This window comes from Tardiphaga sp. 285_C5_N1_2 (genome assembly GCF_052076065.1).
Taxonomy (GTDB): Bacteria; Pseudomonadota; Alphaproteobacteria; order Rhizobiales; family Xanthobacteraceae; genus Tardiphaga; species Tardiphaga robiniae.
In genome coordinates, this window is the sequence record NZ_CP197241.1 from 1419693 (window position 1) to 1870089 (window position 450397).

At 62.0% G+C, this 450397-nt stretch carries 431 protein-coding genes, 2 tRNA genes, 3 pseudogenes and 1 riboswitch (2 of these 437 only partly in view); of the genes and pseudogenes, 233 read left to right on the top strand and 203 right to left on the bottom strand.

Going from position 1 to position 450397, the window contains the following annotated elements; all coding sequences use genetic code 11:
* On the top strand, positions 1–1819 hold the 3' portion of the coding sequence (locus AB7951_RS06640; protein WP_439061817.1) for a BTAD domain-containing putative transcriptional regulator. The gene continues 125 nt to the left of window position 1, outside the view; only the last 1819 of its 1944 coding nucleotides appear in the window; the start codon falls outside the window, past its left edge; it ends in the stop codon at positions 1817–1819.
* A 3-nt stretch (positions 1820–1822) separates the two neighbouring features.
* On the opposite strand, the gene AB7951_RS06645 is transcribed toward AB7951_RS06640, so the two are convergent.
* From AB7951_RS06645 to AB7951_RS06655, 3 genes are all read right to left on the bottom strand, one after another.
* Positions 1823–2290 carry an MAPEG family protein gene (locus tag AB7951_RS06645; protein WP_184518843.1) on the bottom strand — a complete coding sequence of 156 codons (468 nt, stop codon included), beginning with the start codon at positions 2288–2290 and terminating at the stop codon, positions 1823–1825.
* A gap of 135 nt (positions 2291–2425) precedes the next feature.
* Complete coding sequence (locus tag AB7951_RS06650) at positions 2426–3376, bottom strand: hypothetical protein (RefSeq protein WP_439061816.1); 951 nt, start codon at positions 3374–3376, stop codon at positions 2426–2428.
* Positions 3377–3714: 338 nt separating this feature from the next.
* Complete coding sequence (locus AB7951_RS06655; RefSeq protein ID WP_439061815.1) at positions 3715–3939, bottom strand: DUF1127 domain-containing protein; 225 nt, start codon at positions 3937–3939, stop codon at positions 3715–3717.
* A 249-nt stretch (positions 3940–4188) separates the two neighbouring features.
* Between AB7951_RS06655 and AB7951_RS06660 the strand changes: the two genes are divergently transcribed.
* A complete protein-coding gene (locus AB7951_RS06660) occupies positions 4189–4314 on the top strand; it encodes a hypothetical protein (protein WP_439061814.1) in 126 nt (41 codons plus the stop codon).
* Here the strand turns inward: AB7951_RS06660 and AB7951_RS06665 are convergent.
* Positions 4311–5384 (bottom strand): acyltransferase family protein, encoded by a 1074-nt coding sequence (locus AB7951_RS06665; RefSeq protein ID WP_439061813.1) that lies wholly within the window; start codon positions 5382–5384, stop codon positions 4311–4313. The genes AB7951_RS06660 and AB7951_RS06665 overlap by 4 nt on opposite strands.
* A 305-nt stretch (positions 5385–5689) precedes the next feature.
* Here AB7951_RS06665 and AB7951_RS06670 point away from each other — a divergent pair, with 305 nt between their 5' ends.
* The 4 genes from AB7951_RS06670 to AB7951_RS06685 are packed head-to-tail and all read left to right on the top strand — an operon-like array spanning position 5690 to position 9307.
* Entirely contained in the window at positions 5690–6349 is a 660-nt protein-coding gene (locus AB7951_RS06670; protein ID WP_439061812.1) for a class I SAM-dependent methyltransferase, read from the top strand.
* 56 nt (positions 6350–6405) lie between these two features.
* Positions 6406–7203, top strand: a complete 798-nt coding sequence (locus AB7951_RS06675; protein WP_410001825.1) for a UDP-2,3-diacylglucosamine diphosphatase — start codon at positions 6406–6408, stop codon at positions 7201–7203.
* 14 nt (positions 7204–7217) lie between these two features.
* Positions 7218–8267, top strand: a complete 1050-nt coding sequence (locus AB7951_RS06680; RefSeq protein WP_120291879.1) for a glycosyltransferase family 4 protein — start codon at positions 7218–7220, stop codon at positions 8265–8267.
* Positions 8268–8320: 53 nt separating this feature from the next.
* Complete coding sequence (locus AB7951_RS06685) at positions 8321–9307, top strand: threonine ammonia-lyase (RefSeq protein WP_439061811.1); 987 nt, start codon at positions 8321–8323, stop codon at positions 9305–9307.
* A gap of 10 nt (positions 9308–9317) precedes the next feature.
* Here the strand turns inward: AB7951_RS06685 and AB7951_RS06690 are convergent, their stop codons facing one another.
* On the bottom strand, positions 9318–10571 hold the full coding sequence (locus AB7951_RS06690) for a hypothetical protein (RefSeq protein ID WP_441255716.1): 1254 nt from the start codon (positions 10569–10571) through the stop codon (positions 9318–9320).
* A 76-nt stretch (positions 10572–10647) separates the two neighbouring features.
* On the opposite strand from AB7951_RS06690, the gene AB7951_RS06695 reads away from it, so the two are divergent.
* A complete protein-coding gene (locus tag AB7951_RS06695) occupies positions 10648–11865 on the top strand; it encodes an MFS transporter (RefSeq protein ID WP_120291416.1) in 1218 nt (405 codons plus the stop codon).
* Here AB7951_RS06695 and dgcA read toward each other — a convergent pair.
* Entirely contained in the window at positions 11835–12806 is a 972-nt protein-coding gene (gene dgcA, locus AB7951_RS06700) for an N-acetyl-D-Glu racemase DgcA (protein WP_120291414.1), read from the bottom strand. The genes AB7951_RS06695 and dgcA overlap by 31 nt on opposite strands.
* Before the next feature lie 253 nt (positions 12807–13059).
* On the opposite strand from dgcA, the gene AB7951_RS06705 reads away from it, so the two are divergent.
* From AB7951_RS06705 to AB7951_RS06725, 5 genes are read left to right on the top strand one after another with little or no spacing between them, the layout of a single operon-like run.
* A complete protein-coding gene (locus tag AB7951_RS06705; RefSeq protein ID WP_093756640.1) occupies positions 13060–14190 on the top strand; it encodes an ABC transporter permease in 1131 nt (376 codons plus the stop codon).
* Between the two features lie 5 nt (positions 14191–14195).
* Positions 14196–15008, top strand: a complete 813-nt coding sequence (locus AB7951_RS06710) for an ABC transporter ATP-binding protein (RefSeq protein WP_089265212.1) — start codon at positions 14196–14198, stop codon at positions 15006–15008.
* 19 nt (positions 15009–15027) lie between these two features.
* Positions 15028–15957: an MlaD family protein gene (locus tag AB7951_RS06715; protein ID WP_120291412.1), complete on the top strand. Its 930-nt coding sequence runs from the start codon at positions 15028–15030 to the stop codon at positions 15955–15957.
* A 31-nt stretch (positions 15958–15988) separates the two neighbouring features.
* Positions 15989–16864: an aldose 1-epimerase family protein gene (locus tag AB7951_RS06720; protein WP_120291410.1), complete on the top strand. Its 876-nt coding sequence runs from the start codon at positions 15989–15991 to the stop codon at positions 16862–16864.
* A gap of 53 nt (positions 16865–16917) precedes the next feature.
* Positions 16918–17322: a GFA family protein gene (locus AB7951_RS06725; RefSeq protein ID WP_120291408.1), complete on the top strand. Its 405-nt coding sequence runs from the start codon at positions 16918–16920 to the stop codon at positions 17320–17322.
* A 108-nt stretch (positions 17323–17430) separates the two neighbouring features.
* Here the strand turns inward: AB7951_RS06725 and AB7951_RS06730 are convergent, their stop codons facing one another.
* A complete protein-coding gene (locus AB7951_RS06730; protein ID WP_120291406.1) occupies positions 17431–22845 on the bottom strand; it encodes a hypothetical protein in 5415 nt (1804 codons plus the stop codon).
* A gap of 303 nt (positions 22846–23148) precedes the next feature.
* Between AB7951_RS06730 and AB7951_RS06735 the strand changes: the two genes are divergently transcribed.
* Both AB7951_RS06735 and AB7951_RS06740 read left to right on the top strand, forming a co-directional pair.
* A complete protein-coding gene (locus tag AB7951_RS06735) occupies positions 23149–23619 on the top strand; it encodes an Hpt domain-containing protein (protein ID WP_439061809.1) in 471 nt (156 codons plus the stop codon).
* Between the two features lie 166 nt (positions 23620–23785).
* Positions 23786–24106, top strand: coding sequence for a 2Fe-2S iron-sulfur cluster-binding protein (locus AB7951_RS06740; RefSeq protein ID WP_089265206.1), 321 nt, complete (start codon positions 23786–23788; stop codon positions 24104–24106).
* A gap of 40 nt (positions 24107–24146) precedes the next feature.
* On the opposite strand, the gene AB7951_RS06745 is transcribed toward AB7951_RS06740, so the two are convergent.
* A complete protein-coding gene (locus tag AB7951_RS06745) occupies positions 24147–24599 on the bottom strand; it encodes an acyl-CoA thioesterase (RefSeq protein WP_092147107.1) in 453 nt (150 codons plus the stop codon).
* A gap of 200 nt (positions 24600–24799) precedes the next feature.
* On the opposite strand from AB7951_RS06745, the gene AB7951_RS06750 reads away from it, so the two are divergent.
* The 3 genes from AB7951_RS06750 (at position 24800) to AB7951_RS06760 (ending at position 27564) form a co-directional block, all read left to right on the top strand.
* A complete protein-coding gene (locus AB7951_RS06750; RefSeq protein ID WP_120291402.1) occupies positions 24800–25828 on the top strand; it encodes an NAD(P)/FAD-dependent oxidoreductase in 1029 nt (342 codons plus the stop codon).
* 264 nt (positions 25829–26092) lie between these two features.
* A complete protein-coding gene (locus AB7951_RS06755) occupies positions 26093–26728 on the top strand; it encodes a DUF2147 domain-containing protein (RefSeq protein WP_120291400.1) in 636 nt (211 codons plus the stop codon).
* A 266-nt stretch (positions 26729–26994) separates the two neighbouring features.
* Positions 26995–27564, top strand: a complete 570-nt coding sequence (locus AB7951_RS06760; protein ID WP_120291398.1) for a DUF4865 family protein — start codon at positions 26995–26997, stop codon at positions 27562–27564.
* On the opposite strand, the gene AB7951_RS06765 is transcribed toward AB7951_RS06760, so the two are convergent.
* Positions 27561–28418: a LysR family transcriptional regulator gene (locus AB7951_RS06765; RefSeq protein ID WP_068735591.1), complete on the bottom strand. Its 858-nt coding sequence runs from the start codon at positions 28416–28418 to the stop codon at positions 27561–27563. The genes AB7951_RS06760 and AB7951_RS06765 overlap by 4 nt on opposite strands.
* A gap of 158 nt (positions 28419–28576) precedes the next feature.
* Here AB7951_RS06765 and AB7951_RS06770 point away from each other — a divergent pair, with 158 nt between their 5' ends.
* Entirely contained in the window at positions 28577–30121 is a 1545-nt protein-coding gene (locus AB7951_RS06770; protein ID WP_120291396.1) for an MFS transporter, read from the top strand.
* 53 nt (positions 30122–30174) lie between these two features.
* On the opposite strand, the gene AB7951_RS06775 is transcribed toward AB7951_RS06770, so the two are convergent.
* Both AB7951_RS06775 and AB7951_RS06780 read right to left on the bottom strand, forming a co-directional pair.
* Positions 30175–32133: a hypothetical protein gene (locus AB7951_RS06775; protein ID WP_441255717.1), complete on the bottom strand. Its 1959-nt coding sequence runs from the start codon at positions 32131–32133 to the stop codon at positions 30175–30177.
* 80 nt (positions 32134–32213) lie between these two features.
* Positions 32214–33290: a lysylphosphatidylglycerol synthase transmembrane domain-containing protein gene (locus tag AB7951_RS06780; RefSeq protein ID WP_120291394.1), complete on the bottom strand. Its 1077-nt coding sequence runs from the start codon at positions 33288–33290 to the stop codon at positions 32214–32216.
* Positions 33291–33692: 402 nt separating this feature from the next.
* Between AB7951_RS06780 and AB7951_RS06785 the strand changes: the two genes are divergently transcribed.
* Complete coding sequence (locus AB7951_RS06785) at positions 33693–34199, top strand: YciE/YciF ferroxidase family protein (RefSeq protein WP_068735594.1); 507 nt, start codon at positions 33693–33695, stop codon at positions 34197–34199.
* A gap of 74 nt (positions 34200–34273) precedes the next feature.
* Here AB7951_RS06785 and AB7951_RS06790 read toward each other — a convergent pair whose 3' ends face one another.
* Positions 34274–34708 carry a hypothetical protein gene (locus AB7951_RS06790; protein ID WP_089265199.1) on the bottom strand — a complete coding sequence of 145 codons (435 nt, stop codon included), beginning with the start codon at positions 34706–34708 and terminating at the stop codon, positions 34274–34276.
* A gap of 100 nt (positions 34709–34808) precedes the next feature.
* Between AB7951_RS06790 and AB7951_RS06795 the strand changes: the two genes are divergently transcribed.
* Complete coding sequence (locus tag AB7951_RS06795; protein ID WP_120291392.1) at positions 34809–35393, top strand: hypothetical protein; 585 nt, start codon at positions 34809–34811, stop codon at positions 35391–35393.
* On the opposite strand, the gene AB7951_RS06800 is transcribed toward AB7951_RS06795, so the two are convergent.
* Positions 35394–35819: a universal stress protein gene (locus AB7951_RS06800; RefSeq protein WP_093757305.1), complete on the bottom strand. Its 426-nt coding sequence runs from the start codon at positions 35817–35819 to the stop codon at positions 35394–35396.
* A 58-nt stretch (positions 35820–35877) separates the two neighbouring features.
* Positions 35878–36414 (bottom strand): SixA phosphatase family protein, encoded by a 537-nt coding sequence (locus tag AB7951_RS06805; RefSeq protein WP_120291390.1) that lies wholly within the window; start codon positions 36412–36414, stop codon positions 35878–35880.
* A 135-nt stretch (positions 36415–36549) separates the two neighbouring features.
* Between AB7951_RS06805 and AB7951_RS06810 the strand changes: the two genes are divergently transcribed.
* The 10 genes from AB7951_RS06810 (at position 36550) to AB7951_RS06855 (ending at position 49520) form a co-directional block, all read left to right on the top strand.
* Positions 36550–37923 carry an NAD(P)/FAD-dependent oxidoreductase gene (locus AB7951_RS06810; RefSeq protein WP_120291388.1) on the top strand — a complete coding sequence of 458 codons (1374 nt, stop codon included), beginning with the start codon at positions 36550–36552 and terminating at the stop codon, positions 37921–37923.
* A 126-nt stretch (positions 37924–38049) separates the two neighbouring features.
* Positions 38050–38556 carry a peptide-methionine (R)-S-oxide reductase MsrB gene (gene msrB, locus AB7951_RS06815; protein WP_120291386.1) on the top strand — a complete coding sequence of 169 codons (507 nt, stop codon included), beginning with the start codon at positions 38050–38052 and terminating at the stop codon, positions 38554–38556.
* 217 nt (positions 38557–38773) lie between these two features.
* Positions 38774–40630 carry a flagellar hook-basal body complex protein gene (locus AB7951_RS06820; RefSeq protein ID WP_120291384.1) on the top strand — a complete coding sequence of 619 codons (1857 nt, stop codon included), beginning with the start codon at positions 38774–38776 and terminating at the stop codon, positions 40628–40630.
* A gap of 58 nt (positions 40631–40688) precedes the next feature.
* A complete protein-coding gene (flgK, locus tag AB7951_RS06825) occupies positions 40689–42590 on the top strand; it encodes a flagellar hook-associated protein FlgK (RefSeq protein ID WP_120291382.1) in 1902 nt (633 codons plus the stop codon).
* Positions 42591–42597: 7 nt separating this feature from the next.
* Positions 42598–44220, top strand: a complete 1623-nt coding sequence (locus AB7951_RS06830) for a flagellar biosynthesis protein FlgL (protein WP_439066829.1) — start codon at positions 42598–42600, stop codon at positions 44218–44220.
* A 282-nt stretch (positions 44221–44502) separates the two neighbouring features.
* The gene (locus AB7951_RS06835) at positions 44503–46092 is read left to right on the top strand and encodes a flagellin N-terminal helical domain-containing protein (protein WP_175366564.1); all 1590 of its coding nucleotides are present in this window, start codon (positions 44503–44505) and stop codon (positions 46090–46092) included.
* Positions 46093–46466: 374 nt separating this feature from the next.
* Complete coding sequence (locus AB7951_RS06840) at positions 46467–48065, top strand: flagellin N-terminal helical domain-containing protein (RefSeq protein ID WP_175366563.1); 1599 nt, start codon at positions 46467–46469, stop codon at positions 48063–48065.
* 255 nt (positions 48066–48320) lie between these two features.
* Positions 48321–48698: a flagellar biosynthesis repressor FlbT gene (gene flbT / locus AB7951_RS06845; protein WP_089265190.1), complete on the top strand. Its 378-nt coding sequence runs from the start codon at positions 48321–48323 to the stop codon at positions 48696–48698.
* Positions 48699–48701: 3 nt separating this feature from the next.
* Positions 48702–49067: a flagellar biosynthesis regulator FlaF gene (gene flaF, locus AB7951_RS06850; protein WP_068735623.1), complete on the top strand. Its 366-nt coding sequence runs from the start codon at positions 48702–48704 to the stop codon at positions 49065–49067.
* Between the two features lie 93 nt (positions 49068–49160).
* On the top strand, positions 49161–49520 hold the full coding sequence (locus AB7951_RS06855) for a hypothetical protein (protein WP_175366562.1): 360 nt from the start codon (positions 49161–49163) through the stop codon (positions 49518–49520).
* Positions 49521–49528: 8 nt separating this feature from the next.
* Here AB7951_RS06855 and AB7951_RS06860 read toward each other — a convergent pair whose 3' ends face one another.
* The 4 genes from AB7951_RS06860 to flgI form a co-directional block, all read right to left on the bottom strand.
* Positions 49529–49915 carry a hypothetical protein gene (locus tag AB7951_RS06860; protein ID WP_175366561.1) on the bottom strand — a complete coding sequence of 129 codons (387 nt, stop codon included), beginning with the start codon at positions 49913–49915 and terminating at the stop codon, positions 49529–49531.
* A 164-nt stretch (positions 49916–50079) separates the two neighbouring features.
* Complete coding sequence (locus AB7951_RS06865) at positions 50080–50574, bottom strand: hypothetical protein (RefSeq protein ID WP_439061806.1); 495 nt, start codon at positions 50572–50574, stop codon at positions 50080–50082.
* 17 nt (positions 50575–50591) lie between these two features.
* Positions 50592–50939, bottom strand: coding sequence for a flagellar assembly peptidoglycan hydrolase FlgJ (gene flgJ / locus AB7951_RS06870; RefSeq protein ID WP_089265185.1), 348 nt, complete (start codon positions 50937–50939; stop codon positions 50592–50594).
* Positions 50939–52063: a flagellar basal body P-ring protein FlgI gene (gene flgI, locus AB7951_RS06875; RefSeq protein WP_439089871.1), complete on the bottom strand. Its 1125-nt coding sequence runs from the start codon at positions 52061–52063 to the stop codon at positions 50939–50941. Before flgI ends, flgJ begins: the two co-directional genes overlap by 1 nt.
* 327 nt (positions 52064–52390) lie before the next feature.
* Here flgI and AB7951_RS06880 point away from each other — a divergent pair, with 327 nt between their 5' ends.
* The 4 genes from AB7951_RS06880 to AB7951_RS06895 all read left to right on the top strand — a co-directional run bounded on the left by AB7951_RS06880 (position 52391) and on the right by AB7951_RS06895 (position 54860).
* Positions 52391–52801: a flagellar assembly protein FliX gene (locus AB7951_RS06880; RefSeq protein WP_089265694.1), complete on the top strand. Its 411-nt coding sequence runs from the start codon at positions 52391–52393 to the stop codon at positions 52799–52801.
* A gap of 249 nt (positions 52802–53050) precedes the next feature.
* Entirely contained in the window at positions 53051–53461 is a 411-nt protein-coding gene (dksA, locus tag AB7951_RS06885; RefSeq protein ID WP_068735634.1) for an RNA polymerase-binding protein DksA, read from the top strand.
* 202 nt (positions 53462–53663) lie between these two features.
* Positions 53664–53927: a hypothetical protein gene (locus tag AB7951_RS06890; RefSeq protein ID WP_120291376.1), complete on the top strand. Its 264-nt coding sequence runs from the start codon at positions 53664–53666 to the stop codon at positions 53925–53927.
* 144 nt (positions 53928–54071) lie between these two features.
* A complete protein-coding gene (locus AB7951_RS06895; protein ID WP_120291374.1) occupies positions 54072–54860 on the top strand; it encodes a fumarylacetoacetate hydrolase family protein in 789 nt (262 codons plus the stop codon).
* A 127-nt stretch (positions 54861–54987) separates the two neighbouring features.
* Here AB7951_RS06895 and flgH read toward each other — a convergent pair whose 3' ends face one another.
* From flgH to flgF, 4 genes are read right to left on the bottom strand one after another with little or no spacing between them, the layout of a single operon-like run.
* Positions 54988–55740: a flagellar basal body L-ring protein FlgH gene (flgH, locus tag AB7951_RS06900; protein ID WP_120291875.1), complete on the bottom strand. Its 753-nt coding sequence runs from the start codon at positions 55738–55740 to the stop codon at positions 54988–54990.
* Positions 55741–55745: 5 nt separating this feature from the next.
* A complete protein-coding gene (gene flgA / locus AB7951_RS06905) occupies positions 55746–56900 on the bottom strand; it encodes a flagellar basal body P-ring formation chaperone FlgA (RefSeq protein ID WP_120291372.1) in 1155 nt (384 codons plus the stop codon).
* Positions 56901–56905: 5 nt separating this feature from the next.
* On the bottom strand, positions 56906–57694 hold the full coding sequence (gene flgG / locus AB7951_RS06910; protein WP_089265180.1) for a flagellar basal-body rod protein FlgG: 789 nt from the start codon (positions 57692–57694) through the stop codon (positions 56906–56908).
* 12 nt (positions 57695–57706) lie between these two features.
* On the bottom strand, positions 57707–58471 hold the full coding sequence (flgF, locus tag AB7951_RS06915) for a flagellar basal-body rod protein FlgF (protein WP_089265179.1): 765 nt from the start codon (positions 58469–58471) through the stop codon (positions 57707–57709).
* A 363-nt stretch (positions 58472–58834) separates the two neighbouring features.
* Here flgF and fliL point away from each other — a divergent pair, with 363 nt between their 5' ends.
* From fliL to AB7951_RS06940, 5 genes are all read left to right on the top strand, one after another.
* Complete coding sequence (fliL, locus tag AB7951_RS06920) at positions 58835–59326, top strand: flagellar basal body-associated protein FliL (protein WP_120291370.1); 492 nt, start codon at positions 58835–58837, stop codon at positions 59324–59326.
* An 18-nt stretch (positions 59327–59344) separates the two neighbouring features.
* Positions 59345–60544 (top strand): flagellar motor switch protein FliM, encoded by a 1200-nt coding sequence (fliM, locus tag AB7951_RS06925; RefSeq protein ID WP_410001823.1) that lies wholly within the window; start codon positions 59345–59347, stop codon positions 60542–60544.
* Positions 60541–60978 carry a DUF6468 domain-containing protein gene (locus tag AB7951_RS06930; RefSeq protein WP_089265176.1) on the top strand — a complete coding sequence of 146 codons (438 nt, stop codon included), beginning with the start codon at positions 60541–60543 and terminating at the stop codon, positions 60976–60978. The genes fliM and AB7951_RS06930 overlap by 4 nt, the downstream gene beginning before the upstream one ends.
* Positions 60975–61745, top strand: coding sequence for a MotE family protein (locus AB7951_RS06935; protein WP_089265175.1), 771 nt, complete (start codon positions 60975–60977; stop codon positions 61743–61745). Before AB7951_RS06930 ends, AB7951_RS06935 begins: the two co-directional genes overlap by 4 nt.
* 98 nt (positions 61746–61843) lie before the next feature.
* Complete coding sequence (locus AB7951_RS06940; protein WP_439061803.1) at positions 61844–65524, top strand: tetratricopeptide repeat protein; 3681 nt, start codon at positions 61844–61846, stop codon at positions 65522–65524.
* Positions 65525–65536: 12 nt separating this feature from the next.
* On the opposite strand, the gene fliP is transcribed toward AB7951_RS06940, so the two are convergent.
* A complete protein-coding gene (gene fliP / locus AB7951_RS06945) occupies positions 65537–66289 on the bottom strand; it encodes a flagellar type III secretion system pore protein FliP (protein ID WP_089265173.1) in 753 nt (250 codons plus the stop codon).
* Complete coding sequence (locus AB7951_RS06950) at positions 66286–67362, bottom strand: flagellar biosynthetic protein FliO (RefSeq protein WP_199712097.1); 1077 nt, start codon at positions 67360–67362, stop codon at positions 66286–66288. The genes fliP and AB7951_RS06950 overlap by 4 nt, the downstream gene beginning before the upstream one ends.
* Before the next feature lie 375 nt (positions 67363–67737).
* Here AB7951_RS06950 and flgB point away from each other — a divergent pair, with 375 nt between their 5' ends.
* The 10 genes from flgB to AB7951_RS07000 all read left to right on the top strand — a co-directional run bounded on the left by flgB (position 67738) and on the right by AB7951_RS07000 (position 76891).
* The gene (gene flgB / locus AB7951_RS06955) at positions 67738–68151 is read left to right on the top strand and encodes a flagellar basal body rod protein FlgB (RefSeq protein ID WP_093756616.1); all 414 of its coding nucleotides are present in this window, start codon (positions 67738–67740) and stop codon (positions 68149–68151) included.
* Between the two features lie 29 nt (positions 68152–68180).
* Positions 68181–68606 carry a flagellar basal body rod protein FlgC gene (flgC, locus tag AB7951_RS06960; RefSeq protein ID WP_089265171.1) on the top strand — a complete coding sequence of 142 codons (426 nt, stop codon included), beginning with the start codon at positions 68181–68183 and terminating at the stop codon, positions 68604–68606.
* Between the two features lie 16 nt (positions 68607–68622).
* Positions 68623–68949: a flagellar hook-basal body complex protein FliE gene (gene fliE / locus AB7951_RS06965; protein WP_068735666.1), complete on the top strand. Its 327-nt coding sequence runs from the start codon at positions 68623–68625 to the stop codon at positions 68947–68949.
* Between the two features lie 41 nt (positions 68950–68990).
* The gene (gene fliQ / locus AB7951_RS06970; protein WP_068735669.1) at positions 68991–69254 is read left to right on the top strand and encodes a flagellar biosynthesis protein FliQ; all 264 of its coding nucleotides are present in this window, start codon (positions 68991–68993) and stop codon (positions 69252–69254) included.
* A 13-nt stretch (positions 69255–69267) separates the two neighbouring features.
* Entirely contained in the window at positions 69268–70038 is a 771-nt protein-coding gene (gene fliR, locus AB7951_RS06975; protein ID WP_120291366.1) for a flagellar biosynthetic protein FliR, read from the top strand.
* Between the two features lie 10 nt (positions 70039–70048).
* The gene (gene flhB, locus AB7951_RS06980) at positions 70049–71122 is read left to right on the top strand and encodes a flagellar biosynthesis protein FlhB (protein WP_089265170.1); all 1074 of its coding nucleotides are present in this window, start codon (positions 70049–70051) and stop codon (positions 71120–71122) included.
* A gap of 172 nt (positions 71123–71294) precedes the next feature.
* Positions 71295–73868 carry a cell cycle histidine kinase CckA gene (cckA, locus tag AB7951_RS06985; RefSeq protein WP_120291364.1) on the top strand — a complete coding sequence of 858 codons (2574 nt, stop codon included), beginning with the start codon at positions 71295–71297 and terminating at the stop codon, positions 73866–73868.
* A 215-nt stretch (positions 73869–74083) separates the two neighbouring features.
* Positions 74084–75121, top strand: coding sequence for a Tim44 domain-containing protein (locus AB7951_RS06990; protein WP_120291871.1), 1038 nt, complete (start codon positions 74084–74086; stop codon positions 75119–75121).
* A 190-nt stretch (positions 75122–75311) separates the two neighbouring features.
* Entirely contained in the window at positions 75312–76001 is a 690-nt protein-coding gene (locus AB7951_RS06995) for a lectin (protein ID WP_439068563.1), read from the top strand.
* A gap of 182 nt (positions 76002–76183) precedes the next feature.
* Positions 76184–76891, top strand: coding sequence for a glutathione S-transferase (locus tag AB7951_RS07000; protein WP_439061801.1), 708 nt, complete (start codon positions 76184–76186; stop codon positions 76889–76891).
* Between the two features lie 24 nt (positions 76892–76915).
* Here AB7951_RS07000 and AB7951_RS07005 read toward each other — a convergent pair whose 3' ends face one another.
* The 3 genes from AB7951_RS07005 to AB7951_RS07015 form a co-directional block, all read right to left on the bottom strand.
* Positions 76916–77590 carry a methyltransferase family protein gene (locus AB7951_RS07005; RefSeq protein ID WP_120291360.1) on the bottom strand — a complete coding sequence of 225 codons (675 nt, stop codon included), beginning with the start codon at positions 77588–77590 and terminating at the stop codon, positions 76916–76918.
* Between the two features lie 104 nt (positions 77591–77694).
* On the bottom strand, positions 77695–77865 hold the full coding sequence (locus tag AB7951_RS07010) for a hypothetical protein (protein WP_170849544.1): 171 nt from the start codon (positions 77863–77865) through the stop codon (positions 77695–77697).
* Positions 77866–78022: 157 nt separating this feature from the next.
* Entirely contained in the window at positions 78023–78496 is a 474-nt protein-coding gene (locus AB7951_RS07015) for a hypothetical protein (RefSeq protein WP_120291358.1), read from the bottom strand.
* A gap of 201 nt (positions 78497–78697) precedes the next feature.
* On the opposite strand from AB7951_RS07015, the gene AB7951_RS07020 reads away from it, so the two are divergent.
* Both AB7951_RS07020 and AB7951_RS07025 read left to right on the top strand, forming a co-directional pair.
* The gene (locus tag AB7951_RS07020; RefSeq protein WP_089265165.1) at positions 78698–80350 is read left to right on the top strand and encodes a fumarate hydratase; all 1653 of its coding nucleotides are present in this window, start codon (positions 78698–78700) and stop codon (positions 80348–80350) included.
* Positions 80351–80465: 115 nt separating this feature from the next.
* Entirely contained in the window at positions 80466–81140 is a 675-nt protein-coding gene (locus AB7951_RS07025) for a DUF429 domain-containing protein (RefSeq protein WP_120291356.1), read from the top strand.
* Positions 81141–81511: 371 nt separating this feature from the next.
* Here the strand turns inward: AB7951_RS07025 and AB7951_RS07030 are convergent, their stop codons facing one another.
* Both AB7951_RS07030 and AB7951_RS07035 read right to left on the bottom strand, forming a co-directional pair.
* On the bottom strand, positions 81512–82414 hold the full coding sequence (locus tag AB7951_RS07030; protein WP_199712096.1) for a hypothetical protein: 903 nt from the start codon (positions 82412–82414) through the stop codon (positions 81512–81514).
* Between the two features lie 90 nt (positions 82415–82504).
* The gene (locus tag AB7951_RS07035) at positions 82505–83494 is read right to left on the bottom strand and encodes an SH3 domain-containing protein (RefSeq protein WP_439061800.1); all 990 of its coding nucleotides are present in this window, start codon (positions 83492–83494) and stop codon (positions 82505–82507) included.
* Between the two features lie 398 nt (positions 83495–83892).
* Here AB7951_RS07035 and AB7951_RS07040 point away from each other — a divergent pair, with 398 nt between their 5' ends.
* A complete protein-coding gene (locus AB7951_RS07040) occupies positions 83893–84594 on the top strand; it encodes an Ig-like domain-containing protein (RefSeq protein ID WP_120291352.1) in 702 nt (233 codons plus the stop codon).
* Here the strand turns inward: AB7951_RS07040 and AB7951_RS07045 are convergent.
* The 4 genes from AB7951_RS07045 to AB7951_RS07060 all read right to left on the bottom strand — a co-directional run bounded on the left by AB7951_RS07045 (position 84591) and on the right by AB7951_RS07060 (position 87840).
* Positions 84591–85163, bottom strand: a complete 573-nt coding sequence (locus tag AB7951_RS07045) for a septation protein IspZ (protein WP_120291350.1) — start codon at positions 85161–85163, stop codon at positions 84591–84593. The genes AB7951_RS07040 and AB7951_RS07045 overlap by 4 nt on opposite strands.
* A gap of 56 nt (positions 85164–85219) precedes the next feature.
* A complete protein-coding gene (locus AB7951_RS07050) occupies positions 85220–85795 on the bottom strand; it encodes a hypothetical protein (RefSeq protein WP_093756607.1) in 576 nt (191 codons plus the stop codon).
* Between the two features lie 91 nt (positions 85796–85886).
* A complete protein-coding gene (locus AB7951_RS07055; RefSeq protein ID WP_147421703.1) occupies positions 85887–86210 on the bottom strand; it encodes a hypothetical protein in 324 nt (107 codons plus the stop codon).
* Positions 86211–86436: 226 nt separating this feature from the next.
* Positions 86437–87840 carry a carotenoid oxygenase family protein gene (locus tag AB7951_RS07060; RefSeq protein WP_441255718.1) on the bottom strand — a complete coding sequence of 468 codons (1404 nt, stop codon included), beginning with the start codon at positions 87838–87840 and terminating at the stop codon, positions 86437–86439.
* A gap of 88 nt (positions 87841–87928) precedes the next feature.
* Between AB7951_RS07060 and AB7951_RS07065 the strand changes: the two genes are divergently transcribed.
* On the top strand, positions 87929–88684 hold the full coding sequence (locus AB7951_RS07065; RefSeq protein WP_439061799.1) for a TetR/AcrR family transcriptional regulator: 756 nt from the start codon (positions 87929–87931) through the stop codon (positions 88682–88684).
* A 51-nt stretch (positions 88685–88735) separates the two neighbouring features.
* Here the strand turns inward: AB7951_RS07065 and AB7951_RS07070 are convergent, their stop codons facing one another.
* The 3 genes from AB7951_RS07070 to AB7951_RS07080 form a co-directional block, all read right to left on the bottom strand.
* Entirely contained in the window at positions 88736–89317 is a 582-nt protein-coding gene (locus tag AB7951_RS07070) for an amino acid synthesis family protein (RefSeq protein ID WP_120291343.1), read from the bottom strand.
* Positions 89318–89367: 50 nt separating this feature from the next.
* Positions 89368–90228 carry a fumarylacetoacetate hydrolase family protein gene (locus tag AB7951_RS07075; RefSeq protein WP_120291341.1) on the bottom strand — a complete coding sequence of 287 codons (861 nt, stop codon included), beginning with the start codon at positions 90226–90228 and terminating at the stop codon, positions 89368–89370.
* A 162-nt stretch (positions 90229–90390) separates the two neighbouring features.
* Positions 90391–91239, bottom strand: a complete 849-nt coding sequence (locus AB7951_RS07080; RefSeq protein WP_420878656.1) for a GntR family transcriptional regulator — start codon at positions 91237–91239, stop codon at positions 90391–90393.
* Between AB7951_RS07080 and AB7951_RS07085 the strand changes: the two genes are divergently transcribed.
* The 3 genes from AB7951_RS07085 (at position 91219) to AB7951_RS07095 (ending at position 94238) form a co-directional block, all read left to right on the top strand.
* Entirely contained in the window at positions 91219–92211 is a 993-nt protein-coding gene (locus tag AB7951_RS07085; protein ID WP_120291339.1) for a zinc-dependent alcohol dehydrogenase family protein, read from the top strand. The two genes, AB7951_RS07080 and AB7951_RS07085, sit on opposite strands and share 21 nt — an antisense overlap.
* Before the next feature lie 40 nt (positions 92212–92251).
* Positions 92252–93151 (top strand): VOC family protein, encoded by a 900-nt coding sequence (locus AB7951_RS07090; protein WP_120291337.1) that lies wholly within the window; start codon positions 92252–92254, stop codon positions 93149–93151.
* 136 nt (positions 93152–93287) lie between these two features.
* Complete coding sequence (locus AB7951_RS07095; protein ID WP_439061798.1) at positions 93288–94238, top strand: tripartite tricarboxylate transporter substrate binding protein; 951 nt, start codon at positions 93288–93290, stop codon at positions 94236–94238.
* Between the two features lie 9 nt (positions 94239–94247).
* Here the strand turns inward: AB7951_RS07095 and AB7951_RS07100 are convergent, their stop codons facing one another.
* The gene (locus tag AB7951_RS07100) at positions 94248–94886 is read right to left on the bottom strand and encodes a hypothetical protein (protein ID WP_120291335.1); all 639 of its coding nucleotides are present in this window, start codon (positions 94884–94886) and stop codon (positions 94248–94250) included.
* Positions 94887–95034: 148 nt separating this feature from the next.
* Here AB7951_RS07100 and AB7951_RS07105 point away from each other — a divergent pair, with 148 nt between their 5' ends.
* A complete protein-coding gene (locus tag AB7951_RS07105) occupies positions 95035–95745 on the top strand; it encodes an SET domain-containing protein (protein WP_120291333.1) in 711 nt (236 codons plus the stop codon).
* On the opposite strand, the gene AB7951_RS07110 is transcribed toward AB7951_RS07105, so the two are convergent.
* The gene (locus AB7951_RS07110; RefSeq protein ID WP_120291331.1) at positions 95742–96140 is read right to left on the bottom strand and encodes a hypothetical protein; all 399 of its coding nucleotides are present in this window, start codon (positions 96138–96140) and stop codon (positions 95742–95744) included. The two genes, AB7951_RS07105 and AB7951_RS07110, sit on opposite strands and share 4 nt — an antisense overlap.
* Before the next feature lie 116 nt (positions 96141–96256).
* On the opposite strand from AB7951_RS07110, the gene AB7951_RS07115 reads away from it, so the two are divergent.
* Both AB7951_RS07115 and AB7951_RS07120 read left to right on the top strand, forming a co-directional pair.
* Positions 96257–97075 (top strand): helix-turn-helix transcriptional regulator, encoded by an 819-nt coding sequence (locus tag AB7951_RS07115; protein WP_120291329.1) that lies wholly within the window; start codon positions 96257–96259, stop codon positions 97073–97075.
* A 63-nt stretch (positions 97076–97138) separates the two neighbouring features.
* Positions 97139–97804 carry a DsbA family oxidoreductase gene (locus tag AB7951_RS07120; protein ID WP_093756596.1) on the top strand — a complete coding sequence of 222 codons (666 nt, stop codon included), beginning with the start codon at positions 97139–97141 and terminating at the stop codon, positions 97802–97804.
* Positions 97805–97814: 10 nt separating this feature from the next.
* On the opposite strand, the gene AB7951_RS07125 is transcribed toward AB7951_RS07120, so the two are convergent.
* Positions 97815–98759, bottom strand: a complete 945-nt coding sequence (locus AB7951_RS07125) for a JmjC domain-containing protein (protein ID WP_120291327.1) — start codon at positions 98757–98759, stop codon at positions 97815–97817.
* A gap of 17 nt (positions 98760–98776) precedes the next feature.
* Positions 98777–99988, bottom strand: coding sequence for a GNAT family N-acetyltransferase (locus AB7951_RS07130; protein WP_439062675.1), 1212 nt, complete (start codon positions 99986–99988; stop codon positions 98777–98779).
* 314 nt (positions 99989–100302) lie between these two features.
* On the opposite strand from AB7951_RS07130, the gene AB7951_RS07135 reads away from it, so the two are divergent.
* Positions 100303–100542 (top strand): hypothetical protein, encoded by a 240-nt coding sequence (locus AB7951_RS07135; RefSeq protein WP_120291859.1) that lies wholly within the window; start codon positions 100303–100305, stop codon positions 100540–100542.
* 173 nt (positions 100543–100715) lie between these two features.
* Positions 100716–102116, top strand: a complete 1401-nt coding sequence (locus AB7951_RS07140) for a caspase family protein (RefSeq protein ID WP_120291325.1) — start codon at positions 100716–100718, stop codon at positions 102114–102116.
* A 7-nt stretch (positions 102117–102123) separates the two neighbouring features.
* Here AB7951_RS07140 and AB7951_RS07145 read toward each other — a convergent pair whose 3' ends face one another.
* Positions 102124–102363 carry a PilZ domain-containing protein gene (locus AB7951_RS07145; protein WP_120291857.1) on the bottom strand — a complete coding sequence of 80 codons (240 nt, stop codon included), beginning with the start codon at positions 102361–102363 and terminating at the stop codon, positions 102124–102126.
* A 227-nt stretch (positions 102364–102590) separates the two neighbouring features.
* Here AB7951_RS07145 and AB7951_RS07150 point away from each other — a divergent pair, with 227 nt between their 5' ends.
* A complete protein-coding gene (locus AB7951_RS07150) occupies positions 102591–102884 on the top strand; it encodes an HdeA/HdeB family chaperone (protein ID WP_414716866.1) in 294 nt (97 codons plus the stop codon).
* 146 nt (positions 102885–103030) lie between these two features.
* Positions 103031–103312, top strand: coding sequence for a hypothetical protein (locus AB7951_RS07155; protein WP_120291323.1), 282 nt, complete (start codon positions 103031–103033; stop codon positions 103310–103312).
* Positions 103313–103401: 89 nt separating this feature from the next.
* On the opposite strand, the gene AB7951_RS07160 is transcribed toward AB7951_RS07155, so the two are convergent.
* Positions 103402–103611: a DUF6894 family protein gene (locus tag AB7951_RS07160; protein ID WP_068735723.1), complete on the bottom strand. Its 210-nt coding sequence runs from the start codon at positions 103609–103611 to the stop codon at positions 103402–103404.
* Between the two features lie 295 nt (positions 103612–103906).
* On the opposite strand from AB7951_RS07160, the gene AB7951_RS07165 reads away from it, so the two are divergent.
* Complete coding sequence (locus AB7951_RS07165) at positions 103907–104224, top strand: hypothetical protein (RefSeq protein WP_120291319.1); 318 nt, start codon at positions 103907–103909, stop codon at positions 104222–104224.
* Between the two features lie 103 nt (positions 104225–104327).
* A complete protein-coding gene (locus AB7951_RS07170) occupies positions 104328–104765 on the top strand; it encodes an acyl-CoA thioesterase (protein WP_120291317.1) in 438 nt (145 codons plus the stop codon).
* A 40-nt stretch (positions 104766–104805) separates the two neighbouring features.
* Here the strand turns inward: AB7951_RS07170 and AB7951_RS07175 are convergent, their stop codons facing one another.
* From AB7951_RS07175 to AB7951_RS07185, 3 genes are all read right to left on the bottom strand, one after another.
* Positions 104806–105033 carry a hypothetical protein gene (locus tag AB7951_RS07175; protein WP_068735728.1) on the bottom strand — a complete coding sequence of 76 codons (228 nt, stop codon included), beginning with the start codon at positions 105031–105033 and terminating at the stop codon, positions 104806–104808.
* Positions 105034–105197: 164 nt separating this feature from the next.
* Positions 105198–105497, bottom strand: coding sequence for a hypothetical protein (locus AB7951_RS07180; protein ID WP_120291315.1), 300 nt, complete (start codon positions 105495–105497; stop codon positions 105198–105200).
* A 72-nt stretch (positions 105498–105569) separates the two neighbouring features.
* Complete coding sequence (locus AB7951_RS07185; RefSeq protein WP_120291313.1) at positions 105570–105983, bottom strand: hypothetical protein; 414 nt, start codon at positions 105981–105983, stop codon at positions 105570–105572.
* Positions 105984–106621: 638 nt separating this feature from the next.
* On the opposite strand from AB7951_RS07185, the gene recA reads away from it, so the two are divergent.
* Positions 106622–107725: a recombinase RecA gene (gene recA, locus AB7951_RS07190; RefSeq protein ID WP_089265133.1), complete on the top strand. Its 1104-nt coding sequence runs from the start codon at positions 106622–106624 to the stop codon at positions 107723–107725.
* Between the two features lie 184 nt (positions 107726–107909).
* Here recA and AB7951_RS07195 read toward each other — a convergent pair whose 3' ends face one another.
* From AB7951_RS07195 to AB7951_RS07215, 5 genes are all read right to left on the bottom strand, one after another.
* Entirely contained in the window at positions 107910–108923 is a 1014-nt protein-coding gene (locus AB7951_RS07195; RefSeq protein ID WP_120291307.1) for an oligopeptide/dipeptide ABC transporter ATP-binding protein, read from the bottom strand.
* On the bottom strand, positions 108920–109927 hold the full coding sequence (locus AB7951_RS07200; RefSeq protein ID WP_120291305.1) for an ABC transporter ATP-binding protein: 1008 nt from the start codon (positions 109925–109927) through the stop codon (positions 108920–108922). The genes AB7951_RS07195 and AB7951_RS07200 overlap by 4 nt, the downstream gene beginning before the upstream one ends.
* Before the next feature lie 25 nt (positions 109928–109952).
* Positions 109953–110891, bottom strand: a complete 939-nt coding sequence (locus AB7951_RS07205; protein ID WP_120291303.1) for an ABC transporter permease — start codon at positions 110889–110891, stop codon at positions 109953–109955.
* A 255-nt stretch (positions 110892–111146) separates the two neighbouring features.
* Complete coding sequence (locus tag AB7951_RS07210; protein WP_120291301.1) at positions 111147–112127, bottom strand: ABC transporter permease; 981 nt, start codon at positions 112125–112127, stop codon at positions 111147–111149.
* Between the two features lie 31 nt (positions 112128–112158).
* The gene (locus tag AB7951_RS07215) at positions 112159–113766 is read right to left on the bottom strand and encodes an ABC transporter substrate-binding protein (RefSeq protein ID WP_120291855.1); all 1608 of its coding nucleotides are present in this window, start codon (positions 113764–113766) and stop codon (positions 112159–112161) included.
* Positions 113767–114019: 253 nt separating this feature from the next.
* On the opposite strand from AB7951_RS07215, the gene AB7951_RS07220 reads away from it, so the two are divergent.
* Both AB7951_RS07220 and AB7951_RS07225 read left to right on the top strand, forming a co-directional pair.
* Positions 114020–115273 carry an FAD-dependent oxidoreductase gene (locus AB7951_RS07220; RefSeq protein WP_120291299.1) on the top strand — a complete coding sequence of 418 codons (1254 nt, stop codon included), beginning with the start codon at positions 114020–114022 and terminating at the stop codon, positions 115271–115273.
* Between the two features lie 116 nt (positions 115274–115389).
* A complete protein-coding gene (locus AB7951_RS07225) occupies positions 115390–115644 on the top strand; it encodes a DUF6489 family protein (protein ID WP_120291297.1) in 255 nt (84 codons plus the stop codon).
* A gap of 8 nt (positions 115645–115652) precedes the next feature.
* Here the strand turns inward: AB7951_RS07225 and AB7951_RS07230 are convergent, their stop codons facing one another.
* The 4 genes from AB7951_RS07230 to AB7951_RS07245 all read right to left on the bottom strand — a co-directional run bounded on the left by AB7951_RS07230 (position 115653) and on the right by AB7951_RS07245 (position 122712).
* Complete coding sequence (locus AB7951_RS07230; RefSeq protein WP_120291853.1) at positions 115653–116630, bottom strand: alpha/beta fold hydrolase; 978 nt, start codon at positions 116628–116630, stop codon at positions 115653–115655.
* Positions 116631–116796: 166 nt separating this feature from the next.
* Positions 116797–120027 (bottom strand): cytochrome P450, encoded by a 3231-nt coding sequence (locus tag AB7951_RS07235; protein WP_120291295.1) that lies wholly within the window; start codon positions 120025–120027, stop codon positions 116797–116799.
* A 138-nt stretch (positions 120028–120165) separates the two neighbouring features.
* Complete coding sequence (locus AB7951_RS07240; protein ID WP_120291293.1) at positions 120166–121161, bottom strand: alpha/beta hydrolase; 996 nt, start codon at positions 121159–121161, stop codon at positions 120166–120168.
* A gap of 9 nt (positions 121162–121170) precedes the next feature.
* The gene (locus tag AB7951_RS07245) at positions 121171–122712 is read right to left on the bottom strand and encodes a WS/DGAT/MGAT family O-acyltransferase (protein ID WP_120291291.1); all 1542 of its coding nucleotides are present in this window, start codon (positions 122710–122712) and stop codon (positions 121171–121173) included.
* A gap of 490 nt (positions 122713–123202) precedes the next feature.
* Here AB7951_RS07245 and AB7951_RS07250 point away from each other — a divergent pair, with 490 nt between their 5' ends.
* Positions 123203–123691, top strand: a complete 489-nt coding sequence (locus AB7951_RS07250) for a phasin family protein (RefSeq protein ID WP_231079957.1) — start codon at positions 123203–123205, stop codon at positions 123689–123691.
* 102 nt (positions 123692–123793) lie between these two features.
* On the opposite strand, the gene AB7951_RS07255 is transcribed toward AB7951_RS07250, so the two are convergent.
* From AB7951_RS07255 to AB7951_RS07275, 5 genes and pseudogenes are all read right to left on the bottom strand, one after another.
* Positions 123794–124219 (bottom strand): DUF4399 domain-containing protein, encoded by a 426-nt coding sequence (locus AB7951_RS07255; RefSeq protein ID WP_089265122.1) that lies wholly within the window; start codon positions 124217–124219, stop codon positions 123794–123796.
* A gap of 27 nt (positions 124220–124246) precedes the next feature.
* Complete coding sequence (locus tag AB7951_RS07260; protein WP_439068994.1) at positions 124247–124906, bottom strand: formylglycine-generating enzyme family protein; 660 nt, start codon at positions 124904–124906, stop codon at positions 124247–124249.
* A gap of 438 nt (positions 124907–125344) precedes the next feature.
* A pseudogene (locus AB7951_RS07265) lies at positions 125345–125779 on the bottom strand (adenylate/guanylate cyclase domain-containing protein); the annotation flags it as partial.
* Between the two features lie 212 nt (positions 125780–125991).
* Positions 125992–127569: a fatty acid--CoA ligase gene (locus AB7951_RS07270; RefSeq protein WP_120291287.1), complete on the bottom strand. Its 1578-nt coding sequence runs from the start codon at positions 127567–127569 to the stop codon at positions 125992–125994.
* Positions 127570–127679: 110 nt separating this feature from the next.
* Positions 127680–128483 carry an AraC family transcriptional regulator gene (locus AB7951_RS07275; protein WP_199712094.1) on the bottom strand — a complete coding sequence of 268 codons (804 nt, stop codon included), beginning with the start codon at positions 128481–128483 and terminating at the stop codon, positions 127680–127682.
* A 129-nt stretch (positions 128484–128612) separates the two neighbouring features.
* Here AB7951_RS07275 and AB7951_RS07280 point away from each other — a divergent pair, with 129 nt between their 5' ends.
* Entirely contained in the window at positions 128613–129017 is a 405-nt protein-coding gene (locus AB7951_RS07280; protein ID WP_120291283.1) for a hypothetical protein, read from the top strand.
* Between the two features lie 66 nt (positions 129018–129083).
* On the opposite strand, the gene AB7951_RS07285 is transcribed toward AB7951_RS07280, so the two are convergent.
* A complete protein-coding gene (locus AB7951_RS07285; RefSeq protein WP_120291281.1) occupies positions 129084–129956 on the bottom strand; it encodes an SDR family oxidoreductase in 873 nt (290 codons plus the stop codon).
* A 112-nt stretch (positions 129957–130068) separates the two neighbouring features.
* Between AB7951_RS07285 and AB7951_RS07290 the strand changes: the two genes are divergently transcribed.
* The 6 genes from AB7951_RS07290 (at position 130069) to ppc (ending at position 138414) form a co-directional block, all read left to right on the top strand.
* Positions 130069–130878 (top strand): crotonase/enoyl-CoA hydratase family protein, encoded by an 810-nt coding sequence (locus AB7951_RS07290; RefSeq protein WP_089265116.1) that lies wholly within the window; start codon positions 130069–130071, stop codon positions 130876–130878.
* Positions 130879–131059: 181 nt separating this feature from the next.
* Complete coding sequence (locus tag AB7951_RS07295) at positions 131060–132604, top strand: acyl-CoA synthetase (RefSeq protein ID WP_120291279.1); 1545 nt, start codon at positions 131060–131062, stop codon at positions 132602–132604.
* A gap of 10 nt (positions 132605–132614) precedes the next feature.
* Entirely contained in the window at positions 132615–133421 is an 807-nt protein-coding gene (locus AB7951_RS07300; protein WP_439061790.1) for a transporter substrate-binding domain-containing protein, read from the top strand.
* A 60-nt stretch (positions 133422–133481) separates the two neighbouring features.
* On the top strand, positions 133482–134468 hold the full coding sequence (locus AB7951_RS07305) for a tripartite tricarboxylate transporter substrate binding protein (protein WP_439061789.1): 987 nt from the start codon (positions 133482–133484) through the stop codon (positions 134466–134468).
* 5 nt (positions 134469–134473) lie between these two features.
* Entirely contained in the window at positions 134474–135397 is a 924-nt protein-coding gene (locus AB7951_RS07310) for an NAD(P)-dependent oxidoreductase (protein ID WP_439061788.1), read from the top strand.
* A gap of 239 nt (positions 135398–135636) precedes the next feature.
* Positions 135637–138414, top strand: coding sequence for a phosphoenolpyruvate carboxylase (gene ppc, locus AB7951_RS07315; RefSeq protein WP_439062674.1), 2778 nt, complete (start codon positions 135637–135639; stop codon positions 138412–138414).
* A gap of 187 nt (positions 138415–138601) precedes the next feature.
* Here the strand turns inward: ppc and AB7951_RS07320 are convergent, their stop codons facing one another.
* Entirely contained in the window at positions 138602–139720 is a 1119-nt protein-coding gene (locus tag AB7951_RS07320) for an SMP-30/gluconolactonase/LRE family protein (RefSeq protein WP_120291273.1), read from the bottom strand.
* 307 nt (positions 139721–140027) lie between these two features.
* Between AB7951_RS07320 and AB7951_RS07325 the strand changes: the two genes are divergently transcribed.
* Positions 140028–141260, top strand: coding sequence for a tetratricopeptide repeat protein (locus AB7951_RS07325; RefSeq protein ID WP_158596835.1), 1233 nt, complete (start codon positions 140028–140030; stop codon positions 141258–141260).
* 55 nt (positions 141261–141315) lie between these two features.
* Here AB7951_RS07325 and AB7951_RS07330 read toward each other — a convergent pair whose 3' ends face one another.
* From AB7951_RS07330 to AB7951_RS07345, 4 genes are all read right to left on the bottom strand, one after another.
* Positions 141316–142617 (bottom strand): MFS transporter, encoded by a 1302-nt coding sequence (locus tag AB7951_RS07330; protein WP_120291269.1) that lies wholly within the window; start codon positions 142615–142617, stop codon positions 141316–141318.
* A gap of 235 nt (positions 142618–142852) precedes the next feature.
* Entirely contained in the window at positions 142853–143776 is a 924-nt protein-coding gene (locus AB7951_RS07335; RefSeq protein WP_120291267.1) for an SDR family NAD(P)-dependent oxidoreductase, read from the bottom strand.
* 148 nt (positions 143777–143924) lie between these two features.
* Complete coding sequence (locus AB7951_RS07340; protein ID WP_120291265.1) at positions 143925–145064, bottom strand: thiolase C-terminal domain-containing protein; 1140 nt, start codon at positions 145062–145064, stop codon at positions 143925–143927.
* Between the two features lie 4 nt (positions 145065–145068).
* Complete coding sequence (locus tag AB7951_RS07345; RefSeq protein WP_120291263.1) at positions 145069–145482, bottom strand: Zn-ribbon domain-containing OB-fold protein; 414 nt, start codon at positions 145480–145482, stop codon at positions 145069–145071.
* Positions 145483–145696: 214 nt separating this feature from the next.
* On the opposite strand from AB7951_RS07345, the gene AB7951_RS07350 reads away from it, so the two are divergent.
* The 7 genes from AB7951_RS07350 (at position 145697) to AB7951_RS07380 (ending at position 152801) form a co-directional block, all read left to right on the top strand.
* The gene (locus AB7951_RS07350) at positions 145697–146029 is read left to right on the top strand and encodes an AtuA-related protein (RefSeq protein ID WP_068735784.1); all 333 of its coding nucleotides are present in this window, start codon (positions 145697–145699) and stop codon (positions 146027–146029) included.
* Between the two features lie 40 nt (positions 146030–146069).
* Positions 146070–147434: an amidase gene (locus tag AB7951_RS07355; protein WP_120291261.1), complete on the top strand. Its 1365-nt coding sequence runs from the start codon at positions 146070–146072 to the stop codon at positions 147432–147434.
* Positions 147435–147604: 170 nt separating this feature from the next.
* Positions 147605–148294, top strand: a complete 690-nt coding sequence (locus tag AB7951_RS07360; RefSeq protein WP_120291259.1) for a DUF2848 domain-containing protein — start codon at positions 147605–147607, stop codon at positions 148292–148294.
* A gap of 259 nt (positions 148295–148553) precedes the next feature.
* Positions 148554–149300 carry a 2OG-Fe(II) oxygenase gene (locus AB7951_RS07365; protein WP_120291257.1) on the top strand — a complete coding sequence of 249 codons (747 nt, stop codon included), beginning with the start codon at positions 148554–148556 and terminating at the stop codon, positions 149298–149300.
* Between the two features lie 21 nt (positions 149301–149321).
* Entirely contained in the window at positions 149322–149972 is a 651-nt protein-coding gene (gene alkB / locus AB7951_RS07370) for a DNA oxidative demethylase AlkB (RefSeq protein ID WP_439061787.1), read from the top strand.
* Between the two features lie 256 nt (positions 149973–150228).
* Positions 150229–151473, top strand: a complete 1245-nt coding sequence (locus AB7951_RS07375) for an MFS transporter (RefSeq protein ID WP_120291255.1) — start codon at positions 150229–150231, stop codon at positions 151471–151473.
* Positions 151474–151583: 110 nt separating this feature from the next.
* Positions 151584–152801 (top strand): ABC transporter substrate-binding protein, encoded by a 1218-nt coding sequence (locus AB7951_RS07380; RefSeq protein ID WP_120291253.1) that lies wholly within the window; start codon positions 151584–151586, stop codon positions 152799–152801.
* 236 nt (positions 152802–153037) lie between these two features.
* On the opposite strand, the gene AB7951_RS07385 is transcribed toward AB7951_RS07380, so the two are convergent.
* The 6 genes from AB7951_RS07385 to hpaH form a co-directional block, all read right to left on the bottom strand.
* Positions 153038–154666 carry a thiamine pyrophosphate-dependent enzyme gene (locus tag AB7951_RS07385; protein WP_120291251.1) on the bottom strand — a complete coding sequence of 543 codons (1629 nt, stop codon included), beginning with the start codon at positions 154664–154666 and terminating at the stop codon, positions 153038–153040.
* Positions 154667–154681: 15 nt separating this feature from the next.
* Positions 154682–155551: a fumarylacetoacetate hydrolase family protein gene (locus tag AB7951_RS07390; protein ID WP_120291249.1), complete on the bottom strand. Its 870-nt coding sequence runs from the start codon at positions 155549–155551 to the stop codon at positions 154682–154684.
* A gap of 28 nt (positions 155552–155579) precedes the next feature.
* Positions 155580–156563, bottom strand: a complete 984-nt coding sequence (gene hpaD / locus AB7951_RS07395; RefSeq protein ID WP_441255719.1) for a 3,4-dihydroxyphenylacetate 2,3-dioxygenase — start codon at positions 156561–156563, stop codon at positions 155580–155582.
* Positions 156564–156637: 74 nt separating this feature from the next.
* Positions 156638–158179: a 5-carboxymethyl-2-hydroxymuconate semialdehyde dehydrogenase gene (gene hpaE, locus AB7951_RS07400; RefSeq protein WP_120291244.1), complete on the bottom strand. Its 1542-nt coding sequence runs from the start codon at positions 158177–158179 to the stop codon at positions 156638–156640.
* Entirely contained in the window at positions 158172–158570 is a 399-nt protein-coding gene (locus AB7951_RS07405; RefSeq protein WP_120291242.1) for a 5-carboxymethyl-2-hydroxymuconate Delta-isomerase, read from the bottom strand. The genes hpaE and AB7951_RS07405 overlap by 8 nt, the downstream gene beginning before the upstream one ends.
* Before the next feature lie 16 nt (positions 158571–158586).
* Entirely contained in the window at positions 158587–159393 is an 807-nt protein-coding gene (gene hpaH, locus AB7951_RS07410) for a 2-oxo-hept-4-ene-1,7-dioate hydratase (RefSeq protein ID WP_120291240.1), read from the bottom strand.
* Between the two features lie 137 nt (positions 159394–159530).
* On the opposite strand from hpaH, the gene hpaR reads away from it, so the two are divergent.
* The 7 genes from hpaR to AB7951_RS07445 all read left to right on the top strand — a co-directional run bounded on the left by hpaR (position 159531) and on the right by AB7951_RS07445 (position 166977).
* The gene (gene hpaR / locus AB7951_RS07415; protein ID WP_120291238.1) at positions 159531–160052 is read left to right on the top strand and encodes a homoprotocatechuate degradation operon regulator HpaR; all 522 of its coding nucleotides are present in this window, start codon (positions 159531–159533) and stop codon (positions 160050–160052) included.
* A 159-nt stretch (positions 160053–160211) separates the two neighbouring features.
* On the top strand, positions 160212–161360 hold the full coding sequence (locus AB7951_RS07420) for an ABC transporter substrate-binding protein (protein ID WP_120291236.1): 1149 nt from the start codon (positions 160212–160214) through the stop codon (positions 161358–161360).
* A gap of 245 nt (positions 161361–161605) precedes the next feature.
* The gene (locus AB7951_RS07425) at positions 161606–162481 is read left to right on the top strand and encodes a branched-chain amino acid ABC transporter permease (RefSeq protein WP_089265092.1); all 876 of its coding nucleotides are present in this window, start codon (positions 161606–161608) and stop codon (positions 162479–162481) included.
* On the top strand, positions 162478–164256 hold the full coding sequence (locus AB7951_RS07430; RefSeq protein WP_120291234.1) for a branched-chain amino acid ABC transporter ATP-binding protein/permease: 1779 nt from the start codon (positions 162478–162480) through the stop codon (positions 164254–164256). The genes AB7951_RS07425 and AB7951_RS07430 overlap by 4 nt, the downstream gene beginning before the upstream one ends.
* The gene (locus AB7951_RS07435) at positions 164256–164999 is read left to right on the top strand and encodes an ABC transporter ATP-binding protein (protein WP_068735820.1); all 744 of its coding nucleotides are present in this window, start codon (positions 164256–164258) and stop codon (positions 164997–164999) included. Before AB7951_RS07430 ends, AB7951_RS07435 begins: the two co-directional genes overlap by 1 nt.
* A 51-nt stretch (positions 165000–165050) precedes the next feature.
* On the top strand, positions 165051–166136 hold the full coding sequence (locus AB7951_RS07440) for a malate/lactate/ureidoglycolate dehydrogenase (RefSeq protein ID WP_441255720.1): 1086 nt from the start codon (positions 165051–165053) through the stop codon (positions 166134–166136).
* A 64-nt stretch (positions 166137–166200) separates the two neighbouring features.
* Positions 166201–166977 carry an HpcH/HpaI aldolase family protein gene (locus AB7951_RS07445; protein WP_068735824.1) on the top strand — a complete coding sequence of 259 codons (777 nt, stop codon included), beginning with the start codon at positions 166201–166203 and terminating at the stop codon, positions 166975–166977.
* A gap of 191 nt (positions 166978–167168) precedes the next feature.
* Here AB7951_RS07445 and AB7951_RS07450 read toward each other — a convergent pair whose 3' ends face one another.
* From AB7951_RS07450 to AB7951_RS07465, 4 genes are all read right to left on the bottom strand, one after another.
* A complete protein-coding gene (locus AB7951_RS07450; RefSeq protein ID WP_158596834.1) occupies positions 167169–167663 on the bottom strand; it encodes a MarR family transcriptional regulator in 495 nt (164 codons plus the stop codon).
* A gap of 67 nt (positions 167664–167730) precedes the next feature.
* The gene (locus tag AB7951_RS07455) at positions 167731–168483 is read right to left on the bottom strand and encodes an ABC transporter permease (RefSeq protein WP_120291226.1); all 753 of its coding nucleotides are present in this window, start codon (positions 168481–168483) and stop codon (positions 167731–167733) included.
* Between the two features lie 2 nt (positions 168484–168485).
* A complete protein-coding gene (locus AB7951_RS07460) occupies positions 168486–169307 on the bottom strand; it encodes an ABC transporter ATP-binding protein (protein ID WP_120291224.1) in 822 nt (273 codons plus the stop codon).
* Positions 169307–170275 (bottom strand): ABC transporter substrate-binding protein, encoded by a 969-nt coding sequence (locus AB7951_RS07465; protein ID WP_120291847.1) that lies wholly within the window; start codon positions 170273–170275, stop codon positions 169307–169309. The genes AB7951_RS07460 and AB7951_RS07465 overlap by 1 nt, the downstream gene beginning before the upstream one ends.
* Positions 170276–170573: 298 nt before the next feature.
* On the opposite strand from AB7951_RS07465, the gene AB7951_RS07470 reads away from it, so the two are divergent.
* The 12 genes from AB7951_RS07470 to AB7951_RS07525 all read left to right on the top strand — a co-directional run bounded on the left by AB7951_RS07470 (position 170574) and on the right by AB7951_RS07525 (position 190991).
* On the top strand, positions 170574–171734 hold the full coding sequence (locus AB7951_RS07470) for an FAD-dependent monooxygenase (RefSeq protein WP_120291222.1): 1161 nt from the start codon (positions 170574–170576) through the stop codon (positions 171732–171734).
* Positions 171713–172663 (top strand): allantoinase PuuE, encoded by a 951-nt coding sequence (locus AB7951_RS07475; RefSeq protein ID WP_439061784.1) that lies wholly within the window; start codon positions 171713–171715, stop codon positions 172661–172663. Before AB7951_RS07470 ends, AB7951_RS07475 begins: the two co-directional genes overlap by 22 nt.
* A 174-nt stretch (positions 172664–172837) precedes the next feature.
* A complete protein-coding gene (locus AB7951_RS07480; protein WP_231079988.1) occupies positions 172838–173836 on the top strand; it encodes a Bug family tripartite tricarboxylate transporter substrate binding protein in 999 nt (332 codons plus the stop codon).
* 886 nt (positions 173837–174722) lie between these two features.
* Positions 174723–176246 carry an altronate dehydratase family protein gene (locus AB7951_RS07485; RefSeq protein WP_120292881.1) on the top strand — a complete coding sequence of 508 codons (1524 nt, stop codon included), beginning with the start codon at positions 174723–174725 and terminating at the stop codon, positions 176244–176246.
* A gap of 234 nt (positions 176247–176480) precedes the next feature.
* Positions 176481–179768 carry a transglutaminase family protein gene (locus AB7951_RS07490; RefSeq protein ID WP_120292879.1) on the top strand — a complete coding sequence of 1096 codons (3288 nt, stop codon included), beginning with the start codon at positions 176481–176483 and terminating at the stop codon, positions 179766–179768.
* 31 nt (positions 179769–179799) lie between these two features.
* Positions 179800–182307 (top strand): circularly permuted type 2 ATP-grasp protein, encoded by a 2508-nt coding sequence (locus AB7951_RS07495; protein WP_441255721.1) that lies wholly within the window; start codon positions 179800–179802, stop codon positions 182305–182307.
* On the top strand, positions 182304–183182 hold the full coding sequence (locus AB7951_RS07500) for a transglutaminase family protein (protein ID WP_120292875.1): 879 nt from the start codon (positions 182304–182306) through the stop codon (positions 183180–183182). Before AB7951_RS07495 ends, AB7951_RS07500 begins: the two co-directional genes overlap by 4 nt.
* Complete coding sequence (locus tag AB7951_RS07505) at positions 183179–184378, top strand: NAD(P)/FAD-dependent oxidoreductase (RefSeq protein WP_120292873.1); 1200 nt, start codon at positions 183179–183181, stop codon at positions 184376–184378. The genes AB7951_RS07500 and AB7951_RS07505 overlap by 4 nt, the downstream gene beginning before the upstream one ends.
* Positions 184379–184410: 32 nt before the next feature.
* A complete protein-coding gene (locus tag AB7951_RS07510; protein ID WP_120292871.1) occupies positions 184411–185793 on the top strand; it encodes an ethanolamine ammonia-lyase subunit EutB in 1383 nt (460 codons plus the stop codon).
* Positions 185794–186018: 225 nt separating this feature from the next.
* Positions 186019–187602 carry a B12-binding domain-containing radical SAM protein gene (locus AB7951_RS07515; protein WP_089265078.1) on the top strand — a complete coding sequence of 528 codons (1584 nt, stop codon included), beginning with the start codon at positions 186019–186021 and terminating at the stop codon, positions 187600–187602.
* 16 nt (positions 187603–187618) lie between these two features.
* The gene (gene eutC, locus AB7951_RS07520) at positions 187619–188404 is read left to right on the top strand and encodes an ethanolamine ammonia-lyase subunit EutC (protein WP_120292869.1); all 786 of its coding nucleotides are present in this window, start codon (positions 187619–187621) and stop codon (positions 188402–188404) included.
* A 247-nt stretch (positions 188405–188651) separates the two neighbouring features.
* Positions 188652–190991, top strand: coding sequence for an efflux RND transporter permease subunit (locus AB7951_RS07525; protein WP_231079997.1), 2340 nt, complete (start codon positions 188652–188654; stop codon positions 190989–190991).
* A gap of 85 nt (positions 190992–191076) precedes the next feature.
* Here AB7951_RS07525 and AB7951_RS07530 read toward each other — a convergent pair whose 3' ends face one another.
* The gene (locus AB7951_RS07530; protein WP_120292867.1) at positions 191077–191583 is read right to left on the bottom strand and encodes a hypothetical protein; all 507 of its coding nucleotides are present in this window, start codon (positions 191581–191583) and stop codon (positions 191077–191079) included.
* Between the two features lie 439 nt (positions 191584–192022).
* Here AB7951_RS07530 and AB7951_RS07535 point away from each other — a divergent pair, with 439 nt between their 5' ends.
* From AB7951_RS07535 to AB7951_RS07560, 6 genes are all read left to right on the top strand, one after another.
* Positions 192023–192265 carry a cysteine rich repeat-containing protein gene (locus AB7951_RS07535; protein WP_068735855.1) on the top strand — a complete coding sequence of 81 codons (243 nt, stop codon included), beginning with the start codon at positions 192023–192025 and terminating at the stop codon, positions 192263–192265.
* A gap of 231 nt (positions 192266–192496) precedes the next feature.
* Positions 192497–193378: a squalene synthase HpnC gene (hpnC, locus tag AB7951_RS07540; RefSeq protein WP_120292865.1), complete on the top strand. Its 882-nt coding sequence runs from the start codon at positions 192497–192499 to the stop codon at positions 193376–193378.
* A complete protein-coding gene (gene hpnD / locus AB7951_RS07545) occupies positions 193375–194229 on the top strand; it encodes a presqualene diphosphate synthase HpnD (RefSeq protein WP_439066587.1) in 855 nt (284 codons plus the stop codon). Before hpnC ends, hpnD begins: the two co-directional genes overlap by 4 nt.
* Positions 194229–195479: a hydroxysqualene dehydroxylase HpnE gene (hpnE, locus tag AB7951_RS07550; RefSeq protein WP_089265073.1), complete on the top strand. Its 1251-nt coding sequence runs from the start codon at positions 194229–194231 to the stop codon at positions 195477–195479. The genes hpnD and hpnE overlap by 1 nt, the downstream gene beginning before the upstream one ends.
* 42 nt (positions 195480–195521) lie before the next feature.
* Positions 195522–197495: a squalene--hopene cyclase gene (gene shc, locus AB7951_RS07555; protein WP_441255722.1), complete on the top strand. Its 1974-nt coding sequence runs from the start codon at positions 195522–195524 to the stop codon at positions 197493–197495.
* Positions 197492–198226 (top strand): phosphorylase, encoded by a 735-nt coding sequence (locus AB7951_RS07560; protein ID WP_120292863.1) that lies wholly within the window; start codon positions 197492–197494, stop codon positions 198224–198226. Before shc ends, AB7951_RS07560 begins: the two co-directional genes overlap by 4 nt.
* 104 nt (positions 198227–198330) lie before the next feature.
* Here the strand turns inward: AB7951_RS07560 and hpnH are convergent, their stop codons facing one another.
* Both hpnH and ispH read right to left on the bottom strand, forming a co-directional pair.
* On the bottom strand, positions 198331–199500 hold the full coding sequence (gene hpnH / locus AB7951_RS07565; protein ID WP_120292861.1) for an adenosyl-hopene transferase HpnH: 1170 nt from the start codon (positions 199498–199500) through the stop codon (positions 198331–198333).
* A gap of 21 nt (positions 199501–199521) precedes the next feature.
* A complete protein-coding gene (ispH, locus tag AB7951_RS07570) occupies positions 199522–200487 on the bottom strand; it encodes a 4-hydroxy-3-methylbut-2-enyl diphosphate reductase (protein ID WP_120292859.1) in 966 nt (321 codons plus the stop codon).
* A 394-nt stretch (positions 200488–200881) separates the two neighbouring features.
* Between ispH and AB7951_RS07575 the strand changes: the two genes are divergently transcribed.
* Positions 200882–203470, top strand: coding sequence for an MMPL family transporter (locus AB7951_RS07575; RefSeq protein WP_120292857.1), 2589 nt, complete (start codon positions 200882–200884; stop codon positions 203468–203470).
* On the opposite strand, the gene AB7951_RS07580 is transcribed toward AB7951_RS07575, so the two are convergent.
* Positions 203460–204167: a DUF2147 domain-containing protein gene (locus tag AB7951_RS07580; RefSeq protein ID WP_120292855.1), complete on the bottom strand. Its 708-nt coding sequence runs from the start codon at positions 204165–204167 to the stop codon at positions 203460–203462. The two genes, AB7951_RS07575 and AB7951_RS07580, sit on opposite strands and share 11 nt — an antisense overlap.
* Positions 204168–204266: 99 nt before the next feature.
* Here AB7951_RS07580 and hpnO point away from each other — a divergent pair, with 99 nt between their 5' ends.
* Entirely contained in the window at positions 204267–205658 is a 1392-nt protein-coding gene (hpnO, locus tag AB7951_RS07585) for an aminobacteriohopanetriol synthase HpnO (RefSeq protein ID WP_089265067.1), read from the top strand.
* Positions 205659–205661: 3 nt separating this feature from the next.
* On the opposite strand, the gene AB7951_RS07590 is transcribed toward hpnO, so the two are convergent.
* From AB7951_RS07590 to AB7951_RS07610, 5 genes are all read right to left on the bottom strand, one after another.
* A complete protein-coding gene (locus tag AB7951_RS07590) occupies positions 205662–206414 on the bottom strand; it encodes an anti-sigma factor family protein (protein ID WP_120292853.1) in 753 nt (250 codons plus the stop codon).
* Positions 206411–206968 (bottom strand): sigma-70 family RNA polymerase sigma factor, encoded by a 558-nt coding sequence (locus AB7951_RS07595; protein WP_120292909.1) that lies wholly within the window; start codon positions 206966–206968, stop codon positions 206411–206413. Before AB7951_RS07595 ends, AB7951_RS07590 begins: the two co-directional genes overlap by 4 nt.
* Positions 206969–207047: 79 nt before the next feature.
* Positions 207048–207377 (bottom strand): cupredoxin domain-containing protein, encoded by a 330-nt coding sequence (locus tag AB7951_RS07600; RefSeq protein ID WP_089265065.1) that lies wholly within the window; start codon positions 207375–207377, stop codon positions 207048–207050.
* A gap of 12 nt (positions 207378–207389) precedes the next feature.
* Positions 207390–208340, bottom strand: coding sequence for a metallophosphoesterase (locus tag AB7951_RS07605; protein WP_120292851.1), 951 nt, complete (start codon positions 208338–208340; stop codon positions 207390–207392).
* Between the two features lie 77 nt (positions 208341–208417).
* Complete coding sequence (locus tag AB7951_RS07610) at positions 208418–210037, bottom strand: GMC family oxidoreductase N-terminal domain-containing protein (RefSeq protein ID WP_120292849.1); 1620 nt, start codon at positions 210035–210037, stop codon at positions 208418–208420.
* Positions 210038–210202: 165 nt separating this feature from the next.
* Between AB7951_RS07610 and AB7951_RS07615 the strand changes: the two genes are divergently transcribed.
* Together AB7951_RS07615 and AB7951_RS07620 are read left to right on the top strand one after the other, a co-directional pair.
* The gene (locus tag AB7951_RS07615; protein ID WP_120292847.1) at positions 210203–211375 is read left to right on the top strand and encodes a M20 aminoacylase family protein; all 1173 of its coding nucleotides are present in this window, start codon (positions 210203–210205) and stop codon (positions 211373–211375) included.
* A gap of 113 nt (positions 211376–211488) precedes the next feature.
* Positions 211489–211986, top strand: a complete 498-nt coding sequence (locus AB7951_RS07620; RefSeq protein ID WP_068735876.1) for a YciE/YciF ferroxidase family protein — start codon at positions 211489–211491, stop codon at positions 211984–211986.
* A 40-nt stretch (positions 211987–212026) separates the two neighbouring features.
* Here AB7951_RS07620 and gcvP read toward each other — a convergent pair whose 3' ends face one another.
* Genes gcvP through gcvT form a run of 3 tightly spaced genes read right to left on the bottom strand, consistent with a single transcriptional unit; the run spans position 212027 to position 216477 of the window.
* Positions 212027–214891 (bottom strand): aminomethyl-transferring glycine dehydrogenase, encoded by a 2865-nt coding sequence (gcvP, locus tag AB7951_RS07625; protein WP_120292845.1) that lies wholly within the window; start codon positions 214889–214891, stop codon positions 212027–212029.
* Between the two features lie 60 nt (positions 214892–214951).
* Positions 214952–215317, bottom strand: a complete 366-nt coding sequence (gene gcvH / locus AB7951_RS07630; protein ID WP_120292843.1) for a glycine cleavage system protein GcvH — start codon at positions 215315–215317, stop codon at positions 214952–214954.
* A gap of 11 nt (positions 215318–215328) precedes the next feature.
* Entirely contained in the window at positions 215329–216477 is a 1149-nt protein-coding gene (gene gcvT, locus AB7951_RS07635) for a glycine cleavage system aminomethyltransferase GcvT (RefSeq protein WP_120292841.1), read from the bottom strand.
* A gap of 141 nt (positions 216478–216618) precedes the next feature.
* Positions 216619–216712, bottom strand: a riboswitch (glycine riboswitch).
* Positions 216713–216984: 272 nt separating this feature from the next.
* On the opposite strand from gcvT, the gene alaS reads away from it, so the two are divergent.
* Both alaS and ybaL read left to right on the top strand, forming a co-directional pair.
* Positions 216985–219666 (top strand): alanine--tRNA ligase, encoded by a 2682-nt coding sequence (gene alaS, locus AB7951_RS07640; RefSeq protein WP_120292839.1) that lies wholly within the window; start codon positions 216985–216987, stop codon positions 219664–219666.
* A 258-nt stretch (positions 219667–219924) separates the two neighbouring features.
* The gene (gene ybaL, locus AB7951_RS07645; RefSeq protein ID WP_120292837.1) at positions 219925–221616 is read left to right on the top strand and encodes a YbaL family putative K(+) efflux transporter; all 1692 of its coding nucleotides are present in this window, start codon (positions 219925–219927) and stop codon (positions 221614–221616) included.
* Positions 221617–221638: 22 nt separating this feature from the next.
* Here ybaL and AB7951_RS07650 read toward each other — a convergent pair whose 3' ends face one another.
* The 6 genes from AB7951_RS07650 to AB7951_RS07675 form a co-directional block, all read right to left on the bottom strand.
* Positions 221639–222343: an SDR family oxidoreductase gene (locus AB7951_RS07650; protein WP_441255723.1), complete on the bottom strand. Its 705-nt coding sequence runs from the start codon at positions 222341–222343 to the stop codon at positions 221639–221641.
* A gap of 140 nt (positions 222344–222483) precedes the next feature.
* The gene (locus AB7951_RS07655) at positions 222484–223011 is read right to left on the bottom strand and encodes a DUF3455 domain-containing protein (RefSeq protein WP_120292833.1); all 528 of its coding nucleotides are present in this window, start codon (positions 223009–223011) and stop codon (positions 222484–222486) included.
* Between the two features lie 45 nt (positions 223012–223056).
* Positions 223057–225123 (bottom strand): prolyl oligopeptidase family serine peptidase, encoded by a 2067-nt coding sequence (locus AB7951_RS07660; protein ID WP_120292831.1) that lies wholly within the window; start codon positions 225121–225123, stop codon positions 223057–223059.
* Positions 225124–225217: 94 nt separating this feature from the next.
* Positions 225218–226432: an NADP-dependent isocitrate dehydrogenase gene (locus tag AB7951_RS07665; RefSeq protein WP_068735892.1), complete on the bottom strand. Its 1215-nt coding sequence runs from the start codon at positions 226430–226432 to the stop codon at positions 225218–225220.
* A 206-nt stretch (positions 226433–226638) separates the two neighbouring features.
* On the bottom strand, positions 226639–228366 hold the full coding sequence (locus AB7951_RS07670) for a carbamoyltransferase C-terminal domain-containing protein (RefSeq protein ID WP_439061780.1): 1728 nt from the start codon (positions 228364–228366) through the stop codon (positions 226639–226641).
* Positions 228367–228614: 248 nt separating this feature from the next.
* Entirely contained in the window at positions 228615–230345 is a 1731-nt protein-coding gene (locus tag AB7951_RS07675; protein ID WP_175367934.1) for an alpha/beta hydrolase, read from the bottom strand.
* A 288-nt stretch (positions 230346–230633) separates the two neighbouring features.
* Here AB7951_RS07675 and AB7951_RS07680 point away from each other — a divergent pair, with 288 nt between their 5' ends.
* Together AB7951_RS07680 and AB7951_RS07685 are read left to right on the top strand one after the other, a co-directional pair.
* Entirely contained in the window at positions 230634–231848 is a 1215-nt protein-coding gene (locus AB7951_RS07680) for a TrmJ/YjtD family RNA methyltransferase (protein WP_439061779.1), read from the top strand.
* A 204-nt stretch (positions 231849–232052) separates the two neighbouring features.
* The gene (locus AB7951_RS07685; RefSeq protein WP_439068561.1) at positions 232053–232874 is read left to right on the top strand and encodes an isocitrate lyase/PEP mutase family protein; all 822 of its coding nucleotides are present in this window, start codon (positions 232053–232055) and stop codon (positions 232872–232874) included.
* A gap of 178 nt (positions 232875–233052) precedes the next feature.
* On the opposite strand, the gene AB7951_RS07690 is transcribed toward AB7951_RS07685, so the two are convergent.
* From AB7951_RS07690 to AB7951_RS07725, 8 genes are all read right to left on the bottom strand, one after another.
* Positions 233053–236139, bottom strand: a complete 3087-nt coding sequence (locus tag AB7951_RS07690) for a DEAD/DEAH box helicase family protein (RefSeq protein WP_441255724.1) — start codon at positions 236137–236139, stop codon at positions 233053–233055.
* Positions 236136–236768 (bottom strand): retron system putative HNH endonuclease, encoded by a 633-nt coding sequence (locus AB7951_RS07695; RefSeq protein WP_441255725.1) that lies wholly within the window; start codon positions 236766–236768, stop codon positions 236136–236138. Before AB7951_RS07695 ends, AB7951_RS07690 begins: the two co-directional genes overlap by 4 nt.
* Positions 236765–238081 (bottom strand): AAA family ATPase, encoded by a 1317-nt coding sequence (locus tag AB7951_RS07700; RefSeq protein ID WP_441255726.1) that lies wholly within the window; start codon positions 238079–238081, stop codon positions 236765–236767. Before AB7951_RS07700 ends, AB7951_RS07695 begins: the two co-directional genes overlap by 4 nt.
* Positions 238078–239331, bottom strand: coding sequence for a restriction endonuclease subunit S (locus AB7951_RS07705; protein ID WP_441255727.1), 1254 nt, complete (start codon positions 239329–239331; stop codon positions 238078–238080). Before AB7951_RS07705 ends, AB7951_RS07700 begins: the two co-directional genes overlap by 4 nt.
* Entirely contained in the window at positions 239328–241337 is a 2010-nt protein-coding gene (locus AB7951_RS07710; protein ID WP_441255728.1) for an N-6 DNA methylase, read from the bottom strand. Before AB7951_RS07710 ends, AB7951_RS07705 begins: the two co-directional genes overlap by 4 nt.
* 42 nt (positions 241338–241379) lie before the next feature.
* Entirely contained in the window at positions 241380–241847 is a 468-nt protein-coding gene (locus AB7951_RS07715) for a type II toxin-antitoxin system Phd/YefM family antitoxin (RefSeq protein WP_439068559.1), read from the bottom strand.
* Between the two features lie 57 nt (positions 241848–241904).
* A complete protein-coding gene (locus tag AB7951_RS07720) occupies positions 241905–242606 on the bottom strand; it encodes a hypothetical protein (RefSeq protein ID WP_439068558.1) in 702 nt (233 codons plus the stop codon).
* 337 nt (positions 242607–242943) lie between these two features.
* Positions 242944–244845, bottom strand: a complete 1902-nt coding sequence (locus tag AB7951_RS07725; protein WP_439068557.1) for a sigma 54-interacting transcriptional regulator — start codon at positions 244843–244845, stop codon at positions 242944–242946.
* A gap of 166 nt (positions 244846–245011) precedes the next feature.
* Between AB7951_RS07725 and AB7951_RS07730 the strand changes: the two genes are divergently transcribed.
* The 4 genes from AB7951_RS07730 to cynS all read left to right on the top strand — a co-directional run bounded on the left by AB7951_RS07730 (position 245012) and on the right by cynS (position 248839).
* Positions 245012–246397 (top strand): CmpA/NrtA family ABC transporter substrate-binding protein, encoded by a 1386-nt coding sequence (locus AB7951_RS07730; protein WP_439068556.1) that lies wholly within the window; start codon positions 245012–245014, stop codon positions 246395–246397.
* Between the two features lie 180 nt (positions 246398–246577).
* Entirely contained in the window at positions 246578–247417 is an 840-nt protein-coding gene (gene ntrB, locus AB7951_RS07735) for a nitrate ABC transporter permease (protein WP_120292803.1), read from the top strand.
* A gap of 5 nt (positions 247418–247422) precedes the next feature.
* Positions 247423–248310 carry an ABC transporter ATP-binding protein gene (locus AB7951_RS07740; RefSeq protein ID WP_120292907.1) on the top strand — a complete coding sequence of 296 codons (888 nt, stop codon included), beginning with the start codon at positions 247423–247425 and terminating at the stop codon, positions 248308–248310.
* Between the two features lie 40 nt (positions 248311–248350).
* Complete coding sequence (cynS, locus tag AB7951_RS07745; RefSeq protein WP_092146678.1) at positions 248351–248839, top strand: cyanase; 489 nt, start codon at positions 248351–248353, stop codon at positions 248837–248839.
* Between the two features lie 117 nt (positions 248840–248956).
* On the opposite strand, the gene AB7951_RS07750 is transcribed toward cynS, so the two are convergent.
* The gene (locus AB7951_RS07750; RefSeq protein WP_120292801.1) at positions 248957–249694 is read right to left on the bottom strand and encodes a Fic family protein; all 738 of its coding nucleotides are present in this window, start codon (positions 249692–249694) and stop codon (positions 248957–248959) included.
* Complete coding sequence (locus AB7951_RS07755; RefSeq protein ID WP_120292799.1) at positions 249691–249945, bottom strand: hypothetical protein; 255 nt, start codon at positions 249943–249945, stop codon at positions 249691–249693. The genes AB7951_RS07750 and AB7951_RS07755 overlap by 4 nt, the downstream gene beginning before the upstream one ends.
* 59 nt (positions 249946–250004) lie before the next feature.
* Here AB7951_RS07755 and AB7951_RS07760 point away from each other — a divergent pair.
* The 4 genes and pseudogenes from AB7951_RS07760 to AB7951_RS07775 all read left to right on the top strand — a co-directional run.
* Positions 250005–250238, top strand: a pseudogene (locus AB7951_RS07760) (cyanase); the annotation flags it as partial.
* A 253-nt stretch (positions 250239–250491) separates the two neighbouring features.
* Positions 250492–251031, top strand: coding sequence for a hypothetical protein (locus tag AB7951_RS07765; RefSeq protein ID WP_147421741.1), 540 nt, complete (start codon positions 250492–250494; stop codon positions 251029–251031).
* Between the two features lie 560 nt (positions 251032–251591).
* Complete coding sequence (locus AB7951_RS07770) at positions 251592–251783, top strand: TauD/TfdA family dioxygenase (RefSeq protein ID WP_441256111.1); 192 nt, start codon at positions 251592–251594, stop codon at positions 251781–251783.
* 1 nt (position 251784) lies between these two features.
* Positions 251785–252684, top strand: a complete 900-nt coding sequence (locus AB7951_RS07775; protein ID WP_120292793.1) for a hypothetical protein — start codon at positions 251785–251787, stop codon at positions 252682–252684.
* A 15-nt stretch (positions 252685–252699) separates the two neighbouring features.
* On the opposite strand, the gene AB7951_RS07780 is transcribed toward AB7951_RS07775, so the two are convergent.
* Positions 252700–253116 (bottom strand): GNAT family N-acetyltransferase, encoded by a 417-nt coding sequence (locus AB7951_RS07780; protein WP_439089844.1) that lies wholly within the window; start codon positions 253114–253116, stop codon positions 252700–252702.
* Between the two features lie 226 nt (positions 253117–253342).
* Here AB7951_RS07780 and AB7951_RS07785 point away from each other — a divergent pair, with 226 nt between their 5' ends.
* A complete protein-coding gene (locus AB7951_RS07785; RefSeq protein ID WP_120292789.1) occupies positions 253343–254221 on the top strand; it encodes an AraC family transcriptional regulator in 879 nt (292 codons plus the stop codon).
* Between the two features lie 215 nt (positions 254222–254436).
* Here the strand turns inward: AB7951_RS07785 and AB7951_RS07790 are convergent, their stop codons facing one another.
* Positions 254437–255201, bottom strand: coding sequence for a hypothetical protein (locus AB7951_RS07790; protein WP_439066575.1), 765 nt, complete (start codon positions 255199–255201; stop codon positions 254437–254439).
* 120 nt (positions 255202–255321) lie between these two features.
* Between AB7951_RS07790 and AB7951_RS07795 the strand changes: the two genes are divergently transcribed.
* Positions 255322–256386, top strand: coding sequence for an alpha/beta fold hydrolase (locus tag AB7951_RS07795; RefSeq protein ID WP_120292787.1), 1065 nt, complete (start codon positions 255322–255324; stop codon positions 256384–256386).
* A 35-nt stretch (positions 256387–256421) separates the two neighbouring features.
* Here AB7951_RS07795 and AB7951_RS07800 read toward each other — a convergent pair whose 3' ends face one another.
* Positions 256422–258431 carry a phospholipase D-like domain-containing protein gene (locus tag AB7951_RS07800; protein WP_120292785.1) on the bottom strand — a complete coding sequence of 670 codons (2010 nt, stop codon included), beginning with the start codon at positions 258429–258431 and terminating at the stop codon, positions 256422–256424.
* 274 nt (positions 258432–258705) lie between these two features.
* Between AB7951_RS07800 and AB7951_RS07805 the strand changes: the two genes are divergently transcribed.
* A complete protein-coding gene (locus tag AB7951_RS07805) occupies positions 258706–259728 on the top strand; it encodes an LLM class flavin-dependent oxidoreductase (protein ID WP_120292783.1) in 1023 nt (340 codons plus the stop codon).
* Positions 259729–259922: 194 nt separating this feature from the next.
* Here AB7951_RS07805 and AB7951_RS07810 read toward each other — a convergent pair whose 3' ends face one another.
* From AB7951_RS07810 to AB7951_RS07820, 3 genes are all read right to left on the bottom strand, one after another.
* Positions 259923–260960, bottom strand: coding sequence for an extracellular solute-binding protein (locus tag AB7951_RS07810; RefSeq protein WP_439061772.1), 1038 nt, complete (start codon positions 260958–260960; stop codon positions 259923–259925).
* A 9-nt stretch (positions 260961–260969) separates the two neighbouring features.
* A complete protein-coding gene (locus tag AB7951_RS07815) occupies positions 260970–263297 on the bottom strand; it encodes a TonB-dependent siderophore receptor (RefSeq protein WP_439061771.1) in 2328 nt (775 codons plus the stop codon).
* A gap of 387 nt (positions 263298–263684) precedes the next feature.
* The gene (locus AB7951_RS07820) at positions 263685–264008 is read right to left on the bottom strand and encodes a DUF1476 domain-containing protein (RefSeq protein WP_093756490.1); all 324 of its coding nucleotides are present in this window, start codon (positions 264006–264008) and stop codon (positions 263685–263687) included.
* Positions 264009–264355: 347 nt separating this feature from the next.
* Here AB7951_RS07820 and purC point away from each other — a divergent pair, with 347 nt between their 5' ends.
* From purC to AB7951_RS07855, 7 genes are all read left to right on the top strand, one after another.
* Positions 264356–265123: a phosphoribosylaminoimidazolesuccinocarboxamide synthase gene (gene purC, locus AB7951_RS07825; protein ID WP_170849540.1), complete on the top strand. Its 768-nt coding sequence runs from the start codon at positions 264356–264358 to the stop codon at positions 265121–265123.
* Positions 265124–265133: 10 nt separating this feature from the next.
* Complete coding sequence (gene purS / locus AB7951_RS07830; protein WP_089265033.1) at positions 265134–265373, top strand: phosphoribosylformylglycinamidine synthase subunit PurS; 240 nt, start codon at positions 265134–265136, stop codon at positions 265371–265373.
* Between the two features lie 14 nt (positions 265374–265387).
* Complete coding sequence (gene purQ / locus AB7951_RS07835; RefSeq protein WP_441255729.1) at positions 265388–266089, top strand: phosphoribosylformylglycinamidine synthase subunit PurQ; 702 nt, start codon at positions 265388–265390, stop codon at positions 266087–266089.
* Positions 266086–267057: a tripartite tricarboxylate transporter substrate-binding protein gene (locus AB7951_RS07840; RefSeq protein ID WP_120292776.1), complete on the top strand. Its 972-nt coding sequence runs from the start codon at positions 266086–266088 to the stop codon at positions 267055–267057. The genes purQ and AB7951_RS07840 overlap by 4 nt, the downstream gene beginning before the upstream one ends.
* 349 nt (positions 267058–267406) lie before the next feature.
* On the top strand, positions 267407–268426 hold the full coding sequence (locus AB7951_RS07845; RefSeq protein ID WP_120292902.1) for a patatin-like phospholipase family protein: 1020 nt from the start codon (positions 267407–267409) through the stop codon (positions 268424–268426).
* Positions 268427–268430: 4 nt separating this feature from the next.
* Positions 268431–269885, top strand: coding sequence for a GntT/GntP/DsdX family permease (locus AB7951_RS07850; protein WP_120292774.1), 1455 nt, complete (start codon positions 268431–268433; stop codon positions 269883–269885).
* A 224-nt stretch (positions 269886–270109) separates the two neighbouring features.
* Complete coding sequence (locus AB7951_RS07855) at positions 270110–271654, top strand: L,D-transpeptidase (protein WP_120292772.1); 1545 nt, start codon at positions 270110–270112, stop codon at positions 271652–271654.
* A gap of 110 nt (positions 271655–271764) precedes the next feature.
* On the opposite strand, the gene AB7951_RS07860 is transcribed toward AB7951_RS07855, so the two are convergent.
* On the bottom strand, positions 271765–272661 hold the full coding sequence (locus tag AB7951_RS07860) for a LysR substrate-binding domain-containing protein (protein WP_439061770.1): 897 nt from the start codon (positions 272659–272661) through the stop codon (positions 271765–271767).
* 145 nt (positions 272662–272806) lie between these two features.
* Here AB7951_RS07860 and AB7951_RS07865 point away from each other — a divergent pair, with 145 nt between their 5' ends.
* From AB7951_RS07865 to catC, 4 genes are all read left to right on the top strand, one after another.
* Positions 272807–273805, top strand: a complete 999-nt coding sequence (locus AB7951_RS07865) for a tripartite tricarboxylate transporter substrate binding protein (protein WP_120292768.1) — start codon at positions 272807–272809, stop codon at positions 273803–273805.
* A gap of 91 nt (positions 273806–273896) precedes the next feature.
* A complete protein-coding gene (locus tag AB7951_RS07870) occupies positions 273897–275102 on the top strand; it encodes an ABC transporter substrate-binding protein (protein ID WP_120292900.1) in 1206 nt (401 codons plus the stop codon).
* A 91-nt stretch (positions 275103–275193) separates the two neighbouring features.
* A complete protein-coding gene (locus AB7951_RS07875; RefSeq protein ID WP_120292898.1) occupies positions 275194–276369 on the top strand; it encodes a muconate/chloromuconate family cycloisomerase in 1176 nt (391 codons plus the stop codon).
* 3 nt (positions 276370–276372) lie between these two features.
* Positions 276373–276663 carry a muconolactone Delta-isomerase gene (gene catC / locus AB7951_RS07880; RefSeq protein WP_093756482.1) on the top strand — a complete coding sequence of 97 codons (291 nt, stop codon included), beginning with the start codon at positions 276373–276375 and terminating at the stop codon, positions 276661–276663.
* A gap of 64 nt (positions 276664–276727) precedes the next feature.
* Here the strand turns inward: catC and AB7951_RS07885 are convergent, their stop codons facing one another.
* The 4 genes from AB7951_RS07885 to AB7951_RS07900 all read right to left on the bottom strand — a co-directional run bounded on the left by AB7951_RS07885 (position 276728) and on the right by AB7951_RS07900 (position 280366).
* The gene (locus tag AB7951_RS07885) at positions 276728–277924 is read right to left on the bottom strand and encodes a serine hydrolase domain-containing protein (protein ID WP_120292766.1); all 1197 of its coding nucleotides are present in this window, start codon (positions 277922–277924) and stop codon (positions 276728–276730) included.
* Positions 277921–278829 carry a PhzF family phenazine biosynthesis protein gene (locus AB7951_RS07890; protein ID WP_309948794.1) on the bottom strand — a complete coding sequence of 303 codons (909 nt, stop codon included), beginning with the start codon at positions 278827–278829 and terminating at the stop codon, positions 277921–277923. Before AB7951_RS07890 ends, AB7951_RS07885 begins: the two co-directional genes overlap by 4 nt.
* A 114-nt stretch (positions 278830–278943) precedes the next feature.
* Positions 278944–279819, bottom strand: a complete 876-nt coding sequence (locus AB7951_RS07895; protein WP_120292764.1) for a helix-turn-helix domain-containing protein — start codon at positions 279817–279819, stop codon at positions 278944–278946.
* A gap of 67 nt (positions 279820–279886) precedes the next feature.
* Positions 279887–280366 (bottom strand): PaaI family thioesterase, encoded by a 480-nt coding sequence (locus tag AB7951_RS07900; protein WP_371419948.1) that lies wholly within the window; start codon positions 280364–280366, stop codon positions 279887–279889.
* A gap of 222 nt (positions 280367–280588) precedes the next feature.
* Between AB7951_RS07900 and purL the strand changes: the two genes are divergently transcribed.
* A complete protein-coding gene (gene purL, locus AB7951_RS07905) occupies positions 280589–282796 on the top strand; it encodes a phosphoribosylformylglycinamidine synthase subunit PurL (RefSeq protein ID WP_093756478.1) in 2208 nt (735 codons plus the stop codon).
* Between the two features lie 73 nt (positions 282797–282869).
* On the opposite strand, the gene AB7951_RS07910 is transcribed toward purL, so the two are convergent.
* The 3 genes from AB7951_RS07910 to AB7951_RS07920 form a co-directional block, all read right to left on the bottom strand.
* On the bottom strand, positions 282870–283829 hold the full coding sequence (locus AB7951_RS07910; RefSeq protein WP_120292894.1) for a 2-hydroxyacid dehydrogenase: 960 nt from the start codon (positions 283827–283829) through the stop codon (positions 282870–282872).
* 58 nt (positions 283830–283887) lie between these two features.
* Positions 283888–285060: an acyltransferase family protein gene (locus AB7951_RS07915; protein ID WP_120292762.1), complete on the bottom strand. Its 1173-nt coding sequence runs from the start codon at positions 285058–285060 to the stop codon at positions 283888–283890.
* A 109-nt stretch (positions 285061–285169) separates the two neighbouring features.
* The gene (locus tag AB7951_RS07920; RefSeq protein ID WP_120292760.1) at positions 285170–285532 is read right to left on the bottom strand and encodes a DUF427 domain-containing protein; all 363 of its coding nucleotides are present in this window, start codon (positions 285530–285532) and stop codon (positions 285170–285172) included.
* A 181-nt stretch (positions 285533–285713) separates the two neighbouring features.
* Between AB7951_RS07920 and AB7951_RS07925 the strand changes: the two genes are divergently transcribed.
* Together AB7951_RS07925 and AB7951_RS07930 are read left to right on the top strand one after the other, a co-directional pair.
* Complete coding sequence (locus tag AB7951_RS07925; protein ID WP_068735968.1) at positions 285714–285950, top strand: BolA family protein; 237 nt, start codon at positions 285714–285716, stop codon at positions 285948–285950.
* A gap of 64 nt (positions 285951–286014) precedes the next feature.
* Positions 286015–286374: an endonuclease domain-containing protein gene (locus tag AB7951_RS07930; RefSeq protein WP_093756474.1), complete on the top strand. Its 360-nt coding sequence runs from the start codon at positions 286015–286017 to the stop codon at positions 286372–286374.
* Between the two features lie 113 nt (positions 286375–286487).
* Here AB7951_RS07930 and egtD read toward each other — a convergent pair whose 3' ends face one another.
* Positions 286488–287453 carry an L-histidine N(alpha)-methyltransferase gene (egtD, locus tag AB7951_RS07935; protein ID WP_089265017.1) on the bottom strand — a complete coding sequence of 322 codons (966 nt, stop codon included), beginning with the start codon at positions 287451–287453 and terminating at the stop codon, positions 286488–286490.
* A 43-nt stretch (positions 287454–287496) separates the two neighbouring features.
* On the bottom strand, positions 287497–288732 hold the full coding sequence (egtB, locus tag AB7951_RS07940; RefSeq protein WP_120292758.1) for an ergothioneine biosynthesis protein EgtB: 1236 nt from the start codon (positions 288730–288732) through the stop codon (positions 287497–287499).
* A 359-nt stretch (positions 288733–289091) separates the two neighbouring features.
* Between egtB and grxD the strand changes: the two genes are divergently transcribed.
* The 4 genes from grxD to AB7951_RS07960 are packed head-to-tail and all read left to right on the top strand — an operon-like array spanning position 289092 to position 292575.
* The gene (grxD, locus tag AB7951_RS07945; RefSeq protein WP_068736311.1) at positions 289092–289427 is read left to right on the top strand and encodes a Grx4 family monothiol glutaredoxin; all 336 of its coding nucleotides are present in this window, start codon (positions 289092–289094) and stop codon (positions 289425–289427) included.
* Complete coding sequence (locus AB7951_RS07950) at positions 289427–289969, top strand: O-acetyl-ADP-ribose deacetylase (protein ID WP_120292756.1); 543 nt, start codon at positions 289427–289429, stop codon at positions 289967–289969. The genes grxD and AB7951_RS07950 overlap by 1 nt, the downstream gene beginning before the upstream one ends.
* A gap of 46 nt (positions 289970–290015) precedes the next feature.
* Positions 290016–291314: a serine hydrolase domain-containing protein gene (locus AB7951_RS07955; protein ID WP_120292754.1), complete on the top strand. Its 1299-nt coding sequence runs from the start codon at positions 290016–290018 to the stop codon at positions 291312–291314.
* Positions 291295–292575 (top strand): serine hydrolase, encoded by a 1281-nt coding sequence (locus tag AB7951_RS07960; protein ID WP_441255730.1) that lies wholly within the window; start codon positions 291295–291297, stop codon positions 292573–292575. Before AB7951_RS07955 ends, AB7951_RS07960 begins: the two co-directional genes overlap by 20 nt.
* A 156-nt stretch (positions 292576–292731) precedes the next feature.
* Here AB7951_RS07960 and AB7951_RS07965 read toward each other — a convergent pair whose 3' ends face one another.
* The 7 genes from AB7951_RS07965 to purB form a co-directional block, all read right to left on the bottom strand.
* Positions 292732–293799 (bottom strand): threonine aldolase family protein, encoded by a 1068-nt coding sequence (locus AB7951_RS07965; RefSeq protein ID WP_439066574.1) that lies wholly within the window; start codon positions 293797–293799, stop codon positions 292732–292734.
* Between the two features lie 247 nt (positions 293800–294046).
* A complete protein-coding gene (gene rpsD, locus AB7951_RS07970; protein WP_089265666.1) occupies positions 294047–294664 on the bottom strand; it encodes a 30S ribosomal protein S4 in 618 nt (205 codons plus the stop codon).
* A gap of 284 nt (positions 294665–294948) precedes the next feature.
* Positions 294949–295719, bottom strand: a complete 771-nt coding sequence (locus tag AB7951_RS07975) for an aldolase/citrate lyase family protein (protein WP_120292748.1) — start codon at positions 295717–295719, stop codon at positions 294949–294951.
* Between the two features lie 17 nt (positions 295720–295736).
* A complete protein-coding gene (locus AB7951_RS07980; RefSeq protein WP_093756467.1) occupies positions 295737–296144 on the bottom strand; it encodes a cupin domain-containing protein in 408 nt (135 codons plus the stop codon).
* An 82-nt stretch (positions 296145–296226) separates the two neighbouring features.
* Positions 296227–297018 carry a glutamate racemase gene (murI, locus tag AB7951_RS07985; RefSeq protein WP_120292892.1) on the bottom strand — a complete coding sequence of 264 codons (792 nt, stop codon included), beginning with the start codon at positions 297016–297018 and terminating at the stop codon, positions 296227–296229.
* A gap of 321 nt (positions 297019–297339) precedes the next feature.
* Positions 297340–297894: an MOSC domain-containing protein gene (locus AB7951_RS07990; RefSeq protein ID WP_120292746.1), complete on the bottom strand. Its 555-nt coding sequence runs from the start codon at positions 297892–297894 to the stop codon at positions 297340–297342.
* A gap of 82 nt (positions 297895–297976) precedes the next feature.
* Positions 297977–299287 carry an adenylosuccinate lyase gene (purB, locus tag AB7951_RS07995; RefSeq protein ID WP_120292744.1) on the bottom strand — a complete coding sequence of 437 codons (1311 nt, stop codon included), beginning with the start codon at positions 299285–299287 and terminating at the stop codon, positions 297977–297979.
* A gap of 211 nt (positions 299288–299498) precedes the next feature.
* Between purB and AB7951_RS08000 the strand changes: the two genes are divergently transcribed.
* Positions 299499–300365 carry a hypothetical protein gene (locus tag AB7951_RS08000; RefSeq protein ID WP_158596866.1) on the top strand — a complete coding sequence of 289 codons (867 nt, stop codon included), beginning with the start codon at positions 299499–299501 and terminating at the stop codon, positions 300363–300365.
* Positions 300366–300372: 7 nt separating this feature from the next.
* The gene (locus AB7951_RS08005; protein ID WP_120292740.1) at positions 300373–300882 is read left to right on the top strand and encodes a hypothetical protein; all 510 of its coding nucleotides are present in this window, start codon (positions 300373–300375) and stop codon (positions 300880–300882) included.
* Between the two features lie 267 nt (positions 300883–301149).
* On the opposite strand, the gene AB7951_RS08010 is transcribed toward AB7951_RS08005, so the two are convergent.
* Positions 301150–301938, bottom strand: a complete 789-nt coding sequence (locus tag AB7951_RS08010) for a DUF2259 domain-containing protein (RefSeq protein ID WP_120292738.1) — start codon at positions 301936–301938, stop codon at positions 301150–301152.
* Positions 301939–302511: 573 nt separating this feature from the next.
* Entirely contained in the window at positions 302512–303213 is a 702-nt protein-coding gene (gene rpe / locus AB7951_RS08015) for a ribulose-phosphate 3-epimerase (RefSeq protein WP_093756461.1), read from the bottom strand.
* Between the two features lie 278 nt (positions 303214–303491).
* Between rpe and AB7951_RS08020 the strand changes: the two genes are divergently transcribed.
* Positions 303492–304241 carry an EF-hand domain-containing protein gene (locus AB7951_RS08020; protein ID WP_120292890.1) on the top strand — a complete coding sequence of 250 codons (750 nt, stop codon included), beginning with the start codon at positions 303492–303494 and terminating at the stop codon, positions 304239–304241.
* Here AB7951_RS08020 and AB7951_RS08025 read toward each other — a convergent pair.
* On the bottom strand, positions 304206–304457 hold the full coding sequence (locus tag AB7951_RS08025; RefSeq protein WP_120292736.1) for a KTSC domain-containing protein: 252 nt from the start codon (positions 304455–304457) through the stop codon (positions 304206–304208). The genes AB7951_RS08020 and AB7951_RS08025 overlap by 36 nt on opposite strands.
* A 65-nt stretch (positions 304458–304522) precedes the next feature.
* Complete coding sequence (locus AB7951_RS08030) at positions 304523–305515, bottom strand: P1 family peptidase (protein ID WP_120292734.1); 993 nt, start codon at positions 305513–305515, stop codon at positions 304523–304525.
* A gap of 138 nt (positions 305516–305653) precedes the next feature.
* On the opposite strand from AB7951_RS08030, the gene AB7951_RS08035 reads away from it, so the two are divergent.
* Positions 305654–306388: a cytochrome c biogenesis protein CcdA gene (locus tag AB7951_RS08035; RefSeq protein WP_120292732.1), complete on the top strand. Its 735-nt coding sequence runs from the start codon at positions 305654–305656 to the stop codon at positions 306386–306388.
* Between the two features lie 264 nt (positions 306389–306652).
* Here the strand turns inward: AB7951_RS08035 and AB7951_RS08040 are convergent, their stop codons facing one another.
* The 6 genes from AB7951_RS08040 to AB7951_RS08065 form a co-directional block, all read right to left on the bottom strand.
* Positions 306653–307768, bottom strand: a complete 1116-nt coding sequence (locus AB7951_RS08040) for a branched-chain amino acid ABC transporter substrate-binding protein (RefSeq protein ID WP_089265000.1) — start codon at positions 307766–307768, stop codon at positions 306653–306655.
* Between the two features lie 306 nt (positions 307769–308074).
* Positions 308075–309184: a branched-chain amino acid ABC transporter substrate-binding protein gene (locus AB7951_RS08045; RefSeq protein WP_120292730.1), complete on the bottom strand. Its 1110-nt coding sequence runs from the start codon at positions 309182–309184 to the stop codon at positions 308075–308077.
* Between the two features lie 139 nt (positions 309185–309323).
* The gene (locus AB7951_RS08050; protein ID WP_120292728.1) at positions 309324–310046 is read right to left on the bottom strand and encodes an ABC transporter ATP-binding protein; all 723 of its coding nucleotides are present in this window, start codon (positions 310044–310046) and stop codon (positions 309324–309326) included.
* A gap of 11 nt (positions 310047–310057) precedes the next feature.
* Positions 310058–310888: an ABC transporter ATP-binding protein gene (locus AB7951_RS08055; protein ID WP_089264997.1), complete on the bottom strand. Its 831-nt coding sequence runs from the start codon at positions 310886–310888 to the stop codon at positions 310058–310060.
* Positions 310885–312207: a high-affinity branched-chain amino acid ABC transporter permease LivM gene (gene livM, locus AB7951_RS08060; RefSeq protein WP_120292726.1), complete on the bottom strand. Its 1323-nt coding sequence runs from the start codon at positions 312205–312207 to the stop codon at positions 310885–310887. Before livM ends, AB7951_RS08055 begins: the two co-directional genes overlap by 4 nt.
* 10 nt (positions 312208–312217) lie before the next feature.
* On the bottom strand, positions 312218–313135 hold the full coding sequence (locus AB7951_RS08065; protein ID WP_089264995.1) for an ABC transporter permease subunit: 918 nt from the start codon (positions 313133–313135) through the stop codon (positions 312218–312220).
* A gap of 318 nt (positions 313136–313453) precedes the next feature.
* Between AB7951_RS08065 and AB7951_RS08070 the strand changes: the two genes are divergently transcribed.
* The gene (locus AB7951_RS08070) at positions 313454–313606 is read left to right on the top strand and encodes a hypothetical protein (RefSeq protein WP_170849538.1); all 153 of its coding nucleotides are present in this window, start codon (positions 313454–313456) and stop codon (positions 313604–313606) included.
* 237 nt (positions 313607–313843) lie between these two features.
* Entirely contained in the window at positions 313844–314455 is a 612-nt protein-coding gene (locus tag AB7951_RS08075; RefSeq protein WP_199712130.1) for a hypothetical protein, read from the top strand.
* A 12-nt stretch (positions 314456–314467) separates the two neighbouring features.
* Here AB7951_RS08075 and AB7951_RS08080 read toward each other — a convergent pair whose 3' ends face one another.
* From AB7951_RS08080 to AB7951_RS08090, 3 genes are read right to left on the bottom strand one after another with little or no spacing between them, the layout of a single operon-like run.
* Positions 314468–314857 (bottom strand): carboxymuconolactone decarboxylase family protein, encoded by a 390-nt coding sequence (locus AB7951_RS08080; protein ID WP_120292724.1) that lies wholly within the window; start codon positions 314855–314857, stop codon positions 314468–314470.
* Between the two features lie 13 nt (positions 314858–314870).
* A complete protein-coding gene (pcaD, locus tag AB7951_RS08085; RefSeq protein ID WP_120292722.1) occupies positions 314871–315650 on the bottom strand; it encodes a 3-oxoadipate enol-lactonase in 780 nt (259 codons plus the stop codon).
* Positions 315651–315672: 22 nt separating this feature from the next.
* On the bottom strand, positions 315673–317022 hold the full coding sequence (locus AB7951_RS08090; RefSeq protein ID WP_120292720.1) for a 3-carboxy-cis,cis-muconate cycloisomerase: 1350 nt from the start codon (positions 317020–317022) through the stop codon (positions 315673–315675).
* A 211-nt stretch (positions 317023–317233) separates the two neighbouring features.
* On the opposite strand from AB7951_RS08090, the gene AB7951_RS08095 reads away from it, so the two are divergent.
* From AB7951_RS08095 to AB7951_RS08140, 10 genes are all read left to right on the top strand, one after another.
* Positions 317234–317680, top strand: coding sequence for an SRPBCC family protein (locus AB7951_RS08095; protein ID WP_089264991.1), 447 nt, complete (start codon positions 317234–317236; stop codon positions 317678–317680).
* A 171-nt stretch (positions 317681–317851) separates the two neighbouring features.
* Complete coding sequence (locus AB7951_RS08100; protein ID WP_089264990.1) at positions 317852–318337, top strand: (2Fe-2S)-binding protein; 486 nt, start codon at positions 317852–317854, stop codon at positions 318335–318337.
* A 46-nt stretch (positions 318338–318383) separates the two neighbouring features.
* Positions 318384–319190: an FAD binding domain-containing protein gene (locus AB7951_RS08105; RefSeq protein WP_120292718.1), complete on the top strand. Its 807-nt coding sequence runs from the start codon at positions 318384–318386 to the stop codon at positions 319188–319190.
* A 38-nt stretch (positions 319191–319228) separates the two neighbouring features.
* Positions 319229–320137: an AAA family ATPase gene (locus tag AB7951_RS08110; RefSeq protein ID WP_120292716.1), complete on the top strand. Its 909-nt coding sequence runs from the start codon at positions 319229–319231 to the stop codon at positions 320135–320137.
* 190 nt (positions 320138–320327) lie between these two features.
* A complete protein-coding gene (locus AB7951_RS08115) occupies positions 320328–321494 on the top strand; it encodes a vWA domain-containing protein (RefSeq protein ID WP_120292714.1) in 1167 nt (388 codons plus the stop codon).
* A gap of 11 nt (positions 321495–321505) precedes the next feature.
* Entirely contained in the window at positions 321506–321835 is a 330-nt protein-coding gene (locus AB7951_RS08120) for an XdhC family protein (RefSeq protein ID WP_068736040.1), read from the top strand.
* Positions 321832–322548, top strand: a complete 717-nt coding sequence (locus tag AB7951_RS08125) for an XdhC family protein (protein ID WP_120292711.1) — start codon at positions 321832–321834, stop codon at positions 322546–322548. The genes AB7951_RS08120 and AB7951_RS08125 overlap by 4 nt, the downstream gene beginning before the upstream one ends.
* Entirely contained in the window at positions 322545–324149 is a 1605-nt protein-coding gene (locus AB7951_RS08130; protein WP_120292709.1) for a molybdopterin-binding/glycosyltransferase family 2 protein, read from the top strand. Before AB7951_RS08125 ends, AB7951_RS08130 begins: the two co-directional genes overlap by 4 nt.
* Positions 324150–324304: 155 nt before the next feature.
* Positions 324305–324631, top strand: a complete 327-nt coding sequence (locus AB7951_RS08135; protein ID WP_439062672.1) for a DUF4189 domain-containing protein — start codon at positions 324305–324307, stop codon at positions 324629–324631.
* 53 nt (positions 324632–324684) lie between these two features.
* On the top strand, positions 324685–326007 hold the full coding sequence (locus tag AB7951_RS08140) for an adenylate/guanylate cyclase domain-containing protein (protein WP_120292705.1): 1323 nt from the start codon (positions 324685–324687) through the stop codon (positions 326005–326007).
* 8 nt (positions 326008–326015) lie between these two features.
* On the opposite strand, the gene bcsS is transcribed toward AB7951_RS08140, so the two are convergent.
* Positions 326016–326798: a cellulose biosynthesis protein BcsS gene (gene bcsS, locus AB7951_RS08145; protein WP_439061767.1), complete on the bottom strand. Its 783-nt coding sequence runs from the start codon at positions 326796–326798 to the stop codon at positions 326016–326018.
* 193 nt (positions 326799–326991) lie between these two features.
* Positions 326992–327456, bottom strand: coding sequence for a DUF488 domain-containing protein (locus AB7951_RS08150; protein WP_120292701.1), 465 nt, complete (start codon positions 327454–327456; stop codon positions 326992–326994).
* Positions 327457–327600: 144 nt separating this feature from the next.
* Here AB7951_RS08150 and AB7951_RS08155 point away from each other — a divergent pair, with 144 nt between their 5' ends.
* The gene (locus tag AB7951_RS08155; protein WP_441255731.1) at positions 327601–328563 is read left to right on the top strand and encodes a tripartite tricarboxylate transporter substrate-binding protein; all 963 of its coding nucleotides are present in this window, start codon (positions 327601–327603) and stop codon (positions 328561–328563) included.
* Between the two features lie 16 nt (positions 328564–328579).
* On the opposite strand, the gene AB7951_RS08160 is transcribed toward AB7951_RS08155, so the two are convergent.
* Complete coding sequence (locus AB7951_RS08160) at positions 328580–329383, bottom strand: DUF72 domain-containing protein (RefSeq protein ID WP_199712129.1); 804 nt, start codon at positions 329381–329383, stop codon at positions 328580–328582.
* Positions 329384–329418: 35 nt separating this feature from the next.
* Complete coding sequence (locus AB7951_RS08165) at positions 329419–330726, bottom strand: M20/M25/M40 family metallo-hydrolase (RefSeq protein WP_120292695.1); 1308 nt, start codon at positions 330724–330726, stop codon at positions 329419–329421.
* Between the two features lie 457 nt (positions 330727–331183).
* Here AB7951_RS08165 and AB7951_RS08170 point away from each other — a divergent pair, with 457 nt between their 5' ends.
* Positions 331184–332317 (top strand): glycosyltransferase family 2 protein, encoded by a 1134-nt coding sequence (locus tag AB7951_RS08170; RefSeq protein WP_120292693.1) that lies wholly within the window; start codon positions 331184–331186, stop codon positions 332315–332317.
* 7 nt (positions 332318–332324) lie between these two features.
* Positions 332325–333833, top strand: a complete 1509-nt coding sequence (locus AB7951_RS08175) for a glycosyltransferase family 39 protein (RefSeq protein WP_439061766.1) — start codon at positions 332325–332327, stop codon at positions 333831–333833.
* Positions 333834–333884: 51 nt separating this feature from the next.
* Here the strand turns inward: AB7951_RS08175 and AB7951_RS08180 are convergent, their stop codons facing one another.
* Positions 333885–335261 carry an outer membrane beta-barrel protein gene (locus AB7951_RS08180; RefSeq protein ID WP_120292689.1) on the bottom strand — a complete coding sequence of 459 codons (1377 nt, stop codon included), beginning with the start codon at positions 335259–335261 and terminating at the stop codon, positions 333885–333887.
* A gap of 369 nt (positions 335262–335630) precedes the next feature.
* Here AB7951_RS08180 and AB7951_RS08185 point away from each other — a divergent pair, with 369 nt between their 5' ends.
* Entirely contained in the window at positions 335631–336080 is a 450-nt protein-coding gene (locus AB7951_RS08185; RefSeq protein WP_068736063.1) for a helix-turn-helix transcriptional regulator, read from the top strand.
* Here AB7951_RS08185 and phhA read toward each other — a convergent pair.
* A complete protein-coding gene (gene phhA, locus AB7951_RS08190) occupies positions 336066–336953 on the bottom strand; it encodes a phenylalanine 4-monooxygenase (protein WP_120292687.1) in 888 nt (295 codons plus the stop codon). The two genes, AB7951_RS08185 and phhA, sit on opposite strands and share 15 nt — an antisense overlap.
* 294 nt (positions 336954–337247) lie before the next feature.
* Here phhA and AB7951_RS08195 point away from each other — a divergent pair, with 294 nt between their 5' ends.
* On the top strand, positions 337248–338222 hold the full coding sequence (locus AB7951_RS08195) for a tripartite tricarboxylate transporter substrate-binding protein (protein ID WP_441255732.1): 975 nt from the start codon (positions 337248–337250) through the stop codon (positions 338220–338222).
* A gap of 111 nt (positions 338223–338333) precedes the next feature.
* Here AB7951_RS08195 and AB7951_RS08200 read toward each other — a convergent pair whose 3' ends face one another.
* Positions 338334–338798: a carboxymuconolactone decarboxylase family protein gene (locus AB7951_RS08200; protein ID WP_120292683.1), complete on the bottom strand. Its 465-nt coding sequence runs from the start codon at positions 338796–338798 to the stop codon at positions 338334–338336.
* Positions 338799–338836: 38 nt separating this feature from the next.
* On the bottom strand, positions 338837–339340 hold the full coding sequence (locus AB7951_RS08205; RefSeq protein ID WP_089264972.1) for an RrF2 family transcriptional regulator: 504 nt from the start codon (positions 339338–339340) through the stop codon (positions 338837–338839).
* Between the two features lie 184 nt (positions 339341–339524).
* Between AB7951_RS08205 and AB7951_RS08210 the strand changes: the two genes are divergently transcribed.
* A complete protein-coding gene (locus AB7951_RS08210; protein WP_120292681.1) occupies positions 339525–342074 on the top strand; it encodes a diguanylate cyclase in 2550 nt (849 codons plus the stop codon).
* 181 nt (positions 342075–342255) lie between these two features.
* Here the strand turns inward: AB7951_RS08210 and AB7951_RS08215 are convergent, their stop codons facing one another.
* Positions 342256–342777 carry a DUF6886 family protein gene (locus tag AB7951_RS08215; RefSeq protein ID WP_120292888.1) on the bottom strand — a complete coding sequence of 174 codons (522 nt, stop codon included), beginning with the start codon at positions 342775–342777 and terminating at the stop codon, positions 342256–342258.
* A gap of 167 nt (positions 342778–342944) precedes the next feature.
* Here AB7951_RS08215 and AB7951_RS08220 point away from each other — a divergent pair, with 167 nt between their 5' ends.
* Both AB7951_RS08220 and AB7951_RS08225 read left to right on the top strand, forming a co-directional pair.
* Positions 342945–343646: a DUF899 family protein gene (locus AB7951_RS08220; protein ID WP_120292679.1), complete on the top strand. Its 702-nt coding sequence runs from the start codon at positions 342945–342947 to the stop codon at positions 343644–343646.
* Positions 343647–344123: 477 nt separating this feature from the next.
* Positions 344124–345260, top strand: coding sequence for a tlde1 domain-containing protein (locus AB7951_RS08225; protein ID WP_439061765.1), 1137 nt, complete (start codon positions 344124–344126; stop codon positions 345258–345260).
* A 47-nt stretch (positions 345261–345307) separates the two neighbouring features.
* On the opposite strand, the gene AB7951_RS08230 is transcribed toward AB7951_RS08225, so the two are convergent.
* The 4 genes from AB7951_RS08230 to AB7951_RS08245 form a co-directional block, all read right to left on the bottom strand.
* Positions 345308–346222: a tetratricopeptide repeat protein gene (locus AB7951_RS08230; protein ID WP_120292674.1), complete on the bottom strand. Its 915-nt coding sequence runs from the start codon at positions 346220–346222 to the stop codon at positions 345308–345310.
* A 69-nt stretch (positions 346223–346291) separates the two neighbouring features.
* Positions 346292–346567: a DUF1488 domain-containing protein gene (locus AB7951_RS08235; protein WP_089264967.1), complete on the bottom strand. Its 276-nt coding sequence runs from the start codon at positions 346565–346567 to the stop codon at positions 346292–346294.
* A 257-nt stretch (positions 346568–346824) separates the two neighbouring features.
* Positions 346825–347121: a hypothetical protein gene (locus AB7951_RS08240; RefSeq protein ID WP_068736086.1), complete on the bottom strand. Its 297-nt coding sequence runs from the start codon at positions 347119–347121 to the stop codon at positions 346825–346827.
* On the bottom strand, positions 347118–347381 hold the full coding sequence (locus tag AB7951_RS08245) for a hypothetical protein (RefSeq protein WP_068736091.1): 264 nt from the start codon (positions 347379–347381) through the stop codon (positions 347118–347120). Before AB7951_RS08245 ends, AB7951_RS08240 begins: the two co-directional genes overlap by 4 nt.
* A 277-nt stretch (positions 347382–347658) precedes the next feature.
* Between AB7951_RS08245 and AB7951_RS08250 the strand changes: the two genes are divergently transcribed.
* Complete coding sequence (locus AB7951_RS08250; protein WP_120292670.1) at positions 347659–348486, top strand: transglutaminase domain-containing protein; 828 nt, start codon at positions 347659–347661, stop codon at positions 348484–348486.
* A 55-nt stretch (positions 348487–348541) separates the two neighbouring features.
* On the top strand, positions 348542–348967 hold the full coding sequence (locus AB7951_RS08255; RefSeq protein WP_147421735.1) for a hypothetical protein: 426 nt from the start codon (positions 348542–348544) through the stop codon (positions 348965–348967).
* 97 nt (positions 348968–349064) lie between these two features.
* On the opposite strand, the gene AB7951_RS08260 is transcribed toward AB7951_RS08255, so the two are convergent.
* Positions 349065–349817 (bottom strand): glucose 1-dehydrogenase, encoded by a 753-nt coding sequence (locus AB7951_RS08260; RefSeq protein ID WP_120292666.1) that lies wholly within the window; start codon positions 349815–349817, stop codon positions 349065–349067.
* A gap of 84 nt (positions 349818–349901) precedes the next feature.
* On the opposite strand from AB7951_RS08260, the gene AB7951_RS08265 reads away from it, so the two are divergent.
* Positions 349902–350216 carry an ArsR/SmtB family transcription factor gene (locus AB7951_RS08265; protein WP_116664309.1) on the top strand — a complete coding sequence of 105 codons (315 nt, stop codon included), beginning with the start codon at positions 349902–349904 and terminating at the stop codon, positions 350214–350216.
* Here AB7951_RS08265 and AB7951_RS08270 read toward each other — a convergent pair.
* The 3 genes from AB7951_RS08270 to AB7951_RS08280 form a co-directional block, all read right to left on the bottom strand.
* On the bottom strand, positions 350213–350608 hold the full coding sequence (locus AB7951_RS08270) for a RidA family protein (RefSeq protein WP_199712127.1): 396 nt from the start codon (positions 350606–350608) through the stop codon (positions 350213–350215). The genes AB7951_RS08265 and AB7951_RS08270 overlap by 4 nt on opposite strands.
* Before the next feature lie 383 nt (positions 350609–350991).
* Positions 350992–352635 (bottom strand): chaperonin GroEL, encoded by a 1644-nt coding sequence (groL, locus tag AB7951_RS08275; RefSeq protein ID WP_093756421.1) that lies wholly within the window; start codon positions 352633–352635, stop codon positions 350992–350994.
* 42 nt (positions 352636–352677) lie between these two features.
* Positions 352678–352995: a co-chaperone GroES gene (locus AB7951_RS08280; RefSeq protein ID WP_089264960.1), complete on the bottom strand. Its 318-nt coding sequence runs from the start codon at positions 352993–352995 to the stop codon at positions 352678–352680.
* 419 nt (positions 352996–353414) lie between these two features.
* On the opposite strand from AB7951_RS08280, the gene AB7951_RS08285 reads away from it, so the two are divergent.
* The 3 genes from AB7951_RS08285 (at position 353415) to AB7951_RS08295 (ending at position 355506) form a co-directional block, all read left to right on the top strand.
* Entirely contained in the window at positions 353415–353699 is a 285-nt protein-coding gene (locus tag AB7951_RS08285; protein ID WP_068736319.1) for an usg protein, read from the top strand.
* Between the two features lie 107 nt (positions 353700–353806).
* Positions 353807–354343: a cupin domain-containing protein gene (locus tag AB7951_RS08290; RefSeq protein WP_120292660.1), complete on the top strand. Its 537-nt coding sequence runs from the start codon at positions 353807–353809 to the stop codon at positions 354341–354343.
* Positions 354344–354444: 101 nt separating this feature from the next.
* Complete coding sequence (locus tag AB7951_RS08295; protein ID WP_120292658.1) at positions 354445–355506, top strand: dipeptidase; 1062 nt, start codon at positions 354445–354447, stop codon at positions 355504–355506.
* Positions 355507–355525: 19 nt separating this feature from the next.
* Here AB7951_RS08295 and AB7951_RS08300 read toward each other — a convergent pair whose 3' ends face one another.
* The 7 genes from AB7951_RS08300 to AB7951_RS08330 form a co-directional block, all read right to left on the bottom strand.
* Positions 355526–356776 (bottom strand): NupC/NupG family nucleoside CNT transporter, encoded by a 1251-nt coding sequence (locus tag AB7951_RS08300; RefSeq protein ID WP_120292656.1) that lies wholly within the window; start codon positions 356774–356776, stop codon positions 355526–355528.
* Positions 356777–356854: 78 nt separating this feature from the next.
* Positions 356855–357613, bottom strand: a complete 759-nt coding sequence (locus AB7951_RS08305) for an SDR family oxidoreductase (protein ID WP_092146865.1) — start codon at positions 357611–357613, stop codon at positions 356855–356857.
* Positions 357614–357635: 22 nt separating this feature from the next.
* The gene (locus tag AB7951_RS08310; RefSeq protein ID WP_439061764.1) at positions 357636–358169 is read right to left on the bottom strand and encodes a GNAT family N-acetyltransferase; all 534 of its coding nucleotides are present in this window, start codon (positions 358167–358169) and stop codon (positions 357636–357638) included.
* Complete coding sequence (locus AB7951_RS08315) at positions 358166–358912, bottom strand: proteasome-type protease (protein WP_093756417.1); 747 nt, start codon at positions 358910–358912, stop codon at positions 358166–358168. The genes AB7951_RS08310 and AB7951_RS08315 overlap by 4 nt, the downstream gene beginning before the upstream one ends.
* Positions 358913–358991: 79 nt before the next feature.
* A complete protein-coding gene (locus AB7951_RS08320) occupies positions 358992–359834 on the bottom strand; it encodes a transglutaminase family protein (protein WP_120292654.1) in 843 nt (280 codons plus the stop codon).
* A gap of 40 nt (positions 359835–359874) precedes the next feature.
* Positions 359875–360819 (bottom strand): alpha-E domain-containing protein, encoded by a 945-nt coding sequence (locus AB7951_RS08325; RefSeq protein WP_068736110.1) that lies wholly within the window; start codon positions 360817–360819, stop codon positions 359875–359877.
* Positions 360820–360881: 62 nt separating this feature from the next.
* Positions 360882–362300: a circularly permuted type 2 ATP-grasp protein gene (locus AB7951_RS08330; RefSeq protein ID WP_093756415.1), complete on the bottom strand. Its 1419-nt coding sequence runs from the start codon at positions 362298–362300 to the stop codon at positions 360882–360884.
* 221 nt (positions 362301–362521) lie between these two features.
* Between AB7951_RS08330 and AB7951_RS08335 the strand changes: the two genes are divergently transcribed.
* The 3 genes from AB7951_RS08335 (at position 362522) to AB7951_RS08345 (ending at position 364594) form a co-directional block, all read left to right on the top strand.
* Entirely contained in the window at positions 362522–363256 is a 735-nt protein-coding gene (locus AB7951_RS08335) for a molybdopterin-binding protein (RefSeq protein ID WP_120292652.1), read from the top strand.
* A gap of 73 nt (positions 363257–363329) precedes the next feature.
* Complete coding sequence (gpt, locus tag AB7951_RS08340) at positions 363330–363854, top strand: xanthine phosphoribosyltransferase (protein WP_068736116.1); 525 nt, start codon at positions 363330–363332, stop codon at positions 363852–363854.
* 116 nt (positions 363855–363970) lie between these two features.
* Positions 363971–364594, top strand: coding sequence for a hypothetical protein (locus AB7951_RS08345; RefSeq protein WP_120292650.1), 624 nt, complete (start codon positions 363971–363973; stop codon positions 364592–364594).
* 112 nt (positions 364595–364706) lie between these two features.
* Here AB7951_RS08345 and AB7951_RS08350 read toward each other — a convergent pair whose 3' ends face one another.
* Positions 364707–365729: a methionine synthase gene (locus AB7951_RS08350; protein WP_120292648.1), complete on the bottom strand. Its 1023-nt coding sequence runs from the start codon at positions 365727–365729 to the stop codon at positions 364707–364709.
* A gap of 124 nt (positions 365730–365853) precedes the next feature.
* On the opposite strand from AB7951_RS08350, the gene AB7951_RS08355 reads away from it, so the two are divergent.
* The 3 genes from AB7951_RS08355 (at position 365854) to AB7951_RS08365 (ending at position 368226) form a co-directional block, all read left to right on the top strand.
* Positions 365854–366558, top strand: a complete 705-nt coding sequence (locus AB7951_RS08355) for a glutathione S-transferase N-terminal domain-containing protein (RefSeq protein WP_120292646.1) — start codon at positions 365854–365856, stop codon at positions 366556–366558.
* A gap of 61 nt (positions 366559–366619) precedes the next feature.
* Entirely contained in the window at positions 366620–367249 is a 630-nt protein-coding gene (locus AB7951_RS08360) for a 2-hydroxychromene-2-carboxylate isomerase (protein ID WP_120292644.1), read from the top strand.
* On the top strand, positions 367249–368226 hold the full coding sequence (locus AB7951_RS08365; protein ID WP_120292642.1) for an NADPH:quinone oxidoreductase family protein: 978 nt from the start codon (positions 367249–367251) through the stop codon (positions 368224–368226). The genes AB7951_RS08360 and AB7951_RS08365 overlap by 1 nt, the downstream gene beginning before the upstream one ends.
* Before the next feature lie 4 nt (positions 368227–368230).
* Here AB7951_RS08365 and AB7951_RS08370 read toward each other — a convergent pair whose 3' ends face one another.
* The 8 genes from AB7951_RS08370 to AB7951_RS08405 form a co-directional block, all read right to left on the bottom strand.
* Entirely contained in the window at positions 368231–368902 is a 672-nt protein-coding gene (locus AB7951_RS08370) for an esterase/lipase family protein (RefSeq protein ID WP_439061763.1), read from the bottom strand.
* A gap of 8 nt (positions 368903–368910) precedes the next feature.
* Positions 368911–369801, bottom strand: a complete 891-nt coding sequence (locus tag AB7951_RS08375) for a crotonase/enoyl-CoA hydratase family protein (protein ID WP_120292638.1) — start codon at positions 369799–369801, stop codon at positions 368911–368913.
* A gap of 268 nt (positions 369802–370069) precedes the next feature.
* Positions 370070–371230, bottom strand: coding sequence for a M20 aminoacylase family protein (locus AB7951_RS08380; protein ID WP_089264945.1), 1161 nt, complete (start codon positions 371228–371230; stop codon positions 370070–370072).
* Between the two features lie 12 nt (positions 371231–371242).
* The gene (locus AB7951_RS08385; protein ID WP_120292636.1) at positions 371243–372766 is read right to left on the bottom strand and encodes a M81 family metallopeptidase; all 1524 of its coding nucleotides are present in this window, start codon (positions 372764–372766) and stop codon (positions 371243–371245) included.
* A gap of 30 nt (positions 372767–372796) precedes the next feature.
* A complete protein-coding gene (locus AB7951_RS08390; protein WP_374725734.1) occupies positions 372797–374482 on the bottom strand; it encodes an ABC transporter ATP-binding protein in 1686 nt (561 codons plus the stop codon).
* Positions 374479–375363, bottom strand: a complete 885-nt coding sequence (locus AB7951_RS08395) for an ABC transporter permease (RefSeq protein WP_089264943.1) — start codon at positions 375361–375363, stop codon at positions 374479–374481. Before AB7951_RS08395 ends, AB7951_RS08390 begins: the two co-directional genes overlap by 4 nt.
* 13 nt (positions 375364–375376) lie before the next feature.
* Positions 375377–376318 carry an ABC transporter permease gene (locus AB7951_RS08400; protein ID WP_089264942.1) on the bottom strand — a complete coding sequence of 314 codons (942 nt, stop codon included), beginning with the start codon at positions 376316–376318 and terminating at the stop codon, positions 375377–375379.
* A 246-nt stretch (positions 376319–376564) separates the two neighbouring features.
* The gene (locus AB7951_RS08405; RefSeq protein WP_120292634.1) at positions 376565–377698 is read right to left on the bottom strand and encodes a M20/M25/M40 family metallo-hydrolase; all 1134 of its coding nucleotides are present in this window, start codon (positions 377696–377698) and stop codon (positions 376565–376567) included.
* A 330-nt stretch (positions 377699–378028) separates the two neighbouring features.
* Between AB7951_RS08405 and AB7951_RS08410 the strand changes: the two genes are divergently transcribed.
* Entirely contained in the window at positions 378029–379648 is a 1620-nt protein-coding gene (locus tag AB7951_RS08410; protein WP_120292632.1) for an ABC transporter substrate-binding protein, read from the top strand.
* Here AB7951_RS08410 and AB7951_RS08415 read toward each other — a convergent pair.
* Positions 379645–379875, bottom strand: a complete 231-nt coding sequence (locus tag AB7951_RS08415) for a hypothetical protein (protein WP_120292630.1) — start codon at positions 379873–379875, stop codon at positions 379645–379647. The two genes, AB7951_RS08410 and AB7951_RS08415, sit on opposite strands and share 4 nt — an antisense overlap.
* Before the next feature lie 169 nt (positions 379876–380044).
* Here AB7951_RS08415 and AB7951_RS08420 point away from each other — a divergent pair, with 169 nt between their 5' ends.
* Both AB7951_RS08420 and AB7951_RS08425 read left to right on the top strand, forming a co-directional pair.
* Positions 380045–381670: an ABC transporter substrate-binding protein gene (locus tag AB7951_RS08420; protein ID WP_120292628.1), complete on the top strand. Its 1626-nt coding sequence runs from the start codon at positions 380045–380047 to the stop codon at positions 381668–381670.
* A 212-nt stretch (positions 381671–381882) separates the two neighbouring features.
* Complete coding sequence (locus AB7951_RS08425) at positions 381883–382080, top strand: hypothetical protein (RefSeq protein ID WP_089264937.1); 198 nt, start codon at positions 381883–381885, stop codon at positions 382078–382080.
* A gap of 11 nt (positions 382081–382091) precedes the next feature.
* Here the strand turns inward: AB7951_RS08425 and AB7951_RS08430 are convergent, their stop codons facing one another.
* Positions 382092–382649, bottom strand: a complete 558-nt coding sequence (locus AB7951_RS08430; RefSeq protein WP_120292626.1) for a cupin domain-containing protein — start codon at positions 382647–382649, stop codon at positions 382092–382094.
* 329 nt (positions 382650–382978) lie between these two features.
* Here AB7951_RS08430 and AB7951_RS08435 point away from each other — a divergent pair, with 329 nt between their 5' ends.
* The 8 genes from AB7951_RS08435 to AB7951_RS08470 all read left to right on the top strand — a co-directional run bounded on the left by AB7951_RS08435 (position 382979) and on the right by AB7951_RS08470 (position 390824).
* On the top strand, positions 382979–383326 hold the full coding sequence (locus AB7951_RS08435) for a RidA family protein (RefSeq protein ID WP_120292624.1): 348 nt from the start codon (positions 382979–382981) through the stop codon (positions 383324–383326).
* A gap of 138 nt (positions 383327–383464) precedes the next feature.
* Positions 383465–384781 carry an MFS transporter gene (locus AB7951_RS08440; protein WP_441255733.1) on the top strand — a complete coding sequence of 439 codons (1317 nt, stop codon included), beginning with the start codon at positions 383465–383467 and terminating at the stop codon, positions 384779–384781.
* A gap of 87 nt (positions 384782–384868) precedes the next feature.
* Positions 384869–385390, top strand: coding sequence for an MOSC domain-containing protein (locus tag AB7951_RS08445; RefSeq protein ID WP_120292620.1), 522 nt, complete (start codon positions 384869–384871; stop codon positions 385388–385390).
* Positions 385387–386343, top strand: a complete 957-nt coding sequence (locus AB7951_RS08450) for a PDR/VanB family oxidoreductase (protein ID WP_120292618.1) — start codon at positions 385387–385389, stop codon at positions 386341–386343. Before AB7951_RS08445 ends, AB7951_RS08450 begins: the two co-directional genes overlap by 4 nt.
* Before the next feature lie 278 nt (positions 386344–386621).
* Positions 386622–387650 (top strand): 2-keto-3-deoxygluconate permease, encoded by a 1029-nt coding sequence (locus AB7951_RS08455; RefSeq protein ID WP_120292616.1) that lies wholly within the window; start codon positions 386622–386624, stop codon positions 387648–387650.
* A 1-nt stretch (position 387651) separates the two neighbouring features.
* On the top strand, positions 387652–388914 hold the full coding sequence (locus tag AB7951_RS08460) for a four-carbon acid sugar kinase family protein (RefSeq protein WP_120292614.1): 1263 nt from the start codon (positions 387652–387654) through the stop codon (positions 388912–388914).
* On the top strand, positions 388911–389912 hold the full coding sequence (pdxA, locus tag AB7951_RS08465; protein WP_120292612.1) for a 4-hydroxythreonine-4-phosphate dehydrogenase PdxA: 1002 nt from the start codon (positions 388911–388913) through the stop codon (positions 389910–389912). Before AB7951_RS08460 ends, pdxA begins: the two co-directional genes overlap by 4 nt.
* A 147-nt stretch (positions 389913–390059) precedes the next feature.
* Positions 390060–390824: a DeoR/GlpR family DNA-binding transcription regulator gene (locus AB7951_RS08470; RefSeq protein WP_120292610.1), complete on the top strand. Its 765-nt coding sequence runs from the start codon at positions 390060–390062 to the stop codon at positions 390822–390824.
* Between the two features lie 4 nt (positions 390825–390828).
* Here the strand turns inward: AB7951_RS08470 and AB7951_RS08475 are convergent.
* A tRNA-Leu gene (locus AB7951_RS08475) sits at positions 390829–390914 on the bottom strand.
* A 148-nt stretch (positions 390915–391062) separates the two neighbouring features.
* Here AB7951_RS08475 and AB7951_RS08480 point away from each other — a divergent pair.
* Entirely contained in the window at positions 391063–391479 is a 417-nt protein-coding gene (locus AB7951_RS08480; RefSeq protein ID WP_120292608.1) for a twin-arginine translocation pathway signal, read from the top strand.
* Positions 391480–391489: 10 nt separating this feature from the next.
* Here the strand turns inward: AB7951_RS08480 and AB7951_RS08485 are convergent, their stop codons facing one another.
* Together AB7951_RS08485 and AB7951_RS08490 are read right to left on the bottom strand one after the other, a co-directional pair.
* Positions 391490–392656: an FAD-dependent monooxygenase gene (locus tag AB7951_RS08485; protein ID WP_120292606.1), complete on the bottom strand. Its 1167-nt coding sequence runs from the start codon at positions 392654–392656 to the stop codon at positions 391490–391492.
* A 9-nt stretch (positions 392657–392665) separates the two neighbouring features.
* Positions 392666–392911, bottom strand: a complete 246-nt coding sequence (locus tag AB7951_RS08490) for a zinc-finger domain-containing protein (RefSeq protein WP_092146933.1) — start codon at positions 392909–392911, stop codon at positions 392666–392668.
* A gap of 229 nt (positions 392912–393140) precedes the next feature.
* Here AB7951_RS08490 and AB7951_RS08495 point away from each other — a divergent pair, with 229 nt between their 5' ends.
* The 4 genes from AB7951_RS08495 (at position 393141) to AB7951_RS08510 (ending at position 396616) form a co-directional block, all read left to right on the top strand.
* A complete protein-coding gene (locus AB7951_RS08495; RefSeq protein ID WP_439061762.1) occupies positions 393141–394349 on the top strand; it encodes a hypothetical protein in 1209 nt (402 codons plus the stop codon).
* Between the two features lie 67 nt (positions 394350–394416).
* Complete coding sequence (locus AB7951_RS08500; protein ID WP_120292604.1) at positions 394417–395169, top strand: alpha/beta fold hydrolase; 753 nt, start codon at positions 394417–394419, stop codon at positions 395167–395169.
* Between the two features lie 226 nt (positions 395170–395395).
* A complete protein-coding gene (cysE, locus tag AB7951_RS08505; protein WP_068736178.1) occupies positions 395396–396223 on the top strand; it encodes a serine O-acetyltransferase in 828 nt (275 codons plus the stop codon).
* A gap of 174 nt (positions 396224–396397) precedes the next feature.
* Complete coding sequence (locus tag AB7951_RS08510) at positions 396398–396616, top strand: DUF3126 family protein (RefSeq protein WP_068736180.1); 219 nt, start codon at positions 396398–396400, stop codon at positions 396614–396616.
* 77 nt (positions 396617–396693) lie between these two features.
* Here AB7951_RS08510 and AB7951_RS08515 read toward each other — a convergent pair whose 3' ends face one another.
* Positions 396694–397344: a response regulator gene (locus tag AB7951_RS08515; RefSeq protein WP_068736182.1), complete on the bottom strand. Its 651-nt coding sequence runs from the start codon at positions 397342–397344 to the stop codon at positions 396694–396696.
* Entirely contained in the window at positions 397341–398720 is a 1380-nt protein-coding gene (locus AB7951_RS08520) for a histidine kinase (protein ID WP_120292602.1), read from the bottom strand. Before AB7951_RS08520 ends, AB7951_RS08515 begins: the two co-directional genes overlap by 4 nt.
* Before the next feature lie 194 nt (positions 398721–398914).
* Here AB7951_RS08520 and AB7951_RS08525 point away from each other — a divergent pair, with 194 nt between their 5' ends.
* Genes AB7951_RS08525 through AB7951_RS08535 form a run of 3 tightly spaced genes read left to right on the top strand, consistent with a single transcriptional unit; the run spans position 398915 to position 400921 of the window.
* The gene (locus AB7951_RS08525; RefSeq protein WP_231080120.1) at positions 398915–399676 is read left to right on the top strand and encodes a MotA/TolQ/ExbB proton channel family protein; all 762 of its coding nucleotides are present in this window, start codon (positions 398915–398917) and stop codon (positions 399674–399676) included.
* Positions 399673–400311 (top strand): hypothetical protein, encoded by a 639-nt coding sequence (locus AB7951_RS08530; RefSeq protein ID WP_441255734.1) that lies wholly within the window; start codon positions 399673–399675, stop codon positions 400309–400311. Before AB7951_RS08525 ends, AB7951_RS08530 begins: the two co-directional genes overlap by 4 nt.
* Positions 400312–400315: 4 nt before the next feature.
* Positions 400316–400921 (top strand): hypothetical protein, encoded by a 606-nt coding sequence (locus AB7951_RS08535; RefSeq protein WP_120292598.1) that lies wholly within the window; start codon positions 400316–400318, stop codon positions 400919–400921.
* A gap of 1101 nt (positions 400922–402022) precedes the next feature.
* Here AB7951_RS08535 and AB7951_RS08540 read toward each other — a convergent pair.
* Complete coding sequence (locus AB7951_RS08540) at positions 402023–402730, bottom strand: hypothetical protein (RefSeq protein WP_120286921.1); 708 nt, start codon at positions 402728–402730, stop codon at positions 402023–402025.
* A gap of 229 nt (positions 402731–402959) precedes the next feature.
* On the opposite strand from AB7951_RS08540, the gene AB7951_RS08545 reads away from it, so the two are divergent.
* Both AB7951_RS08545 and AB7951_RS08550 read left to right on the top strand, forming a co-directional pair.
* Complete coding sequence (locus AB7951_RS08545; RefSeq protein WP_092147243.1) at positions 402960–403289, top strand: DUF6949 family protein; 330 nt, start codon at positions 402960–402962, stop codon at positions 403287–403289.
* 48 nt (positions 403290–403337) lie between these two features.
* Positions 403338–403868, top strand: a complete 531-nt coding sequence (locus AB7951_RS08550) for a gamma carbonic anhydrase family protein (protein WP_089264916.1) — start codon at positions 403338–403340, stop codon at positions 403866–403868.
* Between the two features lie 124 nt (positions 403869–403992).
* On the opposite strand, the gene AB7951_RS08555 is transcribed toward AB7951_RS08550, so the two are convergent.
* Genes AB7951_RS08555 through AB7951_RS08565 form a run of 3 tightly spaced genes read right to left on the bottom strand, consistent with a single transcriptional unit; the run spans position 403993 to position 404703 of the window.
* Positions 403993–404166 carry a hypothetical protein gene (locus AB7951_RS08555; RefSeq protein ID WP_170849843.1) on the bottom strand — a complete coding sequence of 58 codons (174 nt, stop codon included), beginning with the start codon at positions 404164–404166 and terminating at the stop codon, positions 403993–403995.
* On the bottom strand, positions 404135–404413 hold the full coding sequence (locus tag AB7951_RS08560) for a hypothetical protein (protein ID WP_093762017.1): 279 nt from the start codon (positions 404411–404413) through the stop codon (positions 404135–404137). Before AB7951_RS08560 ends, AB7951_RS08555 begins: the two co-directional genes overlap by 32 nt.
* A gap of 8 nt (positions 404414–404421) precedes the next feature.
* Positions 404422–404703 (bottom strand): hypothetical protein, encoded by a 282-nt coding sequence (locus AB7951_RS08565; protein WP_439061761.1) that lies wholly within the window; start codon positions 404701–404703, stop codon positions 404422–404424.
* A 108-nt stretch (positions 404704–404811) separates the two neighbouring features.
* Between AB7951_RS08565 and AB7951_RS08570 the strand changes: the two genes are divergently transcribed.
* The 3 genes from AB7951_RS08570 to AB7951_RS08580 all read left to right on the top strand — a co-directional run bounded on the left by AB7951_RS08570 (position 404812) and on the right by AB7951_RS08580 (position 405940).
* Positions 404812–405108, top strand: coding sequence for a hypothetical protein (locus tag AB7951_RS08570; RefSeq protein ID WP_120286919.1), 297 nt, complete (start codon positions 404812–404814; stop codon positions 405106–405108).
* A 155-nt stretch (positions 405109–405263) separates the two neighbouring features.
* The gene (locus AB7951_RS08575) at positions 405264–405635 is read left to right on the top strand and encodes a hypothetical protein (protein ID WP_089264912.1); all 372 of its coding nucleotides are present in this window, start codon (positions 405264–405266) and stop codon (positions 405633–405635) included.
* Positions 405636–405700: 65 nt separating this feature from the next.
* Entirely contained in the window at positions 405701–405940 is a 240-nt protein-coding gene (locus AB7951_RS08580; protein ID WP_120286918.1) for a hypothetical protein, read from the top strand.
* A 252-nt stretch (positions 405941–406192) separates the two neighbouring features.
* On the opposite strand, the gene AB7951_RS08585 is transcribed toward AB7951_RS08580, so the two are convergent.
* The 3 genes from AB7951_RS08585 to AB7951_RS08595 form a co-directional block, all read right to left on the bottom strand.
* On the bottom strand, positions 406193–406816 hold the full coding sequence (locus AB7951_RS08585; RefSeq protein WP_120286917.1) for a transglutaminase-like cysteine peptidase: 624 nt from the start codon (positions 406814–406816) through the stop codon (positions 406193–406195).
* Between the two features lie 330 nt (positions 406817–407146).
* A complete protein-coding gene (locus AB7951_RS08590) occupies positions 407147–407761 on the bottom strand; it encodes a PilZ domain-containing protein (RefSeq protein WP_093762168.1) in 615 nt (204 codons plus the stop codon).
* A gap of 149 nt (positions 407762–407910) precedes the next feature.
* Positions 407911–408468, bottom strand: a complete 558-nt coding sequence (locus tag AB7951_RS08595) for a PAS domain-containing protein (RefSeq protein WP_089264908.1) — start codon at positions 408466–408468, stop codon at positions 407911–407913.
* Between the two features lie 588 nt (positions 408469–409056).
* On the opposite strand from AB7951_RS08595, the gene AB7951_RS08600 reads away from it, so the two are divergent.
* Entirely contained in the window at positions 409057–409830 is a 774-nt protein-coding gene (locus AB7951_RS08600; RefSeq protein ID WP_441255735.1) for a rhomboid family intramembrane serine protease, read from the top strand.
* A gap of 237 nt (positions 409831–410067) precedes the next feature.
* Positions 410068–410496, top strand: coding sequence for a CBS domain-containing protein (locus AB7951_RS08605; RefSeq protein ID WP_093762031.1), 429 nt, complete (start codon positions 410068–410070; stop codon positions 410494–410496).
* Between the two features lie 11 nt (positions 410497–410507).
* On the opposite strand, the gene AB7951_RS08610 is transcribed toward AB7951_RS08605, so the two are convergent.
* A complete protein-coding gene (locus AB7951_RS08610) occupies positions 410508–411560 on the bottom strand; it encodes a patatin-like phospholipase family protein (RefSeq protein ID WP_170849844.1) in 1053 nt (350 codons plus the stop codon).
* Between the two features lie 226 nt (positions 411561–411786).
* Here AB7951_RS08610 and AB7951_RS08615 point away from each other — a divergent pair, with 226 nt between their 5' ends.
* Complete coding sequence (locus AB7951_RS08615) at positions 411787–412857, top strand: hypothetical protein (protein WP_374725648.1); 1071 nt, start codon at positions 411787–411789, stop codon at positions 412855–412857.
* 239 nt (positions 412858–413096) lie between these two features.
* The gene (locus AB7951_RS08620) at positions 413097–415565 is read left to right on the top strand and encodes an EAL domain-containing protein (protein WP_120286916.1); all 2469 of its coding nucleotides are present in this window, start codon (positions 413097–413099) and stop codon (positions 415563–415565) included.
* 7 nt (positions 415566–415572) lie between these two features.
* On the opposite strand, the gene AB7951_RS08625 is transcribed toward AB7951_RS08620, so the two are convergent.
* The 3 genes from AB7951_RS08625 to thrS all read right to left on the bottom strand — a co-directional run bounded on the left by AB7951_RS08625 (position 415573) and on the right by thrS (position 418517).
* Entirely contained in the window at positions 415573–416139 is a 567-nt protein-coding gene (locus AB7951_RS08625) for a nitroreductase family protein (RefSeq protein WP_120286915.1), read from the bottom strand.
* A gap of 124 nt (positions 416140–416263) precedes the next feature.
* The gene (locus tag AB7951_RS08630) at positions 416264–416476 is read right to left on the bottom strand and encodes a hypothetical protein (protein WP_120286914.1); all 213 of its coding nucleotides are present in this window, start codon (positions 416474–416476) and stop codon (positions 416264–416266) included.
* Positions 416477–416480: 4 nt separating this feature from the next.
* Positions 416481–418517, bottom strand: a complete 2037-nt coding sequence (gene thrS, locus AB7951_RS08635; RefSeq protein WP_120286913.1) for a threonine--tRNA ligase — start codon at positions 418515–418517, stop codon at positions 416481–416483.
* A gap of 197 nt (positions 418518–418714) precedes the next feature.
* Here thrS and AB7951_RS08640 point away from each other — a divergent pair, with 197 nt between their 5' ends.
* Positions 418715–419839: an MFS transporter gene (locus AB7951_RS08640; protein WP_120286912.1), complete on the top strand. Its 1125-nt coding sequence runs from the start codon at positions 418715–418717 to the stop codon at positions 419837–419839.
* Here AB7951_RS08640 and AB7951_RS08645 read toward each other — a convergent pair.
* Positions 419836–420162 carry a GrlR family regulatory protein gene (locus tag AB7951_RS08645; protein WP_093762042.1) on the bottom strand — a complete coding sequence of 109 codons (327 nt, stop codon included), beginning with the start codon at positions 420160–420162 and terminating at the stop codon, positions 419836–419838. The genes AB7951_RS08640 and AB7951_RS08645 overlap by 4 nt on opposite strands.
* Positions 420163–420301: 139 nt before the next feature.
* Between AB7951_RS08645 and AB7951_RS08650 the strand changes: the two genes are divergently transcribed.
* Positions 420302–420736 carry a DUF3574 domain-containing protein gene (locus AB7951_RS08650; protein WP_338117511.1) on the top strand — a complete coding sequence of 145 codons (435 nt, stop codon included), beginning with the start codon at positions 420302–420304 and terminating at the stop codon, positions 420734–420736.
* On the opposite strand, the gene yidD is transcribed toward AB7951_RS08650, so the two are convergent.
* Positions 420733–421071 (bottom strand): membrane protein insertion efficiency factor YidD, encoded by a 339-nt coding sequence (yidD, locus tag AB7951_RS08655; protein WP_439061760.1) that lies wholly within the window; start codon positions 421069–421071, stop codon positions 420733–420735. The two genes, AB7951_RS08650 and yidD, sit on opposite strands and share 4 nt — an antisense overlap.
* A gap of 237 nt (positions 421072–421308) precedes the next feature.
* On the opposite strand from yidD, the gene AB7951_RS08660 reads away from it, so the two are divergent.
* Complete coding sequence (locus AB7951_RS08660; protein ID WP_439062671.1) at positions 421309–422247, top strand: hypothetical protein; 939 nt, start codon at positions 421309–421311, stop codon at positions 422245–422247.
* Between the two features lie 11 nt (positions 422248–422258).
* Here AB7951_RS08660 and AB7951_RS08665 read toward each other — a convergent pair whose 3' ends face one another.
* Positions 422259–422723, bottom strand: coding sequence for an iron-sulfur cluster assembly scaffold protein (locus tag AB7951_RS08665; RefSeq protein WP_120286909.1), 465 nt, complete (start codon positions 422721–422723; stop codon positions 422259–422261).
* Positions 422724–423054: 331 nt separating this feature from the next.
* Entirely contained in the window at positions 423055–423585 is a 531-nt protein-coding gene (locus AB7951_RS08670) for a hypothetical protein (RefSeq protein ID WP_120286924.1), read from the bottom strand.
* A 477-nt stretch (positions 423586–424062) separates the two neighbouring features.
* Between AB7951_RS08670 and folE the strand changes: the two genes are divergently transcribed.
* A complete protein-coding gene (gene folE / locus AB7951_RS08675; protein ID WP_089264896.1) occupies positions 424063–424785 on the top strand; it encodes a GTP cyclohydrolase I FolE in 723 nt (240 codons plus the stop codon).
* Positions 424786–424888: 103 nt separating this feature from the next.
* A complete protein-coding gene (hisI, locus tag AB7951_RS08680; protein WP_120286908.1) occupies positions 424889–425329 on the top strand; it encodes a phosphoribosyl-AMP cyclohydrolase in 441 nt (146 codons plus the stop codon).
* 18 nt (positions 425330–425347) lie between these two features.
* Here the strand turns inward: hisI and AB7951_RS08685 are convergent, their stop codons facing one another.
* The gene (locus AB7951_RS08685) at positions 425348–426034 is read right to left on the bottom strand and encodes a hypothetical protein (protein ID WP_120286923.1); all 687 of its coding nucleotides are present in this window, start codon (positions 426032–426034) and stop codon (positions 425348–425350) included.
* A 226-nt stretch (positions 426035–426260) separates the two neighbouring features.
* On the opposite strand from AB7951_RS08685, the gene AB7951_RS08690 reads away from it, so the two are divergent.
* Positions 426261–427250 (top strand): transglycosylase SLT domain-containing protein, encoded by a 990-nt coding sequence (locus tag AB7951_RS08690; protein ID WP_441255736.1) that lies wholly within the window; start codon positions 426261–426263, stop codon positions 427248–427250.
* Between the two features lie 296 nt (positions 427251–427546).
* On the top strand, positions 427547–428719 hold the full coding sequence (locus AB7951_RS08695) for a DUF2336 domain-containing protein (RefSeq protein WP_120286906.1): 1173 nt from the start codon (positions 427547–427549) through the stop codon (positions 428717–428719).
* Positions 428720–428881: 162 nt separating this feature from the next.
* Here the strand turns inward: AB7951_RS08695 and AB7951_RS08700 are convergent, their stop codons facing one another.
* The 6 genes from AB7951_RS08700 to AB7951_RS08725 all read right to left on the bottom strand — a co-directional run bounded on the left by AB7951_RS08700 (position 428882) and on the right by AB7951_RS08725 (position 433834).
* Positions 428882–429463: an Hpt domain-containing protein gene (locus AB7951_RS08700; protein WP_120286905.1), complete on the bottom strand. Its 582-nt coding sequence runs from the start codon at positions 429461–429463 to the stop codon at positions 428882–428884.
* 22 nt (positions 429464–429485) lie between these two features.
* Entirely contained in the window at positions 429486–430031 is a 546-nt protein-coding gene (locus AB7951_RS08705; protein WP_068731951.1) for a response regulator, read from the bottom strand.
* Positions 430032–430126: 95 nt separating this feature from the next.
* Positions 430127–430837, bottom strand: a complete 711-nt coding sequence (locus tag AB7951_RS08710) for an alpha/beta fold hydrolase (protein WP_120286904.1) — start codon at positions 430835–430837, stop codon at positions 430127–430129.
* 30 nt (positions 430838–430867) lie between these two features.
* The gene (locus AB7951_RS08715; protein WP_120286903.1) at positions 430868–431647 is read right to left on the bottom strand and encodes an NAD kinase; all 780 of its coding nucleotides are present in this window, start codon (positions 431645–431647) and stop codon (positions 430868–430870) included.
* A gap of 122 nt (positions 431648–431769) precedes the next feature.
* Positions 431770–433158 (bottom strand): serine hydrolase, encoded by a 1389-nt coding sequence (locus tag AB7951_RS08720; protein WP_441255737.1) that lies wholly within the window; start codon positions 433156–433158, stop codon positions 431770–431772.
* A gap of 115 nt (positions 433159–433273) precedes the next feature.
* Positions 433274–433834 (bottom strand): tetratricopeptide repeat protein, encoded by a 561-nt coding sequence (locus AB7951_RS08725; protein WP_120286901.1) that lies wholly within the window; start codon positions 433832–433834, stop codon positions 433274–433276.
* Between the two features lie 293 nt (positions 433835–434127).
* Between AB7951_RS08725 and AB7951_RS08730 the strand changes: the two genes are divergently transcribed.
* On the top strand, positions 434128–434412 hold the full coding sequence (locus tag AB7951_RS08730; RefSeq protein ID WP_089264888.1) for a His-rich protein BRANT: 285 nt from the start codon (positions 434128–434130) through the stop codon (positions 434410–434412).
* 220 nt (positions 434413–434632) lie between these two features.
* Positions 434633–435064 carry a hypothetical protein gene (locus AB7951_RS08735; RefSeq protein WP_439061759.1) on the top strand — a complete coding sequence of 144 codons (432 nt, stop codon included), beginning with the start codon at positions 434633–434635 and terminating at the stop codon, positions 435062–435064.
* An 18-nt stretch (positions 435065–435082) separates the two neighbouring features.
* On the opposite strand, the gene AB7951_RS08740 is transcribed toward AB7951_RS08735, so the two are convergent.
* Complete coding sequence (locus AB7951_RS08740) at positions 435083–435364, bottom strand: hypothetical protein (protein ID WP_147421562.1); 282 nt, start codon at positions 435362–435364, stop codon at positions 435083–435085.
* A gap of 22 nt (positions 435365–435386) precedes the next feature.
* Here AB7951_RS08740 and AB7951_RS08745 point away from each other — a divergent pair, with 22 nt between their 5' ends.
* Complete coding sequence (locus AB7951_RS08745) at positions 435387–436106, top strand: outer membrane protein (RefSeq protein ID WP_089264886.1); 720 nt, start codon at positions 435387–435389, stop codon at positions 436104–436106.
* Between the two features lie 1457 nt (positions 436107–437563).
* Positions 437564–437638: transfer RNA gene (locus AB7951_RS08750), tRNA-Thr, on the top strand.
* Between the two features lie 614 nt (positions 437639–438252).
* Here AB7951_RS08750 and AB7951_RS08755 read toward each other — a convergent pair.
* Positions 438253–438438, bottom strand: a complete 186-nt coding sequence (locus AB7951_RS08755; RefSeq protein WP_120292917.1) for a hypothetical protein — start codon at positions 438436–438438, stop codon at positions 438253–438255.
* Between the two features lie 37 nt (positions 438439–438475).
* On the opposite strand from AB7951_RS08755, the gene AB7951_RS08760 reads away from it, so the two are divergent.
* The 12 genes and pseudogenes from AB7951_RS08760 to AB7951_RS08815 form a co-directional block, all read left to right on the top strand.
* The gene (locus AB7951_RS08760; protein ID WP_141137201.1) at positions 438476–438679 is read left to right on the top strand and encodes a hypothetical protein; all 204 of its coding nucleotides are present in this window, start codon (positions 438476–438478) and stop codon (positions 438677–438679) included.
* A 271-nt stretch (positions 438680–438950) separates the two neighbouring features.
* On the top strand, positions 438951–441035 hold the full coding sequence (locus AB7951_RS08765; RefSeq protein WP_120293142.1) for a hydantoinase/oxoprolinase family protein: 2085 nt from the start codon (positions 438951–438953) through the stop codon (positions 441033–441035).
* Positions 441032–442780, top strand: a complete 1749-nt coding sequence (locus AB7951_RS08770) for a hydantoinase B/oxoprolinase family protein (RefSeq protein WP_089267924.1) — start codon at positions 441032–441034, stop codon at positions 442778–442780. The genes AB7951_RS08765 and AB7951_RS08770 overlap by 4 nt, the downstream gene beginning before the upstream one ends.
* 1 nt (position 442781) lies before the next feature.
* The gene (locus tag AB7951_RS08775) at positions 442782–443450 is read left to right on the top strand and encodes a TetR/AcrR family transcriptional regulator (RefSeq protein WP_439066572.1); all 669 of its coding nucleotides are present in this window, start codon (positions 442782–442784) and stop codon (positions 443448–443450) included.
* A gap of 19 nt (positions 443451–443469) precedes the next feature.
* Positions 443470–444450 (top strand): ABC transporter substrate-binding protein, encoded by a 981-nt coding sequence (locus AB7951_RS08780; RefSeq protein WP_439061758.1) that lies wholly within the window; start codon positions 443470–443472, stop codon positions 444448–444450.
* A gap of 1 nt (position 444451) precedes the next feature.
* A complete protein-coding gene (locus AB7951_RS08785; protein ID WP_120292923.1) occupies positions 444452–445249 on the top strand; it encodes an ABC transporter ATP-binding protein in 798 nt (265 codons plus the stop codon).
* Positions 445246–446055, top strand: a complete 810-nt coding sequence (locus tag AB7951_RS08790; RefSeq protein ID WP_439061757.1) for an ABC transporter permease — start codon at positions 445246–445248, stop codon at positions 446053–446055. Before AB7951_RS08785 ends, AB7951_RS08790 begins: the two co-directional genes overlap by 4 nt.
* Positions 446004–446981: a DMT family transporter gene (locus AB7951_RS08795; RefSeq protein ID WP_120292925.1), complete on the top strand. Its 978-nt coding sequence runs from the start codon at positions 446004–446006 to the stop codon at positions 446979–446981. Before AB7951_RS08790 ends, AB7951_RS08795 begins: the two co-directional genes overlap by 52 nt.
* 56 nt (positions 446982–447037) lie before the next feature.
* Positions 447038–447274 (top strand): annotated as a pseudogene (locus AB7951_RS08800) (LysR substrate-binding domain-containing protein); the annotation flags it as partial.
* Between the two features lie 675 nt (positions 447275–447949).
* Positions 447950–449110 (top strand): transporter substrate-binding domain-containing protein, encoded by a 1161-nt coding sequence (locus AB7951_RS08805; protein WP_120292927.1) that lies wholly within the window; start codon positions 447950–447952, stop codon positions 449108–449110.
* Positions 449107–449772, top strand: a complete 666-nt coding sequence (locus AB7951_RS08810; RefSeq protein ID WP_120292929.1) for an ANTAR domain-containing response regulator — start codon at positions 449107–449109, stop codon at positions 449770–449772. The genes AB7951_RS08805 and AB7951_RS08810 overlap by 4 nt, the downstream gene beginning before the upstream one ends.
* Positions 449773–449783: 11 nt before the next feature.
* Positions 449784–450397: the start of an urea ABC transporter substrate-binding protein gene (locus tag AB7951_RS08815; RefSeq protein WP_120292931.1), read on the top strand. It continues 625 nt past the right edge of the window; the window shows 614 of its 1239 coding nt (coding positions 1–614); the start codon lies at positions 449784–449786; its stop codon lies beyond the right edge, outside the window.

The following is a 450397-nucleotide window of genomic DNA, read 5'->3' on the forward strand; positions in this document are numbered from 1 at the left end:
GTCTTATTTCGACGCGCAAGCAAGGCAGAACCTCCGTCAGTCACTGTTCAAGCTACGTCAAATTCTGGGTCGGGATGCTCTCAAGACCGATGGCGAGTTCGTATCGCTGAATAAGACGGTGATCCTGTGCGATATCAGCCGGTTCGAGGCCCTGGTGCGGGAGGGCGGCCGTGATGCGCTGGGTGAGGCAGCGGATCTCTATCGAGGGCGCTTCGTCGATGACATCGGTGTTAGCGAAGAAGGCTGGAGCGATTGGCTGGCTGGGGAACGCCAGCGATTTCAGGAGCTGGCTCTGACTGCGATGGTCGGGCTCGGCGAAAAAGAACTGGTCGCCGGTCGCGCCGATCACGCATTGAAGGCCGGGCACCGTGCCAGCGCGCTGAACAACATGCGTGAGGATGCGCACCGGCTGATCATGCAAGCTCTGTCTGCAACTGGGCGTAAAGCTGAAGCGCTCAAATACTATCAAGAGGTCGTTGGGCTTCTGAAGCGAGAGCTCAATACAGAGCCGGACGAGGCAACCAGAGCGCTCGTTGCCGAACTACGCAGAGCCCAGACACTGATCGAATCGGTGGCTGTCAGCGAGATCGAGATATCGACTCCACTTACGCCTGCTCTGATGATGGTCATGGATCAACCATCCATTGTGGTTCTGCCGTTTCGGAACATGAGCGACGACCCGGAGCAGGAATACTTCGCTGACGGTGTCACCGAGGACATCATCACCGCTTTGTCGCGCTTTCGCGAATTCGTGGTCATCGCACGCGGATCGAGCTTCGCCTTCAAGGATAGAAGGCTGACCAGCCGGCAAATCGCGCAACAACTCGGTGTTCAATACGTCCTGAGCGGCAACATCCGCAAAGCGGGCAACCGCATTCGTGTATCGGCCGAACTGACCCATGCCCGCGATGAGGTTCAGGTCTGGTCTGATCGCTACGATCGCGCCATCGTCGATGTTTTCGATCTGCAGGATGACATCAGCGCGAGCGTCGCTGCAGTGATTGATCCGGCCGTGCGGAGCGCCGAGGTCGAGCGCGCAAGGCGCAAGCCGCTCTCTGATCTTTCGGCTTACGACATCTACCTGCGAGCGCTTCCCCATCTATGGAACGGAACCCGTGACGGGATCACGAGGGCGATCGTATTGTTGCGACAGTCTCTCAACCGCGATCAGCTGCGCCCAGCCACGCTGGCGTCCCTTGCTTGGGCACTTGTCATGGCGTCGCCTCTGGGGGCCGCAGCGTTGCCGGAAACGTTGGTCGAAGCCCTCGTCTTGGCGCGCCGCGCCGTCGAGCAAGATGGCGCAGATGCTTTCGCCCATGCGGTCTATGGCTTCACATTGTTTGGTCCGGTCGGCAACAACGATCAGGGGCGCATCCACTGCAAGGAAGCTGTGCGCCTCAATCCAAGCTCCGCCTTTGCCTGGGGCATTCTTGGAATGATCGACAGCATGGGTGGCGACTATGAGCATGCTGTCACATGCCTTCACCGGTCGATCGCCCTCAGCCCCTACGACAATATGCTCCATTTTTGGATGACGGGCCTGGCTGCATCATGCTTTGCGCTCGGACGCCCTGAGGATGGTGTCTTGTGGGCGCGCAACTCGATCCAGCAAAATCCGGCCAACGGTACGGGCCATCGCATGCTGGTAGCCAATCTTGTAGCCGCCAGGCGATTGGAAGAGGCCCGCGACGTGACGCGCCAGCGCGATGCCGTGCAAAAGACAACTATCGCAGAGCTTCGTGCCATGCGCTTTTTCAAGCAGGACGACGATCTTGAACGTTACCTATCGGCTCAGCGCGAAGCCGGCGTTACGGCTTGAACTTCACGCGCCGACTGCAGATATCAACGTCCGGACGGTCATGAAGATCAGGATGAGCGAGCCCACAGTCCAGAAGGTCGCGCGTATCTCATGAATCTGTCCGGTGAGATAGGCGATGAAGTGAAGCAGACGTGAGGCGACGTAACCGTATAGCAGCCATTGGGCGAGCAGCAGGGACGGTTGCGTGAGAATGTAGAGCAAACCCGCGACCAGGAAGTAGGGCAGGCTCTCGAGGTCGTTCATTTGGATCCGGCGAATCCGCTCGACGCGCTCGTTGGGCAAGAGTTGCGCCGGGTCGGGCGCGGGGTTCATCGGCGTCTTCTTGATATCCTCGGGCGAACGGTAGCCGCCTTTGACGTCGACCATACGGACTACAGTCAGCCACGACATCGCCACAGCCTTGAGGATCGTCAGGCTCGCAGCAATGACGTAGGTAGCGAATAGCGGATCGTTCAGAGTGAGTTTGTCCAATGTGCCGTCCCCCATAGGCCATAGATCGTATCTATGGCCCAGCGCGTTTCCCAGCGAAATACAATGTCTGTGTCTATTTACGCGGGATTTGGCCCCCCGTACGCGTGCTGATCGGGGGCTGTCGCCTCTTGGTCATCAGTTTTGCGGGAGGAGACGGCTGAAGGAAGGCAGTTTGAGGCAAAGCTTGACGATGAGAGGGAGCGCGAGGACAGGGATGACGCACGCAGCGACATAACCCTCCGCGAGAGATGGCAGACCAAAGCTGGCCGCTGCCCACACGAGAGTGACATTACGGTTTCCGCTCACGAGGCCTATCGTTCCAGCGGTCTGTAACCCCATTCTCGCGAATGTCAAAGTTGCGAGCACGCACAGTCCAAAGTTGGAGACGATCGCCGCGGCCAGCATGACGTCGAAACCTAGCGGATTGCTGATCCAGTGGGTCCGTATGCCCTGCGAGGTTGCCAGTCCGACGATGATGAGTCCGATAACGGCGACCCCGGTGGCAGCGTGTTGGTCGGGCAGAACGGGCATCAGATTCCGGCGAAACCGTATTGCCAGAAAAGCAACCAGGCCTGCAGCGCCGATGATGCTGAACAACCGGATAGCTAGCGCGCCCATGTCGAATTCAATTCCAAGTCCGAGCACTGTGGCAAAACACGGAATTGAAATCGGCGTGAGGAGGGTGAGTGCGATGGATACGAGTAAAGCGAGACGTGTTCGCAGACCAAGCATCCCAGCGATCGCGGCCGCGCTTCCGACCGGCGGCGCCAGGAGAGAAAGCAGAACACCGGCCCGCAGCGCAGGATCAAGCGGAAGGAAGGACAGTAGAACCGCAGCGGCCAGCGGAAGCGCCAGGCCAACCCAGGCAACCACCAGGGCCATCAGAGGCAGACGAATCCTGGCTTCGGATGGCGCGAGACCGGCTGTGAGAAACGAGCCTAGTGTCAGGAGAAATGCCGAGAACGGCAAAAGATCGTAGCCGAAATGAGCGAGAGGTTGGATCAAGAGCCCTGCACAAAGCGAGATCACCAAAAGCGCTGGTCCTTGTCCGCCAAGTGCGGACAATAGCCTGCCAACCATCTGCATGCGCACCCCTTGCCTAGTTACGTATTTGCCCTGGCGGGCCTCTCAAGTGCTCCGCGGAATGCGAAGCAATCGCGATCGCAATTATTGGAATTGCATCGGTCCGAAATCGGTAGCTATCTGGTAAAGACCCTTGCGATCCGAATGTGCGGCCGCAGGACTCGCGTGACACCCATTGAAGCCTGTCGACGTCATCACCGGCGTTAGTTGGGCGCTACAGAAGCGTTGTTGAGAGATCGGCGCAGTATGAGCGTTACATCGTCCGATCAACCGTTGTTGGAAAGACGAATGTTATGCTCTTGGTCGAGCGCAGGTCCGCCGCAGCAACGTATGATTTTGGACTAGCGGCGCTTCAGTAGCCAAGGCTCCCAAAAAAAACGTGACGCTTCGGCATGCGCTTCGTACAGGCCGATGCCGATATCGTGGAGAAAATCGGGCCTGTCTCTGATATCCGCGTGCAACTCTGCCCTGAAACGGGCTCGCTGACGCCACGTGGCAGGCAGGCTGAAGATCGCACCGAGACGCAGATGATCGTCGCCTGATACAAACTGTGCGTAGGCGCGCATGGTGGTGCTCCGATTTTTGCGACCGGGATATCCCGGCACATCGCTGCGTGACAGCCATTGAAGCCTGTCGACGTCGTGCCGACGTCAGTCGGGCGTCAGAGCAGCGTTATTTTCGCTCAAGGCGCCGCGAAAAGGCGGCCAGGCGTGTCGAACGCGTTCAGGAAGGGCTTCGTCTTGCAAATTCCGCGCGCGTCAGCGCCGGATTCGCGATCCAGGCGCTGTAGCGGCTCTGCGATCTAGCGACCCGTCTTGAAGCTTGATGCCGAAGCCGGAGAGACGCACGTCCGCGAAGCGCTCGCGCTCGGCTGCAAGGCTGTGCTGATCAAGGGCGGCTACGGGACCGGCCCGGTGCAGCATTTCTACGCGTTCTATTAAATCGGTCGCACCGTTACGCGGCTGCTTAATGGGCCGCGCTCGCTCACCTTGCGTTGAATTCGGGAAAAGCGCTTTTGTCGCCAGCGATCGATCGGCTGATCGACAAGATGATAGATCAGTATCGACGTCGTCACGGTGAGGAATAGCGCGCCATAGGACGCTAGAAGCGTCTCCGGCAGCAATATCCATCCAAATAGAAAATGGCAGATATAGATTGGATAGGACAGCTCGCCGAGGTATCTGTCCCATCCTATGTTCTTGCTTAGCTCGAACAGTCTGGGAACTGCGACGATCACAATGGCGAGGAACAAGATCGACGGCAGCGTCTCGAATCCTTTCGACTTGTTGATCGTGAGGCAAACGAATATCAGCGCCGAAGCCAGTACGAGCAATCCGTTCAGGCGCGCTCGCCGGCTGTCGTCTCCGGATGCGTATACTTGGTAGCCTAGCGCTCCCGCGCAGAACAACGCCATCTCGGAAGGAAATACGCGATAGGACCACGGGTCTCCACTGAAGCCGAATAGCCATTGAACTCCCATCCGGAAGACAAGGCTTGCAGCGATAACTGAGGCAATCACGATCGGTCCTCGTCTCACCAGCAACGGCGCGAGCAGATAGAAGTAGATCTCCAGTGCCAGAGTCCATGCCTGCGGAATTGGGGCGAATGTGTAGAGCAGGTCGGGTACACCGGCCGGCTGCAAGGCGAGCGCCAGCCCACCATCTCGAACGACGAGAAAAAAATACGTCTCCTGACCAATGATCACTAATTGGGAGACGACGAAATATGCGGCGTCAAACGGGTCCAGAGACATCAGTTGCTTCCAGTGCCCGGTCACGACGAGGGACAGAGCCAGCACGAGCAGGTATGCCGGAAACAGGCGCAGCAGGCGGTTGGAGATGAACAGCCGATAGGAACCGGGCGCGTATTTCTCGTTCAGCACCAGGGCCATATAGAACCCAGAAATAACAAAGAAGCTCTGTACGGCGATATCGCTGGTGAGAATGCCGAAAGGCAGCCCGAAATGCGCGAATGCAACGGAAATCGCGAGGATGATTCTGAGCGTGCCCATCGTCGAATCCTGCGTGGAAAACCTTTAGTGGCTGTTAATAGATACGAATGGTTCTGCGGGTGGCATGGTTCTTAGCCATCGCCATCAACGTCTTAGGGCCCTGGATGCGCCGAGGCACCCGTAGCCTCATCCTTCGGGCCTCCCAGGAGCGAGCTCCTCAGGATGGCGACGACACAGGGTGTGTCCACAGCACTCAGATACTTGTTCCTGCGACACTCTGTCGTCGATCTGTCATCCCGGCTTGATATCAGCCGAACAGCAAGTTGGTTGTCCGATTCTTTCGGACACGCTGGACGGAACCTCTGATGACGACGCTGGATCTCGAAAAATCCATTGTTGAAACGGCCTATGCGCGCTGGGCTCCGATCTATGATGCGGTGTGCGGTCCGGTGATGCTGAAGGGGCGCCGTGCCGCTGCGGAAGCGGCGCGCGCTGTTGGCGGCAAGGTGCTTGAAGTCGGCGTCGGCACCGGCCTGTCATTCGATGACTATGATGCGACAACCGAGATCACCGGTATCGATCTCAGCGCGCCCATGCTGGCCAAGGCGCGCGCCAAGATGGCAACCGGCCGCTATCCATGGGTCAAGGACATCAGGGAGATGGACGCCCATGCGATGACCTTTGCCGATGCCAGTTTCGACTGTGTCGTCGCACAGTTCGTGATTACGCTGGTCGAGAATCCCGAGCAGGTGCTGTCGGAATGCCACCGTGTGGTGAAGCCGGGCGGCCGCATCATTCTCGTCAATCATCTGTATTCGGAGACTGGTCTGGCAGCCGCCGTCGAGCGCTGGGCCGCCGTGAAGACGCGCTCGCTCGGTCTGCGCCCGGAATTTCCGTTCGCGCGGCTGCAGGCGTGGTCGCAATCGAACGCTGAATCGATCCTCATCGAACGCCGCAAGGTGGCGCCGTTCGGCATCTATACATTGGTTACTTTTGAGCGAACCGCGGCGGCGCTGGCGGCGTAAATCGTCATCGCCGTGTCATGCAAATCAGTTAGCTGCTCGACATGGAAAGAGACGTGATGAGTGAAGGCAACGAAAAGCGCTTTCGCACCTTGTTTATCTCCGACGTCCACCTTGGCGCCCGCGGATCGCAGGCTGACCGGTTGCTGGACTTCCTCCGTACCCATGATGCCGATACCATCTATCTCGTTGGCGACATCGTCGATGGCTGGGCGCTGAAATCCGGCTGGCACTGGCCGCAGTCCCATAACGACTTCGTCCAGAAGATGCTGCGCAAGGTGCGCAAGGGCGCCAAGGTCGTTTACATTCCGGGCAATCACGACGAATTCCTGCGCAGCTATTACGGCACGCATTTCGGTGGCATCGAGGTCGTCGAGACCGCGACGCATGAAGGCGCGGACGGCAAGAAATATCTCGTCATCCATGGCGACATTTTCGACCTCGTGGTGCAGAACGCGCGCTGGCTCGCCCATCTCGGCGACAAGGCCTATGACTTCGCGATCCAGATGAATCGTCTGGTCAATGCGCTGCGTAAATTGTTCGGCTTTCCTTACTGGTCGCTGTCGAAATGGGCCAAAATGAAGGTGAAGAACGCGGTCAACTATATCGGCGCGTTTGAAGAGACGTTGGCTGGTGAAGCGCGGCGTCACGGCGCTGACGGCGTGATCTGCGGCCATATCCACTATGCGACGATCCGCGACGAGCACGGCATTCGCTACATGAATTGCGGCGACTGGGTCGAAAGCTGTACGGCGCTGGTCGAACACGAGGATGGCCGCTTCGAGATCATTACCTGGACCGATCCGGTGCGCCGCGGCATGCCGGTGCCAGCGCTTGCACCGGCCAAGGCGGCGTGAAGGATGGCGGATTGATGCGCATTCTTGTCGCTACCGATGCCTGGCATCCCCAAGTCAACGGTGTCGTACGCACGCTGACAATGATGGCGGAGGCGGCCAAGGGCTTGGGTGTCGATGTGAGTTTTCTCACGCCGGAATCGTTTCGTACGGTCGGGCTGCCGAGCTACGCTGATTTGCGCGTTGCGATCCCGAGCCGCCGCAAGATTGCACAACTGATTGACGAGGCGAAGCCCGACAATATCCATATCGCCACCGAAGGTCCGATCGGGTTTTCTGCGCGCGCTTATTGCCGCCGTCGCAACATTCCCTTCACCACCAGTTTCCACACGCGCTTTCCCGAATATATCTCGGCGCGTTTTCCGATTCCGGAATCCTGGGTCTGGGCCGGCCTGCGCCGCTTTCATGGCGCCAGCTCCGCGGTGATGGCGGCTACGCCGGCGCTGGCGGGCGAGCTACGTGACCGCGGCTTTCGCAACGTCGTGCTGTGGCCGCGCGGTGTCGATGCCAATCTGTTTCATCCGCGGCAGGTCGATCTCGGCAAGCCGAAGCCCATTTTCCTCTCGGTCGGCCGCGTCGCCGTCGAGAAAAATCTCGAAGCCTTCCTCGATCTCGATCTGCCCGGCACCAAGGTCGTGGTCGGCGATGGCCCGGCGCGTGCTGCGCTCGAAGCGAAATATCCGGAGGCGTTGTTCACGGGCGCGTTGCAGGGCGAGGCTCTGGCCGTTGCCTACGCCGCGGCCGATGTCTTCGTGTTTCCGAGCAAGACCGACACCTATGGTCTCGTGCTGCTTGAGGCGCTGGCGAGCGGCGTGCCGGTGGCTGCGTTCCCGGTAACGGGTCCGAAGGACGTAATTGGCGCGTCGCCGGTCGGTGTGTTGTCGGATGACTTGCGGCAGGCCTGTCTCAAGGCGCTCGAAATCTCGCCGCAGGATTGTCTCAAGTTTGCTGCCGGTCACACCTGGGAGGCGTCGGCACGCGCTTTCGTCAACAATATCAGCCATGTGCGGGCCGAAATCGCCGCCCGTGCACCGTCCGCAGCGAAGCATCCGCGTTTCGCTGCCTGACATGCTCTTTGTATAGCTTGCCCGCCGGTTGTGCCGCGCGATAAAATGCGCGCATGACAAACACCCCATTGCCGATTACATCCGCCGATATCGATGCTGCCGCGGGCGTCATCGCCCCTTATGCAACGCGTACGCCGTTGCTCCGGTCGCCTGCGCTCGATGCGCTGACCGGCGCGAAAGTGTTCCTCAAGCCGGAAGTGCTGCAGCGAACCGGCTCGTTCAAGTTCCGCGGCGCCTTCAACAAGATTTCCTCGATCCCCGAGGGTGAGCGCGGCAGGGGCGTCGTCGCATTCTCCTCCGGCAATCACGCGCAGGGCGTTGCCGCCGCGGCGCAGATCCTCGGCATGAAGGCGACGATCGTGATGCCGTCCGATGCGCCGGTGTCGAAGGTCGAGCGCACCAGGGGTTATGGCGCCGAAGTCGTGCTCTATGATCGCGACAAGGAAGACCGCGAAGCCATCGCGCGCGATATTGCCGGCAAGAGCGGCGCCACGGTCGTGCCGCCCTATGACGATCCGTTCGTGATGGCCGGGCAGGGCACTGTCGGCCGCGAGATCGCGGAAGACATGGCCGCCTTGGGCATCGTGCCGGACATCGTGTCTGCACAGGCCTCCGGCGGCGGTCTGATCGGCGGCATCGCCACGGCGGTGAAGGCGCGTTTCCCCGAGACGGCAATCATCGTCGCAGAGCCCGCGGGCTTTGACGATCACGGCCTCTCATTGCGCGCCGGCAAGCGCGTCGCGCACAGCAATTCCGGCCGCACGATCTGCGACGCGCTGATGGCCCTGACGCCCGGCGAAATCACCTTCGCCGTCAATCAGCATCTGCTGTCGGGTGCCGTCACCGCCACCGACGAGGAAGTTGGCAAGGCAATGGGTTTTGCGTTCCGCGAATTGAAGCTGGTGGTCGAGCCCGGCGGGGCCGTGGCGCTGGCCGCGCTGATGCAGGGGCGTTTCGACGCGCGCGGCAAGACGGTGGTGATCGTTTTGTCCGGCGGCAATGTCGATGCGGATCTCTACGCCAGGATCATCAACGCCTGAGCTGAAGCGCTTACGAGAAGAACGCGATCTTCTCGGCCTGCGTCATCTTGCGGATCGGCGCCAGCGGGTCCGATGCCGGCGCGTTCGGATCCGCGATCACGCCGCCAGCGATCAGCGCTGCGCCAAGCGACGGCGCGGCAGCTTCCACCGAAGGCACGAGATCCGGCTGCGGCGGCTCGGGTGCCAGCGCAACCTCGGCGATCTGCGCCAGCGTCATCAGATCGGGATTGAGGACTTCGGGCTCCGCTGGCTGAACAGCGACAGCTTCAACCTGCATCACCTCAGGCTCAACGTATTGAGGCTCGGCAGGCTGAGGCTCAATAACGTCCGGCTCGCTCAGATCGAGCGCGCCCATCTCTGCGGCGACCATATCGAGGACGGCGAGGTCATGTTCGTCCTCAGCAATCCCTGCCGTTTCAGGCGCCTCCGGGACATCGTCCGCAGCGATAGCCGCGGAGGCCTCGGCCATCGTGGCGGCAAGCTCCGCGGTGGCTTCTGCGACAGGCGCGGCCGTTTCAGCGACGGTCTCTACGACCACCGTCTCTGCAACGGGCGGCTGTACGGAGGCGCGCGGCGGTTCGACGCTTGAGATCGTGACCGTCTCAGCCAGCACTTCGCTCGCCTGCGACTTGAACAGCGGCGTCACGGATGCTTCGCGCGCCTCTGCGACAACAGGCTCAGCCTTTTCGGCAACCGGAGCCGGCTCGGCCTGCGCAACCGTTGCCGCGCTGCCATCGACCATCTGCTCGATGCGCTGCATCAGCAAGTCGTAGCTCGCCAACACGTCCTCGCGGCCATTGCCGTTGAGCGCCTGCTGGCCGGCCTCGATGGCCTTCACCTGTGTGTCCAGGAGATCGCAGATGCGCGTGTCGGCGCCGCATTCGCGCAGCGTCCAGGCGATCTCGCGGATGATGCGGGTGCCGTTGCGGGCACCGGTCAAAACCTCGTCGGTGTCGACGCGCGGCATCGCCTCTATGGCGCTGGCCTTGGCCTGACGGACGGCAGAACGGATCGCGCCGAGCGCGGCGATCAGGCTCAGCGCCGGCGCCTGCTTCGGGGCGGCGAGATTGGCTTCAAGGCGCGTGACGGCTTCGAGAACCAGGCTGGTATCGGCGGTGCGGTTGCGCTTGGCATATTCGGCAAGAAACCAGCGGCCGCGCGCGGTCTCCATGAAGGCTTCGCGGATCGCGTCATAGTCAGCCTCGCCCGGCAGGGTGGGGCGGGCGGAGATCGGCGACAGGGCAAATGCTTCTTCGGCCATCATGATAACTCGTGGCGCGCACAGGGATGCGCGGTATGTAACCATCTCCACGATCCCGTGGCGAATCGCAGTTCACCTCATGATAGCCGAATCTGCCACCCATAGCGCCCCGCAAATCCGCCGCAAATTCGCGAAGCGGCTGGCGATGTTCTACGGCACCGTGTTCGGCTCCAGCGGCTTCTATCTGCCGTTCTTCCCCGTCTGGCTGAAGGCGATTGGGATCGATCCGACCTGGATCGGCGCCATCCTTGCTGTGCCGTCGATGACGCGCTTCACCACGCTGCCTTTCATCACTGCTTTTGCGGAGCGCCGTCATGCCCTGCGCCAGACGATGATTGTCTGTGCCTTTCTCACCATGATCGGCTTTGCGACAGTAGGCATGCTACGCGAACCGCTCGCCGTGCTCCTGGTGTTCGCGCTGACGGCAGTGGTCTGGACGCCGCTCACGGCGTTGACCGATGGCTATGCGCTGAAAGGCGTGGTGCGCTTCGGCTTCAGTTACGGTCCGCTGCGGCTGTGGGGCTCGGCGGCTTTCGTGGTTGGCGCGCTCGCCTGCGGTCTGGTGGTCAACTGGCTCGACGGTGAGCATCTGATCTGGGTGATTGTTGCAGCGATGGTGCTGTCGGCTGTCGTCAGCCTTGGTCTGCAGCCATTGGGCGCGCCGACAGGCGACGGCACGGTGCTCTCGAAGGCAAGCGCGTTGCTACGCGATCCCGGCTTCCTCGCCATCGCGATCTCCGCCGCACTGATCCAGGGCAGCCATGCCGGTTACTACACCTTCGCGTCGATCACCTGGCAGGCGGCTGGACTCGACGGCCTCACCATCGCGGGTCTATGGACGCTCGGCGTGCTCGCCGAAATCATCCTGTTCGCAGTGTCGCCACGCCTGACATTGGCACCTGCGACCATGGTCATCCTCGGTGGCCTCGGCGCATTGTTGCGCTGGACGCTGACCGCGCAAACGCTTCCGCTCCCGATTCTCGTGGTCGTGCAATTGCTGCACGGCGCGACCTATGGATTGACGCAGCTGGGCACAATGGGCCTGTTGCTGCATCACGTCCCGCCGCACGTCATGGCGCGTGCGCAGGGCTACGTCACCGCCTGCACCGGCCTGGTGATGAGCAGCATGGCGGTTCTGTCAGGCGCGATCTATGCGCGTTACGGCGAGGGCGTTTATTACGTGATGGCCGTGCTTGGCTTTGCCGGCGCGACCGTCATATGGTTCGGCCGGCATCGCGCCGGGCAGCCGCCGGGCGTTGCGGGCGATCAGCCCCAGAGCGCCGCGTCGGGCGGATAGACCGTGCTTTCGTCATAGCGCAGACCGCCATCGCGATCCCCGGCGAGCAATAGCGGGCCATCAAGATCGACGAAGCGTGCATATTGCGCAATCAGCATCGCCGGCGCCATCGCCAGCGACGTCGCCACCATGCAACCGACCATGATGTCGAGATTCATGGCGCGCGCGGCATCGGCCATCGCCAGCGCTTCGGTCAGGCCACCGGCCTTGTCGAGCTTGATGTTGATCGCATCGTAACGCCCGCGTAACGCCTCGAGCGAAGCGAGGCCATGCACGCTCTCGTCGGCGCAAACCATGATCGGCCGATGCACATGCATCAGCGCATCATCCTTGCCTGCCGGCAGCGGCTGCTCGATCAGCGTGACGCCGGCGTTATGGCAGGCATCGAGATTGGCTTTCAGGTTGTCCGGCGTCCACGCCTCATTGGCATCGACGATCAACTCGGATTCGGGTGCAGCCTGGCGCACGGCCTTGATGCGGCTGATGTCGTCGCCACTGCCGAGCTTGATCTTCAGCAGCGGCCGGTAGGCGGCCTTTGCGGTGGCGGAGGCCATCGCCTCGGGCGTACCAAGCGAGATCGTATAGGCGGTGGTGCAGGCGCGCGGTGCCGGCCGCTGCAGCATGTCCCAGACGCGCTGGCCCTGGCTCTTGGCTTCGAGGTCGAGCAGAGCGCAATCCACCGCGTTGCGGGCGGCACCGGCGGGCATGGCCGATTGCAAGGCGTCACGGCCGAGGCCTGCGGCAAATCGGTCCTGCATCGCCAGAATGGCGGCCAGCGTAGCCTCCGGGGTCTCGCCATAGCGCGCATAGGGCACGCATTCGCCGCGGCCAGTTACGCCGCCGCGGCTGATCTCGGCGACCACGACGACGGCCTCGGTCTTGGCGCCACGGCTGATGGTGAAGGCGCCAGCGATCCGCCATTGCTCGATCCGGGCGGTCATTAGGGCGGGGGCAGCGTCGGATGCGGACAATGCGGCGTCTTTCGGGCTGTGCCGGCAACGGCGGGTAATGACGTGTCTATAAGTTTACGTGATCGCCGTGAACTTGTTTGCGACGCAATGCCGGTGTCTGACAGGGCGGATTAAGGCTATATTAACCATAGCAACGTGTTGGCTTCACTTGGCTTCTCAGAAACGTATTTGGGCGTGTTAATACTTTGTTCATGCACAGACTGAACGCCCGCGGGAGCCTGTTTTGAGCGGCCCGACCTTGGAACAGATCGCGAAAGGCGACGGCTTGGCGCTGTGCGCGGCTGGGTCGTGGACGGCGCGTTTTGCCCCCTCGCTCGAAAAACTCGTCGGCGAGGCCGAAAAGCTGACCGGTAGCCGCCCCAACATCTTCATCGACGTGTCGCAGGTCTCCAAGCTGGACACATTCGGCGCCTGGCTGATCGAGCGGTTGCGTCGGGCGCTGACCAATGGCGGCCACGAGGCGCAGATCGCGGGCCTTTCGGCGAATTACGCGACCCTGGTCGACGAGGTCCGCCGCGTGAAGCCTGCAGTCCCGTTACCGGCAAGCGGTAGCGCTCTGACTGCCGTGCTCGATGGCATCGGCCGCAATATCTATGGCATCGGGGAAACCCTCGTCGCGCTGGTCGATATGATTGGTGCCGTGATCGCGGCCTGGTTCCGCGTCTGGCGGCATCCGTCGAAATTCCGGCTCACCTCGGTGGTGCATCACCTGGAGCAGGTGTGCTGGAACGCAGTACCGATCGTGGTCCTGATTACCTTCCTGATCGGCTGTATCGTTGCCCAGCAGGGTCTGTTCCATTTTCGCCGCTTCGGTGCCGACGTCTTTGTGGTCGATATGCTCGGCGTGCTGGTGCTGCGCGAGCTCGGCGTGCTCTTGGTGGCGATCATGGTCGCCGGGCGCTCCGGCAGCGCCTATACCGCCGAGCTTGGTTCCATGAAGATGCGCGAGGAGATCGATGCGCTTCGCACGATGGGTTTCGATGCCATCGAAGTTCTGATCTTGCCGCGGATGGTGGCGCTGGTACTGGCGCTGCCTATTCTCGCATTTCTCGGCGCGATGGCTGCGCTCTATGGCGGTGGTCTGGTCGCCTGGCTCTATGGCGGCGTCGATCCGTCGTCGTTCCTCTCGCGGCTGCGCGAGGCGATTTCGATCAACCACTTCATCGTCGGCATGGTGAAAGCGCCTGTGATGGCCATGGTGATCGGCATCGTGGCCTGTGTCGAAGGCCTGGCCGTGCAGGGCAGCGCGGAGTCGCTGGGGCAGCACACCACCTCGTCAGTGGTGAAGGGGATCTTCTTCGTGATCGTGATGGATGGCGTATTCGCGATCTTCTTCGCAACGATCGGGATCTGACGGCCATGACCTCGACGACTGCGACGCCCATTACTGAGACGCCGACGGCTGCCGCCTCCACCTCTGCCGATGCGATCATCAGCGTGCGCGATCTTACCGTGGCATTCGGCAGCCGTCGGGTGCTCGACGGCCTCAACCTGAACGTGGCGCGCGGCGAAATCCTCGGTTTCGTCGGCGCGTCCGGCGCCGGCAAGTCCGTGCTGATGCGTACAATCATTGGCCTCGTGCCAAAGGTCTCCGGCACGATCGAAGTGTTCGGCACCGATCTCGACAGCGGCGACAAGGAACGCCGCGAAGTCGAGCGGCGTTGGGGTATCCTGTTTCAACACGGGGCGCTGTTCTCGTCGCTCAACGTGCGACAGAACATCCAGTTTCCGGTGCGCGAATATCTCAAGGTCTCGGAACGTCTGCTCGACGAGATCACCATGGCCAAGCTTACCATGGTCGGTCTCAAGCCGGAGGTCGCCGATCGCTATCCGTCGGAACTCTCGGGCGGCATGATCAAGCGCGTGGCGCTGGCGCGGGCGCTCGCGCTCGATCCGGAGATCGTGTTCCTGGACGAGCCAACATCGGGTCTCGATCCGATCGGCGCCGGCGATTTCGACGAATTGGTGCGCACGCTGCAGCGAACTTTGGGGCTGACCGTTTTCATGGTAACTCATGATCTCGACAGCCTGCATACAGCCTGCGACCGGATCGCCGTTCTCGGTAATGGCAAGATCATCGCGCAGGGAACGATGGCCGACATGCTGGCCTCGCAACATCCCTGGCTACGGGAATATTTCCACGGCAAGCGCGCACGCGCTGTTATCGGCTAGTTGTACTGGAGTTGGTTTGATGGAAACGCGGGCGAACTTCGTCCTGATCGGAATTTTCACGCTGGCGGTGATCGCCGCAGCGTTCGGCTTCGTGTTGTGGTTCCAGAATCTGCATTCGACCACGCAGCGCACGCCGCTGCGCATCATTTTTGAAGGTGCGGCGTCGGGCCTGCGCAACGGCGGCAATGTCAATTTCAATGGTATCCGGGTCGGCGAAGTCGTCTCGGTGAAGCTCGACAATCCCAAGCGCGTCGTTGCGCTGGCGATGGTCGAGAATATCGCGCCCATTCGCAAGGACACGCAGGTCGGCCTGGAATTTCAGGGGCTCACCGGTGTAGCGGCGATCGCGCTGAAGGGCGGCGATGAAGCTGCGCCCGCGGTCCCGCTGGATACCGACGGCGTGCCGGTGCTGACGGCCGATCCGGAGCTGCTGCGGGATATCTCTGAATCGATCCGGGCAACGCTGAACAACGTCAATCGTCTGGTCGCCGACAATCAGGATACTCTCAAGGGTGCCATGAAGAACGTCGAGACCTTCACGGCGACACTGGCGAAAAATTCCGAAGTGATCGACGGCATCATGCTGAAGATCGACAGCGTGATGGGCAAGGCCGACGGTGTCATGGGCAAGGCTGACAGCGTTGTCGCGCGGACCGACAACATCCTGCTCGGCCTGGATGCGCTCGCGGGCGGCAAGGACGGCGGTGAGCTGACTGCGGCCGTGAAGTCGTTCCATGAGCTGACCGAGAACCTCGACAAGCGTTCCGGTGCATTGATGCTCGATGGCCGCCGCACGCTCGCCGATATCAGCCGTGCGGTGAACAATCTTGACCGCAACCCGACGCGCCTGTTGTTTGGCGCCAGCAGCGGCACACCCGCGGCTGCGCCTGCACCGGCCGCGCCTCCGGCATCTGTCGCTCCGCCGCGTCGTCGCCAGCAGGCTCAATAGACACCAGTCTGAGTATACAGGGAGAGCGCTGATGGAGACCCAAGATAGCTTCACCATCAGCAATGGCCGCGTCACGGCGACGATCAAGGCCGCTGGCGCCGAACTCTGCTCATTGAAGGATGCGCATGGGCATGAGGTGCTCTGGCAGGCCGGCGAGGAGTGGCCTCGCCACGCGCCGCTGCTGTTTCCGATTGTCGGCAAGCTAAAGGACGATGTGCTGCGCCATCGCGGCCAGGTCTATGCAATGACCCAACACGGTTTTGCGCGCGACCAGGGCTTCAGCTGGACCGGGCAGGGACCTGCGTCCTGCGCGCTATCGCTGGCGGACAATGACGCCAGCCGGGCGAAATATCCCTTCGCGTTCCGGCTTGACGTCACCTATGTGATCGAGGGCGATGAACTGGTGATCGGTTATGCCGTCACCAACACTGGCGACGAAATGCTGCCGGCCTCGATCGGCGCGCATCCGGCCTTTCACTGGCCGCTGACGGATGGCGCTGACAAGCGCGCGCATACGATCATCTTCTCGGATGCCGAGCCGGCGCCGATCAGACGGCTCGAGGGTGGACTGTTGCTGAGGGGGCCAGAACCATCGCCGGTGCAGGGCGGCGCACTGGCGCTGTCGGAATCGCTGTTCGTCAAGGATGCGATGATCTTCGATCATCTCGCCAGCAGGTCGTTGAGTTATAGCGCGCCTGGCGGACCGACGATCACCTTCGCCTGGGAAGGCTTTCGCGAACTTGGCATCTGGTCGAAACCATCCGGCGCTGCATTCCTCTGCATCGAGCCGTGGTACGGCTATGCCAGCCCGGTGGATTTTGACGGCGAGTTCGCCGACAAGCCGGGCGTGATGCATATCGCGGTGGGCGAGACGCGCAGCTTCACCCAACGCATAGGGTTCGCATGAGGTAACTGTCGCGGCCCGTGATCCAGCAGACCGCTGCATCGAGGAGTTCCGTCATGTCGAGAACTGCGTCCTGTTCGTGCGGTCAGCTGTCCATCGTGCTCGAAGGCGAGCCGAGGGGCGTCGGTATATGCCACTGTTTCGCCTGCCAGCGCCGGACCGGCAGCGTCTTCGCGGCGCTCGCGGGTTTCGGGCCAAGTTACAATGTGACCGGCATCGCGACCGAGTATGTCCGCACAGGAGATCAGGGAGCGCGCTTCCGATTCCGGTTCTGCCCGGTCTGCGGCACCAATCTCTTCCACACCGAAGAAGGATATGAAGCGCGTTCCGTAGCTGTGGCGGTCGGCTGCTTTGCTGACCCGGATTTTCCGCCTCCGGAGATCTCCGTCTATCATTGCCGGCGGCATGCCTGGGTGTCCTTGCCGTTCGGCGTCAACATTCACGACAAGGATCCCGCGTGATGACGGCACCGGCCTGGCCCCGCGTATAGCGCTCCGGCACAACAGCAGGCTCAACAAAAAAGCGGAGGCATCGCTGCCTCCGCTTTTCGCATTCGTATTTAATCTTGCTTAGCCCAGCCGACCCGCTGCATGCGCGAGCAGGGTGTAGACCAGACCCGTTTCCGAGGTCAGATGGCTGCGCAGCGCTGCCGGGCCGCGTTCATCGCGGGCGACTTCGTCGAGGAGGCGTTCGAACTCGGTGATGTAGCGATCCACCGTACCCTTGAAGTTGCGGTCCGACCGATACTTGCGGGCGACTTCATCGAAAGCTTTCTGACCGGCGGGCGTATAGAGCCGCTTGCTGAAGGCCTTGCTCTCGCCGCGCTGATAGCGATCCCACATTTCAGCGGCGAGCGTCCGATCCATCAGGCGGCCGATATCGAGCGACAGCGACTCCAGCGGATTGGCCGAGGCTGCAGGCTGCTGCGGAGCCGGTGCGCGGCGCGGCGGCGTGCGATCTTCCTCGACGTGATCGGCGCGGCCGAGTAGATCCGACAGCCAGCCGTCACGGCCCTGGTCGGAGTTGGCCGGAGCGACCGACGGCGCTTCGGTGCGACGCGGCGCAGGGCCACCGATATCGGGCATCGGCAAGTTCGTTGCGCTACGGGCAGGCGGCTCCTCGCGGCGCGGGGCCGGACGCGGAGCCTCGTGGCGCGCTTCACTACGGCTGCTGGCGATCGCCATCGCCGGCTCCTCATCGCGCTGCACGCTGGTGACGCGGCTGGTCGAGACCACGTCGAGGCCGCGGCCGTGGCGGGCGACGATGCGGTTGAGCTCGGCGAGCGCCTCGATCTGGTCGACGATCACCTTGCGCATCTGCGCAGTGCTCTCGGCGGCTTCCTGCGGCATATCGAGAACGCCACGGCGCAGTTCGGTGCGGGTGCTCTCGAGCTCGTTGTGCATTTCGGCAGCCATCTGCTTCATGCTGGCGACCATCGACGAGAACTTGTCGGCCGACTGCTTGAACATGGCATCGGCTTCCTGCGTGCCCTGCTGGTAGATTTCGCTCATGGCTTGCGTTGTCGCGCGGCGTTCTTCTTCCGCGGCGGTGCGGACGGCTTCGAACTGCCGGCTGATGGCTGCCGAGCCCTGACCTGCGGTCTCCGCGACGACGCGGGCGATGTCGCGGGCACGCTCTTCGGCGGCTGCCAGCGATTCATCGAGCAGGCCGGTGAAGCGGGTGAGACGCTGATCGAGATCGGTGGTGCGCAGATCGATGGTGGTGACCAGCGATTCCAGCGCCGCCTTGCGTTCGCCGACCGACGACATCGTGGTGCGGTTGCTCTGTTCGACCAGAGCCGCGGCATCCACGAGGGCATGGCCATGGGTTTCGAACTGGCCTGAGAGCGAGCCGAGATCTTCCAGGGCCTTGGAGGTCTTGGAGGTGAACACGGTGAGCTGTTCTTCCAGCGTCTGGGTAGCCAAGCCGTTGCGCGACGTCACATCGTTCATGGTGGACACGAAATCCGCCACGCGGGTGACCAGAGCGCGCTCCAGCGAGTTGAGATTGTCGTGGGCGCCGGTGAGGACTTCCTGCAGCAGGATGTTGCCTTCACGCAGGCGTTCGAACAGTGCCACGGTATCGGTGCGCAGGATCTTGCTGGTTTCCTGCATCTCCGTGACCGCAGTGATCGAGACCTGACGCGACTGCTCGATGGCGGTGCGCGAGCTCTGCTCGAGATCCTTCAGCGACTTGTTGACCGCACCGGTGGCGAGTTCGCCAGCCGTGGTGATCGCGCGAGCCACGTCCGTGCTGTTGGTGACCATGGTCTGCGAGAAGGTCTGGCCGCGGCTCTCGATCGCCTTGAGCGCGTCGGCGGTCACGCGATCGATGTCGACCGTGAGCTGATTGGCCTTGGCGCCCAGCGCATCGACCAGCGAACCACGCTTGGCGTCGACCATCTGCGACAGACGGTCGGTCTGCTGCTGCACATAGGTGACGATTTCGTCGGTCTTGCCGGTCATCGTGGTGCCGAAGCTGCCCGAAGCGGCGAATACCGACCGCTCGATCTCCGACGAGGTGGTCTTGATCTTGGTGGTGATCTCGTTCGAGGCGGCGACCAACGAGTTGTGCGCATTCTGCGCACTGGTCTGGATGTTGTCGGTGGTGTTGGCAGTGACGTTCGAGAGCGAACGCTCGATGTCGGCGGAGATCACCTTGATCTGGTTCGCGGCATCCGCCGAGGAGGTTGCCAGCGAGGTCTGCACTTCGCGAGCGCTCGAGAGAATCGCAGCCGCCGTATCGGCGCCGACCGCGGTGAGTGTGCGCTGCACGTCGATGGAGAGCGACTTCACGTGGCTTGATGCCTCGGAAGATGCTGTGACCAGCGTGCTCTGGGCTTCGCGGGCGCCGGCGACGATCGACTCGGCAGTTGCGGTGCCGGCGGTGGTCAGGCTGCGCTCCATGTCGGCCGCGAGGTTGCGGACGTGGTTCGACGCTTCGGTCGAGGCGTCGATCAGCGAGGACTGGACGTTGCGCGTGCTGGCCAGGATCGAGTCCGCGCTGGCGGTGCCGGCGGCGATCAGCGTGCGCTCCACATCGGCCGCAAGGGTGCGGACCTGCTGCGAGGCGTCCGTCGATGCGGCGACCAGTGTGCTCTGCGCGGCGCGGGCGCCGGACAGGACCGAGTCGGCCGTCGCCGTGCCGGCGGCAGTGAGCGTGCGTTCGATATCAGCCGAGAGCGACTGGATCTGGCTGGCGACTTCCGAAGAGGTGGCGACCAGTGTCGACTGGGCGTCGCGAGCACCCGACAGCATCGAGGCTGCGGTGGCGGAGCCGGCCGCGGTGAGGGTGCGCTCGACATCGGCCGACAGTGACTTCACCTGCAGCGAGGCTTCCGAAGACGCATTAACCAGCGTGGCCTGCGCATCGCGGGCGCTGTTGACGATGGCCGTGGCGGCAGTGGTGCCGACGGCGGTCAGCGAGCTCTCGATATCGGACGCCGTCAGCTTCAGCTGCGCGCCGACATCGGTCGAGACCGACACGAGGGATTCCTGTGCGGCGCGGGCGCCAGCCTGAATGGTCTCGCTGGTATTGACCATGAGATGCGTGAGCGAACGCTCGGCGTCCTCGACATTGGTCTTGATGCCGATCGAGAGTTCTTCGGCGCGGGCCATGAGCGAGTCGCTGGCCGTGCGGCCGGAGGTTTCGATACGGCCGGCAACGGCTTCGATGCGCGAGCCGAGCAGTTCCTCGAACTGTTCGACGCGGGATTCGATCCCGCCGGCAACAATGCCGATACGACCTTCCATGCCTTCGTGGATCGTCTGGAAGCGCGCAGTGATAGTATCCGCGAACAGCGTGCTGCGGCTGTCGATGGCATCGGTGACGTTGTTGATGCGGCTGTCGATGGCCGTGATCGCCTGCGTCGTGCCTTCCGTGAGAGAGCTCGTGAAGTAGGAAAGGCGGTCGTCGATCGAGTGGATCGCCTGCACGGCGCCTTCCGTGAGCGCGGTCGTCAGGTGGGTCAGGCGGCCGTCGACCGAGCTGACTGCGAGATTCGCGCCTTCGGTCAGGGCGGTGGTCAGATGCGTCAGGCGCGCGTCGACCGACTGGACGGCCTGATTGGCACCTTCCGAGAGCGTCGATGCGAGGTTCTCAAGGCGCGTATCGATGGTCGCGGTGACCGACTGCGCCCGAGCGTCAAACGTTTCTTCAAGGCTCTTGAGACGTCCATCGACGGTCTCGTCGAACGACTTGATCCTGGTGTCGAGCGACGCATCGAGATTGACGACGCGGCCTTCGAATTTGGTCTCGAATTCTGCGAGGCGGGTGTCGAGCGACGACGTGATGCCACCGACATTGGACGCGACGCGGGTGTCGAAATTATCGACATAGGTCTTCAGCGTTTCCGAGATGTCCTGCGTACGCTGACCCAGGCGATCGACGACTTCGCCGCCGAAGGTCTTCACGGTGCGGTCGAATTCCGAGATGTGCTTGGTGATCAGTGCGCCCAGCGTACCGCTGTCGCGCGAGAAGCGCTCGGCCAGCTCAGAGCCCTGTTCCTTCACCAGTTCGTCGAAGGCGTTCATCTGCAGGCTGAGGGTGTCGTGCGCGGTTTCGGTCTGGCTCGCGACCTTGGCGACCAGTGCGTTGACGGTGGCGTCGAGGGACTCGCCCGCCTTGTCACCTGACGTGAGGATCTGGTTGGCCAGGCGGTTGCCGGCATCGTCGATCTTGCTGACGAGGTCGCCACTGCGCAGCTCGAGTTCGAGCAGCAAGCTATCGCTGGAATTCTTCAGCGAGTCGTGGACCTGCTCGGTGCGATCCGACACGCGATCGACGATGGTCGAGGAGCGCTGTTCGAATTCGCTGGTGATGCGGTCGATACGCTCGTTGAGCATTTCGTGGACGCGGTCTGCCAGATCGACGAACTCGTCGTGTACGTGGCCGGTCTTGAAGTTGAGGCTCGTCGTCAGACGCTCGCTGGCGTCGAGCACCGCGCGGGTGGTCTCGGCACTGGCCTCTTCGAGGCGGTCGAGCAGGTCGCCACCACGCTCGCCGAGCGCGAGGATCATGTTGTCGCCGGCATTGCCGAGCGCGCGGGTGATGTGTTCGCCGCGCTCTTCGAGGGCGCCGGTGATGCTCTTGGCGACTTCATCGACGCGTGATGCGATGGCGTCCGAAATCAGTGCGATGTCGTGGCGGAGATCGATCTGCACGCCCGAAATGGCGGAGCGAACCTGCTCGGCCTGACCGACCAGGTTGTCGCGCTGATGCGCGATGTCCTGCAGCAGCGCGCGGATGCGGACTTCGTTGTCAGAGTAAGCGCGCTCGAGCGCGGAAACTTCGTTGGCGACGAGGGTTTCGAGTTCGCCGGCACGCGCAATCGCGCGCTCGACGCCGTCGCCCATCGCGGCGACTTCGCGGCGGATCGCCTGGCCGACCGTGACCATCGAGTCGCTGGCCGTGCTTTCGGGCTCGGAGAAGCGGATCGCGACCTGTGCCATCGACTGGGCGATCAGGCGCATTTCCTGGCCGCGCCAGGCGAGGCTGGCGAGGAAGTAAAACAGCAGGATCGGGGCGAACAGCAGCGCAGCAAGGCCAGCCAGCGCCAGCGTGCCGCCGGAACCCTGACCGATCAGGGCCTGCAGCGACGGCAGGAACGCAACGGTCAACAGGCCTGCGCCGACGATCCACAAGCCGGCGAACAGGGTGGCGAGCGTATAGACGTTGCGGGCGGGGCGATTCTTCTGCAGCGCCTGCAGTATCTGGCCGATAGTTTCGCGGTCATCGTTCGCGGGACGGCGCGCAAAGCGCTGATCGTCCTGCGCTTCGAAGCTCGGGCGATCATTGGCGATGCGTGCGTCGAAGGCGTTGTCGTCGAGGTCAACGGCGGGCGATGAATTGATGGGAGCGTTGTCGGCACGGATCGCGGGTTGATCGCGATCGACATGCGCGGGGTCACTGATGTTGAGAGCTTCCTGGATGGCAGAGAGCGCGACTTCGGTCGGATCCTTGGCCTTTTTGGTGTTGTTTGCCATGCTCGTTCCACGCCCCCTGATTACGCAACTGACACAGAAGTCCCCACGATTCGTTCCCGCCTGCAGCATGGCAACTGGCCATGTGCACCCCGCGGGACGAATTTCGGACTGCCGGTCGCTCGGCTTGTCCGCTACTTCCGCAAACATCCTATTGGCTTGGTCGCGCGAATGAAATGGTTCTGGTTAAGACATTCTTAATGATAGTTAACGGCTTTCCCCGGTAACTTCTTGTGGCGCCTCAAATAAACGGAATGGCCCCTCAATCGTGGCGAGTTTGCGTCAAAACTGCGTCAACCCAGCGGATTGTACCTAGAACGTTCCGTTAACCAATTCCGTGTTTGGCTGCAAAAAATCGCGGCCGGATCGTTCGGTTGGCGGGAATTTGGGCCATCATCAATGCCGCTTCACTTCGAACGGGTTCAATGGATGCCGTCACCGCCGCTGGTTCCCGATGACGGACCGATCGATTTCCCCCACCTTCAACGTATGACTATGGGCGATAGCAGCCTGGAACGTGAAGTTCTGGCGATGTTCGCGGCCCAGTCGAGCGAGTTGATCGAGAAGATCGTCAAAATGCCGGCGGATGCGGCTGAACTCACGCACAAGCTGAAGGGCTCCGCGCAGGCGGTCGGCGCGTTCCGCATCACGGAAGCCGCCGAATGGCTGGAAACGACGCAGCGCGACAGCAGCGATACCGCTGAGGCCCTGATGACGCTCACCGACGCCGTTCTCGAAGCGCGGGCGGAGATCGACGTCCTTCTGAAGCGGTCCTGATCCCCAAGGGATCAGCTTTGATCCCAAAGGGACCGTTTTTAAGCCCCCTAAGGGGTCATGCTTGGCCCAGCTTTTCTAGATGACGGTTTTGCTGCGGAGCGCTGGCGCGATCCGGATCGACCCGTTATAGGACAGCCGGTATCTTCCTTTCGGCAGCGCGAGCATCATGGCCAAGATAAACTTTGTCGATCACTCCGGTGAGACCCGCAGCATTGACGCCGAGATCGGCTCCACGGTGATGGAGGCGGCCATTCGCAATGCCATCCCGGGTATCGAAGCCGAATGTGGCGGCGCCTGCGCCTGTGCCACCTGCCACGTCTATGTCGACGAAGCCTGGCAGGAGCGCGTCGGTGCGCCGACGCCGATGGAAGAGGACATGCTGGACTTCGGTTACGACATCAAGCCGAACTCCCGGCTGTCGTGCCAGATCAAGATCACCGATGCGCTCGATGGTCTTGTTGTGATCACGCCGGAACGCCAGGCCTGAGCTTCCCAAGACTTGTTCTGAGCTTTTCAAGCCCTGTTATTTACTGCGCGTTCAAGCCGCGCAGCATCCATGGCTGAAACCGGTCGACGACGTCGGGCGGGATCGGCGTTGGTTGACGGCTGGTGAGGCCAACCATCACGGTCGTTGCGATCGCCGAGGCCATACACTTGCCTTCCGAAAACACCACCTGCGAATAGGTCACCGAGGTCCGGCCGATCTTGGTGACGCCGAGCCCGAGTTCGATCTTGCCGGGCCAGTGCAATTCGGCGCGAAAGTGAATATCGAGCCGCGCCAGCACCCAGCTTTGCCCAGGCGCGATCAGCCCGCAGGCCGGGTCCCGCATCAGCAACACGCGGCTGGTTTCGAAATAGCTCGAATACACCGCGTTATTGACGTGGTTGTTCGGATCGAGATCCGCAAAGCGCACATTGTCCGACAGGCGATAGGGATAGTCGTCGAGGACGGGCGCCGGGGCGCGGGCAGGGGCGTTCACGGAATTGATCTCCAGCAATGCTTGGCAGGTTTGCGCCTGTTACAGCGCAGTTGCACAGCCCAGGCAAGGGCGGGGCACATGCTGATTTCAGGCCGAGCCGCTGTGGCTTTCCCCGTGTGGCGCCGCTAGGCTGGACGCAATTGCCGGATGGCGCCGGGCTCTGCGATCTCGCAGGGCTGGTTCAACCGAGAAAAAACACTATGGGCGAAACGATCAAGACGGACGTGCTGATCATCGGCGCCGGCCCCTGCGGACTGTTCGCCGTTTTTGAACTTGGTCTGCTCGATATGAAGGTCCACCTCGTCGATATCTTGGACAAGATCGGTGGCCAATGCGCCGAGCTCTATCCTGAAAAACCGATCTACGACATTCCTGCGATTCCGCTGGTCACCGGTCAGGGGCTGACCGAAGCACTGCTGGAGCAGATCAAGCCGTTCCATCCGACCTTTCATCTGAATGAAATGATCGAGACCATCGAGAAGATCGGCGATCCCTTGTTTCGTGTCACGACGGATGCCGGCCAGGTGTTCGAAACCAAGGTGGTGGTGATCTCCGCCGGCGGCGGCTCGTTCCAGCCGAAGCGTCCACCGGTGCCGGGCATCGAAGCCTATGAGGGCACGTCGGTGTTCTACGCGGTGCGCAAGATGGAGCAATTCCGCGACAAGGATCTGCTGATTGTCGGCGGTGGCGATAGTGCACTGGACTGGACGCTCAACCTGCATCCGGTCGCGCGGCGCGTCACCCTCTTGCATCGGCGCGATGATTTTCGTGCTGCGCCTCACAGTGTCGAGCAGATGCGCAAGCTCGTGGCAGCCGGTCAGATGGACCTGCAGATCGGTCAGGTCACAGCGCTCGAAGGCGAGGGAGGCCATCTCACTGGGGCTGTCATCAAGGGCAATGACAACGAAAGTGTCCGGATCGACTGCAATACGATCCTGCCGTTCTTCGGCCTGACCATGAAGCTCGGTCCGGTCGCCAATTGGGGCGTCACGCTGCACAACAACCTGATCCCGGTGGAAACGGCGTCGTTCGAGACCAATGTCCCCGGCATCTTCGCCATCGGAGATATCAATACATATCCCGGAAAGCTGAAACTCATCCTGTCCGGCTTCCACGAGGGCGCGCTGATGGCACAGAAGGCGTATCACTACGTCTATCCGGACAAGCGGCTGGTGTTTCAATACACGACGTCCTCCTCCAGCCTGCAGAAGAAGCTCGGCGTTAACTAACTTCGGCTAGTTGTTGGAATCATCTTGTATGACGGAGATGCAAAGGCGGTTCGGATCGCCGGTAACCGCGTCGGGTTCGGTGGGGCAGCTTGTGGCAAAGCTGTGGCCGCTGACACAATCGGACATCCGGCGCGCGATCGGCAATCTTGCAAAAGCCATCAACCGCAGTCACTCTCTCGTCGCGGAAGATTGATAGTCTATGCAATCGGATCGAGTGCGGATACTCGGCGGATGCCTGGACGACGAACTGCACTGGGGAAGGCGATGGCACAACTTCGATCCCGACGTCTGGCGCTCACAGTCGCTTCAGGTCTGGCCGCATGCGCGATGTTCGCCGGCCCTCTCCACGCCGCTGAGCCGACTGCTGCCGGGCTTTGGCAGAAGGTCGAGAATAACAAGCCTGTCGTCTGGGTTCTGGTGGTTGACCATGGCGGCGGCGTATTCGAAGGCGCGATCGCCAAGACGTTTCCGAGCCCCGATGACAAGCCGGGCGACGACTTCTGCGGCAAGTGCGTCGATGACCGGAAGGGCCAGCCAGTGCTAGGCATCTCCTTCATCCGCAACATGCAGCAGCAGGGACTGAAATACGAGAACGGCAACATTCTCGATCCGCGCGACGGCAAGGTCTACAAGGCCAAGATGAGCGTCAGTGCCGATGGTCGGGCGCTCACCGTGCGTGGCTATTGGGGCATCGCGCTGCTCGGCAAGGACGAGACCTGGTACCGTCTGCCCGACACTGAAATGGCTTCGCTCGATCCAACCGTGATCGCGAAATATGTGCCGACCCTCGCGGCAGCAGCCGTGAAGCCGCCAACCGTCGGTAATGCCGCCGCGAAGGCCCCCGTCGCGCCGATGAAGAAGGCCAGCAATGTGACCCCGGGTAGCAACGTCGCGCGCTGATCGCCGCCAACTTGATTGTGGCTCCCCACGAGCGAAGACTGTCCAACACCCTGCATTCTGGAAGCCGACGCCATGGCGCGTCGGCCATTTCGTTGCCAATTCAATCGTGGCGCGCCAGCTTCCAACGTTGCTTGTCGGCTCTCTCCGGACGTCATTCATTTGAATACCGGATCATAGAAATATGATTCCACGTCTGTTCTTCGCGGCCCGTCGATCGATATCGTGCATCGATTCAATGACAATGGCTGCTGAAGGAGCCCATCACGATGATCGTTGCGCATTACGAGCATCGCTTGCCCGCCGACTATGATCTCGGCTTGATCCGCTCACGCGCACAGGAGCGTGGGCCGCTCTGGGATGCAAAGCCGGAGCTTTATTTCAAGGGATTTCTCTTGCGAGAGAGCGGGCGCTTCGGGGCAACGACGTCTAGCTATTCCTCGCTTTATCTGTGGCGGCACGACGAGGCGTTTCGCGATTTTCTCGTGAACGGCGGTTACAAAATCGTCGTCGATATGTTCGGTCGGGCGCGGATCGAAACACGCGTTGCCCTCGATGCCCGGAAGGGGGCTGGACGGGAGGCGCGCTTTGCTTATCGGCAGGACGTCGCCATTCCGCCCGATGCCGATCTCGCAGCGGCAATGACAGGCGAGATCGAGCGCAACGCGGATCTCCCGGCGCGCGCCGGAATCGTTGCGGCCGTCATCGGATTGGATGCCGAGAAGTGGGTCTTCACCCGCGTTCTTCTGTCAGAAAATGAACAGACCGATGCTGGCGCTTGCTACCAGATTCTGCATCTGGCGCAGCCGCTGCTGGATCGCCTTCCATACGCTACCTAGCTCGTATGCGCGCGGTGTTCGCGGAACGCAGCCGCGAGGGTTCGCAGCGCTTGGCGAGACTGCATATCCGACAGTGTCGAGAGAAGTACGATTTCCGATGACGCCAGCGGTGGCAGGCCAAACTTCTGGCTGACTTCGATGGTGCCGGCCGGTGCAAGCCGGCAGGAGAAGACCGCGGTGGCAAGGCCCGCCGAGACAGCGTCCGACACGACTGAAGAGCCGCCACCGAGAAACACCTCCGTCCATGCGATGCCAGCCGCGTCCAGCGCATGAATGGCAACGTCGTGCACGCCACATACTGGCGTTAGCGCCGCCAGTCGCAATGCCTCGCCCGGCCGGTGCACAAAGCCTGGTGCTGCGAACCAGCCGAAATGCTCGGGCGCAAGCACTTCGCCGTCGCGTCGGTCATCCTCACGCCGGACGATGGCCGCATCGATTTCGCCGCGGTCGAATGCGTCCAGCAAATTGCGTGAATTATCGAGGCGAACCTCGATCGTGAGCGTGGGGTCATGGGCATTCAGGCGAGCCAGCAGCGTCGGAACCTCCGGCCCGGCCACATGGGCCGCAATGCCGAGTGCGAAACGGCGACGGGTCGCAGACAAAGCTGCGACAGCGCGATCATGCGCGGCCAGGAAGTCGCGGGCTGAATCGACGAATAGCGCGCCTTGCGCCGAGAGGCGCACCATTCGCGGGGTTCGTTCGATCAATTTATGGCCGAGGCGGTCTTCCAGCCGCTTCAGCTTCACGCTGATCGCGCCCTGGGTAGTGCCGAGCGCTTCCGCCGCGCGGGTGAAGCTCTGAAGATTGGCGATGGTCACGAATGCCTGCACGGCATCCACGTCCAGGGCACTCATTTGAATTATCCAGATTTGTTGTCTCTGAAATATTCAATCATCCAATTCTGAAATGGTCAACCTCTGCCTATGTTGCGTTCATCACAACGCAGACCGGGTGGACCTCGTCCTCTGTCGTCGGGCTTCACTGTGGCGCGTTATTATCCCGAAAGGCTCCCATGCTCTCCGAATCGACACGACAAAGCACATTGGCTTTGGCGGCTGCCTGTCTCACCTCCCTGATGTTCGGTCTGGAGATTTCCAGCATTCCCGCGGTCCTGCCGACACTGGAGCGGGTGCTTCATGCCGATTTCAAACAGCTCCAATGGGTCATGAATGCGTATACGATCGCGGTGACGACGGTGCTGATGGCAACCGGCACGCTCGCGGATCGCTATGGGCGCAAGTGCGTCTATCTGATTGCGATCGTCGCGTTTGCCGCTGCATCGCTGCTTTGCGGCCTGACCGAAAATATACTGGTGCTGATCGTTGCCAGATTTCTCCAGGGCATGAGCGGCGGGGCGATGCTGATCTGCCAGGTCGCGGTGCTATCCCATCAATTTCCGGAAGGGCGGCAACGCGCCGTTGCATTCGGCTGGTGGGGGATCATCTTTGGCATCGGTCTGGGCTTCGGCCCGATCATCGGCGGCGCAATCGTGGCTTTGTCGAGCTGGGAATGGGCCTTCCTCATCCATGTCCCGCTTGCCGTGATCGCCCTGATCCTTGCCGGGAGCGGAGTTCGCGAGTCGCGCGATCCGGAGGCCAGCAGCCTTGATCTTGCAGGGATCATCACGCTCTCGCTTGCAGTCTTCTGCCTCGCATTCTTCATTACGCAAGGCCCGGATATCGGCTTCGACAGCTGGACGGCGTTTGCGGTCGTCGGCGTGTTCGCTGCAAGCCTGATCGGCTTTGTCTTCGCCGAGCGTCTCAGCCCGAGGCCGATGTTCGACTTCACCGTCTTCCGGATCCGTAATTTTTCCGGCGCGCTGGTCGGCTCGATGGCCATGAACTTCAGCTTCTGGCCGTTCATGATCTATCTGCCGATCTATTTCCAGGCAGGGTTGGGTTATAGCAGCGTCGGCGCCGGACTGTCGCTTCTGGCCTATACGTTGCCGACGCTGGTCGTGCCGCCGGTGGCCGAACGGCTCGTGCTACGTTTCCATCCGGGTCTGGTCATCCCGCTCGGCCTGTTCACGATCGGAGCGGGGTTCTTCGCCATGAAGATCGGCGGCTCGGTCGCGCATGCGAGCTGGCTGACGATGCTGCCGGGATGCGTCCTTGCCGGCATCGGATTGGGGCTGACCAATACGCCCGTGACCAACACGACGACCGGATCAGTGCCGCAGGAACGCGCGGGCATGGCGTCAGGCATCGATATGAGCGCCCGCATGATTGCGCTTGCCATTAATATCGCGCTCATGGGCCTCATTCTCGTCGAGGGAGTTCGTGCGTCTTTGAAGGCCGCGCTACCAAGCGGTACCAGTGTCGAGCTCTTACGCTCGCTGGCAGAAAGCGTCGCCGCCGGCACGGCGCTCGCGTCCGAATACAATCCCGGCGGAGCCGTCATTCAAGACGCCCTGACCCAAGGGTTCGGCTGGGTCATGCTCTATGGCGGAATGAGCGTGTGGATTCTCGCGGGCATCAGCTTTGTTGTCTTCGGCCATGGACTGCCGAGACGCGCGCCACATGGTCAAAGCTGTGTCGAAGGCGACGGTCGGGCGTAGTCCGGACCGCTTCGCTTCTGCCGGGACCGCGATGGATAGCTGAGCTGATCGTCCTATCGCGCGGCCGGCTGCAGCACCATCGGTGCCAGCGGCTCCTGCGTGACATCAGCTTCCGCGCTCAGCCGCAATACGCTCGCCGCTGCCGGCACGACGGCATCGGCCATTGCTGCATGACCTTCGCCGGTGGGATGAATCGCACCGCCATAAACGGCCGAGAGAATGCCCCAGGTCGCATCGTGGATATCGGCCGGCTGGATCGCCGCCGAATAGCCCTGCGGATAGGTCATCGCCGCGAAGTAGCTGTCATTGGCGTCGCGGATCCAGCGGCCACGCGGCAAATAGGGGCGGAATTCGCTGGCGCCGCGACCGCACACCATCGGCTGGGCTGCGGCTTCGACGAGACTGCTCTCGAAGCTGTCGCCTTTGGGCGAGAAGCAGGCGCGATCGAATTCGGGATCGGATGCGGAGCGTGCGCAGAAGCCGTGATTAGCGAAACTCGCCTGATGCTGATCGACGAAGGTCATGCGGTCGGCTTCGGGATTGCGGCACAGTACGCCGCCCTGGCACAGCGCGATGGACTTCAGTTGCGGCAGGAATTCGGACTCGACGAAATTCGCGACATTGGCCAGCCGCTGCGGATCGGCTGAGAATGACGGATGCACGTCGAAGCCGGCCGGGCCGCCGGGGCAGGGTGCGCCATTGGCGAAAGTCGGGTTGGCGTAAGCGGCAAACACCACGCGCGACATGTCTCCGCCGAGCAGCGGCTTCAGGGCTTCGCGCACCTTGCCGAAGCTGGAGGGAAGTTCGCGGACCAGCGCGCTACGGGAGTTCTCGACCGAGCCTAGGATGCCGCCGCGCTTGAACAGCGCGCGTTCGGTGGCGTTCTCGACGATGACGTCGGCAACGAGCCCGGAGAAGTTGATGTCGTTGGCGCCGATCGACAGCAGCACGAGATCGAGCCGGCGTGCCGGCTGACGGCGCTTGGCGGCAGTGATGGCTTCGCGCAGTTCGGCGATCTGCGCGTTGACGCTGCCCGCACAGGTGCTCGCATTCTTCGTGGTGAGGCACTCACGCGCGCGCTGTCCACCCAGCAATCCGTCGGCGATGGTCGCGCCCGAACAGGCCAGCGGCAGATAGGTGACGGCGATGTGCGGATACTGCACGGCGAGCGCCAGCGCGGCGCGTGTCTGGTAGCTATAAAGCGAGCGGTGGCACGCGGCATTGAACCACTGCGCGCCCGCGCGCTGCCAGGCCTGCAGCGATTCATAGGAGTCGCAGGAGCGGCCGCCTTTGAAGCCGGCGCGGCTCGGCCGATAGAACTGCCCGCTGGGGCCGCCGAGATAAGAGCGGAAGCAGAAGCCGTCATCGGACAGCGCGACCGGACGATCCGGATTGCCTTCGCCCGACGCAATGGAATCGCCGAGGCCCGCAATCAGGATGTCGCGCACGGCGATGTCGGCGCTGACCCGCACAGGAGCCTCGGCGCCGCTGGTGACCTCCACAGTCGCGACCGTGCGGCGACCATAGATGGCGCGGAAATTGATCGGCTCGGCGCAATCGAGAGTGGATTGACGCGGGCCTTCGCCATCCTCGAAGGTCCAGGCGCAGATCGCACCGACTGGCACTTCGCCGGTAAGGCGGACGGTGATCGGATGTTCGGTCGGTGTCAGGTAGCTTTCCTTGACGGTGTCGCGGGTGCAGGGCTCGCTGACCTTTCCGGCCAGATCGATGCACAGCCGGTTGACGGTGTTGCGCGCCCAGCCGCGGCCATCGCTCTGCACGCCCAAAGCCTGTTCGGCACCCAGCACGCTGCGGTTCCGCATGGCGTCGACATGGAGCTGGAAGTCACGTTCTTCGCGGAACAGTCGAAAGCGGTTGCGCACTTCCCAGGAAATCTGGATCGAACTGTTGGCCACGCCCTGCGCGGCGGCCGGTTCAACCGGCAGCGCGCCCAGCATGCCGAGCAGCAAGGCGAAGTTGATCAATGAACGTCTGAAATAGATGGGGGCCATGGCGGTGTTGAACGTCACGTATGGGGCGGAAGTAAGAAATCGATGGGCCGGACGCGCGATGTGGCGCGCCCGGGACTGATTCAACCCTGTGACTGACGCTTCAATGGCTGCTCATGCACCACGACCGGGGCGGGCTCCGTCTCACGACGTTCATTGCGGTCATCCAGGCGGCGCCTGTGCCATGGCTGGATGACACTGAGCCAGATTTCGCGGGTGCCCATGATGCAGATCGAGATAGCGAACGGGATCATGAAATACAGGATCCGGAACATGACCACGGTGGCGACCAGCTCCTCCTGGCGGAACTGCGGTAGCGCCACCAGCAAAGCGGCGTCGAATACGCCAAGGCTGCCCGGGGCATGGCTGGCGAAGCCCAGCAGGGTGGCGAGGATGAACACCACAGCCAGCGAGACGAAATCGATATAGGGCTGATCTGGCATCAGCAGATACATGGCCAGCGCGCAGAAGCCGAGATCGACAACGCCGATGGCGATCTGCAGCAGCGTCAACTGGGCGGAAGGCAGGACGACCTTCCAGCCGTTCTGACCGAGTTCGCGGCGTTGCTTGCCGACCGACAGCCAGACCAGATAGCCGATGATGCCGGCCAGACAGCCGAACCCGATCAGCCGATTGATGGCATTGGGAAGGAGATCGATGGCCGAGGCGGCCTGCGGATGCCAGACCATGCCGATGCCCAGCACGAACAGATTGCCGAGCCAGAAGGTCAGTCCGGAGATGAAGCAGATCTTGGCGACGTCAATGGCATTCAATCCGTAGTCCGAATAGATGCGGAAGCGGATGGCGCCGCCAGTGAACACGGTGGCCCCGATATTGTGGCCGATGGTGTAGCTGGTGAAGCCCGAGAGTGCCGCGATCCGATACGGCACATGCTTCTTGCCGATCGTTCTGAGCGCGAAGTAATCGTAGAAGGTGAGGGTGCAGAAGGCGCCGATCACGCACAGCGTCGCCATGGCGATTTGCATCGTCGATTTTGCGGCCATCGCCGCCAGGATCTTGGCGGTATCGAGGCCCTTCAGCGTATGCACCAGATGAGAGATGGCGAGGGCGATGACGATCAGGCTTGCGACAACACCCAGCCGTTTCCAGCCGACGTGTTGCTTGAAGCCGCGCCCGAGCGCGGTCAGCAATCGTTGCATTCGTCCTCCCGGCGGAGCGCGAACAGGTGGAAAGCCGATCGGGGTAACAGGCGGCAAGCGGCGACCAATTCACTCATACGCGAAGTTCACTCATCAAGCCCAAACCCTTACGGCAAAAACGTTTCGTTGTGCAGTCCTTGACAGCGCCAGCGTTAATGCCGCGCCGCAAGGTCGCCACATACCCGCGCCGGCTGCAAAGCCCTGACCCTGCACGACAATCGCACAGACAATTCCGAGCCATTCGTCCCGCATTTCATATAGGCGGGCAAGTCGAATGTTCCATGCGGCAAATCAAGACGGTCCCGGAACACGTCCCAATATCGATGGTTACCGGCCTATCGCAACCGAGCGGGACAATGCGCCGCAGCGGCCACCCCGTTCCAGAACACCGGGATTGAAACGATGGGACTGTTCACCAAGGACATCAAGACGATGGATGACCTGTTTGTGCACCAGCTGCAGGACATTTATTACGCGGAGAAGCAGCTTCTGAAGGCGCTGCCGAAAATGGCTGACAAGGCTGCAGAACCACTGTTGAAGCAGGCTTTCAAGACGCATTTGCAAGAAACCGAAGTGCATGTGCAGCGGCTTGAGCAGGTCTTCGCCATGCACGGCGCCGAGGTGAAGGCGGTTACCTGCCCGGCAATCGACGGTATCATCAAGGAAGCCGACGAGACCGCCGGGGAAGTCGAGGACAAGAAGGTACTCGACGCCGCGCTGATCAATGCGGCTCAGGCCGCCGAGCACTACGAGATCGCGCGTTACGGCAGCCTGATCGCGTGGGCGCGCCAGCTTGGCCGCAACGATTGCGCGGCCGTGCTGCAGAAGACGCTCGATGAGGAAAAGACCACCGACAAGAAGCTGACGTCATTGGCCGAAGGCAAGGTCAATATGCGCGCCGCAAGCTGATCGCGGTACCAGCGATCACACGGCACAGAACAATCGCGCGGGCGAAAGCCTGCGCGATTTTTTTTGGGCTTCGCCTATGCCTTTCGCAGCGCAAAATGGGCGCCGCAGAACGCCATGACGCCGCCGAGGCCGAGGGCGGCAAGACTGGCCAGAACACCCGATGCCGTCGGTATAGCGTTGGGCGCCGAGGCCGCCTGACCGGCGCCGGCCAGAAACAGCACGCCAATGGTGATCAGAAACTGCCGCATGCGCTGCGGGATGCGACCGGATGCTGCGCTGTGCAGCAGGTTAGCGGTCACATAGCCGCCGACAAAGGCCATCGCCGCTATCAGCCACCAGGCGAAGGCGGATCCGATCGGCATGAAATTGTCGGGATCGTTGCGCCAGAGGCCACCGAGGTCGAGGCCGAATCGCTGGCCGAGCATGTGTACGGCCAGCGCCAGCAGCAATCCTGAAATCATCGCACCGGCCAGAATCAGGCGGCGGGGAAAAGTGGTCGTCTCGGCCATGGCAAGCTTGTAAGGGACATGCAGGCGATCGCGCAAGCAAGCGAGATCGAACAGTGCAGGGGACTTCTGTTTGCTCGAGACCCTCTTCAGGCGCAGGGACATGTCGTCTGCCGCAGAAGCGGCAGGGCCGGGGCATACCTATGCCTACAAGGCGTCCCTGATTGGTGCCGCGCATCGCTATGAATTGACCGATGAAGGTTTGTTATGGCGCACAGGTCGTCGCTCCGGTGTCTGGGCCTATGCGGATATCGCGGCGATCCGGTTGTCCTATCGGCCGATGGGTATGCAGCACCGCCGCTTTCGCGCCGATATCGATCATGCTGACGGTCGTCACATCACGATCTTCTCGACGTCGAAACAAACCGTCGCGCTGATGGAGCCGCAGTCGGGCTTCAGCGCGTTTATCCTGGAGCTGCATCGCCGCCTCGCTGTGGCAGGTAGTCTGGCCAGGCTCAGCTCCGGCCTGCGACCAGGCATCTACACAATGATTGTCGCGGCACTGGCCTTTGTCGGTCTCGCAATGACCGCGCTGCTCCTGCGTGCACTGTTCACCGGGGAGTTTGCCGGCGTGGTCTTTATCATTGGCTTCGCAATATTCTTCGGCTGGCAGATCAGCGGTTTCATCCGCCGCAACAAACCGCGCAACTACACATTCAGCAGTGTGCCGGCCGACCTGTTGCCGTAGTCACGGCCGCACGACGAGTACCGAACATTTCGCATAGCGCACCACATGGCCGGCATTGGAGCCGAGAAAGTAAGTGCGCATCGCCGGGCGGTGCGAGGTCATCACAATGAGATCGGCCTTGATCGCCGAGGCTTCTTCGAGAATCTCGTGATAGATGCCGCCCTGTCGCACCACGCTGGAGACGCGGCTGCTGTCGATGCCGCAATCGCGTGCCACCGCAGCAAGAGCGGCCTGCGACGATTCTAGTTGCTGAGTATCGAAATCCGCCGGGACATATTCGGCCAGCATCACCGGGGTCATCGGCATTATGTTGAGCAGCCGGACGGTGGCACCGAAGGTTTGCGACAGCGTCGCGGCCTGGGCAATCGCGGGTTTGGCCACATCGGTTTCGGCCAGATCGATCGGGACCAGAATGGATTTGTACATGCGCACCTCCATCGTCGTCCGGAGAAGGATAGCACAAACCGGTTCCGATGGGCGCGGCTTATTCGCCCGCGGCGCCCTTCAGCAGTTTCGGACTGACGAATTGCACGAGTTTTCCATCGCGGAAGGCAACGTCGTTCCAGTCCTCGATGGGAAAGTCGATCACCACGATGCTGCCGGTCGGCAGATTGTCGGCGACGGCTTTCCTGCCTGCGGCATCGCCGCTGCCAATCAGGCTGAGCGCCATTTCATGCAGGCCGGGATTGTGGCCGACCAGCATCAGCTGCTCTGGATCCTCCACGGCTGCGCCGCGGATCACCGCCAGCAATTCGGAGAGGCCGGCGCCATAGAGTTCATCGAGGCTGGCGACTATCGGTTTCGCCGCCGGCATCGCCGCGGCCAGGAGGCTCCAGGTCTGCTGCGCGCGTACCGCCGTGGAGACGCAGACCAGATCGGGCAGGGGCGGATTTCTGCTGAGCCAGGCGCCCATGAGAGCCGCATCCAGCCGGCCGCGGTCATCCAGCCTGCGATCGAAATCCTTGCCGCTCGGCGCGTCCGTTTCAGTCTTGGCGTGACGCAGCAGCAGTAAACGGCGCATGGCGCGATCTCGATTCGGCAAGAGGTAGTAGCGAGGCGGGCGGCGCGGTCGCGCCAGACGTCAGGTCTGCGGATTAATGGACATGAACCGTGAGGACAAGGTGACAAGCGCCCCACCTGTCCGTAAGAAAACGTTATGACCGCCCCTTCCGCAAGCGTGACATTTGGACCTGAGGTCGCTGACGCCGACCGCGCGCGGCTGACCTTCAGCCTCGATGTCGATGTCTGCGTGGTCGGGGCCGGGCTCGCCGGGCTCAGCATCGCGCTCGAAGCGGCGCGTCTGGGTGCAAGCGTCGCGGTGCTCGAAGGGCGCTATGTCGGCTGGAACGCGTCCGGCAACCAGCTGGGAACCGTGATGCCGGGCTTTGGCCTGCCGCTCGCCGATCTGATTGCGCGTGTTGGCCTGGAGGACGCTCGTGAGTTGTGGGCGCTGTCGAAGCAGGGCGCAGAGTATGTCCGGACCCAGGCATCAGACGACCTGATCCCCGGTCTCGGCCTGTCCGAGGGGGCGCTGGAAGTCTCCAATGTTGATGTCGGCGATCACCTGATCGCACGCCTGCAGATGCTCGGCGAAGATTTCGATACTGAAGTGGACGGCTGGCAGATCGACCGCGTCCGCGATGTGCTGAAAACCAAACGCTACTTTCACGGCGTGCACTATCCGAAGGCGTTCCAGATCGATGGCCGCAAATATCTGCTGGGTCTCGCAGCACTGGCAAAACAGGCCGGTGTGCGGATTTTCGAGGACACGCCGGTGGTCAGCATCGATGCCGGCGGCATCCGCAAGCGTATCGTAACGCCGTCAGCGCGAATGCGTGCCACACACATCGTGCTGGCCGGCAATATCCATCTCGGTGCGCCTGCCCAAAAGCTGTCGGACACGCTGTTGCCGGTGTGGCGCTATGCAGGCATCACCGAGCCGCTCGGCGAGCGGCTCGCCGAAGCGGTGACATTTCAGGGCTCGGTGAGTGATAGCGACGGCGTCGACCATTTCCGTATTGTCGATGGCGATCGGCTGATGTGGTCGAGCCCGGAAACGACATGGGCCGGGCAGCCGGAGCGCTATGCCGGCGCCATCGCGCGCCGCATCCGCACCGTGTTTCCGGCGCTGGGCAAGGTTGCCATGGCCGAGACCTTCGGCGGCGCGCTCGGCCAGACTGTGCACGGCATGCCGCAGATCGGGCAACTGCGTCAGGGATTGTGGGTCGCCAGTGGCTTCAGCCATCGGGGCCTGAACACGACGGCCATGGCCGGGCAACTGATCGCCCGTGGCATGTATGCCTATGACGATCGCTTCAAGCTATTCGCGCCGTTCGAACTGGTCTGGGCTGGTGGCACGACCGGGCGGGCCGTCGGTTACGTGGTCGGGCTATGGGAGCGGCAGGGCTCGGCGCTGGCCGGCACGCTGGCGCGGTACCGCGAACGGGCCGGGGCACGGGAGCGAATCCGCGAGGCGCGGCTGGCCGAGGCCAATCTGCGCGCGGGAACGCGAGGCCCGCGGCCGGGTTAGGCGATCCGCTCGGTTCCCGCGCAACAAAACGTGAGTAATATTTCGGAACCGGCGTGTAACTTCCGGCTCGTCCGCCCGTATTTCAAGCGAACGAGATGATTGTCTCGATTGTCAGGGAGACCAACCATGATCGACCGCCGCTTTCTGTTGACGACCGCTGCTGGCCTGGGAGGATTGCTGTCGCTGAAATGGCTGACGGCTTCGCCGGCGCGGGCTGCCTCGGACGAGAAGTTCGAAGTCATGAAGACCGATGAGGAATGGCGCAAGCAACTGACGCCGCAGCAATACGAGATCCTGCGCAAGGAAGGCACCGAGCGGCCGTATTCGAGCCCGCTGAACAAGGAAAAGCGCAAGGGCACCTTCGCCTGCGCCGGCTGCGACAATCCGCTGTTCTCGTCGGAGACCAAGTTCGAGAGCGGCACCGGCTGGCCGAGCTTCTGGCAGCCACTGCAGAATGCCGTGGGCGAGCGCAAGGATTCGACGCTCGGCATGGTCCGCACCGAGATCCATTGCCGTCGCTGCGGTGGCCATCTTGGTCACGTCTTCGATGACGGCCCGAAGCCGACCGGCCTGCGCTACTGCATGGACGGCTTCGCGATGATCTTCAAACCGGCCGCGCCGTCGGCGACCTGAGCAACTACGCAGAACCCGGCGAAATCAGGCGCCGATCCGGCAATTATTTCCCTGCTAGGCAATTGTGCCCCGGTCCATGGATCGGGGTTCTTTGTTTAGTGCATTGAATTCGTTGAATTTATCCCCTTGGCACGGGGCTTGCGACATCTCCTCCGACAGCGGCTGTGAATTTGGCACCATCCGGCGGGCCGCCCGGATCGAAGTTGGAGACGATGTAATGGGTATCTTCGGCGCTCTCACCACGTCCGTTGCGGGCCTGCGGGCGAACTCCTATGCGCTGGAAAACATTTCCGGCAACATCGCGAACTCGCAAACCACCGCCTTCAAGCGGATCGATACCAGCTTCCTCGACCTCATTCCCGATGCCGGCACATCCGCACAGGTGGCCGGCAGCGTGACGGCGCAATCGCGCAGCACCAACACCATCGCGGGTTCGGTGCAGTCGTCTTCGGTTGCGACTTACATGGCCATTAACGGCGACGGCTTCTTTGCGGTGCAGAAGCCAGGCAACGTCTCCGACTCCACGCCGATCTTTGACGGCGTCAACAAATACACCCGTCGCGGCGACTTCTCGCTCGACAAGAACGGCTATCTCGTCAACGGCGCCGGCTACTATCTGCAGGGCGTCAAGATCGATCCCTCGACCGGCAACCCGGCCGGCAGCACGCCGGAAGTGCTGCGCTTCCAGAATGACTTCCTGCCGTCGCAGGCCACCACCAAGATCGACTACCGCGCCAACCTCGCCAGCTATCCGTTGACCACCAAGCATCAGACGTCGGTGCCTGGTTCCGAATTGCTGCGATCGGCCGACTTCGTGTCGAACCCGCGCGTGCTGGGCACTGCGGCAACGCCTTTCGGGAATACGGCTGTTCCCGGCAACGCGCGCAACAATTTCGCGACGACGCCGGCGCCGATCTCTGCGAATACCAAACTCGCGCCCGTATCCGGCAGCGATACGCTGCCGGTCGGCTTTGCCAACGGCGATACGCTCGTGCTGAAGACCACCAGTGCCGGTGTCACCACGACCAAGACGCTTTCGTTCTACACGGGCGCCGTTGCTCCTGCAGCCGTGCCAGGCACGACCTTTATCCCTATCGACACGGCCGATGTCGGCGACGTGCTCACCGCCATTGACACCGCGACCGGCAATGCGTCGCCGCTATCGAGCGTGTCCGCCACCGGCGTGATCACGTTGAACTCCGGTACGGCGAACGACTTTACGCTGGCGGCAGGTTCGACGACCACGGCGGTCGCCGCATTCCAGGCCCTGGGTTTCACCGGCACCGTTACCGGCCTTCGTTCGGGCGGCGGCACGGCGGGCACCGGCGTCGTGATCGGCAGTGACTCCCAGACCTTCCTGGATGAATCGATCAGCGGTGGCGCCAAGACGGTCTATGACGGCAACGGTGCACCGGTCAGCCTGCAATTCAGGTGGGCGAAGGTCGAGTCCGCCACGCAGGGCGGAACGGATACCTGGAACCTGTTCTACCAGACCGATCCAGCGGCCACGGGTGCAAGCCCTGCCTGGCAGAATGTCGGCACCGACTTCAAGTTCGGCCCGAACGGCCAGATGCAGCCCGTTGTCGGCCAGATCACGCTGACCGGCCTGACCGTCAGCGGCAAGAGCCTTGGCAATGTCACCATGGCGTTCGGCACGGGCGGTCTCACGCAATTCGCCGACACCAACGGCAACGTCCAGGTCAATCAGCTCGAGCAGGACGGCTACGCTGCGGGTCAGCTCCAGAGCGTATCGGTCAGCAATGAAGGACGCGTGGTCGGCAGCTACTCCAACGGCCGCAACATCGATCTTGCCGAAGTCAGCATTGCCACCTTCAACGGTGCCAACTTCCTCAAGCGCATCGATGGCGGCGCGTTCGAGACGACCAACGAATCCGGCGAGGCGCTGTACGGCAAGGGTGGCAGCATTTCCGGCTCGTCGCTGGAATCGTCGAACACCGACATCGCCGATGAATTCACCAAGCTCATCGTCACCCAGCAGGCCTATTCGGCCAATACCAAGGTGATCACGACCACCAACACCATGGTTCAGGATCTGCTGAACGTGATGCGTTAATCGCAAGGCCGCATCTGCGGCCTTCTTCCCGCGTGAACCTTGAGAGCGACAGTTAGTTATGAGTCTGAACGACGCACTCTCCATCGCCATGTCCGGCCTGCGCGCCAATCAGGCCGCGATGTCGCTGGTCTCCTCGAATGTGGCCAATGCGGAAACGCCTGGCTACATTCGCAAGTCGACGGATCAGGTCGCAGTCAATTCCGGCAACGGCAGCAGCGTCCGCACCGTCGGCGTCAATCGCGAACTCGATCAGTATATCCAGGCGCAGCTCCGCACCGAAACGTCGGGCGCGGGCTATGCCTCGCTCCGTTCGAGCTTCCTGCAGCAGATGCAGAGCCTCTATGGCGATCCTGGTTCAGTCGGCTCGCTCGAATATTCCTTCAATGCCCTGACGACAGCAGTGCAGGCGCTGTCAACGAGCGCGGACAGTCAGTCGGCGCGGATCGGCGTGCTCAACGCCGCGCAAACACTCGCGCAACAATTGAATTCGATGACGCAGGGCATTCAGAGCCTGCGCAGCGCGGCGGAAAGCGGCATCAAGGATTCCGTGACGACCGCCAACACTCTGATGAAGCAGATTGCCAAGATCAACAATCAGTTGACGGCCAATCCGCAAGGCGGAACATCGACGGATTCCAACACCGCCGCGCTGCTCGATCAGCGCGATCAATACGTCACGCAGCTGTCGCAGCTGATGGATATCCGCGTCACCACCAATGGTGCCAATCAGGTCACCATCTTCACCGGTTCCGGTGTGCAGCTGGTGGGCAACGAAGCGGCGACTCTGGCGTTCAATGCCCAGGGTACGGTATCGGCTGGCACGACGTGGAGCGCGGATCCCAGCAAGAGCAATCTCGGCTCGGTGGTGATCGAGTTTCCGAACGGCGGATCGATCGACCTGACTGCTGCCGGTGCTATCAAGTCGGGCACGATCGCCGCATATACCGAACTTCGCGACAAGACGCTTGTCGAGGCGCAGAACCAGCTTGATCAGTTCGCAGCATCGATCTCGAGCGCGCTCTCGGACAAGACGACGGCGGGAAGCGTGTTCCCGGCACCGACGGTGCCGCCGACGACGCTGCCGCCGGGAACGCCGACCGGCTTCACGCTCGACGTATCGCAAATGAAGCCGGGCAATGTTATTCACTTCACGTATACGGATACGGCGACCAACACGCAGCGCGAAATTTCGTTCATGCGGGTCGATGATCCCAGCGTGCTGCCGCTGCCGAACACGGCAACAACCAATCCGAATGATACCGTCATCGGCCTCGATTTTTCTTCGGGCTTCGGCTCGGTTCTGAATCAGTTGAACGCGGCGCTTGGCGGCCAGGCTACGTTCTCCGGCACGGCTGGCGCGCTCACCGTCGTCAACAATCCCGCATTCGCCAACATCAATGCGGCGTCGGTGACGGTTACGCAAGGTCCCACTGATCTAAGCAACGGCAGCCCGGAGCTGGCGTTGTTCACTGACAACGGCGCCGCCTATAGCGGTGGCATCAGCAAGAACGGTTCGCAGATGGCCGGTCTCGCCGGCCGGCTGACGATCAACAATGCGATCGTCGCCGACCCCTCCAAGCTGGTGGTCTATAGCGGATCGACGGCAGCAGGCGACACGACGCGGTCGGCCCTCCTGCTCAACCAGTTGAACAATGCCAGTTTCACTTATTCGCCGGCGACGGGAACGGGCAGTGATACGGCACCGTTCAAGGGGACGCTGTCGAGCTATATGCGCCAGTTCGTCGGGCAACAGGGCGCTGCGGCGGATTCCGCCAAGCAACTCGCGGATGGCCAGAACGTCGTTCTCAATACACTCGACAAGAAGATGGCAGACGCGTCCGGCGTGAATATGGATGACGAGATGGCGCATCTGCTGTCGTTGCAGAACGCCTATTCGGCCAATGCGCGCGTGATGTCGACGGTCAACGAATTGTACAAAACCCTGATGCAGGCATTCTGAGGTAATCATGACGATCAGCGGTGTCGGCTCACGCACATCCTATATCGGATCCGGAATTACCAGTCTGCGCGATCAGCTCGATACGCTGACGCAGCAGCTGTCGAGCGGCAAGATTTCCAACACCTATGCAGGGCAGGGCAGCGGTCGCAGTCTCGCGATCGCGCTGCGCGCGCAGATCAGCAATGTTGCGGCCTATGCCGATACTGCCGTCAATCTGAACACGCGCATCGGCGTGGCAAATCTGTCGCTGCAGCGGCTGGTGGCCATCGGGTCGGATGTGAAAGGCGCCGCGGTCAGCGCTGGCGGCAATTTCGACAATACCGGTCAGACGCCAGGGCAGAAGACGGCTTCGCTCGGCTTCTTCGATTCCGTCGATATGCTGAATGCGCGGTCGGGCGACCGCTACCTGTTCTCCGGCCGCGCCACCGATACGGCGCCCGTTGCTCCCGCCGACCAGATCATGAACGGCAATGGTGCGCTCGTCGCCGGCCTCAAGCAGGTGATCGCCGAGCGCAAGACGGCCGATCTCGGCGTCAACGCAAACGGGCGCGTTGGCAGCGCAGTCGGAACCCCTGTGACCTCGGTGGTGATTTCCGAAGAGGATGCGACGCCGGCCCCGCCGGCTGCAGCGCAGCCGTTCGGCATGAAGGTCACGGGTGTGTCCACCACGATTGCCGGTGCGACGGTTACCCAGCCGGTCGATCTGCCCGCGACCGTTCCGCCGACGCCGCCGGCAACGCCCGTGCAGAAATCGATGTCGATCGATCTCGGGGCGACCAACCCGAATGTCGGCGATCAGGTGAAGTTCACTTTCACGATGCCGGATGGCACGAAGGAAGACATCGTCCTGACGGCGTCGGACCAGACGCCGCTGCCGGCCAATTCGTTCCTGATCGATCCCGGTCAGCCGAACGCCGTTCCGCCGGTGGCGCCGTCATCGACGGTCACCGCAGCGAATCTCAATGCCGTGCTCGGCACGGCCATGAAGGATCTCGCCAACGGGCCGATGGTGGCGGCGTCCGCGATCGAGGCCGGCGACAATTTCTTCGACCAGCCGCCGCTGCGCGTCGGCTCGACGCCGCTCGGCTCTGCGACCACGCTCGTTGCCGGCACGGCCGACAATACCGTGATCTGGTATCAGGGCGAGCAGAACACGGCCGCCAACGGCTCGGCCCGCGGATCGGCAGTCTCCCAGGTCGATACATCGATCAAGGTGCAATATGGCGCGCGTGCCGACGAGCAGGCCCTGCGCGCGCAACTGCAGACCGTCGCGGTGTTCGCGGCCGTGGCCGTCGATCCGGCACAACTCAGCAATGCGACCTATGCAAAGAGCGCCAATGCGCAGATCGCGGCGCTGAACCAGCGCGTGGCGCAAAACCTGGCGAATATCCCCGGTCAGCAGACGATTCAGGACATCCAGGCCGACTTCGCCGGAGCGCAGGCGTCGATCAAGTCGACCACGGATCGTCAGGTTCAGACCAAGGCGATGGCCCAGACGATGCTCGACTCCATCGAGGGCATCAATGACGACGAGGTCGCGACCAAAATTCTGGCGCTGCAGACCGCTTTGCAGGCCTCGTATCAGACAACGTCAAATCTTTATCAGATGAGCTTGGTTAAGTTTCTTTAACGGGTTGCTTCGTGTTTACAACTTCGCCGGGTTTTGGCCACCTCGCCAAAGTCCGGGAGGCCAACCTCCCAGCTACACAAAAAGCACTGATAACAAATGACAAAGCCCGACTTTCACGAGTTGGGCTTTGTCATTTTCAGGGCGGGTATAGGTAATTAAATACACGCATAAGGAGCATCGAATCCGCGCAGTTCCCTTTACGCAATTTTAGAACCTCAGCGTCATCTTCCCGATACCGACCAAGAAGGTCGTTCGTTGTGTCTACCAGGAAGGTAACCAAACATGTCCGGCATTACACTCTCGGCTTCCGTTCGTCAGAACCTGCTCTCGCTGCAGTCGACCGCGGATCTTCTCTCCACCACCCAGAACCGCCTCGCGACCGGCAACAAGGTCAACTCGGCGCTCGACAATCCCACCAACTTCTTCACCGCGCAGGGCCTGAACAACCGCGCTGGCGACATCAACAACCTGCTCGATGGTATCGGCAACGGCGTGCAGATCCTGCAGGCTGCCAATACCGGCATCACCTCGCTGCAGAAGCTCGTTGACTCCGCCAAGTCGATTGCCAACCAGGCGCTGCAGGCGACCTCGGGCTATTCGACCAAGTCCCAGGCTACTGCGACGATTACCGGCGCGACCGCTGACAATCTGCTCGGCACGCCCGACGTGGCAGCAACGCTCACCGGTTCAGCTGCTGGTACGCTCGCTACCGGCGGGGCTCTTACTGGTGCGACCGGCGGTAGCTTCGTTGCTGGCGACTCTTTCAGTGTTAATGGAACGACCATCAAGGTTGTGGCGCTCGGCACCACCGTCAATGCCAACACGACCGATACCGATGGCTCGATCCTTCTGAACACCACTGCAACCGCTCCTGCTACCTCGACCGATATGACCGATGCCATCAAGACGGCACTCGGTGGCGGCTCTGCAGCCGCTTCCATCACCGCCAGCAAGGTTACACTCACTGGCGCCAACGGCACGGACAGCATCGTTCTGGGCGGTAGTGCCTCTGTTCTGGCCAAGCTGGGTCTCACCGCTGGAACGACGGCGGCGACGAGCTCCCACGTTGGCGAAACCCTGAAGATCGGTGCTCTCGATGGCAGCGCTGCTCAGACGATCACTTTCGGCACCGGCGCAGGACAGGTCAAGACGCTCGACGACCTGAACAAGAAGCTGGCTGACAGCAACCTGCAGGCATCGATCGACGACAAGACCGGCAAGCTGACCATCACCACGACCAACGACGAGGCCTCGTTCGACTTCACGAAGGGTACGAGCATCTTCTCCGGTACGGCTGCTGCTTCTGGCAAGCTGTTCGGCGCCGCTCTGTCGCTGAGCGGTCCGGTTGCCGACGTCAACGCGCAGAACACCCGTGCTGGCCTGGTTGCCCAGTACAACACGGTGATCGATCAGATCAAGACGACTGCGGCTGACGCATCCTTCAACGGCGTCAACCTGCTCAACGGCGACACGCTGGCTCTCACCTTCAACGAGACCGGCAAGTCCAAGCTGAGCATCACGGGCGTGACCTTCGATCCGTCGGGCCTCGGCCTGGCGTCGCTGACCAAGGGCACTGACTTCCTCGACAATGCTGCCACCAACAAGCTGCTGACCGGTTTGAACAACGCCAGCTCCAAGCTTCGTTCGCAGGCTTCGGCCTTCGGTTCGAACCTGTCGGTCGTGCAGATGCGTCAGGACTTCTCGAAGCAGATGATCAACGTGCTGCAGACCGGTGCGTCGAGCCTCACGCTCGCCGACACCAACGAGGAAGCCGCCAACAGCCAGGCGCTGTCGACCCGTCAGTCGATCGCCGTCTCCGCGCTGTCGCTGGCGAACCAGTCGCAGCAGGGCGTTCTCCAGCTGCTCCGCTAAACTTCAGCGGACTAGTCGAAACAGAAGGCGGCGGGGCAGAAAGCCCCGCCGTTTTTCGTTGTCCGATCGTCGCAAAGGCCCGGAAAGCTCAAGCTTTCCGGGCCTTTGCCGTTTTGGGACAGTTTTACGAAAGCCTTAATCCGCTGTTAACCATATCTTAAATGGTCGTCGGTCATATTCGGCCTGAGTAGGAAGAAGGTAGGCCGAGAATCGGCCGCGTTAATCCGGGCATTGCCGCAAGGCGGACCGAGATTCCTCTTCCAGAAGGGCGTCAAATTCAACCGACAGCATCGCGGCGAGACGGGTCTCGTCAGATGCACCATGCGCTTGCGCGACCTGAAGGTCGACTGCGCGGGGAACAGGAAGGTTTCCATATGTCAGGCATCGTTCTATCGGCTTCGGTTCGCCAGAACCTGCTGTCGTTGCAGTCGACCGCGGACCTCTTGTCCACGACGCAGAACCGTCTTGCGACCGGCAAGAAGGTCAACACCGCGCTCGACAACCCCACGAACTTCTTCACGGCAGCAGGGCTCGACAGCCGCGCCGGCGACATCAACAGCCTGCTCGATGGCATCGGCAACGGCGTGCAGGTGTTGCAGGCGGCCAACACCGGCATCACCTCGCTGCAGAAGCTGGTCGATACCGCGAAATCGATCGCCAACCAGGCGCTGCAGATTCCGGTCGGCTATAACGCCAAGTCGTCGTTCACGACGCCGATCAATCCCGGTGCGACCGCCGACAACCTGCTGGGTACATCCACGAAGACCGACAACACCTATGTCGGCACTGTCGCGAACAACAAGAATGCCGCTGCCATCACCGGCGCCACGCTGCTGTCGGGTCTTGCCGCCACCGACTCGATTGCTACCAGCTTCGCGGCGAACGACACCATCACCGTCAACGGTCAGAGCCTGACCTTCAGAGCTTCGGGCGCGTCGGGCGCCAACGAAATCAACATCACGGACACCGTCGCTACGCTGCTGGGCAAGATCGATGCGCTGTCGGGTGGTGCGGGCTCTGCAGTCAACGCGGCAGCGCCCATCGGCGCGATCACGCTGCACACGGGTGCGGCTTCCGATCTGTCGATCACGAGCTCGAACACCGCCGCACTCGCCGGGCTCGGCCTGGGTACGTCGGTGACCCAGGCGCGGACCTCAGGTCCGACCGCCCTGGGTGGTCCGCCGGCGCTGACGCTGACGATTGCGGCGACCAATCCGTCGAGCACCGCGACGAACATCACCTTCGGTACCGCGAGCGGCCAGGTCTCTACCCTGGCGCAGCTCAACGCCGCGCTGGCGCCGAACAACCTGCAAGCCGTCATCGATCCCGCCGGCTTCATGACCATCCAGACGTCCAACGATGCGGCCTCGTCGACCATCGGCGCCATTGGCGGCACAGCCGCGGCCGTCGGCAAGCTGTTCAATGGCCTGGTGCCGAGCACTCCGGTTCAGGACTTCGCGTCGCAGACCTCGCGCGCCAATCTCGTTGCGCAGTACAACAACATCATCGATCAGATCACGACCACGTCGCAGGATGCCTCGTTCAACGGCATCAACCTGCTCGGTGGCGATCAGCTCAAGCTGGTGTTCAACGAGACCGGCAAGTCGACGCTCAACATCGCCGGCACGACCCTGACGCCGGCAGGTCTGGGTCTCAGCAAGCTCGCCAAGGGCGCGGACTTCCTCGACAATACCTCGGCGAACAACACGCTGGCTGCGCTCAACATCTCCAGCTCGGTTCTCCGCGCGCAGGCCTCGGCGCTCGGCTCCAACCTGTCGATCGTGCAGATCCGTCAGGAGTTCGCCAAGAACCTGATCAACGTGCTGCAGACCGGTTCGTCCAACCTGACGCTGGCCGACACCAATGAGGAAGCCGCGAACAGCCAGGCACTGTCGACCCGGCAGTCGATCGCGGTGTCCGCGCTGGCGCTGGCCAACCAGTCGCAGCAGAGCGTGCTCAAGCTGCTCCAGTAAGTCTGGCGGTCGCACCAAGATTACCGAACGGCGGGAGAAATCCCGCCGTTTTTCGTTGGTCGGGGTAGTCAGCGGCGCGTCGCCCGGCATCCTGGCTTTCCCCAGACTGAAGACGCCGGTCGCTGAACGCTGGTATTATTCGAATCGCAGGCGTATTTTCAGGGTTCCTGGATAGTCATGCCCGCCCGAAATGTGGCACCAGATACCGTTGGCTTTGCATGTGGCCTCACGGCCGCTGCGGGGAAGGAGAGCTGAATGCCTTTGCGAGTCGAACTGAAGCCGGGTGAGCGAATCATCATCGGTCAGAGCGTGATCACCAATTCCGATACGCGCACGGCGTTCCTGATTGATGGCGATGCGCCGATCATGCGTGAAAAGGACATCCTCACGGCGGAGACTGCAACGACGCCGGTCAAACGCGTCTATCTCTGCGTACAGATGATGTATCTGGAAAACGATATCCCAGCCTATCAGGAGCTATATCTCGGTTTCATCAAGGAATTGATTGAAGCGGTTCCGAGTTTTCGTGAAACGATCGAGGACGTCAGTAAGCTTATTTTAAGCGGCGCGCTTTACAAAGCACTCAAGGAATTGCGTCCGCTAATCAAGCGGGAAGAAGAGTTTTTGAGGTAGCGAATGTCGATCGGTGCTCAAGCTTACGCGCGTACTGCGCAGACCACGGCGACACCGAGAGACATCGAAGCCCAGGCCCTTCTGAAAGCAGCGCGCAAGTTGCAGGACGTCGTGGAAAATTGGGACCATACCGATGCTGGTCTCGACGACGCTCTTCTGTTCAATCGCAAGCTCTGGTCCATCTTCGTCGGCGATGCCATGAATGATCAGAATCCGGAATCGATCGAGATCCGGCAGAATATCGCCAATATCGGCATTTTTGTTCTGACGCAGTGCACCGCGCTTCAGCAGGTCCGCCAGGTGGAACATCTGCAAGCGCTCATCGACATCAACCGCAATATTGCGGCGGGACTGTCCGGTCGCCCGTGAGCGTGTCGACACTGTAACTTTAGCTTAATGGTTGGCGCGGCCTAATGGCGCCTGATAGGCGCGGCGATTCGAAGCCGCGTGCGACGAGGCACGATGGCAGACGCACTCAGCATTCTTGCAACGGCTTACAAGACCACCACGCCGGTCACGGCAGGCAAGTATGTGGCGGTGGATGCCGACGCCTACAAAGGCAGTTGGCAGGGCACCTACGCTAATGGAAAGAAGTTCGAGGTCGCGATTTCGCAGGTCGAAGGCTTCCGCGCGCAGGTGAAGTATCAGAGCGAGGGGACCGTGAAGTATCAGCAGGTCCTGATCAAGGATAACTCGTTTCGCGTGGGCGACACCAAGTTCCAGATGACGGCCAACAACAAGGCGACGATCAAGAACGTCGTGACCGACGCCGCTACCGGTGGCACCTATCTCGATACGGCCTTTGCAACGCGCGACGTCTGATCAGCGCATTAGATCCTGCGATCCGTCTCCATACGTCGATTCTGCAGCTTTGCGTCCTGGTTGAGCGTGTCCATGGCGCGCAGATAGGCGCGGGAGCGCAGTCGCGATTCCTCGGGATACTGATCGATCACCTGATTGGACTTCTTGTCCACAGATACGAAGACGATCTCGCCTGCGCCCTTGTCGATGATGACTTCCTTGGAGATGCGTTCGCTGTCCATCTGCTGGTAGTTCGCCGCAGAAATGTTCGGCTGCAGTACACGGGGCGCTGCTGACACGGTCTTGTCCGGGGGGAGTTGCGTAGGCACGGCTTCGCGCACCGCTTCTGGTGCGGGTCTGATGACCGGTGTGGCAACCGGTGCCCCCACCGGTTTGATATTGAAGTCGGCACCCATGGCAGCCCTCCTGGCTCCATTCGATAAATCCCGACCCGTTCCCAACCGACATTATGCACCGAACGGCTGAATCCGGTGCTTACTTGCGCGCTGCAATTTAAGTTAAAAGATAGCAATGCCGCGGCGCATCAAACGCGCCCACGGTCGCATGACCAATTATACGATCAAAGTGACCGGCTGACGACAATGGGCGTCATGTTGACCCGGCCCGGCTGAGCCTGCCGACCGGCCGCCGTATAGGTCTGCGGAATATTACGCTTCTGAACCTCGGCATTGACGCCGCGGACGATACCTTCCGATACTGCATGCGCGGTGGCGAGCACGGTCAGATTGACCTGCAGCATCGCGCGGAACACGTCATGGTGTTTGCGCAAGGCCGAGAGCAGGTCGGGCGTCGTCTGCGCGAGATATGTCTGGCTGATCTTGAGCAGCGAGATCATCGCAATGTAACGACGCGAAATGTCCGCCTTCGGAGCTTCGAGCTTGATGGCCTCGCGGATATGGCCGTTGCGGACCAGCGCCGTCTCCTGTTCGATGATGGCGAGGAGCTCGTTCATCACCTTCATGAGTTCGTCGGCGAGCTGGCGGGCTTCCATCAGCGTGGCGACCGAACGCGGTGCGGCGATCGGGGCGGCTTGCTGGCGTTGCGCATTGTTCATGGCGGTGTCCTCTGCGATCAGCTGGCGCGATTGGCTTGCTGGATGATGAGTGAACGAAAGACTTCGTTGGAGATGCCGACGCCGCCGGCCTTGGCGAAGGACTTCGAATATTCGTCTGTCAGCATCGAGCGCCATGCGCCGGTGCCGGTGGTATCGCCGAACGGGCCTTCACCCTTGATGCCCGATGTCATCTGCGAGAACATCGTGTTGATGAACATCGCCTCGAAATCTTCGGACTGCTTGCGCGTCTTGGCCTGAGCTTGCGGCGATACTTTCTGCAGCGCATCGATCAGGTTCTGATCGGGGCGGCCGTTGATGGTCGGGTGTTTGGCCTGATAGGCGGCGACAGCGGTGTTGACGTTCATCACATCACCTCGATGTCGGCCTGGATGGCGCCCGCGGCCTTGATGGCCTGCAGGATGCCGATCAGGTCGCGCGGGCCGATGCCGAGTCCGTTGAGGCCGTCGACGAGCTGCTGCAGCGAAACGCCGTCTTTCACGAGAGCGAATTTCTTGCCGTCTTCGGTCACGCCGACACGTGTGCTTGGCGTGACGACAGTGCGGCCGTTGGAGAATGCATTGGGCTGGCTGACATTGGCGCTCTCCGAAATCGTCACGGTGAGATTGCCTTGCGCCACCGCGACGGTGGCGACGCGCACGTCGCGGCCCATCACGATGATGCCGGAGCGTTCGTCGATGATGATCTTGGCGGCCAGATCCGGTTCGACCTGCAGCTGCTCGATCTCGGTGAGCAGCGCGACAACGTTGCCCTTGAACTCCGGCGGGATCGACAGCTGCACGGTGGAAGGATCGATCGGTTCGGCGGTCTTGGATCCCAGGAAGTCGTTGACGGCGGCGGCAATGCGCTTGGCCGTGGTGAAGTCGGGGTTGCGCAAAGCGAGGCGCACATTGGGCAGGCGGTTCAGCGCGAATTCGATCTCGCGCTCGATGATGGCGCCATTGGCGATGCGGCCAACGGTCGGCACGCCGCGGGTGATGCTGGCGGCAGCGCCTTCGGCGGCAAAGCCATTGATGGCGAGGGAGCCCTGGGCGACGGCGTAGACGTTGCCGTCGGCGCCGAGCAGGGGGGTGACCAGCAGGGTGCCGCCGGTCAGGTTCTTGGCATCGCCAAGCGCCGAGACGGTGACGTCCATGCGGGTGCCCTGGGTGCCGAAGGCGGGCAGGTTGCCGGTCACCATGACGGCGGCCACGTTGCCGGTGCGCAGCGTCTGGCCACGAATGTTGACGCCCATGCGTTCCAGCATCGCCTGCAGCGACTGGCGGGTGAACGGGATGTTGTTGAGGGTGTCGCCGGTGCCGTTGAGGCCGACCACGAGGCCGTAGCCGATCAGCTGGTTCTGCCGGACGCCTTCGATATTGGCGAGATCCTTGATCCGCGACGTCGCATGTGCCGACACCGCCTGCACGAGCAGCACGAGCAGCACCGTACAGGCCGTCTGACAGAATCGGATCGAAGGTAGGCTCGGCATCCTCTGCTCCCCGCTGAGGTCTTCACTGGACCGCTCGCCACTCCCATGACGACGATCCAGCCTTCACTATGCGAGTGCCGTGCCAGCGTTCTAAATCGGTATAAGACGTTGATTTATAATGTGAATGATAAAGGCTCTGGGGCTGGACAAGCGGCTTGCGCTCCGGCGAAAGTGCCGCCTGCGGCAGATTTTGCCGGGCCGTTTACGATTGATTAACCATAAAAGACGACCTTTCCGGATGGAGGTCCGTTTACGCTCGCGATGGTACTGAGCGAACGGCAAGCCGCCGTGGGCCGGGATCGGCCATTACCCTTGCTGGACACGCCGATGCGCATTTACGGACCGAACGGCACTACATTCGGAGCCCCGTCGTCAGGAGCGAAGAAAACCAGTTCGACCGGGTTTTCGTTGCCTGATGCGACACCGACCTCCGAGACCAAACCGACCGTAGCGCCTCGGGCGGCCAACAGCATCGATGCGCTTCTGGCCATGCAGAGCGTCGAAGATCCCATGGAGCGTCGCAAGCGCTCTGTGAAGCGCGGCCGTGGCGCGCTCGATGTCCTCGATGAACTCAAGATCGGCCTGCTCACGGGCTCGATCAATCCGGCCATGGTGGCGCGGTTGCGCAGTGCGGCAGCCAACCTCAAGGAATCATCCGGCGAACCCGGTCTGGACGCCGTGCTCTCCGAGATCGAGCTCCGGGTCGAAGTTGAGCTGGCCAAGGCCGGCCAGGTCTGATCCGCCCGGAGGCGGCCCAAGTCCGGCTGGAGCCGCACAAAGTACCGTCTAGCCCTTCACACAGCCCTTTGACCAAAGACCGGACCGAGGGGGCCGCGTGCTGCAGCAGCACGGTTCCGGTCCTGAAACCCGGCGGTGGATGGCCGTTCTGGAGGTATCCTGACGTTATTGTCTGTCACATGACGTCGCTATATAAGCTGCGGCGCGGCCGGTCATTTCCGGCGCCTTGCACGCATAGATGGATTGGCCTTGGACAAGTTGAAAAGCTATCGCCCCTCCGAAAAAGAGCCTTTCATGAACGACCGGCAGCGCGACTATTTCCGCGCGAAATTGCTGGCCTGGAAGGAAGAAATCCTCCGTGAATCGAAACTCACCCTGCAGGCTTTGCAGGAGGAGAACGTCAATCACCCCGACCTCGCCGACCGGGCATCGTCGGAAACCGACCGCGCGATCGAACTGCGCGCGCGCGACCGGCAGCGCAAGCTGATCTCCAAGATCGACGCCGCGCTGCTGCGCATCGAGGATAATACCTACGGCTATTGCGAGGAGACCGGCGAGCCGATCTCGCTCAAGCGGCTTGAAGCCCGCCCGATCGCAACACTCTCCGTGGAAGCCCAGGAGCGCCACGAGAAGCGCGAAAAGGTTTATCGCGACGAATAGTCTTTCCGATACCAAACGGCCGCCCATCGGGCGGCCGTTTTTTATTTCGGTGTTCCGGTTGGCAACCACGCATGCTGTGCAGTGCAGGGATCTGCGACGACTGCACTGCAACACAGCGACATTCTTAAACACGGGAATATGAACGTCATCATTCGCCGATAGGACGTAGGCTGGATCTACAAAAAAAACGGGAGGATGAACAATGGCTGCGCCTGCCTCTTATGATCCCGATACGATCGCGCTGATGCGGAATGTTCTTCAAAAGGTCGTCGCAAGGGTGCCGGAGCAGCACCGCACCTCGTGCAATCAGGCCGCGATCGCCTCGCGCATCCTTGCGACTGCTGCGCAGGGCCGGCGTTCTGAAGATGTCCTGACGACGGAGGCTCTGGCCGAGGTGAAGGAGATCTTCACCGGGCCTGCGGGGATGCGTCGGCTTCATGAAGACCTGACCAGGGTCTTCGGCTGAGCTTCAAGATCTTGATGGGCGCCGCATAGATATCGTGTCGATATTATTCATCGACGTCGCGTCAGGTTGCAAAGCCTGATGGCGATCGGTACCCGTTTTGCCTGTGTCTCGGCATTAGCCGTCCGACAGGCGAAGGGACCTCCAATGGACAAAGCTCTGGCGATTGCGGAGATACTTGCTTACGCACGCCGCAACCGCTCGCCGTTGTCGGTGTTGCCGCCAGAAGCGGTCTTACGTGACGAAACCGAGGGGTATTGGGTACAGGATGCATTGCATGATTTGCTGGCGCCGGATTTCGGCACGCAGGTCGGTCACAAGATCGGCTGCACGAGCCCGGTGATGCAGCAATATCTCGGCATCCCGCATCCCTGCGCGGGCGGCCTCTATATGAGCGGCGTGCACGCCACCGGAGCATCTCTCCGCTATGGCAACTATGTCCATGTTGGCGTCGAGTGCGAAATTGCAGTCCGCCTTGGACGTGATGCTGTGCCGTCCGATGACCCGTTCACTGCGGAGACGATCGCATCCTCGATCGAGGCGTACTATCCCGCCATCGAGATCGTCGATGATCGTTATGCAGACTGGCGCAGTATGGATGCGCCGACACTGATCGCGGATGATTTCTTTGCAGCAGGATGCGTACTTGGCGCGCCGGTCGCGCGCGCAAGGTTGCCGGACCTTGTGTCGGTGATCGGCCGTGCTGTCATCAACGGCGTCGAAGTGGGGCGCGGCACTGGCGCCGATGTACTCGGCCATCCGCATCACGCACTGGCATGGTTGGCCAACCATCTCGCAGCTAGCGGCAAGGTGTTGCTGGCCGGAGAATTCGTCCTCACTGGCAGCCTGGTGCAGACGGCGTGGCTCAATGCCGGAGATCACGTCCGAATGGAATTGCTCGGCCTTGGCAGCGTCGAGGTGGATTTCAAGAGCTGACGAATGATTGCGCCGCGTTTCGAGTCCGTCCAGAACGACGACGGCCTTCCGCCAGGGGAGCTGACGGAAGGCCGCGCGTGAACACCTCATCGCGTGGGAGCACGATGAGATGTGGGAGCTCGTAACGTTAGAAGGGCAGCAGCACGTCCATCACTTGCTGGCCGTAGCGCGGCTGCTGGACATCCGAAATCTGACCGCGGCCGCCATAGGCGATGCGGGCTTGGGCGATCTTGGCGCTGTCGATGGTGTTGTCGCTCTGAATGTCTTCCGGGCGCACGATGCCGGCTACGATCAGTTCGCGGATTTCGTAGTTGACGCGGATTTCCTGCTTGCCCTCAACCACGAGGTTGCCGTTCGGCAGCAATTGCGTGACCACTGCGGCAACGCTGGTCTGCAACGCTTCCTGCCGCGCCACCGATCCTTTGCCGTCGCTCGACGACGATCCGTCAGCCGTCAGCAGACGGCCGGGCAGGACCGAGGCGGCCGAACCTGTCAGCAGCTTGCTGCCCGCAAAGTCGGTGATCCCCGAGTTTTCCGTATTGGTGCGGCTGCGCTGGGTCTCGTTGGCGATATTGGCCTTGTCGGTGAAGTTCACGGTGACCGTGAGAATGTCGCCGATCTGGCGTGCGCGCTGATCCTTGAAGAAGGCGCGCGATCCGCTGCGCCATAGCGAGTTGGCGTTGTAGGACGCGACCTCCGGCTTCGGCATCGGCATCTGCACCGGCTTGTAGCCAGGCTGTGTCGTTGGGTTTTCTATCGCCGTGAGCGCCGGTTTCTCGCCGATGGACGCGAGGCGGTCGATCGATGAACAGCCGCTGGCAGCAAGGCCGACCGTCAGAAGCGTAGCGCCGGTGGCGAAGGGACGATGGAACTGGAACATCAACTTTACTCAGCTTTTCGAGAAACAGGCACGTGGTCGTTGGCAGCAAGCGCGACGGGAGAGGTGGCAGCGGGAGAGTCGGTCAGGGGAGGTCTGGCCTGGGAGATTTTTTCGGACGGGAGAGACTCGCGGGTTGGAGCAAGAGTTGGCGCGGGAGTTTCGACTTGCGCGGGGAGACGCGGCGATGGAGCGGAGACGGCGACCTGGCCGCGACCGACCACGACGCCGGAGACGGTGCGCTTGGACTGCAGGTTGATCACATTGACCACGTCGCCTTCGGTGCCGCCTTCGATGGCCTTGCCGCGCAGCGTGAGATAGAGGCCGGCAGTTTCGTAGATCAGCGTTACTGCCTGATCGCGGGTGACCAAGTCTGGCTTGGCGAGGTCGGCATTGCGGATTGCCTGACCGGCGCGCAGTTGGCGGCGGCTCTGCATGCCCACGGCGCGGTCGCGCGTTACGCCATCGTTACCGACTTCGGCTTTCGGGCGACGCTCGACAACAACATCGGAAGATTTCAGCACTTCATTGCGTTCGACGCCGCGGACCAGCACCGCCGCTTCCACGGTCTCAACGGCAATGCCGGTGAAACGCAGCTTGGTGGCAGACACGTTGGCGTCGTTGCCGATCGCAAAGGTGACGTCGAAACGGCCGCTGCGCGCGTCGAACCGGGCCGCGACGGGCTGCAACGCGCCGGTATTGCTGGCGTCGAGCTGCAGGCCCTGGACTTCGCGGTCGAAAGTGAGGCTGAGATTGGCGGCGGCACCAAGGCCGTGGCGGTTCTCCAGCGCTTGCGCGACCTGGTTCTCTATATCCTTGCTCTCGATGCTGCGCGACAGCCGTGTCACGGTAATGGACTTGAGCTCGCGTGTATCGACGCCGATCACCTGATGCTGCCGCAACGCCGCGATGACCTGCGCGGTCGATAGCGTGCCGACGGTGCCGAGATCGGGCGCCCGATAGATTGCGATCTGCGCGGTGGGGCCGGCATTGTCGATGACATCGCCAATCCGCACCACGTCGCTGGAGACCGTGACGTTGGCGCGCAGCGTTGGCGATGCGATGACCTCGTCGCGCTGCGCTTGGCCGAGCGCAGCAGTGGCCGCTGCAGCGAGCAGGGCGGTGGCGAGGAGAAGCGAACGCATGGCTGATGTCATGATCATTCTCCTCAGCGGAACATGCCGGCGGTGGATTGCAGCATCTGGTCGGCAGCGCTGATGACCTTGGCGTTCATCTCATAGGCGCGCTGCGCGGCGATCAGGTCCGAGATTTCGGTGACCACTTCGACGTTGGCCATTTCGAGGTTGCGCTGCTGCATGTCGCCGAAGCCGTCGGCATTGGCGACGCCGTCCTGCGGTGGGCCGGAGGCAGGTGTTTCGGTGAACAGGTTGTCACCGATCGAATTGAGACCGGCCTTGTTGATGAAGCGGGTGAGGCTGATCTGGCCGAGAACGGTCGGGGTCGTCGAGCCCGGCACGATGACCGAGACCTGGCCCTGCGCATTGATCGAGAGTTGCGACGACGCCTGGGGAATCGAGATCGTTGGCTGCAGAAGGTTGCCCTGCGGGTTGACGATGCGGCCCTGCTGGTCAGTGGAAAACGTACCATCGCGGGTATAGGCGAAGGTGCCATCGGTGAGCTGGATCTTGAAGAAGCCTTCGCCGCGGACCGCGATATCGAGATCGCCGCCGGTTGCCGACAGCGTGCCCTGGGTCATCATGCGCGGAGTGCCGACGGTCTTCACGCCGCCGCCGATATCGACGCCGACCGGAATGACTGTGCCCTGATCCGATGCTTGCGCACCGACGCGGCGAACGTGATCGTAGATGAGGTCCTGGAATGCGGCGCGCTGCTTCTTGAAGCCGGTCGTGCGCATGTTGGCGATATTGTTCGAGATGACCTGGACGTTGAGTTCCTGGGCCGCCATCCCGGTCGCTGCAGTGTAAAGAGCGCGCATGGGTCAGATTCCTTAAGCCGGAACGTCGGCAAGTTTTTCGATGGCGGAGCGCCGCGCGTCGCCTTGCGACTGCAGCATGTTGGACAGCTCGGTGTAGGCGCGGGTGACGTCGATCATCCGGGTCATTTCGACGACCGAGCTGACGTTCGACTTCTCGATGAAGCCCTGATTGAGCTTCGACGTGGTGGAAGGCTGCGGATTGGCGCCGGGACCGGCCGAGAACAGGTTGGAGCCTTCCTTCACCAGCCGCTGGGGCTGCGCGAAATTGACCATGCGGATCTTGCCGCGCACGGAGTCGATGCGGTTGATGCCTTCGAGCACCGTGACCGTGCCGTCTTGCGAGATGTTGATGTCGTGGTCGGTCTGCTGGAACACGATCGGGCCATTGGCGCCGAGCACCGGTGCGCCCGACGCTGTCACGAGCTGGCCCTGCGAATTGATCTGCATGCCGCCGTCGCGGGTGTAGCGCTCGCCGTTCGGGGTCTGCACCGCGAGGAAGGCGTTGCCGTCGATGGCGACATCCAGCGGATTCTTGGTCTGCTCGGTCGCGCCGCCGGTGAAATCATGCATCGTGGCGCGGTCCTGCACGAAGGACACGCGGCGGTCGCGGCCGACGAAGTTGTCTTCGCGGGCGGCCGGGCTCAGATATTCCTCGAAAATCGTCCGCTCGGCCTTGAAGCCGCTCGTGTTGATGTTCGCAATGTTGTTCGCCACGACGTCCATCTGACGCCGAAGCGTCATCTGCCGCGACAGTCCGACGAGAAGCATATTCTCCATCGGTGGTTCTCCCCTAAGTTCGCGCGGATCGCTCTCCCAAGCTCGCCGCGGATCCCGTAAACCGCACAGCTCTCCCAAGCCGCGGTTCGCTAAGGTGAGTAGCGAAAGCCGTGCCAAGTCAAAAAGCTGATATTTTTCAACTTGTTGGTAGTTTTCGAGGCGCGAAAACGGGCGGCAGAAAGGTCTTGTTGACCATATTTGCCGGCAGAATTTTCCTAGTTGAGCGTCAAAAGAAAGATTCCGTTAACCATTGCGACCTAGCGTCACGATCACACAGGGCCTTGGGCGCTGGCAGCATTTGTATCGCGTCTTTAAAGCCTGCTTTGCAGCATCGAGCTCATCCCAACCCCGGACGGGCAGGCGATGGCGGATACGGAAACTTCAGAAAGCACCCCGACCGGGGACGAGGCGACAGCTCCCAAGAGTAAATTCAAGCTGATCGCAATCGTCGTGGGCGTGCTGGTTCTTGCAGCGGGCGGCGGCGGCTGGTTCTTCCTGAAGGGGCACCCCAAGGAGGAGAAGAAAGAGGCGGCGCCGGCTGCGAAGCCGCTCGCCTTCATCGATGTGCCGGAGATTTTGGTGAACCTTGCCGGTCAGCCCGGCGAGCGCGTGCAATATCTCAAGGCCAAGATCGTGCTCGAGGTGAAGGAAGCGCCGCTCGTGGCGCAGATCACGCCGTCGATGCCGCGTATCACCGACATGTTCCAGGTTTACCTGCGCGAACTGCGCACCACCGATCTGAACGGCTCCGTTGGCATGTTCCGGCTGAAGGAAGAGCTGACGCGGCGCGTCAATGCCGCGATCTCTCCTCATCACGTGAACGCTGTACTGTTCAAGGAAATCCTCATTCAGTGAGGAATTGGATTTAGGCTGATGTCTACCGAACAGGTCGATCAGGACGCAATTGCCGCCGAATGGGAAGCTTCTCTGGATTCAGAGGATCCCGTTGAGGCGGCGAAAGCGGCTGCCGAAAACGAACTCACCGGCACCATGGCGGAGCAATGGGCCGCCATGGTCGAGGATGGCGGTCGCGATATCGGCGGCGGCAAGAACGGCGGCGAGCGCGTTCTCTCGCAGGAAGAAATCGACAACCTCCTCGGCTTCAGCGTCAACGAGGTTCATCTCGACGAGAATTCCGGCATTCGCGCCATCATCGATTCCTCGATGGTGTCGTATGAGCGTCTGCCGATGCTCGAAATCGTGTTCGACCGTCTGGTGCGGTTGATGACCACGAGCCTGCGCAATTTCACCTCCGACAACGTCGAAGTCTCGCTCGATCGCATCACTTCGGTGCGTTTCGGCGACTATATGAATTCGATTCCGCTGCCAGCCGTGCTGTGCGTGTTCAAGGCAGAGGAGTGGGAGAATTTTGGCCTCGCTACCGTCGATTCCAGCCTGATCTATTCGATGATCGACGTGCTGCTCGGCGGCCGTCGTGGTCAGGCCTCGCTGCGCATCGAGGGCCGTCCCTATACCACCATCGAAACCAATCTGGTGAAGCGCCTGATCGAAGTCGTGCTGGCCGACGCAGAACAGGCGTTCCGGCCACTGTCGCCCGTGGCTTTCACCATCGACCGGCTTGAGACCAATCCGCGCTTTGCCGCCATCAGCCGTCCAGCCAATGCCGCAATCCTGGTGCGCCTGCATATCGACATGGAAGATCGCGGCGGCAATATCGAATTGCTGCTGCCCTATGCGACGATCGAGCCGATCCGCGCCGTGCTCATGCAGATGTTCATGGGCGAAAAATTCGGCCGTGATCCGATCTGGGAAAGCCATCTCGCCACTGAAATTGCTCAGGCCGAGATCGCCGTCGACGCCGTGCTGTATGAGGCGGAGATCCCGTTGAAGCAGCTGATGCTTCTCAAAGTGGGCGATACGCTGCCGCTGGAAATGCGTGCGGATGCCCTTGTTGCCGTGCGTTGCGGAGCCGTGACCTTGACTGAAGGTCGCATGGGCCGTGTCGGCGACCGCGTTGCCATTAGAGTCACGAAACAATTACGCAAGCCTAACACAACCTTCGCCATGTTTGAGAAGGCTGATGAGCAAACTAAATTGATGGAGGCACAATGAGTCATTCATTAGGAATTGTGATCGAGAGCCTGGTTGCGGTGCTTCTGATCCTGACCATCGCCTATTGCATGTTGCTCAATAAGCGCCTGAAGCGCCTCAAGGCGGACGAGCAATCGTTGAAGGCCACGATCGGCGAGCTCATCACCGTGACCGAGATCGCCGAGCGTGCGATCGGCGGACTCAAGCTTACCGTGCGCGACGTCAATGAGAATCTGGGCAGCCAGATTTCGGCGGCAACGGCGCTGGCCGATCAACTGAAAGCCCAGCTCGCCGAGAGCGACGCCGTCGTGCGCCGGCTATCGAAGATCGCGGTGGCGGCACGACCGCTCACCGAAACCGACCCTGATGCGCCGCGGGTATCCGCAGCGCGGGCCAATGCCGCGGCAGCGCAGGCGTTTGCCGAACGGAGGAGGCCTGACGGCATCGCTGCATGAAAGCTTTTCGGGACGTTCGTATTCTTCCTGTCGTCTTGGTGGCGGTTTTCGGGCTGGCGATTCTCAAGATCGCCGGCCTGGTGATCGATGGCGGCTACGTGTTCAATTATGATCCGCAGCCTCAGCCTACGAAAGGATCGTGGGCGCAGGAGATGTTCAACTTCCCGGGCGGCAAGCCAGTGGACGGCGATATTACCGGCTCGGTCTCAGCCAAGAAGGAAGAGCCGAAGCCCGCGGTAGCAGCGCCTGCAGCGATCGAACCGACCAGCAACCCGCCTGTCGAACTGTCTCCTCAAATCTCGCCGGCCGAACGGGCGATCCTCGAACGGCTGCAAGCGCGCCGTCAGGAGCTGGAGGCGCGTGCGCGCGAGATCGACATTCGCGAGAGCCTGCTGAAGGCCGCGGAAAAGCGCATCGAAACCCGCGTCGATGAATTGAAGGGCGTCGAAGCCGGTATCAAGACTGCGAACGACCAGAAGAGCGAAGTCGACGCCGCCCGCTTCAAGGGTATCGTCACCATGTATGAAAGCATGAAGCCGAAGGACGCGGCGAAGATCTTCGACCGGCTGGAAATGCCGGTGCTGTTCGAGATCGCCTCGCAGATTGCGCCTCGGAAGATGTCCGACATTCTCGGTCTGATGCAGCCGGAGGCCGCTGAACGCCTCACCGTTGAACTGGCGCGCCGCGCCTCGGGCGGAGAACGATCTGCCGCGGCGGTCGAACTGCCCAAGATCGAAGGCAGGCCGATCCAGCAGGGCCGGAATTAAAGAAATTAATTAACAAATCCTTAGAGCGCGGAATCTAGATTCGACACAGGGCGGGCGACTAGTCCTCCTTCGAGCATCGGGCTGAGAGACACTTCTGAATGGCACGGACGGCTGCCGTTGCATGTTGGACGCAAGCTCGCGCATGGACGCGGGCCGTTCGACGTTGTGCGGTCTTCGCGGGCATTGTCTGTCTTGCGCTGTCGTTCCCGGATGCCGCATCTGCGCAAGCGGTGAGGGGCACCGCCAGCATGGGTACGTCGGGCGGCTATGGCCGCATCGTGCTGAAGCTTGCCGAGGACGTGGAGTCCGAGGTGACGCAGGCCGGCACCATTCTCGTCATTCGCTTCAAGCGGCCGGTCGATATTCCTGTCGAGATTCTCGGCGACGCGGCCCCCGACTATATTGGCTCCGCACGCCGCGATCCCGATGGCACGGCGATCCGCCTCGCTTTGTCACGCAGGGTGACCGTCAATTCGATGACGGCGGGCGAGCGCATTTTCATCGATCTGTTGCCCGACACCTGGAAGGGCATGCCGCCCGGTCTGCCGCAGGATGTGGTCAAGGAATTGTCGGAGCGTGCGCGCGCGGCAGAGCGCGCCTTGCGACAGCAACGCGCTGCCGCGGAAAGCCAGAAGAAGCCGCCGATCCGCGTGCGCGCATCCGTGCAGCCGACCTTCGTGCGTTTCGTGTTCGAGACCGGCGGCGTCGGTGTGTCGTCAGTGCTGAACGAGAAGACGCTGACGCTGACCTTCAATGCCGGTCTGGTGTTCGATCTCGCCGATGCCAAACTGTCTGCGCCCGCCAATGTCGCATCGATCGGTCAGGCGATGGACGGCAACCGGACCGCCGTTGAGATCGGCTTGATCGGCGACGTCGATGTGAAGTCGTTCCGCGAGGACAAGAGCTACGTCGTCGACATCGGCTTCCAGCAGAATGAAAAGCCGTCGCCGCTGGCCAAGCTGCCGGTGGCCGCTCCTGCGGACGAGAAACCGCCGGTCGCGGCGAAGCCTCCCGAGGTCGAGAAGCCCGCCAGCGTTCCGGCACAGCGCTCCGGTGAGATCGTGCCGCCGACCTCCGAGACGATCGCAAAAGAGATCGTTCCGGAGAAGAAGGTCGAGGTTGCGACGGCTGCACCGGCAGCGCCCGTCGCGGCAGCGAAGCCGGAAGAGCCAAAGCCCGAGGCGGCCAAGGTCGCTGAATCACCCAAGCCTGCGCCGGCAGCCGAGCCTGTTGTCGTAGCTCCTGTCAAAGAAACACCGCCGCCTGCGCCTGTCGTTGCGGCGGCCACTGCTGCTGCACCCGTTGCTGCTGCGTCGACCGAACCGGCGGGCATGCCGGTTGAGGTCAAGCGCAGCAGCGACGGCGTGCGCATAGCCTTTGCCTTTCCATCGCAAACGCCGGTCGCTTTGTTTCGCCGCGGCGATATCCTGTGGCTGGTGGCAGATTCGACGCGGCCCATCGACACCGCGCCGATCCGCCGCGATAGCGGATCGATCATTGCCGATGTGAGCACGATCCCGCTGGAGAAGGGGCAGGCGATCCGCATCCGCCTTAATCGCCCACAACTAGCTTCGCTCACGACCGACGATCCTGCCGGCGCGGGACAGGCCTGGTCGCTGATGCTGGCCGATACACGTCAGACGCCGTCGCAGCCGCTGTCCGCCGTGCGCAACATTGCCGATCCCTCGCGCGCCAGCGTGCAGGTGCCATTGGCCAAGCCCGGTCTCAAGCATCGCCTGGTTGATCCGGATGCCGGCGATACGCTCAATATCATCACCGCGCTGCCACCATCGCGCGGCTTCATCCGTCGCCAGGACTTCGTTGAATTCTCGTTGCTGGAATCGATTCACGGCGTGGTGGTTCAGGTGAACTCCGACGACGTGTCCGTTGAAGCCAGTATCGACAAGGTGATGCTCACCAAGCCCGGCGGCCTGACGCTGTCGGCAGCTGATGCGGCGCCGCAGCGCGCCTCGACGGTCGCCCGGCCGATCTTCGATGTCGGCCAGTGGCGCAAGGATCAGGAAGGCCCGTTCAACGCGCGCTTCGACGAATTGATCGACGCGATGTCATCAGCCGAAGCTAGTTCGCTGCCGCAGGCGCGGATGGATCTGGCCAAATTCTACATGGCACGCGGCATGTACCACGAGGCCAAGGGCGTCGCCGATCTCGCGATCGCGGACACCAAGGTCGGCGAGGAAAGCCCTGTCGCGCTGATCGTTCATGCGGTGGCCAGCGCGATGATGGGGCGTCCCGAACAAACCCTGAAGGATATCGCCAATCCGGTGCTCGGGCCGGGTTACGATGGTGAATTGTGGAAGGCGCTCGCCTACGCCAAGCAGGAAAAATGGGTCGAGGCGCGCGAGCGTTTCAAGAATGCCGAGTTCACGCTCGCCGCGCTGCCGGCCGATCTGCAGCGTGCGGCCCTGATGCTCGCGCTGCGGGCCTCGCTCGAGGTCAAGGACTATGCCGGCGCGTCGTCGCGCGGCAGTGAGCTCGAAACGGTCGGCATCTCGCCGGAGATCAAGCCCGCGGCCATGCTTCTCAGCGGCTGGCTCGATGAGGCGCTTGGCCGGGAGAAGGACGCGCTGTCGAAGTATCAGGATGTCACCGGTTCGGTGGATCGTCAGTCTGCAGCGGAAGCCAAGCTGCGCGAAATCAATTTGCGCCAGAAGCGCAACGAGATCAGCGGCGAGGACGCGTTGCATGATCTCGAAGTTCTGGCGGTGACATGGCGCGGCGACGGCACGGAAGTGCAGGTGCTGCAGATCCTGTCGCGCATGTATGCCGAACTCGGGCGCTACAATGACTCGCTGCTGGCCGCCCGCACGGCCACCGAGCGCCAGGCCAACAGCGAAGCCGCGCGCCAGGTGCAGGACGAGGCGCAAGCGCTGTTCTCGCAAATTTATCTGTCGCCAAAGGGCGACAGCCTGCCGCCGGTCGATGCGCTGGCGATGTTCTACGAGTTTCGTGAGCTGACCCCGATCGGCCGCCGCGGCGACGAAATGATCCGCCGTCTTGCAGATCGTCTCGTGGCCGTCGATCTGCTCGATCAGGCCGCCGAGCTTCTGCAGTATCAGGTCGATCACCGTCTCGAAGGCGCTGCACGCTCGCAGGTCGCTGCGCGTCTGGCGATGGTCTATCTGATGAGCCGCAAGCCCGACCGCGCCATCGCCGCGCTGCGCACTACGCGGATCGCCGATCTCAATGGCGAGCTGCGTCAACAGCGGCTGCTGCTCGAGGCGCGGGCGCAGAGTGACATCGGCCGCCGTGAGCTGGCTCTCGACATCATCTCTCATGTCACCGGGCGCGAAGCGATCCGGCTCCGCTCGGATATCTACTGGTCGTCGCGGCGCTGGCGCGAGGCCTCCGAGCAGATCGAACTCTATTATGGCGACCGCTGGCGGGATTTCTCGCCGCTGACGCCAAGCGAAAAGAGCGACATCATCCGTGCGGTCGTGGGTTATGCGCTGGCGGAAGACGCCCTCGGTCTCGCGCGCTTCCGCGAAAAGTATGCGCCGCTGATGAATGTCGGTGCCGACAAGATCGCCTTCGACACCGCGAGCAAGCCGACCTCGACCAACTCTTCGGAATTCGCCGCCATTGCCAAGATGGCCGCGTCCGTCGATACGCTCGACGGCTTCCTGCGCGAGATGAAGACGCGCTTCCCCGAAAGTAGCGCCAAGGCGATCCTGCCGGGTGCCAGTGCGGATCCGATGCCGACCGGCTCGCTGAAGCCGCAGCCGGTCGTCAATGTCCGCAAGATCGAGATGACGCGGTAGGGGCGAGCTTCGCTACTGCCCGTAACTCTGTACCAGGCTGCCGGCCACCAGCGACCAGCCATCCACCAGCACGAAGAAGATCAGCTTGAACGGCAGTGACACCACCGCCGGTGGCAGCATCATCATGCCCATCGCCATCAAGACCGAGGCGACCACGAGATCGATGATCAGGAAGGGCAGGAACAGCAGGAAGCCGATCTCGAAAGCGCGCTTCAGCTCGGAGATCATGAAGGCCGGCACAAGGATGCGGAGCGACAGGTCGTCAGGCGTCGCTGGAACTGGCTCGCCCGACAAGTCCATGAACAGCTTGAGATCCTTCTCGCGCACGTTCTTCTGCATGAAGCCGCGCAGCGGAATGGATGCACGCACCAAAGCTTGTTCGACGGTGATGTCGTTGGAGATCAGCGGCTTGATACCGTCGTCATAGGAACGTTGCAGCACCGGTCCCATCACGAAAGCCGTAAGGAACATCGCCAGCGCGATGATCACCGAGTTCGGCGGAGCCGTCGCTGTACCCAATGCGGTGCGCAGCAGCGACAGCACGACCACGATGCGTGTGAATGACGTCATCATGATCAGGATCGACGGTGCGATCGACAGCACCGTCAACAACGCGATCATCTGCACGGCACGTTCGGTAACGCCGCCGCCACCGCCGCCGAGATTGATGCTGATGTCCTGCGCCATCGCGGGACCTGTGAGGGTCCCGGCGGCGATCAGAACTGAAAGGAAAAATACTCTACGCGGGAGGTTCGCCGAACTCACGAACTGGACTTCGGCCGTCCCAGCAGGGAGGCCATCTCGTCTTCGAGATTTTCAAAACCCGATTTGACCGGCGGGACGACCGGCGGCGCCTCCGCACGGGCAGGGCTGGCGATCGAGACTTCCGGCGACCGCGAAGCCGGACGGATCGATGGTGCCTCAGGCGCCACCGACGGAGCGCCGACCCGGGGCTCAGGCGCATCCTGACGGGTTTCGCCGGCAGGACGGCGCAAGGCTGCTTCGAGGCGCTGCGCCATATCGGCGAGGTTCTGATCAGCAGACGACACGGCGGCTGCCGGAGCGGGTGCAGGGACCGGTGCGGGTGGCACGACGACCGGGGCGGGCGCCGGGGCAGCAACAACCGGAGCGGGCGGTGTCGGTGCTGCTGCGACGGGACGGTCCGGCGTGCGGGGTTGCGGCGTGGTGCGGATCGGCGGATCGGCACGCATCGGGCGCGGCATCAACGGCTCGCTACGTGGCATCTCGGCACGTGGCATTTCACTTCGCGGAATCGGTCGCTGCGGGAAAAGGTCATTGCGTGGCGCCGGTTCGGGGCGCGGCGCAGGTTCCGGCGCGAGGCTGGCGACCGGATCGGGCCGACGCTCCGGCAAAGGCGCGGCCGGGCGGCGTGGCTCTTCGATAAAGGAGGGGCGCGCGGGACGCGGCGCTGGCTCCGGCACATGCGGTTCGGAATCGAAGCCGGACTCGTTGCTCTCTGCCCAGCTCGGGGCTTCAGGCAGCGATGGGCCACGGCTTGCCACATCGGCGGCGAGGCCGCCGCGCTGCGGGGCCTGCTCGCGGCCGGGCATGGCGCGGACGATATTGGGCTCGACGACGATGTCCGACGGGCCACCGATCATCAGCAAATGTTCGACATTGTCGCGGCGGACCAGCACCAGGCGGCGGCGGCCGTCCACGGCGGCGGCATCGATCACCGCGAGCCGCGGCAAGCGCCCGCGGCTGGTGTTGTTGCCCAGCCGGTTGCCGGCGAATCGGCGCACCAGCCAGGCGGTAAGCCCGATCAGCGCCAGCACGACAACGAAGGCCAAGATAAATTGCACCGATGATTGCATCATAAAGTCCCCAGCCAGACAGGGTGGCTGCAACGTCCACGTCCAGAGCTGGAGGTGTCATACCCCCGCACGCCCCGCACGCAGCGTGAATCACGCCCCATCTGTTAACGCCCCACGGCAGAACCTGCCGTTGGTTAATAATAAACTATGAATCGCTGCAGCCAAAACGACTTCTGCCGCCCCGTCGTATGGCCGATGGGGATGGTTAATCGGCCAATTCAGGCGAAAAAGCGTTGGCAGTTGCGAAAAACGTCAATTTTGCAGCATTCATTTACGGTTCGGTAACAAGTGCCGCCGGAAATTAACTTCGTATTAACCATGCAGGCGGCAAATTCTGCCTAGCTCAGGACACTCCGTCCGGGCGGGCGGAGAAGGCCGATGGCGATCAGCGACATGCCGATGTTGTCGGCGCTGCGCACCAAGATGCAGTGGCATCAGGAGCGCCAGCGTGTGCTGGCCGAAAATATCTCGAATTCGGACACTCCGAACTTCCGCCCCCGCGATCTCGTGGAACCGAAATTCGACAAGGCCGGGAACACGTCCGTCACCGCCGGCGGTATGGGCTCGCTGCCGATGATGCGCGCGGCCGGCACCAACATCCTGCCGACCGGAGGCTCGGCCTCTTTCAACCAGAACAGCCGGGTCGGCTACGAGACCCGGCCCGCCGGCAATGCCGTCAATCTGGAAGACGAGATGCTCAAGGTCTCGGCCAACCAGATGGACTATGCCGCCGCAACCTCGCTCTACACCCGCAGCCTCGGTCTGTTGAAGACCGCTATCGGCAAGCGCTGACGCCGCCGCGCGCATAAAGGGAGCTCATCATGGCAGACGATATCAGCGACTTCTCGCGCTCCATGGGCATCGCGACCTCCGGTCTGCGCGCCCAAGCAGGACGCATGCGGGTGATTTCGGAAAACATCGCGAACGCGCAGTCCACAGCGCAGACTTCGGGCGGAGACCCCTATCGCCGCAAGGTGCCGACCTTCAAATCCGAGCTGGATCGCTCGCTCGATGCCCGCATCGTCGGCCTGGGCCGCATCAGGCCGGATCAATCTGCGTTTCCCACGCGCTACGAGCCCGGCAATCCCGCGGCGGATGCCGCCGGTAACGTCAAATACCCCAACGTGAACTCGCTGGTGGAAATGACGGACATGAAGGAAGCGCAGCGCTCCTACGAAGCCAATCTCAACATCATCAGCGCCACGCGCCGGATGATCCAACGCACGCTCGACATCCTCAAGGCCTGAACAGGACAGCTGAACCATGGCAACTCCCTCTGTCGCCGCCAATGCTTACTCGGCCCTCTCGCGCATCATGGACGCCGGCGGCGGCGTCGGTGGCGGTCTCAACAAGGCGGCGGACGCCGGTGGTGGTCAGTCGTTCGGCGCGGTCCTCAAGGACGCGCTGGGCAGCGTGCTCGATTCCGGCCGCAAGTCGGATGCGCAGACCATCGCAATGGCCAACGGCAAGGCCAATGTGATGGACGTGGTCACGGCAGTTGCGGAAACCGACGTCGCCGTGTCGACGCTGGTCTCGGTGCGCGATCGCGTCATCCAGTCCTACGAAGACATCATGAAGATGCCGATCTGATCCTCCTCATCACGACACCGCGTAACACAAGGATTACTGCAATGACCGGCCCCGAAACTCTCGACGTTGCCCGCGATGCGATCTGGACGATTGTGATCGTGTCCGGTCCGCTGATGGTCGTGGGCCTCCTGGTCGGCGTCGTGGTGTCGCTGGTGCAGGCGCTGACCCAGATCCAGGAACAGTCGCTGGTCTTCGTGCCGAAGATTCTCGCGGTCTTTGCCACCATGATGCTGACGCTCCCGTTCATGGGGGACGCATTGTCAAGCTACATGTTGCGGATATCGTCGCGAATCATCGGGGGGTGATGCACAATCCCGTATGCGCATCGATGTCTCGCTTCTGCCCGCTCTCGCCGCTGCCTTCATGCTGGCCTTCGCCCGCATCGGTACGATGGTGATGTTGATGCCGGGCTTTGGCGAAACCAACATTCCCGCACGGGCCAAGCTGTCGATCGCATTGGGACTGACCCTTCTCATGCTGCCGGCGCATCGCGGCGCCTATAACGTCGATATGGGATCGATCGTGCCGATGCTGGTTCTGCTGGTGCATGAGATCATCATCGGCGTCGTGCTCGGCGCCACCGCGCGCGTCACGCTGTCGGCGCTGCAGGTCGCCGGATCGATCATTGCGCAGCAACTCGGTCTTGGCTTCGTCACCTCGGTGGATCCGACGCAGGGTCAGCAGGGCGTGCTGATCGGCAATTTTCTCACGATGCTCGGCATCACGATGCTGTTCGCCACCGATACGCATCACCTCGTGATCGCCGCCATTAATGACAGCTACAAGGTTTTCGCGCCCGGCGAGATCATGTCGACGGGCGATGTGGCGAAGCTCGCGACCAATGCCTTCGCGGCGGCGTTCAAGATCGGCACGCAGCTTGCTGCGCCTTTCCTGGTGTTCGGCCTCGTCTTCAACATGGGGCTTGGCGTGCTGGCACGGTTGATGCCGCAGATGCAGGTCTATTTCGTCGGTGTACCGCTTTCGATCATGATCGGATTCCTGATCTTCGCCGTCGTGCTCGCAACCATGATGGGGACCTACCTCGAATACGTCACCGGCGTCATGCAACAAATGATGCCGCGGATATAGGGGCGCGCGGATGGCCGACGACGATTCCGAGAAGACACATGACCCCACGCAAAAAAAGCTCGACGATGCTCACGAACGCGGCGACGTAGCTAAAAGCCAGGAGGTCAATACCTGGTTCCTGCTGGCGGGTGCGACGCTGGTCTTGTCGACCTTCAACGGCTCGGTCGGCGGCGGCCTGCAAACGCCGCTTAAAAACCTTCTGCAAAATTCCTGGATGATACGGACGGACGGGCCCGGACTATTGCTGCTGGCCAAGAGCCTCTGCATGTCCATCTTGTCCACCATGGGCATGCCGATCCTGTTTCTCGTGATCGCCGCGCTCGCGGGCAATCTGATCCAGCACCGGCTGGTGTTTTCCACCGAAGGTCTGGTGCCCAAGTTCAGCAAGCTGTCGCCGATGGAAGGCGCCAAGCGTGTCTTCGGCAAGCAGGCGCTAGCCAATTTCCTGAAGGGCCTGTTCAAGCTCGTCCTGCTCGGCGCCGTGATGTGCGCGGTGCTGTGGCCCGAGCGTTTTCGTCTCGATGCGCTGATCCATATCGATCCGTCGGCGATCCTTGGCATCACCACATCGCTGACACTGCAGCTGATGGGTTCGGTGGTGGCGATGCTCGCCTTCGTCGCCATCGCCGACTTCTTCTTCCAGTACCGCACCTGGTACGAGAAGCTGAAGATGTCGCTGCAGGAAGTGAAGGAAGAATACAAGCAGTCCGAGGGCGACCCCCACATCAAGGGCAAGATCAAGCAGCTGCGTCAGCAGAACATGAAGAAGCGCATGATGGCAGCGGTGCCGAAGGCGTCGGTGATCATCACCAACCCGACGCACTACGCCGTGGCGCTGTCCTATGAGCGCGGTATGACCGCGCCGATCTGTGTCGCCAAGGGCGTCGACAACATCGCGCTGAAGATCAGGGAAGTTGCCGGCAAGCACGACATTCCGATCGTCGAGAACGTGCCGCTGGCGCGCGCGCTTTACGCCACCGTCGAGATCGACGAGGAAATTCCGGGCGAACACTACCATGCGGTGGCCGAAGTCATTGGCTACGTCATGGGCCTGAAGCGCGGCCTGTCCGGGCGCCCGTCATGATTCGGGGAAGCGCCTGGCAAAGGGCCGGGCAAGGGGCCGGGAACGTGTTGCGAATCGGCGGATTGGAAGCGAATAGGCCGACGCGGCGCTTGCGTAAGGCCAGCCGATTGATGCACTCAGGAGGCGCGCAAACCCGCGCTGCCGCAACTGCCAACAGGCGACGAACCGTCCGATGACTGCCGAGACCGACCACGATCGCCAATCGATGACGGCGCAGAATCCGGTTCTGCACGAGCCGGCCCGGCGCAGCGGCAGCATCGTGCTGGTGCTGCTGATTGCCGCCGCGATCATCGCCTGCGCCGTGGCATTCATGACTCTCGGCCGCGCCCAGGCGCAGCCTTATATTCTGGGCCTGCTGGCGCTGCTGGCGATGGTCGGCCTGTTCGTTTTGTTTGCCTTTGCCGCCGGTATTGTCCGCTTTGCCGATCGCACCTCCGACGATCCGATTATGCGCACCGTGGCCGATCACGCCTTTGACGGTATCGCGGTCACCGATGCGCGGGGCCATGTGGTCTATGCCAATGCTGCGTATCTCACATTGACCGGCGCGGCCTCCGCGCAGGATGCGCGGCCGGTCGAGCGCGTTTTCATCGGCAATCCCGATGTCTCCGAAGCGGTGTTTCGCCTGCTCAAGGCCGCCCGCGAGGGCAAGCGCCAGCAGGAGGAAGTCCGTGTCGCAGCGCCCGATGGCACGCATGGCCGCTGGCTGCGCATGCGCGTGCGTCCACTAGGTGAGGGCAAGCGCGAGGCCAAATCCACCGTGTGGTCGGTGGCCGATATTTCCCGCGATCGGCAACGCCAGGAAGACGTATTCCAGGAATTGCAGCACGCCATCGAATATCTGGATCACGCGCCTTGCGGCTTCTTCTCGGTCAATCCAAAGGGCGAGCTGGTCTATGTCAACGCCACACTGGCGAACTGGCTCGATCACGATCTTGCCGAGATCGGCTCCGGCGGTCTGAAGCTCACGGACATCGTCTCTGGCGACGGCGCCTCGTTGCTGACGTCGATCGTGCCGATGCCCGGCGAGGTCAAAACCGAAGTCTTCGACATCGACCTGCGCATGCGCAACGGCAAGACCATGCCGGTGCGGCTCTATCATAAGCTCGCTTTCGGCGCCGATGGGGTGCCGGGTGCATCGCGCACCCTCGTGATCTCGCGCGCGCGCGACGAGCGCTCGGATCCGCAACGCGCCGCCGAAGTGCGCTTCATGCGCTTCTTCGATCATACGCCGATGGCGATTGCGACGGTGGATCGCGACGGCACCGTGGTGCGCGGCAATGCCCGTTTCGCCAAACTGGCGCAGAGCCTCAACACATCAGGCGCGGTCAACAAGTCGATCCTGGCCGCAGTCAGCGACCGCGACCGCAACCAGCTCGTCGCGGCCATCGGCCACGCCGCCCAGGGGCAGGGCGATATCCCGCCGGTGGAAGCGCTCCTGGAAGGCGCCAAGGAACGCTGGGGACAGTTCTTCGTCACCGCTGTCGAAGAGAACGAACGCGAGACCGAAGCCGCCATCGTCTACATGCTGGAGACCACCGAGCGCCGCACGCTCGAGAACCAGGTCAACCAGGCGCAGAAGATGGACACCATCGGCCAGTTGGCCGGCGGCATCGCGCACGATTTCAACAACGTGCTCTCCGCCATCATGATGGCCAACGACTTCCTGCTGAACGCGCACAAGCCGACCGATCCGTCGTTCCAGGACATCATGCAGATCAAGCAGAACGCGACGCGCGCGGCGACGCTGGTGCGCCAGTTGCTCGCATTCTCGCGCCGCCAGACGCTGCGCCCGACCGTGCTCAATCTCGGCGATGCGCTGTCCGATATCGATCTGCTGCTGAAGCGCCTGATCGGCGAGAAGGTCAAACTCGAAGTCGTGCACGGCCGCGATCTGTGGCCGGTGAAGGTCGACATCTCGCAATTCGAGCAGGTGATCGTGAATCTCGCGGTCAATGCGCGCGACGCGATGCCGGACGGCGGCGCGTTGACTGTGCGCACTGTCAACGTCTCGGCCGAGGAAGCCGGGCGACTGTCCTATAAGGGCATGCCGCCATCGGACTATGTGCGTATCGATGTCAGCGATACCGGCACCGGTATTCCCGCCGATATCGTGGAGAAGATCTTCGAACCGTTCTTCTCCACCAAGGATGTCGGCAAGGGCACCGGCCTCGGCCTCTCCACGGTCTACGGCATCGTCAAGCAGACCGGCGGTTTCGTTTATGTCGACTCCGAGCCGGGCAAAGGCACCACGTTCCGCATCTTCCTGCCGCGCCATCATCAGGAAAAGGAAGTTGCTCCCGACCCGGCGATCGCGGCCGCCGTCGCCGCCAAGGAAGCCGCTGCCGACGCCAAGCCGCGCGCGGACCTGACCGGGCAGGGCACCATCCTGCTGGTCGAAGATGAAGAAGGCCTGCGCGCGCTGAACGCCCGCGGTTTGCGCTCGCGCGGTTATACGGTGGTCGAAGCCGGCAACGGCGTCGAAGCGATGGAGCTATTCGACGAGCAGAACGGCGCCATCGATCTCGTGGTCTCCGACGTGGTGATGCCGGAGATGGACGGACCGACGCTGCTGAAGGAGATGCGCGCCCGCAATGCGGATATTCGCATCATCTTCGTGTCAGGCTACGCCGAGGAAGCCTTCGAAAAGAGCCTGCCGGAAAACCAGCAATTCGCCTTCCTGGCCAAGCCGTTTGCGCTCAGCGCGCTGATCGCCAAGGTCAAGGAGACCATGGCGCCGAATTAACGGAGCGCCGCTGGCAATACCATCCTGCCTTCTAATGCGCATTCACCCCGCAATGCAGCATAAGTGTTTGAAAGCAAGATGACTCTTGCGCCAAAGGTTCAATGACAAGCCGCGACCGAGGGCCGCAGCGTTTACCCTCGAACGGTGCTTCCCTTTTAGGCTGGGGTAGCCATGTTAGGGGTGTTTTCCCCCTGCCGGGGATTGAGGGAATGACCATGACTTTCACGTTCAGCATGCGCGGCGTCGTCAAGACGATGGCCGTCGTCCTTTCGCTGGCGATGCCGCTCACAATTGCAATCTCCTCTGCCGACGCCCGCGTTGGCGGTGGCAGCAGCTCGGGCTCGCGCGGCAACCGCACGTTCTCGGCCCCGCCGAGCACGTCGACGGCGCCTAACGCGGCTCAGCCGTTCAACCGCACCATGCAACAGCCGGGTTCGCCCGGCATGAACAGCGCGACCACGGGCGCAGCCAGCAAGGGCGGTTTCTTCAACCGTCCGGGCATGGGCATGCTCGGCGGCCTTGCTGCCGGCTTCCTCGGCGCAGGCCTGCTCGGCATGCTGTTCGGCGGCGGTCTGTTCAGCGGCCTCGGCGGTATCTCGTCGATCATCGGCCTGCTGCTGCAGGTCGGCCTGATCATCATCGTCGTCCGCCTCGCAATGTCCTGGTGGCAGCGTCGCAACCAGACGGCGTCGGCCTATGCCGGTCCGGCTAGCTCCGCCTATACCGGCCCGGCCAATGGTCCCGACCAGAACCAGGCACACATGAACCAGGCGCAGCAGGGTTATGGCGCACAGCCGACCCAGCGCAGTGGTCTCGGTGGCTTCGGTTTCGGCGGCTCGAACAATGACAAGCCGATCGAGATCGCGCCGCAGGATTACGAAGCTTTCGAGAAGCTGCTCAGCGACGTGCAGGCCGCCTGGTCGAACGAAGATGTCGAGAAGCTCGGCAAGCTGTCGACGCCGGAAATGGTGTCGTACTTCGCCAAGGACCTCGCCGAGAACAAGGCCCGCAACGACATCAACAAGGTGTCGGATGTGAAGCTGCTGCAGGGCGACCTGGCGGAAGCCTGGCGCGAAGGCGACACCGACTATGCGAGCGTCGCAATGCGCTTCTCGCTGGTCGACAAGACGCTGGAGCGTGGCACCAATCGTCTGGTGGCTGGCAGCGAAACGCCGATCGAAGCGACCGAGATCTGGACCTTCGTGCGCCCGCGCGGGGCCGATTGGGAACTGTCGGCGATCCAGCAGGCGTAAGCCTTGCGTCATCGAAATCGGACAAGCGCCGCGGATCATTCCGCGGCGCTTTTTGTTGGCCTCATGCGTGTGCATTACCAGGCGATGATCTCAATAAGAGAGCGGGAATAATCCGCCGGATGACGTGTTGGTCAGTTGCGTCCCATCGCGACTGGCGTTGCGTGGCTACAAAAACAAATTGGAGGAATCGATGCCCACTATTCTCTCGACCATGACCCGTCTCGGCCTATGCGCCGGTGCTGTCGCCGTCTCGCTCGCAGCAACGTCGCCATCGTTCGCGCAGGGCGCGGATACCAGCTTCTTCGTCACCAGCAATGGCATCGGCAATGGCGGCAATCTCGGTGGCCTCGCCGGTGCTGACAATCACTGCCAGACGCTGGCGCAGGCTGCAGGCGCGGGCGCCAAGACATGGCGCGCTTATCTCTCGACGCAGGCCGCCGACGGCAAGCCTGCGATCAATGCCAAGGACCGGATCGGCAACGGGCCGTGGAAGAATGCCAAGGGCGTCGTCGTCGCCAAGGATGTCGCTGACCTGCACGGCGCCAGCAACAACCTCTCCAAGCAGACCTCGCTCAGCGAGAAGGGCGAGGTCATCAATGGCCGCGGCGATACGCCGAATCGCCATGACGTGCTGACCGGCTCGCAGGCCGATGGCACCGCCTTCGCCGCCGGCGAGGATCGCACCTGCAAGAACTGGACGAGCAGCACCCAGGGGGCCGCCATGGTCGGTCATATCGATCGTACGGGGCTGAACGAAGAACCGCCGTCCAAGTCATGGAACACCTCGCATCCGTCGCGCGGCCCTGATGGCGGTTGCTCGCAGAACGACCTGAAGAGCACCGGCGGTGACGGGCTGTTGTACTGCTTCGCGTCGAATTGAGTTCTATTGCGATAGACGAGCAGCAACACACTCCGCCATGGCCGGGCCTGTCCCGGCCGTGGCGCGTTTTGCGGCGGTAGCTGGACGACGGCGCGGAGTTCTCGCCGGACCCGCGCGGCGAACGAATTCCGCGGTGAGCAGTTACCCTGGCACCCCTGACGCGGCATTTGGCGAGGTTCCGCATGCGATATGAGCTGTATTACTGGCCGACGATCCAGGGCCGCGGCGAATTCGTGCGCCTGGCGCTCGAAGATGCCGGCGCGGACTACCGCGATATGGCGCGCAGCAAGGGCGGCATGGCCGCGATGACCAGGATGCTCGACAGCAAGAAAGGCATTCCGCCATTTGCGCCGCCATTCCTCAAGGCGGGCAATATGGTGATCGGCCAGACAGCGAACATCCTGTTCTATCTCGGCCCACGTCATGGCTTGGCGCCGAAGTCCGAAGCGGCGCGGCTGCAACTGCATGAGCTGCAACTGACCATCACCGATTTCATCGCCGAAGTGCACGACACCCATCACCCGATCGGCGTGTCGCTTTATTACGAGGATCAGAAAGGCCCGGCCAAAAGGCGCAGTGCCGAATTCCTGAAGGAGCGCGTGCCGAAATATCTCGGCTATTTCGAGCGGATATTGAAAGCCGGCGACGGCGCTTATGTCACCGGCCGCAAGGCGACCTATGTCGATCTGTCACTGTTCCAGGTCGTTGAAGGACTGCGCTACGCATTTCCGAAACGCATGAAAAAATTCGAACGGGAGATCCCACGCCTGATCGATTTGCATAACCGCGTGGCGGTTCGCCCGAACATCAAGGCCTATCTCGACAGCGACCGCCGCATTGCCTTCAACAAGGATGGCATCTTCCGGCACTACAAGGCGCTGGACAAATAACGCCGCGCGGCTCGCGTGGCGAGGTTACCAGAGCCCCGGACACAGACGATAGCGGACGCGCGTCGTATAGTCGGTGTAGCCGGGGAGACCGTCCCGCAAGGTATGCTCTTCGGCCGTCGTGCGCCATGCGAGCAGCACGGCCAGGATCAGCGTCAGCGCGGTACTCCACCACGAGCCAAGCCAGAGGGATGTGCCGAGGAAAAACAGGATGGCGCCGCTATACATGGGATGACGCACGAGATGATAGGGACCGGTATCGATGACGTGCTGGCCGCGGTCGCGTTGAAGCTTGATGACCGGTGCGGCGAAACTGTTTTCACGCAGTACCCAGAATGAGATTGCCATTCCCGTGAGTGCGAGTGCCGTGCCCGCCACCTGGATGCCAATTGTCATTTGCGACAGGTTGAAGCGCTGATCCAGCCCTGCGACGATCAGCCAGACCAGTGCCACGGTAAAGAACGCCACCATGAAGACGCGGTCCGCTGTGGGCTGCCCATGCTGTACCATGGGGCGCATGCGTTCTTCAAACAGTGCGGGATCGATCTGGATCAGCCACAGGCCACCGCCAAGGCCGAGCAGGATCATGAAGAGCAGAAATGACCACGCCGCCGGCCATTGCCAGGTCCCGGCGGCGGTGAACAAAACGGCGCCGATCACGCCGAACCAGACCAGCGTACGTATCACGAGGCGAGCGATCATGTCGGGCCTCCTTCGGCCCGCATCCGATACCAGATTCGCGGCAGTGATGGGGCAGGCCTCGCGTCAACGCGACCGGCGGCTGGTCTCTGTCCGACGGTGCCGAGTTAAGCGAGCTGATCGATCCGGGTGCCCTGGCCGGGCGGCAGTGCTGCGCGCGGTGGGGGCGGCGCGGTGCGGCTGTCGTTGTCGTCGTTCTTCTTCGGCTCCGGCGGCTTTGCCTCGATCGGCTTTACCTCTGCGACCGGTGGTGCGCTGCTCACGCTTGAAACGCTCATTACAAATTCCCTGTTTCACAACTCTTGCAGTCGGACAATGGGGTGTGCGCCAACAAGGAGTTGGTAAATCAGGCGCTGCAATTTGCAGCAATCGGGGCGGATCGGAAACGGTGGTAAACGCGCCGTCCAGGACTTCACTACAATTGAAACGAAATACTCATTCGTCCTTGCCGCGGGAGATCGTGATGTTCGCCGATGTTTTGTTGCGGGTGCAGCGCAGGTCGAGCCGGCGATAGCGGAGCTTGACGTCATCGCCGCGGAAAATCCCCATGCGGCCGAGACATCGCGTGGTGCCCTTCACCGTATCCGGCTTGGGGATCGTGAAGATGACGGCTGCCGCACTGGCGACGAGATCGGTGAAGGCTGGCGCCGGCTTGCGGGTCGCGGACGCCGCATAGAGCTCGTTGCTGAAATTGCGGCTGGCGCAGCCAAGTCGCAACTGCTTCGCCGCCGGATGCGACAGGTAGATCACATTGGCTGCGGTGCGCCCGACGCTGAGCCCGTCGATCTGGCTCTTGAGCTGCCGCGCGAGATCATCGCAGCGGTCGGCGCGGGCAGGCGAAGCGGCAAGGGTTATGGTGGCGAGCAGTACCACAGCCGAAAAAATGCCGCGCAGGCGGTCGATGGACATTCCAGATTCTCCTCAATCCCCGGTCGCACTGAAACGCGGGACGCCACTTTATGCAAGGCGCGGCGGGCGCAGCCGGTTACTGCTGGAACAGGGGGATTATCCCCGCGATTGCGGGCCTGTCCCCCTGTTTTGAACCCTTCAAAACTGTCCGGAAACCGCCTACAAGGGCCTCAAATTCCCTCCCTTTTTGAGGCCCCATCCATGAACGCTCCCACCGCTTTCCCTGATCCGAAGCCCGTCCCGCCCTACAAGCACACCCCGCTGTTTCCGCTGGGCGCAGACACCACCCCCTACAAGAAGGTCACCACCGAGGGCGTGCGGGTCGAGAAAGTGCTGGGTAGGGACATGCTGGTGGTGTCGCGGGATGCGCTGAAGGCGCTCTCGGAGGCCGCGTTCGGCGACATCAACCACTATCTGCGCCCCGGCCATCTGCAGCAGCTGCGCAACATCCTGGACGACAGCGAAGCCAGCCCGAATGACAAGTTCGTGGCCTTCGACTTCCTCAAGAATGCGAACATCGCCGCCGGCGGCGTGCTGCCGATGTGCCAGGACACCGGCACCGCGATCATCATGGGCAAGAAGGGCTGCAACGTCATCACCGATGGCGACGATGAGGCGGCACTCTCGGAAGGCGCCCGCGACGCCTATCTGCGCCGCAACCTGCGCTATTCGCAGGTCGCGCCGCTGACCATGTATGAAGAGAAGAACACCGCCAACAACATGCCGGCACAGTGCGAGATCTATGCCGAGGGCGATGACGCCTACAAGTTCATGTTCATGGCCAAGGGCGGCGGCTCCGCCAACAAGAGTTTTCTGTTCCAGGCGACGCCATCCGTTCTGACCAAGGATCGCCTGCTGGCCTTCCTGAAGGAAAAGATCATGACGCTGGGCACCGCCGCGTGCCCGCCGTATCACCTCGCCATCGTCATCGGCGGCACCTCCGCTGAGCTCTGCATGAAGACCGTGAAGCTCGCTTCGGCCCGCTATCTCGACGCGCTGCCGACCCAGGGCTCGCCGGATGGCAACGCCTTCCGCGATCTCGAGATGGAGCAGGAAATCCTCAAGATGACGCAGTCGTCCGGCGTCGGCGCGCAGTTCGGCGGCAAGTATTTCTGCCACGACGTTCGCGTCATCCGCCTGCCGCGCCACGGCGCGTCGCTGCCCATCGGGCTCGGCGTGTCGTGCTCGGCGGATCGCCAGGTGCTCGGCAAGATCACCAAGGACGGCGTCTATCTCGAAGAGCTCGAGCATAACCCCGCACAGTATCTGCCGCAGGTGGAGCAGGCGCTCGGCGGCGAGGTTGTGAAGATCGATCTCAATCAGCCGATGAAGGACATTCTGGCGACGCTGTCGAACTACCCAACCAAGACGCGCCTGTCGCTGACCGGCACCATGATCGTCGCGCGCGACTCGGCGCATGCCAAGCTGCGCGATCGCCTGGAGAAGGGCGAGCCGCTGCCGGATTACTTCAAGAACCACCCGGTCTATTACGCCGGCCCCGCCAAGACGCCCGAAGGCTATGCCTCCGGCGCGTTCGGCCCGACCACGGCCGGCCGCATGGATTCCTTCGTCGATCAGTTCCAGGCGGCAGGCGGCTCCATGGTGATGGTTGCCAAGGGCAATCGCGCCGTTGCGGTGCGCGAGGCCTGCAAGAAGCATGGCGGCTTCTATCTCGGCTCGATCGGCGGCTCGGCGGCAAACCTCGCCGAACACTGCATCAAGAAGGTCGAGGTGGTCGAATATCCCGAACTCGGCATGGAAGCGATCTGGCGCATCGACGTCGTGGATTTCCCGGCCTTCATCATTATCGACGACAAGGGCAACGACTTCTTCAAGGAATTGAACCTCGGTTGATGCTGCGACCTCTTGGCATCATTGCGAGCGCAGCGAAGCAATCCAGAAAGCTACAAGCGAAGACTGGATTGCTTCGTCGCAAGATGCTCCTCGCAATGACGGCTGAGAGGATGTCGTGACCTTCATTGGCCTCGATGGCTTCAGCAAAGGCTGGGTCGCCGTCACACTCGACGGCGACCACCGCTCCATCGATTTCATCAGCGATATCTCCTGGCTTGCGACGCAGCGCTTTGCCCGTGCGGCCATCGATATTCCCATGGGTCTCGGCGATGACGGTGTGCGCTGCTGCGATCAACTCGCGCGCAAGAAGCTCAGTCCGCATGGCTCACGCGTCTTTTCCGGTGGGCGCCGCTGGCTGTGGCAGGATTTCAGCGATCCCGATCTTGCCAATGCGGAAGCGGACAAACGCGGGCAGAAGAAGGTCTCGCGCCAGCTCTGGCATCTCGGACCGAAGATCATGGAGGTCGATGGCTTCGTGCTGGAGCACCGCGATCTCGATATCCGCGAAGCGCATCCTGAACTTGTCTTTCTCCGTCTGAATGGCGATGTGCCGCTGCCGTCCAAACATGCGGAGGAGGGGCTCGCGCTGCGTCGTCATCTGCTGATGGTGAACGGCTTCAGCGATCTCGACGACTGGCTGATCGGCAAGCGCACGCGCACCGGCGCAAAGCGGGATGATGTGCTCGATGCCTGTGCGGTGGCGCTGGCCGCGCGCGATTGCGTGGGCTGTGTCCCCGAAGGCGAGCCACCGCGCGACACGCAAGGCCTGCCGATGCAGATCTGGTTCTAGCAACCGGTCGTCACATGGGTTCGAGCGCAGCGATGGCCGGCAACGGCCGCCGTCCCGCTACTCCTTCCTATCGAGCCGGTCCATTTCGCGCTGAATGAACTCGCGGGGCGACATGGGGCGCTCGCTGGACGATGAGGTGCTGTTCCCGGATACCTCAGCCGATGGCTTGGTCATCCGATCAATCTGCGCCCGCAACTTCGCCGCGCGTGCGATGCTCTCTGCGGAGTTTTCATTGGGCATGGTGCATTCCCCTGTTGTCGTCGCGCAGAATACTTGTCTCCCAAATATATGCCGCCTTCGGGCAAATGAAAGGCAGTGCATGTCGGACGGCGATACCGATGCAGTCTCCCCTGCACCGGGCCGATCCGCGCCTAGCCGTCGGCCGCGGCCGGGCCGGCACGCCGTGTTGCCGACCTGCGTTGCCGGGGTTTGGGTGCCGCCACGATTTGATCGATCTGGCTCTTCCACATCCTGGCTTTCGATGCCGTGGACCGCGCACTTGCCTGCTTCACGAGCGCGGAGCCGACCAGTGCGTGCTTGGTCGCGTTTGCCCTGGCGCTCTCGGCCGTGGACAGCCGGTCGATCTGAGACCGCAGACTTCCCGCCTTGGGATCAAGCTTGCCGAGGTCGCGAAAGGCGGGCTTGGAGCCGCCGAACCAGGTCTGCTGCCACCAGTGCGAGGTGACCGGATCGACCCATGACAGATAGCCGCCTTTGAGCACTTGTCGCGGTTCTTTGATGACACCCATGAAGGAATAGCGAACGCCGGAAGCCGCCACCGGATCGAAGTAACGCGGCGTGTAGAAATCCGATACCCTCACGTTGTTGCAGGTGTAGGCGAACTCGGCAGCCTCCGACGGATCGGCGACCTCGACCAGAAAGCTCACGCGGCCCTGGTCTTTCTTGGGCGAATTTCCGGCAATCAACCTGTCACCATAGGGGTCTACAAGCATTTCGAGCGTCTCGTGCGATGCCGTCAGCGACCAGTTATCGATATCGGATGACGCGCTGATCAGCGCAAACGGCTGGCGGTCATTGTCGAGATGGATTCCGGCAGCGTCGTATCCGATGTCATCCCTCACGACCATGGGCCAGTAGCCGAGCGGCACATCCTCAAGCTTCTCGAAGGCATCGATCGTGGCCGAGATATTCCACACGGGAGCCAAGTCGCGGCTGGCCTGCTTCTGGAGCGCGGCGGCCACCCGCATCAGGTCGCTGGCGCTAATGGTCGCGGATTCCGATACGAGTGCCAGTTGCTGGATGACGCTGTCCATGGACGTTCCTCCCTCAAAATGGATTCCTCAATATGTATCTGATATAAATACAACCTAAGGTATTTTTCTCGGGCCCGCCAGTGATTTTGCTCAACTGCAATTCGTCACCTGGCTCGAGCATAGCCGTCGCCACCAGCCGCGCACGCCGTCGTGGCTCTCCACCAGTGCCCAGAAGCCGCTGCAGGCGAGAACGCGCCTAGGGCCACCGTCGGCGCTGATCTCGCTGCCACCTTCGCCTTTGGCCGGCGTCCACTGCGCGTCCACATGCGGCGCCTGGAACAGTCCGCCCATCCGCGTGTCGCCATTGGCATACTGCGCGCCGACCTTGCTGGCCGCGACCCAGCCGCGGCCGCCATAGGGCTTTGGATGATTGCGCGGATAGCTGCTCTCGTCCTCATATTCCTTGCCGGGCGGAGCTGCGCCTTCGATCAGGAACCAGCCATCCTTGAAGCCGATGATGGAAAATTCCGTCAGCCAGCCTCCGTCAGGCACGTTCTCACCTTTGCTCTTGAATTTGTAGGGCGGCGGCAGTGTGCCGAGCACCTTGGCCTTCGTCGATGGCCCGGCGCGCACATTCAATCCGTTGGGGTCGCGGTCGGTCGACCAGCCATGGATATCGCAGGGAATGGCGCCATCCGGCAGCGTGCCGCGCGTCTTCAGCAATTCGGCGTGGAGTTGGCGATATTCCGCATCGGCATGCGCAGCGCTCAGTACACGCGGGATGTTGCTGTTCAGCGTGACGTCACGCGAGCGCAGCTCGGCTGACAGGGCGGTCAGCTTGCCGTCGCTGCGCGCGAGTTTTGCGACCAGCATCTCACCGGCATCGAAGGCGCTCGCTGGCGTCTTCGGATCGTTGGCGCCAGCTGGATAGATCGCGACATATCCGACCGGCGCCTGCGGATCGGACATGTCGACATGAAACGCCTGACCGGCCACGCGGTCCGGCGGCACGAAAGCCCAGGCGCTCGCAAACCACTCCGGTGTCTCCTGCGATAGCAGCTCCGGTGGTGGCGTCAGCGGTTGCGCAAAGGCGGTGCCGGCGCAGATGAGGCCGGCGATCAGGATGGCGATTCGGGTCATGGTTTTGTGTCGCGGCGCCAGCGATTTGGTTCGACAAAACGCGACTCAGGCTTGCAGCAATCCCGCTGAATTTCGGTCCGTGCGCGGGACTCGATTCTCCGGTGACTCGCAAGGATGCAGAGGAAAAAGAAAAGCGGTGACGACTCAGGCGGCGCTGTTCCAATAGCGATCAGACTGCAGACGAATTCGAGGCCGCGCCATGTTGGATGCTCTGAAGCTGAATGTGACGGTGGTGACCTTGTTGGCCGCGGCCAGTGCCGTCAACGGGATCATGTTTTATCAGTATCTGTGACGAATTGTTCACATCGGCATGCGGCTTCTCCGCGGCCTGCTTTTGTGTTGAACCTTTTCGCCGGCCGCACGCCTTACCCCAGGGGCGGCTAACCGGAGCGTAACAGGTGAACAATTTTCATCTGGTCGTTGTTACTGCATGTGTGCTTGCAAGTCCGACCGCAGTTCGCGCCCAATCCATCATCCACTCCGAACAGACCCGCACCACGCTGGCATCATCCATCGATGCGACCGGCCGCACGACGCTCACGGCCTCCGTGACGAGCGAACGCGGCGGCGGTGTCCCCGGCGGCATTGTCCGCTTTGTCGATGAGACGACGCTCACTGTGCTTGGCTGGGTCGATGTGGCCCACCCGTCGCTGGTGGTCGAACGACTGCCGCCGGGTCCGCATCGCTTCCGCGCGGACTATATGGGGACGTCGAATTATCTGCCCGTCGTGGTGCAGCCGAGCCAGTCGGCGGTTGTGGTCGAGATCATACGGGGCACGCCGGCGGTGGCGGTGTCGTCGTCCGAGAATCCTTGTCCGTCTGGAGCGGTGGTCACGCTGACCGCCGCGATTGCCAGCGGTGACGGCGTTCCGAAGGGCGCCGTGACGTTTCGTGATGGTGAGCAGATTCTCGCAGCCCATGTCGGCCTCGACCGCGCCGGCATGGCGTCATTCACCACCTCGGCGCTGGCGGATGGCGCGCGCTGGATCACAGCCGAATATGAAGGGGACGCGGTGCACGCTCCCGCGGCCTCGGCGCGGCTGACGGTAGATGTCGGAGTGGCCCGTCTGCGAAGCTCGCAATTGCGCGCCGGCGACTAGGCGCCCATCTGCGGCGCCGTCGCTGCTGCTGCGCGCAGCTTGCGGCCGACGATCATCCGGAACACGACATACTGAATCGCGAAAGCCAGCACCTTGGCGCCAATGGCGACGACCGACACATAGAAAGCCCACAGTTTCATATCGCCGGTCATGGCCACAGCGATGACACCGGCGCCAAGCGCGAACATCAGCGCGGCCCAGGCATAGCCCGCAGCGGTCACATATTCTGGGATCGTCTCGCTGACGATGGGTGGCAGGTAGCGCAGCATCCAGCCCTTGCGCAGCATGATCGCGCCGATGGCGAAATGTCCGATGCTGGGCTTGGCCAGCACGAAGCGTGGATCCTTGGTCAGTAGCGTCGCGCCGCCGAGGACGACCACCAGCCCGAGACTGGCATAGGTCATTACATCAAGCCTTGAGCCCTTGACGCGGGCATAGACGAACTGTGCGACGGCCCCCGCGATCGCCACGCAGGTTGCCAGCAGGACGTCGCCGGTGACGAGGTAGAGTACCAGGAAGACGATGGTGGAGAAAAAATCCTGGCCAAGTTTGGCGAATACGTCCTTCATCGCAGTGCTCCCAATGCAGTCGAGATGGTCAGGCGTCGATTTGCAGGCGAAATGGATCAGGGCTTCAGCGGTTCAGCCGGTTTCACTGCACCATATTTCGCGCGACGATACTGTGGGTACCATTTGGTGAAGGCAACGGCAGAGTTGCGCGCGGCAAAGGCCACCGCAAAGCCGATCCACAGTGGCAGCGAGGGCATGTAGATGATCAGCATGTCCGCCACCAGCATCAGCACAAATGCGCCGGCCCAGGCCCAGGTGAGGATGTAGTTCGCCTTCATGAAGCCGGGCAGCTTCGAGGTTTCGGCGTCGACCATCTCGCGGGCATATTGCAGCGTGAAGGGCAGGCGGATCGCCAGCGACAGCAGCACGATTGAGAGCAGGCCGACATCGACGGCGAGGCGGACGGCCACCGCGCTCCAATTGCCGTCGACCAGCGTGATGTAGCAGCCGAGCGCGCTGAAGATCAGCACCGAGCCTGCTGCGAGCATCTTCAGCGAGCCGCCGCGGATCACGTCCCAGACCACGATGCCGAGCGACAGCGCGGCTGCGGCGAAGAGGCTGATCGCGACCGATGACACCATCATCAGGATGGCGAAAGCACCGAACGGGGCGATGATGAGAAAGGAAGCCATGGCGTTTCCAGTTCGGGCTATCTTGACGTTTGTGAAGGTGCGTTGCGGGCTCGCTTACGAGGTCGTCGCGTCGCTGCTCATTATCCTGCGATCATATGTCTTGTTGTGAGAGCGGGCAGACATTGCCGACCGGCGTGAAAACGTCGTGAGAGGCCGAGGCGGCCGCGCCGGATGGTTCGATACCGACGAGTGTGGTCCCGGTCACAACCAGCACGAGGGCTAGGCTGCCCCAGCTTGCTGTCCGGGTCATCATGTCCGGCCTGCGATATGCGGTTCGTGCGAGAACGAACTGCGTCGCAGCACCTGCGATGGCGACGGCAGTCGCGATCAGCACGTCTCCTGCGACCGCAAAGGTCGTGAAAAAGGCGATGGTGGAAAGGAAGCCGATGGCCAGCTTGGCGAGGACGTTGATCATGGCGTGGTTCCGCGCGCTTGTTGTCGAATGAGTACTTTTGTCGTTGTGCTTCAGGAGGCGGTGGCAGCTGCCGATCATGAGAAAGGACGCCACGCCGTTTTCCCGTCGCTCCATCTTTACATTGTCAAGATTTCTTCTAGGCCTTGCCCGCGGGCTCGTCAACAAAAATCTTTACACTGTCAAAATTATGTGAGGTGAGATCTTTAACTGTCATTGGATCAATGGTTTATAAGGAATCAACCCAGCTGCCGTGAAAGCCTGCTGGTACCCGGTGACCGAGCTGGACAAGAGCGATCGGCCCCGCGGCGACATCGGTGGCATTGAACACTGCCAGATCGCTGCGGTTCTGCCGGGCGCGCCACACCACCGCGAGCAGCCAGCCGTCGCCTTCGGCTGCATCCTTGCCGCGCGCGACGAAGACGGGTTCGGAGATGCTGTCGCCGAGTGGCAGCATATACTGGCCGAGCCTGATGCCGTCGCGCCAGACATGTGTGATCCCGGAAAAGGCCTTGCTGGCACCCGGTGCCGGGTTATCGCAGGCGTACCAGCCTTGCGTGCTGACGAGGCCGGAGCGGCGCTCGTCGATGCGCGGGAATTCGCCGGTGACGTCGTCGAGATAGGTGCGGGTGAAACGATCGGTATTGGCTGATAGATCGAAGGTCCATCGACAAAGTCGCGCGTTGGATTTCGCAGGATCGGTCGGCGAGCCGTCGGGATGCGTGAACAGCGGCGCTTCCTCGGACTGCATGACGTCGGCGATGATGCGGTCGCCTTCCTCCCACGCATTCATCACATGGAAGACGTAGCAGGCTTCGGCGCGAAACCACTTGATATCATCGGCACTGCCGCCGCGCTTCATCACGCCGACATAAGAGCCCTTGTCCGGCTCCCAGGCATAGGGCGGGCGGCCTGATCGCGCGCGGTCCATGCTGCCGGTGATGGGCAGGATCGGAAACAGCAGGTAGTTCTCCGTGACGATGAAGTCATGCACCATGCTGGCATAGGGCGCATCGAAACGCTCGAAGCGCGTGACGATACCCGATGAATCGATCGCGCCGAACGAGATCGTCGGACTGAAGATACCGCGGGCGTTATAGCCGAAGAAATTCATTTCGCCGGTGACGGGATCGATCTTCGGATGCGCGGTGAACGGTCCGCCGATGCGCCCGCTATAGTTCTGATAGCCGAGCGTCTTCAGCGTGCCCGGTTCGATCTCGGTTGGCGCATGGCCTTCCTCCAGCGCGAGCAGGCGGCCGGCATGAAAGACGATGTTGGTATTGGCCGCGCCTGAGTCATTGCCAAGCGAAGCGGGGGCATCGGGGATTTTCTGGCCGAAGCCGCGATAGAGCGTGCGGCCGGCATCGTGCTCGGCGAGAAATTTCGGCGTGTGGATCCAGCGATTGCGATAGCTCGCGCGGCCGTTCTCGATGTGAAAGGCATGCAGCATGCCGTCACCGACGAACCAGTGCGAGCCTTTGGTTTCGAATTGAGGATTGGGGCCGTTGCGGTAGAGCGTGCCGTTGAGCTCACGTGGCAACTCGCCGACGACTGTCAGGAACGGCGCGTCGCACTCCATCGGGATCGGCGCAAGATTGTCATGAGCAGCCTCGATCGGGTCCAGCAGCGCCATCGTCGTCTCCCATGCTATTATCTTTACGTTGTCTAGATTGCTAGATGTGAGCGGTCGGCCCGTCAAGCAAAATCTTTACAGTGTAAAAATGACGACCTATAACATCACCATGACGAAGCAGACCAAGACCGCGAAACCGCGCGCCGTGCCGCAAGACCGCCGCAAGAAGGTCGCAGGAATTTCGCAAGCCAAGGGCGCGGCCCAAAAAACCGCCGGCGCCGAATCTCCCTATCATCACGGGGACTTGCACGGCGCGCTGCTGAAAGCCGCGGAAATCGTGCTGGAGCGCGATGGACTATCTGGCCTGACGCTGCGCGCCGTCGCCCGCGAAGCCGGCGTCTCGCATGCGGCTCCGACGCATCACTTCGGCGATCTCACCGGCCTCGTCAGCGAACTCGCCGCTATCGGCTTTCGCAACTTCAACGCCACAATGACTGCGGCTGGTGCGAGTGGCACGACGCCGCTCGAAAGCGCGCTCGCCCGCGCCAAGGCCTATCTCGCTTATGCACGTGCGCAGCCCGGCATGTATCAGCTGATGTTTCGTACCGAGCGGCTCGACATGACGCGGCCGAATCTGCGCGAGGCCGCCAATGCATCTTTCGCCGGTCTTGCCAGCGTGGTCGGCGCACATCATCCGGGCAATGTCGCCACCGATGCGCTGACCATCGAGCAGGCCGCGCAGATCGCGCGGACGTGGTCGCTGGTGCATGGTTTCACCATGCTGACCCTCGATGGCCGCCTCACTGACATCCTGCGCCGCTTACCCGATGGCACCGACGCAGAGAAGCTGTTCGTCGAGATGCTGAAGATCACCGTCGCCAGGGCCATGGAAACGCCGAAGTAGCGAAACTCTTTGCGAAGCGCCGGCGTCGTGTGCAGGTGCTGTTTGCGGTAGCTATCGCTGCCCGTCATGCACTGAGATATCGGACGCTGCCAGCCCGCCAATACGTGCATGCGGTCTTCCGCCGGTGGCCATCACCAGGCCGAAGGCGATCTCGTCGCGACGCGGGCCATCCCAGACAGTCATTTCAGCGGTGCTGAAATGACTGCGGACATAGGCCGCTTCGATATGGCCCAGCGGCACCATTAGCCGTGTACCGATGCCGCCAACGGTCTTCGCGGCCGGCACGATGGCTTTGGGCTGGCCGAGAATCTCGCGCATCGCCCAGCCGCCGGCCTCGTGCCATACGGCCGCGTGCTCAAGCTCGCCGTCGTCGCCCACGATCATGCCCTTGCCGTAAGCTTCGATGCGTTCCTTGCCGCCGAGCGCCTGAACGAGCTCGGCCGCAAGTGTGCGTCCAAGTTCGCGTAGTTCGGCCTGGAAGGCCATCAGGTCCGGCTCGTATCGACCAGCAAAAGGATTGCGGATAATCGCCAGTGCCGTGCCGACATGGAGCGGCTGCGAGAGACGCGGCCCACGTTCGTGCCAGACCGTCTCGACGGAAATCTGGGTCTTGCGAATGTCATAGGATGTCATGGCTGACCCAGTCCGTGTTTTGCGAGCGTTGTGAGGAAGCCGTCCGCTGACTACTCGTCAATGACGGGATTGCTGAGGATGCCGAGCTTCTCGATTTCGACTTCGACGACGTCGCCGGCCTTCAGGAAGATCGGAGGCTTCCGCGTAAAGCCGACGCCGGCAGGCGTTCCCGTTGCAATGACGTCACCCGGGACGAGGTCGAAGATTTCCGACGCATAGTTGATCAACCGGGGAATCGAGAAGATCAAAAAGGATGTGTCCGAGGATTGGACGATGTCACCATTCACGCGGGTTTCGAGCTTGAGCTTGGTGGGATCGCTGACTTCATCGGTCGTCACCAGCCACGGGCCGAACGGTCCGGTGCCAACGAAATTCTTGCCGGCCGCGATCTGCTGCGCGTGTCGCTGATAATCGCGGACGCTGACGTCGTTATAAATCGAATAGCCCGCGATGTGGTTCATCGCCTCGCTTTCGGGAATATGGCGGCCGCCTTTGCCGATCACGACGGCGAGTTCACCTTCCCAGTCCAGGTGCGTGGAGACTTTCGGCCGGATCACCGGCTGGTTGTGGCCGACCTGTGAGCGCCAGACCCGCAGAAAGATCGGCGGGAATTCGGTGATCTGGCGGTCCATGCCATGAGCCACCGCTTCCTTGTGGTGGTCGAGATAGTTCCGCACCGCGCAGACGATCTTTTCGGGGCGGGGGATTACCGGCAGGTAGCTGATGTCCGACAGCTTCAGGTCTGGCTTGCGTCCGCCAACGATCTGGTCGCGCTTGGCGAAGTCGGGGCTGGCGATGAAATCGGCGAGCGTCGGATAGTGCGGGAGCGCCTTGCCGAGATCGACGATCGCGTCGTTGACGACGGCTCCCCAGCTTTCGCGCTGCTGATGGCTGAAAGACAAGAGCTTCATGATGAGGCCTTCCTATGTAATCCCTGATATCGAAATTTCGTAAGTTTATTATATTTTCGAAAATAATGCCTGACAAGAGGGCTGGCGGCGCCTGCGGCGACTTTCAACGTGGGATGTTGGGCCTGCCGTCTGTTTCTTCGCCGACTAGCCGGCGATCCCGTCTCAGGATTCAGTCAGCAGATGAGATGCGTATTTCACGACATTGTCGGAGGTGCTGCGGATGTGCCGGTCGATCAGGGATGTGGCCAGTGCCGTGTCGCGGGCGATCGCGGCCTGCATAATGGCGCGATGCTCACCGACCTTGTCGCGTGGTTGCGGGCGAAACATGGCGGACAGGTTTCGATAGCGTTCGGCGCGCTCGAACAGCGAAGCCCGAATGCCAAACAACGTCGGGGAGCGCCCGCACGACACCAGCGCCTCGTGAAACTGGCGGTGGGCGATCTGCCATTCCGGATTCTCGACGTGATTACCGGGAAGTCTTTCCTCAATGCGTCCCAGCCTGTGCAGGGTCGACATAACCGCTATTTCCCAGTCATCTCCGCCATTTGCGATGGAGCGGCTGAGCAGTTCGATCTCGATCAGGATCCGGGTCTGGGTGATGTCGATCAGGTCGTCGCTCGTAACGGGCGCCACGCGAAAGCCACGCTGCTCCTCGGCAACGACCAGGCCGTCCGCCGTCAGCGACGTCAGCGCCTCGCGCAGCGTCGTGAAGCTTGCGCCGAAAGCGAGCTTCAAGGCATCGAATTTTAGCGGTTCGCCAGGCTTGAGCCGGCAAGCGACGATATCCTGACGCAGTCGGTGCGTGATATCGACTGCGAGTGTTTTGCCGAATTCTTTGCGCGATTTGACGGCCGAAGCAGTCATGGAATGGACCTCAGATTCCGCCGGCTGATGGTGCCGGCTGGTTGCAGAATGCCGGCGCATGACCGCTATTGCAATAATTTTCGTAATAGGACATATTTTCGAAAATATCTTCTGCAGGGTGGATTCATGAAGGCTGTGCTGGTTCATCGTCCCGGTGGTCCCGACGCGCTCGATTATGTCGATGTCGCCATTCCGGCTCCGGGCCCGAAAGAGGTGCAGATCAAGGCGGAGGCTTTTGGCGTCGGCCAGCCGGACGCCTTGATCCGGCGCGGCGTTTACAAGTGGATGCCGCCACTACCGGCCAATCCGGGGAATGATGTCGCCGGGCGCATCTCCGCGGTCGGTCACGGTGTTGTCGGTATCTCGGTCGGGCAGAAGGTTTTGCTGAGCGCCCGCGATCTGTCACAGCGCGGCGGCTGTTACGCCGAATATGTGGTGGCGCCGGCCGATGCTATCCATCTGTTGCCTGATGCCGTCGATTTGCAGGACGCCGTGTGCCTTGCGAACTATCAAGTCGCCTGGGCGCTGCTGCATGAATGCGGTGGGCGTAATTCCGCGGGCAGTGTGCTTGTGATTGGTGCGGCTGGCGGTGTCGGCACGTCGATCGTGCAATTGGCGAAGCTGGCAGGCATGACGGTGATCGGTACGGTCAGCACCCCCGAAAAAGCCCGGTTCGCCAAATCCAACGGCGCCGACCACGTGATCTTCTATCGTGACGAGGACGTCGTCGCGCGGACGCGCGAATTGACCGGGGGGAGAGGCGTCGGCCTCGTGCTCGACCATGTTTGCGGTCCCGAATTCGTCTCCTATCTCGGCGTGCTCGGCAAATGGGGGACGCTGGTCTCCTACAACGCCTTCGCCGGCCTTCCCGAAGAAAACCTGATGGGAGAGATGCGGAAGTATCTCGACGTCTGTCCGGCCGTGCGCTGCTTCTCCTTTCACATCTACGATCATGACCGCGATGCGCGCCGCGCCATCATGGGGAAGTTGATCTCGCTGCTTGGGCGCGGGGAGATCAAGCCCGCAATCTCCGCGCGGCTGAAATTATCCGAGGTCCGGCAGGCGCACACGCTGCTGGAGTCCGGAGGCGCGCTCGGCAAGATCATCATGACCCCGTAGGCGAACGGCTATCGGTCTGGAACGAGATACGGAGGACCACATGATCAAGGTAAAACGCATCAGGCATGTGACGTTCGTTACGCCTGATATCGACAGGCAGATCGACTACTATCAAACGGTGGTCGGACTCGGCGTGGTGACGCGTGACGCCAGTCACGCATCGCTGGCCACCGACTCGGACGAACTCGCCGTCGTCCTGCAGCGTGGCGATCAGGCGGCCTGTCGGCGATTGACCTTCGAAGTGGCGCCCGATCTGGATTTCGCCGACCTGGTGGCAACACTGTCGCGCGCTGGAATTGCGGCCGAGATCCAGTCCGATCCGCTTCCTGGCGTGCCTCGCTCGGTGCTGTTCCGGGACTTCGAGGGAATGGAAATCGAACTGCTTGCGGGGCCGACATTCGCTGTCGCGGAGCAGCCTGTTGGCGGCATTGCAGCCGACCGCCTCGGCCATATCGCGCTCTACACGCAAGATCCGCTGAAGGCGTCGAAGTTTTATGGTGACGTGCTGAATTTCCGGGTGTCGGACTGGATCGAGGACGCCTTCGTCTTCATGCGGTGTGGTTTTGATCATCACTCCGTCAATTTCGCGCGCGGCCCGGGTCGGCGATTGCATCACGCGGCGTTCGAGCTCCGTGATGCCTCGCACATGCATCGCGCCTGCGACCTGCTCGGGCGCAAGAAGATGCAGATCCTGTGGGGGCCGGTGCGTCATGGCCCGGGCCACAATGTTGCGATCTATCACCGCGACCCCGATGGCCATCTCATCGAATTGTTCTTCGATCTCGATCAGATGATCGACGAAGAGCTTGGCTATTTCGAGCCACGCCCATGGCACCGGGATCGTCCGCAGCGCCCCAAGGTCTGGGTAGGTCTCCCCCGAGATATCTGGGGGCCGGCTCCATCGCCGGAGCTCGCGGAGTTCAAACGCAAGGCGACATGACATCGCTGCCGACAAAGTCGCCGCCATGAAGCGACAGATCGGCACCTCGGCGATCAGTGCTGAAGAGATAAAAGGGGAGGAAATAATGAGCCAGCTGTCGAAATCTATTCGAGGCAGAGTTCTCGCATGCCTCGCGGTGTCTGTATTTATAGTCTCGTCGATCGACGTGCCTGGCGCCTCAGCGCAAGCCTACCCAAATCGTGTCATTCGTATCGTTCACGGTTTCGCATCGGGTGGGGCGGCGGACACGCTCTCTCGCGTCGTTGCCGACGGGCTGGCGAAACAGCTTAATGAGACCGTTATCGTCGAAGCGAAGCCCGGTGCAGGCGGCAATCTCGCATCGGACGCGGTCGCCAAGGCCGCGCCTGACGGATACACGCTCGGCCTTGTGACCGGGGGCCATGCGATTTCTGCAGGGCTTTACAAGTCGCTGTCCTATCAACCCGTCGATAGTTTCGAGATGATCTCCACGATCGTCTATTACGCGCTCGTCGTCGCTACCCGCAGCGACTATGAAGCAAAGACGCTGAGAGAGCTCATTGCGCTCGCAAAGGCCAAGCCGGGATCGTTGAGCTTCGGATCGGTCGGCTTCGGCAGCACGCATCACCTTGCTGGCGAATTGTTGAAAGCAGCAGCCGGCATCGACGTGTTGCACGTGCCCTACCGCGGCGACTCTCAGGCGATTACCGCGTTGCTCGCGGGCGATGTGCCCCTGATCGTTGGCACCAGCGTGCTTGTTGCGCCACAGATCGAGAGTGGTGCGGTGCGTGGCCTCGCCGTCACATCATCGACCCGGAGTGCTTTGCTGCCGAATGTTCCATCGGCCGGCGAGGCAGGTCTGAAGGGGTTCGATGTCAGGACGTGGGCCGGGCTGCTGGCGCCGAAGGGCACTCCGCCGGGGATCATCGCCCAACTCAACGCAGCCGTTCTGAAGTCTCTGGCCGACCCGGGGATCAGGGCGCGGCTGGAAGCGGCGATCGGTGGCGAGGTGCGGGGAAGCACGCCGCCGGAAATGCGTGAATTGGTCACGTCGGAAATCGCGCGATGGACGGCGGTGATCGACGCGGCGAAAATACCGAAGCTTTGACCGCGCGCCCTACCGGGCCAGGCCCGGGATGTTGCGCGATGCCATCGCCAGTGCCGTAGCCCGGCCGCCGATGCCGATCACGCTGACCTTGTCCGTCTTGCAATCGAAGCCGCGGGCGAGTTCGTCAGCGGCTTTGCGGGCCAGCTCGTTGGCCTCCGGATTGGCCGTCACGTCGATATAGGCGACATGGCACACGGCGCCCGGCGGCAACCGCGTGACCACCAGCATCTGTTTGGATTTTGGCCGGCCATTTTTCTCGGGATCGTCGTTGTCGGCGATGTGCCAGCGCTGGATCATCGCGAATGGTTTGCCGCCAATGACGCGCCATTCGATCGTGTTGGTGGTGGAGTTGAACGGACCGAAGCCTTGCGATGCCGCCGGCTCCTTGTCAGCGGCGCTGGCGCTGCGTCCGACCGTGATGGTCTCGCGCAGGTCGTCCTCGTTCTTCACCACGACGAGACCAGCTGGGCCGCGGCAAGTCCGTTCCGCGGCGTAGTCATCGCCATCGATTTTGAGGTTGGACGCTTTGCGGCAGTCGTTGTCGGTCGTCGACGTGTAGACGCTGCCGATAGTGTTGGCCGCGGCGAGCGAGGGCGCGCCGAGCAGGATCGTCAGTGTGGCGACAGCGAGGGCGGGCAGGCGGGGCATTTCAGGGCATCCAGCACGGGAAAGGTGCTGCTTTGACGTTCACAAGCTGGGGAAGGTTCAACCGAAGCGGCTGACAGGGCTGGTTGAATCGCGCTAGACAGCTTGGTCAGCCTTCATTTTGTCTCCAGCAGCGTCAGTTCCTCATCCCATGCCCGCCTCGACTTCCGCCAAGCCCTATCGCATCGGCCGTTCCAAAACCGGTCTCGGTCTTTTCGCCACCCAGCCGATCAAGAAGGGCGTCAAGATCGTCCAATACTTCGGGCCCCTGCTGGATTCGAAGAACGAGAAGCACGACGCGATCGAGAACAAGTATCTGTTCCAGATCAGCAAGCGCTGGACCGTCGATGGTTCGATCCGCAAGAACATCGCGCGCTATATCAACCACGCCTGCAAGCCGAACGCTGAGTCCGACGTCAATGCGGCGAAGAAGAAGATCATCATCCGCTCGATCAAGAAGATCGAGCCGGGCGAAGAGATCAACTACGATTACGGCACGGAGTATTTCAAGGAATACCTGAAGCCGATCGGCTGCAAGTGCGATTCCTGCGAGAAGAAGCGCAAGAAGAAGCGCGCCGAGGCACGTGCCGAGAAGCTCAAGGCCAAGGAGAAGGCCGAGCGCAAGGCGCTGAAGAAGGAAGAAAAGGCGAAGGCCAAGAGGGCCAAAGATAAGGCCAAGAAGGCCAAGAAGGCCAAGTCTTCGGGCAAAGCGGCTTCGGGCAAAGCCAAAACGACCAAGGCCGCCGCGGAGAAGACCTCCGCAGCGACCAAGGCCAAGTCTGTTAAGGCCAAGTCGGCGAAATCCAGGTCGGCCAAGGCTAGCAAGGCAAAGGCCGGCAAGGTCAGGAGCAAGGCGGCTTAAGCCGCCTGTGCCGCTGCGCTTCGGCGCAGCCCGATATATTGCAGCTCCGCGAACACGCCGACTGCAATCGCCTGCGCGGCCACGAAGATCTGGCCGAGCAGGTTCGGCGTCACCGCGCCCGAGAACAGCAGGCCGATGCTGCCCAGCGTCCACAGCGCGTTGCCGACGATGATCACCAGCACCAGCAGCTTCGGCATGGTCGCGCGGGTGCCGAGCCAGCCGACCAGCGCCGCATAGGCGATCAGAAACAGGCCGGATTCCAGCAGCAGCGCTTCGGGCAGATGCAGCAGCGGCGCCAGCATGGCCGCGGCAAAGGTCAGGAGAAGCGCCATGGCGCCGCTGACGGCGGCGTCGATCTGGATGGCGCGGCGGAGCAGGAGAGAGGGATTGATCATGGTCGTTGTCCTTCGGTTGGTCGTTGTGGATGTCCCGACCATGACGGCGCCGCGGAGCCAAATCGATTACCTGTGAGGTCATGGAAGCTGCGAAATTCGCGTGTTAGCTTTTTGCCATGAACACACAGCCAGCAGCGTCCTCCGCAACATCCCGGCCCGCCGGGATCGGCCATCATTTGCGCGAATGGCGGCAGCGCCGCCGCCTGAGCCAGCTGGATCTGGCCGGCGATGCCGAGATTTCCACGCGTCATCTGAGTTTCCTCGAGACCGGCCGCGCCTCGCCGTCGCGCGAGATGGTGTTGCGGCTGGCCGAGCGGCTCGACGTGCCGCTGCGAGAGCGCAATGTCTTGCTGGTGGCTGCTGGCTTCGCTCCGGCCTTTCCGCAGCGTGCGCTGGACGATCCCGCGCTGAATTCAGCGCGACAGGCCATTGACCTCGTGCTGAAGGCCCATGAGCCCAATCCGGCGCTGGCGGTCGATCGGCACTGGAATCTCGTGTCCGCCAACCGAATGGTGATGCCGCTGCTGGAAGGCATCGCGCCGCGCTTGCTCGGGCAGCCCTTCAACGTGCTGCGGCTGAGCTTTCATCCGGAGGCGTTGGCCCCGCGCACCGTCAATCTTGGTGAATGGTGCGCGCATCTGCTGGAGCGCCTGCACCGGCAATGCGAGGCAACCGCCGATCCGGAACTGATCAAATTGTATCAGGAATTGAAGACCTATCCGGTACCGGCGCGGTCGGCGCCGATCGCGGCTGACAGCGTTGTGGTGCCGTTCCGGATGAGGCTGGGCGACGATGTGCTGAGCTTCATGTCGACGACCATGACCTTCGGTACGCCGCTGGATATCACCCTGTCGGAAATCGCCATCGAGACGTTCTTTCCGGCGGATGACGTCACGGCGAACAGGCTCCGGGAGATCGCTTCAAACGGGACCTAACGGCCTTGTCCGCGATGTCCACGACGCCTATTTGTGGGCGGAACAAATACAGGGAGCCCGCCCATGAGCACCATCAAGCCGCTTCAGATCGATATCGTCTCCGACGTCGTGTGCCCGTGGTGCTATATCGGCAAGCGCCGGATCGAGAATGCGCTTGCGCTGGTCCCCGACGTGCCGGTGCATGTCAATTGGCGGCCGTTCTTCCTCAATCCGTGGATCCCGCGCGAGGGCATCGATCGCTCGACCTATCTGGAGACCAAATTCGGTTCTGTCGAAGCCTACAAAGGCATCGCCGGCCGTGTCGTCGATGCGGCCGAGCAGGAGGGCCTGACCTACCGGCCGGACAGCGTGAAGCGCCAGCCGAACACCATCGATTGCCACCGGCTGATCCATTGGGCCGAAGCCTCCGGCAAGTCGGCCGAGGTCAAGCAGCGCCTGATGGAATTGTATTTCCGCGATGGCGGAGATCTCACGCAGAGTGAGACGCTGGTGCAGGCTGCGGCCGATGTCGGGCTCGATGCGGACGATATCCGCAAGCGCCTCGCCACCGACGAGGACGTCGCGCTGATCTCAGGCAACGCCAAGGAAGCCGCCGACAAGGGCATCTCCGGCGTGCCGACTTTCGTGTTCGCCGGCAAATATGCGGTGTCCGGTGCGCAGGATGCGGAGAAGCTCGCGCGCGCGATCCGTCAGGTCTCGGCGGAAGTGAACGCGGAGGCGGCCGAGTAAGGGCGCGCGCTTACGCGCCCTTCAGATAGTAGTTCGCCTTCTTGCCGAGCGCGATGCGGCGCAGAACTTTGCGCATCGCCAGCGAGCTGCGCAGCGGTTTGATCGCCGTGGTCACGGTCCGGTAGAAAGCGAGCTTCAGCATATCCAGCACCGGCTGCCGGCCCGGCGGCTGCTGCGGGAAGCCGACACCACGCAGCATCGAATTGAAGAAGTGCAGGTCGTTGACCCGGCGCACTTCTTTGGTCTTCCAGGTGATTGCCATCGAGATCGAGAACGAACCGGCGGTGCGCACCCAGTGCGGCCACTGATAGGGCACGTAGCAGCCGTCGCCATCGAACATGTGAAACTCAACGGCGCGCGGCGCGAAGCTGTCGTCGAATTTGAGGTTGCGGTGCTTGGTCATCGAACGCTCGATCTCGTCGTCGGAGACGATCGCGCGGTCTTTGTTGTCATAGATCGTGAAGAACTTCTCGCCGTGGATCTGGACGAAGAAGTTATCCTCGCTGTCGAGATGGAACGGCGTGGTCGAATTCGGCGACGACACGAACAGGAAGCCTTCGAGCTGTTCGAAGCCGGCATCGAGCAGGCTGTTGAAGCCGCGGGCGCGCGCCACCGACAGCAGCGTGTCTTCGAGCAGTTGACGATACTCGGGCGAGTTCTCGATCCGCTTCAGCACCATCCATGCACCAGCGGTCTCGATACGATTGACCACCTCAACGGGATCGAGATCCACCGACGGGATCGCGTCGGGGTCCTGGCTGATCGCGACCTTGCCCGAATTGTATTCGATGAGATCGCGCGGCAGTTCGGATGCGAGCTGCGCGATACGCTGCAGCGTCAGCAGCGGATGTCCGGCGAGCTTGTGCTTGATGGCGAACGGCTTCAGCGGAAAATCGTTCTTGAGCGATTGATTGGCGGCCGAGATCACCGGCGCGACGTCAGTAGCTGCGTTCATGGTTGAACCCCTGATATCTAGCGGAGGCGGTTGCGGAGGGAGCGGGCCACGCGTCGCAGTGGCTCGCGGATGGAGCGACGCAGGGTCAGCGCGCCGTGGATGAGTGAGACGAGCGGGTCGTGTTTGCGCAGCGGAATCAGCACGTCGCCGATGGCAAGGCGGCCGCGCCAGATCGGGTCGATCATCGGGTGACCGGCATTGGCCGTGGAGTCGGCGCTTGCAATCACGGGATCGGCGCAGAGATGCCGCGTCACGTCGAGCGTGAGTTGCACGCCGGGGGACAGTTTGGCGAAGCGCTCGTCGACGCCGAGCTTGAAGTAGAAGGCACGATCGAGATGCCTGAGCAGCACGCCGGAAGCGACCGGTGTGTCGCCGGTGCGCAGCGTGACGATCTCGCATTGGCCGTGTTCGGAGAGCGCCTTGGTGGCGCTGCGGATGAAGGCATTGTCGCCGGCATCCTGCATCAGGGCGGTGCCGCGTTTGCCCTTCCATCCGCTTGCTTCCAGCGTCAGGAAGGTGTCGATGGTCGCCGCGATTTCGGCCGGCGTACGCGCGACATGGAAAGTCACGCCGCCATGTTCGGCGAGACGATTGCGCTGGCGGCGCAGTTCTTTCAGCTTCTTCGCGCCGAGCGCATCGCGCAGCAGGTCATCGGCATCGCGCGTGGCATCGAGGCAGGCGCGGGCGTGGGATTGCAGGATGCGCGGCGCCAGGTCCTGCGTGGCGAGTGACTTGCGGATCTCCTGCATTGCAGCGCCATCTAGGGAGACGTTCTCGAGGATCAGCGCATGCGCGCCGGCCTTGCGGGCCTGCTGCAGCAAGCGCGTGATGGCATCCGATGCCATGTTGCGATCGAGCAGCGGCGTGGAGAGTGTGCCATAGGGGTCGGCACTCACCAGTGCCGGGAGAGGAAGGCGATAGGCGCGCCGTGCGGTGATCACCGGCAGCAGTCCGATCAAGCGGGGCGTTCCGGCGTCGCTCATCCAGGCGCTGAGCGCGGCGACATCGGTGCGGCCGCGCGCGGATGCATTTACGGCCAGTTCCCAATCGGCGAGATAATAGCCGTTCGGCTCGACGGCCTGCTGCGCGAGCGCGCGCCATGGTTCGGGCGCGATTGCCGCGAGCGGCGCAAGCGTATTGGGCGCGGACGCTGGGCGGCTTGCCGCGGTCATCTCGGCACCCGTCGCTCTGCTGCCATGCATGCCGGCTGAGTTCGCAATGTCGACCACGTCCCCGATCCCCGTCGCAAGGAAGGCGGCGCAGGCCGCTTCTCCATTGCTGTCTGCCGAGATTAGGAGAAACATTCCAAGATCCGGTTTTTCCGGACACGAAATTTGACGGGAATGTGCAACCGATCGTTCACCAAACGGTCGCTGAAAAGCCTGTGTTTTCAGTGGATATGGGCCGGCCGGGGTGACGGGTGCCGGAGTATTCGCGCGTTTCCGCGGACGGGCGGACCTGCGGTCGATGGTCGCGGCCTCGCCATGTTGGGGCTGGAAAATGGCCTCTACGTCAGGCTATCAAGGCGCCGGAGGGACCCATGATGAGAGCATTGGTATTGGCGATCGCGGCAGTGGCGCTTCTGGCTGCGCCGGCGAACGCACAGGTGGGCGGCGGCAAACGCGGCGGCAGCGATCATGCGCCCGCGCCCGAAAAGCCGAAGATCGACGAGAAGGCCTACAAGGCCGCGTTGGAGCGCGTTCCGACTCCCAAGGAAAAGTACGATCCATGGGGCGGCGTCGCGCCTGCTCCCGCGCCTACAACGGCAGCGAAGAAAAAGTAATCTTCGGACAGTACATGCCGCACGCGGTTCCCGTGAACCGCGCTTGCGTTGACAGCGACCAAATTGGGCAGCGGCAGGCCGTCGCATTGTTGGCGCACGGCCATCCTGATTTCAGCTGAATCAGGCGGGGAATTATCCGTCGCGCAAACTTGCTTGGCCGGGGAGAGTGTTCGATGGTTCGTCCTGTCATTTGCAGCGCGATCGTTGCAGCCACGGTGATGCTCGGCTCGCAAGCCGCATGGGCGGAGAGTCGGCTGGCGCTGGTGATCGGGCAATCCTCCTATCGGTCCATCGCGCCGCTCCCCAATCCCGTCAATGACGCCAAGGCCATGGCGCAGATGCTCGGCGATGCCGGCTTCGAGGTGCAGTCGGCCACGGACCTGTCGCAGACCGATCTGCGCGCCAGGATCGCCGGCTTCGCCGCCAATGTGTCCGCCAAGGGGCCCGACACGGTGGCGCTGGTGTTCTATGCCGGCCACGGTCTGCAGATCGACGGCGAGAACTATCTGGTGCCGGTCGATATCGATCCGAAGCGCGAAGCCGATATTCCACTGCAGGCGGTGCGCCTCAACGACATCCTGAACACGCTGACATCCGTGCCGAGCAAGAGCCGCATCATCCTGCTCGATGCCTGCCGCAACAATCCGTTTCCAGCCATCAGCAAGACCACCGGCCGCGGGCTCGCCCAGGTCGACGTGAAATTCGGCACACCGGGCACGCTGCTGTCATTCTCCACGTCGCCCGGCGCCGAGGCCGAAGACGGCAAGGACGGCAACAGCCCCTATACGACAGCGCTGCTGAAAGCGGGGCGCGAGCCGGGCCTGCCGATCGAGGATGCCTTCAAGCGCGTGCGACTATCTGTGAATCAGGCGACCGAAGGCCGGCAGACACCGTGGGAGAGCTCGTCGCTGGTCAATGATTTTCGCTTCTTTGGCACTGATGCCGGCGCCAAGCCTGCGGCTACCAAGAAAACCGTCGATCAATGGCGCAAGGAGCTGCAGGGCAAGCCGGTGCAGGACGCCAACAATCTGATCGTCTCGGATGGGGCGGTGGAAGCCTATGAGGCCTTTGTCGGCCTCTATGCCGAGCCGCCGCTCGGACCGCAGGCGAAAGAATGGCTCGACCGTCATTACAAGATGGTGGCGTGGAATAACGCCGTCATCACCAACACCGCGCCGTCCTATCGCGACTTCCTGGCGAAATATCCCGACAGCGATCTGACATCGACCGCGCAGAAGCTCGAGGAGCGCACGCGCAACAAGCCGGTACCGGATGCGGTAGCGAACGCGCCGACCAATGTCGCATTGGCCGGACCGGGCCTGACATGCCCGTGCGGTGCGCCGCCCGCAGCAGCGCCTGCATCGAAGAAAGCGGAGAAAACCACCGAGCCCACGAAGAAGCGCGCCGACAAGCCATCGCCACCACCGCGGCGCGGCCGCGAGATCGTGGAGGAAGAGGTCATCATCCGCCGTGCGCCGCCGGTCTATTATGAGCCGGTACCGCGCGTCTATTACGGCGGTGGAGGCTACGGCGGTTACGGCGGCGGCAACTATGGCGGCCGCGGGCGCTACTGACGGGCGCCTACTCGAACGCCACGCCAAGCTGGCGGTCGTTATTCCAGACCGGACGGCAGCGGCGGATGAAGTGATCCGCCTCGATCACCAGCATGAAATTCGAGGGCAAGCCGAGCGGGCTTGCGATATCGACACGCGCGCCGGAGGCCGAGAGGTTGCGGACGGTGCAATCGATACCGCCGCCGCCAAAGGCCAGCGTGCCGCGCTTCAGAACCCGGTGTCGTGGAGCCGCTCGTTTCTCGATCATGGTCGTGGTCCGCATCGTCTGCATGCGCCATGCCTAGCACCGCGATCTTGCCGGCCGATAAAGCCGATTGCAGAGATTCTGACCCGCCTGTTCATCCTTCGTGAAGTTCTGGAGGATCAGAAGATTTCATAAAAATATCAAATCAAGGAAATGGACTCCATGATACCGTCTGGCCGTTGGACGCTCAGCCAGCCATCGGCCGGCGTCATTTTTCGGGGAAGGGGACCATGATGAAATTCGCCTGCGCGTTTCTGACTGCCGCTGCCATGTTCTCTGCCGCGCCGGCCCAGGCCGTCGTGCTCGATCTGTCCACCATGTCCTGCAAGCAATTCGTCGAATCCGGTCCCGACGAGATCAAGATGGTGCTGACCTGGATGGACGGCTGGTACAAGGGCGACTCGGACGATGCGATCATCGACACCGAGGTGTTCGTCGAGAACGCCAAGAAATTCGGTACCTATTGCGCGGCGCACCCGACCATCAGCATCGTGACGGCCGCGGAGAAAGTGCTGGGCGACTAGGCTCCAGTCCGGGCCAGCGCCCGGGTTTCCCGGTTTCCGAAGGTTTCAACCTGCGTGAGGCACGACGGGGTGCCTTGCGTCAGGCGCTTGGCGTGCCCGAATGGCCAGTGGTATAACGCCTCCGAAATTCACGGAGCTTTGGTGCCATGAAACGATCCAGCAAACTATTCAGCGTCGTCGCAGTGCTCGCGCTTTTGACCGGCCCGGCCGCCGCGCAGATGATGAACCTGATGCCGGAGGTGAAGTCCAAGTCGGCGGAGGAGAAGGAGCAGGACGCGATCACCGAGAAGGCGTATCGCGAGTCGCTGCGCAAGATTCCCGACACCAAGGCCGCGGCCGATCCATGGGGCAATGTGCGCAGCGATGCGCCGAAGGCGGCTGCACCCGCGAAACAGCCGCGCACCAAGACCGGCAGCGCTGCGAATTGATCAGGTGATGACCGTGGCATCGGCGGCCCGTGCCGCCGGCGCGCAAATGGACTGAAGCCCGCGCGCGGCCACTGACATATGCGCCTGTGTCAGTTGCTCCAGGACAGCGGCACTTCGAACAATCCGCCGCTGTCTTCGTTCTCGACGACGATCGCGCCCTTCACGACGCCGATACTGCGCACCATCTCCGATGCAAGCTGACGTGCGTGCAGCATCGCTTCCTGATCGTCCTTGAAGCTCGTCCCTTCATCGTCGAGGAACGTGTTTTCGGCGATAATATGAAAGAAAAATCGAGGCACGGGAAACGACCACATCTGGCGCGCGTGTAAATGGCTTGCAGCACCTGAGGTTGCTGTAAGACAATGATACCGCTAAACCAACTTGTTCCGTGCGTCGATAGAAATGTGCAAAATTTGCGGCAAATAAACGGTTTTTTTTGGCAGGCAGTTCTCGTGCAGGGATCCGCTTTCGGAACCGTGATGCATCTCTGGGTCGTCATCGAAGGCGGCCATGGTATCGGGCGCCATAGATCGTTGCGGTATGATTAGGTGAGATGCAGGCGTCATCCGGCCGCAGTTTCACATAGGGGCCATCATGTTGTCGGCCGATATCGTCTTTGCGTGTGCTCTGGTCGTGATGATCGGGTGCAACCTCTATGGCGAGCCGCGGATCGCAGGTGAGCACATCGCGATGCAGTGGGGCTTCGACGGCAAGCCGACGTGGGATGCGCCGAAGCGGATTGCACTGTGGGGCATGGTCGTTTTTATGCTGACGGTGCGCCTGATCATCTGGACGGCGACGACCTTCGCACCGGAGAAGGTTCACGGCGCCAATCTCGGACTCATGTTGGCGTCGGTGATCATCGCAGCGTCGCACATTTTCATTGTGCTGAAAGCAATCAAGCGGACCTGAGTTGCGGCATGACGTCTCCCTGCGGCGGCTGGCTTCGCCGCGCAAGAGAGGCTAGGGGAGCATCAGGGCGGAGAACGAAGCCGCCGTCATAGGCGAGGGGCATATGTCACGCGACCGGTTCTGGTTCTTCCACCCGTTTCGGGTGCGCTATTCCGAGATCGACGGCCAGGGCGTCGTGTTCAACGCGCACTATCTCACTTACTTCGACACGACCATCACCGAATATTTTCGTGCGCTCGGCTATGACCAGTTTGCCGATGCCAAGGCGAGCGGCGTCGACTTTCACGTCGTCAAATCGGTGATCGAATACAAGGCGCCGATCCTGTTCGATCAGGAGTTGGACGTCGCCGCGCGCGTGGCGCGGATCGGCAATTCCAGTCTGGTGTTCGAGCTCGGCATCTTCGCGCGCGCAGCCGGCGATCTGTTTGCGACGGGTGAGATCGTCTGGGTCAATACCGATCAGAAGACCCATCGCCCGGTACCGATCGCACAGCCGATCCGCGATCTGATCGCCACGCGTGAAATGCATCGCGCGGGATAAGGCACAGGTCACATGGGCCCGGTGCGCTGCACCGGCGACTCTAGGCTGGCTCGTCCAGATCGTAGAAATGGGCGAGCCCCCGGCAGATCTCCATCAACCGGTCGCGAAAGGGGGTCTGGGCCGGATCCGAGTAACTGACGATGACGCGCCAGCTGTCATCCAGCGAATAGATGATCACGCTCATGTTCTTGGGCCATGGCCCGGCGATGGCGGCGGCTTCTCGAATGATCTTCTGAAGTTCGGCGGCGGTTTTCTTTGGCTTGGGCATCCACGCTCCCTGGCTAGAAGCGTTCTAAAGTGGTGGCAGGGAACTGTCTAGAGCGTGCCGGGCTCGCAATTTGTGTGACCCGACTTGCCTGTCTTGGGGTGACCCGGGCGTCCGGACGGTTCAACCGCTGCACTGACCAAAAGAGGCCGCGCCCCGAGGCGGCCTTACCTTGGCAACGTTCCCAGATCGCCCGATGAAGGCCTGCCCAGGGCAACGAATGCTGCGACCGCCAGAAGGCAGATGGGTGCAATCAGACCGAGCAGGTATCCGGCAAGACCGTGCCGAATGTAGATGCCCCAATAGTTCACGAGGCCGGGGTAATGGGAATCGGTGTTCGTATAGAAGACGACAAATTTTGCGGCGTTGGATATGTGCCCGTGTGACCACACGAGAAATGTAAATGCCAGCACGGTTGCGATCACGCAGAGTGCTGTTGCCACGACCATGCGCTGATTTCTGTTCATCGGATTTTACTCTGGCTTCACCCCCTGTTGTGCAGGAAAGCTGCAAGAAGGTTCAATGAAGGGTGATCCGCCTCATGCACCGCTACGGGGTGCTTCGCTGCGGTTCACGAACCAGCCTGGGATCTGCAGCGTGATCCATGATCCGAGCACCGTGAGGATCGCCATGCCTGCGAGCGAGATATAGAGCAGAGGATGTTGCGAGGACGCGAGCGACCCGTTGAGGTGCAGGTGCGGGCCTATCATGTCCATGACCCCGCCGACCAGGCTCGCTGCCACGAAGCCGCCGATGACCGAAGCGACAATACTCGCGATCCATCCAAGCGGGCCGCGCTTCTTTGTCCAGGCGTCGTGAATTCCCACCGCCAGCATGGCGATAAACATGATCAGCATGATGGTCATCGGGCCGCCCACGCTCGACCTGGGCATCGCGCCGCTGAGTTCGACGAGCAACAGGGCAGCGGCGGAGAGCAGTGCGATCGTCTTCACGGCGTGTGACCTTCCCATGTCGGATTGAACGCATAAGCGATGCGAACATCCTGTTGTGCGGGAAACGTGCAGGAAGGTTCAAAAGTGGCTGGATGAGTCCCAATCGGGCGGCTGCCGTTTTTGAACGATATCGACGAAGATGACGAAGAATGAAAGAGGCCGCCCACTGAGGCGGCCTTAGTCCCATTCAACCGGCCCCCATGGTTGTTGGTCGGCCCAATCCTTCGCCTCGTCGAGGGTGTGGTGGCTCCCTCCCGTGAGGTCGCACGAATAAACGAGTCCATCTGGCGTTTCTGGAATCGGACGGCTTTCGTCCAATTGGTCATCGTTGTCATATCGAGACGACGCAAACCGCGCGGGCTGGGCGTAGATAGCAATCCGCCTAGGGGCGGTTCGGTCGTAAAGCCAAATCCCAGTTGCAACGATTTTTTTCTCTGCGGTCATTTTTTCATAATAGGCCACAGCCGAAATCAAACTAGGCCACTGAGGTCGGAAACAGGCCAGTACCAAAATTCCCAAAAGAACATATTGCGAACATAGAACAGATGGGGTACATTATCTTCAACCCGAACAGCACCGCTATCCTCTGGCGCTTGCCGTTTGTCCTGTCGCGAATCCCTTCATAAGGAGCTAGATCAATGGCTACCACTCCGACTGCCCTGCGTATCGTTGAAGGATCCTCCATGGACAAGACCAAGGCCCTGTCGGCCGCGCTCTCCCAGATCGAGCGCCAGTTCGGCAAGGGCTCGGTGATGAAGCTCGGCAAGAACGACCGGTCGATGGACATCGAGGTGATTTCGTCGGGCTCGCTCGGCCTCGATATCGCGCTCGGCGTCGGTGGCCTGCCGAAGGGCCGGGTGATCGAGATTTACGGACCGGAATCCTCGGGCAAGACGACTTTGGCGCTGCATTGCGCCGCGGAAGCCCAGAAGAAGGGCGGCATCTGCGCCTTCATCGACGCCGAACACGCGCTTGACCCGGTCTATGCCCGCAAGCTGGGGGTCAATGTCGATGAACTCCTGATCTCGCAGCCGGACCACGGCGAACAGGCGCTGGAAATCGCCGACACGCTGGTGCGCTCCGGCGCGGTGGACGTGCTGATCATCGACTCCGTGGCAGCGCTGGTGCCGCGCGCCGAACTCGAAGGCGAAATGGGCGACGCGCTGCCCGGCCTGCAGGCGCGCTTGATGAGCCAGGCGCTGCGCAAGCTGACCGCCTCGATCAACAAATCCAATACGATGGTGATATTCATCAACCAGATCCGCATGAAGATCGGTGTGATGTATGGCTCGCCGGAAACCACCACCGGCGGCAATGCGCTGAAATTCTACGCCTCGGTCCGTCTCGACATCCGCCGCATCGGCGCGATCAAGGAGCGCGACGAAGTGGTCGGCAATTCGACCCGCGTCAAGGTGGTGAAGAACAAGCTGGCGCCGCCCTTCAAGCAGGTGGAATTCGACATCATGTATGGCGAAGGCGTTTCCAAGATGGGCGAAATCCTCGATCTCGGCGTGAAAGCGGGAATCGTCGAGAAATCCGGCGCCTGGTTCTCCTATGACAGCCAGCGCCTCGGCCAGGGGCGCGAGAATTCCAAGGCCTTCCTGAAAGCCAATCCGGACATGACCGCCAAGATCGAAGCCTCGATCCGGCAGAATTCCGGCCTGATCGCCGAGCAGATTCTCGCCGGTCCCATCGAGCGCGACGAAGATGGCGGTGACGGCGAGGAGCCGGCAGAAGATTGATCGGATCGGGTCCGGAGACGTACTGACGTTCATGCGCAGTGATCTTGCCGGGCCGGTCCTGCAGCCGACAGTGTCGGCTGAATGATTTCGCGGTGGGCGCTGTGGGGGTCTGTTGCCGATACCCTGCGGTGCCTGCCGCGTTTTCGTTTCAGGGCGCCCTGATCTGAGTGTACGCCGATCGCAATTATCGCCGCGCGGCGGGGACAGCCTCGCTTGGCGGCGCGATCAGTTTGTTGACCGCATGACAGGCGACGCCGTCGACCAGATCCGGCACGACCTTGCGACAGAGATCGAACACTTCCGGGCAGCGCGGATGAAACGTGCAGCCGGAGGGCGGGTCGATCGGATTCGGAATCTCGCCGGAGACCGCGATGCGTGCGCGGCCTGACATTGCCAGATCCGGCACGGCGCCCAGCAGCATGCGCGTATAGGGCATGCGCGGCGCGCGGAACAGTTCGCGCCCTTCCGCAATCTCCACGATGCGGCCGAGATACATCACGCCGATCCGGTCAGCCATGTGCCTGACCACAGCAAGGTTGTGGCTGATGAACAGATAGGTCAGGCCGAATTTGTCCTGCAGCTCGCGCATCAGGTTGAGAATCTGCGCCTGCACCGAGACATCCAGCGCCGAGGTCGGCTCATCGCAGACGATGAATTCGGCCTCCGATGCGAGTGCGCGGGCAATCGCGATACGCTGGCGCTGGCCGCCGGAGAACTGATGCGGATATTTCTGCCCGTCGTCGGGATGCAGGCCCACCAGCGTCAGCAATTCGCCAATGCGGGCGCGAATGTCGCGCTCGCCCTGAATGAGATCGAAGGCGCGGATCGGTTCAGCGATGATCGCATCGACCCGCAGCCGCGGATTGAGGCTCGCATAGGGATCCTGGAAGATCATCTGGATGCGCTTGCGCAGCAGTCTTCGCGCGCCCGCCTGGCCGGGATCGCTCATCGAGACGCCGTCGATGATGACGTCGCCGGATGTCGGCGGCAGCAGCCCGACCACCATCCGCGCCACCGTGCTCTTGCCCGAACCGGATTCGCCGACCAGCGCAAAGGTCTCGCCGCGCTTGATCTCGAACGACACGCCGTCGACGGCCTTCAGAAACTCCATCGGGCTGCGCTCGATGACGCGGTTCAGCCAGGGCTTCGAGACGTCGAAGGCGCGTTTGAGATTGCGGGCCTGCACCAGCGTCGTCATGCCACGCTCTCCGCAGGGGCGTGGTCATGGAGATGCCGGGGGTCATAGAGATGACAAGCGACCTGCTGCGCGCCGACGGCGATGGGTTCGGGTCGCTCCACCCGACAGCGGTCGAACGCGAAACTGCAGCGCGGATTAAACGCACAGCCCTGCGGAATGGCAGACAGCCGCGGCATTGAGCCTGGAATCTGCACCAGCCGCTGCGAGGCGTCGCCCGTCAGCGTCGGGATCGCGCCCATCAGTCCCTTGGCGTAGGGATGCAGCGGGTTCTGCACCACGTCGCGCACCGGTCCGATCTCGGCGATGCGCCCGGAATACATCACGGCGACGCGGTCGGACGTCTCGGCGATCACGCCCATGTCATGGGTGACCAGCATCACCGCCGTGCCGTGGTCGCGGCCGAGCCGCTTGATCAGCGCGATGATCTGCGCCTGCACGGAGACATCGAGCGCGGTAGTCGGTTCGTCGGCGATGATCAGTTCGGGCTCGGCCGCGATCGCCAGCGCGATCACCACGCGCTGCCGCATGCCGCCGGAGAATTCATGCGGATAGGCATCGACGCGCTTGTCAGGGGCGGGAATGCCGACCTCGGCGAGCAGATCCACCGCGCGCTTGCGTGCCTGCGTCTCGTTCATGTTGAGATGGGTGCGGATCGTCTCCACCAGCTGGTCGCCAATGCGATACAGCGGATTGAGGCTGGTCAGCGGATCCTGAAAGATCATCGCGATGCGCTTGCCGCGAATCCGGCGCATCTGCTCCGGCGGCAGATTGTCGATGCGCAATCCGGACAGCAGGATCTCGCCGCCCGCGATCCGTCCGGGCGGATCGATCAGGCCGATGGCCGCAAGTCCCGTCACCGATTTGCCGGCGCCGGATTCGCCGACCACGCCCAGCACCTCGCCCTTGGCGATGTCGAAGGACACGCCGTCGATGGCACGCAGCGCGCCGCGCCGGCTGGCGAACTCAACGCACAAGTTGCGCACGGAGAGGACGGGCACGCTCATGTCGGGCACTGCTTAAGGTGAGGCATCATTGCAGCTTCGGGTTCAGCGCATCGCGCAGCCAGTCGCCGAGCAGGTTGATCGACAGGATCAGCGAGGCCAGTGCGAGGCCGGGAAAGGCGATGACCCACCACTCGCCGGAGAACAGATAGTTGTTGCCGATGCGGATCAGCGTGCCCAGCGACGGCATCGTGTCAGGCATGCCGGAGCCAAGAAACGACAGCGTCGCTTCGGTGATGATGGCCAGCGCGAGATTGATGGTGGCGATCACCAGGATCGGCCCCATGGTGTTCGGCAGCACATGGCGGATCATGATTACGCGCGCGGGCAGGCCGATCAGCTGTGCCGCGGCGACATAGTCCTTGTTCTTCTCCACCATCACCGAGCCGCGCACGGTGCGGGCATATTGCACCCAGAAACTCAGCCCGATGGCCACCACCAGCACGATCAACGTGGTCGATGCATCGAGATGATTGCCGAGCGCCGATTTCACGACGCCGTCGATCAAGAGCGCGATCAGGATCGCGGGGAAAGTGAGCTGCACATCGGCAATGCGCATGATCAGGCTGTCCACGGCGCCGCCGACATAGCCGGCGATCAGGCCGAGCCCGATGCCGAGTACTGCCGCGAAACTAACGCCGAGCACGCCGACCACCAGCGAAATCCGCATGCCGTAGAGGATCGCCGAATAGATATCGCGCCCCTGTTCGTCGGTGCCGAGCAGGAACGGCCTCTGGCCCTCCGCCGTCCAGAGCGGCGAGATGCGGGAATTGATCAGTTCGAGCTGCGCCGGATCGAATGGATTCTGCACGACGAGTAAAGGCGCGAACAGCGCCATCATCAGCAGCACAAACACGATCGCAGCCGCCACCATTGTGAGCTTCGAGCGGCGGAACGAATAGAAGATGTCGCTGTCGATGGCGCGAGCGAGGAGGGACGGTGTGCGGGGGACGGGCGCGTCGGTCATCGTGTGCTCCGCACGTTCGCGCTCCGCTGGAGTGCACTAGGCTTACAGTTGTCATCCCCGCGAAGGCGGGGATCCATAATCACCGAGCTCGCGGTGAGGTGCCGTGGGTGAAGCCGCGTTTTAACTACGCGCACGGCGGTTATGGGTCCCCGCCCCGCGTGCGCCGGAGGCGCACTAGGCGGGGACGACAGTCTGAGAGTGCTTGCAGGAACACGGGCGGTAAGGTGGCGAAGGTCTGGATTCATCATCACCCCCTCATGCCGGCCGGTTGATCGTCGCGCGCAGGCGCGGATCGACGACGGTGTAGAGGATGTCCACAATCAGGTTGATGGTGACGAAGATCAGCGACACCACCAGGAGATAGGCCGCCATGATCGGGATATCGACATTCTGCACGGCCTGCACGAACAGCAGCCCCATACCCGGCCACTGGAACACCGTCTCGGTGATGATGGCGAAGGCGATGACCGAGCCGAATTGCAGCCCGGCCACGGTGATGACCGGCACCAGCGTGTTCTTGAGCGCATGACCGAAATGGATCGCCCGCGTGGTCAATCCGCGGGCGCGGGCGAAGCGGATATAGTCGGTGCGCAGCACTTCCAGCATTTCGGCGCGGACGAGGCGCATGATCAGCGTCATCTGGAACAGGCCGAGCGTCACCGACGGCATGATCAGCGCCTTCAGGCCGGAGATCGTCAGCAGGCCGGTGGTCCACCAGCCGAACTTGACGACGTCGCCGCGCCCGAAGGAGGGCAGCCAGCCCAGAGTGACCGCGAAGAGATAGATCAGCAGAATGCCGATCAGGAAGGTCGGCAGCGAGATGCCGATCAGCGACACTGCCTGCAGCACCTTGGCGAAGAACGAATCCCTGCGTAGCGCCGAATAGATGCCCATCAGGATGCCGAACACCATGGCGATCACCGTGGCGCAGGTGGCGAGCTCCAGCGTTGCCGGCATGCGCTCCTTCAGCAGCGCCGAGACCGGCTGGCGAAACTGGTAGGAGACGCCGAACTTGAACTGCACGGCATTGATGAAGTAGCGCGCGAATTGCACCGGGACAGGATCGTCGAGGCCAAGCGACGCGCGCACCTCGGCGCGCTGCGCCGGCGTGGTGTCGATGGCCACCATCTGGTTCACGGGATCGCCGGCAAAGCGGAACATGGTGAAGGCGATGATGCCGACGGCGATCATCACACCAATGGACTGCAATGCGCGGCGCAGGATGAAAGCGAGCATGCGTGACCTTCGCTTTCCGCTTGGGTGCCGCCTAGTCCTGCTTCACCGCCCAGTATGGCAGCACCTGGTTGTCTGGGCGCTGCACGATCTTCACCTTCTTGGAGACGCCCCAGGCCAGCGCTTGCTGATGCAGCGGGATATAGGCCCAGTCCTTGGCGGCGATCTCATAGGCCTGTTTGATGAGCTGGTCGCGCTTGGCGGTGTCGGTCTCCTGCAGCACCTTGTCGGTGAGGGCGTCGAAATCCTTGTTGCAATAACCGCCGAGATTGGTGGCGCCGCGCGGGCTCGCGGGATCGTCGCGACAGCCCATGATGTCATGCATCACATTGTGCGAATCCTGCGTGCCCGGTGTCCAGCCGAGCAGATAGAATGAGGTGTTGAAGCCGCCGGTCTTGAAGACCTTGGCAAAATACAGCGCCTTCGGCTGCGCGTTCAGCGTGACCTTGACGCCGATGCGCGCGAGCATGCCGACCACCGCCTGGCAGATCGCGGCGTCATTGACATAGCGATCATTCGGGCAATCCATGCCGACTTCGAATCCGTCGGGATAGCCGGCATCGGCCAGCAGTTTCTTGGCGCCGTCGGCGTCGTATTTCGGCCGCGTGAAGTCGCCGGAGAGCTTGAACAGCGGCGGTGCGATCATCAAGGCGGATGGTGTCGACAGGCCACGCATGACGCGGCTCTTGATCAGCTCAATGTCGATGGCCTTGTAGAAGGCTTCGCGGACGCGGATGTCCTTGAACGGGTTCTTGCCCTTGATGTTGGAGAACAACAGCTCGTCGCGGATCTGGTCCATGCCGAGGAAGATAGTGCGCAGCTCCGGCCCGGCCATCACCGCGGCGTTGGCTGATCCATTGACGCGCGCGATGTCCTGCACCGGCACCGGCTCGATGATGTCGACTTCGCCGGACAGCAGCGCCGCGACGCGGGTGGCATCGGAGGCGATCGGCGTGAAGATGATCTCCTTGAGATTATGCTCGGGCTTGCCCCACCAGTTCGGGTTGACCTTGAAGACTGTCTTCACGCCCGGCTGATGGCTTTCGATGGTGAAGGGCCCCGTGCCATTCGCATTCAACGACGCGAAGCTTGGCGAGGTCGCCGCGGCGGGTGTCGGCGCGTTCGCATTGTTCGCCTCCGCCCATTTCTTGTCCATGATGTACCAGACGTCCCATTGCGACGTCAGGATGGGATTGGGCTTGGTCAGCACGAAATCGACGGTGTAGTCGTCGATCTTGAGCACCTTGGCATCGGCCGGAATGACCGTCGTGAAGTCGGAGCCCTTGGCGCGCACGCGGTCGGCGGAGAACACGACATCATCTGCGGTGAAGGGGGCGCCATTGTGGAATTTGACACCCTTGCGCAGATGGAAGCGCCAGCGCGTCGGCTCCGGTGTTTCCCAGCTCTCGGCAAGCGCCGGGATGATCTGCAGATCCTTGCCGCGTCCGACGAGGCCTTCATAGACCTGGCCGTGATGAGCGATCGTCGTGGTTTCGCGCAGCGTATAGGGATCGAGCGATTTCAGGTCGCCCTGATTGGCATAGCGCAGCGTTTGTGCGGAGGCGGGCAGCATGGGGGCAGAAAAGGTGGCGAAGGCAATCAGCGATGCAGCGGCGGCAATGAAAGTCTGGCGGATCGACATACTGAGCTTCTCCATTGCATTGCCGCGATTGCATCACCGCGCGGCCGCCCGACAGTTGAGCGAGTGTCACATTGTTGGCGGAGATTGCACGCCGCGCAAGCAGCATTTGTCAGCTATGCGCTGCACAATGAGGCGGCTGGCGCAATCCTTGCTAGGATCGGGCATAAGCAATTCCACGCATTGCGTGCGTGCATCATTCGGTCACGACACAGCGCTAATAGGACCGCCAGAACGGCAAGATTTCGGAGCAGGAATGGCGGAACTCAAGGCTGATGTGCTTGTGCTTGGCGCAGGTATGGTCGGTGTGTCGGCGGCGCTGCATCTGCAGGCGCGCGGCCGCAATGTGGTGCTGGTCGACCGGCATGAGAAGGCCGGCGAGGAAACCAGCTATGGCAATGCCGGGCTGATCCAGTGCTGTTCGGTTTTCCCCTATATGCTGCCGCGCGATCTCACCAAGCTCTTTAAATATGCGCTGAACCGCGCGCCGGAGGTGCACTATCATCTCAACGCGCTGCCCGGCATGCTGCCGTGGATCGTCAGATATTTCCTGAACTCGTCGCCTGAGGGAGCGCTCCGCAGTGCGATGGCGGCGCTGCCGCTGATCCAGCGTAGCCTGACCGAGCACGAGGCGCTGATCGCGGAGGCCGGCGTGCCGGAGCTGCTGCGCCGGATGGGTTGGATCAACGCGTTTCGTTCCGAGGCTACGCTGGCGAAAGGCATCGCGGATCTCGAACGCCATCGCGCCTATGGCGTGCCGGGCGACGTTCTGGACGCTGCCGCCATTGCCGAGCAGGAGCCGAACCTGTCCACCGATTTTGCCGGTGCCATACATTGGACGTCGCCGGGCTTCGTGCCAGATCCTGGCGGCCTCGCAAAAGCCTATGCCGCGCTGTTCATCCGCAAGGGCGGTCGCTTCATTGCCGCCGACGCCCGGACGCTGGAGCAGAGCGACGGCAAATGGCGCGTGGCCGGGCCGAACGGGGCGCTGGTCGCGCGCGATGTCGTGGTCGCGCTCGGGCCATGGTCGGATCAGGTGTTTCGGCCGCTCGGCTACAACATCCCGCTCAAGAGCAAGCGCGGCTATCACATCCATCTGGCGCCATCCGGCAATGCGGTGCTGCGCCATCCGGTTCTCGATGCCGATCGCGGCTATCTGCTGGCGCCGATGAATCGCGGCATCCGGCTGACCACCGGCGCCGAGTTCGCGCTCCGCGATGCGCCGCCGACGCCGGCGCAGATCGAGCGGGCGCTGCCGATCGCACGGCAGACCTTCCCGCTCGGCAATCCCGTCGAGGCGAAGCCCTGGATGGGCGCGCGGCCCTGCCTGCCGGACATGCTGCCGGTGATCGGCAAGGCGCCGCGCCACAAGGGCCTGTGGTTCGATTTCGGCCACCAGCATCATGGCTTCACGCTGGGGCCGGTGACCGGCCGCCTGATTGCGGACATGGTGACGGGCGTCACGCCGTTCACCGATCCCAAGGCCTTCGCGGCTGAGCGTTTCGGCTGACATCTCGCAACTGCAATGTAGATGTCACATCGCTTGCATCGGGCAGGCGTCAGCGGCGATACTGCCGCTGCGTCGCCATGTTCGCGTGAGCGGCCGGTTTGCCTCAGGAGCTGATAATGAAAGTGATCGTCACCGTGGACTGCACGCCGCTTGAGGCGCGCGAATTCCTGGGGCTGCCTGATGTGCAGCCGATGCAGTCGGCGATGATGGATCAGATGCAGAAAAAGATGATGGACAACATCGACAAGTTTTCGCCGGATTCCATCATGCAGAGCTGGTTCTCGTTCGATCCGAAGATGGGCGAGCGCTTCCAGGAGATGTTCGCCAATATGGCCGGGCTTGGCGCTGCGCGTCCGAAGGACAAGAAGTAGGCGCGCGCTCAGCCCGCGCGGCGCGCGTTGGCCTGCAGCGTCTGCTGCAGCTTCGCCCCGTGCGCATGCCGCGAGATGGCGTCGATCACCAGGGACCACATCGAGATCGGCAGAGCGTGGCCCATCCGGTCGACCATCATCAGCTTTGCGCCGGGAATCGACGCCGCCGTGTCGCGGCCGGCGGCCGGATGCACCAGAGGATCGATCTTGCCGTGGATCACCAGCGTCGGCGCGGTGACCGTGGCGAGACGCTCTTTACGGCTGCCCGAAGCGAGGATGGCGCGGAGTTGCCGGCCGACGCCGGCCGGGCTCAGGCCACGCGCATAGGTCCGTTCGGCGCGGTCGAGATCCCTGGCTTCGTCGTCGGGGAAGCTGCCAACGCGCAGGAACAGCCAGGTCTGCTTGAAGCGTTCGAGGAACGCCTCATAGCCGGTCGGCTGTGGCTTCAGCAGCAACAGTGACACCGCGCGGCTCGGCTGCGGCAGGCGCGGATTGCCGGTGGTCGACATGATCGAGGTCAGCGAGCGCAGGCGCTCCGGATAAGTGATCGCCATTTCCTGCGCGATCATGCCGCCCATCGATGCGCCGACCACATGTGCGGAGCGGATGCGCAGCACGTCGAGCAGGGCCACGACGTCGGTCGCCATGTCGCTCAGCTTGTAGGGGGCGGAGACGGGCGTACCGAGAAAACGCAGCTTGGCCAGTTCGTACAGAGTGAACGGCTTGCCGCCGGCCATCTTGGAGGACAGGCCGATGTCGCGGTTGTCGAAGCGGATCACGCGAAAGCCATTGCTGGCCAATTCGCGGCAGAAGTCGTCGTCCCAGTGAATCATCTGGGCGCCGAGGCCCATGATCATCACCATCGGTTCCGCGTCCGAATAGCCGAAGACATCGTAACAGATATCGATGCCATTCGCGCGCGCCAGCTGTGGCGGCTCGTACGGGACATCAATCGGTTCGGGGGATCGGGCGGAACGTGGGCTCATGTCAAACATATGACACGGAAAGTCCCTGCGAAAAAGTGACAACCGCGTCATGCGCCAAACAAATCGTCGTAGCGATTAATGAGAGATTGCGCGTATGGCAATTGTGACAGTGCGCGCGGTCTTTTGTGACAGCGATTGTGACAATGGAACTGGTATCAGCCTCTCGCTAGCTCCCGGCCCAGACGTCGAGCACGTAGCGATTACGTGTGCCGAGGTCGTCGATCCAGGTCAGCGCCGCAGCATCATCGCCGCCGCTGCGCTCGCGCTGGATCGCCATCAGCGCTGCCTTCACATCCGGCTCCATCTTGCCGCCGTCGCCGCAGACATAAGTAATGGCGCCCTGCTCAATCAGATCCCAGACGCGGTCCTTCTGCTGGGTGATGAGGTGCTGCACATAGGTCTTCGGTGCATCGCCGCGCGAGAAAGCGGTGTGTAGTTCACAGATACCATCGGCGGCGAAACCCTTCAGCTCCTCGGCATAGAGAAAGTCCTGATCGGGATGGCGGCAGCCGAAGAACAGCAGCGCGGGACCGAGCACGGCGCCTTGCGCCTTGAGTGCGGCGCGTTCCTGCAGGAAGCCGCGGAACGGCGCGAGGCCCGTGCCGGGTCCGATCATGATCAATGGTACCGCGGGATCGGCGGGCAGGCGGAAGCCGGCCTTGGTCTCGCGCACGATCGCATGCACGGTATCGCCGGCGCGGCGGCCGCTGAGATAGTTGGAGCAGACGCCTCGATAGATACCGCGGCCGGAATGCGCGGGGCCTTGAACGACGGCTGTGGTGACGCTGCAGCGCGATGTCTCGCCTTGCGGTGACGACGAGATCGAGTAATAGCGTGGCGCCAGCAGCGACAGCATTTCCAGATAGGTGTGGAACGGCAATTCGCAGGCCGGATGTTCTTCGAGGAGGTCGAACACCGATTTGCGTTTGGCTAGGATGTCACTGCGATAGCGCTCGCTTGCCGCGGGATCGTCGCCGACATAACCGAGCAATTTCGGTTTGGTCATCGGGCAGCGCGTGTTCTCCGCCATGATCTGGATCTGCTTGCGGGTGGCGACCTGCTGCAGCTCGACGAACTCTGTCAGCAATCGGCCGACTGAGACGACATCGCCGACCGGCAATTGCGCGCGGCGGCCCGTCGCGACCTGCAGCCGGATCTGGTCGTCGGGGAGGAAGCCGAAGCGGCGCGCCACCGCATCGACCAGCGCGGGATCGTTGCGCGGCACCACGCTGAGGTGATCGCCGACGCGGTAGCTGGTCCCGGCAGGAAGCTCGATCTCAATATGCCGCGTCGAGCGATCGGATGCGCCGTTCTGCAGTTCGCGATTGCCCAGCACTTTCATCGGGACCACGCCGCCGAGCGCCACGACGGTGTTCACCGCGCTCGGCGCGACAGGTTCGATCCGATAGAGCGGTGCATCGTCGGCGCTGCGCTCGAAGCCAGTATCGAGGCCGAATTCCTTCACCGCGAGCGGGCGCAGTTTCGCGAACCAGTCCTCGAACTGACCGTCTAGATCGTCGCGCGCATCGCCTTCGCCGCGCACATAGGCGTTGGTCGCGCCATGTTCGCGCAGCTTGTCGTCGATATAGCGGGGGATCGACTGATAGGTGGCGAGCCAGTCGCTGTTGCCGCAGCCGAACACGGCGTAGCGCACCTTGGCAAAGGCGTCCTTCGGCAGGTCGGTGCCGAGCCAGTTGACGAATTGCGTGGCGTTATCGGGTGCCGCGCCGTTATAGGACGCGCAGAAAATGAGAACGCCGCCCTCGGTTGGCAGTTTGCCGACAAAGTCATCCAGCGGCGCGAGTTTGGTGGCGAAGCCGTTGACTTCGGCGAGATCGGCGACGCGCGTCGCCAGTTCCTCGGCGGTGCCAAGATTGGAGCCATAGAGCACCAGCAGCGGCGTGTTGTGGCTCGGCCGCGCACGGCCGGTGGCGACAGGCGCGAGCGGCGCGGCCGCAGCGGCTGCGCTTGTGCGTGCGGCATAGGCGCCGCGCTCATGATCGTGGCGCGGGCGCACCTTGATCTTGAAACCGTCGGGCTTGATGGTCAGCGTTTCCTTCAGCACCATCTGGTAGCGTTTGTGGTCGGTCATCTTGAAGCGCTGCAAGATCATGCCGAGCGCTAGCGCCGCTTCATGCATGGCGAAGCCGCGGCCGATACAGGCGCGCTGGCCATTGCCGAACGGTTTCCAGGCGTTGATCGGCCGTGCGGCTTCGGCTTCCTTCGAAAAATTCTCGGGATCGAAGGCATCCGGATTGGGTCCCCAGACCGAGGGATCGCGATGCAGCGCCAGCACCAAGATGGTGACGAAGGTGCCCTTGCGGAGCTTGTACTTGCCGCCGCCGATGGTTTCGTCCTGCACCGGCGCGATGCCATAGGCCGGTGCCGGCGGCCACAGCCGCAACGACTCCTTGAGGATCTGCGTGATGTAGTGAAGTTGCGAGACCTGCTGATAGGTCGGCTTGGCGTTTACATCGGGGCCGAAGACGCGGTCGACTTCCTCATAGGCCTTCTTCAGCACCTCCGGATGTTTCAGCATCGCGTAGATCGCGCATGACAGCAGACCCGATGTGGTCTCGTGGCCGGCGATCAGGAAAGTGTTGATCTGGTAGCGGATGTTGACGTCGTCGAGTTGTTCTCCGGTGGCGCGGTCGACGCCGGTCATCATGGCGCCGAGCATGTCCTTCTTGGCCTCGGTCGCCTCGGCATTCTTGCGGCGCTCGGCGATGATCTCGTCGACCATGGAATTCATGAAAGCGACGTCGCCGGCGAGATCGCGGCGGCGCTTCTGCATCCACAGACTTTCCAGCGGCAGGCCGCGGGTCATCATGATGGTCTCGAGCGAGCGCACCAGCGATTCCACGAAGGGGTGGTAGTCGCTCCGGTAGAACGAGTTGAAGCGATAGTCGAAACCGCACAGGCCGATCGTGTCCAGCGTCAGCGCCGTCATGTCATGGACGACGTCGATTTCCTCGTCGGTATTGAGGCGTTCCCATTTCTTCACCAGCTGCTCGGCGATATCCACCATGCTCGGGTGATAGGACTGCATCGCGCGGTTGCCGAACGGCTGCAGCAGGATGTTGTGGGCCTTGGTCCAGTTCGGCTCTTTCGTATCCGCCGTGAACAGCCCGTCGCCCCCGACCGCGCGGACCCGGCGCAGCGCGCCGCGCACCGCCTTGTCGAAGCGCTTCTCGTCGCTGAGCTCGTCCACCAGATCGTGGCCGCCGACGATGACGATGGGTGAGCCCATCATGTCCAGCCAGAAGATCGGCCCGAGCTCCTTGGCCAGCCGCGCCAGATCCTGCACCGGCGCATTGGCGTCCAGCGACAGCATATTGCCCACCACCGGTTTCTTCGGTGGATGCGGGATCGGGGCGAGTTTGTTGGTGGATGGCATGTGGTCGTCTTCTCCCCGCTGTCGCTTCGTCTCTTTCGTCATTGCGAGGAGCCTCTTGGCGACGAAGCAATCCAGTCTTTCTTTGTTGCTTTCTGGATTGCTTCGCTGCGCTCGCAATGACATTGAAAGGTTTCATTCTTACCCAAACCGTCTTCGCCGCCAGTCGATCAGCACCTGGCTGACCTCGTCGGGCTTTTCCTGCTGGGTCCAGTGACCGCTGTCTTTCACCAGATATTTCTCCAGATCGGGGATGATGTTCTCCATGCCGTCGGCGGAGGAGGGCGGCAGCACCGCGTCGTTCTCTGCCATGATCATCAGCGAGGGCACGCGCACGGTGTGATCGAGCCCTTCGGCGCGCGCCCAGTTGGCGCTCATGTTGCGATACCAGTTGATGCCGCCGGTGAAACCGGATTCCTTGAAGGCGTCGACGAAGATCTTCTTTTCCTCGTCGGAGAGAATCTTCTGGCGCGGGTCCTTTGCGGGGTCATAGCCCGCCACCATCTGGGGAAACGCCAGATTGGTCTTCGACGACGCGCCGATGCCGCCGACGGGCGCTTCGCCGATATTCGCGTGCTTGCGTGGCATCGGCTTGCGCATGAAGAAATCGAAGGCCTTATCGACATTCTCGCCGAAGATGCGATCCGGCTCGCGTGTGGGATCCTGGAACTGGACGATATACATCGTCTCGCCGAAGCGCTTCTTGTAGATCAGCAGGGGATCGGCCGGTGCGCGGTCGGTATGCGGCGTATTCACGCCGACCACGCCAGCGACACGGTCGCGATGCCGCAGCGGCATCTGCCAGACGATGAAGCCGCCCCAGTCGTGGCCGACGAAGATCGCCTTGTCGATCTTGAGATGATCGAGCAATGCGACGAGATCGCCGGTGAGATGTTCAATACTGTAGTCCTCGACCGCGTCAGGCCGCGACGTCGCGCCATAGCCGCGCTGGTCCGGCGCGATGACACGGATGCCGGCGGCAGCCAGTGCCTTGATCTGATGCCGCCAGGAGAACGCCATTTCCGGCCAGCCATGGCACAGCACCACAGGCGGCGTGTCGCTCATGGGGCCGGCGTCGTAATATCCCATGCGAATGCCGTTCAGCTTGGCGAACTGCAAGGGAGGCATTTCAATCATGATAAGTCCTTAGCTGGCGGTCTTGAGAGCATCGGGCGACGCGAAGGCCGCCTGCAGCAGCGCGAATTCATCCGGCATCATGTCGGCGAGCACCTGCACATGCGGGATGATGTTGGCGCCAGCAATGAAGCCGAAATCGAGCTGGTCGCGATAACTCTGCACGGTGATGTTCAGCGCCAGCCCATGGGTGGCGATGGAGACCGGGAAGATGTGCAGCAGCTCGGCGCCGGCCGCATAGAGTGTTTGCCGCGGACCGGGCACGTTGGACACCGTGATGTTGGCCGCCGGCGGCAACACGTCGGAGAGGTTGGTGCGGCTGTAGAGCAGCGCCAGGATCTGCACCATGATCGGTGCGCCCAGCATGGAGATGTTGGAGACCTGCGGCATCAATGCGCGCAGCGGATGCGACATCTCCTTGGACTTGGTCGATTGCGCGATGATCGCTTCCAGCCGCTCCTTGGGATCCTCGATATTGCTGGCGATCGAGCAGATCATGCCGAATACCTGATTGTTGGAATCGGTGTTGCCTTCCTCGCGTAGCGAGATCGGCACTGCGGCAGTCAGGGACTTGGCGGGCAGGGCACCTTTTTCCTTGAGATAGCGTCGGACAACGCCTGATGAGAGCGCCAGCACAACGTCGTTCAGTTTGCCGCCGGCTTGTTTGGCAACGGCCTTCGCGGCTGACAGCGGCACCGACACGCCGGCAAAGCTGCGCTCCGAGGAGATGGTTTTGTTGAGCAGCGTCGGCGGCGACAGCATGCTGTTGAGACTGTCGCGCGATTTCGGATCGGCAATCTTCGCCATCACGTCGGACGCGCTCTTCACCATGGTCGGGATCGAGCCGGCGAATTTCACCGCGCTCTCGATTTGGAACATGGCGTTGTCGAATAGGATTGAGCCGATATCGCTTTTGCCGGAGCGCGGTAGTTCGATGCCTTTTCCGGAATTCTCCAGCGGCTGACGCCAGAGCTGCTGGTAGGAGTCGATGAAGCTCGCTGCGATATCGCGCGGCTCCTGACGCTGCTTGGCGCGCACTTCCGGCTTTTCGATCTCGCGCGGGATCGGCGTCACGTCATAGATCATGCTGGTGAGGGCCGCGCCGGCGCCGCCATCGATGCAGGCATGGTGCATCTTCGAATACAGGCCGATCTCGTTGTCCTTCATGCCCTCGAAAACATAGAACTCCCACAGCGGCCGGGCGCGGTTCAGCAGCTTGGCATGCATCCAGCCGACGATGCGCTCCAGCGTGGGACGGTCATGGGGCGCGGGCAGGCTGCCGCGGAAGATGTGACGGTCGATGTCGAACTGGTCGTCCTCGACCCAGGAGGGATGGTCGATATCTAGCGGGGCCTTTTCCAGTCGGGCCTTGAGGATCGGCGCCACATGCAGGCGCGAGGCGATCATCGCCTTGAAGTCCTCGAAGAAGTCGCCCTTGTAATCCTCGGGCAGGCGAAAGATCGCCATGCTGCCGACATGCATCGGCATCTCCGGCGTTTCCAGATACAGAAACGACGCGTCCATTGAGGACAGCTTCCTGCTGGCTTCGGCCATGATACGTCCCTCCCTCGCATGGTCACCGACGCCTTTGCGGCGCTCTACCGATGAGTGTGCCTGCGCGCGGGGCGAATATGCAATGGCAAAGGCGAGGCGGGAGACCGGCCCGGCCCACGACTTAAGGCTGGGGTCGTCGAGGCGTTGGGAAGTCGGTTTGCCGACTTAAAGGGCAGGTGCCATTTGCCTTGCCCAGTTGGATATCCGAAGAATCCGCGGCTCGAAATGCTAAATTATAAAGCTAAATCAACACGTCGGTTACTCTCCTGTTTCAGATCTCTGACGGTAGCCCGTTAATGCATCAGGTGCCGCCTGATTACCGGGCAGATCACGGGTTTGTGATGTTGCGATGCACCATAGATGTTGCAGTGCATTATTTACTATGTCATAGAAGTTGCACCCCGGGCCCACAACGGCGGGACGGGGTGAGCCGAGCCGAGTGCAAGCATGAGCTTTGCAGAGGCGGCCCAACCCGAGGATGGAGACGAACATGACGATCGAAACCGAAACCAATTCCGTGCTGAACAACGTCAAGCAGGCTTTCGCGCCCGTCACCGAGGCGTTCACCAAGCTGCAGAATCTGGAAGTGCCCGAAGCGACCCGTGACTTCGTCAAGCGCGCTGCCGGCACTGCCAAGGACAAGGCCGCCGACTTCCAGGCCAATTCCGAGAAGGTGACCTCCGCCATCGAAACCGCTGTGTCGAACTCGGTCTCTGAGGCGACCAAGATCAGCCGCAACGTTCAGGACGCGTTCTATGCCGACGTCCAGTCGTTCTTCGCTGGCATCGACAAGCTCGCTTCGGCGAAATCGCTGACCGAAGCCTTCCAGGTGCAGACCGATCTCGTGCGTGCCCATGGCGAAGTTTTGAGCTCGCGCGCCAAGGCGTCGACCGAATATCTCGGCAAGCTCGTGTCGGAAGGCGCCAAGAGCGCGCAGGACAACTTCTCGAAGGCGACGTCGTTCGCCAAGACCGCCTGATCCACACGCGATCAAGCCACATGAATTCGAAAGGCCCGCGCAAGCGGGCCTTTTTTGTTGTTCTGGCAGAGCAGGCCGCACGTCCCGGCGTCGGAAGCACGCTCACTTGATTGTCACGGTGATCTTGTTCGAGACGATGGGCGGGTTGAAGGGGTAATGAGCGCCGTCTCCCAGCACGAGCTGGAGCGTATGTTTGCCGGGGGGCAATTCGATGCGTGCTTCGGTCTGGCCGGCTCCGAAATGGAGATGCGACTTGTCCTGCGGGATCGGCTCCTTCGGATCGAGCGGGTCATTCACATCGATCAGCAAATGATGATGGCCGCTGTTCTGGAAATTATCGCCTGCATGAGTGACGCCCATGTTGCGCAAACCGAAACGACACCAGAACCCGCCCTTGATCACCGCTTTGTCCTGTGGCCACACGAAATAGAGGACCGCATCCTTCGGTGCGGACTTTCCTTGCGCATGGACTGCAAGGGGCGCCGTTGACAGCATGGCGGACAACACGATGAGCCCGGTGATCCTCATGACGCAGCCTTTCCTTCGGGGGCGGTCTCAGGACGAAATGGCAATCCGGAAGCCGTGGGTCGGATATCGCACATTGGTGTCGTAGCCGTCGCGGCTTGCGGGTCGGACGTAACGCGCATCGTTTTTCCAGGAGCCCGATCGAATGACGTGTGAGACGCAGTCGTTCTCGACCCATGGCGCGCCGTTCTGCGGGGCACCCTGATAGTTCTTGTGCCAGCAATCCTCTGTCCATTGATTGACGCCGCCACCCATATCGTAGAGTCCGAATGGATTTGGCTTCAGACTGCCGAGCTTGAGCGGCTGTTCGGCGGCGGCGTCCGTGCAGTTCTTGCAATTGGCCATGCCGGGCTGGAGCTGATCGCCCCACCAGTATTTCGTTTGCGTGCCGCCACGCGCGGCATATTCCCATTCAGCTTCGCTCGGGAGCCGGAAGGCTTTTTGCGTTTCCTTCGCGAGCCATGCGACAAACTGCTTGGCATCGGTCCAGCTCACATCCGTGACCGGAATGTCGTCCCGCCCTGTCACCAGAAACGCGCATGCATTCGCAGCAGCGCACGCGTTCCATTCCCGAACCGAGACCGGATACTTGCTGATAGCGAAGGGCTTGATCGTGACCTGGTGTATCGGCTTTTCCGATATGTCGTCATTGCTGCCCATCGCGAAGGTCCCGCCGGGGAGCGGGACCATGACGGGCTCTATGACCGGCTTTGGTGGTGCTGGCGGCGGGGGCGGGGCAGGCGTCACCGCCGGGGCAGGTTCAGGCCGGGCTTGCTTGGCGGCGGGCGCGGGCGCTGATCGGGTGCTTGCATTCCCTGTCTCTTGCGGAGGCGCCGCGGGAGCTGACGCCTGATTGCCGATTTCACCGCGCGGATAAGTCTTCATGTACCAGACGCCGGCGCCTGCGAGAGCCAGCAGGATGGCACAAAACGAAATGATCAGAACATGTTCACGCCGCTTCCGTGCCTTGTTGAATGCCGCGGGATCAGGAAGCACCCGGTAAACGCGCACGGGGTCGGTAATGTTCTTGATCTTGCGGTCTCCAAGCGACTCATAACCGCAGACGAGCTTGTGCTTGATCTGCTCGTAGATGCCACCCGAGATGTACACTTGGCCGGGGTCGGCAATCCCCTCGAGGCGCGCGGCGATATTGACGCCATCGCCGAAGACATCATTCGGCTCGATGATCACGTCTCCCAGATTGACGCCAATGCGATATTCGATCCAGGAACTCTTTGGCAGCGCAGCGTTGCGCCCGATCATGCTTTGCTGGATGACGATGCCGCACCGAACGGCTTCGACCGGACTATCGAATATCGCAATGAACCCATCGCCAGTCCTTTTGACGAGTTTGCCGTCGTGCTCGGTAATGCTCGGCTCGATGAGGTCACGCTCGATGCGTTTGACGCGCGCATGCGTTTCTTCCTCGTCGAGTTCCATGAGGCGGCTATATCCGCAGATGTCCCCCACAACGATCGCCGCAAGGCGACGCGGCGTTCCGACGCGCGGGGTGGCGGGGTCCTTGCCCCTGCCTGAACTGATGTCACGAATCTCGCCGCGCATGACTTCGCGCCTCTACAACGGACACACGAGGTTCACTAGCCGTTCGGCTGACCGTCATAACGCTACGCTCAACGTCTCCATCAGACAATTAGCTGAAAGCGCTATCGGATGATCCCGGAGGAGCCGCGCGGTAGCGAGATGACGAAGTTCCTCGTCTTCGCTGTATCGATATACCCAGCGCCGACAGAATAAGGCGGCAGCTACACAGGTTCTCAGTTCACCTGCCGCTCTTTCCCCACCCAATAGGGATCGCGCAACTGCCGTCGCAGGATCTTGCCCGACGCATTGCGTGGCAATGCTGCAATGAAGTCGATCGTCTTCGGCGCCTTGAATCCTGCGATGCGCTCGCGCGTGAACTTCATCAGATCGGTTGGGCTGAGCTCCTTGCCGGGCTTCAGCACCACCACGGCCTTCACCGCTTCGCCCCATGTATCGTCGGGAATACCGATGACGGCGACCTCCGCCACATCCGGATGATCGCAGATCGCGCTCTCCACTTCGGCGGGATAGATGTTCTCGCCGCCGGAGATGATCATGTCCTTGATGCGGTCGTGGATGTAGAGGAATCCGTCTTTGTCGAGATAACCGGCATCGCCGGTGCGCAGCCAGTTGTCGCGACCCAGTGTGCGCGCGGTCGCATCCGGCAGATTCCAGTAGCCCACCATGTTGGATGCCGAGCGCGTTGCGATCTCGCCGACTTCGCCCACATCAAGCGGCTTGCCGTCGACATCGAGAATGGCGATCTCGATTCCCGGTAGCGCCTTGCCGGCGGAGCGCATGCAATCGCGGCCCTCGACGTGATCTTCGGGCGCCAGCACCACGATGGTACCGGTGGTCTCGGTCATGCCATACATCTGCACGAAGCCGCAGCCAAACACGCTGATGCATTCCTTGAGCAGGGCGGCGGGAATCGGCGATGCGCCATACATGATGTAGCGCAGCTTGCTGAAATCCATCTCCCGCGCACGCGGCTGCCGCACGATGAACTGCATCGCTGCCGGCACCAGGAACAGTTTGCTGATGCCGTAGTCCCGGAAGAAATCGAGCACCTTGTTGGGATCGAACTCCCGCGCGATCACGCTCTTGGCGCCGTGATAGAGGCCGAACACCGCCCAGCCGACGCCGCCGATATGAAATACCGGCATCGCCACCAGCGAGACGTCGTCGGCGGTCCAGACATTCCAGTCAGGGTTCTCGTCGGTGCCGCCGATGCGCAGCAGTGACAGGAAATTCTGATGCGACAGCATCGCGCCTTTCGGCTTGCCTGTCGTGCCCGACGTGTAGAGCTGGATCGCGACATCGTCCTTGGTCATGGTGAGGTTCGGGTCGCGCTCGCTCTGCGCGTCGCGCCAGGCCGTAAAATCCTGCCACTCGGTTGCGCCGCCTTCCATGGTCATGACGATACGCACGCCCGGCATTTGTGGCTTGAGGCTGCGGACGAGATCGACGAATTCCGGTCCGACGAACAGCACCTGTGCCTTCGCGTCATCGATGATGAAGGCGATCTCCGGTCCGGCGAGCCGCCAGTTCACCGGCGCCGTCACCACCTTGGCCTTCACGGCGCCGGCAAGAAGCTCGATGAAGAGGTCGCTGTTCTTGCCGAGATAGGCGATGCGCTCGTTCGGCTTTACGCCGAGCGCGATCAGCCCGTTGGCGACGCGGTTGGCATTGCGGTCGAGTGATCTGTAGCTGGTCTCGCGGCCCTCGAACACCAGCGCAATTGAATCGCCGCGCGTTTGTGCTTGCACGCGAATGACATCGGCCAGCGTGGCCGCTTCCGCAACGGACATGTGTCTCCCTCCCTCCGATTATTTTTAGTTGCGGAGAGTGTGAGGGTGTCCGGGAGGGCTGACAAGATGAGAAAGGTGCTGCGGTGCGGTGAGACATGCGCGGACTTCACTCACCCGGCGTCGCGCGTCCTGCGCTGTTTTGCAAAATAGCGCGCGGGCGGCTCGCCAAACGCCCGTCGAAACATCGCGATGAAGTTGCTGGACGTGGCATAGCCGAGCGCTTCGGCGACATCCGCGACGGGTTCATTGGTGGCCAGCCGTTCCAACGCCAGCATGAGACGCGCCTGCTGCCGCCACTGCGTGAAGCCCATGCCGGTCTCCGTCATGAAGATGCGACGTGCCGTTCGTTCCGACAGGCCAGCCCATTCGCCAAGCTCATGCAGCGTGCGCGCGTCATGCGGCCGCCGGATCAGCGCATTGGCGATACGCAAGGCGCGGATATCCGTCGGCATCGGCAGATGCAGCGGCTCCTGCGGCGCACCGCGGATTTCGTCGAGCAGCACGGCCACGACGCGCGTCTGCGCCGGCGTGAGCCGATCCGCATTCGTCCAACCCGCAGCGCGTCTGACGAGCGCGCGCAGCAGATCGCTGACACCCATGACGCAGGGCTGCGACGGCAATGTCCGGCTCGCGGCCGGCGTCAGGAGTACGCCCCATCCGCTCAGTACACCGCTCAGGGTCACCTTGTGATGGAGCCCGGGCGGCAGCCAGCCGATGCGCTGCGGCGGCAGTAGCCACGAGCCCTGTTTCGTGTGCAGGCGGATCAATCCGCTTTCGATACAGAACAACTGGCCGCGGCGGTGATGATGCCAGTCGAGTTCGCGGGTGCCGAGCCGAAATGCATCGCCGGGCTCATCGCTGCCCCAGATAGCGATTGCGGATGGTCCGTCGAGGCGCTCGGTGAGCGAGGTCATGACACCATGCCTTTTCAGAACCGCTCCAGCCTGGCCGGTTCTCATTATTTTGCGTCCGAATGTCGTTAACGGGTTTAAGCGACCTGGTCTATCTCCGCATGCAGATCAACGAACAGTCAGGAGACGACGATGAGCCTCGATAGCGGTGCCTTTCTCATTCACGATGTTGCGGCCTTCCCGATCGTGTGGGTCCGGCATGATGAGCTTCAGCCAGGAAGTGCGGCGCAGTGGGAGGTCGAGATGGACGATCTCATCGGCCGCAAGCAGCCTTTCGTCATGATCATGGCCAGTCATCATCATGATGAGGCGCATGAAGATCGCAAAGCGAGGGGGCTTTGGCTCAAGCGCAACAAAGCGACGCTCGCGCTGCTTTGCCGTGCCATCATTGCCGTCGAGCCGAATGCCGTCACACGCGTTCTCGTGGAAGCCCAGTCGGCACTTGCGACGAAGGCGTTCGGCATCAACTCCGCGGTCGTTGCGTCCGAAGACGAGGCCATGAGGGTTGCGCGCGAGCGGTTGCAGGTTGCGCGTTGATCAAAAAACAAAGCGAGGCCTCCCGCATGGGAGAGCCTCGCTGCCGGTCGAATTATTTTGCGGCTCTTACCCCCGCTGCGCCTTGTCCTTTTCGTTCTGCGCTTTGATGCTGTCGCGTGCCTGGATCCATTCGGCATCGGACCAGTCGCGCAGCTGATAGAAGTTGCCGCCCATGGCGAGCGCCTGCGCGCCGTCCATGGCGATGGTCTCGCCTGATATCCAGTCGCAGCCGCCGGAGATCAGGAACACCGCGAGATTCTGCAGCTCTTCCATCTTGCCGACGCGGCCCATGGGATTCCATGCGCGGGTGCGGGCACCGGCCTCGTCGCCGGGCTTGATGCGCTTGCTCATGCCTTCGGTGGGGATTTCGCCGGGCGCGATGGTGTTGAGGCGGATGCCGTAGCGGCCCCATTCGGTGGCCAGCGACATGGTCATGGCATGGATCGCCGATTTGCTCATGGCGGAGGGCACCACATAGGGGCTGCCGTTGCGTACCCAGGTCACGGTGATCGAGACCACATTGCCCGGCACCTTGTCGGCGATCCAGCGGCGGCCGACCGCATGGGTCATGTAGAACGTGCCGTGCATCACCGTGTTGGCGACCGCGTCGAAGCCGCGCGCCGACAGGTCCTGCGTCCGCGAGATGAAATTTCCGGCGGCGTTGTTGATCAGGTCGGTGAGGGGACCATCGGCCCAGATGCCTTCGATCATCGCATCGACCGCCGCGGCGTCGCGGATGTCGACGCCGTGGCTGGAGACCTTGCCGCCAAATTCCGCCATCAGCTCGGTTGCGGTCTCGTCGCATACAGCCTTGCGGCGACCGCAGATATGCACTTCGGCGCCGAGTTCGAGGAATTTCGCCGCCATCGATTTGCCGAGACCGGTGCCACCGCCGGTGACGAGGATTTTTCGGCCTGCGAGGAGCTGCTGATTGAACATGGGAGGGTCCTGCTTTAAGAGGATGCGGACGGGTTAATTAGTTGATTGACTAAACCCGATACCGCTTGCGTGTAAAGCGGGAAGAAAAACAAGTCTAGGAAGGAAACCACCCATGGAAGACCGCATCTCTGTGTCCATGACGGATGGCGTTGCCGATGTTCGGCTGGTCCGCGCGGACAAGATGAATGCGCTGGATGCGGCGATGTTTGCGGCATTGGTCGATACCGCCGAGCGCCTGAGCCACGAGAAGGGCCTGCGCGCGGTGGTGCTGTCCGGCGAGGGCCGGGCGTTCTGCGCCGGCCTCGACATGGGACGATTCGCCGCGATGAATGAGGGCGGCGGCGACGGTATTGGCGGCGCGCAGAAGCGCGACCTGTCACTGCGCACACACGGTCTTTGCAATCATTCCCAGCAGGCCGTGTGGGGCTGGCGTCAATTGCCGGTGCCGGTGATCGCGGCGGTTCATGGCGTCGCCTTTGGCGGCGGATTCCAGGTCGCACTCGGCGCCGATATGCGGTTTCTCGCGCCGGACACGCGAATGTCAGTCATGGAAATCAAATGGGGTCTCGTGCCCGACATGGCGGGCACGCCGATCCTCGCCAGCCTCGTGCGCGACGACATCCTGCGCGACCTCACTTACACCGGCCGCATCTTCTCGGCACAGGAAGCCCTGAGTTACGGCCTCGCCACGCGCATCTGCGACGATCCGCGTGCCGCGGCACTCGAGACGGCGCGCGAGATCGCCGGCAAGAGCCCCGATGCGATCCGCGCCGCCAAGCGCATGCTCAACAATCTTGCGGTCGATCCCGGTCCGGCGCTGCTCGCCGAATCCGTCGAGCAGATGAAACTGATGGGTGGACCGAACCAGACCGAAGCCGTGCGCGCGAATATCGAGAAGCGTGCGCCGAAATTTGTGGATTAGCCCGCGACGTTCTCAGCCGTCATTGCGAGCCCTGAGAAAGTTGGACTTCCAACTTTCTTTGGGCGAAGCAATCCAGAAAGTCACAAACGAAGACTGGATTGCTTCGTCGCAAGGGCTCCTCGCAATGAAGGCGTGGAAGTCTCGCTAAAACAAAAAACAACAAAAATCCGGAAACGTATCCATGTCGACAAATTCCCTGTTTCAAGGCGTCATCTCAGGTGATCGCCGCCGCGGCTTTGCCGAACTGACCGAACGCGCGAGCCGCATCGCCGGCGGGTTGTCGCGGCTTGGCGTCAAGCAGGGCGACAGCGTCAGCATCCTGATGCGCAACGACATTGCGTTTCTTGAAGCGGCCTATGCGGTGGCGCAGCTCGGCGCGTACGGCGTACCGGTGAACTGGCACTTCAAGCCGGAAGAGATCACTTATGTGATCAAGGACTCCGGCAGCAACGTCCTGATCGCTCATGCCGATATGCTGCATCAGCTGCGCGAGGCGATCCCGCAGGGCATCGTGTCGCTGAGCGTGCCGACGCCGCCGGAGATCGTCGCGAACTACAAGGTCGATCCCGCACGGCTCGGCACCCCGGACGGCGCCATCGATCTGGAGAGCTGGCTGACCGACCAGGCGCCCTATGACGGCCCCGCGCTGCCGCAGCCGCACAACATGATCTACACATCGGGCACCACCGGCCATCCAAAGGGTGTGCGCCGTTTCGCGCCGACGCCGGAGCAGGCGGCGGCCGCCGACCAGATGCGTGCACGCGTCTATGGCCTCAAGCCCGGTGCACGCGCTTTGCTGCCCGGACCGCTCTATCACTCGGCGCCCAATGCCTTCGCGCTGCGCGCCGGGCGCCTCGGTGGCGTGCTGGTGATGATGCCGCGCTTCGATCCCGAAGAATTCCTGCGCGTGGTGCAGGACGAGAAGATCGACACCATCTTCATGGTGCCGACCATGTTCATCCGCCTGATGAAGCTGCCGGAGGACGTCCGCAAGAAATACGACATGTCGTCGCTGCGCCACATCATCCATGCCGCCGCGCCGTGCCCCGCCGATGTGAAGACTGCGATGATCGACTGGTGGGGACCGGTGATCTACGAATTCTACGGCTCCACCGAATCCGGCGCGGTGACCTTTGCGAATTCCGAAGACGCGTTGAAGAAGCCGGGTACTGTCGGCAAGATCGCGTCCGGCGCCGAACTGCGTTTTCTCGGCGATGACGGCGAGATTCTGCCTCAGGGCGAGATTGGCGAGATTTATTCGCGCATATCAGGCAATCCGGATTTCACCTATCACAACAAGCCCGAAAAGCGCGCCGAGATCGACCGCGACGGTTTCATCACCTCGGGCGATGTCGGCTATCTCGATGCCGACGGCTATGTCTTCATCTGCGATCGCAAGCGCGACATGGTGATCTCCGGCGGCGTCAATATCTATCCCGCCGAAATCGAAGCCGCGCTGCATGCGCTGCCCGGGGTGCATGACTGCGCGGTGTTCGGGATTCCTGACGAGGAGTTCGGCGAGTCCCTGATGGCGGTCATCGAACCGCAGCCCGGCGTGGTGCTCGACCTGGCGACGGTGCGCGCGGACCTGAAGAAGGCGCTGGCCGACTATAAAGTGCCGAAGCAGATGGAGATCCAGAGCAATCTGCCGCGCGAAGACTCCGGCAAGATCTTCAAGCGCCGGCTGCGCGATCCTTATTGGGCCAAGGCTGGGCGGACGATCTAGGAGGGTGATGATGCGCGTGGCAACGGTTGGAAACAAACTTGCCGCGCAGATCGCGGCAATCATGCTCCTGGTGGCAGCGTTTGCCGGTCCTGCAGTTGCCGTCGACCTCGAGCCGAAGCAGATCCTCGCACCATCAGGCAAGCTGCGTGTCGGGCTCTATCCGGGAACACCGACGTCTATTCTCGTATCGCAAACCGAAGGCCCGCGTGGTGTCGGTTACGATCTCGGCAAGGAGCTCGCGCGCCAATTGGGCGTGCCCTATGAGCCGGTGGTGTTCTCCAGGAATGCCGAGGTTCTCGAAGCGGTGAAGACAGGCGCCGTCGATGCCGCTTTCACCAATGCGTCGGCTGCGCGTGCGAACGACATGGATTTCGGCCCGTCTTATCTGGAAAGCGATCTTGGCTATCTCGTCGCGAAAGAGTCCAGGGTTGCGGGGCCCGATGATGTCGACGTCAAAGGCGTCCATGTCGGCGTCACCGCCGGAAGTTCATCCGACGCGGTTCTGTCACGCGATTTGAAGAATGCCGAAGTCGTCCGCGTGCCCGCCATCAGGCTTGCGCCCGGCCTGCTGATGGCTGGCAGCATCGATGTGTTCGCCACCAACAAGGCGACGCTGTTCGAACTCGCAGAGCAAGCGCCGGGGGCGAAGGTGCTGGACGGTCGCTGGGGCGTCGAGCGGCATGCCATCGCGATCCCCAAGGGGCGCGACGAGGGGATGGCATTTGTCCGCAAATTCACCGAGGATGTGAAGGCGCAGGGATTGGTCGATGCGGCCATCGCACGATCCGGACTGCGCGCTGCGACCACAGCCAAGTAGCCATATCAAGTAGCAACGACACGAGATTGTTGCGCGATATTACAAGAGGAACGACAACCCATGCCCGTGTCTTTGCCTGCGCCCATGAAACTGGCCATCGCCACGGCGGCTGCGCTGCTGTCTTTCGCCAGCCCGTCGCTGTACGCCCAGACCTTTCCGAGCAAGCAGGTGACGATCCTCGTGCCTTATGCGGCCGGCGGCGCGGTCGATGTGCTGGCGCGGACCTTTGCGCAGTCGCTGTCGAAGACCTGGGGCCAGCAGCCCGTGGTGGACAACCGTCCGGGCGCCGGCGGCATCATCGCCTCGCAGGCGCTCGCGAAGTCGCCGCCCGATGGCTACACGCTGATCCTTGTCGCGTCGGGCCATCCGCTTAATCAGTTCTTCTATCCGAAGCTGCCCTACGACACGTTCAAGGATTTCACCGCGATCAGCGAAGTCGCCTATTCGCCGCTGGCCATCGTGGTGTCGAAGGACAATCCGGCCAAGAATCTGCAAGAGCTGCTGGCGCAAGCGAAAGCCAAGCCGGACTCTTTGTCCTACGGCATGTCGGGCAATGGCACCTCGGCGCATCTCGCCGGCGAATTGTTGAACCACATGGCCGGCACCAAGATCGTCTCGATCCCCTACAAGGGCGGTGCGCCGGCGCTCACGGCCGTCATTGCTGGCGATATTCCCATGAGCATCAATCCGCTGCCCGAGATCGTCGGCCAGCTCGAAGGCGGCGCGGTGCGTGCCGTGGCGGTGACGACGGCGACGCGCTCGGCGGCGCTGCCCAATGTGCCGACGGTCGCCGAATCCGGCGTCGCCGGTTATGATACCGCGGTGTGGTGGGGATTCCTCGGACCTGCCGGCATGCCGGCCGATGTCGTGGCGAAGATCCATGCGGATCTGGTGACGGCGCTGAAGGATCCGGTGGTGCTGGCGGCGCTGAAGAAGATCGATGCCACGCCGGTCGGTTCCTCGCCCGCCGACTTCGACAAATTCATGCATGCCGAAGCGGACAAATGGGGGCCGGTGCTGAAGGCGGCAAACATCAAGGTCCAGTAAGCAATATGACTGAACGTTCGAACCAGTGGCACGTCGGCCTGATCGGTTATGGCGAAGTCGGGCGCATTCTCGCGGAAGACCTGCGCAAGCAGGATATCCGCGTCAGCGCCTATGATCTCAAGCTCGACGGGGCAGATGCCGGGGCGCTCTGCGACCACGCCGAGACCCATGGTGTCACGCTCGCATCTTCGCATGCCGATCTCGCCTCACGCGCGGATTTCATCGTCTGTGCGGTGACCGCAAGCCAGACAGTGCCAGCCGCGCAGGCCTGTGTGCCCGGTCTGAAGCCGCAGGCATGGTTTCTCGATTTCAACTCGGCATCTCCCGGCGCGAAGCAACGTGCGGCCGTGTTGATCGATGGCGCCGGTGGGCGCTATGTCGAGGGCGCGGTCATGACCTCGATCCCGCCATACCGCATCAGGGTGCCGCTGCTGCTCGGCGGCACCGGCGCGCGCGATCTCGCGCCGCTGCTCAATGCCATCGGCTTCGATGCGAAAGTCGCCAGCGACAAGCTCGGCGTCGCCTCGGCTACCAAGATGTGCCGCAGCATCATGATCAAGGGCCTTGAGGCCATGGTGATCGAGAGCTTTACGACCGCGCGCGCCTATGGCGTCGAGGACGCGGTGATCGCCTCGCTGGTCGAGACGTTTCCGAGCATCGACTGGGAGAAGCAGGGCGCCTATTTCTTCCAACGTGTCATCGAGCACGGCCGCCGCCGCAGCGAGGAAGTGCGCGAGGTCGCCGAGACCGTCCGTGAGATCGGGCTCGCGCCATGGTCGGCCGAAGGCACGGCCGAGCGGCAGGGCTGGGTCGCGGATCTCGCCGATGACGGGCTGTTCGGCACCAAGGGCGAGGCGGGTTTCGCGCGCAGCGCCGACTGGCGCACCGAGGCGGATCGCATTCTCGGCAAGGTCAAGCCGAAGGGCTGAGTTCCGCGATTTATGGCGTCGTACCCGCGCAGGCGGGGACCATACACACCGAGGCTATAGTTGAAGCGGGATCGCCGCGGCTCTGCCGTCTATATTTCTTTGTCGGAGGTTATGGGTCCCCGCCTTCGCGGGGACGACACCTGAGGAGGCGTCGTCCATCCCCCCAACTTCGTCTTGCGTCGCAGCATGACTTGCGACCAAATGGGGCGCCGGCAACTTCCTGGAGCGTCCTTGTGTCCCTGACCCTGTCCACCGAAGAACCCGCATCCCAGCGCGGTGACGATCCTGCTCACCAGGAGGCCGATGCCCGGCTGCGCGAGGACATCCGGCTGCTCGGCCGCATCCTTGGCGACACCGTGCGCGATCAGGAAGGCGAAGCGGTATTCGCCCTGGTCGAAAACATCCGTCAGACCTCGGTCCGTTTTCACCGCGACGAGGACAAGCTGGCGCGGCGTGAACTCGAAGCCATTCTTGACGGCATGTCGATCGCCGAGACCGTGCGCATCGTTCGCGCCTACAGCTATTTCTCCCATCTCGCCAATATAGCGGAGGACCAGAACAACATCCGCCGGATGCGGGCGCAGCGCGCGAATGCGGCTAACGCATCGGGCACGCTGGCCCATGCGGTGAAGCGCGCGCGCGAGGCCGGCATCGATGCCGCGCTGCTCAGCAAGTTCTTCGGACAGGCGCTGATCTCGCCGGTGCTGACCGCGCATCCCACGGAAGTGCGCCGCAAGAGCACCATCGACCGCGAAATGGAAATCGCGGCATTGCTGGACCGGCGCGAGCGCATGCAGCTCACCGCGGAAGAGATTGAGGCCTCCGAGGAACAGTTGCGCCGCGCCGTCGTGACGCTGTGGCAGACCAACCTGCTGCGCCGGAGCAAGCTGACGGTGCTCGACGAGGTCGCCAACGGATTGTCGTTCTACGATTATACGTTTTTGCGCGAAGTGCCGCGGCTGCATTGTGTGCTGGAGGACAGCCTGCGCGCGCAGGGCGGCGCTTCCGAACTCGGCTCGTTCCTGCGCATGGGCAGCTGGATCGGGGGCGACCGCGATGGCAATCCGTTCGTCACGGCAGATGTGATGCGCGGCACCATGATGCTGCAGAGCCGGCGCGCCTTCAGCTTCTATCTCGACGAACTTCACGCGCTGGGCGCAGAGCTGTCGATGGCGGCGCATCTCGCCGATGTTTCCGATGAACTCCGCGCATTAGCCGAACGCTCTCCTGATCCATCGCCGCACCGCGCTGGCGAGCCCTATCGTCTGGCGATCTCCGGCGTCTATGCGCGGATGGCGGCGACGGCCCATGCGCTTGAATTGCCGAACCGCCGCGCGGCCGTGGGCGATGCCCCGGCCTATGCATCAGCGGCGGAATTCAAGGCCGATCTCGACGTGCTCGATCGCTCGCTGATCGCTGATAATTCCGCTGTCATCGCCCGCGGCCGGTTGCGGCAATTGCGCCGCGCAGTGGATTGTTTCGGTTTTTATCTCGCCAGTCTCGACATCCGGCAGAACTCGGCCGTGCATGAGCGCACCGTCGCCGAACTGATCGACGCCGCGATGCCCGGCACGTCCTATCTCGCGCTCGGCGAGGAAGCGCGCATCGCGCTGCTGACGAATGAATTGAAGAACGCGCGGCCGCTCGGCTCGCTGTTCGTCAAATACAGCGACGAGACGCTGGGCGAACTGGCGCTGTTCCGTATGGCGGCGCAGGTTCACGCGAAATTCGGCGCGGCGGCAATCCCCCAATGCATCATCTCCATGTGCAAGGGCGTCTCCGACATGCTCGAAGTCGCAGTGCTGCTGAAGGAGGTCGGGCTCGTCGATTGCTCCGGCCGCAGCGCCATCAATATCGTGCCGTTGTTCGAAACCATCGAGGATCTGCAGGCCTCTGCAGCCATCATGGACCGCATGTTCTCGCTGCATGATTATCGCAAGCTGGTCGACAGCCGCGGCGCGGTGCAGGAAGTCATGCTCGGCTATTCCGACAGCAACAAGGATGGCGGCTTCGTCACTTCCGGCTGGGAACTGTACAAGGCCGAGATCGAGCTCATCGAAGTGTTCGAACGGCATCACATCCGGCTCAGGCTGTTCCACGGCCGCGGCGGCTCTGTGGGCCGCGGCGGCGGCCCGAGCCACGATGCGATCCTGGCACAGCCCGGCGGCGCGGTGGATGGGCAGATCCGCATCACCGAACAGGGCGAGATCATCTCCAGCAAATATTCCAACGCCGAGGTCGGCCGCAACAATCTGGAAATCCTCGCCGCTGCAACGCTGGAAGCAAGCCTGCTGGCGCCAAAGCACAGCGCGCCGCGCCGCGAATATCTCGAAGCCATGGAGGAGATTTCCGAACTGGCCTTCAAGGCCTATCGCGGGCTGGTCTATGAGACCGAGGGCTTTGTCGATTACTTCTGGGAATCCACCGTCATCAACGAGATCTCGACGCTGAACATCGGCAGCCGTCCGGCCTCGCGCAAGAAGACCCGCGCCATCGAGGACCTGCGCGCCATTCCCTGGGTGTTCTCATGGGCGCAGTGCCGCTTGATGCTGCCCGGCTGGTATGGTTTCGGCAGTGCCATCGAGGCGTGGCTCGCCAATCATCCCGACAAGGGCATGGCGTTCCTGCAGGAGATGCACCGCGAATGGCCGTTCTTCCGCACGCTGTTGTCCAACATGGACATGGTGCTGGCCAAGAGCTCCATCGCCATCGCCTCGCGCTATGCTGAGCTCGTCGCCGACCAAAAGCTGCGCGAGACCATCTTTGGCCGCATCCGCGGCGAATGGCATCTGTGCATCGAGACGCTGCTGGATATCATGGAGCAGGAGCGCTTGCTGCAAAACAACCCGCTGCTCGATCGCTCGATCCGCAACCGTTTCCCGTATCTCGATCCGCTCAACCACGTGCAAGTCGAGCTGCTGAAAGAGCACCGTGCGAATAATCCGGACGAGCAGGTGCTGCGCGGGATTCAGCTGACGATCAATGGCATCTCGGCGGGACTCAGGAACAGCGGGTAGTTCTTTCCCTCCCTCCAGCACAGCGAAGCTGTGCGCAGTGGGGAGGGTGGATCGAACGCGCAGCGGTCGAGACGGGTGGGGTGCCTCCGCAAGCACCGTCGCTTAGGAGGCACCCCACCCGTCTGGCCTTCGGCCAGCCACCCTCCCCACTGCGCGGCTTCGCCGCTTGAGGGAGGGAAAGCGTCCCTCAACAGAAATGCGCGCCCTGCGTTTCCACATAGACCGCATAGAGTGACTGGCTCGCGGTCATGAACAGCCGGTTGCGCTTCTTGCCGCCGAAACAGACATTGGCGCAGGTTTCCGGCAGCTTGATCTGGCCGATGCGCTGGCCGTCCGGCGCGAAAATCTGCACGCCGTCATAGCCCTCGCCGACCCAGCCGGCGCCGACCCAGATATTGCCTTCGGTATCGACGCGCAGCCCGTCAGGGAAGCCGGACTTGCCGTCCAGCGTCATGTCGATCAGCGGCTTGCCATTCGAGAGCTTGCCGCCGTCGACGTCGTACTGCCAGACGACATTCTTGGCATTGGGATAATGCGTGATGCCGGTGTCGCAGACATAGAGCTTCTTGTAATCCGGACTGAAGGCGAGCCCGTTCGGCTTGAACGGATCGTCCGCGACCTTGCTGATCTGGCCGCTCGTGGGATCGATGCGATACACCGCTTCCTTCTGGTGCGGCTGCGTGACGCCCGCCGCTGCGCGTTGCCCCTCATAGAGATTGATGGCGCCGTAGCCGGGATCGGTGAACCAGATCGCCTTGTCGACGGGATTGACCACCATGTCGTTCGGCCCGTTCAGCGGCTTGCCGTTGGCCTGTTCGGCGAGCGTCGTGACGCTGCCATTGTGCTCGAAGCGGACAAGGCGCGTGCGCTGCGCGCTGAGCTGGCGGCCCTCTGTGTCGAACGAATTCCCGTTGCTCTCCTCGGATGGATAGCGGAAGCGCTCGGAGATGTGGCCGTCATCGTCGAGATAACGCAACTGGCGATTGGCAGGGATATCGCTCCAGATCAGATACTGACCCTGTGCATTCCACGCCGGTCCCTCCGCCCACAGGCAGCCCGTATAGAGCCGCTTGATGACGGTGTTGCCGACTCTCGCCTTGAAGCGATTGGCGTCGATGACGACGATATCGGGATCGGGATAGCGCTGCGGTTCCGCGCCGCGACCGAAGTTGCGCGCGAGTGCATCAGGTGCGATCAGCGTCGTCGCTACCAATGCAGCGGCGCTGCCTAGGATATTTCTGCGACTGAGTGAGTTGGATATTGCGGCGGGTTGAACTGCGTCGTTCGCGTCGAGCTGAGTTGGCATCGTCGTCCTCCCGGCTTTTCTGGTTTGCTCCAGTTATTGCCAGCAGTCTAAATACCGTTGCGACGGCGATGCTACACAATTCGATGCTGCCGCGCGGTCATGGCGGTGCACAAGCGCGCATCGCAGCGCAGTGAACGTTTTGATAGTTCCACGCGACCAATGGCCAAATCTCTCATACTGATGTGTGGTTCCCATGTCGTCGTTTTGCTGTCACATGCGCGTTGCAGTCGCTTCTGCAGCATTGCTGTTCGCCACATCATTGTCAGCGCACGCGGATAATGGATGTCGCCCGCCGATGGATCAGCGGATGATCGCAGGCTGTAGCGATATCATCGATCGTCCCGGCGCAATGGATGCCGAGCGCTCCGAAGCGCTTCGCCTTCGCGCCATCGGGAACTTCGAACTCGGCCATATGGAGGCGGCGCGCGCGGATTTTACTGCGTTCATCGCACTCAATCCTGATCTTGCGAAAGGCTATGGCGCGCGCGCCATGGTCCACAACCGCCTCGACGAATTCGATCTGGCTATCGCGGATGCTAACAAGGCGATCGCCCTCGATCCCACTTACGCCTCGGGCTTCGGCTCGCGGGCGAGCGCCTATGAATCCAAGGGCGATTTCGTGCGGGCGCGCGCCGACTATGACAAGGCGATTCGCCTGCAGCCGGGCAATTCGTCCTACCATCGCGGACGCGGAATGTTGCGCAAGAGATTGGCCGACATCGATGGCGCGATCGCAGATTTCTCGGAAGCCATCCGCGTCGATCCGAAAGACTATGCGGCGTTCGCATTGCGCGGTAACAGCCGTGCCGCCAAGAAAGACTTTAGCAAGGCGCTGGCCGATTACGACGCTGCGCTGCAGATCAAGCCCGGCGACACCTATGCCCACCGTGGTCGCGCTGACGTCAGGATTCGACGGGGCGACAATGACGGCGCGATCGCGGATTTCGACGTCGTTCTGGCCGGCGATCCGAACGACGTCGGCGCCCATGTTGACCGCGGCATCGCCTTTGCGCGCAAGGGCGATTTTGCCGGCGCGATCCCGGACCTGGACGCGGCGCTAAAGCTGAGGCCGGACGATCCCGACACCCGTAACCGGCGATCGCATATGAACTTCATCCAGGGACATTTCGCCGAGGCTGCCGCCGACTTCGGCGATGTGGTCGAGAAGACGCCGCAATACGAACTGGGCAAGCTGCTGCGCTACATCGCGCGGGCGCGTAGCGGCGATTACGATATTGGCGAGCTGAAGCGCAACACCGACACGCTCGATCGGAAGGGCTGGCCGTGGCCGATGGTGGCGCTCTATCTCGGCCAGATGACCCGCGACGAGATGCTCGCCAAAATGAAGAACATGCCGCTCGACGACGACTTCGGCCCTTGCGGCGTGTCGTTCTATCTCGGTCAGTATCTGATGGTGAAGCGCAAGCCGCAGGAGGCGCTGCCCTATCTGAAACAGGCCGCCGAGGTGTGCCGGGGCGACGGCGAATTCGAGCGCGACGCCGCCCGCAACGAACTCAAGCGGCAGCAGGCGTCGAACTGACAAACAAAAGGGGCAGCGCCAGCGCTGCCCCTTTGAGATCGTCATGCGAGCGCGCTCAAACCTCGTGCTTGTCTGACACGAAGATCGCGATGAGTGTGATCACCGCGGCGGCGAGCACGTAATAGCCGATGTAAGCGAGCCCATAATTCGCCTGCAGCCAGGTGGCGATATAAGGCGCCAGCGAGGCACCGAAGATGCTCGCCAGATTGAACGTCATCGACGCGCCGGTATAGCGCACGGTGGTCGGGAACGGTGCCGCGAGTGCGGCGCCGATCAGGCCGTAATTGATGCCGAAGATCGCCAGGCCGATCAGCGCGAAGGCATAGATGCCCGCCACGCCGCCTGACAGCAGCGGCGCCAGGAAGAACGAGAACACGATCACCATCAGGCAATTGGCGATCAGCAGCGTGCGGCGACCGATCTTGTCGGCGAGCAGGCCAGCCAGAATGTTGGTGGTGCCGAAGGCGATGGCGCCGGCGATCTGCACCTTGAGCGCATCGAGCAGCGACATCTTCGCGATACCGACATTGTAGGACAGCAGATAGGCGGTACAGACATAGAAGAACACGAAGGTCATCAGACCGACCAGCGTGCCGAGCACGAGGCTGCGCTTGTGCTTGCGCAGCAGCTCCATGCTGGGGACGGCAACGCGCTCAGCCTTCTCGATGGCCTTCTGGAATTCCGGCGTCTCGGTGATCGACAGGCGCACCCACAGGCCGATGGCGATCAGCACGATGGAGGCGAGGAACGGCACGCGCCACGCCCAGCTCAGGAACGTTTCCGGCGAGACGAAGTGCAGCAGAATGAAGAACGTGCCGGACGACAGGAACAGGCCGAGCGGCGCACCGAGCTGCGGGAACATGGCGTACCAGTTGCGCTTGCCTTCCGGTGCATTCTCGGTGGCGAGCAGCACTGCGCCGCCCCATTCACCGCCGAGTCCAAAGCCCTGACCGAAACGGCACAGCACCAGCAGCAGCGGCGCAGCGAGGCCGATCTGCGCATGCGTCGGCAGCAGGCCTATCAGCACGGTCGAGATGCCCATGGTGAGCAATGCTGCGACCAGCGTGGTCTTGCGGCCGACGCGATCGCCGAAATGGCCGAACACGACAGCGCCGAACGGACGCGCAAAGAACGCGATCGAGAACACCGCGAAGGACGCGAGCAGCGCGGCAGTGTCGTTGCCAGCCGGGAAGAACAGTTTTGGAAACACCAGCACCGCGGCGGTGGCGTAGACGTAGAAGTCGAAGAATTCGATTGTGGTGCCGATCAGGCTCGCCAGCAAAACGCGGGCGGGGGAATTCAGCGGCTTGGAATGCGGCATAGCCGCGGAGGGCATCGCGCCCGCGTGATCTGTCATGATGTTCGTCCAGCAAATGCGGTTTCGTCCGCACATGCGTGACGTCAAACCCGTTGATTGCTGGTGACATAGCCGGTCTTGGCCGGCGTTTGAATTCTTTATGACGAAATTAGCGCGATCTCGGGTCAGATAAGACCGCTATGCATAGCTATTTGAGTAATATTGTTTCGTTTTAAATTCTGGGTTGTAGAAATCGGCTCACGGGAGTGATGCTCCCGCGAGCCGATTTAAACGCTTAGACTGGATCCCAGCTGAAGATGTCAGCCGAACGGTCGAGCTTGTAGAAGGACGACTTCAGCGCCGGCATGCCGTGTTCGGCCAAGCTCTGCGGGGTCCAGCCTTCGGCGCGGTGGATGGAGCGCAGCGGGCGCGACTGGCCCATCAGGAAGATCTCGTTCATGCGCGCGGCAAAGATCTGCCCGGAGATTTCCTTGGCGTCGTCGGAGAGCAGATGCGCCACCAGCGGTGCGATCTTTTCCGGACCCATGCGCTGCATGCGCTCGACGCGGGCCTTCTCGGCTTCGGTCTCGGTCGGGATCGAGCCGATCATGCGGCTCCAGGCAAAGGGCGAGACGCAGTTCGAATTGACGCCAAAGCGGCCCATGTCGAGCGCGATCGACTTCGACAGGCCGACGATGCCGAGCTTGGCCGCCGAGTAATTGGCCTGGCCGAAATTGCCGATCAGACCCGAGGTCGAGGTGAAGTGCACGAACGAGCCGGAATTCTGCTCGCGGAAATATCGCGCGGCAGCATGGGATGTATAGAACGAGCCCATCAGATGGACCTTGATCACCATCTCGAACGCATCGATGGACATCTTGTGGAAGATCGCGTCGCGCAGGATGCCTGCATTGTTCACCACGCCGTCGATCTTGCCGTAGGTGTCTACGGCCTGCTTGATGATCTTGCTGGCCGGGATCGCTTCGGCAACCGACTCGAAGTTCGCAACGGCGGTGCCACCGGCTGCTTTGATTTCCTCGACGACCTGCTCGGCCGGAGCCGCGCCATCGCCGCCCGAACCGTCGGTGCCGACGCCGGGATCGTTGACGACAACCTTTGCGCCTTCAGCGGCGCAGAGCAGCGCAATGCCACGGCCGATGCCGCGGCCCGCGCCGGTGACGACGATGACCTTGCCGTCGAGTGATTTGGTAGATGCCATGTGGTTTTCCTTTTGGTGGTGAATTCTGGCGAAATACTCTCAGTCGTCATACGCGGGCTTGACCCGCGTATCCATCTGTCTTCGCAAGATGCTTTTTCCGAAGAAGATGGATTGCCGGGTCAAGCCCGGCAATGACACCGAGTGTGAGTTACTTCTCGTTCGTAAAAATCACCGTGCCCGACGCGGCGAACATGCCGCCGACGCCGTGGCAGACGGAAATCTTCGCGCCCGGCACCTGTGCCGGTGCGATGCCGCGCATCTGGCGCACGCTCTCCTGCAGCGCATACATGCCGTACATGCCGGAATGCATATAGCTGAGGCCGCCGCCATTGGTGTTCATCGGCAGCTTGCCGCCGGGGCGGGTGTTGCCGTCCGCGATGAACTTGCCGGTTTCCTCATGCGGCATGAAGCCGAGATCGCCCAAACCATACAGCGGCAGATGCGCGAAGGCATCGTAGATCATCAGGTGATCGACGTCCTTGTGGGTAATGCCGGCTTCGCGGAACGCGGTCGGTCCGGCCACCGTGAAGGCGCGCGATGAATCGAAGGTCTTCATCTGGCTCACCATCGGCGTTTCCACGCTTTCGCCGGTGCCGAGAATATAGACCGGCTTGTTCGGGAAATCCTTGGCGCGATCCGCCGAGGTCAGGATCAGCGCGCCGCCGCCATCGGTGACGAGGCAGCATTGCAGGATGCGGAACGGATAGGCGATCATCTTCGAGTTCAGCACGTCCTCGACCGTGATCGGCGCCTTCATCATCGCGCGCGGATTCTTCGCGGCCCATTCGCGCTGGAATACGGCGACCGAGGCGATCTGCTCATGGGTGATGCCATGGGTCTTCATGTAGCGCAGCACCGGAATCGGGAACATGCTTGGCGGACCGTAGACGCCATAGGGCGCCTCGAACTGGCCCTGCAGGCTGTCGGCCGGAATCGAGCGCGGCAATTTGCCGATCATCGACTTGCCGGACTCCGCGTGCGTGATCAGAACCGTCTTGCACAGGCCGGCCTCGATCGCCGCGGCCGCGTGGCGAACATGCAGCATGAACGAGCAACCGCCGACGGATGTACCGTCGACCCAGGTCGGGGTGATGCCGAGATAATGCGCGATCTGCTGCGGCGTCTCGACGGCCGTGGCGATGCCGTCGATGTCGGACAGCTTCAGCCCGGCATCCTTGATGGCGTTGAGGGCCGCATCCGCGTGAAGCTGGATCTGCGACATGTTGGGGATGACGCCGAGCTCGGTGGTCTCGGCTGCGCCGACGACGGCGACTGCGTTTCTGCGCATGATCTCAGCCCTTCGCCGGACGGAATACGGGGAGGGTGATGGCGTCGTCGAGCTTCTCGAAGGCGACCTCGAGCTTCATGTCGAGCTCGAGCGCTTCGGGCGTCTGCGGACAATCGATGATGTTGCTCATCAGCCGCGGACCTTCCTCAAGCTCGACCACGGCAATCGCGTAAGGCGGCGTGAAGCCCGGCGCAGCGGGGCGGTGATTGATGACGTAGCTGTAGAGGAAACCCTTGCCCGAGGCCTTGAACACCGAGACCTTGCGCGAGGCGCAGCCTGGGCAGAACGGGCGCGGCGGAAAATACACATTGCTGCAATCGTCGCAGCGCTGCAGGCGGAGTTCGCCGGCTTTGGCGCCGTCCCAATAATGCTGGGTTTCCGGTGTCGGTTTCGGCCGCGCGCGGGCTGGTTCAGCCATGTGTGGTGTTCTCTCCCTTGGACGGGGATTTGGCCCCGTTCGTTGTCCTCTGGATGGACATTCCACATTCCACCGGGGGCGGTCCAGCGCGCGTGCTGCATGGCCGTATCTGCTCACTGCGGGACGACGTGGAATTCAGGTTGAAATGCGTGCGAGGCTTGTCCCGCTGCAACCAGGCAGGGTAGGTAGGTACGGATGGTTCAGGGAGCATGACGTGAAGCTGCGCGAGATCGCCCATTCCCGCACCGGTGACAAAGGCAACATTTCCAACATCTCGGTAATTGCCTTTGACGCAAAGCTATATCCGTTGATAGTATCCCAAGTGACCGCCGCGCGCGTGAAGGCCCTGTTTGCGGGCATCGTCGCGGGCGAGGTGGTCCGCTACGAGCTGCCCAATCTCGCAGCGTTGAACTTCGTGATGGATCAGGCGCTTGGCGGAGGGGTGACGCGATCGCTGGCGCTCGATGCGCATGGCAAATCGCTCAGCTCCGCGCTGCTCGATCTGGAAATCGAGGACACTTTCGGCGATACCGACCGGGCGCCGTGACCACCTGCGGGTCCGGCAAGACACACAGGATGCCGCGACCATGAGCAACGACTTCCACCAGACCGCACCGACCCTCGCCAGCCTGGCCGCCGACCTTGCCGCCGGCCGCGCCACGTCCCGCAAACTGGTCGAAGCCTGTCTGGCCAAAATCGCCGATCCGAACGGCGAGGGCGAGCGCACCTTCATTCACGTCGACAAGGATGCGGCACTCGCCGCCGCCGATGCGATGGATGCGCTGCGCAAGGCCAATGCCGCGCCGTCGCGCTTCGCCGGCATTCCGGTCTCCATCAAGGACCTGTTCGACATCAAGGGTCAGGTGACCCGCGCAGGCTCGCGCGCGCTGGACGATTCCGCGCCGGCCGACGCCGACGCGCCGACCGTCGCGCGCCTGCGCCGTGCCGGCTTCGTGGTGATCGGGCGCACCAACATGGTCGAATTCGCCTATTCGGGCATCGGCACCAATCCGCATTACGGCACCCCGAAAGGCGCGTGGAAGCGCGAGGTCGGCCATGTGCCCGGCGGCTCGTCCTCCGGTGCCGCTGTCTCCGTGCTCGATGGCATGGCGCATGCGGCGTTGGGTACCGACACCGGCGGTTCCTGCCGCATTCCCGCGGCCTTCAACGGCATCGTCGGCTACAAGCCGACGCAGCGCCGCGTGCCGCTCGATGGCGCCGTGCCGCTGTCCTTTACGCTCGACAGCATCGGCCCGCTCGCACGCTCGGTCGCCTGCTGCGCGGCGATGGATGCTGTGCTGGCCGGCGAACCGGAATTTGAGCTCACGCCGCGCCCGATCAAGGGCATGCGCCTTGCTGTACCGACCACCATGGCGATGGACGATCTCGATCCCGTCGTGGCCACCGCTTTCGAACGCGCGCTGAAGAAGCTCGCCGACAAGGGCGCGATCATCGAGCGCATCGAAGTGCCTGAGTTCAACGATATCGCGCCGATGAGCACCAAGGGCGGCTTTACGGCTGCTGAATCCTACGCCTGGCATCGCTATCTCCTGGCCAGCAAGGGCGACGTCTATGATCCCAGAGTCGCGCTGCGCATCCAGCGCGGCGAGACTCAGAACGCCGCCGACTATCTCGATCTGCTGCCGATGCGCCGTTCGCTGATCGCGCGCACCGAAAAGCGCATCGCGCCTTACGATGCGCTGGTGTTGCCGACCTGCGCGATCACGCCGCCGTCGATTGCCGACATGGAAGACGACAAGGTGTTCTCCAAGCAGAACCTGATGGCGCTGCGCAACTGCACGCTGATCAACATGATCGACGGCTGCGCCATCTCGCTGCCGATCCACGCCAAGGATGAAGCGCCCGTCGGCCTGATGCTGGCAGCTGCCGGCGGCTCCGACCGCCGCATCTTCGAACTCGCCGCGGGGATGGAGACGCTCGTTCGTGGCTGATGTTTATTAACCTCTCCCCGCTTGCGGGGAGAGGTCGGCGCGCAGCGCCGGGTGAGGGGGAGCCGGTGTTTCAATCGCTGGCTCCCCCTCACCCCACCCCTCTCCCCGCAGGCGGGGAGAGGGAGCGCGACGCCGGAGCTCACTTTCAATTGCAAGCAAGGAAGAACCATATGACCACCGAGATCGCGTTCACGCTGGACGCAAAAGGCACCAAGACGCCGTTGACGCTCAAGATCACCCAGGGCGTCATCGCCGGCTGGACCGGCCGCGATCCCGTCGCGCGCGATCATCACATCAAGGAACTCGAGGCGCTCGGCATCGCGCCGCCGGCCTCGACGCCGATCTACTACCGCTGCTCGGCCCGCCGCTTCACCACCGACGGCATGATCGAATGCACCGACGAGAATTCATCGGGCGAAGTCGAATTCTGCCTGATCGCGTCGGGCGGCAAGACCTATGTCGGTGTCGGCTCCGACCACACCGACCGCAAGGTCGAGACCTACAACATCACCGTGTCGAAGCAGATGTGCGACAAGCCGATCGCGCCGGTGGTGTGGGAGCTCTCGGAGCTGCTTCCGCATTGGGACCAGATCATCCTGCGCTCCTGGGCCACCATCAAGGGCGAGAAGGTGCTGTATCAGGAAGGCCTGCTGAGCGGCATGTTGCCGGTCGCCGAGCTGATCAAGAAGGGTTTTGGCGGCGACACGCTGCCAGACGGCACCGCCATGTTCGGCGGCACCTTCGCCGCCAAGGGCGGCATCCGCCCGGCCGATCGTTTCGACTACGAGATCGAAGATCCCGTGCTGAAGCGCAAGATCAGCCATGGCTATGACGTGAAGACATTGCCGGTGGTGGGGTAACCACCCGCTCGTCGGCGTCCGACACTCGTCATTCCGGGGCACGCGCGCATTTTCGCGCGCGTGAACCCGGAATCCCGACGTGTTTGGCTCCCGGAGACCCCCATGCCGAGATTCCGGGTTCGCGATCGCCAAGTGGCGCTCGCGCCCCGGAATGACAGTGAGAGGCATCCGGAAATCGGGTGGCTTCACCCGCCCATCTCCTCAAAATGGCCAACAGGCCATGACAACATGATCGCGGTCGGATGACGGAGGCGATGACATGATTTCACTCGCGAAGAAGCGCCCGGAACCCAACGACGTCACGTCGCAAACGCGCATCGTCGCCATCGACTGGCAGCGCATCGGCGCCGAACTTGACGCCCAGGGCTGCGCCGTGTTCGAGAAACTGCTGACCGCCGATGAGTGCCGCGCCCTCGCATCGCTCTATCCCGACGATTCCCGTTTCCGCAGCCGCATCGTCATGGGCCGTCACGGCTTCGGCCGCGGCGAATACAAGTATTTCAATTATCCGCTGCCCGATCCGATCGCGGGCCTGCGTCCGGCGCTCTACGGACCATTGAGCACGATCGCCAATCGCTGGAACGAGGCGATGGGGATCGACGTGCGCTTTCCCGCCGATCACGCCGCGTTTCTCAAGCGCTGCCAAGACGCCGGCCAGACCCGGCCGACGCCGTTGCTGCTGCAATATGAAGCCGGCGACTATAATTGCCTGCATCAGGATCTCTATGGCGAACACGTGTTTCCGTTGCAGGTCGCGATCCTGCTGTCGGCGCCACGTGAGGATTTCACCGGCGGAGAATTCGTGTTGACGGAGCAGCGGCCGCGCATGCAGTCGCGCGCCGAAGTGGTAGACTTGCGGCAGGGCGATGCGGTGGTGTTCGCCGTGCATCATCGCCCGGTTGCCGGCACGCGCGGCAGCTATCGCGTCAATCTGCGCCATGGCGTCAGCCGGGTGAAGTCCGGCCGGCGCCATACGCTCGGGGTGATCTTTCACGATGCGAAGTGACGGGACGACTGAACAACCGCGATGACCGATCTGTTCGCCGATATCAGGGATGACCAGCCTGCGTGTGAAGAGCTCGCCGAGGGCGCGGTGCTGCTGCGCAATTTTTTCGCCACCGAACAGCCAAATGTAATCGCGGCGCTGCGCCTTATGGTGAAGGCGGCGCCGTTCCGCCATCTGGTCACGCCGGGCGGTCACACCATGTCGGTCGCCATGACCAATTGCGGCCGTGTCGGATGGGTGTCTGACGCACGCGGTTATCGCTACGACACCGTCGATCCCGATAGCGGCAAGCCATGGCCCGAAATGCCGGCGCCGTTTCACGATCTCGCCGCACGCGCGGCGGTTCGTGCCGGCTTCGAGGCCTTCGTGCCCGATGCCTGCCTGATCAACCGCTACAAGCCCGGTGCCAAACTTTCGCTGCACCAGGACAAGGACGAGCTCGATCTCGGAGCGCCCATCGTCTCGGTGTCGCTCGGCCTGCCGGCGACCTTCCTGTTCGGCGGTCTCACCCGCAGCGCGCCGCAGAAGCGCTATCGTCTGACCCATGGTGATGTCGTGGTCTGGGGCGGCCTGTCGCGGCTGGCCTATCACGGCGTCACGCCGCTCCCCGACGGCGAGCATCCAGTCATGGGCGGCCAGCGCATCAATCTGACGTTCCGCAAGACGCAGTGACGCGCTGATCTTCCCTCTCCCCCACGCACAGCGAAGCTGTGCAGGGTGGGAGAGGGTGGCTTCGCGCGGCGAAGACGGGAGAGGGGTAGCAGCGGAGCTCCAGCATTACCCCTCATCCGGCACGGCCTTCGGCCGCGCCACTTTCTCCCACCTAGCGAAGCTTCGCTTCGCGCGGGGGAGAAGGGAAGGAAGAGAAGCGTTGAACGCTTTCCTTGGCTGCCGCGACCATTCTATGGTCGGGTGGGGCGAGGGGACCATGAGCGAGCAGGAACGAACCGGCACACAGGCCGCCACCAGCAATGGCGCGGGCGTCTATCTCGCCGTTCTGCAACTGGTCTTCACGCTGGGCTGGGTCACCTATGTGATCTATCTGCCGAAGCTTGTCGCCGATGTCGGCATTGCGCCGACCGTCGTGATTGTCATCCTGATGCTCGATCAGGCGATTTTCACTGTGACCGATACGGCGATGGGTCTGGTCGCTGACAGGATCGCGCGCGTGGTCGGGCGGCTCGGTCTCATTGTCGGCATCCTGACCGCGGTGTCCTGCGCGGCCTTCGTCGCGCTGCCTTTCGTCGCCGGGCAGGGACCGAAGGCGCAAGTCGCGCTCATTGTATTGATCGTGATCTGGTCGGCGACATCCTCCGCCTTGCGCGCGCCGCCGCTGACATTGCTCGGCAAATATGCCGCGCGCCCGTCGCGGCCGTTTCTCGCTGCGCTGGCCATGCTCGGCTATGGCGTCGCCGGTGCGCTGGCGCCCTATCTCGGCGCGACATTGCGCGGCGTCGATCCGCGGCTGCCTTTCGTTGTTGCCGGCGTGGTTTTGCTGATCGTGACGCTGGCGCTGTCGCGCGTCGAGCGGGGCCTCGTGCAGGTCAGCGCCCGTGAGGCAAAGGCTTCGCCGGCGCAAGGCAAGGCGCTCGGCCGCATGCCCATGCTGTTCATCGCTGCCATGGTCATTCTCGCGCTTGGTTTCCAATTGCATTTCAGCATCAACAGCGCGCCGATGTTTCTGCGCTTCGCCAAGCCGGCCGATCTCGAATGGCTGATGCCGATATTCTGGATCGGCTTCAACATTGCGATGTTTCCGGCCAGCGCGGTGGTCAAGCGTCAGGGCGGCATCGTCGTCATTGGCGCCGCCGGATTGCTCGGCGCGCTTGCGGTGATCGGCGCGGAGTTCGCTGCCAATCTCAACATGCTGATCGCGGCGCAGTTCATCGCCGGCGCGGCATGGGGCTGCATGATGATGAGCGCGGTGTCGGCGGCAATGGCGATCGGCGAGACCGGCGCGGAAGGCAAGGTCATCGGTCTCGTCTTCTCGGCGCTCGCGCTCGCGACTTTCGCACGCATGGCTGCGGTCGCCGGCGGATTGCAGAAGCTGCCGGATTATGCGCCGCTGTTGCACTGGGCGCCCATCGCGTGCTGGGCTGTGGCCGGTGCTGGACTACTGGCACTCGCTGCGGTTCGGCTGCAGCGGCGGAGCGCATCGATACCAGTCGTCTGATGCTTTCCGTACGTCGGAATTCGATTTAATCGATCGATTAAATTTCGCTGGCCAAGGCATTCAGCCGCCATTACGCTTTCCTCAATAAAAACCAGAACGAGGAAACGACAATGACCCGAATGGGCATATTGGCTGCCATTGCTGTTGCTTGCCTGAACGGTTCGGCGCTTGCCGAACCCATCACCAAACCTCTCACCATCGCCGTGCTGAACGATAAGAGTTCGGTATTCTCCGATGCCGGCGGCACCGGCAGCGTGGTTGCGGCGCAGCTTGCGATCGACGATGTCGGCGGCAAGGTGCGTGGCCTGCCGGTGAAACTGCTCGGCCCCGATCATCAGAACAAGACCGATATCGGCGTGTCGCTGGCGCGCGATCTCTACGATCAGCAGGGCGTCGATGCGATCTTCGATATCGGCAATTCCGCGATCTCGCTGGCGGTGCAGAACATGGCGCGCGAGCGCGGCAAGGTGCTGGTGCATGTTGGTTCGGCCACGGCCGAGGTGTTCGGCAAGCAATGCGCGCCGACCGCCGCGATGTGGCTCTACGACACCTATTCGCTGGCGCAGGGCATCGCCAAGGCCGTGGTCAAGCAGGGCGGCGATACCTGGTATTTCATCACGGCGGATTATGCATTCGGCATCGCCATGCAGGCGGAAGTCTCGAAAGTGGTGGAAGCTGCCGGCGGCAAGGTCCTCGGTGCGGTGAAGCATCCGGTCGGCACGATGGATTTCTCGTCGTTCCTGCTGCAGGCGCAATCCTCTGGCGCCAAGGTGATCGCGCTCGCCAATGCGTCCGGCGACACTGTCACCAATATCAAGCAGGCGCGCGAATTCCAGATCGGCGAGGGCAAGCAGAAGCTCGCCGTGCTGATCTTCTATCTCACCTCGGTGAAGGCGCTAGGCTCGGAGGCCACGCAAGGCGTGCAGTATCTCGAAGGCTATTACTGGGACAATGACGACAAGAGCCGCGAATTCGGCAAGCGCTTCATGGCCAAGCACGGCAAGATGCCGACCCATGCGCAGGCTGGCGTCTATAGCGCGGTGAAGCATTATCTGCGCGCTGCGGAAGCCGCCAACGAGAATGACGGGTTGAAGGTGATGCGTCAGATGAAGGCGATGCCGGTCGACGACTTCTTCGCGCCGGGCGCCCGCGTGCGCGAGGACGGCCGGCTGATGAACGACATGCTGCTGGCAGAAGTGAAGAAGCCGTCGGAGGTCAAAGGCGAGTGGGACCTGCTCACCATCAAGGGCAAGGTGAAGGCGGAAGACATCATGCGGCCGATCGCGGATGGCGGATGCACGCTGCTGGATCCGCCGGTGAAGCAGTAACGCGCTAACCTCTCCCCGCATTTGCGGGGAGAGGTCGACGCGCCTTTCGATGCGCAGCATCGAGGGGCGCGGCGGGTGAGGGGCATCCACTGCAGTCGCTGCGAACTATTCCTCTCGGATCGCACATCTTCGACCCGACAGGTTGAGCATGTGTCCTCTTTCTTGCCTCGCCCCTCACCCGACCGTCTTCGCTACGCTACGCCGGTCGACCTCTCCCCGCGCAGAGCGGGGAGAGGTTAAGAAGGCTTCTTCGGATGAATGAACGCCCACGGACTGACTTCCGAATCGCGCGGGACGTCGATCGCGATCAGATACGGCCCGCCATCGGCCAGTGCCTTTTCCAGCGCCGGCTTGAACTCCGCCGGTGACGTCACCCTGATAGCACCGACGCCGAAGGATTCCGCGAGCTTGACGAAATCCGGATTGACCAGATCCGCCGCCACCACGCGGCCGTCGAACACCTGCAACTGGTCGCGCCGCACATTGCCATAGGCATTGTTGTTGAACACCAGCGTCACCACGCCGATCTTGAATTGCACAGCCGTCGCCAGTTCCTGCACCGCGAACATGAAGCCGCCGTCGCCGGTGATGGCAACGACGGGCCGGTCCGGATGCGCGACCTTGGCGCCGAGCGCGGTGGGAAAGCCGGAGCCGAGCGTGCCCTGATAGCCCGAGGTGATGAAGGTGCGCGGCTGATAGACGGGAAAGCCGAACCACGAGGTGAAGCCGACCTGCGAGAGCTCGTCGGTGACGATGGCGTTGTCGGGCAGCACGTCGCGCAGGATGTCGAGATAGGCCATCTGCGGCTGGATCGCCTGGATGTCCTTCTGCGCTTTCGCCGAGGCGGCGCGGATCGTCTCGCGGCGGCCCGATGTCTTCGTGTATCCGGCCTTACTCACGGCGGCGACCAGCGCGCGCGTTCCTTCTGTCGCATCGGCAACGATCGGCGCATCGACCGTGAGCCGTCTGAATTCGACGGGATCGATATCGATACGAATAGACTTCAGCCCCTCCGGCCGGAACGGCCAGCGGAACGTGGTCGGCAATTCCATCCGCGAGCCGATGCCGATCATCAGATCGGTCTGCGGCCACAGATTATAGGCGGCGGCCATGGTGAGGCCCAGCTCATGGGCATTGCTGACGATGCCGCGGCCGGAGCGGAACGCGACCACGGGCGCGTCGATCATCTCGGCGAGTGCGAGGATGTCGTCGCCCGCATCCATCGCGCCTGCACCGACGAAGATCATCGGCGCTTTACTCGCCTTGATCAGGGCGGCTGCGGCCTTGATCCGGTCAGGATCGGGCGAGGGCGCGGCGAACGGCTCAAGCGTCGTCGCGGCGGCGGTTTCCGCGCGCTGCGTGAACACGTCCCACGGCATTTCCAGCGCCACAGGACCGCGGCGGCCGGACATCATCTCCCGAAATCCGCGCGCCACTTTTGTCGGCGCGTCCGCGGGATAGTCGATGCGCTCGGCCCATTTCACGAAACTGCGCAGCGTCGCGAGCTGGTCGGGCATCTCATGCAGATGACCGCGGCCTTTTCCAAGATAATCGGACGGCACCTGACCGGTGAGGCACATCACCGGCTCGTTGCAGCCGAAGGCGGTGAGCATCGCCGCGCTGGCATTGAGAATGCCGGGGCCGGGCACCACGCTGAACACGCCGGGCTTACCCGAGGCGCGGGCATAGCCGAACGCCATATAGCCGCAGGCCTGTTCGTGGCGCGCGCCGATGACGTTCAGCTTCGCCTGATGAAAGGCGTCGAACAGGCCATAGACCTGCGCGCCGGGCAGGCCGAAGATCGTGTCGACGCCGTGCGCCTTGAGCCCGCTGACGATGGCTTCGCCACCGGTGAGAACAGTCATGCGTATTCCAATCCGTTAGTGTTCGTCGACGACGCCGTTGCGCAGTGTGCCGATGCCGTCCGCTTTGATCTCGATCACATCGCCAGGGACAAGATAGCGTGGCGGATCGAAGCGCGCACCGGCGCCGGTCGGCGTGCCGGTGACGATCACGTCGCCGGGCACGAGTGTCGTGAAGGTCGAGATATAGCTCAGGAGATAGCGGAAGCCGAACATCAGCCGCGAGGTGCGATCGTCCTGCCGCAGCTCGCCGTTGACATGGGTGGTGAGGCGGATATCGGCGATCTGGCTTTCGTCGCTATAGGGCACGATCCATGGGCCGAGGCTGCCGGTGGCATCGAAGTTCTTGCCTTGGGTGACGTTGAATTTGGCGTGCCGCACCCAGTCGCGGATGGTGCCTTCGTTACAGAGCGTCAGCGCGGCGATGTGATCCAGCGCATCGCCCTCGGCGATGTGGCGCCCGGCCTTACCGATCACCAGCACGACTTCGCCTTCATAGTCGAGCTGCCTCGATACGCGCGGGCGCACCAGCGGCGCCTCATGTCCGACGAAGGAGCGCGGCGTGCGCATGAACATCGAAGGATATTTCGGCGCGTCCTGACCGTCCTTGTATTCGGCATTGCGGTCCGGATAGTTGACGCCGATGCAGATGATCTTTTCCGGGGCCGGGATCGGCGGCTGCCAGGTGATGGCGTCCAATGCGAAATCGGCGGGCTGATTGGCCGCGGCATCGGCGAGGCGATGCAAGGCGCCATGCGCGATGGCTTCACGCAGCGTCGGATAATCCCCGCCGTAGCGCGCGGATAGATCGACGATCCCATCGTCAGTGACGGCGCCGTATTTCAGGGCTCCGTTGACGGTGAAGGTGGCGAGGCGGGAGTAGGTCATCGCGCGTGTTCCTCACACTCTATTGTCATCAATCCGCAATCGTCACATCCGCCACGAAAGCCGGCTCACGCACGGCCTGCCCATTGAACGGCGAGCCTTGTTCAAACCACGAGCGCGGGGCAGGCGCGCCCCAAAGAGTCTGCCGGCGTGGGTCCTTCAGCGACCAGCGCAGCGGCTCGTGGTCGGTGTCCATGGTCTGGTAGTCTGACGTGTAGAGTTCGAGGCGATGGCCGTCGGGATCGCGCACATAGAGGAAGAACGCATTGGAGATGCCGTGGCGGCCGGGGCCACGCTCCAGGTTCTTCAGATAGCCCGATGACGCCATCACGTCGCAGAGATGCAGGATGTTCATCGCGGTCGGCACCCAATAGGCGAAGTGGTGCAGCCGCGGCCCCTCGCCATTGGTGATGGCGAAGTCGTGCACATTGCCCTTGCGATGCATCCAGGCGGCGGCGATGCGGCCATTGTCGCCGTCTTCTTCGCCATATTCGGTCAGCCGGAAGCCGAGCCGCGCATAGAAGTCGACGGTGTCCTGCACCTCGGCGGCGAAGACGTTGAAATGATCGAGCCGCTGCGGATGGCAACCCTTGTAAAGATCGAAGCGGCGGAGCAGATGCGGGCGCTTCTCCATGGTCGCATAGAGTTCGATCTGGAAGCCGAACGGATCGGTGACATGCATCGTGCGGCCCTGGAACGGGCGCTCGACGAAGGAATAGACGATGCCGTTGGCGGCGAACCAGGCGGCGGCCTTGTCGAGATCGCTCTCGCTGGCGACGCGGAAGCCCAGCCGATGGCACGCCGATGTTGCTGCCTTGCGCAGCACCAGGGAGTGATGCTGGTGCTCTTCCACGGCACGCAGATAGACGGTCTCGCTGTCGGCATCCTCGACATGCAGGCCGACGGCATTCGCATAGAAGTCGCGGCTGGCCTTGAGATCGACGACATCCAGCACGACGTGGCTGGAGCGCAGGATATTGAAGGGCGGATCGAACACGTGGGTCGGCACGGGCATGGGCGTTTCCTGCGTTTTTATCTCGTCATTCCGGGTTCGCGTGCGTAAGGGCGCACGTGCCCCGGAATGACAACCTAGATGCCTAATCTCTGTATCTTATGCGTCCCGCGCGCGAGCGAGACGTGTTTTGTCTCCATATAGAACTCGAACGAATAGTCGCCGCCGTCGCGGCCGATGCCGGAGGCCTTCATGCCGCCGAAGGGCGTCGGCAGATGGCGGACGTTTTCCGAATTGAGCCAGATCATGCCGGCCTCCAGCGCGTCGGCCACGCGCAGCGCACGGCCCACATCATTGGTCCAGACATAGCCGGTGAGGCCGTATTGCACGGCATTGGCGATCTCGATCGCTTCGGCTTCGTTGCTGAACGGGATCACCGTGAGGAACGGGCCGAACACTTCCTCCTGCGCCACGCGCATGTCCTTGTGCGCACCAGTCACCAGCGTCGGCTGCACGTAATGTCCGCCGCCGGGGCCGTCATGCGGTTTGCCGCCGACGGCGATGGTCGCGCCGTCCTGCCGCGCGATGTCGAAATAGCTGCAGACCTTTGCGTGGTGGCGTTCATGGATCAGCGGGCCGACTTCGGTCCGGGGATCGAGCGGATGCCCGATCTTCAGTGCCTGCACGCGAGCTGTGAGCTTCTCGATGAATGTATCGGCAATGCTCGCCTGCACCAGCAACCGGCTGGACGAGGTACAGCGCTCGCCATTCAGCGAATAGATCATGAACACCACGGCATCGAGCGCGCGGTCCAGATCGGCATCATCGAACACGATCACCGGATTCTTGCCGCCGAGTTCGAAATGCACGCGCTTCAGGGTCGGCGCCCCCTGCGCCATGATGGCGGAGCCGGTGGCGCTTTCGCCGACAAAGGCGATGGCCTTGATGGCGGGATGCTCGGTCAGTGCCTTGCCGGACTCTTCGCCGAAGCCGTGCACGGTGTTCAGCACGCCGTCGGGAAGGCCGGCCTGCTTGGCAAGCTTTGCGAGCAGGTCAGCCGTGACCGGCGACCATTCGGCCGGCTTGTGCACCACCGTGCAACCAGCAGCCAGCGCCGGTGCGATCTTCCAGGTGGACAGCATGAACGGCGTGTTCCACGGCGTGATGACGCCGACCGGGCCGATCGGCACGCGGGTCGAGACGTTCCAGTGCTCGTCGGCCGGCATGTTGAGGCCGTCGCGGGCCTCCGTGCATTTGTCGGCATAGAAGCGGAAATTCTCGGCGCCGCGGATCGCGGCCTTGGCCATGAAGCGATGTGCCTGGCCGGTGTCGATACATTCCAGCACGGCGATGTCGTCGGCATTGTCCTCGATGGCATCCGCAACCCGATGCAGCAGCTTCTTGCGCGTGGTCGGCGCCATGTCGCGCCATTCCTTGAAGGCGCGCTGTGCGGCCTTGGCGGCCTTGTCGATATCTTCTTTCGTGCCCCGCGCGACCTGCGCAAGCACGCTTCCATCGATCGGCGACGTCGTCTCGAACACCTCACCCGACGAGGACGGCACGATCTGGCCGTCGATAATATTGCCGATGCCGTCGGCCGCGAGTTTTTTCAGCAGCGGCGCGGCGCGCTCGGTGTTGGCCTGAAGGACAGCGGCGGGATCGGCAGGGGTCTTAGCCATTGTTGGCCTCGGCTTTCAGCAGGTCGTGAATGGGATTGCGCTTCCAGCTGGTCGCGCTGTCGTTGATCTGTATGTCGAAGGACAGCGCAAATCGGCCGCCGGCGAAAACATTGTCGAGATGGTGCGAGATCGTCTGGAAAATTTGTTCGCCAGCCTTCTGGCGAACCTCGAGCGAGCGGCCTTCGCCGATCCGTAGCAGAATATCGAGAAAGCTGAGGCCGGCGCGGCCGTCGGCGATGGCATAATGCTCGCAGCGGATCGCGCGGACGCGAATGCCGCCGAGCGGGAAGATGCCGGTCTGCACCGCGGCGTTGCGGACTACCTCGCACAGCGCGCTGATATCCACGACGCCGTCGAGATTGGCCGAATATTCGATGGTGAAATGCGGCATGATGCGTGATCCCTGTTCAGGCGAAGTAGCAACTGACGGTGCCCCAAGGGCCATAGTCCGCCTGGATCGTGTCGCCTTTGCGGGTCTCGATGGGGCGAATGAACGAGCCGGCGAGAACGACCTGACCGGGTTCCAGCGCAAGCCCATGCGGCGCGATCTTATTGGCAAGCCAGGCGACGCTGGTGGCGGGATGATTCAGCACGCCGGCGGCGAGGCCGGTTTCTTCGAGCTGGCCATTGCGATGGCACATGGCGCCGACCCAGCGCAGATCGGTGTCCAGCGGACGCATCGGTCGGCCGCCCAGCACGATACCGGCATTGGCCGCATTATCGGCGATGGTGTCGAAGATTTTTCGCGTGGCTTTGGTTGCGGCATCGACGCGTTCGACGCGGGTATCGAGAATTTCCAGCGCCGGCACCACGAAATCGGTGGCATTGAGCACATCGAACATCGTGCAGTCCGGGCCTTCGAGCCGCGTCTTCATCACGAAAGCCAGTTCGGCCTCGACGCGGGTTGCGATGAAACGATCGGTGGGGACGAGCCCGCCATCGGCGAAGAACATGTCGTCGAGCAGCACACCGGAATCCGGCTCGTCGATGTTCAGTGCGCTCTGCATCGCCTTGGAGGTGAGGCCGATCTTGTGGCCGCGCACGATGCGCCCCTCTGCGACCTTGATCTCGATCCAGGCCTTCTGGATCGCATAGGAATCGTCGATGGTGATGCCGGGATGGTCCAGCGACAGTTGACGGATCTGCGTCCGCGTCTTCTCGGCGTGATGCAGGCGCTGCGCCGCGCCTGAAATCTCTGAAGAGGTGAGTGCCATCGGGTCGTCATCCCGCGCAGAAAAGCCGCGCGGTAAAGTGATTAACATGTTAAGTTGTTGCGATCAAACCCTGGATGCGACAATTCGATTGTGCGTTGCACACTGCGGTGCGCCAGAATCATCTTATAGAGGCGACCATGACGACAGCATCAAAGCCACGGACCGCCGCCAAGGCCGCCGCGAAAATCCCCATGCGCGACTTCTCGCAGTCGCTCCCAATGTCGCTGCTGCGAACGCGGGAATCGGTGATGCGACATTTTCGACCATCGCTGCGGGCGCATGATCTCACCGAACAGCAATGGCGCATCCTGCGCGCGCTGGCGGCGTCGGGCGAGATCGAGGTGACGGAACTCGCGCGTGTCGCCTTCCTGCTCGGGCCGAGTCTGTCGCGTATCCTGCGCGATCTGGAGGGCAGGCGGCTGATCGAACGCCGGCTGCTGAAGGCCGATTTGCGCCGCAGCATTGTCTCGATCACGTCAAAGGGATTGAAATTGATCGAGGCTGTCGCGCCCACATCGGAGGCGATCTATGCCGAGATGACGAAGCGCTTCGGCGCGCGCAAATTGTCGGACCTGCAGGCTTTGTTGCATGAGCTGGAAGCCGCGCTGCTGGCCATGCCGGCAGCCGACGGCGCGGATGACGATGATGCTGGTGAATAACTGATCTGCATATTTTTGCGGCAAGGCTGTCGCACGCCACGCGAGCGTTAATTCGTCGTACGAATTTCGCTGGGCTGTAGACAGGACAGGAATTTTTCGCTCAACTCCCGCCATCAAAAGAAGGCTGGCGCTCAAGTCCGGCCTCTTAGGGAGAGAACGATGACGCTCACGAGACGTGGATTCACGGCAGGATTGGCCGCTGGTCTGACCGCCCCCTACATTATTGGCAGCGCGCGCGCCCAGGGCGGGGGAACGATCAAGATCGGCATGTGTGCGCCGATTACGGGACCGGCGGCGGAAGCGGGCAAATATGCGACCGGCGGCGCCAAGCTTGCGGTCGAGGCCATCAACAAGGCCGGCGGCATCCTCGGCAAGCAGATCGAACTGATCATCGAGGACGACCAGACCACCAATCCCGGCATCGTGCTGGCCTTCTCCAAGCTCGCTGCCAATCCCGACATCGTCGGTTTCCTCGGCTCGATCCGTTCGACCCAGGTGCATGCGATGGCACCCGACGTCATGAAGCTCGGCAAGCCGGTGATGTTCGGCGGCACCGATCCGAACCTCACCAAGCTCGGCAATCCCTGGCTGTTCCGTTTCCGCCCGAATGACAGCTATTCCGGCCGCGTCATCGCCGAATACGGCGTCAAGAATCTCGACAAGAAGAAGTGGGCCGTGCTGCATTCGACCGATGCCTTCGGCACCGCGGGTGGCAAGGCACTGACCGAAGCGCTCGGGCCGCTGGGTGCAACCGTCGCACTCGATCAGGGCTATGCCAATCAGAGCCAGGACTTCACGCCTGTCGTATTGGCGATCAAGCAGTCCGGTGCCGATATCCTCGGTTCCTATTTCACCTTCGAGAACGATCTCGGAATATTCGCCCGCCAGCTGCGACAGCTCGGCGTCAACATTCCGTGGGTCGGTTCGCCCTCGATCGTCAACGTCACCGCATTGAAGCTCGCCGGTCCCGCGCTCTACGGCACCTATGGCGTCGCCGATTACGCGGAAGATTCCTCCGAGGCGTCGAAGGCCTTCGGCAAGGCCTATCGCGATGCCTACAAAGTCGCACCCGATAACCAGAGCTCCTGGCCATATGATGCGATCAACGTGCTGGCAACGGCGATCAAGAATGCCGGCTCGACCGATCCGCAGAAGATCCGCGAGGCGATCCTCACGGTCAAGAAGTATCCGGGAGCCGAAGGCGAATACAACTTCGACAAGAACGGCGACGGTCTGCACGGCTACAACATCGTGAAGAACGAGAAGGGCAACATCGTCTTCGACAAGCACATCGAATTCGATAACTGACGGTGATGGCCGTCGACCGACGGCCTAAATCGTCATCCCGGGCACGCGCGTGTTCCGCGCGTGAACCCGCCACACCGTTGTCATTCCGGGGCGCGAGCGCCGTCAGGCGGTCGCGAACCCGGAATCCCGAAATGTTCAGCGCCTGTTGCCGCGCTCACCATGTCGAGATTCCGGGTCTGCGCCCAAGCGGGCGCATCCCGGAATGACGAGTTCTTGGCAAAATCACCTCCCACCGAGCACGCCTGATGGATCTGGTACTGCAGTTACTGTTTACGGGAATCGGCATCGGAGCCGTCTATGCGCTGGTGGCGCTGGGCTTCGTGCTGATCTTCCGCGCCACCAATGTCGTCAATTTCGCGCAGGGCGAGTTCTCGATGGTCGCCGCCTATCTCATGGTGGTCTGCGCCGTCGATCTGGAACTGCCTTACTGGCTGTCCTTTATCATTGCGCTCGCCGGCATGGCGGTCATCGGCGTCATCTTCAATCTCGGCGTCTATTATCCGCTGCGCCACCGCACCTATCTGCCTGTGATCATCGCCACCATCGGCGCCTCAATCCTGATGGCCAATGGCGTGCTGGCGCTGTACGGCCCGCAGCCGCAGGTGCTGCCGGGCTGGTTCGATACGCCCGGCATCCAGCTCGGTCCGGTCTATCTCGATAGCCAGTATCTGCTGATCATTGTGGTCACCATCGCGCTGGTGATCTTCAACTACTGGTTCTTCGAACACACCATGATCGGCAAGAAGCTGCAGGCCACGTCGCAGGACAAGGAGATGGCGTCGCTGCTCGGTATTTCCGTCTCGACCATGATCATGGTCACCTTCATCTATTCGGCCGTGCTCGGCGGTCTCGCCGGGCTTCTGGTTGCGCCGATCCTGTTCGTGTCGATCCAGATGGGCTCGACCATCGCGCTGAAGGCGTTTGCGGCCACCATTATCGGTGGCTTCGGCGATGTCACCGGCGCCATCATCGGCGGCCTTGCGCTCGGCATCATCGAGACATTCGGCGCCGCCTATATCTCCGTGCCGTATAAAGACGGCTTCGCCTTCCTCGTGCTGGTGCTGTTCCTGGTGTTCCGTCCGCAGGGCATCTTCGGCGAACGTGTCGCGGAGAAAGCATGAGCACCTCCAGCGACAACATCCCGGCAGTGGTCATCACACGTCCGAAACCGCTGCTGCTGCGTCACGCGCCGTATTTCATCGGCGCCGCCATCGTGGTCTTTCTGGCGTCGTCGATGCAGTTCGACGGCTACATCCTCAACATCCTGATGCAGGCCACCACTTTCGCCATCGCCGTGTTCGGCCTGTCGGTGGTGCTCGGCCTGTGCGGGCAGATCAATCTGGCGCAGGCGGCGTTCTTCGGCTTCGGTGCCTATGCGGTCGGCATCGGCACCACGGACTATCAGCTCAGCTACTGGCTGTGTCTGGTGGCGGGCTGCGTGATGGCACTGGTCGCCGGCGCCGTTCTCGGCCTGTCGACGCTGCGGCTCGGCGGCCATTACCTCGCGATGGTGACGATCTCGTTCCAGCAGATCGTCACGCTGGTGATGATCAACGCGATCTGGCTCACCAAGGGACCGGACGGCGTGTCGAAGATCGGGCGCCCGTCGCTGTTCCTGTCGTCGCAATCCTATCTCGCTTTCTGCGTCGCGATGCTGGCCTTGGTCGGCTACATCGTCTGGCATCTGCCGGAGACGCGGCTCGGCCGCGCCATGCGCGCCGTGCGCGACAACGAACTCGCAGCCGGCGTCAACGGCATCGATGTGTTCCGCACCAAGGTCTATGCCTTCGCCATATCGGCTGTGCTCGGTGGGCTCGGCGGCGGTCTGTTCGCCGGCGGCTTCGCCTATATCTCGCCGGATCAGTTCTCCTTCGCCGAATCCATCGTGTTCCTGACCATGTCGCTGCTCGGCGGCGTGGCGTCGCCGATCGGTTCGGCCATCGGCACGGGTCTTCTGATCCTGATTCCGGAATGGCTGCGTTTCCTCAAGAGCGTGCCCGGCCTGTATCTGGCCATCTACGGCCTCTCGGTGATCCTGATTATCCGCTTCATGCCGGACGGCATCTGGGGCTTCGTCACTGCGGCCTATGATCGCATGCGCAGCAGCAAGAAGGTGGCAGTCACAAGCGCGCCGCTACAGCTCAAGCCCGCAGCAACCGGCGGCGACATGGTGCTTGAAGTTACCGGACTGTCGAAACATTTCGGCGGCTTGAAAGCCGTCGATCAGGTCGACATATCCGTGCGCCGCGGCGGTGTGCATGCGCTGATCGGTCCCAACGGCTCCGGCAAGACCACGACGCTGAACGTGCTCTCGGGTCTCTACAACGCGACCTCAGGCAAGGTGGTGCTGGACGGCACCGACGTCACCACGATGCCGCCGCATCTGCGCGCAGCAGCAGGGCTTGGCCGCACCTTCCAGAACATCCGCCTGTTCCGCTCGATGACCGCGCTGGAAAACGTCATCATCGGCGCCGAGCGGCCGGGTAATACGCTCACCGGCAAGGGCGACGAAGCCGCGCTGACCGAGCGGGCGCTGGCGGCGCTGACTTTCGTTGGCCTCGGCCCGCGCGCCATGGAGCTGATCTCCAGCTTCTCCTACGGCCATCAACGCCTCATCGAGATTGCGCGCGCATTGGCGGCGAACCCGACGCTGCTGCTGCTCGACGAGCCCGCGGCCGGCCTCAATTCGACCGAGAAGCTCGAACTGCATGAACTGCTCAAGCGCATCGCGGCGCAGGGGCTGACCATTCTGATCATCGATCACGACATGACGCTGGTGTCGGAAGCAGCGCAGCACATCACCGTGCTGAATTTCGGACGGCGCATTGCCGATGGCGAGTCGATGGCGGTGCTCCGCCATCCGGACGTCGTCTCGGCCTATCTCGGAACAGACTGATGCCGCTGCTTGAAATCAACGATCTCAATGTCCGTTACGGCGAAATCGTCGCGCTCCGCGGTGTGTCGTTCAATGTCGAGGAAGGGCAGGTGGTGACGCTGCTCGGTGCCAACGGCGCCGGCAAGTCGACCACGCTGCGTGCGATCTCCGGTCTCGCCAAGCCGGCCTCGGGCGACATCCTGTTCGACGGCAAGTCGATCGCAGGTTTGGGCCCGGAAGCCATCGTGCGGATGGGCATCTCCCATGTGCCGGAGGGCAGGCGGGTGTTTCCCGGCCTGACGGTGAAAGAGAACATCATGCTCGGGGGCTCCAATCGCAAAGCGAGCAAGGCCGAATTGTCTGGTGAAGCCGATGCGATGTTCGACCTGTTTCCCGACATACGGAAATTCTCTGGTGCGCTCGGCTGGACGCTCTCGGGCGGCCAGTTGCAGATGGTGGCGGTCGCGCGCGGCTTGATGGCCAAGCCGCGGCTGCTGCTGCTCGACGAGCCGTCGCTCGGCCTCGCGCCGGTCATCGTGCAAGCGGTGTTCCGCATCATCACGGAAATCCGCCTCTCCACCACGGTCTTGCTTGTGGAGCAAAATGCGCGCATGGGACTATCCGTCGCCGATCAGGGTTACGTGCTGGAAACCGGCCGTATCGTGCTTGGCGGCAAGCCGGAGGATCTCTGGGCCAACGAGGCCATCGCGGCCGCCTATCTCGGCGGTCATGGCAAACCTGCAGCGGGTCTTGCGGCCCATTGAGGGCTTGCACCGACGGCCTCGCTGCCCATCAACAAGGACGAATGTCCCGCCATGGTTACAGTTCAAGTCAACAAGCTCATCGATTTCGTCGCCGACGTGTTCGCCCATGCCGACTCTTCTCCGGAAGAAGCCCGGCGCATCGCCACCTATCTCACGACAGCGAACCTCACCGGCCATGACAGCCACGGCGTCATCCGCGTTCCGGTCTATATCCGCTGGCGCAATAACGGGATGATCACCCCGAACCAGACCATCGAAATCCCCGTCGATACGCCGTCGCTCGCCGTCGTCGATGGCCGCTTCGGCTATGGCCAGACGGTCGGCCCGCAGGCGGTCAAGCTCGGCATCGAGAAGTGCAAGGCGGCCGGTCTCTCCGCCATCGCCACCAAGAATTCCGGTCACATCGGCCGCATCGGCGACTGGGCCGAGATGGCGGCTGCCGAAGGCCTCGTTTCGATCCATTTTGTCACGGCCGCTGGCTCCGTGCTGGTCGCGCCCTATGGCGGCGTCGAGCGCCGTCTCTCCACCGCGCCCTATTGCGTTGGCATTCCGCGTCCCGGACAGATGCCGGTGGTGCTCGATTTCGCGACCTCGGTCGTCGCCGAAGGCAAGGTGCTGGTCGCCTCGCGCGGCGGCAAGAAGCTGCCGAAGGGCGCGCTGATTGCGCCTGACGGGTCGCTGAGCGAAGACCCGGCGCTGCTTTACGGCCCGCATGAGATGCAAGGTCCGCGCGATCACTCCAAGGGCACCGGCGCGATCCGCGCCTTCGGCGATCACAAGGGCTCCGGCCTCGCATTGATCTGCGAACTGCTCGGCGGAGCGCTCACCGGCAACGGTGCCACCAAGTATGATCGGCCTTTCGCCAATGGCATGTTCTCGATCTATATCGATCCGAAGGTCATCGACCCCGCGAACTTCTTCGACGGCGAAGTCGCGCGCTATGTCGACTTCTTCAAGAGCGCCAAGCCGGCCGCCGGCGTCGATGCCGTTCTGATTCCCGGCGACAATGAAGCGAAGACCCGCGCCGAGCGCACCGCCAATGGCGTGCCATTGCCGGATGAGACCTGGGCTGCCATCGTGCAGACTGCCCGCGACTTCGGCGTCAGCGAAGACGCCGTGAAGAAGGCAACCTCGTAGTTTCTCGAACTCAACTCTGCTGCACTCAAGTCATCACTACCAACCAAAAGAAGGACCATCGACGATGGCAAACAAGGTCAAGGAAATCTGGAAGGCGGGCAAGGTTGCCGTCAACGGCTGGCTCGCGATTCCGTCGGGCTTCTCTGCCGAAGTGATGGCGCAGTGCGGTTTCGACAGCGTCACCGTGGACATCCAGCACGGCGTGCAGGACTACATGTCGATGGTGGAGTGCTTCCAGGCGATGGGTGCGCATCCGGTGACGCCCATGGTCCGCGTGCCGTGGAACGAGCCCGGCATCATCGGCAAGGTGCTCGATGGCGGCGCCTATGGCGTGATCTGTCCGATGGTCAACACCAAGGAAGAAGCCGAGAACTTCGTGCAGTACTGCAAGTATCCGCCGCGCGGCACCCGCAGCAACGGTCCGATCCGCTCGGGCATGTATGGCGGCGCCGGCGACTATCAGAAGACGGCCAATGCCGACATCATCTGCCTGCCGATGCTGGAAACCAAGACCGCGGTCGACAACATGGAAGCCATTCTCGATGTCGAAGGCATCGACGGCGTCTATGTCGGGCCGTCCGACCTCGGCTTTTCCTATGGTCTGGTGCCGAAGCTCGACCGCGAGGAGCCGGAGATCCTGAAGATCTACGACAAGCTCATCAAGGAATGCGACAAGCGCGGCCTCAATCCGGGCATTCACTGCTCGGGCCCCGTGGGTGCTGCGAAAAACATCGGCATGGGCTTCAAGCTGGTGACGCTGCTCAACGACAGCGGCATTCTCGCCACCGGCGCGAAGAGCTGGGTCAACGACACCCGCAAGGGTTCGGGCGGCAAGGCGTAACGCCAAGTCCTCGTCGTTCCGGGGCGCGCGCCGCAGGCGCGCGAACCCGGAACCTCGCAATGAGAGCCGCCTCTTTCCGCGCGTGGTGTAAGAGGTGATGAACATTCTGAGATTCCGGGCTCCGCCCCGCCGCCTGCGGCGTCGGTCCGTCCCCTCAGGCACACCAATCGGTGTGCCGGGGAATGACGGTGTTAAAGGCGTCCGTCGATCACATCTGCAAAACGCATCAGCTCCTGCATCAGCCGCTGCTGCCCCTCCGGGCCGAGCGGTGCCAACAACTCCCGCTGCACGTCGAACACGCGCGGGATCGCTTCATTGATCACGGTCTCGCCCGCCGAGGTGAGCTGAACACGTAGCGTGCGGCGATCGTTCGGCTCCGGCAGCCGCGCCAGGTAGTTCTGCGCTTCCAGCTTGTTGAGCCGGCTGGTCAGGCCGGCGCCTGATAGCAGCAGCGATTGGGCGATCTGCTTCGGCGACAGGCTGTAGGGCGCGCCCGCGCGGCGCAGCGCTGTCAGCACGTCATAGGTGCCGCGGGTCAGTTCGAAGGGCGCGAGCGCCTCATCGATGAGGGCTGTGCATTGCATTTGAATCCGGCCGATCAGGCCGTAGATGTGCACTGGGCTGGGGTCGATATCCGGCCGCTCCGTCTGCCACTGCGCAAAAATGGCATCGACCTGTTCGCGCATTGCCGCGCGCGCGCGCGTCGGGCGACGCGAGGGTGGTTTCGATCCAGATGTCTCGTCAGTCATGGCGTCACGGCGTCCAGTCGATCACACGTCGTTCGATAAACTCGATGCCGTGAAACAGCGCAATACTCAACACAGTGAGCAGCGCGATGGCGGCGAAAGCGAGCGGCGTCTGCGATTGCGCGGTGGAGGTCAGGATCAGATAGCCGAGCCCGTCCTGCGCGGCGACGAATTCGCTGATCACGGCGCCGATCACGGCGAAGGTCACCGCCACCTTGCAGCCGGTGAAGAAGTGCGGCAGCGCCACGGGAACGCGCAGCCGGCGGAACACCATATGCGGCGAGGCGCCGAGCGAGCGCATCAGGTCGAGCATGGTCTTTGGTGCAGCCTCGAAGCCGGCGACCATGTTGACGAGGATCGGGAAGAAGCAGACCAGCACCACGACCAGGATCTTCGGCCATTCGGAGAGGCCGAACCACAGGATGATCAGCGGCGCCACGGCGACCTTCGGCACCGACTGCAGGCCGAGCAGGATCGGATAGATGATCCGGCGCGCCAGCGGGTTGAGGCTGATCAGGATAGCCAGCGGCAGCGACAGCGCGATCGCCAGCACGAAGCCGAGCACGGTCTCGCGTAGCGTTACTAGCGTATTGGAGGCAAGCTCCGGCGCCCACTTCACGGCTGAATGATAGATCTCCAAAGGCGCCGGCAGGATCCAGGTCGGAATCTTCAGGGCGTCAGCGATCAACTCCCAGCCGATCAGCAGGGCCAGATAGATCAGCGGCGTGGCGGCGCGGTCGATGAAGCGCGAGAAGGACATGATCAGCCACCCGTTCGGTTGAAGATGATGTCGCGGATCTGGTTCTTGATTTCCTGGAAGCGCGGCAGCTTCACGGTGTCGGCATCGCGCGGACGCGGTAGGTCGATGGTGATGTCGGCACGGATGGTGCCGGGGCGTTCCGACATGATCAACACCCGGTCACCGAGCAGGATCGCCTCCTCGATGTCATGGGTGATGAGCAGCGCGGCACGGCCCAGTTCCTGCCAGAGGCGCGAGAGTTCGAGCGACAATTCCTCGCGAGTGAGCGCGTCGAGCGCGCCAAAGGGTTCGTCGAGGAGGAGCAGGCGCGGATCGGAGATCATGGCGCGACAGAAGGCGGCGCGCTGCTTCATGCCGCCGGACAGTGCCTGCGGACGCTGATGGGCGAAATCCTTCAGGCCGGTGAGTTCGAGCAGCTTCAGCGCACGCTCGCGCGCCGCGGCTTTCGGCAGCGCCAGCACGTCGGCGGGAAGCAATACGTTGTCGAGCACGCTGGTCCACGGAAACAGCACGTGCTCCTGAAACACGATGCCCACTTCATGCGATGGGCCGTCGAGCGTCGTGCCATAGCGCTGCATGGTGCCGGTGTCGGGCATTTCCAGCCCTGCAACGAGGCGCAGCAGCGTGGACTTGCCGCAGCCTGATGGGCCGACCACCGAGACGAAACTGCCGGGATCGATGCGCAGATTGACCGGACCGAGCGCATGGGTCGCCTTGCCGCCTTTGCCGGGATAGGTCTTGGTGACGCCCTTGAGATCGATCGCAGGTACCACCGCCGCGGCAGTCCGCGACGGCGCATCATTGTGTGCGGGGATCGCCGTCATCAGTCGATGAAGCCCGGCGCGAACAGGTCTTCCGGTTTCACGGGATTCTTCAGCGTGAAGTTGGCCGACATCACATCGACGGTGCTGGCGATGCTCTTCGGCTCGATATGGCCGAGCGATCCCTTCACCTCTGCGAGCTCCTTCACCAGCCTGGTCTCGCCTTCGATCACCGCCGGCTGCAGCTCCTTCTGATACTTCGCCATGATGGTGGCGGCTTCCGCCGGATTGGCGAAGGCGTCCTTCATGCCCTTGATGGTGGCGCGGACGAAGGCCTTCACCTGATCCGGGCTCTTCGCGATCATCTCCTCGGAGGCGATCAGGCCGTTGCCGTAATAATCGAGATTGGAGTCGGCGTAGTTGATGCGGGTGACTTCCTTCGGCGCCACGGCTGCTGCAATCAGCGGCTCGCCGACCGAGAACTGGCAGATCGCATCCGCGCGGCCGTTGGCGAGCAGCGACGGCAGCGCCGAGCCTTCGGCGACCACCCACTTCACCTTGCTGGCGTCGATGCCGGCGGCCTTGGCGAAAGCCGGGAACAGCAGGCGCACCGAGCTTGATGCGGTGTCGGCGACGGTCTTGCCTTCGAGATCTTTCGGCGAATTGATGCCGCTGCCCTTGATGGCGAAGATCGCCTGCGGCGGCTTCGCATAGACCACCGAGACCAGCTTCACCGGCACGCCGTCATTGCCGCGCGCCAGCACCAGCGAACCGGCATCGGCGAAGCCGAAGGTGGCGACGCCGGCAGCAACCTTCTTGATGGCGTCGGCCGAGCCCTGGCCACGCACGAAGGTCACGTCGAAGCCCTCGGCCTTGTAGTAGCCCTTCTCGCGGGCGACGTAGAAATAAGCGTGGCGGCCGTTGAAGCCGAAATCGGTGATGAAATTGATCTCGGCAGCCTGCGCGCTGGAGACGCCGGCCGTAGCCAGGGTCGCGAGCAGGACGGCGGTGAGGCGAGCGCGGAATTTCATGGTCTGACCTTCAGTGACGGGTGAGGAGGAGGCCGGCTTTCGGTGCGCAAGCGGCGCATCCAAATTCGTTCGCAATCGAATAAATGTTAAGGGCGGCGTTGATGAAGATCAACGGAGACGCTGCCCAAAAACTCATCGAGATAAACGAAATTCCGCGTAAAATCCGCGCATATGGCTCGTTTCTGAGGCGGCTCAGGCCGTCGCTTGACAGCCGCGATCGGCCCGTTCTATGCGAAATCATTAGCTATCGAATGATCTGCGGCCCGGACGCTGTGGCGCCGCTGGAACGAGGTGAGAGATGGATCGCGGAACACGGATCGCCGTTCTCGGCGCGGGTCTCGCCGGATTGACGGTGGCGGGGCTGCTGCAGCGCGCCGGCTTCCCGGTCGCGGTCTATGAGCAGTCGCCGAGTTTTTCGCGCATCGGCGCCGGCATCATTCTCGGCGCCAACGTTTCGAACGTGCTGCGCCGGCTCGACCTCGAAGACGCCTTCGCCGCCACCGGTATTCGCCCCGATGCGTTTCTCAGCCGCGCATGGGATACGGGCGAGCAGCTCTACAGGCTCGATTTCGACGCGGAATGCGAAGCGCGTTTCGGCGGCCCCTTTGTCAATATCCACCGCGCCGATTTGCATCAGTTGCTGCAGCGACCGCTCGCGCCCGGGACCATCCGTTTCGGCCACAAGCTCACCGGCATCGAGGAGCGCGGCGACGCGCTCACTTTGCGCTTCGAGAACGGCACAAGCGCGGAAGCCGATATCGCCATCGGCGCCGATGGCATTCGCTCCATCACCCGCGAACTCATCCTTGGCGCGGAAGAGCCGCGCTTCATTGGGCGTTCTGCACCGCGCGCGGTGTTTCCGGCCAGCCGCATCAAGGGTGACGCTATCGACGACTGCACCAAGTGGTGGGCGCCCGACCGGCATACGCTCGCTTATTACATGACGCCCGACCGCAACGAGGTCTATGTGATGGCCGCGCTGCCTATGGCGCGCTGGGATGGCGACGGTTCACCGGTGAAGGGCGACCGCGACGAATTCATCGCCGCTTTCGACGATGCGCATCCCGATCTGAAACGCGCAGTGGAGGCAGCCGAAGACGTCACCGTGTGGCCGATCTTCGACCGGCCCCGCAACGACACCTGGCACAAGGGCCGCGTGGTGCTGATGGGCGATGCCTGCCATGCGGTGCGTCCATTCATGGCGGCCGGCGGCTCGGCGGCCATCGAGGACGCCGCGATCCTCAGCCGCTGCATCGCCGAATTCGGCGATCCCGCCACGGCCTTCGCGCATTACACGATGATCCGCATCCCGCGTGTCGCCGATATCCAGCAGATTTCCATCGCCAATTCATGGATGCATGGCCCGACCGAAACCGACTGGTTCTTCGGCTATGATGCCTGCACCGTGCCGTTCGACCGAGCCATTCCGGAGGCCCTATGTCCGAATTTGCAGCGATGAAGCCCGGCGACATCCGACCGGAGCCGATGATCGAACGCGATCTCGTCGGTTACGGTGCCACGTCACCCGATCCGCGCTGGCCGAACGGCGCGAAGATCGCGGTCAGCATCAGCCTGAATATCGAAGGTGGCGGCGAGTCCACGCTGGTGAATGGCGATGCAGTCTCCGAAGGCATGCTGAATGACATCGGCGTGCCGACGAAAGAGGGCGTTCGCGTTCCGCTGGTGGAGTCCGTGTTCGAATATGGCAGCCGTCGCGGCGCCTGGCGCATTCTCGATATTCTCGATCGCTTCAAGGCACCGGTCAGCATTCTCGGCGTCGCGCGGGCGATGGAGCAAAATCCGGAACTGGCGAGAGCCTGCGTCGCGCGCGGCCACGAGATGGTGAGTCATGGCTATCGCTGGATCGACTATTGCCATGTGGATGAAGCGACCGAGCGTGCGCATATCCGCAAGGCGATCGAGATACTCACCGAGCTGACCGGTAGCCGCCCGCTCGGCTGGATGACCGGACGTCCCGGTCCCAACACGCGGCGGCTGCTCGCGGAGGAGGGCGGCTTTCTCTATGACCGCGACTCGCTCGCGGATGAGCTGCCCTACTGGGTGAAGACCGAGCACGGCCCGTTTCTCGTCGTGCCGTACTCTTATGAATCCAACGACAATCGCTTCAACGAGAATTCAGGTTTTTCGACCGGCGAGCAGTTCTTCACTTACATGCGCGATGCGTTCGATGTTCTCTACGCGGAAGGCGTCGCCGGCGCGCCGAAACTGCTGTCCATCGGTTTGCATGACCGCTTGATCGGCCGTCCTGGCCGTGTTGGCGGGCTCATCAAGATGCTTGAACATATGAGCGCGCATGATGGCGTATGGTTCTGCCGCGGCATCGATGTCGCGCAGCATTGGCGAACGCATTTTCCACCGAAGCCGTGACGCGCCGCCAACTGCCGGGCAATATTCCGGCTGATGGCATGCAGGCCGGAGGCGGCGTTACTGCATGTGTTCTTAGAACATCTGTGCGTGTCACTCTGCTTTGCCTTCGCAGGCGAAGCCGGTCATACTCGATACACTTATCCGCAGAGATAAGATCAAATCGGGAGGATGATCGTGCGAAACAACTTGCGTCTGCTCAATCGACGCCAATTCGTCACCGCGGGCGCAGGCGCTGCTGCATTGTTGAGTGCGCCGTCACTCGTCCGCGCCAATAGCTGGCCGACCAAGCCGATCAAGATTCTCGCGGGCTCCGCGGCCGGCGGCCAGACCGATCAATTCTCGCGCGTTTACGGCGAGTATCTGTCGCGTGAACTCGGGCAGACCGTTGTGGTCGAGAACAAGGCCGGTGCCGGCGGCGCTGTCGCAGCGATGGAGCTGAAACGCTCCGATCCCGACGGCCACACGCTGATGATCTGCAACACCACCGCTTATATGCTCAATCCCGTTCTCATCAAGGACATCAAATACAGTGTCCCGCAGGACTTCGCCTGGGTCGCGGTGATGCCGGGCGGCAGCCTGCCGCTGATGGTGAGCGAGAAGGTCGGCGCAAAGACGCTGAAGGACTTCATCGACTATGCGCGCAAGGCCGAGAAGGTGAATGTCGGCACATATGCGTCCGGCTCCTTCGCGCATATGGTCATCGTCGAGCTCAACAAGCAGTATGGGCTGAAGATGGAGGCGGTGCATTATCGCGGCGAAGCGCCGATGTGGCAGGATCTCGCCGGTGGGTCGATCGATGCCGGCATCGGCAGCTACGCTGCGGCGCTGCCGGTGCTGCAAACCGGGAAAGCGCGCGCCGTCGCGGTGTCGCGCCGCCGCATCAAGGATCTTCCCGACGTCGGTACATTCCTCGAACAGGGCGCAACCTCACGCGCGCACAGCCTTTTGACCTTTCAGGGCTGCGTGGCTCCGGCGAAGACGCCGCCGGAGGTGGTCGCAAAACTGTCCGCGCTGTTCGTTGGCGCCGGCAAGAGCGATCGCGTGCGTGAACTCCTCAAGAGCCAGGGTATCGACGAGGGCCCGATGACACTGGAAGCGAGCCAGGCGCTCTACAAGGAAGAGGCACCGGTCTGGGCCGAACTCGCCGCGAGCCTGGGGCCGCAGCCGCAGTAGTTGGGTCTCAAGGCATTCTGGGCAGTCCGGCCCGCCACACGCTGTCATTCCGGGGCAGGACGGGCCGCGAAGCGGGCCGGCATGAGCCCGGAATCTCGAAGTGTTTTGCGCTGAACATGGCGGGATTCCCAGCCACTCCAATTGGAGTGGCTGGGAATCCCGCGCGCAAAGATGCGCGCACGCCCCGGAATGACCGTTTGGGGTATCTAAACATTTTTTCCTATCCTCCGTTGACAACATCCCCATCAGGTTTATATTCCCCTTCGTCCTGCCCCATCGAGAGGGGCGATCGCGATCGTCACGTTCGCGGGGCAGGATGCGGTGGACGCCGGAGATGCGGCGTCACGCGGTTCATGAGTGACGTCTGTCTTCGGGCAGGACGGATCTGCGCCAGCACTGCCACTGGCAAGGAGACGGCCGACCTTCGGATGGAAAGAGCCCTGGACAGTGTGACGGACGACCAAATCGAAACGCGTTCGGCCAAGTGCTTTGCGGCTACCCTGTCCCTCCGCCCTGGGACATTAATTTTGGTGATGGGACCGTTCGCCATGGCAGATGTGCAGGCAACCGAAAAAACACCGCAGGCGGAACGTCGGGCACTTGCTCGGCGCCTCCGAAAGTCCTGATGCACTCTCAATTGCGGAAGACCGCATTCGCATCAGGCCCAAGGGTGCAACGGGCACCCGGCGTTCCGCACGCCCTCTCACGGGGGCCGGGAATGCAAGCGACGACGGCGCCCCCGCGCCGCAAACAATGGGGGCGATGACGCATGTCTGATCGGCGTCATCATGGGCCACAGCGGGGCTGACGCCGCCTGCGTCTTTCAGCTAGAGTCATTCCAAACAAGAGGTCTGCCAGACCACAAAACGCGCGCGAGGAAATCCCGATGGCTCCATCTCCCGTCATTCGTCTGCATGACAACGACGCCGTATTGATCGCGCGCACCACGCTGCTGCCCGGTATCGAGGTGATGACAGGCGTCGTGACGTCGGAGCGCATCCCCGCGGGCCATAAGGTCGCGATCCGGCCCATCGCCACCGGCGAGGAGATCCGCCGCTATGGGCAGATCATCGGCTTTGCCACGCAGCCGATCGCGCCCGGCCAGCATGTCCATACGCAGAACATGGGCATGGGCGATTTCGATCGCGACTATGCTTACGGCGTCGACGTCAAGCCAACGCCGAATTTCGATCTGCCCGCCACCTTCATGGGTCTCAAGCGCAGCGATGGCCGCGTCGCCACGCGCAACTATATCGGTATCCTCACCTCGGTTAATTGCAGCGCCCATGTCGCCAGCATGGTCGCCGACGTGTTCAAGAAGAATCCCTTCACCGGGCACAATCCGCTCGCCGACTATCCCAATGTCGATGGCGTCGTTGCGCTCACCCACAAGACGGGCTGCGGCATGACGCAGGACGAGCCGCTCACCTTGCTGCGACGGACGCTCGGCGGCTATGCGCGGCACGTGAACTTCTCCCATGTGGTCGTGCTCGGCCTCGGCTGCGAGATCAACCAGATCGGTGGCTTGATGCAGGAGCAGAAGCTCGCCGGACGCCTGCGCGAAATGCAGATCCAGGAAATCGGCGGCACCCGCAAGACCACGGAAGCGGGCGTTGCCTTCGTCAATGAAGTGTTGGCCGATGCCAACAACGTCACGCGCGAGGAAGTCTCTGCCAGCGAGTTGACGGTCGCTCTGCAATGCGGTGGCTCCGACGGCTATTCCGGTATCTCCGCCAATCCGGCGCTCGGCGCGGCGAGCGATCTGCTGGTGCGCCATGGCGGCACCGTGGTGCTGTCGGAAACGCCGGAGACCTATGGCGCCGAACATCTGCTGACGCGCCGCGCGGTGTCGCGCGAGGTCGGCGAGAAACTGGTCGGGCTGATGCGCTGGTGGGATGCCTATTGCGAACGCGAGGGCGCCGAGATGAACGCCAATCCGAGCCCCGGCAACAAGGCCGGCGGCCTCACGACGATTTTGGAAAAGTCGCTCGGCGCGATGGCCAAGGCCGGCTCGACCAATCTCGTCGATGTGCTGAACTATGCCGAGACGATCACCAAGAAGGGTTTTGTGTTCATGGACACGCCCGGCTACGACCCCGTCGCCGCGACGGGGCAGGTCGCCGGCGGCGCCAATCTCGTCTGCTTCACCACCGGCCGCGGCAGCGTGTTCGGCTGCAAGCCAGCACCGTCCATCAAGCTCGCCACCAACACGCCGATGTTCAAGCGCATGGAAGAGGACATGGACATCAATTGCGGAACCATCCTCGATGGCGACGAGACGGTCGGGGAATGCGGCCAGCGCATCTTTGAGCTGATGCTCAAGACCGCCTCCGGCGCGCCGACCAAGAGCGAAAGCTTCGATTTCGGCGGCGCGGAGTTCGCGCCCTGGGTCTTGGGCGCGACGATGTGAGGGGGACCGCTGCTCCGTCCTCATCCTGAGGAGCGGCGCACTTGCGCCGCGTCTCGAAGGATGGCCCAGCACTCCGATTGATGGTTCGAGACGTGCGCCAAGCGGCGCGCTCCTCACTATGAGGGCTGAGTTAGGTGAAGCGCCCCCAATCGAGGCACATCGTGCCCGTTGTTAGAGCTTGATCCCTGGCACCTCCGGTGTTCTGCTTAAAAAAGCTGCTGGAGTTGCGCCACTGTGTCGATCTTCGTCGCACTGAACCACGTCACCCATTACAAATATGATCGGCCGATCACGCTGGGGCCGCAGACCATCCGGCTGCGACCCGCGCCGCATGCGCGCACGCCGATTCTGAGTTATTCGCTGAAGGTCACGCCGACCAATCACTTCGTGAACTGGCAGCAGGATCCGCAAGGCAACTGGCTGGCGCGCTTCGTCTTCCCGGAACCGGCGAATGAGCTGAAGATCGAGGTCGACTTCACCGCCGAAATGACCGTGATCAATCCGTTCGACTTCTTCGTCGAGCCCTATGCCGAGACGTTTCCGTTTGCTTATACCGATGACCTGAAGAGCGAACTCGCGCCCTATATGGCGACGACCGAACCAGGTCCGCGCTTCACCGCCTATATGGCAGAGATCGCGAAGGAAGCGCCGAACACGGTGAACTTCCTCGTCGATCTCAATGCGCGCCTGCGCGAGAAGGTCAACTACATCATCCGCATGGAGCCCGGCGTGCAGTCTCCGGAAGAGACGCTGCTGTCCGGGGCGGGCTCATGCCGCGACTCTGCGTGGCTCCTGATCGAGACGCTGCGCCATCTCGGTCTCGCTGCGCGTTTCGTCTCCGGCTATCTGATCCAGTTGCGGCCGGACATCGATCCGATCGAAGGACCGCCTGAAGTCGAGGCGGACTTCACGGACCTGCACGCCTGGGCGGAAGTCTATATCCCCGGCGCCGGCTGGGTCGGTTTCGATGCGACGTCGGGTATGCTGACGGGCGAGGGGCACGTCCCAGTTGCGGCGACGCCGCATTTCCGGTCGGCGGCGCCGATCTCCGGCATGGCGGGCTTCGCCGAAGTCGAGTTCGCTTTCGCGATGGGCGTCAAACGTATTCGCGAGGCGCCGCGGATCACCAAGCCGTTCTCGGATGAATCCTGGGCCAGGCTCGATGCGCTCGGCGAGAAGGTCGACGCCGATCTCAAAGCCCATGATGTGCGGCTCACCATGGGCGGCGAGCCGACATTCGTCTCCGTCGACGATATGGAATCGCCGGAGTGGAATACGGCCGCCGTCGGTCCCACCAAACGCGGTCTCGGCGACGATCTGATCCGCCGGTTGCGCACGCGTTTTGCGCCCGGTGGCCTGATGCATTACGGGCAGGGCAAATGGTATCCCGGCGAAAGTCTGCCGCGCTGGGCGTTCGGCCTTTATTGGCGCAAGGATGGCGTGCCGATCTGGAAGAACGATGCGCTGATCTCACGGATCGAAGGCCCGCGCAGCGCCGATATCGGCGGTGCCGAGCGTTTTGCCGAAGGCACCGCGCGGCGGCTTGGCCTGCCGAAGGACTATGTTATTCCGGCCTTCGAGGATCCCGTCTATTGGGAGCAGAAGGAATCGAACCTGCCGAACAATGTCGTGCCCGGCGACTCCAAATTGCCCGATCCGGAGGAACGTGCGCGCATGGCGCGGGTCTTCGAACATGGACTCGACAGGCCGAAGGGGTTCGTGCTGCCGATCCAGCGCTGGAATGCGGAGACAGCCGCCGACAGACGCTGGCGGTCCGAGCGATGGAAGCTGCGCCGTGGCAACCTGTTCCTGACGCCCGGCGATTCACCGATGGGCCTGCGCCTGCCGTTGTCGTCGCTGCCGCATCTCACCGAAGAGGAATATCCGTTCATCGTCGAGCAGGATCCGCTGGAGCCGCGCGGCGACATGCCGGTGTTCGACGAAATCGCGTCTGCGGAAAACCAGCCTGCCGCGCAATATGTCCAGGAGCAACAAATTCGTTCCGGCGGTGTACGCACGGCGATGTCGATTGAAATTCGTGACGGCATTCTCTGTGCCTTCATGCCGCCGGTCGAGAAGTTTGAAGATTATCTCGAACTGGTGACGGCGCTGGAGGCGACGGCCGAAGAACTGCAGATGCAGGTGCATGTCGAAGGCTATCCGCCGCCGTTCGATCCGCGCGTCGAGGTCATCAAGGTGACGCCGGATCCCGGCGTGCTGGAGATCAACATCCATCCCGCCTCGAGCTGGCGCGAGGCCGTCGATACCACGACGTTTCTCTATGAGGAGGCCGCGAAGACGCGGCTCGGCGCCAACAAGTTTCTGCTCGATGGTCGTCACACCGGCACCGGTGGTGGCAATCACGTGGTGGTCGGCGGCAGCTCGCCGGCTGACTCGCCGTTCCTGCGTCGGCCGGATCTCCTGAAGAGCCTCGTGCTGTATTGGCAGCGCCATCCATCGCTGTCCTATCTGTTCTCCGGCATGTTCATCGGTCCGACCAGTCAGGCACCGCGCATCGACGAAGCACGGCATGACGGTCTCTATGAACTGGAGATCGCACTGGCGCAGGTGCCGCCACCCGGTGGAAAGGCGCCGCTGTGGCTGGTCGATCGGCTGTTCCGGCACATCCTCGTCGATATCACCGGCAATACCCATCGCGCCGAAATCTGTATCGACAAGCTCTATTCGCCGGATGGCACGACAGGTCGTCTCGGTCTCGTCGAATTCCGTGCGCTGGAGATGCCGCCCGATCCGCGAATGTCGCTGGCGCAGCAGCTGTTGATCCGCGCGCTGATCGCCCGGATGTGGCGCGAGCCGCAGGACGGCAAATTCGTCCGCTGGGGCACGGCGCTGCATGATCGCTTCATGCTGCCGCATTTCCTGTGGGAGGATTTCCAGGACGTGCTGAGTGAACTCGGCCGGTCCGGTTACGAATTCTCCAAGGAATGGTTCGAGGCCCAGCTCGAATTCCGCTTCCCCGTCTTCGGCCATGTCACCTATGGCGGCGTGACGCTGGAAGTCCGTCAGGCGCTGGAACCCTGGCATGTGCTGGGCGAGGAGGGGTCGGCCGGCGGCACCGTGCGCTATGTTGATTCCTCGGTGGAGCGGCTGCAATTGAAGGCCAACGGCTTTACGCCGGGGCGGCACATCATTACCTGTAACGGCCGGGCGCTGCCGATGACCGATACCGGCCGGGCCGGCGAGGTGGTCGCCGGCGTCCGCTTCAAGGCCTGGCAGCCGGCGTCCGGCCTGCACCCGACGATTCCGGTCCATGCGCCGCTGGTCTTCGACATTTATGACAGCTGGAATCGGCGGTCGCTCGGCGGCTGCGTCTATCATGTGGCGCATCCCGGCGGCCGCAATTACGAGACAAAACCGGTCAATGCCTATGAGGCGGAGGCCCGGCGGCTGGCCCGTTTCGAGGAGATCGGCCACACGCCCGGCGAAATCGCCCCGCCAAGGGCAGAACGCACACTTGAATTCCCATTGACCCTCGACTTGCGAACGCCTCTCCTGCATTGAGAATGCAGGCAGTTTGGGCTGGAGAGTCGGAATGACGGGACAGGCCGGTCAGGGGAAAAAGCCCCGTCCGGGACATCGTAAAGTCGCGCAATGGACCCGCGACTACGAGCGGCTGCCCGGGATTCCCGACGAATTCATCGCCCAGGACGGCACGCCCCGCGAGGTCTGGACGCGTTTCTTCGAGGCCTTCGGCGCCATGGCGCCCGCCGAGATCGAACGCCGCTTCGGCTCTGCCGACCGTCATCTCCGGGAAGCCGGCGTCACCTACCGCGCGCCCGGCGAAATCGCCGACCGGATCTGGCCACTCAGCCATGTGCCGCTCCTGATCGACGAATCCGAATGGCTGCAGATTTCAGCGGCAATGACGCAGCGTGCGGAGTTGCTGGAGAAGATTCTCGGCGATCTCTATGGCGATGCCAGCCTCGTCGCGTCCGGCGCGTTCCCGGCGGCGGCGATTGCCGGCAGTTCGGAATATCTGCGTGCGATGCGCGGCGTGAAACCGCCGGGTGGGCGCTATCTCAACGTCTATGCGGCCGATCTCGGTCGCGGTCCCGATGGCCGCTGGTGGGTGCTCGGCGATCGCACACAAGCGCCGTCCGGCATGGGCTATGCGCTGGAAAACCGATTGGTGCTGTCGCGCGCCTTCACCGACCTCTACAAGTCGATGAATGTCGAACGCGTCGCGCCGTTCTTCGAAGCCTTCCGCGACAGTCTGCGTGCCTCGGCCGATCGCGACGAGCCGCGCGTCGGCCTGTTGTCGCCGGGGCCGTTCAGCGAAACCTATTTCGAACACGCGACGCTGGCGCGCTATCTCGGTTTCCTGCTGGTGGAAGGCGACGACCTCGCAGTGTCCGGCGACCGCGTGCACATCCGCACTGTGGCCGGCTTGAAGCGCCTTGATGTGCTGCTGCGCCGCGTGGATGCCAATTCGCTCGACCCGCTGGAGCTCGATGCCTCGTCGCAGCTCGGTGTGCCCGGGCTGATCGACGTTGTCAGAAAGAATGGCGTCGTCGTCGCCAACATGCCTGGCTCCGGCGTGATGGAAGCGCGCGCGCTGCTGGGCTTCCTGCCAAGCTTGAGCCGGAAGCTGCTCGGCGAACCACTCAAGATGCCGCATATCGCGACCTGGTGGTGCGGCCAGAAATCGGCGCGCGAGGAAGTGCTGGCGCGGCTCGACGACTTTGCCATCGAAGGCGCCTATGGCGGAGCGGTGCCCGGTTTCCCTGGCTACTCGCCGGTGCTGCCGTCGCAGCTCTCGCCAAGCGAGCGCGAGCGTCTGAAGGCAGCGATCTCCAATCGCGGCGTCGATTATGTCGGGCAGGAGCTGGTGCAGCTGTCGACCACGCCGGTCTGGGACAATGGCCGGCTCGCGCCACGTCCGTTCGTGCTGCGCGTCTTCGCGGCGGCGACGCCTGAGGGCTGGACCGTCATGCCCGGCGGCTTCTGCCGTATTGCGGATCAACCGGATGCCCGCGCAGTCTCCATGGGCGCGGGCGCACGCGCCGCCGACGTCTGGGTCGTGGCCGACAAGGCCGTCCCTGCCTCGACGCTGCTGCCGGCCGTCGACAATGTTCGTATCCGCCGCATCGCCGGCTGGGTGCCGAGCCGGGCCGCCGACAATCTGTTCTGGCTCGGGCGCTATCTCGAGCGCGCGGAGTCCACGCTGCGTCTGATTCGTGCACTCAGCGTGCCGCAGCGCGATCCCGGCAAGGGCGGCGCCACCGGGCAGCAATCGATCGAGCGCATCCAGCGCATGCTGATGACCTGGGGCGCGACATCGCTCACCTCGCGCTCCCAGCCGGCCAAGATCGCGGCTCAGGCATTGCAGGGCGAAGAGCAGTTTGGCTCAGCGCTATCGCTGGTGCGCTCTGCATTGCGGACCGCCACCTCGCTGCGCGAACGGCTGTCCCCCGACGCCTGGCAGGTCATCACCGAAATGGCCGAGCGGCTTGCGCATGAAGTCGAAGATGACGATGACGTCGTCAGTGCGGCCGAACTCACGCTGCAGGAACTGGCGAGCTTCGCCGGTCTCGCGCAGGAAAACATGAACCGAGCCGCGGGCTGGCGTTTCCTCGAAATGGGGCGCCGTGCCGAACGCGCCATCAACACCACGCGCTTTGCGCGGCAATTCGCGTCCGACGAGGCGACGAGCGACGATCTCGATATCCTGCTGACGCTGGTCGATTGCCAGATCACCTATCGCTCGCGTTATCTCGTTGGTCCGCTATTGGCACCGGTCCGCGATCTCGTGGTGCTCGATCCCTATAACCCGCGCTCGGTGGCATTCCAAGTCTCGGCACTAAATGATCACATCGCCAGCCTGCCGACGCTGAAGGAGAACGGCCTGATGGAACGGCCGCAGCGGCTGGCGGTGGCGCTGCGTTCGTCGCTGGTCACCGGCGAGGCATCCGAAATCCACACCAAGTCACTGTTTGCGCTGGAGCAGGATCTGCTGACGCTCGCGGATTCCATCGGCCTGCATTACTTCCCGCACGGTGCTAGCGCGTCGCGCCCGGAAAAGCTGACGGGGCTGGCGTGATCTACGAAATCCGCCATGTCACGACCTATAGCTATGAAAGCCCGGTGAGCTATGCGCGCTGCTCGCTGCGGCTGCAGCCCAATAGCAGCGCCGGGCAGCAACTGGTCTCGCACAGCGTCGATATCAAGCCGCTGCCGGCGGCCCGCGCCATGCGGACGGATTTCTTCGGCACGCCGACGGAAAGCGTGTTGATCGAAACCCCGCATCGGGTGCTGCGGATAGACAGCCGGTCGCGCGTCTATGTCGAACGTTTTGCGCCGGGGCGCGGCGACGACAGCCCTTCCTGGGAGAGCGTCCGCGAGGCGGCGTTCGATTCCAGCGACCTCAGCGGTGCCTCGCCGATCGGCTATGTCTTCGCCAGTCCGCTGGTGCCGATCATCGATGCCGTCACGGACTATGCGGCGGTGAGCTTTACCGAAGGCCGCGGGATTCTCGCGGGCGCCGTCGATCTGATGCATCGCATCCGCACCGAGTTCAAATACGATCCGAAGGCCACGGTGATCTCGACGCCGTTGCAGGAGGTGCTGGATAAGCGCCACGGCGTCTGTCAGGATTTTGCGCATATCATGATTGCGGGCATGCGCGGGCTCGGTTTGCCCGCGGCGTATGTCAGCGGCTATCTGCGCACCATTCCCCCGCCGGGCAAGGAACGCCTGCAGGGCGCCGACGCAACCCATGCCTGGGTGTCGGTCTGGTGTGGTGAGGAACTCGGTTGGATCGGCTTCGATCCGACCAACGACATTTTGGTCGAGAACGATCATATCGTACTGGCGATCGGCCGCGACTTCTCCGACGTGTCACCGGTGGATGGCGTGATCGTCGGTGCCCGCAAGCAGAAGCTCGCCGTCGCCGTCGACGTGCTGTTGCTGGAATGACCATCGTCCGTCGCGCGCATAACACGGCCGACATCGTCATTCTCGGCGCCGGTGCGGCCGGCCTGATGTGCGCCGGCATTGCGGGGCAACGCGGTCGCTCGGTGATGCTGCTGGAGCAGGCGAGGGCGCCGGGCGAGAAGATCCGCATCTCCGGCGGTGGGCGCTGCAATTTCACCAACCTGCATACGTCGCCGGCGAATTTCCTTTCGCAGAACCCGCAATTCTGTAAATCCGCACTGAAGGGTTTCACCCAGCAGGAGTTCATCGCGCTGGTCGAGAAATATCGCATCGCCTATCACGAAAAGACGCGCGGGCAATTGTTCTGCGATGGCTCGTCCCAGCAAATCATCGACATGCTGCTGGACGAAAACCGCCGCGGCGATGTGCAGATGCGGCTCGGCGTCGGCATTCTCGGTGTGACGAAGAACGACAGCGGCTTTGTGGTCGCCACCGATCAGGGCGAGTATCGCGGCCAGTCGCTGGTGATCGCCACCGGCGGGCCCTCGATCCCGAAAATGGGTGCAAGTGCCTTCGGCTACAAGCTGGCGCAGCAGTTCGGGCTGAAGATGATCGCGCCGCGCGCCGCATTGGTGCCGTTGACCTTCGATGTCGCAGCGCTCGCGCAATTCAAGGATCTCGCAGGCGTTGCCGTTGATGCCGTCGTCAGCGTCGGCAAGACCAAATTCGACGAGGCGCTGCTGTTCACCCATCGCGGTCTCAGCGGGCCGGCGATCTTGCAGATTTCGTCCTATTGGCGCGACGGGCTCGATGTCGTCATCGACATGGCCCCGACGCGCGATGTGCTCGCCGCCTTGAAGGAGGCACGCCGCGAACGACCGCGGCAGGAACTGGCGACGGTGCTCGGCGATATGCTGCCCAAGCGATTGGCCCAGATGATCGCCGACAAGATCGTCGGCCCGCCGCGGCTGGCGGATTTTTCGGACAAGCTTCTGGCGTCGGTAGCCGCTGCAGTGAAGGAATGGCGCGTGCGGCCGAATGGCACCGAAGGTTATCGCACGGCCGAGGTGACGCTCGGAGGTGTGGACACCACAGAACTGTCATCGAAAACGTTCGAAGCGACGTCGGTGCCGGGGCTGTATTTCATCGGCGAGGTCGTCGATGTTACCGGCCATCTCGGCGGCTTCAATTTCCAATGGGCGTGGTCGTCGGGCGTTGCCGCGGGGCGGCACGTCTAGACAGCCTCCGGCGAATATCCAACAATCCGGCCATGATCTATCGCCACGCCATCGGTGACCATACGCATGTCTTCGCGGATCTGCGCGACCTCATGGCCAAGGCAACGCCGCCGCGCTCCGGCGACAGGTTGGCCGGGATTGCAGCCGAGACCACCGAGCAGATGATCGCCGCGCGGATGGCGCTCGCGGATGTGCCGCTCAAACAGTTCCTGCAGGAAATGGTCGTGCCTTACGAGGACGATGAGGTCACGCGTCTTATCGTCGATACGCATGATGCCGCCGCATTCTCCACGATCTCGTCGCTGACCGTCGGCGGCTTTCGCGACTGGTTGCTGTCAGACACGGCCACGCCGCAAGTCCTTCAGACCGTCGCCCGCGGCATCACCCCGGAAATGGCCGCCGCGGTATCGAAACTGATGCGCAATCAGGACCTGATCCTGGTGGCCAGGAAGTGCGAGGTGATCACGCGCTTTCGCAATACGATCGGGTTGCGCGGGTGCATGAGCGTGCGGTTGCAGCCGAACCACCCATTCGACGATATCAGGGGCATCACGGCATCCATTCTCGACGGGCTGATGCTCGGCTCCGGCGATGCCTGCATCGGCATCAATCCGGCAAGCGACGATCCCGCAGTGCTGGGCGGGTTGGTGCGGTTGCTCGACGATGTCATCACCAAGCTGGATATTCCGACCCAGAGTTGCGTGCTCACCCATGTCACGACCAGCCTTGATCTGATCAACCAGGGCGCCCCGGTCGATCTGGTGTTTCAGTCGATCGCCGGGACCGAAGCCGCCAATAAAAGTTTCGGCATCGATCTGGCGATCTTGAAAGAAGCTCATGCCGCCGGGCTCTCGCTGAAACGTGGCTCGCTCGGCCAGAACGTCATGTATTTCGAGACCGGGCAGGGCTCGGCTCTGTCGGCCAACGCCCATCACGGCGTCGATCAGCAGACTTTGGAGGCGCGGGCCTATGCGGTTGCGCGGGCGTTCGATCCACTATTGGTGAACAGCGTCGTCGGCTTCATCGGCCCCGAATATCTCTATGATGGCAAGGAGATCATCCGTGCCGGGCTGGAGGATCATTTCTGTGGCAAGCTGCTCGGCCTGCCGCTAGGGGTCGACGTCTGTTACACCAACCATGCCGAAGCCGATCAGGACGACATGGACAATCTGCTGACGCTGCTCGCGGCGGCCGGTGTGACCTTCGTCATGGGCGTCCCCGGCGCCGACGACGTGATGCTGAATTACCAGTCGACGTCATTTCACGACGCGCTCTATATCCGCGACCTCTTTGGGCTCAAACGCGCACCGGAATTCGACGACTGGCTGCAGCGGGTCGGGCTCGCCGGAGCGGACCTTCGCATTCGCGACCGCGAAGGCCTGCTGCCCGATCTGGCCGCACGTCTGATCGCCTGACGTCAATAAACCGTCATAAGGCTTGGCGCTTTGTGCGCACTTGCGCGGAGCTGGTCACGACCTTGTCACCGCCTGCCACAATCTTGAAGAAATTCTGGCCCAGATTCGGACGTCGTGATTAGATCGCTCAAAGTATTCGGCAGGAGTGGAACGGTTTTAGCTCGGCGACGTTATTGAAGGTTCAGCGCTTATGGGGACCGCTGATGCATTCACAGAGGAATTTTGATGAGAGCTGAGGGCAGGCAGACGGTCCGGCGCATCCTGTGCGTCTTTCCGCGATACACGTCTTCATTTGGTACGTTTGAATATTCATATCCTCTGACCGACGGCGTTCAGGCCTTCATGCCTCCCCAGGGCTTGCTGCTGATTGCCGCATATATGCCCGAGAACTGGGAAGTCCGTTTCATCGACGAGAACATCCGCGCCGCCACGCCCAATGATTTCCTGTGGGCCGAAGTTGTGCTGGTGTCAGGCATGCACATCCAGCGTACGCAGATGAACGACATCTGCTACCGCGCGCATTCCTACGATCTTCCGGTGGCGATCGGAGGGCCGTCGGTCTCGTCATGCCCCGATTACTACCCGGCTTTCGACTATCTCCATATCGGCGAACTCGGTGATGCCACCGATCAACTGATCGATATCCTGGAAAAGGATACGTCGCGCCCGGACCAGCAGGTCGTGCTGAAGACCACCGACCGTCTGGACATGACCAGGTTTCCGATTCCGGCCTATGAACTGGCCGATATTCCGCGCTACTTCCTGGGCAGCATCCAGTATTCCTCGGGCTGCCCGTATCAGTGCGAATTCTGCGATATCCCCGGCCTCTATGGTCGCAATCCGCGCCTGAAGTCGCCTGAGCAGATCACCGCCGAACTCGACAAGCTGCTCGAATGCGGCATCATGGGCTCAGTGTATTTCGTCGATGACAACTTCATCGGCAACCGCAAGGCCGCACTCGATCTGCTGCCGCATCTGGTCGAATGGCAGAAGAGGACCGGTTTTGTCTTGCGCCTGTCCTGCGAGGCGACGCTGAACATCGCCAAGCGGCCGGAAATCCTTTCGCTGATGCGCGAAGCCTGGTTCGGCACGATCTTCTGCGGCATCGAGACGCCCGATCCCGTCGCCCTCAAGGCGATGAAGAAGGATCACAACATGATGGTCCCCATCATGGAGGCGATCGAGACGCTGAACAGCTTTGGCATGGAAGTCGTGTCCGGCATCATCCTCGGCCTCGATACCGACAAGCCCGAGACCGGCCAGCATTTGCTCGAGTTCGTGGAAACGTCACAGATTCCGCTTCTGACCATCAACCTGCTGCAGGCGCTGCCGCAGACGCCGCTTTGGGACAGGTTGAAGAAGGAAGGACGCCTGAACGAGGACGAGGGGCGCGATTCCAACGTCGACTTCCTGTTGCCGTATGAGGACGTGGTGAAAAGCTGGCGGCGCGCCATGGGTAGCGCCTATGTGCCGGAGAAGCTGCTCGAGCGCTTCGAGTACCAGATCCGCCACACCTATCCGAACCGTATCAAGCCGCCGATCGGGGCCATGCTGACCTGGAAGAGCATCCGGCTCGGGCTGGTGATGTTGCGCAACATCTTCTGGAAGGTCGGTGTGCTTGGTGATTACAAGCGGGCGTTCTGGAAATTCGCGCTCCGTCGGCTGGCCCGTGGCGAGATCGAATATCTCATCAGCGGGATCATGGTGGCGCACCACCTGATCAACTTTGCCCGCGATGCGTCCGGTGGTCAGACCAACGCGTCCTATTATTCGTTGAAGCTGCAGGACGCTGCCGTTCCGGCCGAATGAGCGATAGGCTGGCGTCATGACAGATCGGAATGATGTGACGCCACCTTCGCCGCAGCGCTCCCTCGCGGAGCTGCGGGCGCTGACCCCGGCGCGTGTGGGTCTCGGCCGGGCCGGAGCCAGTCTGACCACGCAGGCCCTGCTTGATTTCACGCTCGATCATGCCCGCGCACGTGACGCGGTCCATGCGCCCTTCGAGGCTGAAGCCATCGCGGTCGTATTGGCCGGGCAGGGGACGAACGCGTTGGTCGTGACGAGCCAGGTCGCGGATCGGGCCGACTATCTCAAGCGCCCCGATCTCGGCCGCCGACTGTCTCGCGAGTCACAGGAGATGCTTAAAGGTCGCGACAGCGCCGCGTGCGATCTGGTGATCGTGATTGCGGACGGCCTGTCTCCGGCTGCGGTCAATGCGCACGCGCTTGGCCTGCTGGGTGCCTTAATGCCCAAATTGGCGGGGGTCGGGATCGGCGCTGTTGTGGTTGCCGGCGGCGCCAGAGTCGCGCTCGGCGACGAGATCGGTGCGTTATTGAGGGCCCGGATGACGATCATGCTGATCGGGGAACGTCCGGGTCTCTCGGCGCCGCAGAGTCTCGGCGCCTACCTGACCTTCGCACCGCAGCCGGGTCTGACGGACGCTGCGCGCAACTGCGTGTCGAACATCCAGGCGGCCGGTCTGTCCTTCGAGGAGGCAGCGAGCAAGATTGCCTGGCTGGCGCGCGAAGGGCTGAATCGCAATATGACCGGTGTGGCTCTGAAAGACGAAAGCGGACTGCAACTGGTAGCACCGCTCGTTGCACCAGCATGAAACAACAGCCTCTGCGCTCCATTTTGTGACCTGAAACGCAACCTCTGCGCGCTCGCCGCCTTGCGATGTGTCATACAGACCTGCTACATCTGCCCGCGGCAAATTTACCGCATGTTTTCAAGGGCTAGCGCTGTTCGGTCTCGCCGATTCCAGCCTTACTACTGCCCGCGACGCTTGCTAGGCAGACGCCGCTGACGACAGGACTGGACAGGGTATGCACGATACGGTTCCCCCCCACGACGCGGATATGAATAAATTGCGCAAGGGGCCGATCAGCATCGCCTTCGGGCTCGAGCGCATCGGTCTGATCGCGGTGAAGGCGCCGGTCCTGTCCTGCGTGATCCTGCTCGCGCTGGTGATCGGTGCGATCTTTGGCATCCAGCGTATCAAGATCGACGATTCGCTGAGCCAGCTATTTCGTTCTGACAGCAAGGAATACAAGCAATACGAGGAAGTGACGAAGCGCTTCCCGTCCACCGAGTTCGACGTGCTCGTGGTGCTCGAAGGCAAGACGCTGCTTGCGCGCGACAATCTTGGAAAGATGCGCGACCTTGTCACCGACCTGCAATTGGTCGATGGCGTGCGGGGGCTGATCTCGATCTTCTCGGCGCGTCAGACGCCGGCCCCCGGCAAGTTGCCGGCAGCGCTGTTTCCCAACGATCTTCCTGAAGGCGCCGACTACGACAAGTTCATCGAGACGGTGAAGCAGAACGAGCTGATCCGCGGCAAGCTTTTGTCCGACGATGGAACTCTGGCGCTGGTGGTGCTGTCGCTCGACCCGGCCGTGGTCAGCAACAGCAAGCTCAGCACCGTCGTCGCCGATATCCGCAAGACCATGAATGAGGACCTGGCCAATAGCGGTCTGACCAAGGAATTGTCGGGCGTGCCGGTGATGCAGCTCGAAATCCGCAACGCGGTCGAGCGCGACGGCCTGATCTATAACATCGCCGGCATCCTCGCCGGCTGCGTCATTGCGATCATCTTCTTCCGCAAGATCTCGTTCATGATCATCGCGGCGTTTCCGCCGCTGCTGGCGATCCTGTTGTCGCTCGGCGCGCTCGGCTGGGCCGGCTTCAGCCTCAACATGTTCCTCAATGTGATGACGCCGCTGATTATGGTGATCAGTTTTGCGGACTCGATGCAGCTCACTTTCGCGGCGCGTGACCGGTTGATCGCAGGCGAGGACAAGTATTCGGCATTTACGAATGCGGTTCGTGTCGTGGGTCCCGCCTGCGTCCTCACCCATGGCACCGCCGGCATTTCGTTCCTGGCGTTGCAGTTCTCCGACTCGGACCTGATCCGCGCCTTCGGCGAGGCCGGCCTCACGGCCACCATCATCGCACTGGTTGCGGTGCTGTCGCTGGTGCCGGTGTTCGGCGTGCTGCTGGTGCGTAACGAGAAGATTTTCGCTGCCAAGTTCCAGACCGCCGATGCCGGCGTGCAGGCGCTGCGCGCCTTCTGCTACTGGATCGCGGTGCGCATGGTCGGCCGTCCTGGCCTGTTCAGCCTGATCTCGCTCGTCGTCGTCGTTGGTCTCGGGATCGTTTACGCCAATCTCGAGCCGCGCTATCGGCTGGCCGATCAGGTGCCGGACAAGGAGCAGGCGGTCGCGGCCAGCGGACGGCTCGACGCCAAGCTGACCGGCGCCAATCCAATCGACGTGCTGATCGAATTTCCGAAGGGCGCGGATCTCTATTCGCCGGACACGTTGGCGACCATCGCCGAAGTCCACGCCATGGTCGAGAAGCAGGCCGGTGTGGGTAACGTCTGGTCGCTGGAGACGTTGCGGCGCTGGCTTGCGGAAAAGGCCGGTTCGTCGGATGTCGCGACGCTGAAGGAATATGTCAGCGTCATCCCTGAGCATCTGGTGCGCCGCTTCATCTCGGCGGATCAGACGGCGGTGGTGGTGTCTGGCCGTGTGCCCGACAGCGATTCGAGCAAGATCCTGCCGGTGGTCGACAAGCTCGACAATGCGCTGAATGCCGTTCGCACCAAGCACCCGGGCTATGAGATCGCGGTGACCGGCCTCTCGGCGATCGCGGCGCGTAACAGCGCCGGCATGATCGAGAAGCTCAATCACGGCCTGACCATCGAGTTCGGTCTGGTCGCGGTGTTCATCGGCCTCGCATTCCGGTCGTGGGTGGTGATGCTGGCCTGTATTCTGCCGGGCATCTTCCCGGTGGTGCTGGCCGGCTTCGTGCTGTGGCTGCTCGGGGAGGGGCTGCAATTCGCCAGTGTGGTGGCACTCACGGTGTCATTCGGCCTCGGCCTCAGCGCGACGATTCACTTCCTCAACCGGCTGCGGCTGGAAGACACGCCGGGCACCGATCCCGCGATCGCCGTCGAGCGTGCGACTGTGCTCGTTGGTCCCGCGTTGATCCTGACGACGGTGGTGCTGGCCTGCGGCCTCGTGGTGACGGTGTTCTCGGATCTGCCGTCGCTGCGGCTATTCGGCTGGCTCAGCGCCTTTTCGATGGTCGCGGCACTGGTGGCCGATCTGTTCATCCTGCGCCCGACCGCGATGTGGCTGATCAATCTGCAGCAGCGCCTTACGGGCAGTTCGGTTCTTGCGAAGCAAGAGAAGTAATCAACCGCGCATAGCAAGGACGATCAAATAAAAAAGCCCCCGGATCGCTCCGGGGGCTTTTTTGTGAATGGCGTGGAAGCCGGCGTCAGCTCTTGACCATGTTGATCGAGACGCCGCGAATTTCACCCTTGGAGCTGATCGATACCGACTGCTTGTTGCCGCGGGTCGTCAGCGTGATGTTGGCGGCAAAACCCGCAGCCTCGACGAAGACGTCGATCTGGCCGCCGCCGGCCTTGCCGACCAGATTGCCGTAGACGTTGCGGCTGGCTTCGCTCCAGCTGCCGGACACGTTGTTGCCCTGGCTGGTGACATTGCTGGAGAGGTCGAACTTGTAGCTGTCGCTGGCGCAGCGCAGCGTCTGGGCCAGCGCGCTGCCGCCGCCATCCACCTTGTAGGTCGCCCGGCAGCGAATGCGCTCCGAGGAGCCGTCCGACATGGAGACCGTTCCGGTACCGCTCCAGGCCCCGTCGAAGCCGGCGAACGGTCCGGACTGGGCATGGCCTGTGGACACTGACAACAGCAGGATCGCGCCAGCGCCAGCGCCAGCGGCCTTGAAGGCGTGCCCGAACCGCTTTGCAGAATGGAATGTCATGTAAGTTTTCCCAAAATAGCGCTGTGTAACCGAGTTATGCCGCGCCTCATCGAAGCTTAAGTGTCGCTGCATATCTTTAGGTTCAATAGAGCGATCATAATTGGACGATTGTAAAAGTAACATGTCACCGCCCACAAGCGCGAAGGTTCCCGGAGCGGAACGGGTGGAGGTCATGCGCGTCTGAACAATTGTCCTAAAACCTTATCTTGTCCTGCGGGGGTGGCTTCGGCCGGCCCTGCAGCTGGTGCGGCCATGTGCGCAAGTTTTCGCCGCATTTATTCGTGTCTGTGGGGGCGGGAATGTTCTGTGTCCTGATTGCATCCATCGCCGCGAATTCGCCGATGTGCCTGAAGATAAAGCCTTCCCGGCGATGCGAATGTTTCAGTTTATGCTATGCACCACACGGGCTGTGATCTCGTCACCATACTGAAGGAAGACAATGCGTAAATTTCTCCTGGTACTGTCCGTGCTTTCCGCATCTGCCTCGACCGGCGCATTGGCCCAGCAAAACCAGCCCCGCAGCGGCACCGACGCGGAGCAGAAGGCCTGCACCCGCGACGTGCAGAAGCTCTGCCGCGCCGTCATGGATCAGGGCGACCTCGTGGTTCTGTCCTGCCTGAAGGAAAACCGCCCCAAGATCAGCAAGGCCTGCAACGACGTGCTGGTCAGCCACGGCCAATAACCCCGCCCTAATGCGAGATTCCGGGCTCGTGGCGCCGTTTTGGTCTCGCCGCGAGCCCGCCAAGACGTGATCCGGTCCGGCACTGGCTGCGGCCGAAAGTGGCATATTGGCATTGGTCTCACGGGCCAATTTGCCCTATATGGGGGCTCGCGGCCGACCCCGCCTGCCGGTATTACCGGACCTTGGCGGCCCCCGAGCCACCCTGTTCAAATCCAACGTAGCCAGTTCTGGATGACCCCTGCGAGCGAACTGCGATCCGGCAAGACCGATCGTGACGAGAATTTTCCTGTCGCGTCGTGGATTATCCATCCGCGCCACCGGGCGCTGATTCTTGCCTTCTATAATTTCGTCCGGACCGCAGACGACATTGCCGATCACGCGCTGCTCGATGCGCCGGCGAAGCTGGCCCTGCTCGACGAGCTGGAGGCCGACCTGCTCGGTCAGGGTGACGGCCAGGCCGAAGCGGTGATCCTGCGCGAGGCGCTCCAGATGCGCGAGATGCCCCCGCGTCATGCGCTCGACGTCCTGACAGCTTTTCGGATGGACGTGACCAAGCTGCGCTACGCCGACTGGGATGAGCTCATTCATTATTGTTCGTTCTCGGCGATGCCGGTCGGACGTTTCATGCTCGACGTGCACGGCGAAAGCAAAGCCACCTGGCCGGCGTCGGATGCGCTGTGCGCGGCGTTGCAGATCAACAATCACCTGCAGGATTGCGGCAACGACTATCGCGATCTCGATCGGGTCTACATTCCGCAGGACACGCTGGACCGGCACGGGGCCTCGGTGGAAGATCTCAAGCAGGCGAAGGCGTCGCCGGCGCTGCTGGCCTGTATTCGCGAGCTGGTCGCCAAGACCGAGACCCTGATGCATGAGAGCGAGACACTGACGGTCCATATTGCGGACGTCCGGCTGGGCTGTGATGTCGCCGTCATCGAGACCTTCGCCTGGCAGATACTGAAGATGCTGAAGACGCGCGATCCGCTGAGTGAGAAGGTCCATCTCTCGAAGGCCAGCATGGCTGGCTACGCGCTAGCCGGCATTGCCGGCGGGCTGTGGCGCCGCGCCACCACCAGCGCGCCGATGCCTCGTTCGACGACGCCGGGCGCATGAACCAGATGACGAGCCAGGTGAATAATAGCGAATCTCAGAGCGAGGTTCAGGGCGTTGCTGCCGGCAGCTCGTTCTATGCCGCGATGCGCATTCTGCCGCGTGCCCAGCGCGATGCGATGTTCCAGATCTACAGCTTCTGCCGTCAGGTCGACGATATCGCGGATTCCGATGGTCCGCGCGACGTCAGGCTCGCCGACATGCAGCAGTGGCGCGCAGATATCGATGCGCTCTATGCAGGCAATCCGCCGGCGCGGGTGCGCGACTATGTCGGGCCGATCAAGCAGTTCGGCATGCGCAAGGAGGATTTCATCGCCGTCATCGACGGCATGGAGATGGATATCCCCGCGGATATCCGTGCGCCCGATGACGCAACGCTCGATCTGTATTGCGATCGTGTTGCCAGTGCCGTCGGCCGCCTATCGGTGAAGGTGTTCGGCATGCCGGACGAAGATGGCATTCTGCTTGCGCATCATCTCGGCCGTGCGCTGCAGATCACCAATATCCTGCGCGATATCGACGAAGACGCCGGTATCGGTCGTCTCTATCTGCCGCGTGAGCTGCTCTATCACGCCGGCATCACGTCGAGCGATCCCGACGTGGTGCGCGCCAGCCCGGCATTGCCGAAGGTCTGTGTGCCGCTGGTGAAGCGGGCGCAGGCGCATTTCGAAAAATCCGACGAGATCATGGCGCGCAACAAGCGCCGCGTGGTGCGCGCGCCGCGGATCATGTCGAAATATTATCACGCCATCCTGGAATTGCTGGTGGCGCGCGGCTTTGCTTTGCCGCGCGACCCCGTTCGTCTCGGCAAGGCCTCCAAGATAGCGATCCTGCTGCGATACGCGATCATCTGATGCAAAAGACCGCTCATATCATTGGTGCCGGCGTTTCCGGCCTGTCGGCCGCCGTGCGTCTCGTCAATGCCGGCTTCAAGGTCCACGTCCATGAGGCGACGCAGCAGGCCGGCGGCCGCTGCCGGTCGTATTTCGACGCGCAGACACAGCTCCAGATCGACAATGGCAACCATCTGGTTCTGTCGGGCAACAGCCATGTCGTCGCTTATGCAAAGTCGATCGGCACTGAAGCAGGGCTGGTTGGTCCGCAGCGGGCGCAATTTGCATTTGCCGATGCCAAGACTGGCAAGCGCTGGCAGCTCGATCTCGGCGATGGCAAGATCCCGACATGGTTGTTCGACAAGACGCGCCGCGTCCCGGACACATCAGTCGCCGATTATCTCGCGCTGTCGCCGCTGATCTGGTCATCGAATAGTCGCCTGGTCGGCGATGCCATTCGCTGTGAAGGCGTCCTCTACGATCGTCTGGTACAGCCACTGTTGCTGGCCGCGCTCAATGTCGATCCGCCGGAAGGTTCGGCTGGTCTGGCCGGCGCCATCGTGCGCGAAACGCTGCTGGCAGGCGGCCAGGCGTGCCGCCCGCTGATCGCGCGCGCTGGTCTTAGCGATGTTCTGGTCGAGCCTGCGATCGAATTGCTGCGTGCCAAGGGCGCCGGCGTTCATTTTGGCCATGAGCTGCGCGGTTACACCATGAGTGGTGATCGCGTCACCGAGCTGAAGTTTGGCGCTGATGACGTCATCACGCTTGGTGCGGACGACGTCGTGGTGATGGCTGTTCCGCCATGGGCCGCGAAGTCGCTATTGCCTGGTGTGAAGACGCCGACCGAATTCCGCGCGATCGTGAATGCGCATTTCAATTATGTTCCGCCAGCAGGCCACGCGCCGCTGATTGGCGTTGTCGGCGGTGTGGTGGAATGGCTGTTTGCTTTCCACAATCGCCTGTCGATCACGATCAGCAATGGCGATCGTTTCGTGAACACGCCACGCGAACAGTTTGCGCAACAGATCTGGGACGAGATCTGCAAGATTTCGAATATCCAGGCGCCACTGCCGGCGTGGCAGATCGTGCGCGAGCGCCGCGCCACTTTTGCAGCTACGCCTGCCCAAGATGCCCTGCGTCCGGGCACGCGCACCGATTTCAAGAATCTTTTTCTCGCGGGCGATTGGACCGATACCGGTCTGCCGGCGACTATTGAGGGATCGGTGCGGTCGGGTGACCGCGCGGCCGATCTCGTTCTGGCGATGCGCTGACTGTTGCGCAGCCAGACGATCATTCACGACGAGTACGGAGATATGGCGAGCGAGATGCATTCGGTCAGTCCAGAGACCACAATTCAGAACGCGGCGCTCGAGACGAGCATCGCTTCGGCGAAGCAGGGCCTGCTGAAGTTCCGGCAGCCTGACGGCCATTGGGTATTTGAGCTCGAAGCCGACGGCACGATCCCGTCAGAATACGTGTTGTTGCGGCACTACCTCGGCGAGCCCGTCGATGCCGAGCTTGAAGGCAAGATCGCCAACTATCTGCGCCGCACCCAGGGCAAGCATGGCGGCTGGGCGCTGGTGCAGGACGGCGACTTCGATATGAGCGCCAGCGTGAAAGTGTATTTCGCGCTGAAGATGATCGGCGATTCGACCGACGCGCCGCATATGGTCCGCGCCCGCGAAGCGATCCGCTCGCGCGGCGGCGCCGTCAACGTCAACGTCTTCACGCGCTTCCTGCTGGCGATGTTCGGCATCCTCTCGTGGCGCGCCACTCCGGTGCTGCCGGTCGAGATCATGCTGCTGCCGATGTGGTTTCCGTTCCACCTCAACAAGATGTCCTACTGGGCGCGCACCACGATCGTGCCGCTCATGGTGCTCGCAGCGCTGAAGCCGCGCGCGCAGAACAAGAAGGGCGTCGGCATCGACGAGCTGTTCCTGGAAGATCCATCCAGGATCGGTGGCATTAAACGCGCGCCGCATCAGAGTCGCGCGATGTTCGCCTTCTTCACCGGTATCGATATTCTGCTCCGCGCCGCCGAACCGTATTTCCCAAAGAAACTCCGCGCCCATTCGATCGCGAAAGCCGTCGAGTTCTGCGAGGAGCGCCTGAACGGCGAAGACGGTCTCGGCGCGATCTATCCGCCGATGGCCAATATGGTCATGATGTATGAAGTGCTCGGCTTCCCCGCCGACTATCCGCCCCGCGCCATCCAGCGCCGCGGTATCGACAAACTTCTGATTGTCGGTGAGGTCGAAGCCTATTGCCAGCCTTGCGTATCGCCAGTGTGGGACACCGCGCTGACCGCGCATGCGATGCTGGAGACCGGCGGCGATGAAGCGTTCGGTCCGGCGAAAGAAGGGCTCGACTGGCTGGCCACGAAGCAGGTGCTCGACGTGAAGGGCGACTGGGCGGTGAAGCGGCCGGACCTGCGTCCGGGCGGCTGGGCGTTCCAGTACAACAACGCCTATTACCCGGATCTCGACGATACGGCCGTGGTGATGATGGCGATGGACCGCGCGCGCCGTCAGACTGGTGGCAAGGAATACGACGTTGCGCTCGATCGCGGTCGGGAGTGGATCCTGGGCATGCAGAGCAGCGACGGCGGTTTCGCGGCGTTCGAGGTCGATAACCTCGAATATTACCTCAACAACATCCCGTTCTCGGACCATGGCGCACTGCTCGATCCGCCGACAGAGGACGTCACCGCGCGCTGCGTCTCGATGCTGGCGCAGCTTGGCGATACCGTCGAGACCTCGAAGCCGCTGGCAGACGGTGTGGAATATCTGCGCCGTACCCAGCTCGCGGAGGGCTCCTGGTATGGCCGCTGGGGCCTGAACTACATCTACGGCACCTGGTCGGTGCTGTGTGCGCTGAATGCTGTTGGCATCGATCACCAGGATCCAGCGTTCCGCAAGGCGGTGGGCTGGCTGCTGTCGATCCAGAACGAGGACGGCGGCTGGGGCGAAGATGCGGTCAGCTATCGACTCGACTACAAGGGATTCGAGGCGGCCCCGAGCACGTCGTCGCAAACGGCATGGGCTTTGCTTGCCCTGATGGCGGCAGGCGAGGTCGATAATCCGGCTGTCGCCCGTGGAACGCGGTACCTGATGGACACACAGACGGAAAAAGGACTCTGGGACGAGGCCCGTTACACCGCTACCGGCTTCCCCCGTGTGTTTTATCTGCGTTATCATGGCTACTCGAAATTCTTCCCGCTCTGGGCGTTGGCGCGGTTCCGGAATTTGAAGAGCACCAACAGCAAGACCGTAGGGGTTGGGATGTGATTTTGGGCGATGGGGGCATTTCGACCGCGGGTGATACAACCGACCCGCGGCCGGTATTGATCGTCACGGGGCTGGTCCAGGAAGCGAAGATCGCTGCCGGGCCGGGCATGACCGTCATTTGCAGTTCAAGCGACCCCGTCCAGCTCCGCAGCCTGCTGGCTGACTTCGACCCCGCCACCATCCGCGGCGTCATCAGCTTCGGCGTCGCCGGCGGCCTCGATCCCGATCTCAAATCAGGCGCTGTCGTTGTGGCCACGGAAGTGGTGGCCGGTAACAGCCGTTGGTCAGCGTCCGAGGTCCTTAGCGACGAACTGATCGCCGGTGCCGGCGTCGGCCGCCAGAAGGTGTTTCGCGGCGGTCTGGTTGGTGTCGAAAAGGTCGTGACGGGGCAGGCCGGCAAGGCCGCGCTGCGCTCGGAATTCGGCGCCGCTGCCGTCGATATGGAAAGCCACATCGCCGCGGAATTTGCCGCCATGGCCGGACTGCCGTTCGCCGCACTGCGCGTCGTCAGCGATCCCGCCCATCGCGCCCTGCCGGAAATCGCCACCACTGCGATCAAACCCAATGGTGATGTCGATCTGCGCAAGGTGCTGCGCGGCATCGCCCGCAATCCGCTGGTGATTCGGGCGCTGGTTTCGACCGGGCGCGACTTCAATCGCGCGCTACGCAGCCTGCGCGACTGCCGCAGCTATCTGCTGGGTCACACCAACCTCGTTTCCGCGGACGTCTGAGCGCTGCTCTAGCAGTGTTTGCCGGGCGTCTCGCGAATTCAATCTTTCAAAGAAAAAGGGCGCGATCTGCATCGCGCCCTTTTTTATATTCAGCTTGAAATCGCTCAGGCGGCGGTCGAAGCCTTCTGCGCCTTTTCCTCTGCCTTGGCGGCAGCGGCGACAGCTTCTTCCTTGCGGATGTCCGACAGGCGCTTCTGCACTTCCGACGAGAACACGTACTGCGCCGGGCGCTGCTTGGTGAGGTCGATTTCCGGCGCCATCGGGCCCGACGTTTTCACGCCGCGCATCGCCACCCACATCGCCTTGAACGGGTTGCTGATGGCTGCGTCCGCGGCGGTCGGCTCGTAGCCGCAATGGGCCATACAGTCGGCGCACTTCTCGTACTTGCCGGTGCCGTAGGTGTCCCAATCGGTGGTGTCCATCAATTCCTTGAAGGTCTTGGTGTAGCCTTCACCGAGCAGGTAGCAGGGCTTCTGCCAGCCGAAGATGTTACGTGCGGGCATGCCCCACGGCTTGCACTCGTATTCCTGGTTGCCGGCGAGGAAGTCCAGGAACAGGCCGGAATGCATGATGTTCCACTTCTTGCCCTTGCCGAGTGCAAAGACGTCGCGGAACAGCTTCTTGGTCTTGGTGCGGTTCAGGAAGTGCTCCTGATCCGGTGCGCGCTCATAGGCATAACCGGGCGACATCGAGACGCCGACGCCGAGCTCCACGGTGAAGTCGAGGAACTTGGCAATGTCCTCGGCCGCGTGGCCGTCAAAGATGGTCGCGTTAACGTTGACGGCGAAGCCCTTGGCCTTGGCGGCCTTGATCGCGGAGACGGCGCGGTCGAACACGCCTTCCTGCGACACGGCCTTGTCGTGATGATCCTTGAGACCGTCGAGATGCACCGAGAAGAACAGGTAGGGCGATGGCGTGAACAGGTCGAGCTTCTTCTCAAGCAGCAGCGCGTTGGTGCAGAGCGAGACGAACTTCTTGCGCTCGACCAGGCCCCGCACGATCTCGCCGATTTCCTTGTGGATCAGCGGCTCGCCGCCCGGGATCGCAACCATCGGCGCGCCGCACTCGTCCGCAGCATCCCAGCATTCCTGCGCCGACATGCGGCGATTGAGGATAGCGTTCGGATAGTCGATCTTGCCACAGCCGACACAGGCCAGGTTGCAGCGGAAAAGTGGCTCCAGCATCAGCACCAGCGGATAGCGCTTCTGGCCAGTCAGCTTCTTCTTCAACAGATAGGAGCCGATCTTCATTTCTTTAAAAAACGGAATGGCCATTTCGAATTTTCTCTCTGCGCATCACATCGTGACGAAGGTGGATCGAACCGCGGTCAGTTCGGCGGGTAGCTTGAATTCGATATTCTCTTCACGTCCGGGCAACACCGACACCGCAACCGGTCCGATCCGCCGTAAGGTCTCGATCACGTCATCTACAAGCACTTCTGGCGCGGATGCGCCAGCCGTGATGCCTACGGCACGCGCATCCTTCAACCAGGCGGGGTTGAGTTCGCTGCCATCGGCAATGAGGTAACTTGCGACACCGACTTCGGTGCCGATTTCGCGCAACCGGTTCGAGTTGGAACTGTTGGTCGCCCCGACGACCAGGATGACGTCTACAAGTTTGCTGAGGTCTCTTACCGCAGATTGGCGGTTTTGTGTTGCATAGCAGATATCGCGGGTATCGGGGCCCTCAATGTCACTGAAACGCTGTTCCAGGGCCAAAATGATGTCCTTGGTGTCATCCACGCTGAGGGTCGTCTGGGTGATATAGGCGACCGGTTCCTGCGGTGGCAGCGTCAGTGTCTTCACGTCCTCAACGCTCTGAACAAGGTAAACCGGGCCAGGTACCTGTCCCATGGTACCGTCGACCTCCGGATGACCTGCGTGGCCGATCAAGATGACCTTACGGCCTTTGGACATGTACCGCTTGCCCTGGTTGTGGACCTTGGTGACAAGCGGGCAAGTTGCATCCAAAACAGGCAGGCCACGGCTGGCCGCTTCTTCCTCGACGCTCCGGGCGACGCCGTGGGCGCTGAAGACAGTCATGGCATTCGGAGGCACTTCGGAGAGTTCCTCGACGAAAATGGCGCCCTTGGCCTTCAGACTCTCGACCACGTATTTGTTATGGACGATCTCATGGCGGACATAGACCGGCGCCCCGTAGCGCTCGAGAGCACGCTCGACGATCTCGATGGCACGCACGACGCCCGCGCAGAAGCCGCGCGGCTGAGCCAGAAAGATTTCAAGGGGACGACGATCAAGCACGTGGTACAAAGTCCATAATCGATTCCGGTATAATCCTTAATTCTGTACCACAATCAGGCACATATCCAGCCCAGCTGGATATTTGAGCCGTTCTGTGTGACAAAAATCACTCAGTATGCAATCACGAACCGAAAACGTGGTTTGCGACAACTGGCCGGGTTGCGGTAATATCTTGCGGTTGCGCCCCAAGAACCTGAAAACTCTCACTTGTTCGTCACTTTACGGCGCGACGAGGCGTCGCTAACACGGCCGTTGCTACGGTGATCAGCACGTTTTATGCCATCCCATCACATTGCTGAAAGCAAAGCGCATCCAATGCGAAAGTAATGGTTTGCGGAACACTCCTACGTGAACTGCATTCTTTGCGAGCCCTGCCCAAATAGAAAGAAAAAGCGTGCTGACAAGAGTTGTCGTCTCGATCGTGAACTTCTGCACCCGGTTTGCCCTGCCGGTGGTGCTCGCTTGTGTGCTTCTTTCGATTGGCGCGAGCTATTACACGGCGAAGAATTTCTCGATCAATACAGACATCAACAAGCTGATCTCGCCCAATCTCGATTGGCGTCAGCGCGACATTGCCTTCGACAAGGCCTTCGACCAGGAGCGTCTGATCATCGCGGTGGTTGAGGCGCCCACACCTGAATTCGCCAATGCCGCAGCCAATGCGATGGAAGCGAAGCTGGTGACCAACAAGACGGATTTCGACTCGGTTCGCCGATTGGATGGCGGAGCGTTCTTCGAGAAGAACGGCTTGCTGTTCCTGCCGACCAAGGAAGTTGCGCAACTGACGGGCCAGTTCCAGCAAGCTGCTCCCCTGATTGAAATCATGGCCGGCGATCCCAGTCTGCGCGGTCTCACCGGCGCGCTGGAGACCGGCCTTACCGGCATTCGCCGTGGGCAGCTTCAGCTTGACGCTGCAGCGCCGACCTTCAACGCCGTCTCGCAGACCATCGAGGACGTGCTGAAAAACGGCAAGGGCACCTTCTCATGGCGGGGGCTGGTCAGCGACAAGCCTCTGACGGATGGCGACAAGCGTGGCTTCATCGAAATCAAGCCTATCCTCGACTTCAACGCGCTTGAGCCCGGCAAGACCGCGACAGATGCGATCCGGCAGGCTGCCATCGACCTGAACATCGCTGGCGAATACGGCGCACGCGTGCGGTTGACCGGCCCGGTCCCCATCGCAAACGAGGAATTCTCCACCGTGCAGGATGGAGCCATCGTCAACGGGATCGGTACGGTTTTGATCGTGCTGGTCATCCTCTGGATGGCGCTGCACTCGGCCAAGATCATCGGCGCCGTCTTCGCAACTCTGTTCGTGGGCCTTGCCACAACGACCGCCGTCGGTCTCATGATGGTGGGTTCGCTGAACCTGCTGTCGATTGCATTTGCCGTGCTGTTTGTCGGCCTTGGCGTCGACTTCGGCATCCAGTTCAGCGTGCGTTACCGCTCCGAGCGCTACAAGAACGACAATCTACCGCTCGCTTTGACGAAGGCTGCCGAATATTGCGCAGTACCGCTGTCGCTCGCCGCTTTTGCAACGGCTGCCGGTTTTCTGTCGTTCCTTCCGACTGATTACAAGGGCGTGTCTGAACTCGGCAAGATCGCGGGCGCCGGCATGATGATCGCGTTCCTGACCAGCATTACCGTTCTGCCGGCACTGCTCGATCTCTTGAATCCCGCGGGCGAAAAGGAGCCCGTCGGTTATGCGTTCCTGGCGCCTGTCGACCGTTTCCTGGAAGAGAAGCGCTTCTGGATTATCGGCATCACATTGGCGCTCACGATCGCCGGTCTGCCATTGCTCTACTTCCTGAAGTTTGACTTCAATCCGATTAACCTGCGCAATCCGAATGTCGAGTCGATCGCGACTTTCCTCGATCTGCGCAAGGATCCGAACACCGGCGCCAATGCGGTCAACATCATGGCGCCAAACGAGGCCGCTGCGAAACAGGTCGAAGAACGTCTCTCCAAGGTCCCGGAAGTTGCTCGTACGATTTCGCTCGGCAGCTTCGTTCCTGAGGATCAGCCCGCCAAGCTGAAGGCGATTCAGGAAGGCGCGAAAATTCTCGAGCCGGCTTTGAATCCCGAGTCGATCGACAAGGCGCCGACCGATGCGGAAAACGTCACTTCTCTGAAGGATTCGGCGGCGAGCCTGCGCAAACTTGCAGGAACGCAGACCAGTCCCGGCGCCGTCGCCGCCAAGCGTCTGGCGGATGCATTGGCCAAGACCGCTGATGCTAGCCAGCCTGTGCGCGATCAAGTGCAGGCGACCTTTGTGGTGCCGCTCAAGCTCGCGCTGGGGCAGTTGCGTAATTTGATGCAGGCGAGCCCGATCAGTTTGCAGACCTTGCCAGCCGAATTGGTGAATTCGTGGAAGACCAAGGATGGCCAGATCCGCGTCGAGGCGCAGCCCAACGGCGATCCGAATGATAACGACACGTTGCGCAAGTTCGCCGACGCCGTGCTGAAGTCCGAGCCGCTTGCCGTCGGTGGTCCAATCTCGATCCTGAAGTCGGGCGACACCATTGTGACCGCCTTCATTCATGCGGGCATCTGGGCGCTGCTTTCGATCTCGTTGTTGCTATGGCTGGCTTTGCGGCGCATCAGCGACGTGTTGCTGACGATCGTTCCCTTGCTGGTGGCGGGAACGGTCACGCTGGAGATCTGTGTGCTGATCGGCTTGCCACTGAACTTCGCCAACATCATCGCGCTGCCGCTGCTGCTCGGCGTCGGCGTGGCGTTCAAGATCTACTATGTGACGGCCTGGCGGGCAGGCTACAAGAACTTGCTGCAGTCATCGCTGACACGCGCGATTTTCTTCAGCGCGCTGACGACTGCCACGGCGTTCGGTAGCCTGTGGCTGTCGAACCATCCGGGCACCGCGAGCATGGGTAAACTGCTCGCGATGTCCTTTGTCGTGACGCTGGCGGCCGTGCTGCTATTCCAGCCGGCTCTCATGGGTAAGCCGCGCGAGACTAGTGAGTGACCTTGTTGATTTCGGGCAGCAGGCAGATATCGCCGATATCGGCCGGCTGTCCCGGCACCGGCGCTGCAGCGGTTTTCTGACCGGCAGGAGCGGCGGCCTTGGGGGCGCCGGCAGCGGGAGCCGGTGCAGCCTTGGGTGCAGCAGAAGCCGTCGGAGTAGCCGCTGGGGCCATCTTGCCGCCGGTGGCAGCGCCCGCCTTGGGCAGGGCACCCTTGGCGGTGAGGTTCGAGGGGCTCGACGCAATCGACGGGCCTACGCGCGTCCAAGTCTGACCGCCGCACAGGAAACCAAGGACGCATCCTTCGATTTCAAGTTCGTCAGCAGTATCACCGAGCTTGATCGTCGATTTATAGAATTTTCCGTCCTTGGCATTGTAGACCTGACCCGCCCATTTGTCGTTTGCGGCATTCTTTTTCATGTCCAGCAATGTCACGATGCCCAAAGTGGGGCGCGCCTTCTTGGTGGCATCGGGATTGTTCTTGTCGATCCCGCCGGGGGTCTTTTCCCAGGCTACGGCCCCCCACATGCTGCCACCGCATTCAGCAACACGAATATGCGCGACGCCGTCCTCGACCTTCCAATCGCCGGTCGGATCAGCTGCAAATGCGGGAGCCAGCCCTGCCGAAAACAAGCCTGCCGAAAAAAGGATTCCGCAATATGTAAGAGTACGCGTAGTAATGCGTGGGCGCTGCAACATGTTTAGACCTATGCTTAAGTAGCGGTTCTCGGCGAAGTCAAATCGCCGCATTTACGGTTTTCAGTTGACGAAGCGACCATCAACCGACGTATGTAACTCATGGTATATCCGAATCTAGACGTTTCCGAGATGTTTGTTGAACGGGAGGCGCAGCGTAGCTCGATGCATACGCGCCATCTTAATGAACAGCTCGTTCGAGTCCTCAAGACCATCGGATATGACGTTGGCTTTCAGCGAGGCATCGGCCAGTATTTGTTCGACCGGGACGGCGCCCGTTATCTCGATCTACTGAGCGGATTTGGCGTTTTTGCGATTGGCCGGAACCATCCGGTGATGCGGAATGCGCTCAAAAGCGTGCTCGACGCCGACATGCCCAATTTGGTGCAAATGGATGTTTCCACACTCGCAGGTATCCTCTCAGAGAAGCTGCTGGAAAACGTCCCCTATATGGACAAGGTGTTTTTCGCGAACTCGGGCGCGGAAACCGTCGAGGCGGCGATCAAATTTGCTCGCAATGCGACCGGCCGCGATGGGATCGTATATTGCGATCACGCCTATCACGGACTGACCTATGGCGCGCTGTCGCTGACCGACGACACCAATTTCCGCACCGGCTTCGGCCCGCTGCTCTCGGGCTGCACCACGGTGCCATTCAACGACCTCGAAGCGCTGGAGAAGGCGCTGTCGTCCAAGCAGGTTGCCGGCTTCATCGTCGAACCGATCCAGGGCAAAGGTGTCAACCTGCCCACCGACGAATTCCTGTCGGGCGCCGCTGCGCTGTGCCGCAAATACGGCACGCTGTTCATCGCCGATGAAATCCAGACCGGCCTCGGACGCACCGGAAAATTTCTGGCGATCGAGCACTGGAATGTCGAACCCGACATGATCCTTCTCGCAAAGGCCTTGTCGGGAGGTCATGTTCCTGTTGGCGCGCTGCTGACGCGAAAAAGCATTTTCGACAAGATCTTCAACCGGATGGATCGCTCGCTGGTCCATGGTTCGACCTTCGGCAAGAACGATCTGGCGATGGCCGCCGGTATCGCCACGCTGGAAATCATGAAGCATGAGAAGCTGGTCGAGAACGCGGCCAAGCGCGGTGCCGAATTGCGGCTCGCTCTGCAGAACATGATTCCCGAATTCGAGCTTCTGAAGGAAGTGCGCGGCAAAGGTCTGATGATCGGTGTCGAATTCGGCCCGCCGAAGTCGCTGCGCCTCAAGGCATCGTGGAACATCCTGGAGTCGGCCAGCAAAGGCTTGTTTTGCCAGTTGATCACCGTGCCGCTGTTCAAGGAGCAGAAGATCCTGACCCAGGTCTCCGGCCACGGCAGTCACACCATCAAGCTGCTGCCGCCGCTGGTGGTCACCGAGGACGACGGCAAGTGGATCGAGAACTCGTTCCGTACCGTGATCGCCGATAGCCACAAGGTTCCTGGCGCGATCTGGTCGCTCGGCAAGACGCTGGTCGACAACGCCGTGCGGAAGTCAGCCTAGGTTTCAGCTCGCTCCCGTTGCAAGTTCGACTTTGCTGCCGAAATCAGCAAGTTCATCGGCGTTCAAATCGCTGACTGCCCAGTAGGTCAGGCCGCGCTCGCTCCAGTGGCGAATGTTGAAGCCCTGAACGGTCTCGATCCTGGCCATCCGTGATTCTGCATTTGTCGTCTGTGCAACGAACAGATTGATCACATGGGTGCGCCGCCGGTAGACGATGGCACCGATCGTTCGTCCATTGACATAATCAAGCCGCCCGCCGATGAGCGTGAAACCTTGCGCGGTGAGATCGACAACCGGCGGCGCCACGTCAAGCCGACCGTTGAACCAGGGCTTCACCGTGTGCTGATCGGTGGAGAGCACATCGGTGAGGTGTCCGGCCTGCAGCGCGCGCAGATGCGCCGACACCACCTCCGAAAGAATGCGCTGCTCGTCTTCATGGCGAAGTACGACGACGACGAGGCCGGTCGCAGCTAAAGCGGACAACACCGATCCCATCGCGAAGCCTTTCAGCACAGCGCGACGATTTGGCGTGTGAGCCTTGGGGAGCGCCGCCTCGATGCGCTGGCGTAGCTGTGGAGGCGCCGTAAAATGCAGATCGCTGGTGGCCATTGCGGATCGCATGTCGCGATAGGCGTTCAGTTGAGCAGCGCAGCGCTGGCACGTGGCAATGTGCGCCTCGACCTCACGGACATGCCCGGCGTCGAGCTCGTCATCGAGCAATGCGTGAAGAAGAATCTCGGCCTCGTCGCAGGTCATTTGTGCGGCTCCTCTTCAGCGATCCATGCGATCCGGAGCATCGCGCGTGCGCGGGCGAGGCGTGACATCACGGTGCCGATGGGTGCGCCGACGATGTCGGAAATCTCGCGATAAGACAGGCTTTGCATTTCTCGCAGCACGAGGATTTCCCTGAACGGCTCGGCAAGCGTGCTCACAAGACGTTGGATCGTCGTGGCATCGCGACGTCGAAGCAATTCGGCTTCCGGTGAAGCTTCTGCCTCATGCCAGAGCGGCGCCTGCGACGCTGCCTCGGCGATTTCGGCGATCGCGGTTGGTGAGTTCATGCGACGGGCGAACTCCGCATGGCAGATATTGCGCAGGATGGCGAACAGCCATGGTTTGATTGCAGGGCCACGATAGCTGTCGAAATGTTTCAGCGCGCGCAGATAGCATTCCTGGACGGCGTCTTCGGCGGCGTCGGCATCGCGCAGCAGATAGCGGGCCAGCGTATAGACGTCGTCGAGGCATGGCAGCGCGGCGTCGCGAAAACGGCGCGTCCTTTCGCCATCGTCGTCAGCTCTGTGCGCTGGCATCGACTTGTCCTTGCCGGCCGATGCCCGGCTGCCGGGTTTCCAGAGGCCGGGCATCGTTGTGATGCCTTGGTTTTGGCGGTTACTCAACCTTGATCATCCCCGTCATATGCGGATGCAGCGAGCAAAAATACGCGTAGTCACCTGGTGACGTGAACGTGAAGGAATAGCTGTCGTCAGTGTCGAGCGTTTTCGACCTGAATTTTCCGGCTGAGACCACGGCGTGCGGGATGTCGTCTCGGTTCTTCCAGGTGACGGTCGTGCCGACCTTGATAGTGAGCTGCGCCGGCTCGAAGGTGAAGTTGTCGATCATCACCGCGAGGTCTTCGCACCGCGCCGCTGTCATGCAAGCGGTCATGACGGCAAGAACGGCGACACGGATGCAGATGTTGCGTAAGGCGACGGATGTCATGTTGCGATGCCCTCAGCCTTGCAACGGGGTATCGATGATGGCGAGGCGTTCATCGCCGGGTTTGAAGATGATGCTGGCGATGCCCAGCAGGCCGCGTAATTTGTCGTCGGCCACCTTCATGGGGCCGGGTGAGGGCGCTGTCCCCGGTGCCGGTTGTGGAAACGCAGTAGAGCGTGCGGTGTGGAACGTGACGTTGCCTTCCACTTTCTGCATCACCTGATGGATATGGCCGTTCAGCACCGTGACCGAGCCGAAGCCCTTGAGGTAGTCCAGCGCACGTGCTCCGTCTTCGGTGCCCCATCCCCAGGTCGGATAGACCGTCCAGAGCGGGATGTGCGCAAACACCACGATAGGTGTCGATTTCGATCGGCCGCGAAGATCGTCTTCCAGCCACGCGAGTTGCTCGGCGCCGAGGTTTCCAAGTCCGCCGGCTTTGAGATCGACGACGTTCACAAGCCCGATGAAGTGTACGCCGCTTGCGTCGAAGGAATACCAGCCGGAGCCCTTGGTCCCACGTCCGTAGCGCTCGCGGTAGAGCTTGACCTCCTCGTCGATGAAATCATGTTCTCCCGGAACGTAATGCACATCGAGCCGCGCCTGCGAGATGATGCGGCCGGCATCGTCGAATTCGGAGGCCTTGGAGAGGTGGCTGATATCGCCGGTATGGATCATGAACGACGGCTTCACCGGCATGGCTTTGATCCGGCCGATGGCTTCCTCGAGCGTACCGATGGCGTTGGGATTGGCCGGCTTGTCGAAGCCGATATGACTGTCGCTGATCTGCAGGAAGGTCAGGCCGGTGGGCTCTGCCGCTTGTGCCGAATCAATCAGCCCAAGGGCGTGCGGAACGCCGCCGGCGATGCTCCAGAGCACACCGGTGCCAGCCCACGTCATGCATTCCAATACCTTTCGACGGCTAAGTCTCGGGTCGTCCTGGGAATGATCGTGATCGAATGCACTCATCGCCAATCTCCATCGCCCTGGATTGGGCTATGGGGACTGGATCGGAGATGGCGGATGTTTATTCCCGCGAAATGAGGTTATCGCGAATCCGTGATGATCATCGACGCTCCTTTTTCCGCGATCATCGCGGTCGGCGTGTTTGTATTGCCCGACGTGATCGTCGGCATCACCGAGGCGTCCACGACGCGCAATCCGGAGATCCCGTAAAAGCGCAGCCGCTCGTCCACCACGGCCATCGGGTCCGAGGCTGTGCCCATCTTCGCGGTCCCGACAGGATGGAAGATGGTGGTGCCGATATCGCCGGCGGCCTTGGCCAGCGATGCCGCATCGTCGCCAACCGATGGCCCCGGCAGATATTCTTCGGGACGATAAGGCGCCAGCGCGCTTTGCTTCATCAGTCTGCGCGTCACGCGGATCGCATCGGCAGCAACCTGACGGTCGTCGTCTGTCGAGAGGTAGTGGGGAGCAATTGCCGGTGCGTCATCGGGCTTCGTCGAGCGCAGCTTGATTTCGCCGCGCGATGTGGGCTGCAGATTGCAGGCAGCAATGGTGATCGCCGGAAAGCGATGCAGTGGATCGCCGAATTTGTCGAGCGAGAGCGGCTGCACGTGAAACTGGATGTTGGCGCGTTCGCGATGGGCATCGGAGCGCGTGAAGATGCCAAGCTGCGATGGCGCCATGGTGAGCGGCCCGCGGCGGCGAAGCGCGTAATCGACGCCCATCCAGCCACGGCGGAACAGATTGTAGTAGGTCTCGTTCAGCGTGCGCACGCCGGAGACCTTGTAAATCGCGCGCTGCTGCAGGTGGTCTTGCAGGTTACGACCGACGCCCTGACGATCGAGTGTGATGTCGACACCAGCGGCGGACAGCCACTCCGCGGGCCCGATGCCGGAGCGCTGCAACAGATGCGGTGAGCCAACCGCGCCAGCACACAGGACGACTTCACCCCTGGCGCGTGCCTCGATCTCTTGGCCGTTCTGGGTGAAGCGTACGCCGACGGCGCGGCCGTTTTCGACGATCAGGCGATCGACCATCACTTTGGTTTCGAGCCACAGGTTCGGGCGGTTCAATGCCGGCTTGAGGAAGCCGCGGGCCGATGACCAGCGCCGACCGCGCTTCTGGTTGACGTGAAAATAGCCGATGCCTTCATTGTCGCCGGTGTTGAAATCGGCGGTCTTGCGAATGCCCATTTCGGCCGCTGCATCGCCGACGGCGTCGAGTACTTTCCAGGACAACCGTGGTTCTTCGATGCGCCAGCCGCCGCCTGCGCCGTGATGTTCGCTGGCGCCGAGGAAATGATCTTCCAATGTCTTGAACGCCGGGAGCACATCGTCATAGCCCCAGCCATTGAGGCCGAGCTGTCGCCAGTGATCGTAGTCGGCGGCCTGGCCGCGCATCGAGATCATGGCATTGATCGCGGAGGAGCCACCGATCACCTTGCCACGCGGATAGGCCAGCGCGCGGCCATTGAGGCCGGGCTCCGGCTCGGTGCGAAACATCCAGTCGGAGCGGGGATTGCCGATGGCAAAGAGGTAGCCCACCGGAATGTGAAACCAGATCCAGTTGTCGTTGCCGCCGGCCTCCAGGATGAGGACGCGCTTGCTGGGATCTGCCGAAAGGCGATTGGCGACGATGCAACCGGCGGTACCTGCACCAACCACGATATAGTCAAAATCACCCTCGAGCCGTGTCGTCATCGTTTCCCTGCCGCATCCGTTCCACGGTCTTATTTGCCGTGCCGAAAGGGATTAGCGAGGCCGCGGGCGTCTGTACAGCGTGTGATGGGACCGGTGGGGTGGGCCGTTGGCACGCAACATGCTAGACAAGGATATCGCCGTTCCACCGCATCGAGACCCTGACCCATGCCCATCATCAATCGTGTCGCCGATCTGCAACCGGAAATCATGGCCTGGCGCCGTGACCTGCATGCCCATCCAGAGCTGATGTATGACGTGCACCGGACCGCGGGCTTCGTGGCGGAGCGGTTGAAGGAGTTCGGTTGCGACGAAGTTGTGACGGGCCTGGGACGAACGGGTGTCGTTGGCGTCATCAGGGGCCGCAAGCCGGCTTCGGGCGAGCACAAGGTGATCGGGCTGCGCGCCGACATGGACGCGTTGCCGATCGAGGAAGAGACCAATCTGCCTTACGCCTCGAAGACCCCCGGCAAGATGCATGCCTGCGGTCACGATGGCCACACGTCCATGCTGCTGGGCGCGGCGCAATATCTCGCCGAAACACGCAATTTCGCGGGCGATGCCGTCGTCATATTCCAGCCGGCCGAAGAGGGCGGTGCGGGTGCGGCGGCGATGATCAAGGACGGCCTGATGGACCGTTTCAAGATCGATCAGGTCTATGGCATGCACAACAATCCCGGCATGCCGGTCGGCTCCTTCGCGCTGCGTCCGGGTCCGATCATGGCGGCGATGGACCGCATCTCAATCCAGATCGAGGGCAAGGGCGGCCATGCCGCCTATCCGCACAAGACCATCGATTCCGTGCTGGTCGGCTCGCAGCTCGTGATGGCGCTGCAGACGATCGTTTCCCGTACCGTCAATCCCCTGGAATCCGCGGTGCTGTCGATCTGTGAATTCCATGCCGGGCATGCCAGCAATGTCATCCCGGCGACCGCTGAACTGCGCGGCACCGTGCGAACGTTGAACGCCGAAGTGCGCGATCTCATGGAGAAGCGCATGAACGAGGTGGTCAACGGCGTCGCGCTGCAGACCGGCGCGAAGATCGTGCTCGACTATGACCGCGGCTATCCCGTGGTGGTCAACCACCGCGCCGAGACCGACATGGCGGTGCGGGTCGCCAGCGAAATCTCCGGGGCTGAGAGGGTCAATATCGACATGCCGCCGGTGATGGGCGCCGAAGACTTCGCCTATATGCTGGAAGCGCGCCCCGGCGCCTTCATCTTCTGCGGAAACGGTGACAGCGCCGGGCTGCACCACCCCGCCTATAATTTCAACGACGACGCCATCGTCTACGGCACGTCCTATTGGGTGAAGCTGGTGGAGACCACGCTGGCGGCCTGACAGCGGGCGTCCACGCAATGATTTTTAATAGTTGCGTCACAACCTCAGGAACAAGACACAACAGGTGACGTTGAGCCGCGGGAAACAACCCCTGGCTTAACGGAGTGCGCGTCATGGCGACCAAAGACAAAGACCTCAACGATCTCTTTCTCGATACGCTCAAGGATATCTACTTCGCCGAGAAGCAGATCCTGAAAGCCCTGCCGAAGATGGCCAAGGCCGCAACCTCGGACAAACTGCGCGCCGCTTTCGAAAAGCACCACGACGAAACCGAAGGTCAGGTCGAGCGGCTGGAACAGATCTTCGAACTGCTCGACAAGCCCGCCCGCGGCAAGACCTGCGATGCCATCATGGGTATCCTCGACGAAGGCAAGGAGATCATGGACGAGTACAAGGGCACGAGTTCGCTCGATGCTGGCCTGCTTGCTGCGGCACAGGCTGTCGAACACTATGAGATCTCGCGCTATGGCACCTTGAAGGCCTGGGCCACGGAACTCGGCATGAAGGACGCGGTGCGGCTGCTCGACGAGACGCTCAATCAGGAAAAGAAGACCGATGAGTCATTGTCGGTGCTGGCGAAATCGGCAGTCAATCTGGCTGCTGCGGCGTAATTGAAAAGCGCCACCCGCACATTGCGGGTGGCGCTTTATTTTACTCTGCCGCCTGTGCGTAGTCTTCCATCGGCGGACACGAACAGACGAGGTTGCGGTCGCCATAGACGTTGTCGACGCGGCCGACCGGGCACCAGTATTTATCGGAGCGCGAGGTCCCAGCCGGGAAGCAGCCTTCGGCGCGGGTATAAGCGCGCTTCCAGTCGTCATCCGCGATATCGTGCACTGTATGCGGTGCATGACGCAGCGGCGACGCCTCGACGTTCCAGCGGCCACTCTCGATATCCGCGATCTCCTTGCGGATCGCGATCATCGCCTCACAGAACCGATCGAGTTCGAGTTTCGATTCCGATTCCGTCGGCTCGATCATCAGCGTTCCCACGACAGGAAAGCTCATGGTCGGCGCGTGGAAACCGTAGTCGATCAGGCGCTTGGCGATGTCGTCGACGGTGACGCCGGCGGACGTCTTGAATGCGCGCGGATCGATGATGCATTCATGCGCCACGCGTCCCTTTTCGTTGCGATACAACACCGGGAAATGCGGATGCAGCCGTGTGGCAATGTAGTTCGCATTGAGGATCGCAAGCTCGGTGGCCGAGGTGAGACCCGCGCCGCCCATCATCAGGATGTAAATGTAGGAGATGGTCAGGATCGACGCCGAACCGTAGGGCGCGGCCGACACCGGCCCCACCGGCACATCGCCGTTGGCCGAGGGATGACCGGGCAAATAGGGCGCCAGATGCGCCTTGACGCCGATCGGGCCCATGCCGGGGCCGCCGCCGCCGTGCGGAATACAGAACGTCTTGTGCAGGTTGAGATGACTGACGTCCGCGCCGTAATCACCCGGACGCGACAGGCCGACCTGCGCATTCAGGTTGGCGCCGTCGAGATAGACCTGACCGCCATTGGCATGAACAATCTCGCAGATCTCGCGGATATGTTCCTCGAACACGCCGTGGGTCGACGGATAGGTGATCATGATCGCGGCGAGATTGGCGGCATGCTTCTCCGCCTTGACGCGAAGGTCGTTGACGTCCACGTCACCGCGCTTGTCGCAGGCGACGACAACCACATCCATATTGACCATGCTGGCCGAGGCAGGATTGGTGCCGTGTGCCGATGACGGGATCAGGCAGATATTGCGATGGCTGTCGCCGCGCGCCGCGTGATAGGCGCGGATCGCGAGCAGGCCGGCATATTCGCCCTGCGCGCCGGAATTGGGCTGCAGCGATACAGCGTCGTAGCCGGTGATGTCGCATAGCCACTTTTCCAGTGTCGCGAAAAGCTGGTGATACCCGGCGGCCTGTTCACGGGGCACGAATGGATGGAGCGAGCCCCAGGCGGGCCAGGTCAATGGCATCATCTCGGTGGTGGCGTTCAGCTTCATGGTGCAGGAGCCGAGCGGGATCATCGCGCGGTCGAGCGCCAGGTCGCGGTCCGAGAGCTTCCGCATATAACGGAGGAGTTCGGTCTCGGAGCGATGGCTGTGGAAGACGGGATGCGTGAGGAAGGGCGAGTTGCGCTTCAGCGAGGCGGGCAAGGCATCGCTGACGCCGTGCTCGATGTCGGAATAGCCGAGCTTGCCGCCGAAGGCGCGCCAGATGGCTTCCACAGTCTCCGGCGTCGTGGTCTCGTCCAGCGCGATGCCGATGGTGCCGTCACCGATGCGCAGGTTGATCTTCTCGGCCTGCGCAGCAGAGATGATACCGTCGCGCTTGTCGCCGACGGTCACGGTCAGCGTATCGAAGAACGCTTCGCTCTCCGGCGCGAAACCGAGCTTCTTCAGGCCGGCGGCCAGCACCAGTGTGCGGCGATGGACCGTGCGGGCGATGTGCTTGAGACCTTCGGGGCCGTGATAGACCGCATACATCGAGGCGATGACGGCGAGCAGCACCTGCGCGGTGCAGATATTCGACGTCGCCTTCTCGCGGCGGATATGTTGTTCGCGGGTCTGCAACGCCAGACGATAAGCGGGCTCGCCGCGGGAATCGATGGAGAGGCCGACGAGACGGCCCGGGATCGAGCGCTTGATCGCGTCGCGCACCGACATGTAGCCGGCATGTGGACCGCCGTATCCCATCGGCACGCCGAAGCGCTGCGCCGAGCCGATCGCGATGTCTGCGCCGAGTTCGCCCGGCGAGGCCAAAAGCGTCAGCGCCAGCAGGTCGGCGGCGACGATGGCAAGCGCGCCCTTCGCTTTAAGCGCCGTGATGGCCGGCTTGAAATCGCGCACGATGCCCGTGGTGCCAGGATATTGCAGGATCGCGCCGAACACATCGGCTTTGTCGAGGTCAGTGAGCGGATTGCCGATCTGAAGCTTCCAGCCGAGCGGCTCGGCGCGGGTGCGCAGCACCGCGAGGGTCTGCGGATGAACTTCATGATCGACGAAGAAGGTTTTGGTCTGAACGTTTGAGGCGCGCTCGGCCAGCGCCATGGCTTCCGCTGCGGCGGTGGCCTCATCGAGCAGCGACGCATTGGCGACGTCGAGACCGGTGAGATCGCAGATCATGGTCTGGAAATTGAACAGCGCCTCGAGTCGGCCCTGACTGATCTCCGGCTGATACGGTGTATAGGCCGTGTACCAGGCCGGGTTCTCCAGGATGTTGCGCTGGATCACCGTCGGCAGGACCGTGCCGGAATAGCCCTGGCCGATCAGCGATGTGAACACCGCGTTCTTGGCCGCCATCTCGGTCATATGCGCCAGCGCCTCGGTTTCGCTGAGCGCGCGGCCGAGATCGAGCGGCGTTTTCTGGCGAATTGAGGCAGGGAGCGTTTCTCCCATCAGTGTGGACAGGCTTTTCGCGCCGACCGTTTCAAGCATCACACGAATATCGGCTTGCGAAGGGCCGATATGGCGGCGGACGAAATCGGTGGCGACGTCGCCGGAAGATTTGTTCAGGGTCATCGGTTGTTCCTCGAACGAATTTCAGAAGTCGTCATGCCCGGTATTCGCCGGGCATGACGACTAGGCGGTGTGGGCTTTGTAGGCGTCCGCGTCCATCAGGCCTTCGAGCTCGCTCTTGTCGGCGAGTTTGATCTTGAAGAACCATGCCTTGCTGTCGGCATCGGAATTCACCAGCGCAGGCTCGGCGGCGAGCGCGTCATTGATCTCGACGACTTCGCCGGTGATCGGCGCATAGACGTCGGAGGCAGCCTTGACCGATTCGACCACGGCGGCGGCTTCGGCCTTCTTCAGTGCGCGGCCGACTTTGGGCAGTTCGACGAACACGACATCGCCAAGCTGTGACTGCGCGTAGTCGGTGATGCCGACGGTGACGACGTCGCCGTCGATCGCGAGCCATTCGTGGTCTTCGGTGTACAGGGTGGTCATGGGGCAGTTCCTCAACGCTTGTAGCTGTGGGGGACGAAGGGCATGGGTGACACTTTCATCGGCATCCGCTGGCCGCGAAGCTCGGCATAGACGGTGGTGCCGTCGGCTGCCTGCGCGCTGGGCAGATAGCCCATTGCAATTGGCGCGCCGAGACTGGGGCCGAAGCCGCCCGAGGTGACGGTGCCGATCGATTCGGTGGAGGTCGCATCCGCGAACAGCAGCACACCTTCGCGCACTGGCGCGCGGCCTTCCGGCAGCAGACCGATGCGCTTGCGCGGTGCGCCGCCATCGAGCTGCGCCAGGATATTGTCGCTGCCGAGAAAACCGCCGGCGCGGGCGCCGCCGGTCCGGCGGCTCTTCTGGATCGACCAGTTCAACCCGCCTTCGATGGGCGTGGTCGTCGTGTCGATGTCATGGCCGTAGAGGCAAAGCCCGGCTTCGAGACGCAGGCTGTCGCGGGCGCCGAGGCCGATCGGCAGCACGTCGGGATGGTCGAGCAGGGCAGAGGTCAGCGCTTCGGCCTGATCGTTCGGGATCGAGATCTCGTAGCCGTCTTCGCCGGTGTAGCCGGAGCGCGAGACGAAACAGGCAATGCCGTTCACCTGATGCGGACCCGCATCCATGAACTTCATCGCCGGTGCCTCAGGGCAGAACTTTGCCAGCACGTCCGCGGCCTTCGGACCCTGCAGCGCGATCAGCGCACGTTCGGGCAGGGTCTCGATGATGAAGGTGTCGGAGAGATGCGCGCGCAGATGCGCCTCGTCTTCATCCTTGCAGGCAGCGTTCACCACCAGAAACAGGTGATCGCCGAAATTCGCCACCATCAGGTCGTCGAGAATGCCGCCGGCCTCATTGGTGAACTGGGCATAACGCTGACGCCCCGGTGCCAGCGCCAGAATGTCCATCGGCACCAGCTTCTCGAGCGCCAGGGCCGCATCTTCGAGTTTACCGGACTTCGCCCGCAAGGTGAGCTGGCCCATATGGGAAACATCGAACAGTCCCGCGGCCGCGCGGGTGTGGAGATGCTCCTTCAGCACGCCGGTGGCGAATTGCACCGGCATGTCATAGCCGGCGAAGGGCACCATCTTGCCGCCACGGGCGACGTGGAGGGCGTGCAGCGGCGTTTGTTTCAAAATTGAGGGTTTATCGGTCGCTAGCATGGTGACGGGTCCTCGCGGTTCCCCGGGACCATTCCCGGAGTGCCTGTACGAGCCCCATCTGTCGCTGTGCCTGAGAGTATTATCCCGTCGGCGGACGCCATCGGCCCGTTCGGGCTCAAAGGCATCTCTTTCCAGATGCTAACCTGTCACACGGTCCTTTTGCCTGAGAGTTTCCGGGGCGGTTGCTCCTTCGGCGCCGGCCCAAACGGGGCCGGTCTCTCCCGACGTGACGTCTTTCAACGCCGGCACAAGAGCATGCGTTCCCTGAATCTGTCAACGCGGTTCCGGCACCTATCAACGGCCCTGTGCTGCTGCGGCAAGCCCCTGATCCGCTTGAATGATCCCTTGTCATCCCCTTGCACAGTTTCTGGACAGGCCTAGTGCCGCCGGTCTAAAAGCAACCGGTTGTGGCATTGGCCGGCGGCAAATCTTCAAACAATTTGGCCGTGGGCGATTTTTAGGCGCCAAGTATTGAACGTAACAAGTCTTGGGCGCAATGGGACTGATATGAGCGGCGTTAACGAGATCAGGTCGGCATTTCTGAATTACTTCGCGGCGAATGGTCACGACATCGTGTCGTCGTCGCCGCTGGTGCCGCGCAACGACCCCACGCTGATGTTTACCAATGCCGGCATGGTGCAGTTCAAGAACGTTTTTACCGGCGTGGAGAAGCGGCCTTACCAGCGCGCAACGACGTCGCAGAAATGCGTCCGTGCCGGCGGCAAGCATAACGATCTCGACAATGTCGGCTATACCGCGCGCCATCACACCTTCTTCGAGATGCTCGGCAACTTCTCGTTTGGCGACTATTTCAAGGAACGTGCGATCGAGCTCGCCTGGAACCTGATCACCAAGGAGTACGGCCTCGCCAAGGACCGCCTGCTGGTCACCGTCTATTCCGAGGACGATGAAGCCTTCGCGCTGTGGAAGAAGATCGGCCTGCCGGATTCCAAGATCATCCGCATCCCGACCTCGGACAATTTCTGGCAGATGGGCGATACCGGCCCGTGCGGTCCGTGTTCGGAAATCTTCTTCGACCATGGCGACAAGATTCCCGGCGGCCCTCCCGGCTCGCCCGATGAAGACGGCGACCGCTTCATCGAGATCTGGAATCTGGTGTTCATGCAGTTCGACCAGCTTGCGCCGGGCAACCGCATCTCGCTGCCGAAGCCGTCAATCGACACTGGCATGGGCCTCGAGCGCATCGCTGCGGTGCTGCAGGGCAAGCACGACAATTACGACATCGACCTATTCGTCGCACTGATCCGCGCCATCGCCGATCTCACCGGGGCCGATCCGCAGGGCCCGATGAAGGCCTCGCTGCGCGTCATCGCCGACCATCTGCGCGCCTCGTCATTCCTGATTGCCGATGGCGTGCTGCCGTCGAATGAAGGCCGCGGCTATGTGCTGCGCCGGATCATGCGCCGCGCCATGCGTCACGGCCAGTTGCTCGGCGCCAAGGAGCCGCTGATGTGGCGCCTGGTGTGGGCGCTGGTGCGCGAGATGGGCCAGGCCTATCCGGAGCTGGTGCGCGCCGAGAGCCTGATCGAGGAAACGCTGCGGCTCGAAGAGACGCGCTTCCGCAAGACGCTGGATCGTGGTCTCGGCATTCTCGACGACAAGAGCGCGTCGCTGAAGAAGGGCGACATGTTCGACGGCGAGACCGCGTTCACGCTGTACGACACCTACGGTTTCCCGCTCGATCTGACCCAGGATGCGCTGCGCAACCGCGGCATCTCGGTCGATATCGCGTCCTTCACCGATGCGATGGAGAAGCAGAAACAGAAGGCCCGCGCGTCGCGCTTTTCCTCCGGCGAGACCGCGACCGAAGCGATCTGGTTCGAGTTGCGTGAAAAACTCGGTGCGACGGAATTTCTCGGCTACGAGACCGAGTCTGCGGAAGGTGCGGTTACGGCACTGGTGAAGGATGGCAAGGAAGTCGACAGCCTCAAGGCAGGTGACACCGGCGCCATCGTTCTCAACCAGACGCCGTTCTATGCAGAGTCCGGTGGCCAGGTCGGCGACACTGGTGTGATTACCGGCGAGGGCGTGACCTTCCGTGTCACAGAAACCCAGAAGCGCGCAGGCGATCTGTTCGTGCATGTCGGCACGCTCGAGCAGGGCACGCTGAAAGTCGGCGCTGCGCTGGCGCTCGACGTCGATCACACCCGTCGCTCGTCGATTCGCGCCAATCACTCGGCGACGCATCTGCTGCATGAAGCGCTGCGTCAGGTGCTCGGCGATCACATCGCGCAGCGCGGCTCGCTCGTGGCGCCGGACCGGCTGCGTTTCGATTTCGTGCATCAGAAGCCGATCACGGCCGACGAGCTCCGCCGGGTCGAGGACATCGCCAACAATGTGGTGTTGGAAAACGATGCCGTCACCACGCGGCTAATGGCAGTGGACGATGCCCGCGAAGCTGGGGCCCGCGCGCTGTTCGGCGAGAAATACGGCGACGAGGTCCGCGTCGTCTCCATGGGCAAGATGCCCCGCGATAGCGGCAGCAACGCGCTCGGCTGGTCGGTCGAACTCTGCGGCGGCACCCATGTGAAGCGCACCGGCGACATCGGCATGATCTCGGTCACCGGCGAAAGCGCAGTGTCTTCCGGCGTGCGCCGCATCGAGGCGCTGACCGGTAATCATGCGCGTCATCACGCCAACGAGACGATGCAGCTCGCCAAGACCGCTGCGAACGAGCTCCGGACGACGCTCGACGACATGCCGGCGCGCATCGCTGCGCTGATGGACGAGCGCAAGAAGCTGGAGCGTGAGCTCTCCGAGGCGAAGAAGACCATCGCCATGGGCGGCGGTGCTGGTGCTGGTGCATCGGCCGCCGGTGGCGCGGCTGCAGACGTCAAGACGGTTGGTGACGTCAAGCTGATGGCCAAGAGCGTCTCGGGCATCGAGATGAAGGATCTCAAGAGCCTCGCCGATGCCGGCAAGAAGCAGCTCGGCTCCGGCGTGGTCGCGATCATCAATATCGGTGAAGACGGCAAGGCCGGCGTCGTGGTCGGCGTCACCGAGGATCTGACCAAGCGCTTCAGCGCTGTCGATCTGGTGAAGCTCGCCTCTGAAGCCTTGGGCGGCAAAGGCGGCGGTGGGCGGGCGGACATGGCGCAGGCCGGTGGTCCGGACGGCGCCAAGGCCGATGCTGCGCTGGCGGCGATCGAAGCGGCGATCGGCAACTAATCTCGTCATTCCGGTCTCGCGAACGCCGCCAGGCGGGCGCGAACCCGGAATCCCGTAGTGTTTTACTATGTCGAGATTCCCCGCCATTCCAACTGGAATGGCTGAGGTTCACGCTCTCAGCTTCGCTGAGATCGCGCCCCGGAATGGCAGTGTGGGTCACACAACCCCATCTCGCGATGACGTGACCGCTCGCGCCTGCGACCATGAGTAGCCCTCGTTAAGGGTGGCATCCCACGCACCCATGCGGCAAAAAGTGGCATGGAGCATAACACCCCGCTGATTTCCACCGTCGTCGTCGGCCTCGTACTGGCATTCATCCTCGGCCTGATCGCACAGCGCATTCGCGTGTCGCCGCTGGTCGGCTATCTGCTCGCCGGCGTCTTCATGGGCCCATTTACGCCCGGCTATGTGGCGGACCAGAATATCGCCAATGAACTCGCGGAGATCGGCATTATCTTGCTGATGTTTGGCGTCGGCCTGCATTTCTCGCTGAAGGATTTGCTGTCGGTCAAGAATATCGCGATCCCCGGGGCCATCGTGCAGATCGCCGTGGCTACCCTGCTCGGCATCGGTCTTGGCGAGGCGCTCGGCTGGTCGTTCGGTGGCGGCCTTGTGTTCGGCCTCGCGCTGTCGGTGGCTTCGACGGTGGTGCTGCTTCGCGCGCTGCAGGAACGACGCCTGGTGGACAGCGAACGCGGCCGCATCGCCATCGGTTGGCTGATCGTCGAGGATCTCGCAATGGTGCTGACGCTGGTGCTGCTGCCAGCGATCGCAGGGCTGCTCAAGGGCGAGGGCAATGGTGCCAGCATGTCAGCACTTGCAATGCCGGTGCTGATCACGCTCGGCAAGGTCGCGGGCTTCGTGATCTTCATGCTGGTGGTCGGTCGCCGCGTCATTCCGATGCTGCTGCACTATGTGGCGCATACCGGTTCGCGCGAACTGTTTCGTCTCGCGGTGTTCGCCATCTCGCTTGGGGTCGCCTTCGGCGCAGCCCTCATATTCGACGTGTCATTCGCGCTCGGTGCGTTCTTTGCGGGCATGATCCTCAGCGAGTCCGAACTCAGCCAGCGCGCTGCCAACGAGACGTTGCCATTGCGGGATGCGTTCGCGGTGTTGTTCTTCGTCTCGGTCGGCATGCTGGTCGATCCGGCGATCATCCTGCGCGAACCGCTGCCGCTGCTCGCCACAGTGTTCATCATCCTGTTTGGCAAGTCGGCGGCTGCCTTCGGCATCGTCCGGCTGTTCGGCTATCCGACCTCGACGGCGCTGACGATCTCCGCCTCGCTGGCGCAGATCGGCGAATTCTCCTTCATTCTCGTCAGCCTTGGCGTGGGCCTCGGCCTGCTGCCCGATCGCGGCCGCGATCTCGTGCTCGCCGGCGCGATTATCTCGATCATGCTCAACCCGCTGTTCTTCGCATTGCTCGATCGCCTACTGGCCGATAAGGACGCGAAAGCGGCGGCAGCGAGTGAAGCGGCCGCTGCGGACAGCAAGGAGAAAGCGGTCACGCGCGTCCCGTTGCCGGAGACGCAACTCAAGGATCACGTCGTGCTGGTCGGCCATGGTCGTGTCGGCAGCGTAGTCAGCAGGGCGCTGCGCTTGAACAACACGCCGCTGCTGGTGATCGAGGACACGCCGGGCGTCGTCGAGCGTCTGCAGAAGGAAGGTGTTGAGGTCGTCACCGGCAATGCCGCGGCGCCGGACATGTTGCAGGCTGCAAATGTGATGGGCGCCAGGGGATTGCTCGTCGCCATCCCGGACGCCTTCGAAGGTGGCCAGATCGTCGCCAAGGCGCGTGCGCTCAACCCTACGCTTCCGATCATCGCCCGCGCCCATTCCGAAGAAGAGATCGCGCATCTCAAGCATCACGGCGCCAATGTCGTGATCATGGGCGAGCAGGAAATCGCCAAGGCGATGCTGCTGCAGATCGGCACGACGGCGGCCGTTTAGTCGCGCCGTTGCGATCAGGTCATCACACCGACCGCGTCATGCCGCCATCGACGCGAATGTTCTGGCCGGTGATATAGCCAGCGCCATCCGATGCGAGGAATGCGACCGTGGCTGCGATCTCGTCGCTCTTGCCATAGCGTTGCATCGGGACGCTCTGGCGCCGCTGTTCAGTGGCGGGCAGGCTGTCGATCCAGCCGGGCAGCACATTGTTCATCCGTACATTATCGGCGGCAAAACTATCCGCGAACAATTTTGTGTAAGAGGCGAGACCGGCGCGGAACACGGCGGAAGTCGGAAACATCGCTGAGGGCTCGAATGCCCATGCGGTGGAGATATTGATGATCGCACCGGATTTTTGCTTCTGCATGATCGGCGTCACCAGTCGCGTTGGCCGGATCACGTTCATAAGATAGACATCCATGCCGGTGTGCCACTGCTCGTCGGTGATATCGAGCAGCGGCGCACGCGGGCCATGACCGGCGCTGTTTACCAGCGCGTCGATCCGGCCCCATTTCTCCAGCGTGCCATCCACCAGTCGCTTCAAATCGTCGCTCGACTGGTTGGAGCCGGTGACGCCAATGCCGCCGAGCTCTTGCGCGAGCGCTTCACCTTTGCCGGACGACGACAGGATCGCAACCTTGAAGCCGTCGGCGGCAAGGCGGCGCGCCGATGCGGCGCCCATGCCGCTTCCACCGGCCGTGATGATGGCGACTTTGCTAGATGACATGAGGCGGTCTCCCTGAATGTTTTTCTGGTCTTCTTGCTTTAGTGGCAAATCGTCCGCCGTAGAAACGCAAAGCCCAGTGCCTGGCTCTGTGCCTGCTTGGTATTCTCCACCGCGCCGGAGTGTCCGCCGGCGAAATGTCCTTAGCCTTTGCGCAGGAACACGTAGTCGGCCGAATAGGGCTCGCTCTGTAAAGTGCCGGCGCCGCTGCAGGTGCCGCCGAGCGTGCCGCCAACGGTGTTGATGCGCTGTACCGTGGTTACGCCGCTCAACATGCCGCTGCCGCGATGCGAGGCGGCTTCGAGGCGGAGCCACGGAATGTCCTTGGCAGTGGTGCCTGGTGCGTTGCCGGTCACCTTACCGACCACCGCGCTGCCATCGCTGTATTCCCAGTTCGGTCCGACATAGTGCCGCCCCACGGTCTTGCCATCGGCCATCAGCGTGGCGATCGGCTCGCGGAACGTCCATGTCAGCTTTCCTGAAGCGTCGGCCTTGCACTCATAGACCTGCGCGCCTTCAGCATGCAGCTTGGCGATCTGCGTCTCGCCGGGGGCTGCAATCGCATCCGGCACCTGCGCCAAAGCAGAGAATGCGCCCGCGACACTGAGCGAGAGCGTGACAATCGTGGTCAGGATCGGGCGTTTGAAAACATGGGGCGTATTGCAGGTCATGTGAACCCTCTCTTGCTCTGGTTGGTAGTTGCTCTGTCGTTCGTTTTACGCAGCTCCAATCGTCCGCCGTAGAAACGCAAATCCCAGAGCCTGGCTCTGTGCCTGCTTGGTATTGTCCACGGCGCCGGAGTGTCCGCCCGCTACCGTCTCGTTGAACCAGACGGGATAGCCAAGCTCTTCGAGCTTCGCTGCCATCTTGCGGGCGTGGCCGGGATGGACGCGGTCGTCGGTGCGGTTGGTGGTGATGAAGATCGGCGGATAGGTCTTACCGGGCGCGATCAGGTGATAGGGCGAGTATTTCTGCAGATAGGCCCACTCGTCGGGAATTTCCGGATCGCCATATTCGGCGATCCAGCTCGCGCCGGCGAGCAGCTTGGTATAGCGCGCCATGTCGAGCAGCGGCACGCTGCACCAGACCGCGCCGAACAGTTCCGGATAGCGCGTCAGCATGTTGCCGACCAGCAGGCCACCATTGCTGCCGCCGTGGCACGCAAGCTTTTGCGCCGTCGTGATACCAGACGCTGCGAGATCGCGCGCCACCGCAGCGAAGTCGTCATGGGCCACATGCTTGGTGATCTTGCGCGAAGCCAGATGCCACGCCGGGCCGAACTCACCACCACCGCGGATATTGGCGATGGCGTAGAGATGACCTTGTTCGAGCCACAACTTGCCGGCGATGCCCATATAGGCGGGTGTCAGCGATATCTCGAAGCCGCCATAGCCATAGAGAATCGTCGGCCGGGGCGGGGCGCCGGCCGAGAGATTCTTGCCGATCAGGAAGTAGGGGATCCTGGTGCCGTCCGCGGCCACCGCATGGCGCTGCTGCACCTCGATGCCCTCGGGATCGAAATTGGGCGGCGAACTCTTCAGCGGCTCGGGTGCGCCGTGGCCTGTCCACAGTGCCGTCGTCGTCGGCCGGTCGAAGCCCGTGACGGTGAAGAGCATGTCGGTGCCGAGATCGGGATCGTCCTCGCCGCCGAAATTCTGCGCCGAGATCGTGGCGTTATCGGGCAATCCCGGAAGTGCCGTCTCGCGCCAGCCAGCCTCGCTCCGCTGCAGCAGAGCGAGGCGACCGCGGACGTTATCGAGGATTTCCAGCACGATGCCGTGCCGGGTCTCCGACCATGACTGCAGCGCACGGGTCGGTGTCGGCATGAAGACGATCTCGAAATCGCGTGCGCCAGACAGGAAGCGATCGAGGTCGATGACGGCGAGTGCGCCAGTCGGAATCGTCTCGTCGCCGACAGTCCAGTCCTGTTTCGGGCTGACCAGAAGATCATTGGCTTCGGCCGAGAGCGAGATCTCCTCCGGCAGTTCGAGGCGCAGGCGCTTCCCGGCATGCGGGCCATGCTTGCGCTCGACTGATATATGCGAGCGCGTGAAATCCAGCGCGCGCCAGTACATCACGCCTTCATGGTTCGGTCGGCGGTTGACGCCGAACCAGGCGGCCACGTCCTGCTTCTCGACCTCGAAGACGGTTTCAGCGGCAGCTAATGGCGTGCCGCGCATCCATCTGCGTACAGTGCGGGTATAGCCGGCCTCGGTGCTATCCTTGGGCGTCTGCGCGCTGCCGAGCAGCAGCGTGTCCTGATCGACCCAGCTCACCTGCGTCTTGGCTTTCGGGATGATGAAGCCGTCGGCAACGAAGCTCTTGCTGGGAATATCGAACTCGCGCACTTCGATCGCGTCAGTACCGTTGAACGACAGGCTGATCAACGCGCGGGTCTTGTCCGGCGAGCGCGCAGCACCTGCGAAGGCCCAGGAGATGCCTTCCGCTTTGTTTAGCGCATCGATGTCGAGCAGCACGTCCCATTCAGGCGTATCGGTCTTGTAGCTCTCCAGCACCGTGCGGCGCCAAAGCCCGCGCGGGTGAGCGGCGTCTTTCCAGAAATTATAGAGATAGTCGCCAGACTTTCCGACGAAGGGAATGCGATCGTCGGCGTCGAGGATTTTCATGACTGCGTCGAAATCGCGCTTGTAGCTATCGTCGCAGAGGAAGCCATCGGTGCGCGCATTCTGTGCCTCGACCCAGGCCACGGCTTTCTCGCCCTCGATTTCTTCGAGCCAGACATATGGATCATTGCTGCCGTCGGCGGGATTTGGCGCAGTCATGGGTCACCTCGAAAACGGAACGTCTCAAAAAGAAAGTCCGGGGTGCCTGAGGCAACCCGGACTTTCGGATGGTGCAGTCAGGAGAGGGCGGAAATCAGGCCGCCAGTTCCTTGGTCAGGTTTTCCGCGACCTTGTCGAGGAAGCCTGTGGTCGAGAGCCAGCGCTGATCGGCGCCGACCAGCAGCGCCAGATCCTTGGTCATGTAGCCGGCTTCGACGGTGTCGACGCAGACCTTTTCGAGGGTCTTGGCGAACTTCGCCAGCTCAGCATTGTTGTCGAGCTTGGCGCGGTGGGCGAGACCCTGGGTCCAGGCGAAGATCGACGCGATCGAGTTGGTCGAGGTTTCCTTGCCCTTCTGGTGCTCGCGGTAGTGACGGGTCACGGTGCCGTGGGCAGCTTCGGCTTCCACCACCGAACCGTCCGGCGTCAGCAGCACCGAGGTCATCAGGCCGAGTGAGCCGTAGCCCTGGGCCACGGTGTCGGACTGCACGTCGCCGTCATAGTTCTTACAGGCCCAGACATAGCCACCGGACCACTTCATGGCGGCAGCCACCATGTCGTCGATCAGGCGATGCTCATAGGTGATCTTCGCGGCTTCGAACTTGGTCTTGAATTCGGCGTCGAAGATTTCCTGGAAGATGTCCTTGAAGCGACCGTCATAGACCTTGAGGATGGTGTTCTTGGTCGACAGGTAGACCGGAACGCCGCGCGACAGGCCGTAGTTCAACGATGCGCGGGCGAAGTCACGGATCGAGTCGTCGAGGTTGTACATGGCCAGCGCAACGCCGGCGCCGGGGGACTGGAACACTTCGCGCTCGATCACGGCGCCATCTTCGCCGACGAACTTCATCGTCAGGGTGCCCTTGCCGGGGAACTTGAAGTCGGTGGCGCGGTACTGATCGCCGAAAGCGTGACGGCCGATGATGATCGGCTTGGTCCAGCCGGGGACCAAACGCGGCACATTGCTGCAGATGATCGGTTCGCGGAAGATCACGCCGCCGAGGATGTTGCGGATGGTGCCATTCGGCGACTTCCACATCTGCTTGAGGCCGAATTCCTTCACGCGCGCTTCATCGGGAGTGATGGTGGCGCACTTCACGCCGACGCCGTATTTCTTGATCGCATGGGCCGCGTCGATGGTGACCTGATCGTCGGTCTTGTCGCGGTATTCCATCCCGAGGTCGAAATACATCAGGTTGACGTCAAGGAAGGGGTTGATCAGCTTGTCCTTGATGTACTGCCAGATGATTCGGGTCATCTCGTCGCCGTCGAGTTCGACGACGGGGTTGGCTACCTTGATTTTTGCCATGGTGGTTCGGGCCTTTAGCGCGTTGCGGGAGGGATGATTTGTAGGGGGGCTATAGCACCGCGCAGGACCCGGCGAAAGCCGGGGCGTCATGCAGTTTCGGCGCAATTTTCAGCCCAAAACGCAGGCTGTTTTTGCTCAAAATGCAGCCTGCGCCGCGGTGCCCGCCGCCGCGTACCGGCTCACCGGCAGGCTGCCGTGCCGCGCCGTTACGTCGCGTCGCGCCGGTACAGGCCGCCCGTGGTCACCAGGAAATCGATCCGCCCGTCGAGCAGCGCCCGCAGCGCTTCGTCCGGGCTGTTGACGATGGGCTCCTCGTGCACATTGAAGCTGGTGTTGACCAGCACCGGCAATCCGCTGGCCCGGGCAAAGCCCTCGACAATGTCATAATAGAGCGGGTTGTCCGGACGCGCGATCACCTGCGGCCGCGCGGATCCATCGACATGGACCACGGCGGGGATGCGGTCCCGCCATTCCGGCCTCACGTCGCAGGCGATGGTCATGTAGCGGCAGGCGCGCGCATTGACGGGATTGACGTCGAACACCTCCGCAGCCCGTTCGGCGGTGATGACGGGCGCGAACGGCATGAATTCGGAACGGCTCAGCCGTTCGTTCAAGAGGTCGTGGGTGCCGCGCCGCGCCGGATTGGCGAGGATGGTCCGGGCGCCCAATGCGCGGGGGCCGTATTCCATCCGGCCATTGTAGATCGCGCCGATCTCGCCCGCCACCAACCGCTTCACCGCGCCATCGATCGGTGCCTCGTCGACACGGTGAATCCCCGGCGTGGCTGCGATGCCGTCGTCCAGCCCGGCCTGAAAATCGCGGCCGAGATAGACATCCCCGAGATCGCGGCGGCGGCCCAGCCATGGTGCCAGGCCGTCGCGCTGCATCAGGTAGGACAGCGCCCCGCCGATCGGCAGGCCGTCGTCGCCCATCGCCGGGAAAATGAACAATTCATCGATCGGCAATTGCTCGGCGAGCAGGCGGTTGAGCTTGACGTTGGCGAACACGCCGCCGGACAGGCCGAGATGTCGGGCCGGATGCCGCTGCAAAAGGCGCTGCAGCGACAGCAGCATGGTGTCTTCCAGCACCTTCTGGATCGACGCCGCAAAATCGGCACGGCCGGCCTGTTTGGCCAGCCGGCGCATCAACGCGTTCATCTGGTGATAGCTGCGAAAGCCGGACTGGATACGTCCGTCCGGGGCGACCGAAAAATACCCGGCGATCGTATCGGCCACGGTCGGTTGCCCCATGGCCGCGAGCCCGGTCAGCTTGCCCTCGTGCCGGTTGGGCCGAAATCCGAGCGACTTGGTCGCCGCGCTATAGGCGCGGCCCAGGCTGTCGACGGGATTTGGCAGGAACAGACAGGCGTCGTCGCCGCCATAGAGCGTCGTCAGGCGGCGCTCGGCGAAGTGCCGGTAGCTGTAATTGACATTGTCGCCGCCGCCATCGGCCGTCACCAGCAGGGCGTCCGGCCACGGGCTGTAGAACAAAGTGGGCAGCGCATGCGCCTCGTGGTGGTTGTAGAAATGGACCGCGGCATCGTCGCGGAAACCGCCGTCGCGCCGCCACGCCGCGGCATCGAAGACGTCCTCTGCCCGCGGCGCGCGGTAGCGATGCTGCTCGGCGCCGAGCAGCAGGCGGTCCTTGCCGACCCGGCTGCGATACTGCTCGCGCAGCCAGCGGAGGCCGCCGAGGCGCGGGAAATAGGCCTTGGGAAACATCGCACGGCTATAGGCGACGACGTCGACATCGCGCCGGGTGGCGCCGGCGATCGACAGCACCTCGTCGATGGCCGCATCGGGGTGAGTGCTGCCATCGCTTTTGCGCCGGGTCAGTCGCTCCAGCGCGATGGCGGCCTTCAGATCATAATCTTCGAAAATGGCGACGGCGGCGTCATGGACGCCGGAGTGAACGCTGAGGATAAGCTGAGGCATGAAGGCTGCAAGGTCGTTCCCGGGAGCGGCACATTACCTACCCCCCGCTACGACCGGCAAATCACGAGCGCTTGGCCGGGCACTCGCCTTCATCCGGATTGTCAGGGCAGGCAGGCCGCGAACACGGCAAGGCATCGTCGCCGCATGAGAGCGGCACGGTCCGCGGCCTCGCACGCCTGCCCCGGCGAAAGCCGGGGCGTTATGCGGTTTCAGCCCAATTTTGAACCCAAAACGCAGGCTGTTCGTGCTTAAAATGCAGCCTGCGTCGCCGTGCCCGCCACCACGTACCAGGTCACCAGCAAGCTGCAGATCAGGGCGCCCGGCAGGCTCGATCCGGTGCGCCGCCAGGTGAAAGTGGCAATCACGGCCACAATCGCCATCAGCGGCACGAACTGGATCGCCACGATGGTGTTCAGCGGGACCGAGGTGATCACCGCGGGTGCCGGGTCGATCAACTGGCCGTTCAGGAACAGGGCGCCGTACTGGATGCCCAGCAAGAGAGCGAAGCCAAAGGCCAGCGCGGTCATGTTGGTGAGGTAGACGGCGGACCGGCTGGCGCTGAGCGTCGAGAAATTCCGGTGCATCACGTGCAGGGCGATGACGAAGAACAGGGTGATCGGGGCGAGGTAGATCAGGGCCATCAGCGCCTGCTTGCCGTTGAGCAGCTTCAGCGCCACGATCCAGAAGCGGAAGTCGACGGTGAAGATCAGGTCGGCCAGCCACAGCGCCAGGTAGCCTGACGCGACGGTGGCGAGCGCGATGGCGATCGACAGGCCGATGATCCCGCGGCGGCTGGCGCGTTTTGGCGCGAACGGCATCAGCACCAGCGCGATGGCGGCGTTGATCAGGGCCCAGACCACGATCTGGTTGGTGATCCCCTGCGGCAGCCACGGCGATGCCTTGACCCAATTCCCGGCCAGCGTGAAGGCCGGATAATAGGTCAAAGCCGGGATCAGAACCGAGAGGACCAGAGCGCCGAGCCAGCGGCTGCGGTCGACTGGGGTCTCCAAAGGCTTCGAGCCATCCGCCGGCTCCGGCAGGATCAGCCGGGCAAACATGCGGGCCTCCAGCAACCCGTCGAAGATGCCGATCAGGAAGGCGACGAAACCGAGCAGCGCTATGCCGGTGCCGATCTCCTTGCGGAACCAGATCTGGTCGGAGGCCGGCAGCGGCGTGCCGCCGGTCAGCGTCTTGCCGAACCAGTCAAGCGCGTAGCCGATCGCCTCATGGGAGATGTGCTCGGCGGGATGGGTGATGGCCGGGGTATAGAGCACCCGGGCGGTGCCGGCGGCGAGGTCGCCATAGACCTTGCCCGGTTCGACCGCCGCATTCGTGCCGAACAGCGCCCACAGCTTCGGGCTGCTGACGGTGTCGCGGGCCTTCGGGACGCCCCACATCAGGGTCGAGAATTCTTCATACTTGGCGAACACCAGTGCGAGGTTGCGCGGCCAGGTGGGCGTGCCGTCGGCGGCGAAGGGTTTGCCGGTGGAGGAGCCTTCGAGCACCATGGCCTTGTAGTCGTTGGGCATGGCGGTGGCGGCGGCGAGCACGGTCCAGCCGCCCATCGAGTGGCCCTCGAGTCCGATATTGGTCTTGTCCACGATGTCCAGGCTGCGGAGCTTGGCGAGGCCATCCGGTCCGCCGAACCCGTTCGAGAATGCCGGCCCGTCGCTATAGCCGTGGCCGGTCTGGTCCAGCGCCAGCACCACATAGCCGCGGCGTGCGAATTCGATGGCGAAGCCGTCCTGGGTCTCGCGGGAATTGATGTAGCCATGGACCGCGAGGATGCCCGGCGCCGGGGTCTGCGGCGTGGCGTTTGGCGGGGTGTAGAGCAGGGCGCTCATGGTGTTGCCCTTAGCGCCCTTGAAGCGAATGTCCTCGATCTTGATGCCGCCCGAGGTCTGCGTCAGATGGGCGAGCAGGCTGCCTGCAACCATCATTGCGGCGCCAACTATCGCCAACGTCCATCTTGCGCGCATTGCATTCCTCCCATAATCCCGCGCCAGTGATACTGGTGACCGGGTTCGTTTGCAGTTTCGTTTGAACGTTACTGCTACCGGTAACCGAAACCAGACCCAAAGCAAACGGAGCGCGCGACCACGCGGGCCGGTTTTAGGGGAAATCTACCAAATCCCGGCAAGCCGCTCATCCGGCTGGCAAAAACCGTCCAGCTTCATGTGACTTGCAGCGCCCGGATGAGGTGTTGAATCAAAACCTTCACGGGTTGATTCAAGACCTTCAGAGATTGAATCAGAAAGTGAAGTGCGATGTCCGGTTCAGGCACCGACTCTACCAAGGCGCATACCGACCTGGTCGGCCCCGTTGTCATCCTCGTCGAACCGCAGCTCGGCGAGAACATCGGCATGTGCGCGCGGGCCATGGGCAATTTCGGCCTGACCCGGCTGCGCATCGTCAATCCCCGCGATGGCTGGCCGAACGTCCATGCCCGCCGTGCCGCCTCCGGCGCCGACCACATCCTCGACAAGGTCGAGCTGTTCGACACCGTCGAGGCGGCGGTCGCCGACTGCACATTGCTGTTTGCCACCACCGCCCGGGCGCATGACCAGGCCAAGCCGGTGGTCGCCCCCGAGGCCGCCGCCGCCGAGACCATCACCCATGTCGCCACCGGGGCGACCGCCGGCATCCTGTTCGGCCGCGAGCGCTACGGGCTCCAGAACGAGGAGGTCGCGCTCGCCAACCGGATCATCACCTTCCCGGTCAACCCGGCTTTCGCCTCGCTCAATCTCGCCCAGGCGGTTCTCCTGTGCGGCTATGAATGGTTCAAGCAGGCAACCGCGAACGCGCTGCCCTATGCCATGCCGGAGCGGTCGGAGCCGGCGTCGCAGCACCAGATGAGCGCCTTTTTCGACAACCTCGTCGGCGAGCTCGACAAGGTCGAATTCCTGCGCCCGCCGGAAAAGCGCGACACCATGCTGGTCAACCTGCGCAACATCTTCACCCGGATGGAGCCGACCAAGCAGGACATGCACACGCTGCACGGCGTGGTCATGGCCATCGCCGAGGGCCGCAAGGGCCCGGCCAAGGGCGGCGTGCTCGACGGCGAACAGGCGACCCGGCTGCGGGCGCTTCTGGCCGAACACGGGCAGGGTGCCCAGGCGCATGAGAGCGGCACGGTCCGCGGCCTAGCGCGCATGCTCCGCCGCAATCCGACCGATGCCGAGCGGCTGTTGTGGGACCAGCTCCGCGCCGATCGCCGCTTCGCCGGCCAGTTCAAGCGCCAGACCCCGGTGGGCCGCCACATCCCGGATTTCGTCTCGTTCCCGGAGCGCATCGCCATCGAGCTGGTCAATGCCGGCGAGACCGAGGTGATTGTCAGCGACCGCGCCGCCCGTCAGACCTGGCTGCAGGAGCGCGGCTACCGCGTGATCGCGATGCGGGCGGACGATGTTATCAGTGACATCGCGGCGGAGCTGGATCGGCTTGAGGCGTTGCTGGCGAGCGGGATGCCGGGGAAGGGGTAGCCGGAAATCGGGTGGCGCTTTACGCGATCGGGCCTACGAACCTGAATAACCGTCATTGCGAGGAGCCTCTTGGCGACGAAGCAATCCAGACCTTACCTTGTGGCTTCTGGATTGCTTCGTCGCTGCGCTCCTCGCAATGACGGCTGAGAGGTTCGTCCGGACCGCGAGCAACGCGATCCGAACTAAAAAACAAAGGGAGGCCCCATGACCATCTCCACCGCCGAGAAGCGCGCCAACTTCCGCAAGCTCCATGAGTCCGGCTGCTTCGTGCTGCCCAATCCCTGGGATGTCGGCAGCGCCCGCTATCTCGCGCATCTCGGCTTCAAGGCGCTGGCCTCGACGTCAGCCGGCTATGCCTGGTCCACCGGCCGCCCCGACAACAAGGTCACCGCCGATGATGTCATCGAGCACCTCGCTGATCTCTCCACCGCGACCGATCTGCCGGTGAATGCCGATTTCGAGGCCGGTTTTGCCGATGACCCTGAAGGCGTCGCCGCCAATGTCGCCCGCGCGGTGAAGAGCGGCATTGCCGGCCTCTCCATCGAGAACTCCACCGGCAAGGCCGACAAGCCGCTCTATGACGACATGCTCGCGGTGGAGCGCATCAAGGCCGCCCGCGCCGCCATCGATAGCGTCGATCCCGCAGTGATGCTGGTCGCCCGCTGCGAAGGTTTTCTCCATGGCGAGCGCGACCTGAAGAAGACCACGGCGCGCCTTGTTGCTTTCGCCGAAGCTGGCGCCGATTGCCTCTATGCGCCGGGCGTCGCCTCGGACGAGGAGATCACCACGCTGGTGAAGGCGATCGGCGGCAAGCCGCTCAATGTCCTGACCGTACAGCCGACCATGACCGTGGCGCACCTCGCCAGCCTCGGCGTCCGCCGCATCAGCGTCGGCGGCGCGCTGGCGCGCGTGGCCTGGGCGGGGTTCATGCAGGCGGCGCAGGAGATCGCCGGGCAGGGGACGTTTACGGCCTTTGCGAATGGTGCGAAGGGCGGGGAGCTGAACAAGCTGTTTTCGGGGAAGTAACACTCGTCATTCCGGGGCGCGAGAGCGCAGCTCGAGCGAACCCGGAATCCCGAGATGGCTACGGCAAAACATATCGAGATTCCGGTTCTGCATCCGCCGGCTCCGCCGTCTGATGGCGCGGCACTTCACCTCTTCTCATCAGGGAGAGGTCGACGCGGGTAGCGCGGCAGGCGAGGATCTACACGGCGCGTGGCAACAAAGAGTTTTCCGCTGGATCATCGCTGGAGTGTGCGGGCAGGACATCGTCTGGAGCGAAACGAAGTTTCCGGTAGGTTTCCGAGGAAAGCCAGCCAGTGACGACGTTCTGAAACGCCTTATCATTCATGAATCGCGCGAAAATCTCTTCATTTTGGTCCATCCTTTCGACAAACAGAGCTTCAAGCAAATTCTTGAATACCAGCTCGAATTTGTCTCCAGGATTTACGACTGCAGCCTGTTTCAGTGCGGCATCCAAAATTGCCGCTTCCACGATTTGATCGAAGAACAGCTGATCAGCCTGATTGAAGTCGGTGCCGAAACGGTCGTTGACGACATCGATGAGTCGGGAAAGTCGAACAGCTTCCTCATGAAGGACACCGGTTCCGACCTCGGATGGGCCGTCTAGCCGATTGGCCTGACCATTGCTGAGGCTGATTGAGCCTTCGCTGATCTTCTGAAGGCGATAATACTCCAGCCGCACCTCGTCATCGAACTGGTAGGACGGCCCCGCGCCACGTTTCGGCAATTTTGTCGCAAGGTGGCGCAAGAACACATAAAGGCGTTCGAGGTCCGTATCCTGATAAGGAATGATCTGGCTGAGGAAGCCATAGAGGCTACAGAAGGCCAGCAGCTTGCCGCGCCAGAGATCGGTCTCGTCGGGCTTTTCCTGCTGAAGCTCTTTGAAGCGGGCCACACAAGGATCGAGCGCCGCATTCATCAACTGATGATCGTTCGCGCTCTGGCGCTGACGTGGCTTGAAGTAAACAGCGCTGAAGCGTTCAACGTCGGTAATCACATAGATGCCATTGGCGTCGAGTTCGCTTTTGATCTCGTACATTCGAGCCGGGTCGACTTCCTCGCCGATCTCCGCGCCATCAAAATAGGTCTTGAACGCCGCCCGGATTTCATCGCGTTCATTGACGAAATCGAGAATGAACGTATCTTCCTTCAGAGGGTGAATTCGATTGAGGCGCGACAGGGTTTGCACAGCTTGGATTCCGGCGAGACGCCGGTCGACGTACATCGTGTGCAATAGCGGTTGATCGAAGCCGGTTTGGTATTTTTCGGCAACGAGAAGTACCTGATATTCCTGGGTGGCAAAGGCCTCCGGCAATTCTTTTTCGCGAACACCGAGATTCATGCCTTCCTCAGTATGGATTACATCCTCCAGCTTGTCGTCTGTGACAACGCCCGAGAAGGCGACCAGCGACTTGATGGCGTAGCCCTTCTCCTTGATGTAGCGGTCGAAGCTCTGCTTGTAGCGGACCGCTTCTAGGCGAGAGCCAGTGATCACCATCGCCTTTGCGCGACCACCAATCTTGTGTTGGGTCGCGGCGTGGAAATGCTCGATCATAACCTCGGTTTTTTGGCCGATATTGTGCGGATGCAGCTTGAGGAAACGCGCCAGCGCGCGGGCTGCCTTCTTTCGCTCAACGTTCGGATCGTCCTCGCTCGCCTTGAGAAGTCGAAAATAAGTGGCGTAGGTCGTGTAGTGCTTCAGCACGTCGAGGATAAAGCCTTCCTCAATGGCTTGTCGCATCGTATAACGATGCGCGGGCTTGTCGTCGCGTCCGAACACCTTGAAGGTCTTGTGCTTGGGGGTCGCGGTGAAGGCGAAGAAGCTCAAATTCGCCTGCCTTCCGCGCTTCGCCATCGAGCGGTATAGTTCTTCGACATCTTCTTCGTCGTTTTCAGCCATGTATTTCGCGGCTTCCTCGCGAAGACCCTGGCCGCCGAGAACTTCCTTGAGATCGGTCGCTGTTTCGCCACCCTGCGAACTGTGCGCCTCGTCGATGATTACGGCGCAATGCCGCGACTTTAACGTGCCGCCATCCGCTGCCCCGCGCTCTTCTGCCATCTTCGCAAGCTGGCGCGAAACGAATGGGAACTTCTGCAAGGTGGTGATGATGATCGGCACGGCGCTTTCGAGCGCTTCGGCAAGCTGGCGTGAACTCTCGTCGATCTTCTGCACGACGCCATGCTTGTGCTCGAACTGGTAGATCGTGTCCTGAAGCTGCTTGTCCAGCACGACTCGATCGGTAATCACGATCACGCTGTCAAAGACGCGGTTGTTCTTGTCGTCATGCAACGATGCCAGCCGGTGCGTGAGCCAGCCGATGGTGTTGCTCTTGCCGCTGCCGGCCGAATGCTCAATCAGATAGTTATGGCCAACGCCTTCGCGCTGCGCTTGATCGACCAGCGAGCGAACCGCTTCGAGCTGATGGTAGCGCGGAAAGATCAGCGTCTCCTTCTTGACCTTCCGGCCTTGATCGTCGCGCTTTTCCTCGATTTGTAGATGGATGAAGCGCGCCAGCAGATCGAGCAGGCTATCCCGCTGTAAGACCTCTTCCCAGAGATAGGCCGTGCGATAAGTGCGCCCCTTCAGATCAGGCGCGTTGCCCGCGCCGCCGTCGCAGCCCTTGTTGAAGGGGAGGAAATGGGTGGCGGAGCCAGCAAGCCGCGTCGTCATGAACACGGTGTCGGTATCGGCCGCGAAGTGGACCAGCATCCGGCGTTTGAACTCGAAGATCGGCTCGCGCGGATCTCGGTCGGCCCGATATTGGCGCAAGGCATGGTCGACGGTCTGTCCCGTCATCGGGTTCTTGAGTTCGACCGAGGCGACCGGAATGCCGTTGATGCTGAGTGCAACGTCCAGCGACTTCTCGGAGGCTTTCGAGAAATGCAGCTGCCGGGTGATACCGACGCGATTAGCTGCGTAGCGCGCCTCAAGCTCAGGGTTGAGGCCGTGCGCCGCCTTAAAGAAAGCCACGCGCAGGGTCTTTCCGTAGCACTTAAAGCCATGGCGCAAGGTGGCGAGCGAGCCTTCCCGATCCATCCATTTGGTGAGATCGGTCAGGATCTGCGCGTCGGTCTTTTCACCGTGGAGCGCCTCTAGAGCCTTCCATTCCTTGGGCTGGGTGGCGCGGATGAACCCCAGCAACGTCTCTGGAAAGATCGCCCGGTCACGGTCGAAGCCCGCTGCCGGTTCCGGCACGGCGCCATTGCCCAGCATTGTCGCTTCAATGACAGTCTCGAAAGCGCCTTCCGAATGCCGGGCGTGGTTCATGCTGCTACCCCCACCAACTTCTGCCGAAGAAACCAGACCGCAACGGGACTGAACGGCTGACACTCGGCGACATGATTTGTGCGTTGATTGATCTGCGCCTGTATCTTTTGTCGCGCGTTCGGAGTTGAGCGCCACCAAATCAATACAGTTTCAAGGACCGCCTTTCGACTGTTTTTTAGGTAGGCGAGATTCAAACCGAGTACATCGTGCAGCTGAGCGTCAAATACTGCATCTGTGCTTTCTACACTTCCATCGGCAAGATAGCGCAGGCGGGTTTCAATCATGTGGGCTGTTGTCGCCGGATTCCACTGCAGGTCGCGGTCGGCTTTTCTTGTATCACAATGCTGGTCAGGGGCCGCTTGGCCTTGCCCGCCAAGACAGGCGCCGAGCAGATTGCCGTAGGTGAGCTGATGCTGTGGATAATTCGCTTGGGATTGCCAATGCTCAATCTTCATCGCAGTCGGCTCGGCTCGAATGCGCCCGGTGCAGTAACAGCATAGGCCCTTCTGCTCGCCGACAAGGGCAGTGCGTAGTTCGTCCTTCTGCGCGTAGTTGTGGTAATCGGTGTACGCCTGCGCCCGGTGCTGTCTCAGACTATTTGGCTCGGCAGATTTGATGATCGTCCTCACGCATCCCCCTCCATGAAGTCGAGAAGCGTGCGGGCGCGTGTTATCTCAGGATCATCAGCGCCGATTTCTTCAGACAATGCCTCGATCGCGGCTCTTGCCTCCGCGCTCTTGTTCGCGATCAATTTGGCGATGCGGCCGATTTCTTGTTCAATCGCTGGGTTTCGCGAGTCTGTGTTCATCACCTCTTCCAGCACTCGGCTGGAGTCGATCCCGAATGACCGCCTCGGCGAATAGATTCGCCCGTCTTTGATCATCTGAATTCTATCGTGCGGCACTTCTCCAATGATCTGCGGTGAATGCGTGGTCGCAATGAACTGGCAATTCGGAAATGTACGTTCAAGATTACCCACGATCTTCCGCTGCCATTGTGGGTGCAAATGGAGATCGATCTCATCAATGAGAATTACGGCTTCGCCGCTCACGAGAGGATCATCGAGTCGCGGATTCGCCTGGGCGAGGCGCTTGGAAATGTCGAGGATGAGGGCTAACACGCTACGCTCGCCGTCCGACAGCAAGCGCACATCAAGTGTCGTGCCGTTGATGTCTATCTCGACTCTTGACGTGCTTTCTCCAGACGGTCGCAAATTCGAATAGCCAGGCAAGAATCGCTCGAGTGCTGCTCTTATCCCAGCAACCAGATGCCGTGAGGCGGGTCGCTCGGACGCCAGCTCGATCTGAGCGCGCATCCAGTCGGCGAACTGGCGTAGGCTGAGTGCGTTCGATTGTAGCGCATTCACATAGGCAAGCTGTGTTGTGCCTGCAGCAGACTTGCGCTCCGCCTGTTCGTTCATGATTGATCGAGCGGTGGAGTAATGTATGATCAATGGCGCACTAGGCTCGCTGCTCGCCCGAGCCTTCAGGGCGTTTTTTGAGGGGTAGAAGTACACGGAGTCTGCAGGAGACATCGTTTCCTGCAACTCACGTAATTGGCTGCGAAGGCGATCCCTGGGACGTGCTGTTTCAAGAATTTCACGACGCAGGCGTTCAACGTTCTCCAGGGTATCGGCAGAGACCTGTTCCCGCCATTCGCGCAGCTGTACAAATGCTTCAGCTGTGTCTCCGAAGCTGAGATGCAAAGCGGCTTCAGCGAAGGGCGCGTTGTTATGAATGTCGTCGACGCCAAGGCCGAAGGGCTTGAACGGCATTTTCTGAAGGGCAGACAAGAGATGCGAGCCACAGCAGCGAATGGTGTCCAGCGCTGTACTCTTGCCCGCGCCATTGATGCCGATGATCAGGTTGAAGCCGGAGTTGAAGGCGAACTCGGCCTCTTTAAACGCCCGCACATTGTCCAGCGAAAGCCGCGTGATCTTCATGCTGCCTCCGGAATTTCGATTTGACCGGTGACGGCGCTAGCGATTAGCGCGTCGCGACGTTCCTTCAGCAGCGTGATGGAGTACTCTGTGGCAGCGCGGATACCATCCTGCCGTGCAACGGAATTGGCGAGATGCTTCGTGATTGTTTGCTGCTCGGCGAGCGGCGGAAGGGCTATCGGAAGGTAACCATAGCGATTTGGGTTCAGGTTCGCCTGGCCGATTGATGGCAGCGCCTCGGCTCGCGCCCAGGCTAGCGCATAGGATGAGTTGAGCACCCAGTTCAGATATTCAGGAAGAACTGTCTTTTCGCAGCGCAGTCGGACTAAATATGAAGCGAAGGATATCGGAAAATCGACGTTGCCCCGAAACAGCGCGACCTTGCCGATTTGATCCAAGCTGTTCGTCCGATTAAAAACGAGGTCGCCCTCCTGAAGCAGCAATCCATCCTCGACTTGATCGAGGTAAGCCAGCTTCGAGAAATCCAGTTCGCCATCCCGAATGTCGCCCATTCGAAGAATTGCAATTGAGCCAACCACATCGGTCGCATCAGAAGTCCCGTAATCGAGGTGAGCGAGTACCCTCTTGAGGTGACAAGCCTCCCAATGTGCGGGGATGTCGCCGAGCCAGTCGGTGCCGGAGGGGCGAAGCGGGGCGGAGGGGGTCAGCCCGCGCAAGATTGCCTCGGCAACAATTGCGCGTCGCTTCTCGGCCAGAAGATCGAGCAGGAGCTGCTTGGCGGCGATCAGGGCGTCGATTTCAGCGGTTTCGCTAGTGAGATACTTTGAGATGTGTCTCTGCTTCGCGATAGAAATGCAAGGTGCTTGAATGGCTTTGATTTCATCGGTGCTCAACTCCATGAAAGTTGAGCCCCGACCCAATACCTGAAGGTATCCGGTCTGAGCGGTGAGCCAATAATAGAAAAACTCATTGTCCGTCTCAGTTGTTGGTTCCAGAAGGAAGCAACCCTGATTACAGCAAAGCTCGACCTCCGAGATGGCTAATTGCCCAATAGGCGCGCGCTTTGTCAGCACGATAGAACCAGCTGGTGCCATCGTCGCGCTACAATTTTCGAATCCTTCTTTGGTTATTCGCCGCCGAGTTGATGAGAGTGTTTTTGAGCCGCCGCTTACATCCTCCGGCGTGGCCCAAAAAATGTCGCCATCCCAAAAATCCGAATTGCCGCTCTGCGGTGTTGCACCGCTCGAAACTGTAAACAAGAATCTAAGTTGCTTGTGTGGAAAGACGCTCATTCCGTCACGTCCCGCAGCAACCGTAGGATTTCGTCTTCTGCCTTCTTCAGATCCGCATCTATCTCGGCCAGCCTGCGCGGCGGTGTGAACTTATAGAAGTGGCGGTTGAAGTTGATCTCGTAGCCGACCTTGTCCTTGGCGCGGTCCATCCAGGCATCAGGCACATGCGGCAACACCTCGTGCTTGAAATGAGCGTCGATATCGGCCTTCAGCGGCACGTTCTCGAAATCGCGCAAATCGGCATCGGCCTCCAAGCCTGTCCCCTTTTTGAGCGGAGCACCTTTCGGGTCTTTCACGGTGAACACCGTGCGAAAAAGCTTTTCCTCCGTTGTCTTCCAGCGCGAGCCCGATTTCTTGAGTAGCTTCTCGATGCTGGCCCAGACCGCGTTCCAATCCAGATGCGGCTCGCGGCCGAGCGCCTTATCGATGGCCTGAATGTCATCCAGCAGACGTGGCGCGGCATCCAGAAAGCGGGCCTTGTCCTCTACCGTCATCTGATAGCGCAGCTTTAAGGGTCGCTCGACCGTGATGCGAGTGTAGCCGAAATCCTTATTGTCAAATAGCTTGGATTTCTCGTTCGCTTTGAACCGGCCATAGAGCCGGACGATGTCGGCGATCTGATCGGGTTCGTCGGCGCGGTCGTCACCGTCCAACGCCTTGCCTTCGCCGATCTTGCGGCGCTTATCGCCTTGGCTGCGGCGCATAGGAATCCAAGTTTCACGTGCATCGACAAGCTGGATTTTGCCCTTGCGCTCCTTCGCCTTCCGGTTGGTGACAAGCCAGATATATGTGCCGATGCCGGTGTTGTAGAACATCTGCTCCGGCAGGGCGACGATAGCTTCCAACATGTCGCGTTCAATGATCCAGCGACGGATTTCGCTTTCGCCGCCTCCCGCGCCGCCGGTGAAGAGCGGCGAGCCCGAGAACACGATGGCCGCGCGCGAGCCGTACTTCTGCGCCTTCGGGTCGACATCCTCAAACTTTGAGATCATATGCTGAAGAAACAGCAATGATCCGTCATTGACGCGTGGCAGACCGGCGCTCCATGGGTCCGTCTTTGGGGCCTTCTCGTGCCGCCGGACGATCTCCTTCTGCTGCTTCTTCCAATCAACGCCGAAGGGCGGATTGGCGATAAAGTAATCGAAGTTCTGTCCTTCGAACTTGTCGTCGAGAAAGCTATCCCCGAATTGAACGTTCTCGCCGCCGCCGTTGTGGTCGACCTCTTTCATGAGCATGTCGGACGCGGCGGTAGCAAACGCGCGTTTATTGTAATCCTGTCCATAGACGTATAGTTTCGCATCGGCATGATGATCGCGCATATACCTCTGCGCGCCGGCAAGCATACCACCCGTGCCGCAGGCTGGGTCGAGCATCCGCATGGCGATGCCTGGCTTGCTCAGAAGATCGTTCGCATTGAGCAAAAGCAGATCAACCATTAGCGTGATCACCTCGCGTGGAGTGAAGTGATCGCCTGCTGTCTCGTTCGCAAGTTCGTTGAAGCGGCGGATCAGGTTCTCAAAAACCATCCCCATCTTGTCGTTCGGAACGACATTTTCATCCGGCCGTAGATCTACCTCACAAAATTTCTTAATGATGAGATAAAGAATGTTAGCTTCGCGCATCTTCTCGATTTCGTTTCCGAACTCGAAGTAATCAAAGATGCGGCGGACGTTGGCAGAGAAGCCGTTGATATAACTGGTCAGGTGGCTGTGAATGTTGTCCGGATCGCCCATCAATTTCTGAAAGTCGAGTTGCGAACGATTATGGAAGCGATGTCCCGAAGCCTTGTTGAGCATCTGGTCGAGAGCGTCGTCTTTCAGCTTGCCGCCTTTGCGGCGCTCGAATTCGGCTAGCACTTTCGGTTTCGTGTCCGCCAGAACGCAATCGAAGCGGCGTAGCACCACAAGCGGCAGCATGACGCGCTCGTACTGTGGCGGCCGATAGGGCCCGCGCAGCAAGTCGGCGATTTGCCAGATCAGGTTCGTGAGTTCAGAATCGGTGGCCATCCTATGCTGCCATCCGGGTCGCGTTGCGAATGCTTATCATCGTCACGTTTCGTCCCCCTTGTCCTCTGCGGATGCCGAATCAGAGTTTTGATTTTCGGTTTTTCCGCAAAGGCGCTCGTATTCCTCGACCGCCATGACGACGACGACGGATCGCCCGTGTTTCTCGATAGCGACCGGCTTTGCTCGCGCCATATCAATCAGCTTGCCAAAGCCATTCTTGGCGTCACGCGCCGACATGTGTTGCATCGACGGCATCCTCAAAAGAGCTACTTTGGCTCTTTTGGCAGCGATAGGGCTCGGGATCAATAGTGGCGCTGTTAAAGCCGGATCCCCGGGCTTTTGCCGAACAGCGCCGTGGTGGGCTGGAATAGTGCGGCGTTCTGTGCGGCTGTTGAGGAAGCTAATCACGATGAAGATAAAGTCGTGGCTGCGGGCGGCGCCGAAGGCGTAACCGAGTGGAAGTCGGCGGCGCTCCGCTCTGTGACGATCATGAACCGGTGTCGTCGCCACGCACGTCCGTGCCGCACGGCGCGGACGTGCGTGGGCGATCGCGCTTCCCTCCGGTGCCTACACCCTCCGCCGCGGTCCCCGCGGCCGGAACGCCGGATTGTCCCGCTCGCGCGGCGTATGCGCGTCTTCCAGCAGCGCCATCGCCTCATCGGGGATGCGGTCGATGTTGACGCCGCCGCAGCGCATCTGCCACAGCGCCTTGCGGACCGCGGTGTCGCGGTCGATCCAGTCCTGCCCGGTGCGCGTCGGCCCGTCGGGGCGGCGGCGCGGGCGGCGGTTGCCCATATATTCCAGCCGCGCCATCTTCAGCACCTGCATGGCCTCGATCAGCCGGTCGAGATCGACACTGGGGCTGCTCCACAGCTCAGCAGCGCAGCGCTCGGCCAGCAGATGGAGCTTGTTGCCCAGCATGCGCAGCTTCAGCCGGCGCCCGGCGCGAGCGGTGGGCATCTTGTCATTGGCAGCAGGCGCAAACGGGTGACGCTGCCAGCCGAAGTCGCGCGTCCATTTCGCGATGGTGCCGTTGGCAACGCCCATCCTCGCCGCGATCTCCCTGTGGGTCAGCGTGGTCTCTTCGATGAGGCGGCGCACCCCGGCGACCGTGGCATTCGTATGCGGACGCTTCGATCCCTTGGGACGTCCGCCCGCAACCGGCGGCGGTCCGCCATCCGCATCCACCCGAACGCGCGCCACCGTATCTGCGGAGGAGTCGATGACGCGGATGTTGGAGGGAAACAGAGGATAGGCAGGATAGCGCATGCTGACTCCCTTTAGAGCGCGGTCAATCGGAATTGGAATATATGCCTATTACAGGAGAGCGCAAGCGGGCGCCTAACTCCATCTAACCTCTCCCCGCCTTTTGCGGGGAGAGGTCGCCGCGTCTTCGCGGCGGGTGAGGGGCGATCGCGGGTGCTGCGGCATGCGCGGGTTCTCGGGTCGGAAAGTATCGACGGGATGGTGCGATCCGAGAATGTTTCTTTGTTGCATCGCTCTTGCCATGCCCCTCATCCCACCCTTCTCCCACCCTAGCGAAGCTTCGCTTCGCACGGGTGCGGGGAGAAGGAGCGCGCCGCCGGTGCGCCGTCTCGGCTGAGCGTTAGCCAGCCCGTCCGCGCGCACCTTCGATCCCCAACACCTTCATCCGCGACGCCAGCGTCGTCGGTTTGATGTCCAGCAGCTCAGCCGCGCCGCCGGGACCGAACACCTTGCCGGATGTCGCGGCAAGCGCCGCGAGGATGTTGCTGCGTTCGTGATCGCGCAGTTCGGCTGATGTCATCACCGCCGGCCGGGCGTCGGACTTCACGCGATGGGTGCCCGCGGCGTGATGCGGGCCGGGTGCATCGGGCAGGTCGATCCGCAACCGGCCGTTCTGCGACAGGATCACCGCGCGCTCGATGACGTTCTGCAGCTCGCGCACATTGCCCGGCCAGTCGTAGCGCGACAGCCGCCGCGCGTCGCCTTCGGACAATCGCAGATCCGATTTCAGTTTCTCGCTGAGCAGGAAGTGCTGCGCCAGCAGGGGAATGTCCTCGCGGCGGTCGCGCAGCGGCACCGACTCCACGGGAAACACGTTCAGCCGGAAATACAGGTCCTCGCGAAACCGTCCGCGCTGGACTTCCTGTTTCAAATTGCGGTTGGTGGCGGCGATGACGCGGACATCGACGGAGCGGGTGCGTTCCTCGCCGACGCGCTCGAAATTGCCTTCCTGCAACACGCGCAGCAGCTTGCCCTGCAGCTCCAGCGGGATCTCGCCGACCTCGTCGAGAAACAGCGTGCCGCCATCGGCGAGCTGGAAGCGGCCGATGCGGTCGCGCACCGCGCCGGTGAAGGCGCCGCGCACATGGCCGAAGAATTCGCTCTCGAACAATTCGCGCGGGATCGCCGCGCAATTGACGCGGATCAGAGGCCGGTCGCGCCTGCCGGAGGCTTCGTGGATTGCGCGCGCGATCAATTCCTTGCCGGTGCCGGACTCGCCGGTGATCATCACCGCCGCGGTGGTGGGCGCGACCAGCTTGACCTGCCGCAGCGTTTTCTGGATCGCCTCGCTCTGGCCGATGATCCCGCGCGGATTGGTCTCGATGCGGATTTCCTCTTGCAGATAGGCGTTTTCAAGTTCAAGGCGTTCGCGCAGCCGGTCGACTTCGGCGAGTGCGGCATGGAGTTTTTCATCGGCCTCGCGGCGCTGGCTGACATCGCGAAACACGATCACGGCGCCGACCACCATGTGGCGGTCGCGGATCGGCGTGGAGGTGTATTCGACCCAGACCGGCGAGCCGTCCTTGCGCCAGAACACCTCGTTGTCGACATTGTGCACGGCGCCGTCGCGAAACGCCGCATAGATCGGGCAGTCGTGATCGGGATAGTGGCTGCCGTCGTGATGGCTGTGATGCACGATCGGGTGGATTTCCTTGCCGACGAGTTCATCGGCGGTCCAGCCCAGCATGCGCTCGGCAGCGGGATTGACGAAGGTGGTCTTGCCATCGGCATTGACGCCGTAAATGCCTTCGCCCGCGGCGCGCAGGATCAGCTGGTTTTCGCGTTCGATGTCCTGGAACACGCGCTCGACGCGCTGCCACGCGGCTATGCCGCCGCGCATGTGATCCTCGGCCGCGGCGTCCACATGGCGGCGGCGGCGCTGTTCGAGATCGCTCATGGTGAGCAGCAGCAGCGCGCGTTCGCCCTGCGGCACCAGCGATCCCGCATATTCGAGCTGCAACGCTTCGCCGGTGGCGTGGCGCGGCGTCAGCGTGTTGGTCCAGTACGAGCCCTTGGCCAGAACCGCCTGGGTGAACACGATCAGCGCCGGCAATTGGCCCGCATGGAGCGCGCTGATCTTGATCTGGCGCAGCAGCGCGCGGTCATAGCCGAGCAGGGTGCAGGCCGCCGGATTGGCGTCGATGATCTGGTCGGCATGGGGATCGAGCAGCAGCGTCGGCTCGACCGAATAATCGAACGCGATGGTTCGCAAATCATGCGGCTGGGCCGTTGCCAAATCCATCGGCGAAACTCCGAAAAATCGTAATCATGCTACGAATTTTCGTGTAGCACGAATTCTCGTAATCGCCAAGAATGGGCCGAAATCCCTGCGGCGATTGGACATTCCGGCGCGCGCCGGGCTGGCACACTCCTTGCGTAAATGACCGGAGCGTCACCGAGGAGGTCACATGTCCACATTCGACAATCCGTTCGATCCCGCCCGCCGCTTGCGCGCAGGCGCCTGCAGTTGCGGTCAGCACGCCAGCCAGTCCGAGCATGAGGCCACGCTGCAGCTTCGCTGCGACATTCCCGAGACCGAGGACAAACGCTACGAGGGTGTTGTCGCCTCGGCGGTGATGCGCGCGGTGTTCCCGAAAGAGGTCGCGCGCCGCGCCTTCCTGAAGTCGGTCGGTGCGTCCAGCGCGCTGGCGGCGCTGTCGCAGTTCTTCCCGATCAAGACGGCGACCGAGGTGTTCGCGCAGGGCGCGGGCAAGCTGGAAAAGACCGACCTCAAGGTCGGCTTCATCCCGATCACCTGCGCGACGCCGATCATCATGGCCGATCCGCTGGGGTTCTACAAAAAGCAGGGCCTCAATGTCGACGTGGTGAAGACCGCCGGCTGGGCCGTCATTCGCGACAAGACCATCAACAAGGAATACGACGCCGCGCATATGCTGGCGCCGATGCCGATCGCGATCTCGCTGGGCCTCGGCTCGCAGCCGATCCCCTATACCGTGCCGGCGATCGAGAACATCAACGGCCAGGGCATCACGCTGGCCATGAAACACAAGGACAAGCGCGACCCGAAGGACTGGAAGGGCTTCAAGCTCGCCATCCCGTTCGACTATTCGATGCACAATTATCTGTTGCGCTACTATCTCGCCGAACACGGCATCGATCCCGACACCGATGTGCAGCTGCGCTCGGTGCCGCCGCCGGAAATGGTCGCGAACCTGCGCGCCGACAATATCGATGGCTTCCTGGCGCCCGACAATATCTGCCAGCGCGCGATCTATGACGGCGTCGGCTTCATGCATATCCTGTCCAAGGAAATCTGGGACGGGCATCCGTGCTGCAGCTTTGCGGCCAGCAAGGAGTTCATCACGACGTCGCCGAATTCCTTCGCCGCGCTGACGCGTGCGATCGTCGATGCCACCGCCTATGCGTCGAAGGCGGAGAACCGCAAGTCGATCGCCGAGGCGATCGCGCCGGCCGCCTATCTCAATGCGCCGCCGGTGGTGCTGGAGCAGGTGCTGACCGGCACCTATGCCGACGGCCTCGGCGGCATCAAGACCGACGCCAAGCGCGTCGATTTCGATCCGTTCCCGTGGCAGTCCTTTGCGGTGTGGATGATGACCCAGATGCAGCGCTGGGGCCAGATCAAGGGCGACGTCGACTACAAGGGCGTCGCCGAACAGATCTATCTCGCCACCGACACCGCCAAGGTGATGAAGGAGATGGGCCTGACCCCGCCGACGACGAGCTACAAGTCGTTCGCGGTGATGGGCAAGACCTTCGATCCGGAGAAGCCGAAGGAATATCTGGCGAGTTTTAAGATCAGGAAGGCGACGTGAAGTGAGTGTGGCACGCCAATTACTCAGGCTGTCGTCCCCGCGAAGGCGGGGACCCATACACACCGTGTCTGTGTGGCGGCATGGTGAGGGTTGCGCTCGATCCGAGAGCCGGAGGTTATGGATCCCCGCCTTCGCGGGGATGACAGCAGAGTGTGTGACGATCACCAGAGAACAGACTAGATGATCCAATCCCTTCGCTTCCGCGCCGCCGTCGTGTCCATCGCGATCTTCCTCGCCTTCATCGGCGTGTGGCACCTCGCCACGCGGCAGACTTTGAGCGTCGGCACCATGTCGCCGGAATACGCAAAGCTGATGGGGCTCACCGCCACCTCCGGCAAATCCGCGATGCCCGGTCCGCTCGATGTCGGCGCCAAACTCTGGGAGCACCTGAAGCGGCCGTTCTACGACAACGGCCCGAACGACAAGGGGCTCGGCATCCAGCTCGGCTATTCTATCGGCCGCGTCGGTCTCGGCTATCTCATCGCTGTCATCGTCGCGATCCCGCTCGGCTTCCTGATCGGCATGTCGCCGCTGATGAACAAGGCGCTCGATCCCTTCATCCAGGTCTTGAAGCCGATCTCGCCTTTGGCCTGGATGCCGCTGGCGCTCTACACCATCAAGGATTCCAGCCTGTCGGCGATCTTCGTAATCTTCATCTGTTCGGTGTGGCCGATGCTGCTCAACACCGCCTTCGGTGTCGCCGCGGTGCGCAAGGAGTGGATCAATGTGGCGCGCACGCTGGAAGTCGGCACCTTCCGCCGCGCCTTCACCGTCATTCTTCCTGCGGCTGCGCCAACGATCCTCACCGGCATGCGCATTTCCATAGGCATTGCGTGGCTGGTGATCGTCGCCGCCGAGATGTTGGTCGGCGGAACGGGCATCGGTTACTTCGTCTGGAACGAATGGAATAATTTATCGATCACAAATGTGATTATCGCGATCCTGATGATCGGGATCGTCGGCATGTTGCTCGATCAGATATTGGCACGCTTCACCCGCATGGTTACGTTTCCGGAGTGAATGCGATGACCACCAAATTCATCTCCATCGAAGGCATCGCCAAGCGCTATCCGGCGGCGGCGGGCGGCAGCACCACGATCTTCGAGGACCTCTGGCTGTCGATGCCATCCGGCGAGTTTGGCTGCATCATCGGCCATTCCGGCTGCGGCAAGACCACGGTGCTCAACATCCTCGCCGGGCTGGACGAGCCCTCCGAGGGCACCGTCATTGTCGACGGCCAGCAGATCGCCGGCACCAGCCTCGACCGCGCGGTGATCTTCCAGAGTCACGCGCTGCTGCCGTGGCTGACTGTCATGGGCAACATCGCCTATGCGGTGTCGTCGAAATGGCGCAAGTGGGACAAGGCGAAAGTCCGCGCCCATGCGCAGACCTATATCGACAAGGTCGGCCTCACGGGCTCCGAGCACAAGCGGCCGTCGGAACTGTCCGGCGGCATGAAGCAGCGCGTCGGCATTGCGCGCGCGCTGTCGATCACGCCGAAGATCATGCTGATGGACGAGCCGTTCTCGGCGCTCGACGCGCTGACACGGGGGACGCTGCAGGACGAGGTGCGTCGCGTCACGCTGGAGACCGGCCAGACCACCTTCATGATCACCCATGACGTCGACGAGGCGATGTATCTTGCCGACAAGATCTTCCTGATGACCAACGGCCCCGGCGCCGTGCTGGCGGAGATCGTCGAGAACCCGCTGCCGCGGGATCGCTCGCGCATCGATCTGCACAAGCACCCGCATTATTACGCGCTGCGCAACCACATCATCGATTTCCTGGTGACGCGCAGCAAGACCTTCACCGCCACCACGCCGCACCACGACCCGCGCCATGTGCCGGTGGTGCGGCCCGCATTCCCCGAGGCGCCAACGATGCCGTCTCTTCACAGCGCGACGCGCTAGCCGCGTCACCCGAAGCCTTAAGACCCAAGGAGAAACAACCATGCTGCGATCCGACCTCACCGAAAAGCTGCTCGACATCAAGCGCGAGAAGGAATGGACCTGGAAATATATCTGCGAGCAGATCGGCGGCTATTCCGAAGTGCTGATCGTCGGCGCCATTCTCGGCAACATGAAGCTGACCAAGCCGCAGGCGGCCAATGCCGGCGAGCTGTTCGGCCTCTCGAAGAGCGAGACTGCGATGCTCAACGAGATCCCGATGCGCGCCGAGAACGTGCAGATGCCGCCGCAGGATCCGCTGATCTATCGCTTCTACGAGATGGTGATGGTGAACGGCCCGGCCTGGAAGGCGCTGATCGAGGAGGAATTCGGCGATGGCATCATGTCGGCGATCGATTTCGACATGGTGATGCAGCGCATCGCCAATCCGAAGGGCGACCGCGTCCAGATCACGATGTCCGGCAAGTTCCTGCCGTACAAGTATTACGGCGCGACGGGCAATGTGCCGGAATATGGGTTCAAGGAGGGGTAGACGTAACGCGCTCAACCCCAAACGTAAGGCGCGCGCAGCGCCGTCTCGAACAATGCAGGACGGGCAGTTGTCAAGGATTGCTTGACAGCTGCCACAGACAGCAAGTGCTCCGGCGACCTATTCTTGTGCGGCTTTGCGCGTCATGTCTTGTGCATCGTACTGCGCTTTCAATGTTACATCCGCGATATCGCCAAGGATCACGTCCTCGTCCTGGCCACCGAGACCGGGCGCGGACGAGACGTTGGCGGCGAGCCCATCAAGCGCAACGGCGTCCCGAATGAGCGGCTTGAGATATATGTCCAGATGGCCTTTGCCGGGCTCATCAAGCTCTCTTGTCAGTGCGGCAAGATAGTCGCTCTGGTCGATGGAGGCCCAGTCGATGCTGAAGCCGGCGCGTTGGGCGAGCACGCAATGTATCACCATGATCGTTCTGCCGTTGCCGTCCAGAAAAGGATGCGCGTGAGCAAGATATCCCATGACCTCGCCAGGCCTGGCAGCCATGGTTTCTTTGTCCTGGCCCAGCTTCAAGGCGTAGGTGATCGCACGCTGGATATCGTGCGGGTAGGCGAAGACGATCCTGTTCGTGTCGTTGCCTTTACTGACCACGAGATGGGCCGCGTTGGTCAGACGGTCCTCGCCGGCCCACGGATAGACGCCTTCGAAGAGCAATTTGTGCGTGCCGACCACGTCATTATATGAAAGTTGTGGTGTGGCGGCGAGTTTTGCGAATGCCGCATCCAGCCCTGTCGTAAAGGACAGGTGCTCCATCTGCCGTACGATTGTCTTGTCCTTGGTCCGCGCCACGTTACGCAGATAGCCGCGCGTGCCGAAATCGCCGAACGGATCGAATGTCACGTTTTCGTTTCGCGCAGATACCGTGCCTGCAGGCGAACCGCCTGGACCCGGCTGAGATGCCCGGCGCGTTGCAAGCCAACGAGCAACTGCTCGATGGGATCGAACGCGACATCATCGCCTGCCAACCGCGTGATGTGATGCGCGAGCTGGTCGCTTGGCGTCACGCGATAAGTCACGTGATGCTGTTCGGCGAGATTTTCGATCACCCGGGCGGTCGCGTTCACAGTCTGGCTTTGACGGCGGATAGGCATCGGTTCTCCTCGCATCACCATAGCATTCGGACCGCTGAAAATCCATTAATTCATGGAAATATGAACTATATCATGAAGTTATCGATCGCGAGAACGGCCCGGCCCGGAAGGCGCTGATCGAGGAGGAATTCGGCGACGGCATCATGTCGGCGATCGATTTCGACATGGTGATGCAGCGCATCAGTAATCCCAAGGGCGACCGCGTCCAGATCACGATGTCCGGCAAGTTCCTGCCGTACAAGTATTACGGCGCGACGGGCAACGTGCCGGAATATGGGTTCAAGGAGGGATGAGAGCCAAAAGGAAGGTGTCACCTTCGGCTAGCATCGTGGCCGGGCTCCGTCACGGCTACGATGTTTAGATTTCGGTCAAATTCTTGGCTCCCCTCAATCCTGATCGCACGGCCGGATGCGTTCGCTTTTGCGAAAGCAGTAAAGAAGCTTGAAAAGTCGGAGACTAAAATGCAACCTAGGGGAGATGTTCTGTCGCGGAAAAGATTTAAGTGGCGGGGCCGTCTTCTACTACAGTTTGAGGTTGCCTGGGCGCGTGGTGATTTCCATCGCAGACATACAGAAGGATCTTCCCGATTGGGATGATGACGTTGTGGAGCAGTGGCTTCACTATTTCGCCAATGAACCGGACTGTGGATGGCCGCCGCCAGAGCCGCTGGGCGATCATCGTTGGGGGCGCCTGTTAGGAAGCCGACCATTGACTTGGTGGAAGCAAGTCATATGGCAACAAGAAGAGCAGCACTGTGGGTTGCCACAGCTTTCTGCGAAGGCTCGTGCGGATGTGACCGAGATTGTCCAGCAAATGAATTTGCGCACCGCTGACATGAGTACTCAACGACGGGTTGCTCAACCTTTTCTGTATTTGCGGGATAAGGGTGTATTCCCGCGCGCGCCGCTGATGATAAAGAAGCCAGATGGCTTGAGCATAATCGATGGGGCTCATCGAATGGCGGCATTTGAACTTATTCAGTCGATGCCCGATGCAGAGCTACAGAAGCTAAAAATCAAGAAGCCGTCTCGGGATCAAAATGTTTGGGTCGGTCGTCATATTTCTGGCGAACTACCGTTCGGGTGAAGCTCATTTAATAACATTTCTACTTCGAACTGGAAAGAAGTGCGCCCCAACCAGTAAATTGTGTATGTGCCTACTACAAAAACAGTTTGTAGGGATAATCAGTGAATCTCGATGAAATTGGTTTGAGACGCGACGGATATTTCTTTGGGGCTGGGTTCTCAGAAGAGGATCTTAAAGCCGTTATTTCGCGGCTAGGACATGTACGGGTGGATGACCGTAGTCCAGATCCTGTTCGTGAGATTAGTCCGCAGTCTATCGACCTGGCGAAGACGAATACGCTTTCGAGTCGTTATGGTGCCGGTCAATTTCCGTTTCACACCGATGCCGCGCATTGGGAAAAACCAGCGCGCTACTTGGTTCTATACTGCGTCAATCCAGGCGGTGGAGCGCGGCCAACTCTGCTGCAAGACTCCAATAAGTGGCACTTCTCCGATGCAGAGATAGACTTGGCTTGTCGTGCTATTTGGCGAACGGGACACATCCGAACGCGACTTTGCATGTTCGCTGAGTTTAGAGGAGGAGAGCTTGCAATTCGCTATGATAGAGATTGCATGCGACCTATGACAAACGAAGCGCGGGAACTCGATAGACTAATAGAGCAGAAGCTCTCCCATAGTGAGAGCGTTCAGATTCAGTGGGAGAAGAATTGTCTTCTAGTTATTGACAATCATAGAATGGTCCATGCTCGTGGCCTAGCAAAACGGCCGGACGCGAATAGGACGCTCAAGCGTATTTTGATAGGTGGGAACTGAGATGCAGTCGTGGAATTCCGAAGGGCTTTGGATAAAAGCAAAGCTGTTTATGGATCGCGCCAATGAGCATGATCATGGCTCTCCCAACTTTGCATTTTACGCCGCGCTCTCAATTGAATGTTTGGGTAGAAGCGCGTTGACAAAAGTGCATCCAGTACTGAATGCGGATCCGAGAGATGATGCGAACGTCCTATACGCTTGTGGGTACGCATTCGCAAAGCCGCGATCACTGCCAGCGCATTCGGTCTATCTCCGTTTAGAAAAGATCGTGGATCCGTTTCAGAAACATCATAGAGAGTTGTGCGAATTTCTCGCCTTGCAGCGAAATGCGCACGTTCACACCGCAGATTTGCCCTATGAAAATCTCGGAACCGAAAAGTGGCTTGCCCGTTTTTACGATACTGTCGAAATTCTTCATAATTTTCTCGGGAAACCGCTTTTTAGTTTTCTCGGTAAACAAGGAGCTGGTATCGCGAGCGAGCTGATCAAGACGCTAAACGAGGGGGTGTTGAGTGCTGTCAAGACTAAGATTTCTGCTCATCGAAAAGTCTTTGAGGCTAAGCCAACTAGTGAGCAGAAAAAGCTGATAGATGCGGCCTCGTCGATCTTTGCCTCGCCGAGTCGCAACCAGCATGTTTCGGTTTGCCCTTCGTGTGGTGCAAACGGGAAGGTTACAGGAAAGCGCTTTAAGGAGTTGCCAGAGCAGTACGCGGAAGGAGAGTTGTATATGGAAGTCGAGTATTTGGCGACTTCATTTCAGTGCACAGCCTGCGAGTTGTCATTCATCTCGATTGAGGAGATTGCTCATGCAGGTCTTCCAACTCATTTCAAGAAATACGAGTCGACAAGTCTCCATGACTTGTATGAGCCAGAGCACTACGAAGAGTATGACAACATGTGATTCTGTTGTGGGTGCCTATTCCGTAGAATCAAAGTCATCCGTATCGTCTGGTAGCTGATCGCTAAACGGGCCGACCCAGCCTTGGCTTTGGCCCCTTCTCATCAGGCTATATCCTGCTCCGCTCATTGTGTTGCGATTGCTTTTGTTGGGGTAGTAAGTGTCAGGCGGAGTGATCTGTATCCCGTGGTGCTCATATGCTCGCCTCAGCATCTCGCTACCAATTCCCGCGTTCTGGAATTCCTTATCGATGTCTATAACGTCTGCATGCACTGCAGTGCGCTGAAAGTACTCGTCGCTGTCATCTTCTATTCTAAGGGTAAATTCGCCGATTTCCTTGTCGTTGTGGTATGCAGTAATTATGTCATCGCTCACATCAATCTGAATCTCTCTCCCTTTTTTGTCGATAAAGATGTCTTCGAGGTTTGAATTCATAAGAGGGCTCTTGCTTCATCAAAGTCAGTGAGCTGTCAGCTTAGCGCAGACGTTTTCTAGCGTCGTCTTCGATTGCTAAGCAGTGTCGATCTTAGAGTAGCTGATTGTGCGGAGTATCTGGATATATTACCAGAATGATCGTGCGTTTTCGCATTTTCTTGCCGTACTTTAACTTCATAGCAAGACCGATCAAGACACCCCCATTCGCCCATGCGATACCCGCCGCATGAACCAGCCTCTCCCGCACCGCACCCCTGATCTCGTCGCCGTCCTCGCCTGGATCGAGCAGCGTCTCGACGATCCCCTGAGCGTCGAGACGATCGCCGCCCGCGCCAGCCTCTCGCCCTATCATTTCTCGCGGCTTTTCTCGGCCGCGATGGGGCGGGGCGTGATGGCGCATGTGCGCGGGCGCAGGCTGGTCCGCGCGGCGCAGCGGCTGACCGCTGATCCCGATCTGCGGCTGGTCGATCTCGCATTCGAGTGCGGCTTCGACTCGCAGGAGGCGTTCACGCGCGCGTTTGCCCGCCTGTTCGGCGTCGCGCCGGGGCGGTTTCGGCGCGGCTTCAGTGTCACTCCCATCGAAGGACAATATCCGATGACCATGCCCGACGACGTCGCCGTCGCTGTCACCCGCTTGCCGGACCTGGTGGCGCTGGACGCCTTCGCCGTCGCAGGTCCTTCGGCGCGGTTCGATGAGGCGAACAAGGCCGACATTCCGCAACTGTGGTCGAAGCTGATGGGCGCATTGCCGTTCAAAGGGCAGGTGCCGAGCTGGACCACCTATGGGGTGGTCTGGAATGTCGACCGTGCCGAAGGCAGTTTCGATTACATGGCCGGCGTCGGCGTCGCGGAAGACGCGGCGCTGCCTGAGGGCTTTGCGGCGAAGCGCATCGCGGCATCGCGTTATGCGGTGTTTCGCATCGTGCTGAATGGCGGCGCGGTGCATCCGCAGCTCAAGCGCGCGATGGCATTGATCTGGGGCGAGCTGGTGCCGGCATCGGGGCTCACGGTCGCCGACCGGCCGGATTTCGAACGCTATGACAGCGAGTTCGCGCCGACGAAGAAGGGCGCGGTGATCGATTTCTATTTGCCAGTGGAGGTGTGAGGCTCCGTCTTCTCCGCGTCATGGCCGGGCGGCACCGCGTGTTGCACGCTGTTCTCTCCCCACGTCATGGCCGGGTGGCGCGAAGCGAGCTTCGCTAGATGACCCGGCCATCCACGTTGCTTTCTGCGCTCGGCGCAAAGATGGATCCCCGGGTCAAGCCCGGGGATGACGTGGAGAGAGTGGAGGCATGACGGAGTCATGCGCGTGACGGCGCGCTAATATCGCCGGCTTCCCCTTGGCCGCAGCGCCGGATGATCCCGCTCCGGCGGCGTATGCGCGGCTTCCAGCAGCGCCATCGCGTCGTCCGGAATCTGTGTCACATCGACGCCGCCACGGCGCATCTCCTTCAGCGCGGTGCGGATCGCAGCGTCGCGCTCCATCATCTCGCGGCCGGTGCGCGCGGGCATGTCGATGTGGCGGCGCGGGCGCCGGCGGCCCATGGCCTCCAGCCGCGCCATCTTCACCACTTGCAGCGCCTGCATCAGGCGGTCGATGTCGACATCGGGCTGCGCTTCCAGCTCGCGCACGGCGCGCTCCGCCAGCGCGTGCAGCCGCTCGGCGAGTTTTCGCAGCTTGAGTTTCTGCGAGGCGCGGGCGGAGGGCACCGTGTCGGTGGCGCGCGGCGCGAAGAGCGGGCGCTGCCAGCCGCCGTCGCGGGTCCAGCGGCAGATCGAGGCGCGGCCGACGCCGGTTTGCTTCGCGATCTCGCCATAGGTCAGCACCGTCGTCTCGATCAGGCGGCGCACCTGCGCGCATTTGGCATCCCCATGCGGCCGCCTGGAGCCGCGCACGCGTGGGCCGCCCACAAAGGCATCCGGCGCCTCGGGCTCATCGGGCGTGACGCGAAGGCGGAGGATGGGGCCGAAGAAGGGATGGGTCATGCCAAAGAATATATACCTATACGCGGGGTTGCGCAAGCCGGGCGTGCGGCGTCCGGTGCATCGCCGTCCGTCGGCGCCGATATCGTGGGAGGCGCGCATCCGGTCACTTGGCTGCACCTGTGATTGCGCGATAGGCTGGCACACGTCGATCGTGCCTGGCTCACAAAGAGGGGGCGGCGCGATGCGGAGGAAACCCGGCGGGAACGGCAGGGGGATTTCATGGCAGGTGTCGATTATCTGATCACCGCGCGCGGCATCTCGGGCGCGGCCTTCAATGAGAATGTCGGCACCATCCGCTATCTGCGGGTGCCGTCCAATGTGGCGATCCCGACGCCGGCGATGGCGACATCGAGCAAGACCGATCTCGCCAAATGGGTGAAGGAAGTGCGCGACATTGCGGATGGCGACCCCAACCAGAATTCGATCAGCGTGGCTGGCGACATCCTCGTCTTCATCCACGGCTACAACAACGATCTCGACATCATCATGAAGCGCCAGCGGCAGCTGGCGAAGGATCTCAAGGCCGAAGGCTGGAAGGGCCTCGTCATCGGCTTCGACTGGCCGAGCGACAACGAGACGCTGGCCTATTGGCAGGATCGCTCCAAGGGCGCCGAAGTGGCGGTGAAGCTGGTGAGCGATTGCATCACCGTGCTGGCGCAGGGGCAGGAGAAGGACTGCGTCACCAATGTGCATCTGCTCGGCCATTCCACCGGCGCCTATGTGGCCATGGAAGCCTTCGTGCAGGCGGAGAAGGACGGCGCGCTGTTCAAGAGCAACTGGCGCGTCAGCCAGGTCGCCTTCATTGCCGGCGACGTGGCGTCGTCGAGCCTCTCGGTGAACGATTCCTGGTCGGGGCCGATGTTCAAGCGCATCCTGCGGCTGACCAACTATTCAAACCCCTATGACAGCGTGCTGGCGGCCTCCAATGCCAAGCGGCTCGGCGTCGCGCCGCGCGCGGGCCGCGTCGGCCTGCCGGCGGATGCGCATTCGAAAGCCACCAATGTCAATTGCGGGGACTATTTCGCCACGCTCGATCCGAAGAAGAGCACCTTCTTCGGCGACTTCACCCATTCCTGGCACATCGGCAACCGCGTCTTCGCGCGCGATCTCGCCATGACCCTCGAAGGCGCCATCGACCGCGATGCGATCCCGACACGCGCACTGGTCGGCGGCGCGCTGATGCTGCAGGACAGACCGCGGCCGAAATTCATGGCCGACTGGGGCATCAAGGCCGCCGCCACCCGCGGCGGCGCGCCGCGGGATGGGACGGGTGTGCTGAGCTAGCGCCGGGAGCGGGGGGCTCCGGCGTGTTGCCCCGCTCAGCGTTTCGACTTGGCCTTTGACTTTTTGGTCTTGGCTTTCTTCGCCTTGGTCGTCTTGGTCTTGGCTTTTTTGGTCTTCGCCTTCGCGACCTTCTTGGATTTGACGGTCTTGGCTTTTGCTTTTTTGGCTGACGCAGCCTTTGCCGTCTTCTTCGTTCTTTTCTTCTTGGCTGTCTTCGTCTTCGCCTTCTTCGCTACAGCCTTGGCTGCCTTCTTCTTTTTCGGCGGACGCACCGGTTCGTCATCGCTGTGGGTTGCGGCATTGACGGTCCAGTTGGACGCCGGGATCGTGAAGAACATCTCGCGGCGGCGCGACTTGAATCCACCGGGCTTGAAATAGCTCTCCGTCCATCGGTCGTCCGGATCGAGGAACACCTTCTCCGGCTTCTCGCCTTTCTTGCGCTTGCTGGCCACGTCATTGGCGACATCGCGGAAATAGAAGTGCCGGAACAGGCGGTCGAACTCGGTCATGTAGATGTCCGCCACGCGGGTCGAGCCGCGGATCAGGATCATGTTTTCGTCGTTGGTGGTCAGCGATCCTTCCGAGAAATTTGCCGAGCCGGTGCAGATGAGGGGATCGTCGCTCAGGGGATCGATCAGCAGATATTTGGTGTGGACGAAGAAGATATTGCCTTCGTCGCGGGTGAGCTCTTCCTTGAGAAACCAGCGGTCGAGCGGAAACTCCTTCACCTTGCGCTTGGCGACCAGCTTGCCGTCGACCACCTTGAACTCGGCGCCCAGCACGGCGCCGAACGAGATCTGCAGGTCGCGGTCGCCCTTGAGCGCCTTGCGCTCGTCGGCGGTGGGCGGCTTCTCCTTGAGCACGAAGCGCAGGAAGTCGCGGTCGCGCGCCAGCGGTTCGATGAAATCGGCGGCGACATTGAAGGCCGCGGTGAACATGATCGACGACGTGGCGTCGCTCATCCGGTCGGCATACCAGTTCAGCATCGACGCCGTCTGGCGCGGCGAGAAGATGCAAGTCTGCGATCCCGGCTTCACGAGGGCGGGCGGGTAGGGCGAGATCTCCGCGACGCCTTCCTTCGCCGGCTTGCCGGTGGGGTTGTCGCTCAGGATCGTCCAGTATTTCAGGTATTGTTCGGCGACGTCGCTGTCATGGACGAGGTGGCCGACATTCGACTGGCCGAGGAATCCGGACGGCGTGATGTTGGTCGAGCCGGTCCACACTTCTTGCGGCGCGTCACCGTCGAGCTTGATGATGAACTTGTTGTGCGGGATCGGCGGCCGCGTGCGCCAGATCACCACCGGCTCGCCGTTATGCTTCGTCTTGACGTCGAGGCCGGCGGCCTTCATCGCCTTGCGGTTCTTGCCCTTCTTGTCGTCATGCACGATCAGCCGGACGTCGAAGCCGTCATCGATCTTGGTCTTCAACGCTTCGATGATGGGCGCGTAGGTGAATTCGTAAATGCATGCGCGCAGCGCCTCGCTCTTCTTCGTCGTGTCGATATAGTCCAGGCAGGCCTCCAGCAGGCCGCGCGAGAGCCAGACCGTATGCTTGTCCTTCGGATTGTCCATCTCCGCTTCGGTCGGTTTATGGTTCTTGAACTTGCGCGCATAGGCCTGGCTGGCGATGGCGCCGCGGTTGAACCAGATGCCGTGTTGACCGTCGTCCTCCTTCTCCGTCGTGACGGTGAAGGCGAGCTTCTCGGCGTCGCGCAGTTCGGGCGCGGTCGGGTCGCCAAATACGGGGATGACCTCGAAGTGATAGGTCGTGCAGGGCTCCGCGGTGTAGTCGCTCCAGAGGAAACTCTGGATCGGAAATTTGTCGGTGAAATACTCGCCGTGCTCGGTGTCGGGCTCTGGCTCGACCTCTTCGAACACTTTCAGCGATCGCAGGAATTCCGGTCTGCCGGCTCCCCTGGCACGCTGGAACGCAAATCCCAGCAGCCCCTTGCAAGCTGCCTCATCGCAATTGAGGGCGATCATGATTGCGCGCGTGCCCGCGATCGCGCTCGCTTCGAAAGCTCCGGCAGACGTCGTAACGCGCATGGCCTGTCCCCCCGTTTTTCGACGTGACGCTGATGCTCGCCCAACGCCGTATTTTGGTCAACCTATAGAAGATTTGTGACAGGATGCACGTTTAAGGGGTGCGGGCGAGGGGCTGTGTGACGTCGTGCCGGGGGATGCGCGAAAGTGGACACGGATCTGCAGTCCACGAAAATGATCGCCTCACCGGAAACGATGCGTTTCCATCGTTTCTCTTTTCTTGCTCCCATTCACGCCTAAATAGGTGGTCAGCAAACCCACCCCGAGTACCCGTCCCATGAAGAACATCGGCTTTCTTTCCTTCGGCCACTGGACCCCTTCGGCCTCATCGCAGACGCGCTCGGCGGGCGACGCGCTGTTGCAATCCATCGATCTCGCCGTCGCTGCCGAGGAGCTCGGCGCAGACGGCGCCTATTTTCGGGTGCATCATTTCGCGCGCCAGCTCGCGGCACCGTTTCCGCTGCTCGCCGCTGTCGGAGCGCGCACCAAGAAGATCGAGATCGGCACCGCCGTGATCGACATGCGCTACGAGAACCCGCTCTATATGGCGGAGGACGCCGGCAGCGCTGACTTGATCGCGGGGGGACGGCTGCAGCTCGGCATCTCCCGCGGCTCGCCGGAGCAGGTGATCGACGGCTATCGCTATTTCGGCTACGCGCCCCCTGAGGGCCAAACCGATGCCGACATGGCGCGGCGGCATACCGAGGTGTTTCTCGACGTGTTGCAAGGCAAGGGCTTTGCACAGCCGAATCCCAATCCGATGTTTCCGAACCCGCCCGGCCTGCTGCGGCTCGAGCCGCATAGCGAAGGATTGCGCGAGCGCATCTGGTGGGGTGCCTCCACCAATGCGACGGCGGAATGGGCGGCCAAGCAGGGCATGAACCTGCAGTCATCGACGCTGAAGATCGACGAGAGTGGGAAGCCGTTTCATGTGCAGCAGGCCGAGCAGATCCGGCTCTATCGCAACGCCTGGAAGGCGGCGGGACATACGCGCGACCCGCGCGTGTCAGTGAGCCGCAGCATCTTCGCGCTGGTGGACGACCGCGACCGCGCTTATTTCGGCCGGGGCAACGAGGGCGAGGACAAGGTCGGCTACCTGCACGGCTCCGAGCGCGCCATCTTCGGCCGCAGCTTTGCAGCAGAGCCGGATGCGCTGATCAAGCAGCTGAAGGGCGACGAGGCGATTGCGGAAGCGGATACGCTGCTGCTGACGGTGCCCAATCAGCTGGGCGTCGATTACAACGCGCATGTGATCGAGGCGATCTTGAAGCACGTGGCGCCCGGCATGGGCTGGCGGTGATCTTTCTTACCCTCCCCCCGCGCGAAGCGAAGCTTCGCTAGGCGGGGAGGGTCGGCGAACGAAGTGAGCCGGGGTGGGGGTGCCCACACTAGGGCGGAGTTTGTGGCACCCCCACCCGACCGGCCCAATAAGAAAGAATTGGGCCGGCCACCCTCCCCGCAAGGGGGAGGGTAAGATCACGGCACGCTTTGGCCTTACTTTTCGAAGCCAACCTTCTTGATCAGTGCAATCGCCGCCTTCTGACTTGCAGAGATCGCATCGATATCAAGCGTATCGCTCGAAAACGCTCCCATCGCCGCAACCAGCGGGGCGCTCTCGGCACCTGCCGTCACCGGATATTCCAGCTCAGCCGCGGCATAGAGTTTCTGCGCGGGCGGTGTCACCAGAAATTCCAGGAACTTCAGCGCGGCGGCGCGATGCGGCGCATGTTTCGCCAGCGCCGCACCGGTGAGGTTCACATGCGTGCCGCGGCGCTCGAATGTCGTCGGCACCGTCTTCACTTTATTCGCCCAGGCCGTCCACTCCGCGCCTTCGCGGCCGTCGCGCAATTGTGCCAGCGCCACGGTATTGGCGATGCCGATACTGCAGCGACCTTCCGCAAGCTGGCGGATGACATCGTTGTCCTTGCCTTCCGGCGCATGTGCGAGATTGGCCTTGATGCCGCGCAGCCACGCCTCGGTGGCGTCCGCACCGTGATGCACGAGATAGGCCGATATCAGCGCGACATTGTTCTGGTGCAACGGCGAGCGGATGCAGAGCTGGCCGCGAAAGCGGGGATCGGCGAGATCCTCATAGCGGATCGCGCCTTGCGGTGAGTCATTCCGTACCATCACCACGCGCGGACGCACCGACAGGCTGATCCATTCCCTGCCGCGCAGCTGCGGCGGGATTGCCTTGTGGAGCAGGGCAGAGGTGGTCGGTTGCGACAGATCATTCGCGGCGAATTGCGAGGTCTTGTCGAGGCCGATGGTCGTCAGCACGTCGGCGGGGGAGGCGTCGCCCTCGACCTTCATGCGCGTGACGAGATTGTCCTCGATGTAAGTGAGCTTGACCGTGATCCCGGTCGCCGCCGTGAAGGATGCGACGACCGGTTCGACGAGCTGCGGTTCACGCGTCGAATAGAGGTTGATCTCTTCGGCGCGGCTTGTGGCCATGCCGAAGAGGAGGAGCGACGACGCAAGCGTCAGAGCCAGCGGTAGTGCCCGAACGTTGCGTCGTCGCGATGGTCGCATTCTGTTGCCTCAGAACTTCACCGTCGCTGCCAGCGAGAACCGGCGTGCATCGCCCAGGGCAACGTTGGGAAGGCTCACTGCCGATGGATAGTAGACCTTGTCGAAGATGTTCTTGATGTTGAATTGATAGATCACGGGCAGAGTCTGGTATTTCGTCTCGTAGGTCGCAAAGGCGTCCGCCACCGTGTAAGACGGCAACACGAAGCTGTTTGCAGCATCGCCGGGACGATCGCCGACATAATGTGCACCGGCGCCGACGCGCAGACGACCCGGCAGCATCGTGCCGAAATCATAGACGAGATACAGCGACCCGGTGTTCAGGGCGACATTCTGCAGGTGGTTTCCGGTGTATTGCGAATCCTGCGTCAAGATCGCATCGGTATAGGCATAGCTGGCGATCATGCTCCAGCTGTCAGTCAGCTTGCCGGTAACGTCGACTTCGACACCGCGTGAGCGCGCTGCAGCCGCGGTGCGTGCCTCGTTGGTCGTGGTGACCGTATTGTATTGCGACAGCATCACGTTCTTTTTGTCAATGTCGTACAGCGCGACCGTGCCTGACAGGCGCTTGTTGATATCGAACTTGATGCCGGTCTCCCACGACACGCCTTCCTCGGGCTTCGTCTGCGAGTCGAAGACCGCGCCGTTGGGAGCGATGGTCGAATTCGGCTTCAGCGATTCCGTGTAGCTGGCATAGAGCGAGACTTCGTCGGTGACCTTCAGGATCACGCCGCCGAGCGGCAGCGCCTTGTTGCCGGACAGGTCCGTATTGGCGATGAACGGATTGCGCCCGCGTCCCGCCAGCTGGTCGAATGTCATGTAACGCACGCCGCCGACCACGGCGACCCGATTGGTCAGATGCAGCGTGTCCTGGAAGAACAAGGACTGCGTGCTGAGCTTGTCGGTCTGATCGCTGTCGGTAGCGACAACGGTGGTGCCGGGCAATTGTCGATCATAAACCGGATTGAAGATGTTGAAATTCGCAGCCCCCTGCCGGACCAGATCCTTGCGGTAGATCACGCGATACTGGGCATCGCCGCCGAACAGCACTTCGTTGCGCATGCCGCCGATCCAGAATCCGCCCTGTATATAGGCGGTGCCGAAGCTGGAGGACGTCAGTGCGCCGTAGGTGCCGTCATTGCTGCGTGTCGCGATGCCAGTGGTCGGGTTGACCACCGTATTGCGCAACTGCGCAGCATTATAGGTTTCGACGTTGTAGCTATAGCCCGCATAGACCTTCCAGTCCTCGTTGATCTTTTGATCCACCGAGGCCTGGATGAGATCCGACGTGCCCCACATGCTGTTATAGGGCTCGTCGATGCGGCGTGTCGCCGGAATGGCGAACGGCGCCTTCGTCACGCTGTTGAAGGCCGTGCCGCGATCGAACGGCGAATAAAAGTCGCGATGTTCGTAGTTGATCTGAACCGTGGTCGTGTCGCCATACCAGGCCAGCGACGGCGCGTAGAGCGTCTCCTTGCGGGTGCCGAAGTTCCGCCAGTAATCCTCGTTGATGCCATAGCCGACGAAACGATAGGCGAGGCCATCCTTGCCGAGCGGTCCGGTGATATCAATGGTCGCATTGGCCCCGCTGCGCGAACCATAGGTCGCGCCTTCCAGCGTCACCTCGCCGTGCTGATACAATTCCGGCCGCTTGCTGATGGTGTTGACGATGCCGCCGGGATCCATGATGCCGTAGAGCAGCGACGCCGGTCCCTTCAGCACTTCGATACTTTCAACAGCAGGATTGAACGAGCGGCCCTGCACGATCGGCATGCCGTTGCGCATGATCGAGCCGTCGCGGTTGTCGCCGAAACCGCGACGGATCACGGCGTCCTGCGTGCCGGCCAGCGTATTGGTCTGGGTGATGCCGCTGATGTTGACCAGCGCGTCATCGAGATTGCGCGGACGCTGGTCGCTGATCACCTGCTGCGGCACGACGTTGACGACCTGCGACGTGTTGAGCGGCGACGTCGCGCCGCGCAGCGTCGTCGCATTCGGCATCGCGCGATAGCCGAGGATCTGTTCGTATTTCGCGGCGGCGGCAGCGATAGCGCGCTCGGTCGGTGTCGGCGGGGCGGGCGGCGGCGTGGCATTGCGGCGTGCGGCGACAGCTCGCGCCCGGCTCGGCGTGGCGCTCGCAGCACGTGCGGGCCGGCGCGCCTGTGTCGGCGATTCGACGGTGACCGGCGGCAGCGTCGTATTCGTCTGTGCATTGGCGATCGAGGCCCCGGTCACATAATCGCCGAGCAGGAACGTCGCGCCGATCAACCAATACGCGCGGCGCAACTTGAAGATGCTGCGTGCGTTGCTGTTGAGATTGCAATGGTTGTCCGTCGTCACGTTGTGTCGCCTTCGCGTTTGAGAAACATGCGCAGGCGATCTAGCAGTAGCTTTGAATGAAAACTTCGAATGGGAGGTTGAATCGCTCTAAAGCGACGAGATTGGCGAGCCTGTGTGTCTTCGGTGATGCAGTCGCAAGGTGAGCCGCGACACGATTGAACAATCGACGTGCATTTTGAGCAATTTGTAGCACGCGCGTGTGAGCGCCATCGGCACGCTGTGACTCCGTTTCAGAATTTGCACATCGCAATTCGGAATCTTGAGTCAGGCTCTGCGAGCCTGGAACGTTTCAAAAGACAAGAGCCGCGCCATCATACGATGTGCGGCTCTCTATGAAGCGTCGCGAGTTGCGGCGAGACGTTTCGTTGCAACTCGAAGCTGTGGAGATTAGGTTCCCGCCTTCACCTGCGCGACGGCCTCAGCGGTCAGCTGATCCATCTTCACGCGGAGCTGCGGCTCGGTGATCGCGATGCCCTTGGCGGTCAGATCGGCGAGCACCTTGCGCACCACGTCGCCGTCGCCGGCTTCCTCGAAATCGGCTGCGACGACTTCCTTGGCATAGGCGGCGGCCTCGTCGCCGGACTTGCCGAGCTGTTCGGCGACCCACAGGCCCAGCAGCTTGTTGCGGCGGGCCTCGGCCTTGAACTTCTGGCTTTCGTCGAGCGCATACTTGTTCTCGAAGGCTTCGCCGCGCTTGTCGAATGATGACATGGTTAAAGTTCCCGTCGGGGTTGTTGGGCGGTCAGGACGACGTTGTAAACGCCGGTTCGGAGCTTAAATAAGGTCGAGATACCGTTGGAACAATCGGCCGCAAGGTCGCAGGCAAGACGGTATCGGGCGAGGCTTATCGGACCAGGCTTGCGCGAGGTTGGGGTAAACCCCCACTGGGCGGGCCGGGTCGATTGTACTGGCAGGGCCGATCGGGTAGGTTGCCTGCAGGCCCGGTTCTCGTTCTGTTTCTTCCCGTTCCTGGCCTTCACGGCAGCTCCGTCGTGGGTCGATCCCGTTATTCGGAGCACACCACATCCATGGATTTCAACAACACCCGGTACATCCCCATGAGCCGTCGACGTCGCATTTATGAAGGCAAGGGCAAGGTCCTGTATGAAGGCCCGGAGCCCGGTACCCTGATTCAGCACTTCAAGGACGACGCGACCGCGTTCAATGCCAAGAAACACCAGGTGATCGAGGGCAAGGGCGTCCTCAATAACCGGATTTCGGAATACCTGTTCCAGCATCTGAACGACATCGGCGTGCCGACCCATTTCATCCGCCGGCTCAACATGCGCGAGCAGCTGATTCGCGAAGTCGAGATCGTGCCGCTGGAAGTCGTGGTCCGTAACGTGGCGGCGGGTTCGCTGTCGCAGCGCCTCGGCATCGAGGAGGGCACCCAGCTGCCGCGCTCGATCATCGAGTTCTATTACAAGAACGACCAGCTCAACGACCCGATGGTGTCGGAAGAGCACATCACGGCGTTCGGCTGGGCCACCCCGCAGGAAATCGATGACATCATGGCGCTCGCCATCCGCGTCAACGACTTCCTCACGGGTCTTTTCCTGGGCATCGGCATCCGTCTCGTCGATTTCAAGATGGAATGCGGCCGCCTGTTCGAAAACGACATGATGCGCATCATCGTCGCCGACGAGATCTCGCCCGACTCATGCCGGCTGTGGGATATCAAGTCGAACGAGAAGCTGGACAAGGATCGTTTCCGCAGGGATCTCGGCGGCGTGCTGGAGGCCTATACCGAGGTCGCCAAGCGTCTCGGCATTCTCTCCGAAAACGAACGCCCGATGGGCACCGGCCCGGTACTGGTCAAGAGCTGAGGATCAAGACGTGAAAGCCCGCGTAACTGTTACCCTGAAGAACGGCATCCTTGACCCGCAGGGCAAGGCCATCGAAGGCGCGCTGAAATCGCTCGGCGTCGATGGCATTGCCTCTGTGCGGCAGGGCAAGGTGTTCGACATCGAACTGAATGGCGCCGACAAGGCGAAAGCCGAGGAAGCGCTGAAAGCCGCAGCCGACAAGCTGCTGGCGAATACGGTGATCGAAAACTATCGCGTCGAAGTGCTCTGAGCCAGGTTATCGCTATGAAATCCGCCGTTCTCGTCTTCCCCGGAATCAACCGCGAACGCGACATGGCGCGGGCGCTCAAGCTGGCATCGGGGCAGGAGTCCACGATGGTCTGGCACGCCGAGACCGCGCTGCCCAAGGGCACCGATCTCGTCGTCGTCCCCGGCGGCTTCTCCTATGGTGACTATCTGCGCTGCGGCGCCATCGCGGCACGCTCGCCGGTGATGGACGCGGTCCGCAAGTTTGCGACCGATGGCGGCCTGGTGATGGGCGTCTGCAATGGCTTCCAGATCCTGTGCGAGTCTGGCCTGCTGCCGGGCATCCTGATGCGCAATGCCAAGCTGAAATTCCTCTGCCACGACGTGCATCTGCGCGTCGAGCGTTCCGACACGGCGTTTACCCGTGGCTACAATGCCGGTCAGGTGATCCGCGTGCCGATCGCCCACGGCGAGGGTAACTACACCGCCGATGCTGAAACGCTGAAGCGCCTCGAAGGCGATGGGCGCGTGCTCTATCGCTATTGCTCGCCGACGGGCGAGGTTGGCGATCTGCACAACATCAACGGCGCTGCTGCGTCGATTGCCGGCATCGTCAGCGAGAAGGGCAACGTGCTCGGCATGATGCCGCATCCGGAAAATCACGTCGAAGACATCATGGGCTGCACCGACGGCCGCGGGTTGTTTGCTGGTCTTGTCGAGCATCTGGGGCGCGCTGCGTGATCGCCTCTGTGGCGCGGCTGTCGAAGCTCGCCGCAACGCTTGCGCTCGTGCTGGCTACGAGCGTCTCGGCATCTGCCGATGATTATCCCAAACGCCCCATCACCATGATCGTGCCTTTCGCGGCCGGCGGTACGTCGGACGTCATCGCGCGTGCGGTGGCCGAGCAGATGGCAGTGCCGCTGGGCCAGACCATCATCATCGAGAACGTCGTTGGCGCCGGCGGCTCCACGGCGCTGGCCCGTGCCGCGCGGTCTGCGCCCGATGGCTACACCATCGCCATCGGCAATGCCGGCACCAGTGCGGCGACCTACACGATCTATCCGAAACTGTCCTTCACGCCGGACTCCTTTGCCTCCATCGGCATGGTGGCCAAGACCTTCGGCGTCGTGGCGCTGCGCAAGGATTTCCCGGCTGACGATCTCAAGGGCTTCATCGCCTATGCCAAAGCCAATCCGGGCAAGGTCAATCTCGGCCATGCCGGGATCGGCTCATCGAATTACCTGATCTGCAAGAGCTTCGTGCAGGCCGCCGGCATCGACGTCACGCTGGTCGGCTATCGCGGCGCGGCGCCCGCGCTCACCGATGCCATCGGCGGGCAGATCGACGGCGTTTGCGATTCCGCAGCCTCCGTCTCGCAGGCCATCGACGACAAGCTCGTGAAGGGCATCGTGGTCGGCTCGACCGTGCGGCTGGCGACGCTGCCCGAGCTGCCGACCTCGGCAGAAGCAGGGCTGCCCGACTTCGAGGCGCAGGGCTGGAATGGCCTGTTCGCGCCGAAGGGGACACCGCCAGAGATCATCGCCAAGCTGAACGCTGCTGCTCGCTCGTCGGTTGAAAGCGATCTGGTGAAAAAGCGTTTCCAGGATCTGTCGACCGTGGCGCCCGACGCCAACGAGCATGCACCGGAGGTGCTGCAGCAATTGGTGACGCGTGATGTGGCGAAGTACAACAAGCTCCTGACGCCGTAGTCGTCCGATGTCCGAAGGCGCTTCATTGTCGCGCCTTCACATTTTGGCACCGCCCATTGTCTCATTACGGGGCGATGGCCTGATATTTTCCCCTGATATTTACTAAAGTCCCTCTGCAGGTCGCCGCGTGCGATTGTCGGATCCAGCGCGATGTTTCCGGCCAGGCCCCGGCCGGTTGCTTTTGGAGCGAGGTGGGCATCAAATAGCACGCAGAGGTCGCAGGGCTCGGTCGAAGGCGACCTGAAGCGGAATTTCCAAGTCGCTATGGCCACGTCTATTGCGGCGCGTGGTTTCTGAAGTGCTCGACGGTTGGCTACCAGCGTGTCTCGGCAGTTGGAGAAGCTGCATGATGAACCGAAGGCAGGTACTCGTGGATTTGGCGCTCCAGGGCGGAGGCTCGCATGGCGCATTCACGTGGGGTGTCCTCGATCGGCTGCTTGAGGAGCCGTGGTTGCAAATTGCCGGCATATCCGGAACATCGGCAGGAGCGATGAACGCTGCCGTTCTGGCGGACGGTTGGACCGCCGGCGGTGCCGACGGAGCACGCGAGGCTCTGGACGAATACTGGCGGCGCGTCTCGCGTGCCGCGGCCTTCAGTCCGTTTCAACGCTCCCCCCTCGATCGCCTCATGGGACGCTGGTCGCTCGACACTTCTCCGGCCTATCTCTTCGCCGATCTGATGTCGCGAGTCCTGTCGCCTTATGATCTCAATCCGCTCGGTTACAATCCGCTGCGCGAAATACTGGCCGAGAGCATTGATTTCGAGCGTCTTGCCGGTGCGCCGATCAAGCTCTTCGTAACGGCCACGCGGGTACGAACAGGTCGCGGGCGAATTTTCCGTAACGCCGAGATCACCGCGGATGTGCTGCTTGCGTCGGCGTGCCTGCCAACGATGTTCCGCGCGATCGAGATTGAAGGCGAAGCCTATTGGGACGGGGGCTATGCGGGCAATCCCACGATCACGCCGCTTGTTCGCGAGACAGATGCGCAGGACACGATCGTCGTGCAGATCAATCCGACCGAGCGACTGGAGGAGCCGCGCACGGCTGCGGACATTCTCAATCGTCTCAATGAAATTTCATTCAACTCGCCGCTGGCAAAGGAGCTGCGAATGATTGCGCTGCTTCGTCAGGTGGCGGATCCCGGCACCGGGGAGGGCGCCCGTTGGGCTCACATGAAGACGCACCGGATCAAGAGCGATCTGCTCGCGACTTTCGCTGCGTCATCCAAGCTCAACGCCGAATGGGCCTTCCTATCCAAGCTGCGCGACGAGGGGCGGCAAGCGGCCGGCGACTTTCTCGACGCGCACGGCGCCGATCTTGGCGAGCGCTCGACGGCCGATCTCGACATCCTGTTGGCGGAGTGCTGACGTCATGGGGCTTCTCGGCATTCTCGTCGGGCTTGGTCTTCTCATCTGGCTGGCTTTCCGGGGCTGGAGTGTTCTCCTGCTTGCTCCGCTCTCCGCACTGGTTGCGTCGGCTTTTGGCAGAGAGCCATTGCTTGCCAATTGGACGCAGACCTTCATGGGCAGCGCAGCCCAGTTTCTGGCTCAGTTCTTTCCCATCTTTCTGCTCGGCGCCGTATTCGGGAAGCTGATGGACGACAGCGGCGCAGTCACCGCGGTCGCGAACTTCATCACCCGCCGCCTTGGCGAGCGCCGGGTCATCCTCGCCGTGGTGCTCTCGGGGGCATTGGTCACCTATGGCGGCGTCAGCCTTTTCGTCGCATTTTTTGTGATCGTTCCGATGGCCCAGTCGCTGTTTCGCGCGGCGGAGATTCCGCGCCGCCTCGTGCCCGCGACGGTGATTCTTGGAACGTCCACTTTCACCATGTCAGCCTTGCCGGGCACACCATCGATCCAGAATGCGATACCCATGCCCTTCTTTGGCACCACGCCCTTCGCGGCGCCGGGCCTCGGCATGATCGCGTCATTGATCATGCTGGGTATTGGACTGTGGTGGTTGCTCCGCGCCGAGAAGGCGGCACGACAAGCGAATGAAGGTTATGGCGAAGAATTGTCGATCGCGACCAGCGCCGCTGCCGACGACGAGCGCTTGCGCGGGCGTGCTACGACGGCGCGCGAATTCGATCCGGCCGAAATATCCCACGGGCATCGCAGCGAAGCGGACGTGCCTATCGTTAATGCCATTCTTCCCCTGGTTGTCGTTGTCGTCGTCAATCTCGTGATGTCGCTCCTTGTTCTGCCCCGGCTTGATGTCTCCTTCCTGGCAGAGCAGCGCTGGGGCAGCACGTCGCTATCTGCCGTTGCCGGCGTGTGGTCGGTTGTCGTCGCGCTCGTAGGCGCGACCGCGACAGTCGTCATCTGCAACTGGACGCGACTGCCTGCGCTGCGACAGACGATGGATGCCGGGGCCAATGCATCGGTGCTGCCAGCGCTGACTGTCGCGAGCCTCGTTGGCTTTGGCGCTGTCATCGCATCGCTGCCTGCATTTGACATGGTGCGGGACTGGGCGCTGGGCATTAAGGGTGGGCCGCTGGTGTCGTTGGCCGTTTCCACGAACCTGCTCGCCGCGTTGACAGGTTCGGCATCCGGCGGACTGACGATCGCGCTTGATGCACTCGGTCAGATCTATATGGACGTTGCCACGCGGGAAGGGATCGATCCCGGGTTGCTGCACCGCGTAGCTGTGATCGGCTCCGGCACCCTGGATATTCTCCCTCACAATGGTGCGGTCGTCAGCCTGCTCGCGATCTGCGGCCTGACACACCGCCAAAGTTATTTCGACATTGTGATGGTCGGCATCGTGAGCTCGGTTGTCGCTCTTGCCGCCGTGATTGCCATGGGCTCCGCATTGGGCTCATTTTGAACTCCGGCCCCAACCGCCGTTTTGTCCAGATTTCGCAGTCGACCACGTGCCGGGTGTGGCAGTGAGCCACCTTTGTTCGGCGCCGTTTGTCGGCTACGAATGAACTTTCGCCGCGCTCGCCGCGTCAACGAGACATCGGGCAAGCGAAGCGGCGGCGAATTGATACAATCGCAATCAAACGCCCGTACGATTCGCGATCGGAAGGCATTTGACCGGGGCACTGAATGGCAAATCGATTGGCGACGGCGCAACCCAAGGTCGGGATGCGGCACTGGATATCTCCCGTCGTGGTGTTGGCAGCAATGGTTGCGGTGGCCGCTCCGGCGGCCGGAGCCGCCGCAAAGCAGGCGCGTCCCGCCCGCGTCGTCGAGGCGACCGCCCCGCGCGAAGCAGGCGAGCCGATGATGGCGATCGTGTCGATCAAGAGCCAGCAGGTCACGTTCTACGACGCCGATGGCTGGATCACGCGCGCGCCGGTCTCGACCGGGGTGTCCGGCCGTGAGACGCCGGCAGGCGTCTTTGCCGTTCTCGAGAAGAACAAGGACCATCGCTCCAACATGTATGACGATGCTGCCATGCCGAACATGCAGCGGATCACATGGAACGGCGTCGCACTGCATGGCGGGCCGCTGCCCGGCTATGCCGCATCGCACGGCTGCGTGCGGATGCCCTACGGCTTCGCGGACAGGTTGTTCGACAAGACGCGGATCGGGATGCGGGTGATCATCTCGCCGAATGACGCGGCGCCCGTCGAGTTCTCCCATCCGGCGCTTCTGATGCCGAAAGCGGAAGCCATCGCCGCTGCTCCGGGCCGTGTCGAGGTGCTCGCCCGCGAGGCTGCGGAGGCCGCTGCTGCCGCGGACGCGACGAAGAAACTCGCAGCGACGTCAGCGCGCGAGACGAAGCCGCTGCCGGCAGCCCTGCGCAAGCTGCAATCGCTGAAGGCGCGCGCCGATGTCGAGCTTGCATCCGCCGACAAGGCCGTCGTTGCGGCAAAGACCGACGAGGCCAAGGCGCGGGCCGAGGAATTGAAGCAAAAGGCTGCTGCCAGGGCCGCGGAACTCGGCGCGCAATTCGAAACCGCAAAGACCGATACGACGTCCAAGCTCGATGCTGCCGCCGCCGCAAAGGACGCCGCAAAGGCCGCCGAGACCAAAAAGGTTGCCGCCGCCAAGGCAGCGAGCGATGCGAAACTCGCGCTTGAGCCGGTCTCGATCTATATCAGCCGCGAGACGCAGATGCTTTACGTTCGGCGCAATACGCACAAGCCGGCGCCGGACGGCGGCGGAGAAGTGTTCGATTCAAGCATCGAAGTTCCCATCACCATCCGCGACCCCGGCAAGCCGATCGGCACGCATGTGTTCACGGCGATGGCGCGGAACGACGCAGGCCTGCGCTGGAGCGCCGTCTCGATCGACGAAGGCGATAGCGCGAAGGCCGCCCTCGACCGCATCACCATTCCGCAGGAAGTGCTCGACCGGATCGCCGCGACTGCACTGCCGCGGTCGTCGATCGTTATTTCCGACGAGCCGCTGAGCAGCGAAACCAACTATCGCACCGAATTTGTCGTGGTGCTCAGCAACCAGCCGCAAGGGGGCTTCATCACGCGCAAACCGACGCCGCCTGCCGATCTCATGGCGAGCAGCGACGATGCGGATGGCGATGGCTTTGGCTCGTTCTTCCAGCGCTGGAATGCGGATCCCGCGCCCGTCCAGGCTCGCCGCAGGGTCGCGCCGTATCAACGCCAGCCGCAAACCGGCTGGTGGTAGGTCGTTCCAGGCCATTACGCGCTTGGGACGCTGAGCAGCCTGATCGCATCGACGCGCGCGGTGCCGTCAGCCAGGGCTCCTCTGATAATGCCGATGTCCACGATTGTTCGCTATGACGCGCGCGTGGTCTGTGCGTTTTTGGTCGTCTTGCGGGCGATCGCCATGAAAGCGCGTGCGGCTGCCGTCTGGTAGCGATGGGCATCCCACAGCAAGGCTCCGGAACGGCGTATCCACGGAGGCCCGATCGGAATGATCGCAAGGTCCTTTCGGGCGTTCAGGCTTCGGTCGGCAAGAACCGTCGGGAGCCCTCCCGATTTCGCGAGTTCGATCAGGGCCTCGACCGAGTTCATCTCGACGCGCACATCGAGTTTTGTATCCGGTGGCAGCGACTGGTCGAGAATGCGGCGGGTCGCAAAGGCGGGGGTCAAAAGTGCCAACGGACGTTGGGCGAGCGCCTGCAGCGTGATCGACTGTTGTCGTGATTGATTTTGCGACTTCGCAAGCACCAGGACGAGCCGCTCCTCGAACAACAGGTCGACGCCCAACTCCGCGTGCTGGGGCGGCGCGAAAGCAATCGCGAGATCGAGATCTCCGGACAGGATGCGTTGCTCGACATCGTTTGCGGAGCCGACCTCCACGCTGAGCCGAACCTCAGGATATTTCTCGCCGAAGCTGCCGATGATCTTCGGCAGGAATGTCGTGCTGTAGGTGTAGATGACGCCGACACGCAGCGTGCCGGCCATGCCGCCCTCCAGCTCGGCGATTGCCGTGCGCGCCGCTTCGGTCTGAACCATCAGGCGTTGTGCATGCTCGCGCAGTGCATGTCCTGTCTCGGTCAGTTGCATGCCCTGGGGCGTCCGGTTGAACAGAACGGTCCCGAGATCCTGCTCGAGGGCGCGTATCTGCTGCGACAGCGTTGGCTGGGCGACGCCGAGGGCTTCCGCAGCCTTCGCCATGCGCTTGTGGGTCGCGATTGCCAGAAAATAGCCGAGACGTCTGGGATCCATAGCCGATTACAATCTTCTATCGCATCTATAGTTTTGACTGCGTTGGCCTATCACGCGTCCCGTGCCAGTGTTTGTCAATATCGGACCTGGCCGGCACGCTTTTGTGCGGCCGTCGAAACATAAGAACCGACTGGGAGGCTCTTTCATGCTGTCACGACGCACCTTACTTGCCCGGGCGACCCACGCCGCGGTGGCGGCTTGCTGTATCGCCCTGGGCGCAAACCGTGCGACGGCGCAGGACTATCCGACCAAGCCGGTCCAGCTGATCGTTCCCTTCGCCGCCGGCGGTGCCGCCGACATCATCGGCCGCACGATCGCGGAAAAGCTGAGCCAGACCTGGGGCCAGCAGGTCGTCGTCGAAAACAGGGGCGGGGCCGGATCGAATATCGGCATCAACGCTGCCGCCAAGAGCGCGCCCGATGGTTACACGCTGGTGCTTGCGTCGATCGCCGTGGCCGTCAATCCCTGGCTTTTCAAGTCGATGCCCTACGATCCTGTGAAGGATCTGACACCGCTGACGCTGGCGCTCGAAACGCCGAACGTGGTGCTTGTGCCGCCCTCATCGCCGATCAAGAACATCAAGGATCTGATCGCCTTTGCGAAAGAAAAGGCGGCATCGGGCGGCGCCACCTATGGCTCTGCCGGCGTCGGTTCTTCTCTGCATCTGGCGGCGGAAGTGTTCCGGCAAAAGGCCAATGTCGAGATGACCCACGTTCCCTATCGTGGCTCGTCGCCGGCCCTGACAGATCTGATGGCCGGCCGGATCGACCTGATGTTCGACAACGCCTCGACGGCGCTTCCGCAGGTGCAGGGCGGCAGCCTCCGCGCCATTGCCGTCACCACGAGGGAGCGCATCGCCGCACTGCCTGACGTGCCGACGATCAGCGAATCCGGGCTGCCGGGCTTCGAGCTCGCCAACTGGTGGGCCATTTTTGGTCCGGGCCAGATGCCGCCGGCGCTGGCGGAGCGCATCAGCGGCGATATCCGCAAGGTTCTGGCGGATCCGGATGTGCAGAAGCGTTTCGCCGATGTCAGCGGGCGCGTCATCGCGTCGTCGCCCCAGGAACTTGCTGCGCATCTGGCGCAGGAAAGCGCCAAGTGGAAGCAGATCGTCGAGACGGCAGGCATTCGCGGCAGCCAGTGACGACAGACGCCTGACACATACGGCGATCAATCACTGACGAATATCAAGCAAGAGACGCGCGCTCAGGATGAGAGCGCTGATGGAGAATGATGTGAAGAAGCTACTTTCAGGCCTGACGGCATCCGTCATGCTCGTCACCACTTCGGCCGCCATGGCGCAGAACACCGCGCCGCTGAAACTGGGGGCCGTCCTCGATATGTCCGGCCTCTTTGCCGACATTACGGGGCCGGGCAGCGAGACCGCAGCCAAGATGGCCGTTGAGGATTTCGGCGGTGAGGTTCTCGGGCGCAAGGTCCAGATCGTGGTCGCCGACCATCTCAACAAATCCGACCTGGCCGCGAATTTCACCCGTGAAATGTTCGACAACCAGAATGTCGAGGCGATCGTCGACGTGGCTGGCTCTGCCACGGCGCTGGCTGCGGCGGAAATGGCCAGGACGCGCGGCAAGATCATCATGTTCAATGGTCCCGGCGCGGTCAGGCTGACCAACGAGGCGTGCGGTCCCTACATCGTCCACTACACCTATGACACCTACGCGCTGGCCAGCGTCACCGGCCTCGCCACGGTGAAGCGCGGCCTCAATAGCTGGTTCTTCCTCACGGCCGACTACGCATTCGGCCAGGAGCTGGAGCGCGACACCTCGAACATCGTCACCAAGGCGGGCGGCAAGGTTGTCGGCAGTGTGAAGCACCCGATCAACACCTCGGATTTCTCGTCGTTTTTGCTCCAGGCGCAGAGCACCAAGGCCAGCGTGATCGGCCTCGCCAATGCGGGCGGCGATACCATCAATGCGATCAAGCAGGCCGCCGAGTTCGGCCTGACCCAGTCCGGGCAGAAGCTGTCGCCCTTGCTGGCCTTCATTTCCGACATCGACAGCGTTGGACTTGAGACCGCGCAGGGCCTGTTGCTGGCCGAGGCGTTCTATTGGGATCTCAACGACGAAACGCGCGCCTTCGCGAAGCGTTTCATGGAGCGGACCAAGCGCGCGCCGACCTCGGCGCAGGCCGGCGTCTATTCGTCCGTCACGACCTACCTGAACGCGGTGAAGAAGGCAGGCACCACCGATTCCGCGGCCGTGATGAAGGTCATGAAGGACACGCCGATCAACGACATGTTCGCGAAGAACGGCCGGATCCGCGAGGACGGCCGCATGGTGCACGACATGTACCTGTTCGAAGTGAAGAAGCCGTCGGAATCGAAAGCGCGCTGGGACGACTACAAGCTGCTCGCGACCGTGTCCGGCGACGACGCGTTCCAGCCGCTATCGGCGTCACGCTGCCCGCTCATCAAGAAGTAGCGCAGCGGCAGATGGCAAAGCGACGGGTCGCCGGGAAGGTAGCGGCGATCTGTTCAAGGCCCCATCCATGGACAACAGGAAGATGCCCCTCATGAGCACCAGCGTGGCAGTCCGCGTCAACCAGGTCGAGACCATCCTGGTCGATGTGCCGACAATCCGCCCCCATCGATTGTCGATGCATACGATGAACAGCCAGACCCTGGTTCTGGTCATCATCCGCTGCTCCGACGGAACGGTCGGAATCGGCGAGGGCACGACCATCGGCGGCCTCAGCTACGGCGAGGAGAGCCCCGAGGGCATCAAGCTGACTGTCGACACCTATATCGCTCCGGCCATCATCGGCATGGATGCCTCACGCGTCGCCGCGCTCATGGCCGACGTGAAACGGCGCGTCAAAGGCAACCGCTTCGCCAAATGCGCGGTCGAGACCGCGCTGCTGGACGCGCTCGGCAAGCGCCTGGGCCTGCCGGTGTCGGAGCTGCTGGGCGGGCGCCAGCACGACACCTTGCCGGTGGCATGGACGCTGGCCAGCGGCGACACCGCGCGCGATATCGAGGAAGCCGAGCGGATGCTCGATGCGCGCCGCCACAATATCTTCAAGCTGAAGATCGGCCTGCGGTCCGTGGACGATGACGTGGCGCATGTGGCGGCGATCAAGCGCGCCCTCGGGGATCGTGCCAGCGTGCGGGTCGACGTGAACCAGGCCTGGAGCGAGCCCGAGGCACGGCGTGGCATTCCCGCCTTGGAGGCGGCCGGCGCGGACCTCATCGAGCAGCCTTTGTCGCGCGACAATCGCGGGGCTCAGGCCCGCCTTGCCGGCCGCTATGCCGTACCCATCATGGCTGACGAGGCGCTGCACGGCACGACGGATGCCTTCGACATCGCGGCGCGCGGTGCCGCGGACGTGTTCGCCCTGAAGATCAATCAGGCCGGCGGTCTGTACGATGCCGTGAAGATGGCTGCGATCGGCGATGCCGCGGGTCTCGGCCTGTATGGCGGCACCATGCTGGAAGGCGGTGTCGGCACCGCAGCGTCGGCCCAGGTTTTCTCCGTGCTGCCGAAGCTCGCATGGGGCACTGAATTGTTCGGCCCGCTGCTTCTGACCGAGGAAATCCTCGCGACGCCCCTGCGTTACGGCGACTTCGTGTTGCAGGTGCCGACGGCGCCCGGCATCGGCGTCGAGCTGGACATGGACCGTGTCGCATTCTTCCGCCGCGATGGTTACGCGCCGCGCGTTCAACCGGCCGGCACAACAACAGGAGCTTGATCGATGCTTTTTCAGGTGGAAATGGACGTTCAGATCCCGCCGGGTCTCGCCCCCGAGGTGGTCGAGCAACTGAAAAAGACCGAGCGTGAACGCGCGCAGGAACTGCAGAAGACAGGCGAGTGGCGTCATCTCTGGCGGGTTGCCGGACGTTACGCCAATGTCAGCATCTTCGATGTGGCGAGCAATGAGGCGCTGCACGATATTCTGTCGACATTGCCGCTCTTCCCCTTCATGCGCGTCAGCGTGACGCCTTTGTGCCGGCATCCTTCGTCGGTTCGTTCGGACGACAGCTAGGCGCGGGGCCGACCTTCGCTAACGCAGTATTCCGGCGAGACGGGCGGCTCACACAGCAGCTTCATCAGTACAATCTCGCAAGCGTATCGAACAGCGCGAGGTTGAGCCGTTTCAGGTCGTTGTCCACCGGCTCCGGTTGCGACGAGAATTTTGCCACGACCAGTTCGGCGCGCGGATTCACATAGAGATATTGCCCGTGAATGCCGAGCGCGAAGAACGCGCCGCTTGCGTTGCCGGTCTGGTACCATTTGTTGCGATAGCGGCCTTCAGGCAACCATTCGACGAACTTGCCCGCGCGCCAGGCCTCGGCAGAGCCGTTCGTGATCGTATCCGACACCCAGTCCTGCGCGACGATCCGGCGGCCGTTGGCCATGCCGCCCTGCCGCATCATCTCGCCGATGCGGGCGAGGTCGCGCGGGGTCATGCAAAAGCCGCCGCCGGTCCGGGCGCTGCCGATCGCATCGACGGTGATATAGGCATCCTGCCGCGCGCCGAGCGGTTGCCACAAACGCGCGGCGGCAAAGTCCGCGAAACGCTGGCCCGAGACGCGTTCGATCACCAGACCCAGCACATCCGAATTCGGCGAGCAGTAGTGGAAGGGACCCCCGTGATCGCCGGTGCCCTTTTGCAAGGAAGCCAGAAAGGCGATGAGCGAGTCCGGCGTGTCTCCGGGCTTGGTGGGTTCGAGCAGGCCGGCGCGACGATACCTGGCAAAGTCGCCGCGCGGATCCTGATAGGTTTCCTCGAAATCCAGGCTCACCTGCATGTCGAGAACATCGCGCATCCGCGCATCTGCGAAAGCCGAGGATTTCAGCTCCGGTACGTAATGCGAGACGGTCTCGTCGAAATCGATCAGGCCGTCGCTGTATAGAATTCCCGCGACGATCGATGTCACCGACTTGCTCGCGGAGAACAGAATGTGCCGCGATTGCGCCGTGAAATTCGGTGCATGGTAATCCGCAACGATACGGCCGGATTTCATCACGACGAGGGCATCGGTCGAGGTCCGGCGCAGCACATCTACGACACCAGCTGTTTCTCCACCGACAGCGAATGTCTGCCTGAACAAGTCTGCGGGATCGACAGGTGGATCCTCGATCAGTCCCGGCGTCGCTGCGATGCGTGCTGTCGGAATGAGTTCGGGCACGTGACGGAATGCCCAGACATTCCAGGGCGCCTGACGCCAGTTATCGAGACGAACGTCGCTTCGCGCAAAGCCATAGTCGGCTTCGAAAGCCGAGGGCTGTCCCTTGCTCGTCATAACGCAATCTTCTCGCATTCGGTCGGCTGAACCGCGCCGCCGAGCCAGCAGCCGTTGAGATCGCCGTCGTCGAAGCTGAAACGCACCTTGATCTCCGACGGGCGATTCATCGCGCGCCCCTGGCGGATGGTGATCTGGCGCTCCGACACATCCACCATCTGGTTCGTGAGGAGACCGAAGGACAAAGCGGAAGCCGCGATCCCCGTCGCAGCATCTTCCGGATATCCCGAAGAGCTCGGGAATTGCCGGGCGTCGATAATCTGGGCGGCTTGGTCGGACACGGCGTAGGGGTACAGGCCGGTGGAGTTGATGCTGTTGCACAGCCGCTCCATCCGCGAGAAGTCAGGTTTCAGGCCGTCGAGGATGGACACACTCTTCAAAGGAATGAGGGTCTTGACCCGGCTGGTGCGTGCATTCTGGATCGGGAAGGGCGCGAGGCAATCGGCGCTGATGCCGAGGACGTCGAGAATGTCATCGACGCTTCGGGGCGTATCGGGAAGCGGCTCGACGATCCCTGCAGGCTGCGAGACCTCGACCGAGATATCCTGTTCGTCTGATTGGCCGATCCGCGCATGGACGCGGCCGCTCTTCGTCAGGATCGTGATCCGATCGCGCTGCAGCCGGCCGAGCCGCTGAAGCAGCCATGTCGCGCCGACGGTGGCGTGTCCGCACATGGACATCTCATGATTGGGCACCCAGAAGCGAAATTCGAAATCGCAATCGGAGCCCGGCGGAGGCGGCAATACAAACCCGCTCTCGTGACCGTAGGTACGCGCGACCTGCTGCATCTCCGCATCACTCATGCCGGCAGCATCGACGACGATCGGGGCGGGATTGCCGCCCTGCGGACCTGCCGCAAAGACACTGACAAATCGAACCTGCGGTTCGGGAGATGTCGTCATCATGTTTGCACCCTCTAGCAGCCTCGCGCGTTCGCACTGCACGTCAGCCAGCGCTGCACGGAATTCACCGGTGCGAAGCTACGGGGGGTGTTGCTGCGACGCGCGTTGCAGCGGGCCCTAGATTTTGATCGGCCGGGCCATGCGCTTGCGAACTTCGCTTGGCGATTGGCCGTCTGCCCGGCGCATCGCATGGGCCAGCGCCGCACCGCTGTCGAAGCCGACGCGGAGCGCGATCTCGCCGATCGGGAGATCGGTTGCCTTCAACAGCTCGCTTGCATTGTCGAGGCGGACACGTTGCTGGAATTCGCCGATCGACGCGCCGGTCCCCACCCGGAACAATCGGGTGATATGACGCCGCGAAACGCCGAACCGTTCTTCCAGGGCGTCGAGCGGAACATCCCGGTCGGCATGAAGGGTGAGATAGTCCCTCAGCTCCGCGACCAATGTCATGCCGTGTTCGCGATGCGAGGCACTGGATACGGCATCGCCGGTCAGAGCCTCGGCGATGCACTGAACGAGCAGGGCAGAGGACAGTCCGTGCCGGACATGGGCATTGCCATAGGCGTGCCTGCCATCCCCGACCAGCAGCGCCTGCAGGGCGCGCAGTCTGTCTGACCGGCGAAACAGCCGGGTCGTTGATGTCCTGCGGCGGAATTCGCTCAGCGAGCCGTTCTCTCTTTCGAGGCGCTTCAGGACCGAGCCAGTTGCGTAGATCGCGACATGGCTATGTGCACCGATACCCGCGCGTGTCTCATGCGCCTGGTTCGGCGGAACGATCGCGAACCGGTCCTGCGACAGCCACGTGCCTTCGCGGCCGGCTTCGTGCTTCAGCTCGATCGTCCCGCGGCTCGGCAGGATGAACATCAGGCAATCATGCCAGTGCCACGGCATGGCGTAATCGCCGCAACCGGCGACAGCCGCGTGCTCGTCGTCCGCGGCGATCAGGAGATCTGCGTTTGCCGGATGACGTAGCCGTTCGAATGAACTCAGCATGTTCGGGCCCACATGTGTTGTCGACGAACCTAGCAGGGTGCGCCCATGCCCGCCAATTGACGCCCGGTTACTCCGCCGCGATAGCTGCCGGCTTCGGGCGCTTCTTCACGCGCTTGATGGTGCCCGAGAAGGTCAACAGCGAACGTTCGCCGGCTTTCAGGATTCCGCGCAGGAAGATCAATGAGCCGCCGATCCGGGTCATTTCGCCGTGGCATTCGACCAGCTCGCCTTCGCGGGCCGCATCGAGGAATTCGCAGCCGAACGAGACGGTGATGCCGGGGCCCTGCAGCTCGCGGGAGGCCAGCGCGAACAGGCAATAATCGGCGAAGGTCATGAAGCAGCCGCCATGGACGTTTTTCATGCCGTTGAGGTGCTTTTTCTCGACCCGGAAGGCGCAGCGGACGGAGCCGTCGGCCTCGACCTTGTGCCAGAACGGGCCGGAGACCGATTCGAAGGAATCCCGCTTCCAGGTGGTCCAGCCCGCAAATTCCCCCTCCGTCGCGGTATAGGCGTCGGCGTGGAACGGGATGGTGGCATCGGCGGGCACATTCACGGTCTGAACTCCTTGGATTGGCTGCGAAAAGTGTTAAATCCGATCCATCCGGCGGGCGCAATCCGGCGCCGGCGCAGGGCCTTATGCAGGCTGTTTTTCGAGCAGTTCGGGCATTGCCCGGGCAAAGCTTGGGACATGCGGGGAACGGGCCGGAATAGGCCTTTTCCGCATGCTCCGATCTCCCTATGAAGAAGCCTTACAGAGCCAAGAGACCCCATGACCGAGCCAAAGATCACTCCCGAACTCGTCGCTTCCCACGGCCTCAAGCCCGACGAGTATGAGCGCATTCTCAAGCTGATCGGGCGCGAGCCGACTTTCACCGAGCTCGGCATCTTCTCGGCCATGTGGAACGAGCATTGCTCGTACAAATCCTCGCGCATCCATCTGAAGGGGCTGCCGACCAAGGCGCCGTGGGTGCTGCAGGGGCCGGGCGAGAATGCCGGCGTCATCGATATCGGTGACAACCAGGCCATCGTGTTCAAGATGGAGAGCCACAACCACCCGAGCTATATCGAGCCTTATCAGGGTGCGACCACGGGTGTCGGCGGCATCCTGCGCGACGTCTTCACCATGGGCGCACGCCCGATCGCCTGTTTGAACGCGCTGTCATTCGGCGCGCCGGAGCATCCGAAGACCCGCCACCTCGTATCGGGCGTCGTCGCCGGCGTCGGCGGCTACGGCAATTCGTTCGGCGTGCCCACCGTCGGCGGCCAGACGCGTTTCCACACCCGCTACGACGGCAACAACCTCGTCAACGCGATGGCCGTCGGTCTCGCGGATGCCGACAAGATCTTCCTCGCTGCGGCGTCCGGCGTGAACATGCCGATCGTCTATCTCGGCTCCAAGACAGGCCGCGACGGCATTCACGGCGCGTCGATGGCCTCGGCCGAATTCGACGAGGATTCCGAGGAGAAGCGCCCGACCGTGCAGGTCGGCGATCCCTTCGCCGAAAAACTGCTGCTGGAAGCCTGCCTCGAAATCATGGCCGCGGATTGCGTGATCGCGATCCAGGACATGGGCGCGGCGGGTCTCACATGCTCTGCTGTCGAAATGGGCGCCAAGGGCGACCTCGGCGTCGAACTCAATCTCGATGCGGTGCCGACCCGCGAAGAGGGCATGACCGCCTACGAGATGATGCTCTCGGAGAGCCAGGAGCGCATGCTCATGGTGCTGAAGCCCGAGAAGGAAAAGCAGGCCGAGGATATTTTCCGGAAGTGGGGCCTCGACTTCGCCATCGTCGGCTACACCACGCCAACGCTGCGCTTCGTCGTGAAGCATGGCGGCAAGGTGATGGCCGATCTGCCGATCAAGGAGCTCGGCGACGAAGCGCCACTCTACGATCGTCCGCATGTGCCGTCGCCGGCGCTGCCGGTGATCCATGCGCGCGATATCGCCGCGCCGTCGTCGGTCCCGGATGCACTGGAGAAGCTGATCGGCACGCCCGAACTGTGCTCGAAGCGCTGGGTGTGGGAGCAGTATGACCACGTCATTCTCGGCAACACCGTGCAGCGCCCCGGCGGCGACGCCGCGGTGGTGCGCATCGAGGACGGCCCCAAGGGCCTTGCGATGTCCGTCGACGTCACGCCGCGCTATTGCGAGGCCGATCCGGTCGAAGGCGGCAAGCAGGCCGTCGCCGAAGCCTGGCGCAACATCACGGCTGTCGGCGGCAAGCCGCTGGCAGTCACCGACAACCTCAACTTCGGCAATCCGGAGCGGCCGGAAATCATGGGCCAGCTCGTTGGCTGCCTGAAGGGCATCGCGGAAGCCTGCATCGCGCTCGACTTCCCGATCGTCTCCGGCAATGTCTCGCTCTACAACGAGACCAACGGCCGCGGCATCCTGCCGACCCCGTCGATCGGCGGCGTCGGCGTGCTCGACGATTTCACGAAGTCGGCGACGCTGGCGTTCAAGGCGCCGGGCGAAGCGATCCTGCTGATCGGCGAAACCAAGGGCTGGCTCGGCCAGTCGGTCTATCTGCGCGACATCTGCGGCAAGGAAGAGGGCGCTCCGCCGCCAGTCGACCTCGCCACTGAGAAGCGCAACGGCGACGTGGTCCGCGGCATGATCCATGCAGGCACCGCGACCGCCGTGCATGACATTGCCGATGGCGGCTTGCTGGTGGCACTCACCGAAATGGCGATGGCCTCCGGCATCGGCGCCAAGCTCGATGCCGCGCCATCATCGACGGTGCCGCATGCCTGGTGGTTCGGCGAGGATCAGGCGCGTTACATCGTGACTGTCGCGGAAGATCAGTTGCTGACGGTGCTGTCGAAACTGAAGAATGTTGGCGTGCCCTGCGTGCAGATCGGCAAGACCGGCGGCCACGCGGTGGCGATTGCCGGTGAACGCGCTGTCGATATCAAGGCACTCGTACATGCGCATGAGAGCTGGCTGCCCAACTACATGAGCGGCAAGGCGTCGTAACAGGCGCTGATCTTTTCCCTCCCCACTGCGCTTCGCTTGGGGGAGGGAGGCCATGAGCGTTCGTGCAATCGTCTCAGTAGCTCAGCGTCCGGTCGACCAAATTCATCAGTGGTGTGCCGCTTTCCGCGCGCGCGATATTGTCGGCGATGTTTTCGGCGGCCGTTCCAACACGCGTTGCGGCGGCGACGTGGGGCGAGATCGTGACACCGGGATGCGACCAGAACGGATGGCCTGATGGCACTGGCTCGGTGCGGAAGACATCGAGCGTCGCCTGTGCCACGCGTCCGCTGTCGAGTGCCGCGATCAGCGCATCGTCGTCGATCAGCGTGCCGCGTCCGGCATTGATGATGAAGCTGCCCTTCGGCAGCAGCGCCAGTCTCTCCGCATTCAGGAGATCGATCGTCTCCGGCGTCTGGGGCAGGAGGCCGATGAGGATTTCCGCCGAAGCCAGCGCTTGCGGCAGGCTCTCCGTTCCTGCGAGACAGCGGACACCCGGCACCTCGCGCAGGCTTCGACTCCAGCCGGTGACGCGAAAGCCGAGTTGCACAAGTGCGCTCGCTGCAGCCGATCCCAATTCGCCGAGACCCAGCACTGTCACCGATCGGTCCGTGGCAAGCGGCGGAACATGCTGCGACCATGTCAGCGGTTTCTGACAGACATAGCGGTCCATCCCGAGATGCAAGCGCAGGGTATGACCGACGACCCATTCGACCATGCCCTGCCGTAGGCCGTCATCGACCATGCGGCACAGCGGCTGCGTCAGCGTCGCGTTGCCGACGATCTTCTCGACACCGGCCCAAAGGCTCAATACGGCGCGCGCATTGCTGAAAGGGGCGAAATCGGTGATGGGACCGCCGGTCGCGTGGATGATGTAGTCCACGTCCTGATGCGCAATGTCACCCAGGAGACTGGCTCGCGCGTCGATGCTCCGGCGCCGAAGCGCATCCAGAATGGGTTCGTGATAGTCCTCGAACAGCGCCGGCGTGACGTTGAAAAGAAGATTGATCGCCTTGTCGCCGTTGTGTGCGCGCATGCTGGTGTCCTGCAGATCGTCGTTCATGTTGGAAGGCGGAAAGGACGGTGTGATGAAGCTACAGCACCCGCTTCACGCCTGGGATCGCCCGCAGCGCCCTTGTCGCTGCCCAGCTCGCCGCCAGCGTACCCGCGAAGGCGATCAGTGCTTTCGATCCGGCGCCGAGCGGCGCGTTCAGCAGCGCATATTGCAGCCACAGCATCGGGATGTAGTGCAGCACGAAGATGCCATAGGCATCGCCGCGCAGCGGATCGAAGATGCTCTTCTCGCGTTGGCCGAAGCGCAGGAACTGCGCCAGCACCGCGAGGCAGATCAGCGTGCAGGCGACCGCGTAGATCACGCCGTAGCTCGACTGCCACCAGAAAGGCGGCGCGCCGGTGAGATTGGCGAGCTTCATGCGGCGAAAATTGACGAGAAAAGCGAGCGAGCCAAAGGAGGCGGCGGCGGCGATGGTCCACCACAGCCATTGCCGTGCCAGCGCGCCGGTGCGGGCCAGCAGGCCCTGGTCGATATTGGCGGCGCCAATGCCCATGCCGGCGAAGAAGAACACGCCATAGATCGCCATGCGGCTGAACTGCACCTGCAGCGGGCCCCAGCTGAACCAGCGGACAGCGCCGACCGTAAACAGGAATGGGACATAGGAGATCACCGCGATGACGGCGAGCACGGCGGCGAACAACCACGGTCGTTCGAAGGCACGGATCGACAGCCGGTTGATGCCGTCCACCAGTCGCGGCGCGAGCAGGAAAACCGGGATCGCGACGAGATCAAGAAACAACAGATACCAGATGAACCAGCCGGGGCCGGCGAACCATTGGCCTTGTTTGAAATTGTTGACGTAGAATTCGACAAAGCCGGTCTTGTGCGTCGACAGGCTGAACGACGCGTAATAGGCGATCGGCATCAGCACGAAGATCATCGCCAGGAAGGGCAGGCCGAGGCGCAGCGCGCGGTCGCGCAGGAAGTCGCCGATGCCCTTGCGCTTCAGGCTCGGCCACACGAACAGGCCCGACAGCATGAACATCAGACACATGAAGAAGGTGTCGTTGAACAGCGTCAGGATATTGAAGCCGATCCAGCGCTGGCTGTCGACGATCGGCGCGGTCGACCACAGATAGTGGTTCGGGTAATAGCGCCCGAAGGCGGTGTAAGCGACCGCCGCGTGGTTCGCCAGCACGAGCAGCGTGACGAAGGTGCGGGCGCGATCCAGCGCAGCGTTACGGTCTGACATGTGAACGGCGAGCCCCCTCGCTTCCGCGCGCAACAGGCGTCGCCGGGCGCATCAGTGATGCGCGCCGTCATGATAAATGTCGAAAGCCGCTTCGGCAATCAGCCGAGGATCAGGCAGGCACTTCCTCGATTTTCACCTTGTCTGGATAAAATGCCAGATAATCCTTGATCTCGGCCATCGCCGGAAACGGCGTCTCATAGGTCCAGATCGCGTTGTCGAGAACTTTCTCGCCGGTCTTGATGCTGTAATAATTCGCGTCGCCCTTGTACGGGCAATGCGTCACACGGTCGGTGCGCGATACCGCGTCCATATTGGCGTCCGCGCGGGGGATATACAGCACTGCGGGGTAGCTGGCCTCCTTGAGGCTCAGGGCATTGGTCGTGTCGGCGATCACGACGCCCCCGGCAGAAACACGGATGTGTTTGCCGGCGGGCGCAATGGTGATCGGGTGGTCCGGGCCGGGAAGCTTCATGGTTAAACCCTTGTGACGGTCATATTGCACTTCTTCAGATGTGCGATCCCCCTGGCCTTTAAAAGGGGCATGCGAGGGATTATCGTTAGAAAGCCGTGACGTCATGCGGCAGCCGCGATAGGCTCGCAATCCGAGGCGGCACCGACTGGCCGCGATTCGAACCTTTCTGGAGACCCGATTAATGCCGATGGACGCCCGCGATATCGAGACCATGATCAAGGCCGCGATTCCCGACGCGCAGGTGACGATCCGTGATCTGGCCGGTGACGGCGACCATTACGCGGCAACCGTGATTTCGGAATCCTTCCGCGGCAAATCCCGCGTCGCCCAGCACCAGATTGTCTATCAGTCGCTGAAAGGCCAGATGGGCGGTGTCCTGCACGCGCTGGCGCTGCAGACGGGCGTGCCGGAGGCGTAGTTTTCCCTCGCCCCGCTCTTGCGGGGAGAGGGTGGCTTCGCGCAGCGAAGACGGGTGAGGGGCGATGCGAGGTCGTGTTCGTAGCACTCAGATCTCGCGAAAACTTCGCGCTAACCAGACCGATGCCGAGACCAAGCTCTGGCATCGCATACGCAACCGGCAAGTCGGCGGTTTTAAATTTGCCCGGCAGGAAGCGATAGGCCCCTATATCTGCGACTTCGTTTGTCGGGAACAGCGCCTCGTGATCGAGGTCGACGGCGGCCAACACCTAGAATCCAAACGAGATGAAATTCGCGACACGTATCTGCGGGCGGAAGGCTATGGCGTGGTGCGTTTCTGGAATAACGACGTCTTGTCCAATATCGACGGCGTGCTGATGCTGCTCGACCAGGCGTTACGTGCAGATGGCCAAACAGCGGATTAGAGCCGACCCGACCCGAGAACATGCCTTCGTTGGAATTGTGTGCCCGGCCCCTCACCCGGATCGCAAGGGCGATCCGACCTCTCCCCGTAAAGGACGGGGAGAGGTTAAGAAGGCTACTCCACCGCCATCAGCGCATGCACCGAGAAATGCTTGTCAGCATCCGTCCATGACGCCTTCGGCTCCCAGCCCGAACCGCGGGCCAGCGTTGCAAAACGCTCGATGCTGTATTTGTAGCTGCTCTCGGTGTGGATGCTCTCGCCGGCACGGAACGCGAAGCTGCGACCCAGCACATGCACGGTCTGCGGTTTCCTGGCGATCAGGTGCATCTCGATGCGGTGGCGTTCCTTGTTGTAGATCGCGCGGTGCGTGAAGGCCGAGAGATCGAAATCGCCGCCGAGTTCGCGGTTGATGCGCACCAGCACATTCATGTTGAACTTGCCGGTGACCCCTGCCGCATCATTATAGGCGGCGTGCAGCAGCTTCTCGTCTTTCTCCAGATCGATGCCGATCAGCATCAAGGCGTCCTTGCCGAGAATGGCGCGGGCCGAGCGCAGAAAGGCGCAGGCCTCGTGCGGCTCGAAATTACCGAGCGTCGAGCCCGGGAAGAAGCCGACCTTCGGCATCATCCGGATATCTGCGGGAAGGTCGAACGGTGCGGTGAAATCGGCATTCACCGGCAGCACCTTCAGGCCCGGGAAATCCTTGCGCAGCTCGGCTGCCTGCGCCTGCAGGAAGTCGCCTGAAATATCGACCGGCGCATAGGCGCCGACGTCGCATTCATCCAGCAGCAGCCGCACCTTGGTGGTGGCGCCGGCGCCGAATTCGATCAGCGCGGCATTCTTCGGAATGATCGCGTTGATGTCCTTGCCGCGCGAGCGGAGAATGCCGAGCTCGGTGCGGGTCGGGTAATATTCCGGCAATTTGGTGATCTGTTCGAACAGCTCCGAGCCGGCTTCGTCATAGAAGTATTTCGGCGACAGCTTTTTCGGATGCTGCGACAGCGCTTCGGCGACATCCGCGGCAAATGCGGAGGCGGAGGCATTCAGCAGCGACAGTGCCAACGGGGCATGAACGTTCATGTCAGTCTCCTCAACGCTTTCGAAGCGCCGTGATGTCAGGAAGTCAGTTGCCGTAATCGGCCAGCCGCAGGCCCGTGAATTGCCAGCGATGATGGGGATAGAAGAAATTGCGGTAGGTGACGCGGCTGTGATCGTCCGGGGTTGCCAGCGACGAGCCGCGCAGCACCAGCTGATTGATCATGAACTTGCCGTTGTATTCGCCGAGCGCGCCTTCGATGGCGCGGTAGCCCGGATAGGCCGAGTAGGATGACCGCGTCCACTGCCAGACGATGCCGAAGGCATCATTGAGCTGGCCGGCACGCGCGGCCACTTCCCATTCCATTTCCGTGGGCAGATGCTTGCCGCTCCAGCGCGCGAAGGCGTCACATTCGTAATAGCTGACGTGGCACACCGGCGCGTCGAGATCGATCGGCTTCAACCCGGCGAGGGTCATGATATGCCACTCGCCATTGACCTTGCGCCAGTGACCGGGCGCCTGCCATTCCTTGCGGGCCACAGTGGCGAAGCCATCCATCAGCCACAGCGTCGCTTCGGCGTAACCGCCGGCTTCCATGAAGGCGAGCCATTCGCGGTTGGTGACGAGATTGCGTGCGAGCTTCACAGGGCCGATGAGGGCGCGATGTGCGGGCTTCTCGTTGTCGAAATGGAAGCTCTCGCTCTGGTGGCCGATGGTATGGATGCCCTCGGTCAGCGTGAGCCACGCATCGCCTGATGTGTTGGATGCAGGAAAGCGCCAGTCGGCGTCATAGGCCGGCGGGATCGGGTTCTGCGCGAAGGCATGCAGGATGTCGGTGAGCATCAGCTCCTGATGCTGCTGCTCGTGATTGAAGCCGACTTCGAGGAGGGGGATCAGCGAGGTCAGTTTCTCGTCTGACGTCTCGTTGAAGAATTTGATGACCGCCGCATCGACATGCCTGCGATAGGCAGTGACCTCGTCGGCGCCGGGCCGGGTGAGGTGGCCGCGCTGGGCGCGGGCGTGGCGCGGACCGGCGGAGACGTAATAGGAATTGAACAGATAGGCGTAATCGGGGTGGTAGACCTTGTAGCCGGGCGCGTGATCGCCGAGCAGGAATTGCTCCCAGAACCAGGTCACATGGGCGCGGTGCCACTTCGCCGGGCTGGCGTCGGGCATCGACTGCACCAACTGGTCTTCCGGGGAGAGCGGGGCGGCGCGGCGTTCGGTTTCGTTGCGGACCGTCAGGAAGGCGTCGCCCAGTCTTTGGGCCAGTGCGCCTGCGGGGGCGGATTCGGAGGCGGGGGACGCGGTGCCTGAACTCATGCCTGAACTCTTGGCGAAAGCTGGATTCGTCACGAAAGTCTCCGATTTTGGAGAGAACGTTGCTCTTGATGATGGGTTCCCGAGCAGCCTGTCCTAAATAGGTCATCCGATTGGTTATAAAAGGCCTGTCGTCATATGATCTTTGGCCGGACCGGACTTGGCAAAAACTGCGGAAAAGTGACCGTGGCGGGCCGGCAATAAGCCTCAATGCCTGTGATTTCAGGCTCTTGATCACGTCCATAAGACTTGGGGTGCGGAACGGATTCGGCTACATATATGACAAGTCTGACCGGGCGAGCGCCCGATGGCTGGGCCGCCAACTCCAGACCTTGAATCTGGACCTTGAACAGGGACGTGACATGAGCATTGAGCAATTCATCGAGAACGAAGTGAAGACCAACGACGTGGTGCTGTTCATGAAGGGCACGCCGCAGTTTCCGCAGTGCGGTTTCTCGGGCCAGGTGGTCCAGATCCTCGATCACGTGGGCGTCGGCTACAAGGGCCTCAACGTTCTCGAATCCGCCGATCTGCGCGACGGCATCAAGACCTATTCGAACTGGCCGACCATTCCGCAGCTCTATGTGAAGGGCGAATTCGTCGGCGGCTGCGACATCATCCGTGAGATGTTCCAGGCTGGCGAGTTGCAGAGCCTGCTTGCCGAGAAGGGCGTGATCGCCGCCCCGGCCTCCGCCTGATTTCAAGTCGACAAATAGGCACGGCGACGCTCGACGTCGTCGTGGCTGACATCACGACTCTCCGCGTTGACGCCATCGTCAACGCGGCTAATGCGTCGCTTCTCGGCGGCGGCGGCGTGGACGGTGCCATCCATCGGGCTGCCGGCCTCGACTTGCTCGCTGAATGCCGCACCCTCAAGGGTTGCGAGACTGGCGACGCCAAAATCACCAAAGGTTACAAATTACCGGCCACGCATGTGATCCATGCGGTCGGTCCTGTCTGGCATGGTGGCCGGAGCGGCGAGGATGAGGCGCTGGCGTCCTGCTACCGACGGGCGCTGATGTTGTGTCAGGCGCATGGACTGGCCTCCGTTGCGTTTCCGGCCATCTCGACGGGTGTGTATGGCTTTCCGGCCGCGCGTGCGGCTCCCATTGCGGTCGGCTCGGTCATCCAGACGCTGAAAGACGCACCGGTGGTCACGGCCGTCACCTTCTGCTGCTTTTCCGAGCCATCGGCGGATCTGCATCGCCTCGCGCTCACACGCGCACTTCCCCTTGTCTGAGAGCGCCCCGCCGTTACACTCCTTTGATCAGGCAAAAGGAGCGGCGATGAATTTGCGGCACAGACTACGCGCGCTGCTCTGCGGAGCGCTGTTGCTCGCCGGATCGCCCGTCTTCGCCCAGGATCGTTTTGCCGCCGAAGGCACCTTCGACATTCCCGCCGGCGCCAAATTCTCGCAGGAGAAACTCGCCAAGATCGGTGAGTTCTTCCGCAAGCAGATCGCCGATGGCAAGATCCCCGGCGCCATCGTGCTGATCCAGCAGCATGGCAAGCCGGTCTACAAGGAATTCTTCGGCGTCCGCGATCCCGACACCAAGCAGCCGATGACGGATGATACGATCTTCCGGCTGCATTCCATGTCGAAGCCGATCACGTCCTTCGCAGCGATGATGCTGATCGATCAGGGCAAGCTGAAACTCGACGATCCCGTCTCGCAATACATTCCGTCTTTCGCCAAGGCCAAGGTCGGCGTCGAGAAGAAGCTGGAGAATGGCGAGAAGGCGCTCGACATCGTGCCGCCCAATCGCCCGGTGACGATCCGCGACCTGCTGCTGCACACGTCCGGCGTCACCTACGGCTTCTATGGCGAGAGCCTGGTGCGCCGCGCCTATGGCAATGCCGATATCTACAGCGGCGATTTCGACAACAAGGAATTCGCCGACCGCATCGCGCAGCTGCCGCTCGAACACCAGCCCGGCACCATGTGGGACTACGGCCACTCCACCGACATTCTCGGCCGCGTGGTCGAAGTCGTCACCGGCAAGTCGCTGCTCGGTTACGAGGAGCAGGCGTTCCTCGGACCGCTGGGGATGAAGGACACCGGCTTCTTTGTGAAGGAGAAGTCGAAGGAGGTCATGCTCGCCAAGCCGATGGCCTGGGATCGCGATTTCCGCACCGGACGACAGGGGCGCCCCGATACCTACCAGAAATGGGAATCCGGCAGCGGCGGCATGGTCTCGACACTGGCGGATTACACCAAGTTCGCGCAGATGCTGCTGAACGGCGGCGAATATGACGGCAAACGCTTCATGAGCGCGGCGACGTTCAAGGACATGACCACCGATCATATCGGCAAGGATTCCGGGGTCGGCCGCGACTATCTGTATTTCCCCGGTGACGGTTTCGGCTTCGGCTATGGCTTCGCCGTGCGCACCGATCCCGGCAATGCCAAGCCGTCGCCGCCGGGATCGCTCGGCGAGCTGAAATGGGACGGCGCCAGCGGTTGCTATTTCATCATCGATCCCAAACAGGATTTCTTCTTCATCCTGCTTGAGCAGACGCCGTCGGAGCGACAGCGCATTCAAAGGTCTTTGAAGCTGTTGGTCTATGAAGCGCTGGAGAAATAAGCGCGCCGTACTCCTGCTGCTGGCGCTCTGCTGCGTCGGCACCGTTATCGTGCCTTCGCCGCCGGCCCGGGCCGAAAAACCGCAATCCATTGCGCGCGAATTTTCTGCCGAAAAACTGCTGGCGCTCGATCGCTACTTTCTCGACATGGTCGCGGAGCGAAAGATTCCCGGCGCGGTAGTGTTGGTGCAACAGCACGGCAAGCCTGTCTATTTCGATACGTTCGGCAATCTCGACAGCGGCCATCCGATGACGGGGGATGCGATCTTCCGGCTATATTCGATGTCGAAGCCGATCACCTCGGTAGCCGCGATGATGCTGATCGAGGATGGCAAGCTGCGCCTCGACGATCCCGTTGCGAAATACATCCCGGCTTTCGCGAAGACGAAGGTGGGCGTCGACGTCAAAGGCGGCGACGAACACGCGACATTCGGCCTCGTGCCGCTGCAGCGGCCGATCAGCATCGCCGATTTGCTCACGCACACATCGGGCATCACTTACGGTTTCTATGGCGACGATCCCGCGCGGAAACGTTATGCGCAGCTCGATATCTTCGGCCGCGACTGGGACAACGCGTCCTGGGCCGACCGTATCGCGCAGCTTCCGCTCGCCGAGCAGCCCGGCACGCTGTGGGACTACGGCCATTCCACCGACATCCTCGGCCGCGTCATCGAAGTGGTGTCCGGCCAGTCGCTCTATCATTTTCTGGAGGAACGGCTGTTCGGTCCATTGGGGATGCGGGACACCTCGTTCTACGTCACCAATGGCGAACGCCGCTCGCGTGTGGCCGAGCCGTTCCCGGGAGATCGCATGGTCGGCCCGGTTGTCGGCATGCATGATCCCGCGGAGGTCATGCAATGGGAGGCGGGGGGCTCCGGTCTGGTCGGTACGGCGGCGGATTACGCGCGCTTCCTGCAGATGCTGCTCAATGGTGGCACGCTTGATGGCAAGCGCTATCTCAAACCGGAAACAGTGGCCGAGATGACGCGCGATCACGTCGGGCCTGATAGCGGCGTGAAGCGCGACTATTATTATTTCCCGGGCGCCGGTAGCGGCTTCGGCCTTGGATTCGCCGTGCGCACCAAGGAGCTCGCGAGCGAGCCCGGCCCGATCGGTGAGTATCGCTGGGACGGTGTTGGCGGCACGTTCTTCTGGGTCGATCCGAAGAACGACATGTTCGTGCTGGTGATGACGCAGGCACCGTCGCAGCGGGTGCGGATGGAAATCGACGTGCGGAAGATCATCGCCGAGGCGCTGGAGTAAGCGGCAGGGCAGGTCATCGTGGTGCCTGTTCCACATACTCAGTCTTCATCCTGAGGAGCGCGTTCTTGCGCGCGTCTCGAAGGATGGGCCAAACATCTCATGGTTCGAGACGGCGCCAAGCGGCGCCTCCTCACCATGAGGGCCGTCGGGATAAGGCTAAACCGCTCGCACCACGTCCCTGATCAATCCCAGCGTCTCCTCGATCATGTCTGCAGAGACATCCAGATGCGTACACGCGCGGATGCGGCCGTCCATGGTGGCGAGCAGTACGCCTTTCGTGCGCAAGGCTTTCACCATAGCAGCACCGCTGATGCCGGCGCCTGCGGGATCGAAGAAGACGAGATTGGTCTCCGGTTGCTGAACGGCGATCCCGTTGATCTGGGCCAGTCCGCGCGCCAGCGCGTGCGCATTCGCGTGATCGTCGGCGAGGCGCTCGACGTGATGGTCCAGCGCGTGGATGCAGGCGGCGGCAACGATGCCGGCCTGGCGCATCGAGCCGCCCAATCCCTGCTTCCAGCGCCACACTGCATCAATGTAGTCGCGCGTGCCGGCGAGCACGGCTCCGATCGGCGCGCCGAGCCCCTTACTGAAATCGATCCACACCGAGTCCCAGCCGTCGGACATCCTGCTCGCACCGATACCGGTGGCGACGCAGGCATTCATCAGTCGCGCGCCATCCATATGCGTGGCAAGGCCGCGGTCACGCGCGATGGTGACGATCGCTTCGAGGTCGGATTTCGACCAGATGGTGCCGCCGCCGATATTGGCAGTCTGTTCGACGCTGACCACGGTCTGCGCTGCCTCGTAGCGCGTGCGCGGATGCAATGCGGCGCGCAGCGTATCTGGTGTGAACTTGCCATCGGCGCCGTCGAGCCCGGTAATCTGGAAGCCGCCAAGCGCGGCATGGGTGCCGCCCTCGCGCGAGAGGATATGCGCGGTGCGATGCGCGAGGATCTCGTCGCCGGGCCGGCAGTGCGCCAGCAGGCCGGCGACATTGCACATGGTACCCGATGGCATGAACACTGCGGCTTCCTTGCCGAGCAATTCGGCGACGCGGTCGCAGAGCGCGTTGACGGTGGGATCGTCGCCGACCTGCTCATCGCCGACATCTGCCGCAGCCATCGCCGCGCGCATCGCGGGCGTGGGCTTCGTCTGTGTGTCGGACAGAAGGTTGATGCGAACCGCCGGCTGTGATGGATCGGGGCGAGCAGGGGTGAAGGGCATTGGGAATTCCACGTTGTTACACACCACAAGCTACCCCGTCATTGCGAGCCCGCAAAATCGTCTTGCGATTTTGCTGAGCGAAGCAATCCAGAGTGAACGAGCGAAGGCTGGATTGCTTCGTCGCTACGCTAAGGGGAAAGTTGCATGCAACTTTCCTTGACCTCGCAATGACGGCTGATGGGACAGAGACCAAACAAAAAAGGCCCCGGAAAACCCGGGGCCTTGATCTCGTCTGCGCTGTCAGAAATTAGCGCGAATAGAATTCGACGATCAGATGCGGTTCCATCTGCACGGCGAAAGGAACGTCCGACAGCTGCGGGATGCGGATGAACTTGGCGGTCATCTTGCTGTGGTCGGTTTCGACGTAATCCGGGGTGTCGCGTTCGCCGAGCTGGCTGGCTTCCAGAACGAAAGCGAGCTGCTTGGAGGATTCCTTAATCTCGATGACGTCGCCGACCTTCACGAGATAGCTCGCGATGTTGACGCGCTTGCCGTTCACCTTGATGTGGCCGTGGTTGATGAACTGACGGGCCGCAAACATGGTGGCGACGAACTTGGCGCGATACACGACGGTGTCGAGGCGGCGCTCGAGCAGGCCGATCAGGTTTTCACCGGTGTCGCCCTTGAGACGGCCGGCTTCCACATAGATGGAGTGGAACTGGCGCTCGGAGATGTTGGCGTAATAGCCCTTCAGCTTCTGCTTGGCGCGCAGCTGCGTGCCGAAGTCGGAGAGCTTGCCCTTGCGGCGCTGGCCGTGCTGGCCGGGGCCGTATTCACGCTTGTTGACCGGAGACTTGGGACGACCCCAAATGTTCTGGCCCATACGGCGGTCGATTTTATATTTAGCTTCACTACGCTTTGTCATCGCGTCCTCGATGTTCAATGGTCAATGTGAGGAGACGCGCCCTCCTGTGTACCGTGATCAGTCCAGAGTCTGGAAAATCTCGGCACCGACAGGTTCATTCCCAAAGCTGGGCGGAGAACCACGGGTGCGAAACGCTTCGCGGGCCGAAAACGGCCCGCGAGCAAGGCGGTTTCTAGGGGGAAGGCCCGGTTATGTCAATTGAAAGACAGGCTTTTTGCCGTTTGGCGGGCTTATAGCGCCAATCCGGCCAGTTTTGGCGCAAAATCGGCCTCGAAATGGCCGTTTCACCGCCTGATACCCTCGAATCCGGCGGCGATTCCGCGCTGGAACAGTGACCAGTCGAATCCCAACGCCAGCGCCACATAGCCCCGCTCGATCATGGCGTTGCCCATCTCCGCGTTCAGCGCCGCGCCGCCCAGCGGCACGCCGCTTTTCAGGATGCCGGCTTCCGCCTTGGCGACCAGCGCCTGCACCTCGGGATCGCCCGGCTGGCCGCGTTTGCCGATGGATGTCGCGAGGTCGCCGACGCCGATCACGGCGATGTCGATGCCCGGCGTGGCCATGATCTCGCCGATCCGGTTCACCGCATCGACATGCTCGATGGTGATCATGCAGATCATGCTGTCGTCGGCGCGCGCCATATAGTCGGGCATGCCGGTGTTCCAGCGGAATGGCGCATGGAACGGTCCCCATAGCCGCTCGCCCTGGGTCGGATAGCGCAGGCTGCGCGCGGCCTTATACGCATCGTCGGCGCTGTTGATCATCGGGAAGTTGATGCCCATCGCACCGAAATCCATCGGTGCTTTCGCCAGCCATGGCTCGTTGGCGGCGATCCGCACCAGCGGCGTGCAGGGCGTGCCCGCGGTGGCCATGATCATCCCATGGGCGGTGTTGAGATCGATCGGGCCGTGTTCGAGATCGACGATGATCCAGTCGAGCGACTGCGCCATGATGCGCACGGTCTGGATCGACGGGATGGTCGCGATGGCCCCGAAAGTGGGGCGCCCCTCGCGCCATTTCTGCTTGAGATCGTGAAATGGCGCGGGGGTCGTCATCGTCACATGGGATCCTGTTATTTCGGCGCGGGCGTCGCCACCGGCTTGCCGTCTTCCACCACATAGACTGCCATGATCTTCAGGCCCTTGTCGCCGGTCTTCACGTCATGCGGAATCCCGGCCGGGACGGCATAGGAATCGCCGGCCTTGAGTGCCTGGTCCGGCTGGCCCTCGACGATCAGCGTCGCGTCGCCATCGAGAACGTAACCGGTATCGACACCTGGATGGGTATGGCGGCCGGCGAGCTGGTTCGGGCCGAGTTCAGCTACGACCGTCACGATGCGATGGCCGGCAGGATATTTGACGTCCTGCAGCGGCGTGCGCTTGATGCCTTGTGCACTGGCAGCGCCGGCGCAGGCCGTGATCGCCGCGCCAACGAGCAGTGTCTTGAGAAGGCCATTCTTCAGAAAATTCGTATCGAGCATGCTGGTCTCCCTTTGCCGTTCTCTTTTTTTCGGAACGGCGCGCTGCAAGGCTAGCAGCGCGCAAGGGAAAGTCGAGCGCTCGCTATGCCGCGACCTTTCCGCCGAAGAACGGCGCCAGTGCTTCCGGCCAGGCATGGCGCTTGCCGGAGGTGTAGAGCAGCACGGCATCGCCGGGTGGCACGCCGGGCTGATGATCGCCGATCAGGCCGACCACGCGTCGTGCGATTGCCGGGGCCGGATCGATCCATGCCACCGGCCATGGCGCGATGCGATTGAGGTGGTCGAGCAACAGCGGGTAATGCGTACAAGCGAGCACGATCGTGTCGGTGCGGGCACCGGCGGCGTCCTGCACGAAGCAGGGCGCGATCTCGCGAAACAGATCGGCGTCGTCGATGCCTTGGCCGCCGAGTGCGCCTTCCGCCAGTGCGGCGAGTTCGGCGGAGCCGACCAGCGTGACGATGCAGCCGCCGCCGAATTCGCGGATCAGTGTCTGGGTATATTCGCGCTTCACGGTGCCTGACGTGCCGAGCACCGAGACGCGCTTGCTGACCGAGCGCGCGCAGGCCGGCTTGATCGCCGGCACGGTGCCGACAAAGGGCACGGCATAGGCGGCGCGCAGATGGCTGAGCACCAGCGTCGAGGCCGTGTTGCAGGCGATCACCACGAGATCCGGCCGGTGCGCGTCGATCAGCTCGCCCATCAGCGGCACCACGCGGCCGATCAGCGCCTCCTCGGTGTGCTGGCCGTAGGGAAAGAACGCGTCATCGGCCACATAGACATAGCGGGCATCCGGACGCGCCTTGGCGATCTCGCGCTGGACGGTGAGGCCGCCGAGACCGGAGTCGAACACAAGGATGGTGGGGCGCGTCGGCATCATGAGAGCCTAGGGGAGGATGGTTACTGCGGAGTTGCTGCGGGTCTGGCAATCAAGACAGGGCCATTCTGGCTTTTTCGGGAAGGGCGGCAGTTCTTAACCTCTCCCCGTTCTTTACGGGGAGAGGTCGCCCGGCGTAGCGCAGCGAAGCCGGGCGGGTGAGGGGCATGGCACGCGCTCACCGCTTGTTGCGCTCTCTCGGATCGGAATCTTCGATCCGAAAACGATACGCTTAGGACAGGCCAATGCCTCGCCCCTCACCCCACCCCTCTCCCCGCGCAAGATGCGGGGAGAGGGAGCGCTCTCACGCATCTCGACCTGTTACACCGGCGCTAGCGGCTGCCGCGCTCCGGCCGGTAACTCGACCTCTATCGCATCGCCCGGCGCAACCTCGCCATCCGACACCACGATCGCCATCACGCCGGCTTTGTAGACGGCGCGGCCACCAGCATCGCGATCCTCCGTCGCGGCCTTCAATCCCTGCTGAAAGCGATCCATCAGTACACAGGGCTCGCGCAGGCCGGTGAGTTCGATCACCGCATGTGTGCCCAGATGCAGCCGCGTGCCGGTCGGCAGTGCGGCGAACTCGATCCCCGATGTGGTGACATTCTCGCCGAGATCGCCGGGCTGGATCGTGAAGCCCTTGGCGCGCAATTCGTCGAACAGCTCGCACGGGATCAGATGCACCTGGCGCAGGTTCGGCCTGGCGGGATCGCGGCGGCGATCGTAGCGGTGCTGCACCAATGCGCCCATATGCCCGTCGCCTTCGACGCCGAGGCCGCTGAGCAGGCGAATGCTCAGGCTTGGCGCCTTGCTGAAGTGATGGCCGCGCCGCAGGCATACGGCGACGATGTAGCCAGTGGACTCCGTCCTCATGGTGAGGAGGCGCCGCTTCGGCGCCGTCTCGAACCATGGCGTGTGGCGCTCATCCTTCGAGACGCGACGAAGACGTCGCTCCTCAGGATGAGGTACCGAACACGCGCGTGAAGATCGTGTCCACATGCTTGAGGTGATAGCCGAGGTCGAATTTCTCGGAGATCTCGTCGTCGGTGAGATATTTCTTCACCTCGGGATCGTTCTTCAGCAGTGTCTGGAAGTCGCCTTCGCCGCGCCACACCGGCATGGCGTTGCGCTGCACGAGCTTGTAGCTGTCTTCGCGCGACGCGCCCTTCTGCGTCAGCGCGATCAGCACGCGCTGCGAGTGCACGAGGCCGCCGAGGCGGTCGAGGTTCTTCTGCATATTGGCGGGATAGACCAGCAGCTTCTCGATCACGCCGGCCATGCGGTTGAGCGCGAAGTCGAGCGTCACGGTGGCATCAGGGCCGAACATGCGCTCGGCGGAAGAGTGCGAGATATCGCGCTCGTGCCACAGCACGACGTTTTCCAGCGCGGGGGTCACATAGGCGCGCACCATGCGGGCAAGGCCGGTGATGTTCTCGGTCAGCACCGGGTTGCGCTTGTGCGGCATCGCCGACGAGCCCTTCTGGCCCTCGGAGAAGAACTCCTCGGCTTCCAGCACCTCGGTGCGCTGCATGTGGCGGATTTCCACAGCTAAGCGCTCCATCGACGAGGCGATGACGCCGAGCGTCGCGAAGAACATCGCATGGCGGTCGCGCGGGATCACCTGGGTCGAGATCGGCTCCGGCACGAGACCCATCGCTTTCGCGACATGCTCTTCGACGCGCGGATCGATCTGCGCGAAAGTGCCGACGGCGCCAGAGATCGCGCAGGTCGCGACTTCCTTGCGCGCGGCGACGAGGCGCTCGCGGTTACGGGTGAATTCGGCATAGGCATAAGCGAGCTTGAGACCGAAGGTGACCGGCTCGGCATGGATGCCATGGGAGCGGCCGATGGTTGGCGTCATCTTGTGCTCGAAGGCGCGGGTCTTCAGCGCCGCCAGCAGGCGGTCGATATCGGCGATCAGGATATCGGCGCAGCGCGTGAGCTGCACGTTGAGGCAGGTGTCGAGCACATCCGACGAGGTCATGCCCTGATGCACGAAGCGCGCCTCGGGACCGACGATCTCGGCGAGGTGGGTCAGGAAGGCGATGACGTCATGCTTGGTCTCGCGCTCGATCTCGTCGATGCGCTCCACATTGAAGGTCGCGTCCTTGGCCTTGGCCCAGATCGTCTTCGCCGCATCCTTCGGAATGGTGCCCAGTTCCGCCAGCGCATCGGCGGCATGCGCCTCGATCTCGAACCAGATCTTGAAGCGGGTCTGCGGCTCCCAAATGGAGGCCATTTCCGGACGGGTATAGCGAGGGATCATTGCGCACTCTGACGTTTGGGGGATTACGCCGCGCTTTAGCAGATCGGGGCGGGGGAGGCCACCTCGGAGAAGGGGGCTTGGCGCGAAACCGCCGACGATACCGCAAACATCCGGCATGGCACCCGGGCGGCGCAGTGTGGCTGGACACTAGGTTTATGATCTTGTATGATTATAGTCATAGGAAAGAAGGGTGGAGGTTGCGATGGGAATAATGCAGGAACTGGACGAGATCGATGGAACCCTAGCCCGCCTGAGGTACGAATTGTGCGGGCTCAAATTGGAATTGAAGTTTCGAAGGTTGATCAATCGGAAAGCTGGATTCGACGCCGGTCAGCCGCGGGACGCCCTTGGCATGTGGACCGATGGTAGTGGAGGTGCGTCAGTCGACGAGACGGGCGAAAATCAGGTATCTGCAACATTCGCAGATCTGGCAAGCGTTCCGCGGTTCGAGGAATTGCTCGGCGGAAATGGCAGTAATACGACTGAAGACTTCCTTCAAAATATAGCGGCCACGATTACGCAGGATACCGCACGAACGGGAATCCCGACTATCGACGAAACAACCGAGAAGCTATCGGCCGATTTAATCCGAGTTATGGATGGACTAGAATTTATCCCCGATCAAACGCCGCAAGCATACGGGATTGCGGTGCATGTCGCGTTTGCCACAAGGGTCAGGGCCGCCGACTATCCCGGGATTGGCGGGGACGGAGTTGAACAAAGCTTCCTTTTCAAGGAGGTCGTCGAATATGGCATTGCCGGCAGTATACGAACCGACGTAGCTTTGAGGGATGTAGGCGGTGACGTGATCGCGATCTACGACTTAAAGACCGGAGGCGCGGTACTGGGCGCATCAAGGGCCGATGAACTGAGAGCGCATACAGGGGCGTTGCCAAATACACCGGTTATTGAATTGAACTTTTTTCGTGGATCACGGCTAAAGCATGAGCAGATCGCGGAAAATTTTCGAGTTGATCCAGCCCCGCGCAACGGGGACGGTTGTGTGCGGGAATTATCTGATTATCAAGCCGAGCGTCTACGTCGCTCGCGGCTTTTTTCTCGACACCACGCCGCATAAGAATCAGATGAAGCTCTTCCGGGTGGTTATGCCATTGTATCGCCCGGGAGAATATTTCTCGCTCAATTATAGTAATACGATTTCTGGCGAACACGCCGGGTTATTTCTTGTCGACAGAAAAGCCTACGCTGAGTCTGCGTCAATCGTGCTCGATAAAATCAACCCGCATATCGAACCCCTAAGGAATCTTCACGGCCCCCGAGAGTTTCTTGGTTACATCTCCTGGATGGCGAGCAACCGCATGATGCCCGTTCGTCTCGATTTCGGGTTGACGCATTATTTGCTCGGCAACTTGCAGCAAGCGACCGACATCTTTCGCGGCATGGAACGGGATCTCGCCGACTACAAGCCGCAAAGACAGGACAGGTATCGGTCGGTGATTACGCAGGTTTTGGATCTGCTGGAAAACGACCCCGCAGCATTGCAACCACTGCTCGACACCTGGCGCGATGAGCAAATCGAGAAACTTGGACTGTCAGCAAGCGTAGTGCCGCCGCGGCTCCGACTGGTGCCTTGATCGGTCCGCGGCATTCTTTGCGCGATCCGCAGCGTCGGGAACCATCCTGGTCGTTCTGTCCGGGACCGAGTCATTCCGGAAAGTTGTTTCTCTCAGTCAGAATACAAGTGCCGACCTTTCATCCGTCATTCCGGGGCGCTCTTGCGCGGGCCCGGAATCCATAGACACGATGTCAGTTGTTGAGTGGGGCGTCTGGCCGTCGGCGCGATCGCCAAGATAGCAATGCTCGCGTAGCATCTGAAACAATGCGATCCCAAAGCAGGAATGCTATTTCAGCGGCAACTTCGCCGTCACCGCCATGAACCGCCGGTTCGGACCGGCGTGGAATTCGTGCGCGTCCACGGTCTCGATCAGGACTGCCAGCGTCTGCGTGCCGTCTTTGGCGTGGTGATGATAGACATCGGCAATTCCGTAGGCCGTCACGCAGCGCCGGCGTTTCGGCAGTTGCTTGTCCTGCTGCAGCGTGATGGGCGCGGTGCCATCGATGCTCAGTTGCAGTGTCATGCCGGTGACGATGACGCTGCCATAGGTGCCGCGGCCGCCGGCGCCGTAGCATGACGCCTTGCCGAGCGCCTGATCGGAGAGCGTCAGCACCAGCTTGCGGCCGTCGGGCAAAGTGATGGCCTGCGTGGTGGCGAGCGGCTTCGGGTCCATCTGATAGATTCCGATCTCGTCGAGATCCATCGACGGCTTGCCGGCGAAGCGCGTGCCGGGCTCGGTAATACCAAGCCTGCCCAGCAGCGGCTTGGCCCTAGCCATCAGCTCGGCGCGCACGGCATCCACTTCGCGCTCGTCATCGTCCTTGGTGCGAAGGGAGAAGGGCGTACCCTTCGCAAAGTCGTCGGTGCGGGTGTCGATCACCTGGATCTCGGCGACGATCTCGGTCGCATCATAGAGCTGCGTATACTGCTCGAAGGCGAAATGCGTGCCGTCCGGCGAGAAGCCGATCACTTTGCGCGCGGCAGCGTCGCCGGCCTGCGCCGTGCCGAGCAAGGCGAGCAAGAGCAGGGGAGCGAGCAGGAAGCGGCGAAAGCCGGCGATTGAATGCTGTGTCATCCCGGTTGGTCGCACCACGCGCCGCGAAGTTCATGCGCATATTGGTCTTCGCAGGTGTTGACAATATTCCCCTAAGGATTATTATCCATATTGTCCGGTCCGCGAGGGGCGCTTCTAGAGGCGTTTTGAGGTGGGATTTGGATTGCGGCGCCTGCGGGCGGGAGGGAGACGTTCCCTCACGCACTCGGGAGGCCTTGGGCCACCGTCCGGCCCCACTACGGGGGTCTGCCACTCATGCTGGCTGGACGTGGCATTGGTGAACGGCGGGAAACCGTCGGGATCAGCGGAGTGCGGAGCTCTGCGCCTTTGCCCGGAAGAACGGTCCCGGGGACAGAAATCGCCCGTAGCAGTCGCAGACTGCGTAAACTTGTCTGCGGTGTGGCGCGCCGTGAGGCGTTGCGCGGTTGCAGCTTGCCGGCGTTCCGGCGGAGCGGATCGCGACAGAAACCACCCCTTGCGCCTCACGGCGCGCTGCCACCCCTCATCGTTTGAGGGGGACTGCTCACACCTCGGACGCGCAAGCGCCGCGAGACTGCGGAAGTGTGGCTGTTTGATATGTGAATCCGGAGAGAGCTACACCATCTCGCCGCGGGCATTCGCGGCCGCCGCGCGGATGCCGTCGATATTCGCCTTGTAGCTTTCCACCGTGCCGCCCTTGAATACGGCCGAGCCGGCAACGAAGGCATTGGCACCTGCTGCGGCGAGTTGTCCGGCGACTGCAGCGGACACGCCGCCATCGACTTCGATATCGATCGGACGGCCCGCGGTCATCGCGCGCAGGTCCGAGATCTTGCCGAGCGCGGACGGAATGAAGGCCTGGCCGCCGAAGCCGGGATTGACCGACATCACCAGCACGAGATCGACGAGATCGATCACATATTCGATGGCGGAGATTGGCGTGCCGGGATTGAGCGAGACGCCGGCCTTCTTGCCGAGATTGCGGATCGCCTGCAGCGAGCGATGCAGATGCGGGCCCGCCTCGGCGTGGACGGTGATGTGATCGCAGCCGGCCTTGGCGAAGGCTTCGAGATAGGGATCGCATGGCGCGATCATCAGATGCGCGTCGAAGATCTTTGTCGTGTGCGGGCGCATCGCCTTGATGACGTCGGGGCCGTAGGAAATGTTCGGCACGAAATGGCCGTCCATGACGTCGAGATGCATCCAGTCGGCGCCGGCGGTATCCACGGCGCGGACCTCTTCGCCAAGCCTCGCGAAATCAGCCGCCAGGATGGACGGGGCGATCACCAGCGGGCGGGGCGTGAAGCTCTGGGACATCGGGTTTCCTGAACGTTTTTGGGCGGCGGCGAATGGACCGCCTCGCGTAACATGGGGCCGGGGGACGGGCAACGCGGCAGCCACGGCCGCGCCATCGACGCGCTGCAGCAGGATAGTCCCGGCACATTCTGCCGCAAGGGCACGATTTGCCGGGAAACGCGCGCGGCCCGTGCGACCAAGGCCGTTGTTTTATCGAACTTTTTTCGCTGGCATGGGGCTTGCTCCGTACTCCCCAGGGAATTCACGCCGCACGCTGCGGCATGATCAGGAATTTGACGATGCTGCCAGCCCTTGCTGCTGCCACTACCGCGATCGATGCGCTGCAGGCACTCACCAGGTCGAAGTCGAAGGCCGCGACCACCACGACCGGTGTCACCCAGAAGACCGCCAGCCCGTTCGATGTCGCCAGCACGTCGACGGCGGCGAGCGCCACGTCATCGACGGCAACCTCCGCCACCAGCAGCACGAACAGTTCCTACAAGCTGGCCCCGGGCACCATGAGCACGCTGCTCGATGCCCAGAGCCAGCCCGCGACGGCGGCCTCTGAGGCGAAACGAGCCGACTCGCTGAAAAAACTGATGGGGATGCTCGACAGCGACGGCAGCGGCGGCATCAGCAAGGCGGAGTTCGAGAAGAAGCTCGGCGCCGGCGGCACCAACACGGCCAATGCCGACAAGGTATTCGCCGAACTCGACAAGAACGGTGACGGCTCGGTCAATATCGATGAACTGAGCCCGGCGCTGAATGGCGGCAAGGCACATCACGCCGGCGGCGGCGGTATGGGCGGTGGATCTGGTGGTGGCTCTGACACTGCTGGTTCGACCACAACGACCACGGTAAATGCTGATGGCAGCACCACGACGTCTATCGCATATGCGGACGGATCGACGGTGAGTTCGACCACGGCCGTCCCCACGTCGTCCACGTCATCAACCGCAAGCTCGTCCTATAACGCGATCGAGAAGATGATCGCGCGTCAGGCGCAGCAGATCTCAAATGCGAAGTCGACGTTGGCGATCAGCGCCTGATCTGCGCTCTGATCCCGAACGCGGCAGTTCGCGATAGGCGAAGCGATCACGAATACGGTGATTGAAGAACGCGCCGCGTGACGCGGCGCTGCCGAAGGCCGCGTGAACTTCCGGCGGCACCTGCGCATAAGCATACCGGCGGCCGCTGGTGAAGGTGATGCGTAGTTCGCGGCTCACCGGATCATAAGTGACATGTCGAATCGCAGTCGACGGCATCGCAATCCTCCGAATGTCTCTTGGGTAGAAACGATTACCGGAGCGATTGGTTGCGCAGCGATGACCTAGTTCCGGTCGCGAAACGCCGGAAGCGCGCCCGGAAACGGCAGTGCTGTCGCTTCATACACGCCGCGCGCGATGGCGCGGGCGATCACATTACCCGCGACCATGCCGAGCTCCGTCAAACCTACCAGCGGATCGATCGGCTTCTCGCCCGTCGCGGCCGCAAACACGATGTCGCCATCGAGCGGCGCATGCACCGGATAGATCGCGCGCGCGAATCCGGTCTGCGCCATCATGGCGAGACGCCGTGCCTGCGCCTTGGTCAGGATCGCATCGGTAACAACGACGGCGAGTGTCGTGTTCTCGATCGAGGTTGCCGCCGGTCCGCCCTTGATACGCATCGCCAGCATCTCGGGCTTCAACTTGTTCGGCATGCCGTGTCCGCCGAACTCATTGCCGACTTCGAATGGGGCTGCCCAGAAGTGCGGGCCATCACCGATTGTGACACTCCCGACTGCATTGACTGCAGCGAGTGCGGCGACGTGCACGCCCGATGGCGTGACGGCGGAGGCCGAGCCGAGGCCGCCTTTGTAGTTGACCGTCGTGGCGCCCAGCCCCGCGCCGACGCTGCCGAGCTTGAAGTCATCGCTGGCGGCTGCCGCGGCGGCATAGCCGAGATCGCGATAGGGCGGAAAGCGGCCCCAGGCCTTGTCGCCGCCATTGAGCAGGTCGAACAGGATCGCGCCCGGCACGATGGGGATGACGGCATTGCCGATCTGGTAGCCGCGGCCCTGTTCGGCGAGCCAGGCCTGCACGCCGCCGCCGGCTTCGAGCCCGAAAGCAGAGCCGCCGGCCAGCGCGAGGCCGTGGATGGCGTCCACGGTGTTCACAGGATCGAGCAGGGCGCTTTCGCGCGTGCCCGGTCCGCCGCCGCGGATGTCCACGGAGGCCACGGCTGGCCTGTCGAACAGGATGGCGGTGACGCCGGAGGCCAGTTGGGCGTCGTCCGCGTGGCCGACGCGTACGCCGGCGATATCGGTGAGCAGGTTCTTCATGGCGGTTCCTTCTTGGCCCGACCAGACCGCAGCAAGGCTGCCCGGTCAACCGATCACGCGTGATCACAACAGCCGGAAGTGGCGGGCATTTGATCCATCCCGCTTGCATCCCGTCATGTCAGCAGTGCATCTAGCCGCATGATCTCCGATGTCACGATCCCCGCCGCATTGATTGCCGGCATTGTCTCATTCCTGTCGCCCTGCGTGCTGCCGCTGGTGCCGCCCTATCTCATCTATCTCACGGGCGCGACCATCGAGCACGTCGCCAATGACGAGCAGGAAGCGACCTCCAGGCGCGCGGTGATGATCTCGGCGGCCGTGTTCGTGCTGGGCTTCTCCACGGTGTTCGTGGCGCTCGGCGCCAGCGCCAGCCTTGTCGGCAGCGTGGTCCGCTCCTATGCGGCGGAGCTGTCAATCGTTGCCGGCATCCTGATCATCCTGATGGGCCTGCATTTCCTCGGCCTGACGCGCATCGGGCTGCTGATGCGCGAGGGACGCCTGAGCATGCCCAGGCCGGTTGGCCTGTGGGGCGCCTATGTGATGGGTCTGGCTTTTGCGTTTGGCTGGACGCCGTGCATCGGACCTATCCTTGCGGCGATCCTGTCGGTGGCGGCGGCGGAAGCAACGGTGACCAAGGGCGCAGGGCTGCTCGCGGTCTATTCCCTCGGCCTCGGCATCCCGTTCCTGATCGCGGCCTTCATGGTCGAGCAATTCTCCAGCATGTTCGCGCGCATGAAGAAGCATCTCGTCCATGTCGAGCGCGCCATGGGCGTGTTGATGGTGATCACCGGTATCGCGTTTCTCACCGGCGCCGTGTCGAATGCCAGCATCTGGCTGCTTGAGACGTTTCCCGCGCTGCAGAATTTCGGGTGAGGGGCTCCCTCTTAACCTCGCCCCGCACTTGCGGGGAGAGGTCGGCGCGCAGCGCCGGGTGAGGGGTCTCACGCTGGAGATGACATAACCGATATCTATCGGGTCGGCAGATCAACAAAGTTAGCAACCCGCCCGGACAATATTCGATCCGATAGTCCGAGATGGGGCAGGTGCATACCATGCCCCTCACCCGGTCAGCTTCGCCGCCCGACCTCTCCCCGCAAAGAGCGGGAAGAGGTTAAGGGAAGCGCTCGCGGCGCCGACTCAGGTTCCCTTCGCGTCGATCTGGGTGTAGTTGCCCTTGGCGTCCCACTTATAGACGACATAGTCGATCGCCTTGATGTCGCCCTTGGCGTCAAACGCCATCTTGCCGAGCACGGTGTCCCATTCGCCGGCCTTGATCACGTCCATCACCTTCTTGGTGTCGGTGGAGCCGGCCTTGGCAACGGCCTGCGACCAGACCTGGAACGCTGCATAGGTGTAGAGCGTGTAGCCTTCGGGATCGATATTCTTGGCCTTGAACTTCTCGACGATCGCCTTCGCGGTCGGCTTGTTGCGCGGATCGGGGCCGAAGGTGAACAGCGTGCCTTCTGCCGCGGGGCCGGTGATGGAGGCGAATTCCTTGTCGTTCATGGCGTCGCCGGCCATCAATATGGTCTTGAGGCCCTGGTCGCGCATCTGGCGCAGGATCAGACCGGCTTCCTGATGATAGCCGCCGACATAAACCAGATCGATATTGTCGCGCTTCAGACGCGACACGATCGAGTTGAAGTCCTTGTCGCCCTTGTTGTAGCTCTCGAACATCTTTTCGGTGAAGCCGGCCTTGTTGAGTGCCTTCTTGGTCTCGTCGGCGAGACCCTTGCCGTAAGTGGTCTTGTCGTTGAGGATCGCGACGTTCTTGCCCTTGAAGTTCTTGGCAATGTAGTCGGCGGCAACGAGGCCCTGCTGGTCGTCACGGCCGCAGACGCGCAGCACATTGGCGAGCTTGCGTTCGGTGAACAGCGGATTAGTCGAAGCCGGCGTGATCTGCAGCACGTTGCCGTCGGCATAGGCTTCGGACGCCGGGATCGACGACGACGAGCAGAAATGGCCGGCGACGAACGGCACCTTGGAGCTTGCGAACTTCTCGGCGATCGAGCGCGCCTGTTTGGGATCGCAGGCATCATCGCCGACCTGCAGCGCCAGCTTCTTGCCGAGCACGCCGCCAGCGGCATTGAGATCAGCCACAGCCTGATCGGCGCCGTTCTTCATCTGGCGGCCGAAGGCCGATTCGCCGCCCGTCATCGGGCCAGCGACCGCGACGTTGATGTCCTGTGCAAAAGCTGCGGTTGAGAGCAGCGACGCGGCAAAGGCCAGGCCGATTACATTCAATGGTTTCATGGGGATGATCCTCGCAAAGAGTTTTCGGCCACAAACGCAATCCGGCCGCCCGAACGATAGGATCATTCTCAACTTATTTTGATGCCGAGTCATCGGCAATTTTCGGCCGCAAACAGCCCGCCTGTGAGTCCGGCTGCGGCAGGTCGTCGCAATAGCTTTCGCCGTGCGAGCCCGCTCCGGCGGATCAAAAAAGATGCCGAAGCCGCCCTGGTGTGGCAGTCGCCTCACATTGGCTCAGGCATCGACATCATGACGTGAGGCGAGCCGCACCTCTCCTACGCGCGGAGAAGTGCGGCTCTACAAGGGTTACTGCTTCAGTTCGGCGTAGTCGCCCTTGGCATCCCACTTGTAGACGACATAGTCGATGGCCTTGATGTCGCCCTTGGCGTCGAAGGCCAGCTTGCCGAGTACAGTGTCCCATTCGCCGGCCTTGATCGTGTCCATCACCTTCCTGGTGTCTGTGGTGCCGGCCTTGGCGACGGCCTGCGACCAGACCTGGAACGCCGCATAGGTGTAGAGCGTGTAGCCCTCGGGATCGATGTTCTTGGCCTTGAAGCGGTCGACGATCGCCTTGGCGGTCGGCTTGTTGCGCGGGTCGGGGCCGAAGGTGAACAGCGTGCCTTCAGCAGCCGGGCCGGTGATTGAGGCGAACTCCTTGTCGTTGATAGCGTCGCCCGCCATCAGCACCGTCTTGAGGCCCTGGTCGCGCATCTGGCGCACGATGAGGCCGGCTTCCTGGTGATAGCCGCCCACGTAAACCAGATCGATATTGTCGCGCTTCAGGCGCGAGACGATAGCATTAAAATCCTTGTCACCCTTGTTGTAGCTCTCGAACATCTTCTCGGTGACGCCGGCTTTGTTCAGCGCCTTCCTGGTCTCGTCGGCGAGGCCTTTTCCATAGGTCGTCTTGTCGTTCAGGATCGCGATATTCTTGCCCTTGTAGTTCTTGGCAATGTACTCGCCGGCGACAAAACCCTGCTGGTCGTCGCGGCCGCAGACGCGTAGCACATTGGCGAGCTTGCGTTCGGTGAACAGCGGATTGGTCGAGCCCGGCGAGATCTGCAGCACATTGCCGTCGGCATAGGCTTCGGATGCCGGGATCGACGACGACGAACAATAGTGACCGGCGACGAACGGAATGCGCGCGCTGGCGAATTTCTCGGCGATCGAGCGCGCCTGCTTGGGATCGCAGGCGTCATCGCCGACCTGCAGCGCCAGCTTCTTGTTCAGCAGGCCGCCGGCGGCGTTGATATCGGCGACGGCGAGTTCGGCGCCATTCTTGAACTGGCGGCCGAAGGCAGATTCGCTGCCGGTCATCGATGATGCGACGGCGACAGGAATATCCTGTGCCAGTGCAACGGACGCCAGCGCAATCGAAGCACCCGCCGTCAGGCCGATGAGTTTGATGAATTTCATAGGAAGTCCCCGTGTTCCGTTCGAATGCAGACAAACGCGACGCCGTGACGGAATCGCGATTGGCGCATCATTCTACCTTCAGAATAGTGTCGATTGTTTGCATCGCGCTGCGCGTCATTTGATGAAGGATATCGATCCGTCAGCCGTGCCGGCCGCCCTCGAGATAGGCCGAGCGGATCTCCGGGGCTTTCAGTAATTCGCTGCCGGTGCCCGACAGGGTGATCAACCCGTTGACCATGACATAGCCGCGATGGGCCAGACGCAGCGCGTGATTGGCGTTCTGTTCGACGATCAGCACGGTCAGGCCGTCCTGCTTGTTGAGCACGCGGATCGCATCGAAAATCTGCTTGGCGATCAGCGGTGCCAGACCCAGCGATGGCTCGTCGAGCAGCAGCAGGCGCGGGCGGCTCATCAGTGCGCGGCCGATGGCCAGCATCTGCTGCTCGCCGCCGGACAGCGTGCCGCCGCGCTGGGTCATGCGCTCCTTGAGCCGCGGAAACAGCGCCAACACCTTGTCGAGGCTTTCAGCGCGTTCGGCAGGACTGCTCTCATTGACGTCGGCGCCCATCTGCAGATTTTCCGCCACGCTCATACGCGGGAAAATCCGGCGGCCTTCGGGTGATTGCGCGATGCGCATGCGCGCGATCTCGTGGGTCGGTAGGTCGGTGATGTCCGTCCCGTCATAGGTGATCACGCCCGAGCGCGCCCGCGGCTTGCCGAAGATCGTCATCATCAGTGTCGACTTGCCGGCGCCGTTGGCACCGATCAGTGCGACGATCTCGCCGTGCTTGATATCGAGATCGACACCTTTCAGCGCTTCGATCTTGCCATAGGATGCGTGCAGGCCGGCGATGGCGAGCATGGGGGCAGCGCTCACGTCTCGCCCTCCATCACTGCAATGGCTTCCTCTTCATCCGCGCCGAGATAGGCGGCGATGACTTTGGGATTATCGCGAATTTGCTGAGGCGTGCCGTCGGCGATCTTCACGCCGTAATCGAGCACGTTGATATGGTCGGAGATCTGCATCACGACGGACATGTCATGCTCGATGAGCAGGATCGATGTGCCATGTTCGGCGCGGATCTTGAGCAATAGCTCGTTGAGCGCGGCGCTCTCCCGCGCATTGAGGCCGGCGGCGGGTTCGTCGAGGCAGAGCAGTGCGGGTTCGGTACACATCGCACGCGCGATTTCGAGGCGGCGCTGGTCCCCATAAGGCAGGTTGCCGGCGGCATCGTCAGCGCGCTCCAGCAGGCCGATCTGATCGAGCCAGTAGCGCGCGAGGTCGATCGCAGCCTTCTCGGCGGCGCGATAGCTGGGCACGCCGAACAGGCCGAGAAGAGTGAAGCCAGAAGCGCGCATCAGCGTATTGTGCTGCGCTACCATCAGGTTTTCCAGTGCGGTCATGCCGGGAAACAGCCTGATATTCTGGAAGGTGCGCGCGACTTTGGCGATCTTCGAGATGCGGAAGTCGTTCAGCCGCTCCAGCCGCCATTCACCGTCGCTGTGGCGCAGCTTGATGGTGCCGGATGTGGGCTTGTAGAAGCCCGTGATGCAATTGAAGACGGTGGTCTTGCCGGCACCGTTGGGGCCGATCAGCGCTGTGATCTTGCCACGCTCGGCGGTGAAGGAGAGATCGTTGACGGCGACGATGCCACCGAAGCGCATCGTCAGATTTTCAACGCTGAGAATGTCGTTGATATTCATCCGTGCCCCTCTTTGACGAGGTCAGACGAGATCACCGTGTTGCGTTCGAGAAAGACGGTGGGCGCGCGGTGGCCGATCAGGCCGCGCGGGCGCCAGATCATCAGCAGCACCATGGCGCCGCCGAATACCAGCATGCGGAATTGCTCAAGTCCTCTGAACAGTTCGAAGCCGCCGATCATCGCGAGGGCTGCGAGCGCCACGCCGAGTTGTGAGCCCATGCCGCCGAGCACGACGATGGCCAGCACCAGTGCCGACTCGTGGAAAGTGAAGGATTCCGGGCTGATGAAACCCTGACGGGTCGCAAAGAACGCGCCGGCAAAGCCGCCGAACATCGCACCGGTGGCGAAGGCGGTGAGTTTGGTCGTCGTCGTATTGATGCCGAGCGCGCGGCAGGCGACTTCGTCTTCGCGCAGCGCCTCCCAGGCCCGGCCAATGGGTAGGCGGCGCAGGCGGATGGTGACCCAGTTGGTGAGCAGTGCGAGCGCGAGGATCAGATAGAACAGGAAGACGATGCGGTGGGTCGGCGAGAACTCGATGCCAAGGCGGTCAGCGAGGCCGCCATCGCCCGGCGTCAGCGGAATGCCGAACATGGTTGGACGCGGAATGCCGGAGATGCCGTTGGGACCACCGGTGAGAGTCTGCCAGTTGATGATGACGAGGCGGATGATCTCGCCAAAGGCCAGTGTAACGATGGCGAGGTAGTCGCCGCGCAGCCGCAGGACTGGAAAGCCGAGCAGCACACCGAAGAACGCCGCGAGGATACCGGCGAGTGGCAGGCAGATCCAGAACGACAGGCCGAAATTGGTGGCCAGCAGCGCGTAGGAATAGGCGCCGACGGCATAGAAGGCGACATAGCCGAGATCGAGAAGACCGGCGAGGCCGACAACCACATTGAGGCCCCAGCCGAGCATCACGTAAGTCAGCACGAGAATGCCGAGATCGAGGATGTAGCGCTCGTCGTAGAAGATCACCGGGACGAGGAAGGTGAAGATCAACAGCGCCGGCACCAGTGCACGGCCGGCGAAGGAGAATGCCTTGGCCGCCGATGGCGGCACGACACGCACGGTGTCCACCGGTCCCCACCAGTGTCGCAGCAACTCCATCACGATACTGCCGCCGAACACCACGGCGACCATGGCGGCGAGATCGCCGAAGCGGGTCCACCAGGTCAGTTGTCCGTCGGAGCCGGCCTCGGTGCGGATGCCGATCATCAGCGAGAACAGCACCAGCGCGACCAGTGCGGAGATCACGGCCTTCTTCAGGATGAATGCGGCGTCCGGCCCGCGGGCAGTCTTAGCTTGTGATGCGTTTGCTGCCACTTGGATCCCGTCAGACTTTTTCGACTTCGGGACGGCCGAGCAGGCCGGTCGGCAGGAAGATCAGCACCACGATCAGAATCGAAAAGGCGGCGACATCTTTGTATTCGGTGGAGAAGTAGGCGGCCCACAATGTCTCGATCAGGCCGATCAGCAAGCCGCCGAGCATGGCACCAGGTAGCGAGCCGATGCCGCCGAGCACGGCGGCCGTGAAGGCCTTGATGCCGGCGACGAAGCCCATGAAGAAATCCACGAGGCCGTAATAGAGCAGGTACATCATGCCCGCGACCGCAGCCAAGGCTGCGCCGATCACGAAGGTCATGGAGATGGTGCGGTCCACATCGACGCCGAGCAGCGAGGCCATGGTCTGGTCCTGCTCGCAGGCGCGCATGTCGCGGCCGAGGCGCGTGCGCGCGACCAGCCAGGTGAACAGCGCCAGCAGCACGATGGTGGTGATGACGACGATGATCTGGATGTTGGACAAGCGTACGGCGAAACCGTCGGCGCCTTCATGCAGTGTGTAGCCGCCGGTGATGATCGGTGGCACCGGCTTGACGCGGGCGCCCTGTGCGACCTGCGAGAAATTGGTCAGCACAAAAGACATGCCGATCGCTGACAGCATCGGCGCTAGGCGGAAGGAATGGCGCAGGGGACGGTAGGCGATGCGCTCGATGGTCCAGCCATAGAGCGAGGTGATGGCCATCGAGACCAGGAGCACCAGCAGCAGGATCACCGGCACCGCGGTAAGGCCGATCGACACCAGGATGAGAAAAGTGATCAGCGCGATGAAGCCGCCGATCATGAAGATATCGCCATGGGCGAAATTGATCATGCCGACGATGCCGTAGACCATCGTGTAGCCGATCGCGATCAGGCCATAGATGGAGCCGAGCACGAGACCGTTGATCAGTTGCTGGGCGAAATAATCCATGCGCTGCCGAATTCGAGTGAGGCGCCACCATGATCCGGCAGCCGGATCATTGCGTCGTTGTATCGTTTTCTAACAGCGGCCATTGGAGGCGGCAACAGGGGCTGGTGCGGCTAAAGTAGCCTGTACATGCTGTTTTTCGCGGCGATTGGCGTCCGTTCGCTTGCGCCGCAGCGCACACAAATCCGCGCCTTATTTGCGGCTGTTCCGGTGTCACAGTTGCGCCGCGCAACGGCCTTGCAATCATCACGCGGGAACCGAAACGAAGATCGGGGCTGCACGTTGTCGGGCGTTGAATGGTTCAACACAGGAGATTGAAGAATGTCCAATCAGAACCAGCAAAAGCCCGGTCAGCAGAAGCCAGGCCAGCAGAGCCAGAACCCCGGGCAGCAGGGCCAGAAGCCCGGTCAGCAGCAGGGCGGTGGAATGAAGCCCGACCACGAGCAGGACCCGGGCCGGCAGGGCCAGAGATAGGCCGTCAGGCAGACATCAATCGAGATTTGGGTCGTTCTCAGCGACCCATGTGGAAGGCCCCGCCGAAAGGCGGGGCTTTTCGTTTGGCAAGTCCTGATCGTATTCCCCCGCCGTTATCCCGGCAATTTTCGAATTAAGGTTACCAATTGGTTTACATTGTCCGTCTGATTGAACGGGCGTTACGTCGGCGCAGGCGTGCGACTCCTGCGAGTCGCCGGCAGAGCGGTGGACGACGTGATGGATCAGAGCAGCGCAGACCAGACCGGAGCCCATCAGGGTGGAACTCTCCAGGCTGGCACGTTTCAGACCGGTACGTTTCAGACTTGGCGGATCAGCACGTTCACGGGCGCGCTGATCGCCTGCTATTTCATCCCGACCTGGACGATCTTCGCGTTCCGCATCATGGTCTCGCCGATCCAGGGCTTCTATGAGCGGCCCAATATTTCGCTGGCGCTGTTTCTCAGCGACTACATGCAATTTTCCAGCATGGGCACGGTGCGCTATGCGTGGCTGCTCGCCGTCGGCAAGCTGACGGTGGTGGCTTTCTTCACGGTATTCCTGGTGTTCATCACACGCCCGAAAATCCGCAAGACGGGCGGCTGCGACGAGGCGTTGATGATGGCGCTTGGTATCGGTGGCGTGATCTCGTTCGCCAGTATGATGATGGCATCGAAGGTCGGCGAGATCGCCGCGATGCGGCTGCACATCACAGAATTGCTGTTGCTGCTGGGCACAGCTGTGTTGATGGCGATCGAGCCGCCGCTGCGTCGCGCGGCGGCGCAGGAGCTTGATCCCGGGCAGCCGGGCAAGGCAGCCAACGACGCGGAGCTTTTACAGAAGGTTGCCTAAATAAAAGGTCGCCTAAATGGCCAGCCCGAGCTCTTTGATGATCGCGCCGGCTTCCTTGGTAGCGTGATTGGCCGCCGGGACGCCGCAATAGATCGCCTGCTGCAGCAGGATCTCCTTGATGTCGTCAGGTGTGAAGCCGCCTTCGGTGAGGGCGGCGCGCACATGCATGCGGAATTCGTCCCACTGGCCGAGCGCGAGCATGGTGCCGATCACCAATACGCGGCGCGTGCGGTCATCGAAATGCGGCCGCGTCCAAATCTCGCCCCAGGCGTAGCGGCTGATCAGGTCGAGAAAATCCGCATTGAATGCGTTCTTGCCGGCGGCCGATTTGTCGACCCAGGCATTGCCGAGAACCTTGCGGCGTTTTGCGGTGCCTTCGGCGGCGCGCTGTTGCTCGTCCATCTTAGGTCTCCGTTCAGCGCTGCGTCAGGAAGCCAACGACGGCGTCAGTGAAAGCGTAGGGCTGTTCGACGTTCGAGATGTGTGCGGCGTCCAACAGCGTCATGCTCGCGCCGGGGATGTTGCTGCGGATCAGTTCACCAGCCGCAACCGGTGTTGCGTTGTCCTGACGGCCGGCGATCACCAGCGCTGGGCTTTTGATCTTGGGCAGCAGCGCGCGCTGATCGAGCGTGCTCAGTGCCTCGCAGGCGGCGAGATAACCTTCGACCGGCGAGGCGATCAGCATCGCCTTCATCTTCGCGGTGGTCTCTGGCTCGCGCTCGCGGAAGTCGGCGGTGAGCCAGCCGCCGATGACGGCATCGGCCACCGCTTTGAGGCCACCCTCGCGCACCGCCTTGATGCGGTTGTGCCAGTTGGTCGGATCCGGATAGTAGCAGCTGGTGTTGGCCAGGATGATCTTGTTGAAACGCTCAGGCGCGTTGGCGCCTAACCACTGGCCGACCATGCCGCCCATCGACAACCCGCACCAATGCACCTTATCGATGTTGAGGTCGTCGAGGATCGCCAGCACGTCCTTGCCGTAGCGTTCCATCGAGGTCGGGCCGTTCATGCCGGACTTACCGTGGCCGCGCCGATCGTAGCGGATCACACGAAACAGCTTTGTCAGCGCCGGCATCTGCGGCTCCCACATCGCCATGGTGCAGCCGAGTGAATTCGACATCATCAGCGTCGGCCCGCTGTCGCGGCCCTCCACGGAGACATTCAGCAGGCAGCCGTCGGCATCGATCATGGGCATGGTGTGTCTCCCGAGTTTCTTCTTAACGGAGTGAGGCGAGCTGGCGGTCGATCAGGGCCTGCGAGACACCCTGATAATCCATCGGCTCGAACAGTTTGGCGATCGCGGCAGCGCTGAGCTGCGCGCTGACCTTGGGATCGGCCGTGAGAATATCGCGCAGATGTTTCTTCTCGGCGACGGCGCGCTTGGTGGCGGCCTCGACCAGATGATGGGCGTCGCTCTTGCCGAGCTTTTCGGCGAGCGCAAAGGTCACGGCTTCGGCCATGATGAGGCCGTGGGTTTCATCGAGATTGAGTCGCATCCGCTCAACGTCGACCTCGAGCCCTTCGGCGATATCGACGATGGCGGCAAGGGCGCCCGATGTCACCAGCAGCAGCGTCGGCAGCGTCGGCCATTCGGCGTGCCACGGTCCGGCACTGCGTTCGTGATCCTGGATCTGCGCGGCAAAGATCGTTGCAGCGAGATTCGGTGCCATGGTCGCGGCGCCAAGCGCGGAGGCTGATGCCACGGGATTGCGTTTGTGCGGCATGGTGGAGGAGCCGCCGCGGCCTTCGCCAGAGGGCTCGAACGCTTCGCCGACATCGGTCTGCATCATCAGCGAGACGTCGCGGGCAATCTTGCCGCAGGAGCCGGACAGGATCGCCAGCACCGAAGCAACTTCGGCAATACGATCACGATGGGTGTGCCATGGCGCATCGGGCAGCGGCAGCTGCAATTCCTTGGCGAGTTGCTCTGCAACGACGAGGCCCTTGTCGTCGAGCGCAGCCAGCGTGCCGGCGGCGCCGCCGAATTGCAGTGCGAGGCCTTCGGTGCGCAATCGTTTCAGCCGCAGGCGCGAACGGTGCAGCGCCGAAGCATATTGGGCGAGCTTCAGCCCGAATGGCATCGGCAGCGCGTGCTGCAGCCATGTGCGGGCGACCACGGCGGTGTTGCGATGTTTGACCGCAAGGGCTGCAAAGCCGGCAATGGCGCGGTCGAGATCCGCGAGCAGGGCGTCAATGGCGGCGCGCAGGCCGAGCATGGTTGCGCTGTCGATGACGTCCTGACTGGTGGCGCCCCAATGCACGTAACGCGCGGCCTCGGCATCGGCCTTCGCCACTTTGGCAGTGAGCGTCTTGACCAGCGGGATGGCGAGATTGCCGGAACGCGTAGCGGCATCGGCGAGTGCAGCGAGATCGAACTGGTCGGCTTTGCAGGCGGCCTCGATGGCCGCCACCGCGCTGGCGGGAATCACCCCGACTGCGGCCTCGGCCCGCGCCAGTGCGGCTTCGAAGTCCAGCATATGCTGCAAATGGGCGGTATCATCGCAAACCGCACGCATCGCGGGGCTCGACAACAAGGGTGCCAGCAGAGGGGACAGGGATGTGCTCATCTGTGCGGGACCCTAACCATTCCGGGCAGAGTCTGCCAATCCCCCGCAATCTTCTTGCCGCCGTCGCCTGTTGCACTGCGAATAGGCATCGCCCCATCTCGCCGGACGGTCTTTCCTTTGCGCCGTCCGTGCATTACTTGGGATTGAGGGTTCAATCCCTTGGGGATGACAGCCTCAATTCCGGACGGCGACAAATTCAGGAGACAGACCCATGGCCATGACGATGAGCGGTGAAGTCCAGCTTGCCGCGCCCCGCGAAGTGGTATGGGGAAAGCTCAACGACCCCGCAGTGCTGAAGGCCTGCATCCCGGGCTGCGAAGAGCTCGAGACCACAGAGGAGGGCGGCTTCCGCGCCACGGCCAAGATCAAGGTCGGCCCGGTCTCGGCCCGCTTCAAGGGCAAGGTCACGCTGAGCGATCTCGATCCGCCCAACGGCTACAAGATCACCGGTGAAGGCGAGGGCGGCGTGGCCGGCTTTGCCAAGGGCGGCGCTGTCGTCGGCCTGACCGACAAGGATGGTGGCACGCTGTTGACCTACAATGTGGAAGCCCAGATCGGTGGCAAGCTGGCCCAGCTCGGTCAGCGCCTGATCAACGGTTCGGCCAAGAAGATCGCCGACGAGTTCTTCGCGAACTTCGCCAAGGCTGTTCAGGGCTAAGGCCCGGAGCGTCTGATAGCGGCGATCAAGTGTGCTTGATACCGCAGAAAAACACACCAGAGACCGTCCCGACTTGAGGTTGCTCATTGCCGGGATGGGCCATATTATGCATTTGGAATGATTTTAATGACCGTGTCGCCACGCAATGGGACGCGGACCAAGAGAGTGCATATGGCCAAAATCTCGATGATCGTGAACGGCAATCCCGTCACCGGCAATATCGATCCGCGCACATTGCTGGTGCAGTTTCTACGTGAGAATCTGCGGCTCACCGGCACCCATGTGGGTTGCGACACGTCGCAATGCGGTGCCTGCGTTGTGCATCTCGACGGCAAGGCCGTGAAGTCCTGCACCACGCTCGCTGTCATGGCCGACGGTCACGAGGTGAAGACCATCGAAGGTCTCGCAGCCGATGGCGCGCCGCTGCATCCGATGCAGGAAGCGTTTCGCGAGCATCATGGCCTGCAGTGCGGCTTCTGCACTCCAGGCATGATCATGACCGCGGTGGACCTCGTGCATCGCAAGGGACATGATCTCAGCGATCACCTGATCCGCGAAGAACTCGAAGGCAATCTCTGTCGCTGCACCGGTTATCAGAACATCGTGGCGTCGATCGCAGCCGGCGCCAAGGCGATGGCGAAGTCCGATCTCGCATAACGACGCACAACGATAATCGCGCACCGCGAATCAGGGATCCCCACCCATGTACGAATTCAAATATCATCGTCCGTCGACCGTGCGGCAGGCCGCGAATCTCCTCATCAAGAACGAGGACGCCAAGCTGATCGCCGGCGGTCATACGCTGGTGCCGGTCATGAAGCAGCGTTTGGCGGCGCCGCCGCATATCATCGATCTCTCGCATATCGAGGGTGTCGACGGCATCGAGATGAAGGGCCGCTCGCTGGTGATCGGCGCGCTCGCCAAGCATGCCGCTGTCGCGTCATCGCCGATCGTTGGCGAAGCCATTCCGGCACTGGCCGAACTCGCGGGCCTGATCGGCGATCCCGCTGTGCGCCACAAGGGCACTATTGGCGGTTCGCTCGCCAACAACGATCCCACCGCCGACTATCCAGCGGCTGTGATGGCGCTTGGCGCCACCATCACCACCAACAAGCGCAAGCTGAAGCCGGAAGAGTTCTTCCAGGGCTTGTTCACGACCGCGCTGGAGGCCGACGAGATCATTACCAAGGTCTCCTTCCCCGTGCCGAAGAAGGCCGCCTATATCAAGTTCCGCAACCAGGCCTCGCGCTACGCGCTGGTCGGGGTGTTCGTGGCGCGTCTGCCCTCGGGCGTGCGCGTCACCGTCACCGGTGCGGGCTCGGATGGTGTGTTCCGCGTCGAGGAGTTCGAGGCTGCATTGCAGAAGCGGTTCTCGCCAAAGGCGCTGGACGGGCTTACGGTGCCGGCCGAAGGCCTCAACAGCGATCTCCATGGCAGCGCCGAATATCGGGCGCATCTGATCGGCGTGCTGGCCAAGCGTGCGGTCGAAGCTGCCAACAACCGGGCCTGATATTTGTCAGGTCCGCACTTTCCCGGATTGGTTCTCTCATGACTAAGCCATCGGCGCTCCCCACCTCCGTCGATGGCATGCTGGAATTGCTGACATCGCGCGGCTATCTCGCCGAGCGTTCGCTGGCGACAGTTACCTATCTGGCATTGAAGATGGGCCGGCCGCTGTTTCTCGAAGGCGAGGCCGGCGTCGGCAAGACCGAGATCGCCAAGGTGCTGTCGGCCGCGCTTGGCCGCAAGCTGATCCGGCTGCAGTGCTACGAAGGCCTCGACGTCTCCTCCGCGGTCTATGAGTGGAACAGCGCCTCGCAGATGATCGCGATCCGGTTGGCGGAAGCCGCTGGCGATACCGACCGCGATCAGCTCTCCAGCGACATCTTCGCCGAGCGTTACCTGATCAAGCGCCCGCTCTTGCAGGCGCTCGAGCCAGATGTGAATGGTGCGCCTGTCTTGCTGATCGACGAACTCGATCGCGCCGACGAGGCATTTGAGGCCTATCTCCTCGAGATCCTCAGCGACTTCCAGGTGACGATTCCCGAACTGGGTACCGTGAAGGCGCCGGCGCCACCGATTGTCATCGTCACGTCGAACCGCACCCGCGAAATCCACGATGCGTTGAAGCGGCGCTGTCTGTATCACTGGGTGGACTATCCCAACGCCGAGCGCGAACTCGCCATCGTCAAGTCGCGCGTGCCGGGCATCTCAGCGAAGCTGTCGCAGCAGGTGGTGAAGTTCGTGCAGGCGCTGCGCGACCAGGATTTCTACAAATCGCCCGGCGTCGCCGAAACACTGGACTGGGCGACCGCGCTGACCGAACTCGACGCCCGCTCGCTGACGCCGCAGGTGGTGGGCGATACGCTGGGCGCGCTGTTGAAGTATCAGGACGATATCCAGCGCATGCAGGGCGATGCGCTGGCGAAGGTGATCAAGGAAGCGACGAGCGATTAACACTCGTCATTCCGGGGCGCGGGCGGCGATAGCCGAACGCGAACCCGGAATCCCGAAGTAGTTGAACACATCGAGGTTCCCCACCACTCCAATTGGAGTGGCTGAGGTTCGGTCGCGCAAGTGGCGCGCCCGCCCCGGAACGACGGAGTTAGGTTTGCCCATCGACCATCTCAACCCACCGACTGGCCAGATGGCAGATAATGTCATCGGCTTTGCGCGTGCGCTCCGCGCCGCCGGCCTGCCGGTTGGGCCGGGTGCGGTGATCGATGCGCTGAATGCCTTGCAGATGATCGAGATCGGCAAGCGCGCTGATGTATTTACGACGTTGGAAGCGATCTTCGTTAAGCGCCACGAGCACGCGCTGGTGTTCGCCCAGGCCTTCGATCTGTTCTTCCGTGCGGCCGACGAATGGAAGCAGATGCTGGATTCGGTGCCGCTGCCCGACGATGCCAAGCGCAAGCCGCCGCCGGCCTCGCGCCGCGTACAGGAGGCGATGGCGCAACCGGCGCAGGGCCAAGAGCGCGAGGCACCGCAGGAGCAGGAAATCAGGCTGTCGGTCTCCGACCGCGAGGTTTTGCAGAAGAAGGATTTTGCACAGATGAGCGCAGCAGAGATCGCCGAGGTCACGCGCGCTATCGCCAATATGCGGCTGCCGCAAGCTGAATTGCGCACGCGCCGCACCCAGCCGGACAAGCACGGCGCGCGGCTCGATCTGCGGCGCACGCTGCGCGGCAGCTTGCGTACGGGCGGCGACATTATCGATATCCGCAGACTAGGCCTGATCGATAAGCCGGCGCCGATTGTCGCATTGCTCGATATCTCCGGCTCGATGAGTGAATATACCCGGCTGTTCCTGCACTTCCTTCATGCCATTACGGACGCCCGCAAGCGCGTCTCGGTTTTTCTGTTTGGCACAAGGCTGACCAATGTGACGCGGGCGCTGCGGTCGCGCGATCCCGACGAGGCGCTGGCCTCGTGCTCGGCCTCGGTGGAAGACTGGGCCGGCGGCACGCGCATTTCCGCGTCGCTGCACAACTTCAACAAGCTCTGGGGACGCCGCGTACTCGGCCAGGGCGCCATCGTGCTGCTAATTTCCGACGGTTTGGAGCGGGAGGCGGATTCCCAACTGGCCTTCGAGATGGACCGGCTGCATCGCTCCTGCCGGCGGCTGATCTGGCTCAACCCGCTATTGCGCTTCGACGGCTTCGAGCCGAAAGCGCAGGGCATCAAAATGATGCTCCCGCACGTTGACGAATTCCGCCCGGTGCATAATTTGAGTTCGATCGACGGACTGATTAAGGCGCTGTCATCGGCGCCCCCGGTCCATCACCGCAGCCTGATCCGGCCCGCAGCTTAAGAGAGGCTTCCATGCTCAATCGCGATGAAGACATCCTGCAGGCCGCGGAAGCGTGGCAGAAGGCCGGACACGGCGTGGCGCTGGCCACCGTGGTTGAGACCTGGGGTTCGGCGCCGCGTCCCGCAGGCTCGAATCTCGTCATCAATGACGACGGCACCTTCTTGGGCTCGGTCTCCGGCGGTTGCGTCGAAGGCGCCGTGGTCACCGAGGCGCTCGATGTGATTGCGAGTGGCGAGCCCAAATTGCTCGAATTCGGCGTGGCTGACGAGACCGCGTGGAATGTCGGCCTGTCCTGCGGCGGCACCATCCGCGTGTTCGTCGAGAAGGTGGGCCAGTCGTGAAAGCCGAGACACTTGCCACTCTGAACGCCGAGCGCGCCGCCCGGCGTCCTGTCATTTTGATCACCGATATATCCGATGGAACACAACGCCTGGTGAAGGCCGCCGATTTCGGCGCTGATCCCCTGCATGCGGAGCTGGAGAAGCAGCTCCGCATGGGCAAGAGCGCGATGGTCGAGGTGGACGGCAAGAAGCAGTTTCTCAACGTCTATGCGCCGACCGCGCGGCTCGTGATCATCGGCGCTGTCCATATCAGCCAGGCTTTGGCGCCGCTGGCGCGGTCGCTGGATTACGATGTGACGGTGGTCGATCCGCGCACGGCTTTTGCCAGTCCCGAGCGTTTTCCGGACGTGAAGCTGATCGCTGAATGGCCCGAAGAGGCGCTGCCGGGCCTCAACATCGATCACTACACAGCCTTCGTCGCCGTGACCCACGATCCGAAGATCGACGATCCCGCGCTGCTGCACGCGTTCGAGAAGAACTGCTTCTATATCGGCGCGCTCGGCTCGCGGAAAACCCACGCGAAGCGCGGCGACCGGCTGAAGGCACAGGGTGTCAGCGAGGCTGACTTCGCGCGGATCAAGGCGCCGATCGGTCTCAATATCGGTGCTGTTTCGCCATCGGAGATCGCGGTCTCGATCATGGCCGAGATCACCGCCGAATTGCGCATGCCCAAGACGATACCCGCGGAATTGTCCAAAGTGAGCAACCCATGAAGTTCGGTCCCGCCAGTCCGGCGGATGCACTTGGCGGCGTGACCGTCCATACGCTGCGTCAGGGTTCGCTCGTTCTCAAGAAGGGCACCACTATCGGTCCCGATGAAGTCGCCGCGCTGACCGGCGCCGGCGTCAAGGACGTGGTCGTCGTACGTCTCGAAGAGGGCGACGTGTCCGAGGACGTCGCAGCCGCCAGCATCGCGCAGGCAGTGGCGGGCGAGGGCGTCAATGTTGAGCGCGCCTTCACGGGCCGCGCCAATCTGTTTGCGGGGGCGCCGGGCGTGCTGGTCGTCGATCGCGCCATCGTCGATCGCATCAATGCGGTCGATGAAGCGATCACCTTTGCAACGCTGGCGGCCTACAAGCCGGTGGTCGAAGGCGAGATGATCGCGACCGTCAAGCTGATCCCGTTCGGCGTCGCCGGTACGCTGCGCGACGCGGCCGTCCAGGCTGCCTCGGGCGGCGCAATGAGAATCGCGGCTTACACGGTCAAGAAAGTCGGCATCGTCTCGACGCTGTTGCCGGGGCTGTCGCCGAAGGTGATCGACAAGACGCTGCGTGTGACCGAAGAGCGCCTTGCGCCTGCTGGTGCGAAGATCATCGCCGAGCGCCGCGTGCCGCACGACGAGAAAGTGCTGGCGAAAACAATCAAGGAATTGCTCGGGCTCGGCGCCGAGCTAGTGATCGTGTTCGGCGCCTCGGCCATTGCCGACCGCCGTGACGTCATTCCGTCGGCGATCGAGCAAATCGGCGGCGCCATCGAGCATTTCGGCATGCCGGTCGATCCCGGCAATCTGCTGCTGATCGGCAGGGCCGGCAACGTGCCGGTGCTCGGCGCGCCGGGCTGTGCGCGCTCCCCAGTCGAGAACGGCTTCGATTGGGTGTTGATGCGGCTGCTGGCCGGCCTCAAGGTCACGCGTTCGGATCTCACAGGCATGGGCGTCGGCGGTTTGCTGATGGAAATCGTCACCCGACCACAGCCGCGCGTGCCCGTCGGCAGCGATAGCAACAGCAACGTCGCCGCTGTCATTTTGGCCGCCGGCCGTTCGACCCGGATGGGCGGGCCGAACAAACTGCTCGCCGAACTCAATGGCAAGGCATTGGTCCGGATCGTCGCCGAACAGGCGATCGCATCGAAAGCGTCGAGCGTAACGGTCGTGACAGGTCATCAGGCCCCAGAGGTCGAGAAGGCGCTGGCCGGACTCAAAGTCACGTTTGTCTACAACCCTGATTTTGCTGATGGCTTGGCCAGTTCGGTGAAAGCCGGCATCGCGGCAGTCCCGGCCGATGCCAATGGAGCTGCGGTTTGTCTTGGCGACATGCCGCTGATCGATGCCCAGTTGATCGACCGCCTGATCGAGGCCTTCGCGCCGGATCGCGGCAACCTCATCGTTGTCCCTGTGAGCGACGGCCGCCGCGGTAATCCCGTGTTGTGGTCTCGGCGCTTCTTCAATGAGTTGATGACGCTGGACGGCGATATCGGTGCCCGGCACCTGATCATGAAGCACGCCGAAGCCGTGGCCGACGTGGCGGTCGAAGGTCACGGCGCCTTCCTCGATATCGATACACCGCAGGCGCTGGAAGACGCGCGGAGCGGCTAACACATGGCGCATGCGGCGGGCCGCCGCATTGCACTTTCGTTCACCAAGTTGAAACGCCCTTCCTTTAGCGTCTGCCTCGATCGACCTCGGGGGAGGGGAAATTGTCACTGTTTGTTGCCGCGCGTCGTCGCGCGATTCTCGCCGTTGCCTTGTTGATGAGCGTCGGTGCCATGGACGTGGCTTCGGCCGCTGGTGCCCTCGCCGTGGGCAAGTGCGGTGCCTATGGCCAGGCCTTCGACTATCCGGCGCAGAGGGCGGCGCTGGCGGCCGCTAAAAAGCAGTGCAAGGGCGAATGCACGACCGTAACGATGAACCGTGCCTGTGCAGCCTTCGCCGTGGATATGAAGAATCCTTGCGGCGCACACGGCTATGCCGTGGCGCCCCGTATTTCGAGTTCGCTGAATCAGGCGACCAAGAAATGCTATGACTACGGCGGTAAGGAATGTGTCATCCGCGCCTGGGCCTGCGACGCCAAGGGCTAGAGCTCCCCGACAAATATCTCGTTCAATGCGCCTGCGGCAGCTAGACTGCTGCAATGATTCAATTTTTCCGGACACTTCTGAAGTCTGCCGCCGACGCCGATCCGTCCGTTCGCGAATTTCGCAAGGCGCTGAGCCGCGAGATGCTGTTGACCGAACGGTTGCGGGTCAAGACGGTCATTGGCACCGTGGTGATCGTGACGCTGTCGCTGTCCATCGCCTATCTGCTGGCGCCGTCGAGCTTCGCGCGCATATCCAATGGCCAGTTCGATCTTAAATCGTCTTTTATGATCACGGGCCCGCTGCTGCTGTTCGAATTCTTCGTTCTTTACAAGATCAATCAGCGCATCGCCGCAGGGCAGGATATTGCGCAGGGGCGGCGCTATCTGAGCGCACTCATCGAGACCAGCATTCCAACGGCTGCACTGCATCTCCATATGGGCTGGATGGGGCCGGCGGCGGCGTTGGCATTTGCGGCGCCTTTGTCCTATTTCATCTTCATCATTCTATCCACGCTTCGGCTCGATTTCTGGCTGTCGACGTTTACCGGCTTTGTCGCGGCCGCCCAGATGCTTGCGCTGGCCATGCTGTATCATCCGGTGCAATTCGCCTCGGAACCGGCACCGGATTTTGCGTTTCAGCTTATCCGCAGCGCCATGGTCCTGCTCTGCGGTATTCTTGCAGGCGCCGTCGGCTTGCAACTCCGTCGCCAGTTCGAGGCGAGCATCGCGGCAACTTCGGCGCGCGATCGTGTCACCAATCTGTTCGGTCAGCATGTCTCGCCGCAGGTTGTGGAGCAGTTGCTGGCGTCGGGAACGAGCTCTACGACCGAGATGCGTCAGGTCGCGGTGATGTTCGTCGATATCCGTAACTTTACCGCAGCGACCCGTGTGCATTCGCCCCGCGAGGTGGTGGATCGGCTCGACGAGACCTTTGCTCTATTGGTCGACGTGCTGGATCGACATTCCGGGATCGTGAACAAGTTTCTCGGTGACGGATTTCTCGCGCTGTTCGGAGCGCCCATTGAGGATCCGAATGCGGCGCATGGCGCCGTGCAGGCGGCACGCGAGATGCTCATAGCTGTCGAGAAAAGCAATCAGAACAGCGAATGGCCCCTGCGCATCGGCATAGGGCTTCATATTGGGGCCGTGATTGCCGGCAACGTTGGCTCCCCGCGCCGCAAGGAATACACCGTCATCGGCGATACCGTGAACTTCGCGGCTCGGCTTGAGGCGCTCAACAAACAGTTCGGCTCACAATTACTGATCTCTGCCTCCGTACGTGATGCCTTGGGCGACACTTGCAGCGACGCGGAGCTGCTCGGTGATGTGCCGATCCGCGGCTATGACCTGCCGCAGGCTATCTGGCGCTTGGGCTGAGTGCTGCGTCAGTTCTCGAAGAATGGCGCGCGGGGCGGTCGCATGACCATGCCGAAGCGCGCATAGACTCCCTGGCGCTCGAAATTGTCCCGCACATGTCCCGCGGCGAATGACCATTCGTAAGGACCGGTGCGCAAGCCAGTAAGATGCCCGCCGATCCGGGTCTGTTGGCTGAAATAGTCGTTCGACAGTGCGGCCTCCGGGCCGATCCAGAACAAATCGAACAGGCGCCAGCCGGCTGCAATGCGCGTGGTATAGCCAGTATCGATGGTCGTGCCTGAGATGGCATATTGCAGCATCAGCTCGCGTGTCGGCTCCCACCAGACGTCCATCGTGCCCCGCGCGCCGAGCATCGCGCGAAGCCGAGAGCGGCGCTGATCGTGGTAGAAATAGTCGGCTTCCATATCGAGGCCAGCCAATAGCTGAACTTCCAGATTGCCGGTTCGGATGAGGTAGCCCGGCAGGATCGCCGCGCGGCTGATCTGGGTGTAGTCGGAGCGCGTGCCTGTCGTGTAGCGTTCGAGGTTTTCCGACAGAAAGAAACGCAGGATGAAGCCATCCTTGTTCAGGCCGGCGGGGGCCCATTGCAGGCCGCCATAGGCGCCGAGGCTCCAATGCGACGCATCGACACCGCCGAAATACATCAGACGGTCCGGCATGCCCCCGGAGAGAAAATCGAAGGCGCGCCGTTTTCTGATACGCGTGTCGAACAGGGACGACCAGAAGCTCGATGAGCCGGATGCCGGCTCGATCGTGGCGTCGATCTCACCGATATCCTGAGCCGAGGCCATGCCGCAGGAATATGCGGCCGCCGCAACGCATAAAGCGCGTAACGCCAGTCCCCAACGCATCGAGCCCCCACCCAACGCAACAGAAACACAACAAAATAATACAACTTAAGGTAGATTATCTTGGGGATAAGCCGCCGTCCAGTGTGGATAAGTGAGAATCCGAAAAAATCTGCTTGGAGTGATCTAAACGCCGTCAAAGCTGCGACGGCAGCAGGTTCTGAACCTTTGCACCTTCGCGCTCCTCGATGATCTCGGCGATCCAGCGCCGATGGCAGTGTTCGTGGTCGCGCTCGTAGCAGAGGATGCAGACCGGTCCGGACTTCGTCACCAGCGCCGCCAGCTCATCCATCTCCTCCCGTGCCTGCGGTGTCTTGAGATGCGCCATATAGATCTTTTCGAGCGCTGCGAGCTTGCCGCTGCGTGCGGCTTCGCGGCCGTCCTTGGGCGTGCCCAGTCCGCGCAGATGGATGTAGCCGATGCCGCGCTCGTCGAGGCCGGCAGCGAGCTGATTCTTGGAGAAGCCCGGTCGCCGCGATGCGGCGACGGCACGCACATCGACCAGCAGCTTGACGCCGGCATTTTGCAGTTCATCGAGCACGGCTTTCGCTGGCGTCTGCTCGTAACCGACGGTGAAGAGGCGAGGTATCTTGCGGGCCATGTGAGCACCCCGTGATCGACAGATGATTGGCACAATGTCGCGGCCAGCCGCGAGGCGTTGCTCCCATTTGCAACATGGCACATAGTCAACTCAACAAACTCCGCCAGTTCAATGGCCGATATCACCGGGGGAATGATGGCTCGCATGGTTGGTGCGTTAGGCGTAATCGCGCTCGCGCTTGTGTCGTTTCAGTCCACATCTCTGGCGCAAGGCGCATATCCGGATCGTCCGGTCAGAATTATCGTGCCGATCGCGCCCGGCGGCAGCTACGATCTGGTCGGGCGGCATCTCGCCGATGCGCTGGCGAAGCGAACGGGGCAGGCGTTCTTTGTCGAGAACAAGCTAGGAGCGGGCACCGTCGTGGGCACGCAGGCTGCGGCCCAGAGCGAGGCCGACGGCTATACGCTGATGGTCGGCGGCCTTTCCAACATGGCCTTCAACTCCGCGCTTTACGCCAAGCTCGCCTATGACCCGCTGAAGGATTTCGTCCCGGTCGCGCTGGTCTACAAGTTCGGCTATGTGATGGTCGGCCGTAAGGATCTGCCGCAGCAGATCCCAAAGGAAATCGTTGCCGCAGCACTGGACAAGCCGGGGTCGATCACCGTGGCGACCGCGGGTGTCGGGACCGGACAGCAACTGGTGGCCGCTGCCTTCATGAGGTCCGCCGGCGTCAAGCTGCAGGAGGTGCCCTATCGGGGATCTCCGCCTGCTTTTGCCGATCTGCTGGCGGGCCGCATCGACCTGTTCTTCGACTCGATTGCTGCCGGGCTGCCTTATGTGCAGACGGGGCAGGTGCGGGGCATCGCGGTGCTGTCGTCGAAACGGAGCCCGCTGGCGCCTGACGTCCCGACCATGGCGGAAGCGGGCGTGCCGGGTCTCGACGTGGATTCATGGTTGGGCATTTTCGTGCCCGCCAAAACGCCGCCTGCGGTGATCGCAAAACTCCGTCAGGATATTCGGGCGGTGTTGCCCGATCTGAAGGAGCGCTTCGAGAAGAGCGGCGGTGAGCCCTGGGATATGCCGGACGACAAGCTCGATGGCTTCATCGCATCAGAACATGCGACCTGGACAAAACTGATCCGCGAGGCCGGCATCAAGCTCGATTGAGTAATGCTGGCGGGCGCTACGTCACCCGCTCGATCAACGCCATGGCACCGTGCGGTGCGCGTACCTTGGCCTCGTGGATGACATAGGCGAACACGTCGCGTGGCTGTTTCTTGATCTTGGCATCATCGACGCGCGGTAGGTCGGTTGGCTCGCCGCCGCCGGCCCAGGTCTCGAAACGTTTGGCCCAGGCATCCAGCGCCTTCGGTGGATAGGCAGTCTTGATGCTGTCCTCACCCTTCTGCAAACGCAGATAGACGAAGTCGCCGGTGACGTCTGCGATGGCCGGGTAGGTGGCGTGTTCGGAGAATACCACGGGGATCTTGAACTGCCGTAGCAGCGCAATGAAGGCCGGCACGCAGAAACTGTCGTGACGGACCTCGACCACATGGCGCAGCTTGCGGCCACCGAGCTCGGCCGGCAGCAATTCGAGAAACTTCCCGAAATCCGCTTCGTCGAATTTCTTGGTCGGCGCGAATTGCCACAGAACGGGGCCGAGCTTGTCGCCGAGTTCGAGCACGCCGGAATCGTAGAACCGGTTCACGCTCTCGCCGGCTTCGGCGAGCACCCGGCGATTGGTTGCGAAGCGGGGGCCCTTGAGCGAGAATACGAAATCTTCCGGCACTTCGCGCGCCCATTTGCGAAAGCTCTCCGGCTTCTGCGAGCCGTAGAAGGTCCCGTTGATCTCGATCGAGGTCAGCTTGGACGCGGCATAGCTGAGCTCCTTCGCTTGCGTGAGCTTCTCCGGATAGAACACCCCGCGCCACGGCGCGAAAGTCCAACCGCCGATGCCGATACGGATTTGTCCGGATTTCGCAACCATTGTGAGGCCCATCCTTTCAGTATTCGCCGTGTTACTCAGTGCCGTGCCGGCAGCACCGGCTTGGTTACGCCCTCCACGCCGGTCAGCACCAGCATCGTCAGCAGTGCATTTTGCGGCCCGATATAAGCGTCGACGGGCTTGTACCATTCATTGCGCGAATGCCAGTTGCCGCCCTGGCCCCCGCCGCCGATGGTCACCGCAGGGATGCCGAGCGACATCGCGAGATTGGAGTCCGTGCTGGAGCCGGCAAAGGTGACATGGGGAGCCCGGGTCAGCGCGGTTACGGCGCGCGCGGTCGCCTGCACGAGGGGAGAGTCCTCTGCGACAACGCCCGCCGGACGGTCGCCAATCAGTTTGATCTCGACAGTGATCTTGTCCGATCCCCAGCGTTTGTTTTCTTCACCAACGGCGTCCTTCACCTGATCGAGAAGCCTCGCTTCGAGTTTCAACAGTTCTTCGGTCGAATTCGATCGCATGTCGATCGTCATGCGTGCTTCGGCTGCGATGGCATTGACGGATGTGCCGCCACTTACCGTTCCGACCGTGAAGGTGGTTTTCGGATCTGCGGGTGTCTGCAGCTCCGAGATTTTCGCGACCGCGCGACCCAGCGCGTGGGTCGCGCTCGGCAGGCCGAATTCCTGAAAACTGTGACCGCCCGGACCCTTAAAGATCATCTCGTAGCGATGGCTTCCGGTTCCCTGGTTGACGATCCGCGTGACGCCGAGTCCGTCGATCGAGATGAAGCCGTCGATATCCTTGTTGTCGCGAAACAGGGCTTTGACGCCGCGCAGATTGCCCAGCTCTTCTTCGCCGACGCTGGCGACGAACATGACGTCCCCGACCGTCGCAATCTGCTGCGTGTTGAGGGTCTGCATCAAAGACAGCAGGGCCGCGAGCCCACGGGCATCATCACCGATCCCCGGCGCCAGATAGACGCCGTCCTTTTCCTTCACCGTGACGTCGGTCCCCTCGGGAAAGACAGTGTCCTGATGTGCGGAGATGACCAGCTTCGGCGTTCCGGCGGTGCCCTTGCGCCGGGCGATCACATTGCCCTCGGCGTCGATCACGGCGTCTTTGAAGCCCAGTTCCTGAAACCGTGACAGAATGTAGTTGCCGCGCAGGTTCTCCTTGAACGGAGGCGCGGGAATTTCGGTGATCCGGATCTGCTCTTTCAGGGTGTGGGCATCGTCGGCCTTGATGGCATCGAGCGCAGCCGTGACGCGCGAATCGGACAGCAGCGTCGTCGTGACGGTATCAATTGTCTGCGCGGTGACATGGCTGGCGCCGAAGGATGCCAGCGTCAGCGATGCAGCGAATAGGCATGGTCCGAGCGAGCGTCGCATGGCGCCTCCGATTATCATGCGCGGAGACGATTGTGGTCGCGGTTCAGGCGGGGCTTCCGCCTCAGAAAACCGCGCGAACGCGCCGCTGTTGACCGGGGCAAGGTAGCGGGCACGGGCAAGACTGGCTATAGCTCGCCAGCAACAGAATGGTGCCAGGGTGCGGTGTTTGCGGCCGGACTGTGGCGTTGAACGCAGTCCCGGGACACCCCTTGCGGAATGTCTCCAGCGTCCCTATTTTGTCTCCAACGGCGACGATGATGCTTCATAGCTCCGGCGCTGGAACGACCTTGAATAGCTCGGTGCGCCGGATGTACGTGCGCCTGTTGTTCGGGGTCGTTAGCATTTTTGGGCCACTTTCGGCCGTTTCCCCTCTGATGGCTTGTTCCGGCACCTGTTAAGCCCCGCCGTTCCCTGTCCGCCTTGGCATGGTCCGGCGCGGCAGATATATGCTGGCGCCATGAACGAAGCCATCAGACCGGGGCCCGGACAGATATTGCAGGCGGGCGCTCCGCTGCAGCTGTCCGTTGTCGTCCCCACTTTCAACGAGCGCGGCAATGTCGCCACCCTGGTGCAGCGGTTGGACGCGGCGCTGGTCGGCATTTCCTGGGAAGTCATTTTCGTCGACGACAATTCGCCGGACGGCACCGCCGACGCGGTACGCGAACTGGCGCGCGCCGACTCGCGCGTGCGCTGTATCCGGCGCATCGGCCGGCGCGGCCTGTCCGGCGCCTGCATCGAGGGCATGCTGGCGTCCAGCGCGCCCTGCGCGGCGGTGATCGACGGCGACTTGCAGCACGATGAGACCCAGCTCGGCAAGATGCTTGGTCTGATCGAAAGCGGCGCCGCCGAACTGGTGATCGGCAGCCGCTATATCGAGGGCGGCAGCGCCGACAGTTTCAACCAGCAGCGCCTTGGCGCCAGCAAATTTGCCACCGCCGTGGCGCAGCGGGTGCTGAAGGTCGAGATCGCCGATCCGATGAGCGGCTTCTTCATGATCCGCCGCGATCGCTTTGAACAACTGGCGCCGAAACTCTCAACGCAGGGCTTCAAGATCCTGCTCGATGTCGTCGCGACGGCAGAAGGCGATCTGCGCGTTATCGAGGTGCCCTACACATTCGGCTCGCGGCTGCATGGTGAAAGCAAGCTCGATTCCATGGTGGCGCTCGACTTCCTGGGCCTTGTGCTGGCAAAGCTGACCAACGATACCGTGTCGCTGCGCTTCCTGCTGTTTGCTATGGTCGGCTCGATCGGCCTGTTCGTGCATTTCGCCGTGTTGTTCGTCACGCTGGAAGTTTTCGATCCGCCATTCGCAGAGGCGCAGGCCATTGCGGCGTTTTGCGCGATGACCGGCAACTTCCTGCTCAACAATTTCCTGACCTATCGCGACCAGCGTTTGAAAGGTTTCGGCATCCTGCGTGGTCTGGCGATCTTCTATGTGGTTTGCAGCGTGGGTCTGCTCGCCAATGTCGGCGTGGCTTGGTCGGTCTTCGACCAGGAGCCGATCTGGTGGCTGGCGGGTGCTTCCGGCGCGCTGATGGGCGTGGTCTGGAACTACGCGATGTCGGGCCTGTTCGTGTGGCGGAAACGGTGATCGCTGGATGACCACGCAGGAACTGCGGCTGGTTCGCGGCACCGCGGCCGTGGTCGTCGGTCTGGTGCTGCTGCGGCTCGCGGCGGCCGCATGGACGCCGCTGACCTTCGACGAAGCCTATTACTGGATGTGGTCGAAACATCTGGCGGGCGGTTACTACGATCACCCGCCGATGGTCGCGGTGGTGATCCGGCTCGGCACCATGATCGCGGGCGATACCGAATTCGGTGTACGTGTCGTCTCGGTCCTGCTGGCGTTGCCGATGAGCTGGGCGGTGTATCGCACGGCCGAGCTGCTGTTCGGCGGTCGACGGACCGCGTCAACGGCGGTGATCCTGCTCAACGCGACGATGATCACGTCGGTCGGGTTAATGATCGTCACGCCGGATGCGCCGGTGCTGGTCGCCTCGAGTTTCGTGTTGTTGGCGCTGGCCCAGGTGCTGGCCACCGGGCAGGGCGCGTGGTGGCTCGCGGTGGGCGTGGCCGTCGGCGTAGCGCTGCTATCGAAATATACCGCACTGTTTTTCGGGCCGGCGATCCTGATCTGGCTCATTGCCGTACCGAAGATGCGGCGCTGGCTGATCTCGCCATGGCCCTATCTCGGCGGTCTGGTAGCGCTCGCGGTGTTCTCGCCGGTGCTGTTCTGGAATGCCGAACATGCCTGGGTGTCCTTCATCAAGCAACTCGGACGCGCCCGGATTGATCACTTCAATCCGGCTTTCATCGCCGAACTGATCCCGACCCAATTCGCCTTCGCGACACCGCTGGTGTTCATTCTCGGTGTGATGGGTCTTTATGCCCTGGCCGTCCGCAAGCCCGGAGCGTGGCCGGCGCGGGTGCTGCTGAATGCGATGTTTTGGGTCATCGTGCTGTATTTCGGCTGGCATGCGCTGCACAGCCGCGTCGAGGCCAACTGGTTCGCGCCAGTCTATCCGACGCTGGCCATCATTGCTGCCGTCGCGGCAACCATCGTGCAATGGAAGCCGCGCGAGCAGCGCACGGTGGATTTTTGCCTGCGCTGGGCGGGGCCGACCGGCGTCGTCATGTTCACGGCACTGGTGGTGCAGGCCAATACGGGTCTGCTGTCCGGCTACAAGCGTGATGCGACAGTACGCAGCATCGGCGTGGGTTTTGTCGAACTAGCGGCCGACGTCGAGGCGGCTCGCATCCGTGTCGGGGCCACATGCGTGGTGGCGCCCGATTACGGCACCACGGGATGGCTGACCTTCTATCTGCCGAAGGGGACCTGTGTCTTCCAGCGCACCCAGCGGATTCGCTGGGTGAACATGCCGGAGCCGAGTGCAGAGCAGCTATCCGGCAAGCTTTTGCTGGTGGGTGAGCAAAATGCTGCGGCCAATCCGGAATGGCGGGCGGCTTTTGCGAATATCGAGAAAGTGGCTGACCTCAAACGCAAACGTGGCCCGCTGGTCGTGGAGAATGTCGAGCTGAATCTGCTGGAAGGCGCGAAAGGCGATGTACTGGACCGTTCGCCGCCACCCGAGATGTTACCGCGCTAGGAGGCGCGACCACCATGCGCTTGATAGCGCCATGGTGGTCGGCTGTCGCATTTATGGCGCAAAGTGATAGTTCACGCCGATCTTGCCGAGCTGCATGGTCTGGGCAATATCGGCATTCAGATAATAAGGGCCGACCATCGGAGGGGCATTGATCACGCCTTCGAGGCTCGCATTGTCGTGGCCGAAGCCGATGTAGTTGTACTCCGCCTTGACGGACCAGTTTGGTGCGAAGGCGTATTCCACGCCGGCACCGACCACGTAACCGGTGTGAAGGCGGGATCCGTCGAGATTTGCGTATTGCGGGCCCGACGACAGCGATATGGCGTGATGATCCCCAGCGACGGCGACACCGCCCTTGAGATAGGTCAGCCAGCGCTCGTTGGTCACCATACCGATACGTGCGGTGGCCATTGCGAGCCATTCGGTGCGCGAGCGCATCTCGAGATTGTTATCAAAGTTGGTGCGGGTGCCGCCGCCGATATTGCCGCCGACCAGTTCACCTTCAACACCCATGACGATCACCCCGAGCTGCACATTGGCGCCGATCTGGCCGCCGCCGAAGCCTCCGGTCATCGAGAACTTCCCATCGGGCGTGTAGTCGCGCCAGTCGCCGTGTCCCGATCCGTAGCCTGCCTGCGCACCGAGATAGAGCCCGGTCCAATTGAATCCTGACTGTGCGTATTGCAGCGGCGGAATCGGTTTGGCGGTATCGGGAGCGCCGAACTGGTAGTTCGCCCCGAGCTTGATGAGATGCAGTGTCTGCTTAGTCGAAGCCGTGGAGGCGATCGGCCCGGTGGAGGCCCGCGTGCCGCTGAAATCGAACTCGTGGTCGGGGAAGTTGACGAAGTTATACTCGCCGCGCAGCGACCAGTTGTTGGCAAGCGCATATTCCATGCCGGCGCCGACGATCCAACCCCGCCGTGTCTCGCTGCCGGACAGTGTAAGCCGGTCCGGCCCCGGCACCGAAACCTGAACGTCGTAGCCGTGATCTTCATTGGCCCAGGCGAAGCCGCCCTTGGCGTAAGTGAGCCAGCGGCCATTGGCGAAGCCAACGCGTCCGGTCACGGTCGACAGCCAGTTGATTTGCGACGTCTGGGACAGGGTGGCCTGGTTCAGAATGCTCACCGTACGATTGCCCTTGATGCCGCTAAAGCTGATATCGGCTTCGATGCCGAGCAGCAGGTTGCCGATCTGTTGATTGTAGCCGGCCTGAATGCCGCCCAGCGCGCCGTCGGTCCGGATATTCAGGATCTGCCATTCGGTCCCGCCGAGACCGTAACCGGCATGAACGCCGGCATAAAAGCCGGTCCAGTTATAGGCGGGATCGATGGCGGAGGCCTTGGTATAGGCGCGGGCCGGCACGTCTGCGGCGATGGCGGCATTGCCGAGGCTGAGGATGCCGATGGTGCCGAGGAGAAGCTGTTTCATGTCGTTTCCTTGCAGGTGCGCTGGCGGCCTCGAGGAATCGGAGCTGCTTCGCGCGTCATTTCGGCAGCGACCATGTATAAAAATACCGCTCTCGTCGTGGTCGTAAGCGCGTGACTTGTGCGGGATCGCGCTCTTGGCGTCGCATTGTGAGCGGCTGTCGCCGCTCGGTCTCACCTGGAAGTACTACTGGGGAACGCGATTGTGGGACCACACGACGACCACCGGCCAACGACTTATGGGTCACCAGCGGGGCGCAGTGCGCCGCTATGGTTTCGAAAGACGATAAATTATCGTCGTCGGCGTTGAACCAAAGTCAGGGGTCCGGACGACCTATCTCCGCACACATTGAAATGGGCGGTGATTGGGAACATGGAAAACACAAATCTCGCATTCAGCAGCCACTCCGACTTTGGATCCGACCGTGCCAAGGTGCACAGCATCGAAAAGCCGGACCCCGTGAACCTCACCGAGGTCGGCGGCCTGCGCGGAGCGCGGATCGCCAGCGTGATCAACCAGATCAATGAGAGCTTTGCCGACCAGCAGTTCTCGACCCGGGTGGTCGCCGAGAAGCTCGGCCTGTCCGTCCGCTACGTTCAGGATTTGCTGCAGGGTTCCGGCCTCAGCATCACCGATCGCATCATGGAGCTGAGGCTTGAAAAGGCCCGCAGCATGCTGACCGGCGATCGGCAGTGCAGCCTGAAGATCAGTGAAGTCGCGGCCGCCTGCGGCTTCAACGAACTATCCTATTTCCACCGCAGCTTCCGTCGTCGCTTCGGCGCGTCGCCGGCTAAATTCCGCATCCAGTCAATGAATGGCTGACGCGCGCTTGCGCTTGAAATAGTCCAGCGTCCCGCGGCTGATGACGTGATCCTCAGGGGTCACCTCGTCGGCCGCGATGTCGTCTGCTTTGGCCAGGCGGGTATAGAGTGCGCCAAAATCCTGATAGCTGTCCTGCAGCAGTTTCTCGAAGCTCTCAATGACGAAATAGCTCTGCTGGAAATCGTCGATGATGTAGTTCGTCCGCATCACGCGTTCGAGGTCGAACGTGATCCGGTTCGGCGAGGCGTCTTCCAGGGCGAAGACCGACTCTGTTGCTGACGACAGAATGCCGGCGCCGAAGATGCGCAACCCGTCCGCGCTGTTCATCAGTCCAAACTCCACCGTGTACCAGTATAATCGTGCCAGGTTTTTCAACTGGCCGAGCGCCATCGCGCGCTGGCCGCCTTTTCCATAGGCCTCCATGAAGTCGGCATAGACCGGGTTCGCCAATAGCGGAACGTGCCCGAAAACGTCATGGAAGATGTCAGGCTCCTGCAGGTAATCCATTTCGTGTTCGGGGCGGATGAAGGCGCCGGCCGGGAAGCGGCGATTGGCAAGATGATCGAAGAAGATCTCGTCGGGCACCAGTTCCGCGACCGGCACGACCTGCCAACCGGTCAGCGGCGTTAGACGGGCACTCAGTTTCTCCAGATCGGGAATGCCGGATTCGGACAGCTGCAGCGTGTTCAGCGCAGTGAGGAATTCGTTGCAAGCCCGGCCTTTAAGGACGGTCTGTGCGCGGGCGAACAGGCGGTCCCAGCGATCGTGCTCGGCGGCGGAGTAGGAGCCCCAGTCCTGGTCCAGCGTGAAGTCAGGGCGTTTCGGGGCGCTGAGGTAGCGGCTCTTCTCGGTCGACTGGTTCAGCTCGGTCATGACGCTCTCCGACTCCGACGGTCCGATCAGAGCATAAGGTTCCGCTGCCGAATAGTTCCGTCAAAAGAAGCAACTTCTCGCATCCGCCCGTCCGACGATAGCAATCCACCATCGTCCAGATCTTATTTGCAAAGGCGTTTCCTTGTCGGACACCCGTCTCGATGACATTTTCAGTGGTAACAAACGTGGTCCCACATCGCTGAAATGATTGCGAAATCTCGGCGAAACCTCGCGGGAGCCACGGGCAGAACACTCCCATCATCGATCATAAGGAATACGACCGTGCGGTCCGTCATGTCTTCTCGCTTCCTCTCAGGCGCTTTCGCGGCGGTATTGCTGGTTTCCGGCGCTACAGGGGCTTTCGCTGATAACTGGCCGAGCCGGACGATCAAGCTGATCGTTCCATTCCCGCCGGGCGGCGCTGCTGACATCACGGCGCGGGTTTATGCCGACAAGCTCGGCGAGGCGCTGAAGCAGACAGTCGTGGTCGAGAACAAGGCTGGTGCCGGTACGGCTATTGCTGCCGACGCGGTCGCCAAGGCCGATCCGGATGGCTACACGCTGTCGCTGGCGCCCGCAGGGCAGCTCACGATCCTGCCGCATATCAGCAAGACCATCTCTTACGACCCCTTCAAGAGCTTCACGCCGGTGGCGATGCTCACGTCGGTGCCATACGTGCTCGCGGCCAGCCCAGATACGCCCGTGTCATCAGTGAAGGAGCTCGTCGCTGCGGCCAAACGTGAGCCCGGCAAGTTCACCTACTCGTCGTGCGGGCCCGGCACGCTCTGCCACCTGAGCGGCGAGCTGTTCAAGAGCCTGACCGAGACGGATCTGCTCCACGTGCCTTTCAAGGGCAGCGCGCCGGCCGTCAATGCACTGCTCGGAAACCAGGTGAACCTGTCTTTCGACACGCTGACGGTGCTGGCGCCGCAGATCCGCGACGGCAAGGTCAAGGGTCTCGTGATCACCAGCCGCGAGCGCTCGTCGCAGCTTCCCGATGTGCCGACGCCGGCGGAAGCAGGCGTGGCTGACTTTGTCGTCGACTCCTGGTTCGGCCTCGTCGTGCCGGCAGGGACGCCTGATGCCATTGTTGATCGCCTGAACGCCGAAGTGGTGCGCATCGGCGCGCTGCCGGATGTTCGCGAGCGTCTCGAAAAACAGGGCCTCAGCATCACGACCTCGACGCCTCAGGCCTTCGCCAAGACGATCAAGGACGATTACGCCCGTTGGGGACGCGTCGTCGATGCGTCTGGCGCGAAGCTTTTCTGACTACTAGCCATATTGCCTGACACATCGGTCGGGCCAAGCTGAAACCAAGAAAGGCCGGGTTGATGTTTCAACCCGGCCTTTTGCTTGTCGATTATCTGCTGAAGCCTGTGTTCAGGCAGCAGCCTTCGGCTTCTCGATCGGATGCGGAACGCGGAAGCCGACGGCAAGACGGTTCCAGACATTGATGGCACCGATCGCTACGGTGATCTTGAGGCATTCCTCTTCCGAGAAATGTGCGCGCAGGGCCTCATAATCGGCATCGGGTGCGCGAGTCTGCGCGATCAGCGTGACGGCATCGACCCAGCCGAGGAGAGCGCGCTCGCGTGGCGTAAAGACCGTCGATTCGTGCCAGACCGACATCATGTTGATCCACTGCTCGCTGAGACCGTCGTGGCGGGATTCCTTCACATGCATGTCGACGCAGAAGGCGCAGCCATTGATGATCGACGAGCGGAGCTTGATGAGGTGGACGATCGCAGGCTCGAGGCCACTTTCCTTGACGACATATTGATCGAGCGCGGCGACGGCCTTGTAGGCGTCGGGGGCGGCCTTGGCGATGTTGAGGCGGGCTTGCATGGTCTTTCTCCTTGGTGTGCGGTTTCAGATTTCAGGTTTCAGTTGGCGTTACGGCGTCGTTCGTTGAGTTCCAGAAAGGCGCAGCCGCGGGCGGCGATGGCGCCGTCGGTGTCCTTGGCGCGGAGATCGCCGAGCACATCGGCAATGCTCACCTTGGCCAGCTCATCGCGATAGACGCGCTCGGCACGCAACATCGCGGCATTGATGCCGCAGGGCGCCGTGGGTTTGCCGGGCAGGGGATTGGGCCCGCGCTGGCGGATTTCGCTGCAGCGGAAGGCGGGCGCATCGCCCTCAACGGCAAGGACGACATCGAGCAGGGTGATCTGGTCTGGCGTCCGGGCAAGGCGATAGCCGCCAGTCGGGCCAGGCTGTGCGATGAGCAAGCCGGCGCCCGAAAGCGCCTGCAGGTGTTTCAGGAGATAGCTGGTGGATACGCCATGAAATTCGGCGAGGGCGCCGGCGGACAACACGCCGTTCGATTGCAGGCCTGCGAGCATCGCCACGCTGTGGATCGCCTGCTCAACCCCGTCGCTCATCTTCATGGCTGTATTTCACCTCTATCGTGGATAATTATTATCCGCGATTAAGGATGTCGTCAAGTGTCCGGTCCTGAGGTGGTCCGCAGGTGGGCAGCGCAACAGAATCTAAATCCCGATGCCGGTATCACCCGACCTAGGTACTGTGATCCGAAGCCGGGGGGGCCGGGTCAAGTTCAGGGAACTCGACATGGCATTGCGTGACTTGCTGGCGCCGCAGGCGCGGCGGACGACTTTCGTTGCAGCAGCCATTCTCGGAGCCGGCCTCGCCGCGACATTCGCCATTCGCGAATTCTCGGAGCGTCTGATTGCGGCCGATATGCAGCGTCGCTTCGCAGTCGACGCCGTCGATATTTCCAATGCGATAAGCGAACGGCTGCGCACCCACGCCGAAGTACTGGTCAGCATGCAGGGATTGTACGCCTCGATCGGCCGCGTCGATCGCGCCCAGTTCCGACGCTACATCGATGTGCTCGATCTCGGCCGCCGCTATCCCGGCTTCCAGGCCTTGCAGTCGCTGCGTCATGTGACGCCGGATCATCTCGATGCCTTCGTTGCGGAAGTTCGTGCCGACAAGAGCATCGAGCATTTCGGACAGCCGGATTTCGCCGTGCGTCCGCCGGGGCCACGATCAATCTACAACGTGGTCGAATTCGTCGAGCCGATGCGCGGCAACGAAAACGCGCTGGGCTTCGATGCAGGTGCCAATCCTGCGCAACTGGACTCGCTGCGGCGTTCCGCGGAGACCGGCCGGATTGTCGCGACGCCGCCGGTCAAACTGGTGCAGGACACCTCGGGCGGGCTCGGCTTCATCATCCGCGCGCCGATCTACCGGGCGGGCGAGCCCACGCAGACCGTCTCGCAGCGAAACGTAGCGCTCCACGGTTTTGTTGCATCGGTCTATCGCACCAATGACCTGATGCGCGGTATCCTAGATCCGCGGACGCTGCAGCAGATGCATATTCAGGTGGTTGATCGCGGTTACGCCAAGCCGACGCAGGAAGGCGTCATGATTGGCGAGCCGGAAGATACGACCGTCACTCCGACCCTCATGTATGACAGTCTTGAACCCAATCTCGGTCTCGTCACGCAGATGGTGATGTCGGCGGGGATCTCGGCGGATCGCTCGCTGGTTGTCGGTGAGCGCGTCTGGCGCGTGCTGTTCACCACCAATCCCGGCTCGATCTACGAAGTCAGCCATACAGTGCCGAACGTCGTCCTCGCCAGCGGCACCGCCATCAGCCTCCTGATGATGCTACTCGCCGTGATCACGATGAGGTCGCGCCGGTTGTCCGGCAATCTCAGCACCCTCGATGCCGAGCAGCGCGCGCTGGTCGACAATCCGCTGGCAGGCATCCTGTTTACGGCCGGCCACCGGATCCTGCGCGGCAATCGCCGGATCGCCGAACTCTGTGGTCGCAACTCCACTGCGCTTCCCGGCAACACGATCGACGAGCTGGTTGCGACGAAGGCGGACGGGGAGGCGTTCGATGCCGCGTTGAATCGGATTCGTGACAGCGCCATGGCGACGGAAGTCGAATTGCATCTGCGCCGCAGCGACGGCTCCACGCTGCTGGTCGATGCCTATGGTAAGCCGCTGGCGACCGGCGATATCCTCTGGGTGATCCAGGACAAGACCGACGCACTCGCTGTCGAGGCGGAGCGGCGCGCCCATGCGCACGCTATGGAGGAGGCCAACGAACGGCTGACGACCTCGCTGCAACTGGCGGAAATTCGCGCCAAGGAAATCGTCCTGCTCACTGAACTCTCGGGCGTGCTGCAGTCGTGTCAGTCGCGCGAAGAGATTTTTGCGGCGGTTCAGACCTATGCAGGCTACCTGTTCACGGAGGAGGCGGGCGCGTTGTACTATCTGAACAACGCGCGCAACGCAGTTCAGCGCGGCGCCCATTGGGGCGCACTACAGGCCGATGCGGTGTCGTTTCCGGTTGATGACTGCTGGGCGCTGCGTCGTGGCACGACATTCCCGATTTCAGAGGCGAGTCAGGGACTGGTCTGCAATCATGCCCATCCGTGCTGTGCTACCGGTACGGGATTTATTTGTCAGCCGCTGATCGCGCAGAACAACCTGCTTGGTCTGCTGTATCGCGAGCATGCCTCTGTGTTCGGTGAGGGGGCGGATCAATTGGCGACGATGCTGGCCGAACAGGTGTCGCTGGCGATGGCCAATCTCGAACTCCGCGAGCTGTTGCGTCAGCAGGCGGTGCGGGATCCGCTGACGGATCTTCACAACCGCCGCTACCTCGAAGATGCCCTGGTGCGCGAGACCACGCGCAGCCAGCAAGACGGCAAGCCGCTCGCGCTGGCGATGCTCGACATCGATCACTTCAAGGGTATCAATGACAGTCACGGCCACGAGGCCGGTGATGCCGTGCTGCGCGGCCTCGGCAGGATATTGCGCGAGACGACGCGCGCCTCGGATATCATCGGCCGGTTCGGCGGCGAGGAGTTCCTGATGCTGATGCCGGGCGTCACGGTCGAGGTTGCAGCGCAGCGGGCGCAGCAGGTGCTCGATGCCGTGCATCGCATGCAGGTGACGCTGCCATCGGCCACGCTCGATGGCGTCACACTGTCGATCGGTCTGGCAGTGATGCCGGTGCACGTCGCCAAGGGCGACGACCTGCTTGCGGCCGCCGACGCCGCGCTTTACGAGGCCAAACGTGAGGGCCGCAACCGCGTCGTGGTCAGTCATCGCCGTGCGAAGGCCGACACCGCGGCCTGAGCTCGTAGGTCATTACAGGATGAGTAGAACGTAGGCGCATCGCACCGGAGCGATACCCCTCACACATCGTGACAACGAGCGATGAATGTCGCGAAGATGCTACGATCCTACGGCTCGTGAACGTCCAGGCATGCTTTGTCGGTTTAAGGCAGCTCGATCGGTCCGTCCTATGCATTCCGTCCTATGCATTGCGGAGGCGAATGCCGCTGACATGCAGCGATGTCTCCCACAAGGGCGCCAGCGTCTTCAGGGACGGCAGGACGCGCAATTCGACGCCGGCGGCTTCCAGTGCCTTTTCGATGTTGTCGATCCGCTCCATGTTCAGCGGCATGGACGGCGTGCGCGAAATCCACATACCCGCATCGTCCAGCGATTCAAATCCGTCCGGCGAAAGCTCGTAGCGATAGATGGAGGTGTGGGAGAGCCTGTCCAGCCAGCCGAACTCGATATGCGCGACCATGCGGCAGGAGGTCATCTTCTTGTAGGCGGTGAGGTATTCCGGCGTTGTCGTCGCTGTCGGCCAGACAAAAATGCGCGGGCAGTCGCGCGGGAACAGATACATCGGCGCATGCCAGTCATCGATCGCCCAGACCAAGGGGCCGTTGAGCCACTCCTGTCCCTGGGCGCGAGGCGTCGCAACCTCCACCTGCCGCGGCATGAAGACTTCGATGTTGTTCTCTTCGCTGAAATGAAACAGGCGCATGGCGCACTCATGTGCGTCCATGCTCGGCGCGTCAATGACCGTCATGCGTGTTCTGGCCGTTCACGAAGCTGCGCATGATGAATTTGTGGATCGTCATGTCGGATTGGCCGCTCCCGGAACGTCTTTCAGACGGAACACGTTGAAATTCACCAAGGGAGGATCATGTCATGACCGGTTCCAGCCTGACGCCTGCGTCCGAACTCGTGAAGAGGGCCAGTTTTCGCTATCCCAATGAGAGCCGTGAATACCGCGATGCGCGTAATGCGTTGCTTGTCGAGGAGATCGAACTGCGGCGTCAGATCGAACGCGTCGCGGAGCTGCGTCGTGCGCTGCCAGATGGCGGCGAGGTGACCAAGGACTACGACTTCATCGGCGAGAAGGGCCCCGTGAATTTCGCGGGCCTGTTCGGCGACAAGCAGACACTCGTCGTTTACTCCTACATGTATGGGCCGCAGCGCGAGAAGCCGTGCCCGATGTGCACATCGCTGCTGTCGGCCTGGGACGGCGAGGTGCCTGACATTACCCAGCGCGTGGCGCTGGCCGTTGTGGCGCGCTCGCCGATCGAGCGGCTGGGCGCCTTCAAGAAGCAGCGTGGCTGGCATTACCTGCCGCTGTTCTCGGACACCTCCGGCGCGTTCAGCCGTGACTATCACGGGCTGACCAAGGACGGCGGCGACGACGCTGCCTTCAACGTCTTCACCCGCCGCAGCGGCAAGATTCGCCATTTCTGGAGCGGCGAGATGGATGGATCTACGGCCGATCCCGGCCAGGACCCGCGCGGGGCGCCGGATCTGATGCCGCTCTGGACGATTCTGGACGTTACGCCGGAAGGGCGGGGCACCGACTGGTATCCGAAGCTGAACTACTGAGGTCGTGATCATTTGACGCCTTAGCCGGCACAAATCGATCTTTTTGATTACCTAAATACCGCAAAAGGAAATGTGGTTCCACGCGCACCAGCCTCGCACTAGGCCAATGACCTAATCACAGCGCGCCAATAGTTCGGGCCGGGCGTGACCCAAAACCCCAGCGCGCCTGAGACCGGCCTGCGAGAGCCCACAAAGCTCTCGCAGGTTCCCCGAATTCGTCCTGTCGGTTACTCAAAAAGGCCATGATTGGCAGGCCTTTAGGTAGGCAATCGGTGGGGGACCTCCAATTAATTCGCATTTAACTAAAACTCGCCTTAATGGCGTTTCGCATCCCTGCGCGGTGCTTTTCGAGACCTGTGTGTCTCGTCAGGCACAACGGGCAGGGAGCTTAGTAAACGTGTGTTGGACGTCAGGCGTATGAGCAGCAGTAAACGTGCGTTGAACCATTCTGCACCCTCACGCCGAGGCCAGCATCAAGTGTCGAAATCCAGTTCACGCATGTTCGTGACCGGCGCTGCTCTTGCCGCCGTCGCATTGACCGGTGGATGGACGCTCGCCGGCAAGCTTTTCCAGAACGGCGTGCAGCCTGCGATGGTCTCCGCCAATCTCGGCAATGATGCGGGCGTTGGCCAGTCGTCCTTCGCCGAACGCTTCGACGGCCGCTTCTCACGCACCGAACACCGCACATCCTTCTCCGAGCGTTTCGAGCCGGCCGTGAATGCGCCGCTCGCTGCCGCGCAGCCCGAGCCGAAGCGCCAAGTCGCCTGGTTCGACCCGACCTATTCGATGGGCGCTGCGCCCGAGCGCTTCGTCAGGCGCACGCCAGCTTCCGAGTCCGTAGTCCCCGCACCGGCTGCAAAGCCGCAGGAAGTCGCGCTGATGCAGCCGGCACCGACGGTGCGCCAGCTCGTCGACAGCATTCCGATGCCGGCCGCACGGCCCTCGGATGCCCGTGCGCCGTCCGCGCCGCAGCAGGCGACACAAGCGCCGTCGCAGCCGGTCGCACAGGCCAGCGCCGCCAGGGGCGGCGCCTATGGCCACGACTCGCTGGTGCAGAAGGCACGGCTGGCGCTGGCCGCACAGCCCAAGTCCGGCAATTTCAACGTCTTCGAGAAACTGTTCGGCGGCAACGCTCCGCAGTCCGGCCCCGTGCTCGCTTATGCCGGCTCCGACGGCGGCGTGCTGAGCAACGGCACCGATGCGGCGGCCAGCAATGAGCCCACCCTGAGCGATCGCACCACCGCGGTCTACGATATCTCCGCGCGTAAAGTGTACATGCCCGACGGCACCAAGCTGGAAGCGCATTCCGGCCTCGGCAGCCGTCTCGACAATCCCGCTTATGCCCATGAGAAGATGCGCGGCGTGACGCCGCCACACATCTATGATCTGAAGCCGCGCGAGGCTCTGTTCCACGGCGTGGCCGCGCTGCGCCTGACGCCGGTCGGCGGCGAGGGCGCGATCCATGGCCGCACGGGTCTGCTCGCGCATACCTACATGCTCGGTCCTAATGGCGATTCCAATGGCTGCGTCTCGTTCCGGGACTACAACAAGTTCCTGCAGGCCTATCGCAACGGCGAAGTGAAGCGCCTCATCGTGGTTGCCAAACTCGACTGATCGATATGACCGACGTGTCACCCTTGAGGGCGATGCGTGTTCAGTCATTATGAGCCGACCTTCGGATCGATCTTCCGTGCGCTGGCGACATCTGCTGCGCCGCCCGTAATGTCGCCCATTTCAAGCCGTGTCATGCCGCGCAGATAGAGCGCCTTGGCGTATTTCGGATTGATGCGCAGCGCCGCATTGAAATCGGCCATGGCGCGGTCGTTGTCGCCCTTGTTGGACCACACGCTGCCACGATTGGTCAGCGCCGCCACATAGGTCGGTGCGATGCGGATCGCCTCGTTGTAGTCGGCGATGGCATGATCGTTGTCCCCCTTCAGGCTGAAGGCGAAGCCGCGGTTGAACACCGGGCAGGGGTCGTTCGGATTGATCCGGATTGCTTCGCCGAAATCGGCGATGGCGCGCGTATGATCGCCCTTCACAAGCCAGGCGCCGCCGCGATTGCTGTAGGCGCCGCCTTCCTGCGGATTGAGACGGATCGCCATGTCGTAGTCGGCAATAGCGCGGTCGTTATCGTCCTTGGCGTACCAGGCGACACCGCGATTAACATAGGCATCGGTATTGTTGGGATCGAGACCGAGCGCCACGCTGAAGTCGCTGATGGCGCGGTCGTTATCGCCGCGGGCGAGCCAGAGATTGCCGCGCATGAAATAGGCGCGGGCATAATCCGGGTTCAGGCGGATGGCTTCGTCGAAGGCGGCCATGGCTGGGCCGCTCTCGTGCCGCTCGTGATATTCGAAGGCGCGGTTGAAATGCAGCTCAGCAAGCTGGCGGCCGCGGTAATTGCCCGACGCGATGGCGCGGTCGCAGGCCGCGATCGCCAGGACGCCGGAGGCATCGGTACATTGCTGTGCATCGTCGGCGGCAGCTTGCGCGATCGGCATTGCTGCGCTCGCCAGCATGGCAGCGAACAGGACGCGGATGGCGCAACGGTTCAGGCTTGGAAAGTGGCGCATGGCTCGACCTCTCGCGTGTGACAGGCGTTGGTCACACCGCGAGGAGGAAGGGTTCAATGGTGGGAGAGACTACCGGAAATCGATGCTGCGCAGCACGATACCGGGCGGCTTGCCCTCAAATTCGGCGTTCGCGAATTTGCGCGCTGCGCAGGCCTCGATGCGATCACGCAGCCGGACGAATTGTTCCTCGCGTTGTTCGGGCTTGGTGCGCTTCGCCTTTTCAAGCTCGTCCATCGCACTGGTGCTGATCGCGCAGGTGACTTCGGTCGCGTCATTCATCATCGAGAACAGGACAACCATGCGATTATATTCGAAGCTCTGGAAAACACCGTGTGTAAGCGCCATCGTCGTCTTCCCGCGTTAGACCTTGCGCTTCGGTACGACAGGGTTGAGTTCAGCGATCTTGCGCAAGCATTCGGCCTCGGTGGGATGTGGGCCCGTAACAAAGGTTCCGCTGATCTTGGTGCTGTACCAGCCGGACTCCACGCCGAGGCGGAGAGATTCTGCGACTTGAACGTGACGGTGCAAGAGGTTCTGCATGAGGATGCTTTCGGTTGAGCGCTGGCTGCTGCGGGATCGCTGCGACCTGCGTAATGATGGGATCAGTCGTTGGCGGCAAGCCGCGTGAAGTCGTCCAGCACGATCGCGATCAGATCGCGGTGCTGGGTATCCTGTGCGCTGAGCGATGCGCCGTAGAGATTGAGGACGTAGCGCGCCTTTGCTGCAGCCTCAGGCCATGTGGTGGCCGGCGTGGTCAGTAACTGCTCTTCGAGTGCCAGCTGCCGCTCACGCAGTGCTGCGGCATTGGATTCGACTTCGGCGAGACTGCGCCGGATATCGGTGGCTTTCTGTGCCGCCATGCCGCGGCGGCTATCCAGCTCGACGGGAGTGTCGGTCATGGTGCGCTCGCATCGATGCGCTGCACATCCGCGAGCTCAAGCGACCCAATGGAGATCATCTCCATGGAACTTGTATGGGGTGGTGCACCGGGCACGATCATCATGGTCGCCGTGCGCCGATAGCTGGCGAAGGACAGTCCCTCGATCATCTCCTCATCGGTGATGACGTCATACGACCCCGCCGGGATCAAACGACCAAGGCCCTTCAACTGGAAAGGATGCTTGAAAGTAACGGTCTCACGGCGCGATCTCGTGGTCACGCGCGCATGTCGCTGCTGAGATCCGGCATCCGTTCAGCGTGCGCCTATTCACAGACATTAGCCATCGATTTCTTTAAGCGATCCGGTGTTTCGTCAAATTTCGCTATGATTGTCTTGTTATTGGACGTTTTGTCGCCATTTCGAGGATGTATCTGACATCGATTACATTCTGGCCGACACTTGCGCTGGGTTTTTCTCGCAAGATCGTCGCGCAATGTGCAACGCTTGCGATGTCTCGCTTTTGAAATCAACGATTTGCCGGGATGAGGTGTTTTGCATGAAGATCCGTGTTGGCTACGAGATGATCTATGATTTCCCGCAGCCGACGCCTGTCATGATCGTGATGGGCATGCACTTCACGCGTGCCTCCGACGTGGTGGTGCCGGACTATCTCACGATAAATCCCTCAGTTCCGATCACGCCGTATCGCGATGGCTTTGGCAACTGGTGCAGCCGTATCGTCGCGCCGACGGGCCGCATCACGTTTAAAGCCGACGGGATCGTCAACGATAGCGGCAAGCCGGATATCATCGTGCCGTCAGCCATCCAGCATGCGGTAGAGGATCTGCCGGCCGAGACGATCGTCTATCTGCTCGGCAGCCGTTACTGCGAGACGGATCGGCTGTCGGACGTCGCTTGGCAGCTGTTTGAGAAGACTGTGCCTGGCTGGGCGCGCGTGCAGGCAATCTGCGATTTCGTGCATAACCATATCCAGTTCGGTTACGAGCACGCACGCGCGACCAAGACCGCCTGGGACGCTTACAACGAGGGGAAGGGCGTTTGCCGCGACTATGCACATCTGGCCATCACCTTCTGCCGCTGCATGAATATTCCAGCGCGCTACTGCACCGGCTATCTCGGTGACATCGGCATGCCGAAGCCATGGGCCGACGGCGATTTCGCCGGCTGGTTCGAAGCCTATATCGGCGGCCGCTGGTATACGTTTGATGCCCGCAACAATATCCCGCGCATCGGACGCGTGTTGATCGCGCAGGGCCGCGATGCGGCGGATGTGCCGATCACGCAAACTTTTGGGCCGAACACGCTGGTGAGTTTCAAGGTGTGGACCGACGAGATCGACGAAAGCACGCAGGCGGTCAACTGAATCGCTTTGTCGGCTCTGTCGTTACGCTCGCTTAAGCCTGCATTTTCAGCAGCATGTGAGCGGCCAGGAAGGAACCGGGCGCGCCGTTGAGAATTTCACCTGTCATAACTTCGTAAGGACAGGACTGATGGCAAACACTCTGACAAGCCTGACGACCGTCGTGGCGTTGATTGCGGGTTCCAGCGTCGCGGCTTTGGGCAGCGGCACGGAGGCACAGCGCGAAGCCTGCACGCCCGATGCGTTTCGCCTCTGTACATCGGCAATGCCGGATGAGGGGCGGGTAGAAAATTGCTTGCGCAGCGCAGGACCGCGATTGAGCCGCGCTTGCTATGATGTGTTCTTTCCGCAGATCGAGCACGATCAGGCTCAGATGATGCGTGGGCAAGCTCCGTCACGCGAACGCATGAAGCCATCAGCGGCGGATCGCATGCAGACACCGTCTATGCCGCAGATGCCGCCGTCCGCCGGTGATGATGATTGAGGCGAGGAGAGATCTGGCCTCGCGATAACAAGCAAGGGCGGTGCTGATTGCACCGCCCTTGGCTATGTCGGATAGACTGTTGAGCAGAGCGCGTGGGTTACCTGAAGCCGCCGGTGGCGTGCAGCGTTTCGCCCGTCACGTAAGATGCAGCATCAGAAGCGAGGAATGCGACGACGGAGGCGATTTCCTCGACCTTGCCGATGCGGCCCATGGGCGTGACGGATTCGATCCACTTGCGCATGTCGCCTTCATGGAATCCGGCTGATACCACGCCCTCGGTCGCGATCATGCCGGGATTGACGGCGTTGACGCGGATCTTGCGCGGCGCAAGCTCCTTTGCCAGTACCGATGTGATCGCATCGACCGAGGCCTTGGTCGCGGTGTAGACCGCCGAGCCCGGTGGGGTGATCGTCGAGACGCCCGATGAGATGTTGATGATGCTGCCGCCATTGGCGTTGAAGTGTCTGGCCGCTTCCTGCGAGACGAGCAGCAGCCCGAGCACGTTCAGATCGAAATGTTTGTGGAAGTGCTCCGGCGTAATGCTGTCGAGAGGGGCGAATTCATAGACGCCCGCATTGTTGACGAGAACGTCGATCGGCCCGAACGCCTTGACGGTCTCGGCCACTACCGATTTGGCGCCGTCCGGCTCGGCGAGATTGCCGTGCACCGCGATGGCCTTGCCGCCCTTGGCAGTGATCTTCGCGACGACCTCGTCGGCGCCCTTCTTGCTGGATGCGTAATTGACGGCGACGGCAGCGCCCCCGGCGGCGAGCTGAATAGCGATTTCAGCGCCGATGCCCTTGGAGCCGCCGGTCACCAGCGCAACTTTGCCTTCGAATGTCTTGGTCATGGTCGTGATTCCTCTTGGATGCTTCAATAGTTCGGAAGTATGGGACTATTGAACGAACGCAAGGGGACGCCTATATCTTTTTTCATGGTTCAGTTCGTTCACCCAGCAACCAAGGACATCACGCTGGCCGGCGTGCTCTCGGCGCTGGCCGATCCGGCGAGGTTGCAGATGGTCAAGGCGATGATCGGCCAGCACGACTGCATGTCGTGCGCGGCGGCGGCACCCTGCACCATGGCCAAGTCGACGGTCTCCAATCACTTTCGCATCCTGCGCGAGGCTGGCGTGGTGCAGACCACCAAGCGCGGCGTCGAGCATCGCAACGTTGTCCGCGAGGCCGACATTGACGCGCGGTTTCCGGGATTGCTGAAGCTGATCCTGACGCACGCGGAGGCGGGTTAGCCGATCGCCGCGATGCAATCGATTTCGATATCGAAATCGGCGAACCATGTCGGCACGCAGACGAAGATGCGGGCAGGCGGGTCGTTGGGAAAATAACGCGCGTAGATCGCGTTCACGGCGGGGAAGTGTTCGGCCGAGGTGCAATAGACGTTGCATTTGAGCACCTGGTCCAGCGATGAGCCCGCGGTCTCGACGCAAAGTTTCAGCTGATCAAGCACGATCTCGGTCTGGCGCTCCACCGACGCGCCGACGACGATCTCACCCGTGGCTGGATCGAACGGCGGAAAACCCGACACATAGAGCGTGTCGCCGTGGCGGGTCACGGCGGACACCGGCGCCCGCCGCCGCTCCATGTAGGCCGATAGCGGCTCGATGCGGATAACCTGTTTCATGATCCATGCTCCCTAGGCGATGGTCACGTCGTACAGGATCGCCAACGGCGATGTTTCGGCGGAGGTCGAAGTGTGTCGGATGGGTGAGCGCAGCGATACCCATCTTTCGGATTGCGATGGGTCCAAGGAAATCCTCGGGCCGGTGTGCTTTGGCAGCGAGATAATTGTCAGCGGATTAATAGGCGAGAGGCCGTCGAACTAATCAATCAAATCACGAGCCTTCAAGAGCTTCTCGAAGCTGTACTGGAAAAACTGCCGACGAAAAGTGAAAGAGTCTAACTTTATCAGACATGAAATTCAAAAGACTTGAGTATCAGCCAAACAAAAACCCCGGCATTGCTGCCGGGGTTCTGCATTTGATAGTTCGCTTGAACAGCGTGGACTTAGAAGTCCATGCCGCCCATGCCGCCGCCCGGAGGCATGCCGCCTGCGCCTGCGCCGCCCTTCTTGGGCAGCTCGGCAACCATGGCTTCCGTGGTGATCAGCAGGCCGGCAACCGAAGCTGCGTTCTGGATCGCTGCACGGACAACCTTGGTCGGATCGATGATGCCCTTCTTGAGCATGTCGCCGTAGGTGCCGGTCTGCGAGTCGAAGCCGTAGCTGTAGGTCGCGGTCTCGAGGACCTTGCCGACGATGACCGAACCGTCTTCGCCTGCGTTGATGGCGATCTGGCGAGCCGGAGCCGACAGGGCCTTGCGGACGATCTCGACGCCGGTCTTCTGGTCGTCGTTTGCGGTCTTGATCTTCTTCAGCTGTTCCGAAGCGCGGAGCAGAGCGACGCCGCCGCCGGGGACGATGCCTTCTTCAACCGCAGCGCGGGTCGCATGCATCGCGTCATCAACGCGGTCCTTGCGCTCCTTCACTTCGACTTCGGTCGCGCCGCCAACGCGGATGACGGCAACGCCGCCAGCCAGCTTGGCGAGACGCTCCTGCAGCTTCTCACGGTCATAGTCCGAAGTGGTTTCTTCGATCTGCGCCTTGATCTGCGCCACGCGTGCTTCGATGTCGGCCTTCTTGCCGGCGCCGTTGACGATGGTGGAGTTTTCCTTGTCGATCATCACCTTCTTGGCGCGGCCGAGCATGGCGAGCGTGACGTTCTCGAGCTTGATGCCGAGATCTTCCGAGATCGCCTGGCCGCCGGTCAGGATCGCGATGTCCTGCAGCATGGCCTTGCGGCGATCGCCGAAGCCCGGTGCCTTGACGGCAGCAACCTTGAGGCCGCCACGCAGACGGTTGACGACGAGGGTAGCGAGAGCTTCGCCTTCGACGTCTTCCGCGACGATGACGAGCGGCTTGCCGGTCTGCACGACGGCTTCGAGCAGCGGCAGCATCTCGTTCAGCGAGGAGAGCTTCTTCTCGTTGATCAGGATGTAGGCGTCGTCGAATTCAACGCGCATCTTGTCGGCGTTGGTGACGAAGTAGGGCGAGATGTAGCCGCGGTCGAACTGCATGCCTTCGACGACGTCGAGTTCGGTTTCGAGCGACTTGGCTTCTTCAACCGTGATGACGCCCTCGTTGCCGACCTTCTTCATCGCATCTGCGAGGAACTTGCCGATTTCCGCGTCGCCGTTGGCCGAAATCGTGCCAACCTGGGCGATTTCGTCGTTCGAGGTGACCTTCTTGGAGTTCTTGACGAGGTCAGCAACCACGGCTTCCACAGCCAGGTCGATGCCGCGCTTCAGATCCATCGGGTTCATGCCGGCGGCAACCGACTTGGCGCCTTCACGGACGATGGCCTGGGCAAGCACGGTGGCGGTGGTGGTGCCGTCGCCGGCCGCGTCGGCCGACTTCGAGGCCACTTCGCGCACCATCTGGGCGCCCATGTTCTCGAACTTGTCGTCGAGCTCGATTTCCTTGGCGACGGTGACGCCGTCCTTGGTGATGCGGGGCGCGCCGAACGACTTGTCGATGACGACGTTGCGGCCCTTCGGACCGAGCGTCACCTTCACGGCGTTGGCGAGAATGTCGACGCCGCGCAGCATCTTGTCGCGGGCATCAACGCCGAATTTCACTTCTTTAGCTGACATGTTTTGCTTCCTTGAAAATCAGGATGGGTGGGGAAAAGGCGCTTAAGCGGCCTTCTTCTTGGCGGGAGCGGCACCTTCGAGGACGCCCATGATGTCGCTTTCCTTCATGATCAGCAGGTCCTGACCATCGATCTTGACCTCGGTGCCCGACCACTTGCCGAACAGCACGCGCTCGCCGACCTTCAGATCGATCGGGATCAGCTTGCCGGCTTCGTCGCGGCCGCCCGGGCCGACGGAGACGATCTCGCCCTGGGAGGGCTTCTCTTTGGCGCTATCCGGAATGATGATGCCGCCAGCGGACTTCTCTTCGGCGTCGATACGCTTGACCACAACGCGATCGTGAAGCGGACGGAATTTCATGCAGTCCTCCTAAGTTTCTGTAGATGCTTGAGAAATTTAAATTGGCAGTCTGAGCCAACAAGTGCCAGCGCAGCTGGTCCGGACATAGGCCGAACGTTCCTCACCGGCAAGGGTCTGTATCAAATATTTTGGCACTCAAATATGACGGGTGCCAGAATTGGTTAAGACCCTCCGATACCGGCTCTCGAATCCGTTAGCATCCACGGTAAGTGGCTGCTAACACTCGGCTTTCAATACATTATTAAACTTTTAAGCTTGTGATGAAGACGTTGCTTGCGTCACATTTCATGCATCGTGTTGTCATGGGCGAAGTGGAAGCCGGTTCGCTGCAGTCAGCACGGTCACAGGAGAGCAGAGCGAAGTTCGACGCCAAACCGGAATCCACTTAGCCGAATGCGCTCTGTCCATGGAGGTTGAACATGGTCTCGAGAAATGCAGCTTCTGACGATTTCAGGAAGCAGGTGCTTGGCTACGGACTGACGACGGCGCAGATCCTCTACCGCATGCCCGATCACCCCTCGCTGCTGCAGACCTATGTCTGGCAGAACTATGATTTGTTTCCGAAGTTTCCCGCGCTGAAGGATTTCCTGGATTTCTGGCAAGAGAAGCTCGATGGCCCGCTCTTTGCGGTAACCGTCGCGCATTCGAAACTGATCAAGCCGGCCGAGCTTCGTGCCGTGGATGGCGTCTTCCGGTTGCACTAGTCCGCGCCTCTCAACGCGCCGGATGAATTGCCGCTGTGCTGAACTACAGCTAGGTTCCCGGACGCGCTGGCCGTTTGTTCGGCATTGCGCCGGGTGGGAAACACGACATGGCGAAGCTGAAGCGAACGTCAAAGAGCGCAGCGAAAGCGGCTGCGACGAAGAAGCCTGCGACACAGGCGGTAGCGAAAGCAGCAAAGAAGCTCTCTGTTGGCAAGCCAGCCAAGGCGAGTGCAAAAGCTGTCGCGAAACCCGGCCCGCGCCGCAAGCAGCGCGTCGCGATCAGTCATTATCAGGAAGAAGCATTTCTCGGCGACGGCCTGCGTGCCTACGCGAAGTATCGCGATCTCGGCGTTGCCGCTGCGACCGGCGGTTTGGCGCACGCGCATGTCATCCGGCTGATCGGACCTTGCGATCCGAAAGAGGTCTCCAAGCTTCACTATCACGATGCCGAGTTTCAGCTGGTCTATGTGCTGAACGGCTGGGTGAAGGCCTATATGGAAGGCGAGGGCGAGATGACCATGCGTCAGGGGTCATGCTGGACCCAGCCGCCGCGCATCAGGCACCTCATCCGCGATTACTCCGACAATTGCGAACTGCTGGAAGTGATCCTTCCGGCGGAATTCAAGACGGTGGAAGTCCGGTAGTTCGCGTGCGGAAATGCGACGCGTGCCTTGTTCGCGCGTCGCAGTGGCGTTGAATCAGCTATGCTGAGCCCGTCGCTGCCCTGGCCCTCAACGAGTATCTCATGACTGCATCCGTTCCGGTTTTCGACGGTCACAACGATGTGCTGCTGCGGCTGTACAAATCGCAATCGCACGATCCGGTATCCGACTTCCTGACCGGGGAAGCCGCCGGTCACATCGACCTGCCGAAGGCGAAGGCCGGCGCGTTCGTCGGCGGGCTGTTCGCGCTGTATTCGCCGGCGGCTCAGGCGTCATCGGGATTCATGGCGCAGATGACGGGCGGACGCTACGCCGTGCCGCTTCCCGAGCCGCTGACGATGGACGAGGCGCGCAATTCCGTCGTCGCCGAACTGGCCATCCTGCTGCAGCTCGAACGCGCTTCCGCAGGCGCGGTGGCGATCTGCACCACCACCGCCGAAATCCGGTCCGCCATTGAGCGCAAGGCGCTGGCCGTGGTGGTCCATCTGGAAGGCGCGGAGGCCATCGACGCCGAGCTCAGATTCCTCGACGTTCTCTATGCGGCTGGGTTGCGGTCGATCGGGCCGGTGTGGAGCCGGACCAACATCTTCGGCCATGGCGTGCCGTTTCACTTCCCGTCCGGGCCGGATCTCGGCGACGGTCTCACCGCGGCCGGCGAGCGGTTGATCGGCGCCTGCAATGACCTGAAGATTCTGGTCGACCTGTCGCACATCACCGAGAAGGGTTTTTGGGATGTGGCGCGGCTGTCGAAGGCGCCGCTGGTGGCAACCCATTCCAATGCCCATGCGCTGTGCCCGTCGCCGCGCAATCTCACCGACAAGCAGCTCGCCGCGATCCGCGACACCGGCGGCATGGTCGGCCTTAATTTCGCGACCTGCTTCCTGCGCCCCGACGGCAGCATGCGGCCCGACACCGGCATCGAGCTGATGGTGCAGCAGATCGACTATCTGCTGCAGAAGCTGGGCGAGGATCATGTCGGGCTGGGATCGGATTTCGACGGGGCGGTGGTGCCCGAGGCCATCGACTCCGCGGCGGGCCTGCAGGTGCTGTTCGTGGCCTTGCGCGCCAAGGGCTATTCCGAGACGCTGCTCGGCAAGCTCGGCGCGGGCAACTGGCTTGATCTGCTGCAGCGGACGATCGGCTGACCGGCGCTGGCGGCGTATCTCAGGTGAGCATGCCGACGATCGCGCCCATCAGGCAGGTCGTCAGCGTCCCCGAGACGATCGACTTCACGCCGAGCGCGTTGATTTCGTTACGACGTTCCGGCGCCATCGTGCCCAGGCCTCCGATCATAATTCCGAGGCTGGCAAAATTTGCAAATCCGCACAGCGCATAAAGCATGATGAGGCGCGAGCGCGCATCCAGCGCATCGGGACCGAGCTTCGCCAATTGAACATAGGCGATCAACTCGTTGAGGATCGTCTTGACGCCCATCAGCGAGCCCGCGGTCAGCGCCTGGTCCCACGGCAGGCCCATCAGCCAGCACACCGGTGCCATCACGTAACCCAGTAGGCGCTGTACTGACAGCGTGTTGCCTCCCACGGTGGGCATCATCATGAGGATCGCGTTCATGAGATACATCAGCGCCACGAAGACCAGCAGCAGGGCGATGATGTTGACGAGTAGTTCGATGCCTGCACTCGTGCCCTTGACGATCGCATCTATCGTGCTCGTGGCCGATGCGTCCGGATTGGCGAGCAATCCACCTGTGCGACGATCCTCCGTCTCAGGCACCATGATCAGGCTGACAAGGATCGCAGCTGGCGCCGAGAGCACGGAAGCAATCACGAAATGCGCCGACGCATCAGGGATCAGCGGCGCCATGAAAGTGGCGTAGAGCACCAGCACGGTACCGGCGATCCCCGCCATGCCGCCCGTCATCACCAGAAACAGTTCGCTGCGCGTGAGCTGCGCGAGGTAAGGGCGAATAAACAACGGGGCTTCGACCATGCCCAGAAAGATGTTCGCGGCCGTTGACAGCCCGACCGCGCCGCCGATGCCGAGCGTGCGTTCGAGCAGCCACGCCATGCCGCGCACGATCGGCGGCAGGATACGCCAGTAGAATAACAGGCTGGTCAGCACGCTGATGACCAGCACCACGGGGAGTGCCTGCAGCGCGAGCACGAAATCCGCGCCGGGATTCTTGAGATCGAACGGCAATGCGCCGCCGCCGAGATAGCCGAACACGAAGGAGGTGCCGGCGCGCGACGCTGCGGCGATGGTGCTGACAGCACCGTTGATGCTGCTGAAGGCGCGCGTCACGACGGGAAGCTTCAGCAGGATCACGGCAGCGACGATCGTCAATGCGAGACCGATCGCGGCCTGTCTCAGCGACACCTTGCTGCGGTTTTCACCGAGCGCCCAGGCGATCCCCAAAAGTGCGATGACGCCGAACGCCGATTGTAGCTGAAGCATCAATCCCCCGAAACCGCGGCGATGATGCCGCGGCTCCCCATGTCATGCAATCGCAATGCTGCTGAGGCGGATTACGTTTTAGCCGCGTCCAACGAACGGCATCTTCGTCGCCATGACCGTCATGGTCAGCACATTGGCATCGAGCGGCAGGCCGGCCATATAGGCGACAGCGTCGCCGACGGCCTTGGCGTCCATGCGCGGCTCCTGCTTCGACGTGCCGTCCGGCTGCAGCACGCCGGGGCCGTTGACCATGCGGTCGGTCATGGGGGTGGCGGCATTGCCGATATCGACCTGGCCGACGGCGATGTCATAGGCGCGGCCGTCGAGATTGCTGGCCTTGGTCAAGCCGGTGATGGCGTGTTTGGTCGACGTGTAGGCGGCGGAGAACGGGCGCGGCGCATGCGCTGAGATCGAGCCGTTATTGATGATGCGGCCGCCGCGGGGCGTCTGATCCTTCATGATGCGGAAGGCGTGCTGCGTGCACAGGAACGGCGCGGTGAGATTGGTGTTCACCACGGCCTGCCATTGTTCGAGGCCGAGGTCTTCGAACGGAATCGCGGGCGCGCCCATGCCGGCATTGTTGAACAGCACGTCGAGCCGGCCGAATTCCTGCATGATCCTGGCGAACAGCGCGGCGATGGAGGCGGGGTCGGCCATGTCGGCGCTCACGGGGAGGCTCTTGCCGCCATTGGCCGCGCCGAGCTTCTGGGTCTCTTGCAGCAGTTCGAGCCGGCGACCGGCGAGCACGACGGTGAAACCGGCATTCATCAACGCGAGCGACGCGGCACGGCCGACGCCGGTGCCAGCTCCGGTCACGAGTGCGATCTTGTTGGTCATCTGTTTCGTCCCTGTTTTCTTTTTACGAGAGGTCTTTTTGAGTGAGGTCCCGGACCATGAAACGTGCGTTGTCGCCGTAGCTTTGCAGTTTCTGATCCAATTCGGAATCGCGCATGATGGTGAAATCGTGCCGCTGCCAAAAATGAACTGAATTGTTGACGGCAACAAGTGTCATGTTGGGCAGTTGCATCAGCCTGGCGCGTGCCGCCATCATATCGACGGCCACAGTCGCCGCGCCAGATCTGCGGGTTTCGGGCAGCAATGCGAGATCGTGAATGTAGAAGGTCGAGGGCGCTGCGGGCATTGTCAGCAGGCTGTTCAGCGATGGCGGCTCCCTGAATTGCCAGGGATGGCTGACGAGGTAACCCTTGATCCCGTCCTGGGCCTCGAGCACGGCGCAACCGTTTGGATCGAGCGCCAGGCGGTTCGCGAACACGACCTCATCTTCGGGAAAATCGGGATGAACGGCATCGGCGATAGCGAGGACGGACGACAGGTCTGCCTCCGTCATGATGCGCCATTTCATCGGGGTTGCGGTCATCGCGGCCGCGCTCAATTGTCTTTCTTGTAGGGCGGGCGCGGAATGTTTTGATGGGCCGCGCGCAGTGCTGCCGACCAGCGCGAGCGCAGGTCATGGAAATAGGGCTCGCCGGCTTCGATACGGTGATTGAGATCGGCGTCGCAGACATCGGTACGCACCACCAGCACATCGATTGGCAGACCGACGCCGATATTGGAGCGCATGGTCGAGTCCATCGAGATCAGGCCGGTCTTGAGCGCCTCATAGAGTTCGACGTCGTAATGCATCGCGCGGTCGAGCACCGGCTTGCCATATTTGTGCTCTCCGATCTGCAGATAGGGCGTGTCCACCGTGCATTCGATGAAATTGCCGGCCGGGTAGATCATGAACAGGCGCATCTTGGCGCCCTTGATCTGGCCGCCGAACAGGAATGAGACGTCGAAATTGATATCCTCGGCCTCCAGCGCCTTGCCCTCGGTGGCGTTGACGTGCCGGATGGCGCGGCCGATGCGCTGCGCAGCCTGAAACATCGTGGGCGCGTTCAGCAGGGTCTCCAGCTCGCCGGTGGTCGGGTTCTCCAGCCCCTCGCTCAGGGTGGAGAGCACCGATTGGCTGATGGCGAGATTGCCTGCGGAGGCCACCGCCATGATGCGGTCGCCGGGCTGGTTGAAAATGTGCAGCTTGCGGAAGGTCGAGATGTTGTCGAGCCCGGCATTGGTGCGCGTGTCCGCGATCATCACCAGGCCGTCCTTGACGAGAATTCCGCAGCAATAGGTCATCGTCGGTCCCTTGGTCAGGGAAGCGTCTTACGCGGTGGGTATCGACCGGGCAACCTCGGAAAAACCAATTTGAGCTTGTTCAGGACTGGCTCTGCGATTGCGACTGGCCGCGGCCATTGGCCTGATCGACCTTGACGGCGACGGTCAGGGTTTCCGTGCCGCCGCCATAGCGGGTGCCGCGGACGGGGGCTGCGCCGAGGTAATCCAGGCCGATGGCAACGCGGGCATGGGCGTCGGTGGTGCAGATGGCATTGGCGGGGTCGAAGCCGACCCAGCCGAGATCCGGGACATAGGCCTCGGCCCAGGCATGGCCGGCCTGCTGGTTGGTCTCGCCATCGGCACGCCAGAAATGGCCGGAGACGAAGCGGGCAGGGACGCCGGCCGAGCGGGCACAGGCGATGAAGATATGGGCGTAATCCTGGCAGACGCCACGCTTGCCGATGAAGGCCTCGCTCGCCGAAGTACCGGTGCTGGTTGGATCGACGTCGAAGGTCATGTGCTCGTTGATGGCCATCATCAACGCGTGCAGGAAGCCAAGTACGTCGGTCTCCGCGCTTGGTGACAGATCCTTGGCAAAGGTCTGCATCGCCGCGCTGGCGTCGGTCAGGTCGGTCTGGCGCAGGAAGAAGCTCGGCGGAAACCGCTCATCGGTGCCCTTCAGCACGCCCCCGGTGTCCTGGGTGTCGATCAGGCCTTCGACGGTGACCGTGAGGTCCGCGATGGGCCCGTGGGTCAGCACATGGGTGACATTGCCGAATGCATCCTCATGCAGATCGAGGCGCGAATCCGTGGAAACGTCGATCTGCCACTCGGCGACATACTGGCCGTCATGGCTGCCCGGGGTCATCCGCAGAATCTGGATCACGCCCGAAGCCGGCGGCTCGTAGCGATAGGTGGTCGAATGGGCGATACGCAGGCGCATGGCAACGTGTCCGAATCTGCAGATGAGCCGGGACGCTAGCTCAAATCAGGTATTGTTTGGCAATGATGTCGCCCAGACGGCTGTTATCTGCAATGAATTCCTGGATGAATTCATGCAACCCATGCTGGAAAATATCCTGCATGTTGCTGTGTTCGAGGCGGTTTCGGACGCCGCGGGCGTGGCGCTGCGCTGCGCCCTGACGGCCATAGGACACGCCGATCTGGTCGAGATTGCGGACGAGATTGCCGTAGCAGCTCGCCAGCGAGCGCGGCAGCGTGTCGTTGAGGATCAGCAGATCCGCGATCAGCCACGGCTTCAGCGTCTCGCGATAGACCCAGTGATAGGCCGTCAGCGCCGAGACCGAGCGCAGGATCGAAGTCCACTGATAGTAATCGAGCGGGCCGCCGACATGTTCATCCTCGGGCAGCAGCAGATGATATTTCACATCCAGAATGCGCGCAGTGTTGTCGGCGCGCTCCAGATGCAGCCCGAGCCGCGAGAACCAGTAGGCGTCGTTGCGCAGCATGGTGCGGTAGGCTGAGCCGTCGAAGCGCAGCGATGTCTCCTGCACAAAGCGCAAGAAATTCGCCAGCTGCTCGCGTGTCTTGGCACCGCCGCTCCAGGCGGATTGCAGCTCCAGCCACGCACTGTTGATCGTGTCCCACATCTCGCCGGTTAGTGCGGTGCGGACCGAGCGCGAATTCAGCCGCGCGGCCTCGATGCAGTTGCGGATCGAGGAGGGATTGGCCGTCGAGAACGAGAGATATTCGACGACGTTGGTCTCGTTGGCTTCCTCATAGATCTCGTAAAAGGCTGCGCTGACGCCTGCGGTCAGCAGCGCCGAATCCCATTCGTTGGTCTGGCCGATATAGGTATTCGGCAGCGCGGTGACGCGCAGTGTCGCCTCGATCGTGCGCGCGAGATATTCGGCGCGTTCGACATAGCGGGCTAGCCAGTAAAGATTCTCGGCGGTGCGCGACAGCATGCGGGGATGTTACTCTTTGAAAATTGGGTCGTCGGTCGAAGTCCGGTTGCCTATATCGAGAGTTATTCGTCCAGTATCCATGTATCCTTGGTGCCGCCCCCCTGGCTGGAATTCACCACCAGCGAGCCTTCCTTCAGCGCGACGCGGGTCAGACCGCCTGCGACGATGGAGACGTTCTTGCTGCCGGTGAGCACGAAGGGGCGAAGATCGACATGCCGCGGCGCGAGGCCTGACTCGGTGCAGGTCGGGCAGGTCGACAGCGCCAGCGTTGGCTGTGCAATGAAGCCTTCCGGCTCGCGCTTCAGCTTGTCGCGGAACGCTTCGATGGTGGCCTTGGTGGCGGCAGGCCCGATCAGCATGCCGTAACCGCCGGAGCCGTGGACTTCCTTGACGACGAGTTCGCTTAAGTGATCGAGCACATAAGCGAGATCGCCCGCTTCGCGGCAGCGCCAGGTCGGCACATTCTTCAGGATAGGCTCTTCGCCGAGATAGAACTTCACCACTTCCGGCATGTAGCTGTAGATCGCCTTGTCATCGGCGATGCCGGTGCCGACCGCGTTGGCCAGCGTGACGTTGCCGGCCATATAGGCGGACATCAGGCCGGGCACGCCGAGCGCTGAATCCGGGCGGAAGGTGAGGGGATCGAGGAAATCGTCATCGACGCGGCGATAGATCACGTCGACGCGTTTGAGGCCTTCAGTGGTGCGCATGAAGACTTCATCGTTCTTGACGATAAGGTCGCGGCCCTCGACGAGTTCTACGCCGAGCTTGTCGGCCAGGAACGAATGTTCGTAGTAGGCCGAGTTGTAGACGCCGGGTGTCATGAGCGCGACGGTTGGCTCCGTCGAGGCCGAGCGCGGTGCGACGGAGCGCAGGCAGGATAGCAATTCGTCCGGATACTTCTCGACCGGCGCGACGCGATGCCGCGCGAACAGGTCGGGGAACAGCCGCATCATGATCTCGCGGTTCTCCAGCATATAAGAGACGCCGGAGGGCGTGCGGGCATTGTCCTCGAGAACGAAGAATTCATCCGGATTGGTGCGGACAATGTCGATCCCGGCGATGTGCACATAGACGTCGTGGGGGACGTCCTGGCCGTTCATCTCCGGACGGAACACCGGGTTCTGGAAGATCAGGTCATCGGGGATCAGGCCGGCGCGGAGAATTTCGCGGCCGTGATAGATGTCCTTCAGGAACATGTTGATGGCGCGGGTGCGCTGCTTCAGGCCCTTTTCCAGCAGGGTCCATTCCTTGCCGGAAATGATCCGCGGAATGACGTCGAAGGGGATCAGCCGTTCGGTGGATTCGGAGTCGCCGTAAACCGCGAAGGTGATGCCGATCCGGCGGAACAGCAGCTCCGCTTCCTGGCGGCGATGTTCCAAAGCGTCCGGAGGCGTCTCCTTGAGCCAGCGGGAGAGTTCTTCATAGGCCGGGCGGAGTTCGCCTTGGGGCCCGTTCATTTCGTCGAACGCGACTGCCATGTACCCTGACTGTTGTTTCGAGGCCGTACGGAGATTGCACGACTGAAAGGGATGGTAGCAAGGGGCGGGCCAGCACGATATGCATTCAACAAGAGCAATTCGTATGAGATGCGTGTAAAGCTGCCTGAAAAAACGGCTGGACGCTGCTCGTTTCGGCAGCAAAACCCCGTGACATCAGGGCTTTGCCTGCGCATGGTCCCGGGAATGGTGAGGAACGACAAATGACCGAGATTGTGACCGCGGGCATCCTGGTGATCGGCGACGAGATTCTGTCAGGTCGGACCAAGGACAAGAACATCGGATTCATTGCCGAGTACCTCACCAATATCGGCATCGATCTCAAGGAAGTCCGCGTCGTCTCCGATGATGAGCCGGATATCGTCGCGGCGCTCGATGCGCTGCGTAAACGCTACACCTACGTTTTTACCACTGGCGGCATCGGCCCCACTCACGATGACATTACAGCGGATGCGGTCGCCAAGGCGTTCGGCGTCAAGATCGATCACCATCCTGAAGTGGTCGCGCGCTTCCAGGAGCGCTTCGGCGCCGACCTGAACGAAGCCCGGCTGCGGATGGCACGCATCCCCGACGGCGCCGACCTGATCCAGAGCGCGACCATCCTGGCGCCCGGCTTCAAGATCGACAATGTGATCGTGATGGCCGGCGTGCCGACGATCATGCAGGCGATGATGGACATCGTGTCGCCGAAGCTGAAATCTGGTTTGCGGATGCTATCCGATACGGTGAAGGCCAATGCGAGGGAGGGCGACGTCGGTGGTCCGCTGCGCGATATCGCGAAGGCGCATCCGGATACGATCATCGGCAGCTATCCGTTCATGGACGAACAGGGCAAGCCGAACACCAATCTGGTGGTGCGTTCGCGCGATCAGGATAAGCTCAATGCGGCAATGGAGGCCGTCAAGGCGATGTTGGCGACAATCAACGCGCCCAAGTGAAATTAAGAGTGAACTAACGAGTGGATCAACATAAGTCCGGCCGCCTGAGGGCGACCGATGTGAGGAGACGAACATGGCCGATCATCCGGAATTGAGTGCTGAGGAGCGCGCCGGCAAGGCATTCCCGGTGTCCTGGGATCAATTCCACCGCGATTGCCGCGCGCTGACCTGGCGGCTGAACAGCGCCGGTCCATTTCACGCGATCATCGCCATCACCCGTGGCGGCCTCGTGCCGGCAGCGATCGTGGCGCGCGAGCTCGGCGTGCGCGTCATCGATACGGTGTGCATCGCGAGCTATGAGCACAACAAGCGCGGCGAGTTGCAGGTACTGAAGGGGCTCTCGGCCGATGCGCTGAAACTCGGCGGCGGCGACGGCAAGGGCCTCCTGATCATCGACGACCTCGTTGATACCGGCAAGACAGCACGCATCGTTCGCGACATGCTGCCGAAAGCGCACTTTGCGACTGTCTATGCCAAGCCGATGGGCCGGCCGCTGGTGGATACGTACATCACCGAAGTGTCGCAGGACACATGGATATTCTTTCCATGGGATCTCGGCCTGTCGTTCCAGCCGCCGATGCGCGAAGGCGCAGGCTAGGGCACCAGCTCTTCAGCCGTCATTGCGAGGAGCACTTGCGACGAAGCAATCCAGTCTTGGCTTGTTGCTTCTGGATTGCTTCGCTGCGCTCGCAATGACGTGGAGAGGACAGGGATATGCCGCTGCAAAATCGTGTCACGCCGACAGGCGACATCGTCGCGACACCGGAGCGCGGAACGTTCACCGGCAATCGTGGCATCATCCATGATCCTTCGACCAAAACGCTCCTGAACAGGCGCTGGTCCAATCCAGCCTGGATCACTTGCGTCTGCGAATTTCGCGGCCGCCGCCGCGATGTGATGGCGACACGTAGCTGGACCGAGCTGTTCTTCCTCGACGAGGCCACATCCTTCGCCGCCGGTCACCGCCCATGCTTCTACTGCCGCCGCGACGATGCCAACCGCTTTCGCGCGGCGTGGGAGGAGGGCAACGGCGTCACGCGTGTGCGGGCGATGGAGATCGATGCGGTGCTGCATCGTGAGCGGCTGGCTAACAGGAAGAAGCGATTGCATCCGGTGGATGGGCCTATCGAGGCATTGCCGGATGGGGCGATGGTGCAGGCGGGTGGTGAGAGCTATCTGATCTTGGAGGCGCGGGCGTTGCGGTGGTCGTTTGCGGGCTATCGCGCGGCGGATGTCGAGCTCGTCGACGCGCATTTGCTGACGCCACCATCGACGCTGAATGCATTTCGCGCCGGCTATCGTCCGGTGCTGCATGTGAGTGCTGCCGCGGGAAACTAGAATTCGTCATGGCCGGGCTTGTCCCGGCCATCCACGCCTTTCCTTGCTTGGTGCTAAGACGTGGATGCCCGGCACAAGGCCGGGCATGACGGCGTTTGTTGCGGGGAACGTCTTACCCCAGCTTCTGCCTTGCGAGCTTTGCACCCGCGCCCAGTGCGCGCAGCTTCGCCTCGGCGATATCCCGCTGCATCGGAGCCATGCCGCAATTGGTCGTCGGCACGATCTTGTCCTTCGGCACGTGTTTCATCACGGCCTCGATGGTGGCGACCACATCTTCCGGCGTCTCGACAGTGTCGCTGGCGACGTCGATCACACCGGCCTGCACGATCTTGTTCTTCAGCAGTCCCAGCAATTCCAGCGGTACGCGCGAATTGCGGCATTCGATGGCGACCTGCTGGATCGGGCTGGCGTCGATGGCCGGGAAGATCTCTTCATATTGCCGCCACTCGCTGCCGAGGGTTTCTTTCCAGTCGGTATTGGCCTTGATGCCGTAGCCGTAGCAGATGTGAACGGCTGTCGCGCAAGTGAGGCCTTGCGCGGCGCGCTCAAGCGCCTTGACGCCCCAGTCGGCGGCTTCGTCCATGAAGACGTTGAAGGCCGGCTCGTCGAACTGGATCATGTCGACGCCGTCGGCCTGCAGTGCGAGCGCTTCCTGGTTCAGCAATTCGGCGAAGGCGAAGGCCATCTTGACGCGGTCGCCGTAATAGCTGTCCGACAGGGTGTCGATAATGGTCATCGGACCGGGCAGTGTGAACTTGAGCTTGTTCGTCGTATGCGCGCGGGCAGCCTGCGCCTCGAAGGCGTGAACGCGGCCCTTGAGCTGCAGCGGTGCGGTCACCTGCGGCACCATGGCTTTGTAGCGATCCTTGCGGATGCCCATCTCGACCTTGTGGGCGAAGTCGATGCCGTCGACTTTTTCCAGAAAGCCATGGACGAAATGCTGCCGCGCCTGCTCGCCTTCGGTGACGATGTCGACGCCGGCATCTTCCTGCACTTTCACCGCCAGCAGCGTCGCGTCGCGCTTGGCGCGCACCAGTTCGTCGCCGGACGAGCGCCAGGTTGGCCACAGTTTGTTCGGCTCAGCGAGCCATTCGGGCTTCGGCAGCGAGCCGGCGATGGTGGTTGGAAACAGCATTTGTTCGCTCCCCGGAAATTGTGTTTTGCGGAGGCCTATCTGCCATGTTCCGGACCCCCCGTATATGGGATTGGCGCACCCATGGGGGAGGGCTAGGATCGGCCAAAACGCCTTGAGGGACACCATGATCGACCTGCATTATGCACCGACGCCGAACGGCTGGAAAATCTCGATCATGCTGGAGGAATGCGGGCTGCTCTATACGGTCGTCCCGATGCAACTCGGTCGCGGCGACCAGCACCAGCCGGAATTTTTGAAACTCAGCCCCAACGGCCGCATGCCGGCCATTGTCGATCAAGCGCCTGCCGATGGCGGCGCGCCGGTGTCGATCTTCGAGAGCGGCGCAATCCTGATCTATCTCGCCGAGAAATCCGGCCGGTTTATGCCGACCGAGATACGCAAGCGTTTCGACGTCATGCAATGGCTGATGTGGCAGATGGGCGGGCTCGGTCCGATGCTCGGCCAGAACGGACATTTCCTGCTCTATGCCCCCGAGAAGATTCCCTATGCGATGGATCGCTATACCCGCGAAGCCAAGCGCCTGTACGGCGTACTCGATGCGCATCTCGGGGAAGGCCACGATTACATCGCCGGCGACTACTCCATCGCCGATATGGCGTGCTTTCCGTGGATCATGACCCATAAGGCGCAGGGCCTGACGCTGGATGATTTCCCGAACGTGAAGCGCTGGTTTGCGCTGGTCCGCGCGCGGCCGCAGGTACAAGCGGGGCTTGCCGTCGGTAAGCAGGAGAGGAAGCCGATGGATGAGCAGGCGAGGAAGATCATGTTCGGTGTCGATGCACCGGCGCATGCGCAGGCGCAGCAATAGAGCTCGTCATTCCGGCGCGCGCGTATGACGAAGAAAATAATAACAAAACGAGGAAACGCCCATGATCGAATTCTTCTTCGACTGTTCCAGCCCCTGGACCTACCTCGCCTTCCACAACATCCAGCCACTGGCGAAGGAATTCGGCGAGGAAATCTCGTGGCGGCCCATTCTGGTCGGCGGCATCTTCAATTCGATCAATCCCAGCGTCTATGAATCGCGCAAGACGCCGGTGCCGGCCAAGGCGCGCTACATGAAGAAGGACCTTGGCGACTGGGCGCGCTCGGCGGGCCTGGCGATCAAGATGCCGCCAACGGTGTTTCCGGTGAACAGCGTCAAGGCGATGCGCGGCTGCATCTGGCTTGGAAACGATGCGATGGTGCCGTTTGCGCGCGCCGTGTTCGAAGCCTATTGGGGCGACGACAAGGATATCTCCAGGGATGACGTCCTGACCGAGATCTGCACGCGCACCGGCATCGATCCCGCGAAATTCTTCGCGGGCATCGGCGATCAGGCGATCAAGGACCAGCTCAAGGTCAATACCGATGAAGTGATCGCACGGGGCGGCTTCGGCTCGCCGACCATCTATCTCGACAAGACCGACATGTATTTCGGCAATGACCGCCTGCCGCTGATCCGCGAGGCGCTGCAGCGCCGCCGCGTTGGCGCTGGAAGCGCCGAGAGCGCTGCCTGATGCCGAAAGCGATTGTCTGCCGTGAGCTCGGAGCGCCGGAAGGCCTGCGCCTCGAACAATTCGAGTCAAAGGCGCTAAAGCCGGGGCAGGTCCGCGTTGCCGTGCGCGCCGCGGGGATCAACTTCCCGGATGTCCTGATGGCGGCTGGCGAATATCAGCTCAAGCCCGAACTGCCGTTCACGCCGGGCATGGAAGCGGCGGGCGACGTCAGCGAAATCGCCGGCGATGTGCCCGGCATCGCTGTCGGGGATCGCGTCATCGTCAAGCTGCGTCATGGCGGTTATGCGGACGAAATTGTGGTGACGCCGGCACAACTCACTCCATTGCCGTCGACATTCGACTACGCGGAGGGGGCGACGTTTCTCGCCGCCCATGGCACCGCGCATCATGCGCTGGTCGATCGTGGGCAGATCAAGCGCGGTGAAGTGCTGCTGGTGCATGGTGCCGGCGGCGGCGTGGGGTTGGCAGCGGTGGAGATAGGAAAGCTGCTGGGCGCCACGGTAATCGCGGCTGCATCATCGGAAGAGAAGCTTGCTGTCGCCAAAGCGCGCGGCGCGGATTACGGCGTGCTGTATGGCTCCGAACCGTTCAGGGATGCCGTCAAACGTCTCACGGACGGCAAGGGCGCGGATGTCGTGTTCGATCCGGTCGGCGGCGAAATCTTCGAGCAGAGCCTGCGCTGCATCAATTGGGGCGCCCGCCTGCTGGTGATCGGCTTCACCGGTGGCATCGGCGTGGCGAAAACCAATCTCGTACTCATCAAAGGCGCCAGCGTGCTCGGCGTCCGCGCTGGCGAGGCAGCACGGCGCGATCCGAAGATCGGCGAAGCCCGCATCGCGCAGCTCCTCGCATGGGCAGAAGCAGGAAAGATCAGGCCAAATGTTTCGCATCGCCTGCCGCTGGCGGATGTCGCGGCTGCCATGCGGCTGCTAACGGAGCGCAAGGCGATCGGGCGTGTGGCGCTGACCATGGGTTGAGCGCTCAGCGCCGAAACTGGCCGTCCTTCAGGAAGGCGGTGGTCTGTATGATTGCTTCCCGATTCCGGATCATCATCGCATGTGACGCGTGGATGACGAGGTGGTCGGTCATGCCTTCAAGTTTCGTGCGCGCGACGGTGACACGACCATCATTCGGGCCACGCAACATCAAGCGCGAAGCGATCGGATCGAGCGTACGATCGCCGGCGATGATGCCGACCGGATAGTCAACTGGGGGAAGCATCGCCTCAGTTACGTCATCTCGCATCGTAACGAGTTGTTGCCCCGCCGGGCCGAAATACTGGCGATAGGGCAGCCAGTTCTTGAACAGATCGGCGATTTCGCTGCCGCCATTCGGCGTGCCCAGCATCACCACGCGGCCCAGACGTGACGGACGGTGGCGCGCCAGATAGACACGCGCCAGCAGACCTCCCATCGAATGGCAGACGAAATGCGTGCAGTCTTCGTTGGCTTCGGCAAACGGCGCGATGGCGGGATGGATGTCATCGGCCAGTGCAGACAGCGTCTTGCGTCGGCTGGGATAGCCAATGTTCCGCGTGGCGAAGCCTGCAGCTTCGACCGCCTGCTGCATCTTGATAAAAGATCGGAACGACCGGCTGATGCCGTGCAGGAAAATGACGCCCTCGAGTGGACGACCAGAGGGCGTCGGATTCATTCGTCGTCCTATTTGTAGTCGCGCTCGTCCCACCAGGGGAAATAGCTCGGCATGTCCGTGCTGACCTTGTTCTTGAATGCTGCCGGGCGCTTTTCGAGAAAGGCCACGACGCCTTCCTTGACGTCTTCGGATCGGCCACGCGCATAGATGCCGCGGCTGTCGATCTTGTGCGCTTCCATGGGATCGTCGGCGCCCATCATGCGCCACATCATCTGGCGGATCAGCGCGACGGAGACCGGCGCCGTCTTGTCGATGAAGGTCTTGGCCAGCGCGCGTGCGGTTGGCAGCAGATCGTCGGGCGGCACGACCTTGCTGACGAGTCGGCCGGCTAGGGCCTCCTGCGCCGGGAAGACGCGACCGGAGTAGCACCATTCCAGCGCCTGCGAGATGCCGACGAGGCGCGGCAGGAACCAGCTCGACGCGGCTTCCGGCACGATGCCGCGCTGGGAGAACACGAAGCCGAAGCGTGCAGCTTCCGAGGCGATGCGGATGTCCATCGCGAGCTGCATGGTGGCGCCGATGCCAACGGCCGGCCCGTTCACCGCGGCGATGACCGGCTTGAGGCATTTGAAGATCCGCAGGGTCACCTGACCGCCACCGTCGCGCACCATGGGATCGCTGTAATCGACGTCGCCGCTGGCGAGACGCTTAACCGGGCCGCGCCGCGCGTCGCGATCAAAGGTGTCGGCGCCCGAAGAGAGATCTGCACCCGCGCAGAAACCACGTCCGGCACCGGTCACGATGATCGCGCGCACATTGTCGTCCGCATCGGCCTTGTCGAAGGCGTCGATCAGCTCGGCCTGCATGGTGGCGTTATAGGCATTGAGCTTTTCAGGGCGGTTCAGCGTGATGGTGAGAATCTGCTCGTCGACGCTGTAGAGAATGGTCTCATAGGCCATGGTGGTTTCTTCCCTGTTTTTATTTTGGTTCACTGGTCATTCCGGGGCGCGCCACTTGGCGCGAACCCGGAATCCCGATGTGTTTTCATTACTACTGGATTCCGGGTTCGCGCGCGAAGATGCGCGCGCCCCGGAATGACGTGCTAGGTGCAGGATTGTAGGATGGGTAGGGCTCTTGCGAAACCCATCCTTCGCACACAAGCGTGACGGGTTTCGATGCTCTCAACCCATCCTGCGGAATTATGCCGGCAGCGTTGGCTGCCGCTTCTTACGCCGGCAGCCGGGTTTCGACGATGCGGGCGAACATGCTGGCGCCGATGGGCAGGATTTTATCGTCGAGATAATAGCCGGGATTGTGCACCGGTACCGAGCCTTCCTGGCCGACCCAGAAATAGGCGCCGGGCACGGCATGCAGCATGTCGGCGAAATCTTCCGAGCCCATTTTCGGCTTCGCGCGGGTGATCACATTGGCGTCGCCGACGATCGTGCGTGCAACGTCTTCGACGGCTTTGGAATGTTCTTCCTGATTGACCAGCACGCTGAAGCCGTCGCGGATATCGACCTTGATCTCGCAATCGAACGCCGTCGCCATACCGGCAGCGAGCGCATGCATCCGCTCGCGGATCTGCATTCGGACCTTCTCGGAGAAGCACCGCACGGTGCCGCAGAGCTTCGCATCATCCGGGATGACGTTATAGGCCGAGCCGGAATGGATCTGGGTGATCGACAGCACGGCGGATTCGAACGGATTGACGTTGCGGCTGACGATCGACTGCATCGCCTGACCGAGCGACATCGCGATCACGACAGGATCCTTGGAGCGCTCCGGCATCGCGCCATGGGCGCCGTAGCCCCGGATGGTGATGTCGAAGAAATCAGCGGCGGCCATTGCAGGGCCCGGGAAGATGCCGACTTCGCCGTGATTCATGTCCGGTGCATTGTGCAGACCGTAGATTTCATCGCATGGAAACTGCTTGAAGAGACCGTCCTTGATCATCGCGCGCGCACCGCCGAGGCCTTCCTCGGCGGGCTGGAAGATGAAATGCACGGTGCCGTCGAAATTGCGGGTCTCGGCGAGATAGCGAGCGGTGCCGAGCAGCATGGTGGTGTGGCCATCATGACCGCAGCCGTGAAAACGGCCGGGAATGGTGGAGCGCCAGGCGAGGTTGGTGTTTTCTTCCATCGGCAGCGCGTCCATGTCGGCGCGCAGGCCGATGCGCTTGGTGCCCGAGCCTTTGCCCTTCAACACGCCGACGACGCCGGTACCCCCTAAGCCGCGATGCACTTCGACGCCCCATGAAGTCAGCTTGTCGGCAACGATGCCGGAGGTGCGGACTTCCTCGAAGCCGATTTCCGGATGCGCGTGCAGGTCGCGGCGGATGGCGGTGAGTTCGTCGGCGAAGGCGTCGATACGTTCGAGTGTGGGCATGGGTCTATCCGTTCACGGCACGAGGGCAGGTGATGAGGTCTGGGGCGTAAATGGTTCGCCGTTCGGCTTCAGCCGAATGCCCGGACGCAGATGCTTCCAGGGCAGCACCGACGTATCCGCGGGCATCGCACCGGGCGCGGCGCAGATCAGCAGCTTGCCGGCGATGGGCTCGAAGTCGGCGCGGAAATGCACCGAGCTCTTGTTGACGAGAATGTTCTGCTCAGTCGGCTCGATACCGACATAGCGATACATCGACTGGTCGGCGAGCTGGGCCTTGTGAGAGGAGATGACGACGCGGACGTCGTCGATACGCAGACAGGCCGAGAGGCCCATATCCATGTCGCGGCCGCCATAATAGGGGCCGTTAGCGACGAACTTGCCGTCCGACAGTTTCTCGACCACGAACGTGTTCTCGTAAGGCGCGTCGCCGGGAATGCCCGACTTGCCGCCGATGGAGAGTTTGACCGTCGCGCCTTCGCCGGCCTGATGGGCAGCCTTCGCTGCCGCGGGATCATAGATCACGCCATGGGCGGCCTTGATCGCCCTGTTCTTCACCAGCGCGCGCAGCATGCCGGTGGTGTCGCTGTCGCCGCCGGCGCCGGGATTGTCCTGGGTATCGGCGATGACGACCGGCTTGGTGAGGGTCTTCGCCAATTCCATGGCATGCAACACGCCTTCATCCGGCCTGTAGATCTTGCCGTCGAAATCGTCTTCGTGGCCCATCACCAGCTTGACGATGGTGTCCGCTGCGGCGTCGGCATCAGCCTGTGTCACGCCATAGGCGAACACGCTTGGGCAGCAATGGGGGAAATCGGCCGCAGGAAAGCCCGGGCAGAATGACAGCGTTGGCACCTGGTCGTGTTCGAGCGCGGCCAGCTTCAGGTAAATGCTCTTGGTCGGCTCGTCATTGGTGCATTGCCAGCTGATCGGAATCAGGAACGGCAACTGCCGGAATGCCTTGGCGAAGCGGTTGCCGGCGAGCAGCAAGTCCATGTGGCGTGCACAGGCGCGGCCGGTGTCGGCCATGTCCACATGGGGATAGGTGCGATAGGCGATCAGCGCGTCGGTATATTCGACCGTTTCCGGCGAGATATTGCCGTGCAGATCGAGGCTGACCACGAACGGGATATCTGGCCCGATCACCTCGCGCACGCGCCGCGCGATTTCGCCTTCGCCGTCGTCGAGATGTTCGGTGACCATGGCGCCGTGCAGATCGAGATAGACCGCATCGACGGGCAGCGCAGCCCTGATGCCGTCGATCATCTCGCCGACGATGCGCTCGAACGCGTCCTTGGTGACATGGGCCGAAGGGCTCGCGCCGCAGGCGATGGTCGGGATCAGCTCCCAGCCGCGTGTCTCGGCTTCCTCTATAAAGCCGGCGAGGCCGACATTGATGCCACGCATCACCTTGAGGACGTCGGCACCATGCGTCATCGACGGCCAGCCGCCGCCATGTACAAAGGCCTCATAGGTCGCCTTGGTCGGCGCAAACGTGTTCGTCTCGTGCAGAAAGCCGCCGACAGCGATACGGGTCATTCAGAATCCAGGGTCAGTTTCGGTATGGGCTCAGGCCGCCGGCACGGTGGTGCTGCCATCGACCGCGCGGAAGTTGGCGAAATCCCATCCTCGTCCGGGCGCCGCGTCAAGCAGCTGGCGCGTATAGGGCTGTTGCGGATTTGCGAGGACTTCCGCTGCCGGGCCCTGTTCCACCACCCGGCCATGCTGCATCACGGCAACGTCATCACAAATCTGGGCGGCGACGCGCAGATCGTGGGTGATGAACAGGATGGCGATGCCGAGCCGGGTCTGGATGTCGTCGAGCAACCGCAGCACCTGCGCCTGCACCGAGACGTCGAGGGCCGAGACGGCTTCGTCGGCCACCAGCACTTCCGGATCGAGGGCAAGCGCGCGCGCAATGGCGATGCGCTGGCGCTGGCCGCCGGAGAACTGGTGCGGATAGCGCGACACTGCGTCAGGTGGAAGACCGACCAGTTCGAGCAGTTCACGCGCCCTGGCCATGGCCACCGAATGTTTGGTGCCGAAATTGATCGGACCTTCGCAAATGGACTCGCCGATGGTGATGCGCGGATTGAGCGAACGATAGGGATCCTGGAAGACGATCTGTATCTTCTTGCGGTGCGGCTGCAACGCATGACGTGACAGGTCGGAGATTTCGCGTCCGGCGAGACGGATGCCGCCCGAGGTTGGATCGATCAGTCGGACGATACAGCGCGCCACGGTCGATTTGCCGGAGCCGCTTTCGCCGACGATGCCGAGCGTGCGGCCCTTGCGCAGTGTCAGCGTGACGTCCTGGGCTGCGTGGACCTCGCGTGGTTTCCCGAACATGGAACGCTCGCGATAGACCTTGCCGAGCTCATTCGCTTCGAGCACGACTGGATTGAAGCCCACTTCCTCGCGAGCCGCGCGGGGAATGAGGCTCGGCACCGACGACAGCAGGTTACGAGTATAGTCCTGCGTGGGCGCGCTCAGAATATCCTTCAATGCTCCGGTTTCCACCAACCGTCCATGACGCATCACGGCGACGCGATCGGCGATGTCGGCCACCACGCCCATGTCGTGAGTGATGAACAGCACGGCGGTGCCGTGATCCTTCTGAAGGTCGCGCATCAGCTTGAGAATCTGCGCCTGGGTGGTGACGTCGAGCGCTGTCGTTGGCTCATCGGCGATCAGCAGTTTCGGCTCCAGCACGAGCGCCATGGCGATCATGATGCGCTGGCGCTGGCCGCCCGACAGGCGGTGCGGATAGGACGCGAAGATGCGCTTCACATCGGGAAGCCGCACTTGCTCCATCATGTCGAGAATGCGCGCACGGCGGGCGCTGGCGCCGAGACTGGTGTGGGTGCGTAGTACTTCGTCGATCTGCTTGCCAACGGGGACGACTGGATTGAGCGCCGTCATCGGCTCCTGGAAGATCATCGCCATGGTGGTGGCGCGGAGTTCGCGCAGCCGCCGGTCGCTGGCTTGCAGCACGTCCTCACCGACCAACTTAATGCTGCCGCCGATGGCTTTGAGTGAATCTCGCGGCAGCAGGCCCATGGTGGAGAGCGAGGTCACCGACTTGCCGGAACCACTTTCGCCGACCACGCAGAGCGTTTCGCCCTGGCGCACCTGGAGAGAAATGCCGTCGATGATCTTCTTGCCGGTGCCGCTCTTGCCGACGCCGACGACGAGGTTTTCGATTTCCAGTGCGATGGGGCGGGTATTCACGGTGGGATTCACTAGTTCACTCACTTGCCGGCCTCACGCTGTTTCATGCGGGGATCGAGCGCATCGCGGGCAGCGTCGCCGATCAGATTGACGGAGAGGATGGCAATCGAGAGCAGTAATCCCGGCCAGAAGATCAGCGATGGCTTGACCTGGAAGAAGGCGCGACCCTCGGCCATGATATTCCCCCAGGTCGGGGTTTCCGGGCTGATGCCGGCGCCGAGGAACGACAGGATCGCCTCGGTGAGAATGGCGGATGCGGCGATGAAGGTGCCCTGGACGATCAGCGGCGCCACTGTGTTGGGCATCAGATGCTTCAACATGATCTTCGGCATGCTGGAGCCGAGCGAGATCGCCGCCTCCACATAGGGCTCCTCACGCGCCGACAGCACCACGGAACGCACCAGTCGCGCGACACGGGGGATTTCCGGAATAGTGATCGCAATCAGCACCGTCGTCAGAGTGGCGCCTGACAGCGACACGACGGCGATGGCCAGCAGCACGCCGGGCATCGCCATCAGGCCGTCCATGACACGCATCATCACAGCGTCGGCCAATTTGAAAAAGCCCGAGAACAGGCCGATGAACAGGCCGATGACAATACTGGTGACGGCGGCGCCGAGGCCGATCAGGAGCGAGATGCGACCGCCATAGAGGATGCGCGCCAGCACGTCGCGGCCGTAAGCGTCGGTGCCGAGCAGATATTCCGAACTGGCCGGCTTCAGCCGCAAGGCGGGTGCCAGCAATTGCGGATCGTGCGACGTCAGCCACGGTGCGAAGATCGCCGACAGGATCACCAGCGTCAGGCAAATCGTTGCCAAGGCGATAATCGGCGTCGCGGTGAGAAAGCCGAGCGACGGACCGCTGCGGGAGGGGAGGGCCGGGTTGGGAAGGGATTCGATCGCCATCAGATACAGATTCCTAGTAACGAATTCTGGGATCGAGCAGTGCGTAGGCAAGGTCGATAAGCAAATTGACCCCGACATAAACGCCCGAGGTCAAAAGGATCATGGCCTGGATCACGGGAAAATCCCGCGCCAGCACGGCATCGACCGTCAAGCGACCGATGCCGGGCAGGTTGAACACGCTTTCGGTGACGACGACGCCGGAGATCAGCAGTGCGAAGCCGGTACCGATCACCGTGATGACCGGCACGGCGGCGTTACGCAGCGCGTGGCGGAACAGCACCCCGCTCTCGTTGATGCCCTTGGCGCGCGCGGTGCGGACATAGTCTTCGCCGAGCACTCCGAGCATCGCCGCGCGGGTCATGCGCGCGATTAGCGCGACATAGACAAAGGACAGCGCGACGGTCGGCAGCGTGATGCGCTCAAAGAACGGCCCGAATCCACGCGAGATGCTGCGGAAACCCTGCACCGGAAACCAGCGCAGTTCGATCGCGAACACCTGGACCAGCACGTAACCGATCACGAACACCGGCACGGAGAAGCCGATCACTGACAGCGCCATCACGAAACGGTCGATCCATGTGCCGTGTTTCCATGCGGCGATGACGCCGAGCGGGATCGCAACAAGGATCGAAACCAGCATCACGCTCAATGCGATGCTCAAAGAGGGCTCGATGCGCTGGTTGACCATCTGCAGCACAGGCACGTTGGAGATCAGCGAGGTGCCGAAGTCACCGTGCAGCAGCCGCCAGACCCAGCTGAAAAACTGCGTGTAGAGCGGTTCGTTGAGACCGAGCTGCGTCCGGATGCGGTCGAGCTGCTCGGCCGTCGCGTTATCGCCGGCGATGATCGCGGCAGGATCGCCGGGCGTCAGCCGAAGCAGCAGGAAGACAAACAGGGCCACCACACCCATAACGGGTATGGCCGCAAGAATCCGGCGAATGAGGTATCCGAGCATGGCGCTTTCCTAGTGGTGGTGTTGATCGAACGTAACTGGACCGCGTCGGTCAACCGGAAACGTCACGGGCTCGCTGCTCTTGGTCGTCATTGTCCGCGAGAAACACAGATTTTTCGAGAAACAATGATTCACTGTCGCAACTTGCCTCAACCCGAAGTTCGCTAAACTTAAACGTAAAGGTAGCAAGTCCTGTGCCACCGCCCGATTTGCGCCATGCGATGCATGTGCAAACCGGGCGACGTTGCATCAATCGAGGGTTGCCAGCAATCCCGCCATCAGGCGGCCACGATCAACAAGGCTCTGCGCGACGATATATTCGTTGAGCGTGTGCATATCGGCGCCATGAACGCCGAGCCCGTCGAGGGTCGGGATGCCCATTGCGCCGGTAAAATTACCATCCGAACCGCCACCCTTGCTGCCATGGGTCAGTTCGGGCAGGCCGAGGCGACCGTTGATGGCCTTGGCTTTCTCGAACAGCGCCATGGTCGCCGCGCTCGGTTCCCACACCGGGCGGGTGACGCCGCGGGTGACGTTGAAGGTCACGTCATTCTCGGTGCCTGAGAGAGCGAGCATGCGCTGGACGCCGGCATCGAGATCCTCCTGGCGCTTGGCCATGCTCAGCGCTTCGCCGGTGCATGACGAGGCAACGCAGTTGACCCATTGTCCGCCATGCACGATGCCGACGCTGAACGTGCAGTCCGGTCCGGTCATCTCGTCGATCTGCACGATCTTCTTCGCCATTTCGCGAATCGCGGAGCGACCGTTTGACAGCGTCGCGCCCGAATGGCTGGGCCGGCCGATGGTTTCGAGATTGAAGCGGGCGATCGCATAGCGGCCAGTGGTGACACCATTGCCCGCACTACCGGGCTCGGGCACCAGCACGTATTTGTTCCGTGCGGCTTCGGCTTCGATGATGTCGCGGGTCGATGGCGTGCCGACTTCCTCGTCGGGCGTGAACAGTACGGTGATCGGTAGCGGCGTCGTATAGGAGATACGTGCGAGCTGGCGGATGGCTTCCAGCGACAGATAATTGCCGCCCTTCATGTCGCAGATCGCCGGGCCGTAGCAGCGCTCGCCATCGCGGCGCCACTTCAGCGTTTCGATGGTGCCAACCGGGTGAACGGTATCCATGTGGCCCGCGATCAGGATGCCGGGTTCGCCGAATTTCGGATGTGGAAAACGGGCGCGGATGCAGCCGCCGAATCCCTGACGTCCCGCGATGCGCTCGATGGTCGCACCCATAATTGCCATGTCGCGCGCAGCGAGGTCGAGCATGCCGTTGACCGCATTCGCGTCCCATGTGGGGCTCTCGCATTCGACCCAGACGCGCAGGCCCTGCAACATGTTCTCGAGATCAAACGGGAGTTCGGCGGGGTTCATCAAGTCATTCCTCTTGGATGAGAATTTCGTCACGGATGATCAAGGCGCTCCGTGCCTGCGCACATTGCGAGAGTTTGTCGGCGAGAGTTCGCGCATGACTTAGCAGCAGCGCATTCGCCTTTGCAAATCGACAATGTGCATTGCAATGCATTCTACACCGTGTGGATGTATCGCGTGGAAAACGCGATTGACGCGCATCACGCTTGATGCCAAGTCCTTGAAGCCTAAATGATAAAGGCAATACGCGAAGGCGCCTAAAATTCTATCGCGTTGCATAATCGATCATCGATCGATGGTCAGATTCCAGTCAGGAGAGATTGAGTGTCCTACATGTCACGTTGGCAGCATTCTGCGGCCTTCACGAAATTTGCGCTGCCCGGTCTGGCGGTCGCCGTTGCGCTCGCGCTGCCGGTGCTGTCGTCGCCCGCGCATGCTGCAGGCAAGACCATCACTGCAGTGATGCATTCCGATCTGCGTGTGATCGATCCCGGTATCACCACCGGTTATATCGTCCGCGACCACGGCTACATGGTTTACGACACGCTGCTCGGCATGAACTCGAAATACGAGATCAAGCCGCAGATGGCCGACTGGAAGGTCTCCGACGACAAGCTTGTCTATACATTTACCCTGCGCGACGGCCTGCTGTGGCATGACGGCAAGCCGGTCACCGCCGAAGACTGCGCCGCGTCGCTGCAGCGCTGGGGCCGCAATGACGGCATGGGCCAGAAGCTCATGGATTTCACCAAGAGCATCGAGGCGCCCGACGCCAAGACCATCGTGCTGACGCTAAAGGAGCCCTACGGCCTCGTTCTGGATTCGATCGCCAAGCCATCGTCGCTGGTGCCGTTCATGATGCCAAAGCGTCTGGCTGAGACGCCCGCCGGCAAGGCGATCGCCGAGCAGGTCGGTTCGGGTCCGTTCAAATTCGTGCAGTCGGAATTCCAGCCCGGCGTGAAGGCCGTCTACGAGAAGTTCAAGGAGTACAAGCCGCGCTCCGAACCGACCGACTGGCAGGCCGGCGGCAAGGTGGTGAAGGTCGATCGCGTTGAATGGATCACCATGCCCGATGCACAGACCGCGGTGAATGCGCTGCAGTCGGGTGACATCGACTTCATGGAAAATGGTCCCTACGACCTGCTGCCGGTCCTGGCGAAGGATCCGGAGCTTAAGATCGAAGTGCTCAACCCTCTGGGCTTCCAGACCTTCGGCCGCATGAACTTCCTTAACCCGCCCTTCGACAATCCGAAGATTCGCCGTGCCGCGTTTTTGGCAATGAGCCAGAAGCCGGTGCTGGATGCGCTGGTTGGCGATCCCAAATATTACAAGGTCTGCGGCGCGGTGTTCGGTTGCGACACGCCGAATGCGACGGATGTCGGTTCGGAAAGCCTTGTGAAGGGCAATGGCGTCGAGGAAGCCAAGAAGCTGCTCGCCGAGGCCGGTTATGACGGCACGCCGGTGGTGATCATGGCGCCGACCGACGTGACCACGTTGAAGGCGCAGCCGATCGTTGCGGCGCAACTGCTCCGCAATGCCGGCTTCAAGGTCGAAGTGCAGGCCACCGATTGGCAGACGGTGCTCAGCCGTCGTCCGAGCCAGAAGCCCATCAAGGAAGGCGGCTGGAACATGTTCTTTTCGAACTGGGTCGGTGCCGACATTCTCAATCCCATCAGCAATGTCGCGACCTCCGGCCGCGGCAAGAGCAATGGCGGCTGGTTCGGCTGGAGCGAAGATGCCGAGCTGGAAATGCTGCGCGACAAATATGCGCGTGCGACCACGCCGGAAGAGCAGAAGAAGCTCGCCGCCGAGATCCAGCAGGAGATCTATGACAAGGTCATCTACATCCCGCTCGGCGAATACAAGGTGCCGAGCATCTGGCGGACCTCGCTGACCGGCGTCACCCAGGGCGCTGCCATTCCGATGTTCTGGAACATCGACAAGAAGGACTAACCGGCGCCGCTGTCGCGGTTCGTGTGAAGTAACAGAACGCCGGCCTGAGTGATCAGGCCGGCGTTCTCGTTTTTGCGAATGACCTCTCCACGAGCGATGCGTTCGATGGTCGCACCCATGATTGCCATGTCGCGTGCAGCGGGGTCGAGCATGCCGTTGACTGCGTGCGTGACTTGGCAGCAGCAGGCAATCTTCTTTGCAAATTGACGATGTGCATTGGAATGCATTCTGCAGCATGTGGATGTAGCGCGTGGAAAACGCGATTGACGCGCATCACGCTTGATGCAAGTCTTTGATGTCTAAAAGATAAAGGCAACGCGTGGTCGCGCCTAAATTTCTATCGCGTTGCACAAGCAATCATCGACCGATGGTCAGTTTCAAGTCAGGAGAGATCGAATGTCCTACATGTCACGTTGGCAGCGTTCTGCGGCCTTCACGAAATTGACGCTACCAGGTCTGGCGGTAGCCGTTGCGCTCGCGCTGCCGGTGCTGTCGTCGCCCGCGCATGCTGCCGGCAAGACCATCACCGCAGTGATGCACTCGGATCTGCGCGTGCTCGATCCCGGCATCACCACGGCCTATATCGTGCGCGATCACGGTTACATGGTTTACGACACGTTGCTGGCGATGGACGCAAACTTCAAAGTTCAGCCGCAGATGGCGGAGTACAAAGTCTCCGATGACAAGATGGTCTATACTTTCACGCTGCGCGATGGCCTGAAGTGGCACGACGGCAAGCCGGTGACCGCGGAAGATTGCGCCGCATCGCTGCAACGCTGGGGTCGTAACGACGGCATGGGCCAGAAGCTCATGGACTTCACCAAGAGCATCGAGGCGCCAGACGCCAAGACCATCGTGCTGACGCTGAAAGAGCCCTATGGCCTCGTGCTCGACTCGATTGCCAAGCCGTCCTCGCTGGTGCCGTTCATGATGCCGAAGCGTCTCGCCGAGACGCCCGCCGGCAAGGCCATTCCAGAGCAGATCGGTTCGGGTCCGTTCAAGTTCGTGCAGGCTGAATTCCAGCCGGGCGTGAAGGCGGTCTATGAGAAGAACAAGGACTACGTGCCGCGCTCCGAGCCTGCGAGCTGGGCGGCCGGTGGCAAGGTCGTCAAGGTCGACCGCGTCGAATGGGTCACGATGCCCGATGCGCAGACGGCGGTGAACGCGCTGCAGTCCGGCGACATCGATTTCATGGAGAACGGTCCCTACGACCTGCTGCCGATTCTCGTCAAGGACAAGGACCTCAAGATCGAGGTTCTGAACGAGCTCGGTTACCAGACGTTGGGGCGTATGAACTTCCTGTTGCCTCCCTTCGACAACGTCAAGGTTCGCCGCGCGGCGTTCCTCGCGATGAACCAGAAGCCGGTGCTCGATGCGCTGGTCGGTAATCCCGACTACATGAAGATCTGCGGTGCCATGTTCGGCTGCGGCACGCCGAATGACACCGACGTCGGTTCGGAAACCATGGTCAAGGGCAGCGGCATGGCGGAAGCCAAGAAGGCGCTGGCCGATTCCGGTTACGATGGCACGCCCGTGGTCATCATGGCGCCGACCGACGTGTCGTCGCTAAAGGCGCAGCCGATCGTTGCAGCGCAGCTTCTGCGCGATGCCGGCTTCAAGGTCGAAGTGCAAGCCACCGACTGGCAGACCGTGGTGACGCGCCGCGCCAGCCAGAAGCCCGTCAAGGAGGGCGGTTGGAACATGTTCTTCACCAATTGGGTCGCTGCTGATATTCTTAACCCGGTTTCCAACGTCTCGACGTCGGGCCGCGGCAAGAATGGCGGCTGGTTCGGATGGTTCGAGGACGCCAAGATCGAAGAACTGCGCGACAAGTATGCGCGCGCAGCGACGCCTGCGGAACAGAAGGCTGCCGCTGCGGAAGTCCAGGCCCGTGCGCTCGAGCAGGTCGCGTATCTGCCGCTTGGCGAATACCGGATCCCCAGCATATGGCGGAAGTCGCTGACCGGCGTGCTGCCGGGCGCCGCCACTCCGGTGTTCTGGAACATCGACAAGAAGGAGTAACCGGCGCCGCTGCGGCGGGCAGGTTTGAATAAGAGAGCGCCGGCCTGAGTGATCAGGCCGGCGCTTTTGTTTTGAGGCAGGCTTTGCCCGTCCTGCGGTGTTGGTATAAACAGATTTAAAGTTGCTCTCGCCCACGCCCAATCTGTTCGACATGCCTGTGGGAACGAAGCGCAAAGCCCAGCCAGCAGCCGCTAGCAAGAAGAGATGGCCACATGACGTATGACGAGCGCGTTGAGCAGGCGATCATGGCCCATGACGTCGATGCGTTGATTGAATTTGCTTATGGTTATCCCTGCAAATGCACCACGCGCAGGGGCGAGCCGATGTGCGTCTGCAAAATGCAGGCACAGGCCTTGCGCAAGAAGGTCGCGCCGCGCGCGCTTTTCAGCGGAAGAATTGAACGCGTCTAGGAAACTCAGCGCTAGGGCGAGGCGGCGGACACGACCAGCAGCACGTCGGCCTTGGGCTTGCCGATGCTGCGCACCCAGTGCGGGGTCTCTCCGGAAAAGTACAGGCAGTCGCCTTTCTTCAGGACGATCTCTTCGTCCTCGATCTTGATCGCCATCTTGCCGCTAATCACGAACAGGAATTCCTCGCCTGCATGCGATGCGCGCGGCGCGAATTTCAGCGGCGGCCGGATCAGGAACGGCTCCATCATCTTGCGTGTGCGCCCCGCAGCCAGCGCCAGCAGATCGACGCCGTCGTCCTGCATGGGCGTTTGCTGTTCGTCCTGACGAAACAGCGTGTAGCGTGGCGCCGGCGTTGGATTGGGATCGAACAGATAGGTAACGTTGACATCGAGCGCGGCGGCGAGGCGCAGCAGCGCATTCACCGATGGCGTCTTCAAGCCGCGTTCGACGAGGGAAATGTAGCCACGCGTCAGCTCGCTCTGGGTGGCGAGCTGATCCAGCGTCAGTCCCTTTGTCGTGCGCAGCTGGCGCAGGTTGAAGCCAACCGCATTCTTGCTGACGTCGAGCAACGTCGATCTCCTGATGAAGTGCTTGTTCTTTTAGAGGGTGCGCGGCGGCGGTGGAAGGGCTGTCTCGCCCCTCTCTTTGAAAGCGCTCCAGACCGATGCCGGAGTGTTTCTGCTGGAAAACATTGCTGCAGATATTTCCAGCACGAGCAAGGATAATTTAAGCAAAAGTGGCCGGAAGTGCCGATTTATCGCCTGTCGTATGTGCATCGGCTGCTTTCTGCCGATTTAGGCATCAGATGCCGATTTTCGTGACGTTGATTTCCAGCAGTAAACATGTTGGATTTTGATGACGGGAATATGTCCTCAGAAAACGACACGAAGGCCGATATATGATCAAGCGTTTGAAGCCCGGCAAGCGGCTCAGCATGGCCACTGTTCATGGTGGTCTCGTTTATCTCGCAGGACAAGTGCCGGACGATCTGTCCGTCGGCGTCGAAGCGCAGGCCGCCGAAGTGCTCGCCAAGATCGATGCACTGCTCAGCGAAGCAGGTACCGACAAGTCATCAATCCTGAGCGCCACGGTGTGGTTGCCTAACATCGGCGATTTCGCAGCTTTCAATACGATCTGGGATGAGTGGGTGCCGGCGGGCGCATCGCCCGCGCGCGCCTGTATCGAAGCACGGCTCGCCAATCCGTCGATCCGCGTCGAGATCGCAGCCATTGCTGCGATTCCCTAAGCGTCACCATCGCCTGCGCTGGGGCGACTGAAGCAACAGCGAAAGTTCACGAGAAGACCCGGACTGCGCCGCGAGATGTCGTGGCACGGAACGAGCCCATGCGCCTGAAACTGAACATGTCTTTTGAAGGAGTGAACGATGACCGTCGCAGAAGAATTCAATGCAGTTACGACTGCCGACCATCCCGACGACGCAGTGTTGCGCAAGATCGTCTGGTCCAGTGTGATCGGCACCGCCGTCGAGTGGTATGACTTCCTGATCTACGGCGCAGCGACCGCGCTGGTCTTCAACAAGGTGTTTTTCGCGGCGGGAGATCCGGCGCTCGCGACCATCGCCGCCTTCGGCACCTATGCGGTCGGCTTCCTCGCGCGTCCGCTGGGTGCGGCGATCTTCGGTCATTATGGCGACCGTGTCGGCCGCAAGGCGATGCTCGCTATTACCATCATGGTGATGGGTCTCGGCACTTTCGCGATCGGTCTGCTGCCGACCTATGCACAAATTGGAATCGCGGCGCCGATCCTGCTCATCGCGCTGCGCTTCCTGCAGGGCATCGGCCTTGGCGGCGAATGGGGTGGCGCGGTTCTGATGGTGGTCGAGAATTGTCCCACGCATAAACGCGGCTTCCTGGGCAGCATGGTGCAGGTCGGCAATCCCGTCGGCAATCTCGCGGCCATCGGCATGTTCGCGCTGGTCTCGCAACTGCCCGAAGAAGACTTCATGAGCTATGGCTGGCGCATTCCGTTCCTGATCTCGATCCTTCTGGTTGGCGTTGGCCTCTGGATCCGCATGAGCATGGAAGAGACCCCCGCGTTCCGCGCGCTGAAGGCCAAGAATGAAGTTGCCAAGATGCCGATCGTTGAAATCTTCAAGTATCACCGCCGTCCGTTCTTCACGGCCGTCGGTCTGAAGATCTCGGAGATCGCTTATGCCTCGATCGCCGGCGTGTTCATCATGTCCTATGCGACGTCGAAGCTCGGCCTGTCGCGCGGGCTGGTGCTGAACGGCGCCTTCATCGCATCCTTCGTTGCACTGTTCTCGATCCCGTTGTTCGGCTGGCTGTCGGACAAGGTCGGGCGCAAGGCGATGTTCTATGCGAGCTGCCTCTTTTGCGCGGCTTTCGCATTCCCGATGTTCTGGCTGCTGGATACGCGCGATCCGACCATCGTGATCCTCACCATCGTTGTCGCGATCTCGTTCGGCCAGATGGTGATGTTCGGCATCGGCGCGCCCTGGTACTCGGAGCTGTTCACCGCGAAGCTGCGCTATAGCGGTGCGTCGCTCGGCTTCCAGGTCGGTGCGGCCATCTCGGGCGGTCTCAGCCCACTCATCGCGGCGTCGCTCATGACGTGGGCCGGTGCGACCTGGCCGGTGTCGGTGTTCCTGATCTTCTGCGCCTGCATCACCGCCATCGCGACGTCCTTTGCGCCGGAAATGGCGAACAAGGAACTGACCTGACGGCAACGGGGCGGCAGTACGGCTGCCGCCCCATATGCCTGCCTATCAATGACTGCGATGATGATTTCCGCAGAAGGGATATGAGCGATGCTCGATACGTTGACTGCCAAACCTGCACCCGGCTCCGTGGTCCCGTCATGGACCGGCGTGGTGCGCTATCTCCACATCACGCCGCGCGCATTCCTGCCGATGCGCGAAATGCCTGAGCTCACGCTGGTCGCCGGCAAGGGCATCGAGGGCGATCGCTACATGATCGGCCGCGAGGAGGGCTTCTATTCGCACAAGCCTGAAGAAGGGCGCCAGGTCACGCTGTTCGAATATGAGACGCTGGTAGCGCTCAAGCGCGATCACAATATCGATCTGGGTCCCGAGGAACATCGGCGCAATGTCACCGTATCCGGCGTGCCGCTGACGCATCTGGTCGGTCGCCAGTTCTGGCTCGGCGAAACGCTGCTGGAATCGACGCGTTTGTCGATCCCGTGCCGGCATATCGAGGAGATCACCGGCAAGGCGATCTTCGATCCGCTGATCAACCGCTCTGGCCTCAACTGCAAGATCCTGCAGGGTGGCACCGTGCGCGTCGGCGATGCCGTGCGGAATGTGCAATGACCGCGGTGCCGATCACCAAAGTCAGGACGATCGTCGAGCAGATCGAGGACGGGGGCCCGGGCATCAAACTGTTCTCGCTGGTCGATCCCGATCACTGGGAGCTGCCGCCATTTCGGCCGGGTGCGCATATCGATCTGCATCTGCCCGGTGGATTGGTGCGGACTTATTCGCTCTGCAACGATCCGGCCGACGACAAGCGCTATGTCGTGGCAGTGAAGCGCGAGGCCGAAGGGCGGGGCGGTTCGATCGTGCTGCATGACGCGGTCAAGGTCGGCGACACCATCGGCGTGACGCTGCCGCGCGGCGGGCTCGATCTATCTGCGGATGTGACGCGCTTCACCTTCATCGGCGGCGGCATCGGCGTCACGCCGTTCCTGTCGGCGGCGGTCTGGCTCAAGCGCACCGGCCGTTCGAAATTCACGCTGCACATGATTGCGCGCGGCGAGCCGCCACTCGCCGATCTGCTCGCGCCGCTGCGCAAGTCCGGTCATGTGGTGATTCACGACACGTCGAGCGGGCAACGCCCGGATATCGCGGCACTGGTCGGCCGGCCGCTGTCGGACGTCGCGCTCGCCTGCTGCGGTCCCGACGGCATGATCGACGACTTCGAACAGGCGTCGCGCGACTGGCCCGCCCATCGCGTTCATATCGAGCGCTTCGTGCCGCCGCCGCTGCCGGTCGACCCCGACGCGAAGCCCTATGTGCTCGCGCTCGCAAAATCGAACCGGGAAATCACCGTGGCCGCAGGGCAGACCATGCTGTCGGCGCTGACAGATATCGGAATCGACGTGCCCGCATCCTGCTGCGGCGGCATCTGCGGCTCCTGCAAGGTGGACTGGCTGGAAGGGCAGCCCGTGCATCGCGACCGCGTGCTGTCGCCGGCGGAGCGCGAACGCAGCCTCCTGGTCTGCGTGGCGGGTTCCGCTGGGGATCGTCTGGTTCTCGATCTCTGACGTCCTGATCTGACGGCCCAACAGGCGGCAACGGTCATCCGTTGCCGCCTGTTTGCGTTCAATCGAGGGGCGCGACCTTCCGGTCAGCGAAACGCCCGCTTTGGATGGCTTACAAACATACCTTGATGGTTTAACTAATTTTTAGAAATTGCGCAATTTGCGCAAAAAGTGTTTGATGGATGCGCAATTTGCGCATATTGGGCGGCGTGCGCAGGGGCTCCTGAGGGAAATTGCGCAGAATAATCAGTGACGCGCAGGATGCGGGAAGGAAATAGACCATGCAGATTCCAATTAAGCGGGCGATTGAGAAGGTGCCGGGCGGCATGATGACGGTGCCGCTGCTGATCGGCGCGCTGTTCGCGACCTTTGCCCCCAACACCCCGAAATTCTTCGGCTCGTTCACCGGCGCGCTGTTCTCCGGCGGCGCTCTCAGCATTCTCGCCGTGTTCTATGTGTGCATGGGCGCGAGCATCGACTTCAAGGCGACGCCTTACATCGTGAAGAAGGGCGGCGCCCTGATGATCGTGAAGGTCGGTACCGCCATCGTCCTCGGCCTGATCTTCGGCCGCCTGCTCGGCGAAGCGCCGATCACGGCCGGCATCTTCGCAGGCGTCTCGACGCTGGCGATCGTCGCCGCAATGAACGACACCAATGGCGGCCTCTACATGGCGCTGATGGGCCAGTATGGTCGTCCGCGTGACGTCGGTGCCTACAGCATTATGACGCTGGAAAGCGGTCCGTTCCTCACCATGGTGACGCTCGGCGTTGCCGGTCTGTCGTCGTTCCAGTGGCCCGCGCTCGTCGGCGCGATCCTGCCGCTGGTTGCCGGCATGATCCTTGGTAATCTCGATCGCGAGTTGCGCGACTTCCTCAGCAAGGCCGTGCCTGTGATGATTCCGTTCTTCGCCTTCGCGCTCGGCACCGGCCTGAACCTGACCCAGGTCTGGCAGGCTGGTCTGCTCGGCGTCGGCATGGGCGTTGCCGTCGTCATCGTGACCGGCATCCCGCTGTTCTTCGTTGATCGTCTCACCGGCGGCAACGGCGTTGCGGGTGTTGCTGCGGCGTCGACCGCCGGCAATGCGGCGGCTGTGCCTGCGATCGTCGCTGCGGCCAATCCGGCCTATGCGGCTGCTGCCGGCCCGGCGACCATCCTCATCGCGGCCTGCGTGGTCGTGACGGCGATCCTGACGCCGATCCTCACCTCATGGGTTGCCGGCATCGTCGGCCGTGATGTCGAGCCGGAAGCGGAGGCGACGACGCCTGCTGCGCCAAGCGTCGCATCACCCGCACCAGTGGCTGGGCGCTAAGATGACGGGTCGCTGGCTGATCCTCGCTGACGATCTTACCGGTGCAGCGGACTGCGCCATCGCCTTCGGTCGTCGGGGCCTTGCGGCTGCCGTGACCTGGGGCGAGATCGCAGGCGCCGGGGTAAGTGCCGGGGATCGCCAGCATCCGGTTCTCTCCTATGATGCAGCGAGCCGCGGCCTTACGGCTGAGGCCGCTGCGCGTCGGCACGCCGAGATATTGCAACAGTTGATGGAGCCCGGTCGGCTCCTGTTCAAGAAGATCGACTCGACGCTGCGCGGCCAGCCGGCTTCCGAGACGGCCGCTGCGCTGGCGCATCTCAAGGCGCAGTCGGGTTCGGCCTTCGGCATCTTCGCGCCGGCCTTTCCCGCGACGAACCGCACCACGATCAATGGCCGCGTCGTCGTTGGCGGTCGTCCGCTGGAAGAAGCCGAGGTCTGGAAGCGCGATCACACCTACGACAACGCCGATATCGCCGATGTGCTGGCCTCGGCCGGTGTGCGCAGCGAGAAGGTGCTGCTCGAAACCATCCGCGGCGGCGATCTCAAGGCTCGCCTTGCGCGTATTGCATCCGCTGACAGCGTTGTTGCGATCTGCGATGCGGAGACCGAGCAAGACCTGCATCTGATTGCGGAAGCCAGTCTGAAGATTTCACCGGCGACGCTGTTCATCGGCAGTGCCGGCCTCGCGCATGCACTGGCTGAGCTCGATGACGCCAGCTCTGCCGAGAAGCTCGAAATTCCGACTAGCACATATGGCACCCTGATTGTTGTCGGATCGCTCGCCGGTGCATCGCGCTCCGCAGCGCGCAAACTGGTCGCGAGCGGCACCGTGACCCATCTGCCGGTTACGCCGGAAGTTCTGCTCGGCGACAAAGCCGGGCAGGCGGCACTGGCCACCCGCGTGACCGAAGGACTGTTGGCGGGCGGTGATGTGCTGGTCGAGATCGTGATGGATGACAATCCGAAAATGTCGCTCGGTCCGCAGCTCGCGCAGAATCTCGCCGATGCCCTCATGCCCGTGGCGTCCAGCATCGGCGCCTTTGCCGCAACCGGCGGCGAGACCGCGGCGGCATTGCTGTCGCGCTTCGGCGTCAACGGCATCCGTCTGGCCGACGAGATCGAGCCCGGCGTTTCGCTCGGGCTGACACTTGGCGCATTGTCCGTTCCGATTGCAACCAAGGCCGGCGCCTTTGGCGACGAGAACAGTCTGATCAAAATTCACGAACGTCTTCACACCGTCCGAACCCAAGGAATCTTCACATGACCCGTCCGACCATTGCGATCACCATGGGCGATCCCGCAGGTATCGGGCCTGAGGTCATCATGAAGGCCTTCGCCCATCCGGAAATGCTTGCGATGTGCAATCCGCTGGTGATCGGCGATGCCAATCGCCTGCGCAAGGCCGGCGAGATTGTCGGCGCCAGGATTGGCGTTGACTCGCTCAGTGATGCAAAGGCTGCGAATTTCGCGTCGAAGAACGTCCAATGCGTGGATCTGAAGATCGTTCCGGATGATCTTCCATTCGGCCAGATGTCGCCCATCGCGGGCGAGGCGGCCTATCGCTACATCGAGAAGGCTGTTGAAGTGGTGCAGTCCGGCTTTGCGCAGGGCATCTGCACCGCGCCGCTCTCCAAGGAAGCATTGCATGCCGCCGGCCACAAATATCCCGGCCATACCGAACTGCTCGCGCATCTGACCGGCACGCCGGAAGTGTCGATGATGCTGGTATCGCCGAAGCTGCGCGTGATTCACGTGACGACGCATATCGGCCTGATCGACGCCATCAAGAAGATCGAGCCCGGCCTGGTCGAACGCGTCATCACGCGTGGCCATGAAGTGCTGGTGAAGGCCGGTATCAAGAATCCGAAGATCGGCGTTTGCGCCATCAACCCGCATGCCGGCGAGAACGGCCTGTTCGGCTATGGCGAGGAAGCCGAGAAGATCACGCCGGCCGTCGAAGTCTGCCAGAAGAAGGGCTGGGACGTCCGCGGTCCGCTGCCGGCCGATACGCTGTTCTTCCTCGCCGGCCGCGGCGACTACGACATGGTGGTCGCGATGTATCACGATCAGGGCCATGGTCCGATCAAGGTGTTGGGTCTGGAATCCGGCGTGAACATCACGGTTGGCCTTCCTGTCATCCGCACCTCGGTCGATCACGGCACCGCCTTCGACATCGCCGGCAAGGGCATCGCCGATGAGCGGAGCCTTCTGGAGGCATTGCGGCAGGCGGTGGATCTCGCACCGGGCGCCAAGGCGGCCTGACAATCTCCGTCATGCCCGGCCTTGTGCCGGGCATCCACGTCTTGTTACTTCGAAGACGTGGACGGCCGGGACGTCAAGCGAAGCTTGCTTCGCGCTGCCCGGCATGACGAAACGCTGGTAAATACCAGCTTGATTGGCTGAGGTTCGATGTCGATGCGCAGCAAGGAGCGGCACGCCCGCCTGTTGGACGCCCTGAACGCCGGCGAGATCGATGTCGACGATCTCGCACGGCGCTTCGGTGTGTCCGGGTCCACCGTGCGGCGCGACCTGCAGCATCTCTCGAAGAACAACGCGGTTCGCCGCACTTACGGTGGCGCGATTCTCACCGGCCATGTCGCAGAGACCACGCTCGACCAGCGCTTCGCGGTCCAGGGCAAGGAAAAACAGGCCATCGCGCGCGCCGCGATCGACCTGATCGAGGACGGCGATACGCTGATCCTCGATGCCGGATCGACGGTCGCCGCTTTCGGCAAGCTGCTGCTGCAGCGCCGCCTGCGCATCATCACCAACAATATCGCGCTGCTGCCGTTTCTCGCCAAGGCGCCAAGCATCGAACTCGTGGTGCTGGGCGGCGCGCTGCGCTCGACCAGCATGAGCACCATGGGACCTCTGGCCAGCGAGGGACTGCGCCGGCTCACGGCCGACCGCGCCATCATGAGCGCCGACGGTGTCGTCAGTGGTCGTGGCCTCTGCGAAGCGGATCTGGATCAGGTCGCCTTGAAGTCCCTGATGATGCAGCAGGCCAAGGAGGTCATCGTGCTCGCCGACGCCGGCAAGCTTGGCCGCGCCGAACAAGACGCCTGGGCGCCGCTGCCGCCGCGCTGGACGCTGGTGACGGGCGCCGGTGCGCCTGCGGAGCAGCGCAGGCTGATGGAGAGTGCAGGGGCGCGAATCGTGGTGGCTGGCGTCTAGCCGCTGGTGCCCCCTGCCGGACTCGAACCGGCACGCCCAGAGGACTCAAGATTTTAAGTCTTGTATGTCTACCAATTCCATCAAGGGGGCAGGCCGCGCTTCCTTACCTTTAAAATCGCCAGTCGCCAAATCGCTTGCGAGATCAGGCAAATGGCGGGCGGGGGCGCAGCTTCGGCCTCAATCCGGCCACCGGCGGCTGCTTTACGCAACTTCAATAGTACCCGGCTAGAAAGTCCCGATGATCGTTTCTCCGTCCCGTTTCCGCCTGCCGCTGCGCGCTGCCGCGATGGCGTCGTTGCTCGTTCTGGCCGGCTATCTCGGCGGCTGCGCCAGCATGGGCGATGGCATGGTGTCGGGCGCCTTTGTCGATCCTGCGAAATATGACCTCTATGACTGTCCGCAGCTTGAGACCGAGCGCAAGATGCTTGCGATGCGGACGGCCGAATTGCAGGGACTGATCGACAAGGCGCAGACCGGCACGGGCGGCGCGGTGGTCAGCGAACTCGCCTATCGCAACGATTACATCTCGACGCGTGCGCAGGCCAAGCTGGCGGAAGAGAACTGGCAGAAGAGCAAGTGTGTGGCGAGTGCGCCGAAAGCGCCGGCGGCGTCAGAACCCATTACGCCGCGCAAGCGGGCTGGCGTCCGCTCCTGAGCCATCCGGTTCAAAGCTTCCAGTTATAGATCCAGTCCTGCCGCGCCTGCAGACGTTCTGCACCGAGCGCGCGCATGGCGAGGTCGCGCGCTAGCGCCATGGGGCCACGCAGATGATAAATCTGGCCGGATTGCCGGGCGGTGCGCTGTATCAGGCCGACGCGTGGCTGGCGCAGCGCGGCGTAGCGCGCCAATGCGGGCGCGATCGCTGCGGCATCGTGGCCAGCGGCGGCAAGGCACTCCGCCAGCACCGCCGCATCCTCGATGGCCATGCCCGCGCCCTGCGCGGCGAAAGGCAGCATCGCATGGGCGGCATCACCCAGTAACGCCACGGATCCCTCATGCCACATGCCGCCATCCGGCATCGTGAACAGCGGCCAGCGCCGCCAGTTATCGACGCTCTCGATCATGGCGCGTGCATTGGCGGGCCAGCGCGACGCTGCAAAATGTTGGCGGATCTCGCTGGCGTCGCCGGTATCGCTGCCGCCCGGCTGCATCGCGGCGCCGGGCACGATCGCGACCATGTTGATCCGTTCGCCCGATGACACCGGATAGACGACGAGATGGGCCTTCGGCCCCATCCAGAGCTGGACGCCATGGGGGACCAGGTCGCTTTTCAGCCGGCTCGTTTCCAGCGTCCCACGCCAGGCGATGAGACCGGAGAAGTGCGGCTGCGTTTCGGGAAACAGTTGCCGTCGCACGAAAGACCACGCGCCATCGGCGCCGATCAAGGCCAGCGCCCACTCGCCGTTGACGATGATACCGGCGGGCGTGGCGCGGAGGTTGTCCACGGGACAACCGAGGCGCAGTTCAATGTCGGGATGCGCGGTGACCGCGCCGAGCAATGCCGATTGCAGATCGGCGCGATGCACCAGCCAGTAGGGCGCGTCATCGCTTGCGCTGCCGAGTGGCAGGCGGATCACTTCGCCGCCGCTGCGCGCGGTCATGATGCTCACACTGGCCGGCGTCGTGACATGGGGCGCAAGGCGCGGTTGCAGGCCGAGGCCGATTAGTATGCGGGTCGCATTGGGCGAGAGTTGCAGTCCGGCGCCGGCCTCTTCGAGCCGTCTAGTCTTCTCACAGATGAGGACGCGAAAGCCCCGGGCGGCCAGCGCCAGCGCGGCCGTCAGTCCGCCGATGCCCGCACCAGCGATGACGATGGTGCGCGGCGCCGTCACGGCCGGAAATCAGGCAACCTTGTCTTTCACCACGCATTCCGGCGGACGTGACTGGCCGGCAGCGAGATCGGCGGCAAAGCGATACAGGGTCGAGCAATACGGGCAGATAATCTCGTTATCGTTGCCGAGGTCGAGGAAGACATGCGGATGATCGAACGGCGGATTGGCACCCACGCACATGAATTCCTGCGAGCCGATCTCGATGATCGGAACGCCGGCGTCATTGTGAAAGTGCGGAACCACGTGGTCGGACATCTTCTCTACCTTTGCTCGCAACAGCCGCGGGCGTATGAGCCGGCGCGCCATTCAGTGCGGCGCACCATACTGGTCCGGAACCATGATTCCTAGACCGTGCAGGGGTCATTCATCCGTACAAATTCGACACAATTCGGGTGTCTCCGAATAGCCCTTCTTTCGTCGGGGCAGTTGTGTCCCCGATGTGACGCACCATTTCTAAAGAGGTGCAAGGATAGGGTTTCCCGCCATGTGGTTCCGGCTCGACACAGCTTTGACGGGGGTAGCGGTCTGCGCGACCGCTGGACTGCTGTTGTTGCCGCATGCGCGCGACGCCGGCGCCGTGCTGGCCGCGCAGGACGACCCCGTCGCTCTAGCCGATGCGCAACTCAGCTCTGCATTGCGGAATGATCCCGCGGTGCTGGCCCGCAATATCGAGGACGCGCTCGCGGCCAGGGATGCCGACCTCGCCAAGAGCTTTGCTGATGTTGCGGCTGCCAGACATGTTCAACTGCCGGGCGACCTTTCGAGGCGCGTGACCGAGGCGGTTGCGGACGAGAATTCCGCTTCCCATTTCGCCAGTCGTTTTGCGGCTGGCTTTGTCACCGGCACTGCCGACGATGTCGGCAGCCTGTCCGGCACCGTTGCCGGCGACCTCTTCGTATTCGGCGATATTCGCGACGTGGTACGTGAGGGCAAGCACATGGCGATGGGTGAGGACACCGATCACCTCATCCTCGGCCTGGCTGCCGCAGGCCTCGCTGTTACCGCAGCGACCTATGTCAGCGTTGGCGGCGTCGCGCCGGTGCGTGCGGGCCTCACGCTGGTGAAGGATGCGCGCAAGGTCGGGCGGATCGGCGAGGGGCTCACCACCTGGGCGGCGCGCTCGGCGCGCGGCGTGGTGGACGGGCCGATGTTGCGGGCTGCGGTGGCCGATGCCTCGCTGCTGCGTCCGGGCCAGACCATCACCGCGGTGAAGGCGGCGTTCCGCACCGAGAAGGCGGGCGGCATCGTGCGTCTCGCCGGAGATGTCGGCCGTGTCGGCGAGAAGGCCGGCACGCGCGGCGCGCTCGATACGCTGCGTATCGCCCAGAGCCCGAAGGACGTCACGCGCGCGGCGCGACTCGCCGAAGTCAAAGGCGGCCAGACACGCGCGATCATGAAGATGTTCGGCCGCGGTGCGCTGCTGCTGGCGGCTGGCGCGTTCAATCTTTCGATGTGGGTGTTCTGGGCATTGTTCGCGCTGCTTGGATTTGTCGTGTCGATCAAGGCAACCACCGAGCGCATCACCTGGTCGTGGCTGCAGCGCTCCAAGGCGAGGCGCGCGCGCCGCGACCTGGCGGTACGACAGGACGCTGTGCTGCAGGACATCTCACGCAAGGACGCATTACTCAGGGACATGGCTCTCCGCCATCCAGCGCCGGCTCACTCACTGGCGCCGGTGCTCGTCCACGGGTAAACTGCGCGCTTCCCATCACCATTCATTCTCTCAATCACCCCATCTCTCAATCGTAACGGAATTCTGGATGCCGAGCTTTCACAACGGCGCTGTCGAAATTGCTTATCTCGATGAAGGTGAGGGCGATCCGATCGTTCTCGTGCATGGCTTTGCATCGAGCAAGAACGTCAACTGGGTCTATCCGACCTGGGTGTCGGAATTGAAGAAGCACAATCGCCGCGTCATCGCGCTCGACAATCGCGGCCATGGCGATTCCAGCAAGCTCTACGATTCCGAACAATACAGCATTGGTGCGATGGCCGCGGACGTGCGTGCGCTGCTCGCGCATCTCGGCATCGCGCGCACTGACATGATGGGCTATTCGATGGGCGCGCGCATCACCGCCTATATCGCCTATAGCCATCCCGAATTGATCCGCAGCGCGATCTTCGGCGGTCTCGGCATTGGCCTTATCAAAGGCGGCGGTCCCGGCGAGAATGTCGCCCTCGCGCTCGAGGTGGACTCGCTGGACGACGTCACCGATCCCGTCGGCCGCACGTTCCGCGCTTTTGCCGATCAGACCCGTTCGGATCGCCGCGCGCTCGCAGCCTGTCTGCGCGGTTCGCGCCGGCTGATGACGAATGAGGAAGCCGCCGCCATCAAGGTGCCGCTGCTGATCGCGGTGGGAACGACGGACGAGATCAGCGGTTCCGCGCAGGAGTTGCAGAAGGTCATCGCCGGCTCTGAAGTGCTGGATATCCCGAACCGCGATCACATGCGGGCGGTCGGCGATCGCGTTTACAAGGAAGGCGTGCTGGATTTCCTGTCGCGCCGGCCGTGATGACAATTGGCGAGGGGCGCACCTTGTTTTGATCACACGAGCGCCCACTTCTGATGCACGCCCGGTTTGTGGGCGGACGGGGCTTTCGCCGGAAACGCCTGCGCTTTCAACGTGTTGGCAGGTGATTGTCGGGTAAGCCACCGTTCACGATGGCAGGAGCCGTGTCGCGACAGCGATGCGCCTTGTGCTATAATCGACGCCGTATTCAGGAAATTGCGAGTCCGCCATGGCCGTGCAGAGCATCAATCCGCAGAATTCAAAACTCGCAACGCTGGATCCGATCTGGGATCGCATCCGTTCCGAGGCGGAAGACATCGTCCATCGCGAGCCTGAACTCGCATCCTTCATCTATTCGACCGTGCTGCATCACAACCGTCTGGAAGATTCGGTGGTGCACCGCGTTGCCGAACGTCTCGATCATGCAGCGCTCTCGGGCGACCTGATCCGCCAGACCTTCGACGAAGCGCTGCGCGACGAGCCGGATCTTGGCAATGCGTTCCGCGCCGACCTCGTCGCCGTGTTCGACCGCGATCCTGCCACCACGCGCTTCATCGATCCGCTGCTATACTTCAAGGGCTTCCACGCCATCCAGGCGCATCGTCTCGCGCATTGGCTCCACAAAAAGGGCCGCAAGGACTTTGCGTGGTATCTGCAGAGCCGCTCGTCGGCCGCCTTCCAGACCGACATCAATCCTGCCGCCAAGATCGGCCGCGGAATCTTTCTCGATCACGCGACCGGCTTTGTCGTTGGCGAGACCGCTGTGATCGAAGACGACGTGTCGATCCTGCACGGCGTGACGCTCGGCGGCACCGGCAAGGAAAACGAGGACCGCCATCCGAAGATTCGCCACGGCGTGCTGATCGGCGCCGGCGCCAAGATTCTCGGCAATATCGAGGTCGGCCATTGCGCGCGCATTGCCGCGGGTTCCGTTGTCGTCAAGCCTGTGCCGCACAACGTCACCGTGGCCGGCGTGCCGGCGAAGATCGTCGGCGAAGCCGGCTGTTCGGAGCCGTCGCGCACCATGAACCAGATGCTGAACGCGATCGGGCTCTGATTTTCAGGGGCTGAGACTTCTGGGCTTGCGATTTGCAAGCGCTGATATTGCACGCGTTTTCGTTCACTTGTGGGATGGCGTGATTTTTCGAGAAACGGCCTAGCCGTGGCCGTCATCTCGCATTAAAGCTTCTCTCCATCAGCTCAACAGACATCAACTGCATTGGAGACACCTGTGGACGTTCAGGAAGTCAGAAAGCTCGACGCCTATCTCAAGCGCGTGTTCGGCAACCAGAAGCTCCGCGTGGTGCCGCGCCCGAAGAAGGACGACTCCGCCGAAGTCTATATCGGCGAAGAATTTATCGGCGTGCTGTTCGTCGATGACGAAGACGACGATCGCTCGTTCCAGTTCCAGATGGCGATCCTGGAAGAAGACCTCGTCGATAACGGCTGAGGAGGCGCCTTGCCCCGCTTGGCGGCGGCGAGATCAGCGCAAGCGCTGCGCGGGCCTTCGCGCTTGGGCACCACACGCTAGGCCGCGTTGTCCGGCGCGACCAGGCCGGCGGCGGTGGCAAGCCAGACCAGGTGCGCGTCGGTGCGCGCGCCGATCTTCGATTTGATCTGGTAGTGATAATTCTGCACGGTCTTGGTGCTCAGATTGAGCGACGTCGCGATCTGCTCCGTGGTCCAGCCTGACGCCACCAGCCGCAGGATTTCCGTTTCGCGCGGCCCGAGATCTTCCACCAGCGACCGTTCGTTGCCGAGCCGCTCGCTGGCGATTTCGCGCGCGATGTCTTCGCTCAATGCGCGTCCGCCGCGGGCGACGGTAGCGATGGCGCGCACCAGTTCGTGCGGCGCGCTGCTCTTTGTGATGTAACCGCAGGCGCCAGCCTCGAACGCTTTTAGCGCGAATGCGGCGCTCGCATGCATGGTGAACACCAGCAGGCGCGCGGTGCGATCCCATTGCCGGATATGCCGGATCGCTTCCAGCCCGCCGGGGCCGGGCAGCGACAGATCCATGACCACCACGTCCGGGCGCTCTGCCTGATAGGCGCGATAGGCCGCAGCGGCATCCTCGGCCTCGGCGCTGACGCGAAAACCGACCTGCCGCTCCAGTAGCCGGCGATAGCCTTCGCGCACCACCGGATGGTCGTCGACCAGCAGGATGCTGACGGCGGTCATGCCGCCGCCTGTCGCGGCAGCAGCGGAATCACCGCGGCCACGCGGATACCGTGTGCCGCCGGAGCGATCGACAGGCTGCCGCCAAGCGCTGCGATGCGTTCGCGGATGCCGAGAATGCCGTGACCGGAGGCGGTGTGGGCCTGTGCGGCGTCGCCGCCGCCGTCGTCCTCGACACTGACGGCGATGGCGTCGCGGACCTCTTCCCCATGGCTGACGCGGAGATGAACGTGCTGCGGCCGGCCGTGGCGTGCGGCGTTGGTGAGGCACTCCTGCGCGATGCGGTAGATGTTGACGGCGGCTTCTGCGGGGACGGCGGTGAGATCGCCGGTTACGTCGAGATGAAACACGGCGCGCCGCGTCGTGCTCGCATTCCACTGCGCCACCAGTTGCACAAGGCTGGCCTGCAATCCCAGTTCTTCGAGGTCCTGTGAGCGCAGCCGCGCCAGCGCGCTGCGCAGCGTCGTCATCATCTGGCCGGTGATGCGGGCGACGGCGCGGGCATCGTCGGCCAGATCGGGACGGGACGGCGTGGCGCCGGCCTCGATGGCTGCGGCGAGCGCCGCGGTGGCGGTGAGGCACTGACCGAACTCGTCGTGCAGATCGCGCGCCAGTGCGCGGCGTTCTTCTTCCTGTACCTGAAACAGTCGTTTGGTCAGTGCGACGCGTTCGGCGGTGGTGGCCGCGAGACGGCCGGCGAGATCGTTGACGGCGCGGGCGATATGGCTGAATTCGGTGGCGCCGAAAGCGGGCAGGCGATGGCGGTGGTCACCATGTTCGAGGCGGCGCAGGCCGCGTACGATGCTCCGGGCCGGCATCAGCGCATGGCCGATCAGGAGGATCGCGAGCAGACTGATGCCCAACGCCATCGCCGCGGCGATGCTGACCATCACGGTCACCTGCCGCCATGCCTGACGCACGGCGGTGGCGGGGTCGACACGGGCTTGCACGGTGCCTGCATCGCGCTGCCGCACGGTAAGCGGCCGCGTCTCCGTGGCATGTGGCCCGAACAGCGCGCCGTAGAGACTGACGAACCATGATGGCGCCGTGCTGCCGATGTCTTCGGTCTGGCTGCACAGGTCGAAGGGCGGCGCGCTGCCGAGCCGGAAGTCAATGCACACGCCTGGCGCGATCACCTTCATGGTAGCAATGGATTTCCAGTCCGGCAGCGGCAGCAGTGCATCGCGGTAAGTGCCGTCGCGCCACAGCAATTCGCGCCAGTACAGGTTCTGCAGGGTTGTCGCGACGCGGTCGGCGGAGGCGGCGGTGTCGGCCTCGATGGTGCGGTGCGCATCGACCAAAATCCATCCGATCGTACAGGCCAGACAGAGCAGCACCACGGCGACGAGACGAAGAACGAGATGTATCAGCAGGCGCATGATCGCATTCCCCGCGGTGAGACATTGATATTAAAGCGGCACGCGCCGTGGTCTGGCAAGCGGTTCTGCATCGTTTGGGCAATTTGCCCGGTATGTCGCGGGTGCGATGCCCTTGGAGGCTCAGTCGTACAGGCGGCAGATTGAAGCCAACCGCCGATCGTGATCGGTGAAACAACCAGCAGGAGGGACATGTGGTGAGCCGGCATCATCTCGATCCGGCGGATCGCGCGCCGCTGCTGCACTGGTTGATCTTTACCGGGCTCTGCCTGTTCGCCGCGGTTCTGCTTTGGCACTATGGCCTGGTGCGGCAGATGCTTGCCGTCGATCGCACCTATATCTCGTCAGTGATCGTACTGCTCTATTTCGGTGCGTCGCTGCATTGCCTGTGGCGCCTGATCGCAGTGTCGCGCGAAGCCGACGCGGCGCGGGGTGCAGCGGAGCTATTCGCGGAGGGCGGCCAACGCATCGTCGTGGCCGGCGACGGTGTCGCGATCGACGGCGTCGGTGCGTTGCCAAAAGGCCTGATGGCGTCGCATATCCGCGACCTCGCCGTGAAGTCCGCACTGCAAAGCGGTCGGCAGCTCGACCAGACGCTGCTGCTGCGTCGTCTCGCCGGTAATTTGCGCGGCTCGAACGGATTCGGCGGCTTTGCCGGCGACACGCTGATGAAACTCGGCCTGATCGGCACGATAGTTGGCTTCATCATGATGCTGGCGCCGATCGCCGGCCTCGACACCGGCAATCAGGGCGCCATCAAGGCCTCCATGAACCTGATGAGCGAAGGCATGGCGGTGGCGATGTATACCACGCTGGCGGGGCTGATCGGTTCGATCCTGATCCGCATCCAGTATTACATGCTGGAGGACGCAACCGCCAAACTGTTCGCCTTTGCCGTCGGCGTCATCGACGTCCACGCCGTGTCGCTGCTCGAACGTGAAGCGGAGCACGCGAAGTGATCGACGAGTTTGAATTCTCTGGCAAGGAAGCACCGTTCGATCCGCTCGGCGTCATGCTGTTCAAGGCGCTGCAGGTGATCGCCTTCCTGTTCTTCATTGCGCTGCTGGCGATCAAGACCAAAGACGACGAAGGCAAGGTCGATCCCAAGCTGGAATTCATGATCACGGTGAGCTGGCCCGACAAGCACCCGGACGACATCGATATGTTCGTGCGGGATCCGCTCGGCAACATTGTATGGTACCGGCGGCGTGAGACCGGCTTCATGGTGCTCGACCGCGATGATCGCGGCGGGCTCAACGATTTCATCATGGTCAACGGCCAGAAGGTGCTCTCGCCGATCCGCCAGGAGATCGTCAGCCTGCGCGGGATCGTGGCCGGCGAGTACATCGTCAACATCTACCATTTCGCCGCGCTGACCGGACAGCCAGTGCCAGTGACGGTCAAGGTCGAGAAGCTGAATCCGAAAGTACAGGTGGTGCACTACGACACCGTCAATGTCGATCATGGCGGCGCCGAGACAACCGCGGTGCGCTTCATCATGGACAAGACCGGCAATGTTACCGAGGTCAATCACGACCAGACATCGCTCGTGCAGATGCTGAACAAGCGGTACAGGGAGCGCAAGGCCGGATGAAGCGATGAGCCTGCAAGCCAGCATTATCGGTCTGTCGCTCGGCTACGTGCTGCTCGGCCTGTTGCTGTTGCTGGCGGTGGTGCGGACGCGGCTGCCGTGGCCGGTGAAGGCCGGCGCGGTGGCGGTGACTTCGGCGTTTTACGTGCTGGTGTTCTTCCGCACCCAGGGCCTGCTCGGCTGGTCGGCGGACGATCCGCTGCCGCCGAACTTCCAGTTGTTGTGGGTGCGCAGCGTCGAGCCCAACATCGCCCAGGGCGAGCCCGGTGCCATCCACATGTGGGTCGAGGCCCTCGACGACGACAATCTCCCGAGCGGGGCGCCGCGGGCCTATCGGCGGCCTTACTCCACCGCGCTCGCGCGCAAGGCTGAGCGTGCGCGCACTGAGATCGCCGCGGGTCATCCGCAAGGCGGGCGTGCCGCGCAATTCGGATCCGGCGAGGGCGAGTTGCCACCTGGTGGCCCGCCAGGTGCGTTGTTCGCTAGCGGCGAGCCCGGCGGCGATCCGTCCGGCGGTGGCCTGCTGGACCCCGCTTTCATGCGCGGCGACTCCCAGTCCATCACATTCGCCCCAATGCCCGTGCCCGTCCTGCCAGCCAAAGATGTGCCGTAGCGGCGATGGCCGGCGCGAAGGTTAGCTCCGCTTGGGGTGGCGGGGAATCCTGATCCAAGGTCGTCATTCCTGGGCGTGCGTCGCCGGCGAAGCCGGCAGAGCGCGAACCCGGAATCCCGCTGTGTTTGGCGCGATCGTAGACTCCCACGCTGAGATTCCGGGTTCGCGTCCGGCAAGTGCCGGCCGCGCCCCGGAATGACAATTTGTGGCCAGGGACGCGCTAAACATTTTTTCCTATCTAGTGTTGACAATATCCCGACGTGGATTATATTCCCCTTCGTCCTGCCCCACCGAGAGGGGCGATCGCGATCGTCACGTTCGCGGGGTGGGATGCGGTGGACGCCGGAGATGCGGCGTCACGCGGTTCATGGGGTGACGTCTGTCTTCGGGCAGGACGGATCTGCGCCAGCACTGCCACTGGCAAGGAGACGGCCGGCCCTGGGCGGAAAGACTCCCTGGACAGTGTGACGGACGACCAAATCGAAACGCGTTCGGCCAAGTGCTTTGCGGCTACCCTGTCCCTCCGCCCTGGGACATTAATTTTGGTGATGGGACCGTTCGCCATGGCAGATGTGCAGGCAACCGAAAAAACACCGCAGGCGGAACGTCGGGCACTTGCTCGGCGCCTCCGAAAGTCCTGATGCACTCTCAATTGCGGAAGACCGCATTCGCATCAGGCCCAAGGGTGCAACGGGCACCCGGCGTTCCGCACGCCCTCTCACAGGAGGGTGGGAATGCAAACCACGACGGCGCCCCCGCGCCGCAAACAATGGGGGTGATGACGCATGTCTGAAGAGCAGTGGCTGTTTGACAGTTGAATCTGCGATGGCGCGATGAAGGCGCCGCCCCCACAGGTGTCATCCCCGGGCTTGACCCGGGGATCCAGCTTGGCCCGCACACCGTCGCACAAGACAAGGTGGATGGCCGGGTCAAGCCCGGCCATGACGTGGGGAGAGGCCTGGGATTATTGCGAAGCTCGCTTCGCGCCATCCGGCCATGACGAGTGAGAGGGTTACGCAAGATCGTGGGATGGAGTGAGCGCAGGCGCATCGCGAAGACGCTCACCCCATCCTGCGATGAACGCAATCACGATGAGCGTGTTTACCGCAGCCCGCTGAGCTGCATCGTCAGTCGATCCATCGCATTGCCCACATCGCGCCATTGCGCGAGCCAGCTACGCGGAAAACGGAAAATGAGATCGGCGCCGCCGATGCGGCGTTCGCTCATGCACATGCCTTCCGTGGCGCCGTCGCGCGTGCAGCGCGCCACCAGCGCTGGCGTCGTGCCGAGAAACAGATCTTCATTGCTGTAGGGCGAGTTGTCGCGGAATGGCTGCGTGGTCAGCCCGTCTTCGCTTGATGTCGCGCGGTCGATATAGCGCGGATAGATCGTGCGCAGGCGGATGTCCGGCGAGGTCGCATCGTGATGCGCCGAGATCGAGACGAAGATGCGATCGATCGGCTGTGCGTTCTCATCGAAATTCTCGACGCTGACATGCCTCGGCAGGTTGCTCGCTTCGAGCGATGGATAGACATAGCTCAGATCGACGCGTTCCTGCGGCCCTGAATGTTTCTGCACCTTGCGGCGAAACGCATGGGTTGGGACGTTGAACAGCGTGGCGCCTACGCTCACCGGAATGCGGTCGGGATCGCCGGGCTTCTGGCTCTGCCAGGTCGGCCACAACAGATAGGCCACCACTGCGATAGCGGGGGCTGCAAGCGCTGCACCGATCAGCATCGGTACGACGTGGTTGCGGCGGTGGCGGCGCCGCGGCCGCGTCGTCGGGTGGGTCGGAAACAGCAGAGACATGCGCACGCTAAATTGGAACTGGGACGGTGTACCGGGTGGGCGAATCAACCGCGAATATGCCAGCCGATGGTTAACGGCCTCGCGCGCCTCGCCGCAGGCGGTATCCGGGAGCCATGCACCGCGCGCGGTTCCCGACCGTGCCGTTAACCCTTTATTAACGTTGTGCTGGCGGGGAGCTTCGCATTTTGCGATGCAGGGCGGTGTTTGTACGTGCCGTGAAAGAGCTTCGATGTCCCCCGATGCGTTGAATTCATTCTTCCAGCTATGCATTGGCTTCGCGCTCGCAGGTGCCATTGCAAGCGCCTATCAGGCCTTTGCCAAACGTCCCCCGAGCTTCAGCCTGCTCCAGCAGGGGCCATCCCCTGAAGCCTTCGCAGCCGTGCCGCTGCTGGTCTTCACGGCGCCTTTCATCATCATGCGCAACACGCTCCGAAACGGTGCAGCCGAGCAGCATCGCATTCAGTTCGTGATGATCGCGACGGTGCTGTCGGGCATCTGGAGCCTGATGTCGGGCACCTTCATCGTGATGACCCTGGAAGCGCTGGGCATACTGGCCTAAGCGCAAGAATCCGTGGCAGTGTCTCCCGCAAAGGGAGACCACTAAATCATGGCAATCTACGAACTCGACGGACAGGGACCGGATCTTCCGGCTAGCGGAAATTACTTTATCGCCGACACGGCCGATGTGATCGGCAAGATTCGTTTGCTGGAGCAGGCGAGTGTCTGGTTCGGCGCGGTGCTGCGCGGCGACAACGAATGGATCGAGATCGGTGAAGGCTCCAATGTGCAGGACAACTGCACGTGCCATACCGACAAGGGCTTTCCCCTGACCATCGGCAAGAACTGCACCGTCGGCCACAATGTCATCCTGCACGGCTGCACGATTGAAGACGGCGCGCTGATCGGCATGGGCTCGATCGTGATGAACGGCGCAAAAATTGGCAAGAACAGCATCGTGGGCGCCGGCTCGGTGATCACCGAGGGCAAGGAATTTCCGGAGAATTCGCTGATCATCGGATCGCCGGCGCGCGTCATTCGCACGCTGTCGCCGGAGCAGGTGACGGCGATGGGCAGCGCGGCGCGATTCTATGCGGCCAACGGCCCGCGTTTCCAGAAAGGCCTCAAGAAGATCGGCTAGAGCGTTTTAGAGCGAAGCGGGTACCGGTTCGCATCAAGAAAACGCGTCTCAACAAAAAGCCAGAGCCTCGGTTCTGATTCTATCAGAACCGAAAAGGCTCTCGTTGTGATCGCATGCAGCGCGATCACGTTCCTTCGGACTCATTGGCTTCTGTTTCGCCGGCCACGCGCTCGTGGCCGGCGCTCCATAGCGAATGCTCCTCGGTGCCGTCCTGATAGGGATTGGCCTCGGCAGGAATGCCCTCGCTGGCGGCACGCTCGCCTTCCTCAAATGGATCTTTTTGCGGATCGTTTGGCATGGGCCTTCTTCCTTGCTGGACGTGACGAGGCGGGGCGCATCGCAGTGTTGCGGCTTGAAGCGGATGATGGACCAGCGGCTTTCACGCTCTTCCGGAGCGCATCCTTGAGATCGATCGGAACGCCGTGCTTCTTCAGGAGGTCGGCGAAGGCTTCATCCGCAAGTTCTTGCGTCGTCGCCATGCGGTCGCGACCGAGCTGGATGAGCTTGTCGAGGGTCTCGTCGTCGAAGTCGATCAGCTTGCGCATGACATCTGCTAACTGAGGCCCGGCTTGCGCCAGCGCGATCGCTTGCGCGTCGGGTCGAATACTTTCTCCTGATGGCGATGCAGCGCCTGTGCAATGCCGAGGCGGGCGAAGCTGACAGGGCCGCCGTAGTCCGCCGCCTCGATCAGGCAATGCATCGCGGTCTGCCACTCCTTTGCATCGTGTTCAGATGGTGACAGCTGTGTGATGTAAGCGCCGGCGTCGCGCAGCGACACCAGCGTGTTGCCGTTGGGCAATTCGATCGGTTCGCGAAACGGCTTGTCCCAGGACACGCAGGCTTCTCCTCGGCAATGTCAGGGATTCAAGCCGCCGGCGCCAAATTCGTTCCCGCAACGGAACCCGTTTCCGCTGTTCTCGTTGAACGCCAAAGGAGATTTCCAATGGCGCATTCCTCGAAACTCATCGCGACTGCAACGGCTACCGTCCTGTTGTCGTCAGTCGCGGCGTTCGCCCAATCCGGCGGCGCAGGCGGCGGCGCGACAGGTGGTGCTGCGGGTACCAATAGTGCAGGCACGGCGAATGCGAGCGGTGGACGCGCCGCGACCGGGATCACGGCAGGCGCGAGCGGGACCGGACAGGCGTCGCCCGATGGCAAGCCGGCGACGGGCGATGCAGCGGTCGATGCGCAGGATCGTGCCGTTGATCGCAAGGTGAAGAGCATCTGCAAGGGGTGCTAGCGCAACGTTGCGCGACAGGCTTTCAGCAACACACCGTAACCGACAGTCGCGAACAAGTGACGGCTATTGATCGTCGCACCGTGGCGGTTCGCGAACGAAAGAGCTACCTATTTGACTGGGCGGCGCTGTAAGTGACCCGTGACGGAGTGTAGTTGATGTTACGCAAATTGGTGTTTGGTCTGTTGACCCTTGCCGCAGTCGCGCTGGTCGCGCCGACAGCCGCATCGGCGCGCGGTGGCGGCGGGCATGGTGGCGGCGGATTCCACGGCGGTGGATTCCATGGTGGTGGTGGCTGGCATGGCGGCGGCTTCGGCCGTGGATTTCGCGGTGCTGGAATAGGATTGGGATTTGGCCTCGCCGGCGCCGGCCTTTATGGCGGTTACTACGGCTACGGCCCCTATGCGTATTACGGTGGGTACCCCTACGCTTATGGCGGTTATGATGACGAAGGCGGATGTTACATAACGCGTAAGCGCGTACGGACACCGGCTGGATATCGGGTGCGTCGTGTCGAGGTTTGTGACTGATTGGCCTTGAGCGACGCCACCTGATTACCTCGTCGGCTCCAGCATGGCTGTGCTGGAGCCACATCATGGCTGGTCAGATTGCCTGGTACGCGTTTTGCAAAATCGAAACGATGACCATGACCCTCGACATTGCCAATCTCACGCTGCTGTTTGTCACCACCGTCTTTGCGCTGGTGATGGCTTTCGTCTGGATGTTCTGTGAGTTCGAACGCCGGTTCGGGAAGCGGTTGACAGCGACTGCACTCGTGCGCTTCGGCTATCGGCCCGACGGCACCATCGACCGAAACGCAAATCGCCGCGACTAGTGCGGCGATTTTCTTGTCTGTTCGTGTTCCTCGGACGTCAGTCCGGGATCAGTCAAGCACTTTGTAGTTCGTCAGCCAAGCCTGCCATCTGTTTCCATGCATCGGCGGCAGCTTGCTATCGGCAGCCGCGTGACTGCCACCCCAAAAAGTTGCGGCCGAACCTTGGGGGAGGTTCGGCCGCGCGCGATCCGGTCTGGGACGGGGAGGGGTGGGGATGTGACCGGGTCGCGTGTCTCCAATTCGTGTTGTTGTTTAGCGATCCCGCGCGCTGGCCGTAGCCACTGCAGGACGGTTGTCGCCGAGCGAGACCCACACATTCGGATCGCTCTGTGACTGGCGTTTGACGAAGCGGTAGCCGGTCTCGGTCCAGGCGAGGACGTTCTCATTCTGGTTGTCCAGAACGTATTCGCCCTTGTCCGTCTTCACCGTGAGCACGGCGTGGCCTTCGCCCTTCTTGTCACGCACCACGGTGATCAGCAGCGCCTCACGTGGCCAGCCTGCTTCGATCAGCATCTTGCGCTTCAGGAGCACATAGTCTTCGCAGTCACCGTAACCATCTGATGGCAGCGACCACTTTTCGATCACGCCCCAATGATCCATGTCGGTCATTGGCTTGATGGTCTCGTTGACCCAGCGATTGACCCGCACCAGATCCTTCCACGCAGTCTGCGTGATGACGATGTCGCGTGGTTGGCTTGCGCCGCCGCGGCAGTCGGTCGGATTGTCTGAACAGAATTCGACCCAGCCGATCGGCGCGCGTGTGCTGTCGCCCAGGCTTGCGTAGAGTTTTTCGTTGCCGGCACGTGCCGACGAAGTCACTCCAAGAAGGACTGCTAAAACGGCCAGTCCGAAGTATCGCCCCTTGTTACCAAACATTGTGGCCCCCGTTTTCTTGTTGGGACCATGTTTCGCACAAAGGATTTTCGTCGCCGCTAAATCGCTCAAGTACAATTGAAGCGATTACAAGTAAAAGGCGCGGCGAATTCGAACTATACTTGAATCGAATGCGATTCAAATTTTAGCTAATTGTATTTGATTCAAATTTTACGCGTTAATGGCTTGAATGCCGCAATTCAGGAACTTGCGTGCAAAAGCGGCGTGAAATTAACCCCTCGCGACCGCGTGCAGATGGCGCGCAACGGTATCCGCTCACGCGGATAGCGCCTTCAGGACATTGAAAAACGAGGATCGGGGGCGTTCGGCCGTTTACCGGGCGTTGACGCTGTCTTCGAGCGTCTCTGCCAACTGCTCGTGGAAGAACTCCAGCGCGAAGCCTTCTTCGAGATGGCGGACCACACGGGACTGGATTCGGCCGAGCATGACAATCGAGTTCAGCGGCGGACGTTTCTCTGCCGCGATGGCGGCGCCGGACAGTGACAGGTCGATAATGCGGCCGTTCATCTGAACACCATCCTCGAGGGTGAGGAGCACCATCGGATTGCGCGGCACGATACGGTCGTGGCGGCGGTCTTCCGGCAGATTGAGAATGTCGCGGTTGGCCAGCCAGGTCAGCTGGGCTGCCAGCTTGTCGCGTTTGCGCGGTGTCGCACCCACGGTCATGGCGAAGCCGTTGTCGATGATCCGGGTGATTTTACCTTCGACACGGCCGATATGGTCGAGATAGGCGATGACGCGGTCGCCCACATTGCCGATGCCGGGACCGAGCAGCGCGAGGCCGCCGGGCGACATATTGATGACCTGACACGGAAATTCGCGGCGATCCGGCAGCATATAGCGGCCAAGCAGGTGCACTTTCACCCGCTGAAAGCGACGGCGTTCTTCTGCAGACGGAAGAATCGATTTTGTTTGCGCGAACGCCATCAGTGCCGTGCCGGTGATGCGGGTCGAGTTTCGACCGACCCTACGGCCCGTAGGGTTAACGCCGCGTTAGCAAATACCGAACTGGCGCAACCAGTTGGCGTGATTATTCTGCGCGACACTTATAATGAGCAGCGTCCGTAGAAGGCTGCTCAGCGCAGCCCTTCATAGACCATCAGGCCGCGGGCAACCTGCAGTTTGCGCAGGGCGCGCGGCGCAAAGCGCTGCGGCTGGTGGGCGAGATAGCGAAACGACGTCAGCTGGAATGCGCCGAGCCGGCCGCGGACTTCATACATGGGCGCCAGCAGGCCGGTCAGGCTGATAGGGGAATGCGCGCGCGTCGCGAATGGCAGCAACAGCAGTTCCAGATGCGCCTTCTGACCGAATTCGGTCATTGCGGTCACGCCAGCAACGGCGACGAGTTGCTCTTCGGATACGACGGTGATCATGTCCCGGATCTCGTCGCGACACTCGGGGGCGAACAGCAACGGAAACGGCTGGTTCTTCAGGTCGCGGCCCAGCAGGGCACAAACTCTTGTGCCGGCCACGCGGAACGGGAATTCGACGGGCTGGTCATAGGACAGCACGAAGATGTCGCCGAGCAATTCGCGCACGGGGCCGGGTTCCAGCTCGCTCCGATCGGGAGCGCGTGCAAAACCGCGTTTGTCGTCCCAATAGGCGAAGAACGCGCGGCTGGATGGATGTTTCATTCGCCTGATCCTGACCCGGCTTGCAGTGGATCGGGGACATTTCTGTCCCGAATCCATCCATCGCTCGCCGCTACATGTTGTGCAGATCAGTCATTGCAGCGTCCATGCCGAAGGCGCGTTTTCCACCGCGTTCGGGCGGGTATCCGCCGTTAAGGTTAAGTTTACTATCATTGTTAGGATCTCATTAACCGTCGGGTTTCGGAGCGGGTGGACCCGTTCGCCGTTAACTCTAAGTTAAGCATGCGCTTGGCAACGCGGGGATTGCCGGTAGTCTCCTGCTCACTCCAGAGCGGAGCGGACTGTCTCCAGCAGTTCGTGACGCGCTTCTATAAACAGGTGGCTGAAAACAGAATTGGTCGTCACGCGGGGAGGGGTGGGGATGTCGGCTTGTCCGGCACACCGGGACATCCATCCGCGGGAAAAGATCAAGACGGACCCGGGGAGAGCCTTTCTCAGAGGCTCTCCCTTTTCTTTTCGGGTGGGTTTGCTGCCCCGCGGCGATCCCGAGCTTGCGTGGTACCGGCAAAGCCGACTATCTGGAGCATCGCTCGCCAGAGCCGCTGACAGGCCGTTATCCCCTTGGACACCTTGGATTCCCCCGCTCCCCCGCGCGAACCGATCCTGACCCTGCCGGGCGCCCTGACGGCTTATGTCGGGTTGCTCGCCGTGATCCACATTATCCGCATGTTGCTGCCGGTGGATCTGGAATACTGGACCATTGAGGTCTTCGGTTTCATTCCGAAGCGCTACGACCAGACGCTACTGTCGATGCCGTTTCCCGGCGGCAACGGCGCCAAGGTCTGGAGTTTCGTCACTTATTCCCTGTTGCACGCCAATCTTAGCCATATCGGTTTTAACGTGTTGTGGCTGCTGCCGTTCGGCAGCGCGCTGGCGCGGCGCTTCGGCGCGGTCCGCTTCTTCATCTTCATGGCGGTGACGGCTGTGGCTGGCGCCGCCGCGCATCTGGTTACCCATGAACACGCACTCGCCCCGATGATCGGCGCCTCGGCTTCGGTCTCCGGCGCGATGGCGGCTGCCATCCGTTTTGCCTTCGTGCGCGGCAGCTTTCTGTCGTTCAACCGCGGCGATGCCGATGAAGCGGCACGTGTGCCGGCGCTTCCGCTGCTGCGTTCATTGCGCGATCCGCGCGTGATCGGATTTCTGGCGGTCTGGTTCGGCGTCAATATCATCTTCGGCGTCGGCTCGATTGCGATCGGCGCGGAAGGGGCGAGCGTTGCGTGGCAGGCGCATATCGGCGGCTTCTTCGCCGGGCTGCTGCTGTTCTCGCTGTTCGATCCTATTCCGAGGTTGCAGCGCACGGGTTCGCAAACATCGTCTCCGGACATCTCCGACCTGTATTAAGCGCGTACCGGCTTCTTGCGAGGCCGACGCATTTGATCCATCTTATGTATTCGACAGGTGACTCACGTTGGCAGGTTCGGCCCTTGAGGTCGATCCCGTTCCCGGCGCGAACGGTGTTTCAGTGCGATCACCACATCTGAACGACTGTTGAACTGCGCTGTTACACTGCATCTGTCTGACGACCCTAGAATGAAAGACCGCGCCCGACAAAGGGCATGGTCGACTTAGGAGGCGACAATGACGGTACGTGCAATTCTCGATTCCAAAGGCCACCAGATCATCAGCGTCTCGCCGAACGATAAGGTCTCGTCGGTGGTGCAGATGCTGTCACAGCGAAGAATAGGTGCCGTGCTGGTGATGAGCCATCACCACATCGATGGTATCCTGTCTGAGCGTGATATCGTGCGGGTGATCGGAGAACGCGGCGCCTCGGCGTTGGATGAAGACGTGAGCGCCGTAATGACGCGCAAGGTCATTGGCTGCAAACCGGCCGATACGGTCGGTGCAATCATGGAAAAGATGACGACCGGAAAATTCAGGCATCTGCCCGTTATCGAGGACGAGAAGGTCGTTGGTCTGATCTCGATCGGTGACGTCGTCAAATTTCGCTTGCGCGAATTCGAACGCGAACAGGAAGCGCTGCGCGAATATATTGCTACGGCCTGAGCCCGCCGTGCTCAGCTCTGCGAAGTGGTCGGCTTCTGTGCAACGACGGGCGCAGGCGAGTTTGCCACTTCGGGGGCGAGGATTTCGATCGCCTCTTGAATGGACTCGACGGCGCGTTCTGCGGCGCGCGCGCCGAGCGTGATCATTTCTTCGGCGCGGTGGAAATCGAACCAGCCGATGCGACCAACGCGCGGTGCGATCAGGAGATCCGGCGGATCGCCGGCAAGGCGCGCGCGGGTGATCCGATCCTGCATTATGTTGAAGGCATCGACCATTACGGTAGAGATGCCCGGCCGTCCGCCGCCGCCGAAGAACTCGCGCTTCATGGTGCGCTCGGCCGAGAAGAACTTGCTGAAACCGCGCTTCGGCTCTTCGACTTCGATGATGGGCTCGGCCATTTCAGGTCCCGTGCCATGGTCGAAAATCGTGGTCGAATGGCCAAACACGTCATTGCTGAGATTGGCTGCGATGACAATCTCAGCGCCCAGCGCGCGCGCCGCCGATACCGGCACCGGATTGACCAGCGCGCCATCGACCAGCCAGCGATCGCCGACCAGTACCGGCGAGAAAATGCCCGGCAGCGCATAGGACGCACGCATCGCATCGACCAGGCGACCATGAGTCAGCCAGATTTCATGACCGGTGCGAACTTCAGTGGCGACGCTGGCGAATTTCAGCGGGAGATCTTCGATCAGCGTATGGCCCAGCGATGCCTCGAGCTGCGCGGCCAGCTTGTTGCCGCCAATCAGGCCGGAACCGTTCAGGCGAATGTCGAGATAGCTGAGAATATTGCGAGGCTGCAGACTGCGCGCCCATTCCTCGAGCGTATCGAGGTGGCCGGCGGCGTAGGATCCGCCAACTACGGCACCGATCGAGGTGCCCACCACGACGTTCGGGACGATGCCATGGGCGAGCAAAGTGCGGAGGATCCCGATATGGGCGAAACCGCGCGCCGCACCGCCGCCCAGCGCCAGACCGATGATCGGACGTCGAACGCTTCCCAAACCAGGCTTGTCGCGACCGTTCGCGCCATTCTGGCCGCGCCCCATCAAAATCTCCAGCACACTAAGCTCCTCGACGCCGCCGATATTAAATGCAGCTGCGCCATCATTCCAGACGGTAGCTAATTCATGATTTATGTCGCGTTTGCGAGGTTTAGGCACCAAATGTGACTGCAGAGCGACCCGCTACCGCACGGCGCACCGGTTCCTGGGGGCCTCACGCGATTGTGGGTCTGGCGGCGAGACGGCCGCGTCAAGGCTTGAATTTGTCGCGTTTTGGGTGAAAAGCATGACCATGACTGCACGGGGCCATGATTTGCGAACATCCGGCCGGAGCGGACGGCTGGCCATGGTGCTGGCCCTCGCTCTGCTGCAGGCTGTTGCCTTGCCCCGGATAGCGTCCGCACAGTTCTTTTCGGACCGCCCGGCACCGGTTCCGCCGGGCTCGATCCCGGATGTCCCGTCGGGTCCGGCCATCAGCCTCGCGCCGCCGTCCGGTCCTGCTTCGACCCCCCTGTTGCCGGCGCCGCTAACGCAGCCGCCGGTTGCCAATGTCGCTCCGCCTGTGCCATCGCCGGTTCAGGCTGCTCCAACAGGACCGGCACAGGGCGTGCTGGCGCTGACGGCGCGCTATGGCAAGGATATGCCGGTCATCAATAGCGGTCTGGTCTGGCGGGTTTATTCCGACAGGCCGGATGAGACTGGTGCCTTCAAGCTGATCCGCGAGGATCGCGGCGCCACGCCGAACATCGTGCTGCCGCCGGGCAGCTATGTGGTCCATGTCGCGCTGGGCCTTGTGAGCGCCGTTCGTCCGGTGACCATCAAGTCCGAGACCGATCGTGAAGCGTTCGTGCTGCCCGCAGGCGGATTGCGGATCGAGGGCCGCGTCGGCACCACGAAGATTCCGCAGAACCAGATCTCGTTCTCGATCTACAAAGGCAGCCAGTTCGAAGGCGGCGAGCGCACGCCGCTACTGCCGAGCGTTCCTGCCGGCGATGTCGTATTGCTGCAGGAAGGCACCTACTACATCATCTCGAATTACGGTGACGCCAATTCGGTGGTGCGCTCCGACATCCGCGTACAAGCAAGCAAGCTCACCGACGTGACCATCACGCATCGTGCGGCTGTCATCACCATGAAGCTGGTGAGCGACAAGGGCGGCGAGGCCCTGGCCAACACCGCATGGTCGGTGATCACGCCGGCAGGCGACGTCATCAAGGAATCCATCGGAGCCTTCCCGCGCGTCACACTGGCGGAAGGTGAGTACCGCGCCATCGCCAAGAACGAAGGCAAGGTGTTCGAGCGCCCCTTCAACGTCGTGAATGGCGTCGACGGCGAGATCGAAGTCATCGCGCGCTAACTGCTGCTCGCAAGCTACTCAACAATCTTCCAGAACAAAGGTCTCGTTGCAGACAACACGCTTCAAACGCGAATGAATTGTCATGCGCGTGTCATGGTCCTGAATCGCCAACTAACCATCGTGCCAGTTTATCGCGTTACAACACGTCGTTGCCGTCCGCGGCCGCGGAACGTTTACATGACGTTAATCCCCATAGCCCGAATAGCACGTATCGCTACAAGTGTTCCGAAGGGGATGTCGTGACCGCGGCCAGACAGTTATCCGGAAGCCCGGACGTCAAGTTGTTCGACGACATTCCCGCCTTGCAACGCAAATGGCGGGCGGCCGTTCGTCCCGGCCAGATTCTGCCCGGCTATGAAGAAGTGATGCTCGGCAGTCTTGGGCGGATGGCCGATCACATCGTCCTGCTGAAAGTCGAAGGTGAGACGCTCGAAGTGTCACGCAGCGGCCGCTATGTGCAACAGTGGTTGGGTGACGATCGCTGGGGCATTCCGCTCGAGGTGCTGGCACCTGATTGCGTGCGTGCGCTAACGGAAGCCGCAAACTGCGCGTTGCAGGCCAACAGGCCGCATCTGATGGTGGCGCATTGCGTGCGTGACGGTCTCGTCCACACCTATGACATTCTGGCGCTGCCGACAGCGTCACGCTGGGGTGGCCGGTTGGTCGGCGTCTATGTCAACGAGCAGGGCACCCGTTACAATCTGGTCGATGCGATCTTCTCGTCGACGGACGAAGGCATCGTGTCGCTTGCGGCAATCCGGGATTCCGTAAGCCAGGCTTTTGACTTCCAGATCGTGCATCATAATCAGGGCGCTTCGCGCCTGCTGAAAGTAACACCCACCGACCTTCAGTGGCGCAAGCTGAGCGCGGGCGGCCACGCATTGTCGCTGCCGAGCGTGACGAAATGGCTGCTGTCCATGATCGCCAATGGCCAGAGCGGTCAGCTCGAAATCGACAGCGATGATCGCAACCTTCGGCTCAGCGCCACCGCTTTTGGCGACTTGGTGTCGCTGACTGTGTCTGACGTCACCGACATTAAGCGCCGCGAGGCCTCGTTCCGGCTGCTGTTCGACAGCAATCCGATGCCGATGTGGGTGTTCGATGCCGAGACGATGGATTTTCTCAGCGTCAATGACGCGGCTGTCGCGCATTACGGATACGATCGCGCCACTTTCCTCCGCATGCAGCTCAAGGAAATCTGGCCGCGCGATGAATGGGAGCTCCACACGCGTGCGCTGATGCAGCTCGGAGATATCTATCAGTCGGATCGCAACTGGCGCCATCTGAAGGCCGACGGAAGCGAGATCGAGGTGCTGACCTATGGCCGCCGCGTGATGTTCGAAGGCCGCGACGGCTTTCTCGTGGCTGTCGTCGACATTACCGAGCGTCGCAAGGCCGAGGCGCGTGTGGCGCATATGGCGCATCACGATGCGCTGACGGATTTGCCGAATCGTGTTTTTTATCAGGAGCGTTTGGCCCAGGCGCTGGATCACGACAATCCGACAAAACATGTCGCGGTGCTGTGCATCGATCTCGACCTGTTCAAGAATGTAAATGATTCCTTCGGTCATCCCATGGGTGACCGGCTGCTGAAAATGGTCGCCACACGAATGCGCACCGAGGTGCGTGGCAACAATCTCGCGGCGCGGCTCGGCGGCGACGAGTTCGCTGTGGTGCTGGCCGCCGATATCACGCCCAATGAAGCCAATGATTTTGCCGCACGGCTCATTGAGATCATCAGCGCCCCCTATGACATGAACGGCGTCGAGGTCGTGATCGGCGCCAGCATCGGTATCGCCATGTCACCAGGCGATGGCGATACCAGCGAAGAGCTGATGCGCAATGCCGATATGGCATTGTACCGGGCCAAGTCCGAAGGCGGCGGTGTGCATCGCTTCTTCGAGCGCGAGATGGATCGTCAGGCGCAGAAGCGCCGCGACATGGAGCTCGATCTGCGCAGCGCTTTCGCTGACGGTGACTTTGAATTGCACTACCAGCCGCTGGTCGATCTGGCCGCCGATCGCATCACCGGATTCGAGGCGCTGTTGCGCTGGAAACATCCCGACAAGGGCATGATCTCACCGGCCGATTTCATCCCGGTCGCCGAGGATATCGGCCTCATCGTCACGCTCGGCGAGTGGGTGCTGCGCAAGGCCTGCGCCGAAGCTGCCAAGTGGCCGGACGATATCAAGGTCGCGGTCAATCTCTCGCCAGTGCAGTTCCGCAGCCGCAACCTGGTGCAGGTCGTGGTCGCTGCGCTGGCCTATTCCGGACTGTCACCGCATCGCCTGGAGCTGGAAATTACCGAGTCGGTCTTTCTTGCGGAAACCGAGGCCAACCTGGCTATCCTGCATCAGTTGCGTGCGCTGGGCGTCCGCATCTCGATGGATGATTTCGGCACCGGCTATTCCAGCCTGAGCTATCTGCGGAGTTTTCCGTTCGACAAGATCAAGATCGACCGGTCTTTCGTGAAGGATCTGATCGAGCGGCCGGATTGCGTTGCCATCGTGCGCGCGATCTCGGGGCTCGGTCGCAGCATGAACATCACCACGACGGCTGAGGGCGTCGAAACGATCGATCAGCTGGACTGGCTGCGCGCGGAAGGCTGCAACGAGGTGCAGGGCTTTCTGTTCAGCCCTGCGAAGCCAGCATCGGAAATCGAGAACCTGCTGCGCCGGTTTGGCAGCCAGGCGTCCCAGGCCGCGTAAATCCGGTTCAGAACCGGGTCACGACGTCCTTGAGTTCTGGCCGCGGCCGGTCCTCGATCACCTTGTCAGGCTTGCCGCCAATATGGATGAAGCCCGCCAGTTTTTCATTGGCGGCGAGGCCGAGACCTTCGAGCACGTCGCGGTCATAGGCCATCCAGCCGGTCAGCCAGTTGGCGCCATAACCCATGGCTGTAGCGGCCGACACAATATTCAAGCAGCTCGCACCTGCGGACAGTTCCTGCTCCCATGACGGAATCTTCGGATGCGGCTTGATGGTGCTCACCACGCCGATCACCAGCGGCGCTTCCGTCAGCTTGTGTTTCTGCGCCTCGATATCCTCAACAGGTGCATCGGGATTCTTCCGTGCGAATACGGTGGCGATGACGTTGCCTGCGCGTTTGCGGGCGTCGCCCTCGAAAATGATGAAGCGCCATGGCGCCAGCTTGCCGTGGTCCGGCACCCGTGCCCCAATGGTCAGGATGGTTTCGAGTTCGGCGGATGAGGGGCCGGAGCCGGTCATTTCGCGCGGTTTGACGGAGCGGCGGGTCTTCAGGAAGTCGATGATGTCGGGCACGGGCAGTTCTCACAGATGAGGATGCGCAGAATTCGCAGGAATTGAATGACCGCTTACCACGCGAAAAGGCCCGCCACGAGGCGAGCCTTGCTGATTTAGACGGATTGTGACCGCGCGCATCCGCTCAGCTGACCGTTTTGTGCTCCGGCATCTTGGAGGCACGGTCCAGCAGATCACGGCCCAGATCCTCCAGCACGGCCCGCGAGGCCAGATAGAGGCTATGGCCACGCTCCGTCTCGAATGCCAGCGCGACCACGTCCGGCCGGTTGGGATCGACGATCACCTGATAGGACCGAAGCGGATAGGCTTCGATCTCGATCTCTTCATCGTCGCTCATCGGCTCAGCCCTCCGCCAGTGCGCGCTTCACGTCGGGCGGTGTCGCCTCATCGACCAGTGCGGCGAGGGCTTCCTCGAGCGAACTGACCTTCTGGCCGTCGCTGCCGAGGCGGCGCACCGAGACCTGGCCGGTTTCGGCTTCCTTCTTGCCGACCACGAGCAGGGCAGGGATCTTGGCCAGCGAGTGTTCGCGGACCTTGTAGTTGATTTTTTCGTTGCGCAGATCGATCTCGACGCGGAGGCCAGCCTTGCGCGCGGCCGCGGCGACGACCTTGGCGTATTCATCGCCTTCCGAGGTGATCGTGGTGACCACCACCTGCACCGGCGACAGCCAGAGCGGGAAGTTGCCGGCGAAGTGCTCGATCAGGATACCGATGAAGCGCTCCATCGAACCGCAGATCGCGCGATGCACCATGACCGGTGCCTTCTTCGAGCCGTCGGCGTCGATATAGAACGCACCGAAACGTTCCGGCAGGTTGAAGTCGACCTGCGTGGTGCCGCACTGCCAGTCGCGGCCGATGGCGTCGCGCAGCACGTATTCGAACTTCGGTCCGTAGAACGCGCCTTCGCCGGGGCTGATCTCGGTCTTGATGCGACCGCCGGACTGGCTCTCGATCACCGACAGCACGGTGGCCATCACGCGCTCGGCGTGATCCCACATCTCGTCGGTGCCGACGCGCTTCTCCGGCCGCGTCGACAGCTTGACGACGATGTCGCCGAAGCCGAAATCCGAATAAGTCGACAGGATCAGGTCGTTGATCTTGAGGCATTCCTCGGCGAGCTGCTGCTCGGTACAGAACACATGGGCGTCGTCCTGGGTGAAGCCGCGCACGCGCATCAAGCCGTGCATGGCGCCCGACGGCTCATAGCGATGCACGACGCCAAATTCGGCGAGACGCAGTGGCAGGTCGCGGTAGCTCTTCAACCCATGCTTGAAGATCTGCACGTGGCCGGGGCAGTTCATTGGCTTCAGCGCAAACCAGCGCTTGTCCTCGGCCTCGTCGCCAGCGGACTGCGCCGCGAACATGTTCTCGCGGTACCATTCCCAGTGACCGGAGGTCTCCCACAGGACCTTGTCGAGGATCTGCGGCGCGTTGACCTCGCTATAGTCGCCGTTGAGGCGGCGGCGCATATAGGCGATCAGCGCCTGGAAGATGGTCCAGCCCTTGGGGTGCCAGAACACGACGCCCGGGCCTTCTTCCTGGAAATGGAAGAGGTCGAGTTCGCGACCCAGTTTACGGTGGTCGCGCTTCTCCGCTTCCTCGATCTGCTTGAGGTATGCGTCGAGGTCTTCCTGCTTGGCGAAGGCGGTGCCGTAGATTCGCGTCAGCATCGGATTGTTGCTGTCGCCGCGCCAATAGGCGCCGGCCACCTTCATCAGTTTGAAGGCGTTGCCGACCTTGCCGACCGACGTCATATGCGGGCCGCGGCAGAGGTCGAACCAGTCGCCCTGGTAGTAGATCTTGATCGGCTCGTTGCCGGGAATGGCGTCGACCAGCTCGACCTTGAAGGCTTCGCCTTTGTCGCGGAATACCTGCTTGGTCTTTTCGCGATCCCAGACGTCCTTGGTGAACGGTTTGTCGCGCGCGATGATCTCGCGCATTTTCTTCTCGATCGCGCCGAAGTCCTCGGGCGTGAATGGCTCGTTGCGGAAGAAGTCGTAATAGAAACCGTTCTCGATCACCGGACCGATGGTCACCTGGGTGCCCGGCCACAGCGTCTGCACGGCTTCGGCGAGCACGTGCGCCGCGTCATGCCGGATCAGCTCCAGCGCGCGGGGGTCGTCGCGGTTGATGAAATCGATCTTGGCGTCGGCGTCGATCGGATCGGAGAGATCCGAGACGGTACCGTCCAGCGCCATTGCGACGGTACGCTTGGCCAGCGACGGCGAGATGCCCTTGGCAATCTCGAAACCGGTCGTGCCCTTCGCGAATTCGCGCTTGGCGCCGTCAGGGAATGTAACGGTGATATTGTTGGTTTCGGCGGGGGTGAGGTTGGCGAGGCCGAACTTGAATCCCGAGCCTTCATTATTCTCTGTCATGTCTTCTCTCCGATGGCTCACTCCTGCACACGGGCGCAGGTAAGCGGACGAGCGGTATAGCAGCCGATTCGGGCGTTGCAACACCAGTCTGGCTGACCTGATTTGCACGCTTGGCTTGCAGGTTTGACTTGCATGCAGTTGCATCCATAAGATGCGATATCTTGACAGTCTCCCGCCCCTACGCCCCCACCGCACTCATGATCGGCAATTTCGTCACCGGCATCGGCCTGCTGGGGCCGACGGCGATGCTGGGTGAATTGTCGGCCGGCCTCGGCGTCACCATCCGCGAGGCAGGACTGCTCATCACCTTCGGCGCAGTGATGCTGTGCATCTGCTCACCGCTGATGTCGTGGCTGACCAGCCGGATCGAGCGACGGCACATGTTGATCGGCGTCATCGCGGTCGTGGCCGTGTGCAATCTCGCTTCGGCCCTTGCGCCCAACTATGCGGTGCTGCTCGCGATCCGCCTGGTGATGTGCATCGCTGCGGCACCGTATACTCCGCAGGCGGCAGGCGTGGTCGGCATGCTGGTGCCGCCGGAGAAGCGGGGTAGCAGCGTTGCTTATGTCTTTCTCGGCTGGACCCTCGCCGCTGCGGTCGGTCTGCCGCTGGTGACGTTCATCGCCAGCCGCTTCGGTTGGCGCGAGGTCTATGGCTGCGTCGGCATAATGAGTTGCATCAGTTTCGTGTTGCTGGTGTGGCGGATTCCGCGCGGGCTGTTCGGCGCCACTGTCGATCTCAGCACATGGTCGGCGCTGGCGCGCAACCGGCTCGTGCTGTTGTTGCTGTCGATCACTATGCTGCAGATCGCCGGGCAGTTCTCGATCTTCACCTTCATGGCGCCGCTGCTCGAACGTCTCGCGGGCGCAGGGCACGACGCAGCGGCATCCGTCTTCGCGATCTACGGCGTCTGCGGTTTTCTCGGCATCATGACGGCGACGCGGATCGTCGATAGCTGGGGGCCGCTGAGGACCTCCATTCTATCGACATCGCTGGTGTTGGCTGGCATGACGGTCTGGACGCTTGGCGCAGGCCATCTGCCCGTGATGGCGCTCGGCGTCGCGATCTGGGGGCTCGGCTTCGGCGCCATCACGTCGATGCAGCAGGTCCGCTTGATCATGGCGGCACCGTCGGCCGGTGCGGCGTCGGTCTCGCTCAATACATCGATGCTCTATGTCGGCCAGGCGATTGGATCGGGCATCGGTGGCGCGCTGTTCGCCGGCGGATACTTCCACGCGTCGGGGTTTGTCGCGATGGGTTTCCTGACGACGGCACTGGTGGCCATCGCGTTCAGCCGTAAAATGTCGGGACGTGTCGCTTAGTCGCAGATGCGGGTCAGTTGCGCCTTGAACGGCACGCCGGGCAATTGTAGCGCACTGCCTTCGAAATCGAGCAGGTCGCCATTGACGCGACCGGTCAAAGCCAGTGTGACACCTTCAAAGCCGAACACCGACTTGAAGCTCTGATCCGGGTTGTAGCGTTTCGATGACACCTTGACAGAGATAGTCTCGCCTCTGTTTTGATAGTTGCCCATGAAGGCGAAAGCGGAGTTGCCGCCGCGCAGCTTTCCGCCGATTGCATAGACGACGCCGGTCCCGGTGCCATGAATAGTATGAAAATGTACTTCGTATAGGCCGTCTTCCACCTGAGTGCCCCGGGCAGTGATGTTAAGTGAAGATGAATTTGGCGAGATGAAGTGGCGGCACCCTATGGTATCAAATGTTATTCAACAATCCCACCAGTAGGCATTTTGTAAAAATAGCTTTGATAATTTGAGGTTCGGTGTGCCGCGACATATCCGCCAACTGTTCTCCGCATGCCTTGCTACATTAACAGTCAGTGTGCTGATGAGCGGCTGTGCATGGCTGCCGCCGCAAGCGTGTCTGCCGCCGTCGCGCGTCATGGTGTCTGCGGAGATGATCTTCGGCCGCAACATTGGCGATCGGCCCGGTATCAGCGAATCTGCATTTGCAAATTTCGTCGCAAGGGAAATCACGCCCCGCTTTCCCGATGGTCTCACTGTCATCGATGGAGACGGGCAGTGGCGCGACGGCGTGCGTAATGTTGATGTCCGCGAAAGGGCAAAGGTCGTTCTGATCACTTTCGCCGACGACGCTCAGAAACGTGCCGACCTCGTTGCCATCGCGGACAGCTATAAGCGGCAGTTCAATCAGCAGTCCGTGCTCACGAAGGTCGGCAATGTCTGCGTAAGCTTCTAGTTTGCGCTGTCATTGACACCGCGCCAGCGCGCGTAGCGCCACGGTGTGTACCAACGGGCATCGGGCGACAGCTTGACCGGCACGTTGTCGATACCCGACGTGCCCCATGGCTGGCAGCGGAGCAGTCGGGCCAGTGTCATCCAGCCGCCGGCCCACAATCCGTAGCGCTCGATCGCTTCGTCGCCATAGACCGAACAGGTTGGCACGTGCCGGCAATTGTAGCCGACCAGCGGAGACAGCGTGTGGCGGTATATCCAGATCATGCCGCGACCGGCATTGCGCGGCAGCCGTTGAATAGTACCGACGCAGTTCGGGCACATGGATGAATGTTTCATGGTCGGATTGCTATCAGATCAGCCGGGTTTTGCCCGGTTCCTTTGCATGGAACCCATCTACTTATGCATTGGAGACACACCTGCCAATTTATTGCATGCAGTGCAGCAAAAGTAACTGGACGCTGCGGCGAAGCTCGTTAGGTTTTCACTTAACGCCCGTGTGACAGAATCATGAGCGTTGTTTGGGGCCGTTGCCATTGCTCATGAGAGTGCGGGGAAGGAACCGACTTGGGACGTATGAGGTCGCTTCGATCAGGTAGTTCGGCGCTGTTTCGCGCCGCGGCCTTTTGCATCGTTCTTCCCGGACTCGCGGCGGGCCTGCTGGCTTCGGCCGTGTCCTCTGCCCAAGCTGCAGCCGTTCTCGAAGAACGCAAACTCCCGATGCGCTTCACCTGGGTGGCCTGCGAGCCGAATTGCCGTGGCTGGATCGGCGCGGTGGGGATTGTCACCGGCGACACCGTCAGGGATTTCGACGAGTTTTCCAAAGGCCGCGATCTGACTGACGCGACAGTGGTGCTGGATTCCAGCGGCGGCTCGGTCAATGACGCCATCACCATGGGCCGGCGCTGGCGCAAGCTTGGTCTGAGCACCACAGTCGGTATCACGGTCGACCTGCAATCGTCCTCGGGCGTCATGAAGCCGGCGGTCGTGCCGCAGGCCTATTGCGAATCCATGTGCGTTTTTCTGCTGCTGGCGGGCAAGACCCGGTATGTGGCCGAGGAATCCCTGGTGCGCGTCCATCAGATCTGGATGGGCGACCGCGCCGACGACCCGAAGGCTGCGAGCTATACGGCAAATGATCTGATGATCGTCGAGCGGGATATCGGCCGTCTCGCCAAATACACCTTCGACATGGGAGGCACGGGCGATCTCTTGTCATTGTCGCTCAGCGTGCCGCCGTGGGACGATCTACATCGGCTTACGGAAGCCGAGTTGAAGCTGACCAATCTGGTCACCAGCCATAGTGTCGGTGATGTGTTGCCCGAGCCTCGCGAGCAGCAGGCGCCGGTCGCATCACTGGTGCCGAAGTCGGTACAGGATCGTTTCGTGAGCGGGCCGGAGAATGAAAACACCCCGGTCGCTTCGGCGCCGGTCGTGTCGTCGACGAAGTCGACCAAGACGGCCGAGGCCTCGGTGCCGACTGGCGGCGTCGTATCGGCACCGTCAGGGAAATAGCCGCGCTGGCGTTATGCCGGCGTCGGCTGGCTAGCTCCGGTGTTTGACTTGGCTTCAATCTGCCCGATGGCGTCCACGACCGCATCGAATGTGAGAAGCGTCGAGGCGTGGCGCGCCTTGTAGTCGCGCACCGGTTCGAGCAGGGCGATATCTGCCCACTTTCCGTCCGATGGCGGTGCGCCGTTTTCCTTCAGCATCTTGCGCACGGTCTCGCGCAGCGCACGCAATTCTTCGGCAGTCGAGCCGACCACATGACGCGCCATGATCGACGACGAGGCCTGGCCCAGGGCGCAGGCCTTCACGTCATGGGCGAAGTCGGTGACCACATCAGCATCCATCATGAGGTCGATCTTGACGGTCGATCCGCAAAGCTTGGAATGGGCGGTGGCTGACGCATCGGGAGCAGGGAGGCGGCCCAGCCGGGGAATGTTACCGGCGAGCTCGATGATGCGCTTGTTATAGATGTCGTTCAGCATCTGGTTCGGACCTTAACTGTGCCATCGGTCACCGGGATCACGTCCTTGGCGCGCGAGGAACTGGACTCTATATAGCGTCCATTCCATGAAATAAAAGATCAGCAGTTTCAATGGTCTGTGAGCAGTTATGTTTTTGGCGACGCACGGATTTTGCACGTCGCAGCCATCCCCGTCATGTAGGGACACTCTAGCGACCGCCCAACATCTCAGAAAGAAGGCACGCCGATCGGATCACATGCGATCCGTGATGGGAACAGACCCAAAGGCTCGATGCCTCCGATCAGCCGGCGCTCGTCCAGACATAAAAGAATCTCGGATCCCTCCGCGCCGCTTAATCGCTTCCGCGGCTGACGTCGCGCCGAGCCTGCGCGCGCTTGTTCGCCTGCGACACCCTCCCAATCCGTGAAGGAGGAATCTTGATATTCCGGCGCCGGCTCGGGATGGAGCGCATGCCTTCACCAGGGCGAGGATCATTCTGCGGTCGAGAGAATTGCCGTGCCCGTCGCAGGGCCAATGCGCGCCTGGCGGCCTCTCCGAGTTCCTTTTTCGCTTTGAAGTTTTGCAGGCGCCTCAGCTCCTTGCTAACGCGTTTTATAGCAGCAACGAAGACTTGCTTGCGCTGAGTTGCATGCTCGGCTGTTCCCGAAAAGCTGCTGCCCCTCGGTTCGGCTTTTCCTCTTGCTTCGCGCTGTCGATGCCGCGCTAGGGTGTGCTCCTTGCCATGAAAATCCCGTAGCCTCGAACGAAGGATCTCCAGCTTGTCGCGCGTTAATTTGCCGATGGCGGGATGATGAGTAGCAAGAACGATTTCTTGCTCGTCGTGTTTCAGAATGCTGATTTCATACTTGCAGGATGCCGCCATCGCCTTTTCCTCCAACCAATGCCTAGGTTACGGATCGTTCGCGCTGTTTCTGGCACCTCCCTCCGAACCAGCGTCCTCCATAAGAGTCGCGCGGGGAGCTGTTTGACGCGATGCGCGCTGCCAAGATTGTTCCTCCGTGCCATTCTGAAGTATCGGGTCATCACCCTAGGCTCACATGGTATTGCCCTTGAATCGCGTGCTGGGAATAATAGGAAAAAGACCAACGATTTAAATGTGATGAGTGGGTAGCCTGACGGCTGGCAACAGTCGTAATGGTCCACTATATAGGGCGGAGCCCGGCCAACAGAGCGCCGGGCGTTCTCCAGATCGCCGGAATTTGAGAATTCAGTTCGGCGGTCTCGGTGTTATTGTCGCAAGACGATGTTTTATTGACGGACTCAGGCGTCCGGCGGCCTTGCCGCCCCGTCTGCCCGGTGACACTCCGGCCTCCCGTGGGGCCGGTCGAACGGAGTAAAGATGGACGCTGTGATCAAGCCGCTTCGCGGCAAATCCCCGGATGGCAAATCTTCTGAAGTCAGATCTGCCGAGAGCAAAGTGCAGGAATTCCGGCCGGCGGAGCTCGATCCCGCCGAATTTCTGGCTGCGGCGGTAAATCCCGACCAGCTGCGGCCCTCGCGCGCCGAGGCAGAGCAGGCCGTGCAGACGTTGCTCGCCTATATCGGCGAGAATCCGCAGCGCGAAGGCCTCATGGACACCCCGCGACGCGTGGTCGAGGCCTATGACGAGCTGTTCCAGGGCTATCATCAGTGCCCGGCCGAGGTTCTGAATCGGACCTTCGGCGAGACCGCGGGCTATGATGATTTCGTGCTGATCCGCGACATGGCCTTCGTCTCCCATTGCGAGCATCACATGATGCCGTTCTACGGCAAGGCGCATATTGCCTATACGCCGGTGGAGCGCGTCGTCGGTCTCTCCAAGCTGGCGCGTCTCGTAGATATCTTTGGCCATCGGCTGCAGACCCAGGAGCATCTGACCGCGCAGCTTGCTGCTGCGGTCGATGAAGTGCTGAAGCCGCGCGGCGTTGCCGTGATGGTCGAGGCTGAGCACACCTGCATGTCGGCCCGCGGCATCCGCAAGGAAGGCTCACGCACTTTCACCACGCGTTTCACCGGCAATTTCCGTGACAATCCTGCCGAGCAGGCGCGGTTCATGTCGATGATCCAGTCCATGTCGCGCTAAACCCACGTCGCGCTGATCGCGCGACGACCGTGATTTGCTGCTAGAGTGTCGGGCGCATCAGGCGCCCGATTTTCGTTTGACGACCACAGCGAGAGATTTTCCCGTGTCCAATACATCGCACGCGCACAGTCATGATCTCGAAGAAGGCCTCGCGCTCACGCCGAAATTCGACGCTGCCGGTCTCGTTACCGTCGTGACGACCGACGTGGCGAATGGCGACGTGCTGATGGTGGCGCATATGAATGACGAGGCGCTGCGCAACACTATCGAAACCGGCGATGCCTGGTATTACAGCCGTTCGCGCAAGGCGCTATGGCGCAAGGGCGAGAGCTCGGGCAAGACCCAGCGCGTCGTCGAGATGCGAATGGATTGCGACCAGGATGCGATCTGGATCAAGGTCGAGCAGATCGGCGGAGCCGCCTGCCACACCGGCCGTCGCTCATGTTTCTATCGCGCGATCACCAAGGGCGAGGGTGGGGCAGCGAAGGTGTCGTTCATCGATGCGGACAAGGTGTTCGATCCGGCGTCGGTCTACGGAAGCTGAACTGGCTCCGATCTTGGGTTACGCCAGCCGGCTGGCAAAATCCTGCCGGGATTCGGCGGCGTTGATGCCGGTTGGATCGGCGATCATGTTCATGTAATCGACGGCCGCCGACCGGAGCTTGCCGTCCTTCATGGTCATGACGCCAGACAGGGTCTGGATGTTCATCGAACGGATATTGTAGTTCTTCCAGGCTTCCGCCTGTTTCGCTTCACTATTGGTCGATTTTTTCTGCTCGTTATAGAGATCGAGCGAAGCTTGCGCCGCCTTCAGGGCATTCAGGCCCGAGACTTCCTTCATCTCCTTGGCGAGCGCCGGATCGTCGCTGAACATCTTCTCTATCTTGGCCTTCCAGGGGCCTTCGGCAGTCACGTTGCCGAATTTGTCGACCTTCATATGCGTCGCATACTCCGGCGGGATGTTCATTTTCTCGAACGCTTTGGAGAGGCGGTCGGCCAGGGCGTCGGTCCGCTTCGTCAGCATTTCGTCGAATGTATCGGTGAGTCCCTCGGTCGCGGCCTGATCGGCCTTGGCCTTTTCGATAATCGCCTTGGCGCGGTCTGACAGCGATACGAAGGCGGCAGGGGCTGTCGGCGCAGATGCAGGCTTGTCGGATGAGACGGATGGCTTGGCGGGCGCAACGGCGGCGGGGGCCGCTTTGTCCCGCGGTTGGGTCGACGTCGAATTCGCGTTTGCGACCGCAACCATCGTGAGCTCCATTCCCGCTGCCGATGGAGCGAATCTCCGTCAGACACATACGGAAACACCCTCGCGTTAATGCTCTGTAAAATATTCAACCACGGATGGAGGTGTTGGGCGCCAAAACCGCCTTAGCGTTTTGTTAACCATGAATGTCCCACTGTGTCCGCGGCTTCCGCACGGCTGGCAGGGCACGATTCCTGGTAGTCATTTCGCGGCAGCGGGGCACCACACTATGGCGGTCGACGCGACCAACCTCGCATCAACACTCTCGTCAACGCGCAGTCAGGTGACCGGCGCGATCAAGAATGCTGCCGGCACCACGGGCACGAGCTTCGAATATCTGCTCGCCACCGCCAAGATGGAATCCAATTTCAATCCCTCGGCCACGGCGTCGACGTCCTCGGCCAAGGGCCTGTTCCAGTTCATCGAGCAGACCTGGCTCGGCACCGTGAAGGAAGCCGGCACGCAGCTCGGCTACGGCAAATATGCCGACGCCATCACCAAGTCGCCGTCGGGAAGTTATTCGGTGAGCGATCCGGCTGCGAAGGCTGAGATCCTGAAGTTGCGTGACGATCCCGTCGCGAGTTCATCGATGGCCGGCGTGCTGACGCAGTCCAACAGTTTCAAGCTCACTGGCGAGATCGGGCGCCGTCCCAGCGACTCCGAACTCTATATGGCGCATTTCATGGGCGTCAGCGGCGCCTCCAAGCTGATCAACAATGCGGCGAACAATCCGAGCGCATCGGGCGCTGCACTGTTTCCGAATGCCGCCGCAGCGAACCGGCCAATCTTCTACGATCAGAGCGGCAGCGCGCGCAGCGTGTCTCAGGTCTATTCGGTGCTGTCGGCGCGCTATGACAGTGCTGCGAATTCCACGGCGACACGGACGGCGATGGCATCCGCGGGTGTGGTGACGGCGCAGGCAGTCTCGCCACTGACGCCTTCCAGCAATGCGACTTTCCTGTCGCGCTTCCCGGATCTGAGCACCGCGCAGGTCGCAAGCTTTGCGTCCGATCAGTCATCGACGGCCGTGCAGGAACAGCCGATTTTCCGGTCGCTGTTCCAGGGCGGCGATCGTGCGCAACCTGTGTCGCCGGCCGTGCAGGAATTGTGGGGCAACCGCACGTCACTGACGTCCACGTCGCTGCCGAAGGCACCTGAAGTCGGCGTGCCCAAGCCGCTCGATCTGTTCAGCGATCGCGCCGGGACTTTTAGTAGTTAGCTCCGTCCCCTCATGGTGAGGAGGCGCGCAGCGCCGTCTCGAACCATGAGCTGTTGGCAGGCATCGCCGCTAGCGGCCATCCTTCGAGACGCGCGCAAGGGCGCGCTCCTCAGGATGAGGGCGGAGTGTGTGATATTCACCGGGAGCCACAGATTTCCCCGCGTGTCCGATCCCTTAATAAAACCTCAACAAACCCATAAGCTTATGGTGAACCGTTTGTTAAGCGGGATGGTTTATTTTCTCTGACAGTGGCATCGCGTTTCGGTGTTGATCTTGTTGCGTAGGCTGGCAGAACCATGATTGTTCGGCAGTTCATCAGTTGGGTACGGACCGCTCCAGCCAGCGAGCGGGCAGAGGCAACGCGCTCTTTGGCGCGGGCCTGGATTTTTTCTGATCTTTCAGACGACGACCGTGCCGCAGCCGAAGGCGCGCTGCTGATGCTGCTCGATGATGCGTCGCCGCTGGTGCGCCAGGCCATGGCGCAGGTTTTCGCCCGTGCGCCGTCGGCGCCCCCGGCCATCGTGCAGGCGCTGTCGGTGGATCAGCCCTGTGTATCGCTTCCAGTGCTTGAACATTCGCCGCTGCTGATCGATGCCGATCTGGTGGACATCGTCGCGACGGGGAACAGCGAGCTGCAATGCGCCGTTGCGCGCCGCATCAATCTTCCGATCTCGATCTGCGCTGCCATTGCCGAAGTCGGTTCTGCCGCTGCGGCGCTCGAACTCATCGAAAATCCATATGCCGAACTGGCGCCATTCTCCTGGGACCGTATCGTCGAGCGTCACGGTCATCTCGCCGCCATCCGCGAAGCGATGCTGGCCCTTGGCGACCTGCCAGCCACGACGCGCCTCGCACTGGTGGCCAAGCTCTCCGAAACACTGACCCGCTTCGTCGTTGCACGCAACTGGCTGTCGCCGGATCGTGCCGAGCGCATTGCCGACGAGGCGATGGCGCGCTCCACGGTCAATATTGCGTCGCGTTCGCGCGGCGACGAGATGCGTGATCTCGTGCATCACTTGCGCGAAGCCGGGCAGTTGACCGTCGGACTGATCCTCCGTGCCCTGCTGTCCGGTAATCTCGACCTGTTCGATCAGGCGCTGGTGGAGCTGTCCGGCCTGCCGCAGAGCCGCGTGGCCGCGCTGGTCTATGACGGCGTCGGTGCCGGGCTGAACGCATTGCTTGCCCGCGCAGGCCTGCCGGAGTCGACATTCCCTGCCTTCCGCGCCGCGCTGGCTGCGCGCAATGAAATCGGTTTCATCGGCTCCGTCGGTGGCGCCGTACGGCTGCGTCGTCGCATGGTCGAGCGGGTGTTGACGGTGTGCGAGACCGATGAGGCGGCGTCCGAGCCGCTGTTGATCCTGCTGCGGCGTTTCGCGACGGAATCGGCTCGCGAGGAAGCGCGGGTGTTCTGCGATGAACTGGCCGAACAGGCGAATGCGCGCGACGAGTATCAGCTGATCGCGGCGTAGGCTCACAGAGCGAGTCATTCCGGGGCGCGAGAAGACGCCGAAGGCGTCGGAACGCGGAATCCCGATATGTCTCGCGCTGTCGGAGACTCTCATGCTGGGATTCCGGGTTCAGCTCAATCCGCTGCGCGGCTCGCGCTGCCCCGGAATGACGACTGAGAACGGCTATTCCTTCGGAACGATGCTCGGCGCCGAGATCATCTCGAGATGATCCGGCCGATCCCGATTGACGACCGTCAGATAATCATCCGCGACGGCGCGCAGGCGGGCGCTGAGTTCGTTGGCTACGCCGGCCTTCTCGATGGTGTTGTGCTCGCGCACGATGGCCTGGATCGCATCGATATGGTGCTGGATCAGATCCGTCGGCACCGCATCGAGATCCGGGGCGTGTTCGAGAATCCGGCACAGGCTTTCGGCGGCCACGCCAGCGGCAGGAAAGCCGAAGGTCGAGGCGTCGCCCTTGATGTCGTGAGCGGCGCGAAACAGCTCGCCGCGGGTGTGCGTATCGAAGCCCTTTTTCAGGATCGCGGCATGTGCTGCGGCAAGGCGGTCGCATTCGCTGCGCATCCAGGTCTTGAACTCGCCGGAGAGATTGGCCAGCGCCTGTTCGGCGCGCGCCACGGGATCGTCGAGCTCGCGATCGATGACACGGCGGATCGCGTGCTTCAGCGTGTTCGGCGGCGTGATGACCTGGTGATCGGCGAAAGCCTGCACCTTCGGCGGCGCCGGCGCTTTGTTCTTGGCCATGGTCGTTTCTCCGAACATTGCGCTAGCCAGTGACACGGGCTTTATCCAGCAGCGATGGTTGCTGCAGAACCTCGGCCTCACCGCCATTGCGGCGTTCCGGTCCGATATAGGCGACGGTGGTGTTGCGGCGGCGGTCGGGCCCGAAATAGTTCTTCGTCTTGATGAAGGGGCGGGGATGCGCGACCACGCTCATGATACGCAGATAGAGACCCTTGGCCGAAATTGGTTTCGCCAGAAATTCGGTGACGCCGGCATCGCGCGCCATGGTGATGCGGCGCTTCTCGGAATGGCCGGTCAGCATGATGATCGGCGCGTAGGGATTGCCCTTGGAATCCGGCTGCCGGATCATCTGCGCCAGTTCCAGCCCGTCGAAAATCGGCATCGCCCAGTCGGCAATCACGATGTCGGGGACGTAATGGCTGTACATTTCTAGCGCCGTGGCGCCGTCCTCGGCTTCATAGACTTCGCGGGCGCCGAACGAATGCAGCAGCGTGCGCAGGATGCGCCGCATGTGCGGATTGTCGTCGCAGACCAGAAAACGCAGCTTGTTGAAGTCGATACGGAACATGATGCGGCTCGAACCGGGCTGGGACCGTTACCCGATGTTAACCATACCGCGCCGCGTCTTAACGAATGGTTGAGGCACTGCAGGAGCCCAGGCCGCTATGGGGACGTCCCAAGTCGACGCGATATTCCAAGAATCGCGTCCGCGGTCTCTGCGGGGCGGAGCATGGGATGCAAATGCGTGCCATTTAGCCTCGTAACTGGCCAGGCGCGTCGCTGAGCTTCTGCGGCTGCATGATCGTAAATTGTTGAAGTCTGGATGAAGCCGGCAGGCACATGATCCCAGCGCGGGAGTTCGATCGTGTCATCGAACCAATCGACGTGCATTTTGGGAAGTTCACTTTCGAATTGCGCGAAGGCTACGGGATCTCTGGCCAAGATATCAATGCCAACCAGAGATGCGCGACGGGCATCCCCAAAAAACCATTGTGACCAAATCGGAAGCGTCCCGTCGGCACCGGCGAGGTTTTTCACGTGGTCGTGCAAGGCGGGTCTGACGGGTGAGGCTGCGCCATGCGATGGGGGCACATCGCCATCGACAATGATGACGCCACGCATGGGCAGCCTGGTCGCCAGATCGACAGCAAGATGACTTGCAGAACTATGTCCCACCACAATCAGTTGGCTGCTCGGCACGATATGATCGAGAAGACTTTGGGTCCATGCGCTCCATGCAGGTGGCGAGGCATGGTAAGCCAATATGTCCGGTACTTGGACATGGCATCCTGCGCCCCGCAGATGTTCGGCCGTCGACTCCCAACTTGATCCTCGGACCAAGGGGCCTGCCACAAGGACGAAATCGAACGGCATAATCCCTCGGCGGTATCAGTTGGATGAATTCTAGTATCCGAACTGTTCGCTCAGGATGCGTTCTTCCAGGCTGTGGCCGGGGTCGAACATCATGCGCATCGAGATCGACTTGTCGGAGATGATTTCGACCCGCCGGACGTCGCGGGCTTCCTCGTTGTCGGCGACGGCGGCCACCGGGCGCTTTTCGCCTTCCAGCACCTCGATTGCGACGATCGCCGTATTGGGAAGCAGCGCGCCGCGCCAGCGCCGCGGGCGGAACGCGCTGATCGGCGTCAGTGCCAGCAGCGCGGCATTGATCGGCAGGATCGGACCCTGCGCGGACAGGTTATAGGCGGTCGAGCCGGCCGGCGTAGCCACGAGGATGCCATCGGCGGCAAGTTCGGCCATCCGTTCGCGTTCATCGATGAGGATGCGCAGGCGCGCCAGTTGATGCGTCTGGCGAAACAGCGAGACCTCGTTGATGGCGTGATGGATGTGCACGCCGCCATGGACGTCCGTGGCGCGCATCAGCAGCGGGTTGATCAGCGTCTCGCGCGCCGCGGTGAGGCGCGCATGCAGATCAAGCGTTGAGAACTCGTTCATCAGGAAACCGACGGTGCCGCGATGCATGCCGTAGATCGGTTTGCCCGTGCGCATGAAGTCGTGCAGCGTCTTCAGCATCAATCCGTCGCCGCCGAGGGCTACGATGATATCGGCGGTTTCCGGATCGGCATTGCCATAGAGCTGCGTCAGCTGGTCGAGCGCTGCCTGCGCTTCCGCACTGGTGCTGGCCACGAAGGCGATCCGGTCATAGCGCTTGGACGGGTTCATCAGGGGATCGCCGGCTCATGCTGCGTGATTGCGCGGGGTCGTCTAGCCGACCTCGCTGGGGCTTGTCGAGCGAAAGGATAGCAGGTCTTTGAGACCGCCGGGCTGCAGGGAGCGCCGCATCGTTAACGGAGCGAGCGGCGCCCGGTTGCTCCATATTTGCGGGTCAGCTCCTCCGCGACCGCCTTTTCGGGCCTTAATTTGCTGCCGGCGAGCCAAACCTCGGTCACTTTCCCGGTCTTGCTACGGACCCTCCGGACTGCTTCCCCATAACTGGAATAACCCGCGGCCGCGGCGATCGTGCCCTTGTCCTTGCCGGTCACCTCGATCTCGGCGACGTCCATGAAGGGATTGATCGCCTGAGGCGTGGCGACCAGCACCCGGTCTCCGATGGGCACCAGATCAAACGCGCTCCCTGAGGTCCACATGCGTCCCGTCCAGTCGCGGACGCGCTTCTGCGGCGCGCCGCGCTGGGCGAATGCGCGCAGGATATGCATGGCGCCATCAACCCAGATGGGTGCCCAGCCGTCGGTGGCATTGGTGAAAACCGAGATCGTCAGCTCGCAGGCCGGGATCACGGCGGTGCGCGAGATATAGCCATGAAATCCGCCATTGTGGCCGAACCAGTCCCAGCCGGCGGTGGTGCCGTTCATGGTGCCGAGGCCGTAATAGCTCTCGATAGTTGCGTGCGGATTGCGCCAGTGCCGCCGTGTCATCTCACGCCGGCCCGCCGCAGACAGCACGCTGTGCTTTGCATTGGGTGCAAGCTGCGCGAAGAAGCGCGCGATGTCGGCTGCGGTGCTGACGAAGCCCGCAGCAGGCGTGATGGCGTGGCACGGCGTGTCGCCGGGAATGACCAGACGGCGGTCGAGCGGAAGCCGCGGCGTATGACCTTGCGCGAGGGGCGCGCCATTTGCCAGCGGCATGTCGGGCTGGGTCTCGCGCAGGCCGACCGCATCAATGATCTCGCGCCTGATCCAGTCGCGATAGGGCTCGCCGGTGACAGCTTCGATGACGAGGCCGAGCAGGCCAAAGCCATGGTTGGAATATTTCAGCCGCGTGCCGGGCGCAATCGCGGGCGGTTGCTGCAGCTCGGACAATAGCTCCTTCTTGTCGAGATAGGGGCGGCTGTCGATGAACTGCCCGGCATCGACGCCGTCGCGCGTGAGGCCGGCGCTATGCGACATTAATTGTCCGATAGTCGTTGCAGCGACCTGCGGATGCAGGCCTTTCACATGGTCGCCAACGGGATCGTCGAGGCGCAATTTGCGTTGCTCGCGGAGCTTCATCAGTCCGGCAGATGTGAAGCTTTTCGAATGCGAGGCGATCCGGAAGCGACGCCGCGGCGTCAGCTTCTCGCCGGTCGCGAGGTCAGCGTGACCGAAGGCATATTCAGCGACGATCTTGCCGCGATGCGCGATGGCTACGAGGCAGCCGGGTTGCTGCGTCGTTGCCATCTGGAATGAGAGCCAGTCGTGGATGTAGTCGAGTGCGGGCTTCAGCCAGGGATCCATCAGAGGTCTCAATGTGAGGAGAGCGTCGCAGCCGCGAATATGAACTGATCTCTCAGCCATAACAAAGCCGGCACAATCCGAAGGATTGCACCGGCTGACTGATCCGCGAATGGGATCAGTAGGTGGGACCGGAGCCGGGCGCCTTGTCCAGCGCAGCAGCGAGCGATTTATATTCGGCGGAGTCCTTGCCGCTCAGCGAAGCAATCTTGTTGAGATGATACTGCGCCTGATCGCGGTTGCCCTGTTCGACCTGCCACAATCCGTAATACTGCCAGGTGCGGACATGAGCGGGGTCGGCCTTCAGCGCGCGCTCGTACCAGATCTGCGAGACCTTGTAGTCGCCGAGCTTGCGATAGGAGTAGCCGATCAGGTTGGCGACATCGGCGCGGTCGTCCTGGCCGAGCGCCTTGAGCTGCGCGATGGCGGCCGTGTAGTCCTGCTTGTCATAGACCGTGGCATAGGCCGCGCGATAATTGGCGAGGAACGCGGTATTCTCGCTGTTCGGATTCCTGGTCTCGGTTTTCTTCTTCTTGTCCTTCGTGCCCTTGGTGTCGGACGCCGGCGGTGCGGAAGGCGTATCGCCGCCTGCGGCATAGGCCGAGGTCATGAAGGGCGTGGCGGCAACGGCCACGGAAAACATTGCCAGCGTCGTCAGCCTGATCGCGAGGTGGGTCATGCAGCGCTCCTGTTTGCAACAGCAATAATCTGACACGGAAGTCTCAGGTTGTGAACACCGGACGTGGGTGTTCATTCCCGCTTGTGCCGACATGGGGAGCAGACTTGTGGCAGCAGACTTGGGGCAGGACGCCTGACCCAGCCGATCGTGACGAGGATGTCACCGAGATGAACGAAGCCTGTCCGGCTTCCTCAGAGTGGGTTCAGCGCAGCGTCGCTAGTCTGACTGCATTGATCGACAAGCCCGGCCAACCGACCGGTCAACTTCGTGATCGAGACCGACAGGAGACGACCATGTTGAAGAAAATTTCCACCGCGTTGATCGTAGTTTCCATGCTTGCCGCTCCCGCGATGGCTGCCGGTATCGCCAAGACCACGCCGGCGCCGATCACCAAGCCGGTGACGTCGGCCGATAACAAGGTGCAGGCCAAGCCCGGCGTGCTGAACGCAAATGCGAAAATGGTCCGCCATCATCACCGCCATGCCCGTCCTCATCATCGCTTCCACAAGAAGATGAGCGTTCACAAAGTTCACAAGCACACCGCCATCCAGACCACAGTCGTGCACAAGCGCGGCTGAGGGGCTCCGCGGTCGCGGCCTCATATTGCCCAGCCGCGATCGCGGAGTTTCAACGGCCGGCCTGCTGTACCTATCCCCTGGGATGCATAACATCCCTGAGGTGCGGCAGGCCGGTTCGTTTGCGCGGCTCCGTCACCGAGATGCGAATTCCAATTCCCGGGCGAACCGTCTAGGAGAGGCATGACGGGGACACGCCTGCGTAATTGAGACGGCACGACGGATGAGACGGCATTTGGGGATATCGGCGAAACAGGCAGCAGCGGTACTGCTGCCGCTTTGGCTTGCAGCATGCGGAGGCGGCGGCGCCGGTGGCATCAGCTTCACGGATGATCAGGGCGTTGCCGCGCAGCCATTTCCGACCAATTATCGCGTCGATCTGCTGGCGTTCTTCAAGACCTATCTGAACAATCCGGTCGGCGTTCGTGACGCCATGATGGCGGAGCCGGTGCAGCGCACCGTCGGCGGACGGCTGCGCTATGTCAGTTGCGTGCGCTACACGGCGAAGGATTTCGATGGCAGATACACCGCGCCGCAGGAGCGGGCGGTATCCTATGTCGACAAGCGCCTCGATCGCATTGTCGAGAATGTCACCGAAGCCTGCGCCGGCGCCACCTACGCGCCGTTCCCCGAAATGGAAAAGATGACGCGGTAGCGCGTTGTTGGCAGCTCTTTAGATCTGCTGTCGGTGCTCGATGCGAGCACGATCAATGCCGACGTTGGCGCCCTCAACTGACCGCAACGTCGCCACGAGATTGCCGCAGCCCGGCGTGGGTATCTGGACACTGAAAACCCGATCAAGTTCGTGTGAGCATTGAACCAAAAGCCATTTCGCTCCGCCTGAAAATGAATAAATCCAAAAGTGTTGCTGCTTTGTCGCAGTCGGCAAACATCGATGTGGCAACGCCTGCCGTGAAGCAACCAAACTGCCGCCACGTTGTTTTTCGATGGTCATTACGCAACACAGGGGAACAACCATGAAGAAGCTTTTGCTCAGCGCGTCGGCCATCGTTGCCGTGGCCGCGATCTCATCTTCAGCCTTCGCTGCCGACCTTCCGGCGCGGACCTATACCAAGGCCCCGGCCTATACGGCGCCGGCTTTGGTCTACAACTGGACCGGTTTCTACATCGGCGGCCATCTCGGCGGCGCCTTCGGTGACGGCAACAGCCTCGTCGGCGATAGCGGCCGGTTCATGGGCGGTGTGCAGGGCGGCTTCGACTATCAGTTCGCCACCAACTGGGTGGTCGGTGTCGAAGCCCAGTACAGCTGGCTGGCGAGCAGCAATACCAGCCTCGTCTTCCCGAATGGCACGACCATCACGGGCGGCGGTAACGATCAGCTCGGCTCGGTCACCGGTCGTCTCGGTTACACCTGGGGTCCGGCACTGCTCTACGCCAAGGGCGGTTACGCCTGGAAGGATAACAACAACCTGACCATCGCCGCTGTCGCTCCCGCGGTTGCTGTGATCGATGGCAACAAGAAGGACGGCTACACGGTCGGTGGCGGTCTCGAATACATGTTCTCGCCGAACTGGTCAGGCAAGGTCGAATATCAGTACTATAACTTCGGCAACACCACGATCACCTCGACGGCCATTCCCGGCGGCTCGACCAGCTTCAACAACGACGAGCACACCATCAAGGCCGGTCTGAACTATCGCTTCGGCTGGGGCGGCCCGGTGGTCGCCAAGTACTGAGCAAGTACGAAACCGCTTCAATCTTCGACGGAAAGGCCGGCATCACGCCGGCCTTTTTTGTGTGGGGGCGTTGTCTTTCTTTCCCTCCCTCAAGCGGCGAAGCCGCGCAGTGGGGAGGGTGGCTGGCCGAAGGCCAGACGGGTGGGGCGCTTCCACTGGCTCAGTGCTTGCGGAGGCACCCCACCCCGGCCTCCACCTCGTCGATGCTTCGCATCGTCTCGCTCGGCCGACTAAGGCGGACGAATTCGTCCGCCGGACCCCACTGCGCATTGCTACGCAATGCTTGAGGGAGGGAAACTTCTGGCGCCTGTGCGCCATCGCAGATTCAACTGTCAAACAGCCACTGCTCTTCAGACATGCGTCATCACCCCCATTGTTTGCGGCGCGGGGGCGCCGTCGTGGTTTGCATTCCCACCCTCTTGTGAGAGGGCGTGCGGAACGCCGGGTGCCCGTTGCACCCTTGGGCCTGATGCGAATGCGGTCTTCCGCAATTGAGAGTGCATCAGGACTTTCGGAGGCGCCGAGCAAGTGCCCGACGTTCCGCCTGCGGTGTTTTTTCGGTTGCCTGCACATCTGCCATGGCGAACGGTCCCATCACCAAAATTAATGTCCCAGGGCGGAGGGACAGGGTAGCCGCAAAGCACTTGGCCGAACGCGTTTCGATTTGGTCGTCCGTCACACTGTCCAGGGAGTCTTTCCGCCCAGGGCCGGCCGTCTCCTTGCCAGTGGCAGTGCTGGCGCAGATCCGTCCTGCCCGAAGACAGACGTCACCCCATGAACCGCGTGACGCCGCATCTCCGGCGTCCACCGCATCCCACCCCGCGAACGTGACGATCGCGATCGCCCCTCTCGGTGGGGCAGGACGAAGGGGAATATAATCCACGTCGGGATATTGTCAACACTAGATAGGAAAAAATGTTTAGCGCGTCCCTGGCCACAAATTGTCATTCCGGGGCGCGGCCGGCACTTGCCGGACGCGAACCCGGAATCTCAGCGTGGGAGACTACGATCGCGCCAAACACAGCGGGATTCCGGGTTCGCGCTCTGCCGGCTTCGCCGGCGACGCGCGCCCGGGAATGACGAGCGCGGGGCAGTAGACAGTCGAGCTCTCCGCTGCCCCCGCACCAGGAATCGAAAGTAAACGAGTCCTGAATCCCGGGAAAAATAAGGTTCGAGACTCCCTTGCCAGAATCGCTTGATGGTTGTCGGGCGATGAGAATGATCGACAATATCCGCAGCGACGGGGTGCAGGTGGCACTCACGGTCGCCCTGATGGCCGCCTGTGCGGTCAATCTGCTGCTGCTTTACGCGTGGCTGTAAGCGCATGCGCCGGTTTGGCGCGCGCGGGAGTAGCCCTTGCCGGACAACTCTGATATCTGACTGCGCGACGCGGGCAGGCGACTGGTCCGGACGTCCCATTTCGATCTTGGGAAATCAATTAACCCATTGATCTTGTTGCCGGTTTAGCTCAGCGGTAGAGCAGCGGTTTTGTAAACCGAAGGTCGGGAGTTCAATCCTCTCAACCGGCACCATTTCGCATTTTTCACCGAAAGTTTCTGCCAAGTACCTGAAAGGGAGCGAAAATTCGGGAGTTCGATACACCCCGTTTTTGCCGTATCTTAGAGGTGTTTGAAAGGCCAGTCTCAGTACGGTCTGACGCATCACGTAGTCGCCGTTTTCGTAGATGTACCAAGGGTTTGCCAGAAATCTCAGGGCCAGTTCGATACAATCCTCCAGCCGCCCCTTGGGCGGTACCGTTCTGGCAACCCGTTCGGCGAGAACGATCTTTTCGCGTTCGAGCTTTTCGATCCGGGTCTCGTAAGCGCTCACAACCGATGGGCTGGAGGCATCGACGACGCGATCCAAGAGATTTCCGATCTGCCGTTCGACATCCGTAAATTGCTTTTGAAGCGCACTCTTCTCGTTTTTGGCAGCGGCCAGCCGCATGTCCCAAGCATCACATAGCATTGCCTTGGCCAGATCGAAGAGCCCTTCCGCGGGCTGCAAGGTCTTGATGATCTCTGCAAAGCCGTCTTCGAGCTTCGCGCGCGGCACTGACTTGCTTTTAGCCTCACAGCCCCGAGTCATGCATAAATAATAAGGGTAGTGACGGTAGCGCCCCTTCGACCATGCGGCGGTCATCGGGTTACTGTCGATTAACTGGTGACTTCTCCAGCGGTGTCTCGCCGTCGAGCCAGTCCCCTTCCTCGGCCAACGCGAGCCATGCAGCTTCCATGCGCTTGAAACGATTCCTGGCTGGCTCGCTATCGGCTGCAGCGGCCATCTCCGCGCAGTTCTCTGCATTCGCCCGGTAAGCGTCGGACTGTTTCATTGTCGGATCCTACGCTGTCCGGAGGGAGCGTGGAAGCGTGGAACAACTTCCCGCGTTGCGGTACAACATCGGCATGAAACCAACGAAGTCGCTGAGGAAGCAGGCCGAGAAAGCCGAGGCCGTAGCTCATCGCTCGGAAGACACCGAGCATGCTGAACCGATGCGGAATCTGGCTGAAGCGTTCCGCGCGCAAGCCGATGCCCTGAAGGCTGCAAGGAAGAAGGGGAAAGCGAAGAAATAGCCTTCGCCTTATTGGCTACTGCCTTCCAGCCGGTCAAATATTGTCCAATAAACCGACTGACGCATCAGCGAACGTTGACGTAGCTATCAAGAAGGCGAACCCCGACCCTACGCTTGGTCGTGCGTCGCCAGCCAATCCGTCATGATCAAAAGTGAGCTTTTAGCCTGTTTTTCGGGCGCTGGGCGCTGAAAACAGCAGCTTGACACTCTGCATCCTCTAGTCGAGATTATTGACTAACTGGTTAGTAATGACGAGGCAGGCGATCGTGGCTATGGCGTCAGGCGGAAAAATCCGGGTTGCGGTCGATATCGGTGGGACATTCACCGACATCGCGTTGTTCCTTGAATTCGGCCTGATCCATCAGAGTAAGATCTCCTCAACACCTGAGGATCCTAGCCGAGCGGTTGTCGATGGCGTGGGCAGCTTGTTAGCGGAGCTGTCGATCGAGCCTTCCGCTGTTGCCGAAGTGCTGCACGGCACCACCGTTGGCTCCAACACCATCTTGCAACGGTCGGGCGCCAAGACTGGACTGATCACGACGCGCGGCTTCCGGGACGTGCTGGAGATCGGGCGCATCCGGATGCCCGATATGTTCGACCTGACATGGGTGAAGCCGCAGCCATTGGTGCCGCGCCGGTATCGTATGGAAGTGACCGAACGCATGGCGGCCGACGGAACGACGGTCGAGCCGCTCTCCGAAGCAAGCGTCATCGCGGCCGGAGAAGCGCTGGTCGCCGAGGATATCGAGGCCGTCGCGATCGCATTCATCAACAGCTATCGGAATCCGGCGCATGAATTGCAGGCCGAAGCGATCTTGCGGGCCAATTTCCCGCAATTGCTGGTGACGACATCCTGCGCGGTGCTGCCCGAGATGAAGGAATATGAGCGGACCAGCACGACGGTGGTGAATGCATATCTGCTGTCGGCCATGCGCACTTATCTGCAGAAGCTTGAATCGGGTCTGCGCTCGATCGGCGTGGCTGCGCCCATTCTGGTCATGACCTCGAATGGCGGCATGCTGGCTGCCAATGTGACCTGCGAGAAGCCGGTGCTGGTGGTGGCGTCCGGTCCTGCGGGCGGTGTCATCGGCGCAGCACGGCTCGGCATCGCGCGTGACGATCGCGACGTCATCGTGTTCGACATGGGCGGCACCACGGCCAAGGCGGTCATTATCGAGGACGGCCGCCCGACCATGACGTCGGAATACGAATTCCGCGATGGAATTTCGACGTCGAGCCGGTTCATCAAGGCCGGCGGCTATATGCTCAAGGTGCCGGCTATCGATATCGCCGAGGTTGGCGCCGGCGGCGGCTCCATTGCCGGCATCGACAAAGGTGGCCTGCTGGTCGTCGGCCCGCAATCCGCAGGTGCCGTTCCGGGCCCGGCCTGCTATGGGCTCGGCAACACAAAGCCGACAGTGACAGATGCCAATGTTGTGCTCGGTTTCATCAACGCCACGTCGCTGGCTGGCGGCAATCTCAATATCGATCGCAAGCTAAGCGAGACTGCCATCCGTACCCATGTCGGCGACCCGCTCGACCTCACTCTACTGGACGCCGCACATGGCATTCGTGCCGTCGCCAATGCGGCGATGGCGCGTGCCGTGCGCGCCGTCACCGTCGAGCGTGGTCGCGATCCGCGCGATCTCACGTTGATGGCATTTGGCGGCAACGGGGGCGTGCATGCGCCGGATCTCGCGCGTCAGTTGGGCATTCCGCGCGTCGTGGTGCCGCCGATGTCGGGAATTTTCAGCGCACTGGGCATGCTGGCTTCCGATATTGAGCATACCGCACTGAAAACCGTCAGCCTATATCTCGACGGGATGCAGGTCAGCGACCTCAAGGCGATCAAGTCCGAGCTGCAACAGCAAGTGGCGGGGCAACTCGCCGGCGATGGCTATCAGGCCGAACGCACGATGTTTCTGTGGGAAGCCGATCTGCGCCATGAAGGTCAGGCCACCGAACTCACGGTGCCGTTCGAGGGCGAAGATTTCGATCAGATCCGTGAGCGGTTCATCGCCGAGTATTTCAAGACCTATGGCTATCGTGACGCCACGCCGATCGAACTGATGAAAGTGCGCGTGGCCGGGCGCGGCCTGCGCGATAACCGCCTGGATTTTGCGGCCATGAAGATCGCCGCGCGGCAGGGCGCATCGCGTTCCGGAACCCGCGACGTTTCCTTCGCGCGTGGCGAGGCCGCTGTCGCGGTCGAGATCGTCGATCGCGGCGCGGTCGGAATGTCGCCACGGCAGGGACCTCTGATCATCGAGGAATTCGACGCCACCATCATCGTGCCGCCCGATGCTCGGGTGCACAAGGATGCGATCGGCTGCATCGTGCTGGAGTTCGAGGTATGAAAGTCGATCCGATCACCTTCGCGGTCATCAAGAGCGGCCTGGATTCCATCGCCGACGACATGGCCTATACGGTCGTGCGCATAGCGCGTTCGGAAATCGTCAAGGACGTGATGGATTTTTCCGCGGCAATCTGTGCCGGCGACGGCCAGATGGTGGCGCAGGCCAAGACCATCGCCCAGCATCTCGGCGCGATTCCGGAGGCCATGGCCTCCGTGCTCAGCAAATACGAAGGTGATCTGCACGACGGCGACGTCGTCATCATGAACGATCCCTATCATGGCGGCATGCATCTGCCAGACATCTTCATGTTCGTGCCGATCTTCCACAGCGGCAAGCGGCGCGCTTTCGCGGTGGTGATCTGCCATCACACCGATGTCGGCGGCCGCGTGCCCGGCTCCAACGCATCGGATTCGACCGAGATCTATCAGGAAGGGCTGCGAATTCCGCCGCTCAAGCTCTACGACCGCGGTGTCCTGAACACGACGCTGGAGGCGCTGATCAAGATCAATGTCCGGGTCCCGGATCGGGTCTGGGGCGATCTTTCGGCACAGTTCGCGGCGGCTCAGGTCGGCAAGCGCGGGCTGGAAAAGCTGATGCAGCGTTACGGCGCCGACGATGTCGATGCCTATATGCAGGAATTGCTCGACTACGCGGAACGCCTGACGCGGCAGGAGATCAAGACCTGGCCGAAGGGCACCTATCACTTCACCGACTATATCGACGATGACGGTTTTTCCGACACGCCGATTCCTATCAAGGTCGCGATCACCGTCAACGGCGACGGTACGCTGCTGGTCGACTACACGGGCTCTTCGCCACAGGTGAAGGGCGCGCTGAACTCGACGCTCAGTTTTACGCATTCGCTGACCTATCTCAGCGTGCGCTGCGTGCTGGCGAAGGACGTGCCGAACAATGTCGGTCTGTTTCGCTGCATCACAGTGAAGGCGCCGGAAGCCTCGGTGCTTAATCCCGTCATGCCGGGGCCTTGCGCAGCACGCGCGCTGACGGGGTACCGCGTGTTCGACACGATGCTTGGCGCGCTTGCGCAGATCGTGCCGGACAAGGTGCCGGCGGCCGGCGAGGGCGGCAATAGCGTCATCTGCATCAGTGGTCTCAGGCCGAACCGCCAGCCCTTCATCATCGTCGACATGATCTGCGGCGCCTGGGGCGGTCGTCCCGACAAGGACGGGTTGGAGGCCGTCACCAACGCCTCGCAGAACCTCTCGAACATGCCGGTCGAAGTGATGGAAGCCGAGCATCCGGTTCGGATCGAGGACTATTCGTTCGTGCCCGATAGCTGCGGCGCCGGACAATATCGCGGCGGTGTCGGCATTCGCCGTAGTTATCGTATCCTCGCGCCGGAAGCGCTGCTGCAATTGCGCACCGACCGCGTCAAGTTTCATCCCTATGGTCTCAATGGGGGCGAGCCCGGCGGCTTGTCGAAGAACTACATCGAGATCGGCAATGAGCGTAGTGCGATTCCTGGCAAGATCACGCGGAATGTCACTGAGGGCGCGCTCCTGATCCACGAGCAGGCCGGTGCAGGCGGCTTCGGCAATCCGCTGCTGCGTGATCCCTCCGATGTGCGCGAGGATTTCCTGGACGGCAAGATCACGGCCGAGTTCGCGCGAAAGCATTATGCTGTGACATTCGGCCCGCGTGGCGTGCTGGACGTCGAGGGAACTGCGGCACTACGATCCTCACGGGACGCCCCGCCATTACCGGAAGGGCGCCATGGAGCTTAGTGTGGCCGCGCCCAGCAAGATCACCCGCAATCCGGAAGCGAGCCGCGCCAAGATCCTGGACGCGGCACGGATCGAATTCGTCTCCAACGGGCTTAACGGCGCGCGCGTCGATCGCATCGCCGAACAATCCGGTGTCAACAAGAACCTGATCTACCATTATTTCGGCTCCAAGGACGAGCTCTATCTGGCAGTACTCGAGCGCATCTATACGGACTTGCGTACTAAGCAGCAGGATGAAGACCTGCGCGGTCTGCCGCCGGTCGAAGGCATGAAGCGACTGGTCAGCAGCACGTTCGATCATTTCGTTGCGACGCCGGATCTAATCCGGTTGATGAGCATCGAGAACATCCATTATGCGCAGCACCTCAAAAGTTCGAGCACCATCAAGCCGCTCTATCGCGGGTTGCTCGACACGATCCAGATCCTGCTGAAACGCGGCCAGACCGAGGGTGTGTTTCGCGCCAATGTCGATGCGGTCGATCTCTATATGTCGATCTCCGGCCTCGCTTACTTCTTTCTGTCCAATCAGCACACATTGTCCTGGCTGCTCGACCGCGATCTCGCGGCGCGCCGACGTGTGCTCAAGAGACGCCAGCACGTCGTCGAGATGGTGCTGAGCTATTTGACGCAGAATTCGCCGGCAGAAGCGGATGGCGCCGACATAGAGTAATCAAACCGGAGATTGGGATATGAGAAGGCTTTTTCTATCGACCCTGATGCTTCTAGGTGCTGCGGCCTGCGCGGGTGTTTCGCCTGCTCTGGCTCAGGATAAATTGTCGGTGCGGCTGGATTTCTCGCCGTGGGGCGTGCAGGCGGCAATGCATCTGGCTCAGAACCGCGGTTGGTTCAAGGAAGCCAAGCTCGATGTTGATATTCAGGATGGTCGCGGCTCTGGCAATACGATTCAGTTGGTCAATGCCGGGCAGGCGGATGTCGGTCAGGTTCAGGTGGGGTTGGTTGGCTCCGCACGGGCCAAGGGCGCCACTATTCGCTCGATCGCGACGTTCCAGCGCAAGACCGATCTCTGCATTCTGGTCGACAAGACGTCGCCGATGGAGAAGGTCGCCGATTTGCGCGGTAAGAGCGTCGTCGTCTTTGCGGCAAGCCCATGGGCGCCCTTCATAGACGTCTATCTGAAATCCGGCGGACTGACGCGTGACGATCTCAAGGTTGAAGTTGTCGATCCAGCTGCATTGTGGGGCACCTATATTGCCAAGCGATCCGATGGTCTGATGTCGACCGTCGGTTCTGCGCTCCCGCTCGCGGAAGCGACCCGCCCGTCGAAGTGTCTGTTGGCATCTGATGCGGGCATTGCGTTCCCGAGCTACGGCCTGGTCGCACGCGACGAAGTGATCGCCAGCAAGGGACCGGCGTTGAAGCGTCTTATCGAGGTGCAGCAACGCGCTTGGCAGCATCTGCGCACCAATCCCGAAGACGGCGTGAAGGCGATGATCGCGGAGCGCCCGGACGCCAAGCTGGACCCCGTGGTGCTGCTCGGACAGATCAAGCTGACGCTGGATTACTTCAATACGTCGGCGTCGCAGGGCAAGCCGATCGGCTGGCAGGCACAGGCGGACTGGGAAGCGGCGGGCAAGTCGATGGAGGCCGCGGGCGTATTGCCGGCCGGCTGGAAAGCGACGGACTACTACACCAACAGCCTCGTTGAGTAACATGGCGCCTCCTGCTTCATCAGAAACAGCGGCCTATGTTGCGCTCGGCCGCGTGGGGAAGACTTATGCCTCCCCGCGCGGGCCGGTCGCGGCGCTGGTCGATATCGATCTCGATATCCGGCCGCAGGAATTCGTCAGCGTGGTTGGCCCATCCGGCTGCGGCAAGAGCACCTTGCTGAAGCTGGTGGCCGGCCTCGAAGGGACGACCTTCGGAACGATCGACATTGGCGGCAAACCGCTCGACGGCACGCCGGATCGGCTTGGCGTCGTGTTCCAGCGCGATGTCCTGCTGGACTGGCGCACCATTCTCGACAATGTCCTGCTGTCGATCGAATTCACCCGCAAACCGACCGCCGATGAACGCGCGCGGGCGGTGGCTTTGCTGAACCGGTTTGGCCTCGGTGGCTTCGAGCATCGGTTTCCGTGGGAACTGTCGGGTGGTATGCGACAACGCGCATCGATCTGCCGGGCACTGCTGGCCGATCCCGACCTGCTGCTGATGGATGAACCATTTGGCGCGCTCGATGCCATGACCCGCGATGATCTCAACATCGAGCTCGCGCAGATCTGGCAGGATACGCGCAAGACGCTCTTGTTCATCACGCATTCGATTGCGGAAGCCGTTTTCCTGTCAGATCGCGTCGTCATGATGAGCAAGGCGCCGGGCATGGTGGTCGATGTCATCACCATCGACCTCCCGCGGCCACGCCTGCTTGCAGTGCGCGACACGCCGGAATTCGCCGCCTATGTGCACCGGATCCGTCACCACTTCGCCGAGTTGGGGATCGTCAAGGAATGATGCGTTTCGCATGGCGTCTGTTTCTGGGCGATAACGAAACACGCGATGTCGTCGTCGTGCTGGCCGCAGCTCTTGTTCTGTGGGAGATCGGGGTTTACGTCTTCCAGCCGTCGCCGCTGATCCTGCCGGCGCCGTCGGCGATCTTTGCCGCGTTTCTGGAGACGCCTGGGTTGTTCCTGCGTCATCTCGGCTTTACGCTCTGGATGACATGCCTCGGCTTTGTACTGGCGGTCGTCATCGGCGTCGCGCTGGCGGTTGGGATTGTCTATTCGAAATTCCTCGAGCGGACTATTTATACGCTGCTCGTGGCGCTCAACTCGATCCCGAAAGTGGCGCTGGCGCCGCTGTTCGTTATCTGGATGGGCACCGGTCCTGAGCCCAAGGTGGCGATTGCGTTAATGCTGGCGATCTTTCCGATCGTCATCGATATGGTTCTAGGCCTGCGGTCGGTGGATCCCGACATGCTGGCGCTGGCCAAGGTATCAAAGGCATCGTCTTGGGCCGTATTGATAAAAATCCGCTTTCCCTGCGCTTTGCCGAGTCTGTTCGCGGGCATGAAAGTGGCGATCTCGTTCGCGCTGGTGGGCGCCATCGTCGGAGAGTTCGTGGCCGGCAGCCGGGGGATCGGTTTTCAGATACTTGTTGCACAAGGGCAGTTCGATACGGTGCGTGTGTTCGTGTCGTTGCTGTTGTTGGGCGTGGTCGGAACAATCCTCTTCTTTCTCGTCGACTATGCTGAGCGGCTATCCCTGCCATGGCACGTCTCGCAACGCGGGCGTCATCAGTCATCCGCCGATCGGGCATGAACGGCGGCTCGCGATCACTCGGTACGCTTGCGCTGATAGTGACTGCGGCACTCTGGGGCAGCAACCATGTGGTCGCGCGGGCCGCGCGTGACGCGGCGCCTTTGCCGGCGCTGGTGTTCTGGCGCTGGCTGCCCGCTCTCGTCATTCTCACAGTCATTGCGTGGCCGTCCCTGCGGCGCGCCTGGCCTGAGATCCGGCCGCGGCTGGGCGAATTGACGATCGGTGGCGTTGTCGGCGTCGGCCTGTTTTCGTTTCTTCTGATCGGCGGAGCCTATCAAAGCCCAGCCATCGAAGTGGGCTTCATCAATGCCACGACGCCGGTATGGGTCGTGTTGATCGGCTGGATCATGGGGCAGGGGCAGATCGCCCGAATGGGCCAAGGTGGGCTCGCTCTGGCTTTTGTCGGCACGCTCCTGATCATCAGCAAGGGCGATCTGCTGCGACTGACCGGGCTGCAACTGAATCTTGGAAATCTCTGGTCGCTTCTCGCAGCGATCTTCTTTGCGTGGTTCTCGATCCGTGTGCGCGAATGGTCGCGCGTAATCGAAACCTTGCCGCTCACGGTGGTGACTGCCTGGGCAGGTCTCCTGGTCGTATCGTTGCCGGTCTATGTCACATGGGTTGCCAGCGGCGGTCCATGGTTCGCCTGGACCGACGCTGACATGGCCATAGCCCTAGGCGCGATCGCCTATACCGGATTGGGTCCTACCATGCTTGGTAACGTGTTCTATATCTACGGCGTAGCCACCAACGGACCGACGCGTGCTGCAGGATTTCTGTATCTCAGCCCGCTGTGTACGGCAGTGTTTTCGATCTGGTGGCTGGGCGAACATCTCGCCTGGTATCACGTCGTCGGGATCGCGGCGATTTTCGCCGGATTGATCCTGTTGGGACGCCTGGGGCGAGAGAGAAAGGCGATTTCGTAGCTACCGGATATTGCTGCGTAGAATGAAGCCAACCTTGAATTTGGAAACCCGGGTAGGTCTTCAGTGCCGAAGTTTATATCGCCTGCTGCCTTGCCAGCTTCGGCCTCATCCAGATCCCGGCCTACGATGTAAAGCGCCACCTCGACGCGGGCGAACTCGTCGAGGTGATGCCCCATCATCGAGCTGCGCCGATGCCGATGGCACTGCTCTATCCACACCGTCAGCATCTCTCTCGAAGGTTTCAGGTCTTTGCGGACTGGCTGGGTGGACTGTTGAAACGTGAGCTGCTGTGATGGCGACAGGGCGGGAACTGGTGCTTGAATGGCTGGATCTCATCCCGCGGCGTTACAAGTGTGTTTGAGCATTACCGCGAGCGCGTCGAAAGTTGATTGACCTGCGGCTCCATGGTCGCGCTCAGCGAGCTCCTCTCGCAGATGCCGCTCATCTAATAGGACTAAATACAGAATCGACGAAGAGCCACGCAATGTCGCAGTGTATGGTCCAAGCGGTCTCCTCGTTGGTGGTCGTCAAATTGCTGGCGTTTTCATTCAACTCGTCTTCGAAGGTCGATACTTTTTGTTTGCCGGTTCATAATACATCTGTTGGGTATGACCTGCGATTTAATTCGATAGCTGTGGATGGTAGGTGATGCTCCGCATTGCCGTCTGAATGGATCCTGACGCAATGACTGTCATTGGCGCTCGTGCAACCAGTGTAATTTCCCGGCGCCCTGCATAGTTTTGCTGCAACGAGGGATGAATTGAAGCAACTCTCGCCGTAACAACGTGCTTGACAGTATGGTCGTTCTAAGGGAGCTTAAACTGCAAGCGTTGGGCAGAGCTGCCCGATAACGCTACAAGTTCAAACCATTTCCAACACCGCGCTTCAAATTCAAGCGTGTCCAGTTGGTGGCGAGGGCGCCCACGGCTTCACAGCCGGCGGGCGCTTTTTTTGTTTTGGATCGGCTAATGGCGCGGAAGCACTATCGCATCGGCATAATGTTCTCGACGACAGGGTCCTACAGCGTCGTCGCACGCTCGATGCTGAACGGCGCGTTGCTGGCGTTCCAGGAGAATGCCGAGGCAGACGGTGCGGTGACGTTGGAGCCCGTCGTGGTGAACCCGTCGGGCGATCTTGAACGTTACCGCGCGCTTAGCCTCGAGCTGCTTGGCGCCGGCATCCGCCAAGTTTTGGGCTGCTATACGTCTTCGAGTCGCAAGGAGGTCATTCCCTGCTTCGAGAAGTTTGACGGGTTGCTCTGGTATCCGTCGCATTATGAAGGGTTCGAGAGTTCGGACAATGTGATCTACACCGGAGCATCGCCCAACCAGCACGTGCTGCCACTGGTCGAGTATCTCGCCTCGCGGGTTGGTACTCGCGCATTCTGTGTCGGCTCCAACTACATCTGGGCCTGGGAGAACAACCGCATCTTCCGTGAGGCGCTGACCGCGCGGGGAGGCGCCGTGGTCGCAGAGCGCTACCTGTCCGTGGGCGATACCGAATTCGACCAGGTGATATCGGCGATCCTTGAGCAGCGTCCAGATTTCGTCTTCAACAATCTGATCGGTACGAGCGCCTATGCCTTCTTCCGCGCTTTCCGCGCGGCCTGCCGCGCGCGTGGTATCGATCAGGTCAATGAAATTCCGGTGGCCAGCTGCACGCTGTCAGAGCCGGAGCTTGCGGAGATTGGCGACAAGGCTATCGACGGGCACTTGAGCTCCAGCGTCTATTTCTCCTCGTTGGAATCTCCGGCGAATGCGGCATTCATCGCCGCCTATGCCAAGGCCTTCCCCGGCGGACCAGTATCGTCCGCCGACGCAGAAGCGTCCTACATCGCCGTCAAGCTTCTGGCCGCAGCATTGGAGCAGGCGGGTACCGATGATGCACGCGCCGTGCGCGCCGCGGTCGCCAGCCAGAGCTTGCTGGCGCCGCAGGGCGAGGTGCGCATTGATCCGCAAACCTATCACGCCTGGCTGACACCGCGGATCGCCCGTTCCACCCTCAATGGGCAGTTCGAAGTGCTGCTGGAGGCACGCAGCCCAATCGCGCCAGATCCCTATCTCGTTCAGTCGTCGCCGCGCTTTGCGAGTGCAATGCGCTCTCCCGTGCTCAGAGTGGTGCAATCATGACATCCCGGTTGCTGCAGAATTTCAAAGGCGGTCGCGCTCTTGTCGTCATCGGACGCGGTGGAAAAGAGGGCTCACTCGAGTCCACCCTCGCCAAACTTGGTGTGACGACCGAATATCCCGAGATCATCGACGGCCGCGCGCAGATCGATGTCGGCAACCTGCAGTCCGAGCGCGATATCCTGTTCATTGACGGCGATCTCGAAGGCGCGGTGGCGATTGAGGTCAATCCCATCTCACGCCTGCCGCCGGTGCCGGTGATCGGTCTGGTCGGCGTCGAGGCGCCGAGCCGTCTGAAGGCGTTGGTCAATCTCGGCGCGACTTCCTTCTTGCGTAAGCCGGTCCATGGCGGCGCCGTCTACACCTCACTGTTCATGGGCGTGAACCAGTTCATGTTGCGTAGCGATATGCATGCCCGCCTTCAGGATCTCGAAGAACGCCGTCGTAGTCGTCGCGCGGTGATCCGCGCGGTGATCTTCTTGATGCAGCAAGACGGTCTCGATGAAGAGAGCGCCTATTCCCAGCTTCGCCGCGAGAGCATGCGCGCGCGGCAGAACTTGGAACTCTACTGCGAGGAATTTCTGAGCAGGCGGGCAAGTGCGCCCGACATTCCCGGCCGCGCGACCAGCATCACGCTGCGAGGCGGCAACAAGCAAGCGATGTAGGAGACACCAACATGACCAAGAATGTGTTGCGGGGGCTGCGCGCCGTAGCCCTCACGGGGACGCTTGTTCTCGCGACAGGTGCGGCGTTTGCGCAAACCCCGATCAAGCTCGGGGTGCTGGAGGACCAGTCCGGCGATTTCGCGGTGGCTACCATCGGAAAAGTGCATGCGATCCAACTCGCGGCCGAAGAGATCAATAAGGCCGGTGGTATCGACGGCCGGCCGCTTGAGCTGGTCGCCTACGACACCCAGTCCGACAACACACGCTATCAGGAATTCATGCGGCGTGTGCTCCAGCGCGACAAGGTCGACGTAGTATTCGCTGGCTTCTCGTCCGCTTCGCGCGAGGCCTATCGCCCGATCGTCGATCAGTTCAACGGCTTCGCATTCTACAACAATCAGTACGAAGGCGGCGTTTGCGACGGCCATATGATTGTCACCGGTGCGGTGCCGGAACAGCAGTTCTCCACGCTCATTCCCTACATGATGGAGAAGTACGGCAAGAACGTCTACACGCTCGCCGCGGATTACAATTTCGGCCAGATATCGGCGGAGTGGGTGCGCAACATCGTCAAGGAGAACGGCGGCAAGATGGCCGGTGAGGAGTTCATCCCGCTCGGCGTGTC

What these genes read in the sequence shown, in the direction of transcription:
- AB7951_RS06650 (WP_439061816.1), bottom strand. Translation starts at nt 3,376, where the DNA reads ATGCAGATGGTTGGCAGGCTATTGTCCGCACTTGGCGGACAAGGACCA.
- AB7951_RS06655 (WP_439061815.1), bottom strand. Translation starts at nt 3,939, where the DNA reads ATGCGCGCCTACGCACAGTTTGTATCAGGCGACGATCATCTGCGTCTC.
- AB7951_RS06665 (WP_439061813.1), bottom strand. Translation starts at nt 5,384, where the DNA reads ATGGGCACGCTCAGAATCATCCTCGCGATTTCCGTTGCATTCGCGCAT.
- AB7951_RS06670 (WP_439061812.1), top strand. Translation starts at nt 5,690, where the DNA reads ATGACGACGCTGGATCTCGAAAAATCCATTGTTGAAACGGCCTATGCG.
- AB7951_RS06675 (WP_410001825.1), top strand. Translation starts at nt 6,406, where the DNA reads ATGAGTGAAGGCAACGAAAAGCGCTTTCGCACCTTGTTTATCTCCGAC.
- AB7951_RS06680 (WP_120291879.1), top strand. Translation starts at nt 7,218, where the DNA reads ATGCGCATTCTTGTCGCTACCGATGCCTGGCATCCCCAAGTCAACGGT.
- AB7951_RS06685 (WP_439061811.1), top strand. Translation starts at nt 8,321, where the DNA reads ATGACAAACACCCCATTGCCGATTACATCCGCCGATATCGATGCTGCC.
- AB7951_RS06690 (WP_441255716.1), bottom strand. Translation starts at nt 10,571, where the DNA reads ATGATGGCCGAAGAAGCATTTGCCCTGTCGCCGATCTCCGCCCGCCCC.
- AB7951_RS06695 (WP_120291416.1), top strand. Translation starts at nt 10,648, where the DNA reads ATGATAGCCGAATCTGCCACCCATAGCGCCCCGCAAATCCGCCGCAAA.
- dgcA (WP_120291414.1), bottom strand. Translation starts at nt 12,806, where the DNA reads ATGACCGCCCGGATCGAGCAATGGCGGATCGCTGGCGCCTTCACCATC.
- AB7951_RS06710 (WP_089265212.1), top strand. Translation starts at nt 14,196, where the DNA reads ATGACCTCGACGACTGCGACGCCCATTACTGAGACGCCGACGGCTGCC.
- AB7951_RS06715 (WP_120291412.1), top strand. Translation starts at nt 15,028, where the DNA reads ATGGAAACGCGGGCGAACTTCGTCCTGATCGGAATTTTCACGCTGGCG.
- AB7951_RS06720 (WP_120291410.1), top strand. Translation starts at nt 15,989, where the DNA reads ATGGAGACCCAAGATAGCTTCACCATCAGCAATGGCCGCGTCACGGCG.
- AB7951_RS06725 (WP_120291408.1), top strand. Translation starts at nt 16,918, where the DNA reads ATGTCGAGAACTGCGTCCTGTTCGTGCGGTCAGCTGTCCATCGTGCTC.
- AB7951_RS06730 (WP_120291406.1), bottom strand. Translation starts at nt 22,845, where the DNA reads ATGGCAAACAACACCAAAAAGGCCAAGGATCCGACCGAAGTCGCGCTC.
- AB7951_RS06740 (WP_089265206.1), top strand. Translation starts at nt 23,786, where the DNA reads ATGGCCAAGATAAACTTTGTCGATCACTCCGGTGAGACCCGCAGCATT.
- AB7951_RS06750 (WP_120291402.1), top strand. Translation starts at nt 24,800, where the DNA reads ATGGGCGAAACGATCAAGACGGACGTGCTGATCATCGGCGCCGGCCCC.
- AB7951_RS06755 (WP_120291400.1), top strand. Translation starts at nt 26,093, where the DNA reads ATGGCACAACTTCGATCCCGACGTCTGGCGCTCACAGTCGCTTCAGGT.
- AB7951_RS06760 (WP_120291398.1), top strand. Translation starts at nt 26,995, where the DNA reads ATGATCGTTGCGCATTACGAGCATCGCTTGCCCGCCGACTATGATCTC.
- AB7951_RS06765 (WP_068735591.1), bottom strand. Translation starts at nt 28,418, where the DNA reads ATGAGTGCCCTGGACGTGGATGCCGTGCAGGCATTCGTGACCATCGCC.
- AB7951_RS06770 (WP_120291396.1), top strand. Translation starts at nt 28,577, where the DNA reads ATGCTCTCCGAATCGACACGACAAAGCACATTGGCTTTGGCGGCTGCC.
- AB7951_RS06775 (WP_441255717.1), bottom strand. Translation starts at nt 32,133, where the DNA reads ATGGCCCCCATCTATTTCAGACGTTCATTGATCAACTTCGCCTTGCTG.
- AB7951_RS06780 (WP_120291394.1), bottom strand. Translation starts at nt 33,290, where the DNA reads ATGCAACGATTGCTGACCGCGCTCGGGCGCGGCTTCAAGCAACACGTC.
- AB7951_RS06785 (WP_068735594.1), top strand. Translation starts at nt 33,693, where the DNA reads ATGGGACTGTTCACCAAGGACATCAAGACGATGGATGACCTGTTTGTG.
- AB7951_RS06790 (WP_089265199.1), bottom strand. Translation starts at nt 34,708, where the DNA reads ATGGCCGAGACGACCACTTTTCCCCGCCGCCTGATTCTGGCCGGTGCG.
- AB7951_RS06795 (WP_120291392.1), top strand. Translation starts at nt 34,809, where the DNA reads ATGTCGTCTGCCGCAGAAGCGGCAGGGCCGGGGCATACCTATGCCTAC.
- AB7951_RS06800 (WP_093757305.1), bottom strand. Translation starts at nt 35,819, where the DNA reads ATGTACAAATCCATTCTGGTCCCGATCGATCTGGCCGAAACCGATGTG.
- AB7951_RS06805 (WP_120291390.1), bottom strand. Translation starts at nt 36,414, where the DNA reads ATGCGCCGTTTACTGCTGCTGCGTCACGCCAAGACTGAAACGGACGCG.
- AB7951_RS06810 (WP_120291388.1), top strand. Translation starts at nt 36,550, where the DNA reads ATGACCGCCCCTTCCGCAAGCGTGACATTTGGACCTGAGGTCGCTGAC.
- msrB (WP_120291386.1), top strand. Translation starts at nt 38,050, where the DNA reads ATGATCGACCGCCGCTTTCTGTTGACGACCGCTGCTGGCCTGGGAGGA.
- AB7951_RS06820 (WP_120291384.1), top strand. Translation starts at nt 38,774, where the DNA reads ATGGGTATCTTCGGCGCTCTCACCACGTCCGTTGCGGGCCTGCGGGCG.
- flgK (WP_120291382.1), top strand. Translation starts at nt 40,689, where the DNA reads ATGAGTCTGAACGACGCACTCTCCATCGCCATGTCCGGCCTGCGCGCC.
- AB7951_RS06830 (WP_439066829.1), top strand. Translation starts at nt 42,598, where the DNA reads ATGACGATCAGCGGTGTCGGCTCACGCACATCCTATATCGGATCCGGA.
- AB7951_RS06835 (WP_175366564.1), top strand. Translation starts at nt 44,503, where the DNA reads ATGTCCGGCATTACACTCTCGGCTTCCGTTCGTCAGAACCTGCTCTCG.
- AB7951_RS06840 (WP_175366563.1), top strand. Translation starts at nt 46,467, where the DNA reads ATGTCAGGCATCGTTCTATCGGCTTCGGTTCGCCAGAACCTGCTGTCG.
- flbT (WP_089265190.1), top strand. Translation starts at nt 48,321, where the DNA reads ATGCCTTTGCGAGTCGAACTGAAGCCGGGTGAGCGAATCATCATCGGT.
- flaF (WP_068735623.1), top strand. Translation starts at nt 48,702, where the DNA reads ATGTCGATCGGTGCTCAAGCTTACGCGCGTACTGCGCAGACCACGGCG.
- AB7951_RS06855 (WP_175366562.1), top strand. Translation starts at nt 49,161, where the DNA reads ATGGCAGACGCACTCAGCATTCTTGCAACGGCTTACAAGACCACCACG.
- AB7951_RS06860 (WP_175366561.1), bottom strand. Translation starts at nt 49,915, where the DNA reads ATGGGTGCCGACTTCAATATCAAACCGGTGGGGGCACCGGTTGCCACA.
- AB7951_RS06865 (WP_439061806.1), bottom strand. Translation starts at nt 50,574, where the DNA reads ATGAACAATGCGCAACGCCAGCAAGCCGCCCCGATCGCCGCACCGCGT.
- flgJ (WP_089265185.1), bottom strand. Translation starts at nt 50,939, where the DNA reads ATGAACGTCAACACCGCTGTCGCCGCCTATCAGGCCAAACACCCGACC.
- flgI (WP_439089871.1), bottom strand. Translation starts at nt 52,063, where the DNA reads ATGCCGAGCCTACCTTCGATCCGATTCTGTCAGACGGCCTGTACGGTG.
- AB7951_RS06880 (WP_089265694.1), top strand. Translation starts at nt 52,391, where the DNA reads ATGCGCATTTACGGACCGAACGGCACTACATTCGGAGCCCCGTCGTCA.
- AB7951_RS06890 (WP_120291376.1), top strand. Translation starts at nt 53,664, where the DNA reads ATGGCTGCGCCTGCCTCTTATGATCCCGATACGATCGCGCTGATGCGG.
- AB7951_RS06895 (WP_120291374.1), top strand. Translation starts at nt 54,072, where the DNA reads ATGGACAAAGCTCTGGCGATTGCGGAGATACTTGCTTACGCACGCCGC.
- flgH (WP_120291875.1), bottom strand. Translation starts at nt 55,740, where the DNA reads ATGTTCCAGTTCCATCGTCCCTTCGCCACCGGCGCTACGCTTCTGACG.
- flgA (WP_120291372.1), bottom strand. Translation starts at nt 56,900, where the DNA reads ATGATCATGACATCAGCCATGCGTTCGCTTCTCCTCGCCACCGCCCTG.
- flgG (WP_089265180.1), bottom strand. Translation starts at nt 57,694, where the DNA reads ATGCGCGCTCTTTACACTGCAGCGACCGGGATGGCGGCCCAGGAACTC.
- flgF (WP_089265179.1), bottom strand. Translation starts at nt 58,471, where the DNA reads ATGGAGAATATGCTTCTCGTCGGACTGTCGCGGCAGATGACGCTTCGG.
- fliL (WP_120291370.1), top strand. Translation starts at nt 58,835, where the DNA reads ATGGCGGATACGGAAACTTCAGAAAGCACCCCGACCGGGGACGAGGCG.
- fliM (WP_410001823.1), top strand. Translation starts at nt 59,345, where the DNA reads ATGTCTACCGAACAGGTCGATCAGGACGCAATTGCCGCCGAATGGGAA.
- AB7951_RS06930 (WP_089265176.1), top strand. Translation starts at nt 60,541, where the DNA reads ATGAGTCATTCATTAGGAATTGTGATCGAGAGCCTGGTTGCGGTGCTT.
- AB7951_RS06935 (WP_089265175.1), top strand. Translation starts at nt 60,975, where the DNA reads ATGAAAGCTTTTCGGGACGTTCGTATTCTTCCTGTCGTCTTGGTGGCG.
- AB7951_RS06940 (WP_439061803.1), top strand. Translation starts at nt 61,844, where the DNA reads ATGGCACGGACGGCTGCCGTTGCATGTTGGACGCAAGCTCGCGCATGG.
- AB7951_RS06950 (WP_199712097.1), bottom strand. Translation starts at nt 67,362, where the DNA reads ATGATGCAATCATCGGTGCAATTTATCTTGGCCTTCGTTGTCGTGCTG.
- flgB (WP_093756616.1), top strand. Translation starts at nt 67,738, where the DNA reads ATGGCGATCAGCGACATGCCGATGTTGTCGGCGCTGCGCACCAAGATG.
- flgC (WP_089265171.1), top strand. Translation starts at nt 68,181, where the DNA reads ATGGCAGACGATATCAGCGACTTCTCGCGCTCCATGGGCATCGCGACC.
- fliE (WP_068735666.1), top strand. Translation starts at nt 68,623, where the DNA reads ATGGCAACTCCCTCTGTCGCCGCCAATGCTTACTCGGCCCTCTCGCGC.
- fliQ (WP_068735669.1), top strand. Translation starts at nt 68,991, where the DNA reads ATGACCGGCCCCGAAACTCTCGACGTTGCCCGCGATGCGATCTGGACG.
- fliR (WP_120291366.1), top strand. Translation starts at nt 69,268, where the DNA reads ATGCGCATCGATGTCTCGCTTCTGCCCGCTCTCGCCGCTGCCTTCATG.
- flhB (WP_089265170.1), top strand. Translation starts at nt 70,049, where the DNA reads ATGGCCGACGACGATTCCGAGAAGACACATGACCCCACGCAAAAAAAG.
- cckA (WP_120291364.1), top strand. Translation starts at nt 71,295, where the DNA reads ATGACTGCCGAGACCGACCACGATCGCCAATCGATGACGGCGCAGAAT.
- AB7951_RS06990 (WP_120291871.1), top strand. Translation starts at nt 74,084, where the DNA reads ATGACTTTCACGTTCAGCATGCGCGGCGTCGTCAAGACGATGGCCGTC.
- AB7951_RS06995 (WP_439068563.1), top strand. Translation starts at nt 75,312, where the DNA reads ATGCCCACTATTCTCTCGACCATGACCCGTCTCGGCCTATGCGCCGGT.
- AB7951_RS07000 (WP_439061801.1), top strand. Translation starts at nt 76,184, where the DNA reads ATGCGATATGAGCTGTATTACTGGCCGACGATCCAGGGCCGCGGCGAA.
- AB7951_RS07005 (WP_120291360.1), bottom strand. Translation starts at nt 77,590, where the DNA reads ATGATCGCTCGCCTCGTGATACGTACGCTGGTCTGGTTCGGCGTGATC.
- AB7951_RS07010 (WP_170849544.1), bottom strand. Translation starts at nt 77,865, where the DNA reads ATGAGCGTTTCAAGCGTGAGCAGCGCACCACCGGTCGCAGAGGTAAAG.
- AB7951_RS07015 (WP_120291358.1), bottom strand. Translation starts at nt 78,496, where the DNA reads ATGTCCATCGACCGCCTGCGCGGCATTTTTTCGGCTGTGGTACTGCTC.
- AB7951_RS07020 (WP_089265165.1), top strand. Translation starts at nt 78,698, where the DNA reads ATGAACGCTCCCACCGCTTTCCCTGATCCGAAGCCCGTCCCGCCCTAC.
- AB7951_RS07030 (WP_199712096.1), bottom strand. Translation starts at nt 82,414, where the DNA reads ATGGACAGCGTCATCCAGCAACTGGCACTCGTATCGGAATCCGCGACC.
- AB7951_RS07035 (WP_439061800.1), bottom strand. Translation starts at nt 83,494, where the DNA reads ATGACCCGAATCGCCATCCTGATCGCCGGCCTCATCTGCGCCGGCACC.
- AB7951_RS07045 (WP_120291350.1), bottom strand. Translation starts at nt 85,163, where the DNA reads ATGAAGGACGTATTCGCCAAACTTGGCCAGGATTTTTTCTCCACCATC.
- AB7951_RS07050 (WP_093756607.1), bottom strand. Translation starts at nt 85,795, where the DNA reads ATGGCTTCCTTTCTCATCATCGCCCCGTTCGGTGCTTTCGCCATCCTG.
- AB7951_RS07055 (WP_147421703.1), bottom strand. Translation starts at nt 86,210, where the DNA reads ATGATCAACGTCCTCGCCAAGCTGGCCATCGGCTTCCTTTCCACCATC.
- AB7951_RS07060 (WP_441255718.1), bottom strand. Translation starts at nt 87,840, where the DNA reads ATGGCGCTGCTGGACCCGATCGAGGCTGCTCATGACAATCTTGCGCCG.
- AB7951_RS07065 (WP_439061799.1), top strand. Translation starts at nt 87,929, where the DNA reads ATGACGACCTATAACATCACCATGACGAAGCAGACCAAGACCGCGAAA.
- AB7951_RS07070 (WP_120291343.1), bottom strand. Translation starts at nt 89,317, where the DNA reads ATGACATCCTATGACATTCGCAAGACCCAGATTTCCGTCGAGACGGTC.
- AB7951_RS07075 (WP_120291341.1), bottom strand. Translation starts at nt 90,228, where the DNA reads ATGAAGCTCTTGTCTTTCAGCCATCAGCAGCGCGAAAGCTGGGGAGCC.
- AB7951_RS07085 (WP_120291339.1), top strand. Translation starts at nt 91,219, where the DNA reads ATGAAGGCTGTGCTGGTTCATCGTCCCGGTGGTCCCGACGCGCTCGAT.
- AB7951_RS07080 (WP_420878656.1), bottom strand. Translation starts at nt 91,239, where the DNA reads ATGAACCAGCACAGCCTTCATGAATCCACCCTGCAGAAGATATTTTCG.
- AB7951_RS07090 (WP_120291337.1), top strand. Translation starts at nt 92,252, where the DNA reads ATGATCAAGGTAAAACGCATCAGGCATGTGACGTTCGTTACGCCTGAT.
- AB7951_RS07100 (WP_120291335.1), bottom strand. Translation starts at nt 94,886, where the DNA reads ATGCCCCGCCTGCCCGCCCTCGCTGTCGCCACACTGACGATCCTGCTC.
- AB7951_RS07105 (WP_120291333.1), top strand. Translation starts at nt 95,035, where the DNA reads ATGCCCGCCTCGACTTCCGCCAAGCCCTATCGCATCGGCCGTTCCAAA.
- AB7951_RS07110 (WP_120291331.1), bottom strand. Translation starts at nt 96,140, where the DNA reads ATGATCAATCCCTCTCTCCTGCTCCGCCGCGCCATCCAGATCGACGCC.
- AB7951_RS07115 (WP_120291329.1), top strand. Translation starts at nt 96,257, where the DNA reads ATGAACACACAGCCAGCAGCGTCCTCCGCAACATCCCGGCCCGCCGGG.
- AB7951_RS07120 (WP_093756596.1), top strand. Translation starts at nt 97,139, where the DNA reads ATGAGCACCATCAAGCCGCTTCAGATCGATATCGTCTCCGACGTCGTG.
- AB7951_RS07125 (WP_120291327.1), bottom strand. Translation starts at nt 98,759, where the DNA reads ATGAACGCAGCTACTGACGTCGCGCCGGTGATCTCGGCCGCCAATCAA.
- AB7951_RS07135 (WP_120291859.1), top strand. Translation starts at nt 100,303, where the DNA reads ATGAGAGCATTGGTATTGGCGATCGCGGCAGTGGCGCTTCTGGCTGCG.
- AB7951_RS07140 (WP_120291325.1), top strand. Translation starts at nt 100,716, where the DNA reads ATGGTTCGTCCTGTCATTTGCAGCGCGATCGTTGCAGCCACGGTGATG.
- AB7951_RS07145 (WP_120291857.1), bottom strand. Translation starts at nt 102,363, where the DNA reads ATGATCGAGAAACGAGCGGCTCCACGACACCGGGTTCTGAAGCGCGGC.
- AB7951_RS07150 (WP_414716866.1), top strand. Translation starts at nt 102,591, where the DNA reads ATGATGAAATTCGCCTGCGCGTTTCTGACTGCCGCTGCCATGTTCTCT.
- AB7951_RS07155 (WP_120291323.1), top strand. Translation starts at nt 103,031, where the DNA reads ATGAAACGATCCAGCAAACTATTCAGCGTCGTCGCAGTGCTCGCGCTT.
- AB7951_RS07165 (WP_120291319.1), top strand. Translation starts at nt 103,907, where the DNA reads ATGTTGTCGGCCGATATCGTCTTTGCGTGTGCTCTGGTCGTGATGATC.
- AB7951_RS07170 (WP_120291317.1), top strand. Translation starts at nt 104,328, where the DNA reads ATGTCACGCGACCGGTTCTGGTTCTTCCACCCGTTTCGGGTGCGCTAT.
- AB7951_RS07175 (WP_068735728.1), bottom strand. Translation starts at nt 105,033, where the DNA reads ATGCCCAAGCCAAAGAAAACCGCCGCCGAACTTCAGAAGATCATTCGA.
- AB7951_RS07180 (WP_120291315.1), bottom strand. Translation starts at nt 105,497, where the DNA reads ATGAACAGAAATCAGCGCATGGTCGTGGCAACAGCACTCTGCGTGATC.
- recA (WP_089265133.1), top strand. Translation starts at nt 106,622, where the DNA reads ATGGCTACCACTCCGACTGCCCTGCGTATCGTTGAAGGATCCTCCATG.
- AB7951_RS07195 (WP_120291307.1), bottom strand. Translation starts at nt 108,923, where the DNA reads ATGACGACGCTGGTGCAGGCCCGCAATCTCAAACGCGCCTTCGACGTC.
- AB7951_RS07200 (WP_120291305.1), bottom strand. Translation starts at nt 109,927, where the DNA reads ATGAGCGTGCCCGTCCTCTCCGTGCGCAACTTGTGCGTTGAGTTCGCC.
- AB7951_RS07205 (WP_120291303.1), bottom strand. Translation starts at nt 110,891, where the DNA reads ATGACCGACGCGCCCGTCCCCCGCACACCGTCCCTCCTCGCTCGCGCC.
- AB7951_RS07210 (WP_120291301.1), bottom strand. Translation starts at nt 112,127, where the DNA reads ATGCTCGCTTTCATCCTGCGCCGCGCATTGCAGTCCATTGGTGTGATG.
- AB7951_RS07215 (WP_120291855.1), bottom strand. Translation starts at nt 113,766, where the DNA reads ATGTCGATCCGCCAGACTTTCATTGCCGCCGCTGCATCGCTGATTGCC.
- AB7951_RS07220 (WP_120291299.1), top strand. Translation starts at nt 114,020, where the DNA reads ATGGCGGAACTCAAGGCTGATGTGCTTGTGCTTGGCGCAGGTATGGTC.
- AB7951_RS07225 (WP_120291297.1), top strand. Translation starts at nt 115,390, where the DNA reads ATGAAAGTGATCGTCACCGTGGACTGCACGCCGCTTGAGGCGCGCGAA.
- AB7951_RS07230 (WP_120291853.1), bottom strand. Translation starts at nt 116,630, where the DNA reads ATGAGCCCACGTTCCGCCCGATCCCCCGAACCGATTGATGTCCCGTAC.
- AB7951_RS07235 (WP_120291295.1), bottom strand. Translation starts at nt 120,027, where the DNA reads ATGCCATCCACCAACAAACTCGCCCCGATCCCGCATCCACCGAAGAAA.
- AB7951_RS07240 (WP_120291293.1), bottom strand. Translation starts at nt 121,161, where the DNA reads ATGATTGAAATGCCTCCCTTGCAGTTCGCCAAGCTGAACGGCATTCGC.
- AB7951_RS07245 (WP_120291291.1), bottom strand. Translation starts at nt 122,712, where the DNA reads ATGGCCGAAGCCAGCAGGAAGCTGTCCTCAATGGACGCGTCGTTTCTG.
- AB7951_RS07250 (WP_231079957.1), top strand. Translation starts at nt 123,203, where the DNA reads ATGACGATCGAAACCGAAACCAATTCCGTGCTGAACAACGTCAAGCAG.
- AB7951_RS07255 (WP_089265122.1), bottom strand. Translation starts at nt 124,219, where the DNA reads ATGAGGATCACCGGGCTCATCGTGTTGTCCGCCATGCTGTCAACGGCG.
- AB7951_RS07260 (WP_439068994.1), bottom strand. Translation starts at nt 124,906, where the DNA reads ATGGTCCCGCTCCCCGGCGGGACCTTCGCGATGGGCAGCAATGACGAC.
- AB7951_RS07270 (WP_120291287.1), bottom strand. Translation starts at nt 127,569, where the DNA reads ATGTCCGTTGCGGAAGCGGCCACGCTGGCCGATGTCATTCGCGTGCAA.
- AB7951_RS07275 (WP_199712094.1), bottom strand. Translation starts at nt 128,483, where the DNA reads ATGACCTCGCTCACCGAGCGCCTCGACGGACCATCCGCAATCGCTATC.
- AB7951_RS07280 (WP_120291283.1), top strand. Translation starts at nt 128,613, where the DNA reads ATGAGCCTCGATAGCGGTGCCTTTCTCATTCACGATGTTGCGGCCTTC.
- AB7951_RS07285 (WP_120291281.1), bottom strand. Translation starts at nt 129,956, where the DNA reads ATGTTCAATCAGCAGCTCCTCGCAGGCCGAAAAATCCTCGTCACCGGC.
- AB7951_RS07290 (WP_089265116.1), top strand. Translation starts at nt 130,069, where the DNA reads ATGGAAGACCGCATCTCTGTGTCCATGACGGATGGCGTTGCCGATGTT.
- AB7951_RS07295 (WP_120291279.1), top strand. Translation starts at nt 131,060, where the DNA reads ATGTCGACAAATTCCCTGTTTCAAGGCGTCATCTCAGGTGATCGCCGC.
- AB7951_RS07300 (WP_439061790.1), top strand. Translation starts at nt 132,615, where the DNA reads ATGCGCGTGGCAACGGTTGGAAACAAACTTGCCGCGCAGATCGCGGCA.
- AB7951_RS07305 (WP_439061789.1), top strand. Translation starts at nt 133,482, where the DNA reads ATGCCCGTGTCTTTGCCTGCGCCCATGAAACTGGCCATCGCCACGGCG.
- AB7951_RS07310 (WP_439061788.1), top strand. Translation starts at nt 134,474, where the DNA reads ATGACTGAACGTTCGAACCAGTGGCACGTCGGCCTGATCGGTTATGGC.
- AB7951_RS07320 (WP_120291273.1), bottom strand. Translation starts at nt 139,720, where the DNA reads ATGCCAACTCAGCTCGACGCGAACGACGCAGTTCAACCCGCCGCAATA.
- AB7951_RS07325 (WP_158596835.1), top strand. Translation starts at nt 140,028, where the DNA reads ATGATCGCAGGCTGTAGCGATATCATCGATCGTCCCGGCGCAATGGAT.
- AB7951_RS07330 (WP_120291269.1), bottom strand. Translation starts at nt 142,617, where the DNA reads ATGACAGATCACGCGGGCGCGATGCCCTCCGCGGCTATGCCGCATTCC.
- AB7951_RS07335 (WP_120291267.1), bottom strand. Translation starts at nt 143,776, where the DNA reads ATGGCATCTACCAAATCACTCGACGGCAAGGTCATCGTCGTCACCGGC.
- AB7951_RS07340 (WP_120291265.1), bottom strand. Translation starts at nt 145,064, where the DNA reads ATGCGCAGAAACGCAGTCGCCGTCGTCGGCGCAGCCGAGACCACCGAG.
- AB7951_RS07345 (WP_120291263.1), bottom strand. Translation starts at nt 145,482, where the DNA reads ATGGCTGAACCAGCCCGCGCGCGGCCGAAACCGACACCGGAAACCCAG.
- AB7951_RS07355 (WP_120291261.1), top strand. Translation starts at nt 146,070, where the DNA reads ATGAGCAACGACTTCCACCAGACCGCACCGACCCTCGCCAGCCTGGCC.
- AB7951_RS07360 (WP_120291259.1), top strand. Translation starts at nt 147,605, where the DNA reads ATGACCACCGAGATCGCGTTCACGCTGGACGCAAAAGGCACCAAGACG.
- AB7951_RS07365 (WP_120291257.1), top strand. Translation starts at nt 148,554, where the DNA reads ATGATTTCACTCGCGAAGAAGCGCCCGGAACCCAACGACGTCACGTCG.
- alkB (WP_439061787.1), top strand. Translation starts at nt 149,322, where the DNA reads ATGACCGATCTGTTCGCCGATATCAGGGATGACCAGCCTGCGTGTGAA.
- AB7951_RS07375 (WP_120291255.1), top strand. Translation starts at nt 150,229, where the DNA reads ATGAGCGAGCAGGAACGAACCGGCACACAGGCCGCCACCAGCAATGGC.
- AB7951_RS07380 (WP_120291253.1), top strand. Translation starts at nt 151,584, where the DNA reads ATGACCCGAATGGGCATATTGGCTGCCATTGCTGTTGCTTGCCTGAAC.
- AB7951_RS07385 (WP_120291251.1), bottom strand. Translation starts at nt 154,666, where the DNA reads ATGACTGTTCTCACCGGTGGCGAAGCCATCGTCAGCGGGCTCAAGGCG.
- AB7951_RS07390 (WP_120291249.1), bottom strand. Translation starts at nt 155,551, where the DNA reads ATGACCTACTCCCGCCTCGCCACCTTCACCGTCAACGGAGCCCTGAAA.
- hpaD (WP_441255719.1), bottom strand. Translation starts at nt 156,563, where the DNA reads ATGCCCGTGCCGACCCACGTGTTCGATCCGCCCTTCAATATCCTGCGC.
- hpaE (WP_120291244.1), bottom strand. Translation starts at nt 158,179, where the DNA reads ATGGCTAAGACCCCTGCCGATCCCGCCGCTGTCCTTCAGGCCAACACC.
- AB7951_RS07405 (WP_120291242.1), bottom strand. Translation starts at nt 158,570, where the DNA reads ATGCCGCATTTCACCATCGAATATTCGGCCAATCTCGACGGCGTCGTG.
- hpaH (WP_120291240.1), bottom strand. Translation starts at nt 159,393, where the DNA reads ATGGCACTCACCTCTTCAGAGATTTCAGGCGCGGCGCAGCGCCTGCAT.
- hpaR (WP_120291238.1), top strand. Translation starts at nt 159,531, where the DNA reads ATGACGACAGCATCAAAGCCACGGACCGCCGCCAAGGCCGCCGCGAAA.
- AB7951_RS07420 (WP_120291236.1), top strand. Translation starts at nt 160,212, where the DNA reads ATGACGCTCACGAGACGTGGATTCACGGCAGGATTGGCCGCTGGTCTG.
- AB7951_RS07425 (WP_089265092.1), top strand. Translation starts at nt 161,606, where the DNA reads ATGGATCTGGTACTGCAGTTACTGTTTACGGGAATCGGCATCGGAGCC.
- AB7951_RS07430 (WP_120291234.1), top strand. Translation starts at nt 162,478, where the DNA reads ATGAGCACCTCCAGCGACAACATCCCGGCAGTGGTCATCACACGTCCG.
- AB7951_RS07435 (WP_068735820.1), top strand. Translation starts at nt 164,256, where the DNA reads ATGCCGCTGCTTGAAATCAACGATCTCAATGTCCGTTACGGCGAAATC.
- AB7951_RS07440 (WP_441255720.1), top strand. Translation starts at nt 165,051, where the DNA reads ATGGTTACAGTTCAAGTCAACAAGCTCATCGATTTCGTCGCCGACGTG.
- AB7951_RS07445 (WP_068735824.1), top strand. Translation starts at nt 166,201, where the DNA reads ATGGCAAACAAGGTCAAGGAAATCTGGAAGGCGGGCAAGGTTGCCGTC.
- AB7951_RS07450 (WP_158596834.1), bottom strand. Translation starts at nt 167,663, where the DNA reads ATGCGCGAACAGGTCGATGCCATTTTTGCGCAGTGGCAGACGGAGCGG.
- AB7951_RS07455 (WP_120291226.1), bottom strand. Translation starts at nt 168,483, where the DNA reads ATGTCCTTCTCGCGCTTCATCGACCGCGCCGCCACGCCGCTGATCTAT.
- AB7951_RS07460 (WP_120291224.1), bottom strand. Translation starts at nt 169,307, where the DNA reads ATGACGGCGATCCCCGCACACAATGATGCGCCGTCGCGGACTGCCGCG.
- AB7951_RS07465 (WP_120291847.1), bottom strand. Translation starts at nt 170,275, where the DNA reads ATGAAATTCCGCGCTCGCCTCACCGCCGTCCTGCTCGCGACCCTGGCT.
- AB7951_RS07470 (WP_120291222.1), top strand. Translation starts at nt 170,574, where the DNA reads ATGGATCGCGGAACACGGATCGCCGTTCTCGGCGCGGGTCTCGCCGGA.
- AB7951_RS07475 (WP_439061784.1), top strand. Translation starts at nt 171,713, where the DNA reads ATGTCCGAATTTGCAGCGATGAAGCCCGGCGACATCCGACCGGAGCCG.
- AB7951_RS07485 (WP_120292881.1), top strand. Translation starts at nt 174,723, where the DNA reads ATGGCTCCATCTCCCGTCATTCGTCTGCATGACAACGACGCCGTATTG.
- AB7951_RS07495 (WP_441255721.1), top strand. Translation starts at nt 179,800, where the DNA reads ATGACGGGACAGGCCGGTCAGGGGAAAAAGCCCCGTCCGGGACATCGT.
- AB7951_RS07505 (WP_120292873.1), top strand. Translation starts at nt 183,179, where the DNA reads ATGACCATCGTCCGTCGCGCGCATAACACGGCCGACATCGTCATTCTC.
- AB7951_RS07510 (WP_120292871.1), top strand. Translation starts at nt 184,411, where the DNA reads ATGATCTATCGCCACGCCATCGGTGACCATACGCATGTCTTCGCGGAT.
- AB7951_RS07515 (WP_089265078.1), top strand. Translation starts at nt 186,019, where the DNA reads ATGAGAGCTGAGGGCAGGCAGACGGTCCGGCGCATCCTGTGCGTCTTT.
- eutC (WP_120292869.1), top strand. Translation starts at nt 187,619, where the DNA reads ATGACAGATCGGAATGATGTGACGCCACCTTCGCCGCAGCGCTCCCTC.
- AB7951_RS07525 (WP_231079997.1), top strand. Translation starts at nt 188,652, where the DNA reads ATGAATAAATTGCGCAAGGGGCCGATCAGCATCGCCTTCGGGCTCGAG.
- AB7951_RS07530 (WP_120292867.1), bottom strand. Translation starts at nt 191,583, where the DNA reads ATGACATTCCATTCTGCAAAGCGGTTCGGGCACGCCTTCAAGGCCGCT.
- AB7951_RS07535 (WP_068735855.1), top strand. Translation starts at nt 192,023, where the DNA reads ATGCGTAAATTTCTCCTGGTACTGTCCGTGCTTTCCGCATCTGCCTCG.
- hpnC (WP_120292865.1), top strand. Translation starts at nt 192,497, where the DNA reads ATGACCCCTGCGAGCGAACTGCGATCCGGCAAGACCGATCGTGACGAG.
- hpnD (WP_439066587.1), top strand. Translation starts at nt 193,375, where the DNA reads ATGAACCAGATGACGAGCCAGGTGAATAATAGCGAATCTCAGAGCGAG.
- hpnE (WP_089265073.1), top strand. Translation starts at nt 194,229, where the DNA reads ATGCAAAAGACCGCTCATATCATTGGTGCCGGCGTTTCCGGCCTGTCG.
- shc (WP_441255722.1), top strand. Translation starts at nt 195,522, where the DNA reads ATGGCGAGCGAGATGCATTCGGTCAGTCCAGAGACCACAATTCAGAAC.
- hpnH (WP_120292861.1), bottom strand. Translation starts at nt 199,500, where the DNA reads ATGGCCATTCCGTTTTTTAAAGAAATGAAGATCGGCTCCTATCTGTTG.
- AB7951_RS07580 (WP_120292855.1), bottom strand. Translation starts at nt 204,167, where the DNA reads ATGTTGCAGCGCCCACGCATTACTACGCGTACTCTTACATATTGCGGA.
- hpnO (WP_089265067.1), top strand. Translation starts at nt 204,267, where the DNA reads ATGGTATATCCGAATCTAGACGTTTCCGAGATGTTTGTTGAACGGGAG.
- AB7951_RS07590 (WP_120292853.1), bottom strand. Translation starts at nt 206,414, where the DNA reads ATGACCTGCGACGAGGCCGAGATTCTTCTTCACGCATTGCTCGATGAC.
- AB7951_RS07595 (WP_120292909.1), bottom strand. Translation starts at nt 206,968, where the DNA reads ATGCCAGCGCACAGAGCTGACGACGATGGCGAAAGGACGCGCCGTTTT.
- AB7951_RS07600 (WP_089265065.1), bottom strand. Translation starts at nt 207,377, where the DNA reads ATGACATCCGTCGCCTTACGCAACATCTGCATCCGTGTCGCCGTTCTT.
- AB7951_RS07605 (WP_120292851.1), bottom strand. Translation starts at nt 208,340, where the DNA reads ATGAGTGCATTCGATCACGATCATTCCCAGGACGACCCGAGACTTAGC.
- AB7951_RS07610 (WP_120292849.1), bottom strand. Translation starts at nt 210,037, where the DNA reads ATGACGACACGGCTCGAGGGTGATTTTGACTATATCGTGGTTGGTGCA.
- AB7951_RS07615 (WP_120292847.1), top strand. Translation starts at nt 210,203, where the DNA reads ATGCCCATCATCAATCGTGTCGCCGATCTGCAACCGGAAATCATGGCC.
- AB7951_RS07620 (WP_068735876.1), top strand. Translation starts at nt 211,489, where the DNA reads ATGGCGACCAAAGACAAAGACCTCAACGATCTCTTTCTCGATACGCTC.
- gcvP (WP_120292845.1), bottom strand. Translation starts at nt 214,891, where the DNA reads ATGACCCTGAACAAATCTTCCGGCGACGTCGCCACCGATTTCGTCCGC.
- gcvH (WP_120292843.1), bottom strand. Translation starts at nt 215,317, where the DNA reads ATGACCACCCTGTACACCGAAGACCACGAATGGCTCGCGATCGACGGC.
- gcvT (WP_120292841.1), bottom strand. Translation starts at nt 216,477, where the DNA reads ATGCTAGCGACCGATAAACCCTCAATTTTGAAACAAACGCCGCTGCAC.
- alaS (WP_120292839.1), top strand. Translation starts at nt 216,985, where the DNA reads ATGAGCGGCGTTAACGAGATCAGGTCGGCATTTCTGAATTACTTCGCG.
- ybaL (WP_120292837.1), top strand. Translation starts at nt 219,925, where the DNA reads ATGGAGCATAACACCCCGCTGATTTCCACCGTCGTCGTCGGCCTCGTA.
- AB7951_RS07650 (WP_441255723.1), bottom strand. Translation starts at nt 222,343, where the DNA reads ATGTCATCTAGCAAAGTCGCCATCATCACGGCCGGTGGAAGCGGCATG.
- AB7951_RS07655 (WP_120292833.1), bottom strand. Translation starts at nt 223,011, where the DNA reads ATGACCTGCAATACGCCCCATGTTTTCAAACGCCCGATCCTGACCACG.
- AB7951_RS07660 (WP_120292831.1), bottom strand. Translation starts at nt 225,123, where the DNA reads ATGACTGCGCCAAATCCCGCCGACGGCAGCAATGATCCATATGTCTGG.
- AB7951_RS07665 (WP_068735892.1), bottom strand. Translation starts at nt 226,432, where the DNA reads ATGGCAAAAATCAAGGTAGCCAACCCCGTCGTCGAACTCGACGGCGAC.
- AB7951_RS07670 (WP_439061780.1), bottom strand. Translation starts at nt 228,366, where the DNA reads ATGCCTCAGCTTATCCTCAGCGTTCACTCCGGCGTCCATGACGCCGCC.
- AB7951_RS07675 (WP_175367934.1), bottom strand. Translation starts at nt 230,345, where the DNA reads ATGCGCGCAAGATGGACGTTGGCGATAGTTGGCGCCGCAATGATGGTT.
- AB7951_RS07680 (WP_439061779.1), top strand. Translation starts at nt 230,634, where the DNA reads ATGTCCGGTTCAGGCACCGACTCTACCAAGGCGCATACCGACCTGGTC.
- AB7951_RS07685 (WP_439068561.1), top strand. Translation starts at nt 232,053, where the DNA reads ATGACCATCTCCACCGCCGAGAAGCGCGCCAACTTCCGCAAGCTCCAT.
- AB7951_RS07690 (WP_441255724.1), bottom strand. Translation starts at nt 236,139, where the DNA reads ATGAACCACGCCCGGCATTCGGAAGGCGCTTTCGAGACTGTCATTGAA.
- AB7951_RS07700 (WP_441255726.1), bottom strand. Translation starts at nt 238,081, where the DNA reads ATGAAGATCACGCGGCTTTCGCTGGACAATGTGCGGGCGTTTAAAGAG.
- AB7951_RS07705 (WP_441255727.1), bottom strand. Translation starts at nt 239,331, where the DNA reads ATGAGCGTCTTTCCACACAAGCAACTTAGATTCTTGTTTACAGTTTCG.
- AB7951_RS07710 (WP_441255728.1), bottom strand. Translation starts at nt 241,337, where the DNA reads ATGGCCACCGATTCTGAACTCACGAACCTGATCTGGCAAATCGCCGAC.
- AB7951_RS07720 (WP_439068558.1), bottom strand. Translation starts at nt 242,606, where the DNA reads ATGCGCTATCCTGCCTATCCTCTGTTTCCCTCCAACATCCGCGTCATC.
- AB7951_RS07725 (WP_439068557.1), bottom strand. Translation starts at nt 244,845, where the DNA reads ATGGATTTGGCAACGGCCCAGCCGCATGATTTGCGAACCATCGCGTTC.
- AB7951_RS07730 (WP_439068556.1), top strand. Translation starts at nt 245,012, where the DNA reads ATGTCCACATTCGACAATCCGTTCGATCCCGCCCGCCGCTTGCGCGCA.
- ntrB (WP_120292803.1), top strand. Translation starts at nt 246,578, where the DNA reads ATGATCCAATCCCTTCGCTTCCGCGCCGCCGTCGTGTCCATCGCGATC.
- AB7951_RS07740 (WP_120292907.1), top strand. Translation starts at nt 247,423, where the DNA reads ATGACCACCAAATTCATCTCCATCGAAGGCATCGCCAAGCGCTATCCG.
- cynS (WP_092146678.1), top strand. Translation starts at nt 248,351, where the DNA reads ATGCTGCGATCCGACCTCACCGAAAAGCTGCTCGACATCAAGCGCGAG.
- AB7951_RS07755 (WP_120292799.1), bottom strand. Translation starts at nt 249,945, where the DNA reads ATGCCTATCCGCCGTCAAAGCCAGACTGTGAACGCGACCGCCCGGGTG.
- AB7951_RS07770 (WP_441256111.1), top strand. Translation starts at nt 251,592, where the DNA reads ATGACAAACGAAGCGCGGGAACTCGATAGACTAATAGAGCAGAAGCTC.
- AB7951_RS07775 (WP_120292793.1), top strand. Translation starts at nt 251,785, where the DNA reads ATGCAGTCGTGGAATTCCGAAGGGCTTTGGATAAAAGCAAAGCTGTTT.
- AB7951_RS07780 (WP_439089844.1), bottom strand. Translation starts at nt 253,116, where the DNA reads ATGAATTCAAACCTCGAAGACATCTTTATCGACAAAAAAGGGAGAGAG.
- AB7951_RS07785 (WP_120292789.1), top strand. Translation starts at nt 253,343, where the DNA reads ATGAACCAGCCTCTCCCGCACCGCACCCCTGATCTCGTCGCCGTCCTC.
- AB7951_RS07790 (WP_439066575.1), bottom strand. Translation starts at nt 255,201, where the DNA reads ATGCGCGCCTCCCACGATATCGGCGCCGACGGACGGCGATGCACCGGA.
- AB7951_RS07795 (WP_120292787.1), top strand. Translation starts at nt 255,322, where the DNA reads ATGGCAGGTGTCGATTATCTGATCACCGCGCGCGGCATCTCGGGCGCG.
- AB7951_RS07800 (WP_120292785.1), bottom strand. Translation starts at nt 258,431, where the DNA reads ATGCGCGTTACGACGTCTGCCGGAGCTTTCGAAGCGAGCGCGATCGCG.
- AB7951_RS07805 (WP_120292783.1), top strand. Translation starts at nt 258,706, where the DNA reads ATGAAGAACATCGGCTTTCTTTCCTTCGGCCACTGGACCCCTTCGGCC.
- AB7951_RS07810 (WP_439061772.1), bottom strand. Translation starts at nt 260,960, where the DNA reads ATGCGACCATCGCGACGACGCAACGTTCGGGCACTACCGCTGGCTCTG.
- AB7951_RS07820 (WP_093756490.1), bottom strand. Translation starts at nt 264,008, where the DNA reads ATGTCATCATTCGACAAGCGCGGCGAAGCCTTCGAGAACAAGTATGCG.
- purC (WP_170849540.1), top strand. Translation starts at nt 264,356, where the DNA reads ATGAGCCGTCGACGTCGCATTTATGAAGGCAAGGGCAAGGTCCTGTAT.
- purQ (WP_441255729.1), top strand. Translation starts at nt 265,388, where the DNA reads ATGAAATCCGCCGTTCTCGTCTTCCCCGGAATCAACCGCGAACGCGAC.
- AB7951_RS07845 (WP_120292902.1), top strand. Translation starts at nt 267,407, where the DNA reads ATGAACCGAAGGCAGGTACTCGTGGATTTGGCGCTCCAGGGCGGAGGC.
- AB7951_RS07850 (WP_120292774.1), top strand. Translation starts at nt 268,431, where the DNA reads ATGGGGCTTCTCGGCATTCTCGTCGGGCTTGGTCTTCTCATCTGGCTG.
- AB7951_RS07855 (WP_120292772.1), top strand. Translation starts at nt 270,110, where the DNA reads ATGGCAAATCGATTGGCGACGGCGCAACCCAAGGTCGGGATGCGGCAC.
- AB7951_RS07860 (WP_439061770.1), bottom strand. Translation starts at nt 272,661, where the DNA reads ATGGATCCCAGACGTCTCGGCTATTTTCTGGCAATCGCGACCCACAAG.
- AB7951_RS07865 (WP_120292768.1), top strand. Translation starts at nt 272,807, where the DNA reads ATGCTGTCACGACGCACCTTACTTGCCCGGGCGACCCACGCCGCGGTG.
- AB7951_RS07875 (WP_120292898.1), top strand. Translation starts at nt 275,194, where the DNA reads ATGAGCACCAGCGTGGCAGTCCGCGTCAACCAGGTCGAGACCATCCTG.
- catC (WP_093756482.1), top strand. Translation starts at nt 276,373, where the DNA reads ATGCTTTTTCAGGTGGAAATGGACGTTCAGATCCCGCCGGGTCTCGCC.
- AB7951_RS07885 (WP_120292766.1), bottom strand. Translation starts at nt 277,924, where the DNA reads ATGACGAGCAAGGGACAGCCCTCGGCTTTCGAAGCCGACTATGGCTTT.
- AB7951_RS07890 (WP_309948794.1), bottom strand. Translation starts at nt 278,829, where the DNA reads ATGATGACGACATCTCCCGAACCGCAGGTTCGATTTGTCAGTGTCTTT.
- AB7951_RS07895 (WP_120292764.1), bottom strand. Translation starts at nt 279,819, where the DNA reads ATGCTGAGTTCATTCGAACGGCTACGTCATCCGGCAAACGCAGATCTC.
- purL (WP_093756478.1), top strand. Translation starts at nt 280,589, where the DNA reads ATGACCGAGCCAAAGATCACTCCCGAACTCGTCGCTTCCCACGGCCTC.
- AB7951_RS07910 (WP_120292894.1), bottom strand. Translation starts at nt 283,829, where the DNA reads ATGCGCGCACACAACGGCGACAAGGCGATCAATCTTCTTTTCAACGTC.
- AB7951_RS07915 (WP_120292762.1), bottom strand. Translation starts at nt 285,060, where the DNA reads ATGTCAGACCGTAACGCTGCGCTGGATCGCGCCCGCACCTTCGTCACG.
- AB7951_RS07920 (WP_120292760.1), bottom strand. Translation starts at nt 285,532, where the DNA reads ATGAAGCTTCCCGGCCCGGACCACCCGATCACCATTGCGCCCGCCGGC.
- AB7951_RS07925 (WP_068735968.1), top strand. Translation starts at nt 285,714, where the DNA reads ATGCCGATGGACGCCCGCGATATCGAGACCATGATCAAGGCCGCGATT.
- AB7951_RS07930 (WP_093756474.1), top strand. Translation starts at nt 286,015, where the DNA reads ATGCGAGGTCGTGTTCGTAGCACTCAGATCTCGCGAAAACTTCGCGCT.
- egtD (WP_089265017.1), bottom strand. Translation starts at nt 287,453, where the DNA reads ATGAACGTTCATGCCCCGTTGGCACTGTCGCTGCTGAATGCCTCCGCC.
- egtB (WP_120292758.1), bottom strand. Translation starts at nt 288,732, where the DNA reads ATGAGTTCAGGCACCGCGTCCCCCGCCTCCGAATCCGCCCCCGCAGGC.
- grxD (WP_068736311.1), top strand. Translation starts at nt 289,092, where the DNA reads ATGAGCATTGAGCAATTCATCGAGAACGAAGTGAAGACCAACGACGTG.
- AB7951_RS07955 (WP_120292754.1), top strand. Translation starts at nt 290,016, where the DNA reads ATGAATTTGCGGCACAGACTACGCGCGCTGCTCTGCGGAGCGCTGTTG.
- AB7951_RS07960 (WP_441255730.1), top strand. Translation starts at nt 291,295, where the DNA reads ATGAAGCGCTGGAGAAATAAGCGCGCCGTACTCCTGCTGCTGGCGCTC.
- AB7951_RS07965 (WP_439066574.1), bottom strand. Translation starts at nt 293,799, where the DNA reads ATGCCCTTCACCCCTGCTCGCCCCGATCCATCACAGCCGGCGGTTCGC.
- rpsD (WP_089265666.1), bottom strand. Translation starts at nt 294,664, where the DNA reads ATGACAAAGCGTAGTGAAGCTAAATATAAAATCGACCGCCGTATGGGC.
- AB7951_RS07975 (WP_120292748.1), bottom strand. Translation starts at nt 295,719, where the DNA reads ATGACGACCCCCGCGCCATTTCACGATCTCAAGCAGAAATGGCGCGAG.
- AB7951_RS07980 (WP_093756467.1), bottom strand. Translation starts at nt 296,144, where the DNA reads ATGCTCGATACGAATTTTCTGAAGAATGGCCTTCTCAAGACACTGCTC.
- murI (WP_120292892.1), bottom strand. Translation starts at nt 297,018, where the DNA reads ATGCCGACGCGCCCCACCATCCTTGTGTTCGACTCCGGTCTCGGCGGC.
- AB7951_RS07990 (WP_120292746.1), bottom strand. Translation starts at nt 297,894, where the DNA reads ATGAGGACGGAGTCCACTGGCTACATCGTCGCCGTATGCCTGCGGCGC.
- purB (WP_120292744.1), bottom strand. Translation starts at nt 299,287, where the DNA reads ATGATCCCTCGCTATACCCGTCCGGAAATGGCCTCCATTTGGGAGCCG.
- AB7951_RS08000 (WP_158596866.1), top strand. Translation starts at nt 299,499, where the DNA reads ATGCAGGAACTGGACGAGATCGATGGAACCCTAGCCCGCCTGAGGTAC.
- AB7951_RS08005 (WP_120292740.1), top strand. Translation starts at nt 300,373, where the DNA reads ATGAAGCTCTTCCGGGTGGTTATGCCATTGTATCGCCCGGGAGAATAT.
- AB7951_RS08010 (WP_120292738.1), bottom strand. Translation starts at nt 301,938, where the DNA reads ATGACACAGCATTCAATCGCCGGCTTTCGCCGCTTCCTGCTCGCTCCC.
- rpe (WP_093756461.1), bottom strand. Translation starts at nt 303,213, where the DNA reads ATGTCCCAGAGCTTCACGCCCCGCCCGCTGGTGATCGCCCCGTCCATC.
- AB7951_RS08020 (WP_120292890.1), top strand. Translation starts at nt 303,492, where the DNA reads ATGCTGCCAGCCCTTGCTGCTGCCACTACCGCGATCGATGCGCTGCAG.
- AB7951_RS08025 (WP_120292736.1), bottom strand. Translation starts at nt 304,457, where the DNA reads ATGCCGTCGACTGCGATTCGACATGTCACTTATGATCCGGTGAGCCGC.
- AB7951_RS08030 (WP_120292734.1), bottom strand. Translation starts at nt 305,515, where the DNA reads ATGAAGAACCTGCTCACCGATATCGCCGGCGTACGCGTCGGCCACGCG.
- AB7951_RS08035 (WP_120292732.1), top strand. Translation starts at nt 305,654, where the DNA reads ATGATCTCCGATGTCACGATCCCCGCCGCATTGATTGCCGGCATTGTC.
- AB7951_RS08040 (WP_089265000.1), bottom strand. Translation starts at nt 307,768, where the DNA reads ATGAAACCATTGAATGTAATCGGCCTGGCCTTTGCCGCGTCGCTGCTC.
- AB7951_RS08045 (WP_120292730.1), bottom strand. Translation starts at nt 309,184, where the DNA reads ATGAAATTCATCAAACTCATCGGCCTGACGGCGGGTGCTTCGATTGCG.
- AB7951_RS08050 (WP_120292728.1), bottom strand. Translation starts at nt 310,046, where the DNA reads ATGCTCGCCATCGCCGGCCTGCACGCATCCTATGGCAAGATCGAAGCG.
- AB7951_RS08055 (WP_089264997.1), bottom strand. Translation starts at nt 310,888, where the DNA reads ATGAATATCAACGACATTCTCAGCGTTGAAAATCTGACGATGCGCTTC.
- AB7951_RS08065 (WP_089264995.1), bottom strand. Translation starts at nt 313,135, where the DNA reads ATGGATTATTTCGCCCAGCAACTGATCAACGGTCTCGTGCTCGGCTCC.
- AB7951_RS08070 (WP_170849538.1), top strand. Translation starts at nt 313,454, where the DNA reads ATGTCCAATCAGAACCAGCAAAAGCCCGGTCAGCAGAAGCCAGGCCAG.
- AB7951_RS08075 (WP_199712130.1), top strand. Translation starts at nt 313,844, where the DNA reads ATGGATCAGAGCAGCGCAGACCAGACCGGAGCCCATCAGGGTGGAACT.
- AB7951_RS08080 (WP_120292724.1), bottom strand. Translation starts at nt 314,857, where the DNA reads ATGGACGAGCAACAGCGCGCCGCCGAAGGCACCGCAAAACGCCGCAAG.
- pcaD (WP_120292722.1), bottom strand. Translation starts at nt 315,650, where the DNA reads ATGCCCATGATCGATGCCGACGGCTGCCTGCTGAATGTCTCCGTGGAG.
- AB7951_RS08090 (WP_120292720.1), bottom strand. Translation starts at nt 317,022, where the DNA reads ATGAGCACATCCCTGTCCCCTCTGCTGGCACCCTTGTTGTCGAGCCCC.
- AB7951_RS08095 (WP_089264991.1), top strand. Translation starts at nt 317,234, where the DNA reads ATGGCCATGACGATGAGCGGTGAAGTCCAGCTTGCCGCGCCCCGCGAA.
- AB7951_RS08100 (WP_089264990.1), top strand. Translation starts at nt 317,852, where the DNA reads ATGGCCAAAATCTCGATGATCGTGAACGGCAATCCCGTCACCGGCAAT.
- AB7951_RS08105 (WP_120292718.1), top strand. Translation starts at nt 318,384, where the DNA reads ATGTACGAATTCAAATATCATCGTCCGTCGACCGTGCGGCAGGCCGCG.
- AB7951_RS08110 (WP_120292716.1), top strand. Translation starts at nt 319,229, where the DNA reads ATGACTAAGCCATCGGCGCTCCCCACCTCCGTCGATGGCATGCTGGAA.
- AB7951_RS08115 (WP_120292714.1), top strand. Translation starts at nt 320,328, where the DNA reads ATGGCAGATAATGTCATCGGCTTTGCGCGTGCGCTCCGCGCCGCCGGC.
- AB7951_RS08120 (WP_068736040.1), top strand. Translation starts at nt 321,506, where the DNA reads ATGCTCAATCGCGATGAAGACATCCTGCAGGCCGCGGAAGCGTGGCAG.
- AB7951_RS08130 (WP_120292709.1), top strand. Translation starts at nt 322,545, where the DNA reads ATGAAGTTCGGTCCCGCCAGTCCGGCGGATGCACTTGGCGGCGTGACC.
- AB7951_RS08135 (WP_439062672.1), top strand. Translation starts at nt 324,305, where the DNA reads ATGAGCGTCGGTGCCATGGACGTGGCTTCGGCCGCTGGTGCCCTCGCC.
- AB7951_RS08140 (WP_120292705.1), top strand. Translation starts at nt 324,685, where the DNA reads ATGATTCAATTTTTCCGGACACTTCTGAAGTCTGCCGCCGACGCCGAT.
- bcsS (WP_439061767.1), bottom strand. Translation starts at nt 326,798, where the DNA reads ATGGCCTCGGCTCAGGATATCGGTGAGATCGACGCCACGATCGAGCCG.
- AB7951_RS08150 (WP_120292701.1), bottom strand. Translation starts at nt 327,456, where the DNA reads ATGGCCCGCAAGATACCTCGCCTCTTCACCGTCGGTTACGAGCAGACG.
- AB7951_RS08155 (WP_441255731.1), top strand. Translation starts at nt 327,601, where the DNA reads ATGGTTGGTGCGTTAGGCGTAATCGCGCTCGCGCTTGTGTCGTTTCAG.
- AB7951_RS08160 (WP_199712129.1), bottom strand. Translation starts at nt 329,383, where the DNA reads ATGGTTGCGAAATCCGGACAAATCCGTATCGGCATCGGCGGTTGGACT.
- AB7951_RS08165 (WP_120292695.1), bottom strand. Translation starts at nt 330,726, where the DNA reads ATGCGACGCTCGCTCGGACCATGCCTATTCGCTGCATCGCTGACGCTG.
- AB7951_RS08170 (WP_120292693.1), top strand. Translation starts at nt 331,184, where the DNA reads ATGAACGAAGCCATCAGACCGGGGCCCGGACAGATATTGCAGGCGGGC.
- AB7951_RS08175 (WP_439061766.1), top strand. Translation starts at nt 332,325, where the DNA reads ATGACCACGCAGGAACTGCGGCTGGTTCGCGGCACCGCGGCCGTGGTC.
- AB7951_RS08180 (WP_120292689.1), bottom strand. Translation starts at nt 335,261, where the DNA reads ATGAAACAGCTTCTCCTCGGCACCATCGGCATCCTCAGCCTCGGCAAT.
- AB7951_RS08185 (WP_068736063.1), top strand. Translation starts at nt 335,631, where the DNA reads ATGGAAAACACAAATCTCGCATTCAGCAGCCACTCCGACTTTGGATCC.
- phhA (WP_120292687.1), bottom strand. Translation starts at nt 336,953, where the DNA reads ATGACCGAGCTGAACCAGTCGACCGAGAAGAGCCGCTACCTCAGCGCC.
- AB7951_RS08195 (WP_441255732.1), top strand. Translation starts at nt 337,248, where the DNA reads ATGTCTTCTCGCTTCCTCTCAGGCGCTTTCGCGGCGGTATTGCTGGTT.
- AB7951_RS08200 (WP_120292683.1), bottom strand. Translation starts at nt 338,798, where the DNA reads ATGCAAGCCCGCCTCAACATCGCCAAGGCCGCCCCCGACGCCTACAAG.
- AB7951_RS08205 (WP_089264972.1), bottom strand. Translation starts at nt 339,340, where the DNA reads ATGAAGATGAGCGACGGGGTTGAGCAGGCGATCCACAGCGTGGCGATG.
- AB7951_RS08210 (WP_120292681.1), top strand. Translation starts at nt 339,525, where the DNA reads ATGGCATTGCGTGACTTGCTGGCGCCGCAGGCGCGGCGGACGACTTTC.
- AB7951_RS08215 (WP_120292888.1), bottom strand. Translation starts at nt 342,777, where the DNA reads ATGCGCCTGTTTCATTTCAGCGAAGAGAACAACATCGAAGTCTTCATG.
- AB7951_RS08220 (WP_120292679.1), top strand. Translation starts at nt 342,945, where the DNA reads ATGACCGGTTCCAGCCTGACGCCTGCGTCCGAACTCGTGAAGAGGGCC.
- AB7951_RS08230 (WP_120292674.1), bottom strand. Translation starts at nt 346,222, where the DNA reads ATGCGCCACTTTCCAAGCCTGAACCGTTGCGCCATCCGCGTCCTGTTC.
- AB7951_RS08235 (WP_089264967.1), bottom strand. Translation starts at nt 346,567, where the DNA reads ATGGCGCTTACACACGGTGTTTTCCAGAGCTTCGAATATAATCGCATG.
- AB7951_RS08240 (WP_068736086.1), bottom strand. Translation starts at nt 347,121, where the DNA reads ATGACCGACACTCCCGTCGAGCTGGATAGCCGCCGCGGCATGGCGGCA.
- AB7951_RS08250 (WP_120292670.1), top strand. Translation starts at nt 347,659, where the DNA reads ATGAAGATCCGTGTTGGCTACGAGATGATCTATGATTTCCCGCAGCCG.
- AB7951_RS08260 (WP_120292666.1), bottom strand. Translation starts at nt 349,817, where the DNA reads ATGACCAAGACATTCGAAGGCAAAGTTGCGCTGGTGACCGGCGGCTCC.
- AB7951_RS08265 (WP_116664309.1), top strand. Translation starts at nt 349,902, where the DNA reads ATGGTTCAGTTCGTTCACCCAGCAACCAAGGACATCACGCTGGCCGGC.
- AB7951_RS08270 (WP_199712127.1), bottom strand. Translation starts at nt 350,608, where the DNA reads ATGAAACAGGTTATCCGCATCGAGCCGCTATCGGCCTACATGGAGCGG.
- groL (WP_093756421.1), bottom strand. Translation starts at nt 352,635, where the DNA reads ATGTCAGCTAAAGAAGTGAAATTCGGCGTTGATGCCCGCGACAAGATG.
- AB7951_RS08280 (WP_089264960.1), bottom strand. Translation starts at nt 352,995, where the DNA reads ATGAAATTCCGTCCGCTTCACGATCGCGTTGTGGTCAAGCGTATCGAC.
- AB7951_RS08285 (WP_068736319.1), top strand. Translation starts at nt 353,415, where the DNA reads ATGGTCTCGAGAAATGCAGCTTCTGACGATTTCAGGAAGCAGGTGCTT.
- AB7951_RS08290 (WP_120292660.1), top strand. Translation starts at nt 353,807, where the DNA reads ATGGCGAAGCTGAAGCGAACGTCAAAGAGCGCAGCGAAAGCGGCTGCG.
- AB7951_RS08295 (WP_120292658.1), top strand. Translation starts at nt 354,445, where the DNA reads ATGACTGCATCCGTTCCGGTTTTCGACGGTCACAACGATGTGCTGCTG.
- AB7951_RS08300 (WP_120292656.1), bottom strand. Translation starts at nt 356,776, where the DNA reads ATGCTTCAGCTACAATCGGCGTTCGGCGTCATCGCACTTTTGGGGATC.
- AB7951_RS08305 (WP_092146865.1), bottom strand. Translation starts at nt 357,613, where the DNA reads ATGACCAACAAGATCGCACTCGTGACCGGAGCTGGCACCGGCGTCGGC.
- AB7951_RS08315 (WP_093756417.1), bottom strand. Translation starts at nt 358,912, where the DNA reads ATGACCTATTGCTGCGGAATTCTCGTCAAGGACGGCCTGGTGATGATC.
- AB7951_RS08320 (WP_120292654.1), bottom strand. Translation starts at nt 359,834, where the DNA reads ATGCGCCTGCGTATCGCCCATTCGACCACCTATCGCTACGAGCCGCCG.
- AB7951_RS08325 (WP_068736110.1), bottom strand. Translation starts at nt 360,819, where the DNA reads ATGCTGTCGCGCACCGCCGAGAATCTTTACTGGCTAGCCCGCTATGTC.
- AB7951_RS08330 (WP_093756415.1), bottom strand. Translation starts at nt 362,300, where the DNA reads ATGGCAGTCGCGTTCGACGAAATGAACGGGCCCCAAGGCGAACTCCGC.
- AB7951_RS08335 (WP_120292652.1), top strand. Translation starts at nt 362,522, where the DNA reads ATGACCGAGATTGTGACCGCGGGCATCCTGGTGATCGGCGACGAGATT.
- gpt (WP_068736116.1), top strand. Translation starts at nt 363,330, where the DNA reads ATGGCCGATCATCCGGAATTGAGTGCTGAGGAGCGCGCCGGCAAGGCA.
- AB7951_RS08345 (WP_120292650.1), top strand. Translation starts at nt 363,971, where the DNA reads ATGCCGCTGCAAAATCGTGTCACGCCGACAGGCGACATCGTCGCGACA.
- AB7951_RS08350 (WP_120292648.1), bottom strand. Translation starts at nt 365,729, where the DNA reads ATGCTGTTTCCAACCACCATCGCCGGCTCGCTGCCGAAGCCCGAATGG.
- AB7951_RS08355 (WP_120292646.1), top strand. Translation starts at nt 365,854, where the DNA reads ATGATCGACCTGCATTATGCACCGACGCCGAACGGCTGGAAAATCTCG.
- AB7951_RS08360 (WP_120292644.1), top strand. Translation starts at nt 366,620, where the DNA reads ATGATCGAATTCTTCTTCGACTGTTCCAGCCCCTGGACCTACCTCGCC.
- AB7951_RS08365 (WP_120292642.1), top strand. Translation starts at nt 367,249, where the DNA reads ATGCCGAAAGCGATTGTCTGCCGTGAGCTCGGAGCGCCGGAAGGCCTG.
- AB7951_RS08370 (WP_439061763.1), bottom strand. Translation starts at nt 368,902, where the DNA reads ATGAATCCGACGCCCTCTGGTCGTCCACTCGAGGGCGTCATTTTCCTG.
- AB7951_RS08375 (WP_120292638.1), bottom strand. Translation starts at nt 369,801, where the DNA reads ATGGCCTATGAGACCATTCTCTACAGCGTCGACGAGCAGATTCTCACC.
- AB7951_RS08380 (WP_089264945.1), bottom strand. Translation starts at nt 371,230, where the DNA reads ATGCCCACACTCGAACGTATCGACGCCTTCGCCGACGAACTCACCGCC.
- AB7951_RS08385 (WP_120292636.1), bottom strand. Translation starts at nt 372,766, where the DNA reads ATGACCCGTATCGCTGTCGGCGGCTTTCTGCACGAGACGAACACGTTT.
- AB7951_RS08395 (WP_089264943.1), bottom strand. Translation starts at nt 375,363, where the DNA reads ATGGCGATCGAATCCCTTCCCAACCCGGCCCTCCCCTCCCGCAGCGGT.
- AB7951_RS08400 (WP_089264942.1), bottom strand. Translation starts at nt 376,318, where the DNA reads ATGCTCGGATACCTCATTCGCCGGATTCTTGCGGCCATACCCGTTATG.
- AB7951_RS08405 (WP_120292634.1), bottom strand. Translation starts at nt 377,698, where the DNA reads ATGAACCCCGCCGAACTCCCGTTTGATCTCGAGAACATGTTGCAGGGC.
- AB7951_RS08410 (WP_120292632.1), top strand. Translation starts at nt 378,029, where the DNA reads ATGTCACGTTGGCAGCATTCTGCGGCCTTCACGAAATTTGCGCTGCCC.
- AB7951_RS08415 (WP_120292630.1), bottom strand. Translation starts at nt 379,875, where the DNA reads ATGCATTCCAATGCACATCGTCAATTTGCAAAGAAGATTGCCTGCTGC.
- AB7951_RS08420 (WP_120292628.1), top strand. Translation starts at nt 380,045, where the DNA reads ATGTCCTACATGTCACGTTGGCAGCGTTCTGCGGCCTTCACGAAATTG.
- AB7951_RS08425 (WP_089264937.1), top strand. Translation starts at nt 381,883, where the DNA reads ATGACGTATGACGAGCGCGTTGAGCAGGCGATCATGGCCCATGACGTC.
- AB7951_RS08435 (WP_120292624.1), top strand. Translation starts at nt 382,979, where the DNA reads ATGATCAAGCGTTTGAAGCCCGGCAAGCGGCTCAGCATGGCCACTGTT.
- AB7951_RS08440 (WP_441255733.1), top strand. Translation starts at nt 383,465, where the DNA reads ATGACCGTCGCAGAAGAATTCAATGCAGTTACGACTGCCGACCATCCC.
- AB7951_RS08445 (WP_120292620.1), top strand. Translation starts at nt 384,869, where the DNA reads ATGCTCGATACGTTGACTGCCAAACCTGCACCCGGCTCCGTGGTCCCG.
- AB7951_RS08450 (WP_120292618.1), top strand. Translation starts at nt 385,387, where the DNA reads ATGACCGCGGTGCCGATCACCAAAGTCAGGACGATCGTCGAGCAGATC.
- AB7951_RS08455 (WP_120292616.1), top strand. Translation starts at nt 386,622, where the DNA reads ATGCAGATTCCAATTAAGCGGGCGATTGAGAAGGTGCCGGGCGGCATG.
- AB7951_RS08460 (WP_120292614.1), top strand. Translation starts at nt 387,652, where the DNA reads ATGACGGGTCGCTGGCTGATCCTCGCTGACGATCTTACCGGTGCAGCG.
- pdxA (WP_120292612.1), top strand. Translation starts at nt 388,911, where the DNA reads ATGACCCGTCCGACCATTGCGATCACCATGGGCGATCCCGCAGGTATC.
- AB7951_RS08470 (WP_120292610.1), top strand. Translation starts at nt 390,060, where the DNA reads ATGTCGATGCGCAGCAAGGAGCGGCACGCCCGCCTGTTGGACGCCCTG.
- AB7951_RS08480 (WP_120292608.1), top strand. Translation starts at nt 391,063, where the DNA reads ATGATCGTTTCTCCGTCCCGTTTCCGCCTGCCGCTGCGCGCTGCCGCG.
- AB7951_RS08490 (WP_092146933.1), bottom strand. Translation starts at nt 392,911, where the DNA reads ATGTCCGACCACGTGGTTCCGCACTTTCACAATGACGCCGGCGTTCCG.
- AB7951_RS08495 (WP_439061762.1), top strand. Translation starts at nt 393,141, where the DNA reads ATGTGGTTCCGGCTCGACACAGCTTTGACGGGGGTAGCGGTCTGCGCG.
- AB7951_RS08500 (WP_120292604.1), top strand. Translation starts at nt 394,417, where the DNA reads ATGCCGAGCTTTCACAACGGCGCTGTCGAAATTGCTTATCTCGATGAA.
- cysE (WP_068736178.1), top strand. Translation starts at nt 395,396, where the DNA reads ATGGCCGTGCAGAGCATCAATCCGCAGAATTCAAAACTCGCAACGCTG.
- AB7951_RS08515 (WP_068736182.1), bottom strand. Translation starts at nt 397,344, where the DNA reads ATGACCGCCGTCAGCATCCTGCTGGTCGACGACCATCCGGTGGTGCGC.
- AB7951_RS08520 (WP_120292602.1), bottom strand. Translation starts at nt 398,720, where the DNA reads ATGCGCCTGCTGATACATCTCGTTCTTCGTCTCGTCGCCGTGGTGCTG.
- AB7951_RS08535 (WP_120292598.1), top strand. Translation starts at nt 400,316, where the DNA reads ATGAGCCTGCAAGCCAGCATTATCGGTCTGTCGCTCGGCTACGTGCTG.
- AB7951_RS08540 (WP_120286921.1), bottom strand. Translation starts at nt 402,730, where the DNA reads ATGTCTCTGCTGTTTCCGACCCACCCGACGACGCGGCCGCGGCGCCGC.
- AB7951_RS08545 (WP_092147243.1), top strand. Translation starts at nt 402,960, where the DNA reads ATGTCCCCCGATGCGTTGAATTCATTCTTCCAGCTATGCATTGGCTTC.
- AB7951_RS08550 (WP_089264916.1), top strand. Translation starts at nt 403,338, where the DNA reads ATGGCAATCTACGAACTCGACGGACAGGGACCGGATCTTCCGGCTAGC.
- AB7951_RS08555 (WP_170849843.1), bottom strand. Translation starts at nt 404,166, where the DNA reads ATGCCAAACGATCCGCAAAAAGATCCATTTGAGGAAGGCGAGCGTGCC.
- AB7951_RS08560 (WP_093762017.1), bottom strand. Translation starts at nt 404,413, where the DNA reads ATGCGCAAGCTGATCGACTTCGACGACGAGACCCTCGACAAGCTCATC.
- AB7951_RS08570 (WP_120286919.1), top strand. Translation starts at nt 404,812, where the DNA reads ATGGCGCATTCCTCGAAACTCATCGCGACTGCAACGGCTACCGTCCTG.
- AB7951_RS08575 (WP_089264912.1), top strand. Translation starts at nt 405,264, where the DNA reads ATGTTACGCAAATTGGTGTTTGGTCTGTTGACCCTTGCCGCAGTCGCG.
- AB7951_RS08580 (WP_120286918.1), top strand. Translation starts at nt 405,701, where the DNA reads ATGGCTGGTCAGATTGCCTGGTACGCGTTTTGCAAAATCGAAACGATG.
- AB7951_RS08585 (WP_120286917.1), bottom strand. Translation starts at nt 406,816, where the DNA reads ATGTTTGGTAACAAGGGGCGATACTTCGGACTGGCCGTTTTAGCAGTC.
- AB7951_RS08590 (WP_093762168.1), bottom strand. Translation starts at nt 407,761, where the DNA reads ATGGCGTTCGCGCAAACAAAATCGATTCTTCCGTCTGCAGAAGAACGC.
- AB7951_RS08595 (WP_089264908.1), bottom strand. Translation starts at nt 408,468, where the DNA reads ATGAAACATCCATCCAGCCGCGCGTTCTTCGCCTATTGGGACGACAAA.
- AB7951_RS08605 (WP_093762031.1), top strand. Translation starts at nt 410,068, where the DNA reads ATGACGGTACGTGCAATTCTCGATTCCAAAGGCCACCAGATCATCAGC.
- AB7951_RS08615 (WP_374725648.1), top strand. Translation starts at nt 411,787, where the DNA reads ATGACCATGACTGCACGGGGCCATGATTTGCGAACATCCGGCCGGAGC.
- AB7951_RS08630 (WP_120286914.1), bottom strand. Translation starts at nt 416,476, where the DNA reads ATGAGCGACGATGAAGAGATCGAGATCGAAGCCTATCCGCTTCGGTCC.
- thrS (WP_120286913.1), bottom strand. Translation starts at nt 418,517, where the DNA reads ATGACAGAGAATAATGAAGGCTCGGGATTCAAGTTCGGCCTCGCCAAC.
- AB7951_RS08640 (WP_120286912.1), top strand. Translation starts at nt 418,715, where the DNA reads ATGATCGGCAATTTCGTCACCGGCATCGGCCTGCTGGGGCCGACGGCG.
- yidD (WP_439061760.1), bottom strand. Translation starts at nt 421,071, where the DNA reads ATGAAACATTCATCCATGTGCCCGAACTGCGTCGGTACTATTCAACGG.
- AB7951_RS08660 (WP_439062671.1), top strand. Translation starts at nt 421,309, where the DNA reads ATGAGGTCGCTTCGATCAGGTAGTTCGGCGCTGTTTCGCGCCGCGGCC.
- AB7951_RS08665 (WP_120286909.1), bottom strand. Translation starts at nt 422,723, where the DNA reads ATGCTGAACGACATCTATAACAAGCGCATCATCGAGCTCGCCGGTAAC.
- AB7951_RS08670 (WP_120286924.1), bottom strand. Translation starts at nt 423,585, where the DNA reads ATGGCGGCATCCTGCAAGTATGAAATCAGCATTCTGAAACACGACGAG.
- folE (WP_089264896.1), top strand. Translation starts at nt 424,063, where the DNA reads ATGGACGCTGTGATCAAGCCGCTTCGCGGCAAATCCCCGGATGGCAAA.
- AB7951_RS08685 (WP_120286923.1), bottom strand. Translation starts at nt 426,034, where the DNA reads ATGGTTGCGGTCGCAAACGCGAATTCGACGTCGACCCAACCGCGGGAC.
- AB7951_RS08690 (WP_441255736.1), top strand. Translation starts at nt 426,261, where the DNA reads ATGGCGGTCGACGCGACCAACCTCGCATCAACACTCTCGTCAACGCGC.
- AB7951_RS08695 (WP_120286906.1), top strand. Translation starts at nt 427,547, where the DNA reads ATGATTGTTCGGCAGTTCATCAGTTGGGTACGGACCGCTCCAGCCAGC.
- AB7951_RS08700 (WP_120286905.1), bottom strand. Translation starts at nt 429,463, where the DNA reads ATGGCCAAGAACAAAGCGCCGGCGCCGCCGAAGGTGCAGGCTTTCGCC.
- AB7951_RS08705 (WP_068731951.1), bottom strand. Translation starts at nt 430,031, where the DNA reads ATGTTCCGTATCGACTTCAACAAGCTGCGTTTTCTGGTCTGCGACGAC.
- AB7951_RS08710 (WP_120286904.1), bottom strand. Translation starts at nt 430,837, where the DNA reads ATGCCGTTCGATTTCGTCCTTGTGGCAGGCCCCTTGGTCCGAGGATCA.
- AB7951_RS08715 (WP_120286903.1), bottom strand. Translation starts at nt 431,647, where the DNA reads ATGAACCCGTCCAAGCGCTATGACCGGATCGCCTTCGTGGCCAGCACC.
- AB7951_RS08720 (WP_441255737.1), bottom strand. Translation starts at nt 433,158, where the DNA reads ATGGATCCCTGGCTGAAGCCCGCACTCGACTACATCCACGACTGGCTC.
- AB7951_RS08725 (WP_120286901.1), bottom strand. Translation starts at nt 433,834, where the DNA reads ATGACCCACCTCGCGATCAGGCTGACGACGCTGGCAATGTTTTCCGTG.
- AB7951_RS08730 (WP_089264888.1), top strand. Translation starts at nt 434,128, where the DNA reads ATGTTGAAGAAAATTTCCACCGCGTTGATCGTAGTTTCCATGCTTGCC.
- AB7951_RS08735 (WP_439061759.1), top strand. Translation starts at nt 434,633, where the DNA reads ATGAGACGGCATTTGGGGATATCGGCGAAACAGGCAGCAGCGGTACTG.
- AB7951_RS08740 (WP_147421562.1), bottom strand. Translation starts at nt 435,364, where the DNA reads ATGACCATCGAAAAACAACGTGGCGGCAGTTTGGTTGCTTCACGGCAG.
- AB7951_RS08745 (WP_089264886.1), top strand. Translation starts at nt 435,387, where the DNA reads ATGAAGAAGCTTTTGCTCAGCGCGTCGGCCATCGTTGCCGTGGCCGCG.
- AB7951_RS08755 (WP_120292917.1), bottom strand. Translation starts at nt 438,438, where the DNA reads ATGAAACAGTCCGACGCTTACCGGGCGAATGCAGAGAACTGCGCGGAG.
- AB7951_RS08765 (WP_120293142.1), top strand. Translation starts at nt 438,951, where the DNA reads ATGGCGTCAGGCGGAAAAATCCGGGTTGCGGTCGATATCGGTGGGACA.
- AB7951_RS08770 (WP_089267924.1), top strand. Translation starts at nt 441,032, where the DNA reads ATGAAAGTCGATCCGATCACCTTCGCGGTCATCAAGAGCGGCCTGGAT.
- AB7951_RS08780 (WP_439061758.1), top strand. Translation starts at nt 443,470, where the DNA reads ATGAGAAGGCTTTTTCTATCGACCCTGATGCTTCTAGGTGCTGCGGCC.
- AB7951_RS08785 (WP_120292923.1), top strand. Translation starts at nt 444,452, where the DNA reads ATGGCGCCTCCTGCTTCATCAGAAACAGCGGCCTATGTTGCGCTCGGC.
- AB7951_RS08790 (WP_439061757.1), top strand. Translation starts at nt 445,246, where the DNA reads ATGATGCGTTTCGCATGGCGTCTGTTTCTGGGCGATAACGAAACACGC.
- AB7951_RS08795 (WP_120292925.1), top strand. Translation starts at nt 446,004, where the DNA reads ATGGCACGTCTCGCAACGCGGGCGTCATCAGTCATCCGCCGATCGGGC.
- AB7951_RS08805 (WP_120292927.1), top strand. Translation starts at nt 447,950, where the DNA reads ATGGCGCGGAAGCACTATCGCATCGGCATAATGTTCTCGACGACAGGG.
- AB7951_RS08810 (WP_120292929.1), top strand. Translation starts at nt 449,107, where the DNA reads ATGACATCCCGGTTGCTGCAGAATTTCAAAGGCGGTCGCGCTCTTGTC.